This is a genomic window from Georgenia satyanarayanai, from assembly GCF_009193135.1.
Lineage (GTDB): Bacteria > Actinomycetota > Actinomycetes > Actinomycetales > Actinomycetaceae > Oceanitalea > Oceanitalea satyanarayanai.
Genome location: NZ_VUKC01000001.1, coordinates 223,875 through 554,031, shown reverse-complemented (window position 1 = coordinate 554,031; position 330,157 = coordinate 223,875). Strand labels below are relative to the sequence as shown.

The 330,157-nt window shown below is 73.6% G+C and carries 280 protein-coding genes, 1 tRNA gene, 3 pseudogenes and 2 riboswitches (1 of these 286 running past the window's edge); of the genes and pseudogenes, 114 read left to right on the top strand and 170 right to left on the bottom strand.

Annotated elements, in window-relative coordinates; translation table 11 throughout:
* Positions 1–455 precede the first annotated feature (455 nt).
* Positions 456–872 (top strand): hypothetical protein, encoded by a 417-nt coding sequence (locus GD632_RS02500; protein WP_152188306.1) that lies wholly within the window; start codon positions 456–458, stop codon positions 870–872.
* 4 nt (positions 873–876) lie between these two features.
* Here the strand turns inward: GD632_RS02500 and GD632_RS02495 are convergent, their stop codons facing one another.
* From GD632_RS02495 to GD632_RS02485, 3 genes are all read right to left on the bottom strand, one after another.
* Positions 877–1,281: a VOC family protein gene (locus tag GD632_RS02495; protein WP_152188304.1), complete on the bottom strand. Its 405-nt coding sequence runs from the start codon at positions 1,279–1,281 to the stop codon at positions 877–879.
* Between the two features lie 66 nt (positions 1,282–1,347).
* Entirely contained in the window at positions 1,348–2,913 is a 1,566-nt protein-coding gene (locus tag GD632_RS02490) for a PH domain-containing protein (protein WP_152188302.1), read from the bottom strand.
* Positions 2,910–3,416 (bottom strand): PH domain-containing protein, encoded by a 507-nt coding sequence (locus tag GD632_RS02485; protein ID WP_152188300.1) that lies wholly within the window; start codon positions 3,414–3,416, stop codon positions 2,910–2,912. Before GD632_RS02485 ends, GD632_RS02490 begins: the two co-directional genes overlap by 4 nt.
* Positions 3,417–3,566: 150 nt before the next feature.
* On the opposite strand from GD632_RS02485, the gene GD632_RS02480 reads away from it, so the two are divergent.
* Together GD632_RS02480 and GD632_RS02475 are read left to right on the top strand one after the other, a co-directional pair.
* On the top strand, positions 3,567–4,334 hold the full coding sequence (locus GD632_RS02480; protein WP_152188298.1) for a histidine phosphatase family protein: 768 nt from the start codon (positions 3,567–3,569) through the stop codon (positions 4,332–4,334).
* On the top strand, positions 4,331–5,197 hold the full coding sequence (locus GD632_RS02475; protein ID WP_152188296.1) for an NAD(P)H-hydrate dehydratase: 867 nt from the start codon (positions 4,331–4,333) through the stop codon (positions 5,195–5,197). Before GD632_RS02480 ends, GD632_RS02475 begins: the two co-directional genes overlap by 4 nt.
* Positions 5,198–5,269: 72 nt before the next feature.
* Here GD632_RS02475 and GD632_RS02470 read toward each other — a convergent pair whose 3' ends face one another.
* Positions 5,270–7,849 (bottom strand): MMPL family transporter, encoded by a 2,580-nt coding sequence (locus tag GD632_RS02470; protein ID WP_152188294.1) that lies wholly within the window; start codon positions 7,847–7,849, stop codon positions 5,270–5,272.
* Between the two features lie 42 nt (positions 7,850–7,891).
* Positions 7,892–8,503: a TetR/AcrR family transcriptional regulator gene (locus GD632_RS02465; protein WP_152188291.1), complete on the bottom strand. Its 612-nt coding sequence runs from the start codon at positions 8,501–8,503 to the stop codon at positions 7,892–7,894.
* A gap of 169 nt (positions 8,504–8,672) precedes the next feature.
* Here GD632_RS02465 and GD632_RS02460 point away from each other — a divergent pair, with 169 nt between their 5' ends.
* On the top strand, positions 8,673–9,224 hold the full coding sequence (locus tag GD632_RS02460; protein ID WP_152188289.1) for an AMIN-like domain-containing (lipo)protein: 552 nt from the start codon (positions 8,673–8,675) through the stop codon (positions 9,222–9,224).
* A 222-nt stretch (positions 9,225–9,446) separates the two neighbouring features.
* Here GD632_RS02460 and GD632_RS02455 read toward each other — a convergent pair whose 3' ends face one another.
* Complete coding sequence (locus GD632_RS02455; RefSeq protein ID WP_193311305.1) at positions 9,447–10,274, bottom strand: PhzF family phenazine biosynthesis protein; 828 nt, start codon at positions 10,272–10,274, stop codon at positions 9,447–9,449.
* Between the two features lie 50 nt (positions 10,275–10,324).
* On the opposite strand from GD632_RS02455, the gene GD632_RS02450 reads away from it, so the two are divergent.
* Positions 10,325–11,992: a bifunctional 3'-5' exonuclease/DNA polymerase gene (locus GD632_RS02450; protein ID WP_152188286.1), complete on the top strand. Its 1,668-nt coding sequence runs from the start codon at positions 10,325–10,327 to the stop codon at positions 11,990–11,992.
* 369 nt (positions 11,993–12,361) lie between these two features.
* A complete protein-coding gene (locus GD632_RS02445; protein ID WP_152188284.1) occupies positions 12,362–13,882 on the top strand; it encodes an ATP-dependent DNA ligase in 1,521 nt (506 codons plus the stop codon).
* Here GD632_RS02445 and GD632_RS02440 read toward each other — a convergent pair whose 3' ends face one another.
* Complete coding sequence (locus tag GD632_RS02440) at positions 13,883–15,001, bottom strand: MFS transporter (protein WP_152188282.1); 1,119 nt, start codon at positions 14,999–15,001, stop codon at positions 13,883–13,885.
* Positions 15,002–15,080: 79 nt separating this feature from the next.
* Here GD632_RS02440 and GD632_RS02435 point away from each other — a divergent pair, with 79 nt between their 5' ends.
* Genes GD632_RS02435 through GD632_RS02425 form a run of 3 tightly spaced genes read left to right on the top strand, consistent with a single transcriptional unit; the run spans position 15,081 to position 16,389 of the window.
* Positions 15,081–15,665, top strand: coding sequence for a TetR/AcrR family transcriptional regulator (locus tag GD632_RS02435; protein WP_152188280.1), 585 nt, complete (start codon positions 15,081–15,083; stop codon positions 15,663–15,665).
* Between the two features lie 32 nt (positions 15,666–15,697).
* Positions 15,698–15,991, top strand: a complete 294-nt coding sequence (locus GD632_RS02430) for an ArsR/SmtB family transcription factor (protein ID WP_152188278.1) — start codon at positions 15,698–15,700, stop codon at positions 15,989–15,991.
* Entirely contained in the window at positions 15,988–16,389 is a 402-nt protein-coding gene (locus tag GD632_RS02425; RefSeq protein ID WP_152188275.1) for a VOC family protein, read from the top strand. The genes GD632_RS02430 and GD632_RS02425 overlap by 4 nt, the downstream gene beginning before the upstream one ends.
* Here the strand turns inward: GD632_RS02425 and GD632_RS02420 are convergent.
* The 3 genes from GD632_RS02420 to GD632_RS02410 all read right to left on the bottom strand — a co-directional run bounded on the left by GD632_RS02420 (position 16,386) and on the right by GD632_RS02410 (position 21,066).
* The gene (locus tag GD632_RS02420; protein WP_152188273.1) at positions 16,386–17,837 is read right to left on the bottom strand and encodes an alanine/glycine:cation symporter family protein; all 1,452 of its coding nucleotides are present in this window, start codon (positions 17,835–17,837) and stop codon (positions 16,386–16,388) included. The two genes, GD632_RS02425 and GD632_RS02420, sit on opposite strands and share 4 nt — an antisense overlap.
* A 94-nt stretch (positions 17,838–17,931) precedes the next feature.
* Positions 17,932–19,752 (bottom strand): S8 family serine peptidase, encoded by a 1,821-nt coding sequence (locus tag GD632_RS02415; protein ID WP_152188271.1) that lies wholly within the window; start codon positions 19,750–19,752, stop codon positions 17,932–17,934.
* 75 nt (positions 19,753–19,827) lie between these two features.
* Positions 19,828–21,066, bottom strand: a complete 1,239-nt coding sequence (locus GD632_RS02410; RefSeq protein WP_193311304.1) for an SRPBCC family protein — start codon at positions 21,064–21,066, stop codon at positions 19,828–19,830.
* 75 nt (positions 21,067–21,141) lie between these two features.
* Here GD632_RS02410 and GD632_RS02405 point away from each other — a divergent pair, with 75 nt between their 5' ends.
* From GD632_RS02405 to GD632_RS02375, 7 genes are read left to right on the top strand one after another with little or no spacing between them, the layout of a single operon-like run.
* Positions 21,142–22,128 (top strand): enoyl-CoA hydratase/isomerase family protein, encoded by a 987-nt coding sequence (locus GD632_RS02405; RefSeq protein ID WP_193311303.1) that lies wholly within the window; start codon positions 21,142–21,144, stop codon positions 22,126–22,128.
* Entirely contained in the window at positions 22,125–23,780 is a 1,656-nt protein-coding gene (locus GD632_RS02400; protein WP_152188264.1) for a GMC oxidoreductase, read from the top strand. Before GD632_RS02405 ends, GD632_RS02400 begins: the two co-directional genes overlap by 4 nt.
* The gene (locus GD632_RS02395) at positions 23,780–25,309 is read left to right on the top strand and encodes a patatin-like phospholipase family protein (RefSeq protein WP_152188262.1); all 1,530 of its coding nucleotides are present in this window, start codon (positions 23,780–23,782) and stop codon (positions 25,307–25,309) included. Before GD632_RS02400 ends, GD632_RS02395 begins: the two co-directional genes overlap by 1 nt.
* 25 nt (positions 25,310–25,334) lie before the next feature.
* On the top strand, positions 25,335–26,891 hold the full coding sequence (locus GD632_RS02390; protein ID WP_152188260.1) for a metallophosphoesterase family protein: 1,557 nt from the start codon (positions 25,335–25,337) through the stop codon (positions 26,889–26,891).
* A gap of 27 nt (positions 26,892–26,918) precedes the next feature.
* Entirely contained in the window at positions 26,919–29,576 is a 2,658-nt protein-coding gene (locus GD632_RS02385) for a DEAD/DEAH box helicase (RefSeq protein ID WP_152188258.1), read from the top strand.
* Positions 29,573–30,067, top strand: coding sequence for a Cys-tRNA(Pro) deacylase (gene ybaK, locus GD632_RS02380; protein ID WP_152188256.1), 495 nt, complete (start codon positions 29,573–29,575; stop codon positions 30,065–30,067). Before GD632_RS02385 ends, ybaK begins: the two co-directional genes overlap by 4 nt.
* The gene (locus tag GD632_RS02375; protein WP_152188254.1) at positions 30,064–30,708 is read left to right on the top strand and encodes a pentapeptide repeat-containing protein; all 645 of its coding nucleotides are present in this window, start codon (positions 30,064–30,066) and stop codon (positions 30,706–30,708) included. Before ybaK ends, GD632_RS02375 begins: the two co-directional genes overlap by 4 nt.
* Here GD632_RS02375 and GD632_RS02370 read toward each other — a convergent pair.
* Both GD632_RS02370 and GD632_RS02365 read right to left on the bottom strand, forming a co-directional pair.
* Positions 30,692–31,984 carry a glycosyltransferase gene (locus tag GD632_RS02370; protein ID WP_152188251.1) on the bottom strand — a complete coding sequence of 431 codons (1,293 nt, stop codon included), beginning with the start codon at positions 31,982–31,984 and terminating at the stop codon, positions 30,692–30,694. The genes GD632_RS02375 and GD632_RS02370 overlap by 17 nt on opposite strands.
* Before the next feature lie 24 nt (positions 31,985–32,008).
* Entirely contained in the window at positions 32,009–32,683 is a 675-nt protein-coding gene (locus GD632_RS02365; RefSeq protein WP_152188249.1) for an SRPBCC family protein, read from the bottom strand.
* A 512-nt stretch (positions 32,684–33,195) separates the two neighbouring features.
* Between GD632_RS02365 and chvE the strand changes: the two genes are divergently transcribed.
* The 4 genes from chvE (at position 33,196) to GD632_RS02345 (ending at position 38,800) form a co-directional block, all read left to right on the top strand.
* Entirely contained in the window at positions 33,196–34,320 is a 1,125-nt protein-coding gene (gene chvE / locus GD632_RS02360; protein WP_152188387.1) for a multiple monosaccharide ABC transporter substrate-binding protein, read from the top strand.
* An 81-nt stretch (positions 34,321–34,401) separates the two neighbouring features.
* Positions 34,402–35,943, top strand: coding sequence for a multiple monosaccharide ABC transporter ATP-binding protein (mmsA, locus tag GD632_RS02355; RefSeq protein ID WP_152188247.1), 1,542 nt, complete (start codon positions 34,402–34,404; stop codon positions 35,941–35,943).
* On the top strand, positions 35,940–37,115 hold the full coding sequence (mmsB, locus tag GD632_RS02350; RefSeq protein ID WP_152188244.1) for a multiple monosaccharide ABC transporter permease: 1,176 nt from the start codon (positions 35,940–35,942) through the stop codon (positions 37,113–37,115). Before mmsA ends, mmsB begins: the two co-directional genes overlap by 4 nt.
* Positions 37,116–37,201: 86 nt before the next feature.
* Positions 37,202–38,800 carry a xylulokinase gene (locus GD632_RS02345; protein ID WP_152188242.1) on the top strand — a complete coding sequence of 533 codons (1,599 nt, stop codon included), beginning with the start codon at positions 37,202–37,204 and terminating at the stop codon, positions 38,798–38,800.
* A gap of 66 nt (positions 38,801–38,866) precedes the next feature.
* Here GD632_RS02345 and GD632_RS02340 read toward each other — a convergent pair whose 3' ends face one another.
* The 4 genes from GD632_RS02340 to GD632_RS02325 form a co-directional block, all read right to left on the bottom strand.
* Positions 38,867–39,862, bottom strand: coding sequence for an ABC transporter permease subunit (locus tag GD632_RS02340; protein ID WP_452176638.1), 996 nt, complete (start codon positions 39,860–39,862; stop codon positions 38,867–38,869).
* A gap of 71 nt (positions 39,863–39,933) precedes the next feature.
* Positions 39,934–40,998: an ABC transporter permease gene (locus GD632_RS02335; protein WP_152188238.1), complete on the bottom strand. Its 1,065-nt coding sequence runs from the start codon at positions 40,996–40,998 to the stop codon at positions 39,934–39,936.
* Complete coding sequence (locus GD632_RS02330) at positions 40,995–42,530, bottom strand: sugar ABC transporter ATP-binding protein (protein ID WP_152188236.1); 1,536 nt, start codon at positions 42,528–42,530, stop codon at positions 40,995–40,997. The genes GD632_RS02335 and GD632_RS02330 overlap by 4 nt, the downstream gene beginning before the upstream one ends.
* 67 nt (positions 42,531–42,597) lie before the next feature.
* Positions 42,598–43,593 (bottom strand): ABC transporter substrate-binding protein, encoded by a 996-nt coding sequence (locus GD632_RS02325; RefSeq protein WP_152188233.1) that lies wholly within the window; start codon positions 43,591–43,593, stop codon positions 42,598–42,600.
* A gap of 204 nt (positions 43,594–43,797) precedes the next feature.
* Between GD632_RS02325 and GD632_RS02320 the strand changes: the two genes are divergently transcribed.
* Positions 43,798–44,823: a LacI family DNA-binding transcriptional regulator gene (locus GD632_RS02320; RefSeq protein WP_226924427.1), complete on the top strand. Its 1,026-nt coding sequence runs from the start codon at positions 43,798–43,800 to the stop codon at positions 44,821–44,823.
* Positions 44,824–44,887: 64 nt separating this feature from the next.
* Here GD632_RS02320 and araA read toward each other — a convergent pair whose 3' ends face one another.
* Positions 44,888–46,396, bottom strand: a complete 1,509-nt coding sequence (araA, locus tag GD632_RS02315) for an L-arabinose isomerase (protein ID WP_152188231.1) — start codon at positions 46,394–46,396, stop codon at positions 44,888–44,890.
* Between the two features lie 2 nt (positions 46,397–46,398).
* On the bottom strand, positions 46,399–47,124 hold the full coding sequence (locus tag GD632_RS02310) for an L-ribulose-5-phosphate 4-epimerase (RefSeq protein ID WP_152188229.1): 726 nt from the start codon (positions 47,122–47,124) through the stop codon (positions 46,399–46,401).
* Between the two features lie 304 nt (positions 47,125–47,428).
* On the opposite strand from GD632_RS02310, the gene GD632_RS02305 reads away from it, so the two are divergent.
* Together GD632_RS02305 and GD632_RS02300 are read left to right on the top strand one after the other, a co-directional pair.
* Positions 47,429–48,469 carry a LacI family DNA-binding transcriptional regulator gene (locus tag GD632_RS02305; RefSeq protein WP_226924425.1) on the top strand — a complete coding sequence of 347 codons (1,041 nt, stop codon included), beginning with the start codon at positions 47,429–47,431 and terminating at the stop codon, positions 48,467–48,469.
* A 106-nt stretch (positions 48,470–48,575) separates the two neighbouring features.
* Complete coding sequence (locus GD632_RS02300) at positions 48,576–48,872, top strand: antibiotic biosynthesis monooxygenase family protein (RefSeq protein ID WP_152188227.1); 297 nt, start codon at positions 48,576–48,578, stop codon at positions 48,870–48,872.
* Between the two features lie 31 nt (positions 48,873–48,903).
* Here GD632_RS02300 and GD632_RS02295 read toward each other — a convergent pair whose 3' ends face one another.
* The gene (locus GD632_RS02295) at positions 48,904–50,877 is read right to left on the bottom strand and encodes an APC family permease (protein ID WP_152188224.1); all 1,974 of its coding nucleotides are present in this window, start codon (positions 50,875–50,877) and stop codon (positions 48,904–48,906) included.
* Between the two features lie 175 nt (positions 50,878–51,052).
* Between GD632_RS02295 and GD632_RS02290 the strand changes: the two genes are divergently transcribed.
* Together GD632_RS02290 and GD632_RS02285 are read left to right on the top strand one after the other, a co-directional pair.
* On the top strand, positions 51,053–51,727 hold the full coding sequence (locus GD632_RS02290; RefSeq protein WP_152188221.1) for a hypothetical protein: 675 nt from the start codon (positions 51,053–51,055) through the stop codon (positions 51,725–51,727).
* Entirely contained in the window at positions 51,727–51,972 is a 246-nt protein-coding gene (locus GD632_RS02285; protein WP_152188219.1) for a helix-turn-helix domain-containing protein, read from the top strand. Before GD632_RS02290 ends, GD632_RS02285 begins: the two co-directional genes overlap by 1 nt.
* A 10-nt stretch (positions 51,973–51,982) precedes the next feature.
* On the opposite strand, the gene GD632_RS02280 is transcribed toward GD632_RS02285, so the two are convergent.
* Positions 51,983–52,780, bottom strand: coding sequence for a sulfite exporter TauE/SafE family protein (locus GD632_RS02280; RefSeq protein ID WP_152188216.1), 798 nt, complete (start codon positions 52,778–52,780; stop codon positions 51,983–51,985).
* The gene (locus tag GD632_RS02275) at positions 52,777–53,355 is read right to left on the bottom strand and encodes an HhH-GPD-type base excision DNA repair protein (RefSeq protein WP_152188214.1); all 579 of its coding nucleotides are present in this window, start codon (positions 53,353–53,355) and stop codon (positions 52,777–52,779) included. The genes GD632_RS02280 and GD632_RS02275 overlap by 4 nt, the downstream gene beginning before the upstream one ends.
* Positions 53,356–53,434: 79 nt before the next feature.
* Here GD632_RS02275 and GD632_RS02270 point away from each other — a divergent pair, with 79 nt between their 5' ends.
* On the top strand, positions 53,435–55,543 hold the full coding sequence (locus tag GD632_RS02270; RefSeq protein ID WP_152188212.1) for an HNH endonuclease signature motif containing protein: 2,109 nt from the start codon (positions 53,435–53,437) through the stop codon (positions 55,541–55,543).
* 73 nt (positions 55,544–55,616) lie between these two features.
* Here GD632_RS02270 and GD632_RS02265 read toward each other — a convergent pair whose 3' ends face one another.
* From GD632_RS02265 to GD632_RS02255, 3 genes are all read right to left on the bottom strand, one after another.
* Entirely contained in the window at positions 55,617–57,251 is a 1,635-nt protein-coding gene (locus GD632_RS02265) for a methyl-accepting chemotaxis protein (RefSeq protein ID WP_152188210.1), read from the bottom strand.
* Positions 57,248–58,330 (bottom strand): substrate-binding domain-containing protein, encoded by a 1,083-nt coding sequence (locus GD632_RS02260; protein ID WP_226924423.1) that lies wholly within the window; start codon positions 58,328–58,330, stop codon positions 57,248–57,250. Before GD632_RS02260 ends, GD632_RS02265 begins: the two co-directional genes overlap by 4 nt.
* Positions 58,331–58,600: 270 nt before the next feature.
* Positions 58,601–59,314 (bottom strand): PKD domain-containing protein, encoded by a 714-nt coding sequence (locus GD632_RS02255; RefSeq protein WP_152188204.1) that lies wholly within the window; start codon positions 59,312–59,314, stop codon positions 58,601–58,603.
* Positions 59,315–59,468: 154 nt separating this feature from the next.
* Between GD632_RS02255 and GD632_RS15860 the strand changes: the two genes are divergently transcribed.
* Entirely contained in the window at positions 59,469–59,618 is a 150-nt protein-coding gene (locus GD632_RS15860; RefSeq protein ID WP_193311302.1) for a hypothetical protein, read from the top strand.
* A gap of 345 nt (positions 59,619–59,963) precedes the next feature.
* A complete protein-coding gene (locus GD632_RS02250) occupies positions 59,964–61,385 on the top strand; it encodes an ATP-binding protein (RefSeq protein ID WP_152188202.1) in 1,422 nt (473 codons plus the stop codon).
* A gap of 69 nt (positions 61,386–61,454) precedes the next feature.
* Here the strand turns inward: GD632_RS02250 and GD632_RS02245 are convergent, their stop codons facing one another.
* From GD632_RS02245 to GD632_RS02195, 10 genes and pseudogenes are all read right to left on the bottom strand, one after another.
* Positions 61,455–62,108, bottom strand: a complete 654-nt coding sequence (locus GD632_RS02245) for an excalibur calcium-binding domain-containing protein (protein WP_152188200.1) — start codon at positions 62,106–62,108, stop codon at positions 61,455–61,457.
* Between the two features lie 199 nt (positions 62,109–62,307).
* Positions 62,308–62,805: a hypothetical protein gene (locus GD632_RS02240; RefSeq protein ID WP_152188198.1), complete on the bottom strand. Its 498-nt coding sequence runs from the start codon at positions 62,803–62,805 to the stop codon at positions 62,308–62,310.
* Between the two features lie 742 nt (positions 62,806–63,547).
* On the bottom strand, positions 63,548–64,063 hold the full coding sequence (locus GD632_RS16520) for a rolling circle replication-associated protein (RefSeq protein ID WP_452176637.1): 516 nt from the start codon (positions 64,061–64,063) through the stop codon (positions 63,548–63,550).
* A gap of 69 nt (positions 64,064–64,132) precedes the next feature.
* Complete coding sequence (locus GD632_RS02225; RefSeq protein ID WP_152188189.1) at positions 64,133–64,513, bottom strand: hypothetical protein; 381 nt, start codon at positions 64,511–64,513, stop codon at positions 64,133–64,135.
* Between the two features lie 90 nt (positions 64,514–64,603).
* On the bottom strand, positions 64,604–65,350 hold the full coding sequence (locus GD632_RS02220) for a hypothetical protein (RefSeq protein ID WP_152188187.1): 747 nt from the start codon (positions 65,348–65,350) through the stop codon (positions 64,604–64,606).
* Positions 65,351–65,392: 42 nt separating this feature from the next.
* Positions 65,393–66,013: pseudogene (locus GD632_RS02215) on the bottom strand (ATPase, T2SS/T4P/T4SS family); the annotation flags it as partial.
* Between the two features lie 186 nt (positions 66,014–66,199).
* Positions 66,200–66,865 (bottom strand): hypothetical protein, encoded by a 666-nt coding sequence (locus tag GD632_RS02210; protein WP_152188183.1) that lies wholly within the window; start codon positions 66,863–66,865, stop codon positions 66,200–66,202.
* A 60-nt stretch (positions 66,866–66,925) separates the two neighbouring features.
* On the bottom strand, positions 66,926–68,881 hold the full coding sequence (recQ, locus tag GD632_RS02205; RefSeq protein WP_152188380.1) for a DNA helicase RecQ: 1,956 nt from the start codon (positions 68,879–68,881) through the stop codon (positions 66,926–66,928).
* A 65-nt stretch (positions 68,882–68,946) separates the two neighbouring features.
* Positions 68,947–69,315: a hypothetical protein gene (locus tag GD632_RS02200; RefSeq protein WP_152188180.1), complete on the bottom strand. Its 369-nt coding sequence runs from the start codon at positions 69,313–69,315 to the stop codon at positions 68,947–68,949.
* A 310-nt stretch (positions 69,316–69,625) separates the two neighbouring features.
* A complete protein-coding gene (locus GD632_RS02195) occupies positions 69,626–71,662 on the bottom strand; it encodes a PTS mannitol transporter subunit IICBA (RefSeq protein WP_152188178.1) in 2,037 nt (678 codons plus the stop codon).
* Between the two features lie 164 nt (positions 71,663–71,826).
* On the opposite strand from GD632_RS02195, the gene GD632_RS02190 reads away from it, so the two are divergent.
* The 3 genes from GD632_RS02190 to GD632_RS02180 are packed head-to-tail and all read left to right on the top strand — an operon-like array spanning position 71,827 to position 74,653.
* Positions 71,827–72,885 (top strand): zinc-dependent dehydrogenase, encoded by a 1,059-nt coding sequence (locus tag GD632_RS02190; protein ID WP_152188176.1) that lies wholly within the window; start codon positions 71,827–71,829, stop codon positions 72,883–72,885.
* 44 nt (positions 72,886–72,929) lie between these two features.
* The gene (locus GD632_RS02185) at positions 72,930–73,697 is read left to right on the top strand and encodes a DeoR/GlpR family DNA-binding transcription regulator (RefSeq protein WP_152188173.1); all 768 of its coding nucleotides are present in this window, start codon (positions 72,930–72,932) and stop codon (positions 73,695–73,697) included.
* Positions 73,694–74,653, top strand: a complete 960-nt coding sequence (locus tag GD632_RS02180; protein WP_152188171.1) for a 1-phosphofructokinase family hexose kinase — start codon at positions 73,694–73,696, stop codon at positions 74,651–74,653. Before GD632_RS02185 ends, GD632_RS02180 begins: the two co-directional genes overlap by 4 nt.
* Before the next feature lie 8 nt (positions 74,654–74,661).
* On the opposite strand, the gene GD632_RS02175 is transcribed toward GD632_RS02180, so the two are convergent.
* Positions 74,662–75,357 carry a TetR/AcrR family transcriptional regulator gene (locus GD632_RS02175; protein ID WP_152188168.1) on the bottom strand — a complete coding sequence of 232 codons (696 nt, stop codon included), beginning with the start codon at positions 75,355–75,357 and terminating at the stop codon, positions 74,662–74,664.
* 94 nt (positions 75,358–75,451) lie between these two features.
* Here GD632_RS02175 and GD632_RS02170 point away from each other — a divergent pair, with 94 nt between their 5' ends.
* Complete coding sequence (locus GD632_RS02170; protein WP_152188166.1) at positions 75,452–76,426, top strand: ABC transporter ATP-binding protein; 975 nt, start codon at positions 75,452–75,454, stop codon at positions 76,424–76,426.
* Positions 76,419–77,192: an ABC transporter permease gene (locus tag GD632_RS02165; RefSeq protein WP_152188164.1), complete on the top strand. Its 774-nt coding sequence runs from the start codon at positions 76,419–76,421 to the stop codon at positions 77,190–77,192. Before GD632_RS02170 ends, GD632_RS02165 begins: the two co-directional genes overlap by 8 nt.
* 4 nt (positions 77,193–77,196) lie before the next feature.
* On the opposite strand, the gene GD632_RS02160 is transcribed toward GD632_RS02165, so the two are convergent.
* From GD632_RS02160 to GD632_RS02130, 7 genes are all read right to left on the bottom strand, one after another.
* Positions 77,197–78,084: a TIGR01777 family oxidoreductase gene (locus tag GD632_RS02160; RefSeq protein ID WP_152188161.1), complete on the bottom strand. Its 888-nt coding sequence runs from the start codon at positions 78,082–78,084 to the stop codon at positions 77,197–77,199.
* Between the two features lie 86 nt (positions 78,085–78,170).
* Positions 78,171–78,788 (bottom strand): KpsF/GutQ family sugar-phosphate isomerase, encoded by a 618-nt coding sequence (locus GD632_RS02155; protein WP_152188159.1) that lies wholly within the window; start codon positions 78,786–78,788, stop codon positions 78,171–78,173.
* Entirely contained in the window at positions 78,742–79,857 is a 1,116-nt protein-coding gene (locus GD632_RS02150) for an ABC transporter permease (RefSeq protein WP_152188157.1), read from the bottom strand. The genes GD632_RS02155 and GD632_RS02150 overlap by 47 nt, the downstream gene beginning before the upstream one ends.
* 3 nt (positions 79,858–79,860) lie before the next feature.
* The gene (locus GD632_RS02145) at positions 79,861–80,895 is read right to left on the bottom strand and encodes an ABC transporter permease (RefSeq protein ID WP_193311300.1); all 1,035 of its coding nucleotides are present in this window, start codon (positions 80,893–80,895) and stop codon (positions 79,861–79,863) included.
* Positions 80,892–82,388 carry a sugar ABC transporter ATP-binding protein gene (locus GD632_RS02140; RefSeq protein ID WP_193311299.1) on the bottom strand — a complete coding sequence of 499 codons (1,497 nt, stop codon included), beginning with the start codon at positions 82,386–82,388 and terminating at the stop codon, positions 80,892–80,894. The genes GD632_RS02145 and GD632_RS02140 overlap by 4 nt, the downstream gene beginning before the upstream one ends.
* A gap of 61 nt (positions 82,389–82,449) precedes the next feature.
* A complete protein-coding gene (locus tag GD632_RS02135; protein WP_152188153.1) occupies positions 82,450–83,484 on the bottom strand; it encodes a substrate-binding domain-containing protein in 1,035 nt (344 codons plus the stop codon).
* Between the two features lie 34 nt (positions 83,485–83,518).
* Positions 83,519–85,189: a ribulokinase gene (locus GD632_RS02130; protein ID WP_226924421.1), complete on the bottom strand. Its 1,671-nt coding sequence runs from the start codon at positions 85,187–85,189 to the stop codon at positions 83,519–83,521.
* 101 nt (positions 85,190–85,290) lie between these two features.
* Here GD632_RS02130 and GD632_RS02125 point away from each other — a divergent pair, with 101 nt between their 5' ends.
* Both GD632_RS02125 and GD632_RS02120 read left to right on the top strand, forming a co-directional pair.
* Positions 85,291–86,253, top strand: a complete 963-nt coding sequence (locus tag GD632_RS02125; protein ID WP_152188151.1) for a sugar-binding transcriptional regulator — start codon at positions 85,291–85,293, stop codon at positions 86,251–86,253.
* Positions 86,254–86,324: 71 nt separating this feature from the next.
* The gene (locus GD632_RS02120) at positions 86,325–86,984 is read left to right on the top strand and encodes a transaldolase family protein (RefSeq protein WP_193311297.1); all 660 of its coding nucleotides are present in this window, start codon (positions 86,325–86,327) and stop codon (positions 86,982–86,984) included.
* Between the two features lie 45 nt (positions 86,985–87,029).
* Here GD632_RS02120 and mnmA read toward each other — a convergent pair whose 3' ends face one another.
* Positions 87,030–88,145, bottom strand: a complete 1,116-nt coding sequence (gene mnmA / locus GD632_RS02115) for a tRNA 2-thiouridine(34) synthase MnmA (RefSeq protein ID WP_152188145.1) — start codon at positions 88,143–88,145, stop codon at positions 87,030–87,032.
* 187 nt (positions 88,146–88,332) lie between these two features.
* Here mnmA and GD632_RS02110 point away from each other — a divergent pair, with 187 nt between their 5' ends.
* Positions 88,333–88,980, top strand: a complete 648-nt coding sequence (locus tag GD632_RS02110; protein WP_152188143.1) for a hypothetical protein — start codon at positions 88,333–88,335, stop codon at positions 88,978–88,980.
* Positions 88,981–88,989: 9 nt separating this feature from the next.
* Here the strand turns inward: GD632_RS02110 and GD632_RS02105 are convergent, their stop codons facing one another.
* Both GD632_RS02105 and GD632_RS02100 read right to left on the bottom strand, forming a co-directional pair.
* On the bottom strand, positions 88,990–89,766 hold the full coding sequence (locus GD632_RS02105) for an ABC transporter permease (RefSeq protein ID WP_152188141.1): 777 nt from the start codon (positions 89,764–89,766) through the stop codon (positions 88,990–88,992).
* Positions 89,767–89,779: 13 nt separating this feature from the next.
* Complete coding sequence (locus GD632_RS02100) at positions 89,780–90,712, bottom strand: ABC transporter ATP-binding protein (RefSeq protein ID WP_152188139.1); 933 nt, start codon at positions 90,710–90,712, stop codon at positions 89,780–89,782.
* A 142-nt stretch (positions 90,713–90,854) separates the two neighbouring features.
* Between GD632_RS02100 and GD632_RS02095 the strand changes: the two genes are divergently transcribed.
* Together GD632_RS02095 and GD632_RS02090 are read left to right on the top strand one after the other, a co-directional pair.
* Positions 90,855–92,009: a sensor histidine kinase gene (locus tag GD632_RS02095; RefSeq protein WP_152188137.1), complete on the top strand. Its 1,155-nt coding sequence runs from the start codon at positions 90,855–90,857 to the stop codon at positions 92,007–92,009.
* Positions 92,006–92,668, top strand: coding sequence for a response regulator (locus GD632_RS02090; RefSeq protein ID WP_152188135.1), 663 nt, complete (start codon positions 92,006–92,008; stop codon positions 92,666–92,668). The genes GD632_RS02095 and GD632_RS02090 overlap by 4 nt, the downstream gene beginning before the upstream one ends.
* Here GD632_RS02090 and GD632_RS02085 read toward each other — a convergent pair.
* From GD632_RS02085 to GD632_RS02075, 3 genes are read right to left on the bottom strand one after another with little or no spacing between them, the layout of a single operon-like run.
* Positions 92,665–93,312 (bottom strand): response regulator, encoded by a 648-nt coding sequence (locus GD632_RS02085; RefSeq protein ID WP_152188133.1) that lies wholly within the window; start codon positions 93,310–93,312, stop codon positions 92,665–92,667. The two genes, GD632_RS02090 and GD632_RS02085, sit on opposite strands and share 4 nt — an antisense overlap.
* The gene (locus GD632_RS02080) at positions 93,309–95,264 is read right to left on the bottom strand and encodes a sensor histidine kinase (protein ID WP_152188130.1); all 1,956 of its coding nucleotides are present in this window, start codon (positions 95,262–95,264) and stop codon (positions 93,309–93,311) included. The genes GD632_RS02085 and GD632_RS02080 overlap by 4 nt, the downstream gene beginning before the upstream one ends.
* 29 nt (positions 95,265–95,293) lie before the next feature.
* Positions 95,294–95,977 carry a hypothetical protein gene (locus GD632_RS02075; RefSeq protein WP_152188128.1) on the bottom strand — a complete coding sequence of 228 codons (684 nt, stop codon included), beginning with the start codon at positions 95,975–95,977 and terminating at the stop codon, positions 95,294–95,296.
* Between the two features lie 280 nt (positions 95,978–96,257).
* Between GD632_RS02075 and GD632_RS02070 the strand changes: the two genes are divergently transcribed.
* From GD632_RS02070 to GD632_RS02050, 5 genes are read left to right on the top strand one after another with little or no spacing between them, the layout of a single operon-like run.
* Positions 96,258–97,484, top strand: coding sequence for a glycosyltransferase family protein (locus GD632_RS02070; RefSeq protein WP_193311296.1), 1,227 nt, complete (start codon positions 96,258–96,260; stop codon positions 97,482–97,484).
* A complete protein-coding gene (locus GD632_RS02065) occupies positions 97,474–98,895 on the top strand; it encodes a glycosyltransferase (protein ID WP_226924419.1) in 1,422 nt (473 codons plus the stop codon). The genes GD632_RS02070 and GD632_RS02065 overlap by 11 nt, the downstream gene beginning before the upstream one ends.
* On the top strand, positions 98,895–100,190 hold the full coding sequence (locus GD632_RS02060) for a glycosyltransferase family 4 protein (RefSeq protein ID WP_152188123.1): 1,296 nt from the start codon (positions 98,895–98,897) through the stop codon (positions 100,188–100,190). The genes GD632_RS02065 and GD632_RS02060 overlap by 1 nt, the downstream gene beginning before the upstream one ends.
* On the top strand, positions 100,190–102,013 hold the full coding sequence (locus tag GD632_RS02055; RefSeq protein ID WP_152188121.1) for an ABC transporter ATP-binding protein: 1,824 nt from the start codon (positions 100,190–100,192) through the stop codon (positions 102,011–102,013). Before GD632_RS02060 ends, GD632_RS02055 begins: the two co-directional genes overlap by 1 nt.
* Positions 102,013–103,236 carry an aminoglycoside phosphotransferase/kinase family protein gene (locus GD632_RS02050; RefSeq protein ID WP_152188119.1) on the top strand — a complete coding sequence of 408 codons (1,224 nt, stop codon included), beginning with the start codon at positions 102,013–102,015 and terminating at the stop codon, positions 103,234–103,236. The genes GD632_RS02055 and GD632_RS02050 overlap by 1 nt, the downstream gene beginning before the upstream one ends.
* A gap of 1,156 nt (positions 103,237–104,392) precedes the next feature.
* On the opposite strand, the gene GD632_RS02045 is transcribed toward GD632_RS02050, so the two are convergent.
* Entirely contained in the window at positions 104,393–105,544 is a 1,152-nt protein-coding gene (locus tag GD632_RS02045) for a cysteine desulfurase family protein (protein WP_152188116.1), read from the bottom strand.
* A 113-nt stretch (positions 105,545–105,657) separates the two neighbouring features.
* On the opposite strand from GD632_RS02045, the gene GD632_RS02040 reads away from it, so the two are divergent.
* Complete coding sequence (locus tag GD632_RS02040; protein ID WP_152188114.1) at positions 105,658–106,602, top strand: FKBP-type peptidyl-prolyl cis-trans isomerase; 945 nt, start codon at positions 105,658–105,660, stop codon at positions 106,600–106,602.
* Between the two features lie 140 nt (positions 106,603–106,742).
* On the opposite strand, the gene GD632_RS02035 is transcribed toward GD632_RS02040, so the two are convergent.
* Complete coding sequence (locus tag GD632_RS02035) at positions 106,743–107,729, bottom strand: electron transfer flavoprotein subunit alpha/FixB family protein (protein ID WP_152188112.1); 987 nt, start codon at positions 107,727–107,729, stop codon at positions 106,743–106,745.
* 26 nt (positions 107,730–107,755) lie between these two features.
* On the bottom strand, positions 107,756–108,526 hold the full coding sequence (locus GD632_RS02030) for an electron transfer flavoprotein subunit beta/FixA family protein (RefSeq protein ID WP_152188110.1): 771 nt from the start codon (positions 108,524–108,526) through the stop codon (positions 107,756–107,758).
* 167 nt (positions 108,527–108,693) lie between these two features.
* Here GD632_RS02030 and glgX point away from each other — a divergent pair, with 167 nt between their 5' ends.
* Together glgX and GD632_RS02020 are read left to right on the top strand one after the other, a co-directional pair.
* The gene (glgX, locus tag GD632_RS02025) at positions 108,694–110,985 is read left to right on the top strand and encodes a glycogen debranching protein GlgX (protein ID WP_452176634.1); all 2,292 of its coding nucleotides are present in this window, start codon (positions 108,694–108,696) and stop codon (positions 110,983–110,985) included.
* A gap of 97 nt (positions 110,986–111,082) precedes the next feature.
* On the top strand, positions 111,083–111,457 hold the full coding sequence (locus GD632_RS02020) for a hypothetical protein (protein ID WP_152188108.1): 375 nt from the start codon (positions 111,083–111,085) through the stop codon (positions 111,455–111,457).
* A gap of 128 nt (positions 111,458–111,585) precedes the next feature.
* On the opposite strand, the gene glgP is transcribed toward GD632_RS02020, so the two are convergent.
* Positions 111,586–114,174 carry an alpha-glucan family phosphorylase gene (gene glgP, locus GD632_RS02015; RefSeq protein WP_152188106.1) on the bottom strand — a complete coding sequence of 863 codons (2,589 nt, stop codon included), beginning with the start codon at positions 114,172–114,174 and terminating at the stop codon, positions 111,586–111,588.
* Between glgP and GD632_RS02010 the strand changes: the two genes are divergently transcribed.
* From GD632_RS02010 to glgB, 4 genes are read left to right on the top strand one after another with little or no spacing between them, the layout of a single operon-like run.
* On the top strand, positions 114,164–116,431 hold the full coding sequence (locus tag GD632_RS02010) for an alpha-1,4-glucan--maltose-1-phosphate maltosyltransferase (protein ID WP_152188104.1): 2,268 nt from the start codon (positions 114,164–114,166) through the stop codon (positions 116,429–116,431). The genes glgP and GD632_RS02010 overlap by 11 nt on opposite strands.
* 14 nt (positions 116,432–116,445) lie before the next feature.
* Positions 116,446–118,239, top strand: coding sequence for a maltose alpha-D-glucosyltransferase (gene treS / locus GD632_RS02005; protein WP_152188377.1), 1,794 nt, complete (start codon positions 116,446–116,448; stop codon positions 118,237–118,239).
* Positions 118,239–119,636 carry a maltokinase N-terminal cap-like domain-containing protein gene (locus GD632_RS16135; RefSeq protein ID WP_152188102.1) on the top strand — a complete coding sequence of 466 codons (1,398 nt, stop codon included), beginning with the start codon at positions 118,239–118,241 and terminating at the stop codon, positions 119,634–119,636. The genes treS and GD632_RS16135 overlap by 1 nt, the downstream gene beginning before the upstream one ends.
* 42 nt (positions 119,637–119,678) lie before the next feature.
* The gene (glgB, locus tag GD632_RS16130) at positions 119,679–121,898 is read left to right on the top strand and encodes a 1,4-alpha-glucan branching protein GlgB (RefSeq protein WP_152188100.1); all 2,220 of its coding nucleotides are present in this window, start codon (positions 119,679–119,681) and stop codon (positions 121,896–121,898) included.
* A 111-nt stretch (positions 121,899–122,009) separates the two neighbouring features.
* Here glgB and GD632_RS01990 read toward each other — a convergent pair whose 3' ends face one another.
* From GD632_RS01990 to GD632_RS01975, 4 genes are all read right to left on the bottom strand, one after another.
* A complete protein-coding gene (locus tag GD632_RS01990; RefSeq protein ID WP_152188098.1) occupies positions 122,010–123,206 on the bottom strand; it encodes an IS110 family RNA-guided transposase in 1,197 nt (398 codons plus the stop codon).
* Between the two features lie 272 nt (positions 123,207–123,478).
* Entirely contained in the window at positions 123,479–124,396 is a 918-nt protein-coding gene (locus GD632_RS01985; RefSeq protein WP_152188096.1) for a tetratricopeptide repeat protein, read from the bottom strand.
* A gap of 41 nt (positions 124,397–124,437) precedes the next feature.
* Positions 124,438–125,496: a hypothetical protein gene (locus GD632_RS01980; protein ID WP_152188093.1), complete on the bottom strand. Its 1,059-nt coding sequence runs from the start codon at positions 125,494–125,496 to the stop codon at positions 124,438–124,440.
* Positions 125,493–126,704, bottom strand: coding sequence for a hypothetical protein (locus GD632_RS01975; RefSeq protein WP_152188091.1), 1,212 nt, complete (start codon positions 126,702–126,704; stop codon positions 125,493–125,495). The genes GD632_RS01980 and GD632_RS01975 overlap by 4 nt, the downstream gene beginning before the upstream one ends.
* A gap of 197 nt (positions 126,705–126,901) precedes the next feature.
* Between GD632_RS01975 and GD632_RS01970 the strand changes: the two genes are divergently transcribed.
* Positions 126,902–128,410 carry a coiled-coil domain-containing protein gene (locus GD632_RS01970; RefSeq protein ID WP_152188089.1) on the top strand — a complete coding sequence of 503 codons (1,509 nt, stop codon included), beginning with the start codon at positions 126,902–126,904 and terminating at the stop codon, positions 128,408–128,410.
* Positions 128,411–128,629: 219 nt separating this feature from the next.
* The gene (locus GD632_RS01965; RefSeq protein ID WP_152188086.1) at positions 128,630–129,763 is read left to right on the top strand and encodes a calcium:proton antiporter; all 1,134 of its coding nucleotides are present in this window, start codon (positions 128,630–128,632) and stop codon (positions 129,761–129,763) included.
* Positions 129,764–129,770: 7 nt separating this feature from the next.
* Here the strand turns inward: GD632_RS01965 and GD632_RS01960 are convergent, their stop codons facing one another.
* On the bottom strand, positions 129,771–130,259 hold the full coding sequence (locus GD632_RS01960) for a GNAT family N-acetyltransferase (protein WP_193311295.1): 489 nt from the start codon (positions 130,257–130,259) through the stop codon (positions 129,771–129,773).
* Between the two features lie 88 nt (positions 130,260–130,347).
* On the opposite strand from GD632_RS01960, the gene GD632_RS01955 reads away from it, so the two are divergent.
* Both GD632_RS01955 and GD632_RS01950 read left to right on the top strand, forming a co-directional pair.
* The gene (locus GD632_RS01955; RefSeq protein WP_152188082.1) at positions 130,348–131,424 is read left to right on the top strand and encodes a YihY/virulence factor BrkB family protein; all 1,077 of its coding nucleotides are present in this window, start codon (positions 130,348–130,350) and stop codon (positions 131,422–131,424) included.
* Between the two features lie 60 nt (positions 131,425–131,484).
* On the top strand, positions 131,485–131,910 hold the full coding sequence (locus GD632_RS01950) for a hypothetical protein (RefSeq protein ID WP_152188079.1): 426 nt from the start codon (positions 131,485–131,487) through the stop codon (positions 131,908–131,910).
* 14 nt (positions 131,911–131,924) lie between these two features.
* Here the strand turns inward: GD632_RS01950 and GD632_RS01945 are convergent, their stop codons facing one another.
* The 21 genes from GD632_RS01945 to GD632_RS01845 all read right to left on the bottom strand — a co-directional run bounded on the left by GD632_RS01945 (position 131,925) and on the right by GD632_RS01845 (position 151,160).
* Complete coding sequence (locus tag GD632_RS01945) at positions 131,925–132,734, bottom strand: alpha/beta fold hydrolase (RefSeq protein ID WP_152188077.1); 810 nt, start codon at positions 132,732–132,734, stop codon at positions 131,925–131,927.
* Between the two features lie 64 nt (positions 132,735–132,798).
* Positions 132,799–134,184 carry an ABC transporter substrate-binding protein gene (locus tag GD632_RS01940; protein WP_152188074.1) on the bottom strand — a complete coding sequence of 462 codons (1,386 nt, stop codon included), beginning with the start codon at positions 134,182–134,184 and terminating at the stop codon, positions 132,799–132,801.
* A gap of 55 nt (positions 134,185–134,239) precedes the next feature.
* Positions 134,240–135,187 carry a carbohydrate ABC transporter permease gene (locus tag GD632_RS01935; protein WP_152188072.1) on the bottom strand — a complete coding sequence of 316 codons (948 nt, stop codon included), beginning with the start codon at positions 135,185–135,187 and terminating at the stop codon, positions 134,240–134,242.
* Complete coding sequence (locus GD632_RS01930; protein ID WP_405002513.1) at positions 135,187–136,158, bottom strand: carbohydrate ABC transporter permease; 972 nt, start codon at positions 136,156–136,158, stop codon at positions 135,187–135,189. Before GD632_RS01930 ends, GD632_RS01935 begins: the two co-directional genes overlap by 1 nt.
* Positions 136,159–136,304: 146 nt before the next feature.
* Positions 136,305–136,589, bottom strand: a complete 285-nt coding sequence (locus GD632_RS01925; RefSeq protein ID WP_152188070.1) for a hypothetical protein — start codon at positions 136,587–136,589, stop codon at positions 136,305–136,307.
* Positions 136,589–138,022, bottom strand: coding sequence for a GH1 family beta-glucosidase (locus GD632_RS01920; RefSeq protein WP_152188068.1), 1,434 nt, complete (start codon positions 138,020–138,022; stop codon positions 136,589–136,591). Before GD632_RS01920 ends, GD632_RS01925 begins: the two co-directional genes overlap by 1 nt.
* Positions 138,022–139,233, bottom strand: a complete 1,212-nt coding sequence (locus GD632_RS01915; protein ID WP_152188066.1) for an N-acetylglucosamine-6-phosphate deacetylase — start codon at positions 139,231–139,233, stop codon at positions 138,022–138,024. Before GD632_RS01915 ends, GD632_RS01920 begins: the two co-directional genes overlap by 1 nt.
* A gap of 139 nt (positions 139,234–139,372) precedes the next feature.
* Positions 139,373–140,305, bottom strand: coding sequence for a type IV toxin-antitoxin system AbiEi family antitoxin domain-containing protein (locus GD632_RS01910; RefSeq protein WP_152188064.1), 933 nt, complete (start codon positions 140,303–140,305; stop codon positions 139,373–139,375).
* Positions 140,306–140,431: 126 nt separating this feature from the next.
* Positions 140,432–141,127, bottom strand: coding sequence for an endonuclease NucS (nucS, locus tag GD632_RS01905; protein WP_152188062.1), 696 nt, complete (start codon positions 141,125–141,127; stop codon positions 140,432–140,434).
* A 124-nt stretch (positions 141,128–141,251) separates the two neighbouring features.
* Entirely contained in the window at positions 141,252–141,668 is a 417-nt protein-coding gene (locus tag GD632_RS01900; protein ID WP_152188060.1) for a DUF2550 domain-containing protein, read from the bottom strand.
* An 11-nt stretch (positions 141,669–141,679) separates the two neighbouring features.
* Entirely contained in the window at positions 141,680–141,970 is a 291-nt protein-coding gene (locus tag GD632_RS01895; protein WP_152188057.1) for a F0F1 ATP synthase subunit epsilon, read from the bottom strand.
* A gap of 3 nt (positions 141,971–141,973) precedes the next feature.
* Positions 141,974–143,443 carry a F0F1 ATP synthase subunit beta gene (gene atpD / locus GD632_RS01890; RefSeq protein WP_152188055.1) on the bottom strand — a complete coding sequence of 490 codons (1,470 nt, stop codon included), beginning with the start codon at positions 143,441–143,443 and terminating at the stop codon, positions 141,974–141,976.
* A 44-nt stretch (positions 143,444–143,487) separates the two neighbouring features.
* Positions 143,488–144,381: a F0F1 ATP synthase subunit gamma gene (locus tag GD632_RS01885; RefSeq protein ID WP_152188053.1), complete on the bottom strand. Its 894-nt coding sequence runs from the start codon at positions 144,379–144,381 to the stop codon at positions 143,488–143,490.
* A gap of 2 nt (positions 144,382–144,383) precedes the next feature.
* Positions 144,384–146,018 carry a F0F1 ATP synthase subunit alpha gene (gene atpA, locus GD632_RS01880; RefSeq protein ID WP_152188051.1) on the bottom strand — a complete coding sequence of 545 codons (1,635 nt, stop codon included), beginning with the start codon at positions 146,016–146,018 and terminating at the stop codon, positions 144,384–144,386.
* A 57-nt stretch (positions 146,019–146,075) separates the two neighbouring features.
* Positions 146,076–146,891: a F0F1 ATP synthase subunit delta gene (locus tag GD632_RS01875; protein ID WP_152188049.1), complete on the bottom strand. Its 816-nt coding sequence runs from the start codon at positions 146,889–146,891 to the stop codon at positions 146,076–146,078.
* Positions 146,891–147,472 (bottom strand): F0F1 ATP synthase subunit B, encoded by a 582-nt coding sequence (locus GD632_RS01870; RefSeq protein ID WP_152188047.1) that lies wholly within the window; start codon positions 147,470–147,472, stop codon positions 146,891–146,893. The genes GD632_RS01875 and GD632_RS01870 overlap by 1 nt, the downstream gene beginning before the upstream one ends.
* Positions 147,472–147,675 (bottom strand): ATP synthase F0 subunit C, encoded by a 204-nt coding sequence (gene atpE, locus GD632_RS01865; RefSeq protein ID WP_110851925.1) that lies wholly within the window; start codon positions 147,673–147,675, stop codon positions 147,472–147,474. The genes GD632_RS01870 and atpE overlap by 1 nt, the downstream gene beginning before the upstream one ends.
* A gap of 90 nt (positions 147,676–147,765) precedes the next feature.
* A complete protein-coding gene (atpB, locus tag GD632_RS01860) occupies positions 147,766–148,563 on the bottom strand; it encodes a F0F1 ATP synthase subunit A (RefSeq protein ID WP_226924418.1) in 798 nt (265 codons plus the stop codon).
* 355 nt (positions 148,564–148,918) lie between these two features.
* Complete coding sequence (locus GD632_RS01855) at positions 148,919–149,353, bottom strand: hypothetical protein (RefSeq protein WP_152188043.1); 435 nt, start codon at positions 149,351–149,353, stop codon at positions 148,919–148,921.
* Positions 149,350–150,462, bottom strand: coding sequence for an MraY family glycosyltransferase (locus GD632_RS01850; protein WP_152188041.1), 1,113 nt, complete (start codon positions 150,460–150,462; stop codon positions 149,350–149,352). Before GD632_RS01850 ends, GD632_RS01855 begins: the two co-directional genes overlap by 4 nt.
* Entirely contained in the window at positions 150,459–151,160 is a 702-nt protein-coding gene (locus GD632_RS01845) for an L-threonylcarbamoyladenylate synthase (RefSeq protein WP_152188039.1), read from the bottom strand. Before GD632_RS01845 ends, GD632_RS01850 begins: the two co-directional genes overlap by 4 nt.
* Positions 151,161–151,211: 51 nt before the next feature.
* On the opposite strand from GD632_RS01845, the gene GD632_RS01840 reads away from it, so the two are divergent.
* Positions 151,212–151,601 (top strand): VanZ family protein, encoded by a 390-nt coding sequence (locus GD632_RS01840; protein WP_193311294.1) that lies wholly within the window; start codon positions 151,212–151,214, stop codon positions 151,599–151,601.
* Here the strand turns inward: GD632_RS01840 and prmC are convergent.
* From prmC to GD632_RS01790, 10 genes are all read right to left on the bottom strand, one after another.
* Entirely contained in the window at positions 151,534–152,391 is an 858-nt protein-coding gene (gene prmC, locus GD632_RS01835; RefSeq protein ID WP_152188037.1) for a peptide chain release factor N(5)-glutamine methyltransferase, read from the bottom strand. The two genes, GD632_RS01840 and prmC, sit on opposite strands and share 68 nt — an antisense overlap.
* Positions 152,384–153,475, bottom strand: a complete 1,092-nt coding sequence (prfA, locus tag GD632_RS01830; protein WP_152188035.1) for a peptide chain release factor 1 — start codon at positions 153,473–153,475, stop codon at positions 152,384–152,386. The genes prmC and prfA overlap by 8 nt, the downstream gene beginning before the upstream one ends.
* Positions 153,476–153,631: 156 nt before the next feature.
* The gene (rpmE, locus tag GD632_RS01825; RefSeq protein ID WP_152188033.1) at positions 153,632–153,841 is read right to left on the bottom strand and encodes a 50S ribosomal protein L31; all 210 of its coding nucleotides are present in this window, start codon (positions 153,839–153,841) and stop codon (positions 153,632–153,634) included.
* 132 nt (positions 153,842–153,973) lie between these two features.
* Positions 153,974–155,842 carry a transcription termination factor Rho gene (rho, locus tag GD632_RS01820; protein ID WP_226924450.1) on the bottom strand — a complete coding sequence of 623 codons (1,869 nt, stop codon included), beginning with the start codon at positions 155,840–155,842 and terminating at the stop codon, positions 153,974–153,976.
* A 301-nt stretch (positions 155,843–156,143) separates the two neighbouring features.
* Positions 156,144–157,040 carry a homoserine kinase gene (thrB, locus tag GD632_RS01815; protein WP_152188375.1) on the bottom strand — a complete coding sequence of 299 codons (897 nt, stop codon included), beginning with the start codon at positions 157,038–157,040 and terminating at the stop codon, positions 156,144–156,146.
* A gap of 2 nt (positions 157,041–157,042) precedes the next feature.
* Positions 157,043–158,119: a threonine synthase gene (thrC, locus tag GD632_RS01810; RefSeq protein ID WP_152188028.1), complete on the bottom strand. Its 1,077-nt coding sequence runs from the start codon at positions 158,117–158,119 to the stop codon at positions 157,043–157,045.
* Complete coding sequence (locus tag GD632_RS01805; protein WP_152188026.1) at positions 158,119–159,420, bottom strand: homoserine dehydrogenase; 1,302 nt, start codon at positions 159,418–159,420, stop codon at positions 158,119–158,121. Before GD632_RS01805 ends, thrC begins: the two co-directional genes overlap by 1 nt.
* 75 nt (positions 159,421–159,495) lie before the next feature.
* Positions 159,496–160,935 carry a diaminopimelate decarboxylase gene (gene lysA, locus GD632_RS01800; protein ID WP_452176633.1) on the bottom strand — a complete coding sequence of 480 codons (1,440 nt, stop codon included), beginning with the start codon at positions 160,933–160,935 and terminating at the stop codon, positions 159,496–159,498.
* Entirely contained in the window at positions 160,857–162,506 is a 1,650-nt protein-coding gene (gene argS / locus GD632_RS01795; RefSeq protein WP_152188021.1) for an arginine--tRNA ligase, read from the bottom strand. Before argS ends, lysA begins: the two co-directional genes overlap by 79 nt.
* A 55-nt stretch (positions 162,507–162,561) precedes the next feature.
* The gene (locus GD632_RS01790) at positions 162,562–163,455 is read right to left on the bottom strand and encodes a hypothetical protein (RefSeq protein WP_152188019.1); all 894 of its coding nucleotides are present in this window, start codon (positions 163,453–163,455) and stop codon (positions 162,562–162,564) included.
* A gap of 162 nt (positions 163,456–163,617) precedes the next feature.
* On the opposite strand from GD632_RS01790, the gene GD632_RS01785 reads away from it, so the two are divergent.
* A tRNA-Arg gene (locus tag GD632_RS01785) sits at positions 163,618–163,690 on the top strand.
* A 26-nt stretch (positions 163,691–163,716) separates the two neighbouring features.
* Here the strand turns inward: GD632_RS01785 and GD632_RS01780 are convergent.
* The 6 genes from GD632_RS01780 to GD632_RS01755 all read right to left on the bottom strand — a co-directional run bounded on the left by GD632_RS01780 (position 163,717) and on the right by GD632_RS01755 (position 170,165).
* Positions 163,717–164,307, bottom strand: coding sequence for a TetR/AcrR family transcriptional regulator (locus GD632_RS01780; RefSeq protein ID WP_152188017.1), 591 nt, complete (start codon positions 164,305–164,307; stop codon positions 163,717–163,719).
* A gap of 41 nt (positions 164,308–164,348) precedes the next feature.
* Positions 164,349–165,206 (bottom strand): glycerophosphodiester phosphodiesterase, encoded by an 858-nt coding sequence (locus tag GD632_RS01775; protein ID WP_226924417.1) that lies wholly within the window; start codon positions 165,204–165,206, stop codon positions 164,349–164,351.
* Positions 165,191–166,495 (bottom strand): peptidoglycan DD-metalloendopeptidase family protein, encoded by a 1,305-nt coding sequence (locus tag GD632_RS01770; RefSeq protein WP_193311293.1) that lies wholly within the window; start codon positions 166,493–166,495, stop codon positions 165,191–165,193. Before GD632_RS01770 ends, GD632_RS01775 begins: the two co-directional genes overlap by 16 nt.
* A 108-nt stretch (positions 166,496–166,603) precedes the next feature.
* Complete coding sequence (locus GD632_RS01765; protein ID WP_152188013.1) at positions 166,604–167,698, bottom strand: M23 family metallopeptidase; 1,095 nt, start codon at positions 167,696–167,698, stop codon at positions 166,604–166,606.
* 113 nt (positions 167,699–167,811) lie between these two features.
* A complete protein-coding gene (locus tag GD632_RS01760) occupies positions 167,812–168,858 on the bottom strand; it encodes a hemolysin family protein (RefSeq protein ID WP_152188011.1) in 1,047 nt (348 codons plus the stop codon).
* Positions 168,855–170,165 (bottom strand): hemolysin family protein, encoded by a 1,311-nt coding sequence (locus GD632_RS01755; RefSeq protein ID WP_152188373.1) that lies wholly within the window; start codon positions 170,163–170,165, stop codon positions 168,855–168,857. Before GD632_RS01755 ends, GD632_RS01760 begins: the two co-directional genes overlap by 4 nt.
* A gap of 238 nt (positions 170,166–170,403) precedes the next feature.
* Between GD632_RS01755 and GD632_RS01750 the strand changes: the two genes are divergently transcribed.
* From GD632_RS01750 to GD632_RS01735, 4 genes are all read left to right on the top strand, one after another.
* Positions 170,404–171,147 carry a response regulator transcription factor gene (locus GD632_RS01750; RefSeq protein WP_152188008.1) on the top strand — a complete coding sequence of 248 codons (744 nt, stop codon included), beginning with the start codon at positions 170,404–170,406 and terminating at the stop codon, positions 171,145–171,147.
* Positions 171,144–172,259 (top strand): HAMP domain-containing sensor histidine kinase, encoded by a 1,116-nt coding sequence (locus GD632_RS01745; RefSeq protein WP_226924412.1) that lies wholly within the window; start codon positions 171,144–171,146, stop codon positions 172,257–172,259. The genes GD632_RS01750 and GD632_RS01745 overlap by 4 nt, the downstream gene beginning before the upstream one ends.
* Before the next feature lie 166 nt (positions 172,260–172,425).
* On the top strand, positions 172,426–176,313 hold the full coding sequence (locus GD632_RS01740; RefSeq protein WP_226924410.1) for a multifunctional oxoglutarate decarboxylase/oxoglutarate dehydrogenase thiamine pyrophosphate-binding subunit/dihydrolipoyllysine-residue succinyltransferase subunit: 3,888 nt from the start codon (positions 172,426–172,428) through the stop codon (positions 176,311–176,313).
* A gap of 80 nt (positions 176,314–176,393) precedes the next feature.
* Complete coding sequence (locus GD632_RS01735) at positions 176,394–176,990, top strand: GDSL-type esterase/lipase family protein (RefSeq protein WP_152188004.1); 597 nt, start codon at positions 176,394–176,396, stop codon at positions 176,988–176,990.
* An 89-nt stretch (positions 176,991–177,079) separates the two neighbouring features.
* Here the strand turns inward: GD632_RS01735 and GD632_RS01730 are convergent, their stop codons facing one another.
* The 5 genes from GD632_RS01730 to GD632_RS01710 all read right to left on the bottom strand — a co-directional run bounded on the left by GD632_RS01730 (position 177,080) and on the right by GD632_RS01710 (position 182,121).
* Entirely contained in the window at positions 177,080–178,543 is a 1,464-nt protein-coding gene (locus GD632_RS01730) for a M23 family metallopeptidase (RefSeq protein WP_152188002.1), read from the bottom strand.
* A gap of 1 nt (position 178,544) precedes the next feature.
* The gene (ftsX, locus tag GD632_RS01725; RefSeq protein WP_152187999.1) at positions 178,545–179,459 is read right to left on the bottom strand and encodes a permease-like cell division protein FtsX; all 915 of its coding nucleotides are present in this window, start codon (positions 179,457–179,459) and stop codon (positions 178,545–178,547) included.
* Between the two features lie 8 nt (positions 179,460–179,467).
* Positions 179,468–180,157 carry a cell division ATP-binding protein FtsE gene (gene ftsE / locus GD632_RS01720; protein WP_152187997.1) on the bottom strand — a complete coding sequence of 230 codons (690 nt, stop codon included), beginning with the start codon at positions 180,155–180,157 and terminating at the stop codon, positions 179,468–179,470.
* Positions 180,158–180,298: 141 nt separating this feature from the next.
* The gene (locus GD632_RS01715) at positions 180,299–180,934 is read right to left on the bottom strand and encodes a response regulator (protein WP_152187994.1); all 636 of its coding nucleotides are present in this window, start codon (positions 180,932–180,934) and stop codon (positions 180,299–180,301) included.
* Complete coding sequence (locus tag GD632_RS01710; protein WP_226924408.1) at positions 180,931–182,121, bottom strand: sensor histidine kinase; 1,191 nt, start codon at positions 182,119–182,121, stop codon at positions 180,931–180,933. Before GD632_RS01710 ends, GD632_RS01715 begins: the two co-directional genes overlap by 4 nt.
* Positions 182,122–182,302: 181 nt before the next feature.
* Between GD632_RS01710 and GD632_RS01705 the strand changes: the two genes are divergently transcribed.
* Positions 182,303–183,370, top strand: a complete 1,068-nt coding sequence (locus GD632_RS01705) for an ABC transporter permease (RefSeq protein WP_152187990.1) — start codon at positions 182,303–182,305, stop codon at positions 183,368–183,370.
* Positions 183,367–184,062, top strand: coding sequence for an ABC transporter ATP-binding protein (locus tag GD632_RS01700; RefSeq protein WP_152187988.1), 696 nt, complete (start codon positions 183,367–183,369; stop codon positions 184,060–184,062). The genes GD632_RS01705 and GD632_RS01700 overlap by 4 nt, the downstream gene beginning before the upstream one ends.
* Positions 184,063–184,067: 5 nt before the next feature.
* Here the strand turns inward: GD632_RS01700 and prfB are convergent, their stop codons facing one another.
* Together prfB and GD632_RS01690 are read right to left on the bottom strand one after the other, a co-directional pair.
* The gene (gene prfB, locus GD632_RS01695) at positions 184,068–185,189 is read right to left on the bottom strand and encodes a peptide chain release factor 2 (RefSeq protein ID WP_152187986.1); all 1,122 of its coding nucleotides are present in this window, start codon (positions 185,187–185,189) and stop codon (positions 184,068–184,070) included.
* Positions 185,190–185,238: 49 nt separating this feature from the next.
* Entirely contained in the window at positions 185,239–185,835 is a 597-nt protein-coding gene (locus tag GD632_RS01690; protein WP_152187984.1) for a LysE/ArgO family amino acid transporter, read from the bottom strand.
* A gap of 70 nt (positions 185,836–185,905) precedes the next feature.
* Here GD632_RS01690 and GD632_RS01685 point away from each other — a divergent pair, with 70 nt between their 5' ends.
* Positions 185,906–186,811, top strand: coding sequence for a LysR family transcriptional regulator ArgP (locus GD632_RS01685; protein ID WP_152187982.1), 906 nt, complete (start codon positions 185,906–185,908; stop codon positions 186,809–186,811).
* Here GD632_RS01685 and GD632_RS16340 read toward each other — a convergent pair.
* The 4 genes from GD632_RS16340 to GD632_RS01670 form a co-directional block, all read right to left on the bottom strand.
* Positions 186,799–186,933 (bottom strand): hypothetical protein, encoded by a 135-nt coding sequence (locus GD632_RS16340; protein ID WP_264371870.1) that lies wholly within the window; start codon positions 186,931–186,933, stop codon positions 186,799–186,801. The two genes, GD632_RS01685 and GD632_RS16340, sit on opposite strands and share 13 nt — an antisense overlap.
* Entirely contained in the window at positions 186,930–188,144 is a 1,215-nt protein-coding gene (locus GD632_RS01680; protein ID WP_226924406.1) for a multidrug effflux MFS transporter, read from the bottom strand. Before GD632_RS01680 ends, GD632_RS16340 begins: the two co-directional genes overlap by 4 nt.
* Before the next feature lie 69 nt (positions 188,145–188,213).
* On the bottom strand, positions 188,214–191,507 hold the full coding sequence (locus GD632_RS01675) for an ATP-dependent helicase (RefSeq protein WP_152187980.1): 3,294 nt from the start codon (positions 191,505–191,507) through the stop codon (positions 188,214–188,216).
* Entirely contained in the window at positions 191,504–194,743 is a 3,240-nt protein-coding gene (locus GD632_RS01670) for an ATP-dependent helicase (RefSeq protein WP_152188370.1), read from the bottom strand. The genes GD632_RS01675 and GD632_RS01670 overlap by 4 nt, the downstream gene beginning before the upstream one ends.
* Positions 194,744–194,892: 149 nt before the next feature.
* On the opposite strand from GD632_RS01670, the gene GD632_RS01665 reads away from it, so the two are divergent.
* On the top strand, positions 194,893–195,114 hold the full coding sequence (locus tag GD632_RS01665) for a DUF3107 domain-containing protein (protein ID WP_152187978.1): 222 nt from the start codon (positions 194,893–194,895) through the stop codon (positions 195,112–195,114).
* Between the two features lie 19 nt (positions 195,115–195,133).
* On the opposite strand, the gene GD632_RS01660 is transcribed toward GD632_RS01665, so the two are convergent.
* The gene (locus GD632_RS01660) at positions 195,134–195,778 is read right to left on the bottom strand and encodes a ferritin-like fold-containing protein (RefSeq protein ID WP_193311292.1); all 645 of its coding nucleotides are present in this window, start codon (positions 195,776–195,778) and stop codon (positions 195,134–195,136) included.
* Between the two features lie 137 nt (positions 195,779–195,915).
* On the opposite strand from GD632_RS01660, the gene GD632_RS01655 reads away from it, so the two are divergent.
* The 11 genes from GD632_RS01655 (at position 195,916) to GD632_RS01605 (ending at position 208,333) form a co-directional block, all read left to right on the top strand.
* On the top strand, positions 195,916–197,433 hold the full coding sequence (locus tag GD632_RS01655; RefSeq protein WP_152187973.1) for a sodium:solute symporter family protein: 1,518 nt from the start codon (positions 195,916–195,918) through the stop codon (positions 197,431–197,433).
* Entirely contained in the window at positions 197,433–198,677 is a 1,245-nt protein-coding gene (locus GD632_RS01650; RefSeq protein ID WP_152187971.1) for an AGE family epimerase/isomerase, read from the top strand. The genes GD632_RS01655 and GD632_RS01650 overlap by 1 nt, the downstream gene beginning before the upstream one ends.
* Positions 198,674–199,435, top strand: a complete 762-nt coding sequence (locus GD632_RS01645) for a 6-phosphogluconolactonase (RefSeq protein WP_152187969.1) — start codon at positions 198,674–198,676, stop codon at positions 199,433–199,435. Before GD632_RS01650 ends, GD632_RS01645 begins: the two co-directional genes overlap by 4 nt.
* A complete protein-coding gene (locus tag GD632_RS01640; protein ID WP_152187967.1) occupies positions 199,428–200,186 on the top strand; it encodes a sugar isomerase domain-containing protein in 759 nt (252 codons plus the stop codon). Before GD632_RS01645 ends, GD632_RS01640 begins: the two co-directional genes overlap by 8 nt.
* Positions 200,177–201,319, top strand: coding sequence for an N-acetylglucosamine-6-phosphate deacetylase (locus GD632_RS01635; RefSeq protein WP_226924404.1), 1,143 nt, complete (start codon positions 200,177–200,179; stop codon positions 201,317–201,319). Before GD632_RS01640 ends, GD632_RS01635 begins: the two co-directional genes overlap by 10 nt.
* On the top strand, positions 201,316–202,482 hold the full coding sequence (locus GD632_RS01630; RefSeq protein WP_152187965.1) for a neutral/alkaline non-lysosomal ceramidase N-terminal domain-containing protein: 1,167 nt from the start codon (positions 201,316–201,318) through the stop codon (positions 202,480–202,482). The genes GD632_RS01635 and GD632_RS01630 overlap by 4 nt, the downstream gene beginning before the upstream one ends.
* Complete coding sequence (locus tag GD632_RS01625; RefSeq protein ID WP_193311291.1) at positions 202,475–203,440, top strand: LacI family DNA-binding transcriptional regulator; 966 nt, start codon at positions 202,475–202,477, stop codon at positions 203,438–203,440. The genes GD632_RS01630 and GD632_RS01625 overlap by 8 nt, the downstream gene beginning before the upstream one ends.
* Positions 203,441–203,626: 186 nt before the next feature.
* On the top strand, positions 203,627–205,252 hold the full coding sequence (locus GD632_RS01620; protein WP_152187961.1) for a DEAD/DEAH box helicase: 1,626 nt from the start codon (positions 203,627–203,629) through the stop codon (positions 205,250–205,252).
* Positions 205,253–205,368: 116 nt separating this feature from the next.
* A complete protein-coding gene (locus GD632_RS01615; RefSeq protein ID WP_152187958.1) occupies positions 205,369–205,884 on the top strand; it encodes a hypothetical protein in 516 nt (171 codons plus the stop codon).
* 81 nt (positions 205,885–205,965) lie between these two features.
* Positions 205,966–206,691 (top strand): YcnI family copper-binding membrane protein, encoded by a 726-nt coding sequence (locus GD632_RS01610; protein ID WP_152187956.1) that lies wholly within the window; start codon positions 205,966–205,968, stop codon positions 206,689–206,691.
* A gap of 7 nt (positions 206,692–206,698) precedes the next feature.
* On the top strand, positions 206,699–208,333 hold the full coding sequence (locus GD632_RS01605) for a copper resistance CopC/CopD family protein (RefSeq protein ID WP_152187954.1): 1,635 nt from the start codon (positions 206,699–206,701) through the stop codon (positions 208,331–208,333).
* Positions 208,334–208,339: 6 nt separating this feature from the next.
* Here GD632_RS01605 and GD632_RS01600 read toward each other — a convergent pair whose 3' ends face one another.
* Together GD632_RS01600 and GD632_RS01595 are read right to left on the bottom strand one after the other, a co-directional pair.
* On the bottom strand, positions 208,340–208,963 hold the full coding sequence (locus GD632_RS01600; protein ID WP_152187952.1) for a MarC family protein: 624 nt from the start codon (positions 208,961–208,963) through the stop codon (positions 208,340–208,342).
* The gene (locus GD632_RS01595) at positions 208,960–209,823 is read right to left on the bottom strand and encodes a PHP domain-containing protein (RefSeq protein ID WP_452176636.1); all 864 of its coding nucleotides are present in this window, start codon (positions 209,821–209,823) and stop codon (positions 208,960–208,962) included. The genes GD632_RS01600 and GD632_RS01595 overlap by 4 nt, the downstream gene beginning before the upstream one ends.
* Positions 209,824–209,876: 53 nt before the next feature.
* Between GD632_RS01595 and GD632_RS01590 the strand changes: the two genes are divergently transcribed.
* The gene (locus GD632_RS01590; protein WP_152187947.1) at positions 209,877–211,385 is read left to right on the top strand and encodes an aminopeptidase P family protein; all 1,509 of its coding nucleotides are present in this window, start codon (positions 209,877–209,879) and stop codon (positions 211,383–211,385) included.
* A gap of 73 nt (positions 211,386–211,458) precedes the next feature.
* Here the strand turns inward: GD632_RS01590 and GD632_RS01585 are convergent, their stop codons facing one another.
* From GD632_RS01585 to GD632_RS15850, 3 genes are read right to left on the bottom strand one after another with little or no spacing between them, the layout of a single operon-like run.
* A complete protein-coding gene (locus GD632_RS01585) occupies positions 211,459–213,087 on the bottom strand; it encodes an NAD-dependent epimerase/dehydratase family protein (RefSeq protein WP_152187944.1) in 1,629 nt (542 codons plus the stop codon).
* Entirely contained in the window at positions 213,084–214,301 is a 1,218-nt protein-coding gene (locus GD632_RS01580) for a zinc-dependent alcohol dehydrogenase (RefSeq protein ID WP_152187942.1), read from the bottom strand. The genes GD632_RS01585 and GD632_RS01580 overlap by 4 nt, the downstream gene beginning before the upstream one ends.
* 12 nt (positions 214,302–214,313) lie before the next feature.
* Positions 214,314–214,460, bottom strand: a complete 147-nt coding sequence (locus tag GD632_RS15850; protein WP_193311290.1) for a hypothetical protein — start codon at positions 214,458–214,460, stop codon at positions 214,314–214,316.
* Positions 214,461–214,547: 87 nt separating this feature from the next.
* Between GD632_RS15850 and GD632_RS01575 the strand changes: the two genes are divergently transcribed.
* Positions 214,548–215,894: an APC family permease gene (locus GD632_RS01575; RefSeq protein ID WP_152187940.1), complete on the top strand. Its 1,347-nt coding sequence runs from the start codon at positions 214,548–214,550 to the stop codon at positions 215,892–215,894.
* Positions 215,895–216,278: 384 nt separating this feature from the next.
* Here the strand turns inward: GD632_RS01575 and GD632_RS01570 are convergent, their stop codons facing one another.
* Positions 216,279–217,082, bottom strand: a complete 804-nt coding sequence (locus GD632_RS01570; RefSeq protein WP_152187938.1) for a sugar phosphate isomerase/epimerase family protein — start codon at positions 217,080–217,082, stop codon at positions 216,279–216,281.
* Positions 217,079–217,804, bottom strand: coding sequence for a general stress protein (locus tag GD632_RS01565; RefSeq protein ID WP_152187935.1), 726 nt, complete (start codon positions 217,802–217,804; stop codon positions 217,079–217,081). Before GD632_RS01565 ends, GD632_RS01570 begins: the two co-directional genes overlap by 4 nt.
* Before the next feature lie 182 nt (positions 217,805–217,986).
* On the opposite strand from GD632_RS01565, the gene GD632_RS01560 reads away from it, so the two are divergent.
* The 4 genes from GD632_RS01560 (at position 217,987) to GD632_RS01545 (ending at position 224,308) form a co-directional block, all read left to right on the top strand.
* Complete coding sequence (locus tag GD632_RS01560; protein ID WP_152187933.1) at positions 217,987–219,285, top strand: magnesium transporter MgtE N-terminal domain-containing protein; 1,299 nt, start codon at positions 217,987–217,989, stop codon at positions 219,283–219,285.
* Positions 219,278–219,775: a DUF1003 domain-containing protein gene (locus GD632_RS01555; RefSeq protein WP_152187931.1), complete on the top strand. Its 498-nt coding sequence runs from the start codon at positions 219,278–219,280 to the stop codon at positions 219,773–219,775. Before GD632_RS01560 ends, GD632_RS01555 begins: the two co-directional genes overlap by 8 nt.
* A gap of 92 nt (positions 219,776–219,867) precedes the next feature.
* On the top strand, positions 219,868–223,074 hold the full coding sequence (locus tag GD632_RS01550) for an alpha/beta hydrolase (protein ID WP_152187929.1): 3,207 nt from the start codon (positions 219,868–219,870) through the stop codon (positions 223,072–223,074).
* A 112-nt stretch (positions 223,075–223,186) separates the two neighbouring features.
* Complete coding sequence (locus GD632_RS01545; RefSeq protein ID WP_152187927.1) at positions 223,187–224,308, top strand: Mrp/NBP35 family ATP-binding protein; 1,122 nt, start codon at positions 223,187–223,189, stop codon at positions 224,306–224,308.
* A gap of 21 nt (positions 224,309–224,329) precedes the next feature.
* Here the strand turns inward: GD632_RS01545 and GD632_RS01540 are convergent, their stop codons facing one another.
* From GD632_RS01540 to sigE, 4 genes are read right to left on the bottom strand one after another with little or no spacing between them, the layout of a single operon-like run.
* On the bottom strand, positions 224,330–224,647 hold the full coding sequence (locus GD632_RS01540) for a Sec-independent protein translocase family protein (protein WP_152187925.1): 318 nt from the start codon (positions 224,645–224,647) through the stop codon (positions 224,330–224,332).
* 21 nt (positions 224,648–224,668) lie between these two features.
* Positions 224,669–226,282: a trypsin-like peptidase domain-containing protein gene (locus GD632_RS01535; RefSeq protein ID WP_152187922.1), complete on the bottom strand. Its 1,614-nt coding sequence runs from the start codon at positions 226,280–226,282 to the stop codon at positions 224,669–224,671.
* A gap of 37 nt (positions 226,283–226,319) precedes the next feature.
* Positions 226,320–227,156: a zf-HC2 domain-containing protein gene (locus GD632_RS01530; protein WP_152187920.1), complete on the bottom strand. Its 837-nt coding sequence runs from the start codon at positions 227,154–227,156 to the stop codon at positions 226,320–226,322.
* The gene (gene sigE, locus GD632_RS01525) at positions 227,153–227,713 is read right to left on the bottom strand and encodes an RNA polymerase sigma factor SigE (protein ID WP_152187918.1); all 561 of its coding nucleotides are present in this window, start codon (positions 227,711–227,713) and stop codon (positions 227,153–227,155) included. Before sigE ends, GD632_RS01530 begins: the two co-directional genes overlap by 4 nt.
* Before the next feature lie 132 nt (positions 227,714–227,845).
* On the opposite strand from sigE, the gene GD632_RS01520 reads away from it, so the two are divergent.
* A complete protein-coding gene (locus GD632_RS01520) occupies positions 227,846–228,481 on the top strand; it encodes an O-methyltransferase (protein WP_152188368.1) in 636 nt (211 codons plus the stop codon).
* A 30-nt stretch (positions 228,482–228,511) separates the two neighbouring features.
* On the opposite strand, the gene deoC is transcribed toward GD632_RS01520, so the two are convergent.
* From deoC to GD632_RS01465, 11 genes are all read right to left on the bottom strand, one after another.
* Positions 228,512–229,171, bottom strand: coding sequence for a deoxyribose-phosphate aldolase (deoC, locus tag GD632_RS01515; protein ID WP_152187915.1), 660 nt, complete (start codon positions 229,169–229,171; stop codon positions 228,512–228,514).
* A gap of 38 nt (positions 229,172–229,209) precedes the next feature.
* Complete coding sequence (locus tag GD632_RS01510) at positions 229,210–229,419, bottom strand: hypothetical protein (RefSeq protein WP_152187913.1); 210 nt, start codon at positions 229,417–229,419, stop codon at positions 229,210–229,212.
* A gap of 73 nt (positions 229,420–229,492) precedes the next feature.
* On the bottom strand, positions 229,493–230,281 hold the full coding sequence (locus GD632_RS01505; protein ID WP_152187911.1) for a hypothetical protein: 789 nt from the start codon (positions 230,279–230,281) through the stop codon (positions 229,493–229,495).
* 1 nt (position 230,282) lies between these two features.
* Positions 230,283–231,578 carry a thymidine phosphorylase gene (locus GD632_RS01500; RefSeq protein WP_152187909.1) on the bottom strand — a complete coding sequence of 432 codons (1,296 nt, stop codon included), beginning with the start codon at positions 231,576–231,578 and terminating at the stop codon, positions 230,283–230,285.
* A 96-nt stretch (positions 231,579–231,674) separates the two neighbouring features.
* Complete coding sequence (locus GD632_RS01495; protein WP_152187907.1) at positions 231,675–232,082, bottom strand: cytidine deaminase; 408 nt, start codon at positions 232,080–232,082, stop codon at positions 231,675–231,677.
* Between the two features lie 42 nt (positions 232,083–232,124).
* The gene (locus GD632_RS01490; protein WP_152187905.1) at positions 232,125–233,402 is read right to left on the bottom strand and encodes an ABC transporter permease; all 1,278 of its coding nucleotides are present in this window, start codon (positions 233,400–233,402) and stop codon (positions 232,125–232,127) included.
* Positions 233,399–234,703 carry an ABC transporter permease gene (locus tag GD632_RS01485; protein WP_152187903.1) on the bottom strand — a complete coding sequence of 435 codons (1,305 nt, stop codon included), beginning with the start codon at positions 234,701–234,703 and terminating at the stop codon, positions 233,399–233,401. The genes GD632_RS01490 and GD632_RS01485 overlap by 4 nt, the downstream gene beginning before the upstream one ends.
* Positions 234,700–236,277 (bottom strand): ABC transporter ATP-binding protein, encoded by a 1,578-nt coding sequence (locus tag GD632_RS01480; protein WP_152187901.1) that lies wholly within the window; start codon positions 236,275–236,277, stop codon positions 234,700–234,702. Before GD632_RS01480 ends, GD632_RS01485 begins: the two co-directional genes overlap by 4 nt.
* A 123-nt stretch (positions 236,278–236,400) precedes the next feature.
* The gene (locus tag GD632_RS01475) at positions 236,401–237,528 is read right to left on the bottom strand and encodes a BMP family lipoprotein (RefSeq protein ID WP_152187899.1); all 1,128 of its coding nucleotides are present in this window, start codon (positions 237,526–237,528) and stop codon (positions 236,401–236,403) included.
* A gap of 155 nt (positions 237,529–237,683) precedes the next feature.
* Positions 237,684–238,970, bottom strand: a complete 1,287-nt coding sequence (locus GD632_RS01470) for an amidohydrolase (protein ID WP_152187896.1) — start codon at positions 238,968–238,970, stop codon at positions 237,684–237,686.
* Positions 238,971–238,990: 20 nt separating this feature from the next.
* Positions 238,991–240,085, bottom strand: coding sequence for a mannose-1-phosphate guanylyltransferase (locus GD632_RS01465; protein WP_152187893.1), 1,095 nt, complete (start codon positions 240,083–240,085; stop codon positions 238,991–238,993).
* Between the two features lie 99 nt (positions 240,086–240,184).
* Between GD632_RS01465 and GD632_RS01460 the strand changes: the two genes are divergently transcribed.
* The 3 genes from GD632_RS01460 to GD632_RS01450 are packed head-to-tail and all read left to right on the top strand — an operon-like array spanning position 240,185 to position 243,612.
* Positions 240,185–240,877 (top strand): succinate dehydrogenase cytochrome b subunit, encoded by a 693-nt coding sequence (locus GD632_RS01460; protein ID WP_226924403.1) that lies wholly within the window; start codon positions 240,185–240,187, stop codon positions 240,875–240,877.
* 21 nt (positions 240,878–240,898) lie between these two features.
* A complete protein-coding gene (locus GD632_RS01455; RefSeq protein WP_193311289.1) occupies positions 240,899–242,872 on the top strand; it encodes a fumarate reductase/succinate dehydrogenase flavoprotein subunit in 1,974 nt (657 codons plus the stop codon).
* Positions 242,869–243,612 carry a succinate dehydrogenase/fumarate reductase iron-sulfur subunit gene (locus GD632_RS01450; protein ID WP_152187891.1) on the top strand — a complete coding sequence of 248 codons (744 nt, stop codon included), beginning with the start codon at positions 242,869–242,871 and terminating at the stop codon, positions 243,610–243,612. The genes GD632_RS01455 and GD632_RS01450 overlap by 4 nt, the downstream gene beginning before the upstream one ends.
* A gap of 110 nt (positions 243,613–243,722) precedes the next feature.
* Here GD632_RS01450 and GD632_RS01445 read toward each other — a convergent pair whose 3' ends face one another.
* Positions 243,723–245,009: a YihY/virulence factor BrkB family protein gene (locus tag GD632_RS01445; RefSeq protein ID WP_152187889.1), complete on the bottom strand. Its 1,287-nt coding sequence runs from the start codon at positions 245,007–245,009 to the stop codon at positions 243,723–243,725.
* Positions 245,010–245,214: 205 nt separating this feature from the next.
* Between GD632_RS01445 and GD632_RS01440 the strand changes: the two genes are divergently transcribed.
* The 3 genes from GD632_RS01440 to galK are packed head-to-tail and all read left to right on the top strand — an operon-like array spanning position 245,215 to position 248,466.
* Positions 245,215–246,048, top strand: a complete 834-nt coding sequence (locus tag GD632_RS01440; RefSeq protein ID WP_226924401.1) for a DeoR/GlpR family DNA-binding transcription regulator — start codon at positions 245,215–245,217, stop codon at positions 246,046–246,048.
* Positions 246,041–247,237 (top strand): galactose-1-phosphate uridylyltransferase, encoded by a 1,197-nt coding sequence (galT, locus tag GD632_RS01435; protein ID WP_152187887.1) that lies wholly within the window; start codon positions 246,041–246,043, stop codon positions 247,235–247,237. The genes GD632_RS01440 and galT overlap by 8 nt, the downstream gene beginning before the upstream one ends.
* Positions 247,234–248,466: a galactokinase gene (gene galK, locus GD632_RS01430; protein ID WP_152187885.1), complete on the top strand. Its 1,233-nt coding sequence runs from the start codon at positions 247,234–247,236 to the stop codon at positions 248,464–248,466. Before galT ends, galK begins: the two co-directional genes overlap by 4 nt.
* Positions 248,467–248,488: 22 nt before the next feature.
* On the opposite strand, the gene GD632_RS01425 is transcribed toward galK, so the two are convergent.
* The 7 genes from GD632_RS01425 to purU form a co-directional block, all read right to left on the bottom strand.
* Positions 248,489–249,304 carry an exodeoxyribonuclease III gene (locus GD632_RS01425; RefSeq protein WP_152187883.1) on the bottom strand — a complete coding sequence of 272 codons (816 nt, stop codon included), beginning with the start codon at positions 249,302–249,304 and terminating at the stop codon, positions 248,489–248,491.
* Positions 249,305–249,379: 75 nt separating this feature from the next.
* The gene (gene ggt, locus GD632_RS01420) at positions 249,380–251,866 is read right to left on the bottom strand and encodes a gamma-glutamyltransferase (protein WP_452176632.1); all 2,487 of its coding nucleotides are present in this window, start codon (positions 251,864–251,866) and stop codon (positions 249,380–249,382) included.
* Between the two features lie 112 nt (positions 251,867–251,978).
* The gene (locus GD632_RS01415; protein ID WP_152187881.1) at positions 251,979–253,175 is read right to left on the bottom strand and encodes an MFS transporter; all 1,197 of its coding nucleotides are present in this window, start codon (positions 253,173–253,175) and stop codon (positions 251,979–251,981) included.
* A 1-nt stretch (position 253,176) separates the two neighbouring features.
* Complete coding sequence (locus GD632_RS01410) at positions 253,177–254,052, bottom strand: bifunctional methylenetetrahydrofolate dehydrogenase/methenyltetrahydrofolate cyclohydrolase (RefSeq protein ID WP_152187879.1); 876 nt, start codon at positions 254,050–254,052, stop codon at positions 253,177–253,179.
* Entirely contained in the window at positions 254,049–255,347 is a 1,299-nt protein-coding gene (glyA, locus tag GD632_RS01405) for a serine hydroxymethyltransferase (RefSeq protein WP_152187877.1), read from the bottom strand. The genes GD632_RS01410 and glyA overlap by 4 nt, the downstream gene beginning before the upstream one ends.
* 51 nt (positions 255,348–255,398) lie before the next feature.
* Positions 255,399–255,487: riboswitch (ZMP/ZTP riboswitch) on the bottom strand.
* 15 nt (positions 255,488–255,502) lie between these two features.
* A complete protein-coding gene (locus tag GD632_RS01400) occupies positions 255,503–256,000 on the bottom strand; it encodes a GNAT family N-acetyltransferase (protein WP_152187875.1) in 498 nt (165 codons plus the stop codon).
* Positions 256,001–256,172: 172 nt separating this feature from the next.
* Positions 256,173–257,030: a formyltetrahydrofolate deformylase gene (gene purU / locus GD632_RS01395; RefSeq protein WP_152187873.1), complete on the bottom strand. Its 858-nt coding sequence runs from the start codon at positions 257,028–257,030 to the stop codon at positions 256,173–256,175.
* Positions 257,031–257,191: 161 nt separating this feature from the next.
* Here purU and GD632_RS15845 point away from each other — a divergent pair, with 161 nt between their 5' ends.
* From GD632_RS15845 to GD632_RS01385, 4 genes and pseudogenes are all read left to right on the top strand, one after another.
* Complete coding sequence (locus GD632_RS15845) at positions 257,192–257,341, top strand: hypothetical protein (protein WP_193311288.1); 150 nt, start codon at positions 257,192–257,194, stop codon at positions 257,339–257,341.
* A 4-nt stretch (positions 257,342–257,345) separates the two neighbouring features.
* Positions 257,346–257,495 (top strand): hypothetical protein, encoded by a 150-nt coding sequence (locus GD632_RS15840; protein ID WP_193311287.1) that lies wholly within the window; start codon positions 257,346–257,348, stop codon positions 257,493–257,495.
* A gap of 143 nt (positions 257,496–257,638) precedes the next feature.
* A pseudogene (locus GD632_RS16515) lies at positions 257,639–257,902 on the top strand (helix-turn-helix domain-containing protein); the annotation flags it as partial.
* Between the two features lie 2,352 nt (positions 257,903–260,254).
* The gene (locus GD632_RS01385; RefSeq protein ID WP_226924397.1) at positions 260,255–260,614 is read left to right on the top strand and encodes a hypothetical protein; all 360 of its coding nucleotides are present in this window, start codon (positions 260,255–260,257) and stop codon (positions 260,612–260,614) included.
* Here the strand turns inward: GD632_RS01385 and pulA are convergent.
* The gene (gene pulA, locus GD632_RS01380) at positions 260,599–266,547 is read right to left on the bottom strand and encodes a pullulanase-type alpha-1,6-glucosidase (RefSeq protein WP_152187869.1); all 5,949 of its coding nucleotides are present in this window, start codon (positions 266,545–266,547) and stop codon (positions 260,599–260,601) included. The two genes, GD632_RS01385 and pulA, sit on opposite strands and share 16 nt — an antisense overlap.
* A 188-nt stretch (positions 266,548–266,735) precedes the next feature.
* Positions 266,736–267,464, bottom strand: coding sequence for an AIM24 family protein (locus GD632_RS01375; protein ID WP_152187866.1), 729 nt, complete (start codon positions 267,462–267,464; stop codon positions 266,736–266,738).
* Here GD632_RS01375 and GD632_RS16470 point away from each other — a divergent pair.
* Positions 267,457–267,618, top strand: a pseudogene (locus GD632_RS16470) (hypothetical protein); the annotation flags it as partial. The gene GD632_RS01375 and the pseudogene GD632_RS16470 sit on opposite strands and share 8 nt — an antisense overlap.
* 84 nt (positions 267,619–267,702) lie before the next feature.
* Here GD632_RS16470 and GD632_RS01365 read toward each other — a convergent pair.
* The 4 genes from GD632_RS01365 to GD632_RS01350 form a co-directional block, all read right to left on the bottom strand.
* Positions 267,703–268,683, bottom strand: a complete 981-nt coding sequence (locus tag GD632_RS01365) for a malate dehydrogenase (protein ID WP_152187864.1) — start codon at positions 268,681–268,683, stop codon at positions 267,703–267,705.
* Between the two features lie 22 nt (positions 268,684–268,705).
* On the bottom strand, positions 268,706–269,923 hold the full coding sequence (locus GD632_RS01360) for an NADP-dependent isocitrate dehydrogenase (protein WP_152187861.1): 1,218 nt from the start codon (positions 269,921–269,923) through the stop codon (positions 268,706–268,708).
* Positions 269,924–270,036: 113 nt separating this feature from the next.
* Positions 270,037–271,365: a hemolysin family protein gene (locus GD632_RS01355; RefSeq protein ID WP_152187859.1), complete on the bottom strand. Its 1,329-nt coding sequence runs from the start codon at positions 271,363–271,365 to the stop codon at positions 270,037–270,039.
* 51 nt (positions 271,366–271,416) lie between these two features.
* Positions 271,417–271,683, bottom strand: coding sequence for a hypothetical protein (locus tag GD632_RS01350; protein WP_152187856.1), 267 nt, complete (start codon positions 271,681–271,683; stop codon positions 271,417–271,419).
* 23 nt (positions 271,684–271,706) lie between these two features.
* Here GD632_RS01350 and GD632_RS01345 point away from each other — a divergent pair, with 23 nt between their 5' ends.
* On the top strand, positions 271,707–272,960 hold the full coding sequence (locus GD632_RS01345; RefSeq protein ID WP_152187854.1) for an FAD-dependent oxidoreductase: 1,254 nt from the start codon (positions 271,707–271,709) through the stop codon (positions 272,958–272,960).
* Between the two features lie 304 nt (positions 272,961–273,264).
* Here the strand turns inward: GD632_RS01345 and purH are convergent, their stop codons facing one another.
* From purH to purN, 3 genes are all read right to left on the bottom strand, one after another.
* Positions 273,265–274,833, bottom strand: coding sequence for a bifunctional phosphoribosylaminoimidazolecarboxamide formyltransferase/IMP cyclohydrolase (gene purH, locus GD632_RS01340; protein ID WP_152187852.1), 1,569 nt, complete (start codon positions 274,831–274,833; stop codon positions 273,265–273,267).
* A gap of 29 nt (positions 274,834–274,862) precedes the next feature.
* A riboswitch (ZMP/ZTP riboswitch) is annotated at positions 274,863–274,952 on the bottom strand.
* A gap of 18 nt (positions 274,953–274,970) precedes the next feature.
* Positions 274,971–275,522 (bottom strand): DUF6434 domain-containing protein, encoded by a 552-nt coding sequence (locus GD632_RS01335; RefSeq protein WP_152187850.1) that lies wholly within the window; start codon positions 275,520–275,522, stop codon positions 274,971–274,973.
* Between the two features lie 4 nt (positions 275,523–275,526).
* A complete protein-coding gene (purN, locus tag GD632_RS01330; RefSeq protein ID WP_152187847.1) occupies positions 275,527–276,135 on the bottom strand; it encodes a phosphoribosylglycinamide formyltransferase in 609 nt (202 codons plus the stop codon).
* Between the two features lie 38 nt (positions 276,136–276,173).
* Here purN and GD632_RS01325 point away from each other — a divergent pair, with 38 nt between their 5' ends.
* Together GD632_RS01325 and GD632_RS01320 are read left to right on the top strand one after the other, a co-directional pair.
* Positions 276,174–276,587: a hypothetical protein gene (locus GD632_RS01325; RefSeq protein WP_152187845.1), complete on the top strand. Its 414-nt coding sequence runs from the start codon at positions 276,174–276,176 to the stop codon at positions 276,585–276,587.
* A gap of 73 nt (positions 276,588–276,660) precedes the next feature.
* Positions 276,661–277,209 (top strand): type 1 glutamine amidotransferase domain-containing protein, encoded by a 549-nt coding sequence (locus tag GD632_RS01320; protein WP_152187843.1) that lies wholly within the window; start codon positions 276,661–276,663, stop codon positions 277,207–277,209.
* A 1-nt stretch (position 277,210) separates the two neighbouring features.
* Here GD632_RS01320 and GD632_RS01315 read toward each other — a convergent pair whose 3' ends face one another.
* From GD632_RS01315 to GD632_RS01270, 11 genes are all read right to left on the bottom strand, one after another.
* Entirely contained in the window at positions 277,211–278,488 is a 1,278-nt protein-coding gene (locus tag GD632_RS01315; protein ID WP_152187841.1) for a cell division protein PerM, read from the bottom strand.
* Between the two features lie 162 nt (positions 278,489–278,650).
* Positions 278,651–279,571, bottom strand: coding sequence for a succinate--CoA ligase subunit alpha (sucD, locus tag GD632_RS01310; protein ID WP_152187839.1), 921 nt, complete (start codon positions 279,569–279,571; stop codon positions 278,651–278,653).
* Between the two features lie 15 nt (positions 279,572–279,586).
* Positions 279,587–280,747 carry an ADP-forming succinate--CoA ligase subunit beta gene (gene sucC / locus GD632_RS01305; protein WP_152187837.1) on the bottom strand — a complete coding sequence of 387 codons (1,161 nt, stop codon included), beginning with the start codon at positions 280,745–280,747 and terminating at the stop codon, positions 279,587–279,589.
* Between the two features lie 124 nt (positions 280,748–280,871).
* A complete protein-coding gene (locus tag GD632_RS01300; protein ID WP_226924396.1) occupies positions 280,872–281,831 on the bottom strand; it encodes an aldo/keto reductase in 960 nt (319 codons plus the stop codon).
* A 28-nt stretch (positions 281,832–281,859) separates the two neighbouring features.
* Positions 281,860–282,465, bottom strand: coding sequence for a class I SAM-dependent methyltransferase (locus GD632_RS01295; RefSeq protein ID WP_152187835.1), 606 nt, complete (start codon positions 282,463–282,465; stop codon positions 281,860–281,862).
* Positions 282,466–282,610: 145 nt separating this feature from the next.
* Positions 282,611–282,739, bottom strand: coding sequence for a hypothetical protein (locus GD632_RS16335; RefSeq protein ID WP_264371869.1), 129 nt, complete (start codon positions 282,737–282,739; stop codon positions 282,611–282,613).
* A gap of 69 nt (positions 282,740–282,808) precedes the next feature.
* The gene (locus tag GD632_RS01290; protein WP_152187833.1) at positions 282,809–283,438 is read right to left on the bottom strand and encodes a DNA-3-methyladenine glycosylase I; all 630 of its coding nucleotides are present in this window, start codon (positions 283,436–283,438) and stop codon (positions 282,809–282,811) included.
* Positions 283,395–285,281, bottom strand: coding sequence for an acyltransferase family protein (locus GD632_RS01285; protein WP_152187831.1), 1,887 nt, complete (start codon positions 285,279–285,281; stop codon positions 283,395–283,397). Before GD632_RS01285 ends, GD632_RS01290 begins: the two co-directional genes overlap by 44 nt.
* An 83-nt stretch (positions 285,282–285,364) precedes the next feature.
* Positions 285,365–287,812, bottom strand: coding sequence for a DNA helicase PcrA (pcrA, locus tag GD632_RS01280; RefSeq protein ID WP_152187829.1), 2,448 nt, complete (start codon positions 287,810–287,812; stop codon positions 285,365–285,367).
* 40 nt (positions 287,813–287,852) lie between these two features.
* Positions 287,853–288,338, bottom strand: a complete 486-nt coding sequence (locus GD632_RS01275) for a DUF456 domain-containing protein (RefSeq protein WP_152187826.1) — start codon at positions 288,336–288,338, stop codon at positions 287,853–287,855.
* A gap of 7 nt (positions 288,339–288,345) precedes the next feature.
* Positions 288,346–288,687, bottom strand: coding sequence for a hypothetical protein (locus GD632_RS01270; RefSeq protein WP_152187824.1), 342 nt, complete (start codon positions 288,685–288,687; stop codon positions 288,346–288,348).
* A gap of 90 nt (positions 288,688–288,777) precedes the next feature.
* On the opposite strand from GD632_RS01270, the gene GD632_RS01265 reads away from it, so the two are divergent.
* From GD632_RS01265 to GD632_RS01250, 4 genes are all read left to right on the top strand, one after another.
* Complete coding sequence (locus GD632_RS01265; protein WP_152187822.1) at positions 288,778–289,425, top strand: RNA polymerase sigma factor; 648 nt, start codon at positions 288,778–288,780, stop codon at positions 289,423–289,425.
* Positions 289,422–290,609: a serine/threonine-protein kinase gene (locus tag GD632_RS01260; protein WP_152187820.1), complete on the top strand. Its 1,188-nt coding sequence runs from the start codon at positions 289,422–289,424 to the stop codon at positions 290,607–290,609. The genes GD632_RS01265 and GD632_RS01260 overlap by 4 nt, the downstream gene beginning before the upstream one ends.
* An 86-nt stretch (positions 290,610–290,695) precedes the next feature.
* Positions 290,696–291,364: a hypothetical protein gene (locus tag GD632_RS01255; RefSeq protein ID WP_152187818.1), complete on the top strand. Its 669-nt coding sequence runs from the start codon at positions 290,696–290,698 to the stop codon at positions 291,362–291,364.
* Between the two features lie 5 nt (positions 291,365–291,369).
* Entirely contained in the window at positions 291,370–291,969 is a 600-nt protein-coding gene (locus GD632_RS01250) for an OmpA family protein (RefSeq protein ID WP_152187816.1), read from the top strand.
* Between the two features lie 98 nt (positions 291,970–292,067).
* On the opposite strand, the gene GD632_RS01245 is transcribed toward GD632_RS01250, so the two are convergent.
* Together GD632_RS01245 and GD632_RS01240 are read right to left on the bottom strand one after the other, a co-directional pair.
* On the bottom strand, positions 292,068–292,742 hold the full coding sequence (locus tag GD632_RS01245) for a LuxR C-terminal-related transcriptional regulator (RefSeq protein ID WP_152187814.1): 675 nt from the start codon (positions 292,740–292,742) through the stop codon (positions 292,068–292,070).
* 1 nt (position 292,743) lies between these two features.
* Positions 292,744–293,988: an ATP-binding protein gene (locus GD632_RS01240; protein ID WP_226924394.1), complete on the bottom strand. Its 1,245-nt coding sequence runs from the start codon at positions 293,986–293,988 to the stop codon at positions 292,744–292,746.
* A gap of 148 nt (positions 293,989–294,136) precedes the next feature.
* Here GD632_RS01240 and GD632_RS01235 point away from each other — a divergent pair, with 148 nt between their 5' ends.
* Together GD632_RS01235 and GD632_RS01230 are read left to right on the top strand one after the other, a co-directional pair.
* Positions 294,137–295,687 (top strand): PspC domain-containing protein, encoded by a 1,551-nt coding sequence (locus GD632_RS01235; RefSeq protein ID WP_226924392.1) that lies wholly within the window; start codon positions 294,137–294,139, stop codon positions 295,685–295,687.
* Positions 295,684–295,896 carry a hypothetical protein gene (locus GD632_RS01230; protein ID WP_152187808.1) on the top strand — a complete coding sequence of 71 codons (213 nt, stop codon included), beginning with the start codon at positions 295,684–295,686 and terminating at the stop codon, positions 295,894–295,896. Before GD632_RS01235 ends, GD632_RS01230 begins: the two co-directional genes overlap by 4 nt.
* Before the next feature lie 74 nt (positions 295,897–295,970).
* On the opposite strand, the gene GD632_RS01225 is transcribed toward GD632_RS01230, so the two are convergent.
* From GD632_RS01225 to GD632_RS01210, 4 genes are all read right to left on the bottom strand, one after another.
* Positions 295,971–296,489 carry an aromatic ring-opening dioxygenase LigA gene (locus GD632_RS01225; protein WP_152187805.1) on the bottom strand — a complete coding sequence of 173 codons (519 nt, stop codon included), beginning with the start codon at positions 296,487–296,489 and terminating at the stop codon, positions 295,971–295,973.
* A gap of 184 nt (positions 296,490–296,673) precedes the next feature.
* Positions 296,674–297,852: a glycosyltransferase family 4 protein gene (locus tag GD632_RS01220; protein WP_152187803.1), complete on the bottom strand. Its 1,179-nt coding sequence runs from the start codon at positions 297,850–297,852 to the stop codon at positions 296,674–296,676.
* Complete coding sequence (gene guaA, locus GD632_RS01215) at positions 297,849–299,453, bottom strand: glutamine-hydrolyzing GMP synthase (protein ID WP_152188358.1); 1,605 nt, start codon at positions 299,451–299,453, stop codon at positions 297,849–297,851. Before guaA ends, GD632_RS01220 begins: the two co-directional genes overlap by 4 nt.
* Before the next feature lie 2 nt (positions 299,454–299,455).
* Entirely contained in the window at positions 299,456–299,875 is a 420-nt protein-coding gene (locus tag GD632_RS01210) for a DUF3817 domain-containing protein (protein WP_152187800.1), read from the bottom strand.
* A gap of 110 nt (positions 299,876–299,985) precedes the next feature.
* Between GD632_RS01210 and GD632_RS01205 the strand changes: the two genes are divergently transcribed.
* The gene (locus tag GD632_RS01205; protein WP_193311284.1) at positions 299,986–301,758 is read left to right on the top strand and encodes an ABC transporter ATP-binding protein; all 1,773 of its coding nucleotides are present in this window, start codon (positions 299,986–299,988) and stop codon (positions 301,756–301,758) included.
* Complete coding sequence (locus tag GD632_RS01200; RefSeq protein WP_152187796.1) at positions 301,758–303,491, top strand: ABC transporter ATP-binding protein; 1,734 nt, start codon at positions 301,758–301,760, stop codon at positions 303,489–303,491. Before GD632_RS01205 ends, GD632_RS01200 begins: the two co-directional genes overlap by 1 nt.
* 38 nt (positions 303,492–303,529) lie before the next feature.
* Here GD632_RS01200 and GD632_RS01195 read toward each other — a convergent pair whose 3' ends face one another.
* Positions 303,530–304,012, bottom strand: coding sequence for a DUF1269 domain-containing protein (locus GD632_RS01195; RefSeq protein ID WP_152187794.1), 483 nt, complete (start codon positions 304,010–304,012; stop codon positions 303,530–303,532).
* Between the two features lie 478 nt (positions 304,013–304,490).
* On the opposite strand from GD632_RS01195, the gene GD632_RS01190 reads away from it, so the two are divergent.
* Positions 304,491–306,020, top strand: a complete 1,530-nt coding sequence (locus tag GD632_RS01190) for a glycerophosphodiester phosphodiesterase family protein (protein WP_152187792.1) — start codon at positions 304,491–304,493, stop codon at positions 306,018–306,020.
* On the opposite strand, the gene GD632_RS01185 is transcribed toward GD632_RS01190, so the two are convergent.
* Positions 305,968–306,795 carry an SURF1 family protein gene (locus GD632_RS01185; protein WP_193311283.1) on the bottom strand — a complete coding sequence of 276 codons (828 nt, stop codon included), beginning with the start codon at positions 306,793–306,795 and terminating at the stop codon, positions 305,968–305,970. The two genes, GD632_RS01190 and GD632_RS01185, sit on opposite strands and share 53 nt — an antisense overlap.
* A gap of 112 nt (positions 306,796–306,907) precedes the next feature.
* Here GD632_RS01185 and GD632_RS01180 point away from each other — a divergent pair, with 112 nt between their 5' ends.
* The 3 genes from GD632_RS01180 (at position 306,908) to GD632_RS01170 (ending at position 312,800) form a co-directional block, all read left to right on the top strand.
* Entirely contained in the window at positions 306,908–309,397 is a 2,490-nt protein-coding gene (locus GD632_RS01180) for a phosphoketolase family protein (protein ID WP_152187788.1), read from the top strand.
* A gap of 146 nt (positions 309,398–309,543) precedes the next feature.
* Positions 309,544–311,616 carry a phosphate acetyltransferase gene (pta, locus tag GD632_RS01175; protein WP_152187786.1) on the top strand — a complete coding sequence of 691 codons (2,073 nt, stop codon included), beginning with the start codon at positions 309,544–309,546 and terminating at the stop codon, positions 311,614–311,616.
* Positions 311,613–312,800 (top strand): acetate/propionate family kinase, encoded by a 1,188-nt coding sequence (locus GD632_RS01170; RefSeq protein ID WP_152187784.1) that lies wholly within the window; start codon positions 311,613–311,615, stop codon positions 312,798–312,800. Before pta ends, GD632_RS01170 begins: the two co-directional genes overlap by 4 nt.
* A gap of 50 nt (positions 312,801–312,850) precedes the next feature.
* Here the strand turns inward: GD632_RS01170 and GD632_RS01165 are convergent, their stop codons facing one another.
* Positions 312,851–316,441, bottom strand: a complete 3,591-nt coding sequence (locus GD632_RS01165; protein ID WP_152187782.1) for a PKD domain-containing protein — start codon at positions 316,439–316,441, stop codon at positions 312,851–312,853.
* Positions 316,442–316,507: 66 nt separating this feature from the next.
* Positions 316,508–317,227: a hypothetical protein gene (locus GD632_RS01160; RefSeq protein ID WP_152187780.1), complete on the bottom strand. Its 720-nt coding sequence runs from the start codon at positions 317,225–317,227 to the stop codon at positions 316,508–316,510.
* A 190-nt stretch (positions 317,228–317,417) separates the two neighbouring features.
* Between GD632_RS01160 and GD632_RS01155 the strand changes: the two genes are divergently transcribed.
* A complete protein-coding gene (locus tag GD632_RS01155) occupies positions 317,418–317,861 on the top strand; it encodes an adenylyltransferase/cytidyltransferase family protein (protein ID WP_226924390.1) in 444 nt (147 codons plus the stop codon).
* On the opposite strand, the gene GD632_RS01150 is transcribed toward GD632_RS01155, so the two are convergent.
* Complete coding sequence (locus GD632_RS01150; protein WP_193311281.1) at positions 317,858–320,554, bottom strand: helix-turn-helix transcriptional regulator; 2,697 nt, start codon at positions 320,552–320,554, stop codon at positions 317,858–317,860. The two genes, GD632_RS01155 and GD632_RS01150, sit on opposite strands and share 4 nt — an antisense overlap.
* A 181-nt stretch (positions 320,555–320,735) precedes the next feature.
* Between GD632_RS01150 and GD632_RS01145 the strand changes: the two genes are divergently transcribed.
* Genes GD632_RS01145 through GD632_RS01125 form a run of 5 tightly spaced genes read left to right on the top strand, consistent with a single transcriptional unit; the run spans position 320,736 to position 326,922 of the window.
* Positions 320,736–321,467: a CDP-alcohol phosphatidyltransferase family protein gene (locus tag GD632_RS01145; RefSeq protein ID WP_152187773.1), complete on the top strand. Its 732-nt coding sequence runs from the start codon at positions 320,736–320,738 to the stop codon at positions 321,465–321,467.
* The gene (locus GD632_RS01140; protein ID WP_152187771.1) at positions 321,445–322,662 is read left to right on the top strand and encodes a GNAT family N-acetyltransferase; all 1,218 of its coding nucleotides are present in this window, start codon (positions 321,445–321,447) and stop codon (positions 322,660–322,662) included. Before GD632_RS01145 ends, GD632_RS01140 begins: the two co-directional genes overlap by 23 nt.
* A 3-nt stretch (positions 322,663–322,665) precedes the next feature.
* Positions 322,666–324,489 (top strand): right-handed parallel beta-helix repeat-containing protein, encoded by a 1,824-nt coding sequence (locus GD632_RS01135; RefSeq protein ID WP_152187769.1) that lies wholly within the window; start codon positions 322,666–322,668, stop codon positions 324,487–324,489.
* Between the two features lie 41 nt (positions 324,490–324,530).
* A complete protein-coding gene (locus tag GD632_RS01130) occupies positions 324,531–325,718 on the top strand; it encodes a DUF1972 domain-containing protein (RefSeq protein ID WP_152187767.1) in 1,188 nt (395 codons plus the stop codon).
* The gene (locus GD632_RS01125; RefSeq protein ID WP_152187765.1) at positions 325,708–326,922 is read left to right on the top strand and encodes a glycosyltransferase family 4 protein; all 1,215 of its coding nucleotides are present in this window, start codon (positions 325,708–325,710) and stop codon (positions 326,920–326,922) included. Before GD632_RS01130 ends, GD632_RS01125 begins: the two co-directional genes overlap by 11 nt.
* Here the strand turns inward: GD632_RS01125 and GD632_RS01120 are convergent.
* The 3 genes in view from GD632_RS01120 to GD632_RS01110 are tightly spaced (at most 2 nt apart) and all read right to left on the bottom strand, a layout consistent with a single transcriptional unit that may run on beyond the window.
* A complete protein-coding gene (locus tag GD632_RS01120; protein ID WP_193311280.1) occupies positions 326,881–328,359 on the bottom strand; it encodes a glucosamine inositolphosphorylceramide transferase family protein in 1,479 nt (492 codons plus the stop codon). The two genes, GD632_RS01125 and GD632_RS01120, sit on opposite strands and share 42 nt — an antisense overlap.
* Positions 328,360–328,361: 2 nt before the next feature.
* Positions 328,362–329,597, bottom strand: coding sequence for a hypothetical protein (locus GD632_RS01115; RefSeq protein WP_152187762.1), 1,236 nt, complete (start codon positions 329,595–329,597; stop codon positions 328,362–328,364).
* Positions 329,594–330,157 carry the end of a lipopolysaccharide biosynthesis protein gene (locus tag GD632_RS01110; RefSeq protein ID WP_152187760.1) on the bottom strand. Its footprint extends 705 nt past the window's final position, so 564 of the gene's 1,269 nt are visible here — the last part of the coding sequence; its start codon lies beyond the right edge, outside the window — the gene reads right to left on this strand; the stop codon is at positions 329,594–329,596. The genes GD632_RS01115 and GD632_RS01110 overlap by 4 nt, the downstream gene beginning before the upstream one ends.

The window sequence follows — 330,157 nt, the reverse complement described above, 5'->3', positions numbered from 1 at the left end:
GTCACGGCGTAGGTCGACCGCCATCCGGATCGCGCGCTCCCGAAGCTCCTCGGGGTACTTCCTCGGTGCTGCCATAACTCTCATCCTCCACTGGATTGAGAGCCTCCATCAGACCCGGCACGAGACAGTTCGCTGAGCGATGCATGTCGAATCCCCCGCCGCTGCGCCAGGAAGACCTCGTCGGTTCTGCCGATGCGCCACGGTCCGGGTGGGGCACTTGGGTGGCGCGGACATAGAGGTTGCGGCGCTCGCCCCCCAGCGTACTGCGCCGTCGGGCATCAAGCAGTGCGAGACAGGAGGAGACAGGAGAGCACTGGTCTACGACGGGACGCTGCAGCAAGGGTGGGTGAGGCGCCGCATCTCCTCGTTCTGGTGCGAGGTGACCGGGGTGGCGTTGACCGACAGCGCGCCCTGGGAGCTGGCGGAAGGTGTCGGCGCGCGACGACGTGCACCGCGTGGACGCGGACGTCACGCAGCCGGTGGCGCAGCTCGGCGTCGAGACGGTGGGCGTCCACAGCCTCGCCCGCGGCGGCGTGGGGCTGACTTCGGTCGTGGGCACCGTCGTCGACATCGAGCCGTCGACAAGTCGGCTCTCGGCGACAAGTCAGCTCTCGGCGACAAGTCCGCTCTCGGCGACAAGTCCGCTCTCGGCGACAAATCAGCTCTCGGCGACAAGTCAGCTCTCGACGACAAGTCCGCTCTCGACGACAAGTCAGCTCTCGGCGACCCGCACGTCCGAGGGCCACACCGACGTCACCGACGACCCGCTGCTGCGCTCGCTCCTCGGCTCCGCGGGTCGGCCCGACCGCCGGGTCGTCGTCATCGGCATCTCCGCCGGCGACGTCGCGCCCGGCTCGGTTCCGGTCGGCTGAGCCGCTACAGGCCCCGGGGGCTGAGGACGCAGAACTCGTTGCCCTCCGGGTCGGCGAGCACGACCCACGAGACCTCGGGCCCCTGCCCCACCTCGACCCGCCGGGCCCCGGCGTCGAGGAGCCGCTGCACCTCGGCCTCCTGGTCGTCGTCGGCCTCTGGCGCGAGGTCGATGTGGAGACGGTTCTTCACCGTCTTTCCCTCGGGCACGGGGACGAAGACCAGGCCCTGGCCGCGCTCCCGGGCAGGGACGCGCTCGGCGAACCCGTCCTCGAACATGTGCGGCGGGATGATGACGACCTCGTCGTCCGCCTCGTAGGCGGTGCGCCACCCCAGGACCTGTGCCCACCACCCCGCGAGCGCACGCGGGTCCCGGCAGTCGACGACGACGCTGTACCAGCGCAGGGCCATGGCTCCTCCTCGGCTCGTGCTGGCAGTCTGGCACGGCGAGAAGGCGCGGGGCGCGCCAGCACCGGCTCAGTGCTCGGCGCGGGAGGCGGCGCCCGGGGGAGCCACCCGCTCCCCCGTCACCGTGGCCGCGAGCGCCGCGGCGTCCCCGAGGGCCATGTCGACGCCGTAGTACGCCTGCTCCCCCGCGGCGGTCGTCACCGCGAGGGTCGCCAGGCCGAGGAGGCGCTGGACGGGTGACTGGCTCACGTGCGCGCCGTTGATCCCCCGCACCTGGAGGACGTCGGTGCGGCGGCTGAACCAGCCGCGCTGGAGGTAGAGGTGGTCACCGTCGAGGCGGTGGCCCAGCGCCCGGTAGTACCCGCGGCCGGCGAGCACCGAGACGAGCACGAGCACCGCCGGCACGAGCAGCAGCCAGGCGCTCCACCCGGCCCACCCGACGCCGGCACCCAGCCCGGCAGCCAGCACCGCCGTCGCCAGCAGGTACCGAACGACCGCCCGACGGCGGGCGACCGGCGGGTGGGCGAGCAGCGGCCCGCTCGCCGGGGCGACGCCGTCGTCGAGCACCGGGCGACCGAGCAGGACGTTGGCCACGCGCACGGCGACGTCGCGGGTGGTGGCCGGCAGCATGGTCGAGCTCTCGGTCATCATCTGCGTCAGGCTCACGCCGGTCATCACCGGACTGAGCCGGGCACCCCCGAGCAGCCGGGTGAGGAGCGGGCGCGAGACGGTGACACCGCGCAGGCGCTCCTGGTCGGCGGTGAAGGAGCGGGTGGTGAGCAGCCCCCGGGTGGCGAGGAAGCGGCCGCCGGGCTCGCGGACGAGCCGGTAGCCCCACCACGCCTCGGCGAAGGTCACGGCGCCCGCGCCCAGCCCGAGGATGACGACGAGCACGAGCGAGGTCGCCGCCCACGCGCCCCACGGCACACGGTCGACGACGCCCATCACCCGGTCCCCCACCCACTCCTCCCGGCCGAGCAGGGAGACGAAACCGTAGACGGTGCCGATGACGGACAGCGGCCCGGCGACGAACCACAGCCCGACCATCTGGTAGACGACCCAGGCCCAGCGCAGCGCCTGGACCTCCTCCCCGCCCGTCTCGGCGAGCCGCGGGTCGACGGTGGAGGCGACGTCCTGCTCGCTGCGGCGCAGCAGCTCGGCGCGCAGGCGCAGCGCGGTGGCCCGCGGCAGCCCGTCGAGCGCGACCGTGCCCTCGCTCGTGAAGGCGTTGCCGCCGGTCCCGACGCGCAGCACGGACAGGCCGAGGAGCCGGTTGCTCAGCGGCGCGGTGATGTCCACGGTGCGGATGCGGTGCAGCGCGACGCGGTTGCTGCGGCGCACGAGCAGCCCGGTCGTGTGCTGGAGCTCCTCCCCGGTGAGCCGGTAGCGCACCTTGAGGTAGTTGAGCGCCTGGTTCAGCGGGCCCAGCACCGCGAGGACGGCGAGCGCGATGACCGTCCAGCGCGCGGTGTCGTTGTCGGTGTTGAAGAACCACCACCCGGCGGCCGCCGGGACGAGCCGCACGAGCATCCGCAGCAGCGCCGCGGGGACGATCCGCGGGTCGAGCCGCTGCCACGGGAGGTCGGTGGCGCCGTCGTCGTCGGCGAGGGTCTCGTCGGTGGCGACGCCGGTCATGTGGCGTCCCCCTGGGTACGGGCGACGGCGTCGGTGAGCTGGCTGACGAGCTCCTCGGCGACGTCGGCCGCGAGCCCCTGGATCTCGACGGCACCCTGGGCGGACCCGGTCGTCACCGACACCGCGGCGAGCCCGAGCGCGCGGTGGAGGAGGTTGCGCTTGGCCTCGACGGTCTGCACGCGCGAGAGCGGGGCGATCCGCCACTCCCGGCCCACCCAGCCCGTCCGCGAGTAGACGGCGGTGCCGGTCGCCTCCCACCGGTGGGTGCGGTAGCGCAGCCACGGCGCGAGGACGACGGCGGGGAGCAGCAGCACGGTGAGCACTCCCGCCGCGACGAGCAGCCACGTCCGTCCGCCCTCCCACAGGGCCGCCGGCACGAGGGTGAGCGCCCAGACGACGAGGAGCGTCGTCGCGCGCGAGAGCAGCCAGTAGGTGCGCGCCCGCGGGGCGACGCGGTGCCGGGGCGGTCGGGGCGCGCCGTCGGACGCGGTGGGCTCGGGCACAGGGGCTCCTTCGTGCGGGGTCGGCCTCCAGGCTAGGCAGGTACCGGGGCCGCCCCATCAGCCTCGCGGCCGGACCGGCTCCTCCTTGTGGCTGGACCCGCGCGCCACCACGGCGAGCGGGCGGCGTGCGCCTCGGTTACGTTGCCGCCCATGGGTGCTACGGAGCTGCTGCTCGTCCGCCACGGGGAGAGCCTGGGGAACGTCGCCGCCGCGCAGGCCCGGCAGACCGGGGCCGAGGTCATCGACGTCCCCGCCCGGGACGCCGACGTCGAGCTCTCCCCGACCGGCGTGGAGCAGGCCCGGGCGCTCGGCCGGTGGCTCGCCGACCTCCCCGCGCAGGACCGGCCCGACGCCGTGTGGAGCTCGCCCTTCCGCCGGGCCCACGACACCGCCCGCACGGCGCTCGACGTCGCCGGCCTCGACCTGCCCGTGCGCCTGGACGAGCGGCTGCGCGACCGCGACCTCGGCATCACCGACACCCTCACCACCGCCGGGATCCGCAACCGCTACCCCGAGGAGGCCGAGCGCCGCGAGTGGCACGGGAAGTTCTACTACCGCCCCTCGGGCGGGGAGTCGTGGGCCGACATCGCGCTGCGCGTGCGCTCGGTCCTCGCCGACCTCGAGCGTCAGCGCCGCCACCGCCGGGTCCTCGTCACCTGCCACGACGCCGTGCTCCTCGTCTTCCGCTACGTCTGCGAGGAGATGGACGAGGCGAGCGTCCTCGAGATCAGCCGCACCCAGTCGGTGCGCAACGCCGCGGTCACCCGCCTCGTGCGCGAGGAGGACTCCGACGTGTGGACCCTCGCGGAGTTCAACTCCGCCGACCACCTCCGTGACCGCGGCGTGCCGGTGACCGCCCAGTCCTCGCCGTCGGACGAGCAGGTGCCCGCCGCGCAGGAGGCGGGGGAGGTCCGGTGACGGCGGACCTCACGCCCGCCGCCCTGCGGGCGTGGCCGCTGCCCGAGCCCGGGCACGGCAAGTACGCCCGCGGCGCCGTCGTCGTCGTCGGCGGGTCGCCCGGCTCCCCCGGCGCGGTCCTCCTGTCCGGGCTCGCGGCCCTGCGCGTGGGTGCCGGCAAGCTCTCGGTCGCCGTCGCCGCCTCGGTGGCGCCGGCCCTCGCCGTCGCGATCCCCGAGGCGGGGGTCACCGCGCTCGCGGAGGACGACGGCGGCACGCTCACCGGCGGCGGCCTCGACCCCCTGGAGCGCAAGCTGGCCCGGGCGTCGGCGGTGCTCGTCGGCCCGGGGCTCAGCGACCCGGACAGCACCGTCACCCTCCTCACCGGGGTGCTCGAGCGGGTCGGCGAGGACGTCCCGCTCGTCCTGGACGCCTTCGCCGTCGGGGTGCTGCCCCGGCTGGAGGACCAGGCACCCGCCCTGCGCGGCCGGCTGGTCCTCACGCCCAACGCCGACGAGATCGCCCACCTCCTCGACGTCGACGACGTCGCCGAGGACGACCTCCCGGACGCCGTGCGCACGGTCGCCGAGCGCTACGGCGCCGCGGTGTCCTGCGCCGACGTCATCGCCGCGGACGGGCGGCTGTGGCGCAAGGTCGCGGGCAACCGGGGCCTGGGGACGTCGGGCAGCGGCGACGTCCTCGCCGGGGCGGTCGCCGGGTTGGTCGCCCGCGGCGCGGGGCCGGGGCAGGCTGCCGTCTGGGGCACCCACCTGCACTCCGCGGCCGGCGACCGGCTCGCCGGCACGGTGGGCCGCATCGGCTACCTCGCCAGGGAGCTGCTCGACGTCCTCCCCGCCGTCCTCGACGAGCTCGGCGGGACGTGACAGACCGGGAGCGCAGGTCCGGTCAGGACCTGCGCTCCCGGCGGGGCGGGGCGCCCAGCGCGCCCCGCCGTCTCACGCGCCGGCGGGCTCGCGCTCCTCCAGGACGACCTGACGCTCGAGCTTGGCGCCCTCGACGTCGACGTTCGGCAGGATCTTGTCGAGCCAGCGCGGCAGCCACCACGCCTTCTCCCCGAGCAGGCTGAGGACGGCCGGGGTGAGCGTCATCCGCACGAGGAAGGCGTCGATGAGGACACCGAAGGCCAGGCCGAAGCCGATCGGCCGGATCATCGCGAGGTGGGCGAAGATGAAGCCGCCGAAGACGGAGACCATGATGATCGCCGCCGCCGTGACGACCCGCGCGCTCTGGTTGAAGCCGCGCACGACGGCGACGCGCGCGTCGGCCCCGTGGACGTGCGCCTCGCGCATCCCCGAGACGAGGAACACCTGGTAGTCCATCGCCAGGCCGAAGAGCACCCCGATCAGGAGCACCGGCAGGAAGCTGAGGATCGGCCCCGCCTCGTTGACCCCGAACAGGTCGGAGAGGAACCCGAGCTGGTACACCGCGACGACGGCGCCGAAGGAGGCGACCACCGTGAGGAGGAAGCCCACGGAGGCGAGCAGCGGCACCCAGATCGAGCGGAACACGAGGAGCAGGAGGACGAGCGAGAGGCCGACGACGACGAGCAGGTACAGCGGCAGCGCGTCGGCCAGCTGGTCGGAGATGTCGATGTTCGCGACCGTCTGCCCGGTGTAGCCCATCTCGACGCCGTGCGCCGCACCGAGCTCGTCCTCGCCGGCGAGGAGCGTGTTGACCAGCGCCACCGTCGACTCCTCGGAGGGACCGTCGGCGGGCATGATCTGGAAGGCGAGCGTGTCGCCGTCCTCGCTCGTCCCGAAGGGCACGACGTACTGGACGCCGTCGACGGCGAGGAGGTCCTCGGCGATGTCGAGCTGCGTCCCGGTGAGAACCGCCTCGTCCTGCGTCGGCTCCTCGAGCGTGGCGACGCCGATGATCGGGCCGTTGGCGCCCGCCCCGAAGTTGTCCCGGATGAGGTCGTAGGTGCGGTAGGCGGTCGAGTCGGCCGACTCGTGGCTGCCGTCGGGCAGCCCGAGGCGCAGCTGGGTGGTGGGGATCGCGAGCAGACCGGTGATGGCGACGACGCCGATGATCGCGAGCCACGGGTGCTGCTGGACCTTGTGGGCCCAGCCGCGGGAGTCCGCGCCGTTCTTGCGCTCGAGTCGCCTGCGCTGCCTGGCCGGCAGGACCCGCTCCCCGAGGAAGGACAGCAGCGCCGGGGTGAGCGTGACCGCCGCGAGGACGGCGACGACGACGGTGCCCGCGGCGACGTAGCCCATGACGCCGAGGAACGGGATGCCGGTGAGGCCGAGCGCGGCGAGCGCGATGACGACCGTCGCACCGGCGAAGGTGACGGCGTTGCCGGCGGTGCCGGTGGCGAGGGCGATGGAGTCCCGCACGCCCATGCCGTCGGCGAGCTGCATCCGGTGGCGGTTGAGGATGAACAGGGAGTAGTCGATGCCCACGGCCATGCCGAGCATGAGGGCGAGGGCGGGGGTCACGCTGGTCATCTGGACGACGCCGCTGAGCGCGAGCGAGGCACCGACACCCACACCGACGCCGACGAGCGCGGTGAGGAGCGGCAGGCCCGCGGCGAGGAGGGACCCGAGGAGGACGAGGAGGACGACGACGGCGACGACGACGCCCACGACCTCGGCCGGGCCGAGGATGGAGGAGATGTCGGAGACGATCTCCGCGCTGTAGCTCACCTCGACACCCGCGTCGGTGAGCGTGTCACCGATCTCCTGCACCTGGGCGGTGACCGCGGGGTCGAGCTGCCCGCCGGAGGACTCGAACTGCACCTGGGTCATCGCGACGGTGCCGTTCTCGGAGACCTGGCGCAGGCCGTCGGTGAGCTCGGCGAGCCGCTCACCCTGCTCGAGCTGGGCCTCCCCGGCGGTGATCTCGGCCTCGGCGGCGGTGAGCTCCGCCTCGCCGGCCTCGAGCTCGGCGCGGCTGGCGGCGAGCTGCTCCTCACCGGCGGCCAGCTCGGCCTCGGCGGCGGCGAGCTGCTCCTCGGCGCCGGCGGCCACGGCCGGCGGCATCATGTCGATCGAGGCCTCGAGCTCGGCGCGCTGGGCCTCCAGCTGCTCCCGGCCCGCGGCGAGCTCCGCCTCGGCGGCCGCGAGCTGCTCGCGCCCGGCGTCGAGCTCGGCGCGGCCCGTCTCGAGCTGCTCCCGGCCCGCGGCGAGCTCGGCCCGGCCGGCCGCGACCTGGTCGAGGCTGCCGTCGAGCTGCTCCTGGGTGGCGAACGGGTCCATCGAGCCGACGACCCCGTCGAGTGCGCTCCACCGCTCGGTGACGTCGGCGACGGCGGCCCGCTGCTCGTCGCTGAAGCCGTCCTCCACGGAGAAGGTGACGGTCCCGATGCCCGCGGCCGCCTCGGGGATCTCCTCCTGGAGGTCGTCGAGCACCTCCTGGAACCGGCTGCCGGGGATGCTGAACTCGTCGCTCAGCGGCTCACTGAGGGTGGCGGCGCCAGTCGCGGCGAGCGCGATGACGACGAGCCACGTGACGACGGTCGCCCAGCGGTGCTGGGCGCTCCATCGTCCGAGGCGGTGCAGGAGTGCGGCCACAGGAGGTCCTTCCGGGTGTGGTGGTGCTGGATGGCTGGGGCGTCAGGAAGGGAGCCGGCGCCACCCGGCGTCGGCGTGGGCGAGCACCCGCAGGAGGGTGTCGTTGAAGGCGGCGACGGCCTCGTCCGGGTCGCGGCCGACGGCCGTCGGCAGCCAGGCCCGCTGGACCGTCTCGAACAGCGCCATGACGGCCGCGGCGAGGGACCGGACGCGCAGGTCGTCCTCGTCACCGAGGCGGTCGCGGAGGACGTCGACGAGCCAGTCCTCGTGGTGCTGCCACACCCGCAGCTGGAGCTCGCGGCCGCGCAGCGAGCTGCCCGGCGTCGTGGGCAGCCAGCCGAGGAGGATCTCCGCCCCGAGCGGCTCCGCGCGCAGGGCCGCGACGATGGCGACGAGCGGCTCCTCCTCCGGCGGACGGCGGCGCAGTGCGTCGGCCATCCGCTCGAGCGGCTCGGCGAGGCCGGCCGCGACGACCGCCTCGATGCCGGAGAAGTAGTTGAAGAAGGTCCGGCGGGAGACGCCGGCCCGGTCGGCGATGTCCTCGGCCGTCACGTCGTCGAGCCCGCGCTCACGGGCCAGCTCGCGCGCGGCGTCCACGAGGGCCACGCGCGTGCGCGCCTTGTTGACCTCGCGTCGGCCGGCCGATTCGGACATACGACCGAGTGTCAGTGGTCGGTGCACGCTGTGCAAGTTTGCCCGGTGTGCAGTGGCGCACACGCTGCCCTTTCGGCCCTTCCCCCGGCACGCGGCCAGGAGTAGGTTGCGCGCCACCACGCGAGCAGCACGCTGCCGCCCGCGGTCACGCCCTGGAAAGGGGATCGCGATGAAGCGCTTGACCAGGCTCCTCCTCGGACTCGTCCTCGGGTTCGCACTCGTCCTCCCGATGGGTGCCTCAGCACAGGCCGCTCCCTACTGCGGCATCACGTGGGGCTCGCTCGCCAAGGCGCAGCGCCCCGGCTCGTCCCTCACCTCGATCACCAACGTGCGCGCGGGCGAGCACGCCTGCTACGACCGCATGGTCATCGACGTCCGCGGTGACGTGCGCGGCTACTCGGTCCGCTACGTCAACCAGGTGTACGCCGAGGGCAGCGGCGCGCGCGTCCCGCTGCGCGGCGGGGCCAAGCTCGAGATCGTGGCGCACTCCCCGACCTACGACCCCGTGACGGGGCGCAGCACGTACTCCCCGGCCAACCCCAGGGAGCTGCGCAACGTGCGCGGGTACTCGACCTTCCGCCAGATCGCGTCCGGCGGGAGCTTCGAGGGCCAGACGACGATCGGCCTGGGCGTGCGCGCGCGGCTGCCCTTCCGCGTGTTCACCCTCGACGGTCCGGGCTCCGGCTCGCGGCTTGTCATCGACGTCGCCCACCGCTGGTAGCGACCGGGTGGCCGGGCCGCTCGCCCGGCCACCCGCCGCCGCGACACCGCCCGCCACCCCACCCGCCCGTCGCGACCCTGCCCGCCTCCCCACCCGCCCGTCTCGCGCCTGCGCACAAGTCGGCGACACGCACCCGACACGCCGGGACACCTGACGATCAGCGACACCCTCCGACGGTTTGTGCGCAGTGCAGCGACAGCCGCCCAGCCCCCGTCGGCCCCCTCAGAGCGCGACGGTGCCGGCGATCGCCGTCGTCGTCCGCCCGCCCACCCAGAGGTGGTCGTCGGCGGCGGTGACGTGCACCCGTCCGGCGCGCCCGAGCGCGGTGCCCTGCGCGGCGACGTACGGGGCGCTCACCACGCCGGTGTCGGTGAGCCACCGGGCGAGGCCGGCGTTGAGGCTGCCGGTGACGGGGTCCTCGGCGAAGTCGCTCCCGAAGGCGCGGACCTCGACGGCGGTCCCCCCGCTGCCGGGTGCGGCGACGACGCCGACGAGGAGCTCGCCGAGGCGCTCGTAGCTCGGCCGCACGGCGAGCACGGCCTCGGGCGAGCGCAGCCGCAGGGCCAGCCACGGCGGGCCGTTGTCGAGCCAGGACGCGTCGACGACATCGCCCGGGTCCAGCCCGAGGGCGTCGGCGGCCCGGGCGAGCGTCGCGCCGTCGGGCGCCTCGTAGCGGCGCAGGGCGGGGGCGGCGAAGGACCACCGGCCGCCCGACTCCCGCAGCTCGACGAGCCCCACGCCGCACTCCTGGACGAGCCACCCCGCCCTCGCCGCGGTACCGCCCGAGGCGAGCCACGCGTGCGCGGACCCGAGGGTCGGGTGGCCGGCGAAGGGCAGCTCGGTGCCGGGCGTGAAGATCCGCACCCGGTAGTCGGCGGCGGGGTCGGTCGGCGGGAGCAGGAAGGTCGTCTCGGAGAGGTTCGTCCACGCCGCGAAGCGCTGCATCCGCTCCGAGGACAGCCCCTCCCCGTCGACGACGACGGCGACCGGGTTTCCCTCGTAGGGTTCCGCGCCGAACACGTCCACCTGGAGGAATCGCCGCTGCAGCATGCCCGCACCCTACGGCGCCCGGTGTCGGTGCGCCGCCGTAGGCTCGGTGCGTGGAGATCGTCGTGGCCGAGGAGACCGGCGGGGTCCGGCTCACCGTCCTCGACGACGACGGCGCCGCCCCCGCCGCGTCCGTCGTGCCCGCGGGCGGGCTGGCCGCCCGGGTGGCCGAGCTCGAGGCCGCCTCGCGCCCGCGCTGGGTGTGGGCCGACACCGCGACCACCTACGCCCGGCTGCTGCGCGCCGGCGCCCGGGTGGAGCGCTGCTTCGACCTGCGCCTGTGCCGCACCATCCTGCGCCGCGCGGTCGGTGCGCCACCGCCGTCGGACCTGTGGGACGACGTCGAGGAGCCGGAGGACCGGCCCGACGCACCGCCCACCCTCTTCGAGTCCCTCACCCTGCCCGCCGAGGAGGTCCTCGCCGAGCGGCTGCGCCAGCGGGAGGCCGTGACGGCGAGCCCCGAGCCCGGGCGGCTCGCCACCCTGCTCGCGGCGGAGTCGGCCGGGGCGCTGCTCGCCGTCGAGATGCGGCACGACGGCCTGCCGTGGGACCGGGCCGCCCACGACCAGCTGCTCACCGAGGTGCTCGGGCCTCGCCCGCCGCTCGGTGCCCGGCCGCCCGCGCTCGAGGCCCTCGCCGAGGACGTCCGCCGCGCCCTCGACGCGCCCAGGCTCAACCCGGACTCCGGTCCGGCGCTGCTGCGCGCCCTCCACAGCGCCGGGATCTCCGTGCAGACCACCCGCAAGTGGGAGCTCGAGCAGGTCGACCACCCGGTGGTCGCGCCGCTGCTCGCGTACAAGAAGCTGTCCCGGCTCCACAGCGCCAACGGCTGGGCGTGGGCCGACGAGTGGGTGCGTCCCGGTCCGCCGGGTGCCGGCCGCGAGCGCTTCCACCCCGACTACGTGCCCGGCGGCGTCGTCACCGGGCGGTGGGCCACCCGCGGCGGCGGGGCGCTGCAGCTGCCCAAGCAGGTGCGCGGCGCCGTCGTCGCGGACCCGGGGTGGACGCTCGTCGTCGCCGACGTCGCCCAGCTCGAGCCGCGGGTGCTCGCCGCGATGGCCCGCGACGAGGCGATGGCGCGGGCCGCACGCGGCGGGGACCTCTACCAGGGGCTCGTCGACCAGGGCGTCATCGACACCCGCGCCCACGCCAAGGTCGCCATGCTCGGCGCGCTGTACGGCGCCACCACCGGCGCGGCGGGGGACCTCGCGCCCCGGCTGCTGCGCGCCTTCCCGCGGGCCACGGCCGTCGTCGAGGGTGCGGCGATGCGCGGGGAGGTGGGCGGCACCGTCCGCACCTGGCTGGGCCGCACGTCCCCGCCGCCGCCGCCGGCGTGGAAGGCCGTCCAGGACAGGCAGCACGAGGGCGACGCGACCGACGACGACCGCCGCCGTGCGCGCCGCCTGGCCCGTGACTGGGGCCGCTTCACCCGCAACTTCGTCGTCCAGGGCACCGCGGCGGAGTGGGCGCTGTGCTGGCTCGCGGACCTCCGCGCCCGGCTGCGCGCGCTCGGCGGCGACGGCGGGGCGGGTCACAGCCCCCACCTCGTCTTCTTCCTCCACGACGAGGTCATCGTCCACACGCCGTCGGCGATGGCCGACGACGTCGCCGCCGCGGTCCGCGAGTCCGCCGCCGGCGCCGGCCGGCTGCTCTTCGGCGACTTCCCCGTCGACTTCCCCCTCGACGTCTCCGTCGTCACCACCTACGCCGACGCCGAGTAGCAAGCTCCCCTTCCCGCGCCCCGCCCCCTTCGCGCCGACAGCCGAGTTACCGCCGACAGCCGAGTTGCCGCCGACAGCCGAGTTGTCACCGACAGCCGAGTTGCCGCCGACAGTGCACTTGCCTACCCACTGACCTGCGCTAACCCGCCGCGCCTCCGCCGCTGGCTACCCTGTCGCGAACTGAGCCCGGCACCGTGCGGGTGCACCGATCCTGCGCACAGGTCGGCGACACGCGGGCGACACGCCGGGACAGCCGTCGAGCAAGCGGCCCGGTGGCCGACTTGTGCGCAGATCCTGCGCACCCGGGCCGCAGCCGAGGCACCACGCCGACGCCGAGCGGTCACCGGACGCCGCTGCCACACTCGGCGCATGCTCTTCGCGCGCCTTGCCGAGACCTCGACGGCCGTCGCCGCCACGCGCTCGCGGCTGGAGAAGCGTGCGCTGCTCGCGGCGACGCTGCGCGAGGCCGACGACGAGGAGATCGACGTCGTCGCGACGTACCTCTCCGGCCGGGTCCGTCAGCGCCGCACCGGCGTCGGCTGGCGCAGCCTCGCCCAGCTGCCGGACCCCGCACCGGCCCCCTCCCTCACGCCCACCGACGTCGACGCGCGGCTCGAGGCGGTCTCCGCGCTCGCCGGCAGCGGCTCGCAGGCCGGCCGGGCCACCGCCGTCGCCGACCTCTTCGGCGTCCTCACCGAGGCCGAGCAGCGCTTCCTGCGCGCCCTCATCCTCGGCGAGGTGCGCCAGGGCGCGCTCGACTCCCTCCTCATCGAGGCGATCGCCGACGCCACCGCCGTGCCGGTCACCGCCGTCCGCCGTGCCGCGATGTTCAGCGCCGTCACCGGGCCGGTCGCCCGCGCCGCCCTCACCGGCGGCGTCGACGCGCTCGAGGACTTCCGCCCCGCGGTCCTGCGGCCGGTCCGTCCCATGCTCGCCTCCGCCGCCCCCGACCTCACCGCCGCGCTCGACAAGCTCCGCGACGACGACGGCGCCCCCGTCGCCGCCGACGGCAAGATCGACGGTATCCGGGTCCAGGTCCACAAGGCCGGCGAGGAGGTCGCCGTCTTCACCCGCTCGCTGGACGACATCACCGAGCGCGTCCCGGAGATCGTCGAGGTCGTCCGCGCCCTCCCCGCGCAGGAGCTCATCCTCGACGGCGAGGCCATCGCGCTGGGTCCGTCCGGGCGCCCGCGCCCGTTCCAGGAGACGGCCTCGCGCACCGGCAGCCACGACGGCGCCGCCGGCACCACCCCGCTCACCGTCTACTTCTTCGACCTCCTCCACCGCGACGGGACGACGCTCGTCACCGCACCGGCCCGCGAGCGCCTCGCCGCGCTCGAGGAGGTCGTCCCCGCCTCTGCCCTCGTCCCGCGCCGCGTCACTGCGGACCAGGCGGGGCTCGACGCCTTCTTCCGCGAGATCCTCGAGCTGGGCCACGAGGGCCTCGTCCTCAAGGACCTCACCGCCCCCTACGACGCCGGGCGCCGCGGCGCCGCGTGGGTCAAGGTCAAGCCCCGTCACACCCTCGACCTCGTCGTCCTCGCCGTCGAGTGGGGCAGCGGCCGACGCCAGGGGACCCTGTCGAACATCCATCTCGGCGCCCGCGACGGTGACGGCTTCGTCATGCTCGGCAAGACCTTCAAGGGCATGACCGACGAGATGCTCGCCTGGCAGACCCAACGCTTCCTCGAGCTGGAGACCGGCCGCGAGGGCCACGTCGTCCACCTCCGGCCCGAGCAGGTGGTCGAGATCGCCATCGACGGCGTCCAGCGCTCCAGCCGCTACCCCGGCGGCGTGGCGCTGCGCTTCGCGCGGGTGCTGCGCTACCGCGAGGACAAGGCCCCCAACGAGGTCGACACCCTCGACGCCGTCCGCGCCCTCGGTCCGTGATCAGCCCATCGCCGGGGCGGTGCGCCGCTCCCGCTGCATGACGACGACGAGCGTCGCCACAACGCCGACCGCACCGGCGACGGAGAAGGCGAGGGTGGCGGACGTGGCGCCGAGGAGTGCACCGACGAGCACCGCCCCCGCCGCCTGCCCGAGCGCGAGCGCGACGAACAGGACGACGGTCGCGGCGGCGGAGGACTGCGGCAGGACCCGCACGGCCCACACGATGAGGACGCCGGACACCGCGGTGTAGCTCGCACCGAAGACCCCGACGGCGGCGACGGCGGCCGGCCCGGACGGCACCAGCCCGAGGGTCACCGTGGCGAGTGCCATCGCCCCGCACGTCAGCGCCCACGCGGCGCGCAGGTCCCAGGCCTGGACGAGCGGGCCGGCGACGGCGCCAAGCACCCCGCAGGCCCCGAGCACCATCCACCCGGCGATCGACCCGCCGTCGGACGTCGCCCCGGCCATGAGGGACCTGCCGAAGGTCCACACCGCCGCGCTCGAGCATCCCGCCAGGACCGCGGCGGCGATCGGCCGAGCCAGCGGCCCGAGCGCGACGCGTGGCGGCCGATCGACCTCCGAGCTCCCGGCACGGTCGGCGCGCAGGCTCGCGAGCGTCGCCGCGGCCGAGACGGCGGCGATGGCCACCCACGCGAGGCGCCACTGGCCGCCCGCGACGAGCGCCATCCCGCCGGCGAGGACGATGCCCGCACCGGTCCCGGCGTTGACGACCGTCTGGGCAGTCTCCTGGCGCCCGGGGGCGATGTTGCGCTCGACCACCGAGACGAGGCCGGGTGTCGCGAACCCGGCACCGGCCCCGGCGACGACGACGCTGAGCGCGAGGACGACGGCACCCGGAGCGAGTGCGACGCCGAGGCTGCCGACGCACGCGGTGACGCCGGCCCAGGCCACGACGGCTCGTGGCCGGCTCCCCATCCGCGAGGCGAGCAGCGCGCACACGCAGTAGGAGAGGAAGCTGCCGGCCTGGACCGCCCCTGACACGGCCGGCCCCAGGGTGAAGGCCTCCTCCAGGCGCGGCAGGAAGAGCCCGTACCCGAAGCGCGCGAGCCCGTACGTCGCCGCGATGAGAGCCATGCCGCTGAGCACCACCCGTGACATCCGCACCTCCTCGATTCGTAACGGTCGTTACGGTATGCCGAAACGGCCACTCACGCGAAACGGTCGTTACGGTAGGGCCATGTCCGCCCGCCCGTCCGCCCGCGACCGCCTCCTCGACGCCGCGGAGTCCGTGCTGTTCAGCGACGGCATCCGCGCCACCCCCGTGGACGAGCTCCTCCGCCAGGCCGACGTCTCCCCCGCCACGATGTACGCCCACTTCGGCAGCAAGGACGCGCTCGTCGCCCAGGCGCTGCGACGCCGCCTCGGGAGCTGGCGGGAGGTGTGGGACGCGCACGTCCTCGCGGCGAGCGACGACGTGTCACGCCTGCTCGCCCTCTTCGACGCCCTCGCCGCCTACCGGGAGGGCCGCACGACTCGCTGGTGCGCCTTCCTCGCGACGGCCGCCGAGCACACCGCACAGGAGGATGAGGTCGCCGACGCCGTCGCCTCCGACACCGCCCTGCTCACCGAGCGGCTCCTCCACCTGGCGCGTCCACTGGCCGGCGCCCGGGCGCAGGAGCTGGCCGACGAGATCCTCCTCGTCTACAACGGGACGCTCGCGAGCTTCCTTCGCGGCGCCCCGACGTCCGCCGTCGCCATCGGCCGCCGCCTGGCCGAGTCGGCGATCCAGACCCACCTCAGCGGTGCGGGCGGCAGGCCTTGACAGGCAAGTTACCACTTGCCTATAAAGAGCAGATGGACGACGACGCCGTCCTGTTCCGGGCGATCAGCGACGCCACCCGGCGGACGATCCTCGACGAGCTGACCGAGCGCGACGGGCAGACGCTCTTCGAGATCTGTGGCCGGCTGGCCATGAAGCACGGCTCGACCTCCTCCCGGCAGGCCATCTCCCAGCACCTCGCGGTGCTGGAGGAGGCAGGACTGCTCCGCACCCGGCGGGAGGGCCGCTACAAGTTCCACCACATCGACACCCGGCCGCTGCGCTCGATCGCCGCGCGCTGGCCCACCCGAGAGGAACCGACCCCATGATCCGCGTGACCGTGACCAGCGTGCTGGTCGACGACCAGGCCAGGGCCCTGGACTTCTACACCGACAAGCTCGGCTTCACGAAGAAGACCGACGTCCCCGCGGGCGAGGCCCGCTGGCTCACGGTCGTCTCCCCCGCCGACCCCGACGGCGTCGAGGTGCTGCTCGAGCCGGACGGCCACCCGGCGGCGAAGGTCTTCAAGGAGGCGCTCGTCGCCGACGGGATCCCGTGGACGCAGTTCGCGGTCGACGACGTCCACGCCGAGGTGGAGCGCCTCAAGGCCCTCGGGGTGGAGTTCACCCAGGAGGCGACCGACTACGGGCCCGTCGTCGTCGCCGTCCTCGACGACACGTGCGGCAACCTCATCCAGCTCGCCACGATGAAGCCGGCCGAGGGCTAGCGCGTCCGCTCCGCCGTCGGCGTCCTCTCCGGGGAGAGCCACACGTCGCCCGGCAGGTCCCCGGGCAACAGCGGGTTGCCGCGGCCGAGGAAGCCACCGTGCTCGCTGCCGAGCTCGTAGTCCCGGAGCGCGCCCAGAGCCCACTGACCGAGCCTGAGGATCGCCACGAGGTTGACGATCGCCATGAGCCCCATGGCGATGTCCGCGACCGTCCACACGAGCGCGAGCTCGGCGAGCGCCCCGACGAGGACGGCGAGGGTGACGAGGGTGCGCAGGGCGAGCGGCGCCCAGCGGCGGCGGGTGAGGAAGTCGACGTTGACCTCGGCGTAGGAGAAGTTGCCGAGGATCGAGGAGAACGCGAACACGAAGACGAGGACGGTCATCGGCAGCGTCACCCAGTCACCGAGCGACGCCGCGGCGGCTGTCTGGGTGAGGGCGGCACCCGCCTCCTCGGCGGTCTCGCCCGGCGTGTAGACCGAGGGGCCGGCCAGCAGGATGACGAAGGCCGTCGCCGAGCACACGACGACCGTGTCGACGAAGACGCCGAGCGACTGGATGAGCCCCTGCTGCGCCGGGTGCCGGACGGTGGCGGTGGCCGCGGCGTTGGGCGCGGAGCCCATGCCGGCCTCGTTGGAGAACAGGCCGCGCCGCGCGCCGTTGAGGACGGCCGCGAGCAGTCCGCCACCGGTGCCGGCGAGCGCCTCGTCCAGCCCGAAGGCGCCCCGCACGATCATCCCGACCGCGTCCGGCAGCGCACCGAGGTTGAGGACGATGACGGCGAGCGCGATGAGGACGTAGACGACGGCCAGGAGCGGCGCGAGGAGCTCGGCCACCCGGGCGACCGCCCGGATCCCGCCGAACACGACCGGCGCGGTGAGCAGCACGAGGAGCACGGCGGAGACCCACGGGGGCACCCCGTGACCGGAGTCCAGCGTGGCCGCGATCGTGTTGGCCTGGACCATCTCGAAGGCGAAACCGAAGACGAAGATGAGCAGGACGGCGAAGACGGCGCCCCAGCCGCGCGATCCGAGCCCCTGCCGGATGTAGAAGGCCGGCCCGCCGCGGAAGGTGCCGTCACGCCAGCGCACCTTGTACATCTGGGCGAGCGTGGCCTCGATGAAGGCGGTGGACATGCCGACGAAGGCGACGACCCACATCCAGAAGATCGCGCCCGGGCCGCCGAGGGCCAGCGCGATCGCCACACCGGCGATGTTCCCGGTGCCCACGCGCGAGCTGAGCCCGATGGCGAAGGCCTGGAAGGAGCTGATCCCGCCGTGGCTCTCGCCGCGTGACCGTGCGATGACGGAGACCATCCGGGTGAAGAGCCGGACCTGCACACCGCGCGTACGGACCGTGAAGTACACGCCCGCCCCGACGAGCAGCCCGATGAGCACGTAGGTGTACAGGCCGTTGCTGACGTCCCCCAGGACACTGTTGAGCGAGTCCACGTTCCACTCCCGACGGCGGTGGCCACCCCGGGCGGGCGACGCGACGCGGGCACGTTACTCCCCGACGCCGACGACGGCGCGCCGGGAACCGCCGTCACCGGTCGGTGTGGAGCTCGGCCGGCCGCTCGAGGACGACCGCTCGGACGACCTCCCTCAGCTCCTCCGGCAGCTCGTCCAGCGGCAGCGAGTCGCCGCGCTCGCTGGTCCACCCGCCGTCCTGCGCGCGCACCGGCTCGGCGGCGAAGACGCGCGCGAACACGGCCGGCGGCCCGGCGATCGAGAAGGTGGGGCCCGAGGCGGGGCCGACGGTGAACCCGGCCCGCCCGAGCACCGCGGCCACCTCCCGCACCGTCCCGGCGGCGGGCAGCCACTCGCGGCTCGTCGCCGCGCGGAACGAGGTGGGCTCCTCCCCCGAGGGCGCCCGCAGCACGACGAGCGCGACAGCGGTGTCACCGCTCTCCCCGAGCGCGGCGAGGGCCGCGGCGGCGTCCACGAGGCCCGGGCCGGTCGCGAGGTCCGGCCCGGGCCCGGCCGGCTCGCCGAACTCGGGGTGGTTGGAGCCGGCGGTGACGTCGCGCGCGGTCGCGGCGAGAACCTCCCGCACCCGGTCCGGCGCGGTCCCGGGCGCCGCCTGCGCGAGGAGTGCGCACACCCCCGCGAGCTGCGGCGCGGCCGCGGAGGTGCCGCTGAAGGCGGCCCAGCCGTCGTCGGGCGCCGTCTCGTCCCCGTCGGGGTGGGTGCCGCCGGCGAGGTCGCGGTCGAGGGCGGAGCCCGGCGGGACCGGGAGCATGAGGTACGTCGCCCCGGGCAGCAGACCGACGAGACCGCTGGCGTCCGGCACCCGCCGGCCCGGGTACACGCGGGAGACGAAGCCGCTGGAGTAGTCCGAGGCGCGCAGGCCGCCGTCCGGACCCTGGTAGACCCCGCCGGCGGAGATGACGTCGGGGTGCTGCCCGGGGAAGCCCCACGACCCGTTGCCCGCCGAGAAGACGACGACGACGCCGTCGGCCACCGCGGCCGCGACCGCCGCGGCCAGCGCCTGGTTCGCTGCGCTGAGCGGCGGGTCCGGCTGGTCCGACCCCCAGCTGTTCGTGACGACGTGCGGGTCGAGCGCCACCGCCGCCGTGAAGGCGGCCGTGACGTTGACGAGCGCGCCCGAGGCCGTCGCGGCCTTGACGGGCAGCAGGGTGACGCCCGGCGCGGCGGCGAAGACGTTCGCGGCCTCACCGGTGCCGTGCCCGTTCTCGTCGACCTCCGGGTCGGCCGTGCCGGGCCCCAGGACGGTGGGTTCCACCCGGTAGCCGCGGGAGACGAAGAAGGGGTGGGACTGGAAGCCGGTGTCGACCATCGCCACCCGCACGCCGTCGCCGGTGACGCCGTCGCGGTGCGGCCCGTCGGCCCGTAGCGCCGTGGCGAGCTGGTCGGGCAGCGTGAGGTGCCAGTAGTCCGCGGGCGGCGGGTCGGGCGACGGCTCGGGGGCGGGCCCGGCGGACGCCGGGTAGTACGGCTCCTCGATCGCGACGGCGGCGACCACGTCGGCCAGGGGCGAGCCGGTGGTCTCGAGGAGCCCGGGGACCGCGCTGCCCTCGAAGTCGATGAAGGTGCCGGTGTCCCGCACGGACCCGGGCTTGATGACCTGCCGCTCCTCCGTGTACAGCCGCCGCCCGAAGACCCGCTCGAAGAGCTCGGGCGGACCGGCGACGTTAACGAGGAGCCGCGAGGTGTGGAGCACCTCGAACCCCGCCCCAGTCAGCGCCGCGGCGGTGCGGGCGACGTCGTCGTCGGTGGCGTAGAACCGCTCCACGGTCCGGGCCGTCACCACCTGCCCGGGCGCGAAGAGCGAGGCCGGCGCCCCGCCCGGCTGGCAGAGCGCGTAGACGCGCTCCGGGAAGTCGCGACCGGTCGTCGTCGTCATGGTGCCCCCTCGGCTCGGTGCCTGCCACGAGCGTAGGAGTGACCACCGACACGGGCGCGGGCGGGGGCCCGCGGCCTACGGCTCGGGGCCGAGGAACGCCTCGGCCGCCGCGACGGCCGCGTCGACCGCGGCGCTCGGGAGCAGCACGTGCCCCGCGCCGGCGACGGTCCGGAGCTCGGAACCCGGGCGCGACACGAGCCGCCGCAGGACGTCGAGCTGCTCGTCGAGGTCGGGCACGAACCGGTCCCGCTCCCCCATGAGGACGAGGGTGGGCGCCGCGATCTTCGCCAGCTCCGGCGCGAAGTCGCGGCCGATCTCCCACCGGGTGCGCTTGACCACCTGCGTCGGGTCGCTGCGCCGGACGTTCCGGAAGAAGGCGTGGCGGCGTCCGTCGCCCACCGGCCCGCACACCCAGGCCATGAGGAGCGGCGCCAGGGCCTGGTACACCCGCCGCGGGGACACCGCGACGAGGAGGTTGTTGGCCCGCAGGCGCGTGTCGGCGACCCGGGTGAAGGTCCCGACGAGGACGACGCGCCGCGCGGGCAGGCCGTGGTCCCCGATCGCCTGTGCCGCGGCGATCGAGCCGAGCGACGCGGCGAGGACGTCGACCTCGCCCGGGACGTGCGCGCGGACGAGCTCGGCGACCTCCCGGGAGAAGTCCTCCAGCGAGGCGTTGCGCTCGGTCGTGTAGTCCACGACGAGGACCGGGCGGGACTGGGCGAGCCGCTCGACGAGGGGCGCCACGGTCCCCACCGACCCGTCCATGCCCGGGACGACGACGAGGGGCACCCCGCTCGTCGGTGACCCGTGGCGCACCAGCCGCGCGGCCCCCTCGCCGCGGCGCACGGCGGCGGCCGCCCCGGCGACCGACTCCTCGCACACGAACCGGAAGTGCGCGGTCCAGAACCGGCGCAGCCCCCGGTACAGCGGGCCCGACGCCTGCTCCCACGAGCCGAAGCGGCTGCGGCCACCGCCGAGGTCCGCGAAGGAGTACGTGTGCCGGGCGTGGAAGCCGGGCAGCGCCGTCACCTCCCAGGTGACCTCACGCTCCGGCTCGACGACGACGAGACGCGCGATCGCCGGCAGCCGGTACAGGTAGCGGCGGCGGATCGGGCGGAAGGCCCACACGAGCGTGGCACCCGCCGCGAGCCGGCCCCCGGGCACGACGCGCGCCCCCGAGATGCAGCCGTTCCAGCCCGACCACCCGGCGACGTCGGCGAACAGCCGCCAGACCTGGTCCACCGGGACGTCGAGGTCGACATGGCCCTCGACGGGCGCGTCATCGCGCCGTCGCCTTCCGCTTTCACCGCGCACGTCACTATGATATGCGTCACACCCGCGAGCGGTGGCCGGAGTCGCCCACCGCGCGGGGAAGAGGGAGGCCGTCCGATGGCGTACGCGACGCTCCGCGTGGCGCGGACCGGCCGCGTGCTGCTGGTCCGGATCGACAACCCTCCCCGCAACCTCCTCACCATGGAGGTGGTCGACGACCTCGCCCGGCTGGTCCGCGCGGTCGACGCGGACGCCTCGGTGCGCGCGGTCGTGCTCACCGGTGAGCCGCACGAGGAGTTCGCCGCCCACTTCGACGTCGGCGTCATCGAGGCGATGGCGGGCCGGGTGCCGGTGCACGTCCCCCCGGCGGCGGCCCCGGCCGTCCTCGCGCTGATCGACGGCCTCGGTCGTGTGCCCGGCGCGGGTGCCCTCCTCGACCGCACGCCCGCCGCCGGGGCCCGGGCCCTGCTCCGCATGCACCGGCTCTTCCTGCGGATGGGCCGCTCGGACACGGTGTTCGTCGCCGCCGTCAACGGGCTCGCCCTCGGCGGGGGCTGTGAGCTCGCCCTGGCCTGCGACCTCCGGTACATGGCCACCACCGACACGTGCCGCATCGGCCTGCCCGAGGGGCTGCTCGGCATCATCCCCGGCGGGGGCGGCACGCAGCGCCTGACCCGCCTCGTGGGCCCGGGCCGTGCCCTGCAGATGATGCTCGAGGGCACCGCGCTGGACGCGGCCCAGGCCCTGGACCTGGGGCTGGTCCACGCGCAGGCGCCGGCCGACGAGCTGCTCGGCACCGCCCTGGCCGCGGCCCGCACAGCCTCCCGGCGGTCGCCGTGGACGGTGCGGATGCTCAAGCGCAGCGTCTACCACGGCGGGTCGCGGTCCCTGGGGTCGGGTCTCGCCGAGGAGCGGGTGGGGCTCGTCGTCACCAGCACCTCCGCCCAGGGCCGCCAGGGGATGCAGCGGCTCCTCGCGATGTTCCCCTCCGGTGCCGCGGTGCCGCCCGGTGCCGTGCTGCACGCGCTGGCCACCGCCGACGTCGACCTCGGCGGTCCCGTCGTCGCGGGGGCGGGCCGCGCGGGAGGAGGTGGGGCGGCGTGACGGCGGAGCAGCTCGACGCCATCGTCATCGGCTCCGGGTTCGGTGGCGCCGTCAGCGCCTGCCGGCTCGCGCAGGCCGGACGCAGCGTGGCGGTCCTCGAGCGGGGCAAGCGGTACCCGCCCGGGTCCTTCGCCCGCAGCCCCCGCGAGCTCGCCACGAACTTCTGGGACCCGAGCAAGGGCCTGCACGGGCTCTTCGACATCTGGTCCTTCCGCGGCCTGGAGGCGGTCGTGGCCAGCGGGCTGGGCGGCGGCTCACTCATCTACGCCAACGTGCTGCTCCGCAAGCCCCCCACCTGGTTCGCGCAGGACCCCACCGGGGCGGGCCGGACCGAGCACTGGCCGGTCAGCTACGACGACCTCGCACCGCACTACGCGACGGCCGAGGACATGCTCGGGGCCACCCCCTACCCCGTCGACCGCGCCCCCTACGACCGCACCGCCAAGACGCTCGCGATGCAGTCCGCCGCCCGGCGGGCGGGCCTGGCGTGGTCCCTCCCCAACCTCGCGGTCTCCTTCGGCGAGCCCGAGCCGGTGCCGGGCATCCCGGTCGGCGCCCCGGAGGACAACCTCCACCACGCCCAGCGCTACGCCTGCCGCCTGTGCGGCGAGTGCGACACCGGGTGCAACTTCGGCAGCAAGAACACCACCGACTACACCTACCTCTCCGCGGCCCAGCGTGCCGGGGCACGGATCGAGGACCGGTGCGAGGTCCGCCGCATCGCCTGGCGCGACGACCACTACGAGGTGGACTTCGTCCGGCACCGTCCCGAGCGCGAGGGGACCCCGTGGGACACCTCGACCCTGCCCGTCGAGACGTGGCACAGCAAGGTCGTCGTGGTGTCGGCCGGGTCGCTGGGCAGCACCTACCTCCTGCTCAGGTCCCGCACCGGTCTGCCCCGCCTGAGCCCTCGCCTGGGGAGCCGCTTCTGCGGCAACGGGGACCTGCTCGGCTTCGTCACCGGCAGCCGGACCCGCCTGCTGGACCCCTCCCGGGGGCCGGTCATCACCAGCACCGTCCGCGTGGGGGACGCCCTCGACGGCGACGGCGGTCGCGGGCACTTCGTCCAGGACGGCGGCTACCCGGAGTTCGTCGGCTGGATGCTGGAGACCGCCCACGCCTGGGGGCCGGTGCGCCGCGGGGCGTGGTTCGCGCTGGACCGCGTGCTGGCCGCGGTGACGGCCTCACCCCGCAGCCACCTGTCGGCGCGCACGGCCGCCCTGCTGGGCAGCACCCGCGCGTCGGCGGGCACCCTGCCGCTGCTCGGCATGGGCCGGGACGTGCCCGACGGGCGGATGCGCCTGCGCGACGGCTGGCTCGACGTCGACTGGACGACGGCGACGTCCGCGCGGTACTTCGCCGGCCTCGTCGCGACGATGACCGCGATCGCGTCCGCGCTGGACTCCCGCCTCAAGCTCAACCCGACGTGGCGGCTCGGGCGCGTGGTCACCGTGCACCCGCTGGGTGGCTGCCCGATGGGACGCGACGCCCGGGAGGGCGTCGTCGACGACCACGGCGAGGCGTTCGGCCACCCCGGGCTCTTCGTCGCGGACGGGTCGGTGATGCCGGGCCCGGTCGGGGCCAACCCGGCGCTCACCATCGCCGCGCTGGCCGAACGGTTCAGCGCCCGGATGATCGAACGGAGCGGCTGATGGACCGGCCCACCGACCCCCCGCGCCGTTCCCTCGTCCTCGCCGGGGGCGGCACCAAGGTGGCGTTCCAGGCCGGTGTCCTGCAGGTGTGGCTCGACGAGGCCGGCCTGGAGTTCGACCACGCCGACGGCGCCAGCGGCGGGGTCTTCAACCTCGCCATGTGGGCGCAGGGCATGACGGGACGCCAGATCGCGGACAACTGGCGGCGGTACTCCCCGCTGGGTGCCGTCGAGCCGAACCTGCGCGGGCTGCTCCGTGGGCCCTTCGCGCCCTCGGTCCTCAGGCTCGAACGCTTCCGGCGCAACGTCCTGGGCGCCTGGGGGCTGGACTGGACCGCCATCCGGGCGACCCCGCGGGAGGCCACGTTCAACCTCTACGACTTCTCCGCGCACGAGCTCGTCATCGCCGAGGCCGCCGAGATGGACGAGGACCGTCTGCTGTCCGCCGTGTCCCTGCCCATGTGGTTCCCGCCCGTCCCGATCGACGGCCACACCTACATCGACGCCGTCTTCGCCACCGACGCGAACCTCGAGGAGGCGGCGCGCCGCGGCGCGGACGAGCTGTGGGTGATCTGGACCGTGAGCCGCCGCGGCACCTGGCGGCCCGGTCTCGTCCCGCAGTACTTCCAGGTGATCGAGGCCGCGGCGAACAGCCGGCTGCGCTCGGAGCTCGACCGCATCGAGCGCAGCAACGCCGCCTGGGCGGCGACGGGCGGGGGCGAGTTCGGTCGTCACATCGAGGTCAAGCTGCTCCAGGCGGAGGTCCCCGTCCACTACCTCTTCACCTTCCGCCGCGACCGGATGCGCATGGCCGTCGAGCTCGGGGTCGCCGCGGGCCGTCGCTGGTGCGCCGAGCAGGGCATCCCCACCCACCCGGCGGGTGACCCGCTGCCGCGCCCCTCCGGCGCGGGCATCCGTTTCACCGAGGTGATGGCCGGCTTCGCGGCCTGGGGTGCCCGGGACCCCCTCGAGGGTGCGGTGACCGGCGCCCAGGAGCAGGAGCGGCTCCGGTTCAGGCTCACCATCGTCGTCCGCGACCTCGACCGTTTCGTCGCCTCTCCCGAGCACGAGGCGCTCGCCCGCGGCTGGGTGGAGTACTCCCCGCTGGGAGGCCGCTTCCCCGTCGAGAGCGGCACGTTCAACCTCTTCGTCGACCAGTCCGACCCGGCGCGCAAGCGGATGCTCTACCGGCTGCACTTCACCGACTCCGGTGGGTTCCCGCTGACGCTCCTCGGCCACAAGGTGGTGGAGGACGACCCCGGGCCCGACTTCTGGGCCGACACGACGACGCTCTACACCCGGCTGCTGCGCGGGCACGTCGACTGGGACGACGCCGAGGAGGCCGAGACCGTGGCCGCCGGGATCCTGCGCATCACTCCCCCGGCGCTCGCGCGCCAGCTGACGACCTTCCGTGCCCGCGGGGACACGGCCGTCCAGCGCTGGGCTGCCCTCGCCCGCTTCGGGCGACTCTTCCTCGGTCAGGTCTGGGACGTGTACGTCAGCCCGGCGGACGCCCCCAGAGGGTTGTGAACGACGACGCGAGAGAGGTTCCGTCATGCCAGCGCCTGTCCCGCTCTCCTCCCGCACCTCCGCCGCCGCCGCGGGGTGGGGCTGCGGTGAGCGCGCCGACATCGGCGCCCTGTACCGGGAGGGGTACGTGCCGCGCCGCTTCTCGTGGTTCTCCCCGCGGCCCCTGTGGCTGTCCCGCAACGACAGGCTCTCCGGTGTGCTCACCGGCGTCGTCGCGGCAGAACGCCACCGCTGGACGCAGGCCCAGCGACGACGCGGCATCGAGGACCTCACGGTGGGGACCTTCGCCGGCCGGGAGGAGGTCTCCTTCCTCGTCCTGGGCGACACGGGCGAGGGTGACAACTCCCAGTACCACGTCGTCCGGCCGCTCCTCGCTTCCGCCGAGGGCACCTCCTTCACCTGCATCGTCAGCGACGTCATCTACCCGGCCGGTGACGTCAGCGACTACGAGGACAAGTTCCTCCACCCCTATCGCCCCCTGCCCGGCCCGATCTACGCGGTCCCCGGCAACCACGACTGGTACGACGGTCTGCACGGGTTCATGACACTGCTCTGCGGCGCCGACCCCGACCTGCGGCCGCCGGCGCGCCGGGAGCCGATCCTGTGGAAGCGGCTGCTGCACCGCTGCCTCTGGCGCCAGGCGTCCGAGACCGCCCAGGACGAGCTGGAGCGCCTGCGCTCCCTGCGACCACACGTCTCGAACCAGCCGGGCCCCTACTTCGCCATCGAGCTCCACGACCTGCTGCTCGTGGGGATCGACACGGGTATCGACGGCACCCTGGACGCCGAGCAGGCTGCCTGGCTGCGGACGGTCTCCGCGCTCGACACGGACAAGATCCTCCTCACCGGCAAGCCGCTCATCGCCAACGCCCGGCGCAAGGAGGTGTCGATGGACGGGCCCGACAGGACCGTCAACGCGCTCGTCGAGAACGCGGCGAACCGGTACATCGCCGTCATCGGCGGCGACATCCACAACTACCAGCGCTACGAGGTGTCCCACGACGGCCGGACCGTCCAGTACGTCGTCAGCGGGGCCGGCGGTGCCTACACCAAGGCCACGCACACCATCCCCCTCGTCACCCCGGAGAACAGCGGCTGCACGGAGTCGCACTTCAGGTGCTACCCGCGGCGCGGTGACTCCCTGGCCACCTACTCCGTCCTCTTCGACCGGAGGTTCGGCCGCGGGAAGGGGTTGTTCGTCGTCCCTCGCGAGGAGGCCCCGGCCCTCATGTCCGAGCATCTCGGCGGGACGGTGCAGCCGACCGTGGAGGAGGACCGGGCCGCCAGGGTCAGCCTTCGGGCACGCATCGCCGCCCGGTTCGTCCTGCCGCAGCCGCGCGGGCTCTTCCACCGCCTCTTCTCCGAGTACCTCGACTGGGACCTGCCCGACCCTCCGCTGTTCAAGAGCTTTCTCCGGGTCGACGTGCGGCCCGGTGAGATCGAGATCCGCTGCTTCGGGGTCACCGGCTGCGCCGAGCACGAGTCCAACCCCACCCTCGAGGACCACATCGTCGGGACACGGGCGGGCGAGGGGCAGTGGTGGTGGCAGGACCTCACGGTGGAGACGCCGGTCGCAGAGTGAGCCGGACCCCTCTGCGAGACTGGGCCGGTGACCACCCACGAGCTCAACTCCCTGCTGGACCGCCTCGAGGACGAGGCGGGCCCGGGCGCGGACCTGGACCCCGACGCGCTCTACGAGGGCTTCACCACCTGGGCCGAGGGCACCGGCCGCGTGCTCTACCCCCACCAGGAGGAGGCGCTGCTCGAGATCACCACCGGGTCCCACGTCATCGTCGCCACGCCCACCGGCTCGGGCAAGACGATGATCGCGCTCGCCGCGCACACCGTGGCCCTGGCCCGGGGCGAGCGCACGTACTACACGGCGCCGCTCAAGGCCCTCGTCTCGGAGAAGTTCTTCGACCTCGTCGCGCTCTTCGGCTCGCACAACGTCGGCATGGTCACCGGGGACTCCGCGATCAACCCCGACGCACCGATCATCTGCTGCACCGCCGAGATCCTCGCCAACCAGGCGCTGCGCGAGGGCGCCGCGCTCGACGTCGGCGTCGTCGTCATGGACGAGTTCCACTTCTACGCCGACCCCCAGCGCGGCTGGGCCTGGCAGGTGCCCCTCCTCGAGCTGACGAGCGCCCAGTTCGTCCTCATGTCCGGCACCCTCGGCGACGTCTCCTTCTTCGAGCGGGACCTCACGCGCCGCACGGGCCGGGAGGTCGCCGTCGTCTCTGGCGCCGAGCGCCCCGTCCCGCTCACCTTCGACTACTCCCTCGAGCCGATCCAGGACCTCCTCCAGCGTCTGGTCGAGCAGGGCCGCTCCCCCGTCTACGTCGTCCACTTCGCCCAGAAGGACGCCGTCGAACGGGCCCAGTCGCTCACGTCCGTCACCGTCGCCTCCCGCGAGCGCCGCGACCAGATCGCGACGGCGATCGGCGACTTCCGCTTCGCCAAGGGCTTCGGCCAGACCCTGTCCCGCCTCCTGCGCCTGGGCATCGGCGTCCACCACGCCGGCATGCTGCCGCGCTACCGGCGCCTCGTCGAGCGCCTCACCCAGTCGGGCCTGCTCGCCGTCGTCTGCGGGACCGACACCCTCGGGGTGGGGATCAACGTGCCGATCCGCACCGTCGTCCTCACCTCGCTGACGAAGTTCGACGGCGAGCGCTCCCGTCACCTCACGGCGCGGGAGTTCCACCAGATCGCCGGCCGCGCCGGCCGCGCGGGCTACGACACCACCGGGGAGGTCGTCGTCCAGGCCCCCGAGCACGTCATCGAGAACGCCAAGGCGCTGGCCAAGGCCGGCGACGACGAGAAGAAGCGCCGCAAGATCGTCCGGAAGAAGGCCCCGGCCGGCGTCGTCAACTGGACCGACAAGACCTTCGAGCGTCTCCGCGACGCCGAGCCCGAGGCGCTGACCAGCCAGTTCGCGGTGACCCACACGATGGTCCTGTCCGTGCTCGCCCGCCCGGGGGACCCGGTACTGGCGATGTACCGGCTGCTCACCGACAACCACGAGCCGCCCACCACCTGGAACCCTCACCTGCGCCGCGCCGCGGAGATCTACCGATCGCTGCGCACCGCCGGCGTGGTCGAGCACCGCGACGCCGCCTGGCGCCGTGCCCACCCGGGTGAGCCCTACGTCCACCTCACCGTCGACCTGCCGCGCGAGTTCGCGCTCAACGCGCCGCTGTCGCCCTTCGCGCTCGCCGCCATCGACCTGCTCGACGAGGAGTCCCCCGACTTCCCGCTCGACGTCGTCTCCGTCATCGAGGCCACCCTGGAGGACCCGCGCCCGCTCCTGTACGGCCAGCAGCGCCACGCGCGCGGCGAGGCGATCGGGGCGATGAAGGCCGAGGGCATGGAGTACGAGGAGCGGATGGAGGCGCTGGAGGAGGTCACCTGGCCGCGCCCGCTCGCCGAGATGCTCGAGCCCGCGCTGGCCACCTACCGGCAGACCAACCCGTGGGTCGGGGACCAGGAGCTCAAGGCGAAGTCCGTGGTCCGCGAGATGGTCGAGAACGCGATGACCTTCTCCGAGCTCGTCTCCCGCTACGACGTCGGGCGCAGCGAGGGCGTGGTCCTGCGCTACCTCACCGACGCCTACCGGGCACTGCGCCAGGTGGTGCCCGAGCGCGCCCGCACCGAGGAGGTCGAGGAGATCATCGGCTGGCTCGGCGACCACATCCGCTCGGTCGACTCCAGCCTCCTCGACGAGTGGGAGTCCCTCATGGGCTCCGGCGAGCCGGTCGCGCCGGCCGACTCCGCCGACGGCGTCGAGCGCCGCTTCGGCGAGGGCGAGGACGGCCAGCCCGTCGCCTTCACCCGCAACCGCCACGGGTTCCGGGTCACCGTCCGCAAGGCGCTGTTCACGCGCGTGGAGCTGCTCGCGCGCGAGCACTACGAACCGCTCGGGGCCATGCACGGCGCCGACGGCTGGGACGCCGAGCGCTGGGCACAGGCGATGGACCCGTACTGGCAGGACTACGACTGGCTCGGCACCGACGTCGCCGCCCGCGCCGCCTCCCTCGTCACCATCGACGAGCGACCCTTGCGCGAGGACCTCCTGCGGGCGGGCCTGCCCGAGGACGACGACGCCGCCCTCGCCCTGGCAGGGGACGGTCGCCTGTGGCTGGTCCGCCAGACCCTGGACGACCCGGAGGGCGAGCACGACTGGGGCGTCTGGGCCGTCGTCGACCTCGACGCGAGCGACGCGGCGCAGGGCGCCGTCGTCCGGGTGCTCGGCGTGGGCCCGCGGTGAGCCGCCGGGCGGCGCCGGCCGGCACGCCCGCCCTGCTCGCCCTGCAGCAGGCCGGCGTGGCCCACACCGTGCGCGAGTACGTCCACGACCCCCGCAGCGAGCTCTCCTTCGGGCTGGAGGCGGCCCACGCGCTGGGCGTGGACCCCGCGCGCGTGCTCAAGACGCTCGTCGCGGAGGTCGACGGCGCGCTCGTCGTCGGGGTCGTCCCGGTCACCGGGGAGCTGGACCTCAAGGCCCTCGCCGCCGCCGTCGGCGCCAAGCGCGCCACGATGGCGGCACCGGCCGCCGCTGAACGGGCCACCGGCTACGTCGTCGGGGGCATCTCCCCGCTCGGGCAGCGCCGCCGGCTCACCACCGTCGTCGACGAGACCGCCCTGGAGCACGCGACGGTGCTCGTCAGCGCCGGCCGCCGCGGGGCCGACGTCGAGCTCGCGCCGGCGGACCTCCTCGCCCTCACCGGCGCCCGCACCGCGCGGATCGGCCGCCCGTGACCCGGGTCCCACGCTCGGTGCCCGAGCCGGACGTGCCCCCGCACCTCGAGCCGGGTGACGTCACCGCGCTGGACGACGCGACCACCGCCGGGGTCGACCTCACCGGCGCCGTCGTGCCCGGCCTGCGCGAGGCGCAGGTCGAGGGCAGTGACCTCTCCCGCGTGCGGGCGGGCGGCGGGCAGTGGGAGCGCGTGACGCTCGCGGACTGCCGGCTCGACGGCGCGGACCTGGCCAACCTCGTGTGGCGCGACGGCTCGCTGCTGCGCTGCTCGCTGCGCGAGGCCCGGATGACCGGCGCCCTGCTCGCCGGGGTGCGGCTGCGCTCGGTCCTGCTCGAGGGGGTCCAGGGCACGCTGACGAGCTGGCACGGTGCCCAGCTGCGCGGCGTCGTCCTGCGTGGCTGCGACCTGCGCGAGGCCACCTTCACCGACACCGTCATGGACGGCGTCCTCCTCGAGGACTGCGTGCTCAGCGGCGCCCAGCTGTCCGGCCTGCGCTGCCGCGACGTCCAGCTGCGCGGCTGCCGGCTCGAGGGCGTCGGGGGCGTCGGGGGGCTGCGCGGCGCCCGCGTCGCCGAGGAGGACGCGATCGCCCTCCTGCCGGCGCTGGCCCGTGAGCTCGGCCTCACGCTCGGTGGCTGACCCCGCGCAGGTGCGCCTCGAGGAGGTCGGCCGCCGCGCGGGTGCCGCCGAGCGCGCGGAGCTCGGCACCGAGGCGGGCCGCCGTCGCGCGGTACCGCGGCTCGGTGACCACGGCGTCGTAGGCCGCCGCGACGGCGGCGGGCCGCGGCCGCCCGGTCCGCAGGTTGACGCCCGCGCCGTGCCACCCGACCCGGGCGGCGATCTCCGGCTTGTCGAGGTCCCCGCCGGCGACGACGAGCGGGACGCCGTGGCGCAGTGCCTGCAGGACCCCGCCGAACCCGCCGTTCGTCACCATGACGTCGGTGAGCGGCAGCAGGTGCGGGTAGGGGACCATCGGCGCGACGCGCACGTTCGCCGGCAGCGGGCCGGGCAGCGGCGGCGTGCGGTGCCCGAGCCCGACGACGACGAGCACCTCCCGTCCCGCGAGCGCCTCGACGGCGGGGAGGATGAGGTCGCTGGGGTCGATGTTCGCCGTGCCCTGGGTGACGTGGACGACCGGCACGGTCGCCCGGGCGACGTCCTCCCACCAGTCCGGCAGCGGGCCGGCCGCCGGGGCCCCGCCGTCGTCGGTGAGGTCGCCGACGTGGCGGACGTGGCCGGGCAGGTCGCTGCGCGGGTAGTCGAGGCCGGGTGACCCGGCCGCGACGAGGAGCTGCGGGGAGTACCACATGCTCGCGAAGGTCTCGCTGTCGGGTGGCAGGCCCACGAGGCGGCGGGTGGCCCGGTAGCGCCGGGTCAGCAGCCGGGTGCCGGCGGAGGCTGCGGTGCCGAGCACGAGGTCGCGGGCGCGCCCGAGCGGTCCGGCGGCCGGCGTGAGCCCGAGGCCGGTCGGCGGGATGCCGGGGCCGGGCAGCCACACCGGCACCGGGGAGATCGACGCCCACCGCGAGCCGGTCCGCTCGGCGGCGAACCGGGTGCCCAGGGCCATCGGGTCACCGGCGAGCAGGTCCCAGGGCTCGGCCGCGTGCGCGCGCTCGAGGTCCCGCGCCTGCGCCGGCGCCGTCCCGAGGAAGAGGTCCTCGAGGTTGACGAGGACCTGCCCGAAGCCCTTGCGCCCCCGCAGCCGCGGGAAGGTCGCGGCGAGGTCGCGCTCGTCGAAGTCCGGCGCCGCGTCCCACGGGACCCCGCGCGCGCCGACCTCCTCGAAGGACGTGACGTAGGAGCGGCCGGTGTACACGCGCACGTCGTGCCCGCGGCGGACGAGCTCGCGCGCGACCGCGCGGACCGGGCGGGCGTGCCCGGCGAAGGGCATCGCGGTCAGCATGATCGAGGCCATGCCCCGATTCTCCTCGGCGACCCGCTAGGTCTCGCGTGCTGCCGCCACCGCCTCGGCCGGTGGCCGGTACTCGGCGCGCTCCCTGATCCCGCGGAGCATCCGCTCGGTCATGACGAAGCTCGCGACCTGCACGGCCTCCACCAGCGCCCCGGCCCACGGCTCGAGGTAGGTGTACCGCTCCCGGACGACGAGCCGCGTCGACCCGCGCGGGCCGGGCCGCAGGACGAAGGCCCAGGTGAAGGCGACGGGCATCGGCAGGCCGTGCCTGGCCGCCCCCTCCGGGGAGCCGTGGAGGACGAGGGCGTGGGCGGGGTCGACGACCGCAGCGACGAGCGGCACGTCCGGCGCGAGGTGGACCTCGTCGCCCGGGGCGAGGTGCTGCCACTCGGGCACGATCTCCGCGGCGTTGTCGATGTCCAGGCCGAGGAGCGACTGCAGCCGGTCGTAGCTGTAGAACCCGCCGCGCCCCTGCCCGAGCTGGACGAGCCACGGCCACACGTCCTCGGGCGGGGCCTGGATGCTCACGGCCCGCGTGGCGACGAGATCGGCACGGCCGATGATCGGGTCGCCGGGCAGCGGCGCCGCGGCCTCCTCCGGGGTCGCGCCCCACACGTGCTGGTAGCGGCGCGCCGCGACCAGGGCGCCGAGCAGCAGCCCTCCTGCCGTCGCCCACGGGACGACCCGGTTCGCGGACCTCATCCTCATCACCTCCCTCCCAGGCTCCCCGCCGGCACCGGCCGGCACCACGGCCCAAGGTCCCGCCTGCGGGGACGTCCGGCGCTCCGGCCCGCGACGTCCGGGCCACAGTTCACCCGTGCGAGTGTGGGGGCTTGTGATCGAGTGCGTGTGGGCGCTACGGTGGCGCGACGTCGAGAACGACGCCGGGCCCGAAGCCGCCCCGCCGTCGCCCCCGGCGGCCCGGGCGGGCACACGTCGGCCGGCTCGGGAGCAGCCACAAGCCAGCCGCCGTGTTACCGAATCGCAACGCGGCCCGGGACCAAGGATGTGACATCCAGCGCTCCGAAGGTTCAGAATGTTAGCGTGAACATTCGCCGCACCAGCGGTACCTGAGAAGGCGCAGCGGCCTCACGCCCGACCACGTGGTCGGGCACTCACCAGCCCGCCGCCCGGCGGGCAGTAACAACCCTCCACTCTCGAAGGAGAGAACATTGCGCACACGGAAGTTCGCAGCAGTTGCAGCGGGGCTCACCATGACCTTCGCCCTCGCTGCCTGCGGTGGTGGCGGTGCCGGTAGCGGCGACGAGGCCTCCGAGCCCGCGGGCAACGGTGGCGACAGCGCCGCCGGCGACCAGACCATCGGCGTCGCCATGCCCACGCAGACCTCCGAGCGCTGGATCGCCGACGGCCAGGCCGTCGAGAGCCAGCTCGAGGAGGCCGGCTACACGGTCGACCTGCAGTTCGCCAACGACGACATCCCCACGCAGACCCAGCAGATCGACCAGATGATCCTGCAGGAGGTCGACCTCCTCATCATCGCCTCGATCGACGGCACCGCGCTGACCAGCCAGCTCGACGCCGCCGGCGCCGCGGGCATCCCGGTCATCGCCTACGACCGCCTCATCAACGGCAGCGAGAACGTCGACTTCTACGTCACCTTCGACAACTACAACGTCGGCGTGCAGCAGGCCACCTCGCTCCTCGTGGGCCTGGGTCTCCTCAACGCGGACGGCTCGGAGAACCCCGACGCCCCCGAGGGCCCGTTCAACATCGAGGTCTTCGCCGGCTCGCCGGACGACAACAACGCCGGGTTCTTCTTCAACGGCGCGATGGACACCCTCAAGCCGTTCCTCGACGACGGCACGCTCGTCGTGCCCTCGGGCCAGACGGAGTTCGACACCGTCGCCACGCTGCGCTGGAGCCAGGAGGCCGCCCAGCGCCGCATGGAGGACCTCCTCACCTCCACCTACACCGGTGGCGAGGAGCTGCACGGGGTGCTCTCGCCCTTCGACGGCATCTCCCGCGGCATCATCACCGCGCTCCAGGGCGCGGGCTACGGCCCGACCCTCGAGGAGGGCCTGCCGGTCGTCTCCGGCCAGGACGCCGAGATCGCCTCGGTGACCCTCATCGACCAGGGCGTGCAGTTCTCGACGATCTTCAAGGACACCCGCAAGCTCGCCACCGAGTCCGTCCGCGCGGCGCAGGCGTTCCTCGAGGGCAGCGAGCCCGAGGCGAACGACACCGAGACGTACGACAACGGCGTGAAGGTCGTCCCGTCCTACCTCCTCGAGTCGGACATCGTCTACGCCGACAACATCACCGAGCTCCTCGTGGACTCCGGGTACTACACCGCCGAGCAGGTCGAGCAGGGCTCCTGACCCGTCCCTGACCTGACGGTGCGGGGCCGGGCAGCGCGCCCGGCCCCGCACCCCCCGCACAACCACGAGAAGTGAGGCGGCATGACCGACAACATCTTGGAGATGCGCTCCATCACCAAGACGTTCCCCGGCGTCAAGGCGCTCCAGGACGTCACCCTGGAGGTCCGGCGCGGTGAGATCCACGCGATCTGCGGGGAGAACGGCGCCGGCAAGTCGACGCTGATGAAGGTCCTCTCGGGCGTCTACCCGCACGGCACCTACGAGGGCGAGATCCACTACGACGGCGCGGAGGTGCGGTTCGGGTCCATCAACGACTCCGAGGCGCACGGCGTCGTCATCATCCACCAGGAGCTGGCCCTGGTCCCGCACCTGTCCGTCGCCGAGAACATCTTCCTCGGCAACGAGACCCGCGGCACCGGTGGGCTGATCAACTGGAACGAGACGAACTCCCGGGCCGCCGAGCTCCTCGAGCGTGTCGGCCTGACCGAGAACCCGACGACGCCGGTCGGTCAGCTCGGCGTCGGCAAGCAGCAGCTCGTCGAGATCGCCAAGGCGCTGTCCAAGGACGTGCGCCTGCTCATCCTCGACGAGCCGACGGCGGCGCTCAACGACACGGACTCCGAGCACCTGCTCGGCCTGCTGCGCCAGCTCAACGCGCAGGGCATCAGCTGCATCATGATCTCCCACAAGCTCAACGAGATCGCCGACATCGCCCACCGCACCACGGTCATCCGCGACGGCCGCACGATCGAGAGCCTCGACATGGCCTCCCCCGAGGCCACGCAGGACCGGATCATCCGCAGCATGGTGGGCCGCGACCTCGAGCACCGCTACCCCGAGCGCACGCCGCAGATCGGGGACGAGGTCCTCCGGGTGGAGGACTGGACCGTCCACCACCCCACCCAGGCGGGACGCGTCGTCGTCGACAACGCGAGCTTCGACGTCCGCGCGGGTGAGGTCATCGGCATCGCCGGCCTCATGGGCGCGGGCCGCACCGAGCTGGCGATGAGCCTGTTCGGGCGCAGCTACGGGCGCGACATCTCCGGGCGGGTCTTCCTCCACGGCAAGGAGATCAAGGTCCGCACGGTCAGCGAGGCCATCGACAACGGCATCGCGTACGTGAGCGAGGACCGCAAGCGCTTCGGCCTCAACCTCATCGAGAACATCCGCCGCAACATCTCCGCCGCCGGCCTGCGCCGGCTCGCGCCCCGCGGCTGGGTGGACGCGAACGAGGAGCTCAAGGTCGCCGAGGACTACCGGGCCAACCTCAACATCAAGACGCCGTCCGTGCTCGCCACCGTCGGGAACCTCTCCGGCGGCAACCAGCAGAAGGTCGCGCTGTCGAAGTGGCTCTACACCGAGCCGGAGGTCCTCATCCTCGACGAGCCGACCCGAGGCATCGACGTCGGCGCCAAGTACGAGATCTACACCATCATCAACCGCATGGTCGCGGCGGGGAAGGCGGTCATCGTCATCTCCTCCGAGCTTCCCGAGCTGCTCGGCATCTGCGACCGCGTCTACACGCTCGCGTTCGGGCGTATCACCGGACAGCTGCCCGTCGAGCAGGCCACCCAGGAGAAGCTCATGGCGCTCATGACCACGGAGAAGGAAACCGCGAAATGACCGGCATCACGAACATCCGGGAGCTCATGTCCCGGAACCTGCGACAGAGCGGCATCCTCATCGCCCTGGTGGCGCTCGTGGCGCTGTTCACCTTCCTCAACCCGAGCTTCCTCAGCCCGGGCAACCTCACGAACATCGTCCTGCAGTACTCCTACATCCTCATCCTCGCCATCGGCATGGTCATCGTCATCATCGGTGGTCACATCGACCTGTCGGTCGGGTCGGTCGTCGCCCTCGCGGGCGCCGTCGCCGCCGTCCTCGTCGTCAAGGGCGGCCAGCCGTGGTGGGTCGGCGTCCTCGCCGCCATGGGCGTGGGCCTGGCCGTGGGCGTGTGGCAGGGCTTCTGGGTCGCCTTCATCGGGATCCCGGCGTTCATCGTCACCCTCGCCGGCATGCTGCTCTTCCGCGGCATGACCTACCAGGTGCTCGACAACGTCTCCCTGTCGCCCTTCGGTGGCACCTACTACCAGATCGCCAACGGCTTCCAGAACGGCCTGCTCGGCGGGTACGGGTACGACGCGCTCACGCTCATCGTCTTCGGCCTGGCGGTCGCCGGCTACGCCTTCACCCAGGTGCGCGCCCGCCGCGGGGCCCTGCGCTACAAGCAGGCGGTCGAGGCCTTCCCGCTGTTCATCCTCAAGATCGTCGTCGTCGGCGCGGTCGTCATGTGGTTCGGCTACCAGCTCGCCGTCAACCGCGGCCTGCCGAACGTCCTCATCATCCTCGCGCTGCTCATCATCGTCTACACGGTGATCACCCAGCGCTCGGTGTTCGGGCGCCACGTCTACGCGATCGGTGGCAACCTCCCGGCCGCCCAGCTCTCCGGCGTCAAGGTCAAGAAGGTCAACTTCCTCATCTTCGTCAACATGGGCCTGCTGTCCGGCATCGCCGGCATCGTCTACTCCTCGCGCATGAACAGCGCCCAGCCCGCGGCCGGCAACATGTTCGAGCTCGACGCGATCGCCGCCTGCTTCATCGGTGGCGCCGCCGTCACCGGTGGCGTCGGGCGCGTGACCGGCGCCATGGTCGGCGCGCTCATCATGGCGGTCATGACCAACGGCATGCAGCTCATGGGCGTGCCGACCTCCACCCAGCAGATCGTCAAGGGTCTCGTGCTCCTCCTGGCCGTGGCCTTCGACGTCTACAACAAGCGCCGCGCCGGGGCTCGCTGAGCCCGCGTCGCACACGAGGGGCCGACCCGCCTGGGCCGGCCCCTCGTCGCACTCTCCCCCTCACCTACCCCGTGGAAGGACCACCGATGGAGCACCCCCACCAGCTGGCCGAGGCGATCCGCGAGGGCCGCACCTCGCTCGGCATCGAGCTCGGCTCGACCCGCATCAAGGCCTGCCTCGTGGGCCCGGACCCGACGCAGGTCCTGGCCGTGGGCTCCCACGAGTGGGAGAACGAGTTCTCGGGCCGCATGTGGACCTACTCGCTGGAGTCCGTGTGGTCCGGCCTCCAGGCCGCCTACGCCGACCTCGCCGCGGACGTCGAGCGCCGCTACGGCGTGCTCCCCACGACCTTCGGCGCGATGGGCGTCTCGGCGATGATGCACGGCTACCTCGCCTTCGACGCCGACGACGAGCTCCTCGTCCCCTTCCGCACGTGGCGCAACACCACCACCGGCCCCGCCGCCGCCGAGCTCTCCGAGCTCCTCGGCGTCAACATCCCGCTGCGCTGGTCGGTCGCGCACCTCCACCAGGCCGTGCTCGACGGCGAGGAGCACGTCCCGCAGACCCGCTTCCTCACCACCCTGGCCGGGTACGTCCACTGGCGGCTCACCGGGCGCCGGGTGCTCGGTGTCGGGGACGCCTCGGGCATGTTCCCGATCGACCCGGCCACCGGCACCTACGACGCCGGCATGCTCGCGAAGCTCGACACGCTGCTCGCCGGGCGGCTGCCCGTCGCCCGCGCCGTCGACCTCCTCCCCGAGGTGCTGAGCGCCGGCCGGCCCGCCGGCGAGCTCACCGCCGAGGGTGCCGCGCTCCTCGACCCGTCCGGCACCCTGCGGGCCGGGGTCCCGCTGTGCCCGCCCGAGGGCGACGCCGGCACCGGGATGGTCGCGACGAACGCCGTCGCTCCCCGCACCGGGAACGTCAGCGCGGGCACGAGCATCTTCGCCATGGTCGTCCTCGAGCGGCCGCTGGCGGGGATGCACCACGAGATCGACCTCGTCACCACCCCCGCCGGGGACCCGGTCGCGATGGTCCACTGCAACAACGGGGCCAGCGAGCTCGGCGCGTGGGCGGGCCTGTTCGGCCGCTTCGCGGAGGCGGCCGGCACCCCGCTGAGCGGTGACGCCGTCTTCGCCACGCTCCTGTCGGAGGCGCTGGACGGCGAGGCGGACGCGGGCGGGCTGCTCGCCTACAACTACCTCGCCGGGGAGCCGATCGGCGGGCTGACCGAGGGGCGCCCGCTCGTCGTGCGCACGCCCGACAGCCGCCTCACCCTGGCGAACTTCGTCCGGGCGCAGGTGTACGGCGTCTTCGGCACGCTGAGCATGGGGATGCAGGTGCTCGCCGGGCAGGGCGTGGCGATCGACCGGATGCTCGCCCACGGCGGCATGTTCCGTACCGCCGGCGTCGCCCAGCGTCTCCTCGCCGGTGCGCTCGACGCGCCCGTGGCCGTCGGGGAGACGGCCTCCGAGGGCGGCGCGTGGGGCATCGCGGTCCTCGCTTCCTACCTCTCCGCGGCGCAGGACACCGACCTCGCCGGCTACCTCGACGGGCAGGTCTTCGCCGGGGCGTCCTTCGACACCGCGCAGCCCGACCCGCAGGACGTCGCCGGCTACGCGGCCTTCCTCGAGCGCTACCGTGCCGGGCTCGCGGCCGTGGGGGCCGCCGTCCAGGCCCTCTGAGGCACTCGTGGACGCAGCAGGGGCCGGCCCGCGCGGGCCGGCCCCTGCTGCGTCCGCTCACGCGGGTCAGCTCCTGCGCCGCACCGAGATCGCGCGCTGCAGGATGACGAAGGCGAGCAGCACGATCCCGATGAACACGCGGGTCCACCACGAGTCGAGCCCCTCACGGGCGATGAGGACCTGGATGAGGCCGTAGACGAGCACCCCCACCCCGGTGCCCAGGACGAAGCCGACGCCGCCGGCGAGGAGCGTCCCGCCGATGACGACGGCCGCGATCGCGTCGAGCTCCATCCCGATCCCGGTGAGGTTGAACCCGGAGCGGGTGTAGAAGGCGAAGAGGATCCCCGCGATGCCCGCGCACGTGCCGCTGATGACGTAGACGAGGATCCGTGTCCGCTCCCCGCGCAGCCCCATGAGCCGGACGGCCGACCCGTCGTCCCCGCTGCCCAGGCCGTAGACGGTGCGCCCGAAACGCGTGTAGTGCAGGAGGTAGAACGCGAGGAGGAGGACGACGGCGGCCACGATCATGCTCGAGTTGACCCGCCAGATGCCGCTCCCCTCCCCGAACTGCAGGCTCCAGGAGGCCAGCGCGGCGAAGCCGGGGTCGTCGATGGCGAGCGACTGCACGCTGACGACGTTGGCCAGGCCGCGGGCGAGGAACATGACGGCGAGCGAGGCGATGAAGGGTTGGATGTCGAACACCTGGACCATGACGCCGATGAGCAGGCCGCACAGGGTCCCGATGAGGACGCCGACCACGAGCATGACCGGCAGCGGCACCCCGGCGATGGACAGCTGGGCGACCGTGAGGCCGACGAGTGCGACGACGGCACCGACCGAGAGGTCGATCCCGCCGGTGAGGATGACGAAGGTCATCCCGACGGCGAGGACGAGCAGGTAGGAGTTGTCCACCAGGAGGTTGGAGAACAGTCGCATGCTGACGAAGCTCGCGTTGTCCGTGCTGTAGCGGGCCTGACCGACGCCGAGCATGACGACGAGGGTGGCGACCGTGCCCACCACCGGGAGGAAGCGCCGGTCCAGCCGGCCGATGCGTGCCCGCAGCGCCGACCCGGCGCCGGGCGGCGTGGCCTGCGGGCCCGCCGCTGCCGTTCCGCGGGTCTGGGTCTGTGATCTCACGCTGCCACCTTCTCGGGGTTGACGTCTGCCCGGGCCCGCCGCAGCTGCACGCGCTCGCGCAGGATCGGCGACGCCGCGACCGTGACGGCGATGAGGACGAGCGCCTTGAACAGCGGTGTCGTCTCGGAGGGCAGCTGGAAGATGATGACGGCCCGCTCGATGGTGCTGAGGATGAGCGCACCGACGACGACGCCGCCGAGGTAGAAGCGCCCACCGGAGAGCTTGGTGCCGCCGAGGACGACGACCATGATCGCGTCGAGCTCCCGCATGAGGCCGATGTTGTTGGCGTCGGCCGCCATCGTCGGGGCGCCGTAGACGATGCCGGCGAGGGCGGCGAGGAGCCCGGCGATGACGTAGACGATCCACGTCGTGCTCCGCGCCTTGACGCCGGAGAGGCGGGAGGCCTCCCCGTTGATGCCGATGGACTCGAGGAACATCCCGAGCGCGGTCCGCCGGACCACCAGGCTGAGCAGCACGAACACCGCGAGCGCGATGACCACCGGGGTCGGGACCCCCAGGACGAAGCCCGAGCCGATCGACTTGAAGGGCGGACTGGTCACCGTGGTGATCTGGCCCTGGGTGATGAGCATGGCGATGCCCCGCCCGGCGACCATGAGGATGAGCGTCGCGATGAACGGTTGGATCCCCAGGACGGTGACGAGGAAGCCGTTGAAGACACCGACGAGCGTGCCGACGAGCAGCCCGAGGCCGACGGCGGTGACCGCCGTGGCGGCACCTGGGTCGGCCGCGCCGTCGATGTACTCGAGGGACACGGCGAGGGAGATCGCCATGACCGCGCCGACCGAGAGGTCGATGCCGCCGGTGGCGATGACCAGGCACATGCCCAGCGCGAGCAGGAGGGGCGTCGCGCTGTTGCGGGCGATGTCGACCAGCTGGCCGAACAGGTGCCCGTCGCGGACGGTGATCTCGAGGAAGCCGGGGCTGCGCAGCCCGCAGGCGAGGACGAGGAGGACGAGGGCGACGACCGGCCAGAACATGCCGTGGCTCGAGACGTCGCGCAGCAGGGTACGCCCTGCCGGGCGGTCGGTGGACGCGGTCATGACTCCTGTGCTCCGCTCGCGATGGTCTCGAGGATGGCCCCGGGGGTGACGTCGTCGTCGTTGGCGACCTCCGCGATGACCTGGCGGTCGCGGAGCACGAGGATCCGTTCGCTCAGGCGCACCACCTCCTCCAGCTCGGAGGAGATGAACACGACGGACATGCCGTCCCGGGAGAGGTCGGCGACGAGCTTCTGGATCTCGGCCTTGGCCCCGATGTCGATGCCGCGGGTGGGCTCGTCCAGGACGAGCAGCCGCGGGGAGGTGGCGAGCCAGCGGGCGAGCAGCACCTTCTGCTGGTTGCCGCCGGAGAGGTTCTTGATGAGGGCGTTGGGGTTGGGTGGGGTGATGTCGAGCGCCGCGATGTACTTGGCGACGATCGCGTCGAGCTCCTTGCGCGGGATGGGCCGCCACGTGCCGCGGCCGGCCTGGAGCGCCAGGGCGATGTTCTCCCGGACGGTGAGGTCCCCGACGATCCCCTCCTTCTTGCGGTCCTCGGTGGAGAAGGCGATGTCGTGGCTCAGCGCGGCCCGCGGCGAGCTGAGGCGCACGGGCGTGCCGTCGACCTCGACGGTGCCGTGGTCGGCCCGGTCGACGCCGGCGAGCAGCCGCCCCGCCTCGGTGCGTCCGGACCCGAGCAGCCCGGCCATCCCGACGATCTCCCCCGCGTGCAGCTCGAGGTCGAAGGGCTCGATCGAGCCCTCCTTGCCCAGCCCCACGACCCGCAGGAGCGCCGTGCCGCCGCTGAGGTCGCGGGCGGCGACCTCCCGGGCCTCCTGCTCGATGTCCTCGAAGGCGTCGCTCGCGCGGCCGATCATCTGGGAGATGAGCTCGAGGCGCGGGAGGTCGGCCGTGCGGTGCTCCCCGACGAGCCGCCCGTTGCGCAGCACCGTCATCCGGTCGGAGATCTCGTAGACCTGCTCGAGGAAGTGCGAGACGAACAGGACCGCGACCCCGGTGTCCCGCAGCTGGCGGACGACCCGGAAGAGCTCGGCGACCTCGGCCTTGTCCAGGCTCGAGGTGGGCTCGTCGAGGATGAGGACCTTGGCGTCGACGACGATCGCCCGGGCGATGGCGCACAGCTGCTGCACGGCGATGGTGTGCGAGGCGAGCGGCGAGCGGGGGTCGATGTCGAGCTTGAGCTGCGCGAGGTGGCGCGCCGCCTCGCGGTGGGTGGCGCGCCAGTTGATGAAGGGGCCGGAGCGGACCTCGTGCCCGAGCATGACGTTCTCACCGACCGTGAGGTTCGCGCAGAGGTTGACCTCCTGGTAGACGGTGCTGATCCCGGCGGCCTTGGCCGCGCCGGGGTCGCTGAAGCGCTGCTCGCGGCCGGCGACGACGACGCGCCCGGCGTCGATCCCGTAGACGCCGGTCAGCGCCTTGATGAGAGTGGACTTCCCGGCGCCGTTCTCGCCCATGAGGGCGTGGACCTCGCCGGGGAACAGCCGGAAGTCGACGCCGTCGAGCGCCTTGACACCGGGGAACGTGATCGTGATCCCGGTCATCTCGACGACCGGGGTGGGTGCAGCGGACATCGCCGACCTTCCCTGTAGGTGTGGGGTGACTGACGCCGGCCCGCCACCGTGGCGGGCCGGCCTCGGGTCAGTACGGCCGCGCGTCCACGAACTCCTGGGTGATCGTCTGGTCGAAGGCGCTCTCCTCGACGAAGGTCTGCTCCGGGACCTCCTCGCCGGCGTGCACCTGGTTGATGAGCTCGGCGAGCTGGTCGCCGAACACCGGGTTGCACTCGACGACGTAGTTGAACTTCCCGTCGACGAGGGCCTGGAGCCCGTCCTTGACGGCGTCGACGGTGACGATGGTGATGTCCTCGCCCGGGACCATCCCGGCCGCCTCGATGGCCTCGATCGCGCCGAGCCCCATGTCGTCGTTGTGGGAGAAGATGAGGTCCATGTTCGGGTAGGCCTGCAGCGCGGCCTCGACGGCCGTGCGCCCCTCGGCGCGTGTGAAGTTGCCGCTCGCCTCGCCGATGACCTGGTCACCGACGACCTCCCGGAAACCCTCCTGGCGGTCGACCTGCGCGCCGGAGCCCATCGTGCCCTGGAGCTCGAAGATCTGGGCGTCCGGGTGGTTCTCGGCCACCCACTCCCCCGCCGTGACGCCCTCGGCGCGGAAGTCCGAGCCGATCCACGTGACGAAGGGGTCCTCGACCGTCGTCTCCACGGTGCGGTCGACGAGGACGACGGGGATCCCGGCGTCCTTGATCTCCTGGAGCACCTGGTCCCAGCCGGTCTCGATGACCGGCGAGAAGGCGATGACGTCCATGTCCTGCGAGACGAAGTCGCGCAGGGCCCGGATCTGGTTCTCCTGCTTCTGCTGGGCGTCGACGAAGGTGAGGTCGATCCCGTTCTCCTCGCTCAGGCTCTCCTGGACCGACTGGGTGTTGGCCGTGCGCCACCCGCTCTCGGCTCCCAGCTGGGAGAACCCGACCCGGATGAGCTCCTCACCCCCGCCCCCGCCGCCGGTCGCGCCGTCGTCACCGCCGTCGCCGTTGCCTCCGCCACAGCCGGCCAGGGCCAGCATCGCGGCCGTTGCCAGTGCCGCCGTCGCCCGCAGGCGTGCGCCTCTGCTACTGAACATGTCTCCTCCTCGAGAGCATCGACTTCGATGCCTGTCGCACCTAGGGTGCGTGTCAGTGTGTTAGCGCTCTCATTGTGGGCGTTAACATTTGCTCGGGTCAAGGGGTCAGCGCGGAGCTTCGCGGTCGAGGTCGACCGTCCGGCCGCCGCCCCGCCCGGACGCGAGCAGTCGCCGCAGACACCGCTCTGACCTGCAGGGGTAACGATGAACGCACCACTGACGCCACGCCGCTCTCCCGTGATGGCGGACGTCGCCGCGCGCGCCGGGGTCTCCCACCAGACGGTCTCCCGCGTCCTCAACTCCCCCGCCCTCGTGCGGCCGGCCACGCGGGAGCGGGTGCGCCGGGCGATCGCCGACCTCGGCTACCGACGCAACCTGTCGGCGCGGGCGCTGGCGACGAACCGGAGCCAGCTCATCGGCGTCGTCGCCCCCGGGGTCACGCTCTTCGGCCCGAGCCACGCGACGACGGCCATCCAGCACGCCGCCCGGGCCGCCGGGTACGCCAGCGTGACCGCCGCGATCGAGGACGCGACGGCGAGCGCGCACGACGTCCTCGAGTTCTTCCTCGACCTGCGCGTCGACGGGATCGTCGTCGTGGCCCCCACCGTGGCGACCGCCGAGGCGGCGCACGGGCTCGCCGTCTCGCTGCCCGTCGTCGTCATCTCCGCCGACCAGCCGGCCTCGGGGCCGCTGCACATGGTGACCATCGACCACCGCCAGGGAGCGCGGGACGCGACCGCCCACCTCGTGGGGCTCGGGCACCGGCACGTCGCGCACGTCGCCGGGCCGGCCGACTGGTTCGACGCCCGCGCGCGCGTCGAGGGCTGGCGCTCCCAGCTCCGGGACGCCGGCCTGCCGGTCCCCGACGTCGTCGAGGGTGGCTGGGACGCCCGCCAGGGCTACGCGGCCGGGCAGCGGCTCCTCGCGCGGCGCGAGGTCCCCACGGCGGTCTTCGCCGCGAACGACCAGCTGGCCCTCGGTCTCCTGCGCGCCGTCGACGACGCCGGCCTGCGCGTCCCCGACGACGTCGCCGTCGTCGGGTACGACGACGTCCCCGGCTCGGCCTTCTACGGGCCACCGCTCACGACGGTGCGCCAGCCCTTCGAGGACGTCGGCACCCAGGCCATCGAGACGCTCCTCGCCGTCCTCGCGGGAGACACCCCCGCCCCGGCGACCACCCGGCCCGAGCTGGTGGTGCGTGCCTCCTCCGGGCCCCACGTCGCGCGCTGAGCGCCCGGCCCACGGGACGGCAGAGGGGCCGGCCCGCCCGGGCCGACCCCTCTCCCGCGTCCCGCTACAGGCCCTGGGCCAGGCGGTAGTAGGCGAGGTTGAGGCGCAGCTCGTCGCGGAAGGCCCGCGCCGAGGTGTCCTCGTCGATGACGGCGAGCTCGATGCCGGCGATGGTGGCGAGGTCGTCGAAGGCCTCGATGCCCAGCGCCGTCGACATCACGGTGTGGTGGGCCCCACCGGCGGTGAGCCAGCACTCCGCGGAGGTCGCGAAGTCCGGGCGCGGCTCCCACACGGCGCAGGCGACGGGCAGGTTGGGCAGGTCCTCGTCGGGCTCGACGACGTCGACGACGTTCGCCGTGAGACGGAAGCGCTCGCGCAGGTCGGCGAGGGAGACGAGGACGGCCGGGCCGGGGTCCGCGGTGAACTTGAGCCGGACCGGGTCCTCACGGTCCCCGATGCCGAGCGGGTGGATCTCCAGCGACGGGCGGTCCTCGGTGAGGGTCGGGCAGATCTCGAGCATGTGCGCGCCGAGGATCTTCTCCCGGCCCGGGGTCAGCTCGTAGGTGTAGTCCTCCATGAGGGAGGCGCCGCCCGGGAGGCCGTAGCCCATGACCTTGGCCGCACGCACGAGGACGGCCGTCTTCCAGTCGCCCTCGGCGCCGAAGCCGTAGCCGTCGGCCATGAGGCGCTGGACGGCCAGGCCGGGCAGCTGGCGCAGCCCGCCGAGGTCCTGGAAGTTCGTCGTGAAGGCGGTGAAGCCGCCCTCCTCGAGAAAGGCGCGCAGCGCCAGCTCCTGGCGGGCGCCGTAGCGCAGCGACTCGCGGCGCTCACCGTCGGGCCCGAGCTCGGGGACGACGTCGTACAGCGCGTCGTACTCGGCGACGAGCGAGTCGATCGCGGACTCCTCGACGGCCTCGACCCGCGCGACGAGGTCGTTGACGCCCCACGTGTTGATCGAGACGCCGAGCGCGATCTCCGCCTCGGTCTTGTCCCCCTCGGTGACGGCGACGTCGCGCATGTTGTCGCCGAAGCGGGCGACGCGCATGTGCTGCAGCGCGTCCCAGCCGGCGGTCGCGCGGGCCCAGGTGGCGATCTTGTCGCGCACCGGCTCGGAGCTGGCGTGCCCGACGACCGTCTTGCGCGCCACCCCCATCCGGGTGGCGAGGTAGGCGAACTCCCGGTCGCCGTGCGCCGCCTGGTTGAGGTTCATGAAGTCCATGTCGATCGTGGACCACGGCAGCGCGAGGTTGGCCTGGGTGTGGAGGTGGAGGATCGGCTTGTCCAGGGCCTCGAGGCCGAGGATCCACATCTTCGCCGGCGAGAAGGTGTGCATCCACACGATGACGCCGAGGCAGCGCGGGTCGGCGTTCGCGGCGCGGGCGGTCTCGCGGATCGTGTCCCGGTCCTTCATCGTGCCCTTGAGCACGATGCGCACGGGGATCTGCGCGGCCTCGTCGAGCGTCGCGACGATCTGCGCCGACTGCTCGGCCACCTGCGCCAGGGTGTCCTCGCCGTAGAGGTCCTGGCTCCCGGTGAGGAACCAGATCTCCTTGCCCTCGAAGGGGTTGTCCATGTTCAGCTCTCCTGCTCGGCGTCGCCGGCGTGCTGGCCGTAGACGTTCTGGTAACGGTCGTAGAGGCGGTCGATGTCGGCCTGGTCCATCGGGACCGGCGTGCCGAGCTGACGGGCGAGGAACGTCGTCCGCGCCACCTCCTCGACCATGACGGCGGCCTTGACGGCGGCGCGGGCGTCCTTGCCGATGGTGAAGGGTCCGTGGTTCTGCATGAGCACCGCCGGCGAGCGCGACTCGCGCAGGGTCTCGACGATGCCGCGGCCGATCGAGTCGTCACCGATGAGCGCGAACGGGCCGATGGGCACGGGCCCGCCGAACTCGTCGGCCATCATCGTCAGCGTGCACGGCACCGGCTCGCCCACGGCCGCCCACGCCGTCGCGTAGGGCGAGTGGGTGTGGACGACGCCGCCCACCTCGGGCATGTGCCGGTAGACGTAGGCGTGCGCGGCGGTGTCGGACGAGGGCTGGAGGTGCGCCGCGGTGCCGTCGTCGATCTTCGTGCCGTCCAGCTCGCACACGACCATGAGCTCGGGCGCGAGCTCGTCGTAGGAGACGCCCGACGGCTTGATGACGAGCAGGTCGGTGCCCGGCACCCGCTGGGAGACGTTCCCGGCGGTCCACACGACCAGGCCGTTGCGGGGCAGCTCGGCGTGGAGGTCGGAGACGACGGCGCGCGTGGCGGCCACCGCCTCCTGCTGCTCGGCGGTGAGGTCGGTCAGCGCTCTCATCGCGCGCCCTCCCTCGTGCCGGTGACGGAGGTGGTCCTGCTGGGAGTCATGCGTGTCCTCACGTTTCGTCGTCGTCGACCCAGTTCCCGTCGATGTTACCGCTCACATCAGCGGTTGGGCGAGTATCCACGCGCGGAGCACGACTCCCGCCCGGGAAATGCGAGCGACGATCTCCCGCCGCGGCCGACGGTCCGCACCTAGTGTGCGACACGCACCGACGCGCAGGCGGCCCCGCGCGGGACAGCGGGCCGGCGCGTGCCGCGCAGACGGCACAATGGGCCGAGGAACCCGATAGGAGAGCCCAGTGGACAACGTCGTGCCAGGGAAGGCCAGACGCTCGCCGGTGATGGCGGACGTCGCCGCGCGTGCGGGCGTGTCCCACCAGACCGTCTCGCGGGTGCTCAACGCCCCTGACCTCGTGCGCCCCGCCACCCGTCGGCGGGTGCAGGAGGCGATCGAGGCTCTCGGCTACCGCCGCAACATGTCGGCGCGCGCGCTGGCCACCCGCCGCTCCCACCTCATCGGCGTCGTCACCCCGGCCGTCACGCTCTTCGGGCCCAGCCACACGAGCCTCGCCATCCAGGAGGCCGCCCTCGACTTCGGCTACGCGACGATCAGCGCGGCCACCGAGACCGCGCGCGCCAGCCCCACCGACGTCCTCGACTTCTTCCTCACCCTCGGCGTGGACGGCATCATCGTCGTCGCGCCGACGATGCAGACCGCGGTCGAGGCGCAGCGGCTCGCCGGGACGCTGCCCGTCGTCGCCATCGCCACCGGCATGCCCGACCCCGGCCCGCTCCACGTCGTGGCCATCGACAACGAGCAGGGCGCACGGGACGCGACGGCGCACCTCATCGCCCTGGGCCACGAGCACATCGCCCACATCGCCGGGCCCGACGAGTGGTTCGACGCGCGGGCGCGCGTCGTGGGCTGGCAGGCCGAGCTCGCCGAGGCGGGGCTGCGCGTGCCCGAGCCGGTGAGCGGCGGCTGGGAGGGCGCCGACGGCTACGCGGGTGCCCAGCAGCTCCTCGCCCAGCCCGAGCTGCCGACCGCCGTCTTCGCCGCGAACGACTACATGGCCCTCGGCGCGATGCGTGCCTTCCACCAGGCGGGGCTGCGGATCCCCGAGGACATCGCCGTCGTCGGCTACGACGACGTCGCCGGCTGCGAGTTCTACGAGCCGCCGCTCACGACCGTCCGCCAGCCCTTCGAGGCGCTCGGCCGGCACGCTATCGACACCCTGTTCGCGGCCCTCGAGGGACGCAGCGGGGACCCCGAGCCGAACCGGCCCGAGCTCGTGGTGCGCGAGTCCTGCGGCGCCCAGCGGGGCGAGCCGGTCGGCTGACCGGGGTCGGCCTCGACCGCCCCGGGCTGAGCCGGCGCCCGGCCACGGCTCACCGACCGAGGCGTGCTCCTACGATCGGAGCACGACCGTTACCGAGGGAGACCGCATGTCCGTCGTCAAGATCAACGCCATCTCCGTGCCCGAGGGCGCGGGCCCCCAGCTCGAGGCCCGCTTCTCCGCTCGCAAGCACGCCGTCGACTCCGCCCCCGGCTTCGAGGGCTTCCAGCTGCTGCGTCCCGTGGCCGGCGAGGACCGCTACTTCGTCGTGACGACGTGGGCGAGCCAGGCCGACTTCGAGGCGTGGCGCGACTCCCAGGAGTTCTTCCACGGCCACGGCGGGGGCGGCCGGCCCGTGGCCAGCGGCGCCGAGCTCCTCGAGTTCGAGGTCGTCGACCTGACCTGACGCCGGCGCCACCCCCGCCGCGGGCGGCGGCTCACCCTCCGACGTGGATGGTGGGGCGCCGGCGCGGGTCGCGCTCGGCCCGCCGGATGATCTCGCGGACCATGACGGGGGTGTCCCCCTCGCCGAGCACGAGGTAGCGCAGGAGGTGGTGGACCGGGGAGCCCTCGGACCACGCGAAGTAGCAGTGGGGGCGCACCCCGGTGGCCGCCGCCAGCGCGAGGAGGATGCCCGCGAGCGCGTTGGGCACCGCGGGGCTGTGCACCCGCAGCACCCGGTAGCCCGACACCTGGACGCCGTGGACGTGGAGGTCCTCGGAGAACCGTGACGGGTCCTCGACCACCACCTGGAGGAAGAGCCCGCGGGCGTGGGGCGGCAGCGGGTTGAGACCGTGCTGCTCGCTCTCCTTGAGCTCGTACTGCTGCGGCCCGCGGCGCTCGGGCTTCTTGGCGATGATGTTGAGGTTCCCGTCGTGGCGCAGCGCGTCGTCGAGGTAGCGGCGGGCGGCGTCGTCGAAGGTGATCGTGCCGACCCGCAGCTCGATGGTCCTCGCCGCCCGGGAGACCAGGGACGTCGCGACGATCCCGACGACGAAGACGGCCGCGATCGCGATGCCGTCCGGGTGGGTGAGGACGTTGTCGACGAGGGCGTACCCGAGCACCGCGGTGAGGACGCCGAACCCGGCCGCCGCGCGCCGTCGTCGGCGGTGCGCCGCGGAGATGGTGACGGCGACGGCGGCCGAGACCATCATCGCGAGGATGCCGGTCGCGTAGGCGCCGGCCTGATCGTCGACGTCGGCGTCGAAGACGACGGTGAGCGCGACCGCGAGCGCGCCGTAGACGAGGACGACCGGCCGCACCGCGCGCCCCCACTCCGGCGCCATCCCGTAACCGGGCAGGTAGCGGGGCACGATGTTGACGAGGCCGGCCATGGCGGACGCGCCGGCGAACCACAGGATGAGCATCGTGGCGAGGTCGTAGACCGCGCCGAAGCCCTCGCCCAGCAGCCCGTGCGCGAGGTAGGCGAGCGCGCGGCCGTTGGCGGCGCCGCCCGGCTCGAGCTCGGCGGGCGGGACGAGGAGGGTGGTGACGGCGCTCGTCGCGAGGAGGTAGCCGGACATGATGAGCGCCGCCGTCGTGAGCAGCGCGTGGGTGTGCCGGACGCGGGCCTGCTGGTCGCGGGCGGCGACGAGCGGCATCATGCTCACCCCGGTCTCGAAGCCGGACAGGCCGAGGATGAGGAGCGGGAAGGCGAGGACGACGTGGCCGAGCCCGGCCCCTGGCGGCGTCGCCAGGAGCCCCTGCCACCACGCGCCCAGCGGCTCGGGGCGGGTGAGGAGCTCGGCGACGGCGGCACCGACGACGACGGCGTTGAGGGCGAGGAAGAGGCCGACGACGGGGATCGCCACGGTGATGGCCTCGGTGAAGCCGAGGAGGAAGACGCCGACGAGGACGAGGAGGAGGGCGACGGTGACGCCGACCGCGTAGCCGGACAGCGCGTCGGGGGCGAGCGGTCCCTCGAGGAGGTGGACGGTGGCGTCGGACGCGGACAGCGTCATCGTGACGATCCACGAGGTGACGACGAAGCCGAGGAGGACGAGGACGAAGAGCTTGCCGCGCCAGAAGGGCAGGAGGTGCTCGAGCATGGCGACCGACCCCTGCCCGTGCGGGCTCTCCCGGGCCACCTGGCGGTACATCGGCAGCACCCCGAAGAGGGTGAGCGCGACGATGAGGAGGGTCGCCACCGGGGACAGCGCCCCGGCGGCGAGCGCGGCGATCCCGGGCAGGTAGGCGAGGGTGGAGAAGTAGTCCAGGCCGGTGAGGCACATGACCTTCCACCACGCGTGGGTGCGGGCGGCGGGACTCGCGGTCTGCGGACCGGCGGGCGGGACCTCGTGACGCAGCAGCCACCGCACGACGGCGTGGCGCGGCTCGGGCCGGCGGACCGGGCTGGGCACCCGGGAGGGGACGTGCCGGTGGGTGGCGGACGCGGTGGTTCTCGACGTCATGCTGCGAGCTCCGGACTCGTCGCAGATGAGGCGCTGCGCCGTCGGGCCCCTGAGGAGGAGCTCGGCGCGAGCGTACTCCTGCGCGACCGTCACCGCTACGCCGTTGACAGGGCTGCTCCTCGACCGTAGGTTTAGCGACATTCGTTATTAACGACAGTCGATAAGGAGACTCCTGATGAACGCCGAGACACCGCCCGTGGACGAGCGGCCCGTCATGTCACGCGGGGACCGTGCCGCCCTCTGGGGGACGGCCGTGGTGGCGGGACTGGTGGCCGTGGGCGCGGCCGTCGGTGGTGTCATGTCCGTCGTCCAGGCCATGAGGGACGACCCGCTGACCCTCCACGGCTTCCCGCTCGTCAACGCTCGCACGCCGGAGTTCACCGAGCCCTTCGGGCAGGTGAGCGAGGCCTGGTACGAGTCCGCCGCGCTCACCGTCACCGGCCTGCCCGCCGCCGCGCGGTGGCCCTTCGCCGCCCAGTCCGCCGTGACGGCCCTGGCCGTGGTGGGCGTGAGCCTGGCGCTCGTGTGGCTCGCGGTCCGGGTGCTGCGGAACCGGCCCTTCGGGCACTCGATGACGGCGGCGCTGGTGGCCAGCGCCGTCCTCATCATCGTCGGCGGGACGGCGAGCCAGCTGCTCGGCGCGCTGGGGAACGCGGCCGTCGTCGACCACCTGGGTCCCGACGTCACGGGCGGTGCCGACCTCTCCCGGCCGGAGGGGTACGAGGGGCTGGCCATGTTCTCCCTCGAGCTCAGCCTCGCGCCGGTCGGGGTCGGGGTGGCGCTGGCCGTCGTCGCCCTGGCCTTCCAGATCGGCGCCCGGATGCAGCGGGACACCGAGGGGCTCGTGTGATGGCGCGGGCCCGGCCCGCGGAGGAGGACCCCGTCCCCACCGGCGTCCACTGCCGCCTCGACGAGCTGCTCGCCGCGCGCGGCATGACACTCACCCGCCTGAGCGAGCTCGTGGGGATGAGCATCGTCAACCTGTCGGTGCTGAAGAACGACCGCGCCCGGGCGATCCGGTTCTCCACCCTCATCGCGATCTGCCAGGCGCTGGACTGCGAGATCGGCGAGCTCCTCGTCCGCGCGGACCGCTGAGCACCCCGTCCTACCCGGCGAGGAGGGCCGGGACGGCCTGGAGGCCCGTGACGACGGCGACGGCGAGGAGGAGCAGCGCGAAGAGCAGGCTGAGCGTGCGCGGCTTCGCGCGGGCGGAGAAGCGCCCGGCGACGAGCCCGCCGAGCATCGACGTCACCGCGAAGGCGGCGACGACGGGCCAGTCGACGGCGTGGTCCTGACCGATGCGGCCGGCGAGCCCGAGCGCCGCGCTGACGGCGATGACGAGCAGCGAGGTGCCCACCGCCCGCCGGATGTCCACGCGCATGACGAGCAGCAGCGCCGGGACGACCACGAAGCCGCCCCCCACTCCGAAGAACCCGGTGAGCAGGCCGACGAGCGAGGCGACGGCGACCGTGAGCACCGCCGTCGTGAGCCGGCTCGACGACGGCGGCGCGGGGACGCCGTCGTCCGCCCGCCCGCGGTCCGCGAGGGAGCGGCGCAGCATGACGGCGGAGACGACGAGGAGCAGCGCGGCGAGCAGCACCATGAGGAGGTCGCCGTCGACCAGCGCGGCGAGGCGCGCTCCCCCGACCGCGCCGGCGACGCCGAGCAGGCCGAAGACGAGTCCTGGGCGCCACAGGACGTTGCCGCGCCGCGCGTGCGGCACGAGCGACACCACCGACGTGGCCCCGACGATGACGAGCGAGGCCGTCGCCGCCGCGTGGGGGTCCTGGCCGAGGACGTACACGAGGGTCGGGAGGCTGAGGATCCCGCCGCCGGCGCCGAGGGTGCCGACGACGACGCCGACGAGAAGGCCGACGCCCGCGGCGGCGATCACGGCGCTCATGCCTTCTTCTTGGCGGCCGCCTTCATTGCGCGCTTGGTCTCGCGGACCTGGAGCAGGGTGTCCTCGTCGACGACGTCGGCGATGGACCGGCGTGCGCCCTCCTCGCCGTACTCGCCGGCCACCTCCCGCCAGCCCGGCGCCGCGAGTCCGCACTGCTTGCCGAGGAGGGCGAGGAAGATCTTGGCCTTCTGCTCCCCGTAGCCGGGCAGCGTCCTGAGGCGGCGCAGGATCTCGGCGCCGTCGGGGTCGCCGTCGGTCCACAGCCGCGAGACGTCGCCGTCGTAGCTCTCGACGACGGCGGCGCTCAGCGCGACGATCCGCTTGGCCATCGAGCCCGGGTAGCGGTGCACGGCCGGGGTCTGGCGCATGACGTCGGTGAGGTCGTCGGGGTCCATGGCCGCGAGGCGGGCGGCGTCGAAGCCGCCGAGGCGCTCGTGCAGCTTGTGCGGGCCGGCGAAGGCCGTCTCCATCGGGACCTGCTGGTCGAGGAGCATGCCGATGAGCAGGGCCAGCGGGTCGGAGGACAGCAGCTGGTCGGCAGCGGCGTCGCCGGTGAAGTGCAGGTCGTGGTCCATGCGGAGATCTTCTCACCCACAGAGGCCTTGTCACTCGAACATATGTTCGATACTATAGCGGTACGGGGAGGTGCCGCCGGTGGACCGCGACGACAGGGAGTTCGAGACCGCGGCCGGCAGTGCGCCCACCGACCCGGCCGAGGACTCCTCGCCCGGTCTCGTCGTCCCCTACCTCGAGAGCCTCGGACTCGTCTCCCCTGGCGAGGACCGCCTCCGTCTCGACGTCTCCCGCCCCACCGGCCCGGACCACGCTCCGCCCGCCGAGTGGGCCCAGTTCCGCCTGCCGGCCTACCGGGAGAGCGAGCCGCCGGGGTGGCCGCACAGCGTGCTCGCCGAGCTCATCCCCCAGCCCGGCGCGCTGGGCGACTACCTCGAGCACCTGCCCCCGGGCCTGCGCCTGGCCCGGGTGCTGGAGGAGATCGACCCCCAGGACGTGGACGACTTCTCCCTCGTCGAGGTCGTCGCCGCCCACAAGCGCATGGAAGCCTGGTCCGCGGGCAGAGCAGCCCGCGCCGCCGCGGCACTGGCCGAGCGCGACTCGGTCAACCCCACCTGGCCCGGGGACGTCCCCGGCCGCACCCGCGGGGAGTGCGTCGTGGGCCAGGAACTCGCCATGCGACTACGGATCACCAAGCAGGCCGCGGTCAAGATGGCCACCTGCGGGCGCGCCGTCGGCGGCATGTTCCAGCCCACCGGTGAGCTCCTCGACCAGGGCCTCATCGACTGGCCCCGCGCCCAGGCCATCATCACCACCCTCATCGACCTGCCCGCCGAGGTCGCGATGGCGGCGCAGTGGGAGGTGCTCGACAAGGCACCCGGTCGCACCCTGCGGCAGGTGCAGGAGGATCTCGCCAAGGCCGTCATCGCCGTGGACCCCGACTCCGCCGACGACCGCCACACCGCCGCACGGCGCAAGCGCTGCGTCCACCACCCCCGGCCCCTGCCCGACGGCATGGCCACGATGACGGCCCTGCTGCCCGCCGCCGACGCCGTCGCCCTCGACCTCGCCCTCGACGGCGCCGCCCGGGCGGCGAGGAACGCCGGCGACTCCCGCACCCTCGACCAGCTCCGCGCCGACAGCCTCGCGCTCATGGGTCACAGCGCCCTCGTGCTGGGCCACATCGGGCCGGAGGCCCATCTGCACTGCCCGTGCGGGTGCCAGCAGCACGGTGCTCCGGCCGGTTCCGCCGCGAGCGCGGGGCCACCCGCACCTCCACCGGCTCCCGACGCCCCGCCGTCCGCGGTGCCGTCACGTCCGGATCCCGGCGCCGCACCCACGCCGTCCGCCGGGTCACCGCCGTCCGCCGGGCCATCACCCACCGCCTCGTTCCCACCGTCGGCAAGCTCGTCCCGGCTCGAACCCAGGACCCCGCGCCTCCGTGTCGCGGACGGGCCGCCCAGTCCCGGTCACCGGCTTCCCGGGTGCAGTCTGCCCACGACGAGGGTCGGCATGATCGGCGGTGGACGAGCCGACATCCGCGTGACCGTCCCCGTCACCGCCCTGCAGCCCGAGCCGCGCCAGCCCGGCACCACCGCACTCGACCGCGACCGCGAGCCGGTCGCCGAGCTCGAGCGCTACGGCCCGATACCGCCGATCGTCGCCCGGGCACTGAGCGCCGGCGGCGTGTGGCGCCGGCTCGTCACCGACCCCACCGGCTCCCTCGTCCTCGACGTCGGCCGCACCCGCTACGAGCCGCCCGCCGCCATCGCCGACCACGTCCGCGAGCGGGACCGCACCTGCATCCGGCCCGGCTGCTCCAGCTCCTCCCCCAGCAGCGACCTCGACCACATCCACGAGTGGCAGCACGGCGGCATCACCTCGGCGGAGAACCTCGGACCGGTCTGCACCGGTGACCACCGCGCCAAGTCCATCGGCGCCTTCACCGTGGCCTACGCCAGCGACCGCACCTACGCCTGGACCACCCCCACGGGGCACGGGTACCTGCGGCGTCCCGACGGCACCGTCGCCACCCTCCCCCGTCACACCGCCGAGGGTCTGCGCCGCCTGGCCAAGGAGACCGTGCGCCGCGGCGTGCCGGTCGCCCCGGCCCTGGTCGACGCCGCTCTTGCCGCCGCCTCCGCCGGCACGGACACCGCCGAGGCCTGGGCACTTCCCGCCGGCCCGACGGCGCCGCCGCCGGGCGCTGGCCACGACACCTCCTGGGCCGGGGACCAGCCGCCGTTCTGAGACGCCGGCGCCCGGCACCCGCAGGTGCCGGGCGCCGGGCCGCACGACTCAGACCTTCGCGGCCTGCCAGCCGTCACACGACGAAGGCGGAGACCCTCCCGCGCAGCTCGTCGGCCATGCGGGCCAGCTCGTCCGTGGCGCTCTGCATCTGCGCCAGCACGGTGCTGGACGTGGCCGTCACCGTGGCGACACCGGAGATGTTCGCCGCGATCTCCCCGGAACCCGCGGCGGCCTCGTGCACGCCACGCGTCATCTCCTGCGTCGTCGCCGTCTGCTCCTCGACGGCGGAGGCGATGGTCAGCTGGTAGTCGTTGATCGAGCGGACCGTCTTGGCGATCTCCTCGATCGCCGCCACCGCGGCCACGGTCTGCGTCTGGTTGTCACCGATGCGCGTGGTGATGTCCTCAGCGGCCCGCGCGGACTCCTGCGCCAGCTCCTTGACCTCCCCGGCGACGACGGCGAAGCCCTTGCCTGCCTCACCGGCGCGCGCGGCCTCGATGGTCGCGTTGAGGGCGAGCAGGTTGGTCTGCTCGGCGATCGAGGTGATGACCTTGACGACCTCGGAGATCTCCCGCGAGCTCTCGCCGAGGTTGCCCACGGTGCTGGCGGTCGCGTCCGCCGTCGTGACGGCGCGGGCGGCGACCCCGGCGGCCTCCCCCGCGTTCTTCGCGATCTCCTGGATGGACGCGCTCATCTGCTCGGCGCCGGAGGCGACGGTCTGGACGCTGTGGGAGATCTGCTGGGCGGCGTCGGAGACGGCGCTGGCCTGGCTCGAGGCCTGCTCGGAGCCGGCGGCCACCTGGGTGTTGGAGGCGGAGAGCTCCTCGGCGGCGGCAGCGACGGTCTGGGCCGACTCGACCACGCTGGTGAGGGCCTCGCGCAGCGCCTGGCGGGCCAGGGACGAGGAGTGGGCCATCTGCCCGAGCTCGTCGCGGTCCTCGACGAGCGCGTCCACGGTCATGTCGCCCGCGGCCATCGCCTCGAGCGAGCCGCGTACGGCGTGCAGGCCGCGACGGATGCGGCGGGTGACGGCGACGGCGATCGCCACGGAGATGACGGCGGCGACGACGAAGCCGATGGTCAGCACGAGGAGCGTCTGACTGATCTCGCTGCTCGCGTCGGTGGCGATCACGTCGACACGGTTCTGGATCTGCCCGTCGGCGAGGACGAGCGCCCGCCCGGCGTTGTCCGGGTCACCGGCCGGGGAGGCGTTGAGCGCGCTCTCCAGGCCGACGACGTCCCCGGCCTCGACGAGCGGCATGAGGGTCGTGTCGCGGTAGGTGAGCCAGCCCTCCCAGCGGGTGGTGAAGTCGGCCCACTGCTGGGTCTCGGACTCGGGGTACTGGGAGACGGCGTCGATGAGCCCGTCAACGGTGCGGTCGTTCCACGCCTGCGACGTGAGGAGCTGCTCGCGGCGGGACTCGTCGGTGGCGGCGGCCGCCCGGCGCACGAGCAGGTGGCTCTGGGACTGCGCGGCGCGCAGCTCGGCCATCGAGCCCTGGAGGTCCTCGGTGAGGAGGCGGACCTCGGCGAGGTGGTCACCGGCGCGCACGAGCGCGAGGGCGCCCGCACCGCCGACGACGCCGAACAGGCCACCGAGGATGACGATGGCGGTGGCGATCTTGACGCCGACCGGACGGTCCCAGAACCACGCGTTGCGGCGGCGTCGGGGAGCGTCGGGGGTCTCGGTGCTGGTGCGGCGGCTCATGCCAGGTCTCCCGCCTCGTAGTAACCGCTCTCGATGAGCAGGTGCTGGTAGTTGTCCTGCGTCACCAGCTGGGGCGCGAGCAGGTAGGCCGGGACGGTGAGCCGGCCGTTGTCGTAGGTCGTGATGTCGTTGGTCTCGGGCTCCTCGCCGGTGAGCATCTTGTGCACGGCGGAGACGGCGACCTCGGCGAGCTGGCGGGTGTCCTTGAAGATCGTCGAGAGCTGGACGCCGTCGTCGACGAGCACGACGGAATCGCTCTCGGCGTCCTGGCCGGTGACGACGGGCAGGCCGTCGGCGATGGTCGGGCCGCGGCCGGCGCCCTGGATGGCGGTGATGATGCCGCGGGAGATGCCGTCGAAGGGCGAGAGGACGCCGTGGAGGTCCTCGCCACCCGCGTACGTGGTCGACATGAGCTGGGCCATGCGCTCCTGGGCGACGTCCTGGCTCCAGCCGGGCGTGGCGACGGCGTCGAACTCGGTCTGACCGGAGGGAACGACGAGCGTGCCCTCCTCGAGGTAGGGGCGCAGGGTGTCCATGGCGCCGTTGAAGAAGAAGCCGGCGTTGTTGTCGTCCGCGGAGCCGGCGAAGAGCTCGATGCTCAGCGGCCCCTCGGGGCCGTCGGCGTTCTCGGTGCCGTCCGGGTTGAGGATGCCGAGGCCGACGAGCAGCGAGGTGCCCTGCTGGATGCCGACCCGCTCGTTGTCGAACGTGGCGTAGTAGTCGACGTTCGGGGTGTCGAGGATGAGGCGGTCGTAGGAGACGACGGGGATGTCGCCCGCGGCAGAGAGGACCTCGGTGAGGGCCGAGCCGTCGACGGCACCGATGACGAGCGCGTCGGCGCCGTCCTCGATCATCGCCTTGATCTGGTCGGCCTGGACCTGGGGGTCGTCGTCCGCGTACTGGAGGGTGACGTCGTGGCCGAGGTCCTCGAGCTGGGCGGCGACGATCGTGCCGTCGGAGACCCATCGCTGGTGCTCCTGGGTGGGCATCGCGACGCTGACGCGCGCGACCTCGGCGTCGTTGTCGGGCGCGGCTTCACTGTCGGAGCCGGCGCAGCCGGCGAGACCGATGGCGACCACCAGGGCACCGAGCCCGAGAGTCCGGGCTGTTCGTCGTACAGGAGTCATGCGACCGCACCATCCGTGGCTCAACCGACCGGCGCGTCCAGCGCCGGGCCCCTGGTGAGGGGCGTCACTCAGGGCGATCGGTGCGCGGCACGGGATGATGACGGGTCGCACCTGTGCGACCCGTCACACACGCTCCCCTGGGTCCGCTGACTGACTCGAGTCAGCCGGTCGTCAGGCGTGGCTTCGCCGTCACGACGTCGATCGGGTCACTCTCCGTCAGGGTCACCGCGCGCCCCGCGACGGGATCCACGTCGACGTCCCCTCCACGCGGAAGTCCGCGTCCCACTCCGTCCGCAGCGAGATGGTCACCGCCCCGGGGTCGCTGTAGACGTGGGAGACCGTGTGATCGGGCCACGGCGCCCCTGGGTCGGTTCCTGTGAGCGGCACCGACCCGTCCCCGAAGTCCCACGTGAAGAGGACCGGATTCACGCGCGCGTCGATATCCAGGTCCAGAACCTGGGTGCCCAGGACGTGCTCCGCTGCATCGGTCATGGCGACGGTCTCGGTTCCGACAAGCACCCAGGACTGATCTGGCTGGATGACCAGGCTCCCGGAGTTCACCAGCAGTGACTGAACGTCCTCGCGTGTGAAGGCGAGCAGCTGGCGTGGCACTTCCTCGACGTCCTCTTCGTCCTCCCCGTCAGACCACCATGGCTCCGGAGCCCACTCACCTTCAGGAACGGGATCACAAGCGGTCACGTTCGTCTCATATCTGCCCCATACATAGGTGACGGGCGAGCAGTAGGGGTCAGCCGCTACCGGCCCGCCCTTCACGGGCGACGGGTCATCGAAGCGTGGAACCTCCCACGCTCTCCTCGCTGAACCAGTGAGGTCTCGCTGCTCATCGTTAAGACGAGCGCCTATCCCCTCGTCACCGGTGACGCCCATTGGCGCTCCGGCGAGGAATAGGGACGAGACAATCACTTGCTCGATCACGGTTCCTCCGTTGCGATTCCGCGCACCGCCCAGCCATCGTCGTAGATGACAGCAACCGTGTACAGGTACTCACCACCTGAAGCTTCGCTAATGGAGGTCACTGGGCGGCACTCTCGGCGCCGTCGCGGCCATCACCGCGTTCCTCACCCGGCTCATGGCGGCCCAGTGGGCCCAGCGGTGGCTCGCGAAGATCGGACTGGGCACCGGGGTCGAGAACGAGGCGCCGCCCCGGGTGCTGGTCTCCGACGACGGGAACGTCACCGTCAACGGCAGCATCCGGGCAGCGCACGTTCTCGACGACTGACCCAGCACCACCTACTGCACGCCAAAGCGCCCCGCTCACCCTCACGGGTGGGCGGGGCGCTTCGTCGCTCGCGGGCCTTCGTCACCAAGACGGTCGGGCCTACCACGGAGCACGCGCTGCTCCGGGGATGCTCTCGAATCCCCGGTCGCAGACGGGCTCGGAGCGGCGCTCCAGGTGCGCTTCGGAGTCTCCGTCGTCGTCTCTGACGTCATGAGTTAGATGCGGCTACTTGCACATCTACTTGAAGCCTCCTCGGGGTGCGCCTCGTCACTCTGACCTGGGCGTTTACACGCCACCTCGGCTCTACTGCCCGTCTACTCGAAGTACACGGCCTAGGGTGAGTCCATGACCACGAATCAGGTCGACCGAGCCATCGCAGCACCTCCGGCCGACCGCGCGCGCCTGCTTCTGGAAGCTCATGAAGACCAGTGGTACGACCGCAAGAGCGCTCGGATCGAGGCGTCCAAGTTGTCTCACGCTCTCGTTGCCTTCGCCAACGCCGAAGGTGGAGTAGTCGCAGTTGGGCTGGCGGACGGTGAACTCGAGGGGTTCGCAGAGGAGAACCTTCGTCACTTCCAACAGATCCCGATGGACCTGACTAGACCGCCGGTTCGCGCCAGGTTCAGTCTCCTCGACTGTGTGCAGCAAGGGGGGAACACCGCCCAGTTGCTCATCATCCGCGTCGACCCTGGTGAGCGTGTCCACGAGACGTCATCGGGGGACTGTTATCTTCGCATAGGCGACGAGACTCGAAAGCTTCGTTTTGAACAGCGGCAAGAACTTGAGTATGACCGCGGTCAGGCGCAGTACGACGGTGGCCCGGTAGAGGCGACACATGCGGACCTTGACGGACATCTCATCGAGACGTACAAGCGAGCAGCCGGCGCAGTCGCCCCGACGGAGATGCTCTTACGTGCCAGGGCGCTCCTGACGACACAAGGGAGGCTCACCAATGCCGCGCTGCTGCTGTTCGGGTCGAGGCCACAGCAGTGGTTCCCACAAGCGTATGTCCGGATCATCCGGTACCTCGGCACTGACCGCGGGACCGGAGCGAGGCTGACCTTAGAGGACTCATCCGAGCATCGTGTCGAGGGGCCCATTCCGCGAGTGATTGAGGACGCCCAGCGCATCGTGGAGTCGCTTATGCCGCGGCGGCGCTTTCTGAGCGCAGATGGTCGATTCGAGACTCAGCCGATCGTGCCCCGCGATGCCTGGCTCGAGGGGCTCGTCAACGCCGTGATCCACCGTTCGTACAGCCTCGGTGGCGACCACATTCGGGTCGAGATCTACGACGACCGTGTGGAGATCGAGAGCCCCGGACGCTTCCCAGGGCTAGCAGATCCCCGGAAGCCTCTCGACATCAGCAGATTCGCCCGGAACCCTCGTATCGCACGAGTCTGCGCAGAACTCCGGATTGGGCAGGAGCTGGGTGAGGGGATCCGTCGAATGTTTGACGAGATGCGATCCAGGGGACTGACGGACCCGATGTACGAGGAGAAGCGCGGAAGCACGCGGCTCGTGCTCTCGAACATGCCTCGGCTTGCGCCCGACGTTGAGGCACGCCTCCCTCAGGGCTCGGAACGTGTGCTCGACGCTATTCGCGCCGCTGGTGACAAGTTGCTCGGAACAGGGGACGTCGCCGAAGCGGTCGAGATGTCCAGACCGGCGGTAAAGGTCCGCCTCGACGCTCTCCGGGCGGAAGGCCTCATCAAGTGGATCGGCAAGTCTCCGAAGGACCCTCGAGCGCACTGGGTTCTGAATGAGTAGTTTCGACTTGGTTCTAGGTTCAACTGTGGCGTGGCCTCGCTGCGCTCATCTTTGGTCCCGGCGCGGCGTCTACTCGCACCCGACGCCGTCGCCGTCGCGGTCGAGGTGGGATGCGTATCCCGGGTCTCCCCGGCGGACCGGCGCGGCGCCAGCGGCACGTGCCTCGCTGCAGTTGCGGTACGAGACGCTGGCCGGCGCGGCAGGAGCAGACGCGGCGGCTCGTGGTCGCGCTTCGGCCTCCTGCTCGGCAACGGTGACTGCCTCTTCGCGGTTCGCGATCGCGCCCTCGCGGTCGTCCAGGTCGGCGCGTCTGGTGTCGAGTTCCTCGGCGCGTTCGTCCAGCTCGGCTTCGCGCTGGTCGAGGGCCTGACGGTGGGCTTCCATGTCAGCGAGGGCGACATCGGCTGCGCCCTGGGCGTCTTCGAGGTCGGCTTGAAGTGTCGCAACTTGGTCTGTGGTCTCCGCAAGCGCCGACCGCGTCTCGTCGAGGTCGCGTTCGGTCTGCTCGTGCTCGACGGTGGCGGTCTCGAGCCTGTCGGCGAGCTCGCGGTACTCGGCCGAGTCGGTCGGATCTGCTGAGTTCCCGATGCTCACTCCCACGAAGAGGGCGATGAACGCGGCGATGGCACCGACGGCCCACCGCGGCAGCCGACGCCGCTTCTTCACCCCCGAGTTGGGACCGCCGATGGGCTGATCTGAAAAGTCTGGGGCGTCTGTGGTCATGGTGTGCTCCGCGTCGAGCGCTACCGGCATCGTTGCCGCTGGCCCAAATCATCGCATGGCTCGCGGCTATGGGACACCCCGCGCACCCCGCCCCCTCACGGGTGGGTGGAGCCTTTCGTGTGCCACTCAGAACATGCGACAGCCCCGGTCACCTAGGTGAGGTGCCGGGGCTGCCGCTAGTCCCTAGGACGTCGAGTTGTCAGGCGTTCACACGCCTCCGTCCGGGGCTGGTGTTGCGGTGAGCGAGCCAGGCGTCGATCGCCGCACGCGTCCGCAGGGGGCCTGCGGCGGTCTCTACGACCGGTGCGGGGAAGCCGGGGATGTCAGCGAACTGGCGCGCGCGCTGGCGGCTTACTCCGGCAAGCTCGGCGATCTCTGCGTAGCCCACGAGCTCGGGGATCACGGGCGTCGCAATCTCCTTCTCCATGACGGCCTCGTTGCGAACGTCGAGTTTGACGACGTCCAGCCGGCCGTGGCCACCAAGGTTGTCGGTGGCGATGCGGGTGGCGATCCGCGAGGCATCTTCGACGCTGTCGGCTTCGAATGCGATCGAGATCGCTCCGGCCTTGCCGTCGGCGCTGATGCTAACTGCGCCGCCGTGCTCGGCGAGTGTCTCGGCCACACTCTCGGCCTCGTCGCTGCTCACGGGTGAGGTCGTGATGAAGTCGACGTCTGCGTACCACGTGCCTGCGGTCATGGTTCCCTCCTCCTGATGTGGTCGGGTGGTGGCGGTGAGTGAATCTCATATTGACTCTGGGAAGCGCCTGAGGCAGGGTGGGGAGACGCAGGTTGCGGGACCTGCGCATCCCCACCCCTCCGGGTTGGTCGTACCAGTTATATGACCAACCCGGACCGTCTGAGGCGGGTCACGGCGTTCATGTACCAGCGATGGTCGCTGGCGCTGCCGTGGATCGTGACGATCTGCTTCGTCTTGTCTGGCGGATAAAAGAGCCAGCCCTTTTTGCTGCTCTCGACTCGCCAACCCTGGGCCTCAGCCATGTCGATCAATTCCTGCGCTGAGCGCTTTCCCATGGTGCGGGGTACCTCCTTTCTCTATTTAGTTGGTCGCCCCTCTATCGGGGCACGCTTGCAGCCTACCATAAATCCTTGTCGTTGACAAGAGCTGTGCATGCCCGAGATCACACCTCCACGCGACGCTGGAGCCATGACGCAGGAGGCGCTCGCCTAAGACGCCGGACGCGACCGGGAGCAGCGGCTCGTCAACGAGGTCAGGAATCCCGCTCTCCCTCGCAGGAGGCGGGGGGCTTTCGTGCGTCACTCCCGAAGTCGGTACCGGCCCAGGCGTCGGCGGGTAGCCTGCCTGGCATGAAGCACCTTGAGATCCACGACGACGCGCCCGCTGCTCAAGTAGCTACCGGCGACAACGTGGTCGCGATCGACAAAGCCCGGATCGAGGACTTGGCCACATACTTCGACAATCACCTCGCAGCCACGCGCGCTTCATCCAACGTGCCAGAGCCCACCGGCAGGTCACCGAGCAGCTTAATGCTCACGAAGCCCCGGCCCCAGGCCTCATTGATGAGGCGCCGCGGGACGAACCTTCCCACGGCGAAGTGGACGTGGAAGTGCACCCCGTCCTTGTGCAGCTCGAGAACCCAGGCATAGGGCAGCGGCCGCCCTCCAAGACCGGCACGTAGGTCGCGGAAGAACTGGCCCATGTGCTCGCGGACCTCCCGAGGGTCCGCACACCGGGGCGGCCCGTATGTCAGAGCCAGCCGGTTGAGCCGGTTCGCCGCGCAGTACCGACGCAAGCGACCCCGCGCACGCCCATCGGCCTTCTTCGCCGCCCGATCCGGGTCCGCAGCCGCACCCCTGGCAACGTAGTCACGCACGGGACGGTAGGACGGGACGAAGGCGCCACTCGCCTCAGCAGCATCGGGATACAGCGAGAGCACCCACCCGGCCACGCTCGGCGCACGAGGCCCCCCTGGCATCTTTTCCGTCACTAGTCCTACAACCTGGGACTATAGGCACTCCGGAGTCGCTAGTCCAACAACCTTGGACTACGCGCCTGGCGAGGCCTCCGCACGACCACTCGCCGCGACGAACGCATCGAGGTCGATGCTCACGCCAGGGAACTCGAACACGTCTGGGTGCTGGCCGAAGGCCTTCCGGAACGCCGACACGCGTCGGTAGACCGCTGAGCGGCTCATCCCGAGCTGCGATTGCAACCCCTCGAAGCCACCGCAGGTGTGCCAGGCCAGCCAGAACCCGAGCAGATCGAAAGTGGCACCGCGGGCCATCGGACGCACAACCGGCGCCGCCACCGGATCGGCGACCTTGCGAACCGCCTGAGAGTAGACATCCCAAGCCTTGCCCCACCGGCCCCGAGCGACCCCCTCACCATCCGGCGACGGCATGCGCTGCGATCGAAAGTCAGCCACGGCAAACCACACTCCTCTAGTCCCAAGTTCTGAGACTAACGCACGGCACCCACACGAACCGCGACGACGACCCAGAGTTATGTTGCTAAGTCAAGCAGCGTCGCGCGCGCTGGCGCGCGCAACGCTGAACGCAGCCTGGTCGAGCTCTCGAAGTTTCCGCTCCGCAACGTCAACTCTCGCACCCGACACAAGCTCTTCCCACTCCAACCCATCAGCCCGAGGTCGGAGATCAAGCGTCCACTTAGTGCGCAAATCAGTGATGGTCGGAAGCTCATCACTCTCCCCCTTTTCTTTGGATAGCATCGTAATTGCATAGTGGACCTGTAGCAGCGTCTTAGAGAGCACGAGTAGCTGAGCACCGGCCTGCCATGTGAGCTCGAAAACGTCGCCGTTAAGGTCGGGGGACAGTTTCACTATCTCCGTCGACAGCGCTTCGAGTGGTTCGGCTTCTTTATAGAGCGCCTTGCCCGTCGTTCGTACGTCTTCCCAGGCCATACCCGGTTTCAGACTCGCCGAAAGATCCTTGATGTGACTCCAGTTTATTTCGTCGAGGAAACACGCTTGCCAGACCTGCACGGCTGCTTGTCGCTCCCGCTTGCGGCTGTCCTCGCGCAACCTGGCATCTTCTGCGGCCGCCGCCTGCCTTATCGACTCACGCTGCGCAGCCACAAGGTCGCGCGTGAGCGACACATACCACGCCGTCACGGCGACTAAAGCGACCGTGGACAAACCGGTCACGGCGCCGATCGCTTCGCTGGAACCAGAGAGAAGGGCCCACACCACGAGCGCAGTAAGCAGCACGAAGAGACCTGCTACCGCCACGGTCCTTTTGTTCATATCGACACGATACCTGCGGGTGGATTAGCCAGTTGCCGGATTCCCCGCCTGCGTGGCCCCGCTGACCAGGACGTTGATGCCGGACACGACGGCGGCGTCGAGGAAAGCGGCGGCCTTGGTGGTGAACGAGCCGAGCGTGACGAGGTCGCTCACGCGGGTGGCGCGGGCGATGTACTTGCGAATGTTGACGGCCCACGACCGGCGGGTGATGTCCGGGATGCCGACGTGCACACGCTTGCCCGTCGCGAGGGACGCGTCGACGAACGGGGAGGACAGGTCGAGCCGGCGGCCGGAGATCCGCAGCATGCGCTCGACGAGCTCGTGGACCTGCGTCTCGGTGAGGATCGTCGTCGTCAGCTCCGCGCGTCCGGCGCGGGCGATGAACACCTTGCCGGGTTCGTTGATCCACACCTCCTCGATCGTCGGGTCGTCGAGGAAGCGCTGGAGGGGTCCGAGGCCGGCGACGCCGTCGAGGACGTCCTTGGCGGTCTGCTCCGGGTCGACGACGGGCGGCACGAGTCCCGCGACCGAGCGGCTGTCGTAGTCGGCGAGCGCGTCGGCCACCAGCGCGCGGACCCCGGCGGTGTCACGGGCAGGGTCGAGGCCGCGCCGTCGGACGAGCTCACGAACCTCGTCCTCGAGCAGCACCGTTGCCTGGTTCATGCCTCGCACCCCCGGGAGCGGATCACGATGGAGGCAAACCTAGGGGCAATCCGGCGCTGTGTCAGCCCCCTTCGGCGAATCTGTGGACAGGGCGGTCCGTGCGCTCAGTCCAGTGGGGTCAGCACCGCGATCCGCCACGTCCCGTCGGCTCGGACGAACTGGTCCATGCAAGGGCCCCTCGGGCCGTCACTCCTCCCCGTCGAAGAGCCCGCCGTCGAGCAGCCAGTGGTAGCGCAGCCGGAGCGCGCGCTCGGTGCTCGCCACGAGGGCGCCAACAGTGAGCGCGATGTTCCACCCCACCGACAGGTGGAACGGGGAGGTGAAGGAGCCGACGTTCTCGGCGACGGGCGGGATCTGGGAGATCTGCTCGACGATCTGCGGCACACCGAGGACGAGGGCGACGAGCAGGACGGCGACCGAGACGAGCCCGATGCCCCGGCTGAGCAGCGGGTGGCGACGCTCGAGCCGGGCCCGGCGCCCCTCGGCGGAGGCCGGGTCGGGCGTGAGTTGGCGCTCGACACCGTCGCTCCGCACAAAGTGGCAGCGCCGCAGCCCGTAGCCGCTGGTCGCCACCTCGATGGTCCCGCCGGGCACCGGGAACGCGGCGGGCGGCTTGGCCACGGCGTGGTGCACGCCGTCCCGGTAGAGCCGGGCCCGCACCTCACCGTCCGAGGAGTCGCCCCCGAGCCGGACGTCCACCGACCACGTGTGGCACTGCCCGTCCTCCTCGAGGAGCGGGATGTGGAGCAGCGAGCGGGAGAACGGCTGCCACCACCGGAAGCGCTGGAGCGCATGACCGTCGCCGGGCTTGACGCGCCGCGCAGCACGGCGGTCCCTCCAGTCCGCGAACACCGCTCCACCGTAACGGCTCGCCGCCGCCCCTGAAGGGAGGCGGGTGCTGGCCGGGGACGCTCAGGCTCCCGCGACCACCTCGAGCACGGCCTCCCCGTACCGCTCGAGCTTGGCTGCACCCACCCCGGAGATCCCGCTCAGCTCGGAGCGGTTCTCGGGACGGGACTGGGCGATGGCAGCGAGGGTCGCATCGGGGAAGACGACGTAGGCGGGCACGCCCTGCTCCTTGGCCACCGACGCCCGCCAGGCGCGCAGCTGCTGGAACAGCGCCTGCTGCGGCTCGTCCAGGTCGAGCGGCGCCTTGCCGCCGCCGGTGCGCGACTTCCGCGCCGTCCGCACCCGCTCCGGCTCCCGCCGCAGCCGCACCTCGCGCTCCCCGCGCAGCACCTCCCCCGCGGCCTCGGTAATCGCCAAGACCCCGTACTCGCCCTGGACCTGCAAGAGCCCCTGGGCAAGGAGCTGGCGGACCACGCCGCGCCACTCTGCGTCGCCCAGCTCGGTCCCGATGCCGAAGGTCGAGAGCGCGGTGTGGCGCATCTTCACCACCCGCTCGTTCTCCCGCCCCAGCAGGATGTCCACGAGGTGCCCCGCCCCGAACTGCTGCCCCCGCTCGCGCTGCAGCCGCACGATCGTCGACATGAGCTTCTGCGCCGGCACGGTGCCGTCGAAGGCCTCCGGCGGGTTGAGGCAGGTGTCGCAGTTCCCGCACGGCTCGCTGTCCTGCCCGAAGTACCGCAGCAGCTGCTGGCGGCGGCACTGGACCGTCTCGCACAGCGCGAGCATCGCGTCCAGGTGCAGGGTCTGCGCCCGCTTGCGCTGCGCGTCCCCCTCGCCGTCGGCGATCATCCGCCGCTGCTGGACCACGTCCTGCAGCCCGTAGGCGAGCCACGCCGTCGACGGCAACCCGTCACGCCCCGCGCGGCCCGTCTCCTGGTAGTACCCCTCGATGCTCTTCGGCAGGTCCAGGTGCGCGACGAACCGTACGTCGGGCTTGTCGATGCCCATCCCGAACGCGATCGTCGCGACCATGACGACGCCGTCCTCCCGCAGGAACCGCGCCTGGTTGCGCCCGCGCAACTCCGCGGGCAGGCCCGCGTGGTACGGCAGTGCCGTGACGCCCTGGGTGGCCAGCCACTCCGCCGTCTTCTCCACCGACGCCCGCGAGAGGCAGTAGACGATGCCCGCGTCGCCGTCGTGCTCGTCCTTGATGAGCCGCAGCAGCTGCTTGCGCGCCTCCTGCTTGGGCGCGATCCGGTACTGGATGTTGGGCCGGTCGAAGCTCGAGACGAAGACGCGAGCGCCGTCGAGCCGGAGGTTGCGCACGATCTCCTCGCGCGTCTCCGCCGTCGCCGTCGCGGTCAGCGCGATCCTCGGCACGTCCGGCCAGCGCTCGTGGAGGATCGTCAGGCCGAGGTAGTCGGGCCGGAAGTCGTGGCCCCACTGCGCCACGCAGTGCGCCTCGTCGATCGCGAAGAGCGCGATGCGCGCGCGGTCGAGGAGGTCGGCGGCCACGGGCAGCCGCTCCGGGGCGAGGTAGAGGAGGTCGAGCTCCCCGCCGAGGAGGCGGCGCTCGACGTCGCGGCGCTCCTCGATGCTCTGCGTCGAGTTGAGAAAGGCGGCGCGCACACCCAGCTGCTCGAGCGCGTCGACCTGGTCGTGCATGAGCGCGATGAGCGGGCTGATGACCACGCCCGTCCCCTCCCGCACGAGCGCCGGGATCTGGTAGCACAGGCTCTTGCCGCCGCCGGTGGGCATGAGGACGAGCGCGTCGTCCCCGCGCGTCACCGTCTCGATGATCTCGGCCTGCTCCCCGCGGAAGGCGTCGTAGCCCCACACGCTGGTCAGCGCCTCCAGCGGGGTGGACGACGACGCCGCAGCGGCCCGCGCCGTCGTCAGCGGTGCCGCGGTGGCGGCGTCCGTCGCAAAGGCGGCGGCCATCTCGGGGTCGTGGACGTCCCACTCGCTCATGGGGTCCGGCGGCGGCTCGTCCCAGTCGGGCTCCGGCCCGGTCCACATGTCACCCACCCCGCCAGGGTAGGTGCTCCGCGCCGGCGGCCGGGCCGGGGTGTGGGCGGGTCGCGTCAGCGGCTGGAGACGGTCGTGCGGGCCGTGCGGTGGTCCACGACGGCCCCGGCGAACAGCGCGACGGCGGCGAAGCCCGACCAGTACGCGAGCTGCTGCCCCGTGTCCGGTGAGGACGCGCACGTCACGAGCGCCGCGACGGCGAGGACCGGCACGCCGGCGCCCCAGGCCCGGTAGAACGTGCCGGTGAAGCGGGGGTGGCGGTAGCTCTGGGGGCTCACGACGGCGTGGATCGCCACCGACCCGAGCGCCGCGACGATGAGGACGGTCCCGATCGTGAAGGCGCGCTCGCCGAAGGACGTCACCGCGCCCACGATCCCCATAACCGTGGCCAGCCCGGCCGACGCACCCAGCGCGGTGCGACTCATCGTCCCTCCCCCTTCCCGCGTCGCCGCCCCGGCCGCAGGTTCCCGCGGGCGGGCGGCAACTCTGCTCAGCACAGATGACCGCACGCCGCGTGCCCCGTGCAAGCCGACGCGGAGAAACCGGTCGGGCGACGGAGACGCCTCTCCGTCGTCCGTCGTCCGCGGCGACCAGGCGTCCGACTTCCGCACGGTTGCGCGACGCCCCGACGACGGTGTGCGCGCACCTCGCCCCTCCCGCTCACCGCGGCCCGTGGGAGGGGGCGCGCGGTGACCGGGAGGGGCGACGCGTGCGTATGGCCGAGACAGCGCGAGGTCAGGCCTGGCCGAGGACCGACTGCACCTCCTGCGGGGTGCGCGCCTCGCGCAGCCGGGCCACCTGGGACTCGTCGAGGAAGACCTCGGCCACCCGGGAGAGCACCTGGAGGTGGTCGTCGCCCGCGCCGGCGACGCCGATGACGAACTCCGTGTCCTTGCCGTCCCAGTCCAGCCCCTGCGGGTAGCGGACGAAGGAGATCGCCGTGCGGCTGATGAGGCCCTTGGCCTCGTTCGTGCCGTGCGGGATGGCCAGGCCGCTGCCCATGTGGGTGGAGACCGACTGCTCCCGCTCGTGCATCGCCTCGACGTAGGCCGAGGGCACGGCCCCGCTGGCGACGAGCAGCGCGCCGGCCTCGGAGATCGCCTCCGCCTTCGAGGACGCCCGGCCCTCGAGCACGACCGACTCGACCGCGAGCAGGCCGCCCGCCGGCTGCGCCGCGGCGGGCACCGCCGCGCTCGGGGCCGGCTCGGCGGGCTGGGCGGCGGACCGGCTCTCCCCCACGAGCGCGACGACCTCGTCGTAGCGGGGGCTGGCCATGAAGTCCTCCACCGACACGTGCAGCGCCGAGGGGGTGCGCTGCCGGGCGCGGTCGGTGAGGTCGCGGTGCGTGACGACGAGGTCGGCGTCGTCGCGCAGGCTGGAGATCGCCTTGTTCACCACGGTGACGTCGGCGTACCCGGCGTCGCGGATCTTGCGGCGCAGCACCGAGGCACCCATCGCCGAGGAGCCCATCCCGGCGTCGCAGGCGAAGACGATCGAGTCGATCGGGCGGGTCGCCGTCACGACGCCGCCGCCGGTCAGCGCGCCCGCCACGCTCGAGCGCCTGCCCTTCATCTCCTCCATGCGGCCCGTCGCACCGGCGAGGTCGCCGTCGTCGTCGTCCTTGCCGACGCGCAGCAGTACGGCGGCGAGGACGAAGGTGACGAGGGCGGAGAGCACCACCGAGAGGACGACCCCGACGAGGCTGCCCACCGGGGACTGGATGAGCACGGCGATGATCGAGCCGGGCGCCGCGGGCGCCCGCAGCCCCGAGCCGAAGACGAGGTTGGTCGCCACCCCGGTCATGCCGCCGGCGATGACGGCGAGGATGAGGCGCGGCTTCATGAGCACGTAGGGGAAGTAGATCTCGTGGATGCCGCCGACGAACTGGATGAGCGCGGCGCCCGGCGCGGACGCCCTGGCCAGGCCCGTGCCGAAGACCGCGAAGGCGAGCAGCAGGCCCAGGCCCGGCCCGGGGTTGGCCTCGATGAGGAAGAGGATCGACTGGCCGTCCCTGGCCGCTTCGGTGGTGCCCAGCGGCGTGAAGATGCCGTGGTTGATGGCGTTGTTGAGGAAGAGGACCTTCGCCGGCTCGACGAGGATCGAGGTGAGCGGCAGCAGGCTGTTGTCGACGAGGAAGCGCACGACGTTGCCCGCCGCGTTGGAGAAGGCCTCGACGAAGGGGCCCGCCGCGACGAAGCCGACAATCGCCAGGAGCATGCCCCAGATGCCGGCGGAGAAGTTATTGACGAGCATCTCGAAGCCCGGGCGGATCCTGTCGGCCCACAGGGCGTCGAGCTTCTTCATCGACCAGCCGCCGAGGGGGCCCATGACCATGGCGCCGAGGAACATCGGCACGCCCGCGCCGGTGATCGCGCCCATGGTGGCGATGGCCCCGACGACACCGCCGCGGAGGTTGTCGTCGTACAGCATCCGGCCGCCGGTGTAGCCGATGAGCAGCGGCAGGAGGTAGGTGATCATCGGGCCGACGATCCCGCCGGTGCCGCCGTTCTCGACGTCCCCCGCGCCCCAGCCGCCGAGCTGCTCGACCAGCCCGTAGCCGCCGGTGTAGCCGAAGACGTTCTCGCCGATGAGGGTGATCCAGCCGACCTCGATGAACAGGGCGGTGATGAGCCCCCAGGCGATGAAGGCGGCCATGTTCGGCAGCACCATGTTGGACAGGGCGGTGCCGAACTTCTGGACGGCGACCCGCAGGCCGCCACGCTCCCGTCCCGCGCTGCCGCGGTCGGGTCGCACGTCAGTGGGTGCGGACATTGTGCTCCTCCTCGAGACGGTGATGCACCTCACGCATCGAGGACCAGTAAACACCCGATCGGACTCAATGCCAAGCACTTCCACCTGTTCCCACATCCGAGTGTGTGGCTATAGTGGGAGGACGGCGTGGCACACGGCGCCGTCCCGACCGATTGGGAGGACCGATGAAGGCCCTGCGTTTCTACGCTCCCGAGGACGTCCGCCTCGAGGACTACCCCGAGCCGGGGTGCGGCCCGGACGAGGTGAAGATCCGCGTCCGCAACTGCTCCACCTGCGGCACCGACGTCAAGATCTTCCACAACGGCCACCAGAACCTCAGCCCGCCGCGGACCATCGGCCACGAGATCGCCGGTGAGGTAGTCGAGGTGGGCGCCGACGTCGCGAGCCTGTACGGCACCGACTGGCAGGTCGGGGACCGCGTCCAGGTCATCGCCGCCGTCCCGTGCGGGGAGTGCCACGAGTGCCGCAAGGGCTGGATGGCCGTGTGCCAGAACCAGACCTCGATGGGCTACCAGTACGAGGGCGGTTTCGCCGAGTACATGGTCGTCCCGCGCCAGGTGCTCAAGGTCGACGGCCTCAACCGCATCCCGGACAACGTCGGCTTCGACGAGGCCTCCGCCGCGGAGCCGCTCGCCTGCGCGATCAACGCCCAGGAGCTGCTCGGGATCGAAGCGGGCGACGTCGTCGTCGTCTTCGGTGCCGGCCCCATCGGCTGCATGCACATCCGTGTCGCCCGCGGCGCCCACGGCGCCGGCACGGTGGTCCTCGTCGACGTCAACGCCGAGCGCCTGGCCATGTCCGCCGCGGTCGCCGAGCCCGACGAGACGATCGACGGCTCCCAGGTGGACGTCGTCGAGCGGGTCATGGAGCTCACCGGCGGCCGGGGTGCGGACGTCGTCATCACGGCGACGGCGGCGAAGGTCGCCCAGGAGCAGGCCGTGGCGATGGCCGCGCGCAACGGGCGCATCTCCTTCTTCGGTGGCCTGCCGAAGAACGACCCCGTCATCGCGCTGGACTCCAACGTCGTCCACTACCGCCAGCTCCACATCCACGGCGCCAACGGCTCGGCCCCCGAGCACAACCGCCGCGCGCTGGAGTACATCTCCACCGGCCAGGTGCCGGTCAAGGACCTCATCACCCACCGCATCCCGCTCGCGGACGTCATGTCGGCCCTCGAGCTCGTCCGCAGCGGCACGGCGATCAAGGTGACCGTCGAGCCCTGAGCGCCCGTAGCATCGAGCGGGCAGCGAGCGAGTCGAGGAGGAACGTGTACGCGGAGGAGCGCCAGCAGACGATCGCCCAGCTCGTCGTCACGCGCGGGCGGGTGTCGGTCACCGAGCTGGCCGAGGAGTTCGCGGTGACCACCGAGACGGTGCGCCGCGACCTCGGCGCGCTCGAGCGGCTGCGGCTCGTGCGCCGCGTCCACGGCGGCGCGGTCCCCGCGGCCTCGCTGTCGGCGATGGAGAGCCGCCTCGACGAGCGCGACGTCACCCACGCCCGGGAGAAGGAGCGCATCGCCGCCGCCGCGGCCCGGTTCCTGCCCGACGACGGCGGCACGGTCGCCATCGACGCGGGCAGCACCACCGTCCGGCTCGCGGCGTTCATCCCGCCGGACCGGCGGCTCACGGCCTTCACCCACGGCGTCCCGATCGCGGCCCGGCTCGCGCCGCTGCCCGGCGTCGACCTCCACCTCCTGCCCGGGCGCGTACGCCCGACGACGCAGGCGGCGGTCGGCTCGCTCACCATCCAGGTGCTCGAGCGGCTGCGCGTGGACGTCGCCTTCCTCGGGACCAACGGCGTCACCGAGGACCACGGCATGTCCACCCCGGACTCCGAGGAGGCCGCGGTCAAGCGGGCGCTCGTGCGGGCCGCGCGGCGCGTCGTCGTGCTCGCGGACGCGACGAAGCTGGGCCGCGAGGCGACGGTGAGCTTTGCCGGGCTCGACGACGTCGACGTCCTCGTCACCGACGCCGAGCCCACCGCCGTCCCGGCCCGTGCCTTCGCCGCGCACGGCGTGGAGGTGGTCGTCGCATGATCCTCACCCTCACCGCCAACCCGAGCGTCGACCGCACCGTCACGCTCACCGGCCCGCTGCAGCGCGGCGCGGTCCTGCGCGCCGCGTCGATGACCTCGCAGGCCGGGGGCAAGGGCGTCAACATCTCCCGTGCCGCCGTCGCCGCCGGCATCCCCACGGTCGCCGTGCTCCCCGCCGACGGCGCGGACCCCTTCGTCGCCGAGCTGCGGGCGGCCGGGATCGACTGCCGTCCGCAGCCGCCCGCCGGGGACGTGCGCGTCAACCTCACCCTCACCGAGCCGGACGGCACGACGACGAAGGTCAACAGCGCCGGCGCCGCCGTCGAGCGTGCCCACCTGGACCAGCTCGCCGACGCCGTCGTCGCCCTCGCGGCGGAGGCGACGTGGGTGGTGCTCGCCGGCTCGCTGCCGCCCGGCGCCCCGGCCGACTGGTACGCGGGGCTGGTCGTGCGGCTGCGCGCGACGGCCGCGCGCGTGGCGGTCGACACGAGCGGGGCGGCGCTCCTCGCGCTCGCGGCCGCGCTCCCGGCCGCCGCCCCCGACCTCATGAAGCCGAACGGTGAGGAGCTCGCCACCATCGTCGGCGCCGACCCGCTCGCGCTCGAGGCCGACCCCGCCGAGGCCGCCCGCGCCGCCCGGGTGCTCGTCGACCGCGGGGTGGGGGCCGTGCTCGTCACCCTCGGCCCCGCCGGTGGCGTGCTCGTCACCGCCGACGGCGCGTGGCACGCGCCCGCTCCGCCCACCACCGTCGTCAGCACGGTGGGGGCCGGGGACTCCAGCCTCTTCGGCTACCTCCTCGCGACCGAGCGTGACGCCGCCCCCGACATGGCGCTGCGCTGGGCCGTCGCCTACGGCAGTGCGGCGGCCGGGCTGCCGGGCACGGGCATCCCCCGGCCCGGTGACGTCGACGCCGCCGCCGTCACCGCCACCGCGCTGCGCCCGCCCGCGCTCACCTGAGGGGGCGTTCAGCGCTCCTCACGCAGGGAGGCGGCGATGCGCGCCCGGATCTCCTGGTCGTGCATGCCCGGGCCGGCCGCGGCGTCCTCGGTGCCCGGCTCGGCCGCGCGCCTCGGGTCGATGAGCCGGCGCACGCCGGCGCGCAGGAGACGTGCGTCCACCGCGGCGGTCCCGCTGAGCAGGAGCAGGCCGGCGCCCTGGTCGAGCGCGGCGCTCAGCGCGCCGAGCTCCTCCACCGACATGGGGTCGCCCTCGACCCGCTGCTGCCGCACCACCTCGGTGTAGGCGTCGAGCAGCCGCTGCATCCGGGTGGCCATCTCCGCGCGGAGCGTCTCGTCCCGGGCGGCGGTGGCGATGAACTCGAGGGTGGCGAGCGCGAAGCCGGTCATCGCGGCGGTGAGGTCCTCCTCGCTGACCCCGCGGGCCGCGCCCTGGGGGATGTCCTCGACGCGGTCGAACGGGTCCCAGGTCTCGGCGAGCGCCGCCTCCATGTTGGCGTCGAGCACGGCGAGGAAGAGCGCGGCCTTGTTCTCGAAGTTCGAGTACACCGCCCCCTTGGAGAAGCCTGCCTCCCGGGCGATGACCTCGAGGTTCGCCCGGTGGTAGCCGTCGCGGGCGAAGACGGCACGCCCCGCGAGGACGAGCGCCTCCCTCGTCTGGCGCTGCCGGTCGCGGCGCGAGATCGGGTCGGGCAGCTGGGACATGGTCGCGATCCTACGTCGCCGCGGACATTGACGTACCGTCAGTATCCGCATACCGTCAGTATCTCCATACCGACAGTATCCGAAAGGCTCCACGATGAGCGAGGACGTGCTCCACGTCGCGGGACTCACCCGGCGCTTCGGCGCCGTCGTGGCCAACGACGACATCTCCCTGCGGGTCCGGCCCGGTGAGGTCGTCGGGCTGCTCGGCCACAACGGGGCGGGCAAGACGACGCTCGTCTCCCAGGTGGTCGGGCTCCTGCGCCCCGATGCCGGGCGCATCACCGTCGGCGACGTCGACGCGGTCGCCGACCCGGCCGCCGCCCGCCGCCACACCGCCCTCCAGCCGCAGGCCCAGGCCCCGATCGACGGCCTCACCCCCCGCACGGCGATCGAGATCGCCGGACGCCTGCGCGGCCTGACCACCCGCGCCGCCAGGGCGGCCGCCGAGGAGCTCGCCGCCGAGCTCGACATCACCCCGTGGCTCGACCGCCGCGCCCTTCCCGACGGCCGCGGCCTCTCCGGCGGGATCCGCCGCCTCACCGCCTTCGCGATGACCGTCGTCGTGCCCACTCCGCTGCTCGTCCTCGACGAGCCGACCAACGACATCGACGCCTCCCGCCGCCGCCTCCTGTGGGACGCGGTGCGCCGCCGCGGCGACCAGGGCTCCGGCGTCCTCCTCGTCACCCACAACGTCACCGAGGCCGAGCGGATCGTCGACGAGCTCGTCGTCCTGGACCGCGGGCGCGTCGTCGCCGCCGGCTCCCCCGGACGCCTGCGCGGCACGCAGGACACCGACCTGCGCCTCGAGCTCCTCCTCCCGCCCGGCGGCGCCGCGCCGGACCCCACGGAGGCGCCGGTCACCGTCCGCCGCACCGTCCACGCCGGCCGCCGCGTCCTTCTCACCGTGCCGGCCGCCGAGGCGGCGGCGGCGGTCGCGTGGGCCACCACCCTGCGCGAGGGGGCCCGCACGGAGGGCTACTCCCTCGCCCCCGCCACCCTCGAGGACGCCTACCTCGCCCTCACCGCGGCCGACGCCGCGCCGTCCGGACAGGAGCCCGCCCGTGCCTGAGACCCTCACCCGGCCCGCCCCCGTGCAGGTGAGCCTCGGGACGACCTACACGACGCTGCTGCGCTGGCAGGTCGCACAGATCGGGCCGCTGCTGCCGCTCGTCGTCGTCATCCAGGCCCTGCTCGCCGCCGGGATCATCATCGGCTTCGGCTTCCTCATCCCCGACATCGACCCCGCGACGGCCCTGTTCCTCTCGACCGGCGCGCCCACCGTCCTGCTGCTCACGATCGGGCTCGTCATCGTGCCCCAGGGGGTGGCCCGCGCCCGCACCGACGGCACCTTCGCCTACATGCGCTCCCTGCCGCTGGCCCGCCCGCTGCTCCTCGCCGCGGACCTCACCGTGTGGCTGCTCATCGCGCTGCCGAGCGTCGCCGTCGGGGTGGTCGTGGCTCAGCTGCGCTACGACCTCGACCTCTCCTTCGACTGGCCCGTGCTCGTGGCCGCCGCCCTGCTCGTCACGCTCATGGCGACGGCGGTGGGCTACGCGATCGCCGTGAGCCTCCAGCCGATGCTCGCCCAGCTCGTCACCCAGGTGCTCGTGTTCTTCGTGCTCCTGTTCTCCCCGATCACCTTCCCGGCGAGCCAGCTGCCCACGTGGTTCCAGACCGTCCACGACGTCCTGCCGGCGCGTCCCGGTGCGGACCTGCTGCGTGCCGGGCTCGCCTCGGACGTCTTCGACGCGAGCGGGCGCGACCTGCTCGTGCTCGTCGTGTGGTGCGTGCTCGGCGTCGCGGTCACGCTGCGGGCCCTCGTGCGCCGGGAGTAGCCCCTCAGCGCACGGCCGCGGCGACGGCCTCCTCGGCGGTGGCGTGGCGGAACGTGAAGCCGTCGGCCTGCAGCCGGGTGGGGAGGATGCGCTGGTCCGGCAGCAGCATCTCCTCGGCGGGCTCGCCGAGGACGAGCCGGAGGAACCAGGCCGGGAGGCGGAACAGGTGCGGGCGGTGCATCTCGCGGGCCAGCGCCCGGGTGATGTCGGCGGAGGTCGCGGCCTGCGGCCCGGTGAGGTTGACCGGGCCGGACAGCTCGGAGTGCGCGAGCAGGTGGACGATCGCCCGGGCCTCGTCGGTGAGGGAGATCCAGGGCCACTGCTGGCGACCGGTGCCGATCGACGCGCCCGCCCCCAGCCGGGTGGCGAGCTGGAGCGGCGCGAGAGCACCGCCGTCGGCCATGACGAGACCGGTCCGGACGTGCACGACCCGCGTGACGTCGTCGGCGCGCTCCGTGGCCGCCTCCCAGCGGAGGACGACTCCCGCGAGGAAGCCGTCGCCCGGGCCGGAGTCCTCGGTGAGGACGGTGCCCGGGCGGTCGCCGTAGAAGCCGGTGGCCGAGCCGCTCACCCACACCTGCGGAGGGCTGGCGGAGGTGGCGATGGCGCGGGCGACGGTGCGGGTCGCGGTGACCCGGCTCCGGTAGATCTCGCGGCGGTAGGCCCGGGTCCACGGCAGCCGGCCCAGCGGCGCCCCGGAGAGCGTGACGACGCCGTCGGCCCACTCGACCGCCGCGGCGGGCAGCAGCCCCTCGTCCGGCCGCCACTCGTACTCGCTCGCGTCCCGCGGCTCGCGGCGCACGAGCGTGCGTACCTCGTGCCCGTCGGCGCGCAGCTCCTTCTGCAGGGCCGAGCCGATGAGACCGGACGCACCGGAGACGAGGATCCGCATGTGCCTGACGGTAACCACGCCCGCCGACCTCCGCTCGCCGGCGGACACGCGCACCGTGCGGCCGCGGCCGCACGGTGCGCGGATCGTCAGCCCTCGACGGCCTTGAGGAGCTCTTCGGCGTTCCTTCCCACGGCACCACCGGGGTGGCTGTGGAGCACCTTCTCCCAGGTGTATCCCCCCTCGCCCATGAGGAGGATGGCGAGCGCGTCACCCCACGCCGCCGTCGCGAGCGTCGAGCCCATGGCGATGATGCCGCCGGGGTCAGCGGAGTCGCTGTCGATGACGACGACGGCGTCGGCCGCCTGCGCGAGGCTCGACTCCGGTGCCGCCGTGAGGACGACACCCTTGGCACCGCGGTCCTTCGTGCGCCGGATGAACTCGGCCAGCTCCGTGGACTCACCTCCCTTGGAGATCGCGATGACGACGTCCCCGGCCGTGGCGACCCCGAGGCTGCCGTGGAGTCCGTCTCCGGGATTCTGGTAGAGGGCGGGCGTGCCGGTGACCGACAGGAGGTGCGCCAGCCGACGGGCGATCGTGCCCGACGTGCCGGAGCCCGTGACGATCACCTTGCCGCCGGCCTCACGGATGAGGTCCGCCACGGCGAGCAGCGACTCGTCGACCTGGGCGGCAACCCGGGCGACAGCGGCGCCCTCCTGCTCAATGAACCTGGCCGCTGCCTGCAACAGCTCGTGACGATCCTTCATGGTGTCCTTCTTCGTATGGGAGGTCGGTCAGTGCGGCGGGCTCGGCGTCGCGCCGCCCGTTCCGCTTCCGGTTGATCAAGGTCGAGGCGCGTGCGCCCTCCATGCGGACGATCCACACGCCCGCGAGGATGAGGCCCTGGGCGATCTGGTAGACGTAGCTGCTCAGGCCCAGCATGTTGAAGCCGCTCGAGAGCATCTGGAGGATGACCGCGGCCAGCGCGGTGCCCCAGATCGCCACCCGGCCGCCGAAGGGGTTGGCGCCACCGAGCACGGCGATGGTGACCGCCAGGAGCAGGTAGGAGCTGCCGTACCCGGCCGACGCGCTCACCGTCCGCATGACCATGACGAGCCCGGCGACGGCCGAGATCGTCCCCGCGAGGATGTAGGTCTGGAAGAGCACCCTCCGGCGGGCGATGCCGGTGTAGTCCGCCGCGGTCGCGCTGGCGCCGAGCATGGTGGCGCGCAGGCCGTACCCGGTGCGGGTCATGACGAGGGCGACAAGGACGACGACGACGAGGAACAGCCAGAAGATCAACGGAACCGCGGCCACCGTCGTCGAGCCGACCTCGGTCAGCTCGGGGGTGAGCCCGTAGATCGGCTCACCCCGGGTGAGGGCGATGGCCGCGCCGGCGAAGATCATCTGCGTCGCGAGCGTCGCGAGGATCGGGGCGACCCCGACCACGGCGACGACGACGGCGTTGATCGCCCCGCACACCATGCCGACGACGAGCGCGAGGACGACGGCGAGGACGGTGAGGGTGGGTGTCGACATCCCCGCCTCCATGCCGTTGACGCTCACGTAGGCCGCGGTGAGCGCCGAGAGGTTGGCCACCGAGACGATGGAGAGGTCGATGCCCGCGGTCGTCATGGCGATGGAGATCGCCAGCGCCATGAGCCCGATCTCGGGGATCGACAGGGTGATCGACTCGATGTTGAGCGGGCTGGTGTAGACCGACGGGTTGAGTGCCGAGAAGAGCACGGCGACGGCGACGGCCAGCACGAGCAGGCCGAGCGTGTGGGTGTTGCCCCTGGCGAGGCGCGCCCAGGGGGATGTACGAGTCGCGGCCATCGGTCAGCCTTCCTCGAGGATGCGGGCGCGGTGCTGTCCACGGGCGCTGCTGCGGGCCTGGATGGCCACCCCGGCGAGGATGACGAGGCCGATGATGAGCATGTGCCAGTAGCTGGAGACCCCCAGGCGCACGAGCGAGTTCTGCACGAGCGAGACGAGCAGGACACCGAGCACGGTGCCCTGGACGGAGCCACGGCCGCCGGTGTCGAGCGCGCCACCGATGACGACAGCGGCGATGACGTTGAGCTCCATGCCGACGAGCTCGAAGGGTGAGGCGTGCCGGGAGAGGACGACGTGGACCATCCCGGCGAAGCCGGCGAGCAGCCCCGCGGCCAGGTAGATGCGCGTCTGCACCATCGGCACGCGCAAACCGACGCGGCGCGCGGACTCCTTGTCACCGCCGACGGCGTACACCGAGCGCCCGAAGGAGGTCCGCTTGAGGACGACGGCGAGCCCGACGCACAGGAGGACGACCGGCACGACGAGGACGTTGACTGCGCTCCCGCCGAGGCTGAAGATCGTCATCGCCCCGACGCGGTCGAGCTGCGCCGGGAGGGTGGCGAGGTAGGTGGACCCCACGAAGGCGAGCAGCACGCCGCGGATGATCACCTGGGTGCCGAGGGAGGCGACGAGCGTCTCCATCCGGTAGCGGGCGACGAGGACGGCGTTGAGGCTGCCCAGGGCGCACCCGATGACCGAGGCGAGGAGGAAGGGCCAAACGCTCCCGTCGATCCCCAGCTCGTTCATCAGCTTGACGGTGCTGTACCCGCTGAAGATCGCGATGGCGGTGAAGGAGACGTCCATCCCGCCGGAGATGATGACGAGGAGGAGGCCGAGGGACAGTGCCAGGGTGACGATGCCCGAGCGGAGGATGTCCCCCGCGAAGGTCCACGTCAGGGTGGCGGGCTCGACGAGGAGGATGACCCCGAGGAGCAGCACGATGACGCCGAGCAGGACGCCCTCGTTGTGCGGCCCGCGGAGCCGTCGGGCCCAGCTGCGCGACGAGCTGGGAGCCGGCCGCGTCGTCGTCGTGGTCATTTCTCCAGCCTTTCCCGCACGGAGGACACCGTGACCTCGTCGCCCGCGACCTCACCATCCATCCGTCCGCGACGGATGAACAGCACGCGGTGACAGACGCTCACGAGCTCAGGGACGTCGTCGGAGATGAGGAGCACCCCCATCCCGGCCTCCGCCTGACGGCGGAGGATCTGCATGATCGCGGCCTTGGAGCCGGCGTCGACGCCGACCGTGGGGCCGTTGAGGATGAGCACCTGCGGCTCGGTGGCGAGCCACTTGCCGAGCACCACGCGCTGCTGGTTGCCGCCCGAGAGGGTGCTCACCGCGTCCTCGGCGCTGCCGATCTTGATCGACAGGTCGTCGATCAGGGCGGTGACCTGCTCGTCGATTCGACGGCCGTCGAGGACGCCTCCGGTGCGGGTCACCCCGTCGAGGGAGGCGGCGACGAGGTTGGTCCCGATCGACTGCTCGAGGAACACGCCCTGGGTGAGGCGGTCGCCGGGGACGTAGGCGATGCCGGCTGCCAGGGCGTCCTCGACCCCGCGGATCTCGACGACGCGACCGTCCACGCGCACCGTGCCACCGGTGATGGGGAGTTTGCCGAAGACGGCCTCGGCCACCTCCGCGCGCCCGGAGCCGAGAAGGCCGGCCAGGCCGACGATCTCGCCCTTGCCGATCGTGAAGGACACGTCCGCGAACAGGTCCGTCGACGACAGCTCCTCGACCTCCATCGCCGGAGAGGGGTCGGCGGGGAGGGCCGACAGGACCCGCTCCTCGGTGGCCGCGTACCCCAGCAGTGCCTCGACGAGGCTGTCGTGGGTGAAGGCGGCGGCGACGTCGTCGGCGACGACCTCACCGTTGCGGATGACGGTGATGCGGTCGGAGATGCCGAACACCTCCTCCGTCTTGTGCGAGACGAAGACGATCGCCACCCCCTGCGCCTTGAGCTGCTCGACGACGCCGAAGAGTGTGTCGACCTCGCGCCAGGTCAGGGCGGTCGTCGGCTCGTCCATGAACAGGACCTTGACGTCGAGCGCGAGAGCGCGGCAGATCGCGACGAGCTGGCGGTCGGAGATCGGCAGGTCGCCGACCTCCGCGTCGAGGTCGAGGTGGAGGCCGAGCCGGTCGACCACCGCCTGCGCGACCCGGCGGGCGTCGCGCTCCGACACCAGCCGGCGGCCGCGCGCGATGCGTGCCGACATCGCGATGTTCTCCGCCACCGTGAGGTTCGGGAACAGCGACATGTCCTGGAAGATCACCTGGATGCCGCGGTCGACGGCGCCGGAGACGCTGAGCCGGCCGACGGCCTCCCCGCCGATCTCGATCTCGCCGTCGTCGGTATTCTCGACGCCCGCGATGATCTTGATGAGCGTCGACTTGCCCGAGCCGTTGGCGCCGGCGAGGCACAGCACCTCCCCGGCGCGGACCTCGATGTCGACCCCCTTGAGCGCGTGCACGCCGCCGTAGGACTTGCGCACCCCGCGGGCCCGCAGGGCCAGTGGTTGTTCGTTCATCACCGTTTCTTCCTGTCCTGCGGTTCCCGCCACCGCTCGCGAGCGGTGGCGGGAACCGGTGTCAGAACGGGTAGTCCGCCTTGTTGTCGTTCGTGATGTCGATCCAGGCATCGCCGAAGAAGCTGTTGGCGACCTCGGGGTCCTGGCGAAGCGACTCATATCCGGGGACGCCGAGGTCGGTACCCTCGGTGAGCTCCTCACCGTCGAGGACGATCTCCGCGGCGGCGAGCATCGCCTGGCCGGCGAGCGCGGGGTCCCAGCCGGTGATGACGTCGACCGAGCCGGTCTCGAGCTGGTTGCCGGCGATCGCAGGCGTGGAGGTGCCCACGACGCAGGTGTCGGCCTCCCGGCCGGCCTCCTCGATGGCCCGGCCGATTCCGGCGACGTCGGTCGAGGCCGCGCCGACGAACCCGCGGATGTCCGGGTAGGTGGCGAGCAGCTCCTTGGTCCGCTGGTACGCCACCTCCTGGTCCTCCTCGGAGGAGATGGCGTCGGTGACCCGCGTGACGCCGGGGTACTCGGCCTCGGCCTGCGCAAGGGCACCGTCGGCCCACACGTTGTGGCTGGCGACGGTGAGGGAGCCGACGAAGTGCGCGTAGGTGCCCTCCCCCTCCATGCACTCGGCGAGGAGGTCCATCTGGTGGGCGCCATAGTCGGCGTTGACGAAGGCCTCGATGTTCGCCTCGGCGTTCTCGATGCCGGGCGCCTCGTGGGTGATGACCACAATGCCCGCGTCCTGGGCGCGTCCCAGCACGGCCTCGAGGGACTCGGGGGAGTTCGGGACGACCGTCAGCGCGGCGGGCCGCTGCGGGATGAGGTCGTTGAGGGCGGCAATCTGCTTCTCCTCGCTCGAGTCGTCGCCGGCCGTCTGGGTGACCGTGACACCGTGCTCGGAGGCGTACTCGTCGTTGCCGACCGCCATGCGGTTGAACCAGTCACCACCGGCGAGCTTGACGACGTTGACGATGCGGCGCTCGCCGTCGGCAGCGGGGCTGGCGGTGTCGTCGCCGCCGCCCGTGGAGCCGCACGCGGTCAGCACGAGCGCGACCGAGACGGTCATCGCCGCTCCGGCGGCACTCCGTCGTGCGTTCTTCATGGTTCTACCTCCTGTTGTGGGAACTGCTGATGTCTCACGCCACCGCGCCGGCGGCGATGTCGCGGAGGGCGTACATGACGTCCTCGGGCCGGCGCCCGAGGTCGGTGGAGAGCCGGTCGTAGATCCGGTAGAGGCGGTCGTAGACCGCACCGGCCTCCGGGTCCGGCGTGTAGGCCGTCTCGGAGATCCGGCCGAAGGCGGCGGCCTCCGCGAAGCTGTCGTAGCCGCCGGCTTCGGAGCCGGCGGCGAGGCCCGCGTGGAGGGCGGCACCGAGGGCCGGGGTGTTCGCCGACGCGGACAGGTGGATCTCCCGGCCCGTGGCGTCGGCGAGAACCTGCATGAGCAGCGGGCTCTTGCCGGGCAGTCCTCCGCAAGCGACGATCCGGTCCACCGCGACGCCCGAGCACTCGAAGGCCTCGAGGATGGTGCGCTGCCCGAAGGCGGCGGCCTCGATGAGCGCGCGGTAGACGTGCTCCGGTCGGGTGGCGAGAGTCATGCCGACGAGCACGCCGCTGAGGTCGGCGTCGACGAGCACCGAGCGGTTGCCGTTGAACCAGTCGAGGGCGATGAGCCCGCTCTCACCCGGCCGCAGCGCCGTGGCCCTGTCCGCGAGGTAGTCGAAGCCGCTGACCCCGGCGGCCTGCGCGGCCTCCGCGTACCGCTGCGGCAGGAAGTTGCGGACGTACCAGCCGAAGGTGTCACCGACCCCGGGCTGGCCAGCCTCGTAGGCCCAGTAGCCGGGAATGATGCCGTCCTCGACGACTCCCGACATGCCCTCGACGTGCTGCGTCTCCGCCGACAGCACGAGGTTGCACACCGAGGTGCCCATGACGAGGACCATGTCACCGGGGCCCGCGACCCCGCAGGCGAGCATCGCGACGTGCGCGTCCATGTTCCCGCTGGCGACGGCGGTGCCGGGGCGCAGCCCCAGTCGCTGCGCCCACTCCTCGGTGAGGACACCGGCGCGGGTGCCGGGGCCGACGAGGTCATGACCGAGCTTGCCGAGGACGGCCGCGAAGCCGGCCGAGAGCTCCTCGAGGAACTGCTCGCTCGGGTAGCCCCCGTCCTCGGTCCGGTAGTTGGCCTTGTATCCGGCGACGTGCGCACCGCGCACCTCGTGCCCCACGAGCTGGGAGACGAGCCAGTCCTCGAGCTCGATGAGCCGGTCGGTCGCCGCGAAGACGTCGGGCGCGGCCTCGAAGATCTCCAGCGCCTTGGGGATGAGCCACTCCGAGGAGATCTTGCCCCCGTAGCTGTCGAGGAAGAGCCCGCCGTGGGCGCGCGCGAGCGCGTTCACCCGGTCCGCGTGCCGCTGCGCCGCGTGGTGCTTCCACAGCTTGGGGTAGGCGTGAGGCTCCGCGCGCCACTGCGGCGTCGTCGCGAGCGGCACGCCGTCCGCCGTGGTCGGGATGACAGTGCACGCCGTCGTGTCGACACCGATGCCGACGATCTCGTCGGCCGTGAGGCCGCTGGCCGTCAGGGCGCCGCGGACGACGGATGTCAGCCCCTCGACGTAGTCGGCAGGGTCCTGCAGCGCCCAGCTCGGCGGCAGCGCCTGGCCGGTGGCGGGAAGGACCTCGTCGATGACACCGGAGCGGTACGCGTGGACCGCCTCCCCAAGCTCCGACCCGCTCGCGAGGTCCACGACGACGGCGCGGCACGACTCGGTGCCGTAGTCGATGCCGATGGCCGCGCTGCGTGTCATTGCCTCTCCTCACTGAGCCTTCCGGACCCTCCGGCGGCTGCCCGCGGGGTTCGCCCATTGAGTCATCGACAAGGGCCGTCGTCCAAAGCTAGTGTGCTCATATGAGCACACATCGGCCAGACGGGTCGCCGTTGACGCACGACGAGCTCCTCATCGACGTCGCGCGCCGGTACTACTTCAGCAACGAGAGCAAGGTGGAGATCGCCACCACTCTGGGGCTGTCCCGCTTCAAGGTGGCGAGGATGCTCGAGGAGGCGGTGCACCGCGGCGCCGTCCGGATCACCCTTCACCGGCCGACGACCCGGGCGAGCGAGCTCTCGGTCCGGCTCAAGCAGCGCTACGGGCTGAACCACGCCGTCGTCGTCCCGACCGAGCAGCGGACGGAGCCGGAGGTACGCAGGCTGCTCGGGGACGCCGGCGCGCGGCTCCTCACCACGCTCCTCGCCGAGGGCGACGTCCTCGGCGTCAGCTGGGGACGCACCATCAAGGCGTTGGCCGAGGCGACGGTCAGCCTTCCCCGGGTCCCCGTCGTCCAGCTGTCCGGCATCGCTGGCAACCCGGGCGAGAACTCGATGGAGCTCGTCCGGATCCTCTCGAGCATCACCAAGGACGACGCCTTTCCGCTGTACACCCCGCTCCTCGTGCCTGACGCGGCCACGGCGCGGAGCCTGCGACACTCCCCGGGCGTCGCTGAGGCCTTCGACCGGTTCCGCTCGGTGTCCGTCGCCGTCGTCGCGGTGGGCAGCTGGAACCCGGCGAACTCCCAGCTGCGCACCTTCTTCTCCACCCAGGACCAGGCGGCCCTCACCGCCATGGGACTCCAGGCGGAGACGGGCGGGATCCTCCTCGACGCCGAGGGGAGGGAGATCGACAGCCCCGTGGTCGAGCGGATCATGGGCATCAGCAGCGTCGAGCTGCGGGCCGTCCCGACGGTGGTTGCCGTGGCAGGGCACGTCACCAAGGCCAAGGCCATCCGGAGCGTGCTGCTCGCCGGCATCGCCAACGCGCTCGTCACCGACGAAGCCGTAGCTCGGCTCCTCCTCCAGGAGGATCCGCTCATCTGAGCGCTTCCGGTGCCTGTGAGACATGCCGCATGCGGCATTGTGGAACGCGCCGATCGACCCAGGAGGACCCCATGCACGCCCCAAAACTCTTCGTCGACTCCGCCGACCAGCGCGCGACGGAGGACCTCTTTGCCACCGGCGCGTTCATGGGACTGACGACCAACCCCACCATTCTCGAGCGCGGCGGGGCCGTCACGGCCGACCTCCCGCGGATCAACCGGTGGGCGCGGGCCGCCGGCGCCCGGGAGGTGTGCCTCCAGACCTGGGGGGAGACGCGCGAGGAGCTCCTCGCCAACGCCTCCCACCTGCTCGACGTCGATGCGCGCACCATCGTCAAGGTCCCGTGCACGGTGGTCGGCGTCCCGGCCGCGGCCACGCTCGTCGGCCAGGGCGTCGAGGTCCTGCTCACCGCGGTGTACCGCCCGAGCCAGATGGTCGTGGCGTGCAGCATCGGGGCACGCTACGTGGCCCCCTACGTCGGCCGGATGGCCGACTCCGGCGCCGACGCCCTCGCCGACGTCGTGGCGATGCACGAGATCGCCGCCGGTGGCCGCACCGAGGTCCTCGCGGCCAGCCTCCGCACGGCTGATGACGCGGCACGCCTCGCTGCCGCGGGCATCCCGGCGTTCACCCTGTCCCCGTCCGTCGCCTGGGAGCTGGTCCGGGACGAGCGCTCCGACGCTGCCACGGAGGTCTTCGAGGCGACGATGGCCCGGCTCGGCCGCGTCTGAACCACCTCCGGCCGGGCAGCGTCGGTCAGCCCACCAATTGCGAACTCAGGGGGCGGGGGCGAGGGCCGGCACCGCGCCGCGGCCCGCACTCGTGAGGGTCGCCTGGCCGAGGACGCGCGTGCCGGCGTAGACCACCACCGACTGACCCGGCGCCATGCCGCGCAGCGGGGTGTCGAGCTGCACGAGGAGCGTGTCGCCGTCGCGGCGGACCCGCGCGGGGGTCGGGGTGCCGTGGGCGCGAACCTGGACCTGCGCCGTCGTCCAGTTCCCGGCGGGGACGTCGCCCGCGAGCCAGACGGTCTGGTCGGCGGCGAGCTCGGTGACCGAGAGGAGCTCCCCGGGACCGACGACGACCGTGTTGGCGCGCGGGTCGGTGCGCAGCACGTAGCGGGGCTTGCCGTCGGCCGCGGGCCGGCCCAGGGCCAGGCCCTTGCGCTGCCCGACGGTGTAGGCGTAGGCGCCGTCGTGGCGGCCGACCTCGTTGCCCTCGTGGTCGAGGACGGCACCCGGCTGGGCGCCGAGGCGGTCGCGGAGGAAGCCCTGGGTGTCGCCGTCGGCGACGAAGCAGATGTCGTAGGAGTCCGGCTTGGCCGAGACCGACAGCCCGCGAACGGCGGCTTCGGCGCGCACCTCGTCCTTGGAGGCGACGTCACCGAGCGGGAAGAGCGAGCGGGCGAGGCGGTCGGCGCCCATGACGGCGAGGACGTAGGACTGGTCCTTGGCGAGGTCGGCGGCGCGGTGGAGCTCACGAGCGCCGCCGGGCCCCTCGACGATGCGCGCGTAGTGGCCGGTGGCGACGGCGTCGAAGCCGAGCGCGAGCCCGCGGTCGAGCAGGGCGGAGAACTTGATGTGCTCGTTGCAGCGCACGCAGGGGTTGGGGGTGCGGCCGGCGGCGTACTCGGAGAGGAAGTCGGCGACGACGGTCTCCTCGAACTCCTCCGACAGGTCCCACACGTAGTACGGGATGCCGAGGACGTCGGCGGCCCGGCGGGCGTCGGAGGCGTCCTCGATGGAGCAGCAGCCGCGGGAGCCGGTGCGGTGCTGGGCCCGCGAGCGCGACAGCGCCATGTGGACGCCGACGACGTCGTGCCCCGCCTCGACGGCGCGCGCGGCCGCGACGGCGGAGTCCACCCCGCCGGACAGTGCTGCGAGTACGCGCATGCGTATCGACCCCTTTCCGTGTGCCCCCACGAGGGTACGGCCCGCCGACGACCTCACCGCGATCCGTGCCGCGGTCGCTGCTTCCTCGAGGCGGCGACCGCCGAGCTTACGCGCCTACCTCCGGCCGCGGCGTCCGGGTCGCCACCCGGTCGCGCGCCACGGGCGCGCACCCCCGACGATGGGAGGCATGCCGACCCGACTCTCGTGGCACTTCACCGGACGCATCGCGGGCTGGGGCACCCCCGGGGGCACCCGGTTCGTCCTCGGCGCCTGGCACGACTCCCCGCTCGGAGCCTTCGCCGACGTCATGGTCGAGCGGCGCGACGGGCACCGGGTCCTCCTCGCGCCGTCGGCGGAGGTGGCCGACTTCGTCGCCTCCACCTACACCTTCGACTCCACGGTACTCACCTCCGTCACGGTCACGGTGGACGGGCGGCCGCTCGCGGCGGCCCCCAGCGCGGCGGGGCAGACGGTGCGGGTCGACGCCGGCCCGCTGCGGGCACGGCTGCACGTGGGCAAGCGACCCTGGCTGGGCCGGGTGCTCCGGCTGGTGCCCGGCCCTGTCGCTACCGCCCCGGCACTCACCCGGGTCACCGACCCGGCCGCCCGGGTGCTGCTGCGCGGTGTCCGGACCCGCGGCTCCGCGGGTGGCGGACGCACCGAGTACTACGGCGCCCGCGACCTCCACCGGGTCCTCGCCGCCGAGACCACGTGGGAGGGCGCCGACCTCGGACCTCTCCACCCGCTGGACCCGCCCGTGCGCTTCGGCTTCGGCTCGACACCGCGCGCACCGAGCGTCACCGACCTCACGACGACGGTACGCCTGCCGCGGTAGCGCGCCGGCTCAGGTCCAGCGGAAGAGCCGGGCGGCGAGCACCCCGGTCACCACGGCCCACACACCGAGTGCTACCAGGTGCGCCGTCTCGGGCTGCGCGCCGGTCCACGCCGCCGCGAGCGCCGCGTTGCCGGCGCCGTAGGGCAGCGCCTCACCGACGGTCTGCATCGCCTGGGGCAGCGTCGCGATCGGCCCGAGGCCCCCGCCGAGGGCGAGCATGAGGAAGAAGGCCACCAGACCGAGGGCGAGCGCGGCGTTGACGGTGGGCGCGACGGCGGCGACCAGCGCGCCGATGCCGTACATCGCGGCGAGGAGTAGCGCCCCCACGAACAGTGCCCAGCCCAGACCCTCCGGCAGGGTGACCCCGAAGAAGACGGCGCCGATCACCATCATGAGCCCGACGCCGAGCAGGATCTGCACCAGGCTCACGGCCATCTGGGCGACGAGGATCAGCGCCGGGCGGGCGGGCGTCGCGGCGAGCCGCCGCAGCACCCCGTACCTGCGGTAGCTCGAGAGGAACGAGGGCATGTTCACGACGCCGACGAGGGTGACGACCATGGAGATCGTCAGCGGCATGATGATCGCGTTCATCACGGTGCCACCGCCGGGCAGCACCTGCTCGCCGTCCTGACCGAGGCCGTTCATCACGAGGAGTAGGACGGGGAAGCCGATCGGGACGATGAGCCCGGAGGTGTCGCGGACGATCATCCGTGCCTCGGCGAGGAGCATCTGGCCCCAGGCGGCGGCCGGGAGCCGGCGGGCGGGCGGCAACGTCGTCGTGGTCATCGTGGGCTCCTTCTCAGGTGAGGTCGGGGTCGTCCACCGGCTCACCGAGCTCCTGGCCGGTGAGCTGGAGGAACGCGTCGTCGAGGGTGGCGGTGCGGGTGCGGAAGTCGGTCGCGGGGACACCGTGGCGCACGAGCGCCGAGGTGATGCCCGTGACGAGGTCACCGCGACCGTCCACCCGGACTTCGTCACCGTCGACGACGACGTCGGTGACGCCTGGCAGTGCCGCGAGCACGGCCGGGTCGAGGGGCCCGTGCGCCCGGAAGTCCACGCCCTCCGCGCCGTCGACGCCCGCGACGAGAGCGGCCGGGCTGTCGAGGGCGACGAGCTTCCCGCCGTCGAGGACGGCGACACGGTCGCTCAGCCGCTCGGCCTCCTCCATGAAGTGACTGACGAGGACCACGGTGAGGCCCTCCTCGCGCATCTCCTCGACCAGCCGCCACATGTCGCGCCGCGCAGGGGAGTCCAGGCCCGTGGTGAGCTCGTCGAGCACGGCGAGCCGCGGCTTGCCGACGAGCGCGAGCGCGATGTTGAGGCGCTGGTACTGGCCTCCGGAGAGGTTCTCCGACCGCGTGTCGCGCACCCCAGCCAGACCAAGTCTCTCGACGAGTGGGTCCGGGTCGAGTCCCTCCCGGTAGAAGGAGCGGTACATCCGTACCAGCTCGATCACCGTGAGGTTCATGTGGAGGTACCCCTTCTGGAGCTGCACCCCGACAACCTGCTGTACCCGCGCACGCTCGCGTCGCGGGTCCACCCCGAGCACCCGGACCCGGCCGCCGTCGGGCCGACGCAGGCCGAGCGCGCACTCGACCGTCGTCGTCTTCCCCGCGCCGTTGCGGCCGAGGACCCCAAGGATCTCCCCGGCCTCGACGGTGAGGCTCACGCCGTCGACGACGGCGCGGCCGCTGTAGACCTTGCGCAGGTCCTCGATCTCGACAACCGGCACGGGTCCTCCTCGGGTGGTCGGTGCGGTACGTCCACCACGCTAGGAAGCGGCCCCGTGGCGGCACATCTGCCGGTCGTCATCGGCCCGGGCCATGACTTCCGGCACCTGTTTCGGCCCACGGGCGACTGACTAGGGTGGCCGTATGGAGCGCACCGGCCGGGTCCAGGTCTGGGCCGGCGTCAGCATGCTCGTCCTGTGCGTGGTCGTCGGCGCGGTCGAGGGGGCCACGGTGCTCGCGGCCGGGTCGTGGGCCTACCTCGTGCCGTGGCTCGTCGCGTTCGTCGGCTACCTCGTCACTCTCGTGCTCGCGTCCGCGCGCAGCACGCCGGCCACGTCGCGCGGACGGCTGCTGCTCGTCGCTCCGCCCGTGCTGCTCATCAACGTCGTCGTCCTGCTCTCCCCCAGTCGCGGCGGACCCGCCCTCATCCTCCTCGTGCTCACCGCTGCCATCGCCGCCCTCCACCTGGGCGCCCGCGGCATCGCCGGCGTCATCGCGTGGAACTCCACCGTCGTCCTCGCGACGGGTGCGGCACTCGGGCCGCTCGTCAACACCGCCAACCGGCCCGTCGAGCTCCTCCTCATGACCGTCCTGTACACGCTGCTGCAGGCCGCAACCGCCGCCATGGTGTGGTCCCAGCGCCGGGTGGAGCAGGCACTCGCGGACCTCTCCGTCACCCACGTCGAGCTCCGGAGCACGAGCGCGCTCCTCGCCGAGTCGAGCCAGGCGCAGGAGCGGCTGCGCATCTCGCGCGAGCTCCACGACGTCCTCGGCCACCAGCTCACCGTGCTCGCGGTGGAGCTCGAGGTCGCCAGCCACCAGGTCGAGGGCCCGGCGCGCGACCACGTCCACCGCGCCCGCGGGCTGGCCAAGGAGCTGCTCGCCGACGTCCGCTCCGTCGTCGGGACCCAGCGCGAGCGCACCTTCGACCTGCCGGCCGTGCTGGCCGGGGTCGTCGAGGAGATACCCCGCCCGCGCGTCCACCTCGACGTCGAGGCGGGCCTCGAGGTCGACGACGACCACGCCGTCGCGCTCGTCCGGGCCGTGCAGGAGATCGCCACCAACGCCATCCGCCACGCCGAGGCGGAGAACCTGTGGATCACCCTCCACCCCGACGGCGGCGCCGTGCGGCTGGAGGCCCACGACGACGGCTGGGGCGCCGCACCCCTCACGCCCGGCCACGGTCTCACCGGCCTGCGCGAGCGCGCCGAGGCGCTGGGCGGGCGCGTCCGGGTCGACGGGAGCTCCGGCTTCCGGGTGAGCGTCGAGCTCCCCGTGCGCCAGGAGGCGGTCGTGTGATCCGCGTCGTCGTCACCGACGACCAGGCCCTCATGCGCCAGGGGCTGGCGAGCCTGCTCGTCCTGAGCAGCGACGTCGAGGTGGTGGGCAACGCGGGTGACGGTGACGAGGCGCTGGAGCGGGTGACCGAGCTCGAGCCGGACGTCCTCCTACTCGACCTGCGCATGCCCGGCCGCGACGGCATCGCCACCCTCGAGGCGCTGCGCGACCGCGGCAGCGACGTCCCTGTGCTCGTGCTCACCACCTTCGACGACGACGAGCTCGTCCTGCGGGCCCTGCGCGCCGGTGCCCGGGGCTACCTGCTCAAGGACGTCGCCCTGGAGGAGCTCGTCGGGGCGATCCGCACCCTCGCCGCCGGGGGCACGCTGGTCCAGCCGGCACTCACCGACCGGCTGCTGCGCGGCATCGGGTCGCACCCGCAGCCGGACGACTTCGCCCACCTGCCCACCCCTGAGCCGCTCACCCCGCGCGAGACGGAGATCCTGCGCCTGCTCGCCAGCGGCTTCAGCAACCGGGAGATCGCCGAGGCGCTCTTCCTCGCCGAGGGCACCGTGAAGAACCACATCTCCACCGTGCTGGCCAAGCTCGGCGTGCGGGACCGGACCCGCGCCGTCCTGCGGGCGCTGCACCTGGGGCTCCTCGCGGCGCCGTCGTCCTAGTCGCCGCCCAGCCCCGCCTCCCGGGCGAGCACGACGGCGGCCGACCGATGCGGTAACGCCAGCTTCGCGAGAATGGTGGCGACGTGGTTGCGCACGGTCTTGCTGCTGAGCACGAGCCGACGGGCGATGGTTGCGTTGTCGAGCCCGCGGGCGAGGAGGTCGAGCACCTCCCGCTCGCGCGCGGTGAGCTCGGGGAACGGCAGCCGCACCGCGGCCCGCCCCGGGGCGAGCGCGGACAGCGCCCGCGCCGCGACCTCCCGCCCGAGGATCACCTCCCCGTGCGCGACCGCCCGCACCGCCCGCTCCACCTCCTCCGGTCCGGCCGACTTGAGCAGGTACCCGCGAGCGCCCACGCGCAGCGCCGCGGCCACCGACGCGTCGTCCTCGCTCATCGTGACGACGAGGACGGCGAGAGCGGGGTCGCGGACGACGAGCTCGCGGGTGAGGTCGATGCCGGACCCGTCCCCGAGGTGGAGGTCCATGAGGACGACGTCGGCCCCGCCGGGCACGACGACCTCGCGCGCCCGGGCGGCGGAGTCGGCCTGCCCGACGACGTCGACCCCCGGCAGCGAGGACAGCAGCCCGGCCATCCCGAGCCGGAAGACGGGGTGGTCGTCGACGACGACGACCCGCAGCGCGCTCACCGGCTCGCCTCGAGCGCGGGCGCGAGCGGGAGGAGGGCCTCCACGACGGTGCCCCCGCCCGGCGGCCCGTCGACCCGCAGGGAACCACCCAGCTCCTCGGCCCGCTCGCGCATCGCCCGCGTGCCGACACCAGCCGGCGTCCCGGGCACGCGGCCCACGCCGTCGTCACGGCACACAACCCGCAGGACCGCGCCGTCCACCCCGACCTCGACGTCGCAGCCTTCGGCGCCGCTGTGCCGGGCAGCGTTGAGGACGGCCTCGGCGGCGATGCCGTAGGCCGCGGCGGCCACGGGCGCGGGCAGGGCGCCCGGCACGTCCGCGTGCAGCCGCACGGCGAAGCCGCTGTCGGCGTGCCGGGTGACGAGCTCGCGCAGCGCCGGCTGCAGGCCGAGCTCCTCGAGCACGGGCGGCAGGAGGGTCCGCGCGACGATGCGCACGTCCTCCACCCGCCGGTCCAGCTCCCCCTGGAGCGCGGCGAGCATCGCCCGGGCTCCCTCGGGGTCGGTCCCGACGAGGTTCGCGACGCCGCCGAGCCCGAGGCGCAGCCCGGCGAGCGAGGGGCCCAGGCCGTCGTGGAGCTCGCGGCGGATGACCTGCCGCTCCTGCAGCCGGGCGCGGGTGAGCCGCTCGCGGGTGCGCGCGAGCTCGTCGGCGGTGCGCCGCAGCAGCAACCCGGCCGCGACGACGGCGGACAGCTCGTCCAGCGCCCGCCGGGTGCGGACGTCGAGCACCTCCCCCGGCCGGGCGGTGACGAGGAGCGTGCCGACCGGCCCGCCCGCGGCCGCGAGGGGCAGCGCGGTGGGCTCCGCCGTCGCCGTCCCCGCCGTCGCGAGGACCGTCCCGTCCTCCCCCCGCGCGGCCACCGACTCCAGGCGCAGGGCGGTGCGCACGCTGCCGACGAGCGAGTCGAGGAGGCGGTCGTCGGCGCGGCGCAGCTCCCCGCCCATGCGGGCGGCCACGCGCGTGGGGTCGCCCGCGGCCCCGTAGACGAGGCGGTGGACCCGCGGCTCGAGCCACAGCCGGCTCGGCTGGACGGCGACGACGACGGCGGCCGCCGCGAGGGTCTGCGCCCACCCCTCCCCGGGCACCACCCCGCCGAGGAGGACGCTGGCGACGAGGTAGGTGGCCGAGAGCCCCACGGTGAGCGCGCCGGTCAGCACGGTGCGACTCACCGCGACCTCGATGCCCCACAGCCGCTGGCGCAGGACGACGGCGAGCACCGCCGCGGGGAAGAGCGCCTGGCTGACGAGGTGGAGCGCCGGGGTCAGCCACAGCGGCACCGGGCCGGCCGGCAGCAGGAGGGGGACGAAGGAGACGGCCAGGACCAGGGTGCCGAGTGCGAGCCAGCCCAGCCCCACGGCGTCGGGAGCGGAGGCGCGCCGCCGTCGCCGCTCGACGCCGGCCGCCGTCACCAGCCCCCACACGACCGCGGCCCCGAGGCTGACGTAGAACGCGGTGGACAGCAGGCGGACGGACAGCACGGTCGCGCCGACGGCGAGCACCGCCCCGATCCCCGGGCCCCACCACGGTGCGTCCGCCGGGCGCTCGCGCACGAGCCACGGGACGACGAGGAAGAGACCGAGCGTCCCCGGCACCCAGGCCCAGGAGAAGGCGGAGGCGAAGGGCTCGAGGTCCAGGCCGCGGGCGGTGGCGAGCACCCGCCACCCGCCCGCGGCCGCCGACAGCCCGCCGCCGAGCGCGGCGCCGGCGAGGAGGTAGCCGACGACGTGCCGTCGCCGCGTGAGGACGAGCGCCGAGGTGAGCCCGTAGACGAGGGCGACCGTGGCGTCGACGACGAGGAAGAGCGCGTCCTCGCCGAGGACCGGGCGCGCCGCGACGAACATCGCCGTGCCCGCCACCGCGAGGAGGGCAGCCGCACCGCCGAGCACCACGCCGGGGACCTCGGACGAGAGCCGTCCGAGGTCCGGGCGCACAGCCACCGCGCGGGGCATGGGTGAACTGTAGGGCTGCGCGGTGCGGGTCAGGAGCGGTTCCGGAGCATCGCGACGGCGAGGACGAGCAGCAGCAGCGGGCCGACGAAGCCGGCCATGTACTGCAACGGCGAGACACCGAGCAGGAGGGTGAGCCCGCCGAGCGCCAGGCTCGCCACGCCGAGGCCACGGCCGGCGGCGCCGTGGCGCAGGGCGGCGACCCCGACGGCGAGGCCGCTGACCCCCGCCGTCACCCACAGCCAGGAGATCGTCGCGACCCAGTGGGAGTAGAAGGACGCGTCGCTGGGGACGAGCATCTCCGGGGTGAGGAAGCCGAAGACGAACTCGGTGTTGAGCCCGGAACCGAGGACGAGGACGGCCGAGAGGACGACGAGCCCGAGCATCGCGACGAGGCCGTGGAGCGAGCCGCCCGGGGTGCGGGACGCCAGGCGCCGGTACAGGCCGGCGGCGAAGGGGAGGAGGAGGACGGCGGCGAGGACCGTCGTCACGTGGAAGCCGAGGAGCTGGGGCACCACGGTGGTGTAGTGGCCGACGACGGCCTCCGGGGTGAGCAGGGTGCCGGTCTCGTAGGGGGGCGAGACGGCGAGCGAGAACCAGATGCCGGCGCCACCGCTGACGGCGGCGCCGAGGCCGGACAGGGCCCAGGCCCGGCCGGCGGGTGCCGGCCGGGTCTGCGGGGTGGACGTCGTCTCGCTGGGGACCGTGGTGGACACGGGGAACCTCCTTGGGCCCGCGACCACAGGCGGCCACCGTGACCGCTCCGCGCGGGCTCCGGGAGTACGCTCCGGCGCCCGGCGTCCCGGGCGACAGGGGCGCGTGTCCCGACCTTCCGGGCACCTGCGCCGGGCGGGCGAGCGCCACGTGGACGGCAGGCGTCCGGCCGGCGGATGAGAGGTGTCTCATCCGCCCGTCACGGTGGCCTCACCTGGGTCCGGTGAACTTCCTGGCATGCCGCGGACCAGGTCCCCGGCGCGACGCAGAAGGGGGACCGCCATGACCACGACGACCACCAGGCCCGCCCGCCTGGCCGGCCCGCACCGGGGCACGGCGCCACGGGGCCGGCGCCTGCGCGTGGCGCTGTACTCCCACGACGCCCTCGGTCTCGGTCACGTCCGCCGCAACCTCGCCATCGCCCGCGCGCTCACCACCCTCGACCCGGCGCCGGACGTCCTCCTCCTCACCGGTGCCCCCGAGGCCGTCACCGCCCACCGGCCCGCGCACTGCGACCTCGTCTCCCTGCCCGCCCTCGCCAAGGACGCCACCGGCGCCTACTCCGCCCGCCACCTCTCGGTCGACGAGGCGCACATCCGGCACATGCGGCGCAGCGTCCTCACCGCGGCGCTGTCCTCCTTCCGGCCCGACGTCCTCGTCGTCGACAAGCACCCCCGCGGCTTCCTCGGCGAGCTCGAGCCCGCCCTCGACCTGCTCCGCCGCGCCGGCACCCGCGTGGTCCTGGGCCTGCGCGACGTCCTGGACGACGCCGTCACCTCGCGCCGCGAGTGGGACACCGACCGCGGGGACCAGGCGCTGCGCCGCTGGTACGACCAGGTGTGGGTCTACGGCGACCGCGCGGTCCACGACCTCACCGCCGAGCTCGGCCTGCCCGCCGCGCGCACCGTCCACACCGGCTACCTCGCCACCGGCCGGCACAGCGGGCCGCCCGTCACCGAGGTCGAGGACCCCTACGTCCTGGCGATGGTCGGCGGCGGGTCCGACGGCGCCCACCTCGCCGAGGCCTTCGCCCGGACCGCCGTGCCGGCCGGCCACCACGGCGTCCTCGTCACCGGCCCGCAGATGCCCGCCGCCGACGTGCGCCGCGTCGCGGAGATCGCCGCCCAGCGCACCGACCTCACCGTCCGCACCTACGTCGAGGACGCCGAGGCGCTCATCGGGGGCGCGGCCGCCGTCGTCGCGATGGGCGGGTACAACACCGTGTGCGAGGCACTCGCCCGCGGTGCCCGGCTGCTCGTCGTGCCCCGCGTGCGCCCCCGCCAGGAGCAGCTCGTGCGCGCCCGCCTGCTCACCGCCGTCGGCGTCCTCGACCACCTGCCCCCGGGGCGACTCGACCCGCCCGCCCTGGAGCGGTGGCTCGCCCGCGCCGTCACCGTCCCTCCCGACGGCGGGGGGCCCGGCGACGTCGTCGACCTCGACGGCCTCGCCCGCCTCCCCCACCTGCTCGCCAGCCTCGTCGCCATGAAGGAGGAGACCGATGTCGCCTGAGCGGATCGGCTACGTGCTCAAGATGTACCCCCGGTTCTCCGAGACCTTCGTCGTCTCCGAGCTCCTCGGCCGCGAGGAGCGGGGCGCGGACCTCGAGGTGTTCTCGCTGCGCCCGCCGGTGGACCCGCGATTCCACGGCGCGCTCGCCGAGGTCCGCGCGCCGGTCACCTACGTGCCCCGGGCACGCCGGCCCGAGGAGCTGTGGGGCGCGCTGCGAGCCGCCGCCCCGGAGCTGCCGCTGCTCCACCACGCGCTGCCCGAGCTCCTCGCGGCGGACGCCTCGGACGCCGGCCAGGCGCTCTCGCTCGCCGTCCTGGTCGCGCGCCGCGGCATCTCCCACCTGCACGCGCACTTCGCCTCGCTCGCGACGACGGTCGCGCGGCTCACCTCGCTCCTCACCGGCGTGCCGTACTCCTTCACCGCGCACGCCAAGGACATCTTCCACTCCTCGGTGGACCCCGCGGACCTCGCCCGCAAGATCGCCGGCGCCCACCACGTCGTGACGATCAGCGACTTCAACGAGCGCCACCTGCGCAGCACCTACCCCGAGGCGGTCGCCGCCACCCGGCTGCACCGGATCTACAACGGGCTGGGTCTCGGCGACTTCCCCTTCGCGCCGCGGGCCGCCGGCGACGACGGCGGGACGGACGTCGTCGCCGTCGGTCGCCTCGTGGAGAAGAAGGGCTTCGACGTCCTCGTCGACGCGCTCGCCCACCTGCGCGACCGCGGCCGGCCGCTGCGCTGCCGCATCGTCGGCGGCGGGGAGAAGGAGGCCGTGCTGCGCGCGCAGGTCGCGGCGCTCGGCCTCGAGCGGCTCGTCGAGCTCACCGGCCCGCTGCCCCAGCACGAGGTGCGCGCGCACGTCGCGAGCGCGGGCGTGTTCGCCGCGCCCTGCGTCGTCGGCTCCGACGGCAACGCCGACGGCCTGCCGACCGTGCTGCTCGAGGCGATGGCACTGGGCACCCCGTGCGTGTCGACCGACGTCACCGGCATCACCGAGGCCGTGCGGCACGAGGAGACGGGGCTGGAGGTGGCGCAGCGCGACCCCGTCGGCCTCGCGGACGCGATCGTCCGCCTGCTCGACGACGCCGCCCTGCGCGACCGGCTGACCCGCACCGCCCGCGCGCTCGTCGAGCGCGAGTTCGACACGGCACGCCAGGTCGAGGCCCTCGAGGCCGCCGTCCGGGCGAGCGACAGCTCAGCTCCCGCCGAGGCCGGCCCCCCCACCGCCGACAGCCGACTTACCGCCGACAGCCGAGTTACCGCCGACAGCCGACCTACCGCCGACAGCCCACTTACCGCCGACAGCCGAGTTACCGCCGACAGCCGAGTTACCGCCGACAGCCGAGTTACCGCCGACAGCCGAGTTGTCGCCGACAGCTGGATCTCGCCCGTCCAGGAGGTGCGCTGATGCGAGTCGCCTACGTCTGCGCCGATCCCGGCATCGCGGTCTTCGGCGCCAAGGGAGCCTCCGTCCACGTCCAGGAGGTCGTGCGGGTCCTTCTCGAGGCCGGGCACGCCGTCGACCTCTTCTGCCGCCGCACCGGTGGGGAGCCGTGGCCCGCCGCCGCGGCGGCCCGCGCTGACGGCCGGCTCACCGTCCACGAGCTCGGCCGGATCGACGGCACCGGTCCCGCCGACCGCGAGCGCCGCGCGCTGGTCGCCGACCGGGACGTCCTCGCCGCGCTCACCGCCGCCGGTCCCTTCGACGCCGTCTACGAGCGCTACTCCCTGTGGAGCACCGCCGGCACGGCCTACGCCCGGGAGCACGGCGTGCCCGCCGTCCTCGAGGTCAACGCGCCGCTGCCCGCCGAGCAGGCCCGCCACCGCGAACTCGTCCACGTCGCCGAGGCCCACGCCGTCGTCCGCCGGGCCGCCTCCGCCGCGAGCGCCGTCGTGTGCGTCTCCGAGCCCGTGGCCGCCTGGGTGCGAGAGCAGCTCGCCCACACCACGGGCCGGCCCGCCGTCGTCGTCGAGGCCAACGGGGTGGACGTCGACCGCATCGTCCCCGCCGTGAGCCGTGCGGACCGACCCTTGACCGTCGGCTTCGTCGGCACCCTCAAGCCCTGGCACGGGACAGGGACGCTGCTCGAGGCCCACGCCCTGCTGCGCCGCTCCGTGCCGGACGCGCGACTGCTGCTCGTCGGCGACGGTCCGCAGGCCGGGACGCTGCGGGAGCAGGCCCGCGCGCTCGGGATCTCCGGCGCCGTCGAGACGACCGGCGCCGTCGCGCCGGTGGACGTGCCCGCCCAGCTCCACCGGATGGACGTCGCCACCGCGCCCTACCCGGCGGCGGGCGAGAGCTATTTCTCCCCCCTCAAGGTCTACGAGTACATGGCCGCGGGTCTGCCGGTCGTCGCCTCCGCGGTCGGGCAGCTGCCCACCGTCGTCGAGCACGCACGTACCGGTTTCCTCGTCCCGGGGTCGGACCCGACGGCGCTGGCCGCGACGCTCCGCGGGCTCGCCACCGACCGCGCGCTGCGCGAGCGGGTCGGGGCCGCGGCGCGTGAGCACGTGGCCTCGCGGCACACGTGGGGCCACGTCGTCGAGCGCTCGCTCGCCGCCGCGGGGCTGAGGCTGGATGTCGACAAGTCGGCTCTCGGCGACAAGTCGGCTCTCGGCGACACGTCGGCTGTCGGCGGCACGTCGGCTGTCGGTGGGACGTCGGGACTCGGTGCGAGGGACCGCGTGGGGGTGGGCGGCTGATGGCGTCGCGCAAGCCCGCCGCGGAGCTGCGCTCGATCGTGCCCTCGCTCCGGCGGATCTGGTCCTTCCTGCGCCCCCACCTGCGGCCCCACCGCAGGGTCGTCGCCGGCGGCTTCGTCGCGCTCTTCGCCGAGGTGGCCTTCCGGCTCCTCGAGCCGTGGCCGCTGAAGTTCGTCATCGACGCCGTCATCGCGCCCGGCGCCGCGCAGGACCCGGGACTCGTCACGCTCCTCGTCTGGGCCGCTCTCGCCGTCGTGGCCGTCGCCGGGCTGCGCGCCCTGTCCGCGTACCTCATGACGGTCCTCTTCGCGCTCGCCGGCACCCGTGCGATGACCTCGGTGCGCGCGGAGGTGTACGCCCACGTGCTGCGCCTGTCCCTGCGCTTCCACAGCTCCGCGCGCGGGGGCGACCTCATCACCCGGCTCGTCACCGACGTCGGGCGGCTGCGCGACGTCGCGGTGACCGCCGCGATGCCGCTCATCGGCAACGTCGTCACCCTCGTCGCGATGGTGACGGTCATGGTGGTCCTCGACTGGCGCCTGGCGCTCGTCGTCGTCGCCGCGTTCCCCCTGTTCGCGCTGTCCTCCTCCCGCTCCACCCGCAAGATCACCTCCGCCTCGCGCCAGCAGCGGCGCCGCGAGGGCGACCTCGCCGGCGCGGCCGGCGAGTCGCTCGGCGCGATCAAGGTCGTCCAGGCCTACTCCCTCGCCGAGCGGCTCGAGTCCACGTTCGCGGCCTCGAACGCCAAGGAGCTCACGGAGGGCGTGCGGGCCACCCGCCTCTCCGCGGCGCTCGAGCGCAAGACCGACCTCCTCGTCGGGCTGGCCACCGGCATCGTCCTCCTCGTCGGCGGCTGGTCGGTCGTCCAGGGACGGCTCACCCCCGGTGAGCTCGTCGTGTTCGTCCAGTACCTCAAGAGCGCGTTCAAGCCGATGCGGGACCTGGCGAAGTACACCGGGCGCATCGCCAAGGCCGCCGCCTCGGGCGAGCGGATCCTCGACATCATGCACACCGAGCAGGACGTCACCGACTCCGCCCGGGCCTACACGATCAAGCGGCTGGCCGGGGAGATCCGCCTCGAGGGCGTCAGCGCCTCCTACACCGGCACCGACCGGGCACTGGACGACGTGTCACTGCGCATCCTCCCCGGGACGAAGGTCGCCGTCGTCGGGCACTCCGGCTCGGGGAAGTCGACGCTCGCGGGCCTGCTGCTGCGGCTGCAGGACCCGGTGAGCGGCGCGGTCAGGCTCGACGGCCACGACCTGCGCGACGTCACCCTCGAGTCGTTGCGCGCCCACGTGGCCGTCGTGCTCCAGGAGTCGGTCCTCTTCCACGGCACGATCGCCGAGAACATCGAGATGGGCCGGCCCGGCGCCACCCCGGAGGAGGTCGAGGCCGCCGCCCGCGCCGCGAACGCCCACGAGTTCATCTCCCGGCTCCCCGAGGGCTACGGGACGGTGGTGGGCGAGCGCGGCGACACCCTCTCCGGTGGGCAGCGCCAGCGGGTCGCCGTCGCGCGGGCCATGCTCCGCGACGCGGCCGTCATCATCCTCGACGAGGCGACCACCGGGCTGGACCCGAAGAGCTCCGCGGAGGTCTTCCAGGCCGTCGACCGGCTCGCGGCCGGCCGCACCACCGTCGTCATCACCCACACCCTGGCGGACGCGCTGGCCTGCGACGAGGTCGTCGTCCTCGACCACGGCCGGGTCGTCGAGCACGGCCGGCCCGCCGAGCTCATGGCGACGCCCGGCTCCCGGCTCGCGATGCTCGACCCGCAGCGGCACCGGCGGCCCGTCGTCGTCCCCCACCGGAAGGGGGCCTGATGCCCGGCCTCGCACCGGCGGACGCCCGCCTCGCCGTGTCCGACCCCGCACTCCCCGGCCTCGGGGAGGTGCTCGCTCCCCTCGGCCTCGTCGGCCGCCTCGCCCCGGGCTGGGGCGTGCGCGAGGCCCGCGTCGTCTACCTCCGGTACAAGCCGGGCACCTCCCTCCTCGCCGCCCTCGTCCTCACCGGCGACGACGGCGCCACCTCCTTCGCCCAGGCCCTCGCCCTGCGCCCGGGCGCGGCCGACAAGCTCGCCAAGGTGCGCCGCGGCGGGCAGGGCGACGACGTCGGCCGGGGCGCCGTCGTCGACGGCTCGCTCGCGGTCGCGCTCACCGACGTCACCGCCGACCGGCGGCTGCCCGGCGTGCGTCGCGTGCTGCGGGACGGCGACGGCGTCACGCCCCTGGTCTACCGGCCCGGCCGCCGCTGGGTGGCGCGGGTCGAGGCACCCGCCGGGCCGGCGGAGCTGGTACGGGTGTACCACCCGGGGGCGGTGAGCGGCGTGCCCGCCGGCCACCGTGCGCTCGCCGGCCTGCCGCTGCCCGCCGTGACGGCGGTGCGGCCCCGCCGCGGGACCGTCCGGACCGCCTGGGTGCCGGGACTCTCTCTCGACCGGCTCACCGGGACGGAGGAGCTGTGGGAACAGGCCGGCGCGCTCGCGGCGGCGGTGCACCGCCGCGCCGGCGTCGAGGGCCTGGGGCGCGTCGACCGCGCCGCCCGGCTGGCCAGGGCGACCGCGGCCGTCCGGTCCGTGGCGCCGGCGTGCGCCGGCTCCGCGCGGGACACAGCCGAACGGGTCCGCGCGGGGCTGGCCGGCCGCGAGGCGGTCACCGCGGTGCACGGTGACCTCTCGGCCGACCAGGTCGTCGTGCGGCCCGACCTCACCTCGGGGGCGTCCCCCGAGGCGGCGAGCCCCCGCCAGGCCCCGCTCACCCTCATCGACCTCGACCGGGTCGCGCTCGACGACCCGCTCACCGACCTCGCGTCCTGGTACGGCGCGCTCGTCGCCACCGGCGCGGCGGCGGGCGAGCCCGCGGAGGTGCTCGCCCCGCTCCTGGCCGGGTACACCCGCGCCGGCGGGGAGGTCGACGGCCGCGCGCTGCGCCTGCACTGCGCCGCGGCCGTCCTCCAGCGCGCCGTCGAGCCCTTCCGGCGCCACCGCGCCGACTGGCCGGACGCCGTCGCCCGTCTCGTCTCGGTCGCCGCGGGGCTCGCCGCATGAGCACCGACGTCCCCGCCCCCGCCGCGCGGCCCCGGCGGGCCACCGCCCGGCGTCCGCGCCGCCTCCCCGACGCCGTCGACGACGGCTCGCGCGGCTACCGCCTCGTGCGGGCCTGGCCGCGCGGCACCGAGCACGCGCTCGTCGAGCTCGCGGCGGAGGACGGCGCGACTGTCGCGGGCCAGTGGTTCGCCGACCCGGCCGCCCTCGCCGCCGCCGCGGCCGCCACGCCCGCACCGGCCCGGGCGGCGGGGGACGTCCTGCTCCAGCCGGAGGGTGCCGACTCACGGTTGCGCGCCCTGCCCGGCGTGCTCGCCGAGGCCGACGCCCGAATGGTGGCGCACCGCCCCGGGCGCCGCGCGGTCGTCCGCCTGGGCGCGCCGGACGGCCCGCCCCGGGCGTTCGTGAAGGTCGTGCGCGGGAGCAGGGCCGCCGACCTCGCGCGGCGCGGCGGCCTCGTCGCCGAGCTCGTGGGGGACGCGGTGCCCGTGCCGCGGCTGCTCGACGCCGCCGGGGTGGAGCGCGGGGTGCTGCGGTGGAGCGTCGTGCCCGGCCGCACCCTCCACGACCTCGGGGCGGGCCCGTGGGAGCCGGAGGCGGCGCGGGCGGCGTGGGAGGCCGCCGGGCGGGCCGTCCGCCACCTCCACGAGGCGCGCCCTGACCGGGTGGCGGCACGCCACGACGCCGCCGCGGAGCTCGGTGCGGTCGCGGACTGGCTCCACCCCGCCGTCGTCCACGGCCTGCTCGACCCCGCGCTCGTCGGCCGCGCCGGTGACCACGTGACGGCCGCGCTGGGCGACGCGCCCGCCGACCCCCTGCTCGGCGTCCTGCACCGCGACCTCCACGACAAGCAGCTCCTCCTCGACGGCGCCGGGACGGTCGGGATGATCGACGTCGACACGCTCGCCGTCGGGGAGCGGGCGCTCGACGTCGCCAACCTCCTCGTGCACCTCGAGCTGCGGCAGGCCCAGGGTCTGCTCGCCCCGGCGCTCGCGGCGGCCGCCCGCGACGGCTTCCTCGCCGGGGTCGGCGACGTGCCCGGCGACCGCGTGCGCGCGTACGCCCTGGCCTCCCGCCTGCGCCTCGCCGGCGTCTACGCCTTCCGTCCCAGCTGGCGCCCGGTCGCCACCGACCTGCTGCGCGCGGTCGCCGACCGGCCCTACCGGCGCGCGACGTTCGCGGCGCGGGAGCGGGCGACGACGTCGGGCAGGGCGGCGAGCACCGCGGCGACGTCGGCGTCGGTCGTCGTGCGGCCGAGCGAGAAGCGCAGCGCCGAGCGCGCCAGCTCGGACGGGTAGCCCATCGCGACGAGGACGAAGGAGGCCTCCTGCACGCCGGCCGAGCAGGCCGAGCCGGCCGAGGCGTTGACCCCGGCCATGTCGAGGCCGAAGAGGAGGGAGTCTGCGTCGGCGCCCTCGACGGTGAGGTGGGCGACGTGCGGCAGCCGCGGCGCGTCGGCCCCGGTGAGCCGCAGCCCGTCGACCGCGGCGAGCGCCCCCGCGACGAGCCGGTCGCGCAGCGCCGCGAGCCGGGCGCTCTCGGCCTCCCGGTCCTCCACCGCCAGGCTCACGGCCAGCGCCAGCGCGCGGGCACCGGCCACGTCGAGGGTGCCCGAGCGCACGCCGCGCTCCTGTCCCCCGCCGTGGTGGACCGGGGCCAGCGCCAGCTCCCGGCGCGCCACGAGCGCCCCGGTGCCCACCGGGCCGCCCAGCTTGTGGCCGGTCACCGACATCGCCGCGAGCCCGCTGGCCGCGAAGTCGACCGGCAGGTGAGCCACGGCCTGGACGGCGTCGGAGTGGACCGGGACGTCCCCCGCGAGCGCGACGAGCCCGGCGACCGGTTGGACGACGCCCGTCTCGTTGTTCGCCCACATGACCGACACGAGCGCCGGGGCGTCGCCGTCGTCCAGGGCGGCGTGGGTGGCGTCGAGGTCGACGGTGCCGTCCCCGGTGACGGGCAGCACCGTGACGTCAGCGAGCCCGCGCTCGCCCAGCCAGCCCGCGGCGTCGAGCACGGCGTGGTGCTCGACGGCACTGACGAGCAGGCGCGGACGCGGCGAGGGGTGGGCGTAGACGGCGCCCTTGACGGCGAGGTTGTCCGCCTCGGTGCCGCCGGAGGTGAAGACGACCTCGGCGGGCTCCGCGCCGAGGGCCGCGGCGAGCTCCTCACGGGCCTCCTCCAGGCGGCGGCGCGCGTCACGCCCCACCGTGTGGAGCGAGGACGGGTTGCCGCCCCGGGTGAGCTCCTCGGCGTAGCGGGCCGCGACCTCCGGCCGGACGGGGGTCGTTGCCGCGTGGTCGAGGTACGCCATGGGCCCGAGTCTACGAAGCCGCACCCGGACTGTGGGCCTTCTCCCAGGAACAGCACCTACGCTGGTCCGGGTGCCGCCCGAGCGGCACGTACGACCACACGAAGGACTCCCCTGTGCGCCGATCCGCCACCGCCACCACCGCCGCTGCCCTGGCCGCGCTCCTCCTCCTCGCCGGCTGCGCGAGCGACGAGGGCGACGCCGAGCCGGCCGAGACCCCCACCGCGACCGAGGCCGAGTCGCCCGGGGCCGACGGGGGCAACGCGCCCGAGGACGTCGCCGCGCTCGAGGGCATCACCGTCGAGGGCGAGGCCGGCGCCGAGCCGACCCTCACCTTCGAGCAGCCGCTCAACGTCAGCGAGAGCGCCGCCGTCGTCGCCTCGCCCGGTGACGGGGAGGAGATCGTCGAGGGCCAGCTCCTCGTCGTCGACTTCATCCAGGTCAACGGCGAGAACGGCGAGGTCCTCGACTCGACCTACGAGGGCGAGCCGCAGCCGCTCGTCGTCAGCGACGAGATGACCGTCCCGGCGCTCAACGACGTCCTCATCGGTCAGCAGGTCGGTGCGCGCGTCCTCTTCGCCAGCCCCACCCAGGCCTCGGCCGCGATCATGGCCCTCGAGGTCGTCGACGCCCGCTCCCGCGCCGAGGGCGCCGCCGTCGACGTCCCCGAGAACGTCCCGGCCGTCACGCTCGCGGAGAACGGTGAGCCGAGCATCGCGGCCGTCGACGGCGAGGCCCCCACGGAGCTCGTCGTCGCCCCCACCATCGAGGGCGAGGGTGACGTGGTCGAGGAGGGTGACTACGTCTTCGTCCAGTACAGCGGCTGGCTGTGGGACGGCACGTCCTTCGACTCCTCCTGGACCAAGGGCACCCCGTTCTCCCTCGAGGCCGGCGCCGGCCAGGTCATCGAGGGCTGGGACACCGGCCTGATCGGGCAGAGCGTCGGCAGCCAGGTCGTCATGGTCATCCCGCCGGAGCTCGGCTACGGCGACGAGGACAACGGCCCCATCCCCGGCGGCTCGACCCTCGTCTTCGTCGTCGACATCCTCTACGCCGGCTGACCCAGCCCTCCGCCCCCCGCGAATCCCCGACAACAACTTCGCAATTGGTCGCCTGACTGACGCGCATCACGCCTCACGCGTCGGTCACTCGACCAATTGCGAAGTTGCGGGGACGTTGTTGGGGTGCCCCGGGGCAGACGTCAGGCTCGCTTGTGGGTGCGGATCGTCTCGATGGCCTGGGGGAGGACGTCCTCCGCGGCGCCGACGACGCCGAAGTCGGCGAGCTCGAAGATCGGGGCCTCGGGGTCGGTGTTGACGGCGACGACGGTCTGCGCGGCCCGCATCCCCACCGTGTGGTGGACGGCCCCGGACACCCCGACGCCGATGTAGAGGCGCGGCGCGACGGTGACGCCCGTCTGGCCGACCTGCGCGGAGTGCTCACGCCAGCCCTCGTCGGTGACGTCGCGGGTGGCACCCACGGCGCCCCCGAGCAGCTCGGCCAGCTCCTCGACCGCGGTGAAGTCACCGCCCGTGCCACGCCCGCCGACGACGACGGTCTGGGCCTCGGCCAGCGGCACCTGCCCCGTCGCGGGGTACTCGGTGCGCTCGACGACGGCGACGGCCCGGGCCCGGGCGGTGAAGGCCACGGGCACACCGACGACCTCCGCCTCCCCCGCCACCGGTGCCGGCTCGGCGTCGACGGCGGCCGGGCGCAGCGCGACGACGGGCAGCGGTCCGGTCACCGCGCACACCGTCGCCCACGAGGCGCCGAGGACGGTCTTGCCCGCGGCGACACCGTCACCGCGGCGCTCGACGCGGTCGGCGTCGACGACCGCGCCGGTGCCCAGCATGACCGCCAGGCCGGCGGCGATCTCCTTGCCCGCGTACGTCGACACGAGCAGCACGGCCTGCGGCGACGTCGCCGCGACGACGGCCGCCACGGCCTCGGTCGCGACGGCGGCGAGCTGCGGCGCGAGGCCGGCGAGCTCGGGCACGTGGACGGTGGTCACCCCGAAGCGGCCGAGCTCCGCGCGCGCCGCCTCCCCCGGGCCGTGCTCCCCGAGCCACACGGCCGCCACGGCCGCACCGGCCGCGAGGGTCCGCGCGGCGGTGAGCACCTCGGTCGACGACGGCGTGAGCGCGCCCTCGTGGTGGTCGACGACGACGAGCACGGGTCCCTGGGTCATGGGTGCCTTCCTGGTTGGCGGGTCGGTCAGACGAGCTTGGCGTCGATGAGGAACTCGGCCAGCTGCCGGCCGGCGTCGCCGGAGTCGGTGACGATGCGGCCCTGCTCGCGGGCGGGGCGCTCCTCGGCGGAGACCACGGCGGTCGCGGACCCGGCCGTACCGAGGCCGAGGTCGGCGAGCGACCACGTGTCGACCGGCTTCTTCCGGGCGGCCTTGATGGCCCGGAAGGCCGGGTAGCGCGGCTCGTTGGCCTGGTCGGTGACCGACACGAGCGCGGGCAGCGGCGCCTCGAGCACCTCGGCGGCCGTCCCGATGTCGCGGCGCACGCGCACCCGGCCACCGGTCACGGTGAGCTCGCTGGCGAGCGTGAGCGGGGGCAGGTCGAGCGCGGCGGCGAGCGCCGCGGGCAGCATCGAGGTGAGGCCGTCGAGGGAGGCCATGCCGGTGATGGCGAGGTCGACGGGCGCCTCGCCCTGCAGGGTGCGGACGGCGGCCGCGAGGACGCGGGCGGTGGCGACGGCGTCGGAGCCGGCGAGCGCCTCGTCGCTCACGTGGACGCCGCGGTCGGCGCCCATCTGCAGGGCGCGGCGTACCGCGTCCTCGGCGTCGTCGGGGCCCATCGTCAGGGCGACGACCTCCCCGCCGTGCTCCTCGACGAGGCTGACGGCCGCCTCGACGGCGTTCTCGTCGAGCTCGTTGAGGACATCGTCGAGGCCACGCACGAGGTGGCCGTCATCGTCCAGCGCTCGCTCGGACTGGACATCGGGGACATGCTTGACGCACACGACGATCCTCATGGCCCAAGCCTGCCACCTTCGGCGGCCTCGTGCCGACACCGTCCGTCACACCCTCTGGACACCACCATCGACAGCTGCCCCACAGACCTGAGCGGACTCGCGCGCGGTACATCTCACCCGCAAGGCGCCCCACGGCCGCCGCACACAATGGCACGATGGGCTCCACCATGAGTATGACCGTTTCATCCGTTCGCACGAGCCCCGCGCGCAGCGTCGCCCAGCGGGTGACCGGCCGCGCCCCGGCCCTGGGCGCGCACCTGTGGGGCGACGGCATCGACGTCGCCGTGCTCGCCTCCCACGCGACCGCCGTCGACCTGTGCCTCCTCGACGAGGACCACGGGTCCTTCCGCGAGCGCCGCTTCGCGCTCCACCGGGGCGAGCACGGCGTGTGGCAGGGCCACGTCCCCGGTGTCGCCGCGGGGCAGCGCTACGGCCTGCGCGTCCACGGCCGCTGGGACCCCGCCGCGGGACTGCGGCACAACCCCGCCAAGCTCCTCCTGGACCCCTACGCCCGCGGCCTCACCGGTGAGATCGTCCACGGTCCGGAGGTCTACGGCCACGCCGTCGACGAGGACCTCGCCCCCGTCCCCGGCTGGGCGCCCAGCGACCTCGACTCCGCGGGGCACGTCCGCCACGGCGTCATCCTGCCCGAGCCACCGGTCGTGCCCGCCGACGCCCGGCCCCACGTGCCGTGGGACCGCACCGTCGTCTACGAGGCGCACGTGCGCGGCCTCACCCAGCGCCTGCCGGGCGTGCCCGAGCACCTGCGCGGCACCTACGCGGGCCTGGCGCACCCCGTGACCATCGCGCACCTGCTCGACCTCGGGGTCACCGCCGTCGAGCTGCTCCCCATCCACGCGGCCGGTGACGAGCCCTTCCTCGTCGACAAGGGCCTGACCAACTACTGGGGCTACAACACTCTCGGCTTCTTCGCCCCCGAGCCGCGGTACGCCACCGAGGCCGCGCAGGCCCAGGGCCCGGGCGCCGTCCTCGACGAGGTCCGGGGCATGGTCCACCTCCTCCACGAGGCAGGGCTCGAGGTCATCCTCGACGTCGTCTACAACCACACCGCCGAGGGCGGTGACGGCGGGCCGGCCCTGTCCTGGCGCGGCCTGGACAACACCGAGTACTACCTGCACGACGGCGTCCGCCCGGCCCACCTCCTCGACGTCACCGGGACGGGCAACTCCCTCGACTTCCGCCGCGTCCACGTCGTGCGGATGGCGCTGGACTCCCTGCGCTACTGGGTCGAGCGGATCGGCGTCGACGGCTTCCGTTTCGACCTCGCCACGACCCTGGGCCGGCACGGCGCGGAGTTCACCCCGCACCACCCGTTCTTCGTCGCCCTGGCCGCCGACCCTGTCCTGTCCCACGTCAAGCTCATCGCCGAGCCGTGGGACGTGGGCCCCGGTGGGTGGCGCACCGGCCAGTTCCCCGCCCCGTTGGCCGACTGGAACGACCGCTTCCGCGACGCCACCCGCACCTTCTGGCTCAGCGATCCCGCCACGGGCGTGGCCGGCGGCACCGGCGGCGACCTGCGTGACCTCGCCACCCGCCTGGCCGGCTCAGCCGACCTCTTCGGCCACGGCGCCGTCCCCGGCGGGCGCGGCCCGCTCGCGAGCATCAACTACGTGACGGCGCACGACGGCTTCACCCTCGCCGACCTCGTCACCTACAACCGCAAGCACAACGAGGCCAACGGCGAGGACAACCGCGACGGCAGCGACAACAACCGGTCGTGGAACTTCGAGGTCGAGGGGCCGGTCGCCACCCACAGCCCCGTCAACGACCGGGGCGGGCCGGGGGACGCCGCGGTGCGCGCGGGCAGCACGCCCACCGTCCACGAGCGCGGCGAGGACATCCTCCTCGGCCGCCGCCGCGTGGTGCGCAACCTCCTCGGCACGCTGCTCCTGTCCGCGGGCACCCCGATGGTCACGGCCGGCGACGAGATCGGCCGCAGCCAGCTCGGCAACAACAACGCCTACTGCCAGGACACCGAGATCTCCTGGGTGGACTGGGAGCTGCAGCCCTGGCAGGCCGAGCTGCTCGCCACGACCCGCCACCTCCTGCGCCTGCGCCGCGAGCACCCCGTGCTGCGGCCCGCGCACTTCGCCACCGGGCACACCACCGAGGGCGACACCATCCCCGACCTCGCCTGGTACCGCGCCGACGCCGAGGAGATGGACTCCGCCGACTGGCACGACTCCCGGGTCCGGGTGCTCCAGATGCTCCGCTCGGGCCACGCCGTCGGCGACGGTGACCTCCTCCTCGTCCTCAACGGCTCCCTCGACCCGCAGGAGGTGACCCTGCCCCAGGGCGCGGGCGCCGACTACGAGCTGCTGTGGGACTCCGCCTGGGAGTGCCCGCCGCCGGAGGACGCCGAGCCGCAGGTCACCGCGCCGCGCGCGACGACGACGATGGAGCCTCTCACCATGCGGGCCTACCTCAGCCGCCGCTGAGACGCCCGGCCCCTCCCCCGACGCGCCGCCTCCCACCGACGGCCGGACTCCTCGGGCCTTCTTCCCCCCGGCGCACCCCGCTGGGCACAATGGCCGCGTGGCGGAACGGCTCACCGGTGAGGCCCGGGACCGGGTGCGAGCGAGCGCGCTGACGTTCGTCGGCGGACTGACGATCCTCCTCGTCGCCTTCGGCATCTACGCCACGCTCGCCGGCGCCGAGCGGACGACGGTCGTGCCGAGCACCGTCGTCGCGGTGTCCGACGACGGCCGACGCGTCACCGTGGAGCTCGAGCACCGCAGCTGCGAGGAGCCCGCCGGGGTCGCCGTCGACGAGCGCACGGACGAGGTCGTCCTCACCGCCCGCGTCACGGGGCCGTCGGAGGACGACGACTGCCTCCCCGTCACGACCCGGCAGAGCGTCACGCTCACCGAGCCCGTGGGCACGCGCGGGCTGCGCACCACCCGGCCCTGACTCCACGGGCACCCGCTCTCGGCGGGAGGTGGGAGGGCGAGAGCCGCCGCGCCCACTGTGCGCCGAGAGCTGGACCCCGCACCTGCCCCTGAGGGCGGGCGAGACCCAGCTCTCGGCGTGCGGGAGGGTCAGGCCTGGGCGGCGGCGACGAGCGCGAGCTCGGCGGTGCCGGCGACGCGCTCGTGCGTCGGCACGATGCGCACCGAGTAGCCGAAGGACCCGGAGAACTCGAGCTCCACCTCGCCCTGGTAGCCGTACCGGCCACCCTCGTAGGTCTCGCGCAGCTCGAGCGGGCGGGTGGTGACGTCGACGAGCACGTCGTCCTCGTCCACCCGGCCCGTGACGAGCTGGACCTCGACGTCCTGCGGGGTCAGCGCGCCCAGCGTCACGTACGCGCTGACGCCGACGACGTCCCCGACCTTGACGGCGTCGGCCACGCCGGTGGACTCGACGTGGTCCACGCGCACGGAGTGCCAGGCCGCGCGCACGCGGCCCTTCCACTCCGCGAGCGCCGCCGCCTCGGTGAAGCCGCCGCCGTTGAAGGTGCGGTAGGAGCCGGCGACCGGCGTGTACAGCCGCTCGACGTACTCGCGGACCATCCTGGTCGCCTGCACCTTGGGGCCGAGGGTCGCCAGGGTGTGGCGCACCATCTCCAGCCAGTGCTGCGGCACGCCGTTCTCGTCGCGGTCGTAGAAGCGCGGCACGACCGTGTCCTCGAGCAGCTCGTACAGCGCGGCGGCCTCGAGCGCGTCTCGGCGCTGGGCGTCCTCGACGCCGTCGGCGGTGGGGATGGCCCACCCGTTCTGGCCGTCGTACCACTCGTCCCACCAGCCGTCGAGGATCGAGAGGTTGAGAGCGCCGTTGAGCGCGCACTTCATGCCCGAGGTCCCCGACGCCTCGAGCGGGCGCAGCGGGTTGTTCAGCCACACGTCGCAGCCCGGCATGAGGGTCTGGGCCATCTCGATGTCGTAGTTCGGCAGGAAGACGATGCGGTCGCGCACACCCTCCTCGTCGGCGAAGCTGACGAGGCGCTGGATGAGCCCGATGCCCTGCTCGTCGGCGGGGTGGGACTTGCCGGCGACGAGGATCTGGATCGGCCGCTCGGGGTCGGTGAGCAGCCTCCGCAGCCGCTCGGGGTCCGAGAGCATGAGGGTGAGGCGCTTGTAGGTCGGCACGCGGCGCGCGAAGCCGATGGTGAGGACGTCCGGGTCCAGGACGTCGTCGACCCAGCCGAGCTCGGCGGGCGAGGCCCCACGGTCCATCCACGACTTGCGCACCCGGCGCCGCGCGGACCTGACCAGCGCGGCGCGCAGGGTGCGGCGCATCGCCCACAGCTCGGCGTCGGGGACGCCGCCCTGGTCGGCGGGCAGCAGCCAGCCGTCGCCGCTGCTGATCTGCTCGGGGCTCAGGTAGGACTCGGCCATGTGGACGAAGGCCGGGTCGGTCCACGTGGGCCCGTGCACGCCGTTGGTGATCGAGGTGATCGGCACCTCGGTGACGTCGAAACCAGGCCACAGCTGGTGGAACATGCCGCGGGAGACCTTGCCGTGGAGCTGGGCCACCCCGTTGGCCAGGCGCGCGGTGCGCAGCCCCATGACGGCCATGTTGTAGACCGAACGGTCCCCGCCCTCGAAGTCCTCGGTGCCGAGCGCGAGGATCTTCTCGACGGGCACGCCGGGCAGCTCGGCCGAGCCGCTGAAGTGCTCGCGGACGAGCTCGCGGGAGAAGCGGTCGATACCGGCGGGCACGGGGGTGTGGGTGGTGAAGACGGTGCCGCCGCGCACGGCCTCGAGGGCCGTCTCGAAGCTCAGGCCCTCGGCCTCGACGAGCTCACGGATGCGCTCGATGGCGAGGAAGCCGGCGTGGCCCTCGTTGGCGTGGTAGACCTGCGGCGCCGGGCCGCCGGTGAGACGGGCGTGCAGGCGCAGGGCCTTGACCCCGCCCATGCCGAGGAGCAGCTCCTGCTTGAGCCGGTGGTCGGGGGAGCCGCCGTAGAGACGGTCGGTGACCTTGCGGCTCGCCTCGTCGTTCTCGGTGATGTTGGAGTCGAGGAGGAGGAGCGGGACGCGGCCGACGTCGGCGCGCCACACCTGGGCGTGGAGCTCGTGGCCGCCGGGCAGGGGCAGGCGCACGCGCGCCGGGGTGCCGTCGTCCTCGCGGAGCAGGGTGAGCGGCAGGTTGTCCGGGTCGAGCAGCGGGTAGGTCTCGTGCTGCCAGCCCTCGCGGGTGAGGGACTGCTTGAAGTACCCCGCGCCGTAGAGGAGGCCGACGCCGATGATCGGCACCCCGAGGTCCGAGGCGGACTTCAGGTGGTCACCGGCGAGGATGCCCAGGCCGCCGGAGTACTGGGGCAGCACCGCGGTGATGCCGAACTCGGCGGAGAAGTAGGCGATGACGTCGGGCTTGTCCTCGGCGTCGAAGGACTCCTGGTACCAGCGGGGCTGCTCGAGGTACTCGCGCAGGTCGGCGTCCAGCTCGTGGACGCGGGCGACGAGCGCCTCGTCGCGGGCCAGCTCCTCCAGGCGCGCCTTGCCCAGCTCCCCGAGCAGCTCGATCGGGTCGCCGTGGAGGGCCTGCCAGCGTTCCGGGTCGAGCGACTCGAACAGGGCCCGGGTGGGCTCGTGCCACGAGAACCGCAGGTTCTGGGCGAGGGTGTCCAGCGGAGCGAGGGGCTCGGGCAGGACCGTGCGGACGGTGAATCGACGGATGGCTCTCACCCTGCCGAGTGTAACCAGGTTCCCCGCAACATTTTCAGTGGCTTACGGCCCGTTTCAGCCGGGCCCAACGGGACAGTCTGGCCCACCCCCGCGGGCTTCGCAGCCCGGGCCTCAGCGGTCGACCGCAGCCCGCCACGTCGATAGGTTCGTGACCGTGAGTCCCGCACAGCGCACCTCCCAGTCCCCGGCGCGAGCAGCCGTGCCCACGCCGCCGTCCACGCCCGCCGTGCCGCGCCCCGCGTCGGCCACCCCGATCGGCCGGATCCCGGTCATCGAGCTCTCGCCCGTCGTCGAGGGCGGGCGCTGGCCCGCCAAGGCCGTCACCGGTGAGGCGGTCCGGATCCGGGCGACGGTCTTCCGCGAGGGGCACGACGCCGTCGCCGCCACCGCCGTCCTCACCGGTCCCGACGGCGTCGAGCACAGCCGCGTGACGATGGACCCCGTCGACCCCGGTCTGGACCACGTCGAGGCCTGGCTCGTGCCCGACCGCGTGGGCGACTGGACCTTCCACGTCGAGGGCTGGTCCGACCCCTACGGCACGTGGCTGCACGACGCCCCGCTCAAGGTCCACGCCGGCGTCGACGTCGAGCTCATGCTCACCGAGGGGGCTCTGCTCCTCGAGGCCGCGGCCGCCCGCCCGGAGCTGCCCGCCGAGGCGCGCACCGTCCTCACCGACGCCGTCACCGCCCTGCGCGACGGCGAGCGCCCGCCGGCGGCCCGGCTCGCCGCCGGCACCGCCGAGGAGGTCCAGGCGGCGCTCGCCGCGCACCCGGTGCGTGAGCACGTCACCCCCAGCGCGGCCTACCCGCTGCGGGTGGACCGTCCTCTCGCGCTCGTCGGCTCCTGGTACGAGTTCTTCCCCCGCTCCGAGGGCGCCCGCTTCGACCCCGAGAAGGGCGGCTGGGTGTCCGGGACCCTGCGCACCGCCGCCGAGCGGCTGCCCGCGATCGCGGACATGGGCTTCGACGTCGTCTACCTCACGCCCGTCCACCCGATCGGCACGACCAACCGCAAGGGCCGCAACAACACCCTCACCGCCCAGCCCGGCGACCCGGGCTCGCCCTACGGCATCGGCTCCCCCGACGGCGGGCACGACGCCATCCACCCCGAGCTCGGCACCTTCGACGACTTCGACGCCTTCGTCGCCCGCGCCCGCGAGCTCGGCATGGAGGTGGCCCTCGACATCGCGCTGCAGGCCTCCCCGGACCACCCGTGGGTGACCGAGCACCCCGAGTGGTTCACCGAGCGCGCCGACGGCACCATCGCCTACGCCGAGAACCCGCCGAAGAAGTACCAGGACATCTACCCGCTCAACTTCGACAACGACCCCGAGGGGATCTACCACGCGGTCCGCGACATGCTCCAGGTGTGGATCGACCACGGCGTCACCGCCTTCCGGGTCGACAACCCCCACACCAAGCCGCTCGACTTCTGGGAGCGCATCCTCACCGACGTGCGCGCGTCCCACCCGGAGGTCATCTTCCTCTCCGAGGCCTTCACCCGCCCGGCGATGATGCGCACCCTCGCGGCGATCGGCTTCCACCAGTCCTACACGTACTTCACGTGGCGCACGACGAAGGAGGAGGTCACCGAGTACCTCGAGGAGGTGTCGGTCGAGACCTCCCACGTGCTGCGGCCGAGCTTCTGGCCCACGACCCACGACATCCTCACGCCGTACATGCAGACGGGCGGTGCCGCGGCGTTCGCGATCCGCGCCGTGCTCGCCGCCACCGGTTCGCCCACGTGGGGCATCTACTCCGGCTACGAGCTCGTCGAGAACGTCGCCCGGCCCGGCGCCGAGGAGCAGATCGACAACGAGAAGTACGAGTTCAAGGCCCGTGACTGGTCCCGGGCCGAGCACATCGGGATCTCCCGGCTCCTCACGGAGCTCAACCGCATCCGCCGGGCGCACCCGGCGCTGCAGCGGCTGCGCGGGCTCACCGTGCACCCGACGACGGACGACGCGACCGTGTGCTTCTCCCGGCACGTGCCGGCGCACCTGTCACCGACGGGGCGGGCCGACACCGTCGTCGTCGTCCTCACCCTGGACCCGTTCACCACCCGGGAGGGCGTCATCGACCTCGACCTCACCGCGCTCGGCCTGCCCGAGCCGGCGCCGGGCGCGGACCCGGGCACCCCGCTCCTGGCCGCCACCGACGAGCTGTCCGGCGAGACCTACTTCTGGGGCCGGCAACCCTACGTCCGCCTCGACCCCCACCAGCGCTGCGCGCACGTCCTGTCGGTGAGGCCGCTGTGAGCCCCCACAACCCCGTGCGCGCCCTGACCGCCCGCACCGACCCCATCCCCCGCCTGGGCCACGGCGAGCGCCCCGGCCTCACGCCGGACCCGGAGTGGTACCGCACCGCGGTGTTCTACGAGGTGCTGCTGCGTGCCTTCGGCGACTCCGACGGCTCGGGCACCGGAGACCTGCGCGGGCTCATCGACCGCCTCGACTACCTCCAGTGGCTCGGCGTCGACTGCCTGTGGATCCCGCCGTTCTACCCCTCGCCGCTGCGCGACGGCGGCTACGACGTCGCCGACTACACCGCGGTGGCCTCGGAGTACGGCACCATCGAGGACTTCCAGGAGCTCCTCGAGGAGGCCCACTCGCGCGGCCTGCGGATCATCATCGACCTCGTCATGAACCACACGAGCGACCAGCACCCGTGGTTCCAGGCCTCCCGGGCGATGCCGGACGGCCCCTACGGCGACTTCTACGTGTGGAGCGACGACAACACCAAGTACGGCGACGCCCGCATCATCTTCGTCGACACCGAGACCTCGAACTGGTCCTTCGACCCCGTGCGCCGCCAGTACTACTGGCACCGCTTCTTCTCCCACCAGCCGGACCTCAACTTCGAGAACCCCAAGGTCATCGAGGCGATGCACGACGTCGTCCGGTTCTGGTGCCGGCTGGGCGTGGACGGCTTCCGGCTCGACGCGGTGCCCTACCTCTTCGAGGAGGAGGGGACCAACTGCGAGAACCTCCCGCGCACCCACGAGTTCATCCGGGACCTGCGCGCGATGGTCGACCGTGAGTTCCCCGGCACGCTCATCCTCGCCGAGGCGAACCAGTGGCCCGAGGACGTCGTCGAGTACTACGGCACGGACACCGAGCCCGAGTGCCACATGTGCTTCCACTTCCCGGTCATGCCGCGCCTGTTCTACGCGCTGCGCGAGCAGCGGGCGCACGCCATCCGCGACATCCTCGCCGACACCCCGGCGATCCCATCGGGCGCGCAGTGGGCGACCTTCCTGCGCAACCACGACGAGCTCACCCTCGAGATGGTCTCGACCGAGGAGCGTGCCGCCATGTACGGCTGGTACGCCGAGGACCCGCGCATGCGCGCGAACGTCGGCATCCGGCGGCGGCTGTCCCCGCTGCTCGGCAACTCCCGCGCCGAGATCGAGCTCGCGCACGCGCTGCTGCTGTCCCTGCCCGGCAGCCCCTACCTCTACTACGGGGACGAGATCGGGATGGGGGACAACATCTGGCTGCCCGACCGGGACGCCGTGCGCACCCCCATGCAGTGGTCCCCGGACCGCAACGCCGGCTTCTCCACCGCCGACCCGGGCAAGCTCTACCTGCCGCTGGTCCAGTCCCTGGTCAACCACTACCAGGCCGTCAACGTCGAGGCGCAGTACGCGACGCCCACCTCGCTGCTCCACTGGGTGCGCGGCATCCTCGAGGTGCGCCGCGCGCACCCGGTGTTCGGGACGGGTGACTTCACCTTCCTCGAGGTGGACAGCGACGCGGTGCTCGCCTTCGTGCGCGAGAACGACGACGAGGCGATCCTCTGCGTCATGAACCTCGCCAACACCCCGCGCGCCGCCCAGATCGGGGCCCCCCGGCACGCCGGGCGCCAGCTGACCGACATCTTCGGCGGGGCCGTCTTCCCCGCCGTCGACGCCTCCGGGCAGGTGACCGTCACCCTCGGCTCGCGCGACTTCTTCTGGCTCCGTATCGAGCCGCTCGCGCCGCCCGTGGAGCCGCCGCCGGCGAGCGTCCCCCCGGCGGGGACGCCGCACGAGCCCCTGCCGCCCGTGGACCACCGGGAGCCCTGATGCCGACCCTCACCCCGGCGTTCCCCGACTTCCTGCCCGACTGGGTCGCGCGGCAGCGCTGGTACACGGCCAAGGGCCGCGCACCGCAGCTGCGGCGCGTCGGCGGGCTGCGCCACCAGGACCCCGAGGGCGAGGTGGGCGTGGAGACCTGGCTGGTCCAGGACGACGGCGGGCCCGCGCCCGTGGTCTACCAGGTGCCCCTCACCTACCGCGGCGCACCGGTGCCCGAGCTCGCCCACGCGCTCGTCGCGCAGGCCGAGCACTCCGAGCTCGGCCCCCGGTGGATCTACGACGGGTGCCACGACCCGGTCTACGCGCGGCTGCTCCTGTCCACGATCCTCGGCGGGGGGACGGTCGAGTCCGACGGCGGGGCGCAGTACGGGCGGGCCTCGGGGCACCGCGCGGGCGGCGACGGCGCGATGGGCTCGCACACCGAGGGGGAGACGGTGCGGGTGCTGCGCGGGGAGCAGTCCAACACCTCGATCATCTTCGAGGGCGAGGACGGCCCGCCGGTCATCTGCAAGGTCTTCCGGGTGCTGGCCGACGGCCGCAACCCCGACGTCGTCGTCCAGGAGGCGCTGGCCGGTGCCGGCAGCACCCGGGTGCCCGCCCCGCTGGGCGACCTCTACGGGGAGTGGCCCGGGCCCGGCGACCAGCGCCAGCACGGCCACCTCGCCTTCGCCCAGGAGTTCCTCCCCGGCGTCGAGGACGCGTGGCGGGTGGCCGTCCGTGCCGCCGTCGACGGCGTGCACCTCGGTGAGCGGGCCGCGCGCCTGGGTGCCGCCGTCGCCTCCGTGCACCGCGACCTCGCCGCCGCCTTCCCCACCCACGAGGCGACCGCGCCGGTGCGCTCGCAGCTGCGCGCCACGTGGCGTCACCGCGCCACGGCCGCGCTGCTCGAGGTGCCCGGGCTCGAGGAGCACCGCGAGACGATCGCCGCCGTCTACGCCCGTACCGAGAACGCCCCGTGGCCCGGCCTCCAGCGCATCCACGGCGACCTCCACCTCGGGCAGGTCATCGAGGCGCCCGGACGCGGGTGGCTGCTCCTCGACTTCGAGGGCGAGCCGCTGCGGCCGCTGGGCGAGCGCACCGCCCCGGACCTCGCCCTGCGCGACGTCGCCGGGATGCTGCGCTCCCTCGACTACGCCGCCGGGGCGGCCCTGCGCGAGCAGGGTGCCGACGTCGCCCCCGACTGGGTGGCCGGGGCACGCGACGCCTTCCTCGAGGGGTACGCCCGCGAGGCCGGCCGCGACCCCCGTGAGCACGCTGAGCTGCTCGCCGCCCTCGAGCTGGACAAGGCCCTGTACGAAGCGGTCTACGAGGCCCGCAACCGCCCCCAGTGGCTGTCGATCCCCGTCTCCGGGGTGCGGCGGCTGCTCGGCGTGACCGCCCCCTGACTTCTCGCGCGGCAGCGCGGACGTGATGGAAGAGTGGACGACATGACGAATGACGAGCGCCCGGCACCGGCCCCCTCCCCCACCGCCCCCGGGCCTGCCCCCGTCGACCACGGCGTGCTCCACGCCGTCGCCGCGGGCCTGCACCACCAGCCCCACGACGTCCTCGGGCCGCACGTCGGCGAGGACGCCGTCACCATCCGCACCCTGCGGCCCCTCGCGGACGCCGTCGTCCTCGTCACCGCCGACGCGCGCCAGCCCTTCGAGCACGAGGCGGAGGGCGTGTGGGTGACCACCGTCCCGGGCACCGAGGTGCCCGACTACCGGCTCGAGGTCACCTACGGCACCGAGACGCACCGGACCGACGACCCCTACCGCTTCCTGCCCACGCTCGGCGAGCTCGACCTCCACCTCGTCGGCGAGGGCCGCCACGAGCAGCTGTGGACGGTGCTCGGCGCCCACGTGCGCCGCTACCCCTCCGCGCTCGGTGAGGTGACGGGCACGTCCTTCGCGGTGTGGGCACCCAACGCGCGCGCCGTGCGCGTCAAGGGCGACTTCAACTCCTGGGACGGGCGGACCGCGGCGATGCGGTCCCTCGGTTCCAGCGGCGTCTGGGAGATCTTCCTGCCCGGCGTCGGCGCCGGAGCCCGGTACAAGTTCGAGATCCAGTACCGCGACGGCACGTGGCACGAGAAGGCAGACCCGATGGCCCGTGCCGCGGAGCACCCCCCGGCGACGGCGTCGGTCGTCACCGAGTCCCACTACGAGTGGCAGGACGAGGAGTGGATCACCCGCCGCGCCGCGACCGACCCGCACTCCGGGCCGATGAGCGTGTACGAGGTCCACCTCGCGTCCTGGCGGCCGGGACTGAGCTACCGGGACCTCGCCGTCGACCTCGTCGACTACGTGGCCGGGCTGGGCTTCACGCACGTGGAGTTCATGCCGGTCGCCGAGCACCCCTTCGGCGGCTCGTGGGGCTACCAGGTGACCTCCTACTACGCCCCGACGGCGCGGATGGGCGGGCCCGACGACTTCCGCTACCTCGTCGACGCGTTCCACCAGGCCGGCATCGGCGTCATCATGGACTGGGTCCCGGCGCACTTCCCCAAGGACAGCTGGGCGCTGGCCCGCTTCGACGGCACGCCGCTGTACGAGGACCCGGACCCGCTGCGCGGGGAGCAGCCCGACTGGGGCACCCTCGTGTTCAACTTCGGGCGGCGCGAGGTGCGCAACTTCCTCGTCGCCAACGCGCTGTACTGGCTCGAGGAGTTCCACATCGACGGCCTGCGCGTGGACGCCGTCGCCTCGATGCTCTACCTCGACTACTCCCGCCAGCCGGGCCAGTGGCGCCCCAACGAGCACGGCGGCCGGGAGAACCTCGAGGCGATCAGCTTTCTCCAGGAGACCAACGCGACGGCCTACCGCCGCGTGCCGGGGATCGTCATGATCGCCGAGGAGTCCACGGCCTGGCCGGGGGTCAGTGCCCCCACGAGCCAGGGCGGCCTGGGCTACGGGCTCAAGTGGAACATGGGGTGGATGAACGACACCCTGCGCTACCTCGCGGAGGAGCCGATCAACCGGCGCTACCACCACGGGGAGCTCACCTTCTCCCTCGTCTACGCCTTCTCCGAGCAGTTCGTCCTGCCGCTGAGCCACGACGAGGTCGTCCACGGCAAGGGCTCGCTCGTGCGCAAGATGCCCGGTGACCGCTGGCAGCAGCTCGCCGGTGTGCGCGCGCTCCTCGCCTACCAGTGGTCCCACCCGGGCAAGCAGCTGCTCTTCATGGGCGGGGAGTTCGCCCAGGAGGAGGAGTGGTCCGAGTCCCGCGGCCTGGACTGGCACCTGCTCGACAACCCGGCCCACGCCGGCACCGCCGACCTCGTGCGCCGGCTCAACGACGTCTACCGGGCCCACCCCGCCCTGTTCGCCGACGACTTCTCCCCCTCCGGGTTCCAGTGGATCGAGGCGGGCGACGGCGACCACAACGTCATCAGCTTCCTGCGCACCGACCCCTCAGGGACCGGCCGCGACGTCGCGTGCATCGTCAACTTCGCCGGCGCCCCGCACGAGGGCTACCGGGTGGGACTGCCCCACGCCGGCACCTGGGTGGAGATCCTCAACACCGACGCCGAGGAGTACGGCGGCTCGGGCGTGGGCAACCTCGGCCGCGTGGTGGCCGAGGAGCTCCCGTGGAACGGCCGCCCGGCCTCGGCGCGCCTGCGCATCCCCCCGCTGGGAGCCCTCTGGCTCACCCCGGAGGCCTAACCCCCCTCCCCCCCCAAACTTCGCAATTGGTCGAGTAACCGACGCGAGAGCCGCTGCGGCCGTCGTCGGACCGACCAATTGCGAAAGTTGGGGGGTGTCCCTATCGGTTCGTCAAGCGGCTGCTGGGATGCGTGCCTCGTAGAGAGTGCCGTTGCGGAGCATGGCGTGCAGGACGTCGGTGCGACGGCGGGCTAGGCAGATGAGGGCGGCGTTGTGCTTCTTGCCCTCGGCTCGTTTGCGGTCGTAGTAGGCGCGTGAAGCCGGGTCGGAAAGGGAGGCGAACGCGGACAGGAAGAACGCGCGTTTGAGCTGTCTGTTGCCTCCGCGGCTTGGATGTTCACCGCGGATCGAGGTGCCCGACCGGCGGGTGACAGGGGCAAGGCCGGCGTAAGCGGCCAGGTGCCCACTGGTGGCGAAGGACGAGCCGTCGCCGACCTCGAGCAGGATGCGGGCTCCGGTCCTGACGCCGATGCCGGGCATCGAGGTCAGGACCGCGGAAAGAGGGTGCGCATCGAGCATCTCCTCGATCTGACCTGCAGCTTGCTCGCGTTGTTGCAGGAGCTCACGCAGGGTCGTAGCGAGCTTGGGCAGGACGAGTTCGGCGGCCCGAGTGCCGGGGACCGTGACGGTCTGTTCCTGAAGCGCCGTGGTGAGGGCGTTGATCAGCGCCTCGTAGGACCGCGGAGCCCGGGTCTTTGTTGCTGCCAGCAACTGCCGGCGGCTGTCGCTGGCCAGTCCTTGCGGGCCGCCGAAGCGGATCAGCAGCTCCAGGACTGCCTGGTGCTGGACCTTGGGGCCCAGCACCCGCTCAAGGGCCGGATGGATCTGTGTCAGCAGACCGCGGATCCGATTGCTGACCCGGGTGACCTCCCCGGCGAGGTCATCGTCGTAGCCCACGATGACTTCCAGGTCGGCCAGGGCCTCATCTCCTGTATCGACACGGCGCAGGGCGTGGGGCATCGATCGGGCGGCCTCGGCGATCACGTAGGCGTCGCGGGCATCAGTCTTGGCGTTGCCCGGATGCAGGTCAGCGATCCTGCGCATCGCGAGACCCGGCAGATACGCCACGTCGATGCCGACGTCGCGGGCCACAGTGACCGCCAGCGCCCCGATCGAGGCCGGCTGATCAACCACCACCAGCACCCTGCCCCGCTCCGTGAGCCCGGTCAGGACCTGACGGATCTGAACTTCGGACTGCGGCAGCACCTTGTCGTGCACTCGCGCACCGCCCGGATCCAGGGCGCAGGCATGATGCGCTTCCTTCCCCACGTCCAACCCGACGAACACCGCGTAACCGCTGGGGGCCATCTCCCTGTTCTCCTCTGCGAGCCCAGTCTTCGCTGGCCGCAGTCTGGCGCAGGAAGCCGACACCCACGTTACGAAGAGACCTGCTTCCCGACCCAACGGTCAGTCAGCGGCCGCGTCCCTATCAGCGGTCACCCCACGCCACCAGACCCGGCGACAACACCCCCCGGATCATGCGAACGATAGGGGCAGACAGTCATACCGGACCTGGCGACCAGAACCCCGAACCATCGGAGCTACGAAGAAGGTAACGGGCGGGGCGGGGGGCGTTCCTGCTAGTAGAGGGCGCTGGCTAGGTTCCTGCGGGCCTCTGCCACTGCGGGGTCGGTCGGGCCGACGATCTCGAAGTACTCGACGATGCGCTTGCGCGCCTCCTCGCGGTCCTCCCCCGCGGTCGCGCGGACGACGGCGATGAGCCGGTCGAACGCGGCCCGCGCCTGACCGGCCGCGACCTCGGCGTCGGCAGCGGCGAGGTGGGCGGCGACGTCGGTGAACGGCGCGCCCTCGGCGTCCGTGACGGCCTGCAGGCCGCCGGCGCTGGACGTGCGGATGATGAGCTCGACCTGCGCGAGGGCGGCGGTGGCCTCGTGGTCACCCGGGTTCTCCTTGAGCGCACGCCGGTAGGCGTCCGCCGCGGCGGCGTAGTCCTCGCGCTCGATGGCCTCCAGTGCCTCCGCGTGGAGCGGGGGCAGCGGCGGCTCCTCCGGTGCGGCCGGCTCCTCCTCGGCGGCGCCGCCGCTCACGGTGCCGGTCACCCCGGCCTGGGCGGCGACGCGCAGCAGCTCGTCGATGACGGCGCGCAGCTGCTCCTCGGGGTAGTCGCCCTGGTACAGCGGGACGGGCTGACCGCGGACGATGGCGACGACGGTCGGCACCGCCTGCACCTGGAAGGCCTGGGCGATCTGCGGGCTCGCCTCGACATCGACCCGGGCGAGCTGGAAGCGCCCGCCGAGGTCGGTGGCGACCTTGGCGAGCACCGCGGACGGGCCGCCGGCGTACGCGGCCGACACCTCGACGACGACCGGCACACGCATCGACAGCTCGACGGTCTGCTGGAAGGTCGCCTCGGTGACGTCGACGACGATCGGCGCGTCGGTCGCGTCACCGTCGCCTGCGGGGGCCGCCGACTGTGGCGGGCGGGCCAGGGCCGAGAGGTCGACGGCTCCGTGAAGGTTGATCGAGGGCTGGCTCATCGGTGATCCTTGCTCTGTGCGGTGAGGTCCTGACGACGACGTTACCCCTCGCCGTCGCCGTCCCCCGCATCCTCGGGGGCCTGGTCGCTCTCCCCCACGTTCGCGAGGACCTGCGTCGCGCCGAGCACGGCGACCTGCTCGTCGCTGCCCGCCGGCGGCACGGAGAAGGCGACGGGGATGAGGTAGTGGGCGCGGGCCTCACCGTCGATGCGGGGGTCCTGCTCCATGAGGAGGCCGAGGTCCCCGCCCGCCTCGAGGGTGGAGCCCTCGACGGTGCGGCGCAGGTTGAGGCGCCCGTCGATGACGCCGACGACGAGCGCACCGCCCTCGGCGGTCTGCATGGCCGAGACGGATCCCTCCCGGACGCCGTAGGTCTCGCGCACCTCGCCGGCGACCTCCACGGTCGCCCGCAGGGCGGAGATCATCTCGGCGTAGCCGGTGCGGAAGGGGTCGTCGGCGAAGAGCTGGGCGGCCTCGCCGTCCGGGTCGGACAGGAGGTCGGCGTACCGCGCGACCGTCTGCTGCGGCGTGGCGACCAGGCCCTCGGCGTCCGGCGCGAGCTGCGGGCTGCCGGCGTCCGGACGCGCGGTGCTCGGGGTCTGGGCCCCGGGCAGCAGCGTGGTCCAGAACCACAGCTTGTACTGGCTGCGGGCGTCCTCCTGGGTGAGGACGAGCAGGAGCGGCAGGTTCGCGTCGTCGGGGACGTGGGAGACGACGTACAGCGACCGGGGCCACTCGTCGGTGGCGGCGACGACCTCGACCTGGCTGTTCGTCGTCAGCGGGGTGGGCGTGCGCTCCCCGTCCGAGGCGGTGCTGAGGCGGTACTCGGCCTGGCGCATCGCCAGGGCCGGACCGGTGAGGCGGTCGGTGAGGAGATCGGGGTCGAGCGCGGCGTCCGCCTCGACGACCGTCTCCTCGACGTCGGCGAGGATCCGATCGATGCGGTCCTCGTCGAGCACCGGCAGCGGGGCGGTGGCGGCCGGCTCGGGCGCCGGCTGCGGGACCTCCTCCGCGCAGCCCGCGAGGAGCAGCGCGGTGACGGCGGCACCGGCGGCGAGCCGGGCGCCCCTGTGCCGGGGGTGGTGGGTGGCGCCGGTCATCGTCGCTCCTCTCCGTCGTCGTCCATGGACTGGCTGGGTGGGGTGTGGGGGCCGGCGGTGCCGCCGAAGCCCCAGACCGAGCGCCACGACGGCGGGGCGGGCTCGTAGTCCTCGTCCTCGGGAGGCCCGTCGGGGACGGTGGCGGGCTCCTCCGGTGCGAGCTCGGCCGGCTCGGGTTCGGGCTCCTGGGGCGCCGCGTCCTCCAGCGCCGGCTCGAGCGGCTCCGCCCCGCGGGGCTCGTCCGCGTCGGGGACGGCCCCGGCCGCGGGCTCCTCGGCCTCCGGCTCGTCGGACGGCTGCTCCGGCTCGGCCTCCGTGCCGCGTCCCTCCACGGCCGCGGCGTCGCCGGCGGGCGCGGCGGCGTCGGCGTGGACACCGTCGGCTGCCGCGACCGGGACGGGCGGCGGCAGCGGCTCCGGCCTGCCGTGCTCGGCGCGGGCGAGCGCCTCGAGCTCGCGGATCTGGCGGCGGGTGAGCCGTTCCCCGGTCCCGGGGTCGGTGTCCGTGATGCTCCGCGGCTGCTCGGGTCCCTCGGTTCGCGCGTCCTCGCGGCGGCGTGCCTCACGCCGGGCGAGGACGTCGAGCACGAGCATCGTCACGCCGGCCACGAGGGCCAGGACGCCGACGACGATCCCCGGGACGAGCCACGGGGTGCTCACCGCGCGGCCCCACTCGAGCTCGATCTCCGGCGCGGGACCGGTGCCGTCGGTCGCCGCGACGAGGCTCCAGCGGCCCGGGCTGTCGGACCAGCTGAGCTCGGCGGAGCCCGTGCCCACCGTCTCGACGACCCACAGGTCCGAGCCGGCGGGGTTCGGGAGCCCGGCGGGCTCCTCGGTCGCGTCGGTCGGGGTGTCGGTGGGAGCGGCGGCGGGGTCCGCGGTGACGACCTCGGTGGTGAGCTCCTCCCAGGAGGACAGGCCCGTCACCCGCATGTGGTCCGCGCCCCCGAGCCACGCCTCGACCTCCGAGGTGCGCCCGATGGCGAGGACGACCTGCTCGTCGTCCCCCGCGGTGGCGCGCACGGTGACGTCGGGGTCGACGGCGTCGAGGACGCCCGGGCCGGTCACGACGACGGGCACGTCGGGACGCTCACCGAGCGCGAGCGTCGCCGTGTCGGAAGAGCGCACGACGACGGCTGCGACGACGGAGGCCAGGATGATGAGCGTGCCGGCCAGGGCGAGCATCAGGGGCAGTCTGCGTCGGGTCACGGGGTGCGGCTTCCTCCCAGGTGGGCGCGGGTGCGACGTCCCAGGATACGCCGCTGCTCGGACACTCGCGTTACCAGGTTGTGACCAAAGTGCGCCGATCCCGCGTGGGCCCAGTATCGCCCCGGTGGCCAGTCGGGCGCCCCCGTTACGCTGACCACAGCCCGCACGAGCGTGCCGACCCCTGAGCTGGAGGACAGATGAGCGAGGACCAGTCCGTGTTTCCCGTGGTCATGCGCGGCTACGACCGCGCGCAGGTGGACCAGCGGATGCACGCCCTGGAGACCGCTCTCGCCGGCGCGCGGCAGCAGGTGGCGGCCCTCGACGAGCGCACCATGCGGCTGTCCGGGGAGCTGTCCCAGGCGCAGCGCGAGCTGCGCGAGCGTGCCCAGCCCACCTACGCGGGCCTCGGGGCGCGCATCGAGCAGCTGCTGAGGTCCGCGGAGGAGCAGTCCGCGGGTGTCGTCGACCGCGCCCGTGCCCAGGCGGCGCAGGCGGTCGCCGCGGCGGAGCAGCGGGCGGCCGAGCTGACGGAGCGCGCCGAGTCGGAGGCAGCGTCGCGGCTCGCCGCCGCCCGCCGGCAGGCCCAGGAGACGCTCGAGGACGCGCAGCGGCAGGCCGGCTCCGCGCTCGAGGTCGCTCAGCGGTCGGCGGAGGAGATCGTCTCCTCCGCCGAGCGGGAGGCCGCACGGGTCGAGGAGACCGTGCGCGACGAGGAGCAGCACCGTCGCGCCGACCTCGACCGTGAGCTCGCGCTCACCCGCGCCACCGCCGAGCGGGAGGTCCTCGAGCTGCGGACCGCCGCGGAGGCGGAGGCGACCCGCCTCCGGTCCGAGGCCACCGCGCTCCACCAGGAGGCACAGAACCTCCTCGAGCAGGCGCGCGCGGGCGCCGAGCAGCTGCGCCACCGCGCCGAGCTCGAGACCGCGACGCTGCGCGAGGAGACCGAGCGCGCCGCGGCCGCCGCCCACGCCGAGGCCCGGGCCGCCACCACCGCCCTGGCCGAGGAGACCGAGCGCCGCGCCGCGGACGCCGAGGCCCGCCTCGCCGAGTCCCTCGCCCGCACCGAGTCGGTTATCGCCGACGCCGACGCCGCAGCGGCCCGCCGCGTGGAGCAGGCCCGCGAGGAGGCCGAGCAGGTCCTGGCCGAGGCACGCGCCGAGTCCGAGAGCCTGGTGCGCGAGGCCGCCGCGGCCGCCCAGGCCGAGCGGGACACGCTCGCCGCCGAGATCGCCGACCTCGCGCGGCAGCGCGAGGACATCACGACCTACCTCAACGAGCTCCGCGGCGTCCTCGCCACGCGCACCCACGCTGCGGCGACCCACCCGGCCGGGGGCGCCGGCTCCGACGTCACCGACCGGGACGCCGCCGTGCTCGAGGCGAGCGCCGCCCAGGCCGCGCTCGAGACGAGCACCGCCCAGCCGGCGGCCGTCGAGGACGACGCGCAGGTCCCAGCAGCGACCGACGGCGACGAGCCGGACGACGCCGCAGCGACGGACGCCGACGAGGCGGAGGACGCCGTCGACGCCGACGAGCAGGCGACCTCCACCGCGAGCGCCGTCGCGGACGCGGACACCCCCGGCACCGACGGGGAGGCCGCCGAGAAGCCCGCCCGGCCGCAGCCGGCGGACGAGCCGCGGACCGAGGTCATGGACGCCGTGTCCGGCGAGACCGCCGTCATGCCGGCCGTGGAGGACGACCGCCGCTGAGCCCAGCGGGGCGAGGTTCCTCGGCCGCGTGTGCCCAGGTCTGCGACAGCACTCGCGCCGACGGACGGCTTCGCCGGTGGTGGGTCCGGTCACCAGCGCGGCACGGCCGCACAGTCGTCGCTACCCTGGTCACGGCGCGAAGGACTGCCGCCGCGAGCCGGGACGACCCGCTCGCCAGCCCGCTCACGGGGACGGCCCCGTCAGAAGGACTCGGCCGCCATGTCCACCGCCCGACCCATCCTCACGCCCGCCGCCGTCGCGCGGCTCCTGCTCGGCTGGGGCGCCGTCCTCGCCCTCGTGTCGTCCGGCTCGCTGCTCGATCCGCCCGTCCCGAGCGCGGTGCTCGTCGCGGCGCTCGTCGTCGTCGTCGGCGTCGTCCTCGTGTGCGCCTTCGGCGTCGTCCACGAGGCCGAGCACCTCGCCCGCCGTCTCGGGGACCCCTACGGCTCCCTCGTCCTCACGCTCTCGATCGTCGTCATCGAGGTCATCCTCATCTCCGCCGTCATGCTCGGCCCGGGCGAGCACGCGACCATCGCGCGGGACTCGGTCATGGCCGTGTCGATGATCATCCTCGGCGCCGTCGTCGGCCTCGCCCTCCTCGTCGGCGGACGCAGGCACGGCGCTCTCACGCCCAACCGGGCCGGCACCTCGCAGTACCACTCCGTGCTCGTCGTGCTCGTCGCGCTCGCCCTCGGCGTCCCCGCCGTCCTCGGCACCGAGGGCTCCTACACGCCCGGGCAGGCCGTGCCGGTGGTCCTCGTCACGGTCGTGCTCTACGCCTTCTTCCTCGCCCGGCAGACCGGCGCGCAGGCCGGGGACTTCCGGGAGGTCGTCCCGCCGGCCGAGCGGCGCGAGCCCACGGTCGTGCGGACCGGCGTGCGAGTCGTCGTCGCGGAGCACCGCACCGAGGTGCTCGTGCGCGCCGGGCTCCTCGTCGCCACGGTGCTGCCGGTCGTGCTGCTCTCCCATGACATGGCGGCCCTCCTCGACGACGGGCTGGGCCGGCTCGGCGCGCCCACCGCCCTGGCCGGGATCCTCATCGCGGTGATCGTGTTCCTGCCCGAGTCGATTACCGCCGTGCGCGCCGCCCTGGCCGGGGAGGTCCAGCGGGTGAGCAACCTGTGCCACGGCGCCCTCGTGTCCACGGTGGGGCTGACGATCCCCGCGGTCCTCGTCATCGGCGTGCTCACCGGGCAGCCGGTCGTGCTCGCCGAGTCGCCGGTCAACCTGCTGCTCCTGGGCGTGACCCTCCTGCTGTCGGTGTCGACCTTCTCCGCCCCGCGGGTGACCGCCACGCACGGCGCGGCGCACCTGGCCGTCTTCGCCGTCTACGCCGTCGCCGCCATGTCCTGACGGGCGGCTACCGGACCATGCGGAGGTCGGCGATGCCGCCCCACTGCTCCTCGACGCGGCGCTCGCCGTCGAGGACGAAGCCGCTCCGCGTGTAGAAGCGCTGGGCGCGCCCGTTGCCCTCGGCCACCCACAGGTAGGCGGGCGCGTCGCCGATCGCGTGCGCGAGCAGCGCCTGACCCAGACCCTGCCCGTGCCAGCGGGCCAGGACGTACAGGCCGGCGAGGAGGAGCGGACGCACCTCCCCGGTGCCGGTGGCCTCGGCCCGGGAGAAGCCGACGAGCTCACCGGTCTCCCGCTCCGTCCCCACCCAGGTCGCCCCCGCGTCGGGGTCCTCGAGGCGCTGCGCCCACCGACCCGGGCCCTCCTCCGCCATGCGGGCGTACACGGGCTCCGGCACGCCGTCGGCGTAGGTCTCGCGCCAGGCCTGGACGTGGAGGGCGGCGAGGGCGACGGCGTCGTCGGGGCGCGCCGCGCGGATGTGGAGGGGACCAGCCATGGGGCCCACGGTAGGCCACCCGCGCCCCCGGTTGCGGAGCCCGCACGCCGCGCCCACGCTGACTCCTACCGCGACGACAGGAGTGACGATGAGCGACCGCCACGACGCCGAGCACCCGGCCAAGCCCGACTCCCCCACCGACATCCGCAAGCCGTCCTGGACGTACGTCCTGCGCAAGACGCTGCGCGAGTTCGCCCGGGACGACTGCACGACGCTCGCCGCCGGCCTGACGTACTACGCGGTCCTCTCCATCTTCCCCGCGCTCATCGCGCTGGCGTCGATCCTCGCCCTCGTCGGCCAGGGGGAGCAGGGCACCCGGCAGGTCACCACGCTGCTCCAGGACACGCTCCCGGAGGACACCTACGACCAGCTCAGCCCGATCATCGACAGCATCACCAACGTCGGTGCTCCCGGGATCGGCCTCGTCATCGGCATCCTCGTCGCGCTGTGGACGGCCTCGAACTACGTCACCGCCTTCGCCAAGGCGATGAACCGGATCTACGAGATCCCCGAGGGGCGGCCGATCTGGAAGCTGCGCCCGTGGACCTACCTCCTCACCCTCGTCCTCCTCCTGCTCGTCGCGGCGGCCGTCGTCATCCTCGTCGTCAGCGGACCCGTGGCGCAGACCGTGGGTGACCTCATCGGGCTCGGCTCGACCGCGGTGACCGTGTGGAACATCGCGAAGTGGCCGGTGCTGCTCCTCATCGTCATCCTCATCATCACGCTGCTCTACTACGGTGCGCCGAACGTCAAGCAGCCGAAGATCCGCTGGATCAGCCTCGGCGCCGTCATCGCCATCGTCGTCGCCGCACTGGCGACGGTCGGCATCGGGTTCTACGTCGCCAACTTCGGCAGCTACAACGAGACCTACGGTGCGCTCGCCGGCGTCATCGTCTTCCTCCTGTGGCTGTACGTCATGAACCTCGCCCTCCTCTTCGGGGCGGAGTTCGACGCCGAGCTCGAACGCGGCCGCCAGCTCCAGGCCGGCATCGAGGCCGAGGAGAACATCCAGCTGCCGGCACGCGACACCAAGGCCTCGGACAAGAAGGCCGAGCAGCACCGCGAGGACATCGAGCGCGGCCGTGCCCTGCGCCGCTCGCACGGCCGCACCGAGGACAGGGACGCCGCGCCGTCCGCCGGCCGGCACTCGCGCAGCGACGACTGACCCCGACGGCCCGCCGGAGCCCTCCGGCGGGCCGTCGGGGCGGCGGTCTACGCTGGAGCGGTGAGCGAGGAGCGCGACTGGGCGGAGCAGCGGCGGGAGGCCGCGGCCGTCCACGCCGACATGCTCGAGCAGCGTCGGCGCGCCGAGCACGAGCGGGCCGCCCGGCTGCTCCGCGAGTTCGCCGCCGTCGCCCGGGACCGGCTCCCTGCCGAGCCGCTGCGGGTTCGCGGCTACGGCGGCCGCGGCGAGGCACGCACCGCGCTCACCGGCTGGTACCTGCGCACCGACCGTTCCGCCGGGCTCAGCACGGAGGGCGACTTCTACGTCCTCACCGCCCCGCTCGGCCTGCGGGAGCGCGTGCGCGGCGTCGACCTGCGCCCCGCCCCGGCGCCGATGGTCCTCGGGGCCGGTGGCCGGGACGGGGAGTCGATCGACCTGCCCGACGCCCTGGAGCGGCTCCTGCCCGGCTGGCGCGAGCCCGCCTGAGCGCGCCGCGCGGCTCAGGCCACCGAGGCGTGCAGGCGGCGCAGGGCCTGCGCGACGGCGGCGGGGTCCTCGACGGCGCTCATGTGCCCGGCCCGCGGGACGACGACGAGCTCGGCCTCCCCGCCCAGGGCGCGTGCCATCGTCTCTGCGGCCTCCTGCGTGCTCGTGACGTCCTCCGCGCCGCGCAGCACGAGCCCCGGAACCTCGAGGTCCTCCAGCGCCGCCACCCGCGTGGGCCGGGCGGCCATCGCGCGCTGCGCCCAGGTGATCCCGACCGGTGACGCCTGCGCCGCCCACGCCCGCACCCGGTCGACGACCTCGGGCCGCTCGGCCCGGGTCGTCTCGCCGAGCACGACGTCGACCATCCCGGCCACCGCGGCGGCGCCGCTGCGCCCGGCCTCCTCCGCCATGCGCAGGCGGCCCGCGCGGGCGTCGTCGCCGTCGGCGTCCGCGCGCGTGTCGAGGAGCCCGACGGCGGCGAGCAGACCCCGGTGCCGCTCGGCGAGCGCGAGGGTGACGTACCCGCCCATCGACAGGCCGGCGACGACGGCACGGTCGACGCCCTGTCCGCGCAGGGTTGCGGCGACGGCGTCCGCGTAGGTCTCCAGCGCCGGGCCGGGCTCCCGGGAGACGGCGGCAGCGACGTCGTCGGGAGCGGGTGAGCTCCCGAAGCCGGGGGCGTCGAGGGTGAGCACGGGCAGGTCCGGGAGCTGCGCGACGACGTCGTCCCACATCCGCGAGTCCAGCGGGAACCCGTGGAGGAGGACGAGCGGCAGCCCGTTCGCCGGCCCGTGACGGTGCAGGGCAAGGGGTGCGGTGCTCATCCTCCGAGGATGGCACGGGGGTGTCCCGGGCCGCACGCAGTCGCGCGCGGCCCGGGACGGGACGTCACTCGGTGCTGACGTTCTCGTAGGCCCGCAGGACGGTCGCCTGGGCGTCGGCCAGGGCCTCCTCGGGGGTCTTGTCCTCGAGCAGCGCCGCCGTCATGGCGTTGGTCAGCTCGGTGGTGATCTCCTGGCCAACCGGGGAGGCACCGAAGGACCGCCCGTACTCGACGACGTCGTAGTAGGTCTCGATGACCTGGTCGAAGGCCTCGTTGCCGGAGGGCTGGACGTGCGCCTCGCGGATGGCCTGGTCGGCCTCCGGCGAGCCGGTGAACAGGCCGGTGTTGACGCCGCCCTCCGCGGCGATCGTGGCCGCGCGGGCCTCACCCGCCGCGGTCCAGGCGTCCAGCGAGGTCACCTCGACCATCCACGCGCACGCGCCGTCGGGGTTCGCCGCCCCCACCGGGACGACGAAGGCGGTGCCCCCGGCGACGGAGAAGTTCTCCCCGTCCGCGTCCCGGAACGGCACCGCGCCGAGCTCGACCTCCTCGACGTAGGGCGAGAGGACGTTGGGGTACCACTGGGCGTTGACCTGCGCACCGACCTGGTCGGCGACGAACTGGTTCTGCTCGCCGAAGAAGTCGAAGGAGTCGGCGAAGCTCTTGTACGGCGCGTACCCGCCCTGGGCGTCGATGATCGCCTTGACGTGCTCGATCGCGGCGACGTTGGCGGGGTCGTCGAGGGTCGGGGCGCCGTCCTCGTCGGTGAGGGAGCCGCCCATGCCGAGCACCCACAGCGGGGCCTGCCCGGTGGGCTGGGGGTCGAAGCCGAGCGTCGTCGGGTTGTTCCCCTCCTGCGCGTACATCGCCTCGACCGCCGGCAGGAGGACGTCGAGGTCGGAGGTGTCGATGTCCTCGTCGCTCACGCCGGCCGCGTTCATGACGTCCCGGTTCAGCAGCACCGCGGGGGGCTGGTAGAACTGCGGCGTCGCCCAGACCTGGTCCTGCCAGCGCACGTCGTCGACGACGAAGGGGTACCAGTGCTCGTCGGGCACGACCTCGCGGGCCTCGAAGCACTGGTCGAGGGGCTGGATGAGACCCTGCGCGGCGTAGGTGCCGACGTAGCGGCGGTCCATCTGGACGACGTCGGGCACGTCGCCGCTGGCGATGCGGGTGGTGAACTTCTGGGCGTCGAAGCCCGTCGGGTCGAGCTGGATGTCGAGGTCGGAGAGGGTCCCCTCGGCGTGGTCGAGGCGGGCCTGACCGACGTCGTCGGCGTTGTCGAAGGCCCATGCGTCGATCGCGCCGGTGGCCTCGGCGGAGAAGGAGGTGCCCTCGCCGTCCCCCGAGCCGTTCGACCCGCCGTCGCCGTCCGAGCCGCCGCAGGCCGCGAGGAGCAGGAGGGCCGGGACCACCCCTGTCGCGACGAGTGCGGAGTGACGCTTGTTCATGTCGTTCCCTTTCTCACGGTGGGGTGCGGACGGCGGTGCTCGCCGGGAGACCGCCTCACCCCTTGCGGCCGGTGGTCGCGATGCCCTCGATGAAGTACCGCTGCCCGAAGGCGAACAGGACGAGCATCGGAAGGGTGACGAGGAGCGAGGCGACCATGACGTACTGGTAGTCGCCCTGTCCCCCGGCCGTCGGGCTGTAGCGGGTCATCGCGTAGGCGATGCCGAGGGGCGCGGTGAAGTCCTCGACGCTGCCGGCGTTGAGGTAGATGAGCGCCGCCTGCAGGTTGTTCCAGCTCGCCTGGAACTCGAAGAGGAAGACGATGATGAAGGACGGGATCGACAGCGGCATGACGATGCGCCAGAAGATCCGCCAGTAGCTCGCGCCGTCCATCCGCGCCGCCTCGAACAGCTCACGCGGCAGGCCGAGGAGGAACTGGCGCTGGAGGAAGATGTAGAACGCCGAGCCGAAGAGGTTGAAGGCCCACAGCGGGGCCCAGGTGCCCAGCAGGCCGAGCTCCTTCCAGATGAGGTAGGTCGGCACCATCGTCACGGCGCCGGGCAGCATCATCGTGCCGAGCACGAGCCCGAAGAGGGCGTTGCGCCCGGGGAAGCGGAAGTGCGCGAAGCCGAACGCGACCATCGTGCTCGAGATCGCCACCGTGGTGGCGGCGAGGAGGGCGATCGCCAGGCTGTTGAACAGCCAGCTCGTCAGCGGCAGCTGGTCCCACACGTCGGCGTAGTTCGACCACACGAAGGTCTCGGGGATGAGCTTGTTGTCGAAGACCTGCCCGCGCGGCTTGAGGCTGGCGGCCACCAGCCACACGAAGGGGTACATGAAGACCACCGCGAAGAGGATGACCAGCACCCACAGCACGACCTTGCCGGGCGAGAACCGCAGAGGGGGTGTGCGCCGGCGGCGGGTGCCGTAGCGCTCGGTGCCGGTGACCTCCTCGGCCATCCGGTCGGTGGCGACGACCGCCTCGGGTGAGTTGAGAGCCGACATCAGCGCTGCCCCTCGTAGAAGACGAGCCGGTTGCCGACGCGCACCTGGATGACCGTGACGATCATGATGATGACGAACATGAGCCACGCCATCGCTGAGGCGAAACCGAAGTTGAACTGCCGGAAGGCCTGCTGGAAGAGGTAGACGGCGTAGAACAGCGAGGCCTCCGGGGCGGCGTTGTTCTGGTCGCGCCAGAACAGCAGGTAGGCCTGGTCGAAGGTCTGGAACGCGGCGATGCTCAGGACGATGACGTTGAAGAAGAGCGCCGGGGAGATCATCGGCAGGGTGATCCAGAAGAACTGGCGCACCGGGCCGGCACCGTCGATCGAGGAGACCTCGTAGAGTTCCTGCGGCACGTTCTTGAGGGCCGCGAGGAAGATGACCATCGTGCCGCTCACCGCCCACAGCGACATGAGGACGATCGAGGGCTTGACCCAGTCCGGGTCGACGAGCCACTGCGGCCCGTCGATCCCGAGGACGCCCAGGCCCTGGTTGATCGCACCGGTGTTGCCGTTGAGCAGGAGGAAGAAGACGGCGGCGGTGGCGACGGCCGGCGTCATCTTCGGCAGGTAGTAGATCGTGCGGAAGACACCGCTGCCGCGCCCCAGCTTCGACAGGAGGAGGGCCAGGGTCAGCGCGAAGACGATCTCGAGCGGGACGAGCATGATCGCGTAGAAGAGCGTGTTCGCCAGCGACGTCGCGACCCGCGGGTCCTCGATGAGGTTCGCGAAGTTCCGGGTGCCGACGGGCCGCATCTGCCCGGTGGCGAGGTTGTAGTCGCTGAAGGCGATGAACAGGCTCCACACCATGGCGCCGGCGGTGAAGATGAGGAAGCCGACGATCCACGGGGAGATGAAGAGGAACCCGGTGAGGGCCTCGCGGCGGTTGTACCGGACGTTGCGCCGACTCCTGCGTGCCCGGCGGGCAGCCGACGGCGACCCGCCCGCGCCCAGCGTGACGGCCTCAGCCACCGGAGCGTCCGCTCGTGCTCGTGCCGTCGTGCGGCGCCATCCGTCATCCCTTCGCCCCAATAGTCCCGGCACCCTTGCCAGATCGCGACACTATAGGCGCCCCACGGGTCAGGCAACAGGTGGAGAAGGGCTTCTCCGGCGAGCGCTCAGCCGCGGCGCCAGCAGGCGGTGTGCCAGTGGCGCCGGTCCTCCAGCCCCGGGCCGAGGAGCGACTCGGTGGGCCACGCGACGACGTGGCTGGTGCCGGGCGGGATCAGCTGGTTGCACCCGGGGCAGCGGTAAGACTTCTCCCCGCCGCGCACGGTGCGGACCGTGTACCTCTCGCCCCGCGGGCCGGTCTCGCTGCGGACGACGCCACCGAGACGGTCCGGGTCGAGGGGGACGTGGGCGTCCCCGTAGGGGCGCTTGCGCCCGCGGCGCGCGCGGGCCATCAGCCGTCCAGCGGGGGCAGCGCGGCGGCCTCCTCCACGCCGGGCAGGCGCCCGGTCCGGATGAGCTCGCGGTACCAGAGCGCCGAGTCCTTGGGGGTGCGCTGCTGGGAGTCGAGGTCGACGTGGACGATGCCGAAGCGCTTGGCGTACCCGTAGGCCCACTCGAAGTTGTCGACGAAGGACCACGCGAGGTAGCCGCGCAGGTCGACCCCGGCCTCGCGGGCACGCAGCACGGCGGCGATGTGGGAGTGGAGGTAGGAGACCCGGGCGGTGTCGTGGACCCGGCCCTCCGCCGTCGGGACGTCACCGTCGAAGGCGGCGCCGTTCTCGGTGACCATGAGCGGCTGGTCGGGGTAGGCGTTGTCGAGCGCGAGGAGGAGCTCCTCCAGGGCATCGGGCCGGATGTTCCAGCCCATCGCCGTGTGGGGCGGGTCGACGGGGAGGAACTCCACGGCGTCCTCCGTCCCCACCCAGGGCGAGGCGGTCGCGGTGCCGTGGCCGTCGGCGCGCGGGGCCACCCCCTCGCCCTGGTACCGGCGTACCACCTGGGTCGAGTAGTAGTTGATGCCGAGGACGTCGATCCGCTGACGCGTGACGGTGAGGTCCCCGGGGTGGACGAAGGACCAGTCGGTGACGTGCGCGGTGTCGCGCAGCAGCTGGGTCGGGTAGCTGCCGTCCAGGAGGGGGCCGAGGAAGATGTGGTTCCCGACGGCGTCGACCTGGGCGACGGCGGCGAGGTCCGGGCCGGACTCCGGGTCGGCGGGGTGGGTGACGTGGAGGTTGAGGGAGATCGACACGGGGGTCTCCTCCCCGAGCTCCTCCCGGATCGCCAGCGTGGCCAGGCCGTGGGCGAGGTTGAGGTGGTGCGCCGCGGCGAGGGCGGCGGCCGGCTCGGTGCGGCCCGGGGCGTGGACGCCCGAGGCGTAGCCGAGGAAGGCGGTGCACCACGGCTCGTTGAGGGTGGTCCACAGCGCGACCCGGTCGCCGAGCTCGCGGGCCATGAGGCGGGCGTAGTCGGCGAAGGCGTAGGCGGTGTCGCGGCTGGGCCAGCCGCCGGCGTCCTCCAGCTCCTGCGGCAGGTCCCAGTGGTAGAGCGTGACGACGGGCACGATGCCCCGGGCACGCAGCTCGTCGAGGAGGTCACGGTAGAACGCGACACCCTCGGGGTTGAGCGGCCCGCGGCCGCCGGGCTGGACCCGGGGCCACGAGATCGACAGGCGGTAGGCCTGGACCCCGAGCCGGGACATGAGCGCGACGTCCTCGCGCCACCGGTGGTAGTGGTCGACGGCGACGTCGCCGGTGTCCCCGCCGTGCACCCGTCCGGGCGTGTGGGAGAACGTGTCCCAGATCGACGGGCCGCGCCCGCCCTCCCGGGCCGCGCCCTCGACCTGGTAGGCGGCCGTTGCCACACCCCACGCGAAGTCCTGCCACATCACAGCTCCACCCCTCCCTTGACGACCGTCACCGGTCGCAGGTCCGTGTCGGTGATGAGGACGTCGGCCCGTCTGCCCGCCTCGAGCGCCCCGACGCCGTCGTCTCCGAGGACGGCGGCGGGGGTGGTGGCGGCCGAGTACACGGCGTCGACGAGGTCCACGCCACCGGCGACGGTCGTGCGGACGACGTCGATGAGGCGAGCGGTCCCGCCCGCGATCGCGCCGCCGGCGGTCAGCCGGGCGACGCCGTCCGCGACCGTGACGGCGAGCGAGCCGAGCCGGTAGTCGCCGTCGGGCATGCCGGCGGCGGCCATCGCGTCGGTGACGAGCGCGACGTTCTCCCGCCCGGCGATCTCCATGACGCTCCGGACGAGGTCGGGGTCCAGGTGGGTGCCGTCGGCGATGAGCTCGAGGACGAGGCGACCGTCGGCGGCGGCCGCGAGGAACTCCGGGATCGGCCCGGGGTCGCGGTGGTGCATGGGATTCATCCCGTTGCACAGGTGGGTGACCGTGGGGCGGGAGGAACGGGCGGCGGGCTCGGCGGCGAGCACGTGGCCGGCCTCGACGACGGCGGCACGCGCCTGCGCGGCCGTGGCCACCGTGTGCCCGAAGGAGGGCAGCGCCGCGCCGGCCACGAGGGCGCGGGTGACGCCGCCCTCCCCCGTGACGCCCGCCGCCTCGGGGGCGAGGGTCATCGTGACGACGTGGCCCCGGCCGAGCCCGAGGAGCTCGCGGGTGAGCGCGGGGTCGGGCTGCTGGATCTGGGCCGGGTTCTGCGCGCCGCAGCGGTCGGCGGAGATGAACGGGCCCTCGTAGTGGATGCCCGCGATCTCCCCGGCCTCGGCAAGCTCGACGAGGACGCCGGTGCGCTGGCGCAGGACGTCGGGCGCCGCCGTGACGAGGGAGGCGACGAGGGACGTGGTCCCGTGGCGCAGGTGCTCGGCGACGGCGATGCGGGCGGTGTCGACGTCCTCGGCGTCCGGGAAGCTGGCCCCGCCGCCGCCGTGGCAGTGGAGGTCGACGAGACCGGGCAGGACGTAGCCGTCGACCGGGGTGGCGGCCGTGACGGCCTCGCGCAGCCCGGCGGGCGCCTCCCCCGCGCGCCCCACCCAGGTCAGCAGGTCCCCCTCCCACACGACGGCACCGTCGTCGAGGACGGCGGTGGGGGTGACGACACGTCCGCGGACCACGCGCGGGGAGGCAGTGCTCATCCCCCCATCATGCCAACCGGGACCCCGGACCCCCACCCCGCCGACAGCCGACCTACCGCCGACAGCCGATCTACCGCCGACAGCCGACTTACCGCCGACAGCCGACCTACCGCCGACAGCCGACTTACCGAGGGGGCCGTCAGATCCAGAGGCGCCGGCGGAACTCGATGGACAGACCGAGCATCTCCATGAGCGTGCTCTCCAGGACCGGACGCGTGCCGAGGACGTCCTCCTTCGTCGTGACGACAACGCGCCAACCGAAGCGGTCCCGGATCGCCGTCCGGCGGGCGTCGTCGTGCTCGCGCTGCGCGGGCGTCCTGAGGTGATGAGCGACGCCGTCGTACTCGATCCCGATCTGCTCCTCGACGATGCCCATGTCGAGGCGGAAGACCTCGCGGCCGCTCTCGTCGCGCAGGCTGATCTGGACCTCGGGCCTGGGCAGGCCCGCCTCCACCACACGAAGGCGACCCCACGACTCCCCCATGGACTCGGCTCGCGGGTCGCACAGCTCGATGACCTCTCGCGCCCGCCGGACGAAGCGCCGCCCGCGGAGGGGGCGGACGGCCTCCTCGAGCTCGTGGACGGACACGAGCCCGGCATGGGTCAGCGCGTCCACGGCACCGAGCCCGATGTAGCGCGGACGGTAACGGGCCAGGTCGAGCGCCGTGCGCGTCGGGGAGGTGCAGGCAACCCCGTCGATGCGGACGACGTCGTCCTCCGGGAGGTCGCTGATGTAGGCGCTGAGATCGGCCCGGTGCGGACGGACACCACCCAGCGGCACGAGACACTCGAGCAGCGGCGGTCGCTCCCAGCGGCCGGGTGGACGGACGTCGATACCCATGAGCCACGCCGCCGACTCACGCGCGAGCGCGGCGCCTCGCGGCAGCACGAGCGCGATCGCCGCGGCGCGCGCTGCGGGGTCGTCGGCGAGGTGGGCGGGAACGTACAGGCCACGGCTCGGTCTTTCGAGGGCGCCCGCCTCGCAGAGCGCACGCAGCTCCCGCTCAGAGACGCCGCGGGCTGCCGCTGTCCGCCAGGTGAATGGACCGTCGTCGAGGAGTGTGGTGGCCATGGACCACCGTGGCCCGGCCGCCACGCACCTCGTGCTCGAGCGGGCTTCGACTGGGGGCGGCGGACGCACGGTCGGCGTCTGTGGAGCACCCACGCACCCGGCGGGCGGTTGCCCGTTGCGACGCAGTCAGAAGAGGCGCGTGTCCGGGTCGTCGAGGCCACGCATGGCGTTGTAGTCGAGGACGAGGCAGCGGATGCCGCGGTCCTCGGCCAGCACCCGAGCCTGCGGCTTGATCTCCTGGGCCGCGAAGACGCCGCGGACGGGCGTCAGGTGCGGGTCACGGTTGAGGAGCTCGAGGTAGCGGGTGAGCTGCTCGACGCCGTCGATGTCCCCGCGGCGCTTGATCTCGACCGCCACCGCCCGCTCCTGCGGGTCGCGGGCGAGGATGTCGACCGGGCCGATCGCCGTCGGGAACTCGCGACGGACGAGGCGGTGCCCCGGGCCGAGCAGCTCGATCTGCTGGGCGAGGAGCTGCTGGAGGTGGGCCTCGACGCCGTCCTTGACGAGGCCTGGGTCCACGCCGAGGTCGTAGGTGCCGTCGTGGACGACCTCGTGGATCTTGACGACGAGACGGTCGTCGCTCTTCGTGTTCTGCACCGTCCAGACCTCCTGAACGCCCGCGCCGGCGTCGGCCGCGTCCGGCGCGTCGACCGCGAGGCGGCACGGCGGGCTCATCCAGTTGAGCGGCTTGTACGAGCCGCCGTCGGAGTGGACGAGGACGGAGCCGTCTGCCTTGACCATGAGGAGGCGGGTGGCCAGGGCGAGGTGGGCGTCGAGCCGCCCGGTGTAGTCCACCGAGCAGCGGGCGATGACGGTGCGCACGGGCGGTTGCCTCCGGTCTGGGACGTCGCGGTCGGTAACTCGGCTGTCGACGACAAGTCGGCTGTCGGCGGTAACTCGGCTGTCGGCGGTAAGTCGGCTGTCGGCGGTGGGCGGGGTGTGCTCGTCAGGCGGCGCCGCGGTCGACGGGCGGGCTCGACTCGAGCCAGCTCGTCAGGCCGGCGAGGGCGTCGCCCTCCATCGCCAGGTAGAAGCTGTCACCACCGACGTGGCACTCCACCTCCAGCGCGCCCCACGCGCTGCCGGGCAGCACACGCCGTCCCGGCTCGATGACGAGCTCGCTGCGTCGCCACCGCGCCGCCGGTCCGGGCCGCAGCGAGAGGATCCGGTACCAGTCGATCCGCTCGACCCCGTACACGGCGACACCGCTCGACCAGTCCTGCGCCTCGGCCGCGCGCCAGGCGCACGAGAACGAGCCGACGACCCGTCCCAGGGCCCGCAGGCGCACGAGCATCCACAGCCCGACCAGCAGCGCGAGCACGGCGAGCAGGACGAGCAGCCACAGCAGCCACGTCCAGCCCACGGCGGCCGCTCCTAGTGCTCGACGGCGGCTTCGGCGTTGTCCGCGCGCCGCTCGTCCTGCTCGTCGACGACGACCATGACGTCGTCGTCGTCGAACGACACGAACCCACCCTGGATGTCCACCGACTCCGAGGCGCCCCCCGCCTGGCTGATGGTGACCTTGCCCGGCCGCAGCACGGCAAGCACCGGCTGGCGGCCGGGCAGGATGCCCAGCACGCCGTCCGCGGCGGGGACGCTGACCGAGGCCGCGTCCCCGCTCCACAGGGTCCGGTCAGGACCCACGATCTGCACCGTGAGGGCCACGGGTCAGGACTCCTTCTGGATCTTCGACCAGTTGCGCTCGAGGTCCTCGATGCCGCCGATGTTGAAGAACGCCTGCTCCGGCACCTGGTCGTACTCACCGTCGGCGATGCGACGGAAGGCCTCGACGGTCTCGGCGACGGGCACGGTCGAGCCCTCGACACCGGTGAACTTCACCGCGGTGTAGGTGTTCTGCGAGAGGAACTGCTCGATGCGGCGCGCCCGCGCCACGGTGACCTTGTCCTCCTCGGAGAGCTCGTCGACACCGAGGATCGCGATGATGTCCTGGAGCTCCTTGTTCTTCTGGAGGATGGACTTCACGCGGGTGGCGACCTCGTAGTGCTCACGGCCCACGAACTGCGGGTCGAGGATGCGCGAGGTCGAGGTGAGCGGGTCCACGGCCGGGTAGAGACCGCGCGAGGCGATGTCGCGCGAGAGCTCGGTCGTGGCGTCCAGGTGGGCGAAGGTCGTCGCCGGGGCCGGGTCGGTGTAGTCGTCGGCGGGCACGTAGATCGCCTGCAGCGAGGTGATCGAGTGGCCGCGCGTCGAAGTGATGCGCTCCTGCAGGATGCCCATCTCGTCGGCGAGGTTCGGCTGGTAGCCCACCGCGGAGGGCATGCGGCCCAGCAGCGTGGAGACCTCGGAGCCGGCCTGGGTGAAGCGGAAGATGTTGTCGATGAAGAGCAGCACCTCCTGCTGCTGGACGTCGCGGAAGTACTCCGCCATCGTCAGCGCGGAGAGAGCCACACGCAGACGCGTGCCCGGCGGCTCGTCCATCTGGCCGAAGACCAGCGCGGTCTTGTCGAAGACGCCGGCCTCCTCCATCTCCATGATGAGGTCGTTGCCCTCACGGGTGCGCTCACCGACGCCGGCGAACACGGACACACCACCGTGGTCCTGCGCCACGCGCTGGATCATCTCCTGGATGAGGACCGTCTTGCCGACGCCCGCACCACCGAAGAGGCCGATCTTGCCACCCTGGACGTACGGGGTGAGGAGGTCGATGACCTTGATACCCGTCTCGAACATCTGGGTCTTCGACTCGAGCTGGTCGAAGCTCGGGGGCTTGCGGTGGATGGGCCAGCGCTCGGTCACCTCGAGGGTCTCGCCCTCCTTGAGGTTGAGCGCCTCGCCGGTCACGGAGAAGACGTGGCCCTTGGTGACGTCGCCGACGGGCACGGTGATCGGGCTCCCGGTGTCGCGCACCTCCATGCCACGGACCAGGCCGTCGGTCGGCTTGAGGGCGACCGCGCGGATGAGGTTGTCACCGAGGTGCTGGTTGACCTCGAAGGTCATGTCGAGCATGCCCTCGCCCTGGCCGATGGTGGCCTTGTCCACCGTCGCGACGAGCGCGTTGTAGATCGCGGGGATCTCGTCGGGGGCGAACTCGACGTCGATCGTCGGTCCGGTGACCCGGGCGATCCGGCCGACGCCGGGCGCGGCCTGCTCGGTGCGGGACTCGGTCGTGGCAGTCATGTCAGTTTCCTTCGGTGCGGGCGGCAGTGGACTGGGTACGCACGTCAGCTCGCTGCCAGTGCGTCGGCTCCCGAGACGATCTCGGTGAGCTCCTGGGTGATCTCGGCCTGTCGTGCCGAGTTCGCCAGCCGCGTGTACGTGGCGATGAGGTCCTCGGCGTTCTCGACGGCGGTGTGCATGGCCCGCTGCCGGCTCGCCAGCTCGGAGGCGGCCGCCTGCAGGAGCGCGTTGTAGATGCGGCTGCGCACGTACAGCGGCAGCAGCTGGTCGAGGACGGCGTCCGCGGAGGGCTCGAACTCGTACAGCGGCAGCGGCTTGGCGCCCGCCTCGGTCACGCCCTCGACGACCTCGAGCGGCAGCATCCGCCGCACGAAGGGCTCCTGGCTGACCATGGAGACGAACTTCGTGAAGACGATGTGCAGCTCGCTCACGCCGCCGGCCTCGGCCGGGGCGAGGAAGGCCTCGAGGAGCGTCTCGGAGATGTCACGGGCGAGCTGGGCGTCGGGCTTGTCCGACTGCCCCTCCCAGCTCTTGACGATCCGCTGGCCGCGGAAGGTGAAGTAGCCGATGCCACGACGGCCGACGACGTAGAGGTCGATCTCTTTGCCCTCGTCCGTGAGCCGCTCGGTGAGCTGCTCGGCGGCGCGCAGGACGCTGGCCGTGTAGGAGCCGGCCATGCCGCGGTCGGCGGCCAGGACGAGCACCGCGACCCGGTTCGTGTCGGTGCGCTCACGCAGGATCGGGTGACCGACGTGCGCGTGCGCCGCGACCGCCGACGTCGCACGGGTGAGCGCGACGGCGTACGGGCTGGCCTTGGTGGCCTGGTCGCGGGCGCGACCGATCCGCGAGGCGGCGATGAGCTCCATCGCGCGGAACATCTTCTTCAGCGTCTGCGTCGAGCGGATCCGCTGTTTGTAGACGCGCTGCTGGGCCCCCACGCTCAGCCCCGCTTCTCGGCGACGATCTGCTCCTGCTCGGTCTCGACCAGCGGGTCGGCCTCGGGGGCGGCCGGCTCGGAGGACAGCGTGCCGTCGCCGGCGAGGAAGCCCTTGCGGAAGTCCTCGATCCCGGCGCGCATCGCGTCCTCGGTCTCCTTCTCGAGCTTGCCGGTCGTGCCGAGCGTCTGGAGGACGTCGGTCGAGCGGCGGAGGTGGTCGAGCATCTCCTTCTCGAAGCGGCGGACCTGGCTGGTCTCGACGTCGTCGAGGTAGCCGTTGGTGCCGGCCCAGATGGAGGCGATCTGGTCCTCGACCGGGTAGGGCGAGTACTGCGGCTGCTTGAGGAGCTCCATGAGCTTCTCGCCACGGGTCAGCTGCTGCCGCGTCGTCGGGTCGAGGTCGGAGGCGAACATCGCGAAGGCCGCCATCGAGCGGTACTGAGCGAGGGTGATCTTCAGCGTGCCGGAGACCTTCTTCATCGCCTTGACCTGCGCGTCACCACCGACTCGGGACACCGAGATGCCGACGTCGACGGCGGGGCGCTGGTCGGAGTTGAACAGGTCGGACTGGAGGAAGATCTGACCGTCGGTGATCGAGATGACGTTGGTCGGGATGTACGCCGAGACGTCGTTGGCCTTGGTCTCGATGATCGGCAGGCCGGTCATCGAGCCCGCGCCGAGCTCGTCGGACAGCTTCGCGCAGCGCTCGAGCAGACGGGAGTGCAGGTAGAAGACGTCACCCGGGTAGGCCTCGCGGCCCGGCGGGCGGCGCAGCAGCAGCGACACGGCGCGGTAGGCCTCGGCCTGCTTGGAGAGGTCGTCGAAAACGATGAGGACGTGCTTGCCCTGGTACATCCAGTGCTGGCCGATGGCCGAGCCGGTGTAGGGGGCGATGTACTTGAAGCCGGCCGGGTCGGACGCGGGGGCCGCGACGATGGTCGTGTACTCCAGCGCACCGGCAGCCTCGAGGCGACCACGCACGGAGGCGATGGTCGAGCCCTTCTGACCGATGGCGACGTAGATGCAGCGGACCTGCTTGTCCGGGTCGCCGCTCTCCCAGTTCGCCTTCTGGTTGAGGATCGTGTCGACGGCGATGGCGGTCTTGCCGGTGCCACGGTCGCCGATGATGAGCTGACGCTGGCCGCGACCGATCGGGATCATCGAGTCGATGGCCTTCATGCCGGTCTGGAGCGGCTCGTGGACGCTCTTGCGGTGCATGACGCCGGGGGCCTGGAGCTCCAGGGCGCGCATCGCCTCGGCCTCGATCGGGCCGAGCCCGTCGATGGGCTTGCCCGTCGGGTCGACGACGCGCCCGAGGAAGTTGTCACCCACGGGGGTGGAGAGCACCTCGCCCGTGCGGTGCACGGTCTGGCCCTCCTCGATGCCGGTGAACTCACCGAGCACGATGACGCCGATCTCCCGGACGTCGAGGTTGAGGGCGAGGCCCAGGGTGCCGTCCTCGAAGCGCAGCAGCTCGTTCGCCATCGTGCCGGGCAGACCCTCGACACGCGCGATCCCGTCACCGGCGACGGTGACGCGACCGACCTCCTCCCCCACGGCCTCGGTCGGCTGGTAGGAGTCGACGAAGCTGTCCAGCGCCGCCCTGATCTCCTCGGGCTTGATCGTCAGCTCGGCCATTGCAGTTCCTTCTCCTTGGCGACCATCGTCGCGGTTCGTCAGTGGTGCGGGTCTGGGTCAGCCGGCGAACCGGCGTCGGGCGTCCTGAAGGCGGGTGAGCGTCGTGCCGTCGATGACCTCGGCGCCCACCTGGATGCGCATCCCGCCCAGGACCTGCGGGTCGATGCCCACGTTGACCTGGACGGCGCGGCCGTAGGCGCGCTGGAGGATGTCGGCGAGCCGGGCCTCCTGCGCCTGGGTGAGCGGTGAGGCCGCCGTGACGTTCGCGACGACCCGGTCCCGCCGGGCGGCGGCGAGCTCACCGACGCGCCGCAGCGCGCTGGCGAGGGAGCCGGCACGCGGCGTCGTGACAAGACGCCGCACGATGAGGCGGGTCTCGGCGCTGGCGCGCTCGGCGATGAGGGAGTCGAGCAGTCCCGCGCGCCGCTCCGGGGTGAAGTCCCGGTTGGCGAGCGTGGAGCGCAGCTCCCGGTCGGAGGCGAGCAGCCGCTCGGTGCGGAAGAGCTCCTCCTCGACCTCGAGCAGCACGCCGCGCGACTGCGCGGCGGACAGCACCGAGGCGGTGGCGAGCTCCTCGACGGCGTCGCCGAGGTCCTCGTCCGCGGACCACCGCGAGCGGGCCATGCCGGCGAGCAGGTCGACCACCTCGGGGGCGACCTTGCCGTCGAACAGGGCACCGACGAGGCGGGCCTTGGCGTCACCGGTCCGCGCGGGGTCCGTCAGGGCCCGCCGCAGCGAGCCGGAGGACGCCAGCGTGTCGGTCGCCTCGTAGAGCTGGGTGCCGAGCTCACGCCCGCGCTCGCCAGCCTCGCGGAGGGCGACCTCCCACCGCTCGCTCGCCGCACGCAGTGCGGCCTGGCTGCTCGCTCGCATCACGCCTCCGTCGCCCCGCCGACCTTCTCCCCGCCGGGGACAAGCTCGGTCTGGGAGTCGAGCTCGTCGAGGAAGCGGTCGATGACACGCTGTCGACGCTGCTCGTCGGCCAGGGACTCACCGACGATGCGCTCGGCGAGGGTGGTCGCCAGCGCGCCGATGTCGGTGCGCAGGGACGCGGCCGCCTGCTGGCGCTCCGCCTCGATCTGCCGGTGGGCGCTCTCGACGATCCGCTCGGCGTCGGCGCGGGCCTGGGCCCGGACGTCGGCCGCGATGACCTTCGCGTCCTCCTGCGCCTGCTCGCGGACCCGGGCCGCCTCGACCCGTGCCTCGGTGAGCTCGCGCTCGATGCCCGAGCGCAGCTCCTCGGCCTCGGCCCGCGCGGTCTCGCCGGCCTTGAGGCCGCCCTCGATCTTCTCGGTGCGCTCGTCGAGGATGCGGGTGAAGGTCGGGAGGACGAACTTCCACATCACGAGCGCGATGAGCGCGATGCAGACCGCCGACCACAGGACGTCGTAGAAGGGCGGGACGAGAGGGTTCTGTCCCTCCTCCGCCGCCTGGACCAGGGCCGTGACCATCATCAGAACACGAAGCCCGCGGCGAAGCCGATCAGGCCGAGCGCCTCGACGAGGGCCGCACCGATGAACATGTTGACGCGCAGCGGGCCGGCGACCTCGGGCTGACGAGCCGTGGCCTCCTGGGTCTTGGCGACGAGAAGTCCCAGACCGATACCGGGGCCGATGGTCGCGAGGCCGTAACCGATGGTGGCGATGTCACCAGTGATTTCCACGGGGTGTTCCTTCCGTTGTTGTCCCAGGCCTGTGCCCAGCACGTTGGTGATGACCCGGTCCTCGTGACCGGGTCGTCGGTCAGGTCAGTGCGCTTCCTCGGACAGCTGGATGTACACAGCCGTGAGGAGCGTGAAGATGAAGGCCTGGAGGGCCGCGATGAAGATCTCGAAGACGGTGAACGCGAGGCCGGCGGCCAAGGTCACGACACCGAGACCGCGCATCGCACCGGCCGCCTCGAGAAAGAGGTAGTGCGTCGCGCCGAAGCACAGCACGAGCAGCAGGTGCCCCACGAGCATGTTCGCGAGCAGACGGATGGTCAGCGTGACCGGCCGCAGGATGAACGTCGAGAGGAACTCGATCGGCGTGAGGATGACGTAGAGGAACTTCGGCACGCCGGGCGGGAAGAGGGAGGACTTGAGGAAGCCCCCCGCGCCCTGGGACCGCACGCCCGCGGCGATGAAGCCGACGTAGGCGATGGCGGCGAAGACCAGCGGGACACCGATGACCGAGGACCCGGCGATATTGAGGCCCGGGATGACGCCGGTGATGTTCATGGCGAGGACGCCGAAGAAGATGATCGAGAGCAGCGGCGTGGCCCGCCGGCCGCTCTCCTTGCCGAGGACCTCCTCGGCGATGTTGACCCGGACGAAGTCCAGGGCCATCTCGACGCCGCCCTGGAAACGGCCTGGCACGAGCCGGGCACGTCGGGCCGCCAGGAGGAAGACGGTGACGAGGACCAGCGTGGCGATGACGCGCACGAGCATGATCCGGTTGAACTCGAAGGGCGTGCCCTCGAAGAGGAACGCGCCGGGGAAGAACTCGCCCTGCAGCGTCGGGGCGTGAAAGCCCTCGCCCTCACCGGCGGCGCTCGTGATGCCCACGGCCAGGGGGAGGAGAGTCGCGGCGGCAGACAGGGCGGACCCCCAAGAGTCGGTCGGGATTGCGGCGAAGGACCGCGTTGTCAGGATCGGCTCAAGCCTAACGTATGCGCGGGACCGCCCAGGACCCCGCGACGCCCCGCGCCGGGCGGGAACGGCGTCGTCCCCGGGCGCCGACGACGTCGCCGCCGGGGAGCCGTCGCACGGTGTGCCCCGTCACCGCGCGGGTCACGCCCCGTCCGGCCCGCCGTGGCGACGTTTCGCGCCGGCCGGCGCCGGGGACGCGGAGAGTACTCCTGCTCCGCCCGGCGGCGCGAGGACGCGGCGCCGACGTGAGCAAGCCCACAGCCAGAACGTCTCAGACGCCGCCGTTCTCGCGGGCGGACGGGTCGACGTTGGGCACCCGCGCCCGGAGTGCCGCAGACATCTCGATCGCGACGGAGCCGAGGATCGCGAGCACGAGGGTGGCGAAGAAGACGACCGGGTCGTAGAAGTCACGTCCCCGCACGATGAGGAGGACGACGAAGACGACGACGACCTTCGCCAGCCAGCTCCCCACGAGGGCGGCGCTGGCGACGTACAGCGGCCGGTCCGCCGTCGCGACCATGACGACCGCCGTCGTCAGCGTGAAGAAGGCGACCATCGCGGTGCCGAGCACCCCGCCCCACAGGCCGGGCATGCCCGCCACGAGGTAGCCGACGACGCAGCTGCCGACGCCGAGGACGGCCAGGAGGAGAGCCATCTGGCGCAGCACGGTGCGGAACATCGTGCGGAGGGGGGACGGGGAGGTCATACGGACTCCTTCGGGTGGGAGGAACGGCGCAGCCCGGGGAGCTTGCCGACGGTGACGAGCAGGGCGACGACGACGGCGATGCCGGCGACGACGAGCACCGTGCGGCCGTCGATGACGACGAGCGCGGCGGCACTGAACGAGATGACGGCGGTCCACAGGTACATGACGAGGACGGCCCGGCGGTGGCTGTGGCCCCAGGAGAGCAGGCGGTGGTGCAGGTGCATCCGGTCGGCCTTGAAGGGCGACTCCCCGGCGCGCAGCCGCCGCAGCACGGCGAGCGTCATGTCGAGCAGGGGCAGCAGCAGCACCGCCACCGGGAGGAGGATCGGGACGAAGGCCGGCAGCACCTGGCCGGCGGATGAGGTGGCGGGGTCGATCTGGCCGGTGACGGTGATCGCGGCGGCCGCGACGGTGATGCCGAGGAACATCGAGCCGGAGTCGCCCATGAAGATCCGGGCGGGGTGGAAGTTGTGCGGCAGGAAACCCAGACAGGTCCCGACGACGGCGGCGATCACCACGGTGGCGAGGTTGGAGTAGTCCCCGGGGGTCTCGGTGCGGGTGAGGAGGTAGGTGTAGCCGAAGAAGGCCAGTCCCCCGATGCCGATCATCCCGGCCGCCAGGCCGTCCAGGCCGTCGACGAAGTTGACGGCGTTGATGGCGACGACGACGACGAGCACGGTCGCGACGAGGGACAGCCGCGCCGAGCCGATGGTGAGCCCGGCGACGGGGAAGGTGATGAGCTGGACCCCCTGCCAGGCGATGAGCCCGGCGGCGAGCACCTGGCCCACGAGCTTGGTCATCCAGTCCAGGTCCCACACGTCGTCGGCCACGCCGAGGAGGCACACGAGGGCCGCGCCGCCGAGGATCGCCCACGGCTGGGCGGTGGTGAAGACACCGTCGAGGAAGGGCACCCGCGAGGCGAGGAGCAGGGCGACGGCGAAGCCGGCGAGCATCGCCAGCCCGCCCAGCCGCGGGGTCGGCACCGTGTGGACGTCGCGCGCGCGGACCGGGGTCAGCGCGTTGCTCAGCCGGGCCAGCCGGACCGCCACCGGGGTGGCGATGAAGGTGACGACGGCCGCGACGAGCATCACGAGCAGGTAGACCCTCACGGCCCGACGGCACCGTCCCTCGCGCCGTCGTCCCCGGCCGCCGGCTCGGCCGGCCGCTCGACGTCGGTGATCTCGGGGACGACGGCGGTGAGCTCGTCCAGGCTCAGCGCCCCGGCGCGCACGATCCGCAGCGTGGGACCCGTCGCGTCGATGATCGTCGAGGCCACTCCCCCGCGGGAGGGTCCGCCGTCGAGGTAGACCTCGACGCGGTCCCCGAGCGCGGTGGCCGCCTCGAGGACGGTCGTGGCGGCGGGGCGGCCGTGGCGGTTGGCGCTGGAGACGGCGAGGGGCCCGGTCCGGGTGAGGAGGGCCAGCGCGACCTCGTCGTCGGGCATGCGCAGGGCCACGGTCCCGCCGGTGTCGCCCAGGTCCCACGCGAGGGTGGGCTGGGCGCGGCAGATGACGGTGAGCGGGCCCGGCCAGAAGCTCTCGAGCAGGGTGTGGACGGCGGCCGGCACGTCGGTGGCCAGCCCGGCGACCGTGGCCGCCGCGGGGACGAGCACGGGGGGCGGGCTCTGGCGCCCGCGTCCCTTGGCCGCGAGCAGGGCCGCGACCGCGGCGGGGTCGAAGGCGGCGGCGCCGATGCCGTACACGGTGTCGGTCGGCAGGACGACGAGGCCGCCGGCGGACAGGGCGGCCGCCGCGGCGTCGATGCCCTCGTCGCGGGTCTCGGGCTGGGTGCAGTCGTACACGCTCACGTACCGGATCCTCCCACGGGCACCGGCGCGCCGATGACATCCTCACGGACCATGACGCACCTCCGGCGCGCCGCGCTCGCCCTCGCGCTCCTCGTCCACCTCGTGGCCCTGTACCTCCCGCGGGTGCCCGGCGACGCGCCGCACCTGTTCCCCGGGGCGGACAAGGTGGCGCACGTCGGGATCTTCGCGCTGGTCGTCGTCGCGGCCCTGTGGGCGGGGTTGCCGGCGCGGTGGGTGGTGCCGCTCGCGCTCGCGCACGCCGTGGTGAGCGAGCTGGTCCAGCACGTGCTGCTGCCGGGACGCTCGGGCGACCCGTGGGACACGCTCGCCGACGCCGTCGGTGTCGCGCTCGGGTGGGCGGCGGGGGCGCTGCTCACACGCGCCGGGCGACGACCATCCGGTCCCGGCCGGCGAGGTCACGCACGGTCCGCACGTCGGTGAACGCCCCGGTCCCGGCGCAGGCGGCACGCGCCGCCGCGGCCTGGACCTCGGCGTGCTCCATCACCACGGTCCCGCCGGGGCGCAGCAGCCGCGCCGCCGTGCGCAGGACGGCGCGCGGGACGTCGAGTCCGTCGGCGCCGCCGCCGTAGAGGGCGAGGTCGGGGTCGTGGTCGCGGACCTCGGGGTCCTGCGGGACGGCGTCGGGCGGTACGTAGGGCGGGTTGGAGACGACGACGTCGACCGTGCCGTCCAGCTCGGGCAGCGCCGTCGCGGCGTCGCCGGGCGCGAGCGTGACGTGCGGGGCGATGTCGGCGACGTTCCGGGCGGCGACGGCGAGGGCCGGCGGGCTCAGCTCGACCGCCCAGACCGTGGCGGCGGGCACCTCGGTGGCGACGGCGAGCGCGATCGCCCCCGAGCCGGTGCACAGGTCGACGACGCGGGGCGCGGGGACCCGCCGGGCAGCAGCGATGGCCTCCTCGGCGACGAGCTCGGTCTCGGGTCGCACGACGAAGGCACCCGGCTCGCTGACGAGGCGCAGGTGCCGGAAGAACATCTCCCCGGTGAGGTGCTGGAGCGGCTCGCGCCGCCGTCGGCGGTCGACGAGCGTGGCGAAGGCGGTGAGCTCGCCCGTGCCGGGGCGTCCGGCGGTGACGAGCGGACCGCCGAGGACGTGCTCGGCGAGGAGGCGCGCGTCGACGTCGGGCGAGGGCACCCCGGCCTCGGCGAGCAGCGCCTGCGCACCGCGCACGGCCTCGCGCCAGGAGACGACGCCGTCGGCGTCCTCAGGCATGGGCGGCGGCGGCGAGCCGCTCGGCGGCGTCCAGCTCGACGGCGGAGGCGATGACGGCGGCGAGGTCGCCGTCGAGCACGTGGTCGAGGTTGTAGGCCTTGAAGCCCGTGCGGTGGTCGGCGATCCGGTTCTCCGGGTAGTTGTACGTGCGGATCCGCTCGGAGCGGTCGACGGTGCGCACCTGGGAGCGACGGGTCGCGGACGCGGCGGCCGCCGCCTCCTGCTGGCGCGCCGCGAGCAGGCGGGCACGCAGGACGCGCATCGCCTGCTCGCGGTTCTGCAGCTGGGACTTCTCGTTCTGCATCGACACGACGATCCCGGTGGGGACGTGGGTGATGCGGACGGCGGAGTCCGTCGTGTTGACGCTCTGGCCGCCGGGGCCGGAGGAGCGGTAGACGTCGATGCGCAGGTCGTTCTGGTCGATCTCGACCTCGCCGGGGTCGTCCGCCTCGGGCAGGACGAGGACGCCGGCCGCGGAGGTGTGGATCCGGCCCTGGGACTCGGTGACCGGCACGCGCTGGACCCGGTGGACACCACCCTCGTACTTGAGGCTCGCCCACACGCCGTCGGAGGGGTCCTCGAGGCTGCCCCGCGACTTCACGGCGACCGCGACGTCCTTGTAGCCGCCGAGGTCGGACTCGGTCGCGCTGATGAGCTGGGTGGACCACCCCCGGCGCTCGGCGTAGCGCAGGTACATGCGCAGGAGGTCGCCGGCGAAGAGCGCGGACTCCTCCCCGCCCTCCCCCGCCTTGATCTCGAGGATGACGTCGCGGCCGTCGTCGGGGTCCTGGGGGACGAGGACGGTGCGCAGGTGGTCGGCGGCGCCGTCGGCGGCCGTGCGCAGGGCCGGCAGCTCGGCGGCGAAGGACTCGTCGTCCTCGGCGAGCTCGGCGGCGGCCTCGGCGTCGTCGGTCGCGGTGCGCCAGGCGGTGTAGGCGGACACGACGCGGGTGAGCTCGGCGTAGCGCCGTCCCAGGCGCTTCGCCTTGCCGGCGTCCGCGTGGACGCCCGGGTCGGCCAGGGCCTTCTCGATCTCGGCGTGCTCGGCCAGCATCGGCTCGACAGCCGCAAAGTCCTCACTCACGCTCGCTCCTCTCCGTCCCCCCACGTCGCACTTGGTGGTCTGGGCGACGCTCTGGGCGCTCCCTGCGTCGGACAACCCACCAGTTGCGAAGGTAGTGGTCTGGGGGTGGGCAGACGACAGCGCCGGTGGGATGCTCCCACCGGCGCTGGTCGACCACTACTTGCGCTTGCCGTACCGCTGCTCGAAGCGCGCGACTCGACCACCGGTGTCGAGGATCTTCTGCTTGCCCGTGTAGAACGGGTGGCAGGCGCTGCAGACGTCAGCGTGGATCGCGCCACTGGTGGCGGTCGAGCGGGTCTCGAACGTGTTCCCACAGGTGCACGTCACCGTGGTGGTGACGTACTCGGGGTGGATGCCCTGCTTCATGTGTGTCTCCTTGGTGTGCTTCGCTCCCGGGTCGGCCCGCGCGGTACGTGCCGTGAACCGGAAGTCGACGTTCCATCGTGGCAGAACGCCGCGGCGTGCGAAAATCTTCCCACGGCCCAGGGGCTCGTGGGGTCAGTCGTTGCCCATCCCGGGTGTGGTCTTCTGCACGGTGAGCAGGAACTCGGCGTTCGAGCGCGTCTCGCGCATCTTGCCGAGGAGCAGCTCGACGGCCTGCTGCTGGTCCAGCCCGCTCATCACGCGCCGCAGCTTCCACACGATCCGCAGCTCCTCCGGGGCCAGGAGCAGCTCCTCGCGGCGGGTGCCGGACGCGTTGACGTCCACCGCCGGGAAGATGCGCCTGTCGGCCAGGGAGCGCGACAGGCGCAGCTCCATGTTCCCGGTGCCCTTGAACTCCTCGAAGATCACCTCGTCCATCTTCGAGCCGGTCTCCACCAGGGCCGAGGCGACGATGGTGAGCGAGCCGCCGTTCTCGATGTTGCGGGCCGCGCCGAAGAAGCGCTTGGGCGGGTAGAGCGCCGAGGCGTCCACGCCGCCGGAGAGGATCCGGCCCGAGGCGGGGGCGGCGAGGTTGTAGGCGCGCGACAGGCGGGTGATGGAGTCGAGGAGCACGACGACGTCCTGCCCCAGCTCGACGAGACGCTTGGCGCGCTCGATGGCGAGCTCGGCGACGATCGTGTGGTCCGAGGCCGGCCGGTCGAAGGTCGAGGCGATGACCTCGCCCTTGACCGTGCGCTGCATGTCGGTGACCTCTTCGGGCCGCTCGTCCACGAGCACGACCATGAGGTGGACCTCGGGGTTGTTCGTCGTGATCGCGTTCGCCATCTGCTGCATGACGATCGTCTTGCCCGCCTTGGGCGGGGCGACGATGAGGCCACGCTGGCCCTTGCCGATCGGGGCGACGAGGTCGACGATCCGGCCCGTCATCGCCGAGGAGCTCGTCTCCAGCCGCAGCGACTCCTGGGGGTAGAGCGGCGTCAGCTTGGAGAACTCCGGACGCTGGCGCGCGCGGTCGGCCGGCGCACCGTTGACGGAGTCGAGACGGACGAGCGCGTTGAACTTCTGGCGCTGCTGCTCGTCCTGCGGCTGGCGGACGGCACCGGTGACGGCGTCGCCGCGGCGCAGGCCGTGCTTCTTCACCTGGTTGAGCGAGACGTAGACGTCGTTGGGCCCGGGCAGGTAGCCGCTCGTGCGGACGAAGGCGTAGTTGTCGAGGATGTCGAGGATCCCCGCGACGGGGAGCAGGACGTCGTCCTCGGTGACCTCGAGCTCGTCGAAGCCGGGCAGGTCGCCCCCACCGGGACGGCGCTTGCGGTTGCGGTCCCGATTGCGACGGCGGTTACGGCCGCTGCGGTCGGTCTCCGGCTCGACGCGACGCTGCTCGCCACGGCGGGCGTCCTCACGGCGCTCGTCGATCTCGTCCCGCGGGGCGGGCAGCTCGATCGCCTCGAGAGCCTTGACGGCGCGCTCGCGGTCGACCGGCTCGCGCTGCTGGCGGCCCGCCGGCTGCTCGGGCTGCTGCTCGGTGCGCTCACGCCGCTCGTCCTGCGCGCGCTCACGCTGCTCGGCACGGTCCTGCGCGCGCTCACGCTGCTCGGCACGGTCCTGCGCCCGCTCACGCTGCTCGCCGCGGTCGCGGCGGGGCGGGCGCTGCCGCTCGCCGTCTTCCTCGGTGGCCTCGGCCACGGGGAGGGCGGGCTGCTCGGGGGTCTGCCCCGCGCGGGGCTGGCCGGCCTCGGCGGACACCCGGCGGCTGCGGCCGCGCCGCGGCGCCGGTGCGTCAGCGGGCGCCTCGGCCGGCGCGTTGGGCGCCTCCGCGGCGGCAGGGGCTTCGGTCGCGGCGGCGGCGGACCCGGCGGCACCTGCGCCGCTCGAGCTCCCGCGGGCGTCACGGATAGCGGCGACGAGGTCGCTCTTGCGCATCCGCGTGGTGCCCCTGAGTCCCATGCCGGCGGCGAGCGACTGCAGCTCGGCCAGCTTCATGGTGCTCAGCGAGCCACCGGCGGTGCGGGCCGCGGTGGCGTCAAGCTGTTCTGTCACGAGGTTCCTTCCCTCGGGCCCCAACGACCTGAGGCCGGGCGAGCCCGGACGACGTCCGGGGTGGTGACTCCGCACGACCATGACCGCAGACCGCGGAAGAAGATCGGGGGGAGGGTGCCGCGGCCCTGCAGCTGGACACCCGCGTGGGATCACAGCTCGACGGCGCCGAGGCGCGTCCAGTGTAGCAGCCGGGGTCCCGCGGCCGGCGGGACACGCACGGCCAGACCCGGCCCGTGCGCCGGGGTCAGGTGGTGACGAGCCGGGCGCCGTGCGTGACCGCGGGCGTGAGCACCCGCCAGCCGTGCCGGGTGAAGGCCGCGACGTGGGCGTTGTCGGCACGGGTGAGCGTGAGGACGCTGGGCCCCGCCCCGGAGACGACGGCGGGCAGCCCGAGCTCGCGCAGCGTGTCGATGACGCGCAGCGACTCCTCCATGACCACCGCGCGCTGGCGCTGGTGGAGGCGGTCCTCGGTGGCCGGCAGGAGCAGGTCGGGACGCTCGGCGAGCGCGAGGACGAGCAGCGCCGCCCGCCCGGCGTTGAACGCGCCGTCCTCGTGGGGCACCTGCCGCGGGAGCACCGAGCGGGCCGTGCCGGTGAGCAGCTCCCCCGGCGGGACGAGGACCGTAGGACGCACGTGCTCCCCCACCCGCAGGCGCGCTGCACGTGGGCGCGTGCCCTCGGACCAGGCGACGGTCGCGCCGCCGAGGATCGCGGGCGCCGCGTTGTCCGGGTGCCCCTCGAACTCGGTGGCGAGCGCGAGCACGGTGTCGTCGTCCAGCGCCTCGGGGTCCGCGACGAGGCCACGCGCCGCGACGAGCCCGCCGACGACGGCGGCCGCCGAGGAGCCCAGCCCGCGCCCGTGCGGGATGCGGTTGTGGCAGCGCAGCTCGAGGCCGGCCTGCGGGGCGCCGGCGTGGTCGAGCGCCGCGCGGACAGCGCGGACGACGAGGTGGTTCTCCCCCTCGGGCAGCGAGCCGGCGCCGCTGCCGGTCACGGTCACCTGGGTGAGGCCGGTCGTCGCGCGCACGGCGATGTCGTCGACGACGTCGATCGCCAGGCCCAGCGCGTCGAAGCCGGGCCCGAGGTTGGCGCTGGTGGCGGGGACCTGCACCCGCACCGTGTCGTGCGCGAGCCGGCCCATCGTCACGCGAGCCCGAGGGCGGCCGCCGTGGCCGCGGCCCGCGGCGCGACGACCTCGGGGTCGATGTCCGCGTTGCCGAGGGCGGTGGCGGTGTCCTTGAGACCGTTGCCGGTCACCGTGCACACGATCGTCGCGCCGGCCGGGACCAGGCCCCGCTCGGCGGCCTGGAGCAGCCCGGCGACGCTCGCGGCCGACGCCGGCTCGACGAAGACGCCGACCTCGCGGGCGAGCAGTGCCTGCGCGTCGAGGATCTGGGCGTCGCTCACGGCGTCGATCCAGCCGCCGGACTCGTCGCGCGCGGCCTCCGCCAGCGTCCACGAGGCCGGGTTGCCGATACGGATTGCCGTCGCGACCGTCTCGGGGTGCTCGACGGGCGCCCCCTTGACGAAGGGAGCGGCGCCCTCGGCCTGCACGCCCCACATCCGCGGGGTGCGGGTGGCGCGCGCCGGGAGGCCCGGGGCGTCGGTCGCGTACTCGCGGTAGCCCATCCAGTAGGCCGAGATGTTCCCCGCGTTGCCGACCGGCAGGACGTGGATGTCCGGGGCGTCCCCGAGGGCGTCGACGACCTCGAAGGCCGCGGTCTTCTGCCCCTGGAGCCGGAACGGGTTGACGGAGTTGACGAGCGCGACCGGGTAGTCCTCGGCCAGCGTGCGGACGATGCGCAGGCAGTCGTCGAAGTTGCCGTCCACGGCCACGAGCTCCGCGCCGTGGACGATCGCCTGGGCGAGCTTGCCGGCGGCGATCTTCCCGGCGGGCAGCACGACGGCGCAGCGCAGGCCGGCGCGCACGGCGTAGGCGGCGGCGGAGGCGGAGGTGTTGCCGGTGGAGGCGCACACGACCATCTCGGTGTCGGTCGCGGCGACCTTCGACATCGCCATCGTCATGCCGCGGTCCTTGAAGGAGCCGGTCGGGTTGGCACCCTCGACCTTGACGTGGACCTGCGCGCCGACGCGCTCGCTGAGCACGGGCGCCGCGACGAGCGGCGTGCCGCCCTCACCGAGGGTGACGACGGGGTCCCCGGGCTCGATCGGCAGCCGGTCGGCGTACTCGGTGATCACGCCTCGCCACTGGTGCGCCATCAGACGTCCTCCACCCTGGTCACGGCCAGCACGCGCTTGACCGACGGAATGCGGGCGACGGCGTCGGCCGTCGCTGCCAGCGCAGCCTCGCTGGCGCGGTGCGTGACGACGACGAGCACGGCGGCGCCGTCGGTGGCCTGCACCTGCTCCTGCGTCACGGTCATGATCGACAGGCCCTTCTCCCCGAAGGTGCCGGCGATCTGGGCGAGCACCCCGGGCACGTCGGCGACCTCGAGGCGCAGCTGGAACTGCGTCGTCACCTGGTCGGCGCCGAGGAGCGGCAGGTCCGCGTACCGCGACTCGGCGGGCCCGCGCCCACCGGAGACGCGGTTGCGCCCGGCCGCCACGAGGTCGCCCAGCACGGCGGACGCCGTCGGCGCGCCGCCGGCGCCCTGCCCGTAGAACATGAGCCGGCCGGCGGCCTCGGTGTCGACGACGACGGCGTTGTAGGCGCCGTGGACGGCGGCCAGCGGGTGCTCGAGGGGCAGCAGCGCGGGGTGGACCCGCACCGTGATGCCCTCGCCGTCCTCGGTGGTGCGCCGCTCGGCGACGGCGAGGAGCTTGATGACGTGGTGGCCGCGGGTGGCGGCCTCGACGTCCGCCGCGGTGACGTAGCGGATCCCCTCGACGGGGACGTCCTCGATGCTCACCCGGGTGTGGAACGCGAGGGAGGCGAGGATGGCGATCTTCGCGGCGGCGTCGTGGCCGTCGATGTCCGCGGTGGGGTCGGCCTCCGCGTAGCCCAGGGCCTGCGCGTCCGCGAGGGCCTCGCCGAAGCCGACGCCGCGGGCGGTCATCTCGTCGAGGATGAAGTTCGTCGTGCCGTTGACGATGCCGACGACACGCCGCACGTGGTCCCCGGCGAAGGACTCCCGCACCCCGCGCACGACCGGGACGGCGCCGGCGACGGCGGCCTCGAAGTACAGGTCGACGCCGCGTTCCTCGGCGGCCTCGTAGAGCTCGGGACCGTGGGCGGCGAGCAGGGCCTTGTTCGCGGTGACGACACCGGCGCCCGCCTCGATCGCCTCGAGGACGAGGCTGCGCGCCGGCTCGATGCCGCCCATGAGCTCGACGACGAGGTCGGCGCGACGGACGAGTCCCGACGCGTCGGTGGTGAGCAGCCGGGTGTCGACGACGTCGGCGCGGGGCACGGAGGTGTCCCGCACCGCGATGCCCACGACCTCGAGCCGGGCACCGGTCCGAGCGGTGAGGTCGTCGGCCTGCTCGGTCAGCAGCCGCACCACCTCGGTGCCCACGGTCCCACAGCCGAGCACGGCGACGCGTAGCGCCCGCTCACTCATCGACAACTCCAATCCTCGGTGCCGCGGTCAGGATACGGGCGGCGCCCAGGGCGCCCGCCACGCGTCCACGTGCTGTCAGCCGACGTCGAGGGCGAGGAGGTCGTCCTCGGTCTCGGGGCGCACGATGTACCGGGCCTGCCCGTCGCGCACCGCCAGCACCCCCGGCCGCGGGAGGAGGTTGTAGTTCGACGCCATCGAGCGCCCGTAGGCGCCGGTGGCGGGCACGGCGAGCAGGTCCCCGGCCGTGACGTCGTCGGGGAGGAGGACGTCACGTACGACGATGTCGCCGCTCTCGCAGTGCTTGCCCACGACCCGGGAGGCGACGGCGGGGGCCGCGCTGCGGCGGCTCGCGACGGCGGCGGTGTAGGCGGCGTCGTAGAGGGCGGTGCGGATGTTGTCGCTCATCCCGCCGTCGACGGAGACGTAGCGGCGCTCGGTCCCCTCCTCCGTCGTCACCGGCTTGACCGTGCCGACCCGGTAGAGGGTGAGCCCGGCCGGGCCGACGACGGCGCGGCCCGGCTCGACCGACACCCGCGGCGGCGGGGTGCCGAGCTCGGCGCACAGGCGGCGCACGACGCCGGCGAGCGCGGGGGCGATCTGCGCGGGCGTGGGCGGGAGGTCGGCGCCGGTGTAGGAGATGCCGTAGCCACCGCCGAGGTCGACCTCCGGCATGAGCGTGCCGCTCTCGGCGGCGACCTCGGCGCGCAGGCGCAGGAGCGCGCCGGCGGCGACCTCGAACCCGGACAGGTCGAGGATCTGGGAGCCGATGTGGGAGTGCAGGCCCAGGAGGGTGAGCTCGGGACGGGCGAGGACGGCGTCGACGGCGGCACGCGCGGCGCCGCTGGTGAGGGACAGGCCGAACTTCTGGTCCTCGTGGGCGGTGGCGATGAAGTCGTGGCCGCCGGCGTGCACGCCGGTGGTCACCCGGACCATCACGGGCGCGGGCAGGTCGAGCCGCCCGGCCAGGTCGGCGAGGTGCTCGACCTCCGAGAGGGAGTCGACGACGATGCGCCCCACCCCGGCGCGCACGGCCCGCTCCAGCTCGGCGTCGGACTTGTTGTTGCCGTGCAGCGCGATCCTGTCCCCCGGCACCCCGGCGCGCAGTGCCACGGCGAGCTCGCCGCCCGTGGAGACGTCCACGTGCATGCCCTCCTCGGACACCCAGCGGTCGACCGCGACGGACGCGAAGGCCTTGCTCGCGTAGTAGACGTCGGCACCGGCGAGGTCGGCGAAGGCCTCGGTGAAGGCGGTGACGAAGGCGCGGGCGCGGCCGCGCAGGTCCGCCTCGTCCAGGACGTAGACGGGGGTGCGGTGCTCCGCGGCGATGTCACGCACGTCCAGGCCGCCCACCTCGAGGCTGCCGTCGGCGGTGCGTCGGACCGATCCCGCCCACGGGCTGCGCGGATCCTCGGCGGACGGCTCGGGCGCCGGGGCGTTCACATCCGCTCCGGGGCGGAGACGCCGAGCAGGTGGAGACCGTTGGCGATGACCTGGCCGGTGGCGTCGTTGAGCCACAGCCGGGTGCGGTGGACGTCCTCGACCGGGTCCTCCCCCCGCGGGGACACGCGGCTCTGGTCGTACCACTTGTGGTACGCCGAGGCGAGGTCCTCGAGGTAGCGGGCCACCCGGTGCGGCTCGCGCAGGCGTGCGGCGCGGGCGACCATCTCCGGGAAGCCGGCGAGGTGGCCGAGCAGGACGCTGTCCGCCTCGGTGCCGATGAGCGTGGGGTCGAAGGCGTCCTCACGACGCACGCCGTGCTGGGCGGCGTTGCGGCTGACGTTGCGGATGCGGGCGTGCGCGTACTGCACGTAGTACACGGGGTTGTCCATGTTCTTCTCGCGGAGCTTCTCCCCGTCGAGGCTCAGCGGGGAGTCCGCGGGGAAGCGCGCGAGGGTGTAGCGGACCGGGTCGGTGCCGATCCACTCGATGAGGTCGCTCAGCTCGATGATGTTGCCCGCGCGCTTGCTCAGCCGCGCCCCCGCCACGGACACGAGCTGGCCGATGAGGACCTCGATGTTGACCTCGGGGTCGTCGCCCGCGCAGGCGGCGATGGCCTTGAGCCGGTTGACGTAGCCGTGGTGGTCGGCGCCGAGGAGGTAGATCTTCTCGGGGAAGCCACGGTCCTTCTTCGACAGGTAGTACGCGGCGTCCGCGGCGAAGTAGGTGGGCGTCCCGTCGGCGCGGATGAGGACGCGGTCCTTGTCGTCCCCGAAGTCGGTCGTGCGCAGCCACACGGCGCCGTCGGCGTCGAAGACGTGCCCCTGCTCGCGCAGGCGGGCGACGGCGGTCTCGACGGCGCCGCTGCCGTGGAGCTCGCGCTCGGAGAAGTAGACGTCGAAGTGCACCTCGAACTCGGCGAGGACCTGCTGGATCTCGGCGAGCTGGAGGCGGTAGCCGGTCTCGCGGGCCACGGCGACGGCCTCGTCCTGCGGCAGGTCGAGGAGGTCGGGGCGCTCGGCGAGCACCTTCTGGGCGAGCTGGGTGACGTACTCACCGCGGTACCCGTCCTCGGGGACCTCCGTGCCGGCGGCCCGGGCCAGGACCGAGGCGCCGAACTTGTCCATCTGCGCACCGGCGTCGTTGATGTAGTACTCGGGGGTGACCTCCGCACCGGAGGCGCGCAGCAGCCGGACGAGGGCGTCACCGAGCGCGGCCCAGCGGGTGTGGCCGATGTGGAGCGGGCCGGTGGGGTTGGCCGAGACGAACTCGAGGTTGACGGCGTGGCCGGCGAGCGCCTCGTTGCGGCCGTAGGACTCCCCCGCCTCGAGGATCGAGCGGGCGAGCGCACCGGCGGCGCCGGCCTCGAGGCGGATGTTGAGGAAGCCGGGGCCCGCCACCGACGCCGCGGAGACACCCGCTGCGCCGCCGAGGCGCTCGGCGAGCACCTCGGCGAGGGCGCGCGGGTTGGTGCCCGCCCTCTTCGCCAGCTGCATCGCGACGTTCGTCGCCCAGTCCCCGTGCTCCCGCTGGCGCGGACGCTCGACCTTGACCTCGCCGATCTCCTCGGCGGACAGGGCCAGGGTGCCGTCGGCGACGGCGTCGAGGAGGCAGGAGCGGATGAGCGCGGCGAGTTCGGTCGGAGTCACCGAACAAGCCTACTAGCGCGGCACGGCGTCCCCGCTCGGTGCGCCGGCGAGCGGGCTACAGCGGGAGGCTGGCGTAGAACTGGCTCACGTAGTCGGCGCTCCCGGTGATCTGCAGGACGTGGCCGCGGTCGGTGGTCCAGATGTAGCGACCGCGCTCGTCCTCGAGGAAGAAGGCCCAGAACGTGCCGGTCTCGTTGGTGTAGGTGTCACCGGTGTCGACCTGCTCACCGTCGACGGCCTCGACCATCTCGGCGGCGAAGGCGTCGGCGGCCTCGTTGTCGGGCCACAGGGTCGCCCGCATCTCGATCGTCTCGTCGCCGCTGACGTAGGTGCCGCGGTAGGCCTCGACCGCGCCGTTGACGCGGTCGTCGGGCGTGAAGCCCTCCTCGGAGAGCTCGAAGGTGAGGTCACCGACGGACACGGTCTCGTCGAGGTCGCCGAGCAGCTCGGACGCCGGCTCCTCGGTCGGCTCCTCCGTGGCGGCGCTCGGCTCCTCGGTGGGCTCCTCCGTCGGCTCCTCGGTGGTCGCGGGCTCCGTCGGCTCCTCGGTCTCACCGGGCGTCGTGGTCGCCTCCGCCGTCGGGCTCGGCGACGTCGCGGGCGACGGGTCCTCGTCGTCACCACCCAGGAGGAGGGCGGCGGCGATGCCGCCCGCCACGAGGAGGAGGACGACGGCGATGACCACCGGCAGCACCCAGCGCGGTCGCCCGCCGTCGGGCTCGGGCTCCGGCTCCGGCTCGGTGGTGCTCGCGTCGGAGTAGATCGTGCGGCCGGGGTCGGGGGCCTGGCCGTAGCTCGCGGCCGGGTAGGCGGCCGTCGCGTCGGCCGCGTCGGCGGGCGGGGTGTCCGGCGTGTCGTACGGCGAGCGCGCGAAGCTCTCGCCCTCGTCGCGGGGGGCGTCGTCGTCGGACGGTCCGGGCGTCGGGCCCGGGGGCGGCTGCTGGCTCATGTCGTCTCCTTCACGTCCGGCGCGGGAACGCCTGGGAAGTGCGGCGTCCACCCTAGGACCTCATCCTCCCCCTGTCGTCCCACGACCGCCGGACGTGGCGGGCGCCACGTCCGGGCGATGTCAGGATGGCGCGCGCTCCCTGATAGCATCGCCAGGCGTCGTGCCCCTGTAGCTCAGTGGATAGAGCGTCTGCCTCCGGAGCAGAAGGTCGCTGGTTCGAGTCCAGTCGGGGGCACTCATGCTGCCCGGGGACGGGCGGCCTCAGCTCGGGGACCACCACCGCGGCAGCGCGGACATGATCTCCCGGGAGCGGGTGGCGGAGTCGGTCGTGTCCTGCGCCGCCCACACCCCCACCGCCGCGGCGCAGCCGGCCCCCACCAGCTGCGCGGCCGTCATCTCGTCGATGTCGATGACCCGCCCGCGGTCCGTCAGCCGGCGGTGTGCCTCGACCGCACGCTCGGCGAGGGTGTCGGCGACGATGCGCTGGAACTGGTGGTCGCCGTCGCTGGCGAAGAGGCGGCGGTAGGCCGGCCGGTTGGCCGCCACGTGGTCGAGCATCCCGGCCAGCGAGGCACGGTAGGTCTCGACCACCTGGTCGATGTCGTCCGGCAGGTTCGTCACGTCCACCGAGGCGAGGTCGTCGATGAGCGTCGAGAACATGTGGCCGGCGAACTCCGCGACCGAGGAGAAGTGCTTGTAGAAGGTGGTCCGGTGGATGCCGGCCACCCGGCACAGCTCGGACACGTTGATCTCGCTGATCGACTGGTCCTCGAGGAGGGTGGTCATAGCACGCTCCAGGAGCGCCAGCGTGCGCCGCGTGCGCGGGTCGGTGTGCGACTCGTGGAGGGTCATCGCCACATTGTGCACCACGCCGCCGCCCCGTAGGGGGCTGTTCACACGTGGGCCGACAAGCCCGTCGAGCGGTCGTCACGGGCGCCGCCGTACCACTCCCCGCGGGCCCGCAGGACCTCGCGCAGCACGGTGGGACGGTCGGTGACGAGGCCGTCGACGCCGAGGTCGAGGAGCCGGTGCATCGTGGGGGCGTCGTCGATCGTCCACACGTGGACCTCCAGCCCCAACCGGTGGGCCCGCTGGACGAACGCCGGGGTGACGACGGGGACTCCGCGGTGGCGCACGGGCACCTGGACGCACACGGCGCGGTCCGTCGTCGTGCCCGACGGCGTGGGGACCCCCCGGGCCGGCGCACCGAGCGTCGCGGCGAGGACGAGCCGCGCGGTCTCCTGCCTGGCCAGGCTCGTGGCGACCCGCCCCCGGGTGGCCCGACGCACGACCTGCAGCCGGCGGTCGGCGAAGGACGCGAGGCACACGCGGTCGCCCGCTCCGGCCTCGGCGACGACCCGGAGCGCCGGGCCGATGACGCCGTCCTCCTTGAGGTCGATGTTCAGGCGCAGCCCCGGGAAGTCCGCGAGCGCCTCGTCGAGCCGCACGAGCCGGCCACCGGAGTGGTCGCGCAGGCGCGCGGCCTGCGCCCAGGTCAGCGCCGAGAGCGGACCGTGGCCGGTGGTCGTCCTGTCGAGCGTCGCGTCGTGGTGGAGGACGACGACGCCGTCCGCGGTGCGGCGGACGTCGGTCTCGAAGTAGCGGTAGCCGAGCGCGTCGGCGTGCTCGAGCGCGGCGCGGGAGTTCTCCGCCACCTCCGCCGCTCCCCCGCGGTGCGCGAGGGCGGCCGGGCCGGGCCGGTCGAGGTAGGGGCTCCCCCCGGCGGCGCCGCCGCTCAGGGAGCCGTGCACTGGACCGGGGCGACCAGGGTGAGGCCGAGCGAGGCGAGGAAGGGCAGCGGGTCGACGGTCGTGCCGTAGGCGCGGGTGGGGAAGGGGTTGCGCGGCCGGGGGTCGGCGGTGGCCTCGTCCGAGGGCTCCGCGGCGCTCGGCTCCTCGGTGGGCTCCTCCGACGGCTCCTCCGTGGGCGCCGGGCTGGGGGTCTCGCTCGGCCCCGGGCTCGGGGTCTGGCTCGGCTCGGGGCTCGGGGTCTGGCTCGGCTCGGGGCTCGGCGTCTCGTCCGGGTCCGGGCTGGGCGTCTCGCTCGGGGCCGGGCTCGGGGTCTCGCTCGGGTCCGGGCTCGGCGTCTCGCTCGGCCCCGGGCTGGGAGTCTCGTCCGGGTCCGGGTCCGGGCTGGGGGTCTCGTCCGGGTCCGGCGTCTCGTCCGGGTCCGGGCTGGGGGTCTCGTCCGGGTCCGGCGTCTCGTCCGGGTCCGGGCTCGGCGTCTCCTCCGGGTCCGGGGTCTCGGTCACGTGCGCGGCGGGCGAGACGCGTAGCGCCGTCGACGTGCGGGTCACCGGCGTCTTCGTCAGCCCGAGCCCGGCGTCGGAGGTGTGGATCTCGAAGTGCAGGTGGGGGCCGGTGGAGTTGCCGTTGCTGCCCACCTCGGCGATGACCTCGCCGGCGCGCACGTGCTGCCCGGGCTCGACGAAGACGCCGTCGGGGTACATGTGGACGTACCAGCTGTAGAAGGTCGTGTCCTTGACCGTGTGCTCGATGATGACGAGCTCGCTGGACCGGCCCAGCCGCCCGGCCCCGGTGTAGACGACCGTGCCGTCGGTGATGGCGTGGATGGGCGTGCCGAGCGGCGCGGCGAAGTCCACGCCCATGTGCATCGTGTACGTGCCGAAGATCGGGTGCGTGCGGTAGCCGTAGGGGGAGGTCACCCGGTAGGCGCCCGGTGCCACCGGGTAGCTGGCGCAGAGCGGGGTGTCGCTGAAGGGGTCGGTGTGGGCCTTGAGCGTGGCCACCGAGTCCGCGACGAGCGTGACACCGCCCCCGAGCCCGAAGGTCTCGGCGGCCTCGGCGAGCTCGACGGGCTCGGCCTCGAGGGTGAGGTTCGCCGTGACGAAGGCACCGCCGAGGACCTTCGTCGGGTCCGGCACGGACGTGCCGGCGGTCGTCAGGGCCGTGCTCCCCACGAGCAGCGCGGCGCAGCCGACCAGGCCGGTGCGCCGCAGCCGGGCCAGCCAGCCGGGGCGCGAGTCGGGCGCAGGGGCGTCGGCGTCGGGCGCCGGCAACCCCCCTGCAGTCAGTGACATCCACGTCCCCTTGAGCTCGCAGCCGCGCGGGCACGCGGCTGGCCCAGCGTAACCGAGGTCACAGGCCCCGGTCCATCCGCTCATCGGGCAGACCGGAGGGCAGGGGCCTCAGCAGTCGGGAGAGATCATGACGGCGTCGTGGTCGGCGAGGAAGGCGCCGGGGTCCGTCGTCGTCCCGGACTCGTCGAGGTGGATCTCGAGGTGGAGGTGCGGCCCGGTGGAGTTGCCGTTGTTGCCCACCTCGCCGATGACCTCGCCGCCGCGGACCTGCTGGCCCTCGGTGACGAAGACGCCGTCCTCGTACATGTGGACGTACCAGCTGTAGAAGGTCTGCCCGTCGATCTCGTGCTCGAGGATGACGAGCATGCTTGAGCGCCCGTCCAGGCCCTCGCCCGCGTGGACGACGACGCCGTCGGCGACCGCGTGGATGGGTGTGCCGAGCGGCGCGGCGAAGTCCAGGCCCTCGTGCTTGGTCCAGGTGCCCTGGATCGGGTGGACCCGGTTCCCGTACAGGGAGCTCTGGGTGTAGGTGCCCACAGCGAGGGGCATGGCCATCCGCTCGGCACCGAGGGCGGCGCCGGCACCGTTGGCGCCGCTGCCGGTGAGGGAGCTGCACACGGCGGCGTCACGGTCGACGCTGCGCGAGCTCTGGACGAGCGCGCGGGCCGAGGCGCTGGAGTCGGCAAGGAGGGCGGCCGTGCTCCCGGCGGCGTCCGAGTCGAGCTGGGTCGCCGCGGCGTCGAGGGCGTCGAGGACGGTCTGGCCGGCCGGGACGGTGGCGACGGCGGGCAGCTCCTCGGCGACACCCTCGTCGGCGCCGACGAAGCCGGCGAGCGGGGCGACGATCGTCGCGGCGCCGAGCGCACCGAGGACGGCGGCGCGCGGCATCCAGCGGGGGGCGCGCAGACGGGCCGGGCGGCGCGTGGAGGCCTGCTCAGCGGCCCGCAGCTCGGCGCGGCTGCGGTACTGCGGACGGACGGGGGCGAGCGTGCCGTCGAGCGGGACGGTGGCCACGTGCCCTGCCTGGTCGACGCGCCCGGTGGGCCCGTCGAGCGGGTCGGTGGCGACGAGCGAGCCGGTGAGCGCGGACGCCGCGTGGGCGGCCGCCTCTCGGACGGCGAGCTGCTCGTTGCGGCGCTCTGCCTCCCGAAGCTGCCGTCGCGTCACCGGTGCCGAGGAGGGCATCGAGGCGCGCGCGGGCATAGGGAACCTTTCGGTGGAATGGAGGGCCGCCGGACGGACCGGCGTGTCACGAAACAGTAACGACACCGGCGTCATCGAGTCCACAAACGCGTCGGACCCTGTGCACGAGTGGTTCAGGAGGCGGCGCCGTGGCGCTGCATCGAGTCAGACACCTCGCCGACGAGCTCCTCGAGGATGTCCTCGAGGAAGACGACACCGACGGTCGGGCCGCCCCGGAGCCCTACCCCGGCGAGGTGGGTGCCGGTGCGCTGCATGACGGCCAGGACGTCCTCGATCTCGTCCGACGGCGCCACTCTGGGCAGTGCGCGCACCCGCCAGCGCGGGACCGGCTGGGCCCTCAGCGGGCCGTCGGCGTAGAGGACGTCCTTGATGTGGAGGTACCCGTGGACGGTCCCGTCGAGGTTGCGCACCGGGAAGCGCGAGAACCCCGTCCGCGCGACCGCCGCCTCGAAGGCCGCGGGGGTGGTCCCGTCCTCCAGGGTGACGAGGTTCTCATCGGCGACCATGACCTCGGCGGCGTTCTTCTCGGAGAACTCCAGGGCCCCGGACAGCAGCCCGAGCTCGTCCTGGAGGACGCCCTCCCGCTGCGAGCGCTCGATGATCGCGGCGACCTCCTCGGCGGTGAAGGCCGAGGCGACCTCGTCCTTCGGCTCGACGCCGCACACCCGCAGGACGATGTTGGCCAGCGCGTTGAGCGCCCGGATGAGCGGGGACAGGACACGGGACAGGAGGACGAGCGGCGGCCCGAACCACAGCGCCGCCCTCTCCGGGCTGGTGACCGCGAGGTTCTTCGGCACCATCTCGCCGACGACGACGTGGAGGTAGATGACGAGCGCGAGCGCGACGGCGAAGCCGACGACGTGCGCGGACGCGGCGGGCAGCCCGGCGTCCATGAGCGGGCCCTCGACGAGGCGGGCGACCGCCGGCTCGGCCACCGCGCCGATCCCCGTGGAGCAGACGGTGATGCCGAGCTGGGCACAGGCCATCATGAGCGTCGCGTGCTCCATGGCCCACAGCACCGTGCGGGCACGGCGGGAGGTCTCGGCGAGCGGCTCGACCCGGCTGCGCCGGGCGGACATGATCGCGAACTCGGCACCGACGAAGAACGCGTTCGCCACGAGCAGGACGAGGCCGACGAGCAGCGCGGTCCCCGAGCTCACGCGTCCACCTCTAGCCCGCGCACGCGCAGCCGCTCGATGCGCCGGCCGTCCATGAGCTCGACGCGCAGGACGACACCGGGCAGCTCGACGTCGTCACCGACCTCGGCGATCCGTCCGAGCCGGGCCATGACGAGGCCGCCGAGGGTCTCGTAGGGGCCGTCGTCGGGGACGACGAGGTGGGCGAGGTGCGCGAGCTCGTCGGGGCGCATGACGCCGGGCACGACCCAGCTGCCGTCCGCCGTCTCGTGCGCACCGGTGCGGCGACGGTCGTGCTCGTCGGACACCTCGCCGACGATCTCCTCGACGACGTCCTCGAGGGTGACGATGCCGGAGGTGCCGCCGTACTCGTCGACGACGACGGCCATCTGCATGCCGTCGTCGCGCAGGGAGACGAGCAGTGCCGCCAGGCCCAGCGTCTCGGGCACGCGCGGCGCCGGGATCATCAGGCTGCCGGCCGACACGGGGACGTCGGCGCGACGGTCGTGGGGCACGGCGATGGCCCGGCGCAGGTTGACGAGGCCGACGACGTCGTCGTCGTCGTCCCCGAGGACCGGGAAGCGCGAGTGGCCGGTGCGGCGGGCGGCGGCGACGACGTCGGCCGCCGTCGCCGTGCGCGGCAGCGCCGTCATCCGCACGCGGTCGGTCATGACGTCGACGGCGGTGAGCGCCCCGATCCCGATGGAACGGGTGAGGAGCGTCGCCGTGCCGATGTCGAGCGTGCCCTGCTCGGCGGAGCGGCGCACGAGTGCGGTGAGCTCACTGGCGGAGCGGCCGCCGGCGAGCTCCTCGACCGGCTCGACGCCGAAGCGGCGCAGGACCGCGTTCGCGTTGCCGTTGAGGAGCGAGATGACCGGGCGCAGCACCCGGGTGAAGGCCCGCTGCAGCGGGGCGACGACCCCCGCCGTCGCGAACGGGTCGGCGAGGGCGAGGTTCTTGGGGACGAGCTCCCCGAAGAGCATGGAGAAGCCGTTGACGAGGACGAGGGAGACGACGACGGCGGTCGCGCCGGCGGCCGCGGCGGCGAGCCCGGTGGAGCCGAGCGGTCCGCTGAGCAGCGTCACGAGAGCCGACTGCGCCGTGTAGCCGAGCAGGACGGTGGTGAGCGTGATGCCCACCTGCGCGCCCGAGAGCTCGGTCGACAGGTGCCGCAGGGCCCGCTGCACGCCCAGGGCGCGCTTGTCGCCGGAGGCCACGCGCCGGTCGACGGTGGCGGGGTCCATCGCGACGAGGGAGAACTCGGCCGCGACGAAGACGGCGGTGCCGGCGGTGAGGACCACGCCCAGCAGGACGAGCAGCCACTCGGTCAGCACCGAGGTGGCCCGGGTGTGAGGAGGGGGCCGCCGGGACTCGGGGGCTCGGCGTCCGCCTCACCCGGTTGTCGGGGCTCGGCGTCCGCCTCGGGACTCGGGGGGTCCGCGTCCGGTCCCGCGGCGGTGCCGGGGACCTCCAGCGGGCTGGTCTGTCGCTGCGCCATAGTGCGGTGAGGATACCGGCAGCGGGTCCGCGCGGGGGTGCTGCGGGGCACCGGTGTGCCAGAGTGCACTCATGGCCCCCACCGGTCCCCCCACCACCGATGCCACCCGGGTGCTCGTCGTCGAGGACGAGCCGGACATCGCGGCGCAGATCGCGCACCGGCTCGCCGCCGAGGGCTGGCTGGTGGAGATCGCCGGCGACGGTCACGGCGGCGTGGCGGCGGCACGGACCTTCGTGCCCGACGTCGTCGTCCTCGACGTCATGCTGCCGGGGCTCGACGGGCTCGAGGTGTGCCGCCGGATCCAGGCAGAGCGCGAGGTGCCGGTCCTCATGCTCACCGCGCGCGACGACGAGACCGACATCCTCGTCGGGCTCGGCGTGGGCGCCGACGACTACATGACCAAGCCCTTCTCCATGCGCGAGCTGCTCGCCCGCCTCAAGGCGCTGCTGCGGCGCGCCGAGCGGGCCCGCCGCACGGCCGTGGAGGACAGCGGTGACCCCGGCGAGACCCCGCTCACCCTGGGCGACCTCGAGATCGACCGCAACCAGCGCCGGGTGCGCCGCGGCGGCACCGAGGCCCACCTCACCCCCACCGAGTTCGACCTGCTCGTGTGCCTCGCCGCGAGCCCCCGCACCGTGTTCTCCCGGGAGAAGCTGCTCGCCGAGGTGTGGGACTGGGCTGACGCGTCCGGCACCCGCACCGTCGACTCCCACGTCAAGGCGCTGCGCCGCAAGCTCGGCGCGGACCTCGTCCGGACCGTCCACGGCGTCGGGTACGCCCTGGAACCGACCGAGGACGCCGCGGAGGGGCGGTGAGCGGCCCGGGCGCGCGGCACGCCCGCGCGGGCCTGCGGATGTCCCGCCCGCTCGACCGTTTCCGCTCGCTCAAGATCAAGCTCGGCGTCCTCGTGGCCGTCACCGTCACCGCCGCCGCGTTCCTCACCTGGCTGGGGCTGCGCCACGAGCTCGGCCCCACCCGGACCTTCCCGCTGGCCATCGTCTCGGCGCTCGTCGTCACCCAGGTCCTCGCCCACGGCATGACGTCCCCGCTGCGGGAGATGACGGCGGCGGCGCGGGCGATGGCCCGTGGTGACTACTCGCGCCGGGTGACGGCGACGAGCAACGACGAGGTCGGTGAGCTCGCCAAGGCCTTCAACCAGATGGCCGAGGACCTCGCGTCCGTCGACACCGCCCACCGGGAGATCGTCGCCAACGTCTCCCACGAGCTGCGCACCCCGGTCGCCGCGCTGCAGGCCCAGCTGGAGAACCTCGCGGACGGCGTCGTGCCCGCGTCCCCCGAGGCGTTGGAGGGTGCGCTGCGCCAGACGCAGCGGCTGGGCCGGCTCGTGGGCTACCTCCTGGACCTGTCGCGGGTGGAGGCGGGCGTCGTCGGGCTCGAGCTCGAGGACGTCGCCGTGCGGACGCTCGTCGACGACGCCGTCGCGGAGGCGGCGGCAGCGGCGACGGCCGCGGGCCGCGACGTGCGCTGGGAGGTGACGGTGGAGCCGGCCGAGCTGCGGCTGCGGGTGGACCCCGTCCGCATCTCCCAGGTGCTGGCCAACCTCCTCGACAACGCCGTCCGGCACACGCCGTCGGGCACGCTCGTGTCGGTGCGCGCGTCGGCCGCGGCGCCGCGGGGGGAGGTCGTCATCGACGTCGTCGACTCCGGGGCGGGGATCCCGCCCGCCGACCGGGAGCGGGTCTTCGAGCGCTTCCAGCGGGGCAACAGCCCCTCGCTCACCGGCCGGGCGAGCACCGGCGGGACCGGGCTGGGGCTGGCGATTTCCCGGTGGGCGGTGACGATCCACGGTGGCACCATCGAGGTCGCCGACTCCCAGGCCGGCGAGGGCGCCACCGTCCGGCTCCGGCTGCCCTCCCGCGGCCCCCGCCCGCCACGGTCCGTGGGGACGTTGCAGGGCACCGCCTGACACTGCCTTGACCGCCGGTTGGGACTGAGGTCCGGGGCACGCGGGCGGGACGCCCGATATGGCCAGATCCCTCCTCCCGGCTCCGTCCGCCGCGCCCGCATCGCCTAGGCTTGAGGGGCACTTTCTCCTCCATCCACACACGTCTCGGAAGAGGGCGATCCCCGAAGTGTCCACTCAGGAGCACCCTGACCCCGCTGCCGCCGCGTTCGGCACGAATGAATGGCTCATCGAGGAGCTGTTCGAGCAGTACAAGAAGGACCCCGAGCTCGTCGACCCGGCGTGGTGGGACTTCTTCAAGGACTACCAGCCCGGCAACGGCACCACCGAGGGCCGTGCCGCCGAGCCGCCCTCGACGCAGCAGCCGCCCTCCACGCAGCAGCCGCCCTCCACGCAGCAGCCGTCAGCGCAGCCGCAGCCGCCCTCCGCCGGCACCAGCGACCGCAGGGACGCGCCCGCCGCCGACCCGAGCCCCGCGCCCTCGGCGCGCTCGACGAGCAGCTCCGAGGAGGCCCAGCCCACGTCCGTGCCCGGTTCCGACACGACGGCCGGGAACCCGGCGCCCGCCCCGCAGGCGCGCAAGGTCGCCGACACCGTCTCCCAGGAGCCCGCGCCGGAGGCGGCCGCGCAGCCCGCCGTCGCCGGCTACACCTCCACCCCCGCCTCCCGCCAGCGGGTCGACGCTCCCACCGACGGCACGATCAAGCTGCGCGGCCCTGCCGCCCGCGTCGTCAAGAACATGGACGCCAGCCTCGAGGTGCCGACCGCCACGAGCGTGCGCGCCGTCCCGGCCAAGCTCCTCGTGGACAACCGCATCGTCATCAACAACCACCTCGCCCGCGGGCGCGGCGGCAAGATCTCCTTCACCCACCTCATCGGCTACGCCGTCGTCGAGGCCCTGGGCAAGCTGCCGGAGATGAACGCCGCCTACACCGAGGTCGACGGCAAGCCCGCGATGACCCAGCCGGCGCACGTCAACTTCGGCCTGGCCATCGACCTGCCCAAGCCGGACGGCACCCGCCAGCTCCTCGTCCCGTCCGTCAAGGCGGCCGAGACGATGGACTTCGCCCAGTTCCGGGTCGCCTACGAGGAGCTGGTCCGCAAGGCGCGGAACAACAAGCTCACCGTCGAGGACTTCGCCGGCACGACGATCACGCTGACCAACCCCGGGACCATCGGCACCGTCCACTCGATGCCGCGGCTCATGGTCGGGCAGGGCACGATCGTCGGCGTCGGTGCGCTGGACTACCCGGCCGAGTACAAGGGCGCCTCCGAGGAGACCCTCGCCCGCGCCGGCGTCTCCAAGATCCTCACGCTCACCTCGACCTACGACCACCGCATCATCCAGGGCGCCGCGTCCGGTGAGTTCCTCCGCATCTTGGAGGAGAAGCTGCTCGGCCAGGACGGGTTCTTCGACCGTGTCTTCGCCTCCCTGCGCGTGCCCTACGAGCCGGTCCGCTGGCAGCGTGACGTCCACGTCGACCCGGAGACCGAGCTCGGCAAGCCGGCCCGGATCGCCGAGGTCATCCACGCCTACCGCTCCCGCGGCCACCTCATGGCCGACACCGACCCGCTGACCTACCGCCAGCGCCGTCACCCCGACCTCGACATCACCAACCACGGGCTGTCGCTGTGGGACCTGGACCGCACGTTCCCCACCGGCGGCTTCGCCGGCACCAGCCGGCTGCCCTTCCGCGACATCCTCGGCACCCTGCGCGACACGTACTGCCGCACCATCGGCATCGAGTACATGCACCTGCAGGACCCCGTCGAGCGTCGCTGGATGCAGGCCCGCCTCGAGACGCCCTACCAGAAGCCCTCCCCCGACGAGCAGCTGCAGATCCTGCGCAAGCTCGGGCAGGCCGAGGCCTTCGAGACGTTCCTCCAGACGAAGTACGTCGGGCAGAAGCGCTTCAGCCTCGAGGGCGGTGAGTCGCTCATCCCGATGCTCGACACCATCCTCACCGGCGCGGCGCGCGACGGCCTCGACGAGGTCGCGATCGGCATGGCCCACCGCGGCCGCCTCAACGTCCTCGCCAACATCGCCGGCAAGTCCTACGCCCAGGTCTTCTCCGAGTTCGAGGGGAACCAGGACCCGCGCTCGATCCAGGGCTCCGGGGACGTCAAGTACCACCTCGGCACGGTCGGGGAGTTCACCGCGCACACCGGGGAGCAGACGCGGGTGTACCTCGCGGCCAACCCCTCCCACCTCGAGGCCGTCAACGGCGTCCTCGAGGGCGTCACGCGCGCCAAGCAGGACCGCATCGACCTCGGCCAGCAGGGCTTCTCCGTGCTGCCGGTCCTCATCCACGGTGACGCGGCCTTCGCCGGCCAGGGCGTGGTGACCGAGACCCTCCAGCTGTCCCAGCTGCGCGGCTACCGCACCGGCGGCACCGTGCACATCCTGGTGAACAACCAGATCGGCTTCACCACCGGGCCGGCGAGCTCGCGCTCCACCCACTACCCCACCGACGTCGCCAAGGGTCTGCAGCTCCCGATCTTCCACGTCAACGGGGACGACCCCGAGGCCGTGGCCCGGGTCGCGGAGCTCGCCTACGCCTACCGGCAGGAGTTCCACAAGGACGTCATCATCGACCTCGTGTGCTACCGCCGCCGCGGGCACAACGAGGGCGACGACCCGTCGATGACGCAGCCGGTCATGTACTCCCTCATCGAGGACAAGCGCAGCACGCGCAAGCTCTTCACCGAGGCCCTCGTGGGCCGCGGGGACATCACCCCCGAGCAGGCCGAGCAGGCGCTGCACGAGTACCAGTCCGAGCTCGAGAAGGCCTTCACCGAGACCCGCGAGGTGGGCTGGCGCCCGCCCGTCCGCGAGGACGAGCAGGTCGCCGGGCTGGAGCTGCCCGAGTCGCAGCAGGTGGACGCCGGCACGATGGTCGGCTGGCAGACCGCCGTGCCCGAGCCCGTGCTCGGCCGCATCGGGACGGCGCACGTGCGCCCGCCGGAGGGCTTCTCGGTCCACCCCAAGCTCGCCAAGCTCCTCGAGCGGCGCGAGGTCATGTCCCGCGAGGGGGAGATCGACTGGGGCTTCGGGGAGATCCTCGCCTTCGGCTCCCTCCTCATGGAGGGCACGCCGGTGCGCCTGGCCGGCCAGGACTCCCGCCGCGGCACCTTCGTCCAGCGGCACGCGGTCTTCCACGACGCCGAGACCGGGGCCGAGTGGACCCCGCTCATGTACCTCACCGGGGACCAGGCGAAGTTCTGGGTCTACGACTCCTCGCTGTCGGAGTACGCGGCGATGGCCTTCGAGTACGGCTACTCGGTGGAGCGGCCCGACGCGCTCGTCCTGTGGGAGGCGCAGTTCGGTGACTTCGTCAACGGCGCGCAGATCGTCGTCGACGAGTTCATCTCCTCCTCCGAGCAGAAGTGGGGCCAGCGGTCCTCCCTCGTGCTGCTGCTGCCGCACGGCTACGAGGGCCAGGGTCCGGACCACTCCTCCGGCCGCATCGAGCGGTTCCTCCAGCTGTGCGCGGAGGAGAACATGATCGTGGCCCAGCCGAGCACGCCGGCCAACCACTTCCACATGCTGCGCCGGCAGGCCTACAACCGCCCGCGGGTGCCCCTCATCGCCTTCACCCCGAAGCAGCTGCTGCGCCTGCGCGCGGCGGCCTCCCCGCTGGAGGACTTCACCAGCGGGACCTTCCGGACCGTGATCGGCGACCAGGACGGCACCCAGGGTGACGTCACCCGGGTCCTCCTGTGCTCCGGGCGGGTCTACTACGACCTCGCCGCGCACCGGGAGAAGACGGGCGCGACGTCCACGGCGATCGTCCGGCTCGAGCAGCTCTACCCGCTCGACCAGGAGGCCGTGCGCGCCGAGCTCGACCGCTACCCGGGCGCCGAGGTCGTGTGGGTGCAGGACGAGCCGGCCAACCAGGGTGCGTGGACGTTCCTGTCCGACCACCTCTCGAGCGAGGCCCTCGGTGGGCGCGAGCTGCGCCTCGTCTCCCGCCCAGCCGCCGCCTCGCCGGCCACCGGCGCGGGACGCGTCCACAAGGAGCAGCAGGCCACGCTCCTCGAGTCGGCCTTCGGCTGACCGGAGCGGCACGACGCGGGCCGGCCCCCTCGGGGGCCGGCCCGCGATAGGTTCGGGGCACTGACGAGAAGGGAACCACCGTGAGCGAGAGGGACGTGCGGATCTGCGTCGTCGGCGACGAGCTGTCCGCGGGGATGGGTGACGCCCGGGGGCTCGGCTGGGTGGGGCGCGTGGTCGCCCGCACCGACGGCGAGGACCCGCTCTTCGTCACCTCCCTGGCGGTGCCGGACGAGACGTCCACGGCCCTCTCGGGACGCTGGGAGAGCGAGTGCCAGCGGCGCTTCGCCCCCGGCAGCGACAACCGGCTCGTCGTCGCCCTCGGCTCGGCCGACCTCACCGCCGGTCTGTCCCTGGCCCGCAGCCGCCTCAACCTCGCCAACATCCTCGACAGCGCGCGTTCCCAGCAGGTCGAGGTGTTCGTCGTCGGTCCCCCGCCCCGTCCCGGGGTGGACGGCGACGCGCTGGGCGCCCTCTCCGACGCCTACGCCGACGTGTCGACCCGGCGGCAGGTGCGGTACGTGGAGACCTTCGCGCCGCTGCGCACCCACGACCAGTGGCTGGCCGACGTCGCCGCCGGGGACGGCGTCCACCCCGGCCAGGCCGGGTACGGTCTGCTCGCGTGGCTGGTCCTCCACAACGGCTGGCACGACTGGCTGGGCCTCCCCCACGCCGCCTAACCCGACCAACGTCGCAGCTGGGGGATCAGGCGACGGCGGCACACGTCTACCGCGTCCCTCGGCCCACCATCTGGTGGATCCGGGGTGGGTCAGTAGGTGCGGTTCCAGCCGGGGAGGTTCATCGGGTTGATCGTCGAGCCGTTCTTCCACACCTCGAAGTGGACGTGGCAGCCGGTGACGTTGCCGGTCATGCCGGTGTAGCCGACGACGTCGCCCTGGTCGACCCACTGCCCGGCGCGCACGTTGAAGCGGCTGAGGTGGTTGGTCACGGTGACGTAGCCGCTGCCGTTCATCGTGCCGTGGTCGATGATGACCTGGTTGCCGTGCGAGGCGTTGCCCGGCGCGGGGATCGTCGCCTTGACCGTGCCGCTCGCGGCCGCGACCTGCGGGTTGCCGCACGCGGAGCGGATGTCGACGCCGGCGTGGAACCACTCGTAGCCGGCGAGCGGGTGCATGCGCATGCCGTAGGGCGAGGTGACGTACAGCGGGTTGGGCACCGGGGGGGTCATCGAGCCGGAGCTGCTGCTGCTGCCGCCACCGCTCGAGGAGCCGCCCCCACCGGAGGAGCTGCTGCCGCCGGAGGAGCCACCGCCGCTGGTGCCTCCGCTGCTCTGGGCGGCGGCCGCACGCCGCTCACGCTCGCGGCGTTCCTGCTCGCGCCGCTCGGCCTCCCGCTGGGCGACCGTGCCGGCGCGGTCCGCCTCGATACCGGCGATGATCCCGGCGAGACGGTCGTCGTCGGCCTCCTTCTGGGCGAGGTCCGAGTTGAGCCGGCCGCGCAGCTCCTCGAGCTCGGCGGCCAGCGCGGTCTGCTGTGCCTGGATCTCGACGATCTCCCGGCGGTGCGCGTCGGCAGCGGCCCGCGCCTCGTCGGCGGCGGCCACGGCCTCCTCGGCCTGGGCGTGGAGCTGGTCGATGCGGTCGCGCACGGCCTGCTGGCGCAGCTCCCGGTTGCGGTTGACGGCGGTGATGGTCTCGAGGTCGGTGATGACCTTGGTCTGGGTCCGCACCGCCGTGTCGACGATGGCCGTCTGGCGGATGAACTCCTCGCTCGAGCTCGCGTTGAGGACCACCGACAGCCCGCTGAGGGACGCCCCGCCGCGGTAGGTGCTGCGCGCGAGCTCGCCGATCGACGAGCGGGTCGACTCGATCTGCGCATCACCCTCGGCGAGCTGCTCACCGAGGTTACCGAGCTCGCTCTCCGCGAGGGTGAGACGGTCGGACACCGCCTGCTCCTCCCGCTCGGCGGCGGCGAGAGCGTCCTGGGCCTCCACCAGGGCGGCCTCGGCGAGCGGCAGCCGCGCGTTGGCGTCCTCGAGGGCGAGGTAGGCGGTGGCGAGGTCGGCGTTGGTCCCCTCGAGCCGGGACTCCAGCGCCTCGCGCTCGCGAGCGAGCTCCTCCCGCTCCTCGCGCTGCTGACGCAGCTGACGGTCGTACTCGCGGATCTCGTCGTCGTAGTCGGCGACGGCGGAGGTGCCGCCGGCGAGCAGCACGACGGCGAGCGCTGCGGACAGCAGGGCGCGGAGCGGGCGGCGGGGACGGGAGCGCGTCATGTCAGACCCTCGTGTAGCGACTCAGGGACACCAGCGAGCTGATGCCGGCGAGCAGGATGGCGGCGGCGACCAGGAGCGGTGCGATGAGCAGGACGTCGCCGGTGTCGACGAACTGCACCCACTGGAACTCCGTGGCCAGCCACCCCTCGACGAGGTAGCGCGCGGCCAGCCAGAGCCCGCCCACGGCGAGCGCGGCGCCGGCGAGCGCGGCGAGCGCGCCCTCGAGCATGAAGGGCAGCTGGATGAAGAGGTTGGAGGCACCCACGAGCCGCATGATCGAGGTCTCGCGCCGTCGGCTCATCGCCGACAGCCGGATCGTCGTCGTGATGAGGAGGACGGCGGTGACGATCATGACGCCCGCGAGGGCGACGGCGAGGAGCGTGGCGCGGTCGAGGATGAGGAAGAGTGGCTCGAGGAGCGCACGCTGGTCGACGACGTCCTCGACGCCGGGCCGGCCGGTGAGCTCGTCGGCGACCACCTGGTACTGCTCGGGGTCGACGAGCTTGATCCGGAAGGACACCTGCATCTGCTCCGGCGTGAGGGACTGCGTCCACACCGTGTCGGGCATCTGCTCCTGGAAGGCCTCGTAGGCCTCCTCCTTGGTCTCGAAGAAGACCTCGTCCACGTAGGGGGCCAGCGCCTCGGACGCGAGGAGCTCCTCGATGTCGGCGAGCTGGGCCTCGCTCACCTCACCGGTGGCGCAGGTGGGCACCGCGGAGTCCTGCGGGCACATGAAGACGGAGACCTCGACGCGGTCGTACCAGTCGTCCTTCATGTTGCCGATCTGCATCTGGAGCAGCGCGGCGGCGCCCACGAAGACGAGGGAGATGAAGGTGACGAGGACGACGGAGATCGTCATCGACACGTTGCGCCGCAGCCCGGAGGCGAGCTGGGAGAGAACGAACCGGAGTCGCATGAGAGCCCCTACCTCGCCGCGCCGTAGACGCCGCGCGACTGGTCGCGCACGGTGCGGCCGTCCTCGAGCTCGATGACGCGCTTACGCATCTGGTCGACGATCTCGTCGTCGTGGGTGGCCATGACCACCGTGGTGCCGATCCGGTTGATCCGGTCGAGGAGACGCATGATCCCGATGGACGTCGTCGGGTCGAGGTTGCCGGTGGGCTCGTCGGCCAGGAGGATCGCGGGCCGGTTGACGAAGGCGCGGGCGATCGCCACGCGCTGCTGCTCGCCGCCGGACAGCTCGTGCGGCATGCGCTTCTCCTTGCCCTCCAGGCCCACGGTCTCGAGGACCTCGGGGACCGTGGTGAGGACGTGGTGACGCGGCTTGCCGATCACCTGGAGGGCGATGGCGACGTTGTCGAAGACCGTCTTGTTCGGCAGCAGCCGGAAGTCCTGGAAGACCATGCCGATCTGGCGGCGCAGCTGGGGGACGCGCCACTGGGAGACGGTGGACAGGTCCCGGCCCAGGGCGAAGACCTGCCCGGACGTCGCGCGCTCCTCGCGCAGGACGAGGCGCAGGAAGGTCGACTTCCCGGAGCCGGACTGGCCGACGAGGAAGACGAACTCGCCGCGCTCGACCTCCAGGGTCACCTGGTCCAGCGCGGGTCGCGCGCCCCTGGCGTACACCTTGGAGACGTTCTCGAATCGAATCATGCTCTGGAGCCAGTCTCGGAAGTGGGGAAGGCGGAACTCTGGCCGTCTCGAGAGTAGGCACGCCTCTCCCCCGCTCCCCCGCCGACACGCCGACGGCGGTGGGGCGGGCCCGCGGCGTGCGTCCGGGCCCGGCAGCACGCGCTACCGGCGGATGTACCCCTGCTCGGTGGCGGCCGCGACGGCGGCGGTCCGGGACCCGACCCCGAGCTTGGCGTAGACGTGTGCCAGGTGCGACTTCACGGTCGCCGGGCTGAGGTAGAGCTCGGACCCGATCTGCTGGTTGCTCAGGCCGCGTGCGACGAGCCGGAGGATCTCGACCTCCCGCGGACTGAGCGCCTCGCCCCGGCTGCGCACCCGGTCCATCAGGCGGGCGGCGATGGCCGGAGCCAGGGCGGACCTGCCTCCGGCAGCGGCCCGCACCGCGGCGGTCAGCGCCTCCGGCGGGGCGTCCTTGAGCAGGTAGCCGGTCGCGCCCGCCTCCACCGCGGCAAGGATGTCGACGTCCGTCTCATAGGTGGTGAGGACGAGCACGCGCGGACCCCCGGCGCGCGCGGTGACGGCGGCGGTCGCCTCCGAGCCGTCCATGCCGCTGCCGAACTGGAGGTCCATGAGGACGACGTCGACGGCGGTCGTCGCGCTCAGCTCGACGGCCTCCTCCGCGGTGGCGGCCTCCGCGACGACGACGAGGTCCGGCTCGGTCTCGAGGACGGCCCGCAGCCCCGCGCGGACCACCGGGTGGTCGTCGGCGAGCAGCAGTCGGATGCGCGGCGCGCTCACGGCGCCACCCCCTCGCCGGCCAGCGGCAGCCGGACGGTGACCACGGTTCCCCGCCCGGGCGCCGACTCGACCGTCAGCGTGCCGTGGAGCGCCTCCGCCCGGGCGCGCATCGTGGTCAGGCCGAAGCCGCCGTCCGCGCCGGGGCGGACGTGCTGCGCGCCGAGGCCCACGCCGTCGTCGGCGACCGCCAGGCGGACCTCGTGGCCGACGACGTCGAGCGTGACACGCACGCGGGTCGCGGCGGCGTGCTGGACGACGTTCGCCAGTGCCGACTGCGCCACCCGCAGCAGGGCGACCTCGTGGCTCGTCGGCAGCTCGTCCGGTGCCGCCGAGGCGATCACGGCGGTGGGCACACCGGCGTCGGTGGTGGCGGCGGCCAGCCGCTCCAGCGCCGCTGGGAGCGCGCCGGCGTCGAGCCCCGGCGGTGTCTCGTCGCGCACGAAGCGGCGTGCCTCGGCGAGGTTGTCCACGGCCGCCTCCCGCGCCCGGACGACGTGGCCGGCCGCGACGTCCGGCCGGTCCGGCAGCGCTCGTTCCGCGGCGCGCAGCAGCAGCTGGATGCTCGAGAGTCCCTGGGCGAGCGTGTCGTGGATCTCCCGGGCGAGGCGCTCGCGCTCGGTGGACATCCCGGTGGCGCGCTCGGCCGCGGCCAGCTCGGCGCGGGTCTCGGTGAGCTCGACGATGAGCCGGCGGCGCGCGTCACTCTCCCGGTACAGCGCCTGGTAGCCGAGCACGGTCGCCACGGCCACGGCCGCCCCGAGGGCCGGGCCGACGACCATCGGGGCGGTGAGCGCGTGCTGGTGCCAGCCGAACCCGGCGACGGCGGCGACGGTCGTCGCCCCGACGGCCAGCAGCCCGGGCCGCAGTGGCAGGAGGTGCAGGTGGAGGAAGAAGAGCGGGAAGGCTAGCCACACGGCGTCGGCGGAGAACGCCAGCAGCACCAGCCAGCACACCGCGACGGCGGCGAGCCACAGCGCGGCTGCTCGCGACGAGCGACGCACCTGGGGCACCAGCGAACCGGCCGCGTAGCCGGCAGCCATGACGCTCGCCGACGTGACGACCGCGCCCACGCTGGGCACCTCCGACTGCCCGGCGCGCAGCACCACGAGCCCGAGCATGGCGAGCACCAGCAGGTGCAGGCACAGGCGCAGCACCCGCAGCACGGGGGTCAGCGCGTCGGGGTTCACAGGACGTCCAGCGTAGGCACGCCGCCGCACGGCGGCATCGGCCGAAAGGTGTAAGGGCACGTCGGCCGCCCAGGCCACCAGGACACGGCCGAGCGCCCGATGCCCGGCGGGGCACGACGCGCGGAGGCTGGGACCAGCGCCGGAGAACCGCTCCGGCACCGACACCGAGGAGGCCCCGACCGTGTTCCTGGCCTGGAGAGACCTGCGATTCGCCAAGGGGCGGTTCGTGCTCATGGGGGCCGTCGTCGTGCTCATCACCGTGCTCGTCGGGCTGGTCTCGGGACTGACCGCCGGGCTGGCCCGGCAGAGCACCTCGGCGATCACCGACCTGCCCGCCGACCACCTGGCCTTCGCAGCCCCGGCCGACGGTGAGGGGGTCGCCTTCACCACCTCCACCCTCGAGGAGCCCACCTGGCAGGCCTGGGCCGCGCAGCCGGGCGTCACCCGTGCCGAGCCGCTCGCCGTCGCGACCACCCGGGCGCAGGCCGGGGCCACCACCGCGGGCGTGTCGAGCTTCGGGGTGCGGTCGGGCTCCGGCCTGGCCCCCGCCGAGGTCACGCCGGGCTCCGTCGTCCTGTCCGCCACCGCCGCCGAGGACCTCGACGCCGGCGAGGGGGACACGGTCACGCTCGCCGGCGCCCGTCTCACGGTCACCGCCGTGGCCGGGGACCACTCCTTCAACCACACCCCCGTCGTGTGGGCCGACCTCGACGACGTCCAGCAGGCGGGCCGGGACGGCGCACCGGTGGCCACCGTGGTCGCGCTGAGCACCACCGGCACCGCCGGTCTCGCCGCCGCCGACGCCGAGCTCGGCACCGTCACGGTCAGCCGCGCCGACGCGCTCCGCGCGATCGGCTCCTACACCTCCGAGAACGGCTCGCTGCAGCTCATGCGCGGCTTCCTCTTCGCGATCTCCGCGCTGGTCATCGGTGCCTTCTTCACGGTGTGGACCGTCCAGCGCTCCGGGGACGTCGCGGTGCTCAAGGCTCTCGGCGCCTCGACGCGCTACCTGCTGCGCGACGCCCTCGGGCAGGCCGCCGTCCTGCTCGCGCTGGGCACCGGCCTGGGGATGGCGATCGTCGCCGGGCTCGGCCTGGCGATCGGCGGCGCCGTGCCCTTCGTCCTCAGCGTGTCGACGACGCTGCTGCCCGCCCTCGTCCTCGTCGTCCTCGGCGTCCTCGGCGCCGGCCTCGCCGTCCGTCGGATCACCGCCGTCGACCCCCTGACCGCACTTGGGAGCACCCGATGACCCTCGACCTGTCCCACATCACCCTCACCTACCCCGACGGCCCGTCGCGGTTGACCGCCCTCGACGACGTCACCGTGACCGTCCCGGCCGGCACCGTCACCGCCCTCGTCGGCCCCTCGGGCTCGGGCAAGTCCAGCCTGCTGGCGGTCGCCGCCACGCTCGTCGCACCCGACTCCGGGCGCGTCGTCGTCGCCGGCACCGACACCGCGGGGCTGAGCCGCGGGGAGCTGACCGGTCTGCGCCGGGCGAGCATCGGCACGATCTTCCAGCAGCCCAACCTGCTGCCCTCCCTGACGGCGCTCGAGCAGCTGCAGGTGGTCGCCCACCTCGCCGGGACGTCCGCGTCGGCGGCGCGTGCCCGCGGGCTGCAGCTGCTCGACGCCGTCGGACTGGCCGACCGCGCCGACCACCGACCCCACCAGCTGTCCGGCGGTCAGCGGCAACGGGTGAACATCGCTCGGGCGCTGATGAACGAGCCCGCGGTGCTGCTCGTCGACGAGCCGACGAGCGCCCTGGACCACGAGCGCGGCTCGGCCGTGCTCGGCCTGCTCACCGCGCTCACGCGCGAGCGGCGGACCGCGACGGTGCTCGTCACGCACGACCGGTCACAGCTGGGCGGCGTGGACGCCGTCGTGGAGATCCACGACGGCGCGGTCGTCGCCCGCAGCGAGCCGGCCACCGCCGGCGGCTGAGCCCGTCAGGCGTCGTCGCCCTCGTGCTGCTTGCGCCAGCGGATGCCGGCCTCGATGAAGTCGTCGATCTCGCCGTCGAACACGGCCGAGGGGTTGCCCTGCTCGTGCTCGGTGCGCAGGTCCTTGACCATCTGGTAGGGCTGCAGGACGTAGGAGCGCATCTGGTCACCCCAGCTCGCCTTGACGTCGCCGGCGAGCGCCTTCTTCGCGGCGTTCTCCTCCTGCTGACGCACGAGGAGCAGGCGGGACTGCAGGACGCGCAGCGCGGCGGCGCGGTTCTGGATCTGGGACTTCTCGTTCTGCATCGAGACGACGATCCCCGTGGGGATGTGGGTCATGCGCACCGCGGAGTCGGTCGTGTTGACGGACTGGCCACCGGGACCGGAGGAACGGAAGACGTCGACCTTGATCTCCGACTCGGGGATCTCCACGTGGTCGGTCTGCTCGATGAGCGGGATGACCTCGACGGCGGCAAAGGACGTCTGGCGCCGGCCCTGGTTGTCGAAGGGGGAGATCCGCACGAGGCGGTGGGTGCCGGCCTCGACGGAGAGGTTGCCGAAGGCGTAGGGCGCCTTCACCTCGAACGTCACGCTCTTGAGCCCGGCCTCCTCGGCGTAGGACGTGTCGAGCACCTTGGTCGGGTAGCCGTGCCGCTCGGCCCAGCGCAGGTACATGCGCATGAGCATCTCGGCGAAGTCGGCGGCGTCCACGCCACCGGCACCCGCGCGGATCGTCACGACGGCCTCGCGCTGGTCGTACTCCCCGGACAGCAGCGTGCGGACCTCGAGGTCCTCGAGGTCCCTGCGGACGGCGGCGAGCTCGGCCTCGGCGTCCTGGAGGAAGGCGTCGGCGTCCGCGCCGTCCTCCTCCTGCCCGAGCTCGACGAGGGCCTCGAGGTCCTCGATCCGCTGGCCCATCCGCTCGACCCGGTTGAGCTCGGCCTGGGCGTGGGAGAGCTGGCTGGTCACCGCCTGCGCGGCGTCCTGGTCGTCCCACAGGTCGGGGGCGCCGGCCTTCTCGGAGAGCTCGGCGATCTGCGCGCGCAGGGCGTCCGGGTCCGTCACCGCGCTGATGGCGCGGTAGGTGGAGCGCAGGTGCTGGATCTCGGTCGGGAAGTCGATGGCCACGATCACCCAGGCTACGCGATGACGGCCGGCGACGAGTCCGCGCGCCGCCTCAGCCGAGCACCAGGCGGACGGCGAGCAGGAGCATGACCACGCCGATGACGACGTCCAGCACCCGCCAGGTGCCGGGCCGGCCGAGCAGGGGGGCGGCCGCCCGCGCGCCCAGCCCCAGGGCGGAGAACCACGCGACGCTGCCGACGACGGCGCCGGTGGCGAACCACCAGCGCCCGTCCGCGTACTGGTTGGCGATCGAGCCGAGCATGAGCACCGTGTCGAGGTAGACGTGCGGGTTGAGAAAGGTCAGGGCGAGCGTCGTGGTGACGACGCGGCCCCGTCCCCTCCCCCGGCCTTCGAGCGGGTCCAGGACCTGCGCCCGTCGGGCGCTCCACAGGGAGCGCAGCCCGTAGGCGGCGAGGTACGCCGCACCGGCCCACCGCGCCACCGTGAGCACGACGGGGTGCTCCTGGACGAGGATGCCCACCCCGCTGACGCCGACGACGATGAGCAGGGCGTCGGACAGCGCGCAGATCGCCACGACGACGCCGACGTGGTGGCGGGTCAGGCCCTGCCGGAGGACGAAGGCGTTCTGCGCGCCGATCGCGACGATGAGGGACAGGCCCGTGAGCAGGCCGGCGAGGAGGGGTGCCACGCCGACGAGGCTAGGATCGCGGGCTGCTGAAGCCAAGCGAAAGTTTGTGCAGCGGCATTAGCGTTGCTTTATGACCCTGCGTCCGGAGCAGCTGGCGGCGCTCGTCGCGATCGTCGACGAGGGCAGCTTCGAGGCCGCCGCCCACCACCTGTCCGTCACGCCGTCCGCGGTCAGCCAGCGCATCCGCGCGCTTGAGAGCCAGGTCGGGCAGGTCCTCCTCCTGCGCACGATCCCGAGCCGTGTCACGGAGGCCGGCGCCGCGGTCCTCCGCACGGCGCGCCAGCAGCAGCTCCTGGAACGTGAGCTGCACGCCGAGCTGTCCGCCCCCGGCGGCGGGGGGACGTCACCCCTGCCCGTGGCGGTCAACGCCGACTCCCTCGCCACCTGGTTCGTGCGGGTGCTCACCGAGTGCGCCTCGTGGCCGGACGTCAGCCTGCGGCTCCACGTCGAGGACCAGGGCCACTCCGCCACGCTCCTGCGCACCGGGGCCGTGCTCGGAGCGGTCACCTCGGAGCCCGTCGCGGTGCAGGGGTGCTCGGTCGAGCCTCTCGGCACGATGCGCTACGTCCCCGTGGCCGCACCCGGGCTGGTCGAGCGGTGGACGCGCGGACGCACCGTCGACTGGGCGGGCATGCCCGTCGTACGGTTCAACGCCAAGGACGACCTCCAGCAGCGGGTGCTCGCCGCCCGCGGCGTCACGACATCACCACCGACGCACGTGGTCCCGTCCTCCGAGGGCTTTCTCGCGGCCGTCCGTGCCGGTCTCGGCTGGGGTGCCGTGCCGGAGGAGCAGCTGGGGGACGACGTCGGGCGCGGACGCCTCGTCCGCCTCCCCGGGCGCGACCGGATCGACGTCCCGCTCTACTGGCAACGCTGGCGCCTGCGTTCGGAGCGGATCGACCGGGTCACTGCGGCGGTCCGCTCAGCGGCGGCGACACTCCACCCGCGAGCGGCTCCTGCCGCTCAGAAGGTGTAGGCGATGACGACCATGGCGATGAGCACGACCGCGATGACGGCGCTCGTCACGCGCCACCACAGCGGCTGCACGGGTCGGTGCCGCTCGCCGTCGTCACGCAGCTCCGGGGGCAGGTCACTCATCGCCGTTCCTTCCGTCGGTAGGCGGGGGTGCCGAGGGCCAGCACGAGGAGGGCCAGGACCATGACCGCGATGATCACCGTCGCCATGGCGACGGCGTCCTCGCCGAGGACACCGACGAGCGGGCTCACGACGCCCGCGATCCCGGCCTGGGCCGCCCCGATGAGTGCGGCGGCGGAGCCCGCACGCTCGCCGTGGCGGCTGAGCGCGAGCGCGCTCGCGTTGGGCGGCACGACGGAGTTGACGCTGAGGAGCAGCCACAGCGGGACGACGATCCCCACGAGGCCCCCGATGTCCCGCGAGGCGATGACGTAGAGCGCGACGGCGAGCACCATGGCGACCGGCACGGCGACCCGCATGATGTGGAGCGGCTCGAAGCGCTGGACGATGGCGGCGTTGACCTGCGCGCCGAGGACGAGGCCGATGCCGTTGACCGCGAAGAGGAGCGCGAACTGCGTCTCCCCGAGCCCGTACTCCACCTGGAAGACGAAGGGCGAGCCGGCGACGTAGCTCATGAGCGCGCCCAGGCCGAGACCCGGCAGGATCGCGAGCGCGACGAACTCCCGGTCGCGCAGCAGCACCCGGTAGCTGCGCAGCGCGCCGCCCAGCCCCTCGCTGAGACGCCGCTCGGGGGGCAGCGTCTCGGGCAGGAAACGCCACATGAAGACCATGAGCGCCACGCCGAGCGCGGCGAGCACGCCGAAGACCGCGCGCCACCCGGCGATGTCGGCGACCAGGCTGCCCGCCGTCGGGGCGAGCAGGGGCGCGACGCCGATGACGAGCATGAGCCGGGAGAGGATCGCCGAGGCCGTGGCCCCGCTGTAGCGGTCGCGGATGACGGCCATCGCCGTCGTCATCGCGGCGGCGTTCCCGACGCCCTGGATGACGCGCAGGACGAGCAGGGGAACGATGCCCGGCGCGAAGATGCACAGCACCGAGGCGATGACGTGGAGCAGGACGCCGATCATCACGGGCCGGCGCCGGCCGTAGCGGTCGGACAGCGGGCCGGCGAGGAGCTGGCCGACGGCACCACCGATGAGGACTCCGGTGATGGTGCCCTGGACGAGCGCGGGCGTCGTGTCGAGCTCGGTCGCCACCACGGGCAGCGACGGCAGGTACATGTCGGTGGTGACCGCGGGCAGCGCGGCCATGACGCCGACGAGGAGGATGAACTTCGCACTGGGCCGGGGGGCACGCGGGGCGAGGTTGGTCACCGGACAATGGTGCACCACCGCCGGGGGGCTCCCGGACCCGGCGCCCCTCCAGCGGTGGTGAGGCCGGACTCAGTCGTCGCCCACCGCGGTGACGTCGATGCGGCCGCGGCGTGGAGCAGGGGCAGCGGCGGTGGGGGCGTCGGTGAGCTCGGCGAGCGCGGCCGCGAGGCGGCGCTCGATCTCCGTCTCGGTCAGCCGTCCCGCCTCCAGGGTGCGGTCGGCCGCGACGTAGTAGAACGCCGCGCCGATCTCCTCGAGCGGCCGGCCGGTGTGCCGCGACCACGCCAGGCGGTAGAGGGCGAGCTGGAGCTCGCGGGCGGCGAGGGTGTGGGCGTCGCGGGGTGGTGCGCCGGTCTTCCAGTCGACGACGTGCAGGCCGTGCTCGTCGTCGAAGACGGCGTCGATCCGGCAGCGGACCACCGTGCCGGCCACCGCCGTCTCGAGGTCGACCTCCACCGCGACGGGCGAGCGCGTGGCCCACGCCGAGGTGGTGAAGGCACGCTTGAGCTCCTCGAGGTCGGGGGCGGCACCGGCCGGCCTGTCCGTGGGCTCCTCGACACCGAACAGCGCGTCGGCGCCCTCGACGTCGAGGAGGCTCGGCGCCCCGTAGTACTCCTCGACCCACGCGTGGAAGAGGTTGCCGACGCTCGCGTGCTCGCTCGGGGCGCTCGGCATGGGCCGGCGCCGCTCGAGGGCGAAGGCGTGCGGGTCCTGCGCGAGCCCGACGACCTTGGACGCGGACAGGTGCGTGCCGAGCGACACCTCCAGCCCGGCGGCGCGCGACTCCTCCCGCTCACGGAGGAGCAGCTCGGCGTCCCGCACCCACCGGGCGACGTCGCCGGCGGGCTCCTCGGGCAGGTCGGTGGCGGTGCGGACGGCGACGGCGGCCGCCTCGAGGCGCTCACGACGCTCACCGAGCGGGTCGAGGGGCCAGGTCGCCGCGACGAGGCGTTCCAGGCTGGGGTTGACGGCGTCCTCGGCCGGCTCCGGGGCCCACCCGAGCGGGGCCTCCTCGACGAGCCCCGCGTCGCGCGGCTCGGTGAGGAAGCGCGAGGGCGGCAGCGGCGTCTTGCCGGTCCGGAACCACGACCCGGTGAGCAGCAGGGTGTGCCGGGCCCGGGTGACGGCGACGTACGCGAGGCGCCGCTCCTCTCCGACGGCGTGACGGCCGCCGTCGCGCCGGAGCTGGGCGAGGGCGTCGCGGACGTCGGCGTGCGTGGGGGCCGGCGGGATCTCCAGGGCGGGCAGGCTCTCCGCGTCACCGCGCAGCGGGTAGGGCAGCGCGGTGCGGTCGGTGAGCCAACCGGCCGAGCTGACCGCACCGTCGGCCGACGGGCGGCCCTTGTAGCTGGGGAACTGGGACTCGACCATGCCCGGCACGGCGACGACGTCCCACTCCAGGCCCTTGGCGGCATGGACGGTGAGCACCTGGACGGCGCCCGGCTCCGGGTCGGCGTCGACCGGCTCGAGGCCACGCTCACGCTCCTCGGCGGCGTCGAGCCAGCCGAGGAAGGTGCCCAGCCCCGCCCCGGTGTCGGCGGCGAAGGAGGCGGCGACGTCGACGAAGGCGTCGAGGTTGCCGCGGGCGTGCGCGGGGACGCGGCCCGCTCGCGCGGCGACCTCGATGTCCAGGCCCATGAGCCTGATCGTGTGGGCGACGACCTCGGGCAGGGACAGGTAGCTGAGGGAGCGGACCTGACGCAGGAGGTCGCCCAGCCGCCGCACCCGGCGCAGCCCGTCCGCGGTCATGGTCGCGCCCGAGGGCGCGCGCCACCCGGCGGCGGGAGGCTCGTCGACGGCCTCGACGACGCTCGCCTCGCCCGTGGCGCCGGTGGCCGCGGCGAGGGAGCGGGCCCAGGCGCCGAGGACGTGGAGGTCGGCGGCCCCGAGGCCGGCCCCGGTGAGGAGGCGCATGGCGGAGTCGCCCCGGGAGGCGTCGTGGGCGGCCTCGAGCGCAGCACGGACGTCGACGACCTCCGGCGCGGCGAGGAGCCCGCCGAGGCCCAGGACCTCGACCGGGACCCCCCGGGCCCGCAGCGCCTCGACGACGTCGGTGAACTGCGAGCGGGTGCGGCACAGGACGGCGGCCGTCTGCTCCGGTGCCCACCGCTCGACGAAGAAGTCGGCGATGCCGGCGACCTCCTCCGCCGTCGACCCGGCGTAGCCGGCGAGGACCCGACCCTCCCCCGCCCCGGGGCGGGCGACGAGCTCGGGGACCTCCACCGGCGCCGGCGCGGAGCCTTCGGGCAGGCGCAGCGGCCCGGAGACCCGGTTGGCGACGGCGAGGATGCGGGCGTCGTTGCGCCACGAGGTGCGCAGGTAACGGGTGGGGGTGTGCTCCTGCCCCGCGCGGCCCAGGCTCGGGAACTGGGTGGGGAAGTCGGCGAGCGCCGCGGCGGCGGCCCCTCGCCAGCCGTAGATCGCCTGATTGGGGTCACCGACGGCGGTAACCGCGTGACCGCCGCCGAAGACCGAGGAGAGCAGCCGGAGCTGGGCCACCGAGGTGTCCTGGTACTCGTCGAGCAGGACGAGGGGGTACTGCTCACGCAGCGCCTGCCCGACGGCGGGCACGGTCTCGGCGATGCGGGCGGCCATGGCCACCTGGTCGGCGAAGTCCATGACGCCGTGCTCCCGCTTGGCGCGGGCGTAGGCGTCGACGAGGTCGAGGAGCGCCAGCCGCTCCCGCAGCGAGCCGACGACGGCGAGGGTGGGCGCGTAGGGGGCCTTCGCGCGCGGGGCCGGCGTGGCGTCGGTGAGCGAGCCGGCGAGCTGCTCGAGCTGCTCGCGGGCGTCGTCGGTGGTCAGGAGGTGCTCGGCCAGCGCCCCGGACAGGGAGAGCACCGCCTCGGTGACCGAGCCGGGCGAGGCGTCGACGTCGAGTGCGGCGTGCCAGCCCTGGACGACGCCGTCGGCGAGCTGCCAGGCCCCGGCCTCGGTGACGAGCCGGGCGTCGGGGTCCATGCCGATACGCAGCGCGTGCTCCTTGGCGATGTCCGCGGCGAAGGAGTTGTAGGTGGCGATGGTGGGGCGGTCGACGTCCATGCGGGCGTCCTGGACGGCGAGCAGGCCGGCGCGCCGGAGCTGACGCAGGCGCAGCCGGACGCGGTCGGAGAGCTCGGCGGCCGCCTTGCGGGTGAAGGTGAGGCCGAGGACCTCGTCGGCGCGCACCTGCCCGTTCGCGACGAGGTGGACGACGCGGGCCGACATCGTCTCGGTCTTGCCCGAGCCGGCGCCGGCGACGACGAGCTGCGGCGCGAGCGGGGCCTCGATGACGGCCTGCTGCTCCTCGGTGGGCACGTGCTGGCCGAGCGCGCGGGCGATGTCCGCGGGGCTGTGCCGGGCGGGGGTGAGGGTCTCGGTCACTGGGTCACCTGTCGTCCCTCGCTCTGCAGCGGGCAGCTGCGCCGCACCGGGCAGTGGCTGCAGCCGGTGTTGACGCGCGCCTCGAAGCTCGCGCCGGCCATCGTGTCGGCGACCCGGGCGACGAGCGTGTGCGCCCAGGCGGGGTCCTCGGCCTCGCGCGGCGGGACCTGGCGCCGCTCGGTGGCACCCGCCTTGCCGGTGCCGAGGTAGACGAGCCGCGCACCGGCCGACTCCGCGGCGCCCGGCAGGCCGCCGGCCTCGACGGCGACCTGGTAGGTGGCGAGCTGGGCGTTCGTGCGGGCCTCCTCCTCGCTCACCGGGTTCTTGGAGGTCTTGAGGTCGACGACACGGACGGTCTCGCCCTCGCCGTCCGCGGGGCCGAGCCGCTCGACCCGGTCGATCCGGCCCTTGAGCAGGGCGCGACCGACGGCGGCCGCGAAGTCCGTCTCGACGTCGACCGCGCCGGGGACGCCCGCCACGTAGTGCGCGAGACGCTCGACCATGAGCTCGGCCTCCACCCGGGAGCGCCGCCCGACCCAGCCGTCCCCCAGGCCGAGGGAGGCCCAGCGGGAGTCGAGCGCCGCCCGCAGCTCCTCGAGGGTGCCGTGGGGGTGCTCGGCGGCGATGTCGTGGACGAGGTTGCCGAGGGACTGGTCCAGGGAGTCCTCCCGCCGGCCGCCGGCGGTCTGCAGCGCCCACCGCAGGGGGCAGCGGTCGGCGGTCTCGACGGCCGACGGCGAGACCCGCACCTGCTGGTCGGCGGCGGCGAGCGGCGCGGTGCTGCTCGCCGCCGCCAGCCCGTGCCACTCCTCGGGGTCCGCGCCGGGGACCTCGTGCGCCGCGAGGTGGGCGAGCAGCGCGGCCGCCGCCTCGCGCCGGGCGGGCCTGCCCGCGCCGCGCGCGTGGGCGAGGAGCTCGGAGTCGAGGGCGGCGCGCAGCTCGGCGACGAGGCCGCGCAGGTCCAGCGCGGGCGGGACCGGGCCGGCGGCCTCCTCGGCGGACTCGGCGCCGAGGAGCTCGAGGAAGGAGGAGGGGCGGTCGTCGAGGTCGAGGACTGCGGTGGCGACGAGCCGGCGGGTGGCGCGCGAGACGGCGACGGCGAGCATGCGCAGCTCGTCGTCGAGGACGTCGCGGCGCGCCTGGCTGCGGGCCACGGGGGTGCCGGGCTCGCGCCGGCCGGAGGCGATGTCGGCGAGCTCCCCCGCCCCGAGCAGGGTGTCGCGCAGGCGGAGGTCGGGCCACACGTCCTCCTGGAGACCGGCGAGGACGACGACCTCCCACTGCCCACCCCCGGTGCCGGCCGGGGTGAGGATCGCGACGGTCTCGCGGCGCTGCCCCTGGGCGGCGAGGGTGTCGGCCGCGATGTCCTGCGCGAGCACCTCGGCGACGAAGCCGGCCGGGCCCGCCCCGGCGTGCCGCTCGTCGAACTGCTCGGCGGCGCGGAAGAGGGCCATGAGCGCGTCGAGGTCCGCGTCGGCTCGCTCCCCGCCGGCGCCCCCGGCCAGGGCACGCCGGCGCCACGGCTCGGCGAGGCCGGCGGCGTCCCACAGCGCCCACAGCACCTCGGTGGCCCCACCACCGCGCTCGTGGGCCGCGCGCCCGGCCGCCAGCAGCCGGCTCACGCGCACCGGGCCGCTGCGGTGCGGCCCGGGGAGGTTCGCGGCGCGCACCGGCTCGGCGAGGACCTCGAGAAGGAGCGCGTCGGTGGCAGCCCGCACCGCGACCGGGGCGCTGCCCTCGGGCAGCTCGGCCGCCACGGCCCCGCGCAGCGAGCGGCGCAGCCCGCGCAGGGACACCGAGTCCATCCCCCCGAGCGGGGAGCACAGCAGCGCGACGGCGGCCTCGGCGTCCAGGGTGCCGGTGACCGCGCGCAGCGCCGTGAGGAGGGGACGCACGGCGGGCTCGTCGCGCAGGGCCTGACGCGCACCCTCCTGGGCGACCGGGACCCCGGCCTCGCGCAGCTGGCGGCGCAGGCCGGCGACCTGCCCCGTGGAGCGAACGACGACGACCATCTGCGACCACGGCGTGCCGTGGTGCAGGTGCTCCTCCCGCAGCCGCCGGGCGACGTGCGCGGCCTGCTGGCTGGGACTGCGCAGGACGGCGGTCTCCACGCCCCGGGGCGGCTGCCCCGGCCGCGGCTCCGGCTCGCGCACCTCGGCGTGGTGGGCGGTGCGGTGGCGCGCACCACCGACGACGGAGATCTCGCTCGTCACCCGGCGGGTGACCGCGCGCAGCGCGGGCGTGCCGCGCCACACCGTGCCGAGGACCTCGCGCTCGGCGTCGAAGCCACCGATCGCCTCGCGGGTGACGGCACGCCCCACGAGCGCCGGTGTCCCGCCACGGAACCCCTGGACGCCGGCGTCCGGGTCCCCGAGCAGGACGAGCTCGGCGCCGTCGTCGGCCAGGGCGTGGAGCAGGCGGGCCGTGGCGAGCGTGGCGTCCTGGTAGTCGTCGACGACGACGGTCCCCCAGCGCGGCGGGGCGAGGTCGGGCAGGTCCTCACGCCAGGTGCGCAGGGCGTGGGTGGCGACGTCGACGACCGCGGCAACATCGTACCGGGCGCCGCGGTCCGCCGGGGTCTCCCCCAGCACCGTGACGTCCGTGTACTCCGCGAGGACGACGGCGGCCGACTCCCACTCCGGCCGGCCTGCGCGGCGGCCGAGGTCGGCCAGCTCCTGCGGGCTGAGGCCGAGCTCGACGGCGCGGGTGACGAGGTCGCGGAGCTGGTTGCGGAACGCGGGCTGGGCGCGGGTGTCGGGACCGATGCCGGCGGGCCAGCGCGGGTCGCGGCCCAGGCCCTCGGCGTGGCCGGCGAGCAGCTCGGCGAGCGTCGCGTCCTGTTGGGGTCCGGTAACGAGGGTGGGCGGCGGCTGCCGCAGCGCCGCGGCCCGCGCGTGGACGACGGCGTAGGCGAAGGAGGCGACCGAGCGGACCAGCCCGCGGGTGCTGCCCCCCTCACCGAGCAGACGGGTCCCGACGGCGTCGCGGACGCGGTCCGCGGCACGGCGCGAGGGGGCGAGGAAGAGGGCCGGGCTGCTCAGCGGGTGGCTGCCGAGCGCGGCGGTGGACCCGGCGCGGGCGAGGAAGGTCTCGACCGCCGTCGTCGTCTTCCCGCTGCCGGGTGCGCCGACGACGAGCAGGTGCCCGGAACCGGACGGCCGCACCACCACGCGCAGCTGGTCGGCGTCGAGGTCCACGGCGGCGCGCGCCGCCGGGACGCTGAGCCGGACCGCCATCTGTGTCACGCGTCGATGGAACCACGGGCCACCGACATCCAGGGTCACGCCGTCGGCGAACCCGGTCGGCCCGCCGCGTCCCGCCCGCCTACGATGGGTCGACAGCCCGTCAGCCGCGGCCCCGGCCGCCCCAGCAAGGAGCAGACACCTTGGAGATCACCATCGGCGTGCGTGACGTCGCCCGCGAGATCACGATCGATTCCCCGCTGCCCGCGGAGGAGCTGCGGGGCGCCGTCAAGGCGGCGCTGGACTCGGGGACCACGCTCGAGCTCACCGACGAGAACGGCGCCCAGGTGTTCGTCCCCGGTGGCGCGCTCGGCTACGTCCGCTTCGGCTCGGAGACGCCCCGCCGCGTCGGCTTCGGCGTCTGAGGACGCCCGGCGCGGCGACCTAGGCCGTCAGGCCGAGCCGCCCCATGCGCCGGGCGTGCCTGCCCGACATCTCCGACATCGCAGGCGCGGCGAGCGCCGCGGCCTCCTCGTCGCCGTCCGAGGCGGCGACGAGGAGGGCGATGACGGGGGGCAGCACCCCGAGCACCTCGCCGGCGATCCGCCGGCCCCACAGCGACAGCCGCGCCCGTAGCGGCTCGTCCTCGGCCAGCTGCTGCCCCACGAGCTCGACGGCGAGCTCGTCCGGGGCGCGCCGGCCGGCGAGCGCGCGCTCCTGCAGGTCCGCCGGCAGGAGGCGGGCGAGCACCTCCCCGAGGTCGTACACCATGGCGCCCATGAGGCCCGTGCGCAGCACCCGCTCCTCCCAGCTCCCCGGCTCCGTGCGGGTCCCGACCTCCTCGAGCAGCACGAGGTGGGGTGCGACGTCCTCCCGGGAGCCGCCGACGCCCGCGAGCTCAGCGAGCACCGCGTCGTAGTGCCCCATCTGCTCGGCAGCCGTCCGGGAGAGCGCCTCGCGGGCACCGAGGCCCGGAGCCCTCGCCGCGTCCACCGCGAGCCAGGCGAACGTCGTGAGGTCGCCGGCCGCGAGGAAGGAGAGCACCGCGGACGAGCGTCGCTCGGCCGCCGGACGAGGGGTGGTGTCCATGCGCCCACAGTAGGTGCTGCCGCCGGCCCCACCTCGGTGTCGCTTGCCATGCAAACGCTTGCATGCCATCGTCCTGCCACCGGGCAGGCGCTCGCCGTCCCGGTCGTGCGTCACCTGTCGTTCAATGAGGAGTCAACATGGGTGCTCTGGACTGGGCCGTCGTCGGCGGTTACTTCCTCGTCATGGTGTGGATCGGGGTGTGGTCGAAGCGCCGCATCACCAACGCCAAGGACTTCTACGTCGCCGACGGGAAGATCCCCTGGTGGCTCACCGGGATCTCCCACCACATGTCGGGGTACTCGGCCGCCGTCTTCGTCGGGTACGCGGCGCTGGCGTACACGACCGGCTTCGCCGTCTACGTCTGGTGGGCGCTGAGCATCACCGTCGCCTGCTCGGTCGGGGCGTGGCTGTTCGCCCCGCGCTGGCCCCGGCTGCGCCAGCGGCTGGGCATCATCTCGCCGCTGGAGTACCTCACCACCCGCTTCAACGTCGCGACCGAGCAGGTGCTCGCCTGGTCCGGCGCGCTGCTCAAGGTCTTCGACGTCGCGGCCAAGTGGACCGCCTCGGCGATCCTCCTCAACGTGTTCGCCGGGATCCCGCTCGGCTGGGGGATCCTCCTCGTCGGTGGCGTCACGATGTTCTACTCGACGATCGGCGGGATCTGGGCCGACGTGCTCACCGACTTCGGCCAGTTCGTCATCCAGTTCGTCGCGGCCATCGCGATGTTCGTCATCGTCATGGTCGAGCTCGACGGCGTCTCCACGCTGTGGACGATGTGGGACCAGCTCCCCGCGGGCCACTCCGAGCCCTTCAACGGCACGCTGACGATGTGGTTCTTCCTCGCCTACTGCGTCATCTCCACGCTCTCCTACAACGGCGGCACGTGGAACCTCGCGATGCGGATGATCTCGACGCCGGACGGCCGCGAGGCGCGTCGCTCGATGGTCCTCTCCGGCGCCCTCTACCTGCTGTGGCCGCTCGTGCTCTTCGTCCCGATGTGGGCTGCCCCCATCCTCCTGCCCGACCTGGGCAACCCCGAGGAGTCCTACGCCGTCATGGCGCAGACCTTCCTGCCCGCCGGCCTCATCGGCCTCGTGCTCGCCGGGATGTTCGCCCACACGATGGCCATGACCGCCTCGGACGCCAACGCCATCTCCTCCGTGGTCGTGCGTGACATCATCCCGGTGTTCCGCAAGGGCAAGGGCTTCCTCCCCGAGGGCCGTGAGCTGTGGGTCGCCCGCTTCACCACGTTCCTCTTCATCGCCCTCTCGATGGGCATCGCCCTCACCTCCGACAGCTTCGGCGGGGTGCTCGGACTGCTCATCACGTGGTTCGGGGCGCTCGTCGGCCCGATCGCCATCCCGATGCTCCTCGGCCTGCTGCCCTGGTTCCGGAAGTCCGGCCCGTCCGCCGCCCTCATCTCCTGGGCCGCGGGGCTCGTCGTCTTCGCGCTCAACAAGTACGTGTGGCCCGGCTGGATCGAGTCCTTCGGCGACGAGGCGCAGTCGGTGACGGTCGCGAGCCCGGTCCTCGTCTCCCTCCTGCTGTTCATCGTCATCGGGCACGTCAAGCCGGAGAACACCCCGGAGAGCGACGCGCTCATCGACTCCCTCGACAGCGACGCCGGAGCCCCGGCCCCCGCGGGACGGGCCTGATGCACCGCTGGGCCCAGCACCTCCTCGAGGACGTCCTGCCGTGGTGGGAGTCCCGTGCGCTGGACGACGAGACCGGCGGTGTCTTCACCTGCTTCGACAACGACGGCGTGCTGCTCTCCGAGGAGAAGTACACGTGGTCCCAGGGACGCTGGGCCTGGCTGTGCGCCGAGCTCGCCGAGGAGGCCCGGGCGGGCCGCCTCGACGTCGACGCCGCCACCTGGGTACGGCGCGCCACCGGGACCGCCCGCTTCCTCGCCGACCACGTCCCCGTCCCGGGCGGGCGGACGGCGTTCCGCACCGACCGGTACGGGCGTCACCTCACCGGCCCCGACGGCGAGGTCGCCACGAGCGTCTTCGCCGACCTCTTCACCGCACTGGGCCTGGGAGCCGCGCTGCGCGTCGACCCGACGGTCCCCGCCGAGTGGCTCGGGACCGCGACGACGATCCTCACGACCGCCGAGGCCGCCGTCGCCGACCGCAGCGCGCTTACGGCCCCCTACCCCGTCCCGCCGGGGTTCCGGGACCTCGCGGGACCGATGAACCTGCTCCACACCTCCGCGGAGCTGCTCCGGGCGAGGGCGGCCGGGGCGGCCCGCGGGGCGGTGGAGTGGGAGGTCGTCGCGGGCGTGCGTGACCGCGCCCTCGGTGCGCTCCGGGAGGAGTTCCTCGACACGAGGACGTGGCACGAGTTCATGCCCGTCACCGACGCGCTGGACGCGACGCTGCTCGCGCGGCACCGCACCCCGGGCCACCTCCTCGAGGCGCTGTGGATGCTCGTCCACGCCGAGGAGCAGGCCGGGCTCACCCCCGAGACCGACCGATACGTCTCCCTCGCGCTCGCGGCGCTCGCCCTCGGGTGGGACGAGGCCGAGGGCGGGGTGCTGCGCTACGTCGACAAGGAGGGTGGCGCCCCGCGCGGCGACCTCATCGGCGAGCACCCCACCCCCTACGAGGACCTCGTCGGTGCCACGTGGGACACCAAGCTGTGGTGGGTCCACGCCGAGGCCGTCTACGCGACCGGCCTGCTCGCGGGCGCGAGCCCGGAGCTGGCCGCCTGGCACGAGCGCGTCGCCGACTACACGATGTCGACGTTCCCGGACCGGGAGAACGGGGAGTGGCTGCAGATCCGCTCCCGCGACGGCGCACCCCTCAACGCGGTGGTCGCCCTCCCGGTCAAGGACCCGTTCCACGTCGTCCGAGCCCTCATCCTCCTCAACCGAACGACACCGCAAGGAGCGTCATGACACTGCACCCGATCCACCTCCACGTGCACGGCACGGTCGAGGAGATGGGCGCTGCCGCGGGCAGCCGGGCCGCCCGGCTGGTCCGTGAGGCCCTGACGGCGAAGGGCGGCGCGCGCGTCATGCTCGCCGCGGCCCCCAGCCAGGCCGCCACCCTCCGCGCGCTCGCGGCCGCCGGGGACATCGACTTCACGGCGGTGACGTTCTTCCACATGGACGACTACGTCGGCCTGTCTCCCGACGCCCCCCAGGGCTTCGGCAACTGGCTCGAGCGCAACTTCCTCGCCCTGCTCCCCACGCGACCGGTGTTCCACCGCATCCCGGTGGACCAGGCACCCGCAGCGGCCGCCGAGGGGTACGCCGCCACGATGGGTGAGGAGCCCTTCGACGTGCTCCTGTGCGGCCTCGGCGTCAACGCCCACCTCGCGTTCAACGACCCACCGGCCGACTTCGCCGACCCGCGGTCCGCCCGGGTCATCGAGCTCGACCCGGTCTCCCGCCGGCAGCAGGCCGACGAGGGCCACTTCCCCAGCGTCGAGGACGTGCCCGAGCAGGCCGTCACCGTGACGATCCCCCGCCTGCTCGCCAGCGCCCACGTCGTGTGCTCGGTGCCCGGCCGCGAGAAGCGTGCGGCCGTCACCCGCACCCTCGAGCTCGACCCCACCCCGATGGTCCCCGGCACCGCGCTCAAGACCCACCCGGACGTCCACCTCTACGTCGACCCGGCCGCCGCGCCGCGAGAGGGTGGTGACCATGAGTGAGTCCATCGCCACCGCCTACCTCGCCCGCGTGACGGCCCTCCTCGAGTCGATCCGCGACACCGAGGCCGCGGCCGTCGACCAGGGCGCGGCCATGGTCGCCGACCAGGTCGCCGCCGACCGCCTCGTCCACGTCTACGGCCCTGGCGGGCACTCCAACCTCGCCAGCCAGGAGGTCTTCTTCCGGGCCGGCGGCCTCATGCACGTGTCGGCCGTCCTCGACGAGGGGACGCTGCTGTCCGGGGGTGCGCTGCGATCCATGGCGATGGAGCGCACCCCCGGCTACGGACGTGTGGTCATCGGCTCCGCGCGGCTCGGGGCGGAGGACCTCCTCGTCCTCGTCAACGCCTACGGCATCAACGCCGCTCTCATCGACGCGGCGCTCGAGGCCCGCGAGCGCGGCGTCCGGACCATCGGCGTCTCCTCCCGGGAGCACGCCGACAGCACGGCGCCCGGCCACCCCGCCCGGCACCCCAGCGGTGCCAACCTCCACGACGTCGTCGACCACCACATCGACACCAAGGTGCCCGTGGGGGACGCGGTCATGGAGGTCCCCGGCGCCCTCGAGCGCACCGGTGCCGTCTCGACCTTCGCCAACGCCTTCACGCTCAACTGGCTCATGATGCGCACCATCGAGCTCCTCGGCGAGCGCGGTGTCGAGGCACCGATCTGGCGCTCGGGCAACGCGCCCGGGGGCGACGAGGCGAACAACCGCTTCATCGAGCGCTTCACGGGGCGGGTGAAGTGGCTGTGACGGTCGACGGGCTCGACCCCGTCACCGGGGACGTCCTGCGGGTCACCTGCGAGGACGGGATCATCAGCGCCATCGACCGCGACAGGACGACGGCGCCGGCCGACCTCCCCCACCTCGCCCCCGGACTCGTCGACCTGCAGGTCAACGGCTACGGCGGGGTCGACGTCAACGGCCCCACGGCGTCCCCCGAGGGGATCGCCGAGATCACCCACCGCCTCGCCCGGGCCGGGGTGACGACCTGGGTCCCCACCGTGGTGACGGCGTCGGAGGAACAGATCACCCACAGCCTCCGGCAGGTCGCCGCGGCCCGCGCCGCCGACCCCGCGACGGCGGCCGCGATCCCCTTCGCGCACGTCGAGGGCCCCTTCCTCTCCCCCCTCGACGGTCCCCGTGGAGTCCACGACAGCAGCGAGATCCGACCGGTCGACGCGGAGGAGGTCGCGCGGTGGTCCGCCGCGGGCCCGCTCGGCTACGTCACCGTCTCCCCCCACTGGGAGGACTCGGCGGCCCAGATCGCGCGGATCGTGCGGGACGGGGTCGCCGTCGCCGTCGGGCACACGCACGCGAGCACCGACGAGATCCGGGCCGCGGTCGACGCGGGCGCCACGCTGTCGACCCACCTGGGCAACGGCATCTTCGCGACGCTGCCCCGCCACCCCAACGCGATCTGGACCCAGCTCGCCGACGACCGCCTCACCTGCGGGCTCATCGCCGACGGGCACCACCTGCCGGCGGAGACGCTCGAGGTCATGGTCCGCGCGGCCGGCACCGGGCGCACGTACCTCGTCTCGGACTCCGTCGAGCTCGCCGGCTCGCCGGCCGGCACCTACCGGACGGCGGTGGGCGGGGAGGTCGAGCTCTCGGCGACGGGTCGCCTGTCCTACGTCGGCACCGACCTGCTCGCGGGGGCCGCCGTCGACCTCGGGCACTGCGTGCGATTCATGGTCGCGCGGACGTCCTTCTCCCTCGCCCAGGTCCTCACCATGGCGACGACGACGCCGGGGACGGTGGTCGCGGCGCTCGGCGGGTCCCGGCGCGGGTCCCTCCAGGTCGGCCAGCGCGCCGACCTCGTCCGGCTCACCGCCCAGGGTGGGGTCGTCGACGTCGTCCAGGGCGGCAGGCCCGTCACGTGACGCCGCCGAGCCCGGGCGGGCTCCTCGCGGGCGCCGCCGTCGAGGTCGTCGACGTGCCGGTCGGCACGGCGCTGGCCGGGTTCGTCGCCCGCCCCGGTCCCAGCACGGGGGTGCACGACCCGCTCACCGTCCGCGCCGCCGTCGTCGGTGACGTCGCGGTCGTCACGGCGGACGTGTGCGCGCTGCACGAGGACTCCTGCGCGAGGGTCCGCGACCTCCTCCGCCCGATCGGCGTGCGCGACGCCGTCGTCACCGCGACCCACACCCACTCCGGGCCGTGCGTCGCCCGCGGCCGCGTCGGCGAGCACGACGCCCAGGTCCACGACCGGGTCGTCGCGGCCGCCGTGACGGCGGTCGGCCGGGCCTGGCGGGCCCGTGTCCCGGTCACCCTCGCCTTCGGTGAGGCGACGGGCGTCGGTGTCGCCCGCGACCGCCGGCACCCCGAGCGGGCCATCGACCCGCCCGTCCAGCTCCTCCGGGCCACCGCTGCCGGCGACGCGGTCTCCGTCGTGCTCTCCCTCGTCGTCTACCCGTGCCATCCCGTCGTCCTCGACGGCGCCAACACCCTCGTGAGCGGCGACTACCCGGGCTACGTCCGCGACCTCGTCGAGCGGGCCGCACCGGGCAGCGTGTGCCTCTTCGCCACGGGCGCGGCCGGTGACGTCAACACCGGTCACAGCGCCGAGGCGTCCTTCACGCCCACCGGGACGGGACGTCGCACCTTCGCCGAGGCCGAGCGCATCGGCACCGTCCTCGCCGAGGCGGTCGCCCGGGTGCCGCTGCGGGCCCTCGACGACGGCGGCGTCGCGGTCCGGACCGCCGCCGTCACCCTGCCGATGGACGCGCCGGGCGACCCGGCGTGGAGCGGACGGGTCACCGTGACGTCCCTCGGCGAGCTGCGGGTCGTCGGCCTGCCCGGCGAGCCCTTCCTCGCGAGCGCCGAGCGGTTGCGGGCCCTGCGTCCGGGCCGGCCCACGGTCGTCCTCGGGTACGCCGACGGCGTGCCCGGCTACCTGCCGGTCGCCGAGGAGTACGCCCACGGCGGCTACGAGGTGCTCGACGCCTACCGGTACTACGGCATGCCCGGCCCCTTCCGGGCGGGCGGTGCCGAGATCCTCCACGACGCGGCCGCCGCCCTCCTCCGGGACGCCGACGGTGGCTAGCACGACGATCGTCGAGGTCGCCAAGGCGCTCGGGGTCGCGCCGTCGACGGTCTCGCGCGCCTTCAACCGCCCGCACATGCTCCTGCCGGAGACGGTCGCCCGTGTCCGGGAGGTCGCGGCGGAGATGGGGTACGTCCCCAACCGTCACGCCCGCGCGCTGAGCACGGGGCGGACGAGCGCGATCGGCCTCGTCCTGCCCGACATCACCAACCCGTTCTTCCCCCCGATCGTCCGCGCGGCGCAGCAGGCGGCCGAGGAGCGGGACGTGTCCGTCCTCGTCGCCGAGACCGACAACGACCCGCGCCGCGAGCTGCGCCAGCTCGACCAGCTGCGCCCGCAGGTCGAGGGCATCCTCCTCGCCTCCTCCCGGCTGCCCGAGGACCAGCTCGACGAGGTCGTGCGGCGTGACCGCGTCGTCCTCCTCAACCGGGACCACCCGGGGGCGGCCCGCGTGCTCATCGGCTCGGGTGCCGCCGTCACCGCCGCGGTGGCACACCTCGCCGCGACCGGGTCGCGCCGCCTGTGCTACGTCGGCGGCCCCCGCCGCTCGTGGTCCGAGCACGAGCGGCTCAGTGCCGTCGTGCGAGCGGCCGAGGAGCACGGCCTCACCGTGACGACCGTGCGGGTGGAGTCGGGCACCTACGACGACGCCCGGTCCGTCGCGGAGTCCCTGCACCCGGAACGGACCGACGCGGTCATCGCCTTCGACGACGTCGTCGCGCACGGGATCATCGACGGGCTCGCTGCCCGCGGGGTGACCGTCCCGGGGGACGTCCGCCTCGTCGGCTGCGACGACGCCCTGCCGATCCAGACGCACCCCCGGCTGTCGACGATCCGCCTCCCCTCGGCGCAGGGCGTCCGGCGTGCCGTCGAGGTCCTCCTCTCCGGGGAGGGCGCCCCGCTCCCGGAGAGCCGTGAGCTCTTCGACGGCACCCTGTGCCTGCGGGAGACCACGTAGGAAAGCGATGTCACAGGCCGGGAGCGGCGCGGAGCGCTACACTGGCACGGTTCATACGGTTGACCGGTCGTCACGTATCAGAGCCCTGCCGCGACAACGCGGCGCGAATGCCCACGATCGGCTGCCACGACCAGGCGGTGCTGCCGGCGATCTCGCCGCCCCGCCACAACCGGATAGGTACCACTCGTGACTGACACCTCCTCGGGCGTGATCACGCCCTCGGCCGACGACGGCCCCATCGACGTCTCCACCGCCGTCGACACCGCCGCCCTCGGGGACGCCGGCATCGACACGATCGACGCCGACATCACCGACGCGAGCAACGCGGCGCTCGCCCCGGAGCGCACCTTCGCCGACTTCGGCGTCGACCAGGCCATCGTCGACGCGCTGGCTGACGACGGCATCGTCCACCCCTTCCCCATCCAGGCGCTCACCCTGCCCGTGGCGCTGAGCCGCCACGACATCATCGGCCAGGCCAAGACCGGGACGGGCAAGACCCTCGGCTTCGGCATCCCGGCGCTGCAGAACGTCGTCGCCCCCGGTGAGGACGGCTGGGACGCGCTGCCGGACCCGGGCAAGCCGCAGGCCCTCGTCATCGTCCCCACCCGCGAGCTGGCCGTCCAGGTCGCCGGGGACCTCGTCGTCGCCTCCCGCCGCCGCCCGACGCTGCGCGTCGCCCAGGTCTACGGCGGGCGCGCCTACGAGCCGCAGATCGAGGCGCTCCAGCGGGGCGTCGAGGTCGTGGTCGGCACGCCCGGCCGCATGATCGACCTGTACAAGCAGCGCCTCCTCGACCTCTCCCGCGTGCGCACCGTCGTGCTCGACGAGGCCGACGAGATGCTCGACCTCGGCTTCCTCCCCGACGTCGAGACGCTCCTCGCCGGCACCCCGGCCACCCGCCACACCATGCTGTTCTCCGCGACCATGCCCGGCGCCGTCGTCGCCCTCGCCCGCCGGTACATGACGCGCCCCACCCACATCCGCGCGCAGGACCCGAACGACGACGGCCACACGGTCAAGTCGACCCGGCAGATCGTCTATCGCGCCCACGCCCTCAACAAGGTCGAGATGCTCTCGCGCATCCTCCAGGCCGAGGGCCGCGGCCTCACCATCGTCTTCACCCGGACCAAGCGCACGGCCGCGAAGGTCGCCGACGAGCTCGCCGAGCGCGGCTTCGCCTCCGCGGCCATCCACGGCGACCTCGGGCAGGGCGCCCGCGAGCAGGCGCTGCGTGCCTTCCGCTCCGGCAAGGTCGACGTCCTCGTCGCCACCGACGTCGCCGCCCGCGGCATCGACGTCGACGCCGTCACGCACGTGGTCAACTACCAGTGCCCCGAGGACGAGAAGACCTACCTGCACCGGATCGGGCGCACCGGCCGCGCCGGCCTGTCCGGCACCGCGGTGACCTTCGTCGACTGGGACGACATGCCGCGCTGGGGGCTCATCAACAGGACCCTCGGCCTGGGTCTGGAGGAGCCGCCGGAGACGTACCACACCTCCCCGCACCTCTACTCCGACCTGGGCATCCCCACCGGGGTCACCGGGCGGCTGCCGCGCAGCGCCCGCACCCGCGCCGGGCTGGACGCCGAGACGCTCGAGGACCTCGGGGAGACCGGCAAGTCCGCCGGGCGCGGCACCCGCGCCCCGCGCAGCGGCGGCCAGGGCGGCAACGGCCAGGCCCGTGGTGGACGCGGCGAGGGCGGCCGCCGCGAGAGCGGCAGCACCGGCCAGGCCGCCGAGGCCCCGCGCGAGGGCCAGGCCCGGCGCCGTCGGCGCCGCACCCGCAAGCCGAGCGGGGCCGGCGAGGCCTGACTTCGCACGCTCCCGCGCCCCCGTCCGGACTCCGGGCGGGGGCGCGCCCCTTCTCGACCCCCACTTCCGATGGACGGTGTGTGGCTTCTGTCACGCACATTCGATAACCTGCCCGGATGCGGTCAACGGGGGCAGCACACGCGGTTCGGGCAGCGTCGTCCGCCGCGCTCGTCGTGCTGCTCTCCCTCGCCTTCCACCTGCTCGCCGGGGGCACGGCACCGACGGCCTCGACGGTCGGCTGGCTGAGCGCAGCCTCGGCCGCGGCAGCTCTCGCCCTCACCCGGCGGCCGCTCGGCCCGGCCCGCCTCGTCCTCCTCCTCACCGTCGCCCAGGTGGTCCTCCACCACAGCTTCGAGGCCGGCGCGCACCACGGCGCCCACGGCCATGCCGCCCCGCTGCCCATGGTCGCGACCCACGCGCTCGCCACGGTCCTCACCGCCCTCCTCCTGCGGCACGGCCGGGCGCTGCTGCGCGCCGGTCTCGCCCGGGTCGTCCGCAGCCGGCTCCTCACATCCCGTCTCCTGCCCGTCCCGCCCCGCACCGTTGTCGCCGTCGCACGCCCGGTTCCGCCGGCGGCCCCCGCCACCGGTGCCGCCTCCGGACGCGCCCCTCCCCTCCCGGTTCGCAGCTGAGTCCAGGTCGCCCCCGACGGCGGCCCGCCCGGGCGTGCCTTCCGCACCTCCCGGGACCCTGTCGAACCGAAAGGCACACCCATGAAGCGTTCCCTCACGGCTGCCGCGACCACTGTCGCGGCCGCCGGACTCGTCCTGCTCGGCGCCTCCGGCGCGGCCGCGCACGTCACGGTCTCCCCGAGCACCACGGAGGCGGGCTCCTACGCCGTCCTCACCGTCTCCGTCCCGCACGGCTGCGGCGACTCGGCGACCACCGCGGTCGCGATCGAGATCCCGGAGTCGATCCCCGCCGTCACCCCCACCGTCAACGCGGGCTGGGAGATCGAGAAGGTCATGGAGACCCTCGACCCGCCCGTCGACGACGGTCACGGCGGCCAGCTCACCGAGCGCGTCGCCCAGGTGGTCTACACGACCGACTCCCCCCTGCCCGCCGACCACCGCGACGCCATGGAGCTGTCGGTGCGGCTGCCCGACACCCCGGGAGAGACGCTCGCCTTCCCGGTCGTCCAGACCTGCGAGGAGGGCGAGGCCCCGTGGGTGCAGCTCGCCGCCGACGGGCAGGACCCCGACGAGCTCGAGTACCCGGCGTCGGTCTTCACGCTCACCGCCGCCGCTGACGAGGACCCTGCCGCCGCGGGTGTCGAGCAGGCCGCCGAGACGGGGACCGACAGCGAGCCCGTCGGTGACGACACCGCAGCGGAGGCCACGACCCCTCCCGCGGCCGTGTCCTGGATCGCGCTCGCGCTCGGGGTCGCCGGCCTCGCACTCGGTGGCCTGGCCCTGGCCCGCACGCGTCGCACGAGCTGACGACCCCATGACGGTCCAGCCGCTACGGCGGACCGTGCTGGGGCTCGTCGCCACGGTGGCCGGGGTGCTGCTGACGCTCGCGTCAGCCGCCCCGGCCACCGGGCACGCGATGCTCCTCGGCACGGACCCCTCCGACGGTGACGTCCTTGAGGCACCGCCCGCCCTCGTCACCCTCACCTTCAACGAGCCCGTCCGGGCGGACGACGACGGCGTCCGCCTCCTCGACGCCGCGGGCGACCCGCTCCCCGCACCGGTCCGCCCGGTGGACGACACCGTCGAGGTCACCGTGCCGGCCGGCCTGCCCGACGGCACCTACATCGTCGACTGGTCGGTCGTCTCCGCCGACGGGCACCCGGTCGGCGGCGCCTTCACGTTCTCCGTGGGGCAGCCCTCCGCCGAGGTCGCCGAGGTGCCTCCTGCCGCCGGCCCCTCGCTCGTGGACCTCCTCCACCAGGGGGCGCAGGTCTTCGTCTACCTCGGGATCCTCGGCGCGAGCGGCCTCGTCCTCTTCCGCACCGTCCTCCTCGACCCGGCGGCGCGCGTCGTCCACGCGCCGGTCCTCCGGCTCACCACCGTGTCCGCGGCCGCCGCGCTCGGCGGTCTCCTCGTCTACCTCGCCGCCGACGGCGCGTGGCGCACCGGGACCGGCATTTCCGGCCTCGTCGCCCCCGGCACGCTGTGGGACACCCTCACCGCCACCCCGGTGGGGCTGGCGACGGTCGTGGCCCTCGTCGGCCTCGTGCTCACGCTCGGCGTCGCCACCACCCCGGCCGGCAGGGCGCTGACCTGTGCGGGCGCCGGCCTCGCCCTCCTCTCGCTCCCGCTCGCGGGCCACAGCCGCTCCTACGGCCCCACGTGGCTCGTCCTCGGCAGCGACGCGGTCCACGTGCTGGCCGGTGCCGTCTGGTTCGGGGGTGTGCTCGGGCTGGTCATCACGCTGCGCAGCTCCGCCCCCGCGGACGCCGCCGCGCGCACCGTGGGCCGGTTCTCGACCGTCGCCCTCTGGGTGGTCCTCGCCCTCGCCGCCACGGGCACGGTGCTCGCCTGGCGCATCCTGCCGGACCTCGGTGCGCTCACCGGCACCGGCTACGGCCTCACGCTGGTCGCGAAGGTCGCCGTCGTCGGCCTCGTCGTCGTCGTCGCCGCGTGGAACCGCTACCGTCTCGTCCCTCACGTCGGGGACGACGACGGCGCCCGCGCCCGGCTGCGCCGCACCGTGGGCACCGAGGCGTGGCTCATCCTCCTCGCCGTCGCGCTCACCGGTGTCCTCGTGTCCCAGAGCCCCACCGCGGGGCACACGCCCCCCGCCGCAGCCCAGCCCGTCTCCGAGCACGTGGCGCTCGGGGACGGCATGGCCGACGTCCGGGTGACCCCCGCCCGGGTCGGCGCCAACACCGTCGATCTGGCCCTCCACGACGCGGACGGGGAGCCCCTCGAGCCGCAGGCCGACCCCCAGGTGAGGCTCTCCCTCCCGGACCGGGACCTGGGGCCCCTCACGCCCGCGGTCACGGCGACCGGCACCGGCCGCTACGAGGTCGCCGTCGACCTCCCGCTGCCCGGGACGTGGGAGCTCGAGCTCGGCGTGCGCACCTCGACCTTCGACAACCCCGTCGTCGTCGTGCCCGTCGAGGTGGTGCCCTGAGCACGCTCAGGCGTGCACGTCGATGAACGCGAAGACGGCGTCGGCCATGAGCTGGACGGCGATCGCCGCGAGGAGCAGACCGGCGAGGCGGGTGACGAGAGTCGTGCCGCCGTCGCCGAGGACGCGGTGGATGACGAGCGAGAAGCGCATCGCCAGCCACAGGCACAGGTGCACCCCGACGATCGCCAGGGCGATGGCGAGCCAGCCCGTGGGGCCGTCGGCGTCCTGCACCGCGAGCATGGCGGCGACGATCGCGCCGGGACCGGCCAGCAGCGGCGTGCCGAGCGGGACGAGCGCGACGTTGACCTTGCCGCCGCCCGCCGGCTGCGGCTCCTCCGCCTTGCCGGTGAGCAGCTCCATCGCGACGAGGAGGAGCAGCAGGCCGCCGGACAGCTGGAGGGCGGGCACGGAGATGCCGAGGAAGTCGAGGATGTAGGGCCCGAGCACCGTGAACACCGTGATGACCCCGAGCGCGACCACCGTCGCCTGCCGGGCCGCCCGCTTGCGCTCCCGTGCGGTGCTCGTCGAGGTGAGCGCGAGGAAGATCGGCACGGTCCCGGGCGGGTCCATGATGACGAACAGCGTGAAGAAGGTCGTGGCGAGCAGCCCGACGTCGAGGACCCCGCTCACGGGCGGACCACCGGCAGGTAGCCCTCGCTCTCGATCTGCTCCAGCACCGCGGGGTCGGTGAGGTGCTCACCGAGCCGGTTCGGCTTGCCGGTGCCGTGGTAGTCGCTCGACCCGGTGACGAACAGGCCGAGGGAGGAGGCGAGGTCGAGGAGCTGGGCGCGGGCGCCGTCGTCGTGGTCCCGGTGGTCCACCTCGAGCCCACCGAGGCCGGCGGCGGCCATCTCCTCGATGACGGCGTCCTCGACGACGCGGCCGCGGGCCCCGGCGCGCGGGTGGGCCATGACCGGCACACCGCCGGCGCGGCGGACGAGCTCGACGGCGGCGACGGCGTCGGGCGCGTCGTAGCGCACGTAGTACGGGCCCTGGGCGTGGAGGATCTCGGTGAAGGCGGCGGACCGGTCGGTGACGTAGCCGCGGGCGACGAGCGCGTCGGCGATGTGGGGGCGCCCCACGGTCCCGCCGGGCTCGAGGAGGGCCTCGACCTCCTCCCAGGTGAGCTCGAAGTCCAGGGCCAGGCGCTCGACCATCCGCCGCGCGCGGCCCAGGCGGGAGTCGCGGGCACGGGCGACGGCGGTCCCCAGGCCCCGGGCGGCGGGGTCGTGGAGGTAGGACAGGAGGTGGACGCTGATCCCGCCGGCGGAGGTGGAGATCTCCGCACCGCGGACGAGGGCCACACCGGTGCGCTCGACGGCGGCGGCGGCCTCCTCCCACCCGTCCCACGTGTCGTGGTCGGTGAGGGCGACGACGTCGAGCCCGGCGGCGGCCGCGGCGGCCATGAGCACGGCGGGGCGCTCGGTGCCGTCGGAGAGGCTCGAGTGCGTGTGGAGGTCGACGGCGGGGCGGGCGAGCACGAGCCCCAGGGTACGACCTGGGCGCCCGGCAGCGGGCGCCTCGTGCGTGCGACGATGGGCACATGAGCGACACGGACCGTCCGGACAACCAGCCGTTGAGCGAGCGCGGGTCGAACCGTTCCCAGCGCCCCTCGTCGCCCGCCTTCCGAGCCTTCATCGCCTCGGGCTGGGACGAGCAGCCGCCCACCCTGCCCGGGGAGAGCCCCGCGGCGCCCTACGCGGCCGCCCGCCGCGAGCGCCTCGGCGCCCTGTTCCCCGGTGAGCGCCTCGTCCTGCCGGCCGGCACGCTCGTCACCCGGTCCAACGACACCGACTACCGCTTCCGGCCCCACTCGGCCTTCGCCCACCTCACCGGGCTGGGCACCGACCAGGAGCCGGACGCCGTCCTCGTCCTGCACCCCGACGGCGACGCCACCCACGAGGCGGTCCTCTACTTCCGCCCCCGGGCGGGCAAGGACACCGAGGAGTTCTTCGCCGACTCCCGGTACGGGGAGCTGTGGGTCGGGCGGCGGCCCAGCCTCGAGGAGGTCGCCGCCCTCACCGGGCTGCGCACCGCCCACATCGACTCCCTCGCCGACGAGCTGGCCAAGGACGCCGGCGCCGGGGGCGTCCAGGTCCGCGTGGTGCGCGGCGTCGACGCCGCGGTCCAGGCGCAGGTCGAGACCGCCCGCACGGGCCAGCAGGAGACGGAGGCGGCCGACACCGTCCTCGCCGAGGCGCTGTCCGAGCTGCGCCTGCGCAAGGACCCCTTCGAGGTCGAGGAGATGCGCAAGGCCGTCGCGGCCACCGCCGAGGGCTTCGCCGACATCGTGCGGGCCCTGCCCCGTGCCCTCGCCCACCACCGGGGCGAGCGCGTCATCGAGGGCGTCTTCGGGGCTCGCGCCCGTGAGGAGGGCAACGCCGTCGGCTACGACACGATCGCCGCCTCCGGCAACCACGCGAACACCCTGCACTGGATCCGCAACGACGGCGCCGTCCGACCCGGGGACCTCGTCCTCATCGACGCCGGGGTGGAGGTCGAGTCGCTCTACACGGCCGACGTCACCCGCACGATCCCGGTGGACGGGGTCTTCACCGAGCCGCAGCGCCGGGTCTACGAGGCCGTGCTCGACGCCGCCGACGCGGCCTTCGCCCGTGCCGCCGAGCCGGGCGCGCGCTTCCGCGACCTCCACGCCGCCGCGATGGAGGTGCTCGCCCACCGGCTGGCCGAGTGGGGGCTGCTCCCGGGCACCGCGGAGGGGTCCCTCGCCGAGGAGGGCCAGTTCCACCGGCGCTGGATGGTCCACGGCACGAGCCACCACCTGGGCATCGACGTCCACGACTGCGCCCAGGCGCGCCGGGAGATGTACCTGGACGCCGAGCTCGAGCCGGGCATGGTCTTCACGATCGAGCCGGGCCTGTACTTCCGCGCCGACGACCTCACCGTCCCCGAGGAGCTGCGGGGCATCGGCGTGCGTATCGAGGACGACGTCCTCGTCCGCGAGGACCGCAGCGTCGAGAACCTCAGCGCCGCCCTCCCCCGCCGCGCCGACGACGTCGAGACCTGGATGTCCACCCTCCGGGAGAGCTGACCCCCACCCCGGGCACCGAGGGCCGAGCTGCTGCTGGTCGGGCCACAGCTCAGCTCTCGGGGGTGGGGCGGGGTCAGTCGATCTCGCCGGTTCGGAAGGCCTTGCCGATGATGTGCTGGTGGAAGCGCTCGTAGGTCTCCGCCTGGTCGCGGGCCTGCTGGGCCAGCGCCTCGAACATCGGCGCGGGCAGCCCGAGGTCGGGCGAGAGCTCGACGAGCGTCTGCCACAGCCCGAGCTTGCCCATGACGGCGCTGCGCATGAGCTCTGACTCGAGCACCGGGGTCATCGGCGAGCCGCTGAGCCGCTCGTTGACCTTGAGCCGCCCCGCGCGCTCGGCCACCCACGCCGCCGCCTGCCGGTGCGGGCGGCGCTTGAGGGACAGCGAGTCGATGAGGTTGACGAGCAGCTCGCGCTCCTCGCGGATCTCCAGCGCGACCCGGGCGAGGTCCTCGCCGAGGTCGGAGTCCGCGTAGTCCGCTGCCATCCGCTCGGACCGCTCGAGGCCGGCCGTGGCACCGGTGAGGTGGTCCGACAGGTAGAGCCCGAGGATGTCGCGCTCGAGGTGGGCGGGCACCCGGTGCGCGGCGGAGCCCTCCTGCGACTCGGCCACGAGGCCGTCGGCGGGGACGGAGCCGGGCGGGAGCTGGTCCTGGGGCCAGCTCTCCCGGGGCCGCATCTGGGGGCTGGGCGTGCCCTGGCCGTCCGCCATCCCGGTGAGGAGCTCACGCAGGGTGTCCTTGGCCTCGCGCGCGGGCTCCCAGCCCAGCTCGGTGCGGGCCCGGGTCGTGTCCATGAGAGGGACGTTCATCGCCATGTCGAGCCAGCCGGCGTCGGCCGCCAGCGCCCGCGCCTGCCACGCGAGGGAGACGACGGGGCGCAGCGCCGCGGGCGGCACCTCGACGACCCTCCCGTGGTCGAGGACCTCGGCGAGGTCCTTGCCGGTGAGGACCGGCTCGGCGGCGACGTTGAACGCGCCGGTGGCACCCTGGACGATGATGCGGCGGTAGGCGTCGGCGAGGTCGTCACCGTGGACGACCTGCAGGCGCAGGCCGGCCGGCAGCGGGAGGAAGGGCAGCCCCCCGGGGCGCAGCAGCGCCGGCGGCACGAGGGCCCCGAGGAACAGCCGCATGATCTCCGCGCCGGCGTCGGCGTCGAAGACGAGAGCCGGGCGCACCCGCGCGACGGACAGGCCGGCGGCCTCCGCCTCGTCGAGGACACGCTCCTGGGCGGCCTTGTCGACGGCGTAGTGGGAGGTCGGCGCGGTGCCGTGGGCGGGCCACGACTCGTCGCGCCGCTCGTCGTCGTCGACCGGTGAGTAGGAGCCCACCGACGACGCGACGACGAGGTGCCCCACCCCCGCCCGCAGGCACGCCTCGACGACGCGGCGGGTGCCGTCGACGTTGGCCCGCCGCAGCAGGTCGCGCTCGTGGTTGGGCTGGATGAGCCAGGCGAGGTGGACGACGGTGTCGACCCCCTCCAGCGCCCGCGCGAGCTCGTCGACGACGAAGTCCTCGCCGTCGGCCAGCGCCACCGGCGCGGCGATGTCCACCTGCTCCCACCGGGCCGTGTCGTAGGGCTCCGCCGTCGCGTCCGGGCGCCGCCGGGCGATGCCGACGACCTCCGTCACCCGCTCCTCACCGCGCAGGGCGTGGAGGAGCGCGGTGCCGCTGTTGCCGCTCGCCCCGACGACGGCAACCCTCATCGCGCACCCGCCTGCGTCGCGGGCAGCGCGGGGTCGAGGACCACCTTGATCGCGCCGTCGTCCTTGCGCTGGAAGATGTCGTAGCCGTGGGCGGCGTCCTCGAGGGAGATCCGGTGGGTGCGCAGGTCGAGCACGCCCAGGGGGTCGGCGGAGTCGCTCACGAGCGGCAGGACGTCGGAGATCCAGCGGTGGACGTTGGCCTGGCCCATCCGCAGGTTCACCTGCTTGTCGAAGAGGTCGAGCATCGGCATCGGGTCCTGCGCACCGCCGTACACGCCGGACAGCGAGATCGTGCCGCCGCGGCGGACGATCTCGATCGCGGCGTGCAGCGCCGCCATCCGGTCGATGCCCGCCTTGGTGAACAGGGGCCTGGCGAGCGCGTCGGGCAGCATCCCGGCGCCGGCCTGCACGCCCTTGGCCACGGGCGAGCCGTGCGCCTCCATGCCGACGGCGTCGATGACGGAGTCCGCGCCCCGTCCGTGGGTGAGCTCGCGGACGGCGGCGGCGACGTCGTCGACCCCGCGCAGGTCCATGGTGGCGATGCCGTGACGGCGTGCCATCTCCAGGCGCTCGGGGACGGGGTCGACCCCGATGACCTGCTCGGCGCCGCGGTGGCGGGCGATGCGGGCGCTCAGCTGCCCGACCGGGCCCAGCCCGAGGACGACGACGGTCCCGCCCGGCGGCACCTGGGCGTACTCCACGGCCTGCCAGGCGGTGGGGACGACGTCGGAGAGGTAGAGGTAGCGCTCGTCCGGCTCGCCGTCGTCGGGCACGACGACGGGGCCCACGTCCGCGAACGGCACGCGGAGGTACTCCGCCTGCCCGCCGGGCACCTGGCCGTAGAGCTTCGTGTAGCCGAAGAGGGACGCGCCCTTGCCGTGCTCGCGCACCTGGGTGGTCTCGCACTGGGAGTGCAGGCCGCGGGAGCACATCCAGCACGACCCGCAGGCGATGACGAAGGGGACGACGACGCGGTCGCCGGGCCGGAGCGAGGTGACCTCGCTGCCGACCTCCTCGACGACGCCCATCGGCTCGTGGCCGAGGACGTCACCGGCCTCGAGGAAGGGGCCGAGCACGCTGTAGAGGTGCAGGTCGGAGCCGCAGATGGCGGTGGAGGTGATCCTGATGACGGCGTCGGTGGGGAGCTGGATCCGCGGGTCGGGGACGTTCTCGACGCTGACCTTCTCCCGGCCCTGCCAGGTGAGTGCGCGCACGTGGGCCCCCGCTCAGCTCGCGGGCGCGGCGGGGTCGTCACCCTCCGCCTGCGAGGGCTGGTCGAGGGGCTCCTCCCGCTCCAGCTGCTCGGGGTCGGCGTCGGGATCCTTGGCGGGGTCGTAGGGCTGCTCGGACGGGGTCGGTGTGTTCTCGCTCATGCTTCTCACCATTCCACCGGCCTGGGGGCCGCGCACCCCGAGCACACCCGGCTTGCCGGGTTACCGCACCGGCTCGATCCTGTGGCGATGACCGTCGACTCCCCGCCCGCGGAGACCACTCGTCTCGCGCGGCGCATCACGCCCTGGCTCCTGTTCCTCTTCATCCTCGGTGACGTCCTCGGTGCGGGGATCTACGCGCTCGTGGGGGAGCTGGCCGCCGAGTCCGGCGGCGTGATGTGGGCACCGCTCACGGTGGCCCTCCTCATGGCCCTGCTCACCGCCGCGAGCTACGCCGAGCTCGTGACGAAGTACCCCAAGGCCGGTGGGGCGGCGATCTTCGCCCAGCGCGCCTTCAAGCGGCCGATCGTCTCCTTCGTCGTCGGCTTCTCCATGCTGGCCGCGGGGGTGACGAGCGCGGCGGGTCTGTCGATCGCCTTCGCCGGTGACTACCTCGCCACCTTCGTCGACGTCCCGACCCAGCTCGCCGCCCCGGTGTTCCTCGTCCTCCTCGCCCTGCTCAACGCGCGGGGTATCAAGGAGTCGGTGCGCTCGAACGTCGTCATGACGGTCATCGAGGTCTCCGGGCTCGTCCTCGTCATCGTCGTCGTGGCGGTCGCGGTGGGCGGCGGTCAGGGTGAGCCCGGCCGTCTCGTCGAGCTGCCGCCGGGGACGGGCGCCGGGACGGCGGTCCTCGCCGGCGCGCTCCTCGCCTTCTACTCCTTCGTCGGCTTCGAGGTCTCGGCCAACGTCGCCGAGGAGGTCCAGGACGTCAGCCGCGTCTACCCGCGCGCCCTGTTCGGTGCCCTCGGCGTCGCGGGCGTCGTCTACGCCCTCATCGGTATCGGCTCGGCGCTCATCATGCCTCCGGAGGACCTGTCCGGGTCCTCCAGCCCGCTGCTCGACGTCGTCGAGGCGAGCGGGGTCGGCGTCCCCGACTGGCTGTTCTCGGTCATCGCGCTCGTCGCCGTCGCCAACGGCGCGCTGCTCACGATGATCATGTCGAGCCGGCTCGTCTACGGCATGGCCGACGAGGGGCTGCTGCCCTCGGTGCTGACCACGGTGCTGCCGAACCGGCGCACGCCGTGGCTCGCGATCGTCGTGACGACGGCGGTCGCCGCCGTGCTCACGATCATCGGGGACCTCGCGACGCTCGCCGAGACGGTCGTGCTCCTCCTGCTCGTCGTCTTCGTCAGCACCAACCTCGCGGTGCTCGTCCTGCGCAAGGACACCGTGGACCACGACCACTTCCGCACGCCCCGGGCGCTGCCCGTCCTCGCCCTCATCACGTGCGCGGTGCTGCTGAGCCAGCAGTCCCTGCAGGTCTGGCTGCTCGGTGCCGGGATGGTCCTCATCGGCGTCGTGCTCTACTACGTCACCCGCGGGGTGCGCGACACCGACCGCGCCGCGGCGGGTCCCGCCGACCGCTCCCGCTGAGCGCCCCCCTCCCTCCCCCTCCATCCCGCCGACAGCCGACTTACCGCCGACAGCCGACTTACCACCGACAGCCGACTTGCCGGCGACAGCCGACTTACCGGCGACAGCCGACTTACCGACGGCCGCCCGTTCGGGACGGGCCGGCGAGGCAGTGACCGCCGGGCCGGAACCTCGTCACGTCTGCTGCGGGTCGGGCAGGCGGACCGCCGACGGCGACACAGCCCCTCGTCGGCAGACGAGCTCTCGACGACAACTCGGCTCTCGGCGGCAACTCCGCTCTCGGCGACAACTCCGCTCTCGGCGGCAACTCGGCTCTCGACGACAACTCGGCTCTCGACGACAACTCGGCTCTCGGGCGGGAAGGGGGGCGGAGGGCGGACGGCGTCAGGCCAGGCTGGGCAGGTGCTCGCGCGCGAAGGCGAGGGACTCGGCCAGCGCCGCCTCCCGCTCGGCCGCCTTCATCTTGCGCGTGGTCACCTCGACGGCGATGGAGCCCGCGAAGCCGAGCTCCGGCAGCGCCCGCAGCACCTCCTCGCAGGGCTGGTTGCCCCGGCCGGGGGCCAGGTGCTCGTCGCGGTTGGAGCCGGTGGAGTCGGTGAGGTGGAGGTGGGCCAGGCGCCCGCCGAGCTCCCGCGCGACCGCGAGGGAGTCCTGCCCGGCCACACCCGCGTGCGACAGGTCGAGGGTGACGTGCTCGTAGCCCAGGCCGACGGGGTCCCAGTGCGGCAGGTAGGCGTGCCGCTCCTTCGTCCGGGAGCCGTCCTTGGCCCGTGCCTTCCACGGGAACATGTTCTCGACGGCGAGCTTGACGTCCGTCCCGGCCTGGCGCCGGGCGATGCCCTCGACGAAACCGGACGCGTAGTCGCGCTGCCAGCGGAAGGGCGGGTGGACGACGACGGCCTCCGCGCCCACCGCCTCGGCGAGCTCGACGGAGCGGTCGATCTTGCCCCAGGGGTCGGTGCCCCAGACACGCTGGGTCAGCAGCAGCGTGGGTGAGTGGATCGACATGACCGGGACGCCGTAGGTGTCGGCCAGCTCGTTGAGCCGGGTCGCGTCACGCGTCTCGGGCCATTTCCAGACCATGACCTCCACGCCGTCGTAGCCGAGCCGCGCGGCGTCGGCGAAGCAGGACTCGGTGCTGCTGGGGTAGCACGAGGAGGTGGACAGGAGGATCGGAGGGACCCTCACGAAGTGCGCTCCTCGCCGTCCTGCGGCGCGGCGGGCCGCCGCTGCCCGTAGCGCGGATTGCCGTGCTCGTCCTCCAGGGGCGTGAAGCTGCGCGCGGGCGGCGGGGCGGGCGCCTCGGCGGCACCGGCCGGGCCGGGCTGGGGGGCCTGCTGGGCGCCGTAGGGGCCGGGCGCCGGCGGGACGGCCGCCTGGGGCACCGGCTGCTGCTGGACGGCGGGGTCCGCGCCCACCCGGGCGCGGATGCCGGCCTCGCCGAGGAGGCGCATCGCCTCGCCCACGCGGCTCTGCTCGCACAGCAGCCCGTAGCGGCTGGCGACGACCTGGCTGGAGGAGGTGAAGTCGCGCTTGCCGCCGGTGAAGGCGTAGGAGACGAGCGCGAAGAGGATGCCGAAGGCCGCGCCGATGACGAGCGCGGGCAGGAGCATCACCAGGGTGCTGCCCTCGGAGAGCAGCCCGAAGAGGAGTCCGACGAACAGGCCGAACCACGCGCCGGACATCGCGCCGGCGAGCGCCACGCGCGGGTAGGACAGCCGCCCGGTGATGCGCTCGACCATGCGCAGGTCCGTACCGACGATCGTCGTGTGCTGGACCTCGAACTCCTTGTCCGAGAGGAGGTCGACGGCGCGCTGGGCCTCGAGGTAGGTGTCGAAGGAGGCGATCTGGACGCCGGTGGGGAGGGTCGGCGTCGGGGGCACGCGACCCCTGCTGCTGGAGAAGGCCATGACGCTGATTGTCCCCCCTGCGCCGCCCGTCCGCTACGCGCGCCACCCTCACCCCCCACAACTTTCGCAATTGGTCGACTGCATGACGCCTGGAGGGCCGGCGCCGTCACCCAGTCGACCAATTGCGAGGATGGTGGGGGCGGGCGGGGCGGGGTGCCGCGGATGCTCCTAGGCTGACGGTCGTGAGCACACCCGTGAGCAGGAGCGCAGCGACCCGTGTCTTCGTCGGCAGGCTGGCGGGGACGACCGTCTTCGACCCGCTGGGCGACCCGGTCGGCAAGGTCCACGACGTCGTCGTGCTCATCCGCACGAGCTCGCTGCCGCGCGCCGTGGGTCTCGTCGTCGAGGTGCCCGGCAAGCGCCGGGTGTTCCTCCCGCTGAGCCGGGTCGTGAGCATCAGCAGCGGGGCCGTCATCACGACCGGCCTGCTCAACATCCGCCGCTTCTCCCAGCGGGCCAGCGAGACGCTCGTCGTCGGCCAGCTCGTCGACCGGCGGGTGCCGCTGGCCGACGGCAGCGGCACCGTCGTCATCACCGACGTCGCGATCGAGCAGCAGCGCAACCGCGACTGGCTCGTCACCCAGCTCTTTGTCGAGCGGAGCGGGGCGAGCCGCGGGCTGCGGCGCCGCCGCGGGGAGCAGGTCATCGTCGACGTCGGTGACGTCGTCGACCTCTCCGGCGACGCCGGTCCCCAGCCCGCCACCACGCTCCTGTCGACGATGGAGGACCTCAAGCCGGCCGACGTCGCCGACGTCCTGCACGACCTGCCGCCGGACCGGCAGATCGAGGTCGCCGCCGAGCTCTCCGACGACCGCCTCGCCGACGTCCTGGAGGAGCTGAGCGAGGACGACCGCGTGGCGATCGTCTCGGGGCTGGACGCCAACCGCGCCGCCGACGTCCTCGACGTCATGCAGCCCGACGACGCCGCCGACCTCGTCAACGAGCTCCCGCCCGACGTCGCCCGCAGCCTCCTCGACCTCATGGAGCCGGAGGAGGCCGAGGACGTGCGCCGCCTCATCGCCTACGAGGAGCGTGCCGCCGGCGGGCTCATGACGACCGAGCCGATCATCCTGCCGCCGGAGGCCACCGTCGCCACCGCCCTCGCCAGTGCCCGTCGCCCGGATGTGACCCCGGCGCTGGCCACGATGGTCTTCGTCGTGCGCCCGCCGCTGGAGACGCCGTCGGGGCGGCTGCTCGGCGTCGTGCACATCCAGCGCGCGCTGCGCGAGCCACCCAGCGCCCAGCTCGGGGCGATGCTCGACAGCGACATCGAGACCGTCGGCCCGCACGACGAGATCGGCAAGGTGACCCGCCTGCTGGCGACGTACAACCTCACCGCGCTGCCCGTCGTCGACGAGGAGCGCCGGCTGCTGGGCGCGATCAGCGTCGACGACGTCCTGGACCACCTGCTGCCCGAGGACTGGCGTGACGCCGACACCGAGGCGACCGACACCGCGATGACGAGGAGTGCCCATGGCTGAGCGGCTCGACACGCCACTGACCACCCGCCGACGCTGGCTGCGCCGGCCCCGGGTCGACTCCGAGGTCGTCGGCAGCACGGCCGAGGGCATCGCCCGCTTCACCGGCACCCCGCGCTTCCTCGTGTACCTCTCGGTCTTCGTCATCGTGTGGCTCGCGTGGAACACGTGGGGGCCCGAGCCCCTGCGCTTCGACTCCGCGGCGCTGGGCTTCACCGCGCTCACGCTCATGCTCTCGCTCCAGGCCTCCTACGCGGCGCCGCTCATCCTGCTCGCCCAGAACCGGCAGGACGACCGCGACCGGGTGACCGCCGAGCAGGACCGGCAGCGGGCCGAGCGCAACCTCGCCGACACCGAGTACCTCGCCCGGGAGCTCGCGGCCCTGCGCCTGGCGCTCGGTGACGTCGCCACCCGCGACTTCGTCCGCTCGGAGCTGCGCAGCGTGCTCGAGGAGCTCCGCGACGAGGACGAGGAGCGCGACGCCGCCCGCTGAGGTCGTCACGTGGCGGAAACGCGGGAAACGTCTGCGTAACAGCCAGGTCAATAGCGTCCAAAGGGTACCCCCCGAACCAGGAGGAAACCCAGATGCACGGACCTTCCCGAGCGGGGCGCGGCTGCGCCGCCGCCCTGCTCGCCACCGCCCTCGTCCTCACCTCGGCCTCGGCCGGGCAGGCCGCCCCCGACTCCCCGGTCGTCGTCGACGGCGACGGCTGGAGCGTCGAGCAGGCGCCCGGCGGCTACGTCGTCACCCTCGAGCTCGACGAGCCGCTGCCCGTCCGGGCGGCCGTCCCCCAGCTCGTCGCCGACGGCGAGCCGCTGGGCCTGGCCCGTGAGTCGCTCGACGGGCTGTCGATCAGCGCGGTCACGACCGACGACGCGGTCCTCACCGCCGACGAGATCACCCTCTCCTGGGGCGACGAGGACGCCCCCGCCGCCGGGCGCCGGTCCACCGGTCCGCAGGCGGTCGACCCGGACGAGCCGGGCGACCGGGCGGTCCTGGACGTCGACCCCGCCGCGGACGGCAGCTTCACGGTGGGCCGGGCCGACTACGACCTCGGCACCCAGGCCGTCGACCTCGTCGAGATCGGCGGGATCAAGGGCGAGATGCGCGCCGCCGTCTACTACCCCGTCGAGGCGCAGGGCGAGCGTCCCGTCGTCGTCTTCCAGCACGGGCGCCACAGCTCGTGCTCCCAGGGCACCCCGAACCCGAACCGCTACCCGTGCGGACCGGACCAGGTCGAGATCCCCAGCTACCTCGGCTACGACGCCCCGGCGGAGACGCTCGCGTCGCGCGGCTACGTCGTCGTGTCGGTCTCGGCGAACGCGATCAACTCCAACGACAACCAGCTCGCGATCGACTACGGGGCGACGGCCCGCGGCGGTCTCGTCCTGTCCCACCTCGACCTCCTCGCCGAGGCGAACGCCGGGCGCGCCCCCGCGCTCGACCCGGTGCTCAAGGGCCGCCTCGACCTCGACCACGTCGGGCTCATGGGCCACTCCCGCGGCGGTGACGGCGTCGTCCGCGCCGCCCTCATGAACGCCGAGCGCGACGAGCCCTACGGCATCAAGTCCGTCCTGCCGCTGGCACCCGTGGACTTCGGCCGGCTCAGCCTGCCGGGCGTGCCCACCTACACCGTGCTGCCCTACTGCGACGGCGACGTCGTCAACCTCCAGGGACAGCACTTCTTCGAGGACTCACGCTACGCCGTCGACGACGACGTCCTGCGGGCCACCGCCCTCGTCATGGGCGCGAACCACAACTTCTTCAACACCGTCTGGACGCCGGGGCTCTACCCCTACTCCGTGTCCGACGACTGGGCGGCCCAGGACCGCCAGCAGGTCAACCCCGTCTGCGGCGCCTCCGCCGCCTCCCGGCTCTCGGCGGCCGAGCAGTACGAGCTCGGTGACGCCTACATCTCCGGCTGGTTCCGACTCACCATGGGCGGGGAGGAGGACCTGCTCCCCCTCTTCGACGGCTCGGGCGCCCTCCCGGCCACGATCGGCCGCGCCGAGGTCTTCACCGTCGCCCAGCAGCCCGGCTCCTCGCGGGCGGACGTCGCCCCCCTCGTGGCCGACAGCCCCCGCGTCCGTGCCGCCGGCGGCGCCCGGCTCACCTACTGCGCCTCCCTCAGCGAGCGCCCCTACCCGCAGCAGGTCCGGCCGTGCGCCGACATCACCCAGGTGACCAGCTCCCAGGCGCCGCACTGGACGCCGATGCGCTTCGCACCGTCGGCACCGTCGGGCCAGATGGCCATCCTCGAGTGGACGACGGCGGGCGCGGGCCTGCGGGCCGACGTCCCCGCCTCGGCCCGCGACGTCAGCGACCACACGAAGCTCACGTTCCGCGCCGCCCCGACCCTTGCCGGGGCGGAGGACCTCACGGTCAGCCTCGTCGACGGCGCCGGCCGGTCCGTCAGCGCCCTCGCCTCCGACGTCAGCGACGCGCTCTCCCCCCTCCCCGGTGAGGCGAGCCCGCTGCGCAAGGTGTACCTCCGCGCCGTCGAGATCCCGCTGAGCTCCTTTGCGGGGGTCGACATGACCGACGTGCGCCAGGTGCGCGTCGCCGGCGTCGCCGACACGGGCGCCGCCTACCTGTCGGACCTCGCGTTCTCCTCCCCCGGCGTCGGCACCCCCGGGACCGGGGAGCTGCCCAGCCTCACCGTCGCCGACGCGACGGTCAACGAGGGCTCCGGACCGGGCACCGCGGCGATCGCACTGCGGCTGAGTGCCCCGTCCGACACCCCGGTGCGGACCTACGTCGAGGCGAACGGCGGGGAGACCGGCGCGCAGCGGCTCGCGGCACCCGTCGTCATCCCGGCCGGACAGACCTGCGTCGTCTTCGACGTGCCCCTCGAGGGCGACCGCAAGACCTCGACCGTCCCCACGACCAGCGTCACCGTCACCGCGGCCTCCGTCGTCGGCGCCTCCAGCGCCGACACCTTCGGCCGGCTCACCGTCCGGGAGGACGACGCCGTCGTCGACCGGGACGGCATCGTCCACGACATGGCGCCGGACCCCGGCCCGCAGGGTGACGTGTGCGCCACCGCTCCCGAGGAGCCGGAGGAGCCCGCCGAGCCGACCGAGCCCGGCACGCCGCCCACCCCGGCCCTGAGCACCGGCTTCTTCCTCAACGACGGCTGGGGCCCCTGGGCCACCTACGCCTTCCGCTACGGCCGCGCCACGGACGAGGTGCTCATCGGTGACTGGGACGGTGACGGCAACGACACCATCACGCTGCGCCGGGGCCGTGAGTTCCACGTCTCCGACGCCCAGCGCGGCGGTGACGCGGCGCGCACCTTCAGCTACGGCCGCGCCGGGGACGTCGTCCTCGTCGGGGACTGGGACGGGGACGGCGTCGACACCCTCGCGGTGCGCCGCGGCAACGAGTACCACCTGAAGAACTCGGTGACCGGCGGGTCGGCAGACGTCGTCGTCCGGTACGGCCGGGCGGGTGACGAGGTCGTCGTGGGCGACTGGGACGGCGACGGCAAGGACACCCTCACCGTGCGCCGGGGCAGGGAGTACCACGTCCGCAACAGCCTCAGCGCCGGGCCCGCGCAGCAGGTCCTCACCTACGGACGGGCCACCGACGTCGTGCTCGCCGGCGACTGGGACGCCGACGGCGAGGACACCTTCGCGATGCGCCGCGGCAACGTCTACCACGTGAAGAACTCGATCAGCGGGGGCGACGCGGACCGCGTCCAGACCTACGGCCGGGCCGGTGACGAGGTCTTCGTGGGCGACTGGAACGGTGACGGTCGCGACACCCTGGGGGTGCGCCGCACCTCCTAGACCTGCCCCACCGGCGAGGCCCGCACCGACCGCGGTGCGGGCCTCGTCGTGCCCGCGGTCACACGCGTCCCGGCCGCTGGGACCGCGCGCGGGAGCCACCTACCATGGGGGTATGTCTGCCCCCACCGTCGAAGCGATCCGCAGCGAGCTGGACAAGGTCCTGGACCCCGAGATCCGCCGTCCCATCACAGAGCTCGGCATGGTGCGGTCGGTGGAGGTCGAGGGCGGTGACGTCGTCGTCGGCATCGACCTCACGACGGCGGGCTGTCCGCTCCGCTCGACGATCACCAAGGACGTCACCGCCGCCGCCCAGCGGGTGGCGGGCGTCGCCGACGTCCGCGTCGACATGGGCGTCATGAGCGAGGAGCAGCGCAAGTCGCTGCGCTCCCAGCTGCGCGGCGGTGTCGCCGAGCCGACCATCCCCTTCTCCGAGCCGGGCAACCTCACCCGGGTCTACGCCGTCACCTCCGGCAAGGGTGGGGTGGGAAAGTCCTCGGTGACGGCCAACCTCGCCGCCGCGATGGCCGCCGAGGGCCTCAAGGTGGGCGTCGTGGACGCCGACATCTACGGCTTCTCCATCCCCCGCATGCTCGGCGTCGAGCACTCCCCCACCAAGGTCGACGACATGATCCTGCCGCCGGTCGCCGGTGACGTGAAGGTCATCTCGATCGGCATGTTCGCCCCTCCCGGCCGCCCGATCGTGTGGCGTGGGCCGATGCTGCACCGCGCGCTCCAGCAGTTCCTCGCCGACGTCTTCTGGGGTGACCTCGACGTCCTCCTCCTCGACCTGCCGCCGGGGACCGGCGACATCGCGATCTCGGTGGGCCAGCTCCTGCCGAACGCCGAGCTGCTCGTCGTCACGACCCCGCAGTCGGCGGCCGCGGAGGTCGCCGAGCGCGCGGGCTCGCTCGCCGGGCAGACGAACCAGCACGTCGTCGGGGTCATCGAGAACATGTCGTGGCTCGAGCAGCCCGACGGCCAGCGCGTGGAGCTCTTCGGCTCCGGCGGTGGGCAGCAGGTGGCTGACAACCTCTCGGCCGGCCTCGGCTACGACGTCCCGCTCCTCGGCCAGGTGCCGCTGGAGATCAAGCTCCGCGAGGGCGGCGACTCCGGACGCCCCTTCGTCCAGGACGACGACTCCCCCGCCGCCGACGTGCTGCGCGGCGTGGCCCGGCAGCTCAGCCAGCGCGCCCGTGGCCTGGCGGGCCGGTCCCTGGGGATCAGCCCGGTCTGACGCGGACGGCCGCCAGGGCCCCTACGTCGCCTCGTCGTCGAAGGGAGCCTTGCCGCCGGCTGCCCGCGGGGGCCGCGCGGGGCGCTCGTCGTCCTCGCGCAGGGCGTCGCGGACGATGCGCCGGGGGTCGTACTGGCGCGGGTCGAGCGAGCGCAGGTCGAGGTCGTCGAGCTCCGGTCCCAGCTCGGCACGGACCCGCTCGGTCGTGTCCGTCGTGAGCCGGCGCAGGTTGCGCACGAGCCCCGCCAGCTGCTGCGCGTACTGCGGCAGCCGCTCGGGGCCGATGAGGATGACGGCGAGCAGCGCGATGACCGCTAGCTCGGACCCGTTGATCGGCACGCCCCCAGGATAGGCCGACCGCTAGTCGCTCCCGGCCTCGTCCAGCACGACCTCGACCTCGCGCTCGTCCCCGCCGTCGCTCCGGACGGTGAGGACGACCGTGTCGCCCGGGGCGCGGGAGCGGACCGCGACGATGAGCTCGGAGGGCGTCGTCACCGGCTGCCCGTCGAAGTGGGTGATGACGTCGCCCGGCTCGATGCCGGCCTCGTCACCCGGGCCGCCGGGCGTGACCGCGGGCGTCGCGGCCCCGGCGTCGTCCTGGAGCACCTGGACGCCCTCGCCCTGGTAGCGGGTGTCGAGGGCGACCCCGATGACGGGGTAGGTGGCGCGGCCGGTCTCGATGATCTGCTCGGCCGTGCGGCGCACCTGGTTGGAGGGGATGGAGAAGCCCAGGCCGATGCTCCCGGTCTGGCGCCCGCCCGCCTGGGCGATCGCGGTGTTGATGCCGATCACCTCGCCGGCCGTGTTGATGAGCGGCCCGCCGGAGTTGCCCGGGTTGATGGCGGCGTCGGTCTGGATCGCGTTGATGAACGAGGCGCCGTCGCCCGAGCCGCCGGCCTGGACGGGGCGGTTGAGCGCCGAGATGATCCCGCTCGTCACGGTCCCCTCGAGGCCCAACGGGGCCCCGACGGCCACGACCGGGTCACCGACGACGACGGCGTCGGAGTCCGCGAGCGGCAGCGGCGTCAGGCCGTCCTCGTCGACCTTGAGGACGGCGAGGTCGTAGTCGGCGGTGCGGCCGACGATCTCGGCGGGCAGCTGGCTGCCGTCGGCGAGCGTGACCGCGACGGTGCCGCCCCCGTCCGCGGCGGCGTCGATGACGTGGTTGTTCGTCACGAGGTAGCCGTCCTCGCGCAGGACCATCCCGCTGCCGCTGGAGGCGGTGTCCCCGCCGAAGACCTCGATGAACACCGTGCTCTCCAGCGCGGCGGCGGCGATGCCGGCCACGGAGTCCGGCGCACGGCCGGTCGACACGGGGCTGCCGGCCGCCGGCAGCGCCGATCCCGAGGACGTCGACGGCCACAGCAGGCGCGCGCCGAGCGCACCGACGACGATGCCGCCGAGCAGGGCGACGAGGACGAGGAGGACGACGACGCCGTACGCCACGCCCCGACGGCGCCGTCCGCGCGGCTCCTGCGGGCCGGCGGGCTCCCGCGCCCCGCTGCTGTGCCACGACCCCGGTGCGGGCCAGGTGTAGGGCTGCGCGGCCGAGGCGCCGGCGGGCTCCGGCGGGTCGGACGCCGGCGGGTAGGCGGCCGGCGCGCCTCCGCCGGCCTCCGTCGGGGCGGGCGCGTAGCCGGCCGACGACCCGCCGGACGGGCCCGCCGGTGCGTGGCCGACCCCGCGGGTGAGCGGCCACGCCCCGTCAGGCGAGGACCACGGCAGCCGCCGGCCGTCCGGGACGGTCGCGTCCGGCGGCTGTGGCGCCGCGGCGCTGGGCCGCCACCACGCGTCGTCGCGGACCCGCTCGTCGCGACCCGGCTCGTGGGGGGACGGCCCGGCGGCCGGCTCCGGGGCCGGGGCGGCGCCGTCCTCGTCCGTGCGGGGGGCCACCTCGTCCACGCTGTACGGCTCGGGCCGGGGCGCGGGCGAGGGCGGGTAGCCGTGCTCGTGCTCGTCGGGTCGCTCGCTCATGGGCACAGTCTCCTCCCAGATCGGTGCGCGGGCCGCCTCAGCCCAGCGCCCACTCCGTCACGGTGTCCCAGCCGCGGGTGAACCGGGCTCCCACCGAGGTGTCGAAGTCCCCCTCGGGCAGGGCGGCGAGGATGGCGTCGCTGACGGGTGCGTCGTCGGGGGCCGCGAGGACGACGACGACGCAGCCCTCGCTCTGCAGGGCGAGGTCGTGCACGCCGCTGGGCAGGAGGACGGCGTCGCGCTGGCCGACGAGCTCGGACTGCATCTGCTCCTCGGCCTCACCGGTGAGCACCCCGCGCTGCTGGAGGAGGCGCACGTGGGCCATGGCGCCGGCGATCTCGACCTCGAGCACCTCGCCGCCCTCCGTCTCGTGGACGGCGACGTCCACCACCCGCATCCCGCTGGGCAGCGACTCGGGTGCGCTCCACCCGTGCTCGGCCATCCACGCGACGACGTCGCCGCTCACCTCGCCCGTCCCGCCGGCGAGCTCCTCGGGGCGCTCGCCGAGGCTGCCCTGGACGACGTCGAGGATGGCGTGCGGGTCCGCCCGCGGCTCGGACAGGCTCCCGACGACGACGAGCCCGACGGCGCAGGCCGCGGCGAGCCCGCCGGCGCCGGCCGCGGCGAGCAGGACCCGCCGCCCGCGGGGCGCACGCTCCTCCGGGCCGGGTGAGAGGGCGAGCAGGCGGGCGGTGAGCTCGGCGTCCGGCTCGACGTCCCACGCCTGGCTGAGCATCGTCCGGGAGGCCCGCTCCTGGCCGAGCAGCCAGTGGCAGCGGGCGCAGGCCGCGGCGTGGGCGAGCAGCTCCTCCGCCTCGGCGGCGGGGAGCTGGCCGTCGACGAGCGGGGCGACCCGGGACCCGAGGTGGCTCACGAGGCCACCTCGCTGTCCACGGTGCCCGGCCGCAGGTGGCCGAGGCGGTCGCGGAGCATGGCGCGCCCGCGGTGGATGCGCGAGCGCACCGTGCCCATCTTGATGCCGAGGGTCGCGGCGATCTCCTCGTAGGACAGGCCCTCGACGTCGCACAGGACGACGGCGACGCGGTACTTGGGCGGCAGCGCGTCCAGCGCCGCCTGGATGTCCGGGTCGACGTGCCCGTGCTCGTAGCGGCGGTGCAGGTCGTGCTGCTCGTGGGAGGCGGGGACCTCCTCGGCGTGCTCACCGAGCTGGGTGACGCGCACGCGCGCGCGCTTGCGGGCGCCGTCGAGGAAGAGGTTCGTCGTGATGCGGTGCAGCCAGCCCTCGAAGGAGCCGGGCCGGTAGGAGTGGAGGGAGCGGAACACCCGGATGAAGGTCTCCTGGGTGAGGTCCTCGGCGTCGGCCTTGTTGCCGGTGAGCCGGTAGGCGAGCCGGTAGACCCGGGCGGAGTGGTCGCGGACGACGTCGTCCCACGACGGCACGGTCCACGTGGTCTCGTCCTGAGCGGTCATGCGGCGGCCTCTTCCGTGCGGTCTGGCGGCCAGGATACGGAGCGAACCTGGGGACGACCTGGGAGTGGGAGCGGTGCCACGGCGCTACGATCGAGGCCGACCCTCGTCCGTGCTCACCCAGGAGGCACCACCATCGCTGCCGAGAAGGCCCTCAGCTGGGCCTACACCGAGGAGTTCGTCCCCGAGGACGAGGCCGTCGCCGCCGCGCGCCGGCGGGCGGAGGAGCTCGGCGCCACCGCGGTGAGCCCGGGGACGGGCGCGGCGCTGCGGCTGCTGGCCGCCGCCGCCGGGGCGCGCGCCGTCGTCGAGATCGGCACGGGGACGGGCGTGAGCGGCCTGTGGCTGCTCGGCGGGATGAGCCCGGACGGCGTCCTCACGACCATCGACGTCGACACCGACCACCAGCGCGCCGCCCGCGAGGCGTTCACCGCGGCCGGGGTGAGGTCGGCGCGCACGCGCCTCATCTCGGGCCGCGCGATGGACGTCCTGCCCCGCATGGCGGACCACGCCTACGACCTCGTGCTCGTCGACGCCGACCCCTCCGAGGCGGCCGACTACGTCGAGCAGGCCACGCGCATGCTCCGCGTGGGCGGCGTGCTCGCCGTGACGAACACGCTGTGGCACGACCGCGTGGCCGACCCGGCCCGCCGGGACGAGGCGACGGTCGCGATGCGCGAGCTCGGCAAGGCGGTCCGCGCCGACGAGCGTCTCACCTCGGCCCTGCTCCCCTCGGGCACCGGCCTCCTCGCCGCCGTCCGCCGCCGCTGACCCGGGTCGCGCCTGTCGGACGCCCGGAGGTCAGGCCTCGGGGAAGCCGGCCAGGACCGCCGCCGAGCCGGACAGGCCGAGGCGGGTGGCGCCGGCCTCGACCATCGCGGCCGCGGCGGCCGCGTCGCGGATGCCGCCGGAGGCCTTGACCCCGAGGCGCCCGTCCACGGTGCGCGCCATGAGCTCGACGGCGTGGACGCTGGCCCCGCCGGTGGCGTGGAAGCCGGTGGACGTCTTGACGAAGTCCGCGCCGGCCGACTCCGAGGCACGGCACGCCGCGATGATCTGCTCGTCGTCCAGGGCGGCGGACTCGATGATGACCTTGAGCACGGCCGGGGCCGGCACCGCCGCGCGGACCGCCGCGATGTCCGCCTCGACGGCCGCCCAGTTCCCGGCGAGCGCCTCACCGAGGTTGATGACCATGTCGACCTCGTCGGCGCCGTCGGCGACGGCGCGCGCCGCCTCGGCCGCCTTGACCTCGCTGTGGTGCGCCCCGGAGGGGAAGCCGCAGACGGTGGCCACGACGAGGCCCTCGGCCCCCTCGAGCGGCAGCTGGGACGGTGAGACGCACACGGCGAGGACGCCGAGCTCACGGGCGTCGGCGACGAGCGCCGCGACCTGCTCGCGCGTCGCCTCGGGCTTGAGCAGCGTGTGGTCGACCATCTGGGCGACGGCGTGACGGGTGGTCATGGTGCTTCCTCCTGGACTCGGTGGCCCGAGCCTATCGGCTACGCCTCCTCGCCCTCGGCGGGCTCGTCGTCGTCCACGGGGACCTCGATGACCTGCTCGAGCTGGTCCGCCTCGTTCGCCTCCCGGTCGGGGTCGACGACCTCCGGCGGGTCGTAGTCCTCGCCGGTCTCGGGGTCGAGGGCGGCCACGGCCTCCTCGGGGTCGGGCAGCTCGCTCTCGGGTGCGCCGGGAATCGGTGGGGTGCTCATCATCGCCCTTCCTGCGTTCGCTGACGGGCCTCCCAGTGTGGCCCGTGAGCGCTCCTCGTGCAGGGTGGGCGGCTCAGGCCGGGACGGGCAGCAGCGCGGCGACGACGTGCGTCCAGCCGCCCAGCGCGCGGTGCGGGGCGGTGCGCCCGAGCAGGTCGGCGGACGGCACGGTGAGGACCGAGCCGCGTGAGGGCTCGTAGAGGCGCAGCGTGCCGGGCACCGCCGCGCCCGGCGGCGGCGGGACGGCCAGGACGACGTGCCGGGGGACGGCGTGGGCGACCCCGCCACGGACGTCGCCGCCCGTGTAGAGCGGGACGGGGTGACCGCGCCGGTTCGCGGCCTCGACCAGCCCGAGCACGGCGGCGCCGTCGTCGGTCGTGTCGTCGACCGGACGCACACGGTAACGCACCCCCGGGAAGCGGGCCTCGCGGGCCGCGGTCCACGGCGGCGTGCCGAGGCCGGCCGGCCACGGCAGCGGGCCCAGGGCGCGGCGGCCCGTCGCGGCCTTCACCTGCCGCTGGGCGGCGGCGAAGCGCTCCGCCGCGCCACCGGGGACCTCCCCCTCCGGCACCTCCGGCGGCCGTGGGCCGGTGGGCAGCCGGCCGGTCTCCAACCACTGCGCCAGGGCGGGGTCACCGGTGGCGGCGAGCATGACGAGCACGGCCGAGCCGCACGTCGTCTCGTCGACCTGCCGGGCGCGGGCGCCGCCGAGCAGGACGGGCAGGCCGTCGGCGGGCTCGGTGCCCCCGGCACCGCCGGCGGGTCCGGTCGAGGTGCGCGGCACGCGGGAGGGCGTGCGCACCGGCCTGCTCAGCGCCGCCAGCGGTGCCGTCAGCTGCCACCTGTGCCAGGACGACGCCATGTCAGCCCGCGATCTTCTCGAGGACGACGTCGCCGGGGCCGCTCGCCGGCCCGTCGCCCGAGGAGATGTCGACCCCGCCCTCGAGCGCCTGCCGGGCGCGGTCGAAGCGCTCGGGCGTGTCGGTGTGCATGGTGAGCAGCGGCTGGCCCGCGCGGACGGTGTCGCCGGGCTTCGCGTGCAGCTCGACGCCGGCGCCGGCCTGCACGGCGTCGCCCTGGCGGGCGCGGCCCGCCCCCAGGCGCCACGCGCACACGCCGACGGCGTAGGCGTCCAGGCGGCCCACGACACCGTCGGAGTCGGCGGTGAGCGTCTCGGTCTCCCGGGCGGTGGGCAGTGCCGCGTCGGGGTCCCCGCCCTGGGCGCTGATCATGCGGCGCCACACGTCCATGGCGCGGCCGTCGGCCAGCGCCGCGCGGGGGTCGGCGTCGGTGCGGCCGGCGGCGTCGAGCATCTCGCGGGCGAGCGCGACGGTGAGCTCGACGACGTCCTCGGGACCACCACCGGCAAGGACGTCGACGGACTCGCGCACCTCGAGCGCGTTGCCCGCCGTGAGACCGAGCGGGGTCGACATGTCGGTGAGGAGCGCCGTCGTGCGCACGCCGGCGTCGCTGCCGAGGGCCACCATCGTGCGGGCGAGCTCACGTGCCGCGTCGATGTCCTTCATGAAGGCGCCCGAGCCGACCTTGACGTCCAGGACCAGCGAGTCCGTCCCCTCGGCGATCTTCTTGCTCATGATCGAGGAGGCGATGAGCGGGATGGCCTCGACGGTGCCGGTCGTGTCGCGCAGCGCGTAGAGCTTCTTGTCCGCCGGGGCCAGGCCCGTGCCGGCCGCGCAGATCACCGCGCCGACGTCCTCGAGCTGGCGCAGGATCGCGTCGTTGTCGAGGTCGGCCCGCCAGCCGGGGATCGCCTCGAGCTTGTCGAGGGTGCCGCCGGTGTGGCCCAGGCCACGGCCCGAGAGCTGGGGCACGGCGACGTCGAAGACGGCGACGAGCGGCGCGAGCGGCAGGGTGATCTTGTCGCCGACCCCACCGGTGGAGTGCTTGTCCGAGGTGGGGCGGCTGAGGCCGGAGAAGTCCATCCGGCTGCCGGAGGCGATCATCGCCGTGGTCCAGCGGGAGATCTCGTCGCGGCCCATGCCGCGCAGGAAGATCGCCATCGCGAGCGCCGACATCTGCTCGTCGGCGACGACGCCGCGGGTGTAGGCGTCGATCACCCAGTCGATCTCGGCGGGGGCGAGGACGCCGCCGTCGCGCTTGGTCCGGATGAGGTCGACGACGTCGAAGGCTTCGGTCATGGGGTCCACCCTAGGACGGGGCGCCCTGGGGCGCCGGGACGGGGGCCGGGCGCGCCCGTGCGTGGAGGAGGTGGCAGCGGGCCGCGAGGGGTCGCCTCAGCGTCCGGCCCATTCGTCGAGGTGCGCGGGGCCGAAGGCCTCGGGCAGGACCTCGCTCATCGGGTGCACGCCGCTCGGGGTCTCGACGAGGAGCTCGGGGCCCCCGTGCTCCCACAGCAGCTGGCGGCAGCGGCCGCAGGGGACGATGACCCGCCCCTCGCCGTCCACGCAGGTGAACGCGACGAGCCGCCCGCCGCCGGTGGCGTGCAGCGCGGAGACGAGCCCGCACTCGGCGCACAGGCCGATGCCGTAGGACGCGTTCTCCACGTTGCACCCGGTGACGGTGCGCCCGTCGTCGACGAGCGCGGCCGCACCGACCGGGTAGGTGGAGTAGGGGACGTACGCGCGCGGGACCATCTCGCGGGCCAGCTCGCGCAGCCGCGCCCAGGTGGCGTCGTCGATCATCACTGGCTTCCTCCGGGAGGCTGTCCTGCGCGAACGGGCGGGCTACTTGACGTAGGGGGTGTTCTCCGCGGCGGGTGCGCGCACCCGGCCGACGAAGCCGGCGACGGCGAAGATGGTCACGACGTAGGGCAGCATGAGGAGGAACTCCCCGGGGATGCCGCTGCCACCCATCGCGCTGAGCATGTTCGCCAGGTTGCGCGAGAAGCCGAAGAGCAGCGCCGCGGCGAGCGCGCCGAGCGGGTTCCACCGGCCGAGGATCATCGCGGCCAGCGCGATGAACCCGTTGCCGGCGGACATGTCGCGGCCGAAGGCGAGGCCGGAGCCGACGGTGAAGAAGGCGCCGCCCAGCCCGGCGAGCGCGCCACCGAGGATCGGGGTGATCCAGCGGGTGCGGATGACGTCGATGCCGACGGTGTCCGCGGCCTTGGGGTGCTCGCCCACGGCGCGCACCCGCAGGCCCCACCGGCTGCGGAACAGGAAGAACTGCAGCGCGATGACGGCGGCGTACATGAGGTAGACGAGGATGTTCTGGTTGAAGAGCACCGGGCCGACGACCGGGATGTCCGACAGCAGCGGCACCGGCAGGGAGGGCAGGCGCTGGCGCTGGTTGAGGTCGGGGTTCTCGCTGAGCACGGTGGAGAAGAAGAAGCTCGTCACGCCGAGCACGAGCACGTTGAGCACGACGCCGACGATGATCTGGTCGACCCAGTACTTCACGCTGAAGAAGACGAGGAGCACGCCGACGAGAGCGCCGGCGACCGGTGCCGCGACGACGCCGAGGTAGGGGCTCGTCGTGATCGAGGCGACGATCGCCGCGAGGAAGGCGCCGCCGAGCAGCTGCCCCTCGATCGCGATGTTGATGACACCCGAGCGCTCGCACATGACGCCGGACAGCGCACCGAAGACGAGCGGCACGGACAGCGCGAGCGCCCCGGTGAGCAGGGACGTCACCGGGATCGTGCCGCCGACGCCCTGCCAGGTGAGGAACGCGAGGACGAAGGCGGCGCCGAAGAGGGCCGGCGGCCACCAGCCCAGCGGCTGGCGGCGCGTGGCCCGGTAGGCCGAGTAGCCCGTGACGGCCGCCATGACCAGGGTGAGCACCCACAGCGCCGGGACCGTGGGCACCTCGGTGTTGGGGATCTCGGCGAGCTCACCGCCGGTGGCGGTGCGGAACGTCGTCGTGCCCGACTCGGTGAACAGGGTGAAGCCGAGCAGGGAGACCAGGGTGAAGACGGCCATGAAGGCGGGGCCGCGCCACTTGACGGGCGGCAGCACCGCGGAGTCGCGGGCGTCGGGGCGGGCGAGCGTGGTCTGGCTCATGCCGAGGCCTCCTTGGCGGCGAGCACGGTGGACTTCCCGCGCGATCGGTCCGGTGCCGGCAGGCGGAAGATCGCCCGGACGAGTGGCGGGGCCGCGATGAGCAGCACGATGACCGACTGGACGACGAGGATGATGTCGATCGGGGTCTGGGTGGTGGACTGCATGAGGAAGCCACCGGCCTTGAGCGCGCCGAAGAGCAGGCCCGCGGCGAAGGTGCCCCACGGCGTCGCCCGGCCCAGGAGGGCGACGGTGATCGCGTCGAAGCCGTAGCTCGCGGCGACACCCGCGGTGAGGATCTGCTCGGTGCCGAGCACCTGCGCCGATCCGCCGAGGCCGCTGAGGCCACCGGCGATGACGAGGGCGAGGATCGTCACCTTGGCGACCGAGACGCCCGCGGTGCGGGCGGCCTCGGCGTTGGCACCGACGGCGCGCAGCTCGAAGCCGAAGGTCGAGCGCTCCACCAGCCACCACACGGCGGCGGTGACGAGGATGACGAGGACGAAGCCGAGGTGGAGGCGGAAGCCCTCCCCCAGGAGCAGCGGGTACAGCGCGGTGTCCCGGACGTTGGGCGACCGGGGCAGCGCGGACCCGCTCTGCTGGAAGGCGGGCTGGGTGAGGACCCAGCCGATGAGGTACACCGCGATGTTGTTGAGCATGATCGTGACGATCACCTCGTTGGCCCCCGTCCGGGCCTTGAGCACGCCCGCGATGCCCGCCCAGATGGCGCCACCGACGATCGCGCCGAGGACGGCGAGGATGAGGTGAAGGACGACCGGCAGGTCGAGGGAGAAGCCGACGTAGCCGCCGAGGATGGCACCCACGATGATCTGGCCCTGGCCGCCGATGTTGAACATCCCGGCACGGAAGGCGATGGCGATGCCCAGGCCGGTGAAGATCAGCGGGACGGAGAAGACGAGCGTCTCCGTCAGCGGCCGGATCGCGCGGGTGAAGGTCTCGGCCCGGTAGTCGAAGATCGAGCCGCGGAACAGGGCGGCGTAGGCCTGGGAGACGGCGTCCCATACGGCGCCGACGAAGTCCATCGGGCGCGCGAAGAGGTAGCCGGCGGTCTCCTGGACGCGGGCGTCGGCGGCGGCGATGAGGACGCCGCTGAGCACGAGCGCGACGACGATCGCCAGGACGGTGACGAGCCAGCCGCCCGAGAGGATGTCCCGGACGAACTGCGCGGTCCGCGTGCGGGGCTGCTCCTCCGGGACCTGCTTCGCCGAGGCGGGGGACTCCTCCGCCTGGGCGACGACGTCCCCGGGGTGCTCGGCGGGGCGCCGGGTCTCCTCCTCGCTCACGGCGCGGTCTCCTCACTCATGTCGTCCGCCGCGGACATCGCGGTGCGGTGCTGGGCGGCCTGGGACCGCGCCTCCTCGTAGGGGACGCCGGCCATCATGAGGCCGAGGACGTCGCGGTCGGTGTCCCCCGGGACGACCCCGACGACGCGCCCGCGGTACATGACGGCGATGCGGTCGGCCAGGGCCATGACCTCGTCGAGCTCGGTCGAGACGATGAGCACCGGGGTGCCCTTGTCCCGCTCGGCGACGATCTCCTTGTGGATGAACTCGATCGACCCGACGTCGACGCCGCGGGTGGGCTGGGAGGCGACGAGCAGGCGCAGCGGGCGGGACATCTCCCGCGCGATGACGACCTTCTGCTGGTTGCCGCCCGAGAGCGTGGAGATGGGGTCGTGCACCGAGGTGAGGCGCACGTCGAACTGCTCGGCGCGCCTGTGGGCGTTCTCCTCGACGACGCCCGGCCTGAGGCTGCCGAGCGCGGCGAAGGGCTGGGTGTCGTACAGGTCGAGGATGAAGTTCTCGGCCACGGTGAAGCCGGCGATGACCCCACCGGTGGAGCGGTCCTCGGGGACGAAGCCGATGCCGGCCCGCAGCCGCTGCTTGACCGTGGTGCCGACGAGCTCCTTGCCGTCCAGGACGATCGAGCCGGAGACCGGCTCGACGAGGCCGAGGATCGTCTCGGTGAGCTCGGTCTGGCCGTTGCCCTGGACACCGGCGACGACGACGATCTCCCCGTGCCGGACGGTGAGGTCGAGGCGGTCGACGGCGACGTGGCCCTTGGTGTCGAGCACCGAGAGGTCGGTGACGACGAAGGACTCCTCCCCCGGCGCGGCGTGGCCCTTGTCGACGGCCATGCTCACCGAGCGCCCGACCATGAGGGAGGCGAGCTCGGTCTCCGAGCTCGTGGGGCTCGCCTCGCCGACGACCGTGCCGCGGCGGATGACGGTGATGGAGTCGGCGATCGCGCGGACCTCGCGCAGCTTGTGCGTGATGAAGACGATCGAGGTGCCCTCGGCCTTGAGCTGGCGCATGATCGCGATGAGCTCGTCGGTCTCCTGCGGGGTGAGCACCGCGGTCGGCTCGTCGAGGATGAGCACCTTCGCGTCCCGCGACAGGGCCTTGATGATCTCCACGCGCTGCTGCACGCCGACGGGCAGGTCCTCGATGACGGCGTCGGGGTCGACGTCGAAGCCGAAGCGGTCGGAGATCTCCTTGACGCGCGTGCGCGCCTCACGCTGGCTGATGATGCCGAGCGGGCCGGTCGGCTCGTAGCCGAGGGCCACCGACTCGGCGACGGTGAAGACCGGGACGAGCATGAAGTGCTGGTGGACCATGCCGATGCCGGCGGCGACGGCGTCGCCGGGCCCGGCGAAGGTCACGGGCTCGCCGTCGAGGAGGATCTGTCCCTCGTCGGGGTCGTACAGGCCGTAGAGCACGTTCATCAGCGTGCTCTTGCCGGCCCCGTTCTCACCGAGCAGCGCGTGGATCTCCCCGGGCTCCACGACGAGGTCGATGTGGTCGTTGGCGACCAGGGGGCCGAAGCGCTTGGTGATGCCGCGAAGCTCGAGCTTCACATCCGCTCCATCGCTAGAGGGCCACGGCGACGCGGCCGGAGGGGTGGACGCTGCGGCGTCCGTGGAGGGCGAACGGTGACGGCCCGGCCACGGGCCGGCCGGGCCGTCACTGTGCGTGGTGGGTCAGGGAGCGTTGACGGTCTCGACGGCGAGCTCGCCCGAGATGATCTGCTCCTGGAGCGCCTCGACCTGGTCGAGGAGCTCCTGCGGGATGTCGGCGCTGCCGGTGGCGAGGCTGACACCGCCGTTGGCGAGGTCACCGATGTAGGGCTCGCCGGAGAAGCTGCCCTCGAGGTCGGCCTTGATCGTCTCGAAGACACCAGCGCCGATCTCCTTGACGACGGACGCCAGGACGATGTCGGCGTAGTCGGTGGAGGCGGTCCAGTCGGAGTCGACACCGACGACCCAGACGTTGCCCGCGCTCTCGGCGGCGGCGGCCGCACCGAGGCCGACGGGGCCGGCGACCGGCATGATGACGTCGGCGCCCTGGGCGATGAACTGCTCGGTCAGCGCCTGGCCCTGGCCCTGGTCCTCGAAGCCGCCGGAGAAGGTGCCGTCCTGCGCCTCCTTGTCCCAGCCGAGGACCTGGACGTCGCCGCCGTTGTCCTCGTTGTACTTGGCGACGCCGTCGACGAAGCCGTCCATGAAGATGTTGACGGACGGGATCGGCAGGCCACCGAAGGTCGCGACCGTGCCGGTCTCGCTCATGCCCGCGGCGACGTAGCCCGCGAGGTAGGCGGCCTCGGCCGTGTTGAAGATGATCGGAGCGGCGTTGTCGAGCTCGACCGGCACCGGGGGCGCGTCGGCGCCCTCGCCCGGGTTGGAGAAGGTCGCGTCGACGAGGCCGAAGGAGACGTCGGTGTTGGCCTCGGCGGCCGCCTGGATCGGGTCCTCGAGGAGGAAGCCGACACCGATGGTCATGTCGCAGCCCTGCTGGACCATGGAGTCGACGTTCGGGCCGAAGTCGGCGTCGGACTGGGACTCGGCGTCGTTGAGCTGGATCCCGAGCTCCTCCTGGGCGCGCATGCCGCCCTCCATGGCCGACTGGTTGAAGGACTGGTCCTCCCAGCCGCCCTGGTCGGAGATGAGGCAGGCGAGGTAGTCGACCTCCTCGGCGGAGCCGGTGGTCTCCTCGGCGCTGGTGGCCTCGCCGGCGGGCTCGGTGCTGTCGTCCTCCGGCGCGTCACCGCACGCCGCGAGTGCCAGCGTGGCGACGGCCGCGAGAGCGGTCGCGTAGATCGTCTTCTTCACGCTTGTCTCCTGGGGATGGTTGAAGGCCGGTGGCCGGCGGAACGATGGAGGCGTTCACCGCGACCTATCGGCTGCGTACGGCCGACTGTAAGCCTCCACACCCGCGCGATTGGCCGCATGGTGAGATTTGTCTATGTTCTGTTACACAAACGTTGCTATCGCGCGCGTCCGGACGCGGGCCCGCGCCCGGACAGCACGGGCGCCCCACCGCGGGAGCCGGGCCGTGGCTGCGCGGCGACCCGCGGCTCGTACCCGGCACGCTGCGCCGTGCGGGCCAGCACCCGGGCCCCGAGGCCGATCGCCCGCTCGTCCACGACGAGGTCCCCCTGGTGGAGGTCGTGGGCGGGCCCGCCCGGTGTGCGGGTCCCCAGGCGCACCATGGCGCCGGGCACCCGCGAGAGGTACCAGGAGAAGTCCTCCCCGCCGAGCGACTGCTCGGTGAGCACGACGGCGTCGTCCCCGACGACCTCCCGCGTGGCGCCGTCGAGCAGCCGCACGCACTGCTCGTCGTTGACGACGGGCGGCATGCCGCGCTGGTGCTTGAGCTCGACCTCGACGCCGAGCGGGGACAGGAGGTTCGCGACGACGTCGTCGACGAGCTTCCCGGCCCGCTCCCAGGTCTCGACGTCCAGCGAGCGCAGCGTCCCGGTGACGGTGCCGACCGAGGGGATGGTGTTGGGCGCCCGGCCCGCGTTGACCGCGCCCCAGGTGAGGTTGGCCCCCGAGCGGGGGTCCATGCGCCGGTCGAGCACGGCGGGCAGCTGGGTGATGATGTGGCCCAGGGCGTAGACGACGTCGCCGGTGAGGTGGGGCCGTGAGGTGTGCCCGCCGCTGGAGCGCACGGTGATGGTGACGTTGTCCGAGGCCGCGGTGATCGGGCCGATGCGCGAGCCGATGCGGCCGAAGTCGATCTTCGGCGCGCAGTGGAGGGCGTAGATCTGCTCGACGCCGTCGAGGACGCCCTGGTCGATGAGCTCCTTGGCGCCGCTCGGCTGGACCTCCTCCGCGGGCTGGAGGATGAGCCGCACCCCGACGGGCAGCTGCCCCTCCTCCTCGAGGCGGGCGAGGATGAGGCCGGCACCGAGGACGGCGCTGGCGTGGACGTCGTGCCCGCAGGCGTGGGACACGCCCTGGCGGCGGGAGCGGAAGGGCAGCCCGGTGGTCTCGGGCACGGGCAGCGCGTCGATGTCACCGCGCAGGCCGATCCGCCGGCGCCCGCGCTCGCGCGGGTCGGGGCCGATGTCGCAGACCAGGCCGCTGCCCCTGGTGCGGCGGGGGGACAGGCCCGCGGCGGTGAGCCGGTCGAACAGCAGGGTGGTGGTCTCCTGCTCCATCCACCCCAGCTCGGGGTTGGCGTGGATCTGACGACGGATCGCGACCAGCTCCTCCTCGAGCCCGGCGGCGAGCTGGACGATGCGGTCGGGCTGGGGGGCGTCCTTCACCCCAGCGACCCTAGCGCGCCTCAGCGGAGCGCGTCGGGCAGGAGGTCGACGACCTCCTTGAGACGCTGGGCGTGGTCGGTCGTCGTCACGAGCAGCGCGTCGGGCGTGTCGACGACGACGGCGCCGGGCAGCCCCAGCACCGCGACGAGCCGGTCCGTGGCCGGGACGAGGACGGAGCCGGCGCTGTCGGCGGCGAGCGTCCGTCCCCCGCCCAGCGTCCGCACGCCGTCGGGGCCGACGGGGAGCAGCGCCGCGAGGGAGCGCCAGTCGCCGACGTCGTCCCACCCCAGCTCGGCGGGGACGACGGCGACCCCGCCGTCGGCGGCGGCCGGCTCCGCGACCGCGTGGTCGATGGCGATGCGGGTGAGCCGTGGCCACTCGCGCAGGAGGACCTCCTCCCGCTCCGGCCCGTCCCAGGCCCGGGCGATGGTGAGGAGGCCGTCGTGCAGCGGGGGCTGCAGCCGGCGCAGGTGCTCGAGCAGCACCTCGGCGCGCACGACGAACATGCCGGCGTTCCACCGGTACCGGCCGGTGGCCAGGTAGGTGGCCGCCGTCGCGGCGTCGGGCTTCTCGGCGAAGGAGGCGACGTGGAGGGCCGACGGTGCACCGGCGACGCCGAGCGGCGCCCCGGACTCGACGTAGCCGAAGGCCGTCGAGGGGTGGTCGGCCTCGATCCCGATCGTCACGACGTACCCGGCGCGGGCCGCCGCGACGGCCTCCCGGACGGCGGCGGCGAAGGCCGCCGGGCGGCGCACGACGTGGTCGGCCGCGAAGGAACCGACGACGACGTCGCCGTGCCGCTCGCGCAGCAGGGCCGCCGCGAGCCCGATCGCGGCCATCGAGTCCCGCCCGGACGGCTCGGTGAGGAGCGCCCCGTCCGCCAGCCCCGGCAGCTGCTCCCGCACCGCGGTCGCGTGCGCCTCGCCCGTGACGACCGTGACGCCGTCCGCGAGCGGCGCGAGCCGGTCCCAGGTGCCCTGGAGGAGGGTGCGCCCGCTGCCCGTGAGGTCGAGGAGGAACTTCGGGTGCGACCGGCGTGAGAGCGGCCACAGCCGGGTGCCGGCACCGCCGGCGGGCACGACCGCGTGGAAGCCGGGGATCTGGCTGTGGCTCATGGCGGCAGCCTAGACAGCCTCGTCGCGTCCGTGGACACCCCCGCCGCTCACCCGGGCCCATGGTCCCGACCATGTCCACGACGTGGATACCATGCTCGTGTGTCCACCACTCATACTGCAGCGCGGCAGGTCAAGGCCCGCCGCACGTCGGTCGCCCTCAAGCTCGTCATGGCCGTCACGGGCGTCATCTTCCTGCTCTTCGTGCTGGCCCACATGTACGGCAACCTCAAGGCGCTGTCCGGCCAGCAGGCCTTCGACGACTACGCCCACCACCTGCGGGTGCTCGGCGAGCCGATGCTGCCGGAGTCGGGCTTCCTGTGGGTCATGCGCCTGGGCCTCATCGTCAGCCTCGTGCTGCACGTGTGGTCCGCGACGGTCCTCACCCGGCGCAAGCGTGCCGCCCGCTCGCAGAAGTACGTGATGAAGAGGTCGGTGTCCTCGAGCCTGTCCTCGCGGACGATGATGTGGGGCGGTGTGGCCCTCCTCCTGTTCATCGTCTTCCACATCCTGCAGTTCACGACCCTGACGATCGAGGTCGGCGGCTCCTTCGACAGCCCCTACGACCGCCTCGTCGCCGCCTTCGAGACGTGGTGGCTGGTGGCCATCTACGTCGTCGCGATGGTCGCCCTCGGCATGCACCTGCGCCACGGCATCTTCAGCGCGGCGCAGACCCTCGGCTGGTCCAACCGCACCCGGCAGCCGAAGATCAAGGCGGCGGCGCTCGCCGTCGCGGTCCTCGTCGTCGTCGGTTTCCTCGTCCCGCCGCTCGCCATCGCCTTCGGGCTCGTCTAGACCCGCGGAGTAGTGCTTCACATGACCGACCAGCTCATCGACGGCCTCTACCGCGAGGGCGCCCCGATCGCCGACACCAAGGCCCCGACCACCGTCCCGGTCGAGCGCCGCTGGCGTGAGCGCCAGTTCGGCGCCCGCCTCGTCAACCCGGCCAACCGTCGCAAGATCAGCGCGATCATCGTCGGCACCGGCCTGGCCGGCGCCTCCGCCGGCGCCACCCTCGGTGAGGCCGGCTACCAGGTGAAGTCCTTCTGCTACCAGGACTCCCCCCGCCGGGCGCACTCGATCGCCGCGCAGGGCGGCATCAACGCGGCGAAGAACTACCGCAACGACAACGACTCGACGTTCCGGCTCTTCTACGACACGGTCAAGGGCGGCGACTTCCGCGCCCGCGAGTCCAACGTCTACCGCCTCGCCGAGGTCAGCGCGAACATCATCGACCAGTGCGTCGCCCAGGGCGTGCCCTTCGCCCGCGAGTACGGCGGCCTGCTCGACAACCGCTCCTTCGGTGGCGTCCAGGTCTCCCGCACCTTCTACGCCCGCGGCCAGACCGGCCAGCAGCTTCTCATCGGCGCCTACCAGGCGCTGGAGCGCCAGGTCGCCGCCGGCACGGTGCAGATGTACACGCGCCACGAGATGCTCGAGCTCGTCGTCGTCGACGGCAAGGCCCGCGGCGTCATCGTCCGCGACATGGTCACGGGCGAGATCGAGACGCACCTCGCCGACGTCGTCGTCCTCGCCACCGGTGGCTACGGCAACGTCTTCTACCTGTCGACCAACGCCATGGGTTCGAACACGACGGCGATCTGGCGCGCGCACCGCAAGGGCGCCCTGTTCGGCAACCCGTGCTACACCCAGATCCACCCCACGTGCATCCCGGTGTCCGGGGACTACCAGTCCAAGCTCACGCTCATGAGCGAGTCGCTGCGCAACGACGGTCGCATCTGGGTGCCCAAGCGCGCCGAGGACTGCGACAAGGACCCGCGGGACATCCCCGAGGAGGACCGCGACTACTACCTCGAGCGCATCTACCCCGCCTTCGGCAACCTCGTCCCCCGTGACATCGCCTCCCGCCAGGCGAAGAACGTGTGCGACGACGGCCGCGGCGTGGGCCCGGCGGTCGACGGCGTGCGCCGCGGCGTCTACCTCGACTTCGCCGAGGCGATCGGGCGGATGGGCCGCAAGGCCGTCGAGTCGAAGTACGGCAACCTCTTCGACATGTACCAGCGCATCACCGGGGAGAACCCCTACGAGGTGCCGATGCGCATCTACCCGGCCGTCCACTACACGATGGGCGGGCTCTGGGTCGACTACGACCTCCAGTCCTCGATCCCCGGCCTCTTCGTCACCGGTGAGGCGAACTTCTCCGACCACGGCGCGAACCGCCTGGGTGCCTCGGCGCTCATGCAGGGCCTAGCCGACGGGTACTTCGTCCTGCCCAACACGATCAACGACTACCTCGCCGACGGCCCCTTCGAGAAGGTGTCCGAGGACCACCCCGCGGTGCTCGAGGCACGCGCGTCGGTCGAGGACCGCATCTCCCGTCTCATGAACGCCGGCGGCACGCGCTCGGTCGACTCCTTCCACAAGGAGCTCGGGCACATCATGTGGGAGTACTGCGGCATGGAGCGCACGGCCGAGGGCCTGCAGACCGCCATCGAGAAGATCCGGGCGCTGCGCGAGGAGTACTGGCGCGACGTGCGGGTGCTCGGAGCGGCCGACGACTTCAACCAGTCCCTGGAGAAGGCGAGCCGCGTCGCCGACTTCATCGAGCTCGGCGAGCTCATGTGCATCGACGCGCTGCACCGCCGCGAGTCCTGCGGCGGTCACTTCCGCGCGGAGAGCCAGACGGAGGACGGCGAGGCGCTGCGCCACGACGAGGAGTTCGCCTACGTCGCGGCCTGGGAGTGGACCGGGACCGGTGCACCGCCCGTGCTCCACAAGGAGGACCTCGTGTACGAGTACGTCGAGATGAAGCAGCGGAGCTACAAGTGAGAATCACCCTCAAGGTCTGGCGCCAGGCCAACGCCGCCACCCGCGGCCGGATGGTCGACTACCGGCTCGACGACGTCTCCGAGGACATGTCCTTCCTCGAGATGCTCGACGTCCTCAACGAGCAGCTCATCGGGCAGGGTGAGGAGCCGGTGGCCTTCGACCACGACTGCCGCGAGGGCATCTGCGGCATGTGCGGCCTCATGATCGACGGCGTCGCGCACGGGCCGGAGGTCACGACGGTCTGCCAGCTCCACATGCGCTCGTTCAAGGACGGCGACACCATCACCGTCGAGCCGTGGCGCGCGGACCCGTTCCCGGTCATCAAGGACCTCGTCGTCGACCGCTCGGCCTTCGACCGGATCATCCAGGCCGGCGGCTTCATCTCCGCCAACACCGGCGCGGCCCCGGACGCCCACGCGACCCCGGTGCCCAAGGCCGACGCGGACGCCGCCTTCGAGGCGGCCGCGTGCATCAGCTGCGGCGCCTGCGTCGCGGCCTGCCCCAACGGCTCCTCGATGCTCTTCACCGCCGCCAAGGTGACCCACCTCGGCAAGCTGCCCCAGGGCCAGCCGGAGCGGCTCGGGCGTGTCGTGTCGATGGTCGCCCAGCAGGACGCCGAGGGCTTCGGCGGCTGCACGAACATCGGTGAGTGCGCGTCCGTGTGCCCCAAGGGCATCCCGCTCGACACGATCAACCAGCTCAACTTCGACCTGCGGACCGCCCTGCGTCACGGCGCCTAGCCAGCCGCCCCCTCCCCCGCCCCCAAACGTCGCAGTTGGTCAACTGCCTGACGCCTCAGCGCCGCTGGGCGTCGGCCAGCCGACCAGCTGCGACGTTCTTGGGGGGTGGGTCAGTGGTGGCGGGTCTCGCCGCGGGCCTTGCGGCGTCGCGTGGCGCGCTGGGCGTAGGCGTCCTTGCTCGCGTGGCGGCGCCGCAACCGGCCGCGGTTCCACTCGCGCACCCGGCCCACCAGGCCGCCCCAGTAGGCGTCCCGGGCGCGGGCCTCGACGGCCATCCGCTCGTCCCGCTCCTCACGCTCGTCCGCCGCGTGCCGCAGGGCGAGGACCTCCTCCCCCTCGTCCCCCAGGTGCTCGAGGTCGGCGACGAGGGTCTGCTCGCGTGACTCCTCGTCGGCCTGGACGGTCCCGGTGGTCGCCTCGTAGTCCCACGTGAGGGTGCGGGGCACCGAGAGGGTGACGTAGTTGGGGTGCTCGTCGAAGTTCGTCGCGCTCGGGGCGCCCGGCTTGGGCGGGGCGGGCGGGTTGGCGGTCCACGCCGCGATCATCAGGGTGACGCGGGCGAGGAGGTTGACCCACAGGAGGAGGGTGATGAGGGCGGCCGCCGTCGCGAGGAGCGGGTTGTCGGCTCCCCCGACGATCGTGGTCCCGAAGAGCCGGAGCACCGTGGAGGCCACCGCACCGAGCAGGGCCCCGACGAGGAGGTCGCGCCGGGGCACGTGCACCCCGGCGAGCACGCGGAAGAGCAGCAGGTACACCGCGCCGTCGACGGCCAGCGCGACGAGGTACCCGAGGACGCGCAGCGCCACGGAGGCGAAGGTGCCCTCGATCCCGATGGTGTCGAGCACCCACTGCCCGGCCGCGCCCGCGGCGATGCCGAGCGCCGCCGTCGTCACGACCGCCAGGCCGAGGATGAGGAAGCCGCCGAGGTCGCGGACCCGGGTGAACACGGGGCTCTCCTTGGGGGCGACGATGCCGAACATCATCCGGATCGACCGCTTGAGGGCACCCATGACCGAGATGGCCGTCCACAGCAGCACACCGGCCGCGGCGATGCTCGCCGGGTTGAGCGCGGTGCTGAGCACGAGGGAGTCGGGGTCGAGGAGCCCCCCGTTGGTGCCCGTGTCGATGATGCCGGGCAGCGCGTCGTCCACGCTCTGGAGCACGGTCTCGCGCAGCTCTGCGTTGTTGCCGAGCACCGTCATGAAGACGGTGTAGCCGATCGTCAGCGCCGCGAAGATCGAGAACAGCGCGGAGTAGGTGATGCCGCCGGCGAGCAGGCCGCCGTTGCTCTTGGCGTAGCGGGCCAGCCCCCGGCCGGGCCGGGAGTGCTCCCAGCGGGACATCAGCGCGGCGAGGCGCTCCCCGAACGTCGGGCGGCCCTCGTCAGCGGTGCTCATGGCCGCACAGCCTAGGGACGACGGCCGGGTCCGGCATCAGCAGCCACCGGGGCCACCCCTCGCACGCCATGTGCCCGCCCCGGCACCGGGCTCGCGCTCGACCGGGTGCTCGGTAACCTCGACGGGTGCACCGTGGGGCACGGGCCGCGAGGACCGATGATCGGACATGTTCGGTTCTGGGCCCTTTTCTGGCACACTGGTCGCCATGGACACCGCGCGTCCCGAGGCGCCTCCCCTGCTCGCCCGGCAGCGCCAGCAGCAGATCCTGGCAGCGGTCAGCCAGCACGGTGGCGTGCGGGTGGCCGAGATGGTCGACCAGCTCGGCGTCTCGGAGATGACGATCCGCCGCGACATCACCAGCCTCGTGCGTCGCGGGCTCGTCGCCCGCGTCCACGGCGGCGCCGTGGCCCCCAGCCGCTCCGCCCAGGAGCCGGCCTTCGCCCTCAAGGCGGGGCAGCACCCCGGCGAGAAGGCGCGGATCGGCACGTTGGCGGCCTCACGGGTCGAGGCGGGGGACGCGGTCGCCCTCTCGGCCGGCACGACGACGCTCGCCGTCGCCCGCGCCCTCACCGCGCTGCCCCACTTCGCCACGCTCACCGTCATCACCAACTCCCTGCCCGCCGCCGACGTCCTCCACCAGGCCGCCATGCAGGCGCGCGAGGCCGGCCGCCCCGCCCCGACCGTCGTCCTCGCCGGCGGCGAGCGCACCCCCTCGGACGCCCTCGTCGGGCCGGCCACCGTGGACTACCTGCGTGACGTCCGGGTCGACTGGGTCTTCCTCGGCGCGCACGGCTTCGACCCCGAGATCGGCCTCATGACCCCCAACCTCCAGGAGGCGTCGACGAACTCGGCGCTCCTCGCGACCGGCCGCAGCGCCGTCGCCGTCCTGGACTCGAGCAAGTGGGGCGTGCGCGGACTGCGCACCTTCTGCCGGGCGGAGGACCTCGCCGCCCTCGTCACCGACGTCCAGCCGGACGAGGAGACCCTCACCGCCGCCGCCACGCACGACTTCTCCCTGGAGATCGCTCCCGATGACTGACACCGTCCGCAAGACCCGGGGAACGCTCGCCGACGGCCGCGAGATCCTCTACTTCGACGACTCCGAGCCCTACGTCTCCGGCGCCGCCACCCGGCGCCTGGACGACCCGCGCCCCCTCCCGGAGCGCTTCGCCCCCGTCCCGGGCCCCGACGGCGAGACGCGGCCCTTCACCGGCCCGCAGATGCGCTACGACGTCCTCACCGGCGAGTGGGTGCCGATGGCCACCCACCGGATGAACCGCACCCACCTGCCCCCGGCGGACGCCAACCCGCTCGCCCCGGCCAGGCCGGGCGCCGCGTACTCCGACGGTGACATCCCCGCAGACGACTACGACGTCGTCGTCTTCGAGAACCGCTTCCCCTCCCTCGTCCAGGTGCCCGGGGAGGAGGACGTCGTCACCCACCTCGACGGCGAGCCCCTGTGGCCCGTCCGCCCGGCGGCCGGCCGCTGCGAGGTCATCTGCTTCTCCCCCGACCCCGAGGCATCCCTCGCCACCCTCGACGTGGGCCGCATGCGGACCGTCATCGAGGCCTGGGCGGACCGGACGACCGAGCTCGGTGCCCTGCCCGGCATCGAGCAGGTCTTCTGCTTCGAGAACCGCGGCCGCGAGATCGGGGTGACGCTCCACCACCCGCACGGGCAGATCTACGCCTACCCCTACCTCACCCCGCGCACCGCGACGATGCTCCGCCAGGCGCGTGAGCACCGCGCGGCCACGGGCCGCAACCTCCTGCGCGACGTCCTGGAGGCCGAGCTGCGCTCCGGGCGCCGCGTCGTCGCCGAGTCCGAGCACTGGGTCGCCTACGTCCCCGCCGCCGCCCGCTGGCCCGTCGAGGTCCACCTCGCCCCGCGCCGCGACGTCCCCGACCTGCCGGCCCTCACCGACGCCGAGCGCACCGACCTCGCCGGCATCTACCTGCGCCTCCTGCGCGCGGGCGACCAGTTCTTCGTCGAGGAGGGCGCCGACGGCGAGCGGCGCGCCATCCCGCTGCCCTACATCTCCGCCTGGCACCAGGCACCCGTCCGCGAGGGCCGCGAGGACCTGCGCCTGCACCTGCAGCTCTTCTCGGTCCTCCGCGCCCCGGGCAAGCTCAAGTACCTCGCGGGCTCGGAGTCCGGCATGGGCGCGTGGGTCTCCGACACCACCCCCGAGCGGGTCGCCGACCGCCTGCGGGAGGTCCTCGCGTGAGCGTCCTCGCCCCCGCCTGGACCGCCGACGGCGGCGCGCGCCGGGCCCGTGACCTCCTCGCCTCTGCCCTCGGTCCCGGGCCCGCCGACGGCGTGTGGGCGGCTCCCGGCCGCGTCAACCTCATCGGCGAGCACACCGACTACAACGGCGGCCTGTGCCTGCCGGTCGCGCTGCCCCACCGCACCTACGTCGCGGTCCGCCGGCGAGCGGACCGGACCGTGCGGCTCGCCTCCGGCCAGGAGCCGGGCGTCCGCGTCGTCGACCTCGACGGCGTCGGCCCGGTCGGTACGCCGGGTGCGGTCGAGGGCTGGGCCGCGTACGTCGTCGGCGTCGCGTGGGCGCTCGTGGCGGAGGGGCTCGTCCCCGCCGACCGGGTGGCCGGCTTCGACGTCGCGGTGGACAGCTGCGTGCCCTACGGCGCCGGGCTCTCCTCCTCCGCGGCGCTCGAGTGCGCCGTCGCGATCGCGCTCGACGAGCTGTGGGGACTGGGCCTGGCGGCCGACGACGCCGGCCGGGCCCGCCTCGCGGCCGCCTGCGTGCGGGCGGAGAACGAGGTCGCCGGCGCGCCGACCGGCGGGATGGACCAGTCCGCGTCCCTGCGCGCCGAGGAGGCCCGGGCGCTGCTCCTCGACTGCCGTGACGGCTCCACCCGACAGGTCCCGTTCGACCTCGGGGCGGCGGGGCTCGAGCTGCTCGTCATCGACACCCGGGCCCCGCACGCGCTCGTCGACGGCCAGTACGCCGAGCGTCGCGACAGCTGTGAGCGGGCGGCCGGGCAGCTGGGGGTGAGGACGCTGCGCGAGGTCGCCGACCTCGACGCCGCCCTGTCCGCGCTGGGCGACGCCGTCGTCCGGCGCCGGGTGCGCCACGTCGTCACCGAGATCGAGCGCGTCGCGCGCTTCGCCGAGCTGCTCGAGGACGGGCCGCTCGACGCCGCCCGCGCCGCGCGGCTCGGGGCGCTCATGGCCGCCTCGCACACCTCGATGCGCGACGACTACGAGATCTCCTGCGCCGAGCTCGACCTCGCCGTCGAGACCGCGACGGCGGCCGGCGCCCACGGCGCCCGGATGACCGGGGGCGGGTTCGGCGGCTCGGCCATCGCGCTGCTGCCGACCGGCCAGGCGGAGCGGGTGGCCGGGGAGGTCACCGCGGCCTTCGCCGCCGCGGGCTTCGCCGAGCCGGCCTTCCTCCTCGCCCCGGCGAGCACCCCGGCCGTCCGCGTCGCCTGAGCCGCACCCGCTCCCGGGTTCCTCAGTCGAGGTCGACGACGAGCGGGGCGTGGTCGGAGAAGCGCTGGTCGTAGGCGGCCGCGCGGTCGACCGTGGCCGAGCAGGCCCGCTCGGCGAGGCCCGGTGAGGAGAGCAGGTAGTCGATCCGCCAGCCGGCGTCGTTGTCGAAGGCCTTCCCCCGCATCGACCACCACGTGTAGGGACCGGGGCCCTCGCCACCGAGACGGCGCCCGAGGTCGACGTAGGCGAGGTCGTCGAACCAGCGGTCGAGGTAGGCGATCTCCTCGTCGAGCACGCCGGAGGTGCGGTTGTGGTTGGTCGTCCAGTTCTTGATGTCGACCGGCCGGTGGACGATGTTGACGTCCCCGCCCAGGACGACGTCCCGCTCCCCCGCCGCCGCCTGCTCCGACAGCGCGGTGAGCCGGGCGGTGACCTTGTCGAGGTGCGCGTACTTCGCGGCCATCCGCTCCGGCTCGCTCGCCGTCCCGGAGTGGATGTAGACCGAGACGAGGGTGAGCGGACGGTCGCTCCCCGGCAGCTCGACGTCCATCTCCACCCAGCGCCCGGTGTCGACGGGCGGCTCGTCGTCCCCCAGGCCCACCCGCACGGCGGTGGCGGGCAGTCGCGACGCGACGGCCACCCCGGCCCGGCCCTTGAGGTCGCTGGCCTGGTGGGCCACGTGCCAGCCCGCGCCGAGGAGCTCGTGGAGCATGTCGTCGGGCGCCCGGACCTCCTGCAGGAGCAGCAGGTCGGGTGAGCGCTCGGCGAGCCAGGTGTCCATGCCCTTGCGGACGGCGGCACGGAGCCCGTTGACGTTGACGGTGGCGATTCTCAGCATCCGGCCATTCTCGCCTCGGGCGGTGACATGGCCGAAACCGGCGGGACCCGCCGCTGCGGGGCCCGCCGGCCCGTCCTAGGGGCGGCGCACGCCCAGGGTGTCGGTGCCGTTGCCGTCCCAGTCCCCGACGTACACCTCGTCGCCCTCGCGGCCGAAGGTGAGGACGTGGTCCGCGTCCCCGCCACGCAGGGAGTTGCTCACGTGGAAGACCCGGCCGCGCTGGATCGTCAGGGTGTCGGTCCCGTTGCCGTCCCAGTCACCCGCCAGGGTGACGTCACCGGCCCGGCCGTAGGTGAACACCGTGTCGGCGTCCCCGCCACGCAGGGAGTTCCGCACGTGGTAGGTGGCGGCCCGACGCACCGCGAGGGTGTCCGTCCCGTTGCCGTCCCAGTCGCCGACGACGACGACGTCGTTCTCGCGGCCGTAGCGGACGACGCGGTCGGCGTCGCCACCGGCGAGCCGGTTCCTCACGTGGTACTCGTTGCCACGGCGGACCGCGAGCGTGTCGCGGCCGTCCCCGTCCCAGTCGCCGACGAGCAGCACGTCGCCCGGGCGCCCGTAGGTGAAGGTGCGGGCGGCGTCCCCGCCGCGGTGGCCGCCGGACACGTGGACGACGTTCCCGCGGCGCACCGCGATGGTGTCCACGCCGTCACCGTCCCAGTCGCCGACGAGGACCTCGTCCCCGGTGCGGCCGTAGCGGAAGACCTCGTCGGTCGTCCCCCTCCAGTCGTTGCTCAGGTGGAACTGCGGGGACCGGCCGCCCGGCGGGACGTCCTCCGGTCGGACGACCATCGCGGCACCCCCGCCCGAGCGCTCGGGCTCGGCGGCCGCCTGCAGCCGGCCGTCGGGCAGGAAGGCGACGCCGGTGACGTTGCCGAGCGTGGCGACCTCCGTGACCGTGTGACCACGCTCCCGCAGGGCGGCCCCGAGCGCGCCGCCGGCGATCCCGGCCTCCGCCTCGCTGGCGGCCCCGTTGCGGCTGGACAGGCGCGGAGCGGCGATCGCCTCAGGCAGGGACATGCCGAGGTCGAGGTGGTTGACCGCCACCTGGAGGACGGTCGTGATGATCGTGGCGCCGCCGGGCGAGCCGAACGCGGCGACCGGGGCGCCGTCGTCGAGCACGATCGTCGGTGCCATGCTGCTGCGTGGCCGCTTGCCGGGTGCCGGCGCGTTGGCCGGGTGGTCCGGGTCGGTCTCGAAGTCGGTGAGCTCGTTGTTGAGCAGGAAGCCGTAGCCGGGCACGGCGATGCCGCTGCCACCGATCTGCTCGATCGTGAACGTGAAGCTCACGACGTTGCCCCACCGGTCGGCGACGGTGAGGTGCGTCGTCGAGCCGTGGCCCTCCTCGGACCCGGCGTCCGCCGCGGGACCCTCGCCGTCGTCGTAGGGCCACGGGTCACCCGCGGGGACGGGCCGGGCCTGCGCCTCCGGGCCGACGAGCTCGCGCCGCTCGTCGGCGAAGCCCTGCGAGAGCAGCCCGGTGAGCGGGACGTCGAGGAAGTCCTCGTCACCGACGTAGGCGTTGCGGTCGGCGAAGGCGAGGGCCGAGGCCTCGGCCACGTGGTGGAGGACCTCCTCCTCGGGCATCCCCCCGAGGTCGAAGCCCTCGAGGATGTTGAGGGCCTCCCCCACCGTCGAGCCACCGCTCGAGGGCGGCGCCATCCCGTAGACCTCCAGGCCGCGGTAGTCCACGACCGTCGGCTCCCGCTCGAGCGCCTCGTAGCCGGCGAGGTCGGCCAGGGTCATCTCCCCGGGCCGCACCGGCCGCTCGGCGCCGTCGGCCAGCGGCGGGGCCGTGTTCGTCTCGACGATCGCCTCGGCGATCTCGCCCGCGTAGAAGACCGACGGGCCGTGCTCGCCGAGCAGGCGGTAGGTGCGGGCGAGGTCCTCGTTGGTGATGACGCTGCCGGCCTGCGGCGCCTCGCCGTCGACGAGGAAGGTCGCGCTGCTCGAGGTGAAGTCGCGGAAGATCTCGAGGTTGTCCTCGGTGCGCGACTCGTACTGGGGGTCGACGACGAAGCCGTCGTCGGCCAGCCGCACGGCCGGGGCGAGGACCTCCTCGAGCGACATCGTGCCGTACTCCGCCAGCGCCAGGTCCCAGCCGGCGACGAGGCCGGGCACCCCCTGGGACAGGCCCGAGACGCGCCGCTCGGCGAAGGGGATGGGCTCGCCGTCCTCGAGGAAGACGTCGGGCTCCATCGCCGCCCACGCCTCCTCGCGGGAGTCGATCGTCGTCACCTCCCCGGTGCCGGCGGAGTACAGGACGAAGAACCCGCCGCCGCCGATGCTCCCGTCGTAGGGACGGGTGACGCCGAGCGCGGCGGAGGCCGCGACGGCGGCGTCGACGGCGTTCCCGCCCTCGCGCAGCACCTCCAGGCCGGCGAGGGAGGCGTACGGGTCGAGGGAGGCGACCGCACCGTCGTAGCCGGTGGCCGTCGCCTCCCTGTCGTGCTCCTGCGGCAGGCCGTGGGCCGCCGGCGCGTAGGCCACCGCCAGCGCCACTCCTGGGAGCAGGGCTGCGGCCGTTCTCCATGGCCGCCGATGTGTCTGGGACATCCTCATCCCCCCGTCGGGATCGCGGACCCGGGACCCTTCCCGCGTGTCCTTTCCGGGGATGCTACTGACGGCCCCGCCCATCGGGAACCCCCCCCCGGGTCGCCACTGTCCGGACGGCTCAGCGGCCGAGGATGAGGCCCGGGCGGGCGGCCCCGAGCACGACGACGAGCTGCGCCACCCCGAAGGCGCCGACGACGACGAGCACGAGACCCCAGGAGAAGGTCCCGCCCACCCAGCCGGCGAGCAGCGGCCCGCACGCGGCGATCGCGTACCCGATGGTCTGCGCCATCGAGGAGAGCTGGGCGGTGTGCCGGGAGTGGGCCGTGCGCAGCCCGAAGAGGCTCAGCGCGAGCACGAGGGAGCTGCCCGTCCCCACGGCAGCCAGTCCCACCCACGCGACGGCGGCCTGCGGCGCGAGCAGCAGCCCGCCCATCGCCGCGACGATGCACAGGCTGATGACGACGCCGAGCGGGCGCAGGTCGGTGCGCCCCCGCATGAGCGTGGCGGCGAGCAGCCCCGCGAGCATCCCGACGAGCTGGAGCACGAACAGGTGCCACCCGGCGGCGCGGGGGTCCACGCCGAGGGAGGTCTCGACCGTGGGGAGCCAGGTGGCCAGGGTGAAGAACGAGGCGGACTGCAGCCCCATGAACGCGCTGACCACCCATGCGCTCGGGCTGCGCCACATCGTCACCGACCGCGGCGCGTCGGTGGCGGCCAGGGCCGGTGCGTCCTCCTCCACCGACCGGGGCGTGCGCACCGCCCGGACGACCCAGAGCAGTGCGACGGGCACGACGACGGCGGCGAGCGCTCCCAGCGGCAGGCGCCACCCGCCGCCCCACGCGTCCGAGACGGGCACGGCGAGCCCGGACGCGGTCGCCGCCGTCGTCGTCATGACCGCGGTGAAGCAGGCCGTGAGGAGCGCGATCCGCCCGGGGTGGTCCCGCTTGATCACCGCCGGGGCGAGCACGTTGCCCGCGGCCGAGGCGATGCCGATGACGGCGGTACCGACCCACAGCGCACCGACGACGGGCACCGACCGCAGGACCACGGCGCCCGCCAGGGCGACGAGGGCGAGCGCGATGACCCGCTCGAGGCCGAAGCGCATCGCCGGTCGGTGGACGAGCGCCGAGCCGACGCCGAACCCGATGACCGGCAGGGAGCCGAGGAGCCCGAGCGCCGTGGGGCCGAGCCCGGTGTCCTCGCCGACCCGCTCGAGGAGCGGGCCGACCGAGGTCACCGGCGCGCGCAGGCACACGGCCAGCAGCAGGACGGCGAGGACCGCCCAGGTCGGACGCCCGGGGCGCCGGGGCCCCAACTCAGGCCTGCTCTGCGGCGTCCACGACGTTGGCGAGCAGCATGGCGCGGGTCATCGGCCCGACCCCGCCCGGGTTGGGCGAGAGCCACCCAGCGACGTCCGCGACGCCGTCGGCGACGTCCCCGCGCAGGCGCGCCCGGCCGGTCTCGGGGTCCTCGACGCGGCTGACGCCGACGTCGAGCACCGCCGCACCGGGGCGGATCATGTCCGCGGTGACGATCCCCGGCACCCCGGCGGCCGCGACGACGACGTCGGCCTGGCGCACGTGCGCGGCGAGGTCGCGGGTGCCGGTGTGGGTGAGGGTGACGGTCGCGTTGACGTCGCGGCGGGTGAGGAGCAGGCCGATGCTGCGCCCCACCGTGGTCCCGCGGCCGACGACGACGACGTGCGCGCCCTCGAGGTCGACGTCGTAGCGGTCGAGCAGCTCGATGACGCCGCGCGGGGTGCACGGCAGCGGGCTGGTCACCGGCTCCTTGACCCGCAGGACGAGGCGCCCGAGGTTCGTCGGGTGCAGGCCGTCGGCGTCCTTGTCCGGGTCGATCCGCTCCAGGACCGCGTTGGTGTCGACACCCGCGGGCAGCGGGAGCTGGACGATGTACCCGGTGCAGGCGGGGTCGGCGTTGAGCCGGTCCACCGCCTCCAGGATCTCCTCCTGGGTGGCCGTGGCGGGCAGGTCGACGCGGATCGACTCGATGCCGACCTCGGCGCAGTCGCGGTGCTTCCCGGCGACGTAGCTGCGCGAGCCGGGGTCGTCGCCGACGAGCACCGTGCCCAGCCCGGGCACGACGCCGCGCTCGCGCAGCGCGGTCACGCGGGTGGCCAGCTCGGACTTGATCTGCGCCGCGGTGGCCTTGCCGTCCAGGACGCGCGCGCTCACTGCTGCAGGCCCTCGTACAGCGGGAACGCGTCGGTCAGCGTCGTGACCCGGGCGTGCAGCGCGGTGACGTCGGCCGCCGTGCCCTCGGTGAGGGCGGTGGCGATGATGTCGGCGACCTCGGTGAACTCTGCGGCGCCGAAGCCGCGGGTGGCCAGGGCCGGGGTGCCGATGCGCAGGCCGGAGGTGACACGCGGCGGCCGCGGGTCGAAGGGCACGGCGTTGCGGTTCACCGTGATGCCGGCCGCGTGGAGGAGGTCCTCGGCCTGCTGGCCGTCGAGCGCGGAGTTGCGCAGGTCGACGAGGACGAGGTGGACGTCGGTGCCGCCGGTGACGACGGAGATGCCGGCCTCGCGGACGGCGGGCTCCATGAGCCGCTCGGCGATGATGCGCGCGCCCTCGAGGGTGCGGCGCTGCCGGTCGGCGAACTCCGCGCCGGCGGCGACCTTGAGCGCCACGGCCTTGGCGGCGATGACGTGCATGAGCGGGCCGCCCTGCTGACCGGGGAAGACCGCGGAGTTGAGCTTCTTGCCCAGCTCCTCGGCGTCGCGGGACAGGATCATGCCCGAGCGGGGGCCGCCGAGGGTCTTGTGGATGGTCGTGGAGACGACGTCCGAGTGCGGCACCGGGTTGGGGTGCAGGCCGGCGGCGACGAGCCCGGCGAAGTGGGCCATGTCGGTCCACAGGTAGGCGCCGACCTCGTCCGCGATGGCCCGGAAGGCCGCGAAGTCGAGGTGACGGGGGTAGGCGGACCAGCCGGCGATGATGACCTTGGGCCGCTCGGCGAGGGCCTGCTCGCGCACCTGGTCCATGTCGATGCGGTGGGTCTGCTCGTCGACGCCGTAGGCGGCGATGTCGTAGAGGCGGCCGGAGAAGTTGATCTTCATGCCGTGGGTGAGGTGGCCACCGTGCGGCAGCGACAGGCCGAGCACCTTGTCACCGGGACGGGCGATGGCGTGGAGCACCGCGGCGTTGGCGGTGGCGCCGGAGTGGGGCTGGACGTTGGCGTACGCGGCGCCGAACAGGGACCGGGCGCGGTCGATGGCGAGGTTCTCGGCGACGTCGACCTGCTCGCAGCCGCCGTAGTAGCGCTTGCCGGGGTAACCCTCGGCGTACTTGTTCGTCAGCACCGACCCCTGCGCCTGCAGGACGGCGCGCGGGACGAAGTTCTCGCTGGCGATCATCTCCAGCGTCTCGCGCTGGCGGGTGAGCTCGCCGTCGAGGACGGCGGCGATCTCGGGGTCGAGCTCGGCGAGGGCCTGGTCGGCGACCGGGCGCGTGTCGGTGGGCTGGCTCATCGTTCCTCCGCATGTCTCACTGGGTGCGCGCCGGAGCGCGCGTTGCCGGTGACCCTCGGCCCAGGCGGGCGACCTGAGGTCTGCGTGGTTCATCGCTCCCCGGTGGTGATCCACCTCTGGCGCCAGTCGCGACAGGAAGACTCTACCCGCTCCGGCTACCCCTGGGGCTCGGCCGGCTCCTCCTCGCCCAGGATGCGGCGCAGGTAGGCGTAGGTGAGGTCACCGGTGTGCTGGTCGTACTGGTGCTCGTAGCCGTGCTTGGCGTACATCGACAGGTTCTGCTTGGAGTCCTGGCCGGTGAAGACCCAGACCTCCCTCGTCTGCTCGGGGAGGTACTCGAGGACCGACATGAGCAGCTGGGTGCCCAGGCCCTGGCCCTGGAGGTCCGGGACGACGGCGAGGCGGCCGAGGTTGGCGCGCTCCCCCTCGAGCTCGACGCGGATCGAGCCGACGAGCCGGGTGCCGATCCACGCCCCGAGCGTGACGACCTCGGGGCGCTCGAGGTCCGCGCGCAGCTCCTCGAGGGTCTGGGTGAGGGCGGGGATGCTGGGGTCGCCGTAGAGCTGGGCCTCGGTGACGAAGGCCGCGCGCCGGACCGTCAGCAGCTCGCCGGCGGCGCCGTCGTCGACCACATCGATGCGAACGTCGTCCATGCCGCCATCCTTGCACCGTCCGTCGTCGTCGGCGTACACGTCCACTCAGCGATCCCCCACCCACCCCTCCCCTCCCTCTCGCCGACAGCCGACTTCTCGCCCACAGCCGACTTCTCGCCGACAGCCGACTTGCCGCCGGGGCTGGGCGCCGAGGGGCTGGGGAACCTCGGCGTCAGCGGAAGATGACGGTGCGGGCGCCGTCGCGCAGGACGCGGTGCTCGGCGTGCCAGCGCACCGCGCGCGCGAGCACCCGACGCTCGACGTCCTCGCCGAGGGCGACCATCTCGCGCTCGTCGTCGCCGTGGTCCACCCGCTCGACGTCCTGCTCGATGATCGGGCCCTCGTCGAGATCCGCCGTCACGTAGTGGGCGGTCGCGCCGATGAGCTTGACGCCCCGGGCGTGGGCCTGGGCGTAGGGGCGGGCGCCCTTGAAGCTCGGCAGGAAGGAGTGGTGGATGTTGATGACGCGCCCCTCCAGGCGGCGGCACAGGTCGTCGGAGAGCACCTGCATGTAGCGGGCGAGGACGACGAGCTCGACGTCCTGCTCCTCGACGAGCCGGAGCAGCTGCGCCTCTGCCTCCGGCTTGGTCGCCGCGGTCACCGGCACGTGGTGGAAGTCGTAGTCGTAGAACCGGGCGAGGTCCTCGAGGACGGTGTGGTTGGAGACCACACCGACGACGTCGATGGGCAGCCGGTCGTTGCGCTGGCGGTAGGCGAGGTCGGCGAGGCAGTGCGCCGCCTTGGACACGAGGATGAGCGTGCGCAGCGGACGGCCGACGACGTCGAGGTGCCAGGTCATGTCGAACTGCCCCGCGAGCTGTCCGAGCGCCTGCTCGAGCTGCTCGCGCGGGGCGGCGGTCTGGACCTGCACCCGCATGAAGAACAGCCCGGTCGAGGGGTCGCCGAACTGCTGGGACTCGGTGATGTTCCCGCCGTGCTCGGCCAGCAGACCGGCCACGGCGCTGACGATGCCGGGCCGGTCGGGGCACGAGAGGGACAGGACGAGGTGGAGGTCGCCGTCGGTGTTCACCCGCCCGAGGCTAGCCGACCGCGTCGGCCGGGCCCGTCACGGTCCGCCTCCGGCTCTGTCAGGGCGAGGTCAGGGTGCTGTCGCTTCCCGCGCCGAAGCGGCGGCGCGGAGACTCGGTGCACGCTCCACCGCGGAGCCGACGCCCAGTGAGAGGAAGCCCGATGAACCACCCGAGCCCTGAGCTGATCCACGCCCTCATGGCCGACCGCCTCGCCGAGGCCGAGCGCGCGCGCCGCGGGCGGTCGGCGGACCGTGCCGCGCCGCCCCGGTGGCGCCGGCACCTCCCGGGGCCCCGCCACGAGCAGCGCTGAGCCCGTGGCGACGGGGAGCCCGGCGGCCGCGGGCGACGCGCGCGCGGTCGCGGCGACCGACAGCACCCGCGCCCTCGCCGACGCCCTCACCCTGCGGCGGACCGTCCACCCGCAGGCCGTGCACCGGGAGGCTGCCCGGGAGCCAGCGAGCTGAGCCACACCTTCACGCACGTGCAGGTCGACGGGCACGTCGTCGTCACCCGCGGCACCATCCTGCGCTGCGCCCTCGCGGCGGCACGTGCCCGGCCCTGACCGCCCCGGGACGTCCGACCGGCCGGTGCGCCGCCCCCACCGGGGATGAAGCCCACCGGGCCACCGTCGTACGCTAGTGACGCCGACAGCGCCCAGGAGCGTGGTGGCGTGGCAGCGGAGAACACAACGAGTGCGTTCGGGGCCTCCCTCTCCGGGCACCGACGTCGCATCGGCCTGTCGCAGGAGGAGCTGGCCGAGCGGGCCGGCCTCAGCGTGGACGGCATCGCCGCCCTGGAGCGGGGACGCCGCACGGCGCCCCGGCCCCTCACCGTCCGTATGCTCGCCGACGCGCTCGACCTCGACGACGCCGCCCGGACCGCTTTCGTCGCCGCGTCCCGGCCGGACGTGGCCGCGGCCGTGCAGGTCCCGCCCCTGCCAACCGGTGAGCTCATCGGCCGGGCCGCCGAGCTGGAGCGCGCCGCCGCCGCGCTGCGCTCCGGCAGCACCCGGTTGCTCACCCTCGCCGGGCCGGGTGGCGTCGGCAAGACGAGCCTGGCGATCACCCTCGCCGCCACCCTGCGCGAGGTGTTCCCCGAGCAGTGCTGGGTCCCCGTGGACGCCGTGCCCGCGGGAGGGGAGGTGACGGCCGCCGCCGGAGCGGCCCTCGGCGTGCTCCGCGCTCCCGGCCTGGAGGAGCGCGAGGCCGTGGCGGCGCATGTCGGCCGCCGACGTCTCCTCCTGGTCATCGACAGCTGCGAGCACGTCGTCGACCGCTGCGCCCGCCTGGTGGAGTGGCTGCTCCAGCGCTGCGAGCAGCTGGCCGTCCTCGCGACCAGCCGAGAGCCGCTCCACCTCCCGGCCGAGATGGTCCACCGGGTGCCTCCGCTGGCGCTCCCGGTGGCCGGTGCCGATGCCGAGCGGACGCTGGACGCACCGGCCGTCCGGCTCTTCCTCGCCAGGGCGGCCTACCCGGTACCCGGGGGGCGGCTGGCCGAGGTCGGCGCGCTGTGCCGACGCCTCGACGGCCTGCCCCTGGCGATCGAGCTCGCCGCCGCCCGCACGAGCGTGCTCACCGTGCGGCAGATCGGGGCGGAGCTCGACCGGTCCGCCGCGATCCTCGCCCGCGCCGGCGCGACCGGCCCCCGGCGCCAGCTCGGGCTGGAGTCGGCCATCGCCTGGAGCCACGACCTGCTCACCCCGGAGGAGCAGCGCTTCCTCGCCTCCGTGTCGGTCTTCCGCGGCGGCTGGACGCTCGCGAGCGCCGAGGCGGTCACCGGGCACCGGGAGCGGGCCCGTGTGCTCGACCTGACCTCCCGCCTCGTGGACAAGTCACTCGTCGTGGTCCGCCACGAGGGTGACGAGGCGCGATACGACATGCTCGCGGTCGTCCGCGAGTTCGCGGCCCGCCGGCTGGAGGACTCGGGCGAGCGGGCCGCGGCCGAGCAGCGCTTCGTCGCCCATCTCGCGCAGCTCGCCGATCGTGCCGAGGCAGAGCTGCGCAGGGAGGGGCAGGCACGGTGGCTGGGGCTGCTCGACTCCGAGCTGGACAACGTCCGGGCCGCCATGGCCGTGGCCACCGAGCGTGCCTGGTCAGGGGCAGCGCTGCGGATCTCCGGCGGGCTCGCGCGGTACTTCTACCTCCGCGGCCGGTACACCGAGGGGCGGCGCTGGCTCGACGCCGCCCTGGACCTGGACGGCGACCACGCGGACCTGCCTGACCGTGTCCGCACGCGGGCGCTCGCCGCCTCGGGCTACCTCGCCTTCCTCCAGTGCGAGTACCCGGCCGCCGAGCAGCGCCTGGGTCTGGCCCTCGCGCAGTGCCACGCCTCCGGTGACCGGTCCGGTGCGGCGCTCGTGCTCCGCTCGCTGGGTAGCGTCGCCCGGGAACGCGCCGACTACGAGAGGGCCGAGACTCTCCACCGGGAGGGGCTGGCGCTCTCGCGAGCGGACGACGACGCCAGCGGTGTCGCCTGGGCCGAGCACCACCTGGGCTTCGTCGCGTGGCTCCGCGGTGACCTCTCGGCCGCTGCGCGCCACGCCCGGGCCGCCCAGCAGACCTTCAGCCGGGTGGGGGACGAGGAGGGCGTCGTCTGGACGCTCATCGGGCTCGGCGTCATCGCCCGCCACCGAGGCGACCTCCCCGGTGCGGACCGCTTGCTGCTCGAGGCCAGGGACCGTTCCCGCGGCCTCGCCTTCCGGGAGGGGGTCGCCTGGTCCCTCAACCAGCTGGGAGTCCTCGCCACCGTGCTCGGGCAGCTCGAGCGTGCGGTCCACGAGCTCGAGCAGAGCCTGTCCGAGCACCACGAGCTCGGTGACCGCTGGCGCACCGCCAGCGTTCTCGAAGCCCTGGCCACCGTCCTCCACCACCGCGGCCGGGACCGCGGCGCCGCCTTCCTCCTCGGCGCCGCGGAGGAGCTGAGGTCGGCCATCGGCGCGCCCGTACCGCTGTGCGAGCGCCCGGACCGGGACCGCACCGTGGCGGCGGTGACCGCCCGACTCGGTCCGGGCGGGCTCGCGGCCGCCTGGGCCGCAGGGGGCCGCGCTCCCCTCCACTCCGTGGTGGCCGGGGACCTGCCACCCGAGGACTGACCCGCCCTCGTCAGGACGACGTCAGGGTGACGTCCGTGGTCGACCCCACCACCCCGCGCCGACACTGGGAGTGGTGCGGCACCCGGCCGTGCCGCGGCCGCGCTGAGCGGCCGACCGACGACGGGAGGTCCCATGGCCCTGCAGGACGCGGGGGTGATTGCCGGGTCGGTGTCGACCACGCTCTTCGTGGTGAGCTACCTGCCCATGCTCGTCAAGGCGGCCCGGACGAAGGACCTGCGGTCCTACAGCCCGGGCAACCTCGTCGTCGCCAACGTCGGCAACCTCGTCCACACCGTGTACGTCGCGAGCCTGCCCCCGGGGCCGCTGTGGCTCCTCCACGGCTTCTACCTCGCCAGCAGCGCGCTCATGCTCGTGTGGTGGTGGCGCTTCCGCCCGGACGAGGGCCTCCCGCCGGGCGACGGCCGGCCGGGCGAGGACGCCGCCGACGACGACGTCCCCGCCCTGGAGCTGGCCGGTCAGCCGATCGGCTGACCCGTCCGCCGACGGGCCGCGAGGACCGACCCGGCGAGGAGCAGGAGGAGCGCGACCACGACGGGCACGGCGAGGTCGGCACCGGTGTGGGGCAGCTTCCCGCCCGGGCGGCCGGCGTCGTCATCCGGGCCACTGCCGTCGCTCGGGGTGGGTGACGGGTCGGTGGGCGTCGGGTCGGTGGGCGTCGGCGTGGGCTCCACCTGGGCCTGGGCCTCGACGAGCACGGCCACCGTGCGCGCCGGGACCGTCACCGTCCCGGTGTCCGCGTCCCACGCGGTTCCCCGCACGACATCGTCCGCGCCGTCCTGCTGCACCGGCGAGAGCGCGAGGTCCCGTCCGGCGAAGCCGTCCACCTGCTCGGTGATGGCGTCAGGGGACGCGTTGAACACCGCGAGCACGCCGTCGAGGGCGGGGTCGACGTCCTGCTCCCCGGCGGTGTCGTCCACCGCCATGACGAGCAGGCCCGGCGTGGCGTCCGGTCCCGAGCCGGGGAAGGTCACCTTCTCGTGGATGAGCTCGGCCGAGCCGAGGCGGAAGAGCTCGGTGGAGAACCGCAGCTCGAGGAGGTCCTGCGCCATCGCGGCGGAGTGCTCGATGTCCGCAGGCTCCGGCCGCAGACCGGGGTTCTCGAGCAGCGGCGCCATGACCTCCCACGCCCCGCTGTTGTCCTCGGCAGGCGGGAGCCCGACACCGAAGGTGTTCGACCGCATCGACCAGTCGAGGCGGTTGAAGTGGTCACCGGAGTTGTAGCTGTTGCGGTCCAGCGACTTCGACCGGAGCAGGTCGGTGCCCGCGTGCCAGAACGACGGCGTCTGGGACAGCGCCGTCGTCGCCAGCGACAGCGTGTTCATCCGCACCCGGTCCTCCATCGCGGTGTCGACCGGCAGCTTGAGGACGAGGTTGTCGAACAGCGTCTCGTTGTCGTGCGCGTCGACGTACGTGACGACCTCGTCCGGCTGCGTGGCATACCCGGCGGGCTGCCCGTTGTAGTCGATCTCGGCGCCTGTCTGCTCCTCACCGGCGAAGGTGAGGAAGGAGAAGTCGGCGAGGTTGCCGGCCAGCCCGAGCCGCACGAGGTCGGTCTGGTGGGCGAGCCGGGCCGCCTGCTCCTCCGGCGTCCCCTCGGCGACGGCGTTGGGGTCGGTGAAGGACCCCGAGCCGAAGCCCTGGACCGTGCGCTGGTCCTCGTCGAAGGGACCACCGCCGCGGACGGCGTCGCGCAGCCGGTCGGAGAAGGTGCCGATGCCGGTGCCGTCGAGCTGGCCCTGCGTCGCCTGGTGGAAGCGCGCGTTGTCCGCGACCTCCCCGAAGTTCCAGCCCTCGCCGTAGACGTAGACGGACTCACCGTCCACGCCGTCGTCCTCGAGGGTGAGGGCGTCCAGCGCCTCCCGCACGGCGACCATGTTGTCGCGCGAGTGGTGGCCCATGAGGTCGAACCGGAAGCCGTCCACCCCGTAGTCGGTCGCCCAGGTGAGGACGGAGTCGACCATGAGCTTCTCGGCCATCTCGTGCTCGGTGGCGACGTTCTGGCAGCAGGTCGAGGTCTCGACGCTGCCCGTGGCACTGAGCCGGTGGTAGTAGCCGGGGACCACCCTGTCGAGGACCGACCTGTCGTCCTGCCCCGAGGCGCTCGTGTGGTTGTACACCTTGTCGAGGACCACCTGCAGGCCGGCGTCGTGCAGGCCGCCCACCATGGTGCGGAACTCCGCGGTGCGGCTGCCGCCGTCACGCTCGACGGCGTAGGACCCCTCGGGCGTCGAGAAGTGCCACGGGTCGTAACCCCAGTTGAAGCCGTCGAGGTCCCGGGTGGCGCTCACGACGGCCTGCTGCTCCTCCGAGGCCGGGCCGGCGTCGGGCACCTCGGGATCGGTGCGGGCGGCCGGGTCCTCCTCGATCGTCGCGATGTCGAAGGTCGGCAGGAGGTGGACGGTGTTCATGCCCGCGTCGGCGAGCGTGCGCAGGTGACGCATCCCGTCGCTGTCCTCCTGCGCGAAGGCGAGGTAGGTGCCGCGCAGCTCCTCCGGGACGGTCTCGTCGCTGATCGAGAAGTCGCGCACGTGCAGCTCGTAGATCGTCCGGTCCACCGGTCGCTCGACGACGGGACGCGGGGTGTCGGTCCACAGCCCCGGCGCCCAGCGCGGGTCGTCGAGGTCGACGAGCACCGAGTGCGTGGAGTTCTCGGTGAGCCCGACGGCGTAGGGGTCGGTGACGTCGTTCGTCACGACCTCGTCCACGCTCGGAGCGTAGACGGTGACGCCGAAGCGGTAGGCCGCGTCCTCCCAGCCGGGCTCCCCCTCGACGGTCCACGTGCCGTCGTCCTGCCGGTCCATGTCGACCGTCTCCGGCGCACCGCCGAGCCCGCCCGGCCACAGCTGCAGGTCGACGTCGGTGGCGGTCGGGGCCCACAGCGCGAGGGACGGCGTGCCGTCCTCGGCCCAGTCCACCCCGAGCACGCGGTCCGCGGCGTCCTCCGCGTAGAGGTCGTCGAGGACACCGGGGACCTGGACGCCGGTGAAGGCGCTGGCCACCGCGCCGTCCGTCTGCAGGACCTGCACCTGGCCGGTGAGGACCTCCTCGACCTGCGCACTGCTCAGGCCCTCCACGCGCAGGGCGAGGTGGTCGGCGAGGTGCGGGAAGCGCCCGGCGAGCGCCTCGGGCAGCCCCTCCCCCACGAGGGTGAGCGCCGTCGAGCCGTCCGCGCCGTGGACCTCGCCGTCGCGGACCTCCATGCCCCCCGCGGCGGCGTGGTGGAGGGACCACTCGAGGTCGCTCACCTCCGTCCCGGCGGGCAGCAGCGACGTCGGCCAGGCGATGGTCGTCTCGTCGAGCCAGTGGGCGGCGAGCTGACCGGTGCCCGCGAGCGGCGGGTCGGTCACCTCGACGGTGAGGACGTGGCTGGCGAGGTCGTAGCTGAAGGAGACGAGCTTGCCGGCCGTGGCGCTGAAGCTGATGTTGGCACCGTCGCGGACGCCGTCGGCGCCGTAGTTCTCGTCCCAGCTGCGGCCGTGGGCCACCTTGACCTCGTAGCTGCCCGTCGCGAGCGCCGTCGTCGACCACTCGTAGGTGCCGTCGCCGTCGGGGTCGGTCATCCACGTGGCCATGCAGTCGGGCTGCCAGTCCCCCGGGCAGCCGACCTGGCTCTGGAAGCTGCCGGGCAGGGTGATGACGGGCCCCTCGGCGGTGTTGGCGAACCGGTGGGTCACCGGGTCGTAGAAGAAGGTGATCGTCCCGCCCTCGTGGGTGTAGGCGACGTTGTCACCGCCGGGCACACCACCCGCGCCGTAGTTGACGTCCCAGCTGCCACCGACGGCGACCTTGTACTCGTAGCTGCCGGCCGGCAGGTCGAAGGTGGCGGAGTAGACGCCGTCCGCGCCGAGGGTGAGGGCGGCCGCCTGGCAGTCCGGCTGCCAGTCACCCGGGCACCCCATGGCGGCGTTGTGGCTGCCGGGCACGGTGACGAGGTCCCCTCCCGGCTGCTCCGGAGCGCTGCCGTCGACGGCCTGGCCGACCGAGCCGACGGTCGAGGCCGCGGCGCGGTGCCCGGCGGCATCGACCGACACCGCGCGGTACTCGACGAGCGTGCCGGTCGGCAGGCCGGAGACGTCGTGGAAGACGCGCGGCGCGTCACCCTCGGCGGTGCCGAGCGGCGTCCACTCCTCGCTGCCGACGAGCCGGTAGGCGAAGGAGGTCTCGGTCCACACGTCGTCGGCGACGTCCGCCGAGACCGGGGCGACGCCGTCGAGGCGCCCGCCCTGCGCGGGGCCGAGCGTCATGGTGCCCGGATCCTCGGGCGCACCGACGGTCCGGTCGGCGACGAGCACGACGGCGTCGAGGCCCGGGACGGTGAGCGTGACCCGCCCGGACGCGTCCGCCGTCACGGACGTCGCGTCACCGTGCAGGGACGTGTAGGTGGCACCGGGGGTGAGGGTGGTGAAGGTGGCGGTGGCGGCGGTGGTCGTGTTGTTGAGCGCGACGACGTGCTCCACCCGCTCCTCGCGGTCGACGCGGGCGAAGGCGTAGACGCCCGCGCCGTCGTCGGCGTGGAGCTCGACCTGCGCGCCCGTCGCGAGCGCCGGGGTGCTCGACCGCAGCCCGGCGAGCTCGGCGATGTGCGTGTAGAGGGGCGCGTCGGTGGCGTAGTGGTCCTGGGCGCCGATCGGGTCGCCGTCGAGCGTCGCCTCGTCCTGGTACTGCCGTACCTCGCTGGCGAAGAGCGACTGGCGGGCGTCCTTGTCCCCGCCCTGCCCGACGAAGCCCTGCTCGTCGCCGTAGTAGACGACCGGCTGGCCACGGGTGAGGTACATGAGGGAGTGGGCGAGCACCGAGCGGTCGAGCTCGTCGCCGGCGCCCTGGAGGAAGTAGCCCACCCGGCCCATGTCGTGGTTGCCGAGGAAGGTCGGCAGGTCGTGGGCGCTCGTCGTCGGCGTCGTGTAGTAGGCGTCCGCGGCGAAGAGGCCGGACAGGCCCGCGGCGGTGAAGCCCTTGGCGTAGTTGACGGCGGCGGACTGGTAGGCGAAGTCGAGCACGCCGTTCATGTCGGTGTTGCGCACGTACGGGGACAGGAGGCGGGCGTCGGCGTCGTAGACCTCGCCGAACATGAAGAACTCCTCGTTGCCCTGGGCGCGGGCGTGGTCGAGGACCTCGGTGGTCCACTCCTCCCAGAACTCGATGTTGACGTGCTTGGCGGTGTCGATGCGGAAGCCGTCGATGCCGAGGTCGATCCAGTCCTGGTAGACCTCGACGAAGCCGTCGACGACGGTCGGGTGCTCGGTCATGAGGTCGTCCAGGCCGTCGAAGTCGCCGTAGGTGACCGACTCGCCCTCCCAGGTCGAGTTGCCCCGGTTGTGGTAGAGCGTGACGTCGTTGAGCCACCCGGGGACCTTGACGTCCTCCATCCCCTCGTCCACCACGGGGGTGTACGGGAAGGAGGTCTCGGCGTCGAGCTCCGGGAAGGTGCCGGTGCCGGCGTGGTCCCCGGGGTCGAAGGTGGCGCCCTCCGCGTCACGGTAGGGGGAGGTGGCCATGTCGATGTAGGAGTACGCGCCCTCCGCGTAGTCGATGACGTCGGCGGTGTGGTTGGTGATGATGTCGAAGTAGACCTTGATCCCGCGGTCGTGGGCGTCGTCGATGAGCGCCTCGAGCTCGTCGTTGGTCCCCAGGTGCGGGTCGATCTGGGTGAAGTCGGTGATCCAGTAGCCGTGGTAGCCGGCCGAGGCGTCGGCGCCCTCACCCTGGACGGGCCGGTTCTTGAACGACGGCGTGAGCCAGATCGCCGTCGTGCCGAGCCCCTCGATGTAGTCGAGCCGCTCGTGCAGGCCGGCGATGTCACCGCCGTGGTAGAAGCCCTTGTCCGTCGGGTCGAAGCCGTGGTCGAGGCGGCCGCCGTCGATCCCGCCGGTGTTGTTCGCCGCGTCGCCGTCGGCGAAGCGGTCAGTCATGACGAAGTAGAACTGCTCGTCCGCGCCGGGCTGGCGGACCGGCTCGGCGACGAGAGCGGCGTCCGCGTCGGTGTAGCCCTCCTCGAGGCCGAGGACCTCGAGGGCGAGGAGCCCGTCGGCGTGGTCGAAGGTGAAGCGGACGTCGGCCGCGCCGGCGAGGTGGAGGGCGTAGTTCTCCTCCCCGCCTCCGACGCCGTAGGCCTCGTCCCACGTGCCGCCGACGGCGACCTTGTACTCCCAGCTGCCGGCCGGGACGGTGAGCTCGGCGGCGTAGACGCCCTCGGTGCCGGTGGGCGCCAGGGCGGTGCCGGTGCAGTCCGGGGCCCAGTCGGCGGGGCAGCCGAGCTCGGACTGGAGGTTGCCGGCGAGGACGACGACGGCGTCGTCGGCAGCGGCAGGAAGGGTGGAGGCGACCGCTACGAGCCCCGAGGCCAGGAGGCTCGCGGTGGCGAGCGTGGCGACGGCGGCGCGCGGGCGCGCAGATCTCGCGGACATGGGACTCCCTCGTCTCCGGATGGTGTCGGCAGCGTAGACCCGCCTGCAAGCCGGTGCAAGGCTTGCAGTACGTTTCACGGCGCGCCAAAAACCCGCCGACGACAGAGAACCGCCCCACCACCGACAGCCGACCGACCTACCGCCGACAGCCGACTTACCGACGACGGTCGACTTACCGATGGGAGGTCTCAGCCGAAGAGGCCGCCCAGCCCGCCGCCGCTGCTCTTCGTGCGGTTCTCCTGGTGACCACCGCTCACGACGGTCTCGCTCGGCTGGACGACGACGTAACCCCGGCCACCGAAAGCGATCTGGAAGGTCTCGCCCGTCCCGCCCCTGACGAGCGAGGACAGACCGCCGGTGTCGACCCGGATGTCGGCGCTCACGCCTGCCGTCCACAGGACCACGGCTTGCGCGTCGGCGAAGGTCGGTGCGCTCGCGACGTCGAGCGCCACCGGCTCACCCTGCGTAGTGACCGCGACGTACCCGGTGCCGCGAAGCGAGACGTTGTACAGGCCGCCGGTCATCGCGGCTCCGCGGGCCTGGAGGCGGTGGATGTCCCACTCGATCGAGGAGGAGAACGCGAGGACGCTAGCTCCGTTGACCGACACCATGTCGTTCTCGAGGTAGAAGACCTGGACGTCTGCGGCACCGTCGGCGACGAAGAGCTCGCCCTGACCCGTGCACTCCATCATGCTCACCCCCTCGCCGGTCACCGCCGACTTGACGATGCGCCCGAGCCCGCCGGACCCCTTGTTCTGGAAGTGGACGTCCCCCTGGTAAGCGATCATCGAGCCCGACTTGGCCCAGACCGGCCCGTAACCCATTTGGATCTTGAGCAGCTTCTTGTTCTGCAGGACGAAGGGCTCCCGGGCGGCAGTCTCCTGGAAGTCGCTGAACAGAGTTCCGTGGATGGGCATGGTGCTCTCCTTCGCGCACATGGGTTGCAGCCGCAGCGTAGTGGCTGACGACGTCGGGAAACGCACTCTCGGCGACAACTCGACCCTCGGCGACAACTCGACCCTCGGCGGGAACTCGACCCTCGGCGACAACTCGACTCTCGGCGGGAACTCGACTCTCGGCGGGAGGGGGAGGAGAGAACCTGGGGACATGCCGAGGGCCGGGAGGGGTGTCCCTCCCGGCCCTCGGTCAGTGTGCTCAGATGAGGCCGAGCTCCTGGACGGCGTCCCGCTCGCCGACGAGCTCGGCGACGGAGGCGTCGATCCGCTGGCGCGAGAAGCCACCGATCTCCAGGCCCTGCACGATCTCCCAGCGCCCGTCCACGGAGCGCACCGGGAAGGAGGAGATGATGCCCTCGGGCACGCCGTAGGAGCCGTCGGACGGGATCGCCGCGGAGGTCCAGGACGACCCCGTGCCGTTGACCCAGTCGTGGACGTGGTCGATGGCCGCGTTGGCTGCCGAGGCGGCCGACGACGCACCGCGCGCGTCGATGATCGCCGCACCGCGCTTGGCGACGGTCGGGATGAACTCCCCGTCCAGCCAGGCCTCGTCCACGAGCTCGGTGGCCGGACGGCCGCCGATCGTCGCGTGGAAGACGTCCGGGTACTGGGTGGCGGAGTGGTTGCCCCAGATCGTGAGGTTCTCGATCTCACTCACCGGGGTGCCGGTCTTCCGCGCGAGCTGGCTCAGCGCCCGGTTGTGGTCCAGGCGCGTCATCGCGGTGAAGCGCTCGGCCGGGACGTCCGGGGCGTGGCGCTGGGCGATGAGCGCGTTGGTGTTGGCGGGGTTGCCGACGACGAGCACCCGGATGTCCGAGGCCGCGTTGTCGTTGATCGCCCTGCCCTGCGGGCCGAAGATGCCGCCGTTGGCCTCGAGGAGGTCACCGCGCTCCATGCCGGCCGTGCGGGGACGCGCCCCGACGAGCAGCCCGACGTTCGCGCCGTCGAAGGCGGCGTTCGCGTCGTCGAAGATGTCGATGCCCGCGAGGAGCGGGAAGGCGCAGTCGTCGAGCTCCATCGCGGTGCCCTCGGCGGCCTTGACGCCCTGGGGGATCTCGAGCAGACGCAGCCGGACCGGGGTGTCCGGCCCGAGCAGCTGGCCCGAGGCGATGCGGAAAAGCAGGGCGTAGCCGATCTGGCCGGCGGCCCCCGTGACGGTGACGTTGACGGGCTGGTTCATGAGCGTTGTCTCCTTGGAGCCGTCAGGCCAGGCGGGCGGCGAGGTTCTCGTCGATCGAGGCGAGGAACTCCTCGGTCGTCTGCCACTGCTGGTCCTTGCCCACGAGCAGGGCGAGGTCCTTGGTCATCTTGCCGGACTCGACGGTCTTGATGACGACGTCCTCGAGGGTCTCGGCGAAGCCGGTGACCTCCGGGGTGTTGTCGAGCTTGCCGCGGTGGGACAGGCCCCGGGTCCACGCGAAGATCGAGGCGATCGGGTTCGTCGAGGTCGGGTTGCCGGCCTGGTGCTGGCGGTAGTGGCGGGTGACCGTGCCGTGCGCGGCCTCGGCCTCCACCGTGCGACCGTCCGGGGACATGAGCACGGAGGTCATGAGGCCGAGGGAGCCGAAGCCCTGGGCGACGGTGTCGGACTGGACGTCGCCGTCGTAGTTCTTGCAGGCCCAGACGTAGCCGCCCTCCCACTTCATGGCCGCGGCGACCATGTCGTCGATGAGGCGGTGCTCGTAGGTGAGGCCCGCGGCGTCGAACTGCTCCTTGAACTCCGCCTCGAAGATCTCCTGGAAGATGTCCTTGAAGGCGCCGTCGTAGGCCTTGAGGATCGTGTTCTTCGTCGACATGTAGACGGGGTAGCCGCGCTGCAGGCCGTAGGAGAAGGAGGCGCGGGCGAAGTCGGCGATCGACTTGTTGTAGTTGTACATGCCCATCGCGACGCCGCCGTCCTCACCGAACTTCGCGACCTCGAGCTCCATGGGCTCGCTGCCGTCGTCGGGGGTGTAGGTGATCGTCACGGTGCCCGGGCCGGGGACCTTGAAGTTCTGCGACTTGTACTGGTCGGCGTGGGCGTGGCGGCCGATGATGATCGGCTTGGTCCAGCCCGGCACGAGGCGCGGGATGTTGGAGATGATGATCGGCTCGCGGAAGATGACGCCACCGAGGATGTTGCGGATGGTCCCGTTGGGCGAGCGCCACATGTTCTTGAGGCCGAACTCGGCCACCCGGGCCTCGTCGGGGGTGATGGTCGCGCACTTGACGCCGACGCCGTGCTCCTGGATGGCGTGGGCGGCGTCGATCGTCACCTGGTCGTCGGTGGCGTCACGGTGCTGGATCCCGAGGTCGTAGTACTTGAGGTCGACGTCCAGGTAGGGGTGGATGAGTCGGTCCTTGATGAACTGCCAGATGATCCGCGTCATCTCGTCGCCGTCGAGCTCGACGACCGGGTTCTCGACCTTGATCTTCGCCATGTTCCTGCGCTCTCCTGACCACCACGAGGGTGTGTGCTCGGCGTCCTTGGCGCCGGGGCGCCGGCACCGCCACCAAGATTACTCGACATCGAGATAAATGGGCCACACCTCCCTCACGGGTGCTGGCCGGCCACCCCCGGGTCCGCGCCCGTGATGGCGGAGGCGGCGTCGTCGGGGTCCGCGGCCCGGACGTGGAGGCGGTCCACGCGGCGCCCGTCGAGGGCCGCGACCGTGAGGGTGAGCCCGTCCCACTCGACGGTGTCGCCCACCTCGGGCATGCGGCCCAGGCGGGTGACGACGAAGCCGGCGAGGGTGTCGAAGGGACCCTCGGGGAGCTCGCGGCCGAGGACCTTGGCGACGTCCGCGCGCCCGAGCAGCCCGGCGACGTCGCCGACGTCCCCGCGGGCCTGGACCCCGGGCGCCGGGCGGTCGTACTCGTCGTTGATCTCCCCGACGAACTCCTCGACGATGTCCTCGAGGGTGACGATCCCGTCGGTCCCGCCGTACTCGTCGACGACGACGGCGAGGTGCGCGTTCTGCGTGCGCATGTCGGTGAGTGCGGAGAGCACCCGCTTGCCGGTGGGGAAGAAGGGGACCTGGCGCACGAGGTCGCCGATGACGCGTGCGCCGGGGCGGATGCTGATGAGGTCACGCACGTGGATGAAGCCGAGGACGTCGTCGTCGTTGCGGCCGCGCACGGGGTAGCGCGAGTGCTCGAGCGTGGAGACCAGCGCCTGCGCGTCGTCGACCGGCAGGTCCGCGTCGAGGAACTCGACCTCGGTGCGGGGCGTCATGATCTCCTCCACGCCCCGGTCCCCGACGGCGAGGATGTCGACGACCATGTCGCGCTCCACCGCCCCGATCGACTCGTGCTGGGCCACCATCGAGCGCAGCTCCTCCGCGCCGATCTCCTCGCGCTGCGCCCTCGGGTCGCGCCCGAGCAGGCGCATGACGACGTTGGTAGAGGCGCCGAGCAGCCAGATCACGGGCCGCATGGCCGTGGCGATCCAGTCCAGCGGCGTCGCGACGACGACGGCGAAGCGCTCGGCGCTCTGCATCGCCAACCGCTTGGGCACGAGCTCACCGAAGACGAGGGAGAGGTAGGAGATGAGGACGGTGGTGCCGACGAAGGCGACGGTGCTCGCGACCCCGCTGCCGAGCCCCAGGTCCTCCAGCGCGGGGGAGACCTGCGGCGCGATCTGCGCGGCGCCGAAGGACGCGGAGAAGAAGCCGGCGAGGGTGACGCCGATCTGCACCGAGGACAGGAAGCGGTTGGAGTCCTCGGTCAGCCGCGCCACCCGGGCGCCGGGGCCACCCTTCTCGGCCAGCGCGCGCACCTGGCTGTCGCGCAGGGACACGAGGGCGATCTCGGAGGCGGCGAAGACGCCGCCGAGGAGGACGAAGGTGAAGACGAGGAGGATGTCGACGACGAGGTCGGTCATCGGGCCATTGTCCCAGGAGCCGCGGCGACCGCACGGGGCCGCCCCACGGCGCTAGGTGAGGTTGCCGGCCGGGGAGAGGACGGCGAGCGCGACGGCGGCCACGAGGAGGAGGGTGACGTCGAACCCGGTCGAGCGCGCCCGGAAGGCGGGCGGCACCCCGCGGTCGGTGCCGCGGACGACGGCGAGGACGGCGCACAGCGCCGCGAGGACCAGCGCGGCCGACGGCACGTCGACGAGCACGGCCACCGCACCGGCGGCGAGCGTGCCGAGGACGACGAGCCACAGCACCGCCGTGCCTGCGCCGCGCGTGGAGTCCATGGCGACGAGGCTACCGTGGGCCCGTGACCCTCCTCCCACCGCCCACCCGGGTGGCCGTCGTCGGCACCGGGCTGGCCGGCCTGCGGACGGCCGCCGAGCTGCGCGGCCGGGGCTTCACCGGCCGGCTCACCGTCGTCGGTGAGGAGCGGGTGGCGCCCTACGACCGGCCGCCGCTCAGCAAGGAGCTCCTCACCCGCACGGCGGCCGTCGACCTCGCCGGTGAGGGCTACGGCGACCTCGTCTCGCTCGCCGACGAGCTCCTCACCGGCCACCGCGCCGTGGCCCTCGCCGCGGACGACGACGGCGCTCGGCTCACCGTCGCGGGACCGGCCGGCACGCGGGAGGTGACGGCCGACGTCGTCGTCGTGGCGACCGGGGCGAGCCCCGTCGTGGTGCCCGGCTGGCGTGACGTCCTCACCCTCCACGACCTCGACGACGCTGCGGCCTTGCGTGGGCGGCTGGTGCCGGGGGCACGGCTCGCCGTCGTCGGGGCGGGGTGGATCGGCGCGGAGCTCGCGACGGTCGCCGCCGCGGCGGGTGTGCACGTCACCGTGCTCGAGGGTGGGCCGGTACCGCTGGGGCACGTGCTCGGGGCGCAGGTCGGGGCGTTGCTGCTCCCCTGGTACGCCGAGCGCGGGATCGAGCTGCGCTGCGGCGCGACGGTGACCGCCGCGGACGCGGGCGGGGTGGTGCTCGGTGACGGTGAGCGGGTGGCGGCCGACGCCGTCGTCGCAGCCGTCGGGGTGCGCCCGAGCACGGGCTGGCTGGCCGGGGCACTGCCGCTCACACCGCGCGGCGCGGTGCCCGTGGACCTGGCGGGGCGCGTCCGCGGCGGGCCGGCATCCGTCCGGGCGGTCGGGGACTGCACGGACCGCCACTCCCCCCGTGACGGCGTGGTGCCCGGCGCGCACTGGGACGGCGCGCTCAACCACCCGGCCGCACTCGTCGCCGATCTGCTCGGCGTGGCCGACGGACCGGCACCGGACCCGGCCCCCTACGTGTTCTCCACCCAGCTGGGGCACGAGCTGACTGTTGTCGGGCACGTGCCGCCGGGGGCGCGGATCGTGCTGCGCGGCGACCCGGGCGCCGGTCCGTGGACCGCGCTGTACGTCGTCCCGGACTCCGAGGGTGCGCCGCGCCTGCACGCGGGACTCACGGTCGACCGCCCGCGCGACGTCGGCCCCCTCCGCAAGGTCCTGTCAGCCCCCGCGCACCCGATCCTCGACCTCGCAGCCGCCGCCGACCCGGCCGTCCAGCTGCGCAAGGCGCTGGCCTGAGCCCCAGCGCCCTCGCCGACAGCCGAGTTGTCACCCACAGCCGAGTTGTCGCCCGCAGTGATCTACCGTCCACAGCTGACTTGTCGCCCATGGCGATAAGTCAGCTGTCGGCGAGAACTCGGCTGTCGGCGGTAACTCGGCTGTCGGCGGTAAGTCGCCTGTCGGCGGGAACTCGGCTGTCGGCGGCAACTCGGCTGTCGGCGGGAAGTCGGCTGTCGGCGGGAAGTCGGCTGTCGGCGGGAAGTCGGCTGTCGGCGGGAAGTCGGCTGGCGGCGGGAAGTCGGCTGTCGGCGGGGAAGGCCGGTCAGTGGGCGAAGTGACGGGTTCCGGTGAGGTACATCGTCACGCCGGCCGCCTGGGCCGCCGCGACGACCTCCTCGTCCCGGATCGAGCCGCCGGGCTGGACGACGGCGCGCACCCCGGCGTCGAGCAGCACCTGCAGCCCGTCGGCGAAGGGGAAGAACGCGTCGGAGGCCGCGACGGCGCCGCGGGCGCGCTCGCGCCCCTCCCCCAGCGCGTTGGCCCGCTCCACCGCGAGACGGCAGGAGTCGACCCGGTTGACCTGCCCCATGCCCACACCGACGCTCGCGCCACCGGCGGCGAGGAGGATCGCGTTGGACCGCACGGCGCGCACCGAGCGCCACGCGAAGGCGAGGTCGGAGAGCGTGGCCGGGTCGGCGGGCTCACCGGCGGCCAGGGTCCAGCCGCTCGGGTCGTCGCCGGGCGCGTCGACGAGGTCGCTGGCCTGGACGAGCAGCCCGCCGCTGATCGCGCGCATCTCCAGGCCGGAGCCCGAGCCCTCGGGCACGACGAGCAGGCGGATGTTCTTCTTCGCGGTGAGGATCTCCACCGCCTCCGGCTCGAAGGCCGGCGCGACGACGACCTCGGTGAACACCGGGGCGATCTGGGCGGCGGCCTCGGCGGTGACCGGTCGGTTGGCCGCGATGACGCCACCAAAGGCGGAGACCGGGTCACAGGCGTGCGCGGCCGCGTGGGCCGCGGCGATCGTCGCACCGACGGCGATCCCGCAGGGGTTGGCGTGCTTGATGATCGCGACGGCGGGGTCGGCGTGGTCGTGCGCGGCCCGCCAGGCGGCGTCGGCGTCGACGTAGTTGTTGTAGCTCATCGCCTTGCCGTGGAGCTGCTCGGCCTGCGCGAGCCCGGGCGTGCCCGAGCGGTACAGCGCGGCAGCCTGGTGGGGGTTCTCGCCGTAGCGCAGGACGTCGGCGCGCTGCCAGGTCGCGCCGGTCCACGCCGGGAAGCGGCTCTCGTCGTCGGGCGCGACGACGTTGCCCATCCACGACGCGACGGCGACGTCGTAGTCGGCCGTGTGCCGGAAGGCGGCGGCCGCGAGGCGGCGACGCTGCTCGAGGGTGAAGCCGCCGGCGGCGACGGCCGCGGGGACGTCGTCGTACCCGGACGGGTCGACGACGACGGCGACGCTCGCGTGGTTCTTCGCGGCGGCCCGGACCATGGTCGGCCCCCCGATGTCGATCTGCTCGACGCACTCCTCGGGAGCGGCGCCGGAGGCCACCGTGTCGGTGAAGGGGTAGAGGTTGACGACGACGAGCTCGAAGGGCGCGACGCCCAGCTCGGCGAGCTCGCGGACGTGGGCGTCCTTGCGGAGGTCGGCGAGGATCCCGGCGTGGACGCGGGGGTGGAGGGTCTTGACGCGCCCGTCGAGGCACTCGGGGAAGCCGGTCACCTCCTCCACGGGCGTCACCGGGACACCGGCGGCGGCGATGGTGCGGGCGGTGGAGCCGGTGGAGACGATCTCCACGCCGGCGGCGTGCAACGCCTGGGCGAGGGGCTCGAGCCCCGTCTTGTCGTAGACGGAGACGAGGGCGCGGCGGACGGGACGCGTGTCGGTCACGAGGTCACTCCTGGGTTCGCTGGATCGGACCCGGGCACCCAGGCGGGCGGCACCCTGCAGGGGACATCCGGCCGCTTCCCGGTGGTGACTCCACCTCTGCGCCAGTCACGGCCGGGACCCAGTCTACCGGGCGCTGCTCAGCCGACAGGACCGCGCCGGTCGACGGGCAGCCCGCGGTGCTCCCACCAGGCCCGCCGGCACTCTCGGCGCGTTCCCCCGGGGTGCGCGGCGAACCACGCGCGGGTGAACCGGTTGTACTCGAACTGCTCCCCGACGTGCCCGGGCGGCAGGCCGCGGGTGCGGTGCCAGTGCTCCACCGCCTCGGCCAGCGTGCGGCCCTCGCCGTGGGCGATGAACTCCCGCATGTGCTCGTCGAAGCGGAACCCGGGGCCCACCGCCGCGGCGAAGAACTGGCGCAGCACCAGGCTGCACCGCTGCCCGGCCGGGATCACGGTGCCCGGACCGACCGGCGCGGTGAGCTGGCGCGCCGCCGGCCGCCGTGGGGCGGCGGCGGGCACCGCCTCGCCGTCGAGGGCCGCGGCCACCCTCCGCAGGAGCTCCTCCTTGCCGCCGCTGCGGGAGACACCGAGCGCCGTGGCGAGCTCCTGGAGCTCGGCCCGCAGCCAGTACCACCGGCGCAGCTCGGCACCGCTGCGCACGGCCGTCACGGGCGGGCGCGTCTCCTCCACCGGCTCAGCCGTCGACGACGACGCGCCGGCCCTCGACCCGCCACGGCAGCCTCGCCAGGCGGCCCACCTGCTCGACGAGCTGGGCGCGCTCGGCGACCTTGATCCGCTCCGTGAGGGTCTCCACCGTGTCGTCGTCGTGGACGGGCACGGCGACCTGGGCGACGATCGCGCCGGTGTCCACCCCCTCGTCGACGACGAAGAGTGTGGCGCCGGCGATCTTGACCCCGTACTCCAGCGCGTCGCGCGGGCCGTTGATGCCGGCGAAGGCGGGCAGCAGGGAGTTGTGGGTGTTGAGGTAGCGCCCACCGAAGCGCTCGAGGAAGTGGCGCCCGCACAGCTTGAGGAACCCGGCGGAGACGACGAGGTCGGGCTCGGCGGCCGCGACGGCGGCGGTCAGCGCACGGTCCCAGGACTCCCGGTCGGGGTGGTCACCGAGGCGTTCGACGAACGTGGGCACCCCGGCCTGCTCGGCGAGCGCGAGCCCGCCGGCGGAGAGCCGGTCCGCCCCCACGGCGACGACCTCGACGCCGTAGCCCGGGTCGCGGGCCGCGTCGAGGAGGGCAGCGAGGTTCGATCCCCCGCCGGAGATGAGGACGACGACTCGTGTGGGCACGTGCCGAGGGTAGTCGGCCGGGATGGAACACTGGGCGCATGTCCCGCGACCAGCCCGCTGCGCCGCCGAACGAGGAGGCGGTCCGCGCCGCGACCCGGCCGGTGCTCTGGTTCTCGGTCGTGCTGCTCGTGGGCCTGTGGCTGTCGGTGACGCGTCCGCCGTGGCCGCTGCCGCTCGTGCCGGGGCTGCTCGGGCTGCTCGCGGCCGTCCTCGGCGTCATCGGCCTCGTGCGGATGCGGCGCGCCCGGGTGGGCGGGGCGATGCTCGTGCTCGTCGTCGTCGGGCTCGGTATCGCGGCGGCGATGGTGCTCCTCACCGGGCTCCAGGCCCTCCTGTGGCCCGTCTACGCCGACTTCTACGCCTGCCTGGACCGCGCCCTCACCCACCAGGCGGAGGCCGCCTGCCTCACCGGGCTCGAGGAGCGTGCCCAGCGGATGCTCCTGCGGCCCTGACGCCCTCGGGAAGCGGGATGGCCCGAACGCTCCTAGCGTGGAGGGCGAACCCCAGACCCAAGGAGGCACACCCATGGCCCAGCTGACGAACAAGACCGTCGCGTTCCTCTCGACCAACGGCTTCGAGGACTCCGAGCTCACCGTGCCCTGGGAGGCCGTGACGTCCCAGGGCGCCGAGGCGGTGCTCATCTCCCCGGAGTCCGGCTCGATCACCGGCAAGAACGGTCACGAGCAGCAGGTCGACCTCACCACCGCCGACGCCACCCCCGACCGCTTCCACGCCCTGGTCCTGCCCGGCGGCGTCGTCAACGGGGACAAGCTCCGCATGGACGAGGCGGCCGTCGCATTCGTCCGGGAGATCTTCAACCAGCACAAGCCGGTCGGCGTCATCTGCCACGGCGGCTGGATCCTCACCGACGCCGAGGTCCTCGAGGGCCGGACGCTCACGTCCTACCCGAGCCTCAGGACCGACCTCAAGAACGCCGGGGCGACGTGGGTGGACGAGGAGGTCGTCGTCGACGCCGGGCTCGTCTCGAGCCGCACGCCGGACGACCTGCCGGCCTTCTGCGACAAGCTCGTCGAGGAGATCGGCGAGGGCGAGCACGACGGCCAGACGGCCTGACCTACTCGGGCGAGGCGGACGGCGGCGTGGGCGCGGAGCCCGCGCCGCCGTCGTCGTTCCTGCGGGTCACCCTCGCGCGGACGGCGCGTGAGCCGCGCCCGACGGCGTCGTGCACCTGGGGGTGCAGGGCGAGGAGGACGACGACGGCGCCCAGGGCGGTCTGCCAGGCGAGGGCGCCGGCGACGGCCGGGGCGGAGGGCCCCACGGTCGCGAGCCGGCCGGGCCCGATGCTGCCGGAGGCGGCCGCCGCGAGCAGCGCGCCGAGGACCGCGAGCGTGGCCGCGGCGACGACGCCGCTGAGCGCGGACTGCCACCAGCGCTCCTGGAAGCGCCTGCGGTGCAACCACGCCCCCACGGCGGCGCCGACGAGCACCGGCAGGAGCACGACGAGCCCGAGGGCCGGAGTGCCGCCCGGCTCGGGCAGGATGCCGAGCACGGGGAAGGCGGGCAGCGGCGCCGTGACGACCTCGCCCGGGGAGAACAGCGTGCCCCGCCCCACGGCGAAGCCGGGACCGCACAGCCAGGCCAGGGCCCACACGACCATCGTCGGCAGGTAGGCGAGCTGGCCGAGGAGCAGGACGACGGTGCCGAGCCGGCCCGGCGCGAGCGCCTCGTGGAGCTCGAGGACGGTGACGATCCCGCTCACCAGCCCGACGGCGAGGACGAGGACCGCGAGGGCGAGCAGGCCGGCGAGCGCGAGCCACGCGCCCCGGATGCCGGCGCGCACCCAGCCCGGGGAGGCCTCACGCAGGCGCAGCCACCCCGCGGGCCGCGGGGTGCGGGCGCGCCACAGCGCGAGGAGGAGGGCGCCCCCACCGATGGCGAGCGCTCCGAGCGCGACCGTGGGGCGGCCGGCAGGCCCGGGGACGACGGCCGAGAGGCCGAGGACGCTGAGGACGAAGCCCCCGAGGGCGAAGGCGGCGGTGGCGGGCCGGCGCAGCCGGGCGCGGCGGGCGCCGCCGTAGACGAGGGCGGCGCTGACGAGGCTGGTGCCGAGCGGGGCGAGCGAGACGACGCCGGCCTCGCCGACGTCGACGGCCGCGCCGTGGCCGAGCAGCCACACGCCGGTGCCGATGGCCGCGGCGTCGGTCCAGCTCGCGTTGCCGAGCAGCGGTGCGGCGGCGGTGGCGACGTAGGTCGCGACCGTGGGCACGACGACGAGCAGCCAGCTGATGATCGCGGCCTCGATCCCCGCCAGGGTGGCACGCAGCCAGGCCTCGGGGAGCCGCGGCGCGCGGCGGGCGGGGCCGCTCACCTGGGGGTGGACCGTCGTCGTCATCCCATCCATCGTCGGTGACCGCGCGGCGTGGGCGCGCGAAGGCGGCGGCGTGTCGTGGCGTTGTGTCCGATCCGTGTCCCGGGCGCTGCCGCCTCCCGGGCCGGGACACGCAGGCGGCCCGCCGCGCGGGTGCGCGACGGGCCGCCGGTGGTGCGGGTGGGCTCAGCCCTGGAGCAGCTCGCGGGCCAGGCGCGCGGTCTCGCTCGGGGTCTTGCCGACCTTGACGCCGGCGGCCTCGAGGGCCTCCTTCTTCGCCTCGGCCGTGCCGGAGGAGCCGGAGACGATGGCGCCGGCGTGGCCCATCGTCTTGCCCTCGGGCGCGGTGAACCCGGCGACGTAGCCGACGACCGGCTTGGTGACGTTCTCCTTGATGAACGCCGCGGCCCGCTCCTCGGCGTCGCCGCCGATCTCACCGATCATGACGATGAGCTCGGTCTCGGGGTCCGCCTCGAACGCCGCGAGGGCGTCGATGTGGGTGGTCCCGATGACCGGGTCCCCACCGATGCCGATGGCGGTGGTGAAGCCGATGTCCCGCAGCTCGAACATCATCTGGTAGGTCAGCGTGCCGGACTTGGACACGAGGCCGATGCGGCCCGGACCGGTGATGTCCGCCGGCGTGATGCCGACGTTGGACTTCCCGGGGCTGATGATGCCGGGGCAGTTGGGGCCGATGAGCCGCACGCCCTTGCTCTCCGCGTAGGTGAAGAACTCGGCGGTGTCGGCGACGGGGACACCCTCGGTGATGATGACGACGAGCGGCATGCCCGCGTCGACGGCCTCGATGACCGCGGACTTGGTGAAGGCCGGCGGGACGAAGATGACCGACACGTTCGCGCCGGTGGCGTCCATCGCCTCGGTCACGGTCCCGAACACCGGCACGGACACCGAGCCCGCGGTGCGCTCCTCGGCACCGGGGCCGATGGGGGTGACGTCGAAGTCGACGCTGGTGCCGGCCTTGCGGGGGTTGACGCCGCCGACGATCTGGGTGCCCGAGCCGAGCATCCGGCGGGTGTGCTTCTGGCCCTCGGCACCGGTCATGCCCTGGACGATGACGCGCGAGTTCGCGTCGAGGAAGATCGACATGCTGTTGTCCCGTCCTTACTTCGCGAGCTCGGCGGCCTTGGCCGCGGCGTCGTCCATCGTGTCCACCATGGTGACCAGCGGGTGGTTGGCCTCGTCGAGGATGCGACGTCCCTCGACCACGTTGTTGCCGTCCAGGCGGACGACGAGCGGCTTGGTGGCGGCGTCGCCGAGGATCTCCAGCGCCTGGACGATGCCGCTGGCGACCTGGTCGCACGCGGTGATGCCGCCGAAGACGTTGACGAAGACGCTCTTGACCTGCTCGTCACCGAGGATGACGTCCAGCCCGTTGGCCATGACCTCGGCGTTCGCGCCGCCTCCGATGTCGAGGAAGTTCGCCGGGCCGACGCCGTACTGCTCGCCCGCGTAGGCGACGACGTCGAGGGTGCTCATGACCAGGCCCGCACCGTTGCCGATGATGCCGACCTCGCCGTCGAGCTTGACGTAGTTGAGGCCCAGCTCCTTGGCCTTGGCCTCGAGCGGGTCGGCGGCGTCCTTGTCCTCGAGCTCGGCGTGCTCGGGGTGGCGGAAGTCGGCGTTCGCGTCGATCGTCACCTTGCCGTCGAGGGCGATGATCGCGCCGTCCTCGGTCCGCACGAGGGGGTTGACCTCGACGAGGGTCGCGTCCTCGTTCGCGTAGACGGTCCACAGCTTCTGGATGACGTCGGCGACGGCGTCGGCCACGTCCGCGGCGAAGCCGGCGGCCTGGACGATCTCGTTGGCCTTGGCCTCGTCGATGCCGACGACCGGGTCGACGGCCACACGGGCCAGCGCCTCGGGGCGCTCGACGGCCAGCTGCTCGATCTCCATGCCGCCCTCGACGCTGGCCATGGCCAGGTAGCGGCGCTCGGCGCGGTCCAGCAGCACCGAGAAGTAGAACTCCTCGGCGATCTTCGCGCCCTCGGCGATCATCACGCGGTGGACCGTGTGGCCCTTGATGTCCATGCCGAGGATCTCGGCCGCGCGGGCCTCGGCCTCCTCCGGGCTGTGGGCGAGCTTGACGCCGCCCGCCTTGCCGCGGCCACCGGTCTTGACCTGCGCCTTGACGACGACGGTCCCGCCTCCCAGCCGCTCGGCCGCGGCGCGCGCCTCCGCCGGCGTGGTCGCCACGATGCCGCCCAGGACGGGTACCCCGTGCTTCTCGAACACGTCCCGTGCCTGGTACTCGAAAAGGTCCACCAGGTCAGTCCTCTCATCGACGTCTCTCGGAATGCCTCGACATCGAGACATCTCCGTCCACTGTACCCGCCCGTCTAGACAAGGGCCCACCGGGCCGGTCCTCCCAGGACCGGCCCGGCGCGTCTCACACGAAGCTGGCGGAGACCTCGTCGAGGCGCTGCACCTGCTCCGCGGTCAGCTCCAGGGCCACCGCGGCGAAGAGCTGGTCGAGCTGGGCGGTGCTCGTCGCGGCCGCGAGCGGGGCGGTGACCTTGCCGTTCGCCGTCGCCCACGCGAGGGCGACGGCGGCCGGCTCGGTGCCGTGCTCGCGGGCGACGGCGTCGAGCACGTCGAGGACCCGCAGCCCCTCCGGGGTGAGGTAGCGCTTGACGGCGCCGCCCCGGGCACGGCCCTCGGTGTCGGCCTCGGTCCGGTACTTGCCGGTGAGGAAGCCGCCGGCGAGGACCTGGTAGGGGAAGACGGACATGCCCAGGCGCTGGGCGACGCCGGCCAGGCCGGTCTCGTACTCGCGCGAGACCAGGGAGTAGCGCGGCTGCAGCGCCACGGGCTTGGCGAAGCCGTTCTCCTCGCAGGCCGCGAACCACTCCTCGATCGCGGCCACGGAGAAGTTGGACAGCGCGACGGCGCGGACCTTGCCCTCGGTGACGAGGCGGTCGAAGGCCGCGGCGCTCTCGACGATCGGCGTCTCGTCGTCCTGGTAGTGGGCGTAGAAGAGGTCGATGTAGTCGGTCCGCAGGCGGCGCAGGGAGTCCTCGGCGCCGCGCACGACCGTCTCCGCCTTGAGGCCGAGCAGGTCGGGCTTGGCGGAGACCTTGGTGGCGATGACGACGTCGTCGCGGTTGCGGCGGTCGGCCACCCACTGGCCGATGATCGTCTCGGACTCCCCGCCGGCGTTGCCCGGCACCCAGTAGGAGTACATGTCCGCGGTGTCGACGAACGTGCCGCCCCGCTCGACGAAGCCGTCGAGGACGGTGTGGAACTGCTGGGGGTCGGCGGGGTCGTTGAAGGTGTTGGTGCCCAGGCCGAGCGGGGAGACGCGTAGCTCGGAGGCGCCGACGGGCAGGGCGGTGGTGGTCTCGGTCACGAGGTCCTCTCGGGGTCGGTTCGGTCGGTCAGGCGCGGCGGAGCACCGCGACGAGGAAGTCGGAGTCCTCGGCGGCCGGGCGCAGGTCCCAGGTGGACAGCAGGTGGTCGGCCACGAGGCCGGCGGCGACGGCGTCGCCGAGGAAGTCGTCGAACTCATAGCCGCGGTCGGCCCCGAAGCCGATGACGGCGCGGCCGTCGTGGGTGAGGTGGCGGCCCATGCGGCGCAGCACCTCCCGCCGGGTGCTCGTCGCGAGGAAGGTCATGACGTTGCCCGCACAGAGGATCGCGTCGAACGGCTCGGTGATCCCGCGAGCGGGCAGGTCGAGCTCGGCGAGGTCCTCGACCACCCACGTCGCGCCGGGGAAGTCCTCCTGCGCGGCGGCGACGAGGACGGGGTCGACGTCGACGCCGACGACGGTGTGCCCCCGCTCGGCGAGGTAGCCGCCGTGCCGGCCCGGCCCGCAGCCGGCGTCGAGGATGCGCGCCCCGCGCGGCACCATGGCGTCGACGAGGCGCGCCTCGCCGACGAGGTCGGCGCCGGACTCGGCCATCGTCCGGAAGCGCTCGACGTACCAGTGCGAGTGCTGCGGGTTGGCCTGGGTCATCTGGACCCACTTGCTCTGCTCGGTCATGGGTCCATCCTCTCCCCGCTCCGGGTGTGCGCGCGCCGTCGCCGTTCTGCGCACACGTCCGCGGCACGCGCGTGACACGCCGGAACAACTGACGACCAAGGCCAGTTCGCGGGGACTTGTGCGCAGCACAGCGACACCCGGGCGACTAGTCGAGGCGCTCCTCGATGGCCTCCTCGGCCTCCCCCGCCCGCTCGAGGCTCGAGGCCTCCTGCTCGCCGGCGGCGTCCGCCGACTCCACCGGGTCGTGCGCTGCCTCAGGCGTCTCTCGTCCCACCGTTCGCTCCTCCGTCCGTCTGCTCGGTGCCGAGGTTAGGACCACGGCGGCGGCGCGGCATCCGGAGGGCTACCCCGACCAGACCCCCGAGGACCCGCGCCGGTGGCTGCCGACGAGGTGGGTGTCGACGATGCCGACGGCCTCCATGAGCGCGAACATCGTCGTCGGGCCCACGTGCCGGAAGCCGCGCGCCTTGAGCGCCTTCGCGAGAGCGACCGACTCGGGCGACGTCGTCGGGACCTCCGCGCCGGTGCGCGGCCGGGGCGTGTCGGCCGGTTGGAAGGACCAGACGAACGCGGGCAGCCCACCCTCGGCCCGGAGGGCGACCGTCGCGCGGGCGTTGGTGATCGTCGCGTCGACCTTGCGCCGGTTGCGGACGATGCCGGCGTCGGCCATGAGGCGCGCGACGTCGTCGTCGTCGAAGGCGGCGACGGCGTCGGGGTCGAAACCGGCGAAGGCGGCGCGGAAGGCCGGCCGCTTGCGCAGGATCGTCACCCACGAGAGCCCGGACTGGAAGGCCTCGAGGCTGAGCCGCTCGAAGAGGCCGCGCTCGTCACGCACCGGCATGCCCCACTCGGCGTCGTAGTACTCGCGCAGCAGCGGGTCGGTCGCGGCCCATGCCGGGCGGGCCAGACCGTCCTCACCGAGGACGACGTCACTCACCGGCGGACTCCTCCAGCAGCCGCTCGGACAGCTCATCGAAGGCCTCGGCGACGACGTCGGTGTACAGGTGGCCGCCCTCGATGCCGGGGTGGATGCCGTCGGACTGGAGCTTGTCCGGCTCGGCGTCGATGGCGGCGTACCAGTCGGCGATGAGCGCGTTGGGGTAGTCGGCCACGACCTCCGCGAGCGCGGCGTTGGCCTCGGGGATCCAATAGGAGCCACCGTAGAGGTTGACGACGACGATCATCCGGCCCGGGCCGAGCGCGTCGAGCGCCGCCCGGACGACGTCCGGCTCACCGACCCCGGCGTTGGTCCCGAAGTCGAGGACGACGGCGCGGCGCACGGTGCCCTGCTCGACGGCCTGCTCGATCGCGGCGAGCCCGTCGGGCCACTGCCGGTTCGACTTCGCGTCCAGCGCGATCTCCGGCCACCGGTCGGCGAGGCCGTGGGCGCTCGTCACCATGATCGAGTCGCCGAAGCCGCTGATCTCCTCGCCGGTGGGCACGGTCCAGTCGGCGTCGGCGGGCAGCGGCTCGGGCGCCTCGCTCTCGGCGGCGGAGGCGGCGACGAGCTCCTCGTTCGCCTCGATCTGCTGCTGGGTCAGCGACGTCGTCGGCGCGGTCGCCACGGCGACGGCTGTCGTGACGACGAGGACGACGGCGGCCCCGCCCACCACCTGAGCGGCGCGCCTGCCTCCGCGCAGGGCGGCGCGCCACCGGCGCCACACCCCGGCGAAGCCCTCCCGGCGGACCGGCATCTCCAGCCAGCGGTAGGAGGCGCCCGCCACCACGAGGGTGAGGACGAGGGCCAGCGCCCGGGTGGTCCAGCTGAGCACGGAGTCGTACGTCGTGGCGGGCAGCAGCTCGGTGAGGACGAGGATGAGCGGCCAGTGCCACAGGTAGATGCCGTAGGACCGCTCCCCTACCCAGGCGACCGGCGGCATCCGCAGCAGCCGCTGGTAGAGGCCCACCGGCCCGAGGAGGGCCGCGACGAGCACGGCGGTGAGGAGGCAGGCGGCGAGGATGCCGCCGCGGAAGGTGAGCGCCGAGTCCTCGTGGAGGACCGTCATGAGCGTGAGCAGGCCGGCCAGGGCCACGAGCGCGGCGGGCTGCCGCCAGCGCTGCCACGCCGCGGAGTGCAGCCAGCTGCGCGGGGCGGCCCAGGCGAAGGCGAGCGCCACCCCGACCATGAGGCCGAAGAGGTGGGAGTCGGTGCCGTAGTAGACGCGTGTCGCGTCCTCGCCCGGTGTGTACAGGACCGCCATGAGGAGCTCGGAGACGGCGGCGACGGCGAGCGCGACGCGTACCCGCTGGCGTCCGGTGCTCGTCAGCGCGAGGAGCAGGCCGAGCAGCGGGGGCCACAGGAGGTAGAACTGCTCCTCGACCGCGAGGGACCAGAAGTTGACGAACAGCAGCGGTGAGGTCTGCGCGAAGTAGCTCGAGCCCGCGCCGATCTCCAGCCAGTTGTTGGAGAAGGTGAGCGCCCCGAGCACCTGCCGGCCGATGTTGACGAGCAGGTCACCGCCCGCGACGGCCGCCAGGCTCACGCTGACGACGACGACGCTCACCAGCGCCGGCAGCAGCCGCCGCGCCCGCCGCAGCCAGAACTGCGGGAGGTCGACGCGGCCCTTCCTGCCGAGCTCACGCAGGAGCAGGGTGGTGATGAGGAAGCCGGAGATGACGAAGAAGACGTCGACGCCGAGGAAGCCACCGGGCAGCGAGGTGGGCCGCAGGTGGTAGACGAGCACCGCGCCGACGGCGAGCGCCCGAAGGCCGTCCAGGCCGTGGATGTGCCCGGCCCCGGGGGTGGTCCGGGCGGGGGCACGACGGGAGGTCGTACGGGTGCGCGCGGGACGAGCCGGCGCGGCGGTCTGAGCCATCCGCCCTCCTCGACAGTCGTGTCGGGGTCAGGCTAGGTCCGCCGCGCCGCCCGCGGTGGGAGCCGCGCCGCACGCGTGTTCGTCTAGAGCTTGGTGACCGGGGCGTAGCGCAGGAGGAGGCGCTTGACCTGGCCGCCGCCGAAGTCGATCTGCGCGACCGCGCTGGAACCGGAGCCCTCGAGGCCGACGACGGTGCCCAGGCCGTAGGAGTCGTGGGTGACCTTGTCGCCGATGTCGAAGCCGGGGATGTCCCCCGCGGGGCGCGGTGCCGCCGAGCCGAAGCTCGGGGTCTCCGGCTCGCTGCGACGGGTACGCACCGGGCCGCTGCGCGCGCCGCTGCCACCCGCGGGGCGGCCCCCGCCGTAGCCGAAGCCGCCGGAGCCCCAGCCGCCGCCGCGCAGCGCGTCGGTGGAGGACTCGGCGCGGCGCCAGTCGAGGAGCTCCTCGGGGATGTCGGAGATGAAGCGGCTCGGCGGCAGCTGCTGGGGCATGCCCCAGGCGGTGCGCACGGCCGCGCGCGAGAGGTAGAGGCGCTTGCGCGCCCGGGTGAGCGCGACGTAGGCCAGGCGCCGCTCCTCGGCGAGCTCATCCTCGTCGGTGAGCGAGCGCTGGTGCGGGAACGTGCCGTCCTCCAGGCCCGTGACGAAGACGACCGGGAACTCCAGGCCCTTGGCGGTGTGGACGGTCATGAGGGTGACCTGCCCCTGGTTGGCGGAGTCGTCGTCGGGGATCTGGTCGGAGTCGGCGACGAGGGCGACGCGCTCGAGGAAGTCCCCGAGGTCCCCGTCGGGGTCGCTCTGGGAGAACTCGGCGGCGACGGCGTGGAGCTCGGCAAGGTTCTCCACCCGGGTGGCGTCCTGCGGGTCCTCGCTGGCCCGCAGCTCGGCGAGGTAGCCGGAACGGTCGAGGGCGGCGTCGAGGATCTCGGCCGGGCCCGCCCCGGCGGCGAGCATGTCGCGCAGGCCGGTCATGAGCTCGTGGAAGCTACGCACCTGGGTGCGCCCGCGGGTGGCGAGGCCGAGGACCTCGGGGGCGGCGCCGTCGGGAGCAGCGGCGTGCTCGATCGCGCCGCCGAAGGAGATCCGCTCGCGCTCGGCGTGGGCGGCGAGCATCGCCTCGGCGCGCTCCCCCAGCCCGCGCTTGGGGACGTTGAGGATGCGGCGGAGGTTGACGGCGTCGTCGGGGTTGGCGACGGCGCGGAGGTAGGCGAGCGCGTCCTTGATCTCCTTGCGCTCGTAGAAGCGCGTGCCGCCGACGACCTTGTAGGGGATGCCGACGCGGACGAGCACCTCCTCCAGCGCCCGGGACTGGGCGTTGGTGCGGTAGAAGACGGCGACGTCGCCGGGCCGCACGCCCTCGGAGTCGCCGAGGCGGTCGATCTCCTCGGCGATGAACCGGGCCTCCTGGTGCTCGGAGTCCGCGACGTAGCCGACCACCTCGGGGCCGGCACCGCTGTCGGTCCACAGGTTCTTCGCGCGGCGGTTCGGGTTGCGCGAGATGACGGCGTTGGCGGCGGTGAGGATGTTCTGCGTGGAGCGGTAGTTCTGCTCGAGCAGGATGGTCGTCGCGTCGGGGTAGTCCGCCTCGAACTCGAGGATGTTGCGGATCGTGGCACCGCGGAAGGCGTAGATCGACTGGTCGGCGTCACCGACGACGGTGAGCTCGGCGGGCTCCAGGCCGTCCGCGCCGTCCGTCACCCCGGCGAGCTCGCGGATGAGGACGTACTGGGCGTGGTTGGTGTCCTGGTACTCGTCGACGAGCACGTGGCGGAAACGGCGGCGGTAGTGCTCGGCCACGTTCGGGAAGGCCTGGAGCAGGTTGACCGTCTGCATGATGATGTCGTCGAAGTCGAGCGCGTGGGCCTGCCGCAGCCGGGCGTCGTACTGGCGGTAGGCCTGGGCGAGCGCGGAGTCGTAGGCGTTGCCCTCGCTGATCCCCGCGGCGAAGGAGTCGGGGTCGACGAGCTCGTTCTTGAGGTCGGAGACCTTCCGGGAGAACGCCTTGGGCGGGTAGCGCTTGGGGTCGAGGTCGAGCTGACGCATGACCAGGGCCATGAGGCGCTGGGAGTCCGCGGCGTCGTAGATGGAGAAGCTCGAGCGCAGTCCGAGGGCCGCGTGCTCGCGGCGCAGGATCCGCACGCAGGCGGAGTGGAAGGTCGAGACCCACATGTGGCGCGCGACAGGCCCGACGAGCTCGCCCACGCGCTCACGCATCTCTGCCGCGGCCTTGTTGGTGAAGGTGATGGCCAGCACCTCTCCCGCCCGGGCGCGTCCGGTGGCGAGCAGCCCGGCGATGCGGTGCGTGAGCACGCGGGTCTTGCCCGAGCCGGCGCCCGCGACGATGAGCAGCGGGCCGCCCTCGTGGACGACGGCGGCGCGCTGCTGCGGGTTGAGCCCCTCGAGGAGCTCGGCGGCGCGCGGCCGGACCTCCGCCGCAGCGGGGGTGTCGTCGTCGCGCGGGGGGACGGCGGCGGGCAGGGGCGGGCGGTCGCCGCCGAGGAGACCGGGGAGGTTGTCGAAGAGCGAGGTCATGGCAACTCCAGGGTAGGTGCTGCCACCGACACTCCGGGCGTCAGGTCTGCCACATGCCGATGAGCAGGGCGGCGGTGGTGACGAGGGCGCCGGACAGCTCGACGAGGATCGCCAGCCCGACGGCGCGCATCGCCAGCCCGGTGGAGCGCCGGGCCTCGCGCTGGTCGCGCAGCCGGGCACTCTCCGCGCCGTACACACCGACGACGAAGCCGATGGGCAGTCCGATCACCGGGATGACGAAGAACCCGACGACGCCGAGCACGGCCCCGACGACGAGCGTCCGGCCCGGCACCCCGCCCCGTCCGAGGTAGCGGCCGGCGAGCACGTACTTGCCGACCTCCGCGGCGACGACGGCGACCGCGGCGATGATCCCGACCGTCCATCCGACGCTGCCGCCGGTGACGATCGCCCACACGACGACGGCGATGCCGACGAGCGTGCCGCCACCGGGCACCACCTGGACGACGGCGCCGACGATCCCGATGACGACGACGAGGAGGACGATCGCCTCACCCCAGAGCGGCATCAGCGGCTCATCGCCACAGCGCCGCGACGGCGATGTTGACGACGGTGAGCAGGGCGATCGAGCCCATGAGGCCCCGGCTGGGCTCCTTGCGACGCCCGGCCGCGACGACGAGTGCGGTGACGACGGCAGCGACGACGAGCTTGACGGCGATCTTCACGTGGTCGAGCTCGGCGTCGAGGGCGGCCTCGGCGACCCCGACCATGAGCACCCCGGTGACGAGGGCGGTGAGGGCACCGTGCAGGACGCCCGGTGCCAGGCGCGGCGTGCGCAGGTTCGTCACCGTCCCGCCGAGCACGATGGCCCAGCCGACGAGGTGGAGGACGAGGAGGATGTTGTACACGACGGTCATGCCGTCAGCGTAGGTGAGCGCCGGGGCAGGAGGCCGGGTCGGCCCGCGGACCGGCGGACCCGGGGACCGGCCGCGCGATAGCCTCGTCGCATGGTCTCGGGCGGCGACGACGTGCAGGCCGCCCTGCGTACGGCGGTCGTCGCCGGCGACGCCATCGAGGCTCGCCGGCTCCTCGCACGGTTCGGCGTGGAGCCACCTCTCGACGCGCTCGCCCACGCGGCGGCCGCCGGCTCGTCGCTCGCCGTCGAGCTGCTCGTCGAGGCGCTCGACGGCTCCGGGGTGGTCCACCGCTTCGTCCGAGCGAGCCTGCTCGACGAGTCAGCCGTCGACGACGTCGCCCAGGACGTCCTCGTCTCGGTCGCCGGCTCGGTCCACTCCTTCACCGGCGCGGCGCGCGTCACCACGTGGGTGCACCGCATCGTGCGCAACCGGGTGGTCGACCACCTGCGCCGGCAGCGTGCCACCGTGCCACTGCCCCCGGAGGACCTCGGGCCCGCCGAGCGGATGAGCTCGATCATCGCCACGCGCGCCACCGTCCGCGACGTCCTCGCCTCGCTCCCCGACCCCTACCGCGAGCCCGTCACCCTGCGCGACGTCGAGGGTCTGACCTACGCGGAGCTCGCGCAACGGCTCGAGCGCAGCGTCGGCACGGTGAAGTCCCAGGTGTCCCGTGGGCGCGCCCTGGTCGCCGCCGCCCTGCGCGACCCGGGCACCACGCCCGAGGACGCGACGCCATGACCGGACGGCTGGGGCGCTACCGGCTCGAGGAGGTCATCGGCGTCGGGTCCTTCGCCACCGTCCACCGCGCGGTGGACGACCGGCTCGACGACGTCGTCGTCGTCAAGGTGCTGGCGGAGAACCACAGCCTCAACCCGGAGGTGCGCGAGCGGTTCATCGCCGAGGGGCGCGCGCTGCGCCGGGTGAGCAGCTCGCACGTCGTGACGATCCACGACATCGGCGAGTCCGAGCGTCAGCAGCCCTACCTCGTGCTCGAGCACGCCGACCGCGGCACCCTCGCGGCCCGGGTCGCCGAGCTGCGCAACCGCGGGTGGACGCCGGGCACCGCCGACGTCCTCGCCACCGCCCGGTCGCTGGCCGCCGCAGTCGAGGCGGTCCACCGCGCCCGGCTCGTCCACCGGGACCTCAGCCCAGGCAACATCCTGCTGCGCTCCACCTCCCCGCAGCCCGAGCCCACGCTCGTCTCCGCCGTCGTCCGGCCGGACGAGCGCATGCTCGTCGCGGACCTCGGCATGTGCAAGGACCTTGCGCTCAACTCGGGCCTCACGGTGGCTGGTGGAACGCAGGGATTCCGTCCGCCGGAGCAGCACGGGCCCGGTGTCGTCGACACGCGCGCCGACCTCTGGGCGATGTCGGCGCTGCTGCTGTGGATGTGCGAGGGCGGGGACCTAGCGCCCGCGTTGCTCACCGCCCTGCGTCGGAGCACCGCCGACGACCCCGAGGACCGGCACCCCGACGTCGCGTCCTGGCTCACCGACGTCGAGGCCGCGCTCACGCCACCCCCGCCGCCGGCGTCGGAGCGCCCCGCCCCGGCGCCGGACGGCCGGCGTTGGCGGCGCGGTGCGGTCCTGGGGGCGTCGCTCGCTCTCGTCCTTGCGGTCGTCGGCGGGCTCGTCGGCGGCACCTGGATCGCCGGCGGCGGGGTGCCGGACCGCTCCGGCAGCGCGACGGTCGCCGTCGAGGGGCCCTCGGAGATCACGGTCGGTGAGCAAGCCACCTTCACCGCCCTCGTCGAGGGGGTGGACAGCTGGGTGTGGACCATGCCGTCCGGCTCGCTCGTCCTCGACGAGCCGGACGTGTCGACGACGGCCAGGTCCCCCGGGACGGCGCGCGTGGTCCTGCGCGCCCGAGCCCCCGACGGCACGGACCTGGAGAGTGTCCACCACCTCACGGTCACCGAGTGACACAGGTCACACCGACCTCATGCAACTTCCGCCCATGCGTTCGCGACTCACAGACACCATCCCGACGTCCTCGAACTGGAGATCACATGTCCCGCTCAGTGCGCCGCACTTTCGCCAGCCTCAGCCTGGCCGTCCTCGCGACGGCCACCCTCACCGCCTGCGGTGGGGACGAGCCCGCCGACTTCGAGACCGAGCAGCCGACCGCCGAGCAGACCACCGAGGCCGCTGAGAGCGACTCGGCCGACCAGGAGCCCGAGGACAAGGACCCGCTGGCGGAGGACAAGGACGAGGACCAGACCGCCGCGGCTTCCGGCTCCGCTGTGCGCACGGTCGCGGGCCCCGAGGACGCGATCGAGACCGCGGTCTTCGACGTCCCGGGTGCCGACGAGCGCGACGAGGCCACGGTCACGGTGGGCCTGCACTCGCTGCGCGTCGAGGGCGAGGTCATGGTGCTCGAGCTCAGCATCACCCCGGAGTTCCGTGGCGACGACACGATGCGGCTGTGGCACATGTTCGGTAACAGTCGCGTGCAGCCGGTCCTCAACGACCGGGAGAACCTCAAGCAGTACACCGTCATCGGCAGCCAGGGCGGAAATACGGGCTGGGCCACCGACGACAGCGGGAACGGCCACCGCTACAGCAGTGGCCAGACGGTGTCCTACACCGCGCACTTCGCGGCGCCCGAGGACGACATCGACACCATCAACGTCAGCGTCAACCTCGTCGAGTTCCCCGACGTGACGATCGAGCGGTGACCCCGATGACCCGACCCCTGCCTCGAGTCACGCCGCATGTACTCGCCGCCGCCCTCGGCCTCGCCCTCGCCGCGGGCACCGTGACCGCCGCCGCCGAGACAGTCCACGAGCCGCCGCCGGAGCCGGAGGGCGGTGTCACGACCGCCATGCTCCACGACTCCGTCATCGCTTTCTCCACCGCGGACAGCGTCCGCGTCTTCGACCCGGCTGCGCACGTCGAGTCCCTCGGTGACGCCCGCAACGTCGACGACGGCGTCACGACCATCTCCCTGTCCAGCGACCTGCTGTTCCCCGAGAACAGCTGGGAGCTGCCGAGCAGCGGACCCGGCCGGATCGCCGGACTCGTCGCCGACGTCCCCGACGGCGCCACCGTCCAAGTCACCGGCCACACCGACTCCCAGCAGCCCACCGGCCACGACTTCGACAACCAGGAGCTGTCGGAGAACCGCGCCGAGGCGGTCGCTGACGCCCTGCGCTCCGAGCGTCCCGACCTCGAGTTCGACGTCTCGGGCGTCGGCGACTCCGACCCCGCCGTGGACGAGGACCCCGAGGATCCGTCGACCTACGCCGCCAACCGCCGGGTGGAGATCGCCTACACCGGTTGAGCCCGAGGGGCTGCCCGCCCGCAGGCCTTGGGTGTGGGTCCTTGGACCGCAGGAGTCCACGAACCCACACCCAAGAACGGGAGTCCGGCGCGGCAGCCTCAGATGAGGCGGCGGACCGCCGCCCACCTCGTCAGCTCGTGGCGCGAGGAGAGCTGGAGCTTGCGCAGCACCGCGGACACGTGGGTCTCCACCGTCTTGACCGAGATGAACAGCTCGCCCGCGACCTCCTTGTAGGAGTAGCCACGGGCGATGAGGCGCATGACCTCCTGCTCGCGGGCGGAGAGCCGGTCGAGCTCGTCGTCGGTCGTGGCGATGTCCTTCGCCGCGGTGCCGAAGGCGTCGAGGACGAAGCCGGCCAGCCGCGGGGAGAAGACGGCGTCCCCACCGGCCACCCGGCGCACGGCGTCGGCGAGCTCGGTCGGGGTGATCGCCTTGGTCACGTAGCCGCGGGCGCCGGCCCTGATGACACCGACGACGTCCTCGCTCGAGTCCGACACGGACAGCGCGAGGAAACGGGCCGGCAGGTCACGGCAGCCGGTGATGACGTCGATCCCGCCGCCGCCACGCCCACCGGGCAGGTGGACGTCGAGCAGGACGACGTCGGGCCGCGTCTCGTGGACGACGGCGACGGCGGACTCGACGTCCGCGGCCTCCCCGACGATCCGCAGGTCCGGGGCGTGCGCCTCGAGCTCGCTGCGCACCCCGCTGCGCACGAGGGCGTGGTCGTCGACGACGACGACCCGCAGCCGACCGTCCTCTGGTGTCGTGCTCATCTCACTCCCCTGTCGCCGGCTCGGGCATCCGCAGCACGACCTCCGTGCCCTCCAGGCCGCTGCCCGGTCCCGTACGGATCGTCGCACTGCCGCCGTGCCGTTCCAAGCGGCCGACGATCGAGTCCCTCACCCCGTGCCGGTCCGCCGGCACCGCCGAGGGGTCGAAGCCCGGTCCCCGGTCCCTGACGAAGACCTCCGTCGCGTCGTCGCCGACCTCGACGTACAGGGACACGGGCGGTGCGCCGTGGACGACGGCGTTGCGCAGCGCCTCCCGGGTGGCGGCCAGCAGCGGCTCGGTCGTCGCGTGCGGGTTCCGGTCACCGGCGGTCACCACGTCGACGGCCACCCCGTGCCGGTCCTCGACCTCCGCGGCGACCTCCCGCAGCGCGGCGGCCACGGAGGTGCCGGCGGCTGGCCGGTCGGCGTAGAGCCACTGCCGCAGCTCGCGCTCCTGCGCGCGGGCCAGCCGGGCGACCTGGTCGGGGTCGTCGGCACGGGCGCGGATGAGGGAGAGCGTCTGCAGCACGGAGTCGTGCAGGTGGGCGGCGATGTCCGCCCGTTCGGACTCCCGGGCGCGGGCGGTGCGCTCGGCGCTGAGGTCGCGCACGAGGCGCAGCCACACGGGGGCGAGGACGACGGCCATGCCCACGAGGATCGCGGTGCTCGCGAGGATCCCCGACAGGAGCTCGTCGGCGCCGAGACCGCGCCCGAGCAGGAGCACGATGCCGACGACGGCGAGGAGCAGCCCGCCGCCCACGCGCGCCACCCGGTGCCACCGGGGCGCCGGCGCGGCCTCCTGCCCGGAGAGGGACGCGTCGAGCTGGGTCCACACGAGGGCCGCGCCGCCGACGACGACGAGGAGCGGCACCAGCCACTCGTTGGGCAGCGGCACGTCCGCCCGCCACAGCAGCACGGCGCCCGCGGCGAGGAGGAGGAGCAGGCCGACGACGACGTCGGTCGCCGGGACCACCCGGCCCATCCTCCGCAGCCGCGGCGCGAGGCGCACGGACGCCGCGGGCCGGGCCGCCTCGGCCGCGTCCTCGGGCTCGCCGCTGGGCACGAGCACCCACAGCCAGCCGTAGAGGACGATCCCGGCCCCGAAGGCGAGCACCGACAGCAGCATGGCCAGGCGGACGCGCGCCACGGGCACGCCGAGGTGCGCGGCGAGGCCGGTGCACACGCCACCGATCCGCCGCTCGGCCACCGGCCGGCGCAGCGGCAGCCGCTCGGGAAGGGAGGTCGTCACGGCCCGATCGTCACACGCCGCGGGCCCCCACCGGGAGTCCCCCGGGCGAGGACCAGGGTCGCCCCCGGGTCCCGCTCGCCACCGACCGGGGTGCCGATCAGGGGGTTCCCCGATACCCAGGGCGGCCGGCCCGCGCTTTGCTGGTCCTATGAACGGCCAGAGTGCACCGCACACCCCTCCCTCACCTCCCCCGTCACCGACCAGCGGCTTCTTCGAGTCGGTCCGCCGGATCGGCATCTGGCGTCCCGCCGACCGGTGGGCCGGCGGCGTGGCCGCCGGCATCGGCCGCCGCTACGGCCTGGACCCGCTGCTCGTGCGGGGACTGTTCGTCGTCGTCACGCTCTTCGGCGGGCTTGGTCTCGTCCTGTACGGCCTGGGCTGGGCCCTGCTCCCCGAGGAGGCCGACGGCCGCATCCACCTCGAGGAGGCCCTGCGCGGGAAGATCGACATCGCCCTCGCCGGCGCTGCCGCCGTCCTCGTCATCGGTCTCAGCCGACCGGTCTTCTGGTGGGGCGCCACCTGGTGGTCGGCCCCGTGGGTGCTCATCGTCGCCGCGGTGATCGTCCTCGTCGTCGTGAGCAAGGACCGCGACACGACGCCGCCCGCACCGGGCGCCCCGCCCCCCTTCGCGGCCGGCCCGGCCGCTCCCCCGCCCCCGGCCGCCGCGCCGCGGCCCGCCTACGACGTCCCGGAGGACGCCATGCCCGCAACCCCAGCCCCGGCCACCGGGGAGACCTCCTCGTCCACGGAGGTGATCGAGTCGCCCACCCTGCCCATGTCCGCGACGACCGGGACGACCACGGAGGACGTTCCCGAGCCCACCGCGCCCGCGGCACCTCCCGGCGCCACCGCGCCGGGTGAGGGCAGCTGGCACGGCAGCGGCGCGGGCTGGCACGGCAGCGCCGGCTGGCACGGCGGCTCGGGCGCCGGCGGCTCGGGCGGCTGGGACGGCACGGGGTGGAGCGGCGGGCAGACGCCTCCGCCGCAACCGCCCGTCCCTCCGCGCCCGCCCGTCCCGGGGCCCGGGTCCCGGATGACGAGCCTCGTCCTGGCGGTCTGCCTCCTCGGCGCCGCCGGCGTCGCCCTCGCCCACCACCAGGGCGCCCTCGACGCCAACCCGTGGCTCGTCGCGGGCGGCGGGGTCCTCGCCGTCCTCGGTGCCGGGGTCCTCGTCAGCGGCTTCAGGGGCCGCAGCCAGGGCGGGATCGGGGTCGTCGCCCTGCTCGTCGCGCTCGTCATGGTGCCGGCGGCCGCCGCCGCGGCCACGCTGCCCGGTTTCGCCCGCTTCGGCACGGACGCCAGCACCTGGGCCGGGGACCCGACGTGGACCCCACGCACCGCGACGGAGGCGGAGGCCGGCTACTCCCTCGTCACCGGTGAGCTCGTCGTCGACCTGTCCGACCTCGAGGAGGACGCGACCGTCCCCGTCAGCGTGACCTTCGGCAACCTCAACCTCGTGGTCCCGGAGGACGCTGACGTCACGATCAACGCCGCGGTCACGGCCGGGGAGGTCGTCGGACCGCTCGACGACGACTGGTCCGGGCCCGGCATGCCGACGAGCGGGTCCTCCGGCGACACGATCGTCAACGGCGCCGGCCTGAGCACCACCCTCGTCCAGGAGGGCGACGGCCGCGGCCCGACGATCGTCGTCGACGCCGCCGTCACCTTCGGCCAGATCTACATCGAGGAGACGTCATGAGCGACACCGACTACACCGACCCGTCACCCGTCCGCACCGGCCCCCGAGTGGGGACCGTCGTCTGGGGGATCATCCTGCTCCTGCTGGGGCTCGGGGTCCTCGCCGTCGGCGCCGGTGTCACCGTCGACCTGCAGGCCGCACTCATCGCGCTCCTCGCCCTCGCCGGCGTGGGCCTGCTCGTCAAGGCCCTCCTCACCCGCTCCGACTGAGGACCCTGCCGAGAGCGGACATGCCGAGAGCCGGACCCCTGGGGGTCCGGCTCTCGGCGTGTGGAGCGGGGGTGCTAGGCGACGGGCTGACGGACCGGCTCGCGGCCCGCGTCGACGGCGGCGGGGACCTTGGCCAGCTGGTTCATCCCGAGACCGATGACGACGAGCAGGGCGCCGAGACCGATGACGAGGGCGGCGACGCCGTAGGAGACGACCGAGGTGAAGAGCGAGGCGCGGAGGAAGGAGGCGTTCATGATCGTCGTGCGCTGCGCCTGGTACTCGGCGGCGGCCTCCGTGTCGCCGGCGGCCTCGGCCTCACCGGCCAGGGCGCCGAGCTCGGCGTAGGTGGCGCCGTTGGTGGCGGCCAGCGCGTGGGTGTTGATGATGTCGGCCTGGGCGTAGGCGGAGAAGGGACCCTGGACCTCGGCACCGGCGAGGAACGCGGCGTCCTCCGGGACCGTGATGTTCTCGGCCTTGAGCTGGCTCGTCACCATGCCCCAGGTGACGCCGCCGGCGACGATGAAGATGATGCCGGCCACGATCGCGAGGATGCTGGCGATGCGGGCGATGCCGGTGCCGCGGGTGGTGCTCATGGTGTCGTCCTTTCAACAAGTGGCTCTGTGCCGTGAGGCCCGTTCTGGGCTTCTGAGGACAATCCTGGCATTCCGGAATGTCCGTTTCCGGGCCCATGGTCCCAGACCGGCAGCAGGGCGAGAGGCCGCGACCGTGAGCCGCGTCACCCTCGGCCGTTGAGCGCTGAGCTATGACCGGGACAGCTCAGCGGGCGGCGGGGAAAGGGGTGCGAGCCCGGGCGTAGAGCGCGTCGCAGGCGCCGCGGACGTCCGCCCAGTCGAAGGGCGGGGGCGTCGCGTGCGCGTGCTCGCGCAGGCGACGCAGCAGCGCGGGGTCCTCGGCGAGCCGGACGACCGCGTCGGTGAGGGCGGCGTCGGCGGCGGCGTCGTCGAGCCCGTCGGCACGGTCGGCGATGAGCAGCCCGTCGACCCCGTCGGCGACGTACTCGCTCGGGCCCGTGCCTCGGCCCGCGACGACCGGCAGCCCGGCCGCCCGCGCCTCGAGCCCGGCGACGCCGAAGGCCTCGAGCCGGGCGGGGGCGACGAAGACGTCCTCCCCGGCGTAGCGCGCGACGAGCTGCGCCCGGGGCAGGCCGCCGGTGAGGGAGACGACGTCCTCGAGCCCGAGCCGCGCGACGAGCGCGCGCACCCGGTGCTCCTCAGGTCCCGCACCGATGAGGGTGAGGTGCACGCGCGGAGCACCTCCGGGGCCGCGCCCGAGCCGGCGGTGAGCGGCGGCGACGACCTCCACGAGGGGTGCCGGGCGCTTGCGCGGCGCCAGCCGCTGTGTCGCGACGAGCCGCAGGGTGCCGTCCGGGACGCGCGGTGCCCCGGCCGGGCGCCAGTCGGCGACCGTGAGGCCGTTGGGCAGGACCGAGACGTCCTCGCGGCCGAGCATCCGCGCCACCCGCTCACCCGCCGCGCTCGACACCGCGGAGACCGCGGCCCGGGACCGCAGCGTCTCGCTGCGCCGGGCGAGCGCCCCGAAACCGGTGACGACGCCGTCGAGCATGCAGTGCCAGGTGATGGCGAGCGGCACCCCGGTGAGGCGGGCCGCGGCCACACCGTCGAGGGCGAAGGGCGAGACGACGCCGGCGTGGACGTGGACGACATCCGGACGCAGCCGCTCGACCGCCTCCCGCAGCAGCCAGGGGCCGCGTGGGTTGACCGGCAGGCCGAGGGTGAGGGCGGAGGCCATCCGGTGGACGCGCACGCCCGAGCCCAGCACCCGGGTGGCCCGGCGAGTCCCGTCCGCCCCCGCCGTCGCCGTCGCGACGTGGACGTCGTGACCGGCGCGGGCCTGAGCGTTCGCCAGGTCGTGGACCTGCATCTCGATGCCCCCCGTGCGGGGCGGGAAGCAGTCCGAGACGTGGAGGACCCTCACTCCCACTCGATGGTGCCGGGCGGCTTGCTCGTGACGTCGAGGACCACCCGGTTGACCTCGGGGACCTCGTTGGTGATGCGGCTGGAGATGCGGGCCAGGACGTCGTAGGGCAGGCGCGTCCAGTCGGCGGTCATCGCGTCCTCCGAGCTGACGGGGCGCAGCACGACGGGGTGGCCGTAGGTACGGCCGTCCCCCTGGACGCCCACGGAGCGGACGTCGGCGAGGAGGACCACCGGGCACTGCCAGATGTCGCGGTCCAGGCCGGCGGCGGTGAGCTCCTCTCGGGCGATCGCGTCCGCGGCACGCAGCACGGCGAGCCGCTCGGCGTCGACGGCGCCGACGATGCGGATGCCCAGCCCCGGCCCGGGGAAGGGCTGGCGCCACACGATCCCCTCGGGCACCCCGAGCTCGAGCCCGACGGCGCGGACCTCGTCCTTGAACAGCGTGCGCAGCGGCTCGACGAGCTCGAACTGGAGGTCCTCGGGCAGCCCGCCGACGTTGTGGTGGGACTTGATGTTCGCCGCACCCTCGCCGCCGCCGGACTCGACGACGTCGGGGTAGAGGGTGCCCTGGACGAGGAAGCGGACCTCCTCGTCCTGGCCCGCCTCCTCGACGATCTCGCGGGCGGCGGCCTCGAAGGTGCGGATGAACTCGCGGCCGATGATCTTGCGCTTGGCCTCGGGGTCGGTGACCCCGGCGAGCGCGGTGAGGAACTGCTCGGTCGCGTCGACGACCTTGAGGTTGACGCCGGTGGCAGCGACGAAGTCCTGCTCCACCTGCTCGGCCTCGCCGGCACGCAGCAGGCCGTGGTCGACGAAGACGCACGTGAGCTGGTCCCCGACGGCCTTCTGGACGAGGGCCGCGGCGACGGAGGAGTCCACGCCTCCGGACAGGCCGCAGATGACCCGCGCGTCACCGACCTGCTGCCGGATCGCGGCGACCTGCTCGGCGATGACGTTGCCGGCGGTCCACGTCGGCTGGAGGCCGGCGCCGTCGTAGAGGAAGCGCTCGAGCGCGGCCTGGCCGAAGTCGGAGTGCTTGACCTCGGGGTGCCACTGGACGCCGAAGAGGCGGCGGCCGCGGTCCTCGAAGGCCGCGACGGGCGCGCCCGGGGAGGTGGCGAGGACCTCGAAGCCCTCCGGTGCCTCCTGGACGGCGTCACCGTGGCTCATCCACACCTGCTGGCGCTCCGGCGTGCCCGCGAGGAGGGACCCGGCGCCGCGCAGCTCGACGACGGTCGCGCCGTACTCGCGGTCGCCGGTGCGCGCGACGGTGCCACCGAGCGCGGAGGCCATCGCCTGGAAGCCGTAGCAGATGCCGAGGACGGGCACGCCGGCGGTGAAGAGCCCGGGGTCGACGCCCGGGGCGTCCTCCGCGTACACCGAGGAGGGGCCACCGGACAGGATGATCGCGGCGGGGTCCTTCTCCAGGACCCGCTCGGCCGCCATCGTGTGCGGGACGATCTCGGAGTACACCCCGGCCTCGCGCACACGGCGCGCGATGAGCTGGGCGTACTGGGCGCCGAAGTCGACGACGAGGACGGGTTGCGGCGTGGCCGCGCGCTCGGCGGTGGTGGGGGCGTCGGTCGGGGCGTCGCTCATGCTCACCTCGCCAGGGTAGCCGCGGGGCGGGCGACGACGCCGGGCAGGTCCGCCGCGAACCAGCCCTGGGCGCGGTGCTCCATGACGAAGGACAGGACGGGGACGACACCGGCGACGACGAGCGCCGCCATCCGGCCCAGGCCCCAGCGCATCGTCGACCACAGGTTGAAGACGCTGACGAGGTAGACGACGTAGATCCAGCCGTGCGCGAAGGGGATCCACCCGATCCACGCCTCGACCTCCGGCCCCACCCCGACGAGGTAGACCAGGATCATCTCCACGCACAGGAGCAGCAGCATGACGCCTGTGACAAATGCCATGGCCCGGTAGAACCTCCAGGCCCCGCGCGCCTTGCGCTCGCGCTCCGCCCGCAGCGCCGCACCCGGTGCGGTCGCCGCTGCGGCCGTGGTCTCCTCGCTCATTGCGTCCTCCTCGCGCCCGCCCGTGCGAGCTCGCCCTCAGTGTCTCAGGCGCCGCCGACGGCGGAAAACAGGCTGCCCGGTGTCGTCGGCGACACCTAGGCTCAGGTCTCGTGCTCGACGTCCCGACCGGTCACCCCGGTCATCCCCCTCTCGGTGCGCCCACGGCCTTCCTCGCCTGGGCCGCCCGCGGAGCCTGGCCCACCCTGCTGATCGGCTGCCTCCTCGCCTCGGTCGTCTCCCTCGCGGGGGCCGCGGTGCCGCTCGTCCTGGGCACTGCCCTGGACAGCGGCCTCACCGACGGCGTGTCCACCCGCCTCCTGTGGCTGGCCCTCGCGCTCGTGGGGATCGGGCTGCTCAGCGCCGTCGCGACGAGCGTCGGCCACGCCGCCGAGGTCGGCGGCTGGCTGCACGGCGCCTTCAGCGCCTCCCGGCTCGTGGGGCACCACGTCACCCGCACCGGCCCGGCGATCGGCGAGGAGCTGCCCACCGGTGAGGTCGTCAGCGCCGTCGCCAACGACTCCTTCCAGGTCGGCAACGTCCTCGAGCTGCTGCCCGCCTTCGTCGGCGGCCTGGCCGGCTACCTCGCCGTCACCGTCTACATGCTCCAGCAGTCGCCCTCGCTCGGGCTCGTCGTCGCGCTCGGGCTGCCCGTCGTCACGGTCGTCGTCTCCTTCCTCATCAAGCCGCTGCAGGCGCGGCAGAAGGAGCAGCGCGACGCGTCGGGCCGGCTCGCGACGCTCGCGACCGACACGGTCTCGGGGCTGCGCATCCTGCGCGGGATCGGCGGCGAGGACGTCTTCGCCGAGCGCTACCGCGCCCAGTCCCAGCGGGTGCGGCGGGCCGGGGTGCGGGTCGCCGGGCTGTCCTCCGTGCTCGAGGCGCTCCAGATCCTCCTGCCCGGCCTCTTCGTCGCCTGCGTCGTGTGGCTCGGCGCCCGCCTCGCGATCACCGGGGAGATCTCGCCGGGGCAGCTCGTCACGTTCTACGGCTTCACCGCCTACCTGTCCGAGCCGCTGCGCTGGGTCACCCAGTTCATCAACTTCCTCACCCGGGGGCGGGTCGCCGCCCGCAAGATCACCGGCGTCCTGTCGGTGACCCCGGAGGCCGGGACGCTCGCCGAGTCCGAGGCGGCCGACTCCCTGCCCCGCCCCGCCGTCCCGTCCTCCCCCGGCGCGCTCGTCGACACGCTCACGGGGCTCCGGCCGCGGCCGGGCGCGCTCACCGCCGTCGTCACCCCGCGGCCCGGGGAGGCCGAGGCCGTCGCGACCCGGCTCGGACGCCTCGACGACCGCGTCACCGACGAGGTCCTCCTCGACGGTCACCCGCTGCGCGAGCTGCCCCTCGCCGAGGTCCGCCACCGCGTCGTCGTCGCCTCCTCCACCCCGCAGCTGTTCACCGGCCCGCTGCGCACGGCGCTCGACGCGCGCGAGGACGGCCTCGACGACGCCGCCCTCCTGCGCGCGCTCCACACCGCCGACGCGCACGACGTCCTCGAGTCCCTGCCCGAGGGCCTGGACGGGGAGATCACCGAGAAGGGCCGCTCCCTGTCCGGCGGCCAGCGCCAGCGCGTCGCCCTCGCCCGCGCCCTGCTCACCGAGCCGCAGGTCCTCGTCCTCGTCGAGCCGACCAGCGCCGTCGACGCCCACACCGAGGCACGGATCGCGGCCCGGCTGGCCGAGTACCGCCGCGGCAGGACGACCGTCGTCCTCACCGCCTCCCCGCTCGTCCTCGAGCACGCCGACGACGTCGTCCTCCTCGACGACGGCGTCGTCCGCGCCCACGGCCGCCACCGTGACCTCCTCACCCGCGCCGCGGCCGGGGAGCCGGAGGCGCGGGCCTACCACGCCGTCGTCGGCCGGTCCCTCACCACGGAGGTGGTGTGATGCAGCTGCCCGTCGCCGACTCCGCGCGGGTGCGCGCCTTCGCCGGGCGCCTCCTGCGCTCCTACCGGCGCCCGCTCGCCACCGTCGTCGTGCTCCAGGCCCTGGCCGCGATCGCCGCGCTCGCCCTGCCGTGGCTGCTCGGCGGGCTCGTCGACGCCGTCGTCGCCGGCACCACCCGCCGCTACGTCGACACCGTCGCGCTGTGGCTCGTGGGCGTCGTCGTCCTCCAGGCGCTCGTCACCCGCTACGCCCAGCGCAGCGCGATGGTGCTCGGCGAGGAGGTCTTCGCCGAGCTGCGCGAGCGGTTCCTCACCGGCGTCACCCACCTGCCGCTGTCGACCGTCGAGCGCGCCGGGACCGGCGACCTGCTCGGGCGGACCACCAACGACATCGACCGGGTGCAGTGGGCGGTGCGCTTCGGTGTCCCCCGCGTCCTGGTGACGACGACGACGATCGCGCTCACCTTCGGGGCCGCGCTGCTCGCCTCCCCGCTCGTCGCGCTGGCGATGCTCGTCGGCCTGCCGGTGCTCGCACTCGCCACGCGTCGCTACCTGCGCCGCTCGGCCCCCGCCTACCGGGAGAACGCAGCCGCCTACGCCGACCTCAACGGGGTCCTCACCGAGTCGGTCGAGCACGCCGCGACGGTCGACGCGCTCGCGCTGGGCGCCCAGCGCCGGCGCCGGGCCGACGCCGTCGTCGCCGCCGCGTGGGACACCGAGAAAGTGACGCTGCGGCTGCGGATGTCGGTGTTCTTCTGGCTCGTCACCTCCTTCGCACTGCCGGTCGCCGCCGTCGTGCTGTGGGGCGCGCACCTCGTGGGCGCGGGCCTCGTCACCCTCGGCGCGGTCACCACGGTGGCGCTGTACGTCATCCAGATCCGCGGCCCGCTCTTCGAGCTGCTCATGTGGGTGGACGAGATCCAGGTCGCGACGGCGAGCCTCGCGCGGATCGTCGGCATCGAGCTCGTCCCACCGGACCGTGCGGCCGGTCCTGCGCGGCCCGAGCGCGAGGACGTGCGCGCGCGCGAGGTGCGCTACGCCTACCGTGACGGCGAGGACGTCCTCCACGGCATCGACCTCACTCTTGCTCCCGGGGAGCGGCTGGCGATCGTCGGCCCGTCCGGGGCCGGCAAGTCGACCTTCGGGCGCATGCTCGCCGGCATCCACCCGCCCACCGGTGGGCGGGTGACGATCGACGGCGTGCCGCTCGTCGACCTGCCCGAGGAGGAGCTGCGCCGGCACGTCGCCCTCGTCACGCAGGAGCACCACGTCTTCGTCGGGACGGTCGCGGACAACCTGCGCCTGGCCAGGCACGACGCCGACGACACCGAGCTCACCCGCGCGCTCGAGGCCGTCGACGCCGCGGAGTGGGTGGCGGCGCTGCCCGAGGGCATGGGGACGGCCGTCGGCTCGGGCGGTGTCACGCTGACACCGGCGCAGGCCCAGCAGCTCGCGCTCGCCCGGCTCGTGCTCCTGGACCCGCACACCCTCGTGCTCGACGAGGCGACCTCGCTGCTCGACCCGCGCGCGGCCCGGCACCTCGAGCGCTCGCTGTCCGCGCTGCTCACCGGCCGCACGGTGGTGGCGATCGCCCACCGCCTGCACACCGCGCACGACGCCGACCGGGTCGCCGTCATGGAGGCCGGCCGCATCGCCGAGATCGGCCCGCACGACGAGCTCGTCGCGGCGGGCGGCGAGTACGCGGCGCTCTGGCAGTCCTGGCAGCAGGACTGACCCGACCCCCTGCGCCGACAGCCGGGTCCCGCCCCGTCTCAGCCCGCCAGCTCCTCCGCCAGCTCCCGCTCGTCCGCCTCCGAGAGCGAGGTCTTCAGGACGGTCCCGCCGAAGTCGCCCATCGCCGCGGCGAACCTGTCCTCCGTGAGCTTGCGCGCCATGACGACGACGGCGGCCCTGCCGGGCTCGAGCAGGCCCTGCACCCGGTCCTGGAAGCCCCGGTTGATGCCCGTCTTGCCGAGCTTGCCGGTCAGCGCGCCGAGAGCGCCGCCGACGAGCAGCCCGAAGCCAGGGACCAGGAACAGGAGACCGAAGACGGCCCCCCACAGGGCGCCGGAGGCGGTGGACGCCCCGACGACGCTCGACGGTGTGTCGACGTGCTTCTCGCCGTCGTCGTCCACGCGCACGAGGGCGAGTCCGGCGAGCTCGACGATGAAGTCCCGCTGCAGGTCGAGAACCTTGTCGTAGGCACGTCGGGCGGTGACGTGGTCGTCGTACCCGAGGATGATCAGCTCTGACATCGAACGCTCCCTCACGTGGGCAACGGGGTCGGTCACCAGCCTTCCACCACGGCGCCCGCTGCGGTACCCCCGCGCCCGGGGGAGCGCCGGGTGACCCGAGCAGGACGACCTCGTGGGAGGTGCGGGATGAGTGCCATGACCGGCGGGACACCGGCCGCGCGGTGGCCCGGGCTCGGAGCCGCGGCGGCTCTCCGGGCGGTCGCTGCGGACTGGCCGGTCTGGCTGCGGGTCGCGGTCGCCCTCCAGCTCCTCACCGCCGTCGTCGCCGGACCGGTCGTCGGCCTGCTCCTCGTGGCGGCTCTGGGAGTCGCCGGGGTGCCCACGCTCACCGAGGCGAGCCTGGGGCAGGTGCTGCGCCATCCCGCAGCCGCCCTGCTCATCGTCGCCCTCGCGGTGGTCGCGACCACGGCGGCGCTGCTCCAGCACGCGGCGTTCGTCCTGTTCGCCCCGCGACCTGGCCCGCGGACGGGTGGCGCACGTGCGGGAGCTGGCCCGCCAGGGCGCTGCCGTGGTCGCCCGCTCGGCCGGACCCCAGCTCGGGCTGCTCGCGCTCTACCTGGTCGTCATCGCGCCCCTCGGAGGGTTCGCGCTGGGCGCCTCCTTCGTCCGGCCGCTCGAGGTGCCGGCCTTCATCAGCGGCGAGCTCCGCAAGACGCCGGTCGGGACGACGGCCTGGCTCGGCGCCGTCGCCCTCCTCGGCTACACCAACCTCCGCCTGCTGCTCGTGCCGACCTTCGTCCTCACCGCGGGGCTCACCCCCGCCGGCGCCTACGCCGCCAGCTGGCGGGCGACCCGCGGCCGGGTCGCCCGGCTCGCCGTCGTCGTGACGGCACTGTGGCTGGCCGGCGCCGCCGCGGTCGCCGCCCTCGCTGCTGCCGCGGTGGCCGTCACCCGCGTGTCCGACGCGCTGTGGCCGGCCGTGTCGCCGGCCGTGGCCGGGGTGGTCCTCGTCCTCGCCGAGGTGGTCCTCCTCGCCGGTGGTGGGCTGGCCGCGGCCTTCGTCGCCGTCCTGCTGCTCCGCCTGGTCCCCGGCCACCCGTCGGCCCCTGTCGTCCCCGTGTGCCGCGCGCCCGCGAGCGCACGCCAGCTGCTCGCGGCCGCCGTCCTCGCGGTGCTGGTCGCCGGGACGGGCGCTGCCGGCGCAGCAGCCCTCAGCGCCGCCGGTCCCGAGCGCACCACGCTCGTCATCGCCCACCGCGGTGCCAGCGCGGGCGCCGTGGAGAACACCCTCGAGTCACTGGGTGCGGCGGCCCGGCTCGGCGCCGACGTCGTCGAGCTCGACGTCCTCCAGGCAGCGGACGGGGGGCTCGTCGTCGTCCACGACACCAACCTGCGCCGCCTCGCGGGGGTGGACCGGGACGTCGCCGACCTCACCACGGCCGAGCTCACCGCCACCACCGTGCGGCAGGGCGGTCACGAGTCGACCATCCCCACCTTCGCGGCGTTCGCGGAACGGGCGGCGGACCTGGGCATGCCGCTCCTCGTGGAGATCAAGGAGCACGGACGGGAGCGGGGCGACCTGGTGGGAGACGTCGTCGCCGTCCTCGAGGCCCACGACCTCGTCGGCTCGTCCCTGGTCCAGTCCTTCGACCGCTCGACCGTCGCCGAGGTCGAGGCCCGCTTCCCCCACGTGACGACCGGCAGCGTCGTCGCCTTCTCCCGCGGCCGGTTCGACCCCGGCGCCGCCGACTTCCTCACCCTCGAGCAGGGCTCCTACGACCAGCGCCTCCTGCGCCAGGCCCACGCCGCCGGGGTGCAGGTGTTCGTCTGGACCGTGACGGACCCGCGACAGCTGCGGGTCCTCGTCCGGGAGGGCGTCGACGGCGTCATCACCTCCGCCCCCGACGTCGCGCTCGAGCAGCGCGCGACCGTCGCCGCGGAGACCGGGGTGTCAGGCCGCCTCGCCGACGTCATCCGCTCCCTCGTCACGTGGGGTGGGCGCCCCGACCCACCTCTCACCCGCCCGCGGCCAGCCTCGACTCCCGGACGTCGTCGCGCAGCACCTTGACCCAGAAGACGACGGCGAAGAGGGCGAAGGCCCACCACTCGATCGCGTACGCGAGGCTCTGGAGGTTCGGGTCGGCGTCGAGCTCCTCGACGGGTGAGGGCGCCGGGCTCAGGCCGCTGGTCGGAGCCGGCTCCTCGAGCACGAGGTAGGCGCTGTACATCGGGGTGCCCCACAGCCCGGCGAGCTCCCCGGCGCTGATGCCGCCGGCGAACCCCTCGGGCAGGCCGGGCTCCCCCGCCGCCTCCGAGTCGCTGAGCACCCCGACGATCTCCAGCCGCGTGGTCGGGGGCGGGGGTGCGGTCGCCTCCGCCCCGGCGCCGCCGGCCTCGAGGCGGTCGGCGATCCCGTCCGGGAGCCAGCCGCGCAGCACCGGCATGATCGCGCCGTCGTGCGGGCCGCCGTCGACGTGGAAGGCGGTGACGACCATGAGCGCGTCCTGCCCACCGACGTTGCGGCCGGGCACGAGCACCTGCTGCTCGGGGTCGAAGGCCCCCTCGAGGCTCACCCGCCGTCCGAAGTGCTCGGCGGTGAAGGCGCTCTGCGGGGCCAGCACCTCGGTGATCGGGGCGGCCGGCGCCGCCATGAGCTCCTCGCGCTCGATGCGCGCCGCCTCCTGCCCGCGGATGCCGGCCCGGTCGAGCTGCCAGAAGCCCAGACGCGCGCACACCGCTGCCACGACGACGACGAGCAGCAGGAGGACGAGCATCCGCCTCGTCGTCGCCGCCCGCAGCCAGTCACGGGCGTCGGCCCGGGGGCGCTGGGCGGTGGTGAACACGCTCCCAGGGTAGTTCGCCGCTCCCCGGGTCCCGGCCCAGGACCTTCTCCGGTGGCTCCGGCCCCCGGGAACCGGAAGGCTGGGGCGTGACCACCGACACAGGGAGCTCCCCATGAACACGGCCTCCGTCCCCGTCACGACGAACGCCTGGCGTCGCCGGGCCCGCCCCGCCCCGGACGACGGGACTCTCGCTCGCGTCGACGCCTGGTGGCGTGCGGCGAACTACCTGTCCGTGGGCCAGATCTACCTGCTCGACAACCCGCTGCTGCGCGAGCCGCTGAGCACCGAGCACGTCAAGCCGCGCCTCCTCGGCCACTGGGGCACCACCCCCGGCCTCAACTTCCTCTACGCCCACGCCAACCGCGCGATCCAGGAGCGCGAGCAGCCGATGATGTACGTCACCGGCCCCGGCCACGGCGGGCCCGGGCTCGTGGCCAACACCTACCTCGAGGGCACCTACTCCGAGGTCTACTCCGACATCACCCAGGACGCCGAGGGCCTGCGGCGCCTCTTCCGGCAGTTCTCCTTCCCCGGCGGCATCCCCTCCCACGTCGCCCCCGAGACACCCGGCTCGATCCACGAGGGCGGTGAGCTCGGCTACGCCCTGTCCCACGCCTACGGCGCCGCCTTCGACAACCCCGACCTCCTCGTCCTCGCCGTCGTCGGTGACGGCGAGGCAGAGACCGGGCCGCTGGCCACGAGCTGGCACTCGAACAAGTTCGTCAACCCGCGCACCGACGGCGTCGTCCTGCCGGTCCTCCACCTCAACGGGTACAAGATCGCCAACCCGACGGTGCTGGCGCGCATCGGGGAGGACGAGCTCACCGATCTCATGCGCGGCTACGGCCACCGTCCGTACGTCTTCACCGCCGGCTTCGACGACGAGGAGCCGGCCTCCGTCCACGGCCGCTTCGCCGCGCTGCTCGACGAGGTCCTCGACGAGATCGCCGAGATCAAGCAGCGGGCCGCGCAGACCGACCCGGAGGAGGTCGAGCGGCCGCAGTGGCCGATGATCGTCATGCGCACGCCCAAGGGCTGGACCTGCCCGGAGGTCATCGACGGGCAGCAGGTCGAGGGGTCCTGGCGCTCCCACCAGGTGCCGCTGTCCAGCGCCCGCGACACTCCCGAGCACATGGAGGTCCTCGAGGACTGGATGCGCAGCTACCGGCCCGAGGAGCTGTTCGACGCCGACGGCCGTCTCGTCGACGACGTCGCCACCCTCGCACCCGCCGGCCAGCTGCGGATGAGCGACAACCCGAGCACGAACGGCGGCCTGCTCCTGCGCGACCTCCGCCTGCCCGACATGCGGGACTTCGCCGTCGACGTCCCCGCCCCGGGCGCCTCGATCACCGAGTCCACCCGGGTGCTGGGCGAGTGGCTCACGGAGATCATGCGGCGCAACCCGGACAACTTCCGGCTCTTCGGGCCCGACGAGGTCGCCTCCAACCGGCTCCAGGCCGTCTACGACGTGACCTCCAAGCAGTGGAACGCCGAGATGGTGCCCGCGGACCGGGAGGAGCACCTCGCCCGCGCCGGGCGCGTCATGGAGGTCCTCTCCGAGCACCAGTGCCAGGGGTGGCTGGAGGGGTACCTCCTCACCGGCCGCCACGGCCTGTTCACGTCCTACGAGGCCTTCATCCACATCGTCGACTCGATGGTCAACCAGCACGCGAAGTGGCTCAAGGTCACCGACGAGCTCGAGTGGCGCCGACCCATCGCCTCGCTCAACTACCTCCTCTCCTCCCACGTGTGGCGACAGGACCACAACGGCTTCTCCCACCAGGACCCGGGCTTCATCGACCACGTCGTCAACAAGGGTGCCGACATCGTCCGCGTCTACCTGCCGCCGGACACGAACACGCTGCTGGCGACCTACGACCACGTGCTGCGCACCCGCCAGTACGTCAACGTCGTCGTCGCCGGCAAGCAGCCCGGACCGGACTTCCTCACGATCGAGGAGGCGCAGGACCACTGCCACCGCGGCGTGGGGATCTGGGAGTGGGCCGGGACCGAGGAGGAGGGGCAGGAGCCCGACGTCGTCCTCGTCTGCGCCGGCGACATCCCCACCCTCGAGGTGCTCGCCGCCGCCGACCTGCTGCGCCAGCACCTGCCCGAGCTGCGGGTGCGTGTCGTCAACGTCGTCGACCTCATGCGGCTGCAGGACGAGAAGGAGCACCCGCACGGCATGAGCGACCGGGACTTCGACACCGTCTTCACCACCGACCGGCCGGTGATCTTCGCCTACCACGGCTACCCGTGGCTCATCCACCGCCTCACCTACCGGCGCAGGGGCCACGCCAACCTCCACGTGCGTGGCTACAAGGAGGAGGGCACGACGACGACGCCCTTCGACATGGTCATGCTCAACGACCTCGACCGGTACCACCTCGTCATGGACGTCATCGACCGGGTGCCGGGGCTGGGCTCACGGTACGCGGGCCTGCGCCAGCGGATGGCCGACGCACGCCTCGCCGCGCGCCGCTACACCCGCGAGCACGGCACCGACACCCCCGAGGTCGCCGAGTGGCAGTGGCCCGACGTCGGGGAGACGGCCACCGCCTCGGGCGGGCCGGAGTACGACACCGGTGGCGACAACGACTGAGCCCGGCCCCGGGCACCGGACGACCCGGACGTGGCCGGACACACACGGCCAACCGGGACAAAGTCCCAGGTGGCCGCGCGGCCACCGGGAGACACTGGCACCCGGCCGCGGGAACGGCGGCCGGCGAAGCACTGAGAGGAGACGTCGTGGCGCGCAGCATCTACATCGCCTCACCGGAGGGTCACACCGGGAAGTCGACCATCGCGCTGGGTCTGGTCGACCTGTTCGTCAGGCGGGTGGAGCGCGTCGGCATCTTCCGGCCGGTGGTCCACGCCGGCGACGAGCCCGACAACGTCCTCGAGCTCCTCCTGTCCCACGACGGCGTCGACCTCGCCTACGAGGACTGCGTCGGCGTCACCTACGACGACGTCCACGCCGACGAGACGGCGGCCCTCACCCGGATCGTCGAGCGCTTCCACGCCGTCGAGCAGCGCAGCGACATCGTCGTCATCGTCGGCTCGGACTACACCGACGTCGCCGGGCCCGCCGAGCTCTCCTTCAACGGGCGCGCCGCCGCGAACCTCGGCGCCCCGGTCCTCCTCACGGTCCGCGCCCTGGACCGCACCACCGAGGAGATCCGGCAGGTCGTCGACATCGCCGCCGCCGAGCTGCGCTCGGACCACGCGACCGTCGCGGCCGTCGCCGTCAACCGCTGCGAGCCCGAGCGCATCGCGGAGGTGCGCGACGCCGTCGCCGGCCTGGACGTACCGGTGTGGGCCTTCCCCGAGCTCCCGCTCCTCTCGGCCGCGACGATCGCCGACCTCGTCGCGGCCCTGGACGGCACGGTCATCGCCGGTGACGAGGACCTGCTCACCCGCGAGGCGGAGTCGATCCTCGTGTGCGGGATGAACGTCGAGCACATCCTCGAGCGGCTCAAGGAGGGCCAGCTCGCCATCGCCGCCGGGGACCGTTCGGAGGTCCTCATCGCGCTCGCGGCGGCACACGCGTCGCAGAACTTCCCCTCCCTCGCCGGGATCGTCCTCAACGGCGGCTACGAGCCCAACGCGGAGGTCCGCACGCTCGTCGAGGGCCTGGGCCGCTCGCTGCCGATCGTCACGACCGAGCACAACACCTACGAGTCGGCACGCATCGCCTCGACCACCCGCGGCCTCATCTCCCGCGGCAGCCAGCGCAAGCGGGACCTCGCGCTGAGCGCCTTCGAGCGCAGCGTCGACGGCGACGCCGTCCTCGCGGCGCTCGACGTGCCGCGCAGCTCGGTCGTCACCCCGCTCATGTTCGAGTCCGAGCTCCTCGAGCGGGCCCGCGGGGACCGCAAGCACATCGTCCTGCCCGAGGGGACCGACGACCGCATCCTGCGGGCCGCCAGCACGCTGCTCTCCCGCGGCGTCGCCGACCTCACGCTCCTCGGCAACGAGAGCGCCGTGCGGGACCGGGCCAGCGACCTGGGCCTGGACATCGAGGCCGCCCAGATCATCGAGCCCCGCACGAGCGAGTGGCTGCAGCCCTTCGCCGAGGAGTACACCCGTCTGCGCGCCCACCGCGGCATGACGATGGAGCGGGCGCTGGAGGTGCTCCCGAGCGTGTCGTACTTCGGCACGATGATGGTCCACCTCGGTTACGCGGACGGCATGGTCTCCGGCGCCCAGCACACGACCGCGCACACCATCAAGCCCTCCTTCGAGATCATCAAGACACGGCCGGGCACGTCGATCGTGTCCTCGGTGTTCCTCATGTGCCTGGCCGACCGGGTCCTCGTCTACGGCGACTGCGCGGTCAACCCCGACCCCGACGCCGAGCAGCTCGCCGACATCGCGATCTCCTCCGCGGAGACCTCCGCCCAGTTCGGCATCGACCCGCGCATCGCGATGTTGTCCTACTCGACGGGCACCTCGGGCAGCGGCGCGGACGTCGACAAGGTGCGGGCGGCGACCGAGCTCGTCCGCGAGCGCCGGCCCGACCTCTTCGTCGAGGGCCCGATCCAGTACGACGCCGCCGTGGACGCGTCCGTCGCGCAGACGAAGATGCCCGGGTCCGACGTCGCGGGCAAGGCGACCGTCTTCGTCTTCCCCGACCTCAACACGGGCAACAACACCTACAAGGCCGTGCAGCGCTCGGCCGGTGCGGTGGCGATCGGGCCGGTCCTCCAGGGCCTCAACAAGCCGGTCAACGACCTCTCCCGGGGCGCCCTGGTCCAGGACATCGTCAACACCGTCGCCATCACCGCCATCCAGGCACAGGCCAGCGAGGAGCAGCAGTGAGCAGCACCGTCCTTGTCATCAACTCCGGTTCGTCCTCGATCAAGTACCAGCTCATCGAGCCGGACGAGGGGGTCGTCGTCGCCTCCGGGCTCGTCGAGCGGATCGGGGAGGAGGAGGGGCTGCTGCGGCACACCTTCGAGGGCGTCGACACTCGGCTCACCGAGCCGGTCGCCGACCACGGCGAGGGCCTGCGCCGCGTCCTGGAGCTCTTCGCCGAGGTGGGCCCGGACCTCGGTGCCGCCGGGATCGTCGCCGTCGGGCACCGCGTCGTCCAGGGCGGGGCGCGCTACTCGGGCCCTGCCCTCGTCGACGACCACGTCCTCGCCGACATCGAGGAGCTCATCCCGCTCGCCCCGCTCCACAACCCGCCGAACCTGCGCGGGATCCAGGTGGCGCGCGACCTGCTCCCGGGCGTCCCCCACGTCGCGGTCTTCGACACCGCGTTCTTCTCCGACCTGCCCGACGCCGCCGCGACCTACGCCCTGGACCGTGAGGTGGCCAAGCGCTACCGGGTGCGCCGCTACGGCGCGCACGGCACCTCCCACCAGTACGTCTCCCGCACGGCCGCGACCGTCGTCGGCCGGCCGCTAAGTGAGCTGCGCCAGGTGGTCCTCCATCTCGGCAACGGGGCCTCGGCGTCCGCCGTCGCCGGCGGGCGCGCCGTGGACACCTCGATGGGGATGACCCCGCTGGAGGGGCTGGTCATGGGCACCCGCACCGGTGACATCGACCCGGCGGTCATCTTCCACCTCAGCCGCAACGCCGGCTTCACCATCAACGAGATCGACGACCTGTTCAACCGTCGCTCCGGGCTCAAGGGCCTGTCCGGCAAGAACGACATGCGCGAGGTCCACCGGCTCGTGGCGGCCGGTGACGCCGGCGCCCGGCTCGCGCTGGACGTCTACGCCCACCGGCTGCGCAAGTACGTCGGCGGCTACGCCGCGGTCATGGGCGGGCTGGACGTCCTCTCGTTCACCGCCGGGATCGGGGAGAACGACGAGATCGTCCGCGCCGAGGCGCTGCAGGGGCTGGAGTTCCTCGGCATCGAGCTCGACCACGCCCGCAACGCCGGCCGGATGAGCGAGCCCAAGGTCATCTCCACCGACCGTTCGCGCGTCACCGTGCTCGTGGTGCCGACGAAGGAGGAGCAGGAGATCGCCCGCCAGGCGGTCGCGCTCCTCTAGGGCCGCGCGACCCGCCCGGCGGCCTCGCGCCGGGCGGGTCCCGCCGGTGGTCACTCGCTGGGACCGGCCCACAGGTCGTCGAAGAGCGCGAGCACCGGGGCGTTCGTCGACGAGCCGGAGAGGTAGGTGCGCAGGCCCACGCCGCCGGCCGCCTGCAGCCCCGCCGTGGAGTCGGTGACCGCCACGGTCCAGCCGTCCGGCTCCGGCGTGCCGGCCGCCCACACCCTGGCCCGCAGGGTGGTCGGGGAGGTCCCGACCGCCTGCGTGCGCAGGTGGAGGAGCTCACCCGGCGTCACGGTGAGCCCGGCGACCGACACGGAGCGCAGGTTGGTCTCCGCGCCGCCCACCGCACGGCCCACGATGAGCTGGACCCCACCGGTCGACAGCAGCCGCACGTCGGTGAAGTAGCGGTCGCCGTTCGGCACCACCCGCGGTTGGGCGGTGAGGTACGTCCCTCCGCCGGTCGCCGCCTTGTCCGAGCCGACCCGGACCCGCAGGTCGGTGTCGGTGGACGCGACGCCGGTCAGCCGCATGCCGGGCCCGGCTCCCGGGCTGCCCATCCGGATCCTGCCGGTGCCGTCGACGACCGAGAAGTTCGCCGCGCTCCCGATCGGCGACCACCCGCCCCCGACGTCGGCGGTGCCCCAGCCGCCCGTGAGCGAGCGGGCGAAGGCGTCCTGGGCGAACGCCACGGGCGCCGTGCTCACGCTCACCTGCCGCGTGAGCGAGTCCGTCGCGCCCTCGTCGTCGGTCACCGTGAGGGTGACGTCGTAGGTGCCCGCCGCGGCGTAGGTGTGGTCCACCTCGGCGCCCGTGGCGCTCGCGCCGTCGCCGAAGGTCCAGGCGTGGGACGCGACGGTGCCGTCGGGGTCGCTCGAGCCGCGCCCGTCGACGGCGACGGCGAGCCCGTCCGTCGTCACCGTGAAGGCCGCCGTCGGGGCGGCGTTCGGCACGGGCGCCACCGTCACCTGCTTCGTCAGGCTCGTCGACGCGCCGTCGTCGTCGGTCACCGTGAGGGTGACGTCGTAGGTGCCGGCCGCGGCGTAGGTGTGGTCCGCCTCGGCGCCCGTGGCGCTCGCGCCGTCGCCGAAGGTCCAGGCGTGGGACGTGATCGTCCCGTCCGGGTCGGCCGAGTCCCGACCGTCCACGGCGACGGCGAGGCCGGTCGCGGTCGCGGTGAACGCGGCTGTCGGGGCGACGTTCGGCGCCTCCGTGCCGGTACCGGCCGCGTAGTGGGCGGCGACGTCCGCCGCCGACAACGCCCTCTTGTAGATGGCGACCTCGTCGAGCTCGCCGGAGAAGTACGGGGTGCTCGGCGCCGACGGCCAGCCGCTGACCGTGTCCCCACCGATCCGCCAGTAGCCGAGGGCCAGGTGCTCACCGACCGTGACGTCGCTGCGCCCGCCGACCTTCTTGCCGTCGAGGTAAAGGGCCATCCCGTCCTTGGACAGCGTCGCGACCGCGTGGTGCCACCCGCCGTCGTTGAACCCGGTCGGGCTCGTGACGACGAGGCGGCTGGCGTTCGGCTTGACGCCGAAGTGGATCCGGCCGGAGCTGTCCATGTACAGCTGGCGGTCGTGCTTGCTCGAGCTGCCCTGGGTGCTGCGGTTGCTCCAGCCGACGAGCCGGCCGCCGGTCTTCGTCGTGGTCCGGAACCACGTCTCGACGGTGAACACGTCCGGGGGGTTGCCCTGGGTGGTCGTCGCCGCCCAGCCCGTGTTCGTGCCGTTGAACCGCATCGCCCCGTCGCTGTCACCCGCGATCGCGCCGGTGCTGACGGGCAGGATGCCGGCGGCCGCGGTGAGGGGGTGGAAGCCGACGGCGTCGGCGAGCGTGGGACCGGCCGCCTCGCCCAGGCGCCAGTAGTCCGTCGGCTCGTCGGCGCGGACGGCCCGGACGTAGGCGCTGTCCGCGCCGCTGGCCGCGACCGTGACGGTGGTCCACGGGGAGTTGGCGACGTTGCCGAAGGGGTCGGTGACGGCGACCCGGTACCGGTGCGTCGCCCCCGGGGTGAGACCGGTGTCCGTGAATCCCATCGTGAACGGGTTCCAGTACCTCGACTCGACGGTGCGCGTGTGGAGGAGCCCGGCCCCGTTCTGGGAGTCGCGGTAGACCCGGTAGGTGAGGTTCTCGTTGTCGATGTCCTGGTTGGTGCGCCAGTTCACCCGCACCTGCCCCGCCGCGGTCGAGGTGAGGTTGAGCGGGTAGGAGGCGTTGAAGAGGCTCGGCCCCTGGCTGTTGGGGGCCTTGTCGGCGACCGCGAACCGGACGAGCCCCTGCTGGTTCGTGCCGTTGACCCGGGTGAACTCCCCACCCATGACGACGTAGTCGGCGTTGCCGACCACGCTCCACGGCCCCTGGTACTGGCCGGTGTACGTGCCGGTGTTGAGGCTGGGGAACCAGCCGAGCTGGGTGGAGGCCGGCTGGCCGGCGAAGCTGTAGTAGCGGCGCTGGTCGGGTTCCCACGAGACGGTGCCGGTGACGTCCCGGCCGAAGGCGACGGCACGGTGGTAGGGGTACTCGCCGACACCGCCCGGTCCCTGGCGCATGCCGTCGACGTTCTCGCAGTAGTGCGTGTGGCTGGCGGCGTAGACCACGTCACCGACGGGGAACACGCCGTAGGTGTCGCCGTGGCAGTCGTTGAGCCAGTGGACCTTGCCGTCGTCCCAGCTCGCCGCGAACACCCCCTCCCAGGTGCCGCCGCTCCTCCCGAAGGTCCACCCACCGCCGTAGATGTACTCACCGTCGGTGGCGAGGGTGTCGATGGCTCCGTCCGTGGTGCCGTTGCGGACGTACGCGTTGGCCTCGAAGGGCAGGTTCGCGCCGGTGACGGCGTCGACCATGCCCAGCCCGTAGCCAGGGTTGCTCGACCCGTTGAGCGCGGTGAACCCACCGCCCACGGCGACCTTCGTGCCCTGCGGGTCGATGGTGATCGCGTCGACGGTGCCGCCGCTCACCTGGGGCGCCCAGTCGAGCAGGGCCCCGGTCGCGGCGCTGAACGCCGCGAGCCGACCGCGGGGGGTGCTCCCGACGCTCGTGAAGTTGCCGCCGACGTACACGGTGGTGTTGGTCGCCACGATGGCGTGCACGTGGTAGTTCAGCGGCGGGGCGAAGCTCTGCAGGAGCGCCCCGGTGGCGGTGTCGAAGGCGGCGATCCGCTGCCGCGTCTGGCCGTTGACGCTCGTGAACTGGCCCCCGACGTAGAGGCGGCGGTTGTCCGGGGAGACCGCGACGGTGCGGACCTGCTGGTTGAACGTCGGAGCGAACGAGGTCAGCTGCCCGGTCGTGACGTCGAAGGCCACCATGTTCGCGCGCGCGACGGTGTTCTGTCCCGCCGGTGCGCCCGCCGGCCGGGCGGTGGTGAAGCTGCCCCCGGCGTAGACGGTGTTCCCAGCCATCGCCACCGACCAGACGACGCCGTCGATCTGCGGCGTCGGCAGCGCGTCCGCGGTCACCGTGACGGGCGTGGCCGGGTTCGCCGGATCGGCCGGCCTGCTGTCGGCCCGGGCCGAGGGTGGGCCGAGCGCGACGAGCGTGACGGTCGTGGCGAGGGCGAGGGCGAGGACGAGCGCCAGGAACCGGCGCAGGCGGGCGCCGTTCTGGGCGGAGGTGCGGGACGTGTTCACGGTGGTGGATCCCATCTCTTGAGGACTGTCACCCCGCGGCACGTGCGGCTGTGCACGCGTCCGGGGGCGGTGGCCGATCGGTCAGTCGACGGCGCCGGTGAAGGCCACGGTGGGGGCCTCGCCGGTGTAGCTGATCTCGACCCGGAGGTCGTCACGCTCGTCGTCGGGGACGGTGAAGACGTAGGTGCCGGTGGTGGAGGACCCGGCGTCCAGGCTGCCGCCCAACGGCGTGCTGCCCTGTCCGAGGTCGGAGGCCGGAGTGCGGTCCGGACCGGAGGAGAGGAAGACGACGACGTCCGCCAGCGAGACCGGTGCGGTCGAGTCGTTGACCGCCTGCACGGTGACGGCCAGGGCCGGCCCGGCGATCTCGCCCGGCGCCCGGGCGACACCGTCCACCGGCTCGATCGCGGTGAGCCGGACGGTGAGTCCGGTGCCGAAGTCGCCCGCCTCGTCGAGGCCGACGGGCGGCCGGACGGTGACCGGCCCGACGTCCACGGTCCGGCCCTCGCCCAGCCGGCGGGGAGTGTCGGGGGCGGGCGGGGGGCCCGTGGGCTCCTCGCGTGGCGCGGCTGTCGGTGCCGCGCTCGGGGGCACCGCCGGCGCGGTGGTCGCCCGAGCCGGCGCGGCCGTCGCGGTCGGCGCCGGGACCGGATGCTGGGTCGGTGACGGGGCGCCGACCGTCACCCGGTCCCCGGGTGCGGAGGCGAGCAGTGCCCAGACCGCGACGGCGAGGAGGCTGAGCACGGCGAGGGCGAGAACGGGCCGGCGGCGACCCTGCCGCGTCGAGGTATCCGGATCCACGTCGATCTCACTCACTCTCCGGTCTGTCCCCCCGGGTACGAGGAGTATGGAGGCGGTGGCGGGGGGCCCGGTCCCGCAATTCCCGCACCGCGACCGCATGCGCGTCCGCGGCGGCCCCACGGGCTGCTCCGCTCCGGCAAGGTGGGCCCCAGAGCCGCCAGGGCTCGGGGTCGAGACAGGGAGCACGGACGTGGACGGGTACGCGGTCGGCGAGGTGGGGTACGTCCCGGGTGGGTTCGACATGTTCCACATCGGGCACCTGAACATCCTGCGCGCCGCGCGGGAGCGCTGCGCGTTCCTCGTCGTGGGGGTGGCGACGGACGAGGCGCTCACAGTGATGAAGGGCCGCGCCCCGGTGGTCCCCCATGCCGAGCGGATGGAGATCCTCTCGAACTTCCGCTTCGTCGACGCCGTCGTTCCCGACGTGTCGGCGGACAAGCGGGTGGCCTGGCGGACGCACCCGTTCGACGTCCTCTTCAAGGGGACCGACTGGTTGGGGACGGCGAAGGGTGACCTCCTCGAGGCCCAGCTCGCCGAGGTGGGGGCGCGCGTGGTCTACCTGCCCTACACGCCGTCGACGTCCTCGACCATGCTGCGCGCGTTCCTCGCGAGCGCGCTCCCGTCCGCCCCCTAGGACTCCGCGAGCCCGGGCATCTGCCGCAGCTCCCGCCGCGTCCCGATCCCGAGCTTGCGGTAGATGCTCGTGAGCCGCAGCTCCACGGTCCGCACCGAGAGGTAGAGGGCGGCCGCGACCTCCTTGTTCGTCGCACCGCCGTGGACCAGCCGGGCGATCGTGCGCTCGTCCGCGGTGAGGCTGCCGAGGTCACCACGGGTGGCCGAGCGCTCGAGCCGCGCGATCTCGCGTTCCGCGGCGTCCGCCCGTCCGACGGCGCCCGTCCGGCCGTACAGGTCCCGGGCCCGGCGGAGCAGGGCCACGCGCTGCCCCTCCTCGGGGAGGAGGTCCGCCGCGAGCTCGAGCAGCTGCGCCTCGTGCGCGGGCGGTACGTGGGCGCCCTGGGACACGCGGTCCAGGGTCGCGGCGACGTGCTCCGCGGGGGCGCGCACCAGCGCGAGCGCCGCGCCGATCGCGGTGTCGCTGCCCCCGTCGTGGGCGTCGAGGAACGCCGCCTGCTCGTCCTCGCCCACGCCCGTCCGCCAGCGCAGGTGCACGAGGTCGAGGACGGTCGAGGACTGGACCAGGCCCTCGCGCAGCGCCCGCAGGTAGTGCTCCGCGGCCGTCGCGGCGTCACCGGCGAGACGTGCCCGGAAACCCAGGGTCTCGTGGAGTGCCGCCGTCACGGCCGGGGCGCCGGAGCCGACCTGGGCGAGCTCGCCCAGGTCGGCGAGCCACGCCTCGGCCTCCGCGGTGCGTCCGCGCACGAGCGCCACCTGGGCGAGCAGCGCGATCCCGGCCCCGCCCCGGGGTACGTGGAGGGGAAGCATCTGGGCGACGGCGAGGGCCGCCGCCTCGTCCGCGCGACGGTACTCACCGGCCGCCAGGTGGAGCCGGATCGTGGCGAGCGCGAGCTGCGCGCGGAGCACAGGGACCGGGAACCGCCGGACGAGGGCCTGGAGGTCGGCGACCGCGCCCCGCGCCTGCACCCACGTCCCCCGCTCGACGAGCTGCTCGAGCTCCCCGACCTCGCACAGCCAGCCGACGACGTCGCTGCCGGGGCGGGGCGCCCCGAACGCCGTGAGCGGGTCGGCGGACCGCGGCGCGGACCGGTCGACCATCGCACGGGCGAGTGCGAGCCCGGGGTCCCGGTCCTCGCCGGCCGAGCCGGCCTGGTGGAGCCGCTCCGCCTCGCGCAGGTACTGCCGCGCCTCCTCGGACTGTCCGTACTCCGCACAGAGGCGGGCGGCGAGCGCCGCGATCGGCGCGGCAGCCTCGGGCTCGGCCTGCTCCAGGCGCCGCAGGCACGCGGTGACGAGACGGTGTGGCACACCGTTCTCCCGGTGGGTCGTCGCGACGAGGAGCGGCGGGACGAGACGGCCGAGATCGTCGGGGGCCTCGGCGAGCGCGGCCGTCAGCAGCGTCACCGCCCGCGCCGGGTGGCCGCAGTACGTCGCCGCGACACCCCCGAGAACGAGAAGCTCGGGCGGGGGTGCCGGCGCTCCGGAGTGCTGGACGACGTCGTCGACAAGAGTCTCCACCGCCTCCGCCTCGCCGCGGTCGAGGTGGTCGCGCGCGCCGCCCAGCAGCGCCGCGACCGTCTCCGGGGTCGGTGGCTCGCCCCCGCGGAGGGCGAGCCAGTGCCGGTCGAGCGCGTCCTCGGGGTGGCAGGCGGAGAGGGCACCGAGGGCGGCCCGGAGCTCGTGGGACGGGGTGAGCGCGCGGACCGCGGAGAGCAGGCGCGGGTCGCCCGAGCGCACGAGCCCGCGCTCCTCGCTGAGGACCGGCTCCCCGCCCGGGCCCACGACGTCGCGGAGCACGGCACCGGCACACTCCTCGAGGGTGCTCCGCTCCGGCCGCACGGCGGCGGCCGTCCCGAGGACGAGCAACCGCTGCGGCGCGCCGAGCCCCGCCCACCAGCTCCGGTAGGTGGCCGCGGAGACGGGGGTGCCGGGCAGGACCTCGGGGAGGGGTTCGTGGCCGGCGAGCTGGTCGGGGTCGAGCGACTCGCAGACGGCGACGAGGTCGCCGGGGTTCATGCCGCAGCGCAACGCGACCGCGGCCGCCACGGGGTGGGGAACCCACCGGTCGGCGGTCGCGCGGACCAGGGCCACCGCGTCGGGCATGAGGAGGGCGGGCACGCGGTGCACCCACAGCGGGCCCACCGGGCTCTCCTCGAAGGAGCTCGGAGGCAGCTCGTGGCTGGTGACGAGCGCGAGCGCGGGCACGTCGGCGAGTCCGGCCGCGAGCGAGGCGAGGGCGGGGAGCACCGACTCGTCCACCACCGGCAGGTTGTCGACCGTGACGCACAGGGGTCGGTCACGGCTCAGCCTCCGCATCCCGGCGACCGCCGCCCGGACGAGCCGCGGGTCGTCGGGCGACACCGCCCCGCCGAGCTCCACCGCCTCGACGACCACGTCCGCGAGGTCGCGGTAGGCCTCGCTGGTGAGGACCGACGCGGCCACGGCAGCAGGCACCTCGCCCTCGAGGAGCCCGCTCGGCACATGGACCGAACGGACGTCACCGACCGTCTCACCGACCCGCGCGAGCGCCTCCGTCAGCAGCGTGGTCAGCCCGATCCCCGGCGGCCCGAGGAGGGCGACCACGCCACCCCGGCCCGCGACCAGGCGCTCGACCATCTCGTCGATCCGGGCGAGCTCTCGCGCACGGCCGAGTATCAGCGGTGACTCCTCGGCGCGAACCTCGTCGGCCATCCGGCCAGCGTACTGACGTGCCCGGTGCCGTGAGCGGTTTTCGCACTCTCCGCATCGCGCCCGCAAGGCACCCGCACAGCATCCGCGCCGCTGGTGCTTTCGCTCCACGGCCGGAATGCCGCGCCATAGCCTGCGAGGCCAGGCGGTGCTGCCGGGGCACCCGCACACACGGAGATCATCCATGGACGTGGCCACAGTGTCGTTCACCCAGTCGGTCCGTGCGCTGCGGACGGCGCAGAAGTCCAACCGGGGCGCGCCGCTCTACTCGCGCCTCGTCAACCGGCCGCTCGGGCGCCTCCTCGCGGCGCTGGCCCACCAGGCCGGACTGACACCGAACCAGGTCACCGCCGTCAGCGCCGGCTTCACCTTCACCGGGATCGCGGTCGTCGCGCTCGTACCACCCTCGCCCACGATGTCGGTGGGTGTCGCCCTGCTGCTCGTCGTCGGGTACGCCCTCGACTCCGCCGACGGCCAGCTCGCGCGCCTGCGCGGTGGCGGCACGGTGGCGGGCGAGTGGCTCGACCATGTCTGCGACTGCCTCAAGGTGGCGACGGTCCACCTCGCGGTGCTCGTGTCGTTGTACCGCTTCGCCGACCTCCCCGAGCCGTGGCTGCTCGTCCCGCTGCTCTTCGCCCCCGTCGACACGCTTCACTTCTTCGGCTTCATCCACACCGACAACCTGCGCAAGCCGAGCGGACCGGTGCTCGCCGTGTCCGAGCGGTCCCGGCCGTCGTTCCTCCGGTCCGTCCTGTCGCTGCCCACCGACTACGGGCTCCTCTGCCTCGTCTTCGTCACCCTCGCCTGGCCGGAGCTCTTCCTGCTCCTGTACGGCGCCATGTTCCTCGGCGTCGCCGGCTATGTCGTCCTCGCCCTGCCCAAGTGGTTCCACGATGTCTCCCGCCTCGCTGCCTAGCGCCGCGCCCCGCCCCGCCGCGGCGCCCGTCTCCTCCGCCCGCTCCACCTGGGCGGTCGGCCGTGAGGACGACTTCGACTTCGGGTCGGTGGAGTACGGCGACCTCCACGCCCGGGCGGGGTCCCCGCCCTTCCAGCACGGGGTGTGGCTCAGCGAGCTCTACGGCGTCCTGGCACCACGCCGACACGCCCGGAAGGTGGTCGTCACGGTCCGTGACGCGGACGGTCACCTCGTGCTCGTGCTCCCGCTCGTCCGGGTCCGGAACGGGCCCGTGCGGGTGCTCGAGCACGCCAACCTCGGGGTGAGCGACTACGCGGAACCCGTCGTGGACCCCCGGGAGGCCGCGGCCCTCCTCGGTGACCGGGCGGTCGCCCGGCAGGTGCGGGCGGCGCTCGGCGGCTTCGACCTCCTGCGCGTGGCGCACGTGCCGGACAGCCCGGACGTCTTCCTGTCGATGCTTGCCGGTGCCCGTGCCGTCCGTCACCACTACCGCACCCATGTCATCGACCTCCCCGGCACGGTCGAGGAGTGGCAGGCGGCCCTCGAGCCGGGGTTCGCCCGGCAGCTCTCGCGCCGCTACAAGCGGCTGCGCCCGCGGGGCGAGCACCGGCTGCGGGTCGTCGACGATCCCGCCGACGTCGAACCCGTGATGAGCCGGATGCGGCAGTTCCGGGCCGTCCGCTTCGGCGAACGAGGCGGGGTGGACCTCGTCCAGGACCCCGACTGCTTCGCGTTCTACTGCGCGGTGGCACGTCGGAGCCTGGGGAACGGGCCGGGGCGCCTCGTCACCCTCGACGTCGCCGGTGAGCCGGTCGTCGTCGTGCTCGGCCTGGCGAACGTCACGACCGAGCTGTACGTCCTCGTCGGTTACGACCTCGAGCGGTTCCGGAACGTCTCGCTCGGTCTGGTCATCGTGGCCGAGCTCGCCCGGGCCGCGATCGGCCGCGGCCAGCGTCAGCTCGACCTCACCGTCGGTGACGAGCCCTACAAGGCGGACTTCGGTGCCCGGTCCCGCCCGCTCTACGAGGTGCGCGTGTCCCGCACGCCACTGGGGGCGGCAGCCGCCCTGCTGCGGGATGGCAACCTCCGCGCCCGCCGGCTCGCGAAGGCGGTCGCGCGGCGCGTCGAGCTCGGGCGGGCCGGAGGGCGCACGTCGGTCACCGCGGGCACCCCCGCGGCGAAGGGGCGGCGATGACCCATGGTGGACGTGGCGTGGGAGCAGCACGAGCAGCAGGCGCGGCGCTCGGACGGGCGCAGGCCGGTCGTCGCCGCGGTCCTGCTCACCGCCGTCGTCGTCGCGGTCGCGGCCCTGGTCCAGGTGCTCGGCCGGCCGGCGGCAGGTGAGGACGAGGCGCTGCACAAGCTCCTGCCCGTCCACGAACCGCAGACGATCCACGTCGCGGTCGAGGGGGACGACGACGCCGACGGCTCAGCGGCTCGGCCCCTGCGCACGATCAGGGCGGCCGTGCGGTCCTCGGGGCCGGCCGACACGATCGTGGTGCACGCCGGGAGCTATCACGAGGAGCTGAAGATCGAGAGCCGGCCCGGCCTCCACCTCGTCGCCGCCCCCGGGGCGGAGGTCTGGCTGGACGGCTCCGTCGTCGTGGAGGACTGGGGACCCGACGGGGAGCACTGGGTCTCCCCCGACTGGACCACCGAGCTCGACGCGAGCCCCACCTACAGCTGGGGCGCGCCCGACCACGACCAGCCGGGCTGGAGCTTCCTCGATCCCGCCTACCCCATGGCGGCACACCCGGACCAGGTGTGGCTCGACGACGAGGCCCAGGCGCAGGTCGGCGCGCGCAGCGAGGTCGGGGAGGGGACCTTCTACGTGGACCACGACCGGGACGAGCTCGTCCTGGGGAGCGACCCGACCGGCCGGACCGTGACGGCCAGCACGCTGACCCGCGCCCTGCGGCTGCGCAGCGCCCAGGTGGTGGTCCGGGACATCGGCATCCGGAGGTACGCCCCCTCGGTGCCCCACATGGGTGCGGTCACCGTCGAGGCGCACCACGTCCTCCTCGACGGCGTCACGGTCGCCGACAACGCCACCACGGGCGTCCACGTGCTGAGCACCGGGGTGCGGCTGGAGGACATGGAGATCGTCCGCAACGGCATGCTCGGGATGTCCGCCACGGACGCCGACGGCCTCGAGCTCGTCCGGGTCACCGCCAGCGAGAACAACACCGAGCGGTTCAACCGGTCACCGGCGGCGGGCGGGGTGAAGATCGGCCGCTCGTCGGGCGTCACCGTCCGCGACAGCACCTTCTCCGGGAACCACGCGAACGGCGTGTGGTTCGACGAGTCCGTCCACGACCTCGCGCTCGTCGGCTCGCACATGGTCGACAACGCCGGTCACGGGGTGTCGATCGAGCTCACCGGGCACGTCGTCATCGCCGACAACGTCCTGGCCCGCAACGGCCGCAACGGCCTCAAGCTCAACGACGCCGAGGAGGTCGAGGTCTGGAACAACACCTTCGTCGACAACCTCCGGTCCATCAACGTCATCCAGGACGACCGCGACCTCGACCCGCGCGGGAGCTACCGGGACCCCGACCTCCCGCTCAGCTGGCAGACGCAGGACATCGCGATCCGGAACAACGTGCTCGCCCGGACGGGCTCGGTCCCGCTGCTCGGGACCGAGCGGCGGATCTGCCTGCTCTGCGTCGAGGACTACAGCGGGCGGTGGACCGCGGCGGAGATGGACGTCACCGCGCTGGGCAACGTCTACCAGCGGCCCGACGCCGCCTCGCCCAGGTGGGTCGTCGTGTGGTCCCGCCGCGACCGCGACCCCTACGTGTTCCGGACCGTGGAGGACTTCCGCCGGACCGTGTACCAGGAGGGCGCCGGCGCCGAGCTCACCGGCACGCCCGGGCTCACCGCGGACCTCCGCCCGCTCCCGGTCCTCGAGGACCTCGTCGCGTCGGTGGCCCAGCCGCTGCCGCGCGGCATCGCCGAGCTCGTCGGCCGGGACCCCGGCGAGCAGCACCTGGGGGCGTGGACCACCGCACCCCCACCCTGACCAGGCGCGGCAAGGGAGCCGCGCGGAGAGAGGACGTTCCGATGAGCAGACACCCGAGACTCAGCATCGCCATGGTCGGGACCCGCGGCGTGCCCGCCCGCTACGGCGGCTTCGAGACGTGCGTCGAGGAGGTGGGCAGCCGGCTCGCGGACCGCGGGCACCGCGTGGTCGTGTACTGCCGCCGGGCCGACGACGAGCGTGAACCGCCGAGGAGCCACCTCGGCATGGAGCTCGTCCACCTGCCGGCGGTCCCGCGGCGCGCGCTGGAGACGCTGAGCCACAGCGCGGCGTCGGTCGCCCACCTGGCGTCCCACCGCACCGACGTCGCACTCGTCTTCAACGCCGCCAACGCCCCGACGCTCCCGGTGATCCGCTCGAGCGGGATCCCGGTGGCGACCCACGTGGACGGCCTCGAGTGGCTGCGGAGCAAGTGGGGGCCTACCGGCCGGCGGTACTACCGCGCCGCCGAGGCGCTCGCGGTCCGCTGGTCGGACGCCGTCATCGCCGACGCCCCCGGTATCGCGGCGTACTACGAGAGCGAGTTCGGTGCCCCGACGTGCCTCATCGCCTACGGCGCCCCGATCATCGACCCGGGCGAGGACCGGCTGGGTGAGCTCGGCCTGCGCGCACGCGGCTACCACCTCGTGGTCGCGCGCTTCGAGCCGGAGAACAACGTCCACGTGGTCCTCGAGGGCTACGGCGCCGGATCGGCCCGGCTCCCGCTCGTCGTCGTCGGCTCGGCGCCCTACTCCGACCGGTACACCGCCCACCTCCGCAGCCTGGGGGACGAGCGGGTCCGTTTCCTCGGCGGCGTGTGGGACTCCGAGCTGCTCGACCAGCTCTACGCCGGGTCCTTCACCTACGTCCACGGGCACTCCGTCGGGGGGACCAACCCGTCCCTGCTGCGGGCGATCGGCGCGGGCGCGCCGACGCTCGCCTTCGACGTCCCCTTCAACCGCGACGTGCTCGGTGACGCCGGCACCTACTTCAGCAGCCCGGCGGACGTCCGCGCCGCGCTGGAGGTTGCCGAGCTCGACCCTCCGGGCCAGCGCGCCCGCGGCGCGCTGCTCCGCGAGCGCGCACGGGACTACCGGTGGGACGACGTCGCCGACTCCTACGAGCAGCTGTGCCTGCGGCTCGTCAGCGAGCCCCCACCGACCCGTCCCTCCGGGCGCCGGACGGACGGCTCCCGCCTCGCTCCCGTCCCCGCCCACGACCGTGCCTGGTGACACGGGTGCGCGGCGGCGCATCGTCGTCGCCCACCCCTCCCCCGACGTGTACGGCTCGGACCGGCAGCTCGCCGAGAGCGTCCAGGGACTGGTGGAGCACGGCTGGCTCGTCACGGTCGTGCTGCCCGCGGACGGTCCGCTCCGGCCCCTGCTCGAGGCGCGCGGCGCCGAGGTGCGCATCCGCGAGTTCCCCGTCCTGCGCAGGGCGCTGCTGCGCCCGCGGGCACTGCTCGGGCTCGTGCTCGGGGCGCCGGCCGCCGTGGGGCGCCTCCGGTCGCTGCTCCGCCGGTCCGGTGCGTGCGCCGTCTACGTCAACACGCTGACGATCCCCGCGTGGGTGCTCGCCGCGCGCACCGCGGGGCTGCCCGTCATCTGCCACAGCCACGAGGCCGAGCGGGTGTCGCGCCCGCTCCAGCTCGCGCTCACGGTGCCGCTGCTCCTCGCCCGGCTCGTCATCGCCAACAGCGAGTCCACCCGCGAGGTCCTCACGCAGGCGGTGCCGCGCCTGGTCGGGCGCGCGGTCGTCGTGCCCAACGGGGTGCCGGACGTCGGACCGCCCGCGCCGCTGCGGACGCGCTCGCCCGGCGAGGAGCTCCGGCTGGCGCTCGTCAGCCGGCTCTCGCCCCGCAAGGGGATCCACGTGGCCGTCGAGGCGGTCGCCCTCCTGCGGGCGCGCGGGCACCTGGCGACCCTCGACGTCTGTGGCAGCACCTTCCCCGGCTACGAGTGGTACGAGCGCGCGCTGGCCGACCAGGTGGGCGACCGCGGCGTGGCGGACGCCGTCACCTTCCACGGCTACGTCGACCCGACCCGGCCGCTGCTCGAACGGGCCGACGTGGTCGTCGTCCCCTCGTTCGGGGAGTCCTTCGGCAACGTCGCCGTCGAGGGCATGCTCGCCGGCCGGCCGGTGGTGGCCTCCGGCGTCCAGGGCCTCGCCGAGGTCGTCGAGCACGGCCGCACGGGCGTGCTCGTCAGGCCGGGCTCCGCGCCCGCGCTCGCCGCCGCCGTCGCGGCGCTGGCCGAGGACCCGGCCCTCGCAGCCCGCCTCGCCGCCGCCGGGCGCCACCGCGCGAGCACGCGGTTCGGGGTGGACGAGTACCGCGCACGCATCGCCGCGCTCGCGGGGCAGGTCGCGGCCGCGGCCCCGCGGACGGACGCGGTGTCAGCGGCGTCCCGGCCAGGCGAGGTAGCGGAACCGGGGTGAGTACGCGGACCCGTCGACGACCTCCAGCCGGCCCGCACGGTTGAGGGTGTGCAGGCGGGTGCCCGGCCACTGCGGGCCCGGGGTGATGCGGGAGACGACCCGCTGCGCGAAGCCGGTGTCGTCCAGCCGGGTGACCTCCGCCAGGGCGAGCGCCGCGCCGTAGCCACCGCTGCCGTCCTGGACGGGACGGACGAGGCGCCCGCCCCGGTGGACCACCCGACCGGCGGGGCGCGCCGCGGCGATGTCGACGAGGACCGGGTTGCGGACGTGGGGCACCCACGGTCCCTGCAAACGGTCCGCCGACCACAGGTAGAGGGCGTCGGAGAAGGACCCGCCCTCCCGGACCGTGGCGCTGAGCCACCACCGGCCGCCGTGCCGGAACGGCGTCGCATCGCTCACCTCCAGGCCGTCGAGCAGCACCTCCTCCAGCGTCCACACCGACGGGAAGGAGGCGGCGCGGTACAGCTCGACGGTGCCCGCACCCGACGTCTCGGGGATCATCCACTGCTGCCCGGCGTCCTCGAGCACGAACGGGTAGGACAGGTGGACCCCGTGCTCGAGCACCGGCCAGGGCGTCCCGACCGGCCCGGTGCTCCCGACCGGGACGACGGAGATCACCCCCCGTCCGAGGCGGTGGTCGAAGTCCTCGACGAAGAGGTACGTCGCGCCGTCGACGACGGCCGGGAACGGGTCCGCGTAGAAGTGCCGGCCGTCGTCCGGGAGCTCGGCCCACCCGCCGGGCAGCCGCCCGAGGTCGACGACGTCGGGGCCGTCGACCCACCGCCACCCCACCCGCCAGTGCGGGGCGCGGTACAGCAGCCGGTAGAGCCGGTGGACGGCGGCGCGCACGGCCGACCGGCCCGCGTGCCGGAGCACCGCCTCCCGCCGGAGTGGTGACGGCGGCCCGTCCGCCACGGCGCCCGGCGCGCCGCCGTCGAGGGCGGCGTGGATCAGCCGGGTGCACCCGGCGAGCACGTCCTCGAAGGCGGCGACCGTCACCCCGGGGCTCTCGCTGCCCGGCCGGCCCGCCGCGAGCGTGCGGCCGGCGGCGAGGTCGACGACGCGGACGGCCGGGGGCCGGCCGGCGAGGAGTGCCCCGAGCAGGGCGTCCTCACCGGCGTGGCCGTCGAAGGTCAGGTGCCACGTGGGTGACGCCGCGCCGTCGTCGCCCACGAGGTCGAGCACGACGTCGGCCGTGCCGTCCGGGGCCAGGTATGCGGCGAGGCGCTCGCCGGCCAGCCGCGCGGACCGGCCCGGGGGGAGCCGGTGGAGGAGCCGCTCGAGCGTGAACAGTCCCTCCACCTCCCGCGCGACCGGGCGAGGCGGCGTGCTCCACCGCACGGCGACGTCCAGGTCCGTCCGGCCCGCCAGCGCCGTGACGAGCTCGAGGTGCCACCGGCGCAGCGCGCTCGGGTCGAGCCGGACCGCCAGGCGCACGGCTACCTCCCCGTCCCCGGGCCGGTGCCTGCCCGGTCGAGCGGCGCGACGAGGCGGTAGGCGACGAGCGTCGCGGTGAAGAAGATGATGAACGCCGGGGCCGTGTCGAACAGGCCGCTCTCGAGCACCCCGAGCAGGGTGACGAGCAGGACGAGGGCCGCCACGAGCAGCCGCTCGGGCGAGGGCAGGCGCAGGGCGTGCCGCAGCGCGGCGAGGACGAACAGCACGAGGACGACACTGCCCACGTAGCCGACCTGGAGCAGGGCCGACACCCACGAGCTGTCGAGCATCTGCTCGTTGCGGTACAGCGCGGTGACCGGGATCTGCTTGAGCGCGAGCCCGCTGCCGACGAGCTGCTGCGCGAGGGAGTCGGCGTAGTCCGCCGCCGCACCCCACGCGACCGTCCGGTTGTTCAGCGTCGTGATGTCGGCAAGCGTGCCGCGCCCGGCGTAGGCCGCCACGTACGGGGTGAGCGCGCTGACGAGCAGCAAACCGGTCGCGGCGACGACCACGCCGGCGACCATCGGGGGGCGCACCCGCGGGGTCGCGACGAAGAGCAGGGCCAGCACGACGAGGAGCACGCTGAGGCCGGTGCGGGAGCCGGTGAGCCAGATGACCCCGAGCAGCGGGAGGAGCAGGGCGGTCTCCCCCGCGGACGCCGCGCCGGTGAGCGCCTTCCAGAACAGCACGACGACCGGGAAGCTCACCAGGAGGCAGATCGTGTTGGCGTTGAGCGGCGGGATGCCGCCGTAGAGCCGCCCGGTCTCGGCCAGCGAGCCCACGCCGGTCACCGCGCCGAACCCGGCGAGGAGGAGCATCGCGCTGCTCAGCGCGCTGATCACGTCCTGCCACGGGTGGGTGACGGTGATGAGGACGAGCGCGAACGCGAGGAGCGCCAGCCGGCAGGCGAGGACGACCGCGGGCAGACCGTCGGCGTTGACGACGCCCCCGACCACCGAGATGGCGAGGTAGGTGCTGAGCCAGAGGACGGGCGCGGCCCGCACCCCTCCCCAGGCGCCCGGTCCGCGGGGCGTGAGGAACGCGATGCCGACCGCGACGGCGGTGAGGACGGCTTTCGCGACGACGACGACGTCCAGTCCCCCCTCGTAGAACGCCCCGCGCCGCCACGCCACCGCGGACACCATGAGGAGCAGGCAGGTGAGGACGAGGGAGAGCGGCCGCAGCGTGAGCGCCCGGACGGTCGGGGTGGCGGGGGCGCGCGCGAGCTCGAGGGTCACGCCACCACCTCCGCCGGCGCGGGTCGCGTGCTGCGGCGGGGACGCAGCAGGAGCTGCCGGCACAGCGCGCCGCCCACGAAGGAGCCCACGGAGAGGAACCAGGGCATCCACTCCGCCGCCACACCGAGCGCGCGGAGGGCCAGCAGCACGAGCCCCAGGGCCACGGCGGAGTCGACCACCCGGATGAGCAGCACCCACTGCTGGCGCCCCTGGACGGCCGCCAGGCTGCCGTACGGCAGGACCGCCGCGCACGACGCCGCGTAGCACGCCCAGCCGAGGGTGGCGAGGAGGCTGATGTCGAAGCGGTCCGCCGTGACCAGCGGACCGAGCCGGGGCAGGAGGACCGCGGCTGACGCCGCGACGAGGACGGCACCGGCGAGCATGACGGTCGCCGCGCGGTCGGCCCGGGTCAGCAGCGCGGCGGAGCCCTGGCCGCGGTCGGCGGCGTAGCTCGAGAACAGGTAGGAGCCGACGCCCTGGACCAGCAGCATCGCGGGCGCGACGACCACCCGTGCGGCCTCGAGCTCGCCGACGGCGGCCGTGCCGGCGGCGACGAGCAC

Excerpts from the sequence above, each read along its gene's own strand:
- GD632_RS02125 (WP_152188151.1), top strand. The coding sequence starts at position 85,291 with ATGAGCACACATCGGCCAGACGGGTCGCCGTTGACGCACGACGAGCTC.
- GD632_RS01130 (WP_152187767.1), top strand. The coding sequence starts at position 324,531 with ATGAGCAGACACCCGAGACTCAGCATCGCCATGGTCGGGACCCGCGGC.
- GD632_RS01670 (WP_152188370.1), bottom strand. The coding sequence starts at position 194,743 with ATGGCGGTCCGGCTCAGCGTCCCGGCGGCGCGCGCCGCCGTGGACCTC.
- GD632_RS01365 (WP_152187864.1), bottom strand. The coding sequence starts at position 268,683 with ATGAACCAGCCCGTCAACGTCACCGTCACGGGGGCCGCCGGCCAGATC.
- GD632_RS01325 (WP_152187845.1), top strand. The coding sequence starts at position 276,174 with ATGTCCCGCGACCAGCCCGCTGCGCCGCCGAACGAGGAGGCGGTCCGC.
- GD632_RS02155 (WP_152188159.1), bottom strand. The coding sequence starts at position 78,788 with ATGAAGGATCGTCACGAGCTGTTGCAGGCAGCGGCCAGGTTCATTGAG.
- GD632_RS01510 (WP_152187913.1), bottom strand. The coding sequence starts at position 229,419 with ATGAGCACCCCACCGATTCCCGGCGCACCCGAGAGCGAGCTGCCCGAC.
- GD632_RS01780 (WP_152188017.1), bottom strand. The coding sequence starts at position 164,307 with ATGACCCTCCACGAGTCGCACACCGACCCGCGCACGCGGCGCACGCTG.
- GD632_RS01840 (WP_193311294.1), top strand. The coding sequence starts at position 151,212 with ATGACGCACCTCCGGCGCGCCGCGCTCGCCCTCGCGCTCCTCGTCCAC.
- GD632_RS01290 (WP_152187833.1), bottom strand. The coding sequence starts at position 283,438 with ATGAGCTGTCCGAGCGGCTGCTGGAGGAGTCCGCCGGTGAGTGACGTC.
- GD632_RS01295 (WP_152187835.1), bottom strand. The coding sequence starts at position 282,465 with ATGACCGAGCAGAGCAAGTGGGTCCAGATGACCCAGGCCAACCCGCAG.
- GD632_RS02295 (WP_152188224.1), bottom strand. The coding sequence starts at position 50,877 with ATGACGTCGAGAACCACCGCGTCCGCCACCCACCGGCACGTCCCCTCC.
- deoC (WP_152187915.1), bottom strand. The coding sequence starts at position 229,171 with ATGACCACCCGTCACGCCGTCGCCCAGATGGTCGACCACACGCTGCTC.
- GD632_RS02120 (WP_193311297.1), top strand. The coding sequence starts at position 86,325 with ATGCACGCCCCAAAACTCTTCGTCGACTCCGCCGACCAGCGCGCGACG.
- GD632_RS02365 (WP_152188249.1), bottom strand. The coding sequence starts at position 32,683 with ATGAGGTCCGCGAACCGGGTCGTCCCGTGGGCGACGGCAGGAGGGCTG.
- glyA (WP_152187877.1), bottom strand. The coding sequence starts at position 255,347 with ATGAGCCAGCCCACCGACACGCGCCCGGTCGCCGACCAGGCCCTCGCC.
- GD632_RS16340 (WP_264371870.1), bottom strand. The coding sequence starts at position 186,933 with ATGAGTGACCTGCCCCCGGAGCTGCGTGACGACGGCGAGCGGCACCGA.
- GD632_RS01980 (WP_152188093.1), bottom strand. The coding sequence starts at position 125,496 with ATGACCGGCGCCACCCACCACCCCCGGCACAGGGGCGCCCGGCTCGCC.
- GD632_RS02195 (WP_152188178.1), bottom strand. The coding sequence starts at position 71,662 with ATGTCCGCACCCACTGACGTGCGACCCGACCGCGGCAGCGCGGGACGG.
- GD632_RS01555 (WP_152187931.1), top strand. The coding sequence starts at position 219,278 with ATGGCTGAGCGGCTCGACACGCCACTGACCACCCGCCGACGCTGGCTG.
- GD632_RS01925 (WP_152188070.1), bottom strand. The coding sequence starts at position 136,589 with ATGGCCCGCGCGCGCCGCGGGCGCAAGCGCCCCTACGGGGACGCCCAC.
- GD632_RS01275 (WP_152187826.1), bottom strand. The coding sequence starts at position 288,338 with ATGCCGCTCTGGGGTGAGGCGATCGTCCTCCTCGTCGTCGTCATCGGG.
- glgX (WP_452176634.1), top strand. The coding sequence starts at position 108,694 with ATGAGTATGACCGTTTCATCCGTTCGCACGAGCCCCGCGCGCAGCGTC.
- GD632_RS01235 (WP_226924392.1), top strand. The coding sequence starts at position 294,137 with ATGAACGGCCAGAGTGCACCGCACACCCCTCCCTCACCTCCCCCGTCA.
- mnmA (WP_152188145.1), bottom strand. The coding sequence starts at position 88,145 with ATGCGCGTACTCGCAGCACTGTCCGGCGGGGTGGACTCCGCCGTCGCG.
- atpA (WP_152188051.1), bottom strand. The coding sequence starts at position 146,018 with ATGGCCGAGCTGACGATCAAGCCCGAGGAGATCAGGGCGGCGCTGGAC.
- GD632_RS02010 (WP_152188104.1), top strand. The coding sequence starts at position 114,164 with ATGGCTCTCACCCTGCCGAGTGTAACCAGGTTCCCCGCAACATTTTCA.
- GD632_RS02220 (WP_152188187.1), bottom strand. The coding sequence starts at position 65,350 with ATGAACAAAAGGACCGTGGCGGTAGCAGGTCTCTTCGTGCTGCTTACT.
- GD632_RS01615 (WP_152187958.1), top strand. The coding sequence starts at position 205,369 with ATGCGGTCAACGGGGGCAGCACACGCGGTTCGGGCAGCGTCGTCCGCC.
- GD632_RS02160 (WP_152188161.1), bottom strand. The coding sequence starts at position 78,084 with ATGCGGATCCTCGTCTCCGGTGCGTCCGGTCTCATCGGCTCGGCCCTG.
- GD632_RS02415 (WP_152188271.1), bottom strand. The coding sequence starts at position 19,752 with ATGACGACGACGACCGGTCGCGACTTCCCGGAGCGCGTCTACGCGCTC.
- GD632_RS01585 (WP_152187944.1), bottom strand. The coding sequence starts at position 213,087 with ATGAGGGTTGCCGTCGTCGGGGCGAGCGGCAACAGCGGCACCGCGCTC.
- ggt (WP_452176632.1), bottom strand. The coding sequence starts at position 251,866 with ATGAGGATGTCCCAGACACATCGGCGGCCATGGAGAACGGCCGCAGCC.
- GD632_RS15850 (WP_193311290.1), bottom strand. The coding sequence starts at position 214,460 with ATGAGCGAGAACACACCGACCCCGTCCGAGCAGCCCTACGACCCCGCC.
- GD632_RS02430 (WP_152188278.1), top strand. The coding sequence starts at position 15,698 with ATGGACGACGACGCCGTCCTGTTCCGGGCGATCAGCGACGCCACCCGG.
- GD632_RS02060 (WP_152188123.1), top strand. The coding sequence starts at position 98,895 with ATGCGAGTCGCCTACGTCTGCGCCGATCCCGGCATCGCGGTCTTCGGC.
- GD632_RS01915 (WP_152188066.1), bottom strand. The coding sequence starts at position 139,233 with ATGAGCACTGCCTCCCCGCGCGTGGTCCGCGGACGTGTCGTCACCCCC.
- GD632_RS15860 (WP_193311302.1), top strand. The coding sequence starts at position 59,469 with ATGGCGGCCCAGTGGGCCCAGCGGTGGCTCGCGAAGATCGGACTGGGC.
- guaA (WP_152188358.1), bottom strand. The coding sequence starts at position 299,453 with ATGAGCGACGCCCCGACCGACGCCCCCACCACCGCCGAGCGCGCGGCC.
- GD632_RS01650 (WP_152187971.1), top strand. The coding sequence starts at position 197,433 with ATGCACCGCTGGGCCCAGCACCTCCTCGAGGACGTCCTGCCGTGGTGG.
- GD632_RS01150 (WP_193311281.1), bottom strand. The coding sequence starts at position 320,554 with ATGGCCGACGAGGTTCGCGCCGAGGAGTCACCGCTGATACTCGGCCGT.
- GD632_RS02395 (WP_152188262.1), top strand. The coding sequence starts at position 23,780 with ATGGACCGGCCCACCGACCCCCCGCGCCGTTCCCTCGTCCTCGCCGGG.
- GD632_RS02310 (WP_152188229.1), bottom strand. The coding sequence starts at position 47,124 with ATGAGAGCGCTGACCGACCTCACCGCCGAGCAGCAGGAGGCGGTGGCC.
- GD632_RS02280 (WP_152188216.1), bottom strand. The coding sequence starts at position 52,780 with ATGAGCGCCGTGATCGCCGCCGCGGGCGTCGGCCTTCTCGTCGGCGTC.
- GD632_RS02460 (WP_152188289.1), top strand. The coding sequence starts at position 8,673 with ATGAAGCGCTTGACCAGGCTCCTCCTCGGACTCGTCCTCGGGTTCGCA.
- GD632_RS02345 (WP_152188242.1), top strand. The coding sequence starts at position 37,202 with ATGGAGCACCCCCACCAGCTGGCCGAGGCGATCCGCGAGGGCCGCACC.
- GD632_RS02435 (WP_152188280.1), top strand. The coding sequence starts at position 15,081 with ATGTCCGCCCGCCCGTCCGCCCGCGACCGCCTCCTCGACGCCGCGGAG.
- thrC (WP_152188028.1), bottom strand. The coding sequence starts at position 158,119 with ATGGCGCACCAGTGGCGAGGCGTGATCACCGAGTACGCCGACCGGCTG.
- pcrA (WP_152187829.1), bottom strand. The coding sequence starts at position 287,812 with ATGACCTCGCTCTTCGACAACCTCCCCGGTCTCCTCGGCGGCGACCGC.
- GD632_RS02065 (WP_226924419.1), top strand. The coding sequence starts at position 97,474 with ATGTCGCCTGAGCGGATCGGCTACGTGCTCAAGATGTACCCCCGGTTC.
- GD632_RS01260 (WP_152187820.1), top strand. The coding sequence starts at position 289,422 with ATGACCGGACGGCTGGGGCGCTACCGGCTCGAGGAGGTCATCGGCGTC.
- GD632_RS01750 (WP_152188008.1), top strand. The coding sequence starts at position 170,404 with ATGGCCCCCACCGGTCCCCCCACCACCGATGCCACCCGGGTGCTCGTC.
- GD632_RS02135 (WP_152188153.1), bottom strand. The coding sequence starts at position 83,484 with ATGAAGAACGCACGACGGAGTGCCGCCGGAGCGGCGATGACCGTCTCG.
- GD632_RS01180 (WP_152187788.1), top strand. The coding sequence starts at position 306,908 with ATGAACACGGCCTCCGTCCCCGTCACGACGAACGCCTGGCGTCGCCGG.
- GD632_RS02240 (WP_152188198.1), bottom strand. The coding sequence starts at position 62,805 with ATGACCGCAGGCACGTGGTACGCAGACGTCGACTTCATCACGACCTCA.
- GD632_RS01790 (WP_152188019.1), bottom strand. The coding sequence starts at position 163,455 with ATGAGCCAGCAGCCGCCCCCGGGCCCGACGCCCGGACCGTCCGACGAC.
- GD632_RS02300 (WP_152188227.1), top strand. The coding sequence starts at position 48,576 with ATGTCCGTCGTCAAGATCAACGCCATCTCCGTGCCCGAGGGCGCGGGC.
- GD632_RS01210 (WP_152187800.1), bottom strand. The coding sequence starts at position 299,875 with ATGAGCGAGGAGACCACGGCCGCAGCGGCGACCGCACCGGGTGCGGCG.
- GD632_RS01315 (WP_152187841.1), bottom strand. The coding sequence starts at position 278,488 with ATGACGACGACGGTCCACCCCCAGGTGAGCGGCCCCGCCCGCCGCGCG.
- prmC (WP_152188037.1), bottom strand. The coding sequence starts at position 152,391 with ATGCCTGAGGACGCCGACGGCGTCGTCTCCTGGCGCGAGGCCGTGCGC.
- GD632_RS01375 (WP_152187866.1), bottom strand. The coding sequence starts at position 267,464 with ATGCCCATCCACGGAACTCTGTTCAGCGACTTCCAGGAGACTGCCGCC.
- GD632_RS01590 (WP_152187947.1), top strand. The coding sequence starts at position 209,877 with ATGAGCGACACGGACCGTCCGGACAACCAGCCGTTGAGCGAGCGCGGG.
- GD632_RS02285 (WP_152188219.1), top strand. The coding sequence starts at position 51,727 with ATGGCGCGGGCCCGGCCCGCGGAGGAGGACCCCGTCCCCACCGGCGTC.
- GD632_RS01455 (WP_193311289.1), top strand. The coding sequence starts at position 240,899 with ATGACCGACCAGCTCATCGACGGCCTCTACCGCGAGGGCGCCCCGATC.
- GD632_RS02245 (WP_152188200.1), bottom strand. The coding sequence starts at position 62,108 with ATGACCACAGACGCCCCAGACTTTTCAGATCAGCCCATCGGCGGTCCC.
- GD632_RS01360 (WP_152187861.1), bottom strand. The coding sequence starts at position 269,923 with ATGGCGAAGATCAAGGTCGAGAACCCGGTCGTCGAGCTCGACGGCGAC.
- sigE (WP_152187918.1), bottom strand. The coding sequence starts at position 227,713 with ATGACCGCTCAGGACGAGACCACGTGGACCGTGCCGTCGTGGGACGAC.
- GD632_RS02170 (WP_152188166.1), top strand. The coding sequence starts at position 75,452 with ATGAGCGAGGACGTGCTCCACGTCGCGGGACTCACCCGGCGCTTCGGC.
- GD632_RS01805 (WP_152188026.1), bottom strand. The coding sequence starts at position 159,420 with ATGAGTGAGCGGGCGCTACGCGTCGCCGTGCTCGGCTGTGGGACCGTG.
- GD632_RS01490 (WP_152187905.1), bottom strand. The coding sequence starts at position 233,402 with ATGAGCCAGACCACGCTCGCCCGCCCCGACGCCCGCGACTCCGCGGTG.
- GD632_RS01875 (WP_152188049.1), bottom strand. The coding sequence starts at position 146,891 with ATGCGAGCGAGCAGCCAGGCCGCACTGCGTGCGGCGAGCGAGCGGTGG.
- GD632_RS02425 (WP_152188275.1), top strand. The coding sequence starts at position 15,988 with ATGATCCGCGTGACCGTGACCAGCGTGCTGGTCGACGACCAGGCCAGG.
- GD632_RS15845 (WP_193311288.1), top strand. The coding sequence starts at position 257,192 with ATGAACCACCCGAGCCCTGAGCTGATCCACGCCCTCATGGCCGACCGC.
- GD632_RS01385 (WP_226924397.1), top strand. The coding sequence starts at position 260,255 with ATGGCCCTGCAGGACGCGGGGGTGATTGCCGGGTCGGTGTCGACCACG.
- GD632_RS01535 (WP_152187922.1), bottom strand. The coding sequence starts at position 226,282 with ATGAGCGAGCGACCCGACGAGCACGAGCACGGCTACCCGCCCTCGCCC.
- GD632_RS01400 (WP_152187875.1), bottom strand. The coding sequence starts at position 256,000 with ATGGACGACGTTCGCATCGATGTGGTCGACGACGGCGCCGCCGGCGAG.
- atpD (WP_152188055.1), bottom strand. The coding sequence starts at position 143,443 with ATGACTGCCACGACCGAGTCCCGCACCGAGCAGGCCGCGCCCGGCGTC.
- GD632_RS01145 (WP_152187773.1), top strand. The coding sequence starts at position 320,736 with ATGGACGTGGCCACAGTGTCGTTCACCCAGTCGGTCCGTGCGCTGCGG.
- GD632_RS01165 (WP_152187782.1), bottom strand. The coding sequence starts at position 316,441 with ATGGGATCCACCACCGTGAACACGTCCCGCACCTCCGCCCAGAACGGC.
- GD632_RS01550 (WP_152187929.1), top strand. The coding sequence starts at position 219,868 with ATGCACGGACCTTCCCGAGCGGGGCGCGGCTGCGCCGCCGCCCTGCTC.
- GD632_RS02320 (WP_226924427.1), top strand. The coding sequence starts at position 43,798 with ATGAACGCACCACTGACGCCACGCCGCTCTCCCGTGATGGCGGACGTC.
- GD632_RS02145 (WP_193311300.1), bottom strand. The coding sequence starts at position 80,895 with ATGACCACGACGACGACGCGGCCGGCTCCCAGCTCGTCGCGCAGCTGG.
- sucD (WP_152187839.1), bottom strand. The coding sequence starts at position 279,571 with ATGTCGATCTTCCTCGACGCGAACTCGCGCGTCATCGTCCAGGGCATG.
- GD632_RS02095 (WP_152188137.1), top strand. The coding sequence starts at position 90,855 with ATGGAGCGCACCGGCCGGGTCCAGGTCTGGGCCGGCGTCAGCATGCTC.
- GD632_RS02290 (WP_152188221.1), top strand. The coding sequence starts at position 51,053 with ATGAACGCCGAGACACCGCCCGTGGACGAGCGGCCCGTCATGTCACGC.
- GD632_RS02455 (WP_193311305.1), bottom strand. The coding sequence starts at position 10,274 with ATGCTGCAGCGGCGATTCCTCCAGGTGGACGTGTTCGGCGCGGAACCC.
- galT (WP_152187887.1), top strand. The coding sequence starts at position 246,041 with ATGACTGACACCGTCCGCAAGACCCGGGGAACGCTCGCCGACGGCCGC.
- GD632_RS02180 (WP_152188171.1), top strand. The coding sequence starts at position 73,694 with ATGATCCTCACCCTCACCGCCAACCCGAGCGTCGACCGCACCGTCACG.
- GD632_RS01770 (WP_193311293.1), bottom strand. The coding sequence starts at position 166,495 with ATGTCACTGACTGCAGGGGGGTTGCCGGCGCCCGACGCCGACGCCCCT.
- GD632_RS01960 (WP_193311295.1), bottom strand. The coding sequence starts at position 130,259 with ATGGCTGGTCCCCTCCACATCCGCGCGGCGCGCCCCGACGACGCCGTC.
- GD632_RS01920 (WP_152188068.1), bottom strand. The coding sequence starts at position 138,022 with ATGTGGCAGGACTTCGCGTGGGGTGTGGCAACGGCCGCCTACCAGGTC.
- GD632_RS01645 (WP_152187969.1), top strand. The coding sequence starts at position 198,674 with ATGACACTGCACCCGATCCACCTCCACGTGCACGGCACGGTCGAGGAG.
- GD632_RS01270 (WP_152187824.1), bottom strand. The coding sequence starts at position 288,687 with ATGACCGTCGTGTACAACATCCTCCTCGTCCTCCACCTCGTCGGCTGG.
- GD632_RS01965 (WP_152188086.1), top strand. The coding sequence starts at position 128,630 with ATGTCCACCGCCCGACCCATCCTCACGCCCGCCGCCGTCGCGCGGCTC.
- GD632_RS01685 (WP_152187982.1), top strand. The coding sequence starts at position 185,906 with ATGACCCTGCGTCCGGAGCAGCTGGCGGCGCTCGTCGCGATCGTCGAC.
- rho (WP_226924450.1), bottom strand. The coding sequence starts at position 155,842 with ATGAAGCTGGCCGAGCTGCAGTCGCTCGCCGCCGGCATGGGACTCAGG.
- GD632_RS02150 (WP_152188157.1), bottom strand. The coding sequence starts at position 79,857 with ATGGCCGCGACTCGTACATCCCCCTGGGCGCGCCTCGCCAGGGGCAAC.
- GD632_RS01355 (WP_152187859.1), bottom strand. The coding sequence starts at position 271,365 with ATGACCGACCTCGTCGTCGACATCCTCCTCGTCTTCACCTTCGTCCTC.
- ftsE (WP_152187997.1), bottom strand. The coding sequence starts at position 180,157 with ATGATTCGATTCGAGAACGTCTCCAAGGTGTACGCCAGGGGCGCGCGA.
- GD632_RS02440 (WP_152188282.1), bottom strand. The coding sequence starts at position 15,001 with ATGTCACGGGTGGTGCTCAGCGGCATGGCTCTCATCGCGGCGACGTAC.
- GD632_RS01230 (WP_152187808.1), top strand. The coding sequence starts at position 295,684 with ATGAGCGACACCGACTACACCGACCCGTCACCCGTCCGCACCGGCCCC.
- ftsX (WP_152187999.1), bottom strand. The coding sequence starts at position 179,459 with ATGCGACTCCGGTTCGTTCTCTCCCAGCTCGCCTCCGGGCTGCGGCGC.
- GD632_RS02030 (WP_152188110.1), bottom strand. The coding sequence starts at position 108,526 with ATGAGGATCGTCGTGTGCGTCAAGCATGTCCCCGATGTCCAGTCCGAG.
- GD632_RS02105 (WP_152188141.1), bottom strand. The coding sequence starts at position 89,766 with ATGACCACGACGACGTTGCCGCCCGCCCGCCGGCTCCCGGCCGCCGCC.
- GD632_RS01445 (WP_152187889.1), bottom strand. The coding sequence starts at position 245,009 with ATGAGCACCGCTGACGAGGGCCGCCCGACGTTCGGGGAGCGCCTCGCC.
- GD632_RS01245 (WP_152187814.1), bottom strand. The coding sequence starts at position 292,742 with ATGAGCACGACACCAGAGGACGGTCGGCTGCGGGTCGTCGTCGTCGAC.
- GD632_RS02445 (WP_152188284.1), top strand. The coding sequence starts at position 12,362 with ATGCTCTTCGCGCGCCTTGCCGAGACCTCGACGGCCGTCGCCGCCACG.
- GD632_RS01765 (WP_152188013.1), bottom strand. The coding sequence starts at position 167,698 with ATGCCCGCGCGCGCCTCGATGCCCTCCTCGGCACCGGTGACGCGACGG.
- GD632_RS02325 (WP_152188233.1), bottom strand. The coding sequence starts at position 43,593 with ATGTTCAGTAGCAGAGGCGCACGCCTGCGGGCGACGGCGGCACTGGCA.
- GD632_RS02190 (WP_152188176.1), top strand. The coding sequence starts at position 71,827 with ATGAAGGCCCTGCGTTTCTACGCTCCCGAGGACGTCCGCCTCGAGGAC.
- GD632_RS02250 (WP_152188202.1), top strand. The coding sequence starts at position 59,964 with ATGACCACGAATCAGGTCGACCGAGCCATCGCAGCACCTCCGGCCGAC.
- GD632_RS02130 (WP_226924421.1), bottom strand. The coding sequence starts at position 85,189 with ATGACACGCAGCGCGGCCATCGGCATCGACTACGGCACCGAGTCGTGC.
- GD632_RS01640 (WP_152187967.1), top strand. The coding sequence starts at position 199,428 with ATGAGTGAGTCCATCGCCACCGCCTACCTCGCCCGCGTGACGGCCCTC.
- GD632_RS01350 (WP_152187856.1), bottom strand. The coding sequence starts at position 271,683 with ATGGACTCCACGCGCGGCGCAGGCACGGCGGTGCTGTGGCTCGTCGTC.
- GD632_RS01910 (WP_152188064.1), bottom strand. The coding sequence starts at position 140,305 with ATGGCCACCACACTCCTCGACGACGGTCCATTCACCTGGCGGACAGCG.
- GD632_RS02045 (WP_152188116.1), bottom strand. The coding sequence starts at position 105,544 with ATGGCGTACCTCGACCACGCGGCAACGACCCCCGTCCGGCCGGAGGTC.
- GD632_RS01870 (WP_152188047.1), bottom strand. The coding sequence starts at position 147,472 with ATGATGGTCACGGCCCTGGTCCAGGCGGCGGAGGAGGGACAGAACCCT.
- GD632_RS02330 (WP_152188236.1), bottom strand. The coding sequence starts at position 42,530 with ATGTCCGCTGCACCCACCCCGGTCGTCGAGATGACCGGGATCACGATC.
- GD632_RS01500 (WP_152187909.1), bottom strand. The coding sequence starts at position 231,578 with ATGACCGAAGCCTTCGACGTCGTCGACCTCATCCGGACCAAGCGCGAC.
- GD632_RS02070 (WP_193311296.1), top strand. The coding sequence starts at position 96,258 with ATGACCACGACGACCACCAGGCCCGCCCGCCTGGCCGGCCCGCACCGG.
- GD632_RS01255 (WP_152187818.1), top strand. The coding sequence starts at position 290,696 with ATGTCCCGCTCAGTGCGCCGCACTTTCGCCAGCCTCAGCCTGGCCGTC.
- araA (WP_152188231.1), bottom strand. The coding sequence starts at position 46,396 with ATGGACAACCCCTTCGAGGGCAAGGAGATCTGGTTCCTCACCGGGAGC.
- chvE (WP_152188387.1), top strand. The coding sequence starts at position 33,196 with ATGACCTTCGCCCTCGCTGCCTGCGGTGGTGGCGGTGCCGGTAGCGGC.
- GD632_RS02035 (WP_152188112.1), bottom strand. The coding sequence starts at position 107,729 with ATGACCCAGGGACCCGTGCTCGTCGTCGTCGACCACCACGAGGGCGCG.
- GD632_RS01200 (WP_152187796.1), top strand. The coding sequence starts at position 301,758 with ATGCAGCTGCCCGTCGCCGACTCCGCGCGGGTGCGCGCCTTCGCCGGG.
- GD632_RS02490 (WP_152188302.1), bottom strand. The coding sequence starts at position 2,913 with ATGACCGGCGTCGCCACCGACGAGACCCTCGCCGACGACGACGGCGCC.
- thrB (WP_152188375.1), bottom strand. The coding sequence starts at position 157,040 with ATGGGCCGGCTCGCGCACGACACGGTGCGGGTGCAGGTCCCCGCCACC.
- pulA (WP_152187869.1), bottom strand. The coding sequence starts at position 266,547 with ATGTCCGCGAGATCTGCGCGCCCGCGCGCCGCCGTCGCCACGCTCGCC.
- GD632_RS02465 (WP_152188291.1), bottom strand. The coding sequence starts at position 8,503 with ATGTCCGAATCGGCCGGCCGACGCGAGGTCAACAAGGCGCGCACGCGC.
- GD632_RS01610 (WP_152187956.1), top strand. The coding sequence starts at position 205,966 with ATGAAGCGTTCCCTCACGGCTGCCGCGACCACTGTCGCGGCCGCCGGA.
- GD632_RS02175 (WP_152188168.1), bottom strand. The coding sequence starts at position 75,357 with ATGTCCCAGCTGCCCGACCCGATCTCGCGCCGCGACCGGCAGCGCCAG.
- GD632_RS01855 (WP_152188043.1), bottom strand. The coding sequence starts at position 149,353 with ATGACCTCCCCGTCCCCCCTCCGCACGATGTTCCGCACCGTGCTGCGC.
- GD632_RS02080 (WP_152188130.1), bottom strand. The coding sequence starts at position 95,264 with ATGCCCCGCGCGGTGGCTGTGCGCCCGGACCTCGGACGGCTCTCGTCC.
- mmsA (WP_152188247.1), top strand. The coding sequence starts at position 34,402 with ATGACCGACAACATCTTGGAGATGCGCTCCATCACCAAGACGTTCCCC.
- GD632_RS01135 (WP_152187769.1), top strand. The coding sequence starts at position 322,666 with ATGGTGGACGTGGCGTGGGAGCAGCACGAGCAGCAGGCGCGGCGCTCG.
- GD632_RS01545 (WP_152187927.1), top strand. The coding sequence starts at position 223,187 with ATGTCTGCCCCCACCGTCGAAGCGATCCGCAGCGAGCTGGACAAGGTC.
- GD632_RS01655 (WP_152187973.1), top strand. The coding sequence starts at position 195,916 with ATGGGTGCTCTGGACTGGGCCGTCGTCGGCGGTTACTTCCTCGTCATG.
- GD632_RS02140 (WP_193311299.1), bottom strand. The coding sequence starts at position 82,388 with ATGAACGAACAACCACTGGCCCTGCGGGCCCGCGGGGTGCGCAAGTCC.
- GD632_RS01250 (WP_152187816.1), top strand. The coding sequence starts at position 291,370 with ATGACCCGACCCCTGCCTCGAGTCACGCCGCATGTACTCGCCGCCGCC.
- GD632_RS01935 (WP_152188072.1), bottom strand. The coding sequence starts at position 135,187 with ATGTCGGCTCTCAACTCACCCGAGGCGGTCGTCGCCACCGACCGGATG.
- GD632_RS01605 (WP_152187954.1), top strand. The coding sequence starts at position 206,699 with ATGACGGTCCAGCCGCTACGGCGGACCGTGCTGGGGCTCGTCGCCACG.
- GD632_RS01505 (WP_152187911.1), bottom strand. The coding sequence starts at position 230,281 with ATGGCGTCGTCCTGGCACAGGTGGCAGCTGACGGCACCGCTGGCGGCG.
- GD632_RS01990 (WP_152188098.1), bottom strand. The coding sequence starts at position 123,206 with ATGGCCCCCAGCGGTTACGCGGTGTTCGTCGGGTTGGACGTGGGGAAG.
- mmsB (WP_152188244.1), top strand. The coding sequence starts at position 35,940 with ATGACCGGCATCACGAACATCCGGGAGCTCATGTCCCGGAACCTGCGA.
- GD632_RS01945 (WP_152188077.1), bottom strand. The coding sequence starts at position 132,734 with ATGAGCACCGCACCCCTTGCCCTGCACCGTCACGGGCCGGCGAACGGG.
- GD632_RS01700 (WP_152187988.1), top strand. The coding sequence starts at position 183,367 with ATGACCCTCGACCTGTCCCACATCACCCTCACCTACCCCGACGGCCCG.
- GD632_RS01970 (WP_152188089.1), top strand. The coding sequence starts at position 126,902 with ATGAGCGAGGACCAGTCCGTGTTTCCCGTGGTCATGCGCGGCTACGAC.
- GD632_RS01940 (WP_152188074.1), bottom strand. The coding sequence starts at position 134,184 with ATGAACAAGCGTCACTCCGCACTCGTCGCGACAGGGGTGGTCCCGGCC.
- GD632_RS02055 (WP_152188121.1), top strand. The coding sequence starts at position 100,190 with ATGGCGTCGCGCAAGCCCGCCGCGGAGCTGCGCTCGATCGTGCCCTCG.
- GD632_RS02200 (WP_152188180.1), bottom strand. The coding sequence starts at position 69,315 with ATGAGTCGCACCGCGCTGGGTGCGTCGGCCGGGCTGGCCACGGTTATG.
- GD632_RS01495 (WP_152187907.1), bottom strand. The coding sequence starts at position 232,082 with ATGATCGACGACGCCACCTGGGCGCGGCTGCGCGAGCTGGCCCGCGAG.
- rpmE (WP_152188033.1), bottom strand. The coding sequence starts at position 153,841 with ATGAAGCAGGGCATCCACCCCGAGTACGTCACCACCACGGTGACGTGC.
- GD632_RS01660 (WP_193311292.1), bottom strand. The coding sequence starts at position 195,778 with ATGGACACCACCCCTCGTCCGGCGGCCGAGCGACGCTCGTCCGCGGTG.
- GD632_RS02405 (WP_193311303.1), top strand. The coding sequence starts at position 21,142 with ATGGCGTACGCGACGCTCCGCGTGGCGCGGACCGGCCGCGTGCTGCTG.
- GD632_RS01320 (WP_152187843.1), top strand. The coding sequence starts at position 276,661 with ATGGCCCAGCTGACGAACAAGACCGTCGCGTTCCTCTCGACCAACGGC.
- GD632_RS02390 (WP_152188260.1), top strand. The coding sequence starts at position 25,335 with ATGCCAGCGCCTGTCCCGCTCTCCTCCCGCACCTCCGCCGCCGCCGCG.
- GD632_RS01440 (WP_226924401.1), top strand. The coding sequence starts at position 245,215 with ATGGACACCGCGCGTCCCGAGGCGCCTCCCCTGCTCGCCCGGCAGCGC.
- GD632_RS01140 (WP_152187771.1), top strand. The coding sequence starts at position 321,445 with ATGTCTCCCGCCTCGCTGCCTAGCGCCGCGCCCCGCCCCGCCGCGGCG.
- GD632_RS01985 (WP_152188096.1), bottom strand. The coding sequence starts at position 124,396 with ATGAGCCAGCCCTCGATCAACCTTCACGGAGCCGTCGACCTCTCGGCC.
- GD632_RS01285 (WP_152187831.1), bottom strand. The coding sequence starts at position 285,281 with ATGGCTCAGACCGCCGCGCCGGCTCGTCCCGCGCGCACCCGTACGACC.
- GD632_RS02110 (WP_152188143.1), top strand. The coding sequence starts at position 88,333 with ATGCCGACCCGACTCTCGTGGCACTTCACCGGACGCATCGCGGGCTGG.
- recQ (WP_152188380.1), bottom strand. The coding sequence starts at position 68,881 with ATGTGGACCGGGCCGGAGCCCGACTGGGACGAGCCGCCGCCGGACCCC.
- GD632_RS01195 (WP_152187794.1), bottom strand. The coding sequence starts at position 304,012 with ATGTCAGAGCTGATCATCCTCGGGTACGACGACCACGTCACCGCCCGA.
- GD632_RS01265 (WP_152187822.1), top strand. The coding sequence starts at position 288,778 with ATGGTCTCGGGCGGCGACGACGTGCAGGCCGCCCTGCGTACGGCGGTC.
- glgB (WP_152188100.1), top strand. The coding sequence starts at position 119,679 with ATGACGAATGACGAGCGCCCGGCACCGGCCCCCTCCCCCACCGCCCCC.
- GD632_RS01465 (WP_152187893.1), bottom strand. The coding sequence starts at position 240,085 with ATGAGCCACAGCCAGATCCCCGGCTTCCACGCGGTCGTGCCCGCCGGC.
- GD632_RS01425 (WP_152187883.1), bottom strand. The coding sequence starts at position 249,304 with ATGCTGAGAATCGCCACCGTCAACGTCAACGGGCTCCGTGCCGCCGTC.
- GD632_RS01565 (WP_152187935.1), bottom strand. The coding sequence starts at position 217,804 with ATGGCCTTCTCCAGCAGCAGGGGTCGCGTGCCCCCGACGCCGACCCTC.
- GD632_RS02370 (WP_152188251.1), bottom strand. The coding sequence starts at position 31,984 with ATGGCCTCGATCATGCTGACCGCGATGCCCTTCGCCGGGCACGCCCGC.
- GD632_RS01575 (WP_152187940.1), top strand. The coding sequence starts at position 214,548 with ATGACCGTCGACTCCCCGCCCGCGGAGACCACTCGTCTCGCGCGGCGC.
- GD632_RS01730 (WP_152188002.1), bottom strand. The coding sequence starts at position 178,543 with ATGACGCGCTCCCGTCCCCGCCGCCCGCTCCGCGCCCTGCTGTCCGCA.
- GD632_RS02265 (WP_152188210.1), bottom strand. The coding sequence starts at position 57,251 with ATGAGCCGCCGCACCAGCACCGAGACCCCCGACGCTCCCCGACGCCGC.
- GD632_RS01225 (WP_152187805.1), bottom strand. The coding sequence starts at position 296,489 with ATGAGCACCACCCGCGGCACCGGCATCGCCCGCATCGCCAGCATCCTC.
- GD632_RS16135 (WP_152188102.1), top strand. The coding sequence starts at position 118,239 with ATGCCGACCCTCACCCCGGCGTTCCCCGACTTCCTGCCCGACTGGGTC.
- GD632_RS16520 (WP_452176637.1), bottom strand. The coding sequence starts at position 64,063 with ATGCCAGGGGGGCCTCGTGCGCCGAGCGTGGCCGGGTGGGTGCTCTCG.
- GD632_RS02335 (WP_152188238.1), bottom strand. The coding sequence starts at position 40,998 with ATGACCGCGTCCACCGACCGCCCGGCAGGGCGTACCCTGCTGCGCGAC.
- GD632_RS01955 (WP_152188082.1), top strand. The coding sequence starts at position 130,348 with ATGAGCGACCGCCACGACGCCGAGCACCCGGCCAAGCCCGACTCCCCC.
- GD632_RS02275 (WP_152188214.1), bottom strand. The coding sequence starts at position 53,355 with ATGGACCACGACCTGCACTTCACCGGCGACGCCGCTGCCGACCAGCTG.
- GD632_RS02050 (WP_152188119.1), top strand. The coding sequence starts at position 102,013 with ATGCCCGGCCTCGCACCGGCGGACGCCCGCCTCGCCGTGTCCGACCCC.
- GD632_RS02495 (WP_152188304.1), bottom strand. The coding sequence starts at position 1,281 with ATGGCCCTGCGCTGGTACAGCGTCGTCGTCGACTGCCGGGACCCGCGT.
- GD632_RS02480 (WP_152188298.1), top strand. The coding sequence starts at position 3,567 with ATGGGTGCTACGGAGCTGCTGCTCGTCCGCCACGGGGAGAGCCTGGGG.